Raw genomic sequence first — 455,772 nt, 5'->3', positions numbered from 1 at the left:
TCGCAAAGGCGGCCTGACAGCCGACCTGTTTCTCGTTGATGTACTCGATTCAAACTGTAGGAGCTGCCGAAGGCTGCGATCTTTTGATCTTGCTTTTGCTTTTCTGTGGGAGCGAGCCTGCTCGCGAGGGCGGCCTGACAGCCGACCTGTTTCTCGTTGATGTACTCGATTCAAACTGTAGGAGCTGCCGAAGGCTGCGATCTTTTGATCTTGCTTTTGCTTTCTGTGGAAGCGAGCCTGCTCGCGAAAGCGGTTTGTCTGACACCTTGAATGTTGAATGTTGAATGTGCCGAAGCCCTCGCGGTCGGGCTCGCTCCCGGAAGGTCAGCTGCGTGACGGGGGCTGATGGATTTCGTAATTATCCAGCACCCGATTCACCGCCAGTTCCGCCAGCATGATCACCTGCTGGATGGCCAATATCGTGTGCCGCTGTGGGCTGTCGACGTGGGCGGCGATGTCGCTGCTCATGATGCTCGCCGAGGCGAGGGATTCGCAGGCGTGGGCCAGCAGGCTTTCGTTGTCCTGGTCCGGGGCGACCTGGAACATGGTGCTGGGTTTGTGGCTTTGCTGCGCGGTGGTGGCCGGTTTGAGGTAGTGATCCAGCGCACGCTCGGCGGCGTCGTGGAGTTTCGTTGAGTCGGGGGATTGGTAGGGAGAGGTGCTTTCGGATTCGGGGGGATTGGGTGTGGGTTTGAACATGGTGAAACTCCATTCGGGAAGTGGAGTTCGCCACTGACTGCGACCAAGCAATCGGGTGGCGAACCGTACGCGGGTTGGTCGACCAGGGAATGGAAACCCGGCAGGGCCGAGGCCCTCCCACGCACAGCTCGCCATTAAGCATGCTTGAAAATGTGCGCCATTCTAAACCCGGACGACCAAGCCCGGTCGCTGATTCGTCAGCAACCGCCAGATCCTAGCCAGCGCACGTCCGACGGACAACCTGCAAAACCTGTCGGAAACTTCCCCGTAAACACCCCAACGTAGGAGCTGCCGTAGGCTGCGATCTTTTGATTTTTAAACAGCAGGATCAAAAGATCGCAGCCTCGTTGCACTCGTCAGCTCCTGCACGAAACCTGCGAGTGTTTAAAACTCAGGTCGCAACGCGGACGCCAGCCAGGCTCCCGGTCAGTTCATACGCGACCAGTTCCGCCTGATGCGCCGCCAATATCTCCGGCAACGAGCCGCGCAAATATTCGACCCACGTTTTTATCTTCGCATCCAGGTACTGCCGCGACGGGTAGATGGCGTAGAGGTTGAGTTCCTGCGAGCGGTAGTTGGGCATCACGCGCACCAGGGTGCCGTTGCGCAGGCCTTCGATGGCGGCGTAGACCGGTAGCACGCCGACGCCCATGCCGCTGGTGATGGCGGTTTTCATGGCGTCGGCGGAGTTGACCAGGAATGGCGAGCTGTTGATGGTGACTGTTTCCTGGCCGTCCGGGCCGTCGAAGGCCCATTTCTCCAGCGGGATCACCGGGCTGACCAGGCGCAGGCAGGCGTGGTTGAGCAGGTCGCTGGGTTTCTGTGCGGCGCCGTTGGCTTTTACGTAGGCCGGCGAGGCGCAGACGATGCTGTAGGTGATGCCCAGGCGTTGCGAAACGAAGCCCGAGTCGGGCAGTTCGCTGGCGAGCACGATGGACACGTCGTAGCCCTCGTCGAGCAGGTCCGGCACGCGGTTGGCCAGGGTCAGGTCGAAGGTCACGTCGGGGTGGGTCTTGCGGTAGCGGGCGATGGCGTCGATGACGAAGTGCTGACCGATGCCGGTCATGGTGTGCACTTTCAGTTGGCCGGCCGGGCGCGCGTGGGCGTCGCTGGCTTCCGCTTCGGCTTCTTCGACGTAGGCGAGGATCTGTTCGCAGCGCAGCAGGTAGCGCTTGCCGGCCTCGGTCAGGGCGATGCGCCGGGTCGTGCGATTGAGCAGGCGGGTTTGCAGGTGGGCTTCCAGATTGGAGACCGCGCGCGAGACGTTGGCGGTAGTGGTGTCCAGTTGCACGGCGGCGGCGGTGAAGCTGCCCGCTTCGGCAACACAACTGAAGGCGCGCATGTTTTGCAAAGTGTCCATGGTGTGCTCTCAAGGGAGATGGCAAATTGTGACACGAAGTTTCAGGGGCTGAGACCCCCGACCAAGGGATTATCTCGTTAACCGTAACAAAGATTCACAGAAAACCCGACTTATCGCCGTCAGGGCAGCTCCATAGAATTGCGCCAATCCCTGTAGGAGCTGCCGAAGGCTGCGATCTTTTGATCTTTTGATCTTTTAAAAGACAACATCAAAAGATCGCAGCCTTCGGCAGCTCCTACACAAATCCCTCGATTGATCCCTTTCTCAGGAATTCGCAGCTGTGCCGCGTCGCATCAACAGAGCGCTTTTGCCGCTCAGTGTTCTGGCTTTAACCCTGGCTCTCGGCGGCTGCATCTCAACCCAAGGCATTGCCCCTCACGGCGAAACGCTTGCGGCCGATTCACTGGCCACCGATGCAGCCATTGCCGACGCAGCCAAGGACGCCCATTGGCCCACTGCGCAATGGTGGCAAGCGTTTGGCGACCCGCAACTCAATCGCTGGATCGACCTCGCCGTGCAGGGCAGCCCGAGCATGGCCATCGCCGCCGCGCGGGTGCGTCAGGCCAAGGCCATGGCCGGTGTTGCCGAAGCAGCCGAGGCGTTGCAGATCAATGGCGAATCGACCCTCAAGCGCCACAACTGGCCGACCGACCAGTTCTACGGCCCCGGCGATCTGGCCAACACCACCACATGGGACAACAACGCAGCGCTCGGCTTCAGCTACGCCCTCGACCTCTGGGGGCGGGAGCGTAATGCCAGCGAACGGGCGGTGGACCTGGCCCATGTGAGCGTGGCCGAGGCGCGCCTGGCGCAGCTGGAATTGCAGAACAATATCGTCCGCGCCTACATCGAGTTGTCGCTGCATTACGCCCAGCGCGACATCGTTGCCGCGACACTCCAGCAGCAACAGCAGATTCTCGATCTGGCGCAGAAACGCCTGAGCGGCGGGATCGGCACGCACTTCGAAGTCAGCCAGGCCGAAACGCCGTTGCCGGAAACCCATCGCCAGCTCGATGCGCTGGACGAGGAAATCGCCCTGAGCCGCAACCAGATTGCCGCGCTGGCCGGTAAAGGCCCGGGCGCAGCTGCGCAACTGCAGCGGCCGACGCTGTCCCTCGCGGCGCCGTTGAAGTTGCCCTCGGCATTGCCCGCCGAACTGCTCGGGCAGCGTCCGGACGTGGTCGCCAGTCGCTGGCAAGTGGCGGCGCAGGCGCGCGGTATCGATGTCGCTCACGCCGGGTTTTACCCCAATGTCGATCTGGTCGGCAGCCTCGGCTACATGGCCACGGGCGGCGGCGCGCTGGAGTTTCTGACCGGCAAGAAACTCAACTACAACGTCGGCCCGGCGATCTCGTTGCCGATCTTCGACGGCGGTCGACTGCGTGGCGAATTGGGCGAAGCGGCGGCCGGTTATGACATCGCCGTGGCGCATTACAACCAGACCCTGATCAACGCGCTGAAGAACATTTCCGACCAGTTGATCCGTCGCGAATCGATGGACAAGCAGCAGGAGTTCGCTGCCGAATCCGTGGCTGCCGCAAAGAAGACTTACGACATCGCGATGATCGCCTACCAACGCGGCCTCACCGATTACCTCAACGTGCTCAATGCGCAGACATTGCTGTTCAAACAGCAGCAAGTGCAGCAGCAGGTGCAGGCGGCGCGATTGAGTGCGCATGCCGAATTGGTGACGGCATTGGGTGGCGGCCTTGGTGCCGGTGATGACGTGCCGACAGCCGCGCAGACCCAAGCCCCGAAAACCCCGGCGCTGCTGCGGTGAACTCTAAATCTCTACTGGGAATTTCCTCCTTTGGAGTTGACCCCAAACCCTGTGGCGAGGGGATTTATCCCCGTTCGGCGGCGCAGCCGTCGCAAAGCCAGTGCACGCGGTGTGACTGTGGGAATCGGGTCGTAGTTTTTGGGGCCGCTTCGCAGCCCAACGGGGATAAATCCCCTCACCACAGGTTTTGCAGTGACCACAGAAAACTCTTCAGTTCTCGAACATTGAGCAGGATTTAATGACCTCCTTGCCCGCCCCCCTGCGCTGGCTCCACTCCCTGGAATGGCGTCGCGGTTTCTTCGACTGGGCACGCAGCGACGGCGTGACCTGGGTGTATATCTTCAAGGTGTTGCTCGCCGCGTTTCTCACCTTGTGGCTGGCGATGCGTCTGGAATTGCCGCAACCGCGCACGGCGATGATCACGGTGTTCATCGTCATGCAACCGCAGAGCGGCCAGGTTTTCGCCAAGAGTTTCTATCGCTTCCTCGGCACGCTGGCCGGGTCGGCGATGATGGTCACGCTGATCGCTTTGTTTGCGCAGAACACGGAGCTGTTTCTCGGCTCGCTGGCGATCTGGGTCGGCATCTGCTCGGCCGGTGCCGCGCGTTGCCGCAATTTTCGCGCGTATGGATTTGTGCTCGCCGGTTACACCGCAGCGATGGTCGGTCTGCCGGCGCTGGCGCACCCGGACGGCGCCTTTATGGCGGCGGTGTGGCGGGTGCTGGAGATCTCGCTGGGGATTCTCTGTTCGACGCTGATCAGCGCGGCGATCCTGCCGCAGACCGCCAGCGCGGCGATGCGCAACGCTTTGTATCAGCGCTTCGGTGTGTTCGCGCTCTTCGTCACCGATGGCTTGCGCGGGCGCAGCAAAGCCGAGGCGTTCGAAGCCAGCAACGTGCGCTTCATTGCCGAAGCCGTCGGCCTGGAAGGCTTGCGCAGCGTGACCGTGTTCGAGGACCCGCACATGCGCCGGCGCAACGGTCGTCTGAGTCGTTTGAACAGCGAGTTCATGGGCATCACCACGCGCTTCAACGCCTTGCATCAGTTGCTTGAACGCCTGCGCGGCAATGGCGAAGAGCACGTCGTGGCAGCGATCAAACCGGGCTTGCAGGACCTCGCCGAAGTGCTCGACAGCTTCAGCGGTCGCGCCCTGACCAGCCCCGATGCGGCCCGTTTGGCGACCGCGTTGGCCAGCTACAAGGAAGGTCTGCCGGCACGTGTCCGAACCCTGCGCGGGATCTTTCAGGACACTGCTCCGAGCGAAGCCGAACAACTGGATTTCCACACCGCCTACGAATTGCTCTACCGCTTCGTCGATGACCTGCACAGCTATGCGCAGACCCACGCGTCTTTGGCTGAGCACCGCCACGAACGCGAGCGCTGGGACGAGCCGTTCACCCCGCAAACCAACTGGTGGGCGGCGGCCGCGTCGGGGATTCGTGCCTCGTTCATCCTGATTGTGTTGGGCAGTTATTGGGTCGCCACCGCGTGGCCGAGCGGGGCGACCATGACCCTGATCGCCGCCGCCACCGTCGGCCTTTCCGCCGCGACACCGAACCCCAAGCGCATGGCCTTTCAAATGGCCTGCGGGACTTTTCTCGGCGCACTGATCGGCTTCGTCGAGATGTTTTTCATCTTCCCGTTGATCGACGGTTTCCCCTTGCTCTGCGTGATGCTCGCGCCGGTGATCGTGCTCGGTTCGTTCCTCGCTTCACGACCGCAATACGCCGGTGTCGGCCTCGGGTTGTTGATCTTTTTCAGCACCGGTTCAGTGCCGGACAACCTGACGATTTACAACCCCTACACCTTCATCAACGACTACATCGCCATGGTCATGGGCATGCTCGTGTGTGCGGCGGCGGGGGCGATTATTCTGCCGCCGAACAGTCGCTGGCTGTGGCAGCGCCTGGAGCAGGATCTGCGCGGGCAAGTGGTCTACGCGATCAGCGGCAGACTCAAAGGCCTGGCCTCAAGTTTCGAGAGCCGCACCCGCGATCTGCTGCATCAGGCGTACGGCCTCGCGGCAGGGCAACCGAAAGTGCAGAAGAGTCTGCTGCGCTGGATGTTCGTGGTGCTGGAAGTCGGCCACGCGATCATCGAGTTGCGCAAGGAACAGGCGATCCTGCCGGTGCACCCGGCGTATGCCGAATCGCAGCCGTGGCGCCAGGCAATCCGGGTGATGGGGCGTGCGCTGGTGCGCCTGTTTCTGCAGCCGAACGCCAGCAATCTCGAACGTGCACTGGTGGCGGTCGATCATGCGATCAGCCGCGTCGCCGCCACCGATGAGCCGTTTGCCCCGCACTTCGATACCTCGGCGTTGCGGCGGGTGAAAAGCTACCTGCACTTCATCCGTACCTCGCTGCTCGACCCGCAATCACCGCTCGCCCAATTCGCTCCCGCCAGGCCCGAAGGACTCGCCCATGCCTCGTGAAATTGCCTTCCACGGCGTGTACATGCCGACCATGACCCTGATGTTTTTCATTGCTGCGGGATTGGCCTGGGCTGCGGACCGCTTCCTCTCGGGGTTCGACCTGTACCGTTTTTTCTGGCACCCGGCGCTGCTGCGTCTGAGCCTGTTTACCTGTCTGTTCGGCGCCATGGCGCTGACTGTCTACCGTTGAGAACATCTTGATGAAAAAGTTTTTCAGCCTGCTCGCGACCCTGCTGGTGCTGGCCCTGGCGCTGTGGATCGGCCGCACGTTGTGGGAGCACTACATGAACACGCCGTGGACCCGCGATGGCCGCGTGCGCGCCGACATCATCAACGTCGCCGCCGACGTCACCGGGGAAGTGGTTGAAGTGCCGGTGCGCGACAATCAATTGGTGAAGAAGGGCGATCTGCTGATGCGCATCGACCCCGAGCACTACCGCATCGCGGTCAAGCAGGCGCAGTCACTGGTGGCTTCGCGCAAGTCGACCTGGGAAATGCGCAAGGTCAACGCCCACCGCCGCGCCGACCTCGACAATCTGGTGATCTCCAAGGAAAACCGCGACGACGCCAGCAACATCGCCGACGCCGCGCTGGCCGATTACCAACACGCCCAGGCGCAACTGGAAGCCGCCGAACTCAACCTCAAACGCACCGAAGTGCGCGCGGCGGTGGACGGCTACGTGACCAACCTCAATGTGCATCGCGGCGACTACGCGCGCATCGGCGAGGCGAAAATGGCCGTGGTCGACATGAACTCGTTCTGGGTTTACGGCTTCTTCGAAGAAACCAAACTGCCGCATGTGAAAGTCGGTGACGAAGCCGATATGCAGCTTATGAGCGGCGAAGTGCTCAAGGGCCATGTCGAGAGCATTTCCCGCGGCATCTACGACCGCGACAACCCGGAGAGCCGCGAGCTGATCGCCGATGTGAACCCGACGTTCAACTGGGTGCGGTTGGCCCAGCGGGTGCCGGTAAGGATTCACATTGATGAAGTGCCGGAGGGCGTTTTGCTGGCGGCGGGGATTACTTGCACGGTCGTCGTAAAGCAGGACGACATCAAATAGCGAGTATCAACAAGGGTAGTGTGGCGAGGGGCGCTTGCTCCCGCTTGAGTGCGCAGCGCTCACCTTTTGCGGGCCGCCGCGCCGCCCGGCGGGAACAAGCTCCCTCGCCACAGCTGGGTATGTATCAGTAGAACTTGCTGACCACCCGTAATCCGGATTCGATGGTTTCGTCGACCGACAGCTCTTGATCTTCCATCAGCGAGACGATTCGCTTGTCATTCGCGATGTTCGCGTGAGGTAATTTCAGCTGAGCGGCGCGATTGATCACGATGTAGCTCATTACGTCGCCACGGCTTTTGGTGAACGGCTGTTTGATAGCCGTCAGCATGGTTTGCTTCACATAGTCGTAACGCTCGACTGACGACATTCCTTTGAAGGTATCCGGATAGTTCTGATAGATATCGGCGGAGTATCGTCCGACGTCTTCTTCACGCGCTTCTTCGATCAATGCTTTCTTGCTGGTGACCTGGGTCAGGAGCTCGCTGTAGAGCTTGTCGCCTTCTGCGATCTGAGCGGCGTTCATCTTGGCCTTCAGGTCATCGCCAGCCGCGGTGTCTTCGGCATTGGCCATGATTCTGGTCCAGGCGTAGGCGGCGCTCAGATTGCCCTGCTCCTCATATTGCTCGATCAATATCTGCTGGGATTCGGCATATCCGTGCAGCGAGGAGCGCTCGAGCCAACGAGTGGCGAGCGCCACATCTTTCTTGGCCCCGACTGTGCCGAATTTGTAGCTCTCGTACATACCGTACTCAGCGCACCAGTCGTTCTGCATCGCCGCATAAGCCATGTAATTGAAGGCTTCAGTGTTACGTTGGTCGGCGCTCAGGGTGCTGTCGTAACGGGTAGTCATCGACAGGTAGCAGAACGCGCGAGTGTGCTTTGGGGCGGCCATGACCATGCAGGTTTTGGCATCCTTGTACTCGCCGTTTTCGTATAGCTGGTAGCCCACGCCGTACAGAATGTCGCTGTCCATCTGCGCATTGCAGTGCTCGTTGGCGGCAACGACCGGTAGCACGTTTTGCAGGGTCAGTTTGGGCAGTGTGTCATTGAGGGAAGGTTCTTTGATTGCGCAGCCAGTTAGCAAGGTGAGCAGTGCCAGTGGCAATACGTGGAGGAGTTTCAAAAGCTGTTTCCTGATCTGAGTTGAAGCGTGTATGCAGGGCTCGTGTCAGGCAGGTCAACAAAGCAGCGACTGTTCCGGGCGGGAACAGTCGCGAGAGGAGAGGATCAGCAATTCCCTTGCTTCGATGCTTGCCCGAGCGACTCCTTGCGCTATTGGGATTACTTCAAGCATTGGAGGCTTCAAGTGACGCGCATTCTACGTGTACTGATCCGCTTGGCAATTTGATCGGTTGTAATCAAAGATTTCCACGCAACCCGAAGCGCTTCATCAACGTCGATTCCAGCAAACCCTTGGGCAACAACGTCGCCAACAACGGCAACGCGCGGCTGCCATTGCCGATGCGGAGCAAGCGTGGCGGTTTGCTCTGCTGCACAGCCTTGAGCAACTCGGCGGCAAACTCATTGGCCGGTGTCGGCTTGTCCTGCGATGCCTTGGCCCGTGCGCGAATGCCTTCACGCAGGGGAAACCACGGCGATTGCTCATTGATCAACTGTTCCGCTTCGTGCCCGGCATTCTTCGCGAAGCTCGATTCGATGGCGCCGGGCTGAACTTCCATCACGCGTATGCCGAACGGCGCCAGTTCCATGCGCAGCGCATCACTCAGCGCATGCACCGCCGCTTTCGAAGCGCAGTAGGCGCCGGCAAATGGTGTGACCAGCACGCCGGAAACACTGCCGATATTCACCACCAGCCCCTTGGCCCGGCGCAGTACCGGGAACAGCGCGCGGGTGACACCGACAATCGAAAACACATTGGTTTCGAACTGGCGCTGCATGGCCGCGACACCGCCGTCGAGCAGCGGCCCCATCGCGCCGTAACCGGCGTTGTTGATCAACACATCGAGGCCGCCATGTTGCTGGTTCAGGCGCTCGGCGAGTTGTTCCAGCGCGGCGCCATCGTTGACGTCCAGCTGAATCGCGGTGAAACCGGCAGCGCTGAGCGCGCTGACATCTTCAGCCTTGCGCGCACTGGCCCAGACTTCGTAGCCGGCTGCTTTGAACGCATCGGCGAGGGCGCGGCCGATGCCGCTGGAACAACCGGTAATCAACGCAACGGGCATGGCGCATTCCTTGTGCAAAAAAGTCGGGGGAGGGGATCAGTCAGAGAAACTACCCTGCAAATGCTCGGCGCGAAACTCCAGGGTTTACGGGCGATAGCCGGGGCGCAGTGGCGGCAGCGGCAGGCAGTCTTCCCAGGTCGCGCCGGCCTGCAGTTCGCCGGGGCCGCGATAGCGTGGGGCGGTGTATTGATTGTCGGCCAGATTGACCGTATCGCCCGGCGCATAGGCAGCGATGCGCCAGCGCAGCTCGGTCAGCGGCACATCGTTGCCGTTGTTCATTTTCAATTGCAGCGGACGGTCGGCCGGGCATTGTTCGGGAGCATAAGCGATGCGCAATTCCAGGCGCGCCAGCTGTTTGACCTCGCGGTTGTCCAGCCACACCACCCACATCGCTACGAAGCCGAGGCCGATGGCAGCGGCCACCGACACCGGCAAGGCCTTGGCCGGGTAGCGCAGCAGCAGGATCAGCCAGGTGATGACCAGCAGGATGCCGATGAACATGTCGGATAACCTCGCAGAGACAGAGAGGCATCCTACCTAAGCGTAGGTGAGGTTGGCGATGGGCATCGGGACTTGAGCCGTCAGACCGGCGTCTTCGCGAGCAGGCTCGCTCCCACACTTGAAACGCATTCCCCTGTGGGAGCGAGCCTGCTCGCGAAGAGGCCATTTCTGGCGACGCTGAATCAGCACAAAAAAAAGCCCCCGCCCAGCCCGCTGCGGATAGGGAACGCAACGGGCTGGACGAGGGCTTCTTGTTTGAGCAAGCGATTACTGGGCGATGGTTTTCACCGACACGCCGCGCTCGATCGGGGTGGAACGGCCGTAGATATCTTCGAAACGCTCGATATCGTCTTCACCCAGGTACGAACCCGACTGCACTTCGATGATTTCCAGAGGGATCTTGCCCGGGTTGCGCAGGCGATGCACCGAGGCGATCGGGATGTAGGTCGACTGGTTTTCGGTGAGCAGGAACACGTTCTCGTCGCAGGTCACTTCGGCGGTGCCGCTGACCACGATCCAGTGTTCGGCGCGGTGATGGTGCATCTGCAGTGACAGGCACGCGCCCGGCTTGACCGAGATGTGCTTGACCTGGAAACGCCCGCCCATGTCCACCGAGTCGTACGAGCCCCACGGACGATAGACTTCGCAGTGGTTCTGGGTTTCGCTGCGGCCTTGGGCGTTGAGGGTGTTGACCATCTGCTTGACGCCCTGGACCTTGTCCTTGTGGGCAATCATCATCGCGTCCTTGGTTTCGACCACGACGATGTTTTCCAGGCCGATCACCGAAACCAGTTTGCCGTTGCCGTGGATCATGCAGTTCTTGCTGTCCTGGATGACCACATCGCCTTTGCTGACGTTGCCGTTGGCGTCTTTCTCGTTGACTTCCCACAGCGACGACCAGCAGCCGACATCGCTCCAGCCGGCGGTCAGCGGCACCACGCAGGCGCGCTGGGTTTTTTCCATCACCGAATAGTCGATGGAGTTGTCCGGGCAGCAGGCAAAGGTGGCTTCGTCGAAGGTGATGGTGTCGGCGTCCTGCTGGCTGCGCTCAAGGGTCAGCAGGCAGGTGTCGTAGATGTCCGGATCGTGCTTTTTCAGTTCTTCGAGGAAGCGGCTGGCGCGGAACAGGAACATGCCGCTGTTCCAGTAGTAACCGCCGGATTCGACGTACTCGGTGGCGCGCTTCACATCCGGTTTTTCCACGAAGTGCGAGACGCGGCTGACGCCTTCCGGCAGCAGCGAATCAGCAGTGGATTTGATGTAGCCATAACCGGTTTCCGGTTTGGTCGCCGGCACACCGAACAGGACCATTTCGCCGTTCTCGGCAGCGACGGTGGCCAGCGCCAGCGCACGTTGCAGGGCTTTCTGGTCTTCCAGCACGTGGTCGGCCGGCAGCACCAGCATCAGTTCGTCACGGCCTTCATTGACCAGCATCATCGCGGTCAGCGCCACGGCCGGCGAAGTGTTGCGGCCGAACGGTTCCATCAGGATGCGCTGGCATTCCAGATTGCGCGCGGCCAGTTGCTCGTTGACGATGAAACGGTGTTCCTTGTTGCAGACCACGATCGGCGTGTCCATGCCTTCGAACACCAGGCGCTCGAGGGTTTGCTGGAACAGTGTGTGTTCGCCGGTCAGGGCGAGGAATTGCTTGGGGAATTGCTTGCGCGAAAGAGGCCACAGACGCGAACCGCTACCACCTGACAAGATCACCGGAATCATAGTGTTTACTCCATAAAATGCAGTTGAGAGCTGCAAGCTGCAAGTGTTGAGTTAGAAGCACTTCACTTGCAGCTTGAAGCTAGTAGCTGATAGCTCGAGCGATTAGCGAGTCGACACCGGGCGTTTCACCCAGACTGGCGACAGGTTGCTGCCGTTGCCGGTGACGTACAGCACGGCTGCCTCACCACGCTCCAGGGCAACCGGTTTTACGTCGCCGACTTTTTTGTCGCCTTCGTACAGCGCCAGGCTGACTTTCACCGGGTTGATTTCACGTTCGCCACGGCCCTTGGCAGCGACGTTCGGCACCACGTCGGTCTTGCCGTCGGCGGTTTTCAGGGTCAGCGATTTGTCGCTGAGGTTCTGTACGCGTACCAGGGATTTCTGCTTGTTCTTGAACGGCGGTTCTTCGATCAGTTGTGGCGCGCCGGAAGCGTTGTTGACCAGGGTGTAGTAGTGGTCACCGGCGAGTTTCACCGGCAGGGTCTGGCTGCCGACTTTGGCGCTGTAGTCGCCGCCCGGCATGAAGCTGAAGTCGCTGCTGGCCAGTGGCGCGATGTCGCTCAGGTTGGTGCTGCCGACAGTCGCGCTGACTTCAGCGTTGCTGGCGTTGTAGACACGCACGAAGGTCGAACCTTTCGGTGCGGTCGGGCCGTACAGGGCGGCGTCGCCACCGGCGAAGGCTGGGACGGAAAGTACGCTGAGGCCAGCAACCAGTGCGAAGCTTTTAGCGAGACGACGAGGAGTTGTAGTGAAAGTCATGGTGTACCTCTCTTTCAGTTTTGCGCCCGATCGGGCGTCTCGGATTTAGTGTTGATGGCTACGTTTTGTTGGCGGGCGCCGGCTTGTTTGAGCTCTGCGACCCACTGCGGGTCGGCGTCGCCGATTTCGTTGTTCACAGGCAGATATCGTTCAGGAAACTCCCAGATCAGCACTTGTGGCGGGCTGTTCTTGAAGTCATCGCTTTTCAGGTAGCTGAGCATCGGCAGAATCGGGCCATGGCCGTCTTCGGCGTAGTTGACGACGTCGCTGTGCAGCGCTTGTTTGAGCGCACCGACGAAGTTCCAGTTGGGGTTGGCGCTGTAGCTGGTGCCGATCAGCGCGACCGGTACTTCGCTGTTGGCGAACAGGGCGTCGTCACCGGCAGGCTGCTCGGCGGCAACGGTGTTGCGTTTGAGCAGTGGCTCAGGCGCCGGCATCATGTTTTCGAACAGCGGATCGAGCGGCAGGAACAGACGCAGATCGCCCTTGTGCGTGATCTTCTCTGCTGGCGTGGTGACGAAGCGCTGTGGCTCGCCGCTCAGCGGGAATTTCTCGGCAATGGTTTTCGCCAGCGTGTTGGCGGCGATCTCGGCGCCTTCCGGCGTCCAGTGGGTGTCGGTGCGCAGGAACACTTGCTGACCGTTCTGCTTGGCCTGTTGCAGCGGGCCGAGCAGGTCAGGGGCGAGGATCTTGTCGGCCGCGACACGGGCGTGGAAATCCTGATACAGGTTCTGGTGAATGCTCGAAGGCTTCACTTCATCCAGATGCTCCGGATACAGACGCACCTTGGCCGGGACGATCGCCATCACCAGTTTCACGCCTTTCTCTTTCAGGGTCTGGCGCACGCCTTCGACCAGCGCGTAGTTGCCTTGCAGGTTCTGCTGTTCGTTGACGATCGGGTTGAATTCTTCATCGCTGTACAACCACTGGTCGCGGCCGAGCACGACGCCCGGACGACCTTCGTTGAACAGTTTGAAATCCAGCGCGGCCCAGAGGTTGGTGCCCAGACGCTTGATCGGGAATTCATCGTCGTAGTGGGTTTCCACCGCCTTGGTCCAGCGGCCATTGAGCACCGTCGCGTCGGCGTTGGTGCTGAAGCCGAAGAAGCTGCGAATCGACCACAGACCGAGGACCAACAGCGTCACCAGGAACAGGGCGATGTAGAAGATGCGTAATGAGCGGGTCATGTCAGATCCCTCAGAACTGGAAGTAAAGGAACGGCGAGAAGCTTTGCGCCGAGAGTTTGAGAATCGAGGCGATGAACAGCAGCAGGATCAGCCCGCGCATCACGTAGCGCGACCAGTCAGCGGTCCAGTAGGCCGGTTGCACCTGGGCTTCGACGCCGACGGTGTAGCCAGGTTCGTGGATGCTCGCCGGATTTTCCCCAGGCGCTGCCTTGATCATTCCCGGCGTCGCCGTGGCAGGGCCATCGGCCTCGACGTTGACTTCCGGTTTGGTCTTGGCTGGCGGCTGATTGGTGTACAGATCACGCAGGCCGAAGAACGCCAGGGTCACGTAAGCCACCACCAGAGTCGCCACTTGCAGACCGGTGAGGCTGGCCTGATTGAGTTCCGACAGCGACCAGTCGCCGAAGCTGAACATCGCGCCGTACATGCGCCCGGCAACGTGCAGGTTCTCGGCACGGAAGATCACCCAGCCCATCACTACCAGCAGGAAGGTCAGTGCCCAACGGATCGGGTTGAGGCTGCGTGGCGATGTGTTCAGGCCGAGCATTTTTTCGATCGCCAGCCACATGCCGTGCCAGGCGCCCCAGATGATGTAAGTGATGTTCGCGCCGTGCCACAGACCACCGAGCAGCATGGTCAGGAACAGGTTGCGATAGGTCATCAGCGTGCCTTTACGATTACCGCCGAGAGTGATGTACAGGTAGTCACGCAGCCAGGTGGAGAGGCTGATGTGCCAGCGGCGCCAGAACTCGGTGATCGACTGGCTGATATACGGCTGCTTGAAGTTTTCCATGAAGCGGAAACCCATCATCAAGCCCAGGCCGATGGCCATGTCGCTGTAACCGGAGAAGTCGAAATACAGCTGTGCGGTGTACGCCAGTGCGCCGAGCCAGGCGTCACCCGTGGTCGGGTTCTGCAGGGCGAAGCAATGGTCGGCGACCACGGCGAGGGTGTCGGCGATGAAGACCTTCTTGATGAAACCCTGCATGAACCGTGTGCAGCCCTCGGAGAACTTGTCGAGGGTGTGCGTGCGATTGTTGAACTGGTCGGCGAGGTCGCGGAAGCGCAGGACCGGGCCGGCAATCAGGTGCGGGAAGATCGCCACGAATGCTGCGAAGTCGATCAGGTTGCGCGTCGCCGGCGTGTCGCCACGGTACACGTCGATGATGTAGCTGATCGATTCGAAGATGTAGAACGAAATACCGATCGGCAGCAGCACGTGGGTGAGGATGAACGGCTCGAGACCGAACGAAGTCATGATCTCGTTGATGCTGTCGACACCGAAGTTGGCGTACTTGAAGTAGCCGAGGATGCACAGGTCGACGGCCACGCCGAGCAGCAGCCAGCGCTGCGCCGGTTTGGTTCGCACGCCGGCAGCACCGACCTTGAGGCCGATCCAGTAGTTCCACAGCGTGACCGCTGCGAACAGCGCGAGGAAGTCCACCCGCCACCAGGCGTAGAACACGTAGCTGGCGATCAGCAGCAGCAGGTTGCGATAGCGTTGCCCGCTCAGGTAGTACAAGCCGAGAAAGATCGGCAAGAACAGAAACAGGAACACGTTGGATGAAAATACCATCCCGATCTCTCCATGTTTGAACCAACAGTCAAGGGCCAAAGCCCCCCCAAACCCCCCGTGATAGTGGAGGGGTGACACAGTGTTCGCTTGAGGTCGGAGCTGGCCTTCAGACCGCGCCCCTCACCCCCCGCCCTCTCCCCGAGGGAGAGGGAGCCTGATCTCCATGGTTTTCAAAAATGGAGATCGACTCGGTATTTCATTTCGGCGTAACTCGCACAGCCACCTCGGTCAGTCCCCTCTCCCTCCGGGAGAGGGTTAGGGTGAGGGGCTTTTAGCCCTTTTCATGCGACGGGTCGTAGACCTTGGTCAGGTCGCCGCCAAGACGGAAAGTCTTGAACGGTTGCATGTCGCGCTTCTTCTCGATCACATCCGGCGCACAGGTGTAGAGCGTGCAGAACGGTTCGAGCCAGGCGAATTTCATGTCCTCTTTCAGGTCGGTCATGTCCTGCTTTTTGCCGTTCTTTTCCTCGAACTCGTCAGGGTCCTTGACGCCGGCCAACACGCGGTCACCCAGACGCTTGAGCGCGCCGTTGTTTTCCTGACGCAGATCGACACCGTTGACCTGGGCGAAACTGGCGATCATCGCCAGCGGCGGCAGGGCGTAGTTGTGATAGGCGAGGGCGCGTTGCTGGCGCTTGAGTTCGTTGGGCAGGAAGCCGTCGGCATCGACTTGATTGACGCCGACCTTGTATTCCTTCACCGCCCAGTCGAACAGGTCGCGGCGGTTGGTGGCGACAGCGGTGGCCATCACCGACCAGGCGGCCCAGTACGAGTGGTTGTTGGTTTTTTCCAGCGGCAGGTTGTCCCAGTCGCTGACCACCTGATCGGCCATTTTGCTGAACCAGGCTTCGATCAACTGCGCTTCCTGCTGGTGCTGGGCCAGCGGATGCGAGTCGGAGAACTTCAGGCGAATGTACGAAGACGCCATGCTGCCCAGTGCCCATTTGCGCATCGACTTGCCGGTGTGGTTGAAGTCTTTGGACATCAACGCGTCAGCCTTGGCCCACGCGGTCAGCCAGTTGAGCGTGCATTCGAGCTGCTCCGGGCGACCGTCGCGCATGAACTGCATGACGCGCTTGGCGGTGCCGCGCTCCAGCGTGGTGATGTCTTTGGTGGTATCGCGAAAGGCTTTTTCCGACTGCACGTTCAGCGTCGCGCGGGCCTTGTCCGAACCTTCGTACTTGCTGCGAAATTGCAGCGGACCGGTGTACGGCGCCGGCATCGCGTCGCAGCCTTCGCTCTTGTCGCCGGTCTTGAATTTATCCACCGGGGCGAAGTAGCCCTGCGGTGGACGCAATGGCGCGGCAGCCTGAGTTGCCCCGGCGAACATCGCCAGGCTCAGGAGGGTCGGTGCCAACAGATTTTTCAGTTTCGAATTTCGCATAGCAGACCTCATTGCCCGAGCTGCGCGGTCTGTTGACCGACGCCCGGGAATACGTTGCGTTTGCAGATTTTCGCTTCGACTTTTTGTGGCGCGGCGTCAGGTCCGGCTTCAGGACCCTGGACTTCGACTGCCAGCAGATTTTGCGAGGCCCAGTCTTCGTCCGTGCGCAGCTCAAAGGCGAAACGACCGTCGGTGTCGGAGGTTTCCGGTTTCTCGATCTTGATGTCCTCGTGGCGACCGTTCATGTACCAGAGGGTGGCTTGCAGGGTTTTCACCGAGGTGTCGGCGAAGCGGATGTCGACCTGATGGTTGGCGTTCTGCAGGTTCAGGTTCTTGCTGTTGACCAGCAGTTCTTGCTTGCTGCCCGGCTTCAGCGTGGCACTGGCGGACATCTGTGCGTCTTTGCCTTCGCAACCGTTATCGAGCAGCGCCATCATCTGGCGATAGATGGTTTCCTGGTCGAGGCGATACAGCGGCGAGAATTCCCAGATGAGAATCTTCGGCGGGGTCTTCTGGAATTCTTCGCTGCCCAGGTACTGCAGCATCGAACCTTCGAAACCGCCGCCGGGGAAGGCCACGTTGAGGATATCGGCGCCGATGGCTTCTTCGAGGAAACCGGCGAAGTTGTAGTTCTTGCCGCTGTGCGACGTACCGACCAGGGTGATCTGCGGATTGCCGGAATCGCCGAACAGGTCGCCGTCGCCTGCCTCGCCTTTCGGCTCGGTGGTGAACTGGTCCATGTACTGGATCGCGTAGCTGGTGCCGCACAGTTGCCCGGCCATGTTGTGCAGGGTGCCGGTCTTGCCCATGCGTCCGGAGCGCTTGGTCTCGAATTCACGCTTGGGAATGTCGGCGAAGGCCGGGATCTGCTTGACCTTTTCGGCGACGATTTTTGCCGTGCGCTGAGCACCGTAAGGTGTCCAGTGCTGGTCGCCACGGAAGTAGAAATCGTGGGCGGGCAGGGTGTCCGGCAGCGATTCGTTGGTCAGTGGCGACAGGTCCGGCACCACGTAGCCCATCTTGGCGAAACGGCCGAGCATGGTCTTGTAGTTGCCCAGCGCTTTCTCGTAATCGAACGCGGCTTTTTCCTGCGGGTTGAGCTTGTTGCGGTTCACCAGGCCACGGGTCGGCTGGTAGACGATCACCAGCTCGACGCCTTTGCTCTTGAACGCGTCGTGCAACTGTTGCAGGCGCTTGTAGCCGGCCGGCGTGGTGTTGAACTCGGTGCGCAGGTCTTCCTGGGTACGGAACAGCCAGTCGCCCTGGGCCTGTACCAGGGTGGTGAAGTTCTGCTGATAACGCGTGGTGTAGTTCTTCGCGTCATGGGCAGCCGGGCACAGGTTGCAGCACGGCTCGGCGGTGAACTTCGGTGGCGTGACGCTTGCGCCGTCAGCGTCGGCGCGGGCGTTGCCGGCAGCGAGAATGCCGAGGGTCAGGGCCGAGAGGCTGAGCAGTTTGATCATGTGTGGGTGCATAAAAATTATCCTCAGTCCTGCATTTCGGTCTGGCGTTCGACAGGGTCGATCAGCACGGCTTTCTGCTGGCGCACCAGCAGGTCGAGAATTTCATCCTGGCGCTCGCCGAGGATGCCGTTGAAGCTGATGCCGCTGGACTTGGTCGGCGCCAGCATCGACACGCGATACAGCTCGACACTCAGCGGCGAGTCGATCGACAGCGGGCCGCTGCCATTGGCTGCCAGCTCGCCGCCGACCACGATCAGCGAGACCTGCGCGTCGAACGGGTCGAGCTTGATGTCACGGTCGGTGTCGGTCAGGTCCTTGATGTGGCCGTAGATACCGGTCAGGCCGTTGGTCATGGCAACGTTTTCGTAGAGGCGGATGTTCACGCTGTTACGAATACGAATGCCGTGACGGGTATTGCTGATGACCTTGTTGCCCCACAGCAGGTTGTCGGCGGACTCGTAGAGCGTGATGCCGTCGGTGTGGTTCTTGTAGATCTCGTTGTAGGCAATGATGTTGTTGACGCTGTTACGGTCGATCACCAGGCCCGACAACTTGTTGTCGAAACTCTTGTTGTTGAAGATGAAGCTGTCGTTGACCTCACGGGAAATAATGATCCCGTGCTTCTTCTTCGTGCCGTGAACGGTGTTCTCGGCAATGATCAGACGGTGCGAGCGGTCATGCGGGTCGATGCCGTAGACAATGTTGTCTTTGTAGGTGTTGCCCTTGACCACAAAGTCGCTGGTTTCGTAGCAGTAGAAGCCGTACCACATGTCCGAGAACTCGGAGCCGACGATCCAGCCGGTCGGTTCCGGGCGCTTGAGGACTTTGGCCATGTTCGGCGTGTACTGGGAAATACTCACCCCGTACGACTTACTGTTGGCGTAACCGAAACTGGCCATCTTGCTGTTGACGATGTAGGTCTCGGTGCCGCCCCAGGCGAGCAGGAACGGACGGAATTCCTTCGGCGAACGGAATGTCGCCGGGCCGTTGTCCTTCTCGCGCCAGCCGGTGACTTTGGTGTCACGCACGAACAGTTTGCCGTCGTTGACCAGGAACGAACCGGCCTCTTGGGACAGGCGCAGTTCCTGGGTCTGACCGTCGATTTCGAGGATGCCTTTCTCGCCGACCACGATCGGCAATTTGGCCAGATACACGCCCGGGGACGTCTCGCTGAAATACTGCTTGGGCAGTTTTTTCGCCAGGTCCTTGAGGTTCATGTAGCCGTCGTCGATGAAGATCGCCTGCGGGATGCCGTGCTGACGCACCACCCATTCGGCCATCTTGTTATCTCCGCCGATGAAGTCCTTCAGGGCGTTTTCCTGCATCATCCGGCGCACGCTGATCTTGCCCGGCTTGCTGCGTACGACCTTCGCGGCAGCGGCTTCGGCGGTGAAGCCGGACAGGTCGGGCAGTGTCGGCTTGGCCAGTTTCAGCGCGTCGGTCGGCGCGCTGCTGACGGTATAGGTCTTGGCCTGTTGCAGTTCCTTGGCCACGGTCGCAGGTTTGGCCGGTTCAACATTGGCGAAGGCGCTGGCGCTGGCCAGCAGCATCGCGCCGGCCAGCAGGCTGAGTGAGCCTGTTCTGGTGCTGATCATGTCGGGCACTCCCTTGGCGGTTTGCATCAGAAGCGCCAGATCACGTCAATGAATGCGCGGTGCATGTAGGAATCAACCTGGCTGCCGTAGGCATCGCCCGGTTTGAACACACCGCCACGGAAACGCACCAGTGCCGAAGGCTCGTCGATCGACTGGCTCAACGCCGCCGGCAACAGGCCTTGCTTGAAGTACTTGGTGACGACCAGGTCCATTTCCTGACCCAGGTCCTTGTTGCCATCTTCAAGCGGCAAGGATGTGCTGGAGAGGATCGCGCCGGTGACGTCGTCGGTGTTGTTTTCCACCGCGTTGATGCCGTTGCTGCCGACCGGCTTGTTGCCGTCGACACGCCAGAACTTGTGGTAGATCAGGCTGGCGTCGTACTCGTCGTTGACCATCCACGAACCGAACAGGGTGGCGGTTTGCATGTTGTTCATTTCGCCACGGAACGCTTCGCCGAAACGGTGCACGCGCGAGCGGGTACCGGTGTAGTTGGAGCGGTTGCTCTCCAGACCGTTCTGCTCGTAATCGGCACTGGCGCGGGCGTAGGCACCGCCGACTTGCCACTGCGGATCGAGGCGCAGACGCACGCCGACATCGGCTGCCCAGCCGCTGATGTCATCGCTGCGCTTGGCTTGTGTGGGGCGCGTGCCGTCGGCGTTCAGCGCATTGACCGTGTCGCGGTCGCCGCTCATGCCGGTGATGCTGCCCCAGTAGTTGACGGTGTTGGTGTTGCGCCAGTTGTAGGCGTCGCTGTCGGCAGTCAGGCCGATCCAGCTGATGTCGCCGTTCTCGGTCTTGTCCAGCGAATCGCGCGGGACGCCCGGCTCGGCGTAATCGAGTTTGCCGTCATCGTGGGTGTGGTGACCGCGAATGCCGACCCACTGCCCCGGCGTCCACTGGTAAGCAGCGTCGGCGTAGGCGTGCAGGCGATCCTTGTCTTTCGGTGCCAGCTCTTTCAAGTCGGTGCGGTATTCGCTGAAACGCTCGGCGACACCGGCATTGGCGCGCAGCAGTGTGGTATCGAAGGTCCAGTTAAGCGCTTCGATGTTGGTGTCGCGCCATTGGCCGTCGTCATTGCGCAGACGCTGACGACCGAACTTGAGAATCTCGCCAGGGTAGGGCGTGAAGCCGCTGTAACCGACCCAGAACTCGCGCATCGCCAAGTAGTTTTTCTTGGTTTCGCGATCGCCGCTGTCGGTGGTCTGTGCGCCGTCGGACTGCTGCAGGGTGTCGGTCTCGATGATGTCGGTCGAGGTCACGGCCTGACCCATCGCATAAGCGCTCCACGCGCCGCTTTCGCCGTAGATCCATGGACGCAGGTCGAGGCCCACGCCGTTGACGTCGCCGCCGCCGGCAGTGCCCAGGTCACGGTCGTCTTCGGACTGGCCGGTGAGTTTCACTTCCAGACCGAAGTTCTTGCTTTCAGTCATCGCAGCCAGTGTCGGGCAAGACCAGAGCAGCGCGAAGGTGAGGCCAATACCGGCCTTCACGAATGGGTTCAGCTTCATAGTTTTTCCTCGCCGTCTTCTTCTTGCAGGGCGTGCAGTTGCAGCGTGTTCGAGTTCAGGGCGCCGCGGCTGGCCTGTTCCTGTTGCAACAGGCGGCGGGCTTCGGGCAGGCGCTCGGGCGGCAATTGCGCCTCGAGGGTCGCTGCCAGTTCATCGGCTTGCGGGGTGTTCTGCGCCTTGGCCAGTTGGCTGAACACGTAGGCGTTCAGCGGGTCGGGCTTGGTGCCCTTGCCTTGCGAGAACAACTGGGCGATGGCGAAGTCGGCACTGTTCTGGCCGTTGCGCGCAGCGGTCAGCAGGTGGTCGAGAGCCTTCTGCGGATAGACCTTGCCCAGGTAGCCACGACGGTAGATCTGGCCGAGGTAGTAATCGGCAGCGACTTCGCGGCCGACGGCTTTCTGGAAATGTTCCTCGGCGACTTTCGCGTCAGCCGGGACCATTTTGCCTTCGTAGTAGACCTTGCCCAGCAGCAGTTCGGCGCGCGGCTGGTCGGCGGCGCGGCCGTTGTCCAGGTACTTCATCATCTGGTCGACGTCGCCCAGTTCGGGGAAGTCGTAAAGCAATTGCGCGAGGGTGACCCACGACGCCGGGTAGCCCGGAGCGATCGGCTCGAGCAGCGCCTGCGCGGTTTTTTCGTCGGTCTTGCCCAGGGTCGAATCGGCCAGCACGCGGGCTACGGAGTCGACACGCTGCGCGGTGACGGTGCCACGGCTGTAACCGGCCTGCATCTGCTTGATCAGCTCGGCCTGTTGCTCCGGCTGGCCACGTTTCTGGTAAACGGTGGCGAGTTCGACGTAGCAGATGTCGGTGGTGTTGAGCGCGGCCTTGCAGATTTTTTCCACGTCATCCAGATGCTGGTCGTAGGTGCCTTGGGTGCGATACAGCAGCACCTGCGCCAGACCCGCTTCCGGGTAGCCCGACTTGCGCCACTGATCGATCTGCTGCTGCGCGTTGATGTTGGGGAAGCTGTGCGGGTATTGCAGATACAGCATCGCCAGCGGGATCAACGTGTTGCCTTCGCCATTGGCGGCGGCTTTTTTCAGCAGGGTTTCGGCTTCGTGGTGCTCGGCTTCGGTGGAGCCCGGCTTGGCCACCAGCAGACGACCGAGACGTGCCTGGGCACGCGGCGATACGCTGGCCGCTGCACGGTAAGTCGCCTCGGCCTGTTTCATCTGCGCCGGGTCGCGGCTGTCGACCTGGATATCAGCCAGGCCGACTTGCGCCTCGCTGTAGCCCAGATCGGCCAGTTGCTGGTAATTCTGCGCAGCGGTGGCGGTGTCGCCACGCTTGAGCGCTTCGTTGGCCAGACGCTGATCGGGCAGCCCGGCGCAACCGGCCATAGAAACTGCTAGTGCCAGCGAGCACACCATCAATCCCATGTGGGAGCGAGCCTGCTCGCGAAGCAGTCGACTCGGTACTTCAGACAAACCGCGCTGGCCCTTTCGCGAGCAGGCTCGCTCCCACAGGGTCGGCGGAGTGTTCAAGTTATGCGTAGTCACAGGCATGTCCTCGACTTAAAGACCGGCAGCCATGGCTTTGTCGATCAGCCAGTTCAGGTTCGGGCCACGGTCGCTGTTCACTTCCACCGGGCGGCCGGCGAGGCTGCTGTCGAGCGGCTCGTCAGGCTGGATCTGTACGCGAATGTCGGAGGACAGGTCGGCGCTCTTCAGGCTGGTGCTGCTGACGATCTTGCCGGTGCGGGTCTTGTCTTCGCCGGCGATCTGGAAGCTCACCGGAGTGCCTGGACGCACATCGCCGAACTGGCGATAGGAGAAGCGCGCTTCAACGTTGGCCTGGGTGTTGCGCGGCACCAACTGGAAGATCACGTCGCCCTTGCTCGCGTACTGACCGTCAGCCACCAGTTGCTGGGCCACGGTGCAATCGCACGGCGAGGTCAGGGTGCCGGTCATTTGCTTGCCGAACAGTTCTTCAACCTTGGCCGGGGCCAGTTGGTCTTCGGCCAGATGGCCCTTGAGCACGTCGAGCATGCTGGTGCTGAAGGTCGCCAGTGGTGCGCCTTTGGCGGCCACGCCGTCGGACTTGACCAGGCTCTGCACGGTGCCGTCGCGCGGCATGGTGATGTTCATCCCCGGCACGCTGACCAGACCGGCCTGGGCGTGGCTGACGAAGTACATGCCATACACCGACTTGAAGATGAAACCGGCAGCGACCAGGCCAACAGCGAAAACACCGGCGCTGAAGGTCACGGCTTTCAGGCGGCCGAACGGGGTCATGCCGGTGTCGTTGGTCTTGTTCTTGCGCGCCTTGGTGAAGTTGTCGCGCTGCAGGGTCGCCAGCACTTCGCCGATGCTGACGATGTCGCCGGCCAGGTGCGAAGTGATCAGGTGGCGCAGGGTGGAAATGTCCTGCGGCTCGAGGTTCTGGAACTGGCAGCCGGCGCGGCCGGTGGCGCGATCGAAAGAACGCACCTGCAGTTCAACGTCCATGGCCAGGCCGAGGTTGTCGATGACAAATTGCAGACGCGCCTTGTACACCTCGCCGATGGTCAGCGGCATCTGCCCGGCGTTGAACGCCAGACCGCCAGCCGACAGATCGAGGACCCGCGCTTCGAGCGGAGTCCGGTCAGGGCCGAAGAAACGCAGCTTGGCCGGGATTTTCACGCGAGCGTGCTGGCGCTGGGCTTCGGATTCATGCACTACGTTGACGTTGACGGCGGTATTCATAGGGGCGATTTCCTTGTTAATTCAATAGGAGCGGGTCAGACCATCATCAGCAGCACGGCGACAAAAATGCTGCCGGCGGAGAAGGTCATGGTCCGAGACGACCAGGTGTTGAACCAACGTTGAAAGCTGGCGAGATCACGGGTCAGGGATGTGGGCTGGCGAGTCCAGGATTGTTGGTCGAGGCGGAAGAACACGTAGATCTTCACCAGGGCGCCAACGATCTGGTTGTAATACAGAATCGCCGGGTAAGCAGGGCCGATGCGGTGGCCGGAACACGACAGCAACAGCGTCAGGATCAGGCGGGTGATGCCGATCCACAGCAGGTACACGAGGATGAACGCGGTGCCGTACTTGAAGCTGGCAATCAGTGCCACGGTCAGGCCGAGCAGCGAAGTCCACATCGACACGCGCTGGTCGAACAGCACCACCGAGGTGAACACGCCGAGGCGACGGATACCCAGACCCAGTGCACGCGAGTTCTGGCGCAGGTTGTTGCCGTACCAGCGGAACATCAGCTTGCGGCTGGCCTTGATGAAGCTCTTTTCCGGCGGATGCTCAACGGTGTTGATCGCGGCGTCCGGCACGTAGAAGGTGTCGTAACCCAGGCGCATCAGGCTGAACCAGCTCGACTTGTCGTCGCCGGTCAGGAATTTGAAGCGGCCCAGACGCCAGTGTTGCAGCGAGTCGCTTTCAACGTCGGCGATGAATTCCGGATTGGTCACCACGGATGCTTTGAATACTGACATCCGCCCGGTCATGGTCAGTACGCGCTTGGACAGGGCCATCGAGCACATGTTGATGTGGCGCTGGGCGAAACGCAGCTTGTGCCATTCGCTCATGATGTAGCCGCCGCGCACTTCGCAGAACTCGTTGGTGGTCAGGCCGCCGACATTGCCGAACAGCTGGAACCACGGCACGGTCTTGCGCACGACGCCTTCGCCGAGCACGGTGTCGCCGTCGATCACGGCCACCACGGCACGGTCGTCCGGCAGGTGACGGGAGATCGCGCGGAAACCGAAGGCCAGACCATCGCGCTTGCCGGTACCGGGAATGCGCACGAAGTCGAGCTTGACCCGCTCCGGCGGATTCATCCGCGCCCACAGCGCCTTGACCAGCAACTCGTCGGACATTTCCACGATCGAGCAGACAATGGTGGTCGGTAGTTCGCAGTCGATGGCTTCGCGGATCACCGAGCTGTAGACCTGCGCGGTGGTCAGCGCGTCAATACGAAAGCTGGTGACCATCAGAAACACATGCGACGGGTCCGCCGCTTTACCCAGCTTGCGTACTTTGCGACGCAGATGCGGGTAAACGATGTAGAGAAAAATCATGCCGCGCACAAAGTGCGTTGCACCCATCGAGTAGCGCCAGATACCCACGGCGCCAATCAGGAAAATGAAGTCCTTCGACTCGGAGTCGAATGTGGACGTGGGCAGCATCAAGGCCAGGCCCATCAACAAACTTAGGTAAAACAGCCAACCGGCGGCCTGAAGTAGGCCGTGTCTTAGCCTGTGCATAATCTGCATCCGTCTCTATCTCGGGCTGGGCCCGATGGGGTTAAGGCAGGCTCATCAATGGCCCACTGTAGGAGCTGCCGAAGGCTGCGATCTTTTGATCTTCTGGGTGTTCACTCACGACTCAAGTGAGCCCGGTAAAGATCGCAGCCTCGTTTCACTCGTCAGCTCCTACCACGGGTTCACACAGTCAGTGCGCGGCGACGCGCTATGCGGTGCCGCGCAATGTCTGCTTACCAGCAGATCCCTTCGGTGCGGCTACCGGCGCTGGTGGCCTTGGACATGAAGCCCACCAGGTCGATGACTTGCTTGCCCTGCGGCGCTTCCTGGGCCAGCGAACGGAATTTCTCGTCGCGGTTGCCGAGGATGATCACGTCGGAGTTGTCGATCACCGAATCGAAGTCGGAGTTGAGCAGGGACGACACGTGCGGAATCTTCGATTCGATGTAGTCCTTGTTCGCACCGTGGACACGGGCGTATTCGACGTTGCTGTCGTAGATGCTCAGGTCGTAACCCTTGCCGATCAGCATCTCCGCCAGTTCGACCAGCGGGCTTTCGCGCAGGTCGTCGGTGCCGGCCTTGAAGCTCAGACCGAGCAGGGCGACTTTGCGTTTTTCATGGCTTTCAACGATGTCGAAGGCGTTCTGCACTTGCGATTCGTTACTGCGCATCAGCGAGTTGAGCAGCGGTGCTTCGACGTCCAGGGAACCGGCGCGGTAGGTCAGCGCACGTACGTCTTTCGGCAGGCAGGAACCGCCGAAGGCGAAGCCCGGGCGCATGTAGTACTGGGACAGGTTCAGAGTCTTGTCCTGGCAAACCACTTCCATCACTTCACGACCATCGACGCCGACCGCTTTGGCGATGTTGCCGATCTCGTTGGCGAAGGTCACTTTGGTCGCGTGCCAGACGTTGCAGGTGTACTTGATCATCTCGGCAACGGCGATGTCCTTGCGGATGATCGGTGCGTCGAGTTCTTCGTACAGCGATTGCAGAACGTCGCCCGACGCGGTATCGAACTCGCCGATAACGGTCATCGGTGGCTGATCGTAGTCAGCGATGGCGGTGGATTCGCGCAGGAATTCCGGGTTGACCGCAACGCCGAAATCGACGCCGGCCTTCTTGCCCGAGCAGTCTTCCAGAATCGGGATGACCACGTTGGCCACGGTGCCTGGCAACACGGTGCTGCGCACCACGATGGTGTGGCGGGTGGTTTTTTCACGCAGGACAAAACCGATCTCGCGGCACACGGCCTCGATGTAGTTCAGTTCCAGGTCGCCGTTCTTCTTGCTCGGCGTGCCGACGCAGATCATCGACAGGTCGGTATCACGAATCGCCTCGGCGAAGTTGGTCGTGCCGCGCAGACGACCGGTCTGGATACCCTGTTGCAACAGTTCACCCAGGCCCGGTTCAACGATCGGCGATTTGCCGGCGTTAATCATGTCGATCTTGTCTTTGGCAACATCGACGCCAACTACGTCATGGCCCCGTGCAGACAGGCAACCGGCACATACTGCGCCAACGTAACCCAAACCAAATATGCTGATGCGCATCGCAATTACCTCTGTATATATCAGGCCTTAGAAGGCCGGAGTTAATGGTGTTCAGCGGTCACTAGTGCACTCGGAAGTGCGGCTTACAGGCGCCACAATGCCGTGTGCAGGCATACAAAGTTCCGAGTGTCTAATAAGTGCACTCAAGATGTGCGCAACTAGGCCTTGTTGTTATGACTTGCCCTGTTATGCAGCCGATCTTCCGTGCGGGAAGACTCTAGTGCAGTCGTGTAGCCTGCTCGACGTCCGGTAGGGAGCCGGTAAATCAAGCAGTTAGGTGCTCAGGCGAGCACGTTTATAGGGGCGCGGCCTTGGCCTTTGTAGGGGATATTAATGGTGCGTATCTCCTGTCCATCGATTGTTTTGAGACTCGTTAGTCACTCAGGCAAGTTGCTGTGACAACTTGGTTACATGGCTACCAGCTCTGCGTAAGTTATCTCGTACAAACTCGGCGAGAATCGTTACCGGTGGTATGAGCAACGCATTTGGACATAGTTCCAGCCCGCTCATCGTGCCAGCCGAAATTTTTTGAAATATTGATGAAGATGGCACTGGGTGCAAATTGATAGCACTAACGATTTCGCCCTTTAGTTATCGGGGTGAAACCGGGGTCGATAGTTTTGTGCCACTAGGGGTAAAAAATTTAGGTGCCACTACTGAAAAAAAACTTCAGTGTCGAGTGAAACTAAAATTAGAAAACAGGGTGTGGTTTTATTGGCGCCATGAATTTGGCGATATATCGCGGGGGGATTTTGACTTCGGGCGGACTGCACGACTCTTGAGCAAAAGAGTCGTGCAAAGGGCATGCTTTATTCCGGGGCGTGGTCGCGCAAAAACACCAGGTTGTCAGGTTTCGATTGTTCGGCGCTGTAGCGATAACCCTGCACATCAAATCGCTTGAGCTGAGCCGGGTCGTTGATGCGTTCCTCAATCACAAAACGGCTCATCAGGCCGCGCGCTTTTTTCGCGTAGAAGCTGATGATCTTGTACTGGCCGTTCTTCTGATCCTTGAACTCGGTGTTGATAATGCGGGCCTTCAACGCGCTGCGCTTGACCGCGGAAAAGTATTCGTTGGATGCAAGGTTGAGCAGTACGTCATCGCCTTGCTCGGCCAGCGCTTCGTTCAGCCACTCGCTGATGCGCGTGCCCCAGAACGCATACAGATCCTTGCCACGGGCGTTGGCCAGTTTGGTGCCCATCTCCAGACGATACGGCTGCATCAGGTCCAGCGGGCGCAGCAGGCCATAAAGGCCGGAGAGCATGCGCAGGTGTTTTTGCGCGTAATCGAATTGCGCTTCGCTGAAGGACTGCGCATCCAGGCCGGTGTACACATCGCCCTTGAAGGCGAGCAGCGCCTGTTTGGCGTTTTCCGGGGTGAAGGCGGGTGTCCAACTGCCAAAACGCGCGGCGTTGAGGCCACCGATCTTGTCGGATACGTGCATTAATTCGCTGATCTGCGCCGGGCTCAGCTCGCGCAACTGCTGGATCAGTTCCTGGGAATGGTCGAGGTACTGCGGCTGGGTAAAGCGCTGGGTCGCCGGCGGTGTTTCGTAGTCGAGGGTCTTGGCGGGGGAAATCACCATCAGCATGAAGTCGTCTCCTTTAATCGTGGGGGCGATTCTAGGGGGTTGTTCTTGTTGACTCCAGCTATGAGCGTGATAGGTGATCGGTGGTGTCATGGAACAAGATCGCAGCCTCGCCGGGGCTCGACAGCTCCTACAGATTGCGCACGGCATCAAACCGCAATGAATTCAATGCGGACAGGTAGGAGCTGCCGAAGGCTGCGATCTTTTGATCTTTGTTTTGATCCACCCGCGATATAGTGCCGCGCGGGTTTTGTTATGGAGACATCCCTTTGCGCATTGTTCTTTTACTCACCGCGTGGCTGCTGAGCTTCGCGGCCATGGCGGCGCCCGGTGATGCGGCGACGCTGGATCGCACGACCTGGCCGGAGCAGCTCAGCAACCCGACCCTGTTCGACGTCGCGTCGCGGGCGGAAATCCTCATGTTCGCTCGCGGCCTGCTCGGCACCGAGTCCATCGACGAGGCGGCACTGGCCCAGCGCCTGGGGTTGCGCACGGTCAATATCGATGCGGTCAATCAACTGCGCCAGCGCCTCTGGCAACGCTTGCTGAGCAATTACAACCACGCCCAGCAAAGCTGCGATCAGGACGCCTCGTTCTGCTTTCTCGTCGAAGACCTGCCGACCCTGCGTGAGCAGGCGGCCAAGTTCGTCGTCAGCGACGACAGTTATTACACCAAGTGGGCCGAGCCGAGCCGGATCTTCCATTTGCAGTACCTCGACGAGCTGATGCGCAAGGCCGCGCTGTCGCCGCAAACCAGTAACGAATTCGATCGTTTCGGCGACTACGAGCGCAACGGCGATGACATGCACGATCGGCTGTTTCTGCTGACGTTCGACAGCGCCGCCAACGTGCAACCGGACAACACCGACTGGCTGACCGAATACCTGCGCAAATCCAATCTGAGCGGGACATTCTTTGTCTTGGGCAAGGATATTCAGGCGCGACTCACCGGCCGTTCGGTCAGCAGTCTGCAGGCGATTTTCTCCCGGCAGTGCGTGGGCGTGCAGGGCTGGGAGTTCCGCTCCCACAGCCATTGGCAGGACTGGCAGGATTCGGTACGGCGCAGCGCCGATCTGGTGAAAAACAAACTGCCGGAAAACTACGTGCCGCTATTCCGTCCGCCGGATGGCCAGCGCCGCAGTGACGCGCAAGGTTTTTTCAATAGCCAGGGCCTGCAAGTGGCGCTGTGGGACATCGATGCCCAGGACGGTGCCGGCAAGCTCAAGGGGCCGGCGAGCGCGCAGCGAGTGTTGACCCTGATGCTGCTGTGGCGACACGGGGTGATCAATTTCAACATGAAACAGGATGCGGTGAAGACGTCCTTACCGTGGCTGATCACCCAGACTGCGCAGAGCGGCATTGGCTGGGAAGACTGTCAGGACGCGTTTCGTTGAGAAACGACAAAAAGCCCGGAAACATTGGGCTTGGGATGATTTTCAGGAGGAATTCGATGCAGGCGGACTTCCGACTTTAGCGGGGTACGGGGAGTCCGCCAAGGGCTTTTCGTCACTCTGCAAAATAAACTTAAAAAAACCGTCAAAGTGCTTTTTTATGTCATCGGTTTTGGAGTATTACGAAGACAGACCGCCGAAACCTGCAACACAGGTGGCGTCTTCCCAGACTCCTATTGTGTGCAGTTCATCCAGCCCGCGTGGATGAATTCGGCAGTCACCTCGAGGCGCAGCACTGTCAAGGTATTGCGTCGAATGGCTCCCACATAGGTGACCGAGTATGGATGATCACGGACGCAGCCCTTCCTCCAACCAGCCAATCCTGTATGTACTCGATACCAACGTATTGATTCACGATCCAAATGCCCTGCTGAATTTCGAAGAACACCACGTCGCCATCCCGATGACCGTGCTGGAAGAGCTGGACAAGCTCAAGAGCGGCCATCACAGCGTGGCCGCCGAATGCCGTCAGGCGATCCGCCTGATCGACAAGACCCTGGGCGATGCGTCCCCCGAGGACGTCGAACTGGGTGTGCCGATCCAGCGCGGCAAGGGCGGGCCGAAAGGCTTGCTGTCAATTCTGATGAGCAAGCAGGCCGAGTCGAACCTGATTCTGCCCGAGCATCTGAACGACAACAAAATCATCAACCAACTGATTGATCTGCACACCCGCGATCCGCAGAAACCGGTGGTGCTGGTCACCAAAGACATCAACATGCGCCTGAAGGCGCGCGCTTGTGGCATCGATGCCGAGGACTACAGCACCGACCAACTGGTCGATGACGTGTCCCTGCTGCCCAACGGCTACCACAACATGACCGGCTCCTTCTGGGACCGCGTGAGCAAGGTCGAAACCCGTCAGGACCACGGCCGCACCTGGCATCAGGTGCAACTGATCGACAACCTGCCGGCCGTGCACATCAACGAGTTCATCATCGACGAGCAGGGCTTTGTCGGCTGGATCAAGGAAATCCAGGAAGACCGCCTGCTGATCCTCGACCTGCATCAGGAACCGCTGTTGCATCAGGAGGCGTGGGGGCTGAAGCCGCGCGACATCTATCAGAGTCTGGCGCTGTATGCGTTGCTTGACCCGGACATTCATCTGGTCAACCTGTCCGGCGCCGCCGGTTCCGGTAAAACCATTCTGGCGCTGGCCGCTGCGATCGAGCAGACCATGGTCAGCAAGCGTTATCGCCGCATCATCGCCACCCGCAGCGTGCAGGGCCTGGACCAGGAAATCGGCTTCCTGCCCGGCACCGAAGCGGAGAAAATGGAGCCTTGGCTGGGCGCCATCACCGACAACCTCGAAGCCTTGCACATGGATGACGAAAACACCCATGGCAGCGTCGACTACATCCTCAGCAAAGTGCCGTTGCAGTTCAAATCGCTCAACTACATTCGCGGTCGCAGCTTCCAGCAGAGCCTGATCCTGATCGACGAATGCCAGAACCTCACGCCGCACCAGATGAAAACCATCATCACCCGTGCCGGCGCCGGTTCCAAAGTGGTGTGCCTGGGCAACCTGGCGCAGATCGATACCCCTTACCTGTCCGCGACCAGCTCCGGACTGACCTACCTGACCGAACGCTTCAAGGACTTCCCCAACGGTGTGCACATCACCCTGCAAGGGGTGCCTCGCTCGATCCTGGCCGAATACGCCGAATCGCATCTCTAAGAGGAGCAGCTACAAGCTTCAAGCCGCAAGCTACAAGTGGTCCGAGTGAAATTCACTTGCCGCTTGAAGCTTGCGGCTTTCGGCTGTTTAAATGCGAGCTTTCCTGACGCCTGCCTACCGCGCTTTAACTTGCCGCTTGTAGCTTGCCGCTCGCAGCTGCCTCAAGGAGGCCCTCGTGCTGACTCATCTCGATTCCCAAGGTCGCGCCAACATGGTCGACGTCACTGAAAAAGCCGTGACGTTCCGTGAGGCGACGGCTCAAGCGCTGGTGCGCATGCTCCCCGCAACGCTGCAGATGATCGTTAGCGGCGGCCATCCCAAGGGCGATGTGTTCGCCGTGGCGCGCATCGCCGGGATTCAGGCGGCGAAGAAGACCAGCGATCTGATTCCCCTGTGCCACCCGCTGATGCTGACTGGCGTCAAAGTCGAACTCAGCGCCGAGGGTGAGGACAGCGTGCGCATTGTCGCTCGCTGCAAGTTGTCCGGGCAGACCGGTGTCGAGATGGAAGCGCTGACCGCCGCCAGCGTCGCCGCCCTGACCATTTACGACATGTGCAAAGCCGTCGACCGGGGCATGACCATCGAGAGCGTGCGGCTGCTGGAGAAAGTCGGCGGCAAGAGCGGCCACTTCCAGGCGGAGCAGCCATGAAACTGACCGTGAAGTTTTTTGCCCGTTACCGTGAAGCGCTGGGCGTGGATTCAGTGACGGTCGAGGGCGATTTCGCCACGGTTGAAGACGTGCGCGCACTGTTGGCGCAACGTGACGGCGCCGAGGTGTTGAGCGAGCAGAACCTGATGTGCGCGCGCAACGAGGATCTTTGCCAGCTCGACGAACCAGTGACCGATGGCGACGAAGTTGCGTTTTTCCCCACCGTGACCGGAGGCTGAGCCATGGCGATTCGCGTGCAGGCCACGCCGTTCGATCCGGGCGCTGAAGTCAATGCGATGCATGCGGCCAATGTCGGCGTTGGCGCGGTGGTGAGCTTTGTCGGTTACGTGCGCGACTTCAACGACGGTCTCGATGTGGCCGGGATGTTCCTTGAGCACTATCCGGGCATGACCGAAAAAGCCCTCGGCAAAATCGCCGTCGAGGCTGAGCAGCGCTGGCCGCTGTTGAAACTGGAAGTGCTGCATCGCATTGGCGCGCTGGAACCGGGCGAGCCGATCGTCTTCGTCGGCGCCGCCAGCGCCCATCGCCAGGCCGCGTTCGATGCCTGCGCCTTCGTCATGGACTACCTGAAAACCCGCGCGCCGTTCTGGAAGAAAGAAAATACCAGTGATGGACCACGTTGGGTCGAAGGGCGCGACAGTGATCATGCCGCCGCTGATCGCTGGAATAAGTAATTCTTTTAGCGCCCTCCGGTCAGTCTCCGCGAGCAGGCTCACTCCCACAATTGGAATGCGTTCCCCTGTGGGAGCGAGCCTGCTCGCGAAGGCATCATCTGCGACACCGAAAATCATCCCCCCTCTACCCAATTGACGATTTGTACCTGAGAGTCCAGTATGGATTTCCAAGTACAAAAAAAGCTTCTGTCTTGCAGCTATCAGTTTGCCGCTTGTAGCTGCTCTTCTTCGCCAAACCAACAACAACCCGCGAGAGAACGAACATGAAGAAACTCCCCCTCATCACCGGTCTGGCCTTCAGCCTGTTGGCCTCCGCCAGCGTCTTAGCCGCCGAGAAAACCCTGCGCATCGGCATCGAAGCGGCCTATCCGCCATTCGCCTCGAAAACCGACAAGGGCGAAATTGTCGGCTTTGACTACGACATCGGCAATGCCCTGTGTGCGCAGATGAAGGTCAAATGCGTGTGGGTTGAAGGTGAGTTCGACGGGCTGATTCCTTCGCTGAAAGTGAAGAAGATCGACATGGCGCTGTCGTCGATGACCATCAACGAGGACCGTAAGAAGTCGGTGGATTTCAGTCACAAGTATTACTTCACCTCTTCGCGTCTGGTCATGAAGGAAGGCGCTACGGTGGATGATCAGTACGCCAGCCTCAAAGGCAAGAACGTCGGCGTGCAGCGCGCGACCACCACTGATCGTTACGCCACCGAGGTGTTCGAACCCAAGGGCATCAACGTCAAGCGCTACAGCAACAACGAAGAAATCTACATGGACCTGGCGGCGGGGCGCCTTGATGCGATTTTCGCCGATACCATTCCGCTTAACGACTTTCTGTCGATGCCGCGCGGCCAGGGTTATGCGTTTGTCGGGCCGGAGCTGAAGGATCCGAAGTACGTCGGCGAGGGCGCGGGGATTGCGGTGCGCAAAGGCAATACTGAGCTGGTCAGCCAGTTGAACAGCGCCATCGACGGGATTCGCGCGAGTGGCGAGTATCAGAAAATTTCCGAGAAGTATTTCAAGTCCGATATCTACGGCGATTGATCAAGCGCTTTCGCGAGCAGGCTCGCTCCCACAGGGGTAACGCATTCCAAATGTGGGAGCGAGCCTGCTCGCGAAGCGGCCAGCGCTGGCGATGCAAATCTTCAGCCCTTCAATTCCTTCAAATGCTTGTAAACCGTCGCCCGTCCCATGTTCAGCACATTGGCCACGTAGTTCGAGGCGCTCTTGCCCTTGAACGCGCCCTCGGCGTGCAGCGCCAGCACCAGTTCGCGTTTGTGATCGCGGGTCAGTAGATTCAGGCTCAACTGCCGCTCGCGCAACCAGGCGTGGAGGAAGGTGTTGATGCGTTCCTGCCAGTCGTCACGGAACAGCGAGTCCGGCTGCGGAATCAGCTTGCTCGGCGAGAGAAACAGATCCAGCGCCGCTTTGGCGTTTTCGAACAGCGAGATATTCAGATTGATGCACAGCACCGCCAGCGGCCGACTTTCGCTGTCACGCAGCACGGTGCTCAGGCTGCGAATTTTCTGACCGTCCCAGTTGAGCTTTTCGTACGGGCCGATATTCCTGTCGCTGACATCCTCGCTGAGCATGTCTTCCAGCGACGAGTCGTCGCCGATCTCGCGCTTGGACAGGTTGTTGGCGATGTAATCGACCTTTTGCGTGCGCAGGTCGTGCAGCACCACCTCGGCATGGGGAAAGAACAGCGTGGCGATGGCGTCGGCGATGGCGCGGAAGTTATCCAGCGCCGGGTCGAATTCGGGGGCAGTCATGACAGTGGAGCTCCAGGCAGCGTCAGCGCCCCTTGTGCCGGGGGCGCTGCGAGTGTGCCGCAATCTCTTGGACGAGTCGATGCGATCAAGCCAGTCGGGCCGGGGAGAGCATGGCGCTGTCGAGACCGAATTGATGCAGGTGCTCGGGGAATGGCTCGCCGCGCACCAGCGCCGCACTGGCCTGACCCATCGCCGGCGACGTCTGAATGCCATAACCACCCTGCGCGGCGACCCAGAACAGCCCCGGCACCTGCGGATCGAAGCCGCTGAGCAGATCACCGTCAGCAACGAAACTGCGCAAGCCGGCCCACGTGCGGGTCGGGCGGCGGATGGTCAGCGTGGTAGCCTCTTCGATCTGATAGACGCCCATGGCGATGTCGAGTTCTTCCGGCTGCACATCGTGTGGTTCGACCGGATCGGCGTTGGCCGGCGAGCCGAGAAACATGCCAGCGTCGGGCTTCATGTAGAAGGATTCGTCGAGGCTGACCAGCATTGGCCAATGATGAGTGTCCACGCCTTCAGGGCCGGCAAAGATAAATGCGGCGCGGCGTTTCGGTTGCAGACCCAGCGGCTGGGCACCGGCGAGGGTACCGATCTTGTCCGCCCAGGCGCCTGCGGCGTTGATCAGCACTGGTGCGCTGAACGTCTCGCCATTGGTCTGCACGATCCACAGGCCATCGGCATCGCGGCTCAAGCCGAGCACCTCGCAATCGGTGCGCACTTCGCCGTGATTGCGCCGAATGCCGCGCAGGTAGCCTTGATGCAGCGCGTCGGTGTCGATGTCGCAGGCCGATGGGTCGTAGATCGCGCCGTGGACTTTTTCCCGGCGCAGGATCGGCAGGCGCGCGCAGGCTTCGTCGGCGCTGAGCAGTTGCATTTCCGGCACCGTGGCTTTGGCGCTGAGGTACTGGTTGTTCAGTTCGGCGGGATCACCGATGAAGTCGACGGTCATTTCGCCGCGCGGGGTCAGCAGCGGGTGCTCGCAGAAGCCGCTCGGAGGACTGTCGAAGAATGCGCGGCTCGCCTGAGTGAGTGCGCGTACCTGTGCGGTGCCGTAGGCGGCGGTGTACAGCGCGGCGGAGCGACCGGTGGAGTGATAGCCGGGATGGGTTTCACGCTCGAGCACGATCACTTTGCCGTGCGGCGCCAGCCAGAACCCGGTAGAAGCGCCGGCAATCCCGCCGCCGATGATGATGAAATCTGCGTGGCTCATGTGGGTCTCCAGTGGGTACGCAATATCAATGCGTACGCTAGTCCCTTGTGGGAGCGAGCCTGCTCGCGAAGCGGTGTATCAGTCGACATCTTCGGTGAATGTCAGTCCGCATTCGCGAGCAGGCTCGCTCCCACAGGGAATTTTTGGCGTTAGTGGGTTAAGTGATAAACCGCATTGGCGAGGGCAATGTCTTCCAGGCCCAAGCCGATTGAACGGAAGAACACGTGACGGTCGTAACCCGGGCGCTGCACTTTTTCGCTGAGCAAGTCGGCGAGATCGCCAACAATCGAATCCTTGTCCCAGCCATGCTGTTCGGCGGCAATCAACATCTCACCCGCGGATTCGGGCGTGGTCAGACGATAGTCGCAGAACACCTGCATGTCGTTGAGGCTTTGCGGCGGTACTTCATGGGCGCGGGGGGCGTTGGTGCTGATCGAGGTGATCAGCGCCGGTTTGTGCAGTTGCGCCGGATCGATCACCGGCCCGGCCGACGAGGTGCAGAGCATGATCACATCCGCATCGGTAACGGCGGTCTCGCGGCTGTCGGCAATCTTCAGTGACGGCGCGATGGCCTTCAATACGGCCTGTGTTTCGGCGTCTTCCGTGAGCGACGGCGAATACAGACTGATGCTTTGCCAGTCGCGCAACGCTTTCACGTAGTGCAGATGCGCCTGAGCGACCTTGCCGCTGCCGATGATTGCCAGTCGCTGGGCATTCAGCGGCGCGAGAGCGTCAACCGCGACTGCCGTGGCCGCGGCGGTGCGCGCGGTGGTCAGCTCGCCCGCATCGCAAAGCAGCAGCGGCTGGCCGGTTTTCATCGAAATCAATAAGGTCCACGCCGTCACCAGCGCACCCTGCTCACGAACGATGTACGGCGAAGTCTTCACTCCGTACACGCCGTCCTCGGCCAGCACGCCCAGATAATTGATGAAGTCGCCAGCGCCCTTGGGGAATTCCACCAATTGCTGCGCAGGTTGCACGGCATTGCCTGCTGCGAGGTCGCGGAACAGCTTGCGCAGGATCTGCGGCACATCAATACGCGCCAGCAGCTCACGGGCCTTGGCTTGGTCGATCACATAGGGCGAACTGGACATTCTGCGCTCCAAAACTAAACTTATTTTTCCATTATGGACTTTTAGTTTCTTTGGGCAACCGTCGGGCATAAAAAAAGCGCAGTCCGTTTCCGGCTGCGCTTTTTCATATCGTGACGCTTACTGCGGGCGTTTGCGCTCAACCGCGCGCAGCAGATGCGTTGGCGGCGTTTCACAGCTGATCTTGCGACCGAGCTTTTCTTCGATGGACGGCAACTGATAGGAGTCGTCTTCACCGGCGAAGCTGATCGACACGCCGTCAGCGCCCGCACGACCGGTACGGCCGATGCGGTGCACGTAGTCGTCCGGGACTTCCGGCAGGGTGAAGTTGATCACGTGGCTGATGCCGTCGATGTGAATGCCGCGGCCGGCGACATCGGTGGCCACCAGCACGCGAATCTTGCCTTCGCGGAAACCTTCCAGAGTCTTGATGCGCTTGTGCTGCGGTACGTCGCCGGACAGCTGCGCGGCGTTGATGCCGTCACGCACCAGGCGCTCTTCGATGCGGCGTACTTCGTCCTTGCGGTTGGCAAACACGATGACCCGCTCCCAACCGTTATCGTTGACGAGGTTATAGAGCAGCTTGTATTTGTCGGCAGCGGCCACGGCGTAGATGTGCTGCTCGACGTTCTCGTTGGCGACGTTGGTGATTTCGATTTCGACGATGGCCGGATCGGTGGTCCATTGCTTGGCCAGATTCATCACGTCTTCGGTGAAGGTTGCGGAGAACAGCAAAGTCTGGCGTTCGGACTTCGGCGGGGTCTGGCGAATGATCTGCCGTACCTGCGGGATGAAACCCATGTCGAGCATGCGGTCGGCTTCGTCCAGCACCATCACTTCGACCATATCCAGATGCACGTCGCCGCGCTGGTTGAAGTCGAGCAGGCGGCCCGGCGTGGCGACGAGGATGTCGCAGTGGCGCGCTTCGAGGTGCTTGAGCTGTTTGTCGAAGTCCATGCCGCCGACGAACGTCATCACGTTGAGACCGGTGTACTTGGTCAGGTCAGCGGCGTCCTTGGCAATCTGCACCACCAACTCGCGGGTTGGCGCGATGATCAGTGCGCGCGGCTCGCCCATGTAGCGCTCTTTCGGCGGCGGCGTCTGCAGCAGTTGGGTGATGATCGAGATCAGGAACGCGGCGGTCTTGCCGGTGCCGGTCTGCGCGCGACCGATGGCGTCTTTGCCGGCGAGGGTGAAACCCAGCACCTGCGCCTGGATCGGCGTGCAGTACGGAAAGCCCAGGTCCTGGATGGCGTGCATCAGTTCCGGGGCAAGCTTGAAATCATGGAAGCGGGTTTTGCCTTCCTGTGGCTCGACGACGAAGTCTTCGAGTTTCCATGGAATGACCGGTGCCTTGGGCTTCGGTTCGCGGCGTGGTCTGGCCGGTTTCGGCGCTTCGTCTTGGGTGGGTTCGGCGGCGATGGGAGCGGCCGGTTCCGGTTTTGGCGGCTGTTTCGGTGTCGCTACGGGAGCGGGGCGGTCGGCGTGCGGGGCATCGGTGCGATGACCGGGGGCGTGCGACGGCGCACTGGGAACTGGCGCGAGCTGCTCAGCCTCGCTTTTACCGAACATCTTCTTGAGTGCTTTGAGCACGGTCATCTCATCAGTTGGTTAAGGAATGTACGCCGGCCAGTGTAATGCAAGAATCGGGCGCGGCGTAGTAGGAGGGATCAATGGGCGGACATTGCTCGCAAATCAGCGCAGGCGTTCGCTCAGCCAGACGCCGACGTCGCGAATCTCTTCAGGTAACACTTCGTGCTCCATTGGGTATTCCTGCCATGTCACGGTGACACCATGCTTCACCAAATGCTCATAGGCACTGCGCCCCATCGAGTTCTGCACAACTCCATCGAACTGACCGTGCAGACACAGCACCGGAATACGCTGCTGACTGGCGGATAACTCCAGTTCGTCGCTGAATGTCGGTGCGTACGTCGACAACGCCAGCACCCCGCCCAACGGCCCCTGCCATTTTACAAATGCGGTATGCAGCACCACCGCACCACCCTGGGAAAACCCGGCGAGAAAGATCCGCGAGGCGTCTATTCCGCTGGCGCGCTCGCTTTCGATCAGTTCGATGATGCGCTCTGCCGAGGCTTCCAGCTCATCGCGATCGATCGCCCGCGCCGGGCTCATGGCCTTGATGTCGTACCAGCTGGGCATGGCATATCCGCCATTTATCGTCACTGGACGGGTCGGTGCCTGCGGCAGCACAAAGCGCGTGCTCAACAGACTTTCCTGCAACGCCTCGGCCACCGGCAGGAAGTCGTAGCGGTCGGCGCCGAGGCCGTGCAGCCAGATCACGCAGGCGTCTGCGGGCTTAACAGGCTGAAGAATCAAGGGCTCGGTCATGTCTGCTCCAAAAATGTGCGGGCGCTCTCATTGAGTGCGTGATGGAAGTGCGCGCCCGGTTGATCCGTTAACAAGATGTCGCAAGGTTACAAGTTTAGCTATTGACGTGTCGCGCAATGACTTCGGCAAGCGGTGTGGTACGGCGTTTGCTATGGAGGTTTCCGTACGAAGCGTCCTACGCGTGGCGGTAACACTATCAGTCTACGTCGCGCGATGGGACAGCAACGAATCCGGTGATGGATGTTCGCCAATGGCCGCTACGGGCTTAGCGAATGTGAAAGGGCTACAGCCCGTTCGGCCGATTGGTGAGAAGTGAGTGATCCATGATGTGGATTTTCTCCTACGAGACTCATAGCGAAGGTCTTACGTCGGTTGACCCCAAAAAAAGCCAACACGGGTCAACAACGCCTCAAAAGGGTGCGACAGGACTCAAGCTCCGACACAACAAGAGCAAAACTGGAGGTTTGAATGAAGATGTTGAAATCCACTCTGGCGGTCGTGACTGCTGCAGCAGTACTCGGCGTCAGCGGGTTCGCTCAGGCGGGTGCAACCCTGGATGCGGTACAGAAAAAAGGTTTCGTGCAGTGTGGCGTGAGCGACGGTCTGCCGGGCTTCTCGGTACCGGATGCGACCGGCAAGATCCTCGGCATCGACGCCGACGTCTGCCGCGCTGTGGCCGCAGCCGTTTTCGGCGACGCCAACAAGGTCAAGTTCAGCCAGTTGAACGCCAAGGAGCGTTTCACCGCGCTGCAATCGGGCGAGATCGACATCCTGTCGCGCAACACCACCATGACCAGTTCCCGTGACGCGGGCATGGGCCTGAAATTCCCGGGCTTCATCACCTACTACGACGGCATCGGCTTCCTGGTGAACAACAAGCTGGGCGTGAAAAGTGCCAAAGAGCTCGACGGCGCGACCATCTGCATCCAGGCCGGTACCACCACCGAGCTGAACGTTTCCGACTACTTCCGTGGCAACGGTCTGAAATACACCCCGATCACCTTCGACACCTCCGATGAAAGCGCCAAGTCGCTGGAATCCGGTCGTTGCGACGTGCTGACCTCCGACAAGTCCCAGCTGTTCGCCCAGCGCAGCAAGCTGGCTTCGCCGAAGGACTACGTAGTTCTGCCGGAAACCATTTCCAAGGAACCACTGGGCCCGGTCGTGCGTAACGGCGACGACGAGTGGCTGGCGATCGTGCGTTGGGTCGGCTACGCGCTGCTCAATGCCGAAGAGGCCGGCATCACTTCGAAGAACGTCGAAGCTGAAGCCAAGTCCACCAAGAACCCGGACGTGGCCCGTATGCTCGGTGCAGACGGCGAGTACGGCAAAGACCTGAAACTGCCGAAAGACTGGGTTGTGCAGATCGTCAAGCAGGTCGGCAACTACGGCGAAATCTTCGAGAAAAACCTCGGCAAGAGCACTCCGCTGGAAATCGACCGTGGCCTGAACGCCCTGTGGAACAACGGCGGCATTCAGTACGCACCACCAGTGCGCTAATGGTTCTATCGCCCGGCGGGCCAACCGCCGGGTGATGTTCTTGTTCCATTTCTCTCGGGGCACTTCATGCAAAATTCTATCGGCGCACCAAAGCAGAGGCTCAGCCTCAGCGATCCACGAGTGCGTGCGTGGCTATTCCAGATCATCACTGTTGTGGCGGTGGTCTCGCTTGGCTGGTACCTGTTCGACAATACGCAAACCAACCTTCAGCACCGGGGCATCACCTCCGGTTTCAGCTTTCTGGAGCGCAGTGCCGGGTTCGGCATCGCTCAACACCTGATCGACTACACCGAAGCGGACAGCTACGCGCGAGTGTTCGTCATCGGCCTGCTCAATACTCTTCTGGTGACCTTTATCGGCGTGATCCTGGCGACGATTCTCGGTTTCATCGTCGGTGTAGCGCGGCTGTCACAGAACTGGATCATCGCCAAACTGGCGACTGTGTATGTGGAAGTATTCCGCAACATTCCGCCACTGCTGCAGATTCTGTTCTGGTACTTCGCGGTGTTCCTGACCATGCCGGGGCCGCGCAACAGCCACAACTTCGGCGACACCTTCTTCGTCAGCAGCCGTGGCCTGAACATGCCGGCCGCACTCGCAGCCGACGGCTTCTGGGCATTCGTGGTGAGCATTGTGCTGGCCATCGTCGGCATCGTCCTGATGTGCCGCTGGGCCAACAAGCGCTTCGAAGAAACCGGCGTACCGTTCCACAAGTTCTGGACTGGCCTGGCGATTGCGCTGGTGATCCCGACCCTGTGCGCGCTGATCTTCGGCGCTCCGCTGCACTGGGAAATGCCTGAGCTCAAGGGCTTCAACTTTGTCGGCGGCTGGGTGTTGATCCCGGAACTGCTGGCGTTGACCCTCGCACTCACCGTGTACACCGCAGCGTTCATCGCCGAAATCGTGCGTTCCGGGATCAAGTCCGTCAGCCACGGCCAGACCGAAGCGGCGCGTTCCCTCGGCCTGCGCAACGGTCCGACCCTGCGCAAAGTGATCATTCCGCAAGCCCTGCGCGTGATCATTCCGCCGCTGACCAGCCAATACCTCAACCTGGCGAAGAACTCCTCGCTGGCCGCCGGTATCGGTTACCCGGAAATGGTTTCGCTGTTCGCCGGCACCGTGCTCAACCAGACCGGGCAGGCCATCGAAGTGATTGCCATCACCATGAGCGTGTACCTGGCGATCAGTATCAGCATTTCCCTGCTGATGAACTGGTACAACAAGCGCATTGCGCTGATCGAGCGGTAAGGAAAAGCGCATGAGTACTCATACTTTCAAACCCGACATGCCTCCACCGAACAGCAGTATCGGCGTGGTGGCGTGGATGCGCGCAAACATGTTCTCCAGCTGGCTCAACACCCTGCTGACGCTGTTTGCGTTCTACCTGATCTACCTGGTTGTGCCACCGATCCTCAGCTGGGCGATCGTCGACGCCAACTGGGTCGGCACCACCCGCGCCGACTGCACCAAGGAAGGCGCCTGCTGGGTGTTCATTCAGCAGCGTTTCGGCCAGTTCATGTACGGTTACTACCCGACCGAACTGCGCTGGCGCGTCGACCTGACCGTGTGGCTGGCGGTCATTGGCGCAGCACCGCTGTTCATCTCGCGCATGCCGCGTAAAGCGGTCTATGGCCTGAGTTTCCTGGTGCTGTACCCGATCATCGCTTTCACTCTGCTGCATGGCGGTTTCGGAATGACCACCGTGCCGACCAGCCAGTGGGGCGGCCTGATGCTGACCCTGGTGATTGCCACGGTTGGTATCGCCGGAGCATTGCCGCTGGGCATCGTGCTGGCGCTGGGACGGCGTTCGAACATGCCGGCGATTCGCGTGGTCTGCGTGACCTTCATCGAGTTCTGGCGCGGCGTGCCGTTGATCACGGTGTTGTTCATGTCCTCGGTGATGCTGCCGCTGTTCCTGCCCGAAGGCATGAACTTCGACAAGCTGCTGCGGGCGCTGATCGGCGTGATCCTGTTCCAGTCGGCCTACGTCGCCGAAGTGGTGCGCGGTGGTCTGCAGGCGATTCCCAAAGGGCAGTACGAAGCGGCGGCAGCGATGGGCCTCGGTTACTGGCGTTCGATGGGTCTGGTGATTCTGCCGCAAGCCCTGAAGCTGGTGATCCCGGGCATCGTCAACACGTTCATTGCGCTGTTCAAGGACACCAGCCTGGTGATCATCATCGGTCTGTTTGACCTGCTCAACAGCGTCAAGCAAGCCGCCGCCGACCCGAAATGGCTGGGCATGGCCACCGAAGGCTACGTGTTCGCCGCACTCGTGTTCTGGATTTTCTGTTTTGGTATGTCGCGCTATTCCATGCATCTGGAACGCAAGCTCGACACTGGCCACAAGCGTTAGGAGTTCTCTGTAAATGAGCGAAGCAATCAAAAAGCCTGTGGGTTCGGAAGGCATCATCCAGATGCAGGGCGTGAACAAGTGGTACGGCCAGTTTCACGTACTCAAGGACATCAACCTCAACGTCAAACAGGGCGAGCGCATCGTGTTGTGCGGCCCATCGGGTTCCGGTAAATCGACCACGATCCGTTGCCTGAATCGTCTGGAAGAACACCAGCAGGGCCGCATCGTCGTCGATGGCGTGGAACTGACCAACGACCTCAAGCAGATCGAAGCGATCCGTCGCGAAGTCGGCATGGTGTTCCAGCACTTCAACCTGTTCCCGCACCTGACCATTCTGCAGAACTGCACACTGGCGCCGATGTGGGTGCGCAAGATGCCCAAGCGCAAGGCCGAAGAAATCGCCATGCATTATCTGGAACGCGTACGCATTCCGGAGCAGGCGCACAAGTATCCGGGTCAGCTGTCCGGTGGTCAGCAGCAGCGTGTGGCGATCGCCCGCGCCCTGTGCATGAAGCCGAAAATCATGCTGTTCGACGAACCGACTTCGGCACTCGATCCGGAGATGGTGAAGGAAGTGCTCGACACCATGATCGGTCTGGCCGAAGACGGCATGACCATGCTCTGCGTGACCCACGAAATGGGCTTTGCCCGCACCGTGGCCAACCGCGTGATCTTCATGGACAAGGGCGAAATCGTTGAGCAGGCCGCGCCGAATGACTTCTTCGACAATCCGCAGAATGATCGGACCAAGTTGTTCTTGAGTCAGATTTTGCATTGATGGTGGATGAGTAAAAAACAACCCGGCCATGTGCCGGGTTGTTTTTTCGGGGTCAGGAAACCGAAAGGGATTCATGTTCTTTGTGGACGATGTGCTCGAAACCTCTCAAATCTGCACCTTCGCCGAAAGTCTTCACATCGGTAAGCAAGTACGGGTAGCGCTCCAATAAGCGCATTAACAGTATCAGCGCCTTGGGCGGCAATACCTCGCCCCGCTCATAGCGAGAAAATGCGTTATGCCCCCCTCCAGACAATAGTTGCACCGTATCTTTTTGCGTAAGGTGCAATTTGCGACGAATCTTTTTCATCTCGTTGCCAATCATTTTTCTGCTGGCGATAACGAGCTCATCGCATGCGTCCGAGTAGCGCTGCCCGCACACTTCATCGAGTTCGATTTCTCCGCACTTCTGGCACTCCCAACCCGAAAGATCGTCAACGCGGCGCTCCATGCCTTTGACGCTCAACGTTTCGCCTCGACCTTCGAAATGCACCATGCCTTCAGAGGCGCCGCAACTGAGACACTGTTGCGTATTCATGAATTGTTCTCCTTGAAGGAGATCACCGGCGGGCGTCTGTCGTTGTGATAGGACACCTTTATGTAAATCTCCAGACCATGTGAATTGATGTGATAGACGTCCTGCCAGATGCGGTGGTTGTCATAGGTCGTCATCGACTTGTAGAGCATGTTGCGCTGCAGCATGAAGACGACTTCCTGCATGTCTGCAAGTGTCAGCTCCATATCGGAACCGGTTCTCCTCGCTGTGTGTGTGAATGCCCTCCAGCCTAATCTCCTGACATCCGCCTTGATCACCGCCAAGTCGTAATGGGGTGTGTTCTTTTCCATAAGAAGCCAAAACCCTGTCCCTGAAATTACCCTTAAAGGGTAATTTTGACCAATCGAAAATGCCGCTCCATGTGTCTCCGATTGACCCTAGGTGGTTGCCGTCCTACATGGGTCTGACTAACATGTCGGAAAATTCATCCTATGATTGGATGAAAAGGTGAGGTTCATGTCCGACATTTCCCCTTTGATCAAGCGGTCCCTGGTCGATCAGGCTTTGGATCAACTGCGTCAGCGCATCAACAGCGGTGCGTGGCAGGTCGGCGAGCGGCTGCCGACCGAGCCTGAGCTGTGCGCCGAGCTGGGCATCAGCCGCAACACGGTCCGTGAGGCGATGCGTGTTCTGGCGTTCTCGGGATTGATCGAAATTCGTCAGGGCGACGGCAGTTATCTTCGTGCGGTGGTTGACCCGCTCGACACACTTAAAGCGCTATCGCGTTGTTCGCTGGAGCAGGCCCGGGAGACCCGGCACATCCTTGAAGTCGAGGCCATCGGCCTGGCGGCGTTGCGTCGTACCGATGAGGATCTGGCGGCGCTGCGTGAAGCGCTCGGCACCAGCGGCAGCCACTACCACGGCGATCTCGACACTTATATCGCCTGCGATCTGGTGTTCCATCGCCGCCTGGTCGACGCCGCGCACAACCCGACCCTCAGCGAGCTGTATCGCTATTTCTCCAGCATCGTCGGCGCGCAATTGCGCCAGACCCTGAATATCTCCCCGCGCCGTCAGGAAGTGTTCGATCTGCACATCGACTTGCTCGATGCGGTCGAGCAACGCGACCCGGAACGGGCCAAAGCCTTGTCGAGGCAGTTGATCAATGAACCTTGAAACCGAGAAATCCATGTCCCGCAGTGAGTTATCCACAGCGTCGAAACGCTCCCCAGAACTTGAAGAGCTGCTGATCGATGCCGAGGCTGATGACGAGCAGGTGCAGCAAAGCCATCCGTTGGTAAAACGTCCATGGTTGCTGCTGCTCGGGCTGATTCTGGTAGCGCTGAACCTGCGCCCGGCGTTGTCGAGCATGGCGCCCTTGCTCAGCGAGGTCTCCAGGAGTCTCGGATTATCTGCGGCGCAGGCGGGATTGCTGACCACGTTGCCGGTGCTTTGTCTGGGTTTGTTTGCGCCGCTGGCGCCGATTCTGGCGCGGCGTTTCGGTGCTGAGCGCGTGGTGCTGGGGATTTTGCTGACGCTGGCCGGCGGCATCATCCTGCGCAGCAATTTCGGCGAGATCGGCCTGTTCGCCGGCAGCGTCCTTGGCGGCGCCAGCATTGGCATCGTCGGCGTGCTGCTGCCGGGCATCGTCAAACGCGACTTCGCCAAGCACGCCGGGACCATGACCGGCGTCTACACCATGGCGCTGTGCCTGGGCGCAGCGATGGCGGCGGGTTCGACCGTGCCGCTGAGTGAACACTTCGGCAACAGCTGGGCGATGGGCCTGGGCTTCTGGGTGATTCCCGCATTGGTGGCGGCGGTTTTCTGGCTGCCACAAGTCGGCTCGAAGCACGGCGCACACAACGTCGCCTATCGCGTGCGCGGGTTGCTGCGTGATCCGCTGGCCTGGCAGGTGACCTTGTACATGGGCCTGCAATCGTCGCTGGCCTACATCGTGTTTGGCTGGTTGCCGTCGATCCTCATCGGTCGCGGGCTGACACCGACTCAGGCCGGATTGGTGCTGTCCGGTTCGGTGATCATTCAACTGGCCAGTTCGCTGGCCGCGCCGTGGCTGGCGACCCGTGGCAAGGATCAGCGTCTGGCGATCGTCGTGGTCATGGCGCTGACCCTGGCCGGCCTGTTCGGTTGCCTGTACGCACCGATCGAAGGACTGTGGGGCTGGGCGATTCTCTTGGGGTTGGGGCAGGGCGGCACGTTCAGTCTGGCGTTGACCCTGATCGTGCTGCGCTCGCGCGATTCCCATGTCGCGGCGAACCTGTCGAGCATGTCCCAGGGTTTTGGCTACACGCTGGCGTCGATGGGGCCATTCGCCGTGGGCGTGGTGCATGACTGGACCGGCGGCTGGAATGCGCTGGGCTGGATTTTCGGCATTATCGGCGCCGGTGCGATCATTGCCGGGCTGGGCGCAGGGCGTGCGTTGTATGTGCAGGTGCAAAGCGAAAAGCTCTGAATGCACTGGTTGCAAATGTGGGAGCGAGCCTGCTCGCGAAAGCGGTGTTCGGTCAACAAAGGTGTTGAATGTTGAATTGCCTTCGCGAGCAGGCTCGCTCCCACAAGGGTTTTGCGTATTGCCGATAGTGTTTCTGCGCGCGGCAGATTATGGTGCTGGCAATCTGTATATCTTTCTTTGGAGATTGCCTTGAGCGAAGCCCACAGCGCCCTGATCACTCGCTTCTACCAGGCCTTCCAGCGCCTCGATGCCGAAGCCATGGCCGCCTGCTATACCGATGACGTGGTCTTCAGCGATCCGGCCTTCGGTGAGTTGCGCGGTCGCGATGCCGGCGACATGTGGCGCATGCTGACTACCCGCGCCAAGGATTTTTCCCTGACCTTCGACAACGTCCGCGCCGACGAGCGCACCGGCGGCGCGCATTGGGTGGCGACTTACCTGTTCAGCCAGACCGGCAATGTCGTGGTCAACGATATCCAGGCGCGCTTCGTCTTCCGGGACGGCAAGATCTGCGAGCACCACGATCACTTCGATATGTGGCGCTGGTCGCGGCAGGCGTTGGGTTTCAAAGGCCTGCTGCTGGGCTGGACGCCGCTGGTGCACAACGCCGTACGTGCCCAGGCGCGCAAGGGACTGAAGGCATTTCAGGCCGGGCGCTGATAAGATCGCCGCCTGTTTTCCTACACGTTCAGATCCCGAAGTGACCAGTCTTAGCGAACAATCCGTCGACGCTGCCGAACCAGCGAGTAAATCCTGGTTCGTCTACCTCGTGCGTGCCGCCAATGGCTCGTTGTATTGCGGAATCAGCGACGACCCGGTGCGGCGTTTCGCCAAGCACCAGAGCGGCAAAGGCGCGCGGTTCTTTCTTTCCAGCCCGGCGATGGCGCTGGTCTACACCGAACTCTGCCGCGACAAAAGCGATGCTCTGCGCCAGGAACGGCTGATCAAGAAGCTGCGCAAAAGCGCCAAGGAATGCCTCGTCGCGTCTTATCAATCTGACTGATTGGTTCCCATCAGGCAGATCTGTAGGCTGCTAATCCAATGCACGCTAAGCTGCGGGCTCACTATCTGAGCGGCGGAGCCGAGCATGTCTGAGTTGATTCTGCACCATTACCCGACCTCTCCATTCGCCGAGAAGGCCCGCCTGCTGCTGGGTTTCAAAGGCCTGTCCTGGCGTTCGGTGCATATTTCCCCGGTGATGCCAAAGCCGGATCTGACCGCGTTGACCGGTGGCTACCGCAAGACTCCAGTGTTGCAGATCGGTGCTGACATCTATTGCGACACCGCACTGATCGCTCGACGCCTGGAACAGGAAAAAGCCCTGCCGGCGTTCTTCCCCGAGGGCCAGGAAATGACCAGCGCCAGTTTTGCCGCGTGGGCCGATTCGGTGGTGTTCCAGCACGCCGTGAGCCTAGTGTTCCAGCCGGAATCGGTGGCGGTGCGTTTCGGCAAATTGCCGCCGGAAGCGATCAAGGCCTTCCTGGCCGACCGCGCCGGTTTGTTCAGCGGTGGCAGCGCCACGCGTCTGTCCGCCGAGCAGGCCAAGCATCAGTGGCCGACGATCATGGCGCGGCTGGAGCAACAGTTGCAGCGCGAACAGGGTGACTTCCTCTTTGGCGAACCGTCGATTGCCGACTTCGCGTTGGCGCATCCGCTGTGGTTCCTCAAGGCGACCCACGTCACGGCGCCGCTGGTGGATGAATACCCGGCGGTGGCGGCGTGGCTGGGTCGGGTGCTGGGGTTCGGCCATGGCGCAGCGAGCGAGATGTCTTCCGCCGAGGCACTGGAAGTCGCGCGTAACACGACGCCAGCGGCGTTGCCGGATGAACAGTTCGTGGATCCGAACGGCTTCAAGGCGGGGCAGCAAGTGGCGATTGCCGCTATCGATTACGGCGTTGATCCGGTGGTGGGCGAGCTGCTGTTTGCTGGCCGTGAAGAGCTGATCATTCGCCGTGAAGACGAACGTGGCGGCGTGGTGCACGTACACTTCCCGCGTTTTGGGTTCCGTATCGAAGCGCGCTGATTTATCCAGTCAGCTGCAAAACCTGTGGGAGCGAGCCTGCTCGCGAAGACGATGGATCATTCAACATTGTCGTTGGCTGATGCAGCGCTTTCGCGAGCAGGCTCGCTCCCACAGTTGATTATTTCAGGGCAGCGAGGATTTCGTCTGGATCAAATCCGCGAATCAACGTGCCGTTCACATCGATCAGCGGAATCCCGCGTCCACCCAGTGCCTCATACGCCTTGCGCGCCTGGGCATCCTTCTCGATGTCGAACTCCTTGAACGGTATGCCCTTGCTGTCGAGAAAGCGTTTGGTCTGCTTGCAGTAGCCGCACCAGTCGGTGGCGTACAGCACAACATTGGCCTGCGCCCGGGTCTGCTGCGAGACCATTTGCGAGGGATTGAACACTCGCTCGATCTTGCCCCAGTTCTGGTAGACCACGACTACCAGCAGCACCAGGGCGACCTTTTTCAGCACATTGCCGAGCATCAGTTACGCCGCTTCAGCTGGTCGGTCAGCGAAGTCGGCAGGCCTTTGATGATCAGGGTGCCGTTCTCTTCGTCGTACTCGATCTTCGAACCCAGCAGGTGCGCTTCGAAGCTGATCGACAGGCCTTCGGCGCGGCCGGTAAAGCGGCGGAATTGGTTGAGGGTACGTTTGTCCGCCGGGATCTCCGGCGACAGGCCATAGTCCTTGTTGCGGATGTGGTCGTAGAAGGCCTTCGGGCGTTCTTCGTCGATCAGCTCTGACAGTTCCTCAAGACCCATCGGTTCGCCGAGCTTGGCCTGGCTGCTGGCGTAGTCGACCAGCGTTTTGGTTTTCTCGCGGGCCGAGTCTTCCGGCAGGTCTTCGCTCTCGACAAAGTCGCTGAAGGCCTTGAGCAGTGTGCGCGTCTCGCCGGGGCCGTCGACGCCTTCCTGGCAGCCGATGAAGTCGCGGAAGTACTCCGAGACCTTCTTGCCATTCTTGCCCTTGATGAACGAGATGTACTGCTTGGACTGCTTGTTGTTCTGCCACTCGGAAACGTTGATCCGCGCTGCCAGATGCAATTGGCCGAGGTCGAGATGGCGCGAAGGCGTCACGTCGAGCTCGTCGGTTACCGCCACGCCTTCGCTGTGGTGCAGCAGGGCGATTGCCAGGTAGTCGGTCATGCCTTGCTGATAGTGGGCAAACAGCACATGGCCACCCACCGACAGGTTGGATTCCTCCATCAGCTTCTGCAGATGCTCGACCGCCACTTTACTGAACGCGGTGAAGTCACGGCCGCCTTCCATGTACTCCTTCAGCCAGCCGCTGAAGGGGAACGCGCCGGATTCCGGATGGAACAGGCCCCAGGCTTTGCCCTGTTTGGCGTTGTAGCTTTCGTTGAGGTCGGCGAGCATGTTTTCGATGGCTGCGGACTCGGCCAGTTCGGAGTCACGGGCATGCAGAACTGCGGGCGTGCCGTCGGGTTTTTTGTCGATCAGGTGGACGATGCAATGACGGATCGGCATGGGCTTCTCGGCTGTTGGAAGGGAGGAGGGCAGGCTCCCCCGAAAAAGCGCTCAGTGTACCCGAATCTCTATCTGAGGCTCTGTGCAGGAGCTACCGAAGCTTGCGATCTTTTGATCTTGTTTTTGAAAAAAACAAAGTCAAAAGATCGCAGCCTTCGGCAGCTCCTACAGGGGGTTGAAGGCTGAAACCGGGGCAAGGGGCCGGCCTTATGCGGTTTTTTACCGATTTAGCGCAATAAAGCTGACCAAATGGGTAGCTAGAGGCGGATATTTCCTTGTCGCTGTGCTAGTTTTGCCCGGTCTTACGCGAAGTCACTGCGTTAAGCGTGCATTCAGCATTTGTCAGGTCGAACCAAACCCTGATTTCGGCATCTATAACCCGACTCGTCGTGGTTATCGCCGAGGGTGCCAGATCCAGAAGATCGGGCTCGATGGCTGACACTGCACTCTGCAATCCATATGAATTTGATAGGGAAGGAACACTACATGGCTCTTACTAAAGACCAACTGATCGCCGACATCGCTGAAGCTATCGACGCGCCGAAAACCACCGCGCGTAACGCTCTGGACCAACTGGGCCAAATCGTTGCCGATCAGCTGGAAAACGGCGGCGAAATCACCTTGCCAGGTATCGGCAAGCTGAAAGTGACCGAGCGTCCTGCCCGCACCGGCCGTAACCCTTCGACTGGCGCTGCCATCGAAATCCCTGCAAAGAAAGTGATCAAGCTGGTTGTGGCCAAAGGCCTGACCGACGCTGTGAACAAGTAAGACGCAGCGATAAAAAAAACCGTGCTTCGGAGTGATCCGGGGCACGGTTTTTTTGTGTCTGCAATTCGGTGGGTATGTCACTGAACCATTGTGGGAGCGAGCCTGCTCGCGAATGCGGTGGTTCAGTCACCTTGGATGTCGACTGATAGACCGCTTTCGCGAGCAGGCTCGCTCCCACAAGGTAATCCGCTGTGTCTTAGCGAACCCAGCGCTCACGCCGCCAGATCTGCTGCTCGGACTTGGTCTGGAAGGTCCAGGCGACAAAGCGGCTCTGCTTCTGCCCCTGCGACATCTCCACGACCTGGCTTTCCAGTACGCCGGCCTTCTTCAGTGCCGTCTCGATGGCCGGCAGGTTCGAGGCCTTCGACACCAGGGTGCTGAACCACAACACCTTGTGCTGAAAGTTCGCGCTCTCGGCAATCAACTGCGTCACGAAGCGCGCTTCACCGCCTTCACACCACAGCTCCGCCGATTGCCCGCCGAAGTTCAGCACCGGCAGCTTGCGTTTCGGGTCGGCCTTGCCCAAGGCGCGCCACTTGCGCTCGCTGCCCTTGGTCGCTTCTTCCATCGAAGCGTGGAACGGCGGGTTGCACATGGTCAGGTCGAAACGCTCGCCCGGCTCCAGCAAGCCGATGAGGATGTGCTTGCGGTTTTCCTGCTGGCGCAGCTGGATCACTTTGCTCAGATCATTGGATTGCACGATGGCTCGCGCCGCCGCCACGGCTGTCGGGTCGATCTCCGAGCCGAGGAAGTGCCAGCGATATTCGCTGTTGCCGATCAGCGGATAAACGCAGTTGGCGCCCATACCGATGTCCAGCACATTGACGATCGCGCCGCGCGGCACCTTGCCGTCGTTCATGCTCGCCAGCAGGTCGGCGAGAAAGTGCACATAGTCGGCACGCCCCGGAACCGGAGGGCACAGATAGTCCGCCGGGATATCCCAATGTTGAATACCGTAGAACGCCTTGAGCAGCGCCCGATTGAACACACGAACCGCGTCGGGGCTGGCGAAGTCGATGCTTTCCTTGCCGTACGGGTTGGTGATCACGTACTTGGCCAGTTCCGGCGTGGTCTTGATCAGTGCCGGAAAGTCGTAACGACCCTGATGGCGATTGCGCGGATGCAGGCTGGCCTTCTCGCGCGGCTCGACGGCTTTGCTCGGGGACGCGGCGTCAGGCTTCTTGCGCGCAGGTTTGGGTGTGCGGGGGGCGGTCATGGGCGTGGTCGATTCGGGTATGGCTGAAAGTGGCGGGTATTGTCCCACATCTGAAGGCAACACCGTTCAAACTGTGGGAGCGAGCCTGCTCGCGAAGGCGGTTGCACATCCGGCAGATTTGTCGGCTGACTCAGCGCTTTCGCGAGCAGGCTCGCTCCCACAGGGGACTCGAGGTTTTGCAGGAATAAAAAAGGGAGGCCACTTGGGCCTCCCTTTTTCAGTGCGATTTGCCGTTACAGACTGGCAATCCGCGCGTGCTGCTCGGCCAGTTTGCCCAGGGCCTGTTCGGCCTCGGCCAGTTTGGCGCGTTCCTTCTCGATGACTTCGGCCGGAGCCTTGTCGACGAAACCTGCGTTGGACAGCTTGCCGCCAACCCGCTGGACTTCGCCCTGCAAACGCAGGATTTCCTTGTCCAGACGCGCCAGTTCGGCGCCTTTGTCGATCAGGCCGGCCATTGGCACCAGCACTTCCATCTCGCCCACCAGTGCGGTAGCGGACAGTGGTGCTTCTTCGCCAGCGGCGAGTACGGTGATCGATTCCAGACGCGCCAGCTTCTTCAGCAGCGCTTCGTTCTCGGTCAGGCGGCGCTGGTCGTCAGCGCTGACGTTCTTCAGGAAGATCGGCAGTGGCTTGCCCGGGCCGATGTTCATCTCGCCACGAATGTTGCGCGTGCCGAGCATCAGTTCCTTGAGCCATTCGATGTCGTTTTCCGCCGCCGGATCGATGCGCTCTTCGTTAGCCACCGGCCAAGGCTGCAGCATGATCGTCTTGCCCTGAATACCGGCCAGCGGCGCGATGCGCTGCCAGATTTCTTCAGTGATGAACGGCATGAACGGGTGCGCCAGGCGCAGCGCCACTTCCAACACGCGCACCAAGGTCCGGCGAGTGCCGCGCTGACGTTCGACCGGCGCGTTCTCGTCCCACAACACAGGTTTGGACAGTTCCAGATACCAGTCGCAGTACTGGTTCCAGATGAATTCGTACAGCGCTTGCGCGGCGAGGTCGAAACGGAACTGATCCAGTTGGCGGGTCACTTCGGCTTCGGTGCGTTGCAACTGCGAAATGATCCAGCGATCTGCCAGCGACAGCTCGTAGGCTTCGCCGTTCTGGCCGCAGTCTTCGCCCTTGTCCAGAACGTAACGCGCGGCGTTCCAGATCTTGTTGCAGAAGTTGCGATAGCCTTCGACGCGACCCATGTCGAACTTGATGTCGCGACCGGTCGAGGCCAGCGAGCAGAAGGTAAAGCGCAGGGCATCGGTGCCGTAGCTTTCGATGCCGTTGGCGAATTCTTCGCGGGTGGCTTTCTCGATCTTCTTCGCCAGTTTCGGTTGCATCAGGCCCGAGGTGCGCTTCTGCACCAGGGTTTCCAGGTCGATGCCGTCGATGATGTCCAGCGGGTCAAGGACGTTGCCCTTGGACTTGGACATCTTCTGGCCCTGGCCGTCGCGTACCAGACCGTGTACGTAGACAGTCTTGAACGGAACCTGCGGCGTGCCGTCTTCGTTCTTCATCAGGTGCATGGTCATCATGATCATCCGGGCAACCCAGAAGAAAATGATGTCGAAACCGGTGACCAGCACGTCGGTGGAGTGGAATTTCTTCAGGAACTCGGTCTGTTCAGGCCAGCCCAGTGTCGAGAAGGTCCACAGGCCGGAGCTGAACCAGGTGTCGAGGACGTCGTTGTCCTGTTGCAGCGCAACATCCGGGCCGAGGTTGTGCTTGGCACGCACTTCGGCTTCGTCGCGACCGACGTAGACTTTGCCCGACTCGTCGTACCAGGCCGGAATCCGGTGGCCCCACCACAGCTGACGGCTGATGCACCAGTCCTGGATGTCGCGCATCCACGAGAAGTACATGTTTTCGTACTGCTTGGGCACGAACTGGATGCGACCGTCTTCAACGGCAGCAATCGCCGGCTCGGCCAGCGGCTTGGTCGATACGTACCACTGGTCGGTCAGCCACGGCTCGATGACCGTGCCGGAGCGATCGCCTTTCGGCGTTTTCAGGTTGTGATCGTTGACACTCACCAGCAGGCCGGCAGCGTCGAACGCGGCAACGATCTGCTTGCGCGCTTCGAAACGTTCCAGGCCAGCGAACTCGGCCGGAATCTTGCCGTCGATGCTCTCGTTCAGCGTGCCGTCGAGGTTGAACACCTGTGCAGCAGGCAGCACGTGCGCGTTCTTGTCGAAGATGTTCAGCAGCGGCAGGTTGTGGCGCTTGCCGACTTCGTAGTCGTTGAAATCGTGGGCCGGGGTGATTTTCACGCAGCCGGTGCCGAATTCAGGGTCGCAATAATCGTCGGCGATGATCGGGATGCGGCGGCCAACCAGTGGCAGCTCGACGAATTTGCCGATCAGCGCTTTGTAGCGCTCGTCGTTCGGGTTCACCGCGACGGCGGAGTCGCCGAGCATGGTTTCCGGACGGGTGGTGGCAACGATCAGGAAGTCATTGCCCTCGGCGGTTTTAACGCCATCGGCCAATGGGTATTTCAGGTTCCACAGGAAGCCTTTCTCTTCGTGGTTTTCCACTTCGAGGTCGGAAATCGCCGTGTGCAGTTTGGTGTCCCAGTTGACCAGACGCTTGCCGCGATAGATCAGGCCGTCCTCATGCAGACGCACGAAGGCTTCCTTGACCGCTTCCGAGAGGCCGTCGTCCATGGTGAAGCGCTCGCGGCTCCAGTCGACGGACGAGCCGAGGCGGCGGATCTGCCGGCTGATGTTGCCGCCGGACTGATCTTTCCACTCCCAGACTTTCTCGAGAAATTTTTCCCGGCCCAGATCGTGACGATTCTGGCCCTGGGCTTCGAGTTGGCGCTCCACCAGCATCTGCGTGGCGATACCGGCGTGGTCGGTGCCCGGCTGCCACAGGGTGTCGCGACCCTGCATGCGGCGGAAACGGATCAACGCGTCCATGATCGCGTTGTTGAAGCCGTGACCCATGTGCAGGCTGCCGGTGACGTTCGGCGGCGGGATCATGATGGTGTAGGACTCGCCCGCGCCTTGCGGGGCGAAGTAGTTCTCGGACTCCCAGGTCTTGTACCAGGAAGTTTCAATGGCGTGCGGCTGGTAGGTCTTATCCATGCGCGGCGGGACCCTATTGGCATTTATTCAGGAAAAGCCGGGAAGTATAGCCGTGGGGACAGCCACAAGCCACAAGCTGCAAGCTTCAAGAGGAGCGCGGCGGATTTGCTTTGGCTTTGGCTTGCAGCTTAAAGCTTGCCGCTTGCAGCTGCAGCGAGCAGCCGCTCCATCCGCGCATCGAGGCGGCGTTTGATTTCGGTCTCGATGTGCGGGGCGAAGTCGTCGATCACGTCTTGCATGATCAATTGCGCGGCGGCGCGCAGTTCGCTGTCCAGGTGCAGGAGAGCGTCGGGACCTTTGTCGACCGGCGCAGCAGCCTGGGCAGCCTGGGGCGGCGCTAGTGGAGGCTCGACGGCCGCCGGCTGGTTGCCGACGGAGTCGAACAGCATTGGAATCTGTTCCTGTTCGCTGTCATCGACCGTATCGGTCAACAGCGGCGGTTGCAGGTTGTCATCGCCGAGCAACTGGCGGATCGATTCGAGATCGTCCAGCAGGTGTGCGGACTTCTGTTGCGGTTTCGGAGTGTCCATTGGAGTGCTCAGAGTCGCTGTAAACGGTGGTCTTGCAGAGAATAGCCCTGTTCGCGGTAGAAACGGAAACTCTCCCGCGCCGCCGCTCGGATGGTCGGATCTTCCACCACCACTTCCGCCACGCGGGCGAATTTGCTGGCGAAGGCCGGGACTTTCAGGTCGAGATTGACCAGCAGATCCTGATGCTCACCGCAGTCTTGCCCGAGTCCCAGCACGATCAAACCGTCCGGTTCGCTGTCGGCCGGGCCGTGAGGCACGAAACTTTCGCCCTTGAATGCCCACAGCCGCGCATCGAGATCGTCGCGCTGGGCCGCATCGCTGCAATGCAGGTAGATGCGGTGGCCCATGCGCCAGGCTTTCTCGGTGAGCTTGCAGGCGAAATCCAGGCGCGCTGATGGATCGGCGCTGGGCAGGATATAGAAGTCGACTTTGGTCATTGCGGTTCCAGAGCGGCAAGTGGCGTCACCCGAGAGTGACGCCACCTTTCAGCGGTTTCAGGCCTTGGCGCGATCCAGCAGGTACTGGGTCAGCAGTGGAACCGGACGACCAGTGGCGCCTTTGTCCTTGCCGCCGCTGGTCCATGCCGTGCCGGCGATGTCCAGGTGCGCCCAGTTGAGGTTCTTGGTGAAGCGCGACAGGAAGCAGGCGGCAGTAATGGTGCCGGCCTTCGGCCCGCCAATGTTGGCGATGTCGGCGAACGGGCTGTCCAGTTGCTCTTGATACTCATCGAACAGCGGCAGTTGCCAGGCGCGGTCGTCGGCAGCCTTGCCGGCGCTGAGCAACTGGTCGATCAGTTCGTCGTTGTTGCCCAGCAGGCCGGACGTGTGTGCGCCCAGGGCCACTACGCAAGCACCGGTCAGGGTGGCGATGTCGATCACCGCTTGTGGCTTGAAGCGCTCGGCGTAGGTCAGCGCATCGCACAGCACCAGACGGCCTTCAGCGTCGGTGTTGAGGATTTCCACGGTCTGGCCGCTCATGGTGGTGACGATATCGCCCGGACGCGATGCATTGCCGCTCGGCATGTTTTCGGCGCAGGCGAGGATGCACACCAGATTGATCGGCAGTTTCAGCTCAAGCACGGCGCGCAGCGTACCGAAAACAGAAGCAGCGCCGCCCATGTCGTATTTCATCTCGTCCATGCCGGCGCCCGGCTTCAGGCTGATGCCGCCGGTATCGAAGGTGATGCCCTTGCCGACCAGTGCGAACGGCTTCTCGGATTTTTTGCCACCGCTGTATTGCATGACGATCAGGCGCGGCGGCTGGGCGCTGCCCTGGCCCACGGCGTAGAACGAGCCCATGCCGAGGGATTTGATCTTCTTCTCGTCGAGTACTTCGACTTTCAGATCCTTGAACTCTTTGCCCAGGTTCTTGGCCTGTTCGCCCATGAAGGTCGGGTGGCAGATGTTCGGTGGCAGGTTGCCCAGATCGCGGGTGAAGGCCATGCCGTTGGCGATAGCAGTGGCGTGATTCACGGCGCGCTGCACTTCGGCTTGCGCAGCCTTGATGGTCAGCAGAGTAATTTTCTTCAGGGCGCGCGGTTCGGCTTTCTGGCTCTTGAACTGGTCGAAGGTGTAGCCGCCGTCGACCAGGGTTTCTGCCAGCAGACGGGTTTTGCCGTAGCTGTCGCGACCTTTGACGATGACTTCATCCAGCGCCAGCACGGCATCGCCGCCGCCCAGGCCTTTGAGGGTGTTGAGGATGCCGGCAACGATTTTGCGGAACGGACGGTCGCCCAGTTCTTCGTCCTTGCCCACGCCGACCAGCAACACGCGCTCGGCTTTCAGGTTCGGCAGGCTGTGCAGCAGCAGGCTCTGACCGACCTTGCCGGCCAGGTCGCCACGCTTGAGCACGGCGCTGATTGCGCCGCCGCTCGACTCGTCGACCAGTCTGGCGGCGACGCCGAGTTTGCGGCCTTCGCCGACGGCAACCACCAGGGTGGCGGTTTTCAACGTTTCTGGGCTAACGCTTTTTACAACCAGTTCCATGTCCGGATCCCTGAATGAATGGTCAACACGCAGGCGTTCGACGTTGTCCGCAGTCGCCTGCTTATAGATAGAAGAGGCGCAGGCCAAAGCCTGCGACAAGGGCCGCAGTTTGAACCTCGCTCCCCGCGCCTGACAACCCTCAGCAAAGGATTACAGCGATGGATGAGTGTGCGCAGTGACAGGCGCACCCAATCACAGGATAATGCCGCATCTTTTTTCGACCGCTCTGCATGGCGGGCCGGTCGATGTGTTTGCTTGTTTGGCCGCCTTAGCCTGACAACCCTGGAGTGTCTGGTTTGATCGTCTTCCGTTATCTGTCCCGCGAAGTCCTGTTGACCCTCAGCGCCGTAAGTGCCGTGCTGCTGGTCATCATCATGAGCGGTCGCTTCATCAAATACCTGGCGCAGGCTGCGGCCGGTCAGCTCGATCCGGGCTCGCTGTTCCTGATCATGGGCTTTCGTCTGCCGGGTTTCCTGCAACTGATTCTGCCGCTGGGCCTGTTCCTCGGGATCCTGCTGGCCTACGGTCGCCTGTACCTCGAAAGCGAAATGACCGTGCTCTCGGCCACCGGCATGAGCCAGCAAAAGCTGTTTCGCATGACCCTGTTTCCGGCAACGCTGGTGGCACTGGTGGTGGCGTGGCTGAGCCTCGGCCTGGCTCCGCAGGGCGCCAACCAGTTTCAGCTGCTGCTGAACAAGCAGGACGCGCTGACCGAGTTCGATACCCTTGAACCGGGACGCTTCCAGGCCTTGCGCGACGGCACCCGAGTGACTTACACCGAAACCCTGAGCGACGACCGCGTCAATCTCGGTAGCGTGTTCATCTCGCAGAAGAACCTCGGCGCCGATAAAAAAGACCGCGGGATTTCCGTGCTGGTGGCCGAGTCGGGCCGTCAGGAAATCCGCCCCGACGGCAATCGCTACCTGATCCTCGACAACGGTTTTCGCTATGACGGCAGCCCGGGGCAGGCCGATTACCGCGCCATTCATTACGAAACCTACGGTGTGCTGCTGCCCAAGCCGGATGTGAGCGAAGAAGTCACCGATCGTGACGCAATGCCGACCTCGTCCCTGTGGGGCAGTGATGACATCCGTTCGAAAACCGAACTGCAATGGCGCATGTCCCTGCCACTGCTGGTGTTCATCGTGACCCTGATGGCGGTGCCGCTGTCGCGGGTGAATCCCCGTCAGGGGCGTTTCCTCAAGCTGCTGCCGGCGATTCTTCTTTATATGGCTTACCTGACCATCCTGATTGCCGCTCGCGGCGCCCTTGAAAAAGGCAAGATCCCGCCGGCCCTTGGCCTGTGGTGGGTACACGCGATCTTCCTGGTGATCGGCCTCGGCCTGCTGTATTGGGAGCCGCTGCGCCTGAAGCTGGCCAGCCGTCGCAGCGCCGCGCTGGAGGTGGCCCGTGGTTAAACTCGACCGCTACATCGGCAGCAGCGTATTCATGGCGATCATCGCCGTGCTGGCGATCATCCTCGGCCTGGCAACGCTTTTCGCCTTCATCGATGAAATGGGCGACGTCAGCGACACCTACACCCTGGTCGACGTGCTCGGTTTTGTATTGCTGACCGCACCGCGCCGTCTTTATGAAATGCTGCCGATGGCGGCATTGATCGGCTGCCTGATCGGTCTCGGCAGTCTGGCCAGCAGCAGTGAGCTGACAGTCATGCGCGCTGCTGGCGTGTCGATCGGCCGTATCGTCTGGGCGGTCATGAAGCCGATGCTGGTGCTGATGCTCGCCGGCGTGCTGATCGGCGAATACGTCGCCCCGGCCACCGAAAGCATGGCCCAGGCCAATCGCTCGCTGGCCCAGGGCAGCGGCGATGCGCAAAGCGCCAAGCACGGTATGTGGCACCGTCAGGGTGAGGAATTCATCCACATCAATGCGGTGCAACCGAACGGTCTGTTGTACGGCGTGACGCGCTATCACTTCGACAAGGAGCGCCATCTGCTCAGCTCCAGCTTCGCCAAAAAGGCCGAGTTCGACGGCAGCAAGTGGCAGCTCACCGACGTCGCCACCACGCTGTTCCACGAGCGCAGCACTGAGGTCGTCAATGCCCCGAGCGAGGAGTGGGATGTGGCGTTGAGCCCGCAACTGCTCAGCACCGTGGTCATGGCGCCGGAATCGCTGTCGATCAGCGGTCTGTGGGGCTACATCCACTATCTGGCCGAGCAGGGCCTGAGCAATGGCCGTTACTGGCTGGCATTTTGGGTCAAGGTGTTGCAGCCGCTGGTGACCGCCGCGCTGGTGCTGATGGCGATCTCGTTCATCTTCGGCCCGCTGCGTTCGGTGACCCTCGGCCAGCGTGTTTTCACCGGCGTGCTGGTGGGCTTCACCTTCCGCATCGTCCAGGATCTGCTGGGGCCATCGAGTCTGGTGTTCGGTTTCTCGCCGCTGTTTGCGGTGCTGGTGCCGGCCGGCGTGTGTGCGCTGGCAGGCGTCTGGCTGCTCAGACGCGCGGGCTGATGAACAAGCTTTCATTCAGCGCTTGAACCCTGAAAACGCCTCGGTCGCCAGACCGGGGCGTTTTTGCATGCGATCCGGGTGACAGGCGAACGTGACGCTTGCGCCGTGTATCAGGTACAATTCCCGGCTATTTTTCGGCGGGCCAAGCCTGCAGCCTTTTTGAGTGTTGATCCGTGAGTGATTTGAGTCATATCCGCAATTTCTCCATCATCGCCCACATTGACCATGGCAAGTCGACGCTGGCTGACCGTTTCATCCAGATGTGCGGCGGCCTGGCCGAGCGTGAAATGGAAGCCCAGGTACTGGATTCCATGGATCTTGAGCGTGAACGCGGGATCACCATCAAGGCCCACAGCGTTACCCTCTATTACAAAGCCAAAGACGGCATCACCTATCAGTTGAACTTCATCGACACCCCGGGCCACGTCGACTTCACCTACGAAGTCAGCCGTTCCCTGGCCGCGTGCGAAGGTGCCTTGCTGGTGGTCGATGCGGGGCAGGGCGTCGAAGCCCAGTCCGTGGCCAACTGCTACACCGCCATCGAGCAGGGCCTGGAGGTCATGCCGGTACTGAACAAGATCGACCTGCCACAGGCCGAGCCGGATCGCGTCAAGGACGAGATCGAGAAGATCATCGGCATTGACGCTACCGACGCCGTCACCTGCAGCGCCAAGACCGGCCTGGGTGTCGACGAAGTGCTCGAGCGTCTGGTGCACACCATCCCTGCGCCGACCGGCAACATCGAAGATCCGCTGCAAGCGTTGATCATCGACTCCTGGTTCGACAACTACCTGGGCGTTGTTTCCCTGGTACGTGTGCGCCACGGCCGTGTGAAGAAGGGCGACAAGATTCTGGTCAAGTCCACCGGCAAGGTGCACCTGGTCGACAGCGTCGGCGTGTTCAACCCGAAACACACCGCCACCGTCGATCTGAAGGCCGGCGAAGTGGGCTTCATCATCGCCAGCATCAAGGACATTCACGGTGCACCGGTGGGTGACACCCTGACCTTGAGCTCCACGCCGGACGTGCCGGTGCTGCCGGGCTTCAAACGCATCCAGCCACAGGTTTACGCCGGTCTGTTCCCGGTCAGCTCCGACGACTTCGAGGATTTCCGCGAAGCGCTGCAGAAGCTGACCCTGAACGACTCGTCGCTGCAGTACACCCCGGAAAGCTCCGACGCGCTGGGCTTCGGCTTCCGTTGTGGCTTCCTCGGCATGCTGCACATGGAAATCATCCAGGAGCGCCTCGAGCGCGAGTACGACCTGGACCTGATCACCACTGCGCCGACGGTAATTTTCGAGCTGGTGCTGAAAACCGGTGAAACGATTTACGTCGACAACCCGTCGAAGCTTCCGGACGTGTCGGCGATCGAGGACATGCGCGAGCCAATCGTGCGCGCCAATATCCTCGTACCGCAGGAACATTTGGGCAACGTCATCACCCTGTGCATCGAGAAACGCGGCGTGCAGGTCGACATGCTGTTCCTCGGCAATCAGGTGCAAGTGACCTACGACCTGCCGATGAACGAAGTGGTCCTGGACTTCTTCGACCGTCTCAAGTCCACCAGCCGCGGCTATGCTTCGCTGGACTACCATTTCGATCGGTACCAATCGGCTAATCTGGTGAAACTGGACGTGCTGATCAACGGCGACAAGGTCGATGCCCTGGCATTGATCGTGCACCGTGACAATTCGCACTTCAAAGGTCGCCAGTTGACCGAGAAGATGAAAGAACTGATTCCTCGTCAGATGTTCGACGTGGCGATTCAGGCTGCCATTGGTGGTCAGATCGTGGCGCGGACAACCGTCAAGGCGCTCAGAAAGAACGTATTGGCCAAATGCTACGGCGGTGACGTCAGTCGTAAGAAGAAACTGCTCGAGAAGCAGAAGGCCGGTAAGAAACGCATGAAACAGGTCGGCAACGTGGAAATTCCACAGGAAGCCTTCCTCGCCGTGCTCAGGTTGGAATAATCAGGTCCTATGTCGCTAAATTTCCCGCTGTTGCTGGTCATCGCCGTGTTCGTCTGCGGCCTGTTGGCGTTGCTTGATCTGCTGTTCCTGGCACCTCGTCGGCGTGCTGCCATTGCCTCTTATCAAGGCAGTGTCAGCCAGCCCGAGCCTGTGGTGGTCGAGAAGCTGAACAAAGAGCCGCTGCTGGTTGAATACGGCAAGTCGTTCTTTCCGGTGCTGTTCATCGTGCTGGTGCTGCGTTCGTTCCTGGTGGAGCCGTTCCAGATCCCGTCCGGCTCGATGAAACCGACCCTGGACGTCGGCGACTTCATTCTGGTGAACAAGTTTTCCTACGGCATCCGTCTGCCGGTGATCGACAAGAAGATCATCGAAGTCGGTGACCCGCAGCGCGGTGATGTGATGGTGTTCCGCTACCCGAGCGACCCGAACGTCAACTACATCAAGCGTGTGGTCGGCCTGCCCGGTGACACGGTGCGTTACACCGCCGACAAGCGTCTGTTGGTCAACGGCGAGTCGATTGCCGAGAAGATGGTCGGCGCCGAAGCGGGTTCGCTGGGCAGCGCGGAGCTCTATCAGGAAAAACTCGGCGCAGCCGAACACCTGATCCGCAAGGAAATGAGCCGTTACCGCGCCACCCCGGACCGTTCGTGGACAGTGCCTGCCGGGCACTACTTCATGATGGGTGACAACCGCGACAATTCGAACGACAGCCGCTACTGGGATGATCCGAACATTCCCAAGGACCTGCTGGGCATGGTTCCCGACAAGAATATTGTCGGCAAGGCCTTCGCGGTCTGGATGAGCTGGCCGGAGCCGAAACTCAGCCACCTGCCGAATTTCTCGCGGGTTGGCCTGATCAAGTAATCAAACACGGCGCTGTTGACCACAGCGCCGAATGCATTTCTGGAGCCGGCACAATCGGCTTCGCAATCGCCAGGATTTATTTTTTGAACACAGCGTTAATTGTCCCAGGCCTGCGCCGTACCCCGGCGATGGCAGTGGAAACCAGCCACGAACTCAGCGTGGGTAAACCGTGAGCGTTTCTCTAAGCCGTCTCGAGCGCCAGCTCGGTTACACCTTCAAGGACCAGGAGCTGATGCTGCTGGCCCTCACGCACCGCAGTTTTGCCGGGCGAAACAACGAGCGTCTGGAATTCCTCGGTGATGCCATCCTCAACTTCGTCGCTGGCGAGGCGCTGTTCGATCGCTTCCCGCTGGCCCGCGAAGGCCAGTTGTCGCGTTTGCGCGCACGGCTGGTAAAAGGTGAGACGCTGGCCGTACTGGCTCGCGGTTTCGACCTCGGCGATTATCTGCGCCTGGGATCGGGTGAACTGAAGAGCGGTGGTTTCCGCCGTGAATCGATTCTCGCCGATGCCCTCGAGGCTCTGATCGGTGCGATCTACCTCGATGCCGGCATGGACGTCGCCCGCGAGCGCGTGCTGGCGTGGTTGGCCGGCGAGTTCGAAGGGCTGACGCTGGTCGACACCAACAAGGATCCGAAAACCCGCTTGCAGGAACATCTGCAATCGCGCGGTTGCGAACTGCCACGCTACGAAGTGGTGGATATCCAGGGCGAACCGCACTGCCGAACCTTCTTCGTCGAATGCGAAGTGGTCTTACTGAATGAAAAAAGCCGAGGTCAGGGTGTGAGTCGTCGTATTGCCGAACAGGTAGCGGCCGCCGCAGCACTGATTGCCCTGGGCGTGGAGAATGGCAATGACTGATACAAACGCAACTCGCTGTGGCTACGTTGCCATCGTCGGCCGTCCCAACGTCGGCAAGTCGACGCTGCTCAACCACATCCTCGGGCAGAAGCTCGCGATCACTTCGCGCAAGCCGCAGACCACCCGCCACAACATGCTCGGGATCAAGACAGAGGGCGACGTGCAGGCGATCTACGTCGACACCCCGGGCATGCACAAGGGTGGCGAAAAGGCCCTGAACCGTTACATGAACAAAACCGCTTCGGCGGCGTTGAAAGACGTCGACGTGGTGATCTTCGTCGTCGACCGCACCAAGTGGACCGACGAAGACCAGATGGTTCTGGAGCGTGTGCAGTACGTGACCGGCCCGCTGATCGTCGCGCTGAACAAGACCGATCGCATCGAAGACAAAGCCGAGCTGATGCCGCACCTGAGCTGGTTGCAGGAACAGCTGCCGAACGCGCAGATCATCCCGATTTCCGCGCAGCACGGGCACAACCTCGACGCGCTGGAAAAGGTCATCGCCGACCACCTGCCGGAAAATGATCACTTCTTCCCGGAAGACCAGATCACCGACCGCAGCAGCCGTTTCCTTGCCGCCGAGCTGGTGCGCGAGAAAATCATGCGCCAGATGGGCGCCGAGCTGCCGTACCAGATCACCGTCGAAATCGAAGAATTCAAGCAGCAGGGCAAGACCCTGCACATTCACGCGCTGATTCTTGTCGAGCGTGACGGCCAGAAGAAGATCATCATTGGCGACAAGGGCGAGCGCATCAAACGCATCGGCACCGAGGCGCGCAAGGATATGGAGCTGCTGTTCGACTCCAAGATCATGCTCAACCTGTGGGTCAAGGTGAAGGGCGGCTGGTCCGATGACGAGCGTGCGCTGCGTTCGCTGGGTTACGGCGACCTGTAAGTAGCGATCTCGAGAACACCGATACCCACTGTGGGAGCGAGCCTGCTCGCGAAGAGGATGTAACATTCAGCATTGATGTTGACTGTCACTCCGCTTTCGCGAGCAGGCTCGCTCCCACAGTGGTTTTGGGTTGCATGTAAAAACCGCGTTTCTTCATCGAGAACTCAATGTCGCAAAACCCGCCCCCCGCCCAACCCGCCTATGTCCTGCATTCGCGCGCCTATCGCGAAACCAGCGCACTGGTCGATTTTCTCACGCCGCAAGGTCGGCTGCGGGCGGTGTTGCGTAGTGCGCGGGGCAAGGCCGGGACGCTGGCGCGGCCATTCGTTGCGCTGGAAGTCGAGTTCCGTGGCAAGGGCGAGCTGAAGAATGTCGGGCGCATGGAGAGCTCCGGCACCTCGGCATGGCTCAACGGCGAGGCGCTGTTCAGCGGTCTGTATCTCAACGAACTGTTGATTCGCCTGCTGCCCGCCGAAGACCCGCATCCCGCCGTATTCGACCACTATGCCGCGACCCTCTTGGCGCTGGCCGAAGGTCGACCGCTGGAGCCTTTGTTGCGCTCCTTCGAATGGCGATTGCTGGATGATCTCGGCTACGGCTTCTCCATGAACACCGATATGCACGGTGAGCCTGTCGCACCTGACGGTCTCTATCGCCTGCAAGTCGATGCCGGTCTCGAAAGGGTGTATCTGCTGCAACCAGGCCTGTTCAACGGTACCGAACTGCTGGCCATGGCCGAAGCCGACTGGTCGGCGCCCGGTGCGCTGTCGGCGGCCAAGCGTCTGATGCGCCAGGCGCTGGCGGTGCATTTGGGCGGGCGTCCGCTTGTCAGTCGCGAGCTGTTTCGCAAGCCCTGATATGCTGTGCGCCGAACCTCTCAATTCAGGAGCGCATCCGTGACCAGCAGCAATCGCATTCTTCTCGGCGTGAACATCGACCACGTCGCCACCCTGCGCCAGGCCCGTGGCACGCGCTACCCGGATCCGGTCAAAGCGGCGCTGGACGCAGAAGAGGCGGGCGCTGATGGCATCACCGTGCACCTGCGCGAAGATCGCCGTCACATCCAGGAGCGCGACGTGCTGCTGCTCAAGGATGTGCTGCAAACCCGCATGAATTTCGAAATGGGTGTCACCGAAGAAATGATGGCGTTCGCCGAGCGTATTCGCCCTGCGCACATCTGCCTGGTCCCGGAAACCCGTCAGGAACTGACCACCGAAGGTGGGCTGGATGTGGCGGGGCAGGAAGAACGCATTAGGGCTGCGGTCGAGCGCTTGTCGAAGATCGGCAGCGAAGTGTCGCTGTTTATCGACGCCGACGAGCGCCAGATCGCCGCCTCCAAGCGCGTCGGTGCGCCGGCCATCGAGCTGCACACCGGTCGTTACGCCGATGCCGAAACTCCCACCGAAGTGGCTGAAGAGCTCAAGCGCGTCGCTGATGGCGTGGCGTTTGGACTGGCGCAGGGCCTGATCGTCAATGCCGGGCATGGCCTGCATTACCACAACGTCGAGGCCGTGGCGGCGATCAAAGGCATCAACGAACTGAACATCGGCCATGCGCTGGTGGCGCATGCGTTGTTTGTCGGCTTCAAATCTGCTGTGTCGGAGATGAAAGCGCTGATCCTGGCTGCTGCTCTCAAGGGCTAAGAACAAAAGATCGCAGCCTTCGGCAGCTCCTACAGGTGTACACATAACCCTGTAGGAGCTGCCGAAGGCTGCGATCTTGTGCTTTAAAGAGGGGCGGGCTCTTGCGCCGGTTTCGACTTGTCGATCGCCGGAACATGCAGGTTGCCCTCGGCCACCTGGTCGCCTTCAAGTTGCGGCTGGGTTACCCAGGTGAGGATGTCGTAGTAGCGACGAATGTTCGCCACGAAATGCACTGGCTCGCCGCCACGGGCGTAGCCGTAACGGGTCTTGCTGTACCACTGTTTCTGCGACAGACGCGGCAGGATCTTTTTCACGTCCAGCCACTTGTCCGGATTCAAGCCTTCCTTCGCCGCCAGTTTGCGCGCGTCGTCCAGATGACCGCTGCCGACGTTGTACGCCGCCAGGGCGAACCAGGTGCGATCCGGTTCCTGGATCGAATCGTCCAGCTGATCCTTCATATAAGCCAGGTACTTGGCGCCGCCCATGATGCTCTGCTTGGGATCGAGGCGGTTCGATACGCCCATCGCCTGCGCAGTGTTCTGGGTCAGCATCATCAGGCCGCGCACGCCGGTTTTTGACGTTACCGTCGGCTGCCACAGGGATTCCTGATAACCGATGGCGGCGAGCAGCCGCCAGTCGACTTTCTCTTTCTTCGCGTAGTTCTTGAAGTGCTGTTCGTATTTCGGCAGGCGCTGCTGCAAGTGCTGGGCAAAGGTGGTGGCGCCCATGTAGCCAAGCACATCGACATGGCCGTAGTAGCGGTCCTTCAGGCGTTGCAGGGTGCCGTTCTTCTGCACCTTGTCCAGATAGGCGTTGATTTCATTGAGCAGGCTGTTGTCTTCGCCCGGGCCCACCGCCCAGCTCTGACTGCGCGCGTCGCCGAGGTCGAAGGCGACGCGGATGTTGGTGAAGTACACCTGATTCATCGCCACTTCGTTGGAGTCGACCAGGGTCAGATCGATCTGGCCCTCATCGACCATGCGCAGCAGATCGACCACTTCAACCGCGTCGGATTCTTCGTATTCGATGCCGGGATATTTCTGTTTCAGCGCGGCCAGTTGTTCGGCGTGGGTGCTGCCCTTGAGCACGGTGATCTTCTTGCCGACCAGATCCGCCGGATCGGTGGGACGCGACTGGCCGTTGCGGTAGATGATCTGCGGGGTGACTTCGAGGTAGGAGTGGGAGAACCGCACCTGCTTCTTGCGTTCATCGCTGCTGACCAGACCGGCGGCCGCGAGTACCGGGCCGTTCGGCTTGCCGACCTGGTTGAACAGGTCATCGAGGTTGTCGGCGGTCTCGATCTTCAATTCGACGCCCAAATCGTCGGCAAAGCGCTTCACCAGCTCGTATTCGAAGCCGGTTTCACCGCTGCGATCCTGAAAGTAGGTGGCGGGGCTGTTGCGGGTAACCACGCGCAGCACACCGTCCTCCTTTACGCGCTCGAGTGTGTTGGGTTTATCAACACAGCCACCGAGCACCAGGAAGAGTCCGGTTGCGATCAGCCATTTGGCGTATCGCGGACGCAAAGCCGTTGGGAAAAACATCTGCGCAGTATACGCAAACGGCCACGGGCGCCATATCTCGACAGCGTAGGACTAGTCTGCTAGCGATCACAAAATCGAACGAAATCCCTTGAATACGGGCCTTCAGGGCATTTTGTTACAGTAAAAATAAGCCATGCTGAAACGCTCGATTTACCTGACCCCGAAGGCAGAAACACAGATTGCTACCCGAGTGCAACCGTGCGTAGCGTTTCGGGTGATGTTGAGGTCGGTTTAGGCTAGAATGCACGGCCTCAAAGCACACCCCTTCCCGAGGCTGTCCCGAAGATGTTGATCCTGCGCGGCGCTCCTGCCCTTTCTGCCTTTCGCCACAGCAAACTCCTTGAGCAACTGAGCCAGAAGGTTCCAGCTGTCACTGGCCTGTATGCTGAATTCGCTCACTTCGCCGAAGTCACCGGCGTCCTGACCGGCGACGAACAGCAGGTGCTAGCGCGCCTTCTGAAGTACGGCCCAAGTGTTCCGGTTCAAGAGCCTACCGGCCGTCTGTTTCTGGTGTTGCCGCGTTTCGGCACCATCTCGCCGTGGTCGAGCAAGGCCAGCGACATCGCCCGCAACTGCGGCCTGAGCAAGATCCAGCGTCTGGAACGCGGTATCGCCTTCTATGTTGCAGGGCAGTTCAGCGAAGCCGAAGCCCAGCTGATTTCGGACGCGCTGCATGACCGCATGACCCAGATCGTGCTGGCCAACCTCGAGCAGGCCGCCGGTCTGTTCAGCCATGCCGAGCCGAAGCCGCTGACCGCCATCGACATCCTCGGTGGCGGCCGCGCCGCGCTGGAAAAGGCCAACACCGAGCTGGGCCTGGCCCTGGCCGAAGACGAGATCGACTATCTGGTCAACGCCTTCAATGGTCTGAAGCGCAACCCGCATGACATCGAACTGATGATGTTTGCCCAGGCCAACTCCGAGCACTGCCGCCACAAGATCTTCAACGCCAGTTGGGACATTGACGGCCAGAGCCAGGAAAAAAGCCTGTTCGGCATGATCAAGAACACCTATCAGATGCACAGCGAAGGCGTGCTGTCCGCTTACAAGGACAACGCTTCGGTGATCGTCGGCAACGTTGCCGGCCGCTTTTTCCCGAATCCTGAAACCCGCCAGTACGGCGCGGTGCAGGAGCCGGTGCACATTCTGATGAAGGTTGAAACCCACAACCACCCGACCGCGATTGCGCCGTTCCCGGGCGCATCCACCGGTTCCGGTGGCGAGATCCGTGACGAAGGTGCAACCGGTCGCGGCGCCAAGCCAAAGGCCGGCCTCACCGGTTTCACCGTATCGAACCTGCAGATCCCTGGCTTCGAACAGCCGTGGGAAGTGCCGTACGGCAAGCCTGAGCGCATCGTCACCGCGCTGGACATCATGATCGAAGGCCCGCTCGGCGGCGCTGCGTTCAACAACGAATTCGGTCGTCCGGCCCTGACTGGCTACTTCCGTACCTTCGAACAATCGATCACCACTCCGCACGGTGACGAAGTGCGCGGTTACCACAAGCCGATCATGCTCGCTGGCGGCATGGGCAACATCCGCGAAGAGCACGTCAAGAAAGGCGAGATCGTCGTCGGCTCCAAGCTGATCGTCCTCGGCGGCCCGGCGATGTTGATCGGTCTGGGCGGCGGCGCGGCTTCGTCGATGGCCACTGGCACCAGCTCGGCGGATCTGGATTTTGCTTCCGTGCAGCGTGAAAACCCTGAAATGGAGCGCCGCTGCCAGGAAGTCATCGACCGTTGCTGGCAACTGGGCGACAAGAACCCGATCAGCTTCATCCACGACGTCGGCGCGGGCGGTCTGTCCAACGCCTTCCCGGAACTGGTCAACGACGGCGACCGCGGTGGCCGTTTCGAACTGCGCAACATCCCGAATGACGAGCCGGGCATGGCCCCGCACGAAATCTGGTCGAACGAATCCCAGGAACGTTACGTGCTGGCGGTCGGCCCGGAAGATTTCGAGCGCTTCCAGGCGATCTGCGAACGCGAGCGTTGCCCGTTTGCCGTCGTCGGTGAAGCCACCGCCGAACCGCAGCTTACTGTCACGGATAGCCACTTCGGCAACAACCCGGTGGACATGCCGCTGGAAGTGTTGCTGGGCAAGGCGCCGCGCATGCACCGTTCGGTGGTTCGCGAAGCCGAGCTGGGCGATGACTTCGATCCGTCGAACCTCGACATCAGCGAGTCCATCGAACGCGTTCTGCATCACCCGGCCGTGGCCAGCAAAAGCTTCCTGATCACTATCGGCGACCGCACCATCACCGGCCTCGTCGCCCGTGACCAGATGGTTGGCCCATGGCAAGTGCCGGTGGCTGACGTTGCCGTCACTGCCACCAGTTTCGACGTGTACACCGGTGAAGCGATGGCGATGGGCGAGCGTACTCCGCTGGCTCTGCTGGACGCGCCGGCCTCGGGCCGCATGGCCATCGGCGAAACCATCACCAACATTGCCGCCTCGCGCATCAACAAGCTCTCCGACATCAAACTGTCGGCGAACTGGATGTCGGCGGCCGGCCACCCGGGCGAAGACGCGCGTCTGTACGACACCGTGAAAGCGGTCGGCATGGAGCTGTGCCCTGAGCTGGGCATCACCATTCCGGTGGGCAAGGACTCGATGTCCATGGCCACGCGCTGGAATGACAACGGCGAAGACAAGACCGTCACCTCGCCAATGTCGCTGATCGTCACCGGTTTCGCGCCAGTGGCTGACATCCGTCAGACCCTGACCCCGGAACTGCGCATGGACAAGGGCACCACCGACCTGATCCTGATCGACCTCGGTCGCGGCCAGAACCGCATGGGTGCATCGATCCTCGCGCAAGTCCACGGCAAGCTCGGCAAGCATGCGCCGGACGTCGATGACGCCGAAGACCTGAAAGCCTTCTTCGCGGTGATCCAGGGCCTCAACGCCGACGGTCACCTGCTGGCTTACCACGACCGTTCCGATGGTGGTCTGCTGACTTCCGTGGTGGAAATGGCCTTCGCCGGCCACTGCGGTCTGAGCCTGAACCTGGACAGCGTTGCCGAATCCGCTTCGGAAATCGCCGCGATCCTGTTCAATGAAGAACTCGGTGCGGTGATCCAGGTTCGCCAGGACGCCACCCCGGACATCCTCGCGCAATTCAGCGCCGCCGGTCTGGGCGACTGCGTGTCGGTGATCGGTCAGCCGATCAACAATGGCCAGATCAACATCACCTTCAACGGTGACACCGTGTTCGAAGGCCAGCGTCGTCTGCTGCAACGTCAGTGGGCCGAGACCAGCTACCAGATCCAGCGTCTGCGCGACAACGCCGACTGCGCCGAGCAGGAATTCGACGCGCTGCTGGAAGAAGACAACCCGGGCCTGAGCGTCAAGCTCAGCTACGACGTCAATCAGGACATCGCCGCGCCTTACATCAAGAAAGGCATCCGCCCACAGGTTGCCGTGCTGCGTGAGCAGGGCGTCAACGGTCAAGTGGAAATGGCCGCCGCGTTCGACCGCGCCGGTTTCAGCGCGATCGACGTGCACATGAGCGATATCCTCGCCGGTCGTGTCGACCTCAACGAGTTCAAGGGCCTGGTGGCCTGCGGTGGTTTCTCCTACGGCGACGTGCTCGGCGCCGGTGAGGGCTGGGCCAAGTCGGCGCTGTTCAACAGCCGCGCCCGCGATGCGTTTCAGGGCTTCTTCGAACGTAACGACAGCTTCACGCTGGGCGTGTGCAACGGTTGCCAGATGATGTCCAACCTGCACGAGCTGATCCCAGGCAGCGAGTTCTGGCCGCACTTCGTGCGCAACCGCTCCGAGCAGTTCGAAGCGCGGGTGGCGATGGTGCAGATCCAGGAATCGAACTCGATCTTCCTGCAGGGCATGGCCGGTTCGCGCATGCCGATCGCCATCGCTCACGGTGAAGGTCACGCCGAGTTCGCCAGCGAAGAAGCATTGCTGGAAGCCGATCTGTCCGGTTGCGTGGCGATGCGTTTCGTCGACAACCACGGCAAGGTCACCGAAGCCTACCCGGCCAACCCGAACGGCTCGCCGCGCGGGATCACCGGCCTGACCAGCCGTGACGGCCGCGTGACGATCATGATGCCGCACCCGGAGCGTGTGTTCCGTGCGGTGCAGAATTCGTGGCGTTCGGAAGACTGGAACGAAGACGCGCCATGGATGCGCATGTTCCGTAATGCTCGCGTGTGGGTTAACTGATCGTCGTGTACAAGCTGGCGTTTTTTGTTCCTGACAGTCATGTCGAGGTGGTCAAAGGGGCTGTGTTCGCTGCCGGTGGTGGGCGGATCGGTGACTATGACCACTGTGCGTGGCAGGTGCTTGGCTCTGGCCAGTTTCGGCCTTTGGACGGCAGTCAGCCGTTCATCGGTGAGGCGGGGCAGGTTGAGCGGGTTGAGGAATGGAAGGTTGAGCTTGTGGTGGCGGATGAGTTGATCGTGGCTGTTGTGGCGGCGTTGAAGCTCAGTCATCCGTATGAGACGCCGGCTTATGAAGTGTGGCGGCTGGAGGATTTCTGATCTTCTTTGCTGCTTGAACGGGAGACCCGCAGATGATTGATTGTCTGCGGGTTTTTTGTTGCCGCTGATTTTTGGGCGGGCGCATTTTCACTGTGGGAGCGAGCCTGCTCGCGAAGGCGCCCTTACAGGCGAGCATGCTGGCTGATTGGGTGAATATCCGTTGCTTCGGGTGCTGCGGCTGGCGGTTTCGCCCTTACGGCGACTCGCTTTTTTTACAAACGCCCGGAATGCCGGCCCAGTAAAAAAATGAGCAAAAAAACGCTTGCTCCTACGTTCGGCCCTCGCAGGCTCGGGTTCCTTCGTTCCGACGTCGCCGGTGGATCAAGATCAAGAGCAGGCGAGCTGACACTCGGCCTATTGCGTGGTGAAAAGCGTGGGCGTCCGGCTTTTGATTTATGTTGTTGCTGCCCCTCACCCCAGCCCTCTCCCGAGGGAGAGGGGGCCGATTTTGTGTGGTTTTCAAATCCTGAGTTCAACTCGGTCTGTCACGTCGGCGTACCTCGCCTGAACAACTCGGTCAGTCCCTTCTCCCTCTGGGAGAGGGCTAGGGTGAGGGTGGCGATCTGGAGTGTGTTTAAAGCAGTGTCTGAGTTCGCAGAACCTTCCCACAAGGTTTTCAGGTTGTCCGTCGGACGTGCGATCTCTAGTCTTTTGGTGTCGCCGAAACTTCGGCGATCGGGTGTGAGAACCCTTAGGAACTGTTAATCCACAATCAGTCCCACCATAATCGCCGCCGGCATTCCTGCTGTCTGCATTGTTATGGCGGCTGTGTGCGGGCGGACTTCGGTCCGGCCGGGCTTGTTCCTACCGGTTTCTCACCCCGCACACTGCTGCCACCACTCCGCCGCGTGAGAAACGGCAAGTGATTGGCTATTGATAAGGAACGTATCAATGTCAAAACCTGTCCCCGACCCACCCCTCGAACCCTCACCCCCCCTCGAACAAACCATCCGCGCCGACGACCTCGCCAAGAACCGCGAAGCGATCAAGCGGGCTCTGGATTTTTACCTGTGTCCGCAGCCGAGCAAAGCGCACCCTCCCAGTACCATGTTTGTGATCCAGCCCGAAATCGACACCGAAACCCTGCTCGCCCATGCCTGTGAGTCACTTGCTTCAGCCAACACCCTGGCCAGTGATTTCGCCGATCAGTTGGGGCGACCGCAGCGCAATACGGCGCTGGCGATTCAGCAGATCATCATGCTTGCCGAGCTGGCGGTGAACCGTGCGCTGGATCGGGTGGATCCCCAGGCATGAAAAAAACCACTGGGCCGTCAAGCCCAGTGGTTTTCCACGACGTGCAATCGCTCGGGTGTCACGTCACCGGTGTCAGGTTCACGTCTGTTACAAGCATGTCGATCAACAACCGCAGGTATTTGAAGCTCTCACCTTTTTTCTCCCAACGATCAACGAATAACAGACCCTTGTCATTGACCTGGATCGGCGTGACAACGATCTCGCCATTGCGGGATTTATGCACAACGCTAGCGTTGCGGGTATCTGCATTTTCGATCAGGAAGTCGCCGGTTTGGATCAGTTTGCTGCGACTGACAGATGGCGTCGCGACAGGCTTTTTCGTTCCGGGGACGGCGACCTCCATGAGAAAGTCGCTGCTCAAGGCCTGTACGTTGGCCTTGCTCTTGTCGCTGACAAACTCCCACGAGCCACGGTGGATGTCCCTGGCCAGCTCAGGGGCCGTGTCGCGTACGTGCAGGCTGACGGCTGAAAGTGTATCGGCCAGACCTGGCACGCCGAGGTTGTAATTGGTGTGCGCGCTGCCGATGAGGGCCACCCATTTATGCGGTCCGTGAGCCAGTTGATCGGCTTCGATCACTTGGGTCGCGAAATAGCTGAACATCTCGTTTCGGGAGATTTCCACGTCATGTATGCCCTTGAGGTGGTAGGACGCCGTGCAATCGATTGCCCTGATGCGCATGTTGTATTTGGCTGCGGCCTGATAGACCTCGGTGTACGTATCGCTCCCTTGGTAAAAGCGCATGTGGCCGTGATCCTGACGCTGCAGATACGCCTTAAGCCTGTCCGGCATGCGCTGGGTGCGCAGGAAAGTATCGAGATCGGCCTGGTGCAGGTCGGTGAACACGTGCTCGACATATAACGTGTCGTACCCTGCTTCCTTGAGGGCTTTCATGTGCTTTTTCAGCAGCGCTTTGCTGGCTGTATCGCTGTGGGTTTCGCCGATCAGCAGATTCAAGCGTGCGTCGGTCAATTGCCGCAAAAAAACCTCGAATGTGCAGTCGGAGGTGAGCACCGGCAGGATCGGCGCGTCGGGAGGGACGTAAGCAGTGAAGGCGTCTCTGGCCGCTTTTTCCAGACGGTCGCGCTGGGCAATGAAAGCCTCGTAGGCCGTTCTTTCACTCGGTACTGTCGGGGTGTAATACGAGTTCATGGAGTAGGGCCTTTGCAACATTTCAGCAATGTCGTTGCGCAGTGGCGAAGCAACATCGAATTCACTGAAGTGGTCAACGGCAGCCGCTGCGGCGGACGGCCTGGAGGCTGGCAGAGGCGCCATGTATGTACTCGGCATCTGGACGAGAAAATCACCTTGCGCTGATGCATCTCCGGCGATGCCGCCGGGCGCATCCCTGGCAATGCGCGCGGGTTGGTACAGGTCGACGTCTTCAATGCGCACGGCCACGGCATCGTGAAGATCGGCAAGCCCCGGTGTGTTGTCGAAGGTGCTCATCCGCGATTGTTCCGTGAGCACGATCCAGCGTTCGTCTGGCGCGTCAACGCTATCGCCAGCAAGGATTTTGTGCGAGTAGAAATTTCGCACGCTGTTGCTTCTCGGCGTCAGAGGCGAGAGCTCGGACATGACCATTGCGCCCTCGACCCGGTAGCAGGTGGAAGCATCCAGCGCGCTGATTTTCAGGCCTTTTTCCCGTGCCGCTCGCACCAGCGCCTCGTAGGAGAACGTCGCATCGCAGCCCAACGCCTTATCCACGGCTTGCAGATGCTTGCGGATATGCAGCCAGGATTTGCCCGCGTTGAATTTTTCCAGTTTGAGCGGGAAGACGTCTCCGGGCAGGTATTCGATATAGAGACGCCTGTAGCCGTTTCTGACCAACGCATCCAGATTCTGGATCAGCGCTTGTTTACTGGCGATCGAGGCGGGCACCGCGCCGATTACCAGGTTTTTGCCCTTGAGCGCATCGCTGGCGATCAGTTGGGCAAACGATATATCGGCGCCGACATCAGGGACCTGCGGGCGTGCGGGTAGCGAGGCAAGTTCGGAAAAATGCTGCGTGGCATCCTTGGTCAGCTTCTCGACCTGCGTCAGGTAGGCTCTGCGCGTCGAGGACATTTCACTGACAGCCCCGGCGACGATCGACTCGGGACGGACCATGTAGTCCGCACTGCGCTTGAGCAGCTCCTCTCGAGCTTGCGGGTTCATCACCGTTTCGATGCGTTCGCGATATTTGGCCGCCACACCGTAATCTGTGTGCGGGCCGGAGGCCTGCGGTAAGGTTTCATACTTCGGCGCCCCCCCGCTGATGCCACTGCGCACCATCCTGCCTTCTGAATCACGCACTGCCAGAATACCGGTCGAGAACAACCTGCCACTGTCCGGGTCAAGGCGATGCAACAGATAGCGTCCGAGGGCATCGGGCTGGTTCGACGCCCACAAATTCTGTGCCCTGAATACCACCGGCTGCATGTCCGCCGGAGCTGCGACCGGAGCCACTTGATCGATCAGTGTCACCACATTGCGTTGTTCGTTGCTGGCACTGGCGCTGATTCGGCGCAAAGGGCGGCGCACAGGTTTGAGCGAGCGCAGGGCGGGACGCAGGTCAGTCAGTACCGCGCCGGCACTGTTGAACCAGTAACCGAGCAGATGCCCGAACGCTTCATTGGTATCGCCCTGGCGGTAGGCATGCAGAGCGAGCATGGCGTCCTTGAACGCCAGCAGCAGGCCAGTGCTCAGACTCAACAGCGGGAAGGGCGCGGTGGCAATGGCGAGCACCCATTCGACACTGGTCCAGATCAGACCGGCGATCATCTCGGTACGGCTCGTGGTAGTGGCGTGGACATTGTCGATCCGGCGCTGCAATTTCATGTTGTACAGCGCAGTACGTAAATCGCTGACAGGTTTTACCGACCGGGTCGAGTCGTAACGTGCCGGGCTGGGCATGGAGATATTGAGGCTGTCGGGTAACTGTTTTCTTGCATTTTCGAGGAAGGTGCGAACCCGGGCCTGGCCACTGACACCTACCCGTAGCGTGAGGTATTCAATCAGGCCAGGCTGTTTCTTGAGCAGGTAATTGAACTGTCGTGCCTCACGAAAACCGATGCCGTCCGGCGCATCGGGTGTGTAAAGCAGGACCGGGTTTTCGGCATGGCTGAACAGCCACACATCAATTATCCATTCGCCATCGATCATCATCCGGTGCAGCGCGTATTTCGTGCGCACAGGTCCGGAGGTCTCATCCATGCTGGTAATACTTTGCTCCAGCCATTGCAGATCGTGACTGGTGATGCTGCCTCGCAGCCGGCTTTCCAGCGCAGCGCTTTTCATCTGCCGCTGGGTAATCGCCAGCGTCGCGTTGCGTCTGAAAGCGTAGCCCTCGCTGGTTGAACCCTGCAGTTCCTTCTTGACCTTGTCGGTGTAGCGTTGGCCGATCCATACGCCAGTGACCGAGCGCGCTACTTTCTGCGCGGTCAGGAGGCTGATATCGATACCTGGCGGCCCCTTGAAGCGAGCCGAGCTGGAAAATTTTTCATCGAGAAAACCGACGCCGTCGGCATAGCCGTCGCGATACAGCTGTGTGTAGGTCATCGGCGGCGGTGTCGACGAACGCACCATCGAGGGTGGCGAATAGGCCCAGACGGTATCCGGGTCGACGTCGTTGGCCGGGCGCTGCAGCAGGCGGTTCAGGCTGATCCGGGCTTGCTCGTGGACAAAATCGATAAACGCCGGGAAACGTCCGCCCGACAGTGGATGGTCATTGAACCCACGCAGGGCGCCCTCGGCATCCTCGGTCAATGTCGTGAGTTTTCTGCGGTCGGCCATGCTGGTCCGGCGATACCACGGCGGCGTGCTGAAATCATAATCGTCAAGACGCGTGGCCAGTACATGCTCGGCCATTGCTCGCAGGCAATCGGAGTGACTGCCGATATGTTCGAACGTGACCCTCTGATGTTCCAGCGATCCAGGCTTGAAACTCAGGCCGGCCAGCACTTTGCGCAGGGTCGGGCGAAAGCGCATGGGCGCACGGTTGATCAGGTAACCCGCCATGCTGTCAGCGACATCGCTGTGCCTGGCCCAGCTCAACAGCTGGGACTGGCACTCGCGCTCACTGCCGAAAGCCTGGAACTGTTGCTCGCGAGGTGCCTGAGGCGTACACAGCAATATCCGCGTGATCGCGCCATTCGCATCACTCTGGCGCAGCACCCACAGGTCCAGCAGTTGCGCCCCATGCACGCAAAGGGTGGCGGCCTGCAGTTGGCTGTCGCTGGCGCTGCGCAGACGCTCGATCAGTTGCAGATCAGTGTCGAGCAGGTGCCCTTGCAACGCTGCCGTATGCGCGAGCGCGACGATGCGTTGATCGAGCATCTTTTCGATCGCCGGCTTTATCGTGGGCCGCGCCTGCATATCTTTTTGCAAGCTGGCGTAGTCGACGCGAGGTTGCATCTTGAGCGCTTGTTCGACCAGCCACGCCGGAGTCACGTCCGCGTACATTGCTGGCAACGGCGCGTCATCGTAGCTGAGCGTGGTGTAGCGCAAAAACTCCGAACCGGGCAGTTCATCGCCGGTGTGTGGCCCGCGCAAGGACAGATCGAGCAAGTTGCATCGATGCACATAAACCCCATAGCCCGGCACTCGGCGATCGGTGCTGATCTGCAGCTTGTGCGGTTCGAGGTCGTCGATCTCCAGGTCATCACTCAGGCGCTCCAGCCATTGGTGGCGAGCAAGCGCCGCCAGGCTGCCCGTCGGCTCCATCAGATCAAGCAGATGCTGACGCGCACGGTTGTAGTTGGCGACATGCTGCGTGAGTTCTGTCTGCCTGTCGGGACTGGCGCTGCGATACCAGTCCGGCGCGCTGTAGCGCAGGTGGCGCTCGAACAGGGTCTGGGCACGCAATTGAAGACGCGCGGTGAGATCAGGCAGTGCCGCAGCGATTGCACGCTCCAGTGCGCTGACCAGTAACTTGGGATCCTGCTGCGGATTGTCGGCGAAGCTCAACGCCCGTTCGATGTCCTGGGTGCGTTTTTCGATCAGCGCGTCGTAGGTGTGCTCGAACAACGGCTTGCTGTCGATGGCTGCAAGTCGCAGCGGCCAGATCCCCGCGGCGCCGACGTCGTGGTAGCGCGTCGGCAACAGGGACATGAACTCGTCGCGACCGCTGGCCTGGTTCAGGGACGCACGCAATTGGCTATCGAGGTCGGCCAGAGAGCTGAAGAACTCGAGACCGCGCACGGGTGTGAACAGTACGGCAAAGCCAACGCTCTGGTCTGTCAGCAGATCGCTGACACGGGGAGTGTCCTTTTGGGTGACGACAAAGGCGCCGGCCAGCTCGACGCGGCTGCCCTGATAGCTGAATTGCAGCGCGTACATTGCCGGACGCAGCATCGGCCCCAGTCCGAGTTTCTCCAGAAGCTCGCCGGCTTGCGGGTGCAACAGTCGGTCGGTCACGGCTTGCCGCGCTTCGTGCTCAATGGCGGTGAATCCAGCATCGTATTTGAGGAAGGTTTTCGCCGGCTTGCCGTCGATCTGATCGCGCAGGTCCATGTTGATCAGTTGGGTGTTGAGCCTGATCTTCTGGGTTGCGATGAGCTGTTTGCCTTCCGCGGTTTGCAGATCGCTGGTTTCCAGCGCCTGATAGAGCGCTCGGCTGCGTTGCAAAAAGCCGTTACGGTAAGTGGTGAGCTGTTCGTTGAGACGTTTCAGGTAAGTCTGTTCAGCGGTCGGTTTTTGTGCGGGAAGCAGTGGGGTCGGGCTGTCAAACAGATAGTCGCTGATCTGGTTGACGTTGCTGTTGATCTCTGCGGGTGTTGGGGATTTTGCCGGGGTCACGGGCGCTCTCCAGATTGGGAATGAGCGCTCAGCATGGCGAGGGGGGCGTGGAGGAGGGTGGTACATACGTATGGAGTGTGGAATCTGCGAAGCTGGCGAGCCTGATCGCGAACAGGCCCGCCAACACCCCCGTTCAAACCTGCGCGCTGACCTCTTGGCGATTCACCAACCCCTCCAGCGCGCAGCTCAGACTTGCTGCCTTGTCACCCACCAGCAAATGCCAGATCCCACCGTCCAACTGGCTGACACCCTGGCAGCCCAGCGCTTGCAACTGCGCCTCTGACAACGTCTTGCCATCGGCCAGTTGCAGGCGAATGCGGGTCATGGCGATGCAATCGAGCTGCAGCACATTGTCGCGACCGCCCAGTGCATTCAGCCATTGCTGAGCCTCGTTGCTTGTAAGCACAACGGTCTTCGGTTCATCGGCAATTACTGCGGTTTCCACCAACGTTGTTCGGCCCAGCGCAGGCATGGCCAAGCGGATTTCATCGGCAATGCTGTCAGCCAACGGCCCGACCACGACCTGCAGACTGCCGCCCTTGCCCGGGCGCACTACCGCCATCGCGCCCAGCGCTTTCAGCTCGGCATCCGAGGCCTTGTTGCGATCGACCATCTCCAGGCGCAGTCGGGTCGTGCAGGCGCCGACGGTGAGCAGATTCTCGGCGCCGCCCAAGGCTTTGATATACGCACTGGCGCGTTCGGTTTCCGAAAGCACGGCTTTTTCTGCCGTGGCCACGTCTTCGCGTCCCGGCGTCTTCAGATTGAAGCGGCGGATACAGAAGTCGAAGACCAGGTAATAGATGACCGCATAAGCCAGCCCGACCGGCACCACCAACCAGCCATTTGTGGACTTGCCCCAGCCGAGAATCATGTCGATGAAGCCACCGGAAAAGGTGAAGCCCAGATGAATGTTCAGACCGTTGGTGATCGCCATCGACAGCCCGGTCAGCAGCGCGTGCAGGAGGAACAACAGCGGTGCGAGAAACATGAAGGCAAATTCGATCGGCTCGGTCACGCCGGTCAGAAACGAGGTCAGCGCCATCGACAGGAAGATCCCGCCCATCACGTTGCGCCGCTCCGGCAAAGCGTTGCGATACATCGCCAGGCACGCGGCGGGCAGGCCGAAGATCATCATCGGGAACATGCCGGTCATGAACTGGCCGCCCTTCGGATCGCCGGCAAAATACCGCGACAGATCGCCGGTCACCAGCGCGCCGGTGGTCGGGTCGGTGAAGTTGCCGAAGACGAACCACGCCATGTTGTTAAGGATGTGGTGCAGGCCGGTGACGATCAGCAAACGGTTGAAGACGCCGAAGACGAAGGCGCCAATGCTGCCGCTTTCCATCATCAGCGCGCCGAACGCATTGATGCCCTGCTGGATCGGCGGCCAGATATAGCCGAACAGCACGCCCAGCCCCACCGCCGCGAACCCGGTGACGATCGGCACGAACCGCCGGCCACCGAAGAACGCCAGATACTCCGGTAGCTTGATGTCCTTGAACCGGTTGTACAGCGCGCCGGCCAACAGGCCGCTGACGATCCCGGCAAGCATGCCCATGTTGATGGTCGAGTCGAGCACCTTGAGCGTGGAGATCATCACCAGATAACCGATCACCCCGGCCAGGCCGGCGGTGCCGTTGTTGTCCTTGGCGAAACCGACGGCGATGCCGATGGCAAAGATCATCGCCAGGTTGGCGAAGATCACTTGCCCGGCATCGTGAATGATCGCGATGTTCAACAGGTCGGTGTCGCCCAGGCGCAGCAGCAGGCCGGCAATCGGCAGGATCGCGATCGGCAGCATCAGCGCGCGGCCGAGGCGTTGCAGGCCTTCAATGAAGAGTTGATACATGGTGGTTCTCCTGCTCTTTAACGAGAGCTTGTTGTTAGGGCAACGGCCAATGTTGACGGCAGGCGTGACGCACCGCAGCGGCGCTGGACAGCTTGAGCAAGTCGCGGCTCAGGCGCTGACATTCGGCTTCATGCAACTGACGTACGCGGTCCTTGATTTCACCGATCTGCACCGGGCTCACCGACAGTTCGGTGACGCCGAGGCCGATCAGCACCGGCGTCGCCAGCGGGTCGGAGGCGAGGGCGCCGCAGACACCCACCCAGCGCTTGTGCACCGCCGCGCCTTCGCAGGTCATGGCGATCAGACGCAGCAACGCGGGGTGCAGGGCATCGACCCGCGCCGCCAGCCCGGCGTGATCGCGGTCCATGGCCAGGGTGTATTGCGACAGATCGTTGGTGCCGATCGAGAGAAAGTCGGCGTGTTCGGCCAGTTGCTCGGCTTGCAGCGCGGCGGCGGGGACTTCGATCATCACGCCGATTTCCGGGCGCTCGGCAATGCCCATTTCAAGCCGCAGTGCATCGACGCGCTGGCGGATGTGCAGCAGTTCGTCGACCTCGGTGACCATCGGCAACAGAATCCGGCAACGCGACAACGGCTTGACCTGCAGCAGCGCGCGCAGTTGCTGATCGAGAATTTCCGGCCGCGCCTGGGCCAGACGAATGCCGCGCAGACCGAGCACCGGGTTGGCCTCGGCGGGCAGCGGCAGGTACTCGAGTTGCTTGTCGCCACCGACGTCGATGGTGCGGATGATCACCGACTTGTCGCCCATGGCATCGATCACCGCTTGATAGGCGCTGCGCTGTTCCTCGACGTCCGGTGCCGTCTGGCGATCAACGAAGAGAAACTCGGTGCGCAACAGGCCGACGCCATCGGCACCATTGGCAAAAGCGTCTGCCGCTTCGTTGCTTGAGGCGACATTGGCGACCACTTCGATGTGCACGCCATTGCGCGTTTCAGCGGGCAAATGGGCTTTGGCCTGTTGGCTGTCGCGACGCTGCTGGCGCTGGATTTGTGCCTGTTGCACTTCGCTCAGGCGTTGCGCATTCGGCGTCAATTCGAGGCGCCCGTCGTCAGCGTCGAGCACCACGGCCTGATCTTGCGGCTGCTCAAGCAATTGCGCGCCCAAAGCGACGATGCACGGCAAGCCTTTGCCGCGCGCCAGAATCGCTACGTGCGAGGTCGCGCCGCCCTCGGCCATGCACAACCCGGCGACACCTTGCGCGCTGAGTTGCAGCAGATCCGATGGCGTCAGTTCATGGGCGGCAACAATGGCGCCGGCCGGCACCTGGTATTGCCAGGCCTCGCCAAGCAGGGCACGCAGCACGCGTTGCTTGAGGTCGCGCAAATCGTTGGCACGTTCGGCCAGCAGCGGACTGCCGGTGCCTTGCAGCATGTCGCACTGGGTGTCGATCGACTGACTCCAGGCGTGCGTCGCTGCGGTGCCTTGCGCGATGAATTGCTGCGCGGCGTCGAGCAGGGCCGGGTCTTCGAGCAGCGCCATGTGTGCGGCGAAGATCGCTTCTTCGTCGGCGTTCTTGTGCTTTTTCGCCTGGGCGAGGGTGGCGGCGATTTCGCTGCGCACCGCGTTCAATGCCGTTTCAAGCGTCTGCTGCTGTTGCACTGGATCGTGATGGCCCGCATCCGCCGGTAGAGTTATCGCGTTCAAGCGAAACAACGGCCCGGCGACCAGCCCCGGCGCCGCGCAAACACCGTGCAACACGCCAGCCTCGGCCGGGCGTTTCAGCGCGGCTGTGGTGGTCGGCGCTTGCCCGTGATGATCGTCCGGCAGCGCCGTGGCCAATGCGCTGAGCAAGGCTTGCAGCGCGGCATCGGCGTCCGGTCCCTGACAACTGACCTGCACCTCATCCTGCTCGCCAATGGCCAGACCCATCAAACCGATCAGGCTGTTGCACGGCGCCGATTTACCGTTGAAGTGCAGCTGTGAATGGCTGCTGAAACCCTGGGCGGTCTGGCGGATCAGCGCAGCCGGGCGCGCATGCAAGCCGCCGCGATGAGCGACCCGCGCCTGGCCACGAACCTCAGGCCCGCCGCTTGTATCGGCATTCGCCGCCACCACATTGCGCGCGATGATGTGCAGCAACGGCTCGCCGACTTTCACCGCTTTGAGGGTGATCGGCCGCACCTGAAAATCCGCGCTGTTGGTCAGGATCAACAGGCTGACCAGGCTTTTGCAGTGCTGGCCGACCTTGTCCAGGTCATAACGCAGCAGCGGCTGACCGAGGCTGACGCAATCGCTTTCCTTGACCAACATGGCGAAACCTTCGCCGTTCAGTTCAACGGTGTCGAGGCCCAAATGCAGGAGGATTTCCGCACCGTTGTCGGCGCGCACGGTCACCGCGTGGCTGCTGCGCGCAATGTGGATGACCACGCCGGCGCAGGGCGAATACAGCGTGTCGTTGAGCGGGTCGATGGCGATGCCGTCGCCCATCGCGCCACTGGCGAACACCGCGTCCGGGACGTTGGCGAGCGTCAGCACCGGGCCGCTGAGCGGGGCGCTGAGGGTCAGCTCTTTATTGTTGTCGGGCATGGCTGGGTCTCATCAGGTGTGCAGTCAGTCGGACTTAATGCGTGCGGGTCACTTTGCTCAAATGGCGCGGCTGATCCGGGTCCATGCCCCGCGCCACGGCCAGGCCTGCGGCCATCACGTAGAAACTCTGGATCGCCAGAATCGGATCGAGGGCCGGGTGTTCGGCGCGGCTCAGGGTCAGGTCGCGTTCGCTGACGTCATCCGGCGCGGCGAGCAAAACCCGGGCGCCGCGCTGGCGCATTTCCGCCGCCAGACTCAGCAGGCCGGCCTGCTCGGCGCCGCGTGGGGCGAACACCAGCAGCGGATAGTGTTCGTCGATCAGTGCCATCGGGCCGTGACGGACTTCGGCACTGCTGAACGCTTCGGCCTGAATCGCCGAGGTTTCCTTGAATTTCAGTGCCGCTTCCTGAGCAATGGCAAAACCGGCGCCACGGCCGATCACCATCAGGCGCTCGCAATCACGCAGGGCTTCGATGGCCACGCTCCAGTCCTGTTTCGCCGCTTCGCGCAGGCCTTCTGGCAGCGCATCGTGGGCTTGCAGCAATTCGCTGTCCTCTTTCCAGTGCGCGATCAAGCGCGCGCTGGCGCTGAGGGTGGCGATAAAACTCTTGGTCGCGGCGACGCTGCTTTCCGTGCCGGCGAGCAGCGGCAGGCTGAATTCACAGGCCGCTTCCAGTGGCGAATCGGCAGCGTTGACCATCGACACGCTCAGCGCGCCACGCTTGCGCAACAGGCGCAGGCTGTTGACCAGATCCGGGCTCTGCCCCGACTGCGAAAACGCAAAGGCGACCTGACCGCTGACTTTCAGCGGCGCCTGCTGCATGGTCACCACCGACATCGGCAACGAGGCCACCGGCACGCCCAGTTGCTGCATGGTCAGGTAGGCGAAGTAGCTCGCCGCGTGGTCGGAGCTGCCACGGGCGACGGTCATCGCCACTTGCGGTGGCTGCCGGCGCAGGCGCCCGGCGATCTCGACCATCGGCGCGTCGAGCTGTTGCAGTTGGGCTTGCACGGCCTCGAACGAGGACAGCGCCTCTTCAAGCATTTTTGAAGTCAATGTCTTCTCCTTCGACCATGACGGCGGTCAGTGTGAGTGAGCGATCGAGCCGCACGCAGTCGGCCCAGGCGCCGGGGGCAAGGCGCCCGCGTTCGGTGATGCCGAGGTAGTCGGCGGGAAATTGCGATAGACGCTGCGAGGCTTCGGCGATCGGCAGACCGATCTTGACCAGATTGCGCAGGGCCTGATCCATGGTCAGGGTGCTGCCGGCCAGCGTGCCGTCGGGCAGGCGCACGCCGCCCAGGCATTTGGTCACGGTGTGGCTGCCAAGCTTGTATTCACCGTCGGGCATGCCGGCGGCGGCGGTCGAATCGGTGACGCAATACAGGCACGGGATCGAGCGCAGGGCCACGCGGATGGCGCCGGGATGCACGTGCAACAGATCGGGAATCAGCTCGGCGTATTTGGCGTGGGCCAGTGCTGCGCCGACGATGCCCGGCTCGCGGTGATGCAGCGGGCTCATGGCGTTATAGAGGTGGGTGAAACTGCTGGCTCCGGCAGCCAGCGCGGCGACGCCTTCCTCGTAGCTGCCGAGGGTGTGCCCGATCTGCATGCGGATGCCACGGCTGCTCAGCTCACGGATCAATGCATCGTGACCGGCGATTTCCGGGGCAATGGTGATGACGCGGATCGGCGCCAGCGCCAGATATTCTTCGACTTCGGCCATCAACGCGGTGTGGGCGAAGTTCGGTTGGGCGCCGAGTTTTCCCGGGTTGATGTAAGGGCCTTCAAGGTGCACGCCGAGGACTCGCGCGGCGCCTTTCGGACGCTGTTCGCAGAATTCTCCTACCTCTTTGAGAACGCTGGAGATCTCCGCGCTCGGCGCAGTCATGGTCGTGGCCAGCAGCGAAGTGGTGCCGAAACGCACATGGGTTCTGCTGATGGTTTCGAAGGCTTCGGCGCCCTCCATGATGTCTTTGCCGCCGCCGCCGTGCACATGCAGGTCGATGAAACCCGGCAGCAGATAGGGCAGATCGTTAGCCGCCGGATCGCAGGGCACGCCTTCGATCGACAGGACCTTGCCGTGTTCGTGAACCAGCCGGCCGCGAACCCAGCCGCTGGCGGTGAGGATGTTGTCTTCGGACATTTCGCTTCTCTCGTTTGGCTTGCTGCTGATCAGCGGCGAAGCTCTGCAACAAAGTCGTAGTAGTCGTTGCGGCAATAGGTGTCGGTGACTTCGATCGGCGTGTTGTCTTCCAGATAGCCGACCCGGGTCATCAGCAGCATGGCGGTGCCGGGGGCGATGCCGACCAGCGCGGCGAATTCGTCGGAGGCGTTGATTGCCTGGATGTGCTGAAGGGCGCGGACGATCGGTTTGCCGATGCCGTCGAGGTATTCGTAAAGCGAATCGCCCACCGCTTGCGGCCTGGGCATGATTGAGGCGGGCAGGGTGCTCATCTCGATCGCCATGACCGTGTCATCGGCTTTGCGCAGGCGCTTCATGCGCGCCACCTTGTCATTCGGCGACAGGCCGAGGCGGATCAATTCTTCGTGGGTCGGCAGGGTGATTTCCCGCTCCAGCCATTTCGAGCTGGGCACGAAACCTTTCAGGCGCAGCATTTCGCTGAAGCCGGACAGACGCGACAGCGGTTGTTCCAGCCGTGGGGTGATGAACGTGCCCGAGCCTTGCAGGCGGCGGATCAGGCCTTGCTCGAGCAAGACTTCCAAAGCTTTGCGTGCGGTGACCCGGGAGATGCCGAGCTGGTCGCTGAGGTTGCGCTCGGACGGCATCGCCTGTTCGGCCTTCCACTGCCCGGCATGAATCGCCGCTTCCAGATTGCGCGCCAGCTGCAAGTACAGCGGCGTCGGCTGGGCATCGTCAGGACGTAGGGATTGGAGGTCGTTCATGTAGGTCGTTTCCGCCGCGAGTATAGGGTTGTTGTGGCTCGCTTGTGCGACGGAAGCTAATACCACTTGAATACCATGTCAACGCCATGAATCGGCGTCTGGCCCAATGGATTGGCGGCTTTCAGAGGGCGTTGTTTAAAGTGGTATTAGTGTTGGCCTATAAAAAGCAAAAGATCGCAGCCTGCGGCAGCGCCTACAGTTGAGAGTGGTATCACCTCTGTAGGCGCTGCCGCAGGCTGCGATCTTTTGATTTATTTTTTTGCGGGTGACCAGTGGTCAGGGATTAAGGGCGAATCTCGATCATCGTGCCGTCCGGTACCAGATTCCACACTTCACGCATGTCGACGTTGCGCATGGCGATGCAGCCGTCGGTCCAGTCGAGGGTATGGAACAACTGCTCCGGATTGTCTGCCGAATCCGGAGTGCCGTGGATCATGATCATCCCGCCGGGCTCGACACCTTCACGGCGAGCACGGGCGGCATCGCTGATGTTCGGGTAGGAGATGTGCATCGACAGGTTGAATTTGTCGCTGGTCTTGCGCCAGTCGATCCAATAGAAACCTTCGGGTGTGCGTTTGTCGCCCTCGATCAGTTTCGGCCCTTTCTTCGCGCCCTTGCCCAAGGAGATGCGATAGGTCTTCAGCGGCTTGCCGTCGGCAATCAACTGCAGTTGGTGGGCCGATTTCAGTACCAGGACTTTTTCGATCAATGGAGTGTTCGAGGGCGTCACGGTGGTCACGAATGACGCTTGCGAAACGCTGACGAACGACAGGCACAACAGGGCAAGCAACCAACGCATTGAAACGATTCCCCAAGAATGACGCAGACACATAGTGATAGATGCAGGTGTGGTTATCGGCAGGGTGCCGCGAAGCTCAAGTGATCGCCGGCTGCACCAGTGGCGGAATCGACTCCGAACGCACCGGGTAAACCTCGCTGCGCCGATCGGCAAAGAAACACTCCAGCGTGCGCCCGACCGTGCGGAAAGCCAGCTCGTCCCAGGGAATGTCGGCTTCTTCGAACAGCTGCACTTCAAGGCTCTCCGGCCCGGCCGCGTATTGCAGATCGGCCAGTTCGGCGCGGAAGAACACATGCACCTGGCTGATGTGCGGCACGTCGATCAGCGTGTAGATGCTCAGGTTGCGCACCCGGGCGCAGGCTTCTTCGGCGGTTTCGCGGATGGCGGCCTGCTCGATGGTCTCGCCGTTTTCCATGAAGCCGGCAGGTAGCGTCCAGTAACCGAGACGCGGCTCGATGGCGCGGCGGCAGAGCAGCACTTTCGTCCCCCAGGTCGGTACGCACCCGGCGACGATATTGGGGTTCTGGTAGTGAATAGTCTGACAGCTGTCGCAGACAAATCGCAGCCGCGAGTCGCCTTCGGGAATGCGCTGGGTGACCGGGTTACCGCAGTGGCTGCAAAATTTCATGCTCGGGTTCCTGAATGCTGCGCCTATCTTGGCGTGCAGCGGGGCCGGTCGGCAAGTTGTCGTTTCGCGACACGACGGGTTTCGGGGGCTTGGGCGCTCGCTTTGATTGGTGCATGATGCGGAGCAAGGCACCGATCGAGAACACTCATGCTGGACGAGCTACTGCATAGGGTAAGCAACCACACACCGCGCACGCTGGAGACCGACGCACGTTTTCCCGAAGCCGCTGTGCTGGTGCCGATCACCCGCAGTGACGAACCGGAACTGGTCCTGACCCTGCGCGCCAGCGGGCTTTCCACCCATGGCGGCGAAGTTGCCTTCCCCGGAGGGCGCCGCGACCCGGAAGATCCGGACCTCATATTCACCGCGCTGCGCGAAGCCGAAGAAGAGATCGGCCTGCCACCGGGTCTGGTCGAAGTCATCGGCCCGCTAAGTCCGTTGATCTCCCTGCACGGCATCAAGGTAACGCCGTATGTCGGGGTGATTCCCGACTTTGTCGAATACCAGCCCAATGATGCCGAGATTGCCGCCGTCTTCAGCGTACCGCTGGAATTCTTCCGCAAGGACCCGCGCGAGCACACCCATCGCATCGACTATCAGGGCCGCAGTTGGTACGTGCCGAGCTATCGCTTCGGCGAGTACAAGATCTGGGGCCTGACGGCGATCATGATCGTCGAGTTGATCAACCTGCTCTATGACGCCAAAATCAGCCTGCACCGACCGCCGAAAAGCTTTATCGATACCTGAGCCGTCGTTCGAACGGCCGTGAGCCCTGAGGAAACCAAGATGAAATACCGCCTGGGCGACGCCCGTGTCGAAACCCATCCACAGAGCTGGGTCGCGCCCAATGCCGTGCTGGTGGGCAAGGTTCGCCTGGAAGAGGGCGCCAACGTCTGGTTCAACGCTGTGTTGCGCGGCGACAACGAACTGATCCTCATCGGCAAGAACAGCAATGTGCAGGACGGTACGGTGATGCACACCGACATGGGTTACCCACTGACCATCGGCACCGGCGTGACCATCGGCCACAACGCCATGCTGCATGGCTGCACAGTCGGCGATTACAGCCTGATCGGCATCAACGCGGTGATTCTCAACGGCGCGAAGATCGGCAAGAACTGCATCATCGGCGCCAATTCGCTGATCGGCGAAGGCAAGGAAATTCCCGACGGTTCGCTGGTGATGGGCTCTCCGGGCAAGGTCGTGCGTGAACTGACCGAGGCGCAGAAAAAGATGCTCGAAGCCAGCGCCGCGCACTATGTGCATAACTCGCAGCGGTACGCCCGCGATCTGGTCGAGCAGGAACAATGACGACTGTTGAACGACCAGTCGCCTCGCCGTGTGTGAATATCTGCGCGCTGGACGAAGATGATGTTTGCACCGGGTGCCAGCGCACGGTCGCGGAGATCACCCGCTGGGGCCGCATGAACAATGACGAGCGCCGGGTGGTGCTGGGGCTGTGTCATGAACGGGCGAAGGCGAGTGGATTGGTCTGGATGATTCCCGCGAAGTCAGGCGTCTGAACCACCGCTTTCGCGAGCAGGCTCGCTCCCACCTTGAAAATGCATTCCACTGTGGGAGCGAGCCTGCTCGCGAAGACGTCGGTCCTGTCACCGCACCTATTGGCGCAATACCAGCGCTCAAGTAACCTGTGCGCCACATTTACAGGCCGCCCCCATGATCTTCCTCATCGCCTACATCAGCAGCGTCGTGCTGATCAACTTCGCCTTTTCCACCGCACCGCACCTGGACATCATCTGGTCGGCCTGGGGCGGGCTGGTGTTCGTGCTGCGCGACATGGTGCAAACGCGCTTCGGTCATGGCGCGATCGTGGCGATGCTGGCGGCACTGGTGCTTTCCTACATCACCTCCGATCCTTCCATCGCGCTGGCCAGCGCCACGGCGTTCGCGGTCTCCGAGTGCATCGACTGGCTGGTGTTCAGCATCACCAAGCGGCCATTGCGCGACCGTCTGTGGATCAGTTCGGCGCTGAGCATTCCGCTGGATACCTTCATTTTTTTCGGCATGATCGATGCCTTGACGCCGCCGGTGATCATCACTGCGCTGGCCTCCAAGTTCGCCGGCGTTACCGCGGTCTGGCTGATCATGGCCTGGCGTGATCGCAAACAGGCTGTCGCCAGCTGAAGCCAAACCCTCGGGTTCATGTAAAATGCCGCGCTTTCTCCCCATGGAAAGCGCACCTGCGTGGCTTTCCTCGATGATCCGCTTCCTTTGAGGACCTGAGATGACCCGTATCGGAACTCCATTGTCGCCAACCGCGACCCGCGTATTGCTGTGTGGCTGTGGTGAGTTGGGCAAGGAAGTGGTAATCGAACTGCAGCGCCTGGGCGTTGAAGTGATTGCCGTCGACCGCTACGCCAACGCGCCGGCCATGCAAGTCGCCCATCGCAGCCACGTGATCAACATGCTCGACGGCGCTGCTTTGCGTGCAGTGATCGAAGCCGAGAAGCCGCACTTCATCGTGCCGGAAATCGAAGCCATCGCTACCGCCACGCTGGTCGAGCTGGAAGCCGAAGGCTTCACCGTGATCCCGACCGCGCGTGCGGCGCAGCTGACCATGAACCGCGAAGGTATCCGTCGTCTGGCTGCCGAAGAGCTGGATCTGCCGACCTCGCCGTATCACTTTGCCGACACCTTCGAGGACTACAGCAAAGCCGTTCAGGACCTGGGTTTCCCTTGCGTGGTCAAGCCAGTGATGAGTTCGTCAGGCAAGGGCCAAAGCCTGCTGCGCAGCTCCGATGATGTGCAGAAGGCCTGGGATTACGCGCAAGAGGGCGGTCGCGCTGGCAAAGGTCGGGTGATCATCGAAGGCTTCATCGACTTTGACTACGAAATCACCCTGCTGACCGTGCGCCACATTGGCGGCACCACGTTCTGCGCACCGGTCGGTCACCGTCAGGAGAAGGGCGACTATCAGGAATCCTGGCAGCCGCAGGCCATGAGCCCGATTGCTCTGGCTGAATCCGAGCGCGTTGCCAAAGCAGTCACTGAAGCGCTGGGTGGCCGTGGTCTGTTCGGCGTCGAGCTGTTCATCAAAGGCGATCAGGTGTGGTTCAGCGAAGTCTCGCCACGGCCGCATGACACCGGTCTGGTCACGCTGATTTCCCAGGATTTGTCCCAGTTCGCCCTGCATGCCCGCGCCATTCTCGGCCTGCCGGTGCCGCTGATCCGTCAGTTCGGCCCATCGGCGTCGGCAGTGATTCTGGTTGAAGGCCAGTCGACCCAGACCGCATTCGCCAATCTGGGCGCTGCGTTGAGCGAGCCGGACACCGCGCTGCGTCTGTTCGGCAAGCCGGAAGTGAACGGTCAGCGCCGCATGGGCGTGGCGCTGGCGCGGGATGAGTCGATCGAGGCTGCTCGCGCCAAAGCGACCCGTGCGTCGCAGGCGGTTGTTGTCGAGCTGTAAACCGGGTCGCGGCAGCTATTCGCGAGCAGGCTCGCTCCCACATTTGGAATGCATTTCCCTGTGGGAGCGAGCCTGCTCGCGAAGCTTTTGATCTTCTGTCAGGCAACCTGATTCAGATCGTTGTTGCGGGTTTCCTTCAAGCACAGCACCGCAATCAGACTCAACACCGCCGCCGCCGACACATACCCGCCGACATAGCTCAACCCGCCCATCGCCACCAGTTTCTGCGCAAAGAACGGCGCCGCCGAGGCTCCGACGATCCCGCCCAGGTTGTACGCCGCCGAAGCACCGGTATAACGCACGTGGGTCGGAAACAGCTCAGGCAACAGCGCGCCCATCGGTGCGAATGTCACGCCCATCAAAAACAGCTCGATGCACAGAAACAGCGCCACGCCCCAGGTCGAGCCCTGCGTCAGCAATGGCTCCATCAGAAATCCAGACAGAATCGCCAGCACGCCACCAATGATCAGCACCGGTTTGCGCCCGTAACGGTCGCTGGCCCAGGCTGACAATGGGGTCGCTGCGGCCATGAACAACACGGCAAAGCACAGCAGGCCGAGGAACGTTTCGCGGCTATAACCCAGCGTGGATACACCGTAGCTCAGGGAAAACACTGTCGAGATATAGAACAGTGCGTAGCAGACCACCATCGCCGCCGCACCCAGCAGTGTTGGAGCCCAGTATTGGCTGAACAACTCGACCAGCGGCACTTTCACTCGCTCCTGACGAGCGATCGCATTGGCGAACACTGGCGTTTCATGCAGCTTGAGGCGCACATACAGGCCAACCATCACCAGCGCCGCGCTGAGCAGAAACGGTATACGCCAGCCCCAGCTGCGGAACTGTTCATCATCCAGCGTCATCGCCAGGGTCAGGAACAGACCGTTGGCCGCCAGAAAACCAATCGAAGGCCCGAGCTGCGGGAACATGCCGAACCACGCGCGTTTGCCCTTCGGCGCGTTTTCCGTAGCCAGCAGCGCCGCGCCGCCCCATTCACCGCCAAGGCCCAGGCCCTGACCGAAACGCAGCACGCACAGCAGAATCGGCGCCCAGGCCCCAATGCTGTCGTAGCCCGGCAACACGCCAATCAAGGTGGTGCACACGCCCATCAACAGCAACGAGGCGACCAGCGTCGACTTGCGCCCGATGCGGTCGCCGAAGTGGCCAAACAGTGCCGAACCCAGTGGTCGGGCGAGGAAGGCAATGCCGAAAGTGAGAAACGCCGAAAGCATCTGCGCCGTGCCGGAGGTCTGCGGAAAGAATACCGGCCCGATCACCAGCGCCGCAGCGGTGGCGTAAACGTAGAAGTCGTAGAACTCGATGGCGGTGCCGATGAAGCTTGCCGTGGCCACGCGGGTGGCGGAATTGGTCGGCTGGGCAGGCGCGGTTTCGCTGTAAGCGGTATGGGTCGTCATGCGGTGATCCCTGACAGTCATGAGCTCCAGTGGAGCGAATTATTATGGTCGAACACCCAGGGATGTGGGGTAGGGCGCGAGCGCTGTTTCGAGTAGGAACAGTCGTCGGTTTGCAGCGGAAACAGTCACGATCCGGGCAGTGCCGGGTAGGCACAGGGATCGACGGCGCTTGGGTAAGCGCCTCGATTATAGGAAGGGGGCTAACGATCAAACAAGCGCAAAAGATCGTCCGATCGCGGTCCGAGCCTTCGGCAGCTCCTGGAGATGAACGCATTCCACATGTAGGAGCTGCCGAAGGCTGCGATCTTTTGATCTTTTATCTTGCAGGCACCAGAGCAGGCACCGATGAGGTCAGCCAGATCAACACCTTGCTCACCCGGTTCTCCTCGGTCTCGAGGATTTCCAGTCGATAACGCCCGATCTTCAGGCACACCGCGCTTTCCGGAATGGTTTCCAGCGCTTCGGTGACCAAGCCATTGAGCGTCTTCGGCCCATCGCTCGGCAGATGCCAGCCCAGGCACTTGTTCAGGTCGCGGATCGACGCGGCGCCATCGATCACCATGCGCCCGTCGGCCTGGGGATGAATGTGCGGATTGTCGAGGCTGTGCTCGCTTTCGAATTCGCCGACGATCTCTTCGAGAATATCTTCAAGGGTGACGATGCCCAGCACTTCGCCGTACTCATCGACGACCATGCCAAGGCGCCGCTGCTGCTTGTGGAAGTTCAGCAATTGCAGCTGGAGCGGCGTGCTTTCCGGGACGAAGTAGGGCTCGTAGCTGGCGGCCAGCAGTGCCTCGCGGGTCAATCCGCCGTTGCTCAGCAAATGGCCGATCTGGCGGGTGTTAAGCACCGCTTCGACCTGATTGATGTCGCTGTGAAAAACCGGCAGACGCGTGCGCTTGTTCTCGCGCAGTTGCTCGATGATCTCTTCGATCGAATCGTCGAGGTTGATGCCATCGACGTCACTGCGCGGCACCAGGATGTCGTTGACCGTAATGTTGTCCAGCGCATGAATGCCCGACACCGGGTGGCTGCGCACGGGATGGTCGTGATCCTCATCGTGATCGGCCGGCACCTCGTCCTCGCTCTGTTGCACCACCTGAACCTTGCGCGTAAACGGGGTCATCAGCAAGGCGCTGATTCGGCTGAACAGCCAGGCAAACGGATAGACGATTTTCATCGGCACGACCAGCAGGGCGTTGCCGAACGCCAGCACGGCATCCGGATAGCGCCGGGCGACGGTGCGCGGGAAATAATCGGCGAACACCAGCAGGATGGCGCCGGCGCCCAGGCACGCCGCCCAAGGGCCGTTTTCTTCGCAGAGAAAAATCGCCAGCAGCGTCGCGATGATCACCGCGAGAGCGCGGCACAGGGTATTGCAGAGGATCAGGCTGTCGAGCGGGAAGCTCAGCTTCGCCAGCGGTTTATCGCTGGCGCGCGAGGCGATACGTTGCGCGAGCAGGTGCTGCTGCGCGATTTCGACGGCGGTAAACAGCCCTGACCATAAAATCAGCAGGACAAATACCGCGAGCATCGGCCCTATGGGCAAACCGTCCATTTATGCCGCCCGTCAGATGTGCAGAATGTATTCACGAACCAGTTTGCTGCCGAAGTACGCCAGCATCAGCAGGCAGAAACCGGCGAGGGTCCAGCGAATCGCCTTGTGGCCGCGCCAGCCCAGACGGTTGCGGCCCCACAGCAGCACGCTGAAGACGATCCATGCCAGGCAGGCCAGCAGAGTCTTGTGCACCAGGTGCTGGGCGAACAGGTTCTCGACGAACAGCCAGCCGGAAATCAGCGACAGCGACAGCAGCGTCCAGCCGGCCCAGAGAAAGCCGAACAGCAGGCTTTCCATGGTTTGCAGGGGCGGGAAGTTCTTGATCAGCCCGGACGGGTGCTTGTGCTTGAGCTGATGGTCCTGAACCAGCAGCAGCAACGCCTGGAACACCGCAATGGTGAACATGCCGTAGGCGAGGATCGACAATAGGATGTGCGCGAGGATGCCCGGCTCTTCATCGATGATCTGCACCGTGCCGGTCGGCGCGAACTGCGCCAGCAATACCGTGATCGCGCCCAGCGGGAACAACAGCACCAGCAGGTTTTCCACCGGGATCCGCGAACAGGCGAGCAGGGTCAGGGCGATTACCGCGGCGGCAATCAGGCTGGACGCACTGAAAAAGTCCAGGCCAAGGCCGATCGGGGTCAATAGATGTGTAAGCAGGCTGGCGCCATGGGCGAGCACGGCGAAGACGCCGAGGCTGACCAGCAGGCGCTTGTTCGCCTTGGCGCCGATGGCCAGACGAGTACTTTGATAGACGGTCGCAGCGGCATAGAGCAGGGCGGCGGCGAGGGTGGTCAGCAAACTGGGTGACAAGGGGAGCATAAATCCTGTTAGGCGAGCCCGAAAGGCGCTGAGTTTGGCATAGAACCGCCACGGCACGAAAGACTCCGCAAGCTGACGGCGAGGTGTCCGCCGGCCGCAGTCTTCGCTATAATCCGCGACCTGCCCACGCCGCAGGCTCGCCGAGCACATGTTGATTCCGGTCTGGGCCGCCATTATCCCGGTTCGTACAGGGCCTGAAAGGATCGCGCAATGTTTGAAAACTTAACCGACCGTCTCTCGCAGACGCTGCGCCATGTCACCGGCAAGGCGAAGCTGACCGAGGACAATATCAAAGACACCCTGCGTGAAGTGCGCATGGCGTTGCTCGAAGCTGACGTCGCATTGCCGGTGGTCAAGGACTTCGTCAATTCGGTCAAGGAGCGCGCTGTCGGCACCGAGGTGTCGCGCAGCCTGACGCCGGGCCAGGCATTCGTGAAGATCGTCCAGGCCGAACTCGAAAGCCTGATGGGCGCGGCCAACGAAGACCTCAACCTGAGCGCCGTTCCGCCAGCCGTTATTCTGATGGCCGGTCTGCAGGGCGCGGGTAAAACCACCACCGCCGGCAAACTGGCGCGCTTTCTTAAAGAGCGCAAGAAGAAGTCGGTCATGGTCGTGTCTGCGGATATTTACCGTCCGGCGGCGATCAAGCAGTTGGAAACCCTGGCCAACGACATCGGCGTGACGTTCTTCCCGTCCGACCTGAGCCAGAAGCCGGTCGACATCGCCAATGCGGCTATTAAAGAAGCCAAACTGAAATTCATCGACGTGGTCATCGTCGATACCGCCGGTCGTCTGCACATCGACGAAGAGATGATGGGCGAGATCAAGGCGCTGCACGCTGCGATCAACCCGGTCGAAACCCTGTTCGTGGTCGACGCCATGACCGGTCAGGACGCCGCCAACACGGCCAAGGCGTTCGGCGATGCGCTGCCGCTGACCGGTGTGATCCTGACCAAGGTCGACGGCGACGCCCGTGGTGGTGCCGCGCTGTCGGTGCGCGCCATCACCGGCAAGCCGATCAAGTTCATCGGTATGGGCGAGAAGAGCGAAGCGCTCGATCCGTTCCACCCTGAGCGTATCGCCTCGCGGATCCTCGGCATGGGCGACGTGCTCAGCCTGATCGAGCAGGCCGAAGCGACGCTGGACAAGGACAAGGCCGACAAACTGGCCAAGAAGCTGAAGAAGGGCAAGGGCTTCGACCTCGAAGACTTCCGCGATCAGCTGCAACAGATGAAGAACATGGGCGGCCTCGGCGGCCTCATGGACAAACTGCCGAGCATCGGCGGCGTCAACCTGTCGCAGATGGGCAATGCCCAGAACGCCGCAGAGAAGCAGTTCAAGCAGATGGAAGCCATCATCAATTCCATGACTCCGGCCGAGCGCCGCGATCCTGAGCTGATCAGCGGTTCGCGCAAGCGCCGGATCGCCATGGGTTCCGGCACGCAGGTGCAGGACATCGGCCGCTTGATCAAGCAGCACAAGCAGATGCAGAAGATGATGAAGAAATTCACCGCCAAGGGCGGTATGGCAAAAATGATGCGCGGCATGGGCGGTATGTTGCCCGGCGGCGGCATGCCGAAAATGTGAGACAGGACACCAAGACTTCGCCGGTCGTCGCACCGGCGCAGACCCTGCAAGGACGCAGGATCAACAGCAAACCCGCACTCGGCGGGAGCTGACTGGCCGTTTTTATCGACGGCTCTCTATGCAAATCTGCACGGCATGCCATGGGCGCCGGAAAAAGTCATTTGCAAAAGTCCGGATATTCCTTAGAATATGCGGCCTTTCGGGCACCCATGCCCGCTGTGCATTTAGATTTGCAGCACCGACTACAGGAACGATGTTCACATGCTAACAATCCGTCTTGCCCTTGGCGGCTCCAAAAAGCGCCCGTTTTACCACCTGACCGTAACCGACTCGCGCAACCCGCGTGACGGCTCCCACAAAGAACAGGTTGGTTTCTTCAACCCTGTTGCCCGTGGTCAGGAAATCCGTCTGTCCGTGAACCAAGAGCGCGTTGCCTACTGGCTGAGCGTTGGTGCACAACCTTCTGAGCGCGTTGCTCAGTTGTTGAAGGAATCTGCCAAGGCTGCGGCCTGAGCAATATGAACGCGACGCCAGCCCCTGCCGATGATTTGATCGTTATTGGCAAAATTTATTCTGTTCATGGCGTTCGCGGCGAAGTGAAGGTTTATTCCTTTACTGATCCGACTGAAAACCTGTTGCAGTACAAAACCTGGACGCTCAAGCGCGAAGGCAATGTCAAACAGGTCGAGCTGGTCAGTGGACGCGGGAGCGACAAGTTCCTGGTCGCCAAGCTCAAGGGTCTCGATGATCGTGAAGAAGCTCGTCTTCTGGCCGGTTATGAGATCTGCGTGCCGCGCAACCTGTTCGCTGAATTGACCGAAGGCGAGTACTACTGGTACCAGCTGGAAGGTCTGAAGGTCATCGACACCCTTGGGCAATTGCTCGGGAAAATCGATCATCTTCTGGAAACCGGCGCCAATGATGTAATGGTCGTCAAGCCTTGCGCTGGCAGCCTGGATGATCGCGAACGCCTGTTGCCCTATACGGAGCAATGCGTGTTGGCCGTCGACCTGGAAGCGGGCGAGATGAAGGTGGATTGGGACGCGGACTTCTGAACGTGGCTAACTTGCGCGTAGAAGTGATCAGTCTGTTTCCCGAGATGTTTTCCGCCATTGGCGATTACGGCATCACCAGTCGTGCGGTCAAACAGGGGCTCTTGCAGCTGACCTGTTGGAATCCGCGAGATTACACGACGGATCGGCATCACACTGTGGACGATCGCCCGTTTGGCGGTGGTCCGGGCATGGTGATGAAGATCAAGCCCCTGGAAGATGCACTGGCTCAGGCCAAAGCAGCAGCCGGGGAGGCGGCGAAGGTGATTTACCTGTCCCCCCAAGGCCGTCAACTGACTCAGTCGGCGGTACGCGAGCTGGCACAATCGGATGCATTGATCCTGATTGCCGGCCGCTACGAAGGCATTGACGAGCGCTTTATTGAGGCTCATGTCGATGAAGAGTGGTCGATTGGCGACTATGTACTGTCTGGCGGCGAGCTGCCGGCCATGGTCCTGATCGATGCGGTTACACGACTGCTGCCTGGAGCTTTAGGGCATGCGGATTCCGCTGAGGAAGATTCCTTTACGGATGGTCTGCTGGATTGCCCGCACTACACCCGCCCGGAGGTGTATGCGGATCAGCGTGTTCCCGACGTGTTGCTGAGTGGCAATCACGCGCATATCCGGCGTTGGCGTTTACAGCAGTCCCTTGGTCGGACCTATGAACGACGCGCCGATCTTCTGGAAAGCCGCTCGCTTTCTGGAGAAGAGAAGAAGCTGCTCGAGGAATACATCCGCGAGCGGGACGATAGTTAACAACGTATCGATGGTAGATCGAACGATTTACCTTAGGAGCACAGCATGACCAACAAAATCATCCTTGCACTCGAAGCAGAGCAGATGACCAAAGAAATCCCTACCTTCGCCCCAGGCGACACTATTGTCGTTCAGGTGAAAGTGAAGGAAGGCGATCGTTCCCGTCTGCAAGCGTTCGAAGGCGTTGTAATCGCCAAGCGTAACCGCGGCGTGAACAGTGCGTTCACCGTTCGTAAAATCTCCAACGGTGTTGGCGTAGAACGTACTTTCCAGACCTACTCCCCGCAGATCGACAGCATGGCTGTCAAACGTCGCGGTGACGTACGTAAAGCCAAGCTGTACTACCTGCGCGACCTGTCGGGTAAAGCAGCACGCATCAAGGAAAAACTGGCTTAAGCCCAGCTTCCGATGCAGAAAAAAGCAGCCTACGGGCTGCTTTTTTGTTGCCCGGGATTTGTGCTGCAAGGATCTTCAGTCTATCCGTGACCGAGTCGCGGCCTTCGCGAGCAGGCTCGCTCCCACCGAAGTCCGAATGTGGGGCCTGCTCGCGAATCGATCCGTCAGGCGCCGGAACCTTGCGGTTGAATCAATGCCAGCAACGTCCACCCAGCTCCCGGCTTCAACGCCGTTTCCGGTGTCACCACATGCACCCAGCCGCTGTCATCACGCATGAACAGCAGCGTTGCACGATTGCCGTGCAGCGCTTGGTAATCCTCCCAGCCGAAGCCGTCCGTCAATGTCGTGCTGTAAAGCTCCGCTCCCTGGCCCATCTGGCCGGCCAGTTTCGAATAGGTCAGTGCCTCACTGCCCAATTGATTGCCCCGGTGTTCCAGGCTCGCGCGGTGCTTGTCGCTGCGGCGGCTTTCATGGCCGCTGGCCAGGCCGAACAGGCGCTGATGACCGAAGTCATGACGAAAGCGCATCGCCGCCAATGTGTTCAGCTCGCCCGACGGTGACAGTGCCAGCAAATGCCCCAACCCCACCAGATCCAGATGCGCGTCGGCATGCTGCGACGCCGGGTTGCCGAAGTAAGTCGGCAAGCCTTCCATGCGTGCCGCGCGGATATTCTCCCAGCTCGAATCGGTCAGCAGCACGCGGCTGCCCAGCTGTTGCAGCGACTTGCCCAATTCACGGGCCGGGCCATTGGCTCCAACGATCAGAAAACCGCTCGGCGCCGGTTCGGCGACCTTTAACAGCCGTGCCAGCGGTCGCGCCGTCGCGCTTTGCAAAACCACGGTGCCGATGATCACCGCAAAGGTCAGCGGCACCAGGAGCAGGGCGCCTTCATGCCCGGATTCATCCAGGCGAATTGCGAAAATCGCCGAGACAGCCGCAGCGACGATTCCGCGCGGCGCGATCCAGCACAGCAACGCTCGTTCGCGCCAGCTCAGACTGGAACCGGCGGTGCTGAGCAAAACATTCAACGGACGGGCGATCAGCTGGATCACCAGCAGCAGAATCAACACCAGCGGCCCCAGGCCAAGCAAAGCGTTCAGATCCAGACGCGCCGCGAGCAGGATGAACAGCCCGGAAATCAGCAACACGCTGAGGTTTTCCTTGAAGTGCAGAATGTGCCGCACGTCCACGCCTTTCATGTTGGCCAGCCACATGCCCATCAGCGTCACCGCCAGGAGGCCGGACTCATGCATCACTTGGTTGGCACCGATGAAAATCGCCAGCACCGCCGCCAGCGAGGCCAGGTTGTGCAGGTATTCCAGCAGCCACTGACGCCGGATCACCGTCCCCAGCAGCCAGCCACCGACGACACCAAACGCGGCGCCACAGAGGATCACCCCGCCAAAGGTGAAGAGGCTTTGCTTGAGGCCATGACCGTCAGCGCTGGCGATGATGAAGCTATACACCACTACCGCGAGCAGAGCGCCGATCGGATCGATGACGATGCCTTCCCAGCGCAGGATGTTGGCGATCGAAGCTTTTGGCCGCACCACCCGCAGCATCGGTACGATCACGGTCGGACCGGTGACCAGCGTCAGGCTGCCAAACAGAATCGCCAGCATCCAGTCGAAGCCCAGCAGAAAATGCGTAGCCACCGCGATGACGATCCAGGTCGAAATCGCACCGAGGGTCACCAGTCGATGAACGACGCTGCCGATCTCTTTCCATTCCGACAGGTGCAGGGTCAGGCTGCCTTCGAACAGAATCAGCGCCACTGCCAGCGACACCAGTGGCATCAGCAGCGGGCCGAACATTTCCTGCGGGTCGAGCCAACCCAGCACCGGGCCGGCCAAAATGCCGGTCAGCAGCAGAAACAGAATGGCCGGCAGCTTCAGGCGCCATGCCAGCCACTGACAACCCAGCGCCGCCGCGCCGATCCCGCCAAATGCCAAGAGAATTTGCTGCTCGTTCATTGATGCTCCCTGTTCCTTGATCTGGCTGGCTATGAAAGACTAGCGGCCATTCCCGTCGTTCACTGTCTATTTGCGCGCAGTGTGAAAAACTGCCTGCCCCGAGCACCCATGCCTGCCATCGACCATCCGCTGATTGATCAATTCCTCGACGCTTTATGGCTGGAGAAAGGCCTGTCCGACAACACCCGCGACGCCTATCGCAGCGACCTCGCGCTGTTCAACGGCTGGTTGCAGGAGAAAAATCTCGAGCTGATCAATGCCGGCCGCGAATTGATCCTCGATCACCTGGCGTGGCGGCTGGAGCAAAACTACAAGCCACGCTCGACGGCGAGATTTCTCTCCGGGGTGCGTGGCTTTTATCGCTATTTGTTGCGGGAAAAACTGATCAGCGTCGACCCGACGTTGCGCGTCGACATGCCGCAACTGGGGCGGCCGTTGCCCAAGTCGCTGTCGGAAGCCGATGTCGAGGCGCTGCTCAAGGCGCCGGACCTGAGTGACGCCATCGGCCAGCGTGACCGCGCGATGCTGGAAGTGCTGTATGCCTGTGGCCTGCGCGTGACCGAACTGATCAGCCTGACGCTGGAGCAGGTCAACCTGCGCCAGGGCGTATTGCGGGTGATGGGCAAGGGCAGCAAGGAGCGTCTGGTGCCGATGGGTGAGGAGGCGATTGTCTGGGTCGAGCGTTATATGCGTGATGGTCGTGGCGAGTTGCTCGGTGGCCGCCCCAGCGATGTACTGTTCCCCAGCCAGCGCGGCGAGCAGATGACCCGGCAGACGTTCTGGCATCGCATCAAGCATCAGGCCAAGGTCGCCGGGATCAGCAAGTCGCTGTCGCCGCATACCTTGCGCCACGCGTTCGCCACGCACCTGCTCAACCATGGCGCCGACTTGCGCGTGGTGCAGATGCTGCTCGGGCACAGCGACCTTTCCACCACCCAAATCTATACCCACGTCGCCCGCGCCCGCTTGCAGGACTTGCACGCCAAACACCACCCTCGCGGCTGACACATCCCATAATGTTGAAATACTGACCTGTGGCGAGGGGATTTATCCCCGTTCGGCTGCGCAGCAGTCGCAAACCCGGCTGGCTCGATTTTGACTGAAAGATCGCGGTGGATGGTTCAGGGCTGCTTAGCAACCCAGCGGGGATAAATCCCCTCGCCACAATAATGTATGTCAGTTGCACATGAGTGTGTGGCGACAGGCGCATTCGGCCCTCGTGACCTTATGTGTTAGGCTTTGCCGGTTTGCACGATGGACGGTTATGACCCGGTGTTTCGCACGGGCGTTCTGATCGTTCCATCCGCCCGCCCTCAGGAGTACTCATGCGTCTGACCCAGATTTTCGCTGCCGCCGCCATTGCGTTGGCCAGCACCTTTGCCGTCGCCGATGACGCGGCCGACAAAGCCATTCGTCAAAGCCTGGAAAAACTCGAACTCGAGGTTCCGGTCGAGAGCATCAGTGCCAGCCCGTTGCCTGGTATGTACGAAGTCAAACTCAAAGGCAGCCGCGTGCTGTACGCCAGCGCCGATGGCCAGTACATCGTGCAGGGCAACCTGTATCAGCTGGCGAATGGCAAACCGGTCAACCTGACCGAGAAGACCGAACGCCTGGGCATTTCCAAACTGATCAATGCCATCCCGGTGGCCGAAACCGTGGTCTACCCGGCCGTGGGCGAGACCAAGTCGCACATCACCGTGTTCACCGACACCACCTGTCCGTACTGCCACAAACTGCATGCGGAAGTGCCCGAGCTGAACAAGCGCGGCATTGAAGTGCGCTACGTGGCTTTTCCGCGCCAGGGCCTGAATTCGCCGGGTGACGAGCAGCTGCAAGCAGTGTGGTGCTCGAAAGACAAGAAAGCCGCGATGGACAAAATGGTCGATGGCAAGGAAATCAAGGCCGCCAAGTGCGATAACCCGGTTTCCAAGCAATTCGCCCTCGGTCAGTCGATCGGCGTGAATGGCACACCGGCCATCGTTTTGGCCGACGGCCAGGTCATTCCGGGCTACCAGCCGGCGCCACAAGTCGCCAAACTGGCGCTGGGCGCGAAGTAAATCGCATCGTCACGGGCAACCGTTGACGATCGTGGTCCGGCAGCAACAGCGCCGGGCCATCAACAGAGAGCCGCGAGCACGCGGTTGTTTTCCGGCCGACCCTGTGTCGGCCGTTTCATGGGGAGTTCACAGTGAATCCGGTCAAAGTAGGCATCTGTGGGTTAGGGACCGTCGGTGGCGGTACCTTCAACGTACTTCAGCGCAACGCCGAGGAAATTGCTCGTCGTGCCGGGCGTGGAATCGAAGTGGCACAAATTGCCACGCGCACGCCAAAGCCTCAGTTCCAGACGACCGGTATTGCGATTACCAACGATGTCTTCGAAGTGGCCACGAACCCTGAGATCGACATCGTCATAGAGCTGATGGGCGGCTACACCGTTGCCCGCGAGCTGGTACTCAAGGCCATCGAGAATGGCAAGCATGTGGTCACCGCGAACAAGGCGCTGATAGCCGTTCACGGTAATGAGATTTTTGCCAAGGCACGCGAGAAAGGCGTGATCGTGGCGTTCGAAGCAGCGGTGGCCGGTGGCATTCCGGTGATCAAGGCGATCCGCGAAGGCCTGTCCGCCAACCGCATCAACTGGGTTGCCGGGATCATCAACGGCACCGGCAACTTCATCCTCACAGAAATGCGCGAGAAGGGCCGTACGTTCGAAGACGTGCTCGCCGAAGCGCAGGCGCTGGGTTACGCCGAAGCCGACCCGACCTTCGACGTCGAAGGCATCGATGCCGCGCACAAGCTGACCATTCTGGCGTCGATTGCCTTCGGCATTCCGCTGCAATTCGACAAGGCGTACACCGAAGGCATCACCAAGCTGACCACCGCCGACGTCAACTACGCCGAAGCGCTGGGCTATCGCATCAAGCACCTCGGTGTGGCGCGCAGCACTGACGCCGGCATCGAGTTGCGCGTGCACCCGACGCTGATTCCGGCCGATCGCCTGATCGCCAACGTCAACGGCGTGATGAACGCAGTGATGGTCAACGGCGACGCCGCCGGTTCGACGCTGTTCTACGGTGCCGGCGCTGGCATGGAGCCGACCGCTTCTTCGGTGATCGCCGACCTGGTCGACGTGGTTCGCGCCATGACTTCCGACCCGGAAAACCGTGTGCCGCACCTCGCCTTCCAGCCGGACTCGCTGTCGGCGCATCCGATCCTGCCGATCGAAGCCTGCGAAAGCGCTTATTACCTGCGCATTCACGCCAAGGATCATCCGGGCGTACTGGCCCAGGTGGCGAGCATCCTGTCGGAGCGCGGCATCAATATCGAATCGATCATGCAGAAGGAAGTCGAAGAGCATGACGGCCTGGTGCCGATGATCCTGCTGACCCACCGCGTGGTCGAGCAGCGCATCAACGATGCGATCACCGCGCTGGAAGCACTGGCTGGCGTCGACGGCCCGGTTGTACGGATCCGTGTCGAACATTTGAACTAAAAGCAGCGGCAAGCTTCGAGCTGCAAGCGGCAAGAGAGAAGCAGTCTGGCTTTTACTTGCGACTTGCAGCTTGCAGCTTGCAGCTCAAACCGAAGGTTTGAAAAAAATGCGATATATCAGTACTCGCGGCCAGGCCCCGGCCCTGAATTTCGAAGAGGTCCTGCTGGCCGGTCTGGCGACCGATGGCGGTCTGTACGTCCCGGAAAACCTGCCCCGTTTCACTCAGGAAGAAATCGCTTCCTGGGCCGGCCTGCCGTATCACGAGCTGGCCTTCCGGGTGATGCGTCCGTTCGTCACCGGCAGCATTCCCGACGCCGACTTCAAGAAGATTCTCGAAGAAACCTACGGTGTGTTCGCCCACAGCGCCGTGGCGCCACTGCGTCAGTTGAACGGTAATGAATGGGTGCTCGAGCTGTTCCACGGCCCGACCCTGGCGTTCAAGGACTTCGCCCTGCAACTGCTCGGTCGTCTGCTCGATTACGTGCTGGAAAAGCGCGGCGAGCGCGTGGTGATCGTCGGCGCCACCTCCGGCGATACCGGTTCGGCTGCCATCGAAGGCTGCAAGCACTGCGAAAACGTCGACATCTTCATCCTGCACCCGCACCAGCGTGTATCCGAAGTGCAGCGTCGGCAGATGACGACGATCTTCGGCGAGAACATCCACAACATCGCCATCGAAGGCAACTTCGATGACTGCCAGGAAATGGTCAAGAACAGCTTCGCCGACCAGAGCTTCCTCAAAGGCACGCGTCTGGTGGCGGTGAACTCGATCAACTGGGCGCGGATCATGGCCCAGATCGTCTACTACTTCCACGCGGCCCTGCAGTTGGGCGGCCCGGCGCGTTCGGTGTCGTTCTCGGTACCGACCGGCAACTTCGGCGACATCTTCGCCGGCTACCTGGCGCGCAACATGGGCCTGCCGATCAACCAGTTGATCGTAGCGACCAACCGCAACGACATCCTGCACCGCTTCATGAGCGGCAACCAGTACGTCAAGGAAACCCTGCACGCAACGCTGTCGCCGTCGATGGACATCATGGTGTCGTCGAACTTCGAGCGTCTGCTGTTCGACCTGCACGGGCGTAACGGTGCGGCGATCGCCGGCCTGATGGACTCGTTCAAAAAGGACGGCAGCTTCAGCGTTGAACAAGAGCGCTGGACCGAAGCGCGCAAACTGTTCGACTCGCTGGCCGTGGATGACGCACAAACCTGCGAAACCATCGCTGAAGTCTACGAGCAGACCGGCGAAGTGCTGGATCCGCACACCGCCATTGGCGTCAAGGCCGCGCGCGAATGCCGTCGCAGTCTGGACATTCCAATGGTGATTCTCGGCACTGCCCATCCGGTCAAGTTTCCTGAGGCAGTGGAGAAAGCGGGTGTAGGAAAAGCGCTCGAGCTACCTGCACATCTTTCTGATTTGTTTGAGCGAAACGAGCGCTGCACTGTTCTGCCAAACGATCTCAAAGCCGTGCAAGCCTTTGTCAGCCAGCATGGCAACCGCGGCAAGCCCCTTTAAGCGCGCAAAAGCTGTCACATTTTGAAGCCCGTCTCCTGACGGGCTTTTTTGTTTCTGCTGCCACACTGCTCGGGTTTTCACCCATGAAGGACGGGTGAGTCGATCACGAAGGAAATGGCAATGCTGTTTTACAGAGGTTTGAAACCGGCACTGGGCTGGTTGGTTTTGTGGGCGATGCTGGGATGCAACAGTGCCTTGGCAGCGCAAATGGCACTCGATCAGGCGCATGCGTCAGTCAATGTGCCACCTGTCGAACTGGATGCGCACGAGCGACAATGGATCCGTGACAATCCCAAGGTCACAGTCGCCTCGGTTCAGTATCCGCTGTACCTGTTTCAGGACGAACACGGGCAGTGGAGCGGTCTGAACAACGATGTGCTCAAACGCGTCAGTGCAATGACGGGCCTGCAATTCGAGCATCAGGAATCGTTTTCTACCGATCATATGCTCGAACGTCTGCAAACCGGGGTCGCGGACATCAGTACGACCCTGGCCGTGAGCGACGAGCGCAAGATGTTCCTCGATTTCAGCCACGCCTTCGGGGGAGCGGGGTGGGTCTTCGTCGGGCATGCCAACGCGCCGATCGTGGAATCCTTTGAACAACTGGCGAATCGCGTCGTGGTACTGCCGGCCCGGCATGCGCTGGAGGATCTGATCCGGCGTGACTACCCCGCGATTGAAATACGCTCGGTGAAGACCTATGCCGAAGCGCGAGCACTGGTCGAGAGCGGTGAGGCCTACGCCACGATCGAAAACGAAATCGGCGCGCAGCTTTACCCGTTGGGGATGCTCAAGGTTGGAGGCCTGGTGGAGGGCAAGTGGGAAGCCGATCATCTGGCTGTACGAAAAGGCATGCCGCAGCTGCTGAGTATTCTCAACAAGGCGCTGGAAGCTTTCCCTGCGGCGGAGTTGCGGGCGATCCGTCTCAAATGGCTCGAAGGCATTTCGCCGACGCCGGTGCCGTCGATCTGGCAGCAGTTGGTCGAGTGGGGATGCTGGGCGATGGGCGTGATCGGTGTTTTCGGAATATTGTCATTGGTCTGGAACAGGCGGCTTGCGGCCGTGATCAAGTTGCGCTGCGCAGCGGAAAAGGAACTGGGGGACCAACTGGCCTTTCAGCACGCCCTGATTGATTCCATGCCCGATCCGGTATTTGTTCGTGATCTGCAGGGGCGCCTGATCATCTGCAACCGCAGTTACGAAGAGGCGCTGTCGGTGCGCCTGGACCAGATGCACGGACGCTTGCTGATCGAGGTCGATGCGTTTCCCGAAGCCACCGCGCGCATGTTGCACGAGGAGTTCATCGCGCAGTTGCAGACCCGCAAATCGCGCTTCAGCAAGCGGCAGTTGCTGTTCAATGGCGGGCCGCGTGAGGTCTATCAGTGGACGGTGCCGTTTTACAGCGGCGACGGCAAATTGCGCGGCTTGTTGGGCGGCTGGACCGACATCACCCAGCGCCGGACCGAGAGCGGTTGTCGATGTCTGCAATAAAGTAAGGAAATGTCCTGCAAGACGCGGCTCCTTTTCTGATGGGAGGCTTAAGACGCCTGCCCTAGAGTGAACGACAACTGCGGTGAGAGTCCGCGATGATCGCTTCAGAGGTCGCCCATGCGCTCGCTTAAAGTTCTGATTCTTGAACCCAACCCGTTCCAGCTGATGGCATTGCATCAAATGCTCAATGCCATCGGCATCTACGATGTATTGACCGCGCCTTCGCTTGCGTCGGCCCTGAGTTCACTGGGGCATCGCGGCGCAGTCGATATCGCCATCTGCGATCCGCAACTCAAGGGCGGTGATGGCCTCGCTCTGATTCATCACCTGGCGGCGCACCATGAGGCGCGTGCACTGATTCTGCTGGGCGCGGTCGCACAGAGCCTGTTGAGTGACCTCGAACCAGTGCTTCGCCAACAGCGCCTGCGCCTGCTGGGGCGGCTGCAAACGCCGGTCTCGGCGGTGTTGATGAGAGGTCTGCTGGACAGTTATCTGCTGACTGCACAGGAACTCATCGAGGCCTGAAACTCGCGGTTATCTTTCTGTCATCTTCGCCGTGCATGCTCTGTCAGACGCGGTCCCGCGAGATCAGGACGGGACAGGCAGAACTTTCTTCTCGGGCCGGTGGTCATTTATTGTGAACACGCCCCAGGCACTGTGTTTTCGGACTATTGAGTGGAGATCGAGATGGAAAGTATCAGTCTATTGCTCGGTGAGGCTCTGAGCCCGTATCAGGTGACGCTGACCCCTCGTGGCAGCCATGGTGAATGTCTGGTGACGCTGAAGAACAGCAGCGGCGCAATTGTGGTGGAACGCGAATTCAGTCAGGCCCAGTTGAGCGACAAGCGCTTGCTGACAGACGTGGTGGACGGCCTGCACCGTGACGTCATGATCGCCGAAGGGCGGCTGAAACCCTGCGTCATCGCGGCGTTGCGCAATGCGGCTCTGGACAAGCGTCCGGCCCTGTAAAAGATGAAAAATTTTTTGTGGGAACCTTCCTGCATCCCTGTCAGTCAGACCCCATAACAGCAGGATCAAGCATTGTGCTCCGGTGCTTGTCGCTTGCTGCTACGGGTCTCGAAGCAGACCACGTTTAACCCCGAGTCGTCTCCCCACTTCTCGGGGTTTCTTTTTGCCCGGGATTTGCTCAATGCGCGGCTTGCAGCTCGAAGAAAGCCCGGGCATCGGCCAGATAGCCCGCTCTTCTTGCTGGATCAAGCCATTGCGCATAAAGCTCATTGAAATGTTCGCGCGGCAGGCTGCGCAGCAGCTGATTGATCTCGCCGATGGCTTGGCGCCCTTGTTCGGTGCCGGAGCAGGCAATGTAGCCCGAGAGATATTTCTCGCTGCCCCGGATCGGATAAAACTGCAGTTCTTCTTCGTCAATCTGTGCGTGCCGGGCCTGATAGCGGATTTCCGGCCAATAGCCGAGCACCACTTGCAGCCGTCCCAGACGCTGCATCGACAACAGATTGCTCAGCGCATCGTTGCCGTAGTGCGGCGTGAGTGAGCCTTTGGGTGCCTGTTGCAGGATGTTATCGATGAACTCGCCATAACTGCGCTCGGCAACTACGCCGAGCTGCTTTGCGCCATCCGTCAGCAGCGCCGCCAGATCAACTTCGCCCGCGACCAGATAAGGGTCGAGCACGCCGCGATCCTGCTGGCGCACCACCAGCCCATTGCTCACGGCGCGAATCGCCGGGATCGAATAGGTCACCGACTGTGCGCGCGCCTTGCTCCAGAGCAGCGCGGGGTCGCAAGCCAGCGGGTTTTCCTCGAGCATCTGCCAGCCGCGAGCGCGGTTGACGCGCATCAGCGTGTGCTCGTACTGCGGCATGCCGGCGATCAACTGCGGCATCAGTTGATCGATGACACCCTCGCCTTTCTTCGGTCCTTCAAGAATCGTCATGGGCGGCAAGTCGCGCAGCAGCCAGATCAGCGTCGGTTTCGCATGGGCTATCAACGGCAGGCCAAGCACCATCAGACCGAACAACGTCCAAAGTAGAGGGGCGCGGTTGCTGCCCGATGTCTGCTGACGCTTCAGCTTAAATGGCTCCGTCTTTACGCAGCCGAGCGATTTGCTCCGCGTCGTAACCCAGACCGCCAAGCACCAGCGCATTGTGTTCGCCAAGCTGCGGTCCGACCCACTCGGACGAACCTGGAGTTTCGGAAAGTTTCGGGACGATGCCGGGCATCTTGAAGTCCTTGCCATCCGGCAGCTTGGCGTGGAGGAACATCTCCCGCGCCAGATACTGCGGATCGTTGAACATGTCCTCGGCGCTGAAGATCCGGCTCACCGGTACTTCGGCCTGATTGAGCAGGTCGAGCACAGTTTGCAGCGGCAACGAATTGACCCAGCGATCAATCACGCCATACAGCTCGTCGCGACGACTGTCACGACCGTCATTACTGGCCAGCATCGGATCATTGGCCAGGTCTTCGCGACCAATCACCTGCATGAACCGTTTGAAGATCGCATCACCGTTGGCGCCGATCTGCACATGCTTGCCGTCGGCGCTGGTATGGATCGAAGAAGGCGTGATGCCCGGCATGATGTTGCCGCTGCGTTCACGGATGAAACCGAACACGTCGAACTCCGGCACCATGCTTTCCATCATCGCGAAGATCGCTTCATACAGAGCAACGTCAACCACCTGGCCGAGTCCGCCGTTGACCTCGCGATGACGCAGCGCCATCAGCGCACCGATCACGCCCCATAGCGCGGCAATCGAATCGCCGATGGAAATCCCGGTACGCACCGGTGGCCGATCTTCAAAACCGGTGATGTACCGCAGACCGCCCATGGACTCGCCGACCGCACCGAAACCTGGCTGGTCTTTCATCGGCCCGGTCTGACCGAAACCGGAGAGGCGCACCATCACCAGTTTCGGATTCAGTGCATGCAACGTTTCCCAGCTCAGACCGAGTTTTTCCAGCACTCCGGGGCGGAAGTTTTCAATGAGGATGTCGGCTTCACCGAGCAGTTGTTTCAGGATCGCCAAACCGTCGGGGTGTTTGAGGTTCAGGGTCAGCGACTTCTTGTTGCGCGCCTGGACGAACCACCACAACGAGGTGCCTTCGTACAACTTGCGCCACTTGCGCAGGGGATCGCCGCCGTCCGGCGACTCGATCTTGATCACTTCAGCGCCAAACTCGCCACAAATGCGCGAGGCGAACGGCCCGGCGATCAGCGTACCCAATTCAATGACTTTCAGACCCGAGAGCGGTTTGCTGGTGAACGGCATGCGAAATCCTGTGGGACAAGGCTGAGCGGATACAGGGTTTTAACATAGCCGGCTGTCAGACGCCGCAGCTTGATCGCCATCAATTCGATGATTGCCGGTGGCATCGGTTAGACTTGCCGACTTTCCTCGTATCAAGAAGCCCGTTCATGGCCCAGCCGTCCACTACCTACAAATTCGAACTGAACCTCACCGACCTCGACCGCAGCGTGTACGAGAGCGTCAAGCAGACCATTGCCCGTCATCCTTCGGAGACCGAAGAGCGCATGACCGTGCGGCTGCTGGCCTACGCGCTCTGGTACAACGAGCAGCTGTCGTTCGGCCGTGGTCTGTCAGACGTGGATGAACCGGCCTTGTGGGAAAAGAGCCTGGACGACCGTGTCCTGCACTGGATCGAAGTCGGCCAGCCGGATGCCGATCGCCTGACCTGGTGCTCGCGCCGCACCGAACGCACCAGCCTGCTGGCCTACGGCAGCCTGCGAGTCTGGGAAACCAAGGTGATCCCGGCGATCAAGAACCTGAAAAACGTCAACATCGCAGCCGTTCCGCAGGAAGTGCTGGAAACCCTGGCCAAGGACATGCCGCGCGTCATCAAGTGGGACGTGATGATCAGCGAAGGCACGATCTTCGTCACCGATGATCGCGGTCAGCACGAAGTCCAGTTGCAATGGCTGCAAGGTGAGCGCGGCTGAAGTCGCGACACCGCTGATATTTCCCACGAATCAAAGAGAAGCCTCCGTCGCCCCATGCGTATCGAACCTCGTCAACTGCCTGCCACGCTGCCTTTCCTCGGTGATCTGCCGCCACTGCTGACCCGCCTGTATGCGGCGCGGGGCGTGCAATCTGAAGCGGAGCTGGACAAAAGTCTGGCGCGCCTGATCCCGTTTCAGCAGCTCAAAGGCATTGATGCGGCGGTCGATCTGCTGGTGACGGCTCTGGAGCAGCGTCAGCGCATTCTCATTGTTGGCGACTTCGATGCGGACGGCGCCACCGCCAGCACGGTCGGTGTGCTCGGCCTGCGCCTGCTGGGCGCGGCGCATGTCGATTATCTGGTGCCGAACCGTTTCGAATACGGCTATGGCCTGACGCCGGAAATCGTCGAAGTCGCGCTGACCCGCGAACCGCAACTATTGATCACCGTCGACAATGGTATTTCCAGTGTCGAAGGCGTCGCGGCGGCCAAGCGTGCCGGACTGAAAGTGTTGATCACCGACCACCACTTGCCCGGCGATGAACTGCCGCAGGCCGATGCGCTGGTCAATCCGAACCAGCCGGGCTGCGAATTTCCAAGCAAGGCGCTGGCCGGCGTCGGGGTGATTTTTTATGTGTTGATGGCCTTGCGCGCGCGTCTGCGCAGCCTCGGCTGGTACGAAAGCAAGCCGCAACCGAACATCGGCGAACTGCTCGATCTGGTGGCGCTGGGCAGCGTCGCCGACGTGGTGCCGCTGGATGCCAACAACCGCATTCTTGTGCATCAAGGGCTGGAGCGGATTCGTGCCGGCCGGGCGCGGCCGGGGATCAAGGCGATTCTCGAAGTTGCCAAGCGAGAGGCTGGGCGGATCACTTCCACCGACCTGGGTTTTATTGTCGGCCCTCGCCTGAACGCCGCCGGGCGTCTGGACGACATGAGCCTGGGCATCGAATGCCTGCTCACTGCCGACGCCAATCTGGCGCGGGAGATGGCTGCGCAACTGGACGGCATGAACCAGGATCGCAAATCCATCGAGCAGGGCATGCAGCGCGAAGCGCTGGCGCAGCTCAAGGATCTGCCGGTCGAGTCGATGCCGTTTGGTCTGTGCCTGTTCGACCCGGAGTGGCATCAGGGTGTGATCGGCATTCTCGCTTCGCGCATGAAAGAGCGCTATTTCCGCCCGACCATTGCTTTCGCCGATGCCGGTGATGGTCTGCTCAAGGGCTCCGGTCGCTCGGTGCAGGGTTTCCATATCCGCGATGCGCTGAGCGTGGTCGCGGCGCAGCATCCGAACCTGATCGCCAAGTACGGTGGCCACGCGATGGCCGCTGGTCTGACCTTGCCGCAGAAGAATTTTCCGCTGTTCGCCGAGGCATTCGACGCTGAGGTGCGCAGGCAACTTCGCGAGGAAGACCTCACCGGGCGCATGTTGTCGGACGGCACGCTGGCCGTCGAAGAATTCCACCTCGAACTGGCCCGTGCCTTGCGCCATGCCGGGCCGTGGGGGCAACACTTCCCGGAGCCGCTGTTTCATGGCGTATTTCAGTTGGTCGAGCAGCGTGTGGTTGGCGAACGACATTTGAAAGTGGTGCTGAAAAGCGAATGTGGCTCGGTGAAGCTCGATGGCATCGCGTTTGGTATTGATCGCGATGTATGGCCGAACCCGACGATTCAATGGGTTGAACTGGCTTACAAGCTCGACGTCAACGAGTTTCGTGGCAACGAGACTGTGCAGTTGATGATTGCTCATATCGAACCGCGTTAAGCCATTCGCGAGCAGGCTCGCTCCCACAGGTACGGTGCTGCCTTGTGGGAGCGAGCCTGCTCGCGAAAGCGTCCTTTCACACACTGAATTACTCTGAACCCTCCGTCATCTCCGGTTGTCGACTAGGCTCTAAGCACTGCTTGATTGGCCTTGTGACGTCTTGTCGAATTTTTGCCCGCGGGGGCGGGTGCTGCACCCTTTTTCTGTCACTCGTCGACTTTTCAAACAGAACCCTGGAGCCTGCCCACTGATTCGAGAGGTGCCCCATGAGTCTGCTGCTTGAACCCTTTACCCTGCGCCAACTGACCCTGCCCAACCGCATCGCCGTGTCGCCGATGTGCCAGTACTCCAGCGTCGATGGCCTGGCCAACGACTGGCACCTGGTGCACCTGGGCAGCCGCGCGGTGGGCGGTGCCGGTCTGGTCTTCACCGAAGCCACGGCGGTGACCGCCGACGGGCGCATCACCGCCGAAGACCTTGGTCTGTGGAACGACGAACAGATCGCACCGCTGCAACGCATCACTCGCTTCATCACCGCCCAGGGTGCGGTCGCTGGTATTCAACTGGCCCACGCCGGGCGCAAGGCCAGCACCCACCGGCCGTGGATCGGCAAGCATGGCAGTGTCAAACCCGAGGATGGCGGCTGGACGCCGGTCGGGCCATCGCCGATTGCTTTCGATCCGCAACACACTCAACCGAAGCAGCTGGATGAGGGGCAGATCGCCGAAGTGATCCAGGCCTTTGTGGACGCGGCCAAGCGCGCGCTGACGGCGGGGTTCAGCGTGGTCGAGGTGCATGCCGCGCATGGGTATCTGCTGCATCAGTTTCTTTCGCCGCTGAGCAACCAGCGTCGCGATCAGTACGGTGGTTCATTCGAGAATCGCATCCGCCTGGTGCTGCAAGTCACCGAAGCGGTGAGGGCGGTGTGGCCGGAGGAATTGCCGGTGTTTGTCCGCGTCTCGGCGACCGACTGGGTCGAAGACGGCTGGAATCCGGACGAGACCGTAGAACTGGCGCGTCGCCTTCACACGCTGGGCGCCGATCTCATTGACGTGTCTTCAGGAGGGACAGCTGCAAACGCGGAAATTCCGGTTGGACCCGGATATCAGACGCGCTTTGCCGAGCGGGTGCGCAAAGAGTCAGGCATCGCCACGGGCACTGTCGGCATGATCACCGAGCCTGCACAGGCCGAGCACATTCTGCGCACCTGCCAGGCCGATATCATTTTCCTTGCCCGAGAGCTGCTGCGCGATCCGTACTGGCCGCTGCACGCCGACGATGATCTGGGCGGGCGCAAAGCAGTGTGGCCGGCGCAGTATCAGCGCGCGACCCATCGGGATCAGCCGATTCATGAGTCGGATTTGCGTGATTGATTGAAGGCTGAAGAACAAAAGCCCCGAGCCGGTGATGGTCGGGGCTTTTCTATTCGCAGAAGTTTGCGTTGTCCAGGCGGGCCTCTTCGCGAGCAGGCTCGCTCCCACAATAGGAATGCGGACCCGTGTGGGAGCGAGCCTGCTCGCGAATGACGCCAGAACAGCCGCCTTGGAACCTCAAGGGTATTTACGCTTGTCCGGCGCCGGCGGGAAGTATTGGTACAACCAGGTCTCGCTCAACGTGCGGTCATTGGTGCGAATGAACAGGCGCAGTTCCACCGGCTCGACGCTGTCATTGGTCGGGTACCAATCGAACAGGATCCGATAACCCTTGATGTCATCCAGCACCAGCACGCTGAAGTCCTGCACCTTGCCGTTGGAACAGGTAATCACCGGCTCGATCCCGGTGCCCTGTGGCAGGCGCTCGAGGCCGCCACCGGTGAAGTCCACGGCAAAGCGCCGCGCCCAGACTGGCGGGTAATGCTCACCCGGCGCCCAACCCTCGGTGAAGCCGCCCATGCCCGAACGCGTTGCGTGGACCCGTGCCAGTGGCGTGCCGACCGGTGGCAGGGCGCTCCAGTACAGCTTGTATCCGTAGTTCAGCGAATCGCCGGCAGCCACGGGTTTCTTCGGCGTCCAGAAGGCGACGATGTTATCCAGCGTCTCGCCGGTCGTAGGAATTTCCAGCAGATCGATAGAGCCTTCGCCCCACGCGGTTGTCGGTTCTACCCACAGGCTCGGGCGCTTGCTGTACCAGTCGACAGTGTCCTGATAGTTGGCGAATTCGTGGTCGGTCTGCACCAGGCCAAAACCCTTCGGGTCCTTGTCGGCAAATGCGTTGAATTGCAGCTTTGCCGGGTTGTTTAACGGACGGCAGACCCACTCGCCATTGCCGCGCCACATGGCCAGACGGTCGGAGTCGTGGATCTGCGGGTGGATGGTGTCGCACATGCGCCGTTCGTGGGTGCCGCAACTGAACATGCTGGTCATTGGCGCCACGCCCAACTGTTCGATAGTGGTGCGTGCGTTGATGTGCGCGTCGATTTCCATGACCACGCGCTCGGCCTGGCAATCGATGTCGAAGCGATAGGCGCCAGTGGCGCTCGGCGAGTCGAGCAGGGCGTAGACCACAAAACGCGTGGCGTTCTTCTCCGGCGTCTCGAACCAGAACTTGGTGAAGTCGGGAAACTCTTCGCGCTTCTTCGCGTAAGTGTCGATGGCCAGGCCGCGCGCGGAGAGGCCATATTGGCCAGTGGCATCGACGGCGCGGAAATAGCTGGCGCCGAGAAACGACACTACGTCATGGCGATCCAGCTCCGGCGCCTTGAACAACTTGAAGCCGGCAAAACCCAGGTCGCCCTTGAGTTGTTGAGTGTCGACTGAGGTGTTCTCGTAATTGAACAGCGCCGGGCGAAAATGCACTTCACGCGCCATGCGCGTCTTCGGATCAACGCTGTACATGCGCACCGGTTGACGGAAACCCATGCCGACGTGGAAGAACTGTACGTCCAGCTGGCCTTTGTTTTCCTTCCACAGGGAATGCTCGCCGTCGTAGCGGATCGCGTTGAAATTCTGCGGAGTCATGGTCGCCAGGGTCGGCGGCAACACCTGTTTCGTATCCTGATAGGCATTGCCGGCGAGCTGCTTGGCCTGACGCTTCAGCGATTCGAAATCGAAGGCCTGAGCCTCGCCATCGGCGGCGCCACCATTGGCCGCCCAGGCGCGAGCGGCCAACAGGCCCGACGCGGAAAGACCGGTATAGGCCGCAATGGCCATGGACGCTTTGAGCAAATTCCTGCGGTGCATAAATACAACCTGTCGTGTGCAATCCAGTGCCGCTCCTGGCACCTGTCGGATCGGAAATTACGGTTCGGTCATGCCTTCGGCCAAACGCAACGGACTATAAACAGATGCCCGCTAGCTTAATCGGTTCGATTGTCGGGCAAAAAGGCTTGTTTGCGTTGCGTCATCTGGCAATGAAACAAGACATGTCTGTAATTTTTCTGACAGGGCTCTCTGATTTAGAGGGCATATCTGCTTTTTTCGATTAATTACTCTAAAAACCACTTTTCAACGCCGATTTAATTCCTATTCTATGGGCAAGACCGGATACAAGCCTTCGTGCCGGCGGGGCACACGACGCTGCTCGAAGAGGCAGGGCGATGTGAGGTTCAGCAGTTTCTTGACTCAATAGAGAAGGACATCGTCCATGGCGAAAATACAGGGCATCACCGAAATGTTGGGCATCTTCCCTTGCTTGGGCGGCGGGCGCAGAAGACGCCGTCTCAATTCCGAGGAATTGAAGCTGGTGGAACGTTATCGAGAGCTATCGGAAAGCGACCGGATCGCCATGCGCTATCTGGTGGATGCGATGCGGAGTGTTTCGCGGTTTTAACACTGAAGCAGGCACCCTGAAAGCGATTTGGCTTACACGGTGGACAGATAAATCAACCTTACCTGTGGCGAGGGAGTTTGCTCCCTTGCCACAGTTTTTTAGCAGCAACTGGATGATGTTGTAGGAGATGAGAGTTTTTCAGGAAGGTCGTATCTGTAGGAAATGCCTGTTTTTGTGCAGGCATCAGCGTGACCACCCCTAGCCGGTGTTTTTTCCGTTATTTGTTTGATCTTACGCGTCGCTGCAGATGCCCGGCCCTTGGTTTCAGGGCTAAAGAGATTGTTACGAATAACGGAGAATTCAATGAAGGTGTCTCTCAAGCAGATCAATGGCCCTTGGGATCAGGGCTGGGTGCTGGACAAACACATGGTAAGTAGTACCTTTCTCGGCAACGATGATCGCGGACACGCATGTTTCGATAATCAGCGTACCGAGATCGGTGAGGCGACCTACCGGCTCAAGTACCAGAAGGATTGGAACCAGGTCGGCCCACTTGCTCAAGCGGTAGCGACAAACGTGTTCCCAAAACTGGATCAGGTAGGTTTCGTAGTGCCTATGCCAGCTTCGAATATTCGTCAGCGCCAACCGGTAACCGAGGTCGCATTGGCGTTGGGACGAATCATCGGGCGACCGGTTTTCTCGGATTTGCTCCGAAAGGCGGCTACGGGGAAATCGTTGAAGGATCTGCATTCCAAAGCAGACAAGGTTGCAGCGATTGGAAACAGTTTTAGCGTCAATGACGAAATCACTACTGACGGGCGCTGGAATGTTTTGGTGGTAGATGATTTGTTTGATAGCGGCGCGTCGATGGACGCGGCCTGCGCCGTTTTACGTAAATATCCAAAGGTCGGAAAGATTTACGTAGCGGCACTTACCTGGAAATGAACTCAATGACCACTGTATTTATTGCTGGCTCTATCAACATCAAGAACCTTGATCCAAAGGTTAAAGAGCGCATCAATAATATCGTTGCGTCTGATTTTGAGGTGGTGGTGGGTGATGCAGGTGGCGCTGATAGCTCCATTCAGGAGTACCTGCTGAGTCTCGAAGCTTCCAGAACAACGGTGTTCTGCAGCGGCTCGGTGCCCAGGAATAACCTTGGGCAGTGGCCCGCCAGGCCCGTGGCCTCAAAACATACCAAAGGATCAAGAGCCTTTTTCACCGAAAAAGACGTGGTCATGGCCGAAGCGGCTGACTATGGCTTGATGATCTGGGATGCAAAGAGTACCGGTACGCTCAGCAATGTGATCGAACTGTTATCCAGAAAAAAGAAGTCGCTTGTATTCGTCAACAAGGAAAAGCAATTCAAAGTGGTTGGAGATGTCAGCCAGCTCGAGGAGTTGATTGCAGTCATGTCCGATCACGCCAGGCAAAAAGCCAATGAAAAAATCAGGCTGTTCGATCGTATATCCTTGCTGAAACACGATCAGGCAGAGCTTTTGTTTTGATGATGCTTTCCGGGGGGTGATGGCCCCTGAACTTGTTCATGCGGGCCCAGGAAAGTGGTGCATTGAGCCGGTTTCCGTTCTGGAGCCGAGGTGACACTTTCGCGAGCAGGCTCGCTCCCACAGGAAATAGAGATCAAATGTGGGGGCGAGCCTGCTCGCGAAGGTTCTGGATCCTAGTGCTTGAACATCACATGCCGAACCGTGGTGTAGTCCTCCAGCCCGAACATGGACATGTCCTTGCCGTAGCCGGACAGTTTCTGGCCGCCATGGGGCATTTCGCTGACGAGCATGAAGTGCGTATTCACCCATGTGCAGCCGTACTGCAAGCGCGCCGACAGACGATGCGCGCGTCCCACATCGCAGGTCCACACGGATGACGCCAGACCGTAGTCCGAATCGTTGGCCCACTCCAGCGCCTGTGCTTCATCGGTAAATTTCGTCACTGAAACCACCGGCCCGAATACTTCACGGCGGACGATTTCGTCATCCTGCTGCGCGTCGGCCAATACGGTTGGTTCGAAGAAGAAACCATCGCCGTCGACCGATTTGCCGCCGGTGATCAGGCGAATGTGCGGTTGTGCCACGGCGCGTTCGACGAACCCGGCAACACGGTCGCGATGTTGCGCGGTGATCAATGGGCCGAGTTCGGTCGACGGATCGTCCTGCAAGCCGTACTTGATACTGCTGACCGCCGCGCCGAGCTTTTCGACGAACGCGTCGTAGATGCCTTGCTGCGCGTAGATCCGGCACGCAGCGGTGCAATCCTGCCCGGCGTTGTAGAAGCCGAACGTACGTATACCTTCCACTGCCGCGTCGATATCGGCATCGTCAAAGATGATCACCGGCGCCTTGCCGCCGAGTTCCATGTGCATGCGTTTGACGCTATCGGCGGTGCTGGAAATGATGTTGGCGCCCGTGGCGATCGAACCGGTCAGGGAAACCATGCGCACTTTCGGATGGTTCACCAGTGGACTGCCCACCGTAGGACCGCGCCCGAATACCAGATTGAGCACGCCGGCCGGGAAGATTTCCGACGCCAGTTCGGCCAGGCGCAACGCGGTCAGCGGAGTTTGTTCCGACGGTTTGAGCACCACGGTATTACCGGCAGCCAACGCCGGAGCGATTTTCCAGGCGACCATCATCAGCGGGTAGTTCCACGGTGCGATCGAGGCGATCACGCCGACCGGATCGCGACGGATCATCGAGGTGTGGCCGGGCAAGTATTCGCCAGCGGCCGAACCGCCCATGCAACGACTGGCGCCGGCGAAGAAGCGGAACACGTCGGCAATCGCCAGAATCTCGTCGTTGAGCGCGGCGCTGTAAGGTTTGCCGCAGTTGTCGGATTCCAGCTTCGCCAGTTCCTCGCCGTGGGCTTCGATGGCATCGGCGAGTTTGAGCAGCAGCAGCGAGCGGTCTTTCGGCGCGGTTTGTGACCACTCGGCGAAGGCCTTGTCGGCGGCACGCACGGCGGCATCGACCTGGGCTTCGCTGGCTTCGTTGATCTCCACCAGTGTTTCGCCCCGCGCAGGATTGAGCACCGGTTGCGCCGGGCCTTCGCCGTCGATCAGTTGGCCGTTGATCAAGAGTCTGGTTTGCATTTCATTGCCCTCGCTAACACTTTTGTTTTTCTGTCGAAACCGAATCCACCTGTAGGAGCCGCCGAAGGCTGCGATCTTTTGATGTTGCTTTGAAGATCAAGATCAAAAGATCGCAGCCTTCGGCAGCTCCTACGGGGATCTGGTTTCTTCAGTCATTTGGTTATTTCCCGCCACTCCCAGCCACACTCTCGCCCCCGCGCGTCAGGTAATACGCGCCGAGAATCGGCACCATTGTCACGATCATTACCAGCATTGCGACAACGTTGGTCACCGGCACATCCCGTGGGCGACTGAGCTGATTAAGCAGCCACAGCGGCAACGTGCGTTCATGCCCGGCGGTGAATGTGGTGACGATGATTTCATCGAACGACAACGCAAACGCCAGCATGCCACCCGCGAGCAACGCCGAGCCGAGGTTCGGCAGGATGATGTAGCGGAAGGTCTGCCAGCCGTCGGCGCCGAGATCCATCGACGCTTCGATCAAACTGTGTGAAGTGCGGCGAAGGCGAGCGATAACGTTGTTGTAGACGATCACCACGCAGAAGGTCGCATGGCCGACGATGATGGTGAACATCCCCGGCTCGATGCCCAGCGACTTGAACGTCGCCAGCAAGGCGATCCCGGTGATGATCCCCGGCAACGCGATCGGCAAAATCAGCATCAGCGATATGCCTTGCTTGCCGAAGAAATCGCGCCGGTATAACGCGGCCGACGCGAGTGTGCCGAGCACCATGGCGATCAACGTGGCGATGGCTGCGATCTGCAACGACAGCTTGATCGCCTCCAGTACATCCGGCCGGGAAAACGCCACGCTGAACCAGTGCAGCGTGAAGCCCTTCGGCGGAAAACTGAACGCCGCGTCTTCGGTGTTGAAGGCATAGAGGAAGATGATCAGGATCGGGAAGTGGAGAAATACCAGCCCGCCCCAGGCTGCGATGCGCAAACCTATAGAAGCACGCCCTTGGGATGAAGAGTCAGAGCGCATCGAAAGCCCCCAGACGTTTGACGATGGCCAGGTAAACCGCAATCAGCACGATCGGCACCAGCGTAAACGCCGCCGCCATTGGCATATTGCCGATTGCTCCTTGCTGCGCGTATACCATGCTGCCAACGAAGTAGCCCGGCGGGCCGATCAATTGCGGCACGATGAAGTCGCCCAGGGTCAGCGAAAAAGTGAAGATCGAACCCGCCGCAATCCCCGGAATCGACAAAGGCAAGATCACTTGCATAAAGGTCTGACGCGGCTTGGCGCCCAAGTCGGCAGACGCCTGCAACAGCGACGGCGGCAAGCGCTCCAGCGAGGCCTGGATCGGCAGGATCATGAACGGCAGCCAGATATAGACGAACACCATGAACCGCCCCAGATGCGAGGTCGACAGTGTGCTGCCGCCGACACCGGGAATCCCCAGAACCCACTGCAACAGCGGCTCCAGCCCCAGGTGCTGAACGAACCATTGCGCCACGCCGCCCTTGGCCAGCAGCAGCGTCCACGCGTAAGCCTTGACGATGTAACTGGCCCACATCGGCAACATCACCGCGATGTAGAAAAACGCCTTGGTCTTGCCCGTGGTATAGCGCGCCATGTAGTAGGCGATCGGGAATGCAACGATGGCGCTGGCGATCGAGACGACGATCGCCATGCTCAGCGTGCGCAGGATGATGTCGAAGTTCGACGGCTGGAACAGCGCGGCAAAATTGGCCAGCGTCAGGTCCGGCGTGACTGCCATGGTGAAGTCGTCGAAGGTGTAGAAACCCTGCCACAGCAGCATCAGCAACGAGCCGAGATAGATCGCGCCGAACCACAGCAGCGGCGGCACCAGCAGCATCGACAGATACAGGTTGGGCTTGCGATAGAGCAGGTTGGAAAACCTGCGCAGCGGTGGCGACGAAGTCATCGCGAGGGCGCTCATGTCACACCTCGCTCGCCACGTTGTCACGCAGTTCAACCATCGCTTCCCGCGCCCAGCGCGCACTCAGTCGCTGCCCGGTCTGATGTTGCGCGCTGCTGTCGAGCCATTGATTGTTGGCGTGGCTGATGCTCAGGTTCTGGCCGTTTTCCAGCTTCAGCTCATAGCGCGTGGCGCTGCCCTGATACTGGATGTCGTGGAGCAGGCCGCTGACTTCGATTTCATCACTGGCGAGCGGGCCATCGGCGAAACGCACGTGTTCCGGACGGATCGAAAACGCTTGCGAATGACCGCTGATGTGCAGCGCCAGATCGCCTCGGATCACGTTCGACGTGCCGACGAATTCAGCGACGAAAGTGGTGGTCGGCTTCATGTACAGATTGCGCGGCGTGTCGACCTGTTCGATGCGGCCGTTGTTGAACACGGCGACGCGATCGGACATCGACAGCGCTTCGGTCTGATCATGGGTGACGAAGATGAAAGTGATGCCGAGCTGGCGTTGCAGCTTTTTCAGTTCGCTCTGCATCTGTTCGCGCAGTTTCAGATCCAGCGCGCCGAGCGGCTCATCGAGCAACAGCACACGCGGGCGATTGACCAGAGCGCGGGCGAGGGCGACACGCTGGCGCTGACCACCGGACAACTGCACCGGTTTACGCGCGCCGTAACCACCGAGGGCGACCATGTTCAGGGTTTCTTCGGCACGTTTGTGACGTTCGGCCTTGCCGACACCTTTGACCTTCAAGCCGTAGGCGACGTTGTCGAGCACGTTCATGTGCGGGAACAGCGCGTAGTCCTGAAACACTGTGTTGACGTCACGTTGATATGGCGGCAAACCGGCCGCTTCGGCGCCGTGGATGCGGATCGATCCGGCGCTCGGTTGCTCAAAACCGGCAATCAGGCGCAGGCAAGTGGTTTTGCCCGAACCCGAGGGGCCGAGCATGGAAAAGAACTCGCCGTCCTCGATATCGATGGAAACCCGGTCAACGGCCTTCACCTCACCGAACTGCCGGGACACGTTGGTGAACTGGACTGCAAGTGGCATGGTGTGTTGCTCCCCAAAAGGCGAGGGCTGTCGCGCCTGCTCGGCCTTACTGCTGGAAAACCTGAATCTTAAGAGCTTCGCGAGCAGGCTCGCTCTCACAGGAGGAATACAATCCAATGTGGGAGCGAGCCTGCTCGCGAAGAGGGTTTAACGGCCGCCCATGATCGCAATGTAATCCTGCGTCCAGCGGCTATACGGCACGAACTTGCCGCCCTCAGCCTGCGGGGTCTTCCAGAAAGCGATCTTGTCGAACTGATCAAAACCATTGGTCTTGCAGCCCTCAGCACCGAGCAACTCGCTTTCCTTGCACGCTGCTGGCACCGCCGGCAACGAACCAAACCACGCCGCCACATCACCCTGGACCTTGGGCTTCAGCGACCAGTCCATCCACTTGTACGCGCAGTTCGGATGCTTGGCCTCAGTGTGCAACATGGTGGTGTCGGCCCAGCCGGTGGCGCCTTCTTTGGGGATAGTCGAGGCGATCGGCTGTTTCTCGTTGATCAGGCCGTTGACCTGATACGGCCAGGCGCTGGATGCGACCACACCTTCGTTTTTGAAATCGCTCATCTGCACCGTGGTGTCGTGCCAGTAGCGGTGAATCAGCGGCTGCTGCGCGCGCAACAGATCGAGCACGGCTTTGTACTGCGCTTCGGTAAGCTGATACGGGTCGTCGATGCCCAGCTCCAGCCTGGCGGTCTTCAGATACAAGGCTGCGTCGGCGATATAGATCGGTCCGTCATAAGCCTGCACACGACCCTTGTTCGGCTTGCCGTCGGGAAAATTCTGCGCGTCGAACAGCACGCTCCAACTGGTCGGCGGCGTCTTGAACACATTGGTGTTGTACATCAACACGTTCGGCCCCCATTGATACGGTGTGCCGTAAGTCTGGCTGTTGACCACGTACCACGGCGCATCCTTGAGGCGCGGGTCGAGGGTGTTCCAGCTCGGGATCAACGCGGTATTGATCGGTTGCACACGCTTGCCGGCGATCAAGCGCAGCGACGCATCACCGGACGCAGTGACCAGGTCATACCCGCCCTTGGCCATCAGGCTGACCATTTCATCGGAGGTCGCCGCTGTCTTGACGTTGACCTTGCAGCCGGTTTCCTTCTCGAAACCGCTGACCCAGTCGTAGGCCTTGTCGCTCTCGCCACGTTCGATATAACCCGGCCACGCCACGATATCCAGCTGACCTTCGCCAGCGCCGACAGCCTTCAACGGCTCGGCGGCCTGCAAACTGGCGCTGGCCAGCAGCGCCGTGGTGATTGCACTGAGCAGTGCGGTCTTGTGCACGAACATGGTTGATCCCTCTTTTTCATATTATGGTCGGGGCAGTTGTGAACGCGGTGCAGCATGCCGTTGGCGGCTTGTTATCAGCGTAGTCAGAAGGCCGAAGCGGGGCGGGCGATCTCGATTACGGCGGCGGATATTGTTTCGCCCGGCTGAAGTGTAGATGGGTTTTCCCAAGGTCAGCTGCGCACTTCAATCCAGAGCGCGAGCAACATCTCGAAGCACACTCGCGGGGCGGGTTGGGGCACTTTCGAACTAGGCTGAGGGCCTTAGATCCGGATAACCCTTGTATGGAGACGGAACATGAACACCCGTGGATTGCTCGATCAACTGCTCAAGTCCGGGCAGGAAATGCTGCAGAACAAGGCCGGCGGCGCTTCCAGCAAATCGGCTGCGAGCGGACTTGGCGGCTTGCTCGGTGGCTCGTCTGGCTCCAGCGGCCTCGGCGGCCTGCTCTCCGGCGCGGGTGGCGGCGCATTGGCCGCAGGCGCGATGGGCCTGCTGCTCGGCAATAAAAAGGTCCGCAAGGTCGGCGGCAAAGTCGCGATCTACGGCGGCCTCGCTGCACTGGGCGTACTGGCTTTCAAGGCTTACGGCAACTACAACGCCCAAAAAGGCAGCGCACCCCAACGCGAACCGCAAACCCTCGACCGCCTGCCACCCGCTCAAGTCGAGCAGCACAGCCAGGCAATCCTCAAAGCCCTGGTCGCCGCCGCCAAAGCCGACGGCCACATCGACGAGCGCGAGCGCGAACTGATCGAAGGCGAATTCACAAAACTCGACAACGATCAGGAACTGCAACACTGGCTCCACGCCGAACTCAACAAACCCCTCGACCCCACCGACGTCGCCCGCGCGGCGAGCACGCCGGAAATGGCGGCGGAGATGTACATCGCCAGTGTGATGCTGGTGGATGAGGAGAATTTTATGGAGAAGAGCTATCTGGATGAACTGGCGCGGCAGTTGAAGCTGGAGCCGGGGTTGAAGGTGGAGTTGGAGAGGCAGGTGCGGTTGGTGGGGGCGGATAGCGTGTAATCGTAGTGGCGATCGCCCGGCATCAGCGGGCGGTTACCCTTTTACATTAGCTAGACTTCATGCGTTTCAGTCGCTCTCGTAACGGCGTTGTTTCAATCTTTGTCCCGATGGTGGACATTGCGCATGCCGCTGGCTCTGTACATACTTTTAGGCTGACCGCGTAATAGAGCTGGCAAATAGATCACTAGCAATCGGTGATTAGCGCACTGACGTCGTCGCCAGATCGGTTTTATTCAACAGTCGACCGTTGAGGTCTGAGTCGGCGGGCCTGCCGTCGAGCAAGTTTCCTTCTGCTAGAAGTATCTGAATGGGTATGTGTCTCCCGTAATTATTATTGAATCTTTCTCTGTATATACGCTGTTGATATTGTTGATAACCAGCTGTAGGTTGGTTGGGTTTTGAAAAAGATGATAGAAGAGTTCGAAATATAGATAATCTTCGATCAAACTTGCTGCTAGATTTGGATGGTTGTTCAGAAGTTCGTTAAAAGTCGGGTAATCAACTGTCGCAAGCTCTGGGATGTCCACATAGCCTTGCTCTGTATCATCAATCCTGCATTCCGAAATAAACGTGTCTGCAATGATTTTAAACTCTCTTGGAAAGTCGCCGGGTTTGATTTGCAGTATGTAGGGCTGAGTCTTGATCGTAACCGCCTCTCCGAATCCCAAGCTTCTATAAGATACGGTACTTGGATTGACTGCGTTGCCCGAGCACTTAAATATCATGGTTTTGCTTTCGCTGTTATAAGTTTGGTTGTCGAGATTTTTTTAACCGAAAAAAACTCCCTTGTACTACAGGTCTGAGGCTTTTCCCAAATTAATTGTATAGGCATAGGCATAGGCATAGGCATAGGCATAGGCATAGGCATAGGCATAGGCATAGGCATAGGCATTAGGCAGCGACTGCGCACTGCTTTAGCGTAGTGGGTTGCTCTAACAAATTTTGTCATCGATTGGCAGCGCCGCTACACCCTATGGCTTAGCCAATGTCAGGTCCACTGCTTTCCCCATATACTCCTAATATGTGAAGCCTGCATCAGATTTGTTTAACTTTATGCAGCGTGTGATCTAAGATTTTGCCAAGGTCGCTCCAGGTTTTGGCGGTGTCGGTGAATATTGGAAATTCTCCAAGCTTGATTTGCAATTAATAAAGTTCTAAAAGTGCCATTTTTGCTAAATAATGGATGCCATCCGATGTCTATTATTTGTTCCAGGCCAGTAGTTGTGCTCGTCGTAATTTTTGCTGTTCATGTACAGGCTGTCGGTGTATTCGTAGCGGATAGTACGGCCGAGTTAGTTCTATTCGGCAGTGACGCGATCATCAGGATTGTTGGTATACGCGCGCGTGGTACGCCGAGCAGATTAGATGTGCCAGGTAACTCGCGGCGTTCCATTTGTAAAAAAGCCGCAATGAGAAGGGGCAAGCATCGTAGATCTTGTGTCGACACTTTCCTATGTTTTGAAAACTCGATAGCCGGCATCAAAGTCGCTTATGGTATGCATGTTGCTGTAATTTACTTCGAATATTCCTTCAATTGGCGGTTGCGTGCGTTTGGCCTGTAAATTTAGAGTTTCTGCCACGTTTCGAAGTTCATGGTATGTTGCCATGTAGGCATGATCGGAAGCGGAGAAGTCAAGAGTTACCTTTTGAGGTGAGATAATCGCAAGATTGATTAGTAGCTGAGGTGATGTGAATGATCTACCGCCAATGTCATAGATCTTGTCTTTGTTTTCCAGTTTGGGTCTGTAACTTTCATGTAATAAGTAGTCTTCCTCTTGATCTAAGATTCTTACCAGTTTTTCGTGGCCTTTTATTTTTTCAAATGTAATGGTTGCTTTTTTGATTATTAGAAAACCATCCTCGTCCATGTTTTCAAGAAAGTTTAAGTCTTGGCTTTCTATTGAAGACGTTATTGGCTCATCTAATAGGTTGAGAACAAAATTGAAAATTTCTACTTGGAGTTTTTCCTGTATGTTTTCAGTAGGAGGAATATTTATGTAGGATATAATTCCGCCTGCATTGTCGTAATCGATTGCGCCAAAAGATTCTGTAATATCAATTGAAATATTCATTTTGCTCTCTCGATTACAAATTGATCAAGTTGTTTTGATTCAATTTGACTGCCGTCAATAGTTTTAAAGCCTTTGGGGTCAACTTTTGTTTGTGAAACTATCCTGAGACCTAGCTCTTCTATTTTTTTTAACGATTTTTTTATGTACTTGTTGGCGTATGCACTGCCTGTCAGGGTAATTTGCCCATTCTCAGATAATACCCTTAATATTTCTGGGTTCAACGGATCATAACCGTAAGGATTATCCATGTTGATATGGCTTTGCGAGCCTGACTTTATACCTGAAAGGTCAGTTGCATTACCAGCGTGGACGCCCGGAGCTTTCGGGTCGATATCGATATTGTAATAGCCTTCGATTGGGTTCGTGCCCGCACCAATATTCAATGAGCCATTCGCATTTGCGGGTTTATCTAAGTAATTTCCTGCTTTGGTAGGTGTGGCTGAATCGCTACCGGGGCATTGATGAAGCCCAAGCGGATCCACCCAACCTGTGGGATTGGTCACGTACTGGTAGCTATTCAACCCACCCGCAAGCTTGATCGGATCCGGGGTCAAGAACCGTCCAGTCCCCGGATTGTAGTAGCGGTGGCGGTTGTAATGTAAGCCTGTCTCGGCGTCGAAATACTGACCCTGAAAACGCAGCGGATTATCGATTTCGCTCACATCCAGCGCCACGAGGTTGCCGTAGGCGCGGTATTTTGCCGACCACATGATTTCGCCGCTGTAATCGGTGAGTTCCTGCGGTGTGCCGAGGTGGTCGAGTTGGTAATAGAACGGGGCCGCTTTTAGCGGGCCTTCGCCGTCGAGCATTGCCAACGGGCGGAAACTGCCCGGTTCGTAGATGTAGCTGCGATAACGATTTTCTGCGCTTTCGGCGATGAGGCGTTCGCCTTGCCAGAGGAATTCGGTGGTGTGGCCGTCGACGGTTTTCTCGATGCGGCGGCCGAAGGCGTCGTATTTGTAAGATGCGGTGCTGCCTCCCGGCAGGCTGACGCCGATCAGGCGGTGCTGGCAGTCGTAGCGGTACTCGGTGACGAGCTTTTGGCCGGTGCCGCGACGTTCGCGGATCAGGTTGCCGTAGGCGTCGTAATCGTAATGGCGGTCGCCTTGCATCAGCAGGCGGTTGCCTTTGACGTTTGCGGGGTTCGCAACGGGCAGGTCATTTTGTCCGAGGAGGTTGCCTGCCGGGTCGTGAGCGAAGCTCTCTGGCATAGCTCCGCGCACGTTGATCAGGCGATCTAGTGGATCGTAGTGATAGCTGCGGTCACCTTTGCGGCTGTCGTTAATGCCGGCGAGATTGCCGTTGGCGTCGTAGTTGTAGCAACGCTGGAACAGGTGTTTGTCCCGTTGGCTGACGCTGTGTGCTTGCAGGCGACCCTGTTCATCGTATTGGTATTGGCTGAGCAGCAGGCCTTGTTGGCGTTGTTGCTCGCGACCGGCGTTGAACTGGTGGCTGGTCAGGCGTGAACCGTTCAGGTCGATGCTGCTCAGGCGTCCACCGGACAAATGACGGTAATCGAGCGTGCAGCCATCCGGCAGACGGCAGTGGCTGAGTTGGCCGACGCTGTCGTATTCGTAGCTCAAGGTGCCCCAGACTTGGTGTTCCTCGATGAGTTGGTCGGCAAGTCATATTTATAGGCGAAAGGCTAACGACCGTCGTCGACGCTGGCTAGTCAACGCGAGCTCGTCGATCCATTAAATTTTTACTTTATTCAACGTATGGTCTAACGCTTTTTCAAGATCGGCCCAGGTTTTGGCCGTTTCGGTGTATATAGGCGATGCCCAATTTTGATTTGCGATTAATGAGATTCTGAAGGCGCCGTGTTCACTGAATTCGGGATACCAACCAATGTCTATTGTTTGCTCGTGCGGGAGTAGCGCTTGCAAAAGATCCTCCCTTAATTCATCTGTAATGAGCGAAATATCCGATCCGACTAGGCTGGATATTTCGTCAAAAGTTATCTTGCCACCAAGTTTTTTTATGTTTTCAAGATTCATAAATCATTTCTTCTTTTTCGTTAGTTTTCTAAACGATTCTTCTGATATTGGATGTCCATGTATTGTGTTTGCACTTAACTCCACTCGCATGTGCTGAGTTTCTTTTCCGTCATTGGCGCCTATGGTTTTTCTCATGTCAATTACTTTCCATGGTTTTCCGTTGTTAACATCTTGACCATTTGCAAACGCGTGCCGCTCTAACGCTTCAATGTCCGTGCCGGGTAGATATTTAGCTGCACCTCCATTAGCGGTCGATTTTACAACAGATGGCCAAGGAGCCTTAGGCGCCACATGTTTATTGCCATGATTTGTCCATTGAACGTCGGGAGGAGGGGGGCCTCCATCGCTTACCCTGGCTTTTCCTTCAGGTATTTCAGCGCTTTGCCCCGGAACGCATTTATCTCCGCCTGGACAAGTATTCAACCCTAGGGGATCCGCCCACCCCGTAGGGTTAGGCACGTACTGGTAGCTATTCAACCCGCCCGCAAGCTTGATCGGATCCGGCGTCAAGAACCGGCCAGTCCCCGGACTGTAGTAGCGGTGGCGGTTGTAATGTAACCCTGTCTCGGCGTCGAAATACTGCCCTTGAAAACGCAGCGGATTATCGATTTCGCTGACATCAAGCGCTGCGAGGTTGTCGTAGGCGCGGTACTTCGCCGTCTACATTATTCGCTGTTGTAGTCGATAAGTTCCTGCGGCGTGCTAGGTGGCCAAGCTTGTTGTGGAACGGCGTAGCTTTAATTGGCTTTAGCCGTCGAGTATGAGGTTAGAAGTAGAAAAACATACCTGTATTGTATTTCATCGCCATTTCGTTGAGATGTATGATCTTCTTTAGCGTGTCGAAATTGGTAGTGGCGAATAATTTTTGTAATATCTTGAGGGCTGTCTCTAGTTCGGTTTGACCTTGTATGCTTTCGTCTTCATATTCATCGATAAGTTTATTTAGCGTCGAGTTGATTTCCTCAAACACTCCCGTTTTTGAAAGGGCTAAAAATTCTTCTTCTGAGACTGATAGTTCTTCTAGGTCGCCAAGTATGCATTCATCTGAGTCCAGGCGATACATTGCATCTTTAGATATGGGTACTGAAATTGTTTTCAATTTTTATGGTTCCTTGTTGAAGTGTGTTACTTCGTTGTATTCGCTTTGTGTTCTTCCGGCTTGCCTCTGTTTGGAAGCGTTTTTTTTGCTCGGAATAATTCCTTCAAGGTTTAAATGCTTACGCTTTCCAGGTAAGGAGGGATCATAAATTTTGAAATAGTTTCCGTCCATATCTTCAACCACTTCTATCCCGTTTTGAGGATTTTTGTATATTCTTTTGCCTTTGTCCGTGGTGCTGACGATTGGATTGCTTCCAGCGAATTTTTCAACGGCACTGGTTGAATTTGCTATAGGCCAATTCGCGGAATATAGAGCCGCGCGGGCAGCTCCGCCTGTTTCGGGCGCTTTTTGATCGCCGTCATCTACTTTTGGTTTTATAGCGGAATCATCAGTACCTATGCTAGGCGTACAGTTTTCGCCCCCAGGACAAGTATTCAACCCCAAAGGATCCACCCACCCCGTAGCGTTAGGCACGTACTGATAGTTATTCAACCCTCCCGCAAGCTTGAATGGATCCGGCGTCAAGAACCGTCCAGTGCTCGGATTGCATTAGCGGTTGTAATGTAACCGTGTCTCGGCGTCGAAATACTGCCCTTGAAAACGCAGCGGCTTATCGATGTCGCTGACATCCAGCGCTGCGAGGTTGCCGTAGGCGCGGTACTTCGCTGACCACCTGATCTCGCCGCTGTAATCGGTGACTTCCTGCGGCGTGCCGAGGGGATCGAGTTGATAGCAGAACGGTGCTGCTTTTAGCGGGCCTTCGCCGTCGAGCATTGCCAACGGCCGCAAGGCGCCCGGTTCGTAGATGTAGCTGCGGTAGCCGTTCTCTGCGCTCTCAGCGATGAGGCGTTCGCCTTGCCAGAGGAATTCAGTGGTGTGGTCGTCGACGGTTTTTTCTCGATGCGGCGGTCGAAAGCGTCGTATTTGTAGCTTGCGGTGCTGCCACCCGGCAGACTGACGCCGTTCAGGCGATGCTGGCAGTCGTAGCGGTTTAGGTGACGAGCTTTTGGCCGGTTCCGCGACGTTCGCGAATCAGGTTGCCGTACGCGTCGTAGTCGTAATGGCGGTCGCCCTGCATGAGCAGGCGATTGCCTTTGACGTTGGCGAGGGTGGCTGCGGGCAGGTCATTTTGTCCAAGGTTGCCTGCCGGGTCATGGGCGAAGCTCTCTGGTATGGCGCCGCGTACGCTGATCAGTCGGTCGAGTGGATCGTAGCGATAGCCGCGGTTGCCTTTGCGGCTGTCGTCGATGCCGGCCAGATTGCCATTGGCGTCGTATTGATAGCGGTGCTGGAACAGGTGTTTGTCCCGCTGGCTGACGCTTTGCGCTTGCAGTCGGCCCTATTCATCGTTATTGGTATTGGCTGAGCAGCAAGCCTTGCTGCCGCTCTTGCTCGCGACCGGCGTTGAATTGGTGAGACGTGAGGCGTGAACCTTGAGGCCGATGCTAGTCAGGTGACCGCCAGCTGGCGGTTATACAGTTTTCATTTGATCTGCGTGAATGATTTAGTTTGTATCCCTAAATTCGTAGGGGTTGAAGCCTCTCCGAAGCCCAAGCTTCTGTAGGTAACAGTGTTGAAGTTGGTTTTGTTTTTGATGAAAAATAGCATGAGTAGTTTGTTAATGGTTAGCTCGTTGTTTTCAATTTTCGCGCATGTATTGCTCTATTTTCTCAATATATTTTTTTTTGCATGTTGTTCGGAATATTTCCAAGGTTTTGGCAGAGTCGCCGATTGGTTCGCCTTTTCGATCGTATTTAATTGTAAGAAACTCTACCACAAACTCGCCCTTTGGGTCTCCCTCAGGTTCTACTCTAGAATCGAAGCAATAGCCTGTGCTTTGTCTTGCACCACCTAATAAAACAGAACTGCTAAACCAGTGCGCGGTTTCCGGTGTTAGTTCTATTTCGTACAAATTATTTATGGTTATTGTCCAGTCGCTAGGCACTCGGAGTGGCTGTAGTTCGAATTCTAGTTTTTTCATTTTGCTTTACCCATGTATTTTTTCACTTGCTGTGGTGATGCCGGAAAGCTGTGGATCACAGGCTTATTTCCTCCATCAGTTAGTTCAATTCTTATCCAGTTTGTAAGTTGTCCCTCGTTGTAGCCCACAGGGTGTTCGGATCTGTAAAACATGAATCGAGTGCCACCGTGGTCGAATACGTTTCCATCTTTTATCGCCCCATATGCAGCTTGTTTTTCGAATCCTTTAACATTGTTTGCGATGTCGGGCAGATAAGAAGCTTCGGGTTGACCACCACGTGATCCATTACCCAAACTCAATTCTCTGGCTTGGTCGGCAGATTTCGCATTCAGATGTTTCGTTTTATGGAAACCTCCTGGCCTCTGCGCGTTATAGACGTCGGATCTTAACTCTTTCCGCGTCTGGTAATCGCTAGTATCAACGCGCTTGGGAGGGCAGTTATTGCTGCTCAGCCCCAACGGATCCACCCACCCAGTAGGGTTAGGCACGTACTGGTAGCTATTCAACCCACCCGCAAGCTTGATCGGATCTGGGGTCAAGAACCGTCCAGTCCCCGGATTGTAGTAGCGGTGGCGGTTGTAATGTAAGCCTGTCTCGGCGTCGAAATACTGACCCTGGAAGCGCAACGGGTTATCGATTTCGCTGACGTCCAGCGCCGCTAGGTTGCCATAGGCGCGGTACTTCGCCGACCACATGATTTCGCCACTGTAGTCGGTCAGTTCCTGCGGCGTGCCGAGGTGGTCGAGTTGGTAGTAAAACGGGGCCGCTTTTAGCGGGCCTTCGCCGTCGAGCATTGCCAAGGGTCGAAAGCTGCCCGGTTCGTAGATATAGCTGCGGTAGCGGTTCTTGGCGCTTTCGGCGATGAGGCGTTCGCCTTGCCAGAGGAATTCAGTGGTGTGGCCGTCGACGGTTTTCTCGATGCGGCGGCCGAAGGCGTCGTATTTGTAAGATGCGGTGCTGCCTCCCGGCAGGCTGACGCCGATCAGGCGGTGTTGGCAGTCGTAGCGGTATTCGGTGATGAGCTTTTGGCCGGTGCCGCGACGCTCGCGGATCAGGTTGCCGTAGGCGTCGTAATCGTAATGGCGGTCGCCTTGCATCAGCAGGCGGTTGCCTTTGACGTTTGCGAGGTTCGCAACGGGCAGGTCATTTTGTCCGAGGAGGTTGCCTGCCGGGTCATGGGCGAAGCTCTCTGGCATGGCGCCGCGCACGCTGATCAGGCGATCCAGCGGGTCGTAGTGATAGCTGCGGTTGCCTTTGCGGCTGTCGTCGATTCCGGCGAGATTGCCGTTGGCGTCGTAGTTGTAGCGACGCTGGAACAGGTGCTTGTCCCGTTGGCTGACGCTGTGCGCTTGCAGACGTCCCTGTTCATCGTATTGGTATTGGCTAAGCAGCAGACCTTGTTGGCGCTGTTGCTCTCGACCGGCGTTGAACTGATGAGAGGTCAGGCGAGAACCGTTGAGGTCGATGCTGCTGAGTTGCCCGCCAGGCTGGTGGCGGTAATCGAGTTTGCTGCCATCGGGCAAACGGCAGTGCTTGAGCTGGCCAACGCTGTCGTATTCGTAGCGCAGAGTACCCCAGCCTTGGTGTTCCTCGATGAGCCGGTCTTGCAGATCGTATTTATAGGCGAGCGGCCAGTGGCCGTCGTCGACGTTAACGAGGCGACCAAGTGCGTCGTAGCTGTAGTGAATCTCCTCACCATCGGGTAGCGTTTTTACCAGCAAGCGGCCTGCGGCATCACGCTGGTATTCGGTGACCAGTTCGCTACCGTCATCGCCGAATTCGGTTTTCTTCAGCAGTTGGCCGTTGAGGTCGTATTCGTACGCGGTGCGACGACCGTCGAAGCCGGTTTCCTGCTGGATCAGACCGTTGGCGTAGTAATCGAGATGGTAATGCTCGCCGCGCTCGTTTTCGATTTCAGTGAGCAGCAGGCGCGAGTTGTCGTAGCGGTAGCGCAGTTGGCTGCCGTCGGGATTGATGCGGCGGCTGACGAGGTGCAGGTTGTCGGCGTATTCGTAGCGGGTGATACGACCCAGTTCATCGCGTTCGGCGGTGAGATTGCCATAGGCGTTATAAGTGAACGCTCGGGTTGCACCGCCTGGTAGCGTGACTTGAGCGAGGCGATTGGCGGTGTCCCATTGGTAATGGGTAATCGCGCCTGACTCTTCCTGGCGGGTGATCTGCCTACCCAGTGCGTCGTAGCGGTACTTGCGTTGACCGCCATCAGGCAGGCGCTCTTCCAATAGCTGGCCGAGATTGTTCCAGCCCAACTGATGGCGGCTGCCGTCCGAATGACGGATTTCCAGCAGACGACCCTGAGGCCATAGCTGTAGTGGGTGGTGTTGCCGTCCGGATCTGTCTGCTGTGTGATATCGCTTTTAAGGTTGCGTTCGTATTTCCAATTGGCCTTGAAGGTTGAAACGGCTGATCAGCAGGTTGCTGGCGACCATGCCTGAGGTCTTGCTGATAGGGCACAGGTGCGAATTTCGGAAACACCGCTTGGTCATTGCCGAATATTAATTTGTGCGCGGTCCTGGCGTGCTGATACATGATTCGCGCAGACGTTGGAATTATTCAGGGGACAGGCTTGTTTAAAGTGCCTAAAAGTGGAGGTTGTTCACTTTGGGCGACCATCTCTATAAAAAATGGTCTCTCCCCGATTGCTCGATTCGATGATTATTTAGAGATTCAACTACGGGCAGCCTGCGTATAACGTTTGAGGAAATGATCTATTCTGATTTGAAGGGCTGCACTTTTCTTTGTTTCTAATCACTGCTGTTACTGATATGGACGCAGTCATGATCATCCATGTGGATTAGAACGTTAAAAAGATCGTCGGCTATCCAAAAAGGGAATCCTGTTGTTTCGGAAAATAATTTTTTTAAATCTAAAGAGTTCTCGAGTTTCCAAGCGTGTATGTTGCTGTCTTGAACTATAAGGAACGGGTGTCCAAGATTTTCCAGCGTGTCAACTTTTTTCCAAAACTCTGGATCATGATGTTTTTTGTTTGACTTTAAATGGAGCGGGTCAAGATATTTAGCTTTAGTAGAAAAAAATACGGTCGTCAGTTTAGTGATCAGATCAGATAGTTCGTCGTCGCTCAGTTTTTCATGCGGTAAGGCATGCTGCACTAATGTTGAATCGATCTCTTTTTCTAGGTAGTTCATTGCGGATCTCCAATTCTTGCGCGTGATACGGGTAAGGATTCCAATAAAATGTGGCCTCTAACAGCTCCACCTGTACCCCGTTTGCCTGGCGTTTGGTAACCGACATGGGGATCAGCCGGGCCATCACCAGAAGGAACGAGACGAGGATCATCCATGTTAACTTCTGCGCCTTTATTTCTGCCTTCTAATACTCGCCATTCTGTAGGATAAGATTTTCCATATTGGTCTTTGCCCCACTTAGTAACTGTAAATTCGTTTTTCGGCACGCCTGTTCGAGTGAATGCTTCGTCAACTCCTTTATGCATTTGCTGGTATGACGTCCCAGGTGTATCTCTCCAGTCTAAATCAACCTCAGAATTGAACTTCCATGTTCCGCCTGGGACAGGCTGTGGACAATTTGTGGGGCCGCTAGATAAACCTAGAGGATCCACCCACCCCGTAGGGTTGGGCACGTACTGGTAGCTATTCAACCCACCTGCAAGCTTGATCGGGTCCGGCGTCAAGAACCGTCCAGTCCCCGGATTGTAGTAGCGGTGGCGGTTGTAATGTAACCCTGTCTCGGCGTCGAAATACTGTCCTTGGAATCGCAGCGGGTTATCGATTTCGCTGACGTCCAGTGCAGCAAGATTGCCGTAGGCGCGGTACTTCGCTGACCACATGATTTCGCCGCTGTAGTCGGTGAGTTCTTGCGGCGTTCCGAGGTGGTCGAGTTGATAGTAGAACGGGGCCGCTTTCAATGGGCCTTCGCCGTCCAGCATTGCCAAAGGGCGGAAACTGCCTGGTTCGTAGATGTAGCTGCGATAACGATTTTCTGCACTTTCGGCGATCAAGCGTTCGCCTTGCCAGAGAAATTCAGTGGTGTGGCCGTCGACTGTTTTCTCGATGCGGCGGCCGAAGGCGTCGTATTTGTAGGATGCGATGGTGCCTCCCGGCAGGCTGACGCCGATCAGGCGATGCTGGCAGTCGTAGCGGTATTCGGTGACGAGCTTTTGGCCGGTGCCGCGACGCTCGCGGATCAAATTTCCGTACGCGTCGTAGTCGTAGTGGCGGTCGCCTTGCATCAAGAGGCGATTACCTTTGACGTTGGCGAGGTTGGCTGCGGGCAGGTCATTTTGTCCGAGGAGGTTGCCTGCCGGGTCGTGAGCGAAGCTCTCTGGCATGGCGCCGCGTACGCTGATCAGTCGATCCAGTGGATCGTAGTGATAGCTGCGGTTGCCTTTGCGGCTGTCGTTAATGCCGGCGAGGTTGCCGTTGGCATCGTAGTTGTAGCGACGATGGAACAGGTGTTTGTCCCGTTGGCTGACGCTGTGCGCTTGCAGTCGGCCCTGTTCATCGTATTGGTACTGGCTGAGCAGCAAGCCTTGTTGGCGCTGTTGTTCGCGACCGGCGTTGAACTGATGGCTGGTCAGGCGTGAACCGTTCAGGTCAATGCTGCTCAGGCGTCCACCGGACAAATGACGGTAATCGAGGTTGCTACCATCAGGAAGGCGGCAGTGCTTGAGCTGGCCAACGCTGTCGTATCCGTAGCGCAAGGTTCCCCAGCCTTGGTGTTCTTCGATGAGTCGGTCTTGCAGATCGTATTTATAGGCGAGCGGCCAGTGGCCGTCGTCGACATTGACCAAGCGACCAAGCGCGTCGTAGCTGTAGTGAATCTCTTCGCCATCGGGCAGCGTTTTTACCAGCAAGCGGCCTGCGGCATCGCGCTGGTATTCGGTGACCAGCTCGCTACCGTCTTCGCCAAATTCAGTTTTCTTCAGCAGTTGGCCGTTGAGGTCGTACTCGTAGGCAGTCCGACGACCATCGAAGCCTGTTTCTTGTTGAATCAGGCCGTTGGCGTAGTAATTGAGGTGGTAGTGCTCGCCGCGCTCGTTTTCGATTTCAGTGAGCAGCAGGCGCGAGTTGTCGTAGCGGTAGCGAAGTTGGCTACCGTCGGGATTGATGCGGCGGCTGACGAGGTGCAGATTGTCGGCGTATTCGTAGCGGGTGATGCGACCCAGTTCATCGCGTTCGGCGGTGACATTGCCATAGTCGTTATAAGTAAAGGCTCGGGTTGCACCGCCTGGTAGCGTGACTTGAGCGAGGCGATTGGCGGTGTCCCATAGGTAATGCGTAATCGCGCCTGACTCTTCCTGGCTGGTGATCTGCCTACCCAGTGCGTCGTAGCGGTACTTGCGTTGACCGCCATCAGGCAGGCGCTCTTCCAATAGCTGGCCGAGATTGTTCCAGCCCAACTGATGGCGGCTGCCGTCCGGGTGACGGATTTCCAACAGACGACCCTGCGGGTCATAGCTGTAATGGGTGGCATTGCCGTCCGGGTCAATCTGCGCAGTGACATCACCCTGACGGTTGCGTTGGTACTTCCAACTGACTTTGCCGCGACGAACGTCGCTGACGAAACCATTGATGTACTCGTAAGTGGTGGCTTCGTCTTCCGGCGGGATGACCGCGGTCATCAAACCATTATCGTCATAGCGATATTCAGTGACTGCGCCCAGCGGATCCTTTTCGGCGATCAATTGGCCTTTGTCGTTGTAGGCCTTGAGATGCTCGGCACCATCCGGATCGATCTTGCTGATCAATCGGGCCTGATCGTCGTGGGTATAGACCTCTTCGCTGCCATCGGCGTTGGTTACGGTGACGCTGCCTTTGTCGTCCCAGACGTACTGCGCTTCCATCTGCGAAAAGTTGGCCCAGTGACGAGTGCAGCGAGACAGTTTGCCTTCGTTTTCCCATTCCCAATAGAACGCCGCGCCGCCTGCCAATTGCCGCTCGAGAATGACGTGCTGCTCGTTGTAGCGATAACGCTCGGCTTCGCCCGCCGCGTTTTTCGCCTCGATCAGGCGATGTTGCGCGTCGTAGCTATAAGTGACCAACGTCTGCACGGTATTCCAGACGTCTTCCAGATTATCGGCGGGCAGAAACTGCTGATAATCGACGGCGATGATGTGCTTGCGGTCGTAGCGCAGAAGCAGGGCGCGACCGGCGCCGTTGTCGAGGCGCTTGATGCGACCGTGGATGTCGCGGGTGACGTGCAGCTGATTGCCATAGCTGTCGCTGATGGCGATCAGGCTGGCGCCTTTGCTGTCGTGACGGAAATGGTAGAACGATGGGCGCTTGCCTGCCTGAGCAAGAACTAATTCGGATGGATCGTCACCCAGGAAAATGGCTGCTCGCGAGAGACTGTTGGTGATGGCGGGACGCTGCTCACTTGGAAGCGGAAATGCGGTGGAGCGGTTTTCCTGGTCGGTCCAGATGACTTCATCGCCATTGATCTCGATGCGATGAGCGAGCGCGTGACTCCATCCATAGCCGAGACCGCAGTCGATTTCTACGGCGCTGGTTCTGTAGAGGCGGGTCCATTCAAATGGGAGCAGGCCGTCGAGGTGGCCGTCAGTTAACGTCAGTAACTCTTCGCCAGTGACCATCGAAACAGGGCAGCCGCTAGTGCAAGTCTTTGCAGCAGGCTCTGCGCTCTTTTCGGCGGGATTTGTCGCCTGGGTCGATACATCATCAGCGACTCTGCCTTCAGCAAGTCTGGCGTTTCTCTTCCCATCAAAACGCAACTCGGAAATCCCGTTTCTGACCTTTGCCGTTACCCCTCGGGCCGCCACAGCGGTGTACTTTGCGACATACTCCATAAAGCCGTTGATGATCTTGAACACCGACTTCACGAAGCCGATCACAGCCTTGATGACAAGCTCTCCGTACTTCTTCAGTCGGGCCGCAAGGTAGATTACGCCGGTACCTTCGGCCGCGATGGTCAATACCACGCCGATCACGATGTCGATCGCAATGCCTACGACAATGGCCGTGGTCATCTTCGCTACGTCGCCCGCCATCTTCATCGGCGGCAAGCCCGCGAGCCAGATCACCGCACTGCGCACCAGCAAAAACAAAGCCGCCTCGTCGCTGGCCAGCAACATGGCCTTTTTCATGATGTCCGGCGAGCTCTTGGCGACTTTGATGAGCTCGTCCGCGCCAGCGCCGAGATCCTTCGCAAACTTTCCTGGGTCCTGGAGGATGTCGAGCACGAGACTGATGCCGTCCCATACGCCCTTGATCGCTTCCCAGCCACCTTCAAGAATGCCGTTGCCGATGGCCATGGCTGTGCCGGAGGTCGAAAGATTCGACCATTGCGGTTTGAAGCCGGCCCATTCCTTGCGCAGGAAACCTTCAAGGTCCGCAGTCACGCCGCTGTAAGAACTGAAGAGGGCGTCGATCTGCGCCGGGGTCACTTCGTTATGGACGCGAATCATGTAGAACTTGCCGGGCACACCGCCGGTCCATGCGGCTTTGCCTTGGGCGTCGAGTTTGACCTTGCTGACAGCACCACCGTCCACGGCCACGATTTCGACTTCGATATCGCCGATGGGAATGTCGTAAACCGATTCGAATTTGCTCTCGATCAGCAACGGACCCTTGAGCGGACATTGAGCTACGTTCGAGGTGAAGTTACCGTCGGTCATGCTCACCGCTTTACTGGTGTTGCCCACCTTGATGACACGCTCCATACCCAACAAAGACGGCATGTCAGCGGCACGGCTACCCTTGTCGAGGGCCTGTGCATACCAGGTTTTGGTTTGTGCCTGATACAGCTTCAGACTGTCCTTGAAGGTGTTCAGTTGGTTGTCAACAAAGGCAACGCGATCCATCAGCCTTGCTCCAAAATCAGGTGGCTTATCAATGCTTCTTTAAGATTTTGCGGCGCATCCGGGCGGCGCACGAAGCGGGTGATTTTCAGCTTCAGATTGTTCTCGGGCCATGCGGTGTAGAGGTCCGGGCGGTCTTCTTCCAGCCATTGCATCAGGTTGCTGACCAGCGTCGCCGGATTGTCCTTGCTCAACCCTTCCAACAACCCCTTCGGCACCTCCCACCACGGCCAGTCCCTGACCTTCGGCACCACCCGCGTGCCCACTTCCAGCGCCTGCCCATTGATCAGATACCGCTCAAACACCGGCAGCACTTCTCCAGCCTTTTCCCCAAGCCCCCGCAGAATCGGATAGATATGCCGCCCATCCCAAAACCGGAAAAACACCTCGGTGCCATCCGGCATTTTTACCTGCGTCAGGCTGCGCAGATGTTCGAACACTTCGTTCGGTTCTGAACGCGACACCGCCAGCCAGCCCCAGTCGAGGGCGTCGGTTTCGGCGATCCATGGCAGGAAGGCGGAATTGGCTTTGAGTTCGGTGAGGTAGGGCATCACCGGTTGCCAGGTGGAGTAGGGCGTGCCGCCCCAGATCGGGATGAGTTGGGCGGTGGGTTCGGTGAGGTACAGGGTTTTCAGGGCGTCGGCGTCGCTGGCCGCGCTGACGATCAGGTACAGGCGCTCGCCGCTTTGCAGCGGCTGTTGCGCCAGCCAGTCCTTGGGGGTGATTCGTTCAGATGGCACAGGCACCTGCCTTGCATTTTTCGCATTCTTCACAGAACGGCGCGTTACGTTTCAGGGTGTTGATTTGCGCCGGGGTCAGGACCTGGCCAGCCTTGTCGGCATCCGCCTGTTTCAGCACGCCGGGCATCAATGGCGCGGCGCCCGTACCAACGCCGGGGCTCCCGCCGGAGTTCATGTTGATCACCGGCCCGCTCATGGTCACGCCGCCAGCATCGATCTTGATGAAGCTGCCGCCGCCGACCAGCGTGAGTTCGGCACCGGCTTCCATCACCACCTTCATGCCACTGCTCAGGTGGATTTCCTGACCTGCGTCGATGAACTGGCCGGTGCCGATCTTGACGTGCTGGTTGACGCCGACGGTGAGGTGGTCGTTGGCGCGGGTTTCGACTTTGCGGTCGGCGTAGACGGTGTGGTGTTCTTCGGCTTTGAACTCGGTGTAGCTGTTCTTTTCGACGGTGTCGTGGCGTTCGTTGCCGACGCGGATTTTCTGGTCGTGCTCGATGTTTTCGTCCCAGTCGCGCTGGGCGTGCAGGTAGATCTGCTCCTGACCTTTCTTGTCTTCGATGCGCAGTTCGTTGTAGCCGCCACCGCCCATCGAACTCAGGGTCTTGAAGGTGCTGCGGGTCTTGTTCGCCGGCAGTGGATAGGGGACGGTGTTTTCCTTGTGGTACAGGCAGCCGCTGATCAGCGGTTGATCGGGGTCGCCTTCAAGGAAGGTGACCAGCACTTCCATGCCGATGCGCGGGATGGCGATGCCGCCGTATTGGGCGCCGGCCCAGGCGCTGGAGACGCGCAGCCAGCAGCTGGTTTTGTCGTCGGCCTGGCCTTCGCGGTCCCAGTGGAACTGGACTTTGACGCGGCCGTATTCGTCGCAGTGGATTTCTTCGCCTTTCGGGCCGGTGACCACGGCGCTCTGGCTGCCGAGGATGCGCGGTTTCGGGTGGCGCAGCGGCGGGCGGTTGGGCACGTCCCACGGCGTGGCCTGGAAACGGTTGCGATAACCCTGATGGAAATCGTCTTTCAGGGCGGTGGTGTCGCTGGTCACCGACTCCTCGAGCACTTGCGGTTGCTTGCCTTCATGCAGGACTTCAGTGAGCAGCCACAGGTCGTTCCACTTGGCTTTCGGGTGTTCGGTCAGGGCGAGAAAGTGGCCGCTGACCAGCAGTGGCTGATCACTCTTGCCTTCGGCGAGCTGGAAGTCGCTGCGATGACGTTCGAGGGCGCGTTTGGCCAGGTGCTTGCCGCGCTCGCGGTCGATGAAGCGGCCCGGGTAATCGTAGTCTTCGAGGTCGGGCAGGGCGTCGCCACGGTTTTCGCTTTCCAGGGTCAGGCGCGGTTTTTCGAAGTCGTAGTCGCGGCGCGTGGTGCGGCTGGTGCGGGTTTCCAGGCGCAGGTCGAAACGCTTGATCACCGGGTTGCTGGCGACCATGCCGGAGTCTTGCTGATAGGGCACCGGGGCGAGTTTCGGGAACACCGTCTGGTCATCGCCGAAAACGAGCTTGTGCGCGTTGGCGCTGTGCTGGAAGTGGAAGTGAATGCCTTCTTCTTCACACAGGCGCTGGATGAAGTGCAGATCCGACTCGTCGTATTGCACGCAGTAGATGCGTTCGGGATAGATCGAGCCGGTCTTGAATTCGTAGGCGTTGCCTTGAATGCCGTGCTCTTCCAGGACCATGCCGATGATTTTCGGCACGCTGAGGTTCTGGAAGATGCGCTGGTTGATACGGTGCGCCAGATACGCCAGTTGTGGGCGCAGCGTCACCGAATAACGGGTCAGACGCTTGCCGGAATCGCCTTGCGCGGCGCGGTAGATCTGGCCATGAATGCCGCTGCCGTCAGGCGACAGCTGCAGAAAGGCCGGTTTGTGCAGCAGGGTTTCGAGGTCCAGCGACGGCTGCTCACTGACCAGTTCCACCTCAAAGACAAAAGGCTGGCTGATGGCTTCCCGACCGGTGAGGGTAAATACCTGAAAGTCGGCGGAAAGCCCTTCGATGGTCAGGGCAAAGTGGGTTTCATTGGCCGGCGCGAACATCCCTTGTTCCTCGTGCTGTACAGCGGCGCTCGTCGACGACCGCAAAAAAGCGGCTCAACGTACGCGAAATTCTGGAGGGGCGTAAACAACATCGACCAGCAGAGCTGGCCGATGCGTGTAACGGTCAGCCGTAATTAAACGACTGGAGCACGCCAGTCATCGGAACCCGAAGTACCGGATACTTCGTGGGTCCAGGTGATTTTGCGGTAGGTGAACTGCACTTCTTCCAGGTGGGTGAAGTGCGCGTTGCCTGGATCCTGGCAGTTGTGCATTTTGTTGTTGATGGCGACGATGATCGCGTCTTCCAGTTTGGTGGTGTAGTAGTGCTCTTGGGTGCCTTGAGCCGAAGTGCGGTACCACTGGATAACGATTTCGCTCATGCGCTCGCCGGAAGTCAGTGCTGCTTGCAGCAGTGGCGAAGCCTTGTCGTAGACCTTGGTGATCACAACTGGCTTGTGAACGCGCTGACCGGTTGGCTGACCGGATTGCGGATCACGCGGGATGATCACGTCGTGGGTGAAAGCCTGAACCATGACCTGGTCTTCGTGGCCTTCCTGGTAGGTGTTGCCAACGGAGTCGGCGGTGAAAGCGCCGGCAGTGATCAGGCCTTGTTTTTCGCCGGTAACCGACATGTACGCTGGTGTTGCCATGGGGTGCTCTCCTTGCGGATAAAGTTAGGGTGCCCGGAGGCGAAATCGCCCGGTGGGTAGCTGAGGGTTATCAAGGAGCGTGCCAGGTTTTGCGCGGTGCCCGGATGGCGGGGACGCCACGGTGGTTGGTCATCATTTGGGGCGATTTTCAGCGGGATAACCGAGAGAAAGTGCGCAAGAAGTTGCGCAGTACTGCGCAACTTCTTGCGCACTTGGCTGCAGGGCTTGCACCGCTTGGGCTGCAGAGGATTTAGGCCCTGAAATATTACGACCAACTGCGCAACTTCTTGCGCAGTTGGGGATTTGCCGGGACCGCGGTGTGGCCTTCGCGAGCAGGCTCGCTCCCACGGGACAATGTTGCCAGCGAAAGCGTCTTATAAATGAAACACCGCGCTCGGCTATACTCCCCGCATTTCGATCAGGCACGAGGATTCACTGTGAAGAACTGGACGTTGCGCCAACGCATTTTGGCGAGCTTTGCGGTGATTATCGCCATCATGCTGTTGATGGTGGTTCTGTCCTACTCGCGGTTGTTGAAGATCGAGGCCAGTGAAAACAGCGTGCGCGACGATGCCATCCCCGGTGTCTATTACAGCTCGATGATTCGCGGTGCGTGGGTCGACAGTTATTTGCAGACCCAGGAGCTGCTCGGCCTCAAGGAAGGCCAGGGCATTTCCAGCGAAGACGCTGCCGACTACAAGGCGTTCGAGGCGCGGCTGCAAGAGCAGATGGCCAACTATCGCAAGACCATGGCCACTGATGAAGACCGATCCGAGTTCGCCCTGTTCGAGAAATACCACGACACCTACATCGAGATTCAGAACGCTGTGCTGGACCTGCGCAGTCGCAATCTTGAAGCGGATGCGGTCAAGTTATTCAACGAAAAACTGACCCCGGCGTGGTACGCGGGGCGCATGAAACTCAATGACATCATTGGCGAAAACAAAGTCGTCGCTGATACCGCCATGGCCAATATCGACGACGCGGTGGCAACGGCCAAAGTCAGCATGGTCATTTCCCTGCTGGTCGCGGTGCTGGCCGCCGGTCTCTGTGGGCTGCTGCTGATGCGCGCGATCATGGCGCCGATGAACCGCATCGTGACCATCCTCGACATCATGCGCACCGGCGATCTGAGTTCGCGTCTGAACCTCGATCGCAAGGATGAGTTCGGCGCGGTCGAAACCGGCTTCAACGACATGATGACCGAGCTGACGTCGCTGGTATCCCAGGCCCAGCGCTCCTCGGTGCAGGTGACCACCTCGGTGACCGAGATCGCCGCCACGTCCAAGCAGCAACAAGCCACCGCCACCGAAACCGCAGCGACTACCACCGAAATCGGCGCAACCTCTCGCGAAATCGCCGCGACCTCGCGGGATCTGGTGCGCACCATGACCGAAGTGTCCACCGCTGCCGATCAGGCCTCGGTACTCGCCGGCTCCGGCCAGCAAGGCCTGGCACGCATGGAAGACACCATGCACTCGGTCATGGGTGCGGCGGATCTGGTCAACGCCAAACTGGCGATCCTCAACGAGAAGGCCGGCAACATCAATCAGGTGGTGGTGACCATCGTCAAAGTGGCTGACCAGACCAACCTGCTGTCGCTCAACGCAGCGATCGAAGCCGAGAAGGCCGGCGAGTACGGTCGCGGTTTTGCCGTGGTCGCCACCGAAGTCCGGCGCCTGGCCGATCAGACCGCCGTGGCCACCTACGACATCGAACAGATGGTTCGCGAGATCCAGTCGGCGGTGTCGGCCGGCGTGATGGGCATGGACAAGTTTTCCGAAGAAGTACGCCGCGGCATGTCGGAAGTGCAGCAGGTCGGCGAGCAGTTGTCGCAGATCATCCATCAGGTGCAGGCACTGGCGCCACGCGTGCTGATGGTCAACGAAGGCATGCAGGCCCAGGCCACTGGCGCTGAGCAGATCAACCATGCGCTGGTGCAGTTGGGAGATGCCAGCAGCCAGACCGTCGAATCGCTGCGTCAGGCCAGTTTCGCCATCGACGAACTGAGCCAGGTGGCCGTCGGCCTGCGCAGCGGCGTTTCGCGATTCAAAGTCTGATGAGCGACATCATCGCCAAGCGTGGCGCCGCACCAGTGGCGAAGCAGGCACTGTTTCTGCTGTTTCGCATCGGCAACGAGCGTTACGCCCTGCGCGCCACCGAAGTGGCCGAAGTGCTGCCGCGCCTGCCGCTGAAACCGATTGCCCAGACGCCGCATTGGGTGGCCGGGGTGTTTGCCTATCGCGGTGCGGTGGTGCCGGTGATCGACCTCAGCGCGCTGACTTTTGGCCAGCCCGCCGAGGCGCGCACCAGCACGCGGCTGGTGCTGGTCAATTATCAGCCGGATCAAGCGCAAGCAGCGCAATGGCTCGGGCTGATTCTCGAGCAGGCCACCGACACGCTGCGCTGTCATCCGGACGATTTTCAGCCCTACGGCCTCGATAACCGCGAGGCGCCGTACCTCGGTCCGGTGCGCGAAGATGCGCAGGGATTGCTGCAATGGGTGCGGGTCAATGACTTGCTCGATGACGCCGTGCGCAGCTTGCTGTTCCCCGATCCGCCGCGTGATCCGGCGCAGCTTGAGGCGCAGCCATGAGCAGTGAGCAGCGCTTTTTCGATTTCCTCAAGGAACGCATCGGCCTCGATGTCGCGTCGGTGGGCGCGGCGATCATCGAGCGTGCGGTGCGCCAGCGCACGACGTTGTCCCAAGCCGCCCACACCGACGAATATTGGCAGCTGTTGCAAGGCTCGCGGGATGAACAGCAGGCGCTGATCGAAGCGGTGATCGTTCCGGAAACGTGGTTTTTCCGTTATCCGGAATCCTTCGCGACGCTGGGCAAATTGGCGCGAGCTCGGCTTAAAGAACTCAACAATATGCGCGCGTTGCGCATCCTCAGCCTGCCGTGCTCGACCGGCGAAGAACCCTACTCGATTGCCATGGCCTTGCTTGATGCCGGATTGCAGCCGCATCAATTCAAGGTCGACGGCATGGACATCAGCCCGCTCTCGGTGGAAAAGGCGCGGCGTGCGTTGTATGGCAAAAATTCATTTCGCGGCCAGGATCTGGAATACCGCGAGCGACATTTTTTTGCCGAGCAGGACGGCCACCGGGTCAACGAATACGTTCGCGAACAAGTACGCTGGCAGGTCGGCAATGTTCTCGATCCGACGCTGTTGGCCAGCGAGCCAGCCTTCGATTTCGTGTTCTGCCGCAACCTGCTGATCTACTTCGACCAGCCGACGCAGAAGCAGGTGTTCGAAGTGCTCAAGCGCCTGACCCACGTCGACGGCGTGCTGTTTATCGGCCCGGCGGAGGGCAGTCTGCTCGGGCGTTTGGGCATGCGTTCGATCGGCGTCCCGCAGTCGTTCGCTTTCAGCCGTCACAGCGAGCCGCACCCCGAACCACTGCCGACGCCGAAACCGGTCGCCGTGCCGGTCAGCCAACCACTGCGTAGCGCGCCGCCGCCAGCGCCAGTGCGCAGCCGCCCTTTTGCTACCGTGACGGCTTTGCCGGTGACGAAAAAAACTGCCAACCCGGACGCCGCAACGTTGCTGGCGCAAATCGCTGCACTGGCCAACGAAGGCAAAAGCGCCGAGGCCCGTGCCGCGTGCGAGCAGTATTTGCGCAGCCATGAGCCGGTGGCGCAGGTGTTCTATTGGCTTGGCCTGCTCAGCGATGTCGCCGGCCTGAGCCTCGAAGCCCAGGGTTATTACCGCAAGGCCTTGTACCTTGAACCGCAACATCCCGAAGCGTTGATGCATCTGGCGGCGTTGCTGCAGGCTCAAGGCGACACGGTGGGTGCCCGACGATTGCAGGAGCGCGCCGCTCGCAGCGGGCGCACCGCCGACAGTGAGCGTAAACGATGAGCGCGTCCGACACCTTGAACGTTACCCACGAAGACGCCCGCGCCATCGACGATTGCTGGAACCGCATCGGCATTCATGGCGACAAGTCCTGCCCGTTGCTGGAAGAGCACATTCATTGCCGCAACTGCTCGGTGTATTCCGCCGCCGCCACACGCCTGCTCGACCGTTATTCGTTGCAGCAGGACCAGCGCGAAGCAGTGGTCAGCAAAGTCGAAATCGACGTCAAGACCCGCTCGCTGCTGATGTTTCGCCTCGGCGAGGAATGGCTCGGACTGGCCACGCGCACGCTTGTCGAAGTCGCGCCGTTGCGGGCGATACATTCGCTGCCGCACCAGCGCTCGCGGGCCTTGCTCGGTGTGGCCAATGTCCGTGGCGCGCTGGTTGCGTGCCTGTCGCTGGTGGAACTGCTCGACCTCGACGGCAGCGTTGCGCCGGCCAGCGGCGGGCGAGTCATGCCGCGCATGCTGATCATCGCTGCCCATGGCGGGCCGGTGGTGGTGCCGGTAGACGAGGTCGACGGCATTCATGCCATCGACGAACGCATCCTCGACGCGGCGTCGCAGTCCGGTGCGCAGGCCAGTGCCAAATACACCCGTGGCGTTCTGCAATATCGCGGTCGCAGCCTGCGCTGGCTGGATGAAGAACAGCTGTTGTCCGCCGTGACCCGGAGCCTGACATGACCCCCGAGCAAATGCGCGACGCCTCTCTGCTCGAGCTGTTCAGTCTCGAAGCCGAAGCCCAGACCCAAGTGCTCAGCGCCGGGCTGCTGGCGCTGGAGCGCAATCCGACCCAGGCCGATCAACTGGAGTCGTGCATGCGCGCGGCGCACTCGCTCAAAGGCGCAGCGCGGATCGTTGGCATCGACAGCGGCGTCAGCGTCGCCCACGTCATGGAAGATTGCCTGGTCAGCGCGCAGGAAGGGCGTTTGTTGCTGCGTCCCGAACACATCGACGCGTTGTTGCAGGGCACCGACCTGCTGATGCGCATCGCCACGCCGGCCAATGCGCCGCAACCCACGGACATTGAAGCTTATGTGGCGCTGATGGGGCGTTTGCTCGACACGTCAGTGCCAGTCGCTGCGGTGGCCGCGCCGCCGATGGCCGAGTTGCAGATCGAACCAGCGCCGATACTGTCGGCGCCGATGGTCGACGAGCCCGCCGAGCCGACCCCGCGTAAAAACAAACGCACCACCGAGGGCGGCGAGCGCGTCTTGCGCGTCACCGCCGAGCGCCTGAACAGCCTGCTCGATCTGTCGAGCAAATCGCTGGTGGAAACCCAGCGTCTCAAGCCGCATCTGGCGACCATGCAGCGCCTCAAGCGCATGCAGAACAACGGCCTGCGCGCGCTGGAAAATCTCAATGTGCACCTGAAGGAGCATGCGCTGAGCCTGGAAGCGCTCGAGTCGCTGGAAGATGCGCGACGTTTGCTCGCCGAGTCGCAGCAACTGCTCAGCGAGAAAAACGCCGAACTCGACGAATTCGCCTGGCAGGCCAGTCAGCGCGCGCAAGTGCTCTATGACACCGCGCTGGCCTGTCGCATGCGCCCGTTCGCCGACGTGCTCAGCGGGCAGGCGCGCATGGTTCGCGACCTCGGTCGCAGCCTCGGCAAGCAGGTGCGCTTGGAGATCGAAGGCGAGAAAACCCAGGTCGATCGCGATGTGCTGGAAAAACTCGAGGCGCCGCTGACTCACTTGCTGCGCAATGCTGTCGATCACGGCATCGAAACCCCGGAGCAACGCCTGCGCAAGGGCAAGCCCGAAGAAGGCCTGATTCGCCTGCGCGCCTCCCACCAAGCCGGTTTGCTGGTGCTGGAACTCAGCGATGACGGCGGTGGCGTCGATCTGGATAAAGTCCGCCGCAGCATCGTCGAACGGCAGTTATCCCCAGCCGAAACCGCAGCGCAATTGAGCGAAGAAGAACTGCTGACCTTCCTGTTTCTGCCGGGATTCAGCTTGCGCGACAAGGTCACCGAGGTGTCCGGGCGTGGCGTTGGTCTGGATGCTGTTCAACACATGGTTCGCCAATTGCGCGGGGCCGTGGTGCTGGAGCAGACGGCGGGCGAGGGCAGTCGTTTCCATTTGGAGGTGCCGTTGACGCTTTCGGTGGTGCGCAGCCTCGTGGTGGAAGTCGGCGAAGAGGCTTACGCATTCCCGTTGGCGCACATCGAACGCATGTGCGATCTGGCGCCGGAAGACATTGTGCAGGTCGAGGGGCGTCAGCATTTCTGGCACGAAGGCCAGCATGTCGGGCTGGTCGCGGCCAGCCAGTTGCTCAATCGCCCGGCCAGTCAGAACGATGGAGCTACCCTGAAAGTCGTGGTGATCCGCGAGCGCGAGGCGATTTATGGGGTGGCGGTCGAGCGCTTCGTGGGTGAACGCACGCTGGTGGTGTTGCCGCTGGACGAGCGTCTGGGCAAGGTTCAGGACATCTCCGCCGGGGCCTTGCTCGATGACGGCTCGGTGGTGCTGATCGTCGATGTCGAAGACATGCTGCGTTCGGTGGACAAGCTGCTCAATACCGGGCGCCTGGAGCGCATTGCCCGCCACGGCAATCAAGCTGCCGAAGCGGCGCGCAAACGAGTCTTGGTGGTCGACGATTCGCTGACCGTGCGCGAGCTGCAACGCAAACTGCTGCTCAATCGTGGCTACGACGTCGCGGTGGCGGTGGACGGCATGGACGGCTGGAATGCGCTGCGTTCGGAGAACTTCGATCTGCTGATCACCGACATCGACATGCCGCGCATGGACGGCATCGAGCTGGTCACGCTGCTGCGCCGCGACAACCGTCTGCAATCGCTGCCGGTGATGGTCGTGTCATACAAGGATCGCGAAGAAGACCGCCGCCGTGGACTGGATGCCGGCGCCGACTATTATCTAGCCAAAGCCAGTTTTCATGACGACGCCCTGCTCGATGCAGTGGTCGAGCTCATCGGGGGAGCGCGGGCATGAGGATCGCAATTGTCAACGACATGCCCCTGGCGGTGGAGGCCCTGCGCCGAGCGCTGGCCTTCGAGCCGGCGCATCAGGTGATCTGGGTCGCCAGCAACGGCGCCGAGGCGGTGCAACGCTGCGCCGAATACACCCCGGACCTGATTCTGATGGACCTGATCATGCCGATCATGGACGGCGTCGAAGCCACGCGGCGGATCATGGCCGAGACGCCGTGCGCGATTGTCATCGTCACCGTGGATCGTCAACAGAACGTGCACCGCGTGTTCGAGGCCATGGGCCACGGCGCGCTGGACGTGGTCGACACGCCGGCGATCGGCGCCGGCAATGCCCAGGAAGCGGCGGCGCCGTTGTTGCGCAAGATCCTCAACATCGGCTGGCTGATCGGCGACAAGGCGCCACGCGCGCGCCCGGCGCCGAGTTCGCCGCGCAGTTCGCCGTCACGTCAGCGGCTGGTGGCAATCGGCTCGTCTGCTGGCGGGCCGGCGGCGCTGGAAGTGCTGCTCAAAGGTCTGCCGAAGGATTTTTCCGCGGCGATCGTGCTGGTGCAGCATGTCGATCAGGTATTCGCCGCCGGCATGGCCGAATGGCTGGCCAGCGCCAGCGGCCTCGATGTGCGTCTGGCCCGTGAGGGCGAGCCGCCGCAAAGTGGTGCGGTGCTGCTGGCCGGGACCAATCACCATATTCGCCTGTTGAAAAACGGCACGCTGGCCTACACCGCCGAACCGGTCAACGAGATCTATCGCCCCTCGATCGACGTGTTTTTCGAGAGCGTCGCCAGTTACTGGAACGGTGACGCCGTCGGGGTTTTATTGACCGGGATGGGGCGCGATGGCGCGCAAGGGCTTAAGCTCATGCGCCAGCAGGGTTATTTGACCATCGCCCAGGATCAGCACAGCAGTGCGGTGTACGGCATGCCCAAGGCTGCCGCGGCGATCGATGCCGCGGTGGAAATCCGCCCGCTGGAAAAGATAGCGCCACGATTGCTGGAGATTTTCCCCAAATGATCAGGTTGATCCGCAATCCAGGCCCCCGCAGTACTCAGGTGACCGCTCATGAATGATTTACAGATCGACGACATTAAAACCGACGAGAACGCCGCCATGGTGTTGTTGGTGGATGATCAGGCGATGATCGGCGAAGCGGTGCGCCGTGGGCTGTCGAATCAGGAAAACATCGACTTCCACTTCTGCTCCGACCCGCAGCAGGCCATCGCCCAGGCGGTGCGGATCAAGCCGACGGTGATCCTTCAGGATCTGGTGATGCCCGGCCTCGATGGCCTGAGCCTGGTGCGCGAATACCGCAATCATCCGGCGACCAAGGATATCCCGATCATCGTTCTTTCGACCAAGGAAGACCCGCTGATCAAAAGCGCGGCGTTTTCCGCTGGCGCCAACGATTATCTGGTGAAGCTGCCGGACACCATCGAACTGGTCGCGCGCATTCGCTACCACTCGCGGTCCTACATGACATTGCTGCAGCGCGACGCCGCTTACCGAGCGTTGCGGGTCAGCCAGCAGCAGTTGCTCGACACCAACCTGGTGCTGCAACGGCTGATGAACTCCGACGGCCTGACGGGGCTGTCCAACCGTCGTCACTTTGACGAGTACCTGGAACTGGAGTGGCGCCGTTCCCTGCGCGATCAGACGCAGCTGTCGTTGCTGATGATCGACGTCGATTACTTCAAGTCGTACAACGACAGTTTTGGCCACGTTGAAGGCGATGAAGCACTGCGCAAGGTCGCTACGGCGATCCGCGAGGCCAGTGCGCGACCGTCGGATCTGCCGGCGCGTTACGGCGGCGAGGAGTTTGTGCTGGTCCTGCCGAACACCTCGCCCGGCGGCGCGCGGCTGTTGGCCGAGAAACTGCGCCAGACCGTGGCGGCGCTGAAGATCCCGCATAACACACCGACCGAGGGCTCCAGTCTGACCATCAGCATTGGTCTGGCGACCATGGTGCCCCAGGCGGGGAGTGATTGCCGGCTGCTGATTTCGGCGGCGGATCGCGGGTTGTATCTGGCCAAGAACAATGGGCGTAATCAGGTCGGGATCGAGTAACGGCCGTTGCCCTCACCCCTGCCCTCTCCCGGAGGGAGAGGGGGCCGACCGAGGTGTCTCGGGCCAGACATCGACCTGAGAGATCGCAGCGATTATGGATCTTCAGGCTTGGCGATCACGGATTCGGTGAAGCCATTCTATTCGGCGTATGTTTCAAATATCCCCCGATCGGTCCCCTCTCCCTCCGGGAGAGGGCTAGGGTGAGGGCAGCAATCTCGGCCCATTCACCGCCAGACGGGCTGCCGCGACGGCCTGTTTACGTTATACTCGCCGGCTTTCAAAAGTTCGCCAACGAGTGCTGCCCGTCATGGAAATCAACCCGATCCTGAACACCATCAAGGACCTGTCCGAGCGCTCCGAAACTATTCGGGGGTATCTTTGACTACGATCAAAAGCATGAGCGTCTGACCGAGGTCAATCGCGAGCTTGAAGATCCGAGTGTCTGGAACAAACCTGAATACGCCCAGGAGCTGGGCCGCGAGCGTGCCGCGCTGGCGCAGATCGTCGACACCCTCGACGAACTGAACGGCGGTCTGGCCGATTGCCGCGACCTGCTGGACATGGCCGTCGAAGAAAACGACGAAGGCGCAGTGGGCGATGTCGTCGCCGAGCTGGCCCGTCTCGAGGAAAATCTGGCCAAGCTGGAATTCCGCCGCATGTTCAGCCATGAAATGGACCCGAACAACGCCTACCTGGACATCCAGGCCGGTTCCGGCGGCACCGAAGCGCAGGACTGGGCCAACATCCTCCTGCGCATGTACCTGCGCTGGGCCGACAAACGCGGTTTCGACGCGACCATCATGGAACTGTCCGCCGGTGAAGTCGCCGGGATCAAGGGCGCGACCGTGCACATCAAGGGCGAATACGCCTTTGGCTGGCTGCGTACCGAAATCGGCGTGCACCGTCTGGTGCGCAAGAGCCCGTTCGACTCCGGCAACCGTCGCCATACCTCGTTCTCCGCTGTTTTCGTTTCGCCAGAGATCGATGACAAGGTGGAAATCGAAATCAACCCGGCAGACCTGCGGATCGACACCTATCGTTCCTCCGGTGCCGGTGGTCAGCACGTAAACACCACCGACTCGGCCGTACGTATCACCCACGTACCGACCAACACCGTGGTCAGCTGCCAGAACGAGCGTTCCCAGCACGCCAACAAGGACACCGCAATGAAGATGCTGCGGGCCAAGTTGTACGAGCAGGAAATGCAGAAGCGCAATGCGGCCTCGCAGGCGCTGGAAGACACCAAGTCCGATATCGGCTGGGGTCACCAGATTCGCTCTTACGTGCTCGATGCCTCGCGGATCAAGGATCTGCGTACCAACATCGAACGCAGCGATTGCGACAAGGTGCTCGATGGCGACATCGATGAGTACCTGGAAGCCAGCCTGAAATCCGGCCTGTAACACCCTCTGTGGGAGCGGGCTCGCCCGCGATCCCCAGTCGAAGGCTGGGGGCAACGAACCTGATGGAATACTTAAAGACATGAGCGACCTACAACTCGACCCGCAAGCCCTGCAACAGGAAGAAAACTCCCTGATCGCCCTGCGCAAGGAAAAGCTTGCTGCCGAGCGCGCCAAGGGCAATGCCTTCCCGAACGACTTCCGCCGCGACAACTACTGCGATGCCTTGCAGAAACAGTACGCGGACAAGACCAAGGAAGAGCTGGCAGAGGCTGCAATCCCGGTCAAGGTTGCCGGTCGCATCATGCTCAACCGTGGCTCGTTCATGGTGATCCAGGACATGACCGGGCGCATTCAGGTCTACGTCAACCGCAAGACGCTGTCCGAAGAAACCCTGGCCGCGGTGAAAACCTGGGACATGGGCGACATCATTGCCGCCGAAGGCACCCTGGCACGTTCCGGCAAGGGCGACCTGTACGTTGAAATGACCAACGTGCGCCTGCTGACCAAGTCGCTGCGCCCGCTGCCGGACAAGCACCACGGCCTGACCGACACCGAGCAGCGCTACCGCCAGCGTTACGTCGACCTGATCGTCAACGAAGACGTGCGCCAGACCTTCCGCGTGCGTTCGCAAGTGATCGCGCACATCCGCAGCTTCCTGATGAAGCGCGACTTCCTCGAAGTCGAAACGCCGATGCTGCAGACCATTCCCGGCGGCGCCGCAGCCAAGCCGTTCGAAACCCACCACAATGCGCTGGACATGGAAATGTTCCTGCGTATCGCGCCAGAGCTGTATCTGAAGCGTCTGGTGGTTGGTGGTTTTGAAAAGGTCTTCGAGATCAACCGCAACTTCCGTAACGAAGGCGTTTCGACTCGTCACAACCCTGAATTCACCATGTTGGAGTTCTATCAGGCGTACGCCGATTACGAAGACAACATGGACCTGACCGAAGAGCTGTTCCGCGAGCTGGCCCAGCTGGTGCTGGGCAGCACCGACGTGCCGTACGGCGACAAGGTGTTCCACTTCGGCGAGCCGTTCGTGCGTCTGTCGGTGTTCGACTCGATCCTCAAGTACAACCCTGAGCTGACTGCCGATGATCTGAACGACATCGACAAGGCTCGCGCCATCGCCAAGAAGGCCGGCGCCAAGGTGCTGGGCTTCGAAGGTCTGGGCAAACTGCAGGTGATGATTTTCGAAGAACTGGTCGAGCACAAGCTGGAGCAGCCGCACTTCATCACTCAGTACCCGTTCGAAGTGTCGCCGCTGGCCCGTCGCAACGACGAAAACCCGAACGTCACCGACCGCTTCGAGCTGTTCATCGGTGGGCGTGAAATCGCCAACGCCTACTCCGAGTTGAACGACGCGGAAGACCAGGCCGAGCGCTTCATGGCGCAGGTGGCCGACAAGGACGCCGGCGACGACGAAGCCATGCACTACGACGCCGACTTCGTCCGTGCGCTGGAGTACGGCATGCCCCCAACCGCCGGCGAAGGTATCGGCATCGATCGTCTGGTGATGTTGCTGACCAACTCGCCGTCGATCCGCGATGTGATCCTGTTCCCGCACATGCGACCGCAAGCGTAAACGTTTCAGTTAAAAAGCCGCCTAAAACAGGCGGCTTTTTATTGCCTGTCTGGTACAAATGTATCAATTGGTTAATTTGGCATTAGTAGAGGAAGTGCTGTCGTGATGGGTGCATTAGCTCAAGAAGGTGCAGCGGGTATCGCCACTGCGGTCGCTGAAAGTGTTCAGTACCAGGGCCGCAAGGCCAGCCGACAGGGCAGTGAGCAGCGTCGCCAGGACATTCTCGACGCCGCGATGCGCATTGTCGTGCGCGACGGCGTGCGTGCCGTGCGCCATCGTGCGGTCGCGGCGGAGGCCGGCGTGCCGCTGTCGGCGACCACGTATTACTTCAAGGACATCGATGACCTGCTCACCGATACCTTCGCTCAATACGTTGAACGCAGCGCGGCGTACATGGCCAAGTTGTGGATCAATAACGAAGGGCTGCTGCGCGAAATGGTGGTCAGCGCCGACGGCAGCCCGGAGTCGCGCTCGCAACTGGCCGATGACATTGCGCGATTGATGGCCGATTACGTGCACCGGCAACTGATCAACCGCCGCGAGCATCTGATGGCCGAACAGGCGTTCCGTCAGGAAGCGCTGCTTAATCCGCGTCTGGCCATTCTGGTGCGCTCGCACCAGCAGATTCTGCTGCAGGGCACCTGCCAGTTGTTCCAGGTACTGGGCTCGCGTGAACCGCAGCAGGATGCCAAGGTGTTGACGGCGATTATCGGGCGGATGGAATATCAGGGCCTGCTCAACGACGCTGAGCCTCTGGCCGAAGAGGACATGCTCGGGATTCTGACGCGGTATATGCACCTGGTGCTGGCGTCGGTCTAGCGTTTGACGCTAAACCCTGTGGGAGCGAGCCTGCTCGCGAAAGCGCTCTGATATTCAACATCTCCGTTGTCTGACACAGTGCATTCGCGAGCAGGCTCGCTCCCACAAAGGCCTCAGCGCCTATGATTGGCTACGTCACGTTTTCTACAGGAGTTTCGGGTGGACGATTACCAGCAGACGATACGCATGTTGTCCGATCGCATTGTGCTGGCGCAGACGCCGATCCGCGTGCTCGATGCGGTCAAATGGGACGACAACGTGCGCAAGGGCTTTCTCAAGGCCAAGGGCAAGGAAATGCCGGCGGTGGATCGCGACTACTACCTCAACCGCCCGCTGTCGTTCGACTCGAGCCAGGTCAAACTGGAATTCCAGAACATCGAGCGCGACATCACCCGCCAGCTCGGCCAGTTCAACCCGGTCGGGCAGATCATGCGGCGCATGTGCAAGGAATACCGCATGGTGGTGCGCATGCTCGAAGCGCGTGGCACCGAGGACTTCGGCCTGATCTCGCAAGAGCTGTACGGCGCGGCGTCCGATGCCTTCCACGCCGGTGACCCGACATTGGCCGACCTCGGCCTAATGATGTCCGACTACCTGAACAACATCGACGGACGCGGCGATCTCAAGGACGAGCCGAAGATCCTCACCGCCAAAGACGCGGTGCACCTGCTGCAAACCCGACTGAACAAGGTATTCGGTGAGGCCGAAGAGACGATTCGCGTGTTCGAGTCCGACGGCATCGTCGCCGACGCCGCTGCGGGCGCCGACTACATCAAGATTCGCACCGACGCGCTGTTCAACGACCGCGACGTGCGCGCACTGGAAGTCCACGAAGGTCTGGTGCATGTCGGCACTACGCTCAATGGCTTGAACCAGCCGATCTGCACTTTCCTGTCCAAAGGCCCGCCCTCGTCAACGGTGACCCAGGAAGGGCTGGCGATCCTGATGGAAATCATCACCTTCGCTTCTTACCCGAGTCGCCTGCGCAAACTGACCAACCGCACCCGTGCGATTCATATGGTCGAGGAGGGCGCGGACTTCTTGCAGATCTACGAATTCTTCCGCGAGCAAGGTTTCGAGATGGCCGAAAGCTACGGCAACGCCAGCCGGGTGTTCCGTGGCTCGACGCCGACCGGTCTGCCATTCACCAAAGACTTGTCCTATCTCAAGGGCTTCATCATGGTTTACAACTACATTCAGTTGGCCGTGCGCAAGGGCAAGCTTGAGCAGATTCCGTTGTTGTTCTGTGGCAAGACCACACTGGAAGACATGCGGACCTTGCGCCAACTGGTGGACGAAGGACTGGTGGTGCCGCCCAAATATCTACCTGATCAGTTCCGGGATCTGAATGCGTTGTCGGCGTGGATGTGTTTCTCCAACTTCCTCAACCATTTGAGCCTGGACCGGATTGAGGCGGATTATTCCAATATCCTCTAGACCCAGCACCGAACCCCTTGTGGGAGCGAGCCTGCTCGCGAATGCGATTTCACCTTCAACATTGATGTCGGCTGATACACCGCTTTCGCGAGCAGGCTCGCTCCCACAGGTTTGATTTGTGTTCAGTTCTCTTCTTTGCGAGGTTTCACCGGATGAGAATCCTCGGCATCCTTTGCCTGCTCTTGACCCTCGGTGGTTGCAGTTCGCTGCTGTTCTATCCTGAACCGGGCCAGATATTCACCCCGGACAAAGCCAAACTCGAATACCGCACCGTCACCCTGACCACCGCCGATGGCTTGAAACTCAACGCCTGGTGGCTGCCGGCCAAACCTGGCGTCGAGGTCAAAGGCACGGTCCTGCATCTGCACGGCAACGGCGGCAATCTGCCGATGCATCTGGGCGGCAGCTGGTGGTTGCCGAAGAACGGCTATCAGGTCTTGTTGGTCGACTATCGCGGCTACGGTTTGTCCGAGGGCAAGCCGAGCCTGCCGGCGATCTATCAGGACATCGACGCCGCGTTCGCCTGGCTCGACAACGCGCCCGAGGTCAAAGGCAAACCGCTGGTGCTGCTCGGGCAAAGCCTCGGCGGCGCGATGTCGGTGCATTGGCTGGCGCAGCACCCGGAACGGCAAAAACAACTCAAGGCCCTGGTGCTGGATGGCGTGCCGGCCAGTTATCGCAGTGTCGGCCAATTCGCCCTCAGCACTTCGTGGCTGACCTGGCCATTGCAAGTGCCGCTGTCGTGGCTGGTCCCGGACGGCGACAGCGCGATCAACTCGATGGCGCAGTTGACCGGCGTGCCCAAGCTGATCTTCCACAGCATCGACGATCCGCTGGTACCGATGGCCAACGGCATTCGCCTGTATCAGGCAGCGCCGCCGCCGCGCGTGTTGCAGCTGACCCGTGGCGGTCATGTGCAAACCTTCGGCGACCCGGTGTGGCGTCAGGTCATGCTGCGCTATCTCGACGACCCCGAACACTTCGACGGCCTGCGCCGCCTCGGCGAAATCCCCAATTATCCGAAAGCCCCGAATTCTGAAGATGAGAGTCCGCAATGAGTGAAGAACGTAACGCCATCCCACTGATCATCACCGGTATCTGCAGCATCCTCGGCACCGTCGGGGCGCTGTGGTACTACGGCTACCTGCACTTTGCCAAGCCTGAGGATGCGTTGCTGCTCAGCGAATTCACCATGCTCAAGACCGTGCCGGGCGAGGACTACAAAGTCTCGCTGACGCCTGCGCCGCAAGTTGCGCAGTGCATTGATGGCGTGCTGGTGCTGTTCGATACCGAACAGAAAGGCCTGACCGGGGTGCTGGTCAACACGCAGAAGAAAGCTGTGCGGTGTATGGGCGAAGAGACTCCGCAGAAACTCGAGAAGTGATTCTGCAGGTTCAGCCCTCACCCTAACCCTCTCCCAGAGGGAGAGGGGACTGACCGAGGTGTTTGTTTAAGCTACGTCGACCTGATCCATTGCGCCGAACACAAGTTTTGAAAGCGACACAAATCGGCTCCCTCTCCCTTGGGAGAGGGCTGGGGTGAGGGGCTACGATGTCTGCTCCCACAAAAAAGCCCCGCCTGATCAATTCAGGCGGGGCTTTTGCGTTACCGGGTGAAGCTTAGTTCGAGCTCACCGAAGAACGCGGTGCTACTGGCTGGTTGTCGTTGGAGATGGTCACTTCCACACGACGATTCATCGCACGGCCCGAGACGCTGCCGTTATCCGCTACCGGGTATTCCTTGCCATAACCCTGAGCGACGATGCGCGAAGGGTCGACGCCCATCTTGATCAGAGCCATCTGCACGGAAGTCGCGCGGCGCTCGGACAGCGACTGGTTGTAGCTCGCGGTGCCGGTGCTGTCGGTGTAACCCTCGACGATCACTTTGCGATCCGGGTTTTCCTGGAGGAATTGCGCCAGTTTGTTGATGTTCACCAGGCCGCTGGATTTCAGATCAGCCTTGTTGGTGGCGAACAGCACGTCACCGAAAGTCACCAGCGTACCGCGATCGGTCTGCTTGGCGTTGAGGCTGTCCTGCAGCTGTTTGATCTGCTGGTCACGGGCATCCAGACGGGCCTGGGCACGTTGGGCTGCGGCGTTTTTCAGGTTGTTTTCAGCGGTGCGCAGAGCGATGGTCTGCTTGGCCACTTCGACGCGCTGGTTGGTCAGGTAAGCCAATTGGTCAACCTTGGCCGCATCTTCTTTGTCCAGATATGCCTTGTCGGCCTTGTCCAGGTAATCGCTGGCGTCTTTGGTTTCCAGTGCCGCGACTTTGCTCGCCTGTGGGTTGGCCTGCAGGCCGGCGTAGTTGGTGCGCGCCTGTTCCAGGTTCGGGTTAGGCGGAGTAGAGCAGGCAGCCAGTGCAACGCTTGCGGCCAGAAGAGCGGGAATCATCAGTTGCTTACGCATAATTTGTCGTCCTTTCTATCGGTAAGAGTTTCAGCTTTGCGGTCGGGATGCGCGCTTACTGCACAGTGCGCTGGCTTTCCTGACGCAGTTCCTGAACACCTTTCTGGGAATCCTTCACAGCCTGTTCGGCCTTGGCGGCCTGAGCCTTGCGTTCAGCGACGCGAGCGTCCCATTCAGCCTGTTCGGCCAGGCGACGGGCCTCGTCATACTTCTTGTCGTGCATGGCGATTTCAGCTTGTTTCAGTTTGTCCTGAGCCTGCTTCATTTCCACCGCAGCAAATTCGGTACCGCCAGCGCTGACGGCGCTGTTGACGGCCGATTGGGTCACGGCGTACTGCTCGGTCGGTGGGTTACCCGCGCAACCGGCCAGTACGAAGCTGGTGCCGATGGCCAGAGCGGCCAGTTTCAGACCGCGCAGGTGGGAAAACGAGGTTTGGGTTTTCATGGTCTTCAACTCCATTAGGCATCTCCTGAAAATACAACTGAATCCATCCTGGCAGAGGAGCCGAAAGCATCGCTTGTTGACGCGAATTGAAACGCTCGTTCCAGGCGTGGTTACCTGTTCCGACCGGCGGCATTTTTGAAAAGTTCAGAAAAGATGGCCTATCGCCAAAAATTAAATTGACCGTTTGGACAAGGCTCTGGAACGGGAACTTTGGGGCTTTGGAGCGGTACGCGCGGGTGCAATCTGGCCGTTGATAAACCAATTTGCGATCTGGAATACAGCCTATCTGGGAGCGAGCCTGTGTCAGCCAGCGCAAATGCTGGATGAAAATCCGCATTCGCGAGCAGGCTCGCTCCCACATTTGTGATGTGTGTCGGATCAGTGCTTCTGCTTGTTCTCAGCCGAGGACAAATCATGCAAATGCCGCCGCGACAACGCCAGAAAACGCGGCGTCGGGCCGACATCCTCATACAGCGGATCACCTTCCTCGTCCGTCGCCACCACGGTCGAACCCTTCACATACGGCAGGCTCGCTTCGAACTCCTCGAGCGCGGCGCCGATCAGTTCGCCGAGCAACTCCTCGGGATGACGTTTGGGGTACATCTCCGCAATCGCCGCCAGCCTCGCAGCGGATTCCACATCCAGATGAATCGTGTAGCCGGTGTCGGTCAGGCGACCTTTGGCGTTTTCTTCCCAATGCTGGGCGAGTTCACGAATTTTCATGATGACCTCATTTAGCGCCTGCTGATGGCAGGCCTGGGTGAGTGTCCGGCAGCGCCGGCGGCGGGCCGTCGTACGGCTTACTGTTGAGACTGACATTCACGCGCAAGGTTTAAGTCGATTCGTCGCCTGCTTGTAAGAAGCGGCGCAGAGCGGCACTCTCTGGCAAAGCATTCGTTTCTGCGCTGTCCCCGATTACCGCTGGAGAACTGCTGATGACCGATATTGATGCACGCTTGCGCGAAGACGTTCACCTGCTCGGAGAGCTGTTGGGCAACACCATTCGAGACCAGTACGGCGAGGCGTTCCTCGACAAGATCGAGCAGATTCGCAAGGGCGCCAAGGCCGACCGGCGCGGCTCGATGGACGCTGAACTGAGCGCCAGCCTCAATCAATTGAGCGAAGACGAATTGCTCCCGGTCGCGCGGGCCTTCAATCAGTTTCTCAACCTCGCCAACATCGCCGAGCAATATCAGCTGATCCATCGCCGCGAGGAATCGCAACCGGCGCCGTTCGAGTCGCGGGTATTGCCGGAACTGCTCGCGCGCCTGCGCAGCGAAGGGCACAGCGCCGAATCCCTGGCCCGGCAACTGGCTCGCCTGGAAATCGAACTGGTGCTGACCGCGCACCCGACCGAAGTGGCGCGACGCACGTTGATCCAGAAGTACGATGCAATCGCCGCGCAACTGGCCGCGCAGGATCATCGCGACCTGACCAGCGCCGAGCGCGAGCAGATCCACAGCAAACTGCAACGGCTGATCGCCGAAGCGTGGCACACCGAAGAAATCCGCCGCACCCGACCGACCCCGGTCGATGAAGCCAAGTGGGGCTTTGCGGTGATCGAGCATTCGTTGTGGCAGGCGATCCCCAACCATATGCGCAAGGCCGATCAGGCGCTGTTCGCCGCGACGGGCCTGCGCTTGCCGCTGGAAGCCGCGCCGATCCGTTTCGCCTCATGGATGGGCGGCGACCGTGACGGCAACCCCAATGTCACCGCCGCCGTCACTCGCGAAGTCTTGCTGCTGGCGCGCTGGATGGCCGCTGATTTGTATCTGCGCGATGTCGATCACCTTGCTGCCGAGTTGTCGATGCAGCAGGCCAGCGATGCGCTGAAGGCCAAGGCCGGCGACAGCGCCGAACCTTATCGCGCGGTGCTCAAACAATTGCGCGAACGTCTGCGTGCGACGCGCAATTGGGCGCACGCTGCATTGACCGCGCCGACCCCGGCCACCGCCGATGTGCTGCACGACAATCGCGACCTGCTCGAGCCGTTGCAGTTGTGTTTCAACTCGCTGCACGAGTGCGGCATGGGCGTCATCGCCGACGGGCCGTTGCTCGACTGCCTGCGTCGGGCGGTGACGTTCGGACTGTTTCTGGTGCGCCTCGATGTGCGTCAGGATTCAACGCGGCACAGCTCGGCGATGACCGAAATCACCGATTACCTCGGCCTCGGCCGCTATGAGGAATGGGACGAAGAGCAGCGCATCAACTTCCTCACCGAGGAGCTGAGCAACCGTCGTCCGTTGCTGCCCGCGCATTTCAAACCATCGGCGGATACCGCCGAAGTGCTCAACACCTGCAAGGAAATCGCCGCCGCGCCCGCTGCGTCGCTGGGTTCCTACGTGATCTCCATGGCCGGCGCCGCTTCCGACGTGCTCGCGGTGCAACTGCTGCTCAAGGAATCCGGCGTTCTGCGGCCGATGCGCGTGGTGCCGCTGTTCGAAACCCTCGCCGACCTCGACAACGCCGGGCCGGTGATGGAACGTCTGTTGCTGTTGCCGGGCTATCGCGCGCGTTTGCACGGCCCGCAGGAAGTGATGATCGGCTATTCCGACTCGGCCAAGGATGCCGGCACCACCGCTGCTGCGTGGGCGCAATATCGCGCGCAGGAGCGCCTGGTGGATATCTGCCGTGAGCAGCAAGTCGAACTGCTCCTGTTCCACGGTCGCGGCGGCACCGTTGGCCGTGGCGGCGGTCCGGCGCACGCGGCGATTCTGTCGCAACCACCGGGTTCGGTGGCGGGACGTTTCCGCACCACCGAGCAGGGAGAAATGATTCGTTTCAAATTCGGCCTGCCGGACATCGCCGAGCAAAACCTCAATCTTTATCTGGCCGCCGTGCTCGAAGCGACCTTGCTGCCACCGCCGCCGCCGACTCCGGAATGGCGCCATCTGATGGACGAATTGGCGGCGGACGGTGTCAGCGCTTACCGCCAGGTGGTGCGGGAAAATCCGCAATTCGTTGAGTACTTCCGTCAGTCGACCCCAGAGCAGGAGCTGGGACGTTTGCCGCTCGGCAGTCGCCCGGCCAAACGCCGCGCCGGCGGTATCGAAAGCCTGCGGGCGATCCCGTGGATCTTCGGCTGGACCCAAACCCGATTGATGCTGCCGGCCTGGCTGGGGTGGGAGACTGCGCTGAGCAAGGCGCTGGAGCGTGGCGAAGGTGAGTTGCTGGGGCAGATGCGCGAACAGTGGCCGTTTTTCCGCACTCGTATCGACATGCTGGAAATGGTCTTGGCCAAGGCCGACGCGGATATCGCGCAGTCCTATGACGAACGTTTGGTCGAAGCCGATCTGCTGCCGTTGGGCGCGCAGTTACGCGACCTATTGTCGCAGGCATGCTCCGTAGTATTGGGCCTGACCGGGCAGTCGCAGCTGCTGGCGCACAGCCCGGACACCCTCGAATTCATCCGCTTGCGCAATACCTATCTCGACCCGCTGCATCTATTGCAGGCCGAATTGTTGGCGCGTTCGCGGCAGCAGGAAGTCGAGCAGGGCAGCCCGGTGGAACAGGCGCTGCTGGTGTCTGTGGCGGGGATTGCCGCCGGATTGCGCAATACCGGCTAAGGTTGCTGAGCACGTCAGGCGGCATCCGCGATGAGGGTCGGATGCCGCTACTTGTGCCGTAGGAAAGTGCCGCGAGGCGACAGTTAATGTTGGGGTTGCGACTTGGGTTACCGCGTCGCGAGGTCACGGCGGGCGTCGGTTTCTCCGACTTTTGGCGTCTTGTGTGGGCGCAGCCTGCTGTGTATCTTGATCAGCCTTTGGCCGTTTGTGCGGCCACGACCCTTATTTTCAGGATCCGCCGGTTACGAGCGAATCCTTTGTTTTGTAAAGCTTTTATATAAAAAATTGAGGAGCACATCGATGCGCGTCATTCTGCTGGGAGCTCCCGGGGCCGGTAAAGGTACTCAGGCAAAATTCATCACCGAGAAATTCGGCATTCCGCAAATCTCCACCGGCGACATGCTGCGTGCAGCAGTCAAGGCTGGCACTCCACTGGGCGTACAAGCCAAGAGCATCATGGATGCCGGCGGCCTGGTGTCGGATGACCTGATCATCGCGCTGGTCAAGGACCGCATCGCTCAACCTGATTGCGCCAACGGTTTCCTGTTCGATGGCTTCCCGCGCACCATTCCGCAGGCTGAAGCACTGGTCACTGCCGGCGTCGAGCTGGATGCCGTGGTCGAGATCGCTGTAGAAGACGAAGAAATCGTCCAGCGCATCGCCGGTCGCCGTGTTCACGAAGCCAGCGGCCGCGTTTACCACATCGTCTACAACCCGCCGAAACTGGCTGGCAAGGACGACATCACCGGTGAAGAGCTGGTGCAGCGCAAGGACGACACCGAAGAAACCGTGCGTCATCGCCTGTCGGTCTACCATTCGCAGACCAAACCGCTGGTGGATTTCTATAAAAACCTTTCCGCCAACAACGGCGGTAAGCCAAAGTACAGCCACATCGAAGGCGTGGGTTCGGTTGATGCGATCACCGCCAAGGTGTTGGCCGCGCTGAGCTGAAAAGTCTGATCGGCTGCATCATCCACGGCCCGCTTGCGGGCCGTAGTTGTTTATACTGACGCACTTTTTTCCCCACCCCTGTTTTGGAAACATCGATGAGCACCTTGCTGGCCCTGGACACCGCGACTGAAGCTTGCTCCGTTGCCTTGCTGCATGACGGCAAGGTCACGAGTCATTACGAGGTGATCCCGCGCCTGCATGCGCAGAAGCTGCTGCCGATGATCCAGCAATTGCTCGCCGATGCCGGCACCACATTGCAAGCGGTCGACGCGATTGCCTTCGGCCGTGGCCCGGGCGCGTTCACCGGTGTGCGCATTGCCATTGGTGTGGTGCAGGGTTTGGCCTTTGCTTTGGATCGTCCGGTGTTGCCGGTATCCAACCTTGCAGTGCTGGCACAGCGTGGCTTTCGTGAACATGGCGCAAGCCAGGTGGCAGCCGCCATCGATGCGCGGATGGATGAAGTGTATTGGGGCTGCTACCGCGAGACGGCGGGGGAGATGCGTCTGGTCGGTGCCGAAGCGGTGCTGCCGCCGGAGGTGGCTGCGCTACCGGCCGATGCCACAGGTGACTGGTTCGGTGCCGGTACCGGTTGGGGTTATGGTGAGCGCATTGCGGTCAATCTAAGCGGCTCCGACGCCGGCATGCTGCCCCACGCCGAAGACCTGCTAACGCTCGCGCGTTTTGCCTGGGAGCGCGGCGAGGCGATCCCGGCGGATGACGCCCAGCCCGTCTACCTGCGCGATAAAGTCGCCACCCCGAAAGCCCGCTGATACGACACTTTCTCCTGTGGGAGCGAGCCTGCTCGCGAAGGCTTCTGGTCAGTCAATGCATGTGTTGAATGTGCTGGTCCCTTCGCGAGCAGGCTCGCTCCCACAGGTTCGCTGGTCACATACAAATATCGCCAATCGTCAGTTTCTACGCCCTCGCTTAAAACCTTTTGCGCTTTCTGTGTTCTAGTTATCACTCGGCAGTTTGCTAAGTCGGTCAGGTGCCGCTAAATTGCCATCATTGATACCGAGCATGACATTATGCGTATAGACGGCGTTTCCACTCAGTCCTACCCCATCAAGCGCAAGCCGCGCAAAGGCAATGCGGCGCTGGATGAGTCCGTCGACATCATCGACGGCGAGCTGGAATTTCCGAGCGAGGAGCAGCTTGCTGCTCGTGCCGCCCAAGCCGCTGCGCAACGCCTGAGCAACCTGCCTGCCCGTCAGCAAGACATGATTTACCACCGCGCGATGAAGAAAAGCGTAGCCATGGCCCTGGCCAGCTACCTCAGCACCGCCGGTTTTGTCGATTGGGACGCAGACGTGCTGGGCCTCGATCTGTATATCTGATGGATCTGCCTTACTACCTCGGTTGCCCGTCCTGGAGCGAAAATGCCTGGCGCGAGTATCTGTATCCGGTAGACGCAAAAACCTCCGACTTTCTCGCTCTCTACTGCCAGGTGTTCAACGCCGTCGAAGGCAACACCACCTTCTACGCCAGTCCGTCGCCAGCCACTGTGCAGCGCTGGGCCGAGATCATGCCGGCGCACTTTCGCTTCACTGCCAAATTCCCCGGCGACATCAGCCACAGTGGTGACCTGCGCGAGCAACTGACCGCTGCCGAAACCTTCCTGCAATTACTCAAGCCGTTGGGCGAACGTGTTTCGCCGCTGTGGCTGCAACTGTCGAAAAGCTTCACGCCGCAGCGTCTGCCGGAGCTCGCGGCGTTTATCGATGCGCTGGATTGCCCGCTTGCGGTCGAGGTGCGCAATGAACAGTTCTTCGCCAAGGGCGAGAGCGAGCGTCTGCTCAATCGTCTGTTGCTGGATCGCGGTGTCGAGCGCATCTGTCTTGACCCGCGCGCGCTGTTCAGCTGCTTGTCGACCGAGTCCTCGGTGATCCACGCGCAGTCGAAAAAGCCGCGAGTGCCGACCCGTCCGGCGGCGTTCACGCAGTTTCCGCAGGTGCGTTTCATCGGCCATCCCGAGCTTGAGGCCAACGATGCGTTTCTCGTGCCGTGGGTGGTGAAAATTGCTGAATGGATCGAAGAGGGGCGCACGCCTTACATGTTCCTGCACACCGCCGACAACCTGTTGGCAGCGAAACTGGCGCAACGTTTTCACGCACAACTGATGCAACGTTTGCCTGGCTTGCCCGCGCTGCCTGAGCTATACAGAGAACCCGCCGCCGAGCAGCTTGGCTTGCTCTGAGGCGGGTTTTTTCTGTCCGGGAGTCCGTCGATGAACGTCCAAGTCAGTCAACAACAACTCCTCAAAGCTCAAGCCTTCAAGGCCCTGCATGATCGCCAGGGGATCTTCGTCATCCCCAATCCGTGGGATGCCGGCTCGGCGAAGATGCTCGCCAGTCTTGGCTATCAGGCCTTGGCCACCACCAGCGCCGGTTACGCGTTTTCCCAGGGCAAGGTTGATGGCGCGTTGAGTCTCGACGAGACCCTGGCCAATGTCCGCGCGATTGTCGCGGCGACGGATCTGCCGGTGGCGGTGGATCTGGAAAACGGCTTTGCCGATGATCCGCTGGAGTCCGCGCAGAGTCTGTTGCGCGCCGCCGAGGCGGGCGCGGTGGGCGGGTCGATCGAAGACGCGACCGGGCGCCCGGATGCGCCGATCTATTGCTTCGAACACGCCGTCGCACGGATTGAAGCCGCCGTCGCGGCGGTGCGCACCTTGCCGTTTCCCTTCATCCTCACGGCTCGCGCGGAAAATTACCTGCACGGTAATCCCGATCTCGACGACACCATTCGCCGCTTGCAGGCATTTGCCGAAGCGGGTGCCGACGTGCTCTACGCGCCGGGTTTGCGCAGCGCCGAAGAAGTGCGTGCAGTGGTGCAAGCGGTGGCACCGAAACCGGTCAATGTGTTGATGTCTGGCGGTTTGAAACTGACCGTGCAGCAGCTCGAGGAAATGGGCGTACGCCGCATCAGCACCGGCTCTGCTCTGGCGCTGGCGGCGTTCGGCGAGTTCTTCCGCGCGGCGGAAGAGATCCAACAGGCCGGCACCTTTGGCTTTACGTCGCAGTCGATGCCGTACGCCAAGGCCAATCAATTCTTCAAGGACTGAGCATGGGGCGCTGGCTTTTCTGGGTGCTGTTGCTGGCGATCGGCGGTGCGGCGGTCAGTGTCTGGCGCGGCTGGCTGGAGGTGCCGCCGCAGTGGAACCCGTGGGCGCCATTGGACATAAAAGCCGCGCCCAACTGGCTGACCGGTTACAAACTCATGCGCCTGCGCAGCGATCCTGAACTGTGCGCACAGGCATTGAGCAGCTCGGATCTGCGCGTCAGCCCCCAAGCCGACAGTCCGGGCGCCAAGTGTCCGCTGATCGGTGCTCTGCGGGTGCAGGGCGGTGAAGTAGCGCTGAGCAGCAGTTTCATCGCCAGTTGCCCGCTGGCGGTGGCCTACGCGATGTTCGAACACCACACCCTGCAGCCGGCGGCGCAATCGGTTTACGGCCAGAAAATCGCGCGGGTCGATCACCTCGGCAGCTTCGCCTGTCGCAATGTCTACAACCGTGAGAGCGGTGCCCTTAGCCGACATGCGAGTGCCGATGCGCTGGACATCGCCGGTTTCCGCCTGTCTGACGGGCGCACGATCAGCGTGCTCAAGGATTGGCCCAAGCAAAACCAGGACGCAGAGTTTTTGCGCCAGCTGCGTGACGGCGCCTGTGAGTCATTCAGTGTGGTGTTGAGTCCGGACTACAACGCCGCTCATCGCAATCACTTCCATGTCGATGTCGGGCGCTGGAGCGTGTGTCGCTGAGGATCAGGCGGCGAGGCGCAGGTTCTGCAGGACGATCGGGCGAGCCCAGCCATTATCGAAGTCCAGAGCTTTCTGTTGCTCGACGATTTCTTCCGGCGGGAACGGCGGGTAAGGCTTCTGCAGCAAGTCCAGGTCGAACTCGGCAATCGGCAGGTACAGCGGACGTTTCTGCGGAGCAGGGCCTGGCTCCGGCACTGGCTGGCCATTGTTGATCACAATCGGGCGTACCCAGCTGCTGTCGAAATCCTGTTGCTCTTGCTGAGCCTTGAGTTCTTCTGGCGGGAACGGTGGGAACGGCTTGTCCAGCAGCTCCATTTCGAACTCGGCGATCGGCAGGAACAGTGGCTCCGGCGGGCGAACCTGGGTTTCGACCACGTCGCACTCACGCTGGCTGACGATGTGCGCGTGCAGCTCGCTGCCAACGGTCGGTTCTTCCGGGCTGTTCAGGTCAACCGGTGGAAACGTGCCACAGGCAGGCACCACTTCACTCGTCTGTTCGGCCAGGGCCTGGGCAAAGAAATCCTGCCACAGGTGACTGACGCCGCTCAGTGCTTGAGTGTTATGACGGCTGAAGTCGCCATGGGGCGAAACGTAGCCAATCGATGTGGGAAGAATGCCTGACATTTTTTTCGGTTGACGCTCAGCTCTGGCAAAATGCGCGTTGAATGGTTTATCGGCGGTTTTTGTCGATCCTTAACTTTTTTGAGCGTTTTTTTCATGATCGAGTCACCCGCGGCCTGCCGCATCCATGTCCAGGCCCTCGCCCCAGCGTTTCAAGCGCAAGCCGCACACTGGGCCGAACGTCTCGGCCTGCCGCTCGGCGAGGCGGACGGTGAGTTCGCCTTGCAGGTCGGCGAACAGGGTTTGCAGTTGCAGCAGCTCGGCCCGGATGCGCCTGGACCGGTGCGGGTCGACTTCGTCGAAGGCGGCGCGGCGCATCGTCGATTGTATGGCGGCGGCAGCGGGCAGATGATCGCTAAAGCGGTCGGCATCGCCCAAGGCGTACGCCCGCGGGTGCTGGATGCCACGGCGGGATTGGGCAAGGATGCGTTTGTGTTGGCCAGTCTCGGTTGTGAAATGAGCCTGATCGAGCGTCAGCCGCTGATCGGCGCACTGCTTGAGGACGGCTTGGCGCGGGCGGCAGAAGATTTCGATGTAGCGCCGATCGTGGCGCGGATGAAACTGCTCAAGGGCAATTCCATCGAAGTGATGCGCAGTTGGGAAGGGGAGGCGCCGCAGGTGATCTATCTCGACCCGATGTTCCCGCATCGCGAGAAAACCGCGCTGGTGAAAAAAGAGATGCGCCTGTTCCGCCCGCTGGTCGGCGATGATCCGGATGCCCCGGCCCTGCTTGAAGCCGCACTGGCACTGGCCACGCACCGGGTGGTGGTGAAGCGCCCGCGCAAGGCACCGTGCATCGAAGGGCCGAAACCGAGCCATGCGCTGGATGGCAAATCGAGCCGGTATGACATTTATCCGAAAAAAGCGCTGAAGCCCTAGAAGCAGCTGCAGGCTGCAAGCTGCAAGCTGCAAGCTACAAGCTACAAGCTACAAGCCAGAGCCAGAGCCAATTCACTGCTTTTGCTTTTTCTTGCAGCTTGCAGCTAGAAGCTCGCAGCTGCTCCTCCCCCGTAGGCCCTGATAAACAACCCCACCACCTCCCGCACATGCCGCTCCGCTGCCTCTCCGGTCAGCGGCTCGCCGCAGCCGTACAACAAACGGAAATTCCCCGCGCCTTTGATCAGGCAGAAGAAGTGCTCGGCGGCATTGCGTGGCTGGTCGATGCTCAGCGCGCCGGTTGCATGGATTTTCGTCAGCAGACCTTCCATGCCGTTGACCACGCGCTCGGGGCCGGCCTCGAAGAAGATCAGCGACAGCTTCGGATCCTGACTGCCCAGCGCCATGATCAGGCGGTGCAGGTTCACTGATTCATCGCTGTTGATCAGTTGATGGAAGCCCCGGGCAATGTTCAGCAATACATTTTCCACCGCGATGCCATCCGGCAATTCGAAGAACAGCGGCGGTAATTGTTCCTCGCATTTCGCGACGACAGCAGCGGAGAACAGCGTCTCCTTGTCGTTGAAATGGCTATAGACCGTCAGCTTCGACACGCCGGCCTCGCTGGCAACCGCGTCCATGCTGGTGTTGGCGTAGCCATGGCAGAGAAACAGGGTTTTCGCCGCATCCAGGATCGCCTGGCGTTTGGCCAGATCCTTGGGGCGGCCCGGGCCGTTTGAAGTTGAAAGATTGTTCGACATTCTTCGCTTTTAATACTGGACTGGTGAGTTTGCTATTAATACCATACCCGCCAGTATAAATATTCCAAGCCTCATTCGCGAAAGGTCCGTCACCATGTTCCGCCATGCGTTGTCCTTTGCCGTGCCAGTCAGTCTGGCGTTCCTGTTATCGGCGTGCGGTCAGGAAGAGGTGACCAAAGTCACCGTACGCCCGGCCATGGTGGTACAGCCCGAGCCTTCGGCGCAGGCGATGGAAAGTTATCCGGGCGAGGTGCGTGCCCGTTATGAGCCTGATCTGGCATTCCGCATCGGCGGCAAAGTCAGCCGACGACTGGTCGACGAAGGCCAGCGCGTCAAGGCCGATCAGCCCTTGGCCGAACTCGATCCGCAGGATGTGCGCCTGCAACTGGAAGCTACCCGCGCGCAGGTTGCTGCCGCCGAGGCCAATCTGAACCTAGTGCGCGCCGAGCGTGATCGCTACAAAACCCTGATGGAGCGGCAGATGGTCAGCCGCTCGGCCTACGACAACGCCGAAAATCTATATCGCTCCGGCGAAGCCCGCCTTAAACAAATCAAAGCTGAATTCAACGTTTCGACCAACCAGGCCAGTTACGCAGTGCTGCGTGCGCCGCAGGATGGCGTGGTGGCCAAGCGTTCGGTGGAAGTCGGTCAGGTGGTCGCTGCCGGGCAAACCGTGTTCACTCTCGCCACCGATGGTGAGCGCGAAGTGTTGATCAGCCTGCCGGAGCAAAGCTTCGGCCGCTTCAAGGTTGGTCAGCCGGTTACCGTGGAATTGTGGGCACAGCAGAATCAACGCTTCGCCGGGCAGATCCGCGAGTTGTCGCCGTCCGCCGACCCGCGCTCACGCACTTTTGCTGCGCGTATCTCGTTCACCAGCGGCAAAGTCCAGGCCGAACTGGGGCAGAGCGCCCGGGTGTTCGTGCAAGCGGCTGACAGTGTCTCGCTTTCCATACCGCTTTCCGCGCTGACCGCTGAAAACGGCGCGACCTACGTCTGGGTGGTCAACGGCAACAACACGTTGAAGAAAACTCCGGTACGGGTCGGTCCGTTCGGCGAGAAAAGCGTGGCGGTGCTCGAAGGCCTGAATGCCAGCGACTGGGTGGTGGCTGCCGGCGTTCACGTATTGCTCGACGGCCAGCAGGTGCGACCAGTGGATCGCTCCAACCGTGTGGTCAATCTGGCGAACAAGGAGTAAGCCCCGATGCGCTTCAACCTCTCCGAATGGGCGTTGCGTAATCGCCAGATCGTACTGTTCCTGATGCTTTTGCTCGCCGTTGTCGGCGCGTTGTCCTACACCAAACTCGGCCAGAGTGAAGACCCGCCGTTCACTTTCAAGGCGATGGTCATTCAGACCCGCTGGCCCGGTGCGACCGCGCAGGAAGTCTCGCGCCAGGTTACTGAACGGATCGAAAAGAAACTGATGGAAACCGGCGAGTACGAACGCATCATGTCGTTCTCCCGCCCCGGTGAGTCCCAGGTCACTTTCATTGCCCGCGATTCGATGCACTCCAAGGACATCCCCGACCTCTGGTACCAATTGCGCAAGAAGGTCGGCGACATTCGCCAGACCCTGCCGCCGGGAATTCAGGGGCCGTTCTTCAACGATGAGTTCGGCACCACCTTCGGCAATATCTATGCGTTGACCGGCGACGGTTTCGACTACGCCGTGCTCAAGGATTACGCCGACCGCATCCAGATCCAGCTGCAACGGGTCAAGGATGTCGGCAAGGTCGAACTGCTTGGGTTGCAGGACGAGAAAATCTGGGTCGAGCTGTCCAACGTCAAACTCGCCACGCTCGGCCTGCCGCTGGAGGCGGTGCAACAGGCGCTGGAGGAACAGAACGCGGTGTCCACGGCGGGGTTCTTCGAAACCGGTAGCGAGCGCTTGCAGCTACGCGTCTCGGGGAATTTCCAGACAGTCGATGAGATAAAGAATTTTCCGATCCGCGTCGCCGATCGCACCTTCCGCATCGCCGATATCGCCGAAGTGCGTCGCGGTTTCAGCGATCCACCGGCGCCGCGCATGCGTTTCATGGGCGACGATGCGATCGGTCTGGCCGTGGCGATGAAGGACGGCGGCGACATTCTCGTCCTGGGCAAGGCGCTGGAAGGCGAGTTTTCGCGCATTCAGAAAAACCTCCCGGCCGGCATGCAGCTGCGCAAGGTGTCCGATCAGCCGGCAGCGGTAAAAACCGGCGTCGGCGAGTTCGTTCAGGTGTTGGTCGAAGCGCTGGCGATCGTCTTGCTGGTGAGCTTCTTTTCCCTCGGTGTGCGCACCGGCATGGTCGTCGCGCTGACCATTCCGCTGGTGCTGGCGATGACCTTCGCTTGCATGTATTACCTCGGCATCGGTCTGCACAAGATTTCCCTCGGTGCGCTGGTGCTGGCGCTGGGGCTTCTGGTGGACGACGCGATCATCGCCGTGGAAATGATGGCGATCAAAATGGAGCAGGGCTTCGATCGCATTCGCGCGGCGAGTTACGCCTGGACCAGCACCGCATTCCCGATGCTCACCGGCACGTTGATCACCGCCGCCGGCTTCCTGCCGATTGCCACTGCGCAGTCCGGCACCGGCGAATACACCCGCTCGATTTTCCAGGTAGTGACCATTGCCTTGCTCGCCTCATGGGTCGCGGCGGTGATGTTCGTGCCGTACCTGGGGGAAAAACTCCTGCCGGATCTGGCGAAAATTCACGCGGCAAAACACGGTACTGGCCATGGTCAGCCTGATCCGTATGCCACGCCGTTTTATCAGCGCGTGCGGCGTCTGGTGGAGTGGTGCGTGGCGCATCGCAAGACGGTGATCGTGCTCACCGTGGGCCTGTTTATCGCCTCGGTGGTGTTGTTCCGCTTCGTCCCGCAGCAGTTCTTCCCGGCTTCGAACCGGCTGGAGTTGATGGTCGACCTGAAACTGGCCGAAGGTGTTTCGCTGGCCAACACCACCAGTGAAGTCAAACGCCTCGAAGCGCTGCTCAAGGAGCACGCCGGCATCGACAATTACGTGGCCTATGTCGGCACCGGTTCGCCACGCTTTTATCTGCCGCTGGATCAGCAACTGCCAGCGGCGAGTTTTGCCCAGTTTGTGGTGTTGGCGAAAACCATCGAAGAGCGTGAAGCGTTGCGCAGCTGGTTGATCGAAACCCTCAACGAGCAATTCCCGACCCTGCGTTCGCGCGTCACGCGTCTGGAAAATGGCCCGCCGGTTGGCTATCCGGTGCAGTTCCGCGTCACTGGCGAGCACATCGAAGAAGTCCGTGCATTGGCGCGCAAAGTGGCGGCGAAGGTTCGCGAGAATCCGCATGTGGTCAACGTGCACCTGGATTGGGAAGAACCGAGCAAAGTTGTTTATCTGAACATCGATCAGGATCGCGCCCGCGCCCTCGGCGTAAGCACGGCCAATCTGGCGAAATTCCTGCAGAGTTCGCTGGTCGGCTCGACGGTCAGCCAGTACCGCGAAGACAACGAATTGATCGAGATTCTGCTACGCGGCACCGTGCACGAGCGCACTGAATTGTCGTTGTTGCCGAGCCTGGCGGTGCCGACGGATAACGGTCGCAGTGTGGCGTTGTCGCAGATTGCCACGCTGGAATATGGTTTCGAGGAAGGCATCATCTGGCACCGCAACCGCCTGCCGAACGTGACCGTACGCGCTGACATTTATGGCAAGGAGCAACCGGCGACGCTGGTGAAGCAGATCATGCCGACGCTGGAGCCGATTCGCGCTGAGTTGCCCGATGGTTATCTGCTGGATGTCGGCGGCACGGTGGAGGATTCCGAGCGCGGGCAGAAGTCGGTGAATGCCGGGGTGCCGATGTTCATTGTCGTGGTGCTGACCTTGCTGATGGTGCAGTTGCGCAGTTTCTCGCGTACGGCGATGGTGTTTCTCACTGCGCCGTTGGGCTTGATCGGGGTGACGTTGTTTCTGATGGTGTTCAGGCAGCCGTTCGGGTTTGTGGCGATGCTCGGGACCATCGCATTGTCCGGGATGATCATGCGCAATTCGGTGATTCTGGTCGATCAGATCGAGCAGGATATCGCTTCGGGGCTCAGGCCCTGGCAGGCGATTATCGAGGCTACGGTGCGGCGGTTCCGGCCGATTGTGTTGACGGCGCTGGCGGCGGTGCTGGCGATGATTCCGCTGTCGCGCAGTGTGTTTTTCGGGCCGATGGCGGTGGCGATCATGGGCGGGCTGATTGTTGCGACTGCGCTGACGCTGTTGTTTTTGCCGGCGTTGTATGCGGCCTGGTTTCGGGTGCGTAAGGAGGCTTGAGGTTTTTGTGTCGTGGCGGCCTTCGGGCCGACCATGACTTGGGTGTTTTGGGTGTATATCCGTTCCTGTGGGTGTTGCTGATTACGGTTCCGCCCTTACGGCGGGTCACCTTTTTCAAACGCCAAAAAGGTAACCCAAAACGCTTGCTCCTACGTTCGGCCCTCGCAGGCTCGGGTTCCTTCGCTCCGGGATCGATCCGGGCGCAGCGGCTACGGTTTGCTTCGCTGCACCTCCTTCCGCTGTGTTCGACTGCGTCGAACGGTCGCTGCGCTCCCACGCCCGGGTCAATCCCTCCACTCAGCCTTCCGACGTCGCTGGTGGATCAAAAGCACTCGAGCTTGCGCTCATTGTTGAGTGGGGCGGCTGCGCCGCGGGCAGCTGCGCTGCTTTGCTTTTGCTTTTGTGGGAGCGAGCCTGCTCGCGAAGGCGGTCTGACAGCCAATTCATTTCGAATCGCCAATTCACGCTGCCTTCCTACAGCTTTTTCAGAATCCTCCGATCTTGAGGCGCTGGCCGTCCAATGCTGTACTCCGGGTTCTGCTTTTCCGAGTCCTTGAGTCTGTCTGATGAAGAAACCACCGACATTAGCCGGCAGAACGGATCCTGTTTTCGACCTGTTGGCCCGCTCGCCACACAAGCAACGACTTGCGGATTATCTGGCGCTGCTCAAGCCGCTCGATGATCAGGGGCGCTACTTGCCATTCGAGGCGTTGCGCTTTCGCTGGGCGGTAGGGTTGGACGCGAACCTTTGTTGGGCGTTGGTGAAGAAGGCGCGGGCGGCCCAGTACATTCATTTGTTGCCGTTGGGCGAGCCGGTGCAGTGGGGCAAATACGTGCCAACGCCGTTGGCGCAGAAAACCTTGGCTGTGGTGGATCGTTACGCCAGTACGGCCGCGCTGGATTACATGACCAGTCAGATCGGCGAGCGGGCGCATTTCTCCTGTCTGCTCAATGACCTGATCGAAGACGAAGCCATCGCCAGTAGCCAGTTGGAGGGCGCGGCGACCACTACTCGTGTTGCCAAGGACATGCTCAAGCATCAGCGCCAGCCGCGGACGCCGGATGAGCGCATGGTAATGGGTAATTATCGAATGATGAATTTCGCTTGGGAAAAGCGTTATGAACCTCTGAGCATTGAGCTGATTGCAGAGATCCATCGAGTGGGTGTGGAGGGGATCGATGACGAGCAGTATTCCCCCGGATTGTTCCGGACCAATGATGAGGTGGTTGTTCAGGATGGTTCAGGCAACACCGTGCACCGACCACCTCCTGCTGCAGGATTGGTTGCGCGGTTGGCGAGGTTGTCCGCCTGGATCAACCGGCCCGCTGCCTCGATTCTGGACAAAAATTATCTGCATCCACTGACCAAGGCCGTGACGCTGCATTTCGCCATGGGTTATGAACATCCATTTCGCGACGGTAACGGGCGGGTCGCGAGAGCCTTGTTTTACTGGTTCATGTTCAAACATGAGTTCGCGGCGTTTCGCTACATTGCGATCAGTCTGCTGCTGCGCAATGCACCGGTGAAATACGGACGCTCCTACCTGCACACCGAGGCAGATGAGCTGGATCTGACTTATTTCATCGAGTTTCAATGCGCGGTGATTTTGCGAGCCGTGGTCGGATACACCAATGTTTGTCGAAAAAGGCTAAATGGCTCGAGGGCGAGTCGCCTCGCCCCAGTGTGATGACGTCTTAAATCGTACCAAACACCTTCTTCGCCAGACTCGTCGCCGCAGCGGCCGGGTTCTGGCGGATGGTTTCTTCCTGCTTGCCGATCATCTCGAACAAACCATTTAGCGCCTGTTCAGTGACGTAGCTTTCAACGTTCGCGCTCTTCGCGTCCACCACGCCAAACGCAGCGGCCTGTCCCGCGAACGAGTTGTACTTCTGCGCGACGCCGACCTTGTCGGTGGCTTGTTTGACGATGGGCAGGAATTTCGCGCGGATCTGTTCGCGGCTGGATTTGTTCAGGTATTGGGTCGCCGAATCGTTGCCGCCGCTGAGGATGCCTTTGGCGTCGGCCACGCTCATTTTCTTCACTGCATCGACGAGGATTGGCTGGGCCTGGGTCACGGCGGATTCGGCGGCTTTGTTCATCGCGGTTTCCAGTTCTTCGACCTGGGCGCCCATGCCGAAGGCTTTCATCTTGCTCGCGGCTTTGCCGAGTTTGCCCGGCAGTTCGATTTTCACTTCGGGGTTGTTGCTGAAGCCACCCGGGGTGCCGAGTTGTTTCACGGCGATCTGGGCGCCTTGGGTCAGGGCGTCCTTGAGGCCGCCGGTGGCGTCTTGTTGCGACAGGTCGTTGAGCGACAAGGCCAAGGCGTTGGCGGAGATCAGCAGGCCGGCGCAGGCGGCGGCGAAGCGAAGGGTAGGGCGGCGCATGGCGGCTTCCTTGTGGCTAAAAGTGGATTAACGAACGGCGTCGACGCGGATTTTCAGCGGCTGCGGGTCGTTGCCGTCGAGTTGCACGGCGTGGTTTTCGGTGGTGATGAACATCAGCTCGCCGTTGACTTCAATGCGCGCGCTGATCGAATAACGGTGGCCGGATTTGACCTGCGCCGGATCGTAGCTCAAATGAAACGGCAGCGGCACCTGGCCTTTGACCGGGCCGTTCTGTTCGGCGAGGACGATGGCGGGTGCATCGGCCAGCGACACGTCTTGCAGGCTGACGCTCAGGGTCGCGCTCGGGGGCAGGGCGATGCGTTGCAGGTAGAAGACTTCGCCGTCGAGGCTGGCCTTGCCGGCGGGGCTGGTTGATTGGCAGGCGCTGAGCAGCGTGGCGGCGGCGAGGGTCAGCAGTTTTTTCATGGGTGAATCTCCTTTCAATGTGGGAGCGAGCCTGCTCGCGAAAGCGCTGGATCAGTCAAAATAAATGGCGACTGACACTCCGTCTTCGCGAGCAGGCTCGCTCCCACAGGGGTAAGGCTTCAAGCCTCAGGCTGTGGCGTGACTTGATCCGCCGCATCTTCACTGCGATGCAGCGCGACCTGGCGGATCGATAGGCGAATCTCCGCTGGCAACACGCGCTTGGCCGCGCCTTCGGCCAGCTCGCCGAGCAGTTCGTGATAGCTGAGCTTGCCGGCTTCGTCGCGGCGCAGGACGTCGAGGTCGAGCAGGGTCTGGATGAAGTGGCGGAACAGACTCTTGTCGAAGAACTCCGGCGCATTCAGGCCATGCAGGATCGATAGGCGCTGGGCCATCACTGTGCACAGATCTTCCAGCTCTTCGGCGCTGATGCTGTTCTGGCCGCTGTTGAGCAGCAGGGACACGGTCATGTAGAAACGCTGCAAGGTCTGCGCGATGCTTTTCGACAGCAGCGTCAGCAGCACGAAATGCCGCGAACTCGGCGCCGGGCGCAGGTACAGGTCTTTCTCGAAACGCAGCAGGCCCTGCTCGACGAACGCTTCCAGCCACTGGTCGATCACTGCATCAAGTTCGTCCAGGCTCCAGCGGATGAACAGCTCCGATTGCAGGTACGGATACAGCGCGCGGGTGTAGCGCAGGATCTGCTCGCGGCTCATGCGCGAGGTGCTCTGGAAGAAACTCGCCAGCAACGACGGCAGAGCGAAAATGTGCAGGACGTTGTTGCGGTAGTAAGTCATCAGGACCGCGTTCTGCTCGTCCAGATAAAGAATCTTGCCCAGCGCATCGTTCTGCTCGGCGAGCAGATCCATGTCTTTCACATGCTCGATCAGCGCGCGGCCATCACCTTCCGGCAGCGTGGTGTGTGGCGAGTACGGCACTTTGCGCAGCAGCGCCAGATACAGATCCAGCACCCGCGCCATGGCCCGATCGTCCAGCGCCAGACGCGTGGTCGACAGCAGGGCCAGCGCTACCAAATTCACCGGATTGATCGCCGCCGCTTCGTTGAGGTGGCGGGCGACTTTCTCGCCGAGGCGGTTGGTGGTTTCGTTGAGCCACGCCGGTTTGAACTGCGGGCCGAGCTCCTGCTGGCGCCAGTCCGGTTGCTCGGCGTCGAGGAATTCCGCCAGTTTGATCGGCTCACCGAAGTTGACCGCGACCTGACCGAAACGCTGCTTGAGCGCGCCGATCACTTTGAAAATATCGAAGATCGATTCTTTTTTCTTGCTCGCCCCGCGCAGTTCGCCGAGGTAGGTGCGGCCTTCGAGCACGCGCTCGTATCCGATGTACACCGGCACGAACACGATCGGCATCCGCGAAGAACGCAGGAAACTGCGCAGGGTGATCGCGAGCATGCCGGTTTTCGGTTGCAGCATGCGCCCGGTGCGCGAGCGACCGCCCTCGACGAAATACTCGACCGGGAAACCTTTGGTGAACAGCGTGTGCAGGTATTCGTTGAACACCGAGGTGTACAACGGATTGCCCTTGAAGGTGCGGCGCATGAAGAACGCACCGCCGCGACGCAGCAGGCTGCCGATCACCGGCATGTTCAGGTTGATCCCGGCGGCGATGTGCGGTGGGGTCAGGCCGTTGCGGAACAGCAAATAGGAAAGCAGCAGGTAGTCGATGTGGCTGCGGTGGCACGGCACGTAGATCACTTCGTGACCTTGCGCGACGTTCTGCACGCCCTCGATGTGGTTGACCTTGATGCCGTCGTAGATCTTGTTCCAGAACCAGCTCAGCACCACTTCGAGAAAGCGGATCGCGGTGTAGGTGTAGTCCGAGGCGATTTCGTTGCCATAGCGCAGGGCCTGGGCCTTGGCTTTCTCCGGGGAGATTTTTTCGCGCTCGGCTTCGTCGAGGATCGCCTGTTTGACCAGCGGCTGGTTGAGCAGGCCTTTGACCAGATTGCGCCGGTGGGAAATGTCCGGGCCGATCACCGCGGCTTTCAAGTTGCGGAAGTGCACGCGCAGGATGCGCTGGGCCATGCGCACGGTGCGCTCATGACCCTTGTTGTGATCGATCAGTTCGCGCAGGTGGATCGGCGCGGAAAATTGCACGCGGGTTTTACGCCCGAGGACGATGATACTCAGCAGTCGGCGCAGACGGCCGGTGACTGCCCAGCTGTCGGCGAACAACAGTTTCCACGGACTGTTTTCGCTGTCCGGCGACTGGCCCCAGAACACGCTGACCGGAATGATCTGCGCGTCTTCGGCAGCATTCTGAGTCAGCGCGCTGACCAGACGGGTGAGAGTCGGCGGCGCGCCGCGTTTGTCCTGGCGGCCGAGCCAGTCCGGGTCCGGCGTCAAATAGAAAAACGCCGCCGGCTCGATCAGCGCACCCACCGACACCGCCAGCACCGGGCGCGGCAGGCCGGCCTTGGTGCACTCGGTGTCGACCACCGCCAGATCGGTCAGCGAGGGGTTTTGCAGGACGTAGAACACCGGACGACTGCGGTCGAGGTTAAGAGTGAACGACGACTGATTGATGGTCTCGGAGCGAACCCAGAGATACAACAGGCGGCGCAGGGTGCCAAACACAAGACGGCGGAACGGGGAACGGGTCATACGGCTTCTGCGTGAGTGAATAGAACCGAGCGGTTGCTCAAGTGGGCGACAGTTTGCCGGATTCACCGAAAATCGGCAAAAAAGCGCCGAAGTAATCTCCTGTTGAGAGTTTCCGCACCTGTCATATACTCGGCGGTCTGTTGCCGGTGCCCTGTCATGGACGTCGGACGCAGGCTGACGTTCCTCGAAGGCTTTCCTGCGAAAAGCCCGTTCAATAATAAAAAAGGAGTATGAACAGATGGCAACACGCGAAACCGGCAACGTGAAGTGGTTCAACGACGCCAAAGGCTACGGCTTTATCCAGCGCCAAGACGGCGTGGACGTGTTCGTGCACTACCGCGCGATACGCGGCGAAGGGCACCGCTCGCTGACTGAAGGTCAACAGGTCGAGTACGCCGTGATTACTGGCGAGAAGGGATTGCAGGCGGAAGACGTTGTAGGCCTGTAACACAAACTTCTAGAGCGCCAAAAACCACTGTGGGAGCGAGCCTGCTCGCGAATGCGCTGTATCAGTCACCATTCATATCGACTGACACTGCGCATTCGCGAGCAGGCTCGCTCCCACATGGGCTCTACGTTGCCCCGGTTAAGCGGTTTTCCAGGTGATCTCTTCTTCTCCGTCTGCGCTGATGCGAATCCAGCGATCGGCGGTTTCTTCACCTTCTTCTTCGACCCACGTCCCCGGTGCACAACGCACTTCGACGTTCAGTGCGGCAAAGGCTGCGCGGGCGCAGGCGATGTCGTCGTCCCAGGGAGTCTGGTCGCTTTCCAGGTACAGGCTGTTCCACTTGCCCACGGCTTTCGGCAGCCAGGTCACCGGCACGTTGCCGGCCTTGCACTTGTACGTCTGGCCTTTCTGCACCCAGTCGCTGCACGGGCCCAGCGCTTGGCCGAGCCAGGTGGAAATGGCCTTGTGGTCGACGTCGGCGTCTTTCAGGTAAATCTCGATGTCCGGTTGGCGCATGGATGTCCTCACTGCGGGTCTGAAAAATCCATTCGCGGATTTAGCCGGCCCCGGGCCTTTGCCCGAGACCAAAAGTTATTGAAGAACGAAATAATCGTAGCGCATCGACACGGTGGTCTCGAACGGCTCGGCCTGCTCGATTACCGCCGCACGACGCTCGGCACTGGCACGCCAGCCGTGAGGCGTCATCGCCAACAGGTTGGCGCGGTCCTCGGGCTTGTCCAGGGTCAGTTTGAATTCCAGCGTCTCGCTGTGCGCCAGCGCCATGCCTGCCGGCACCAGCGCCAGGTGCTTGTCGTCGGTGTACTCGCGCACTTCGTCGTACAGGCGCTCGCGCAATTCCATCAGATGGCCACGGGTCGGGCCGACTTTCATCAGGCCGCCGCCGACGCTGAGCAGACGCTTGGCTTCTTCCCAGTCCAACGGACTGAAGACGCTGGCGAGAAATTGGCAACTGCCTGAAGCCAACGGCACGCGGGCCATGCTGGCAATCAACCAGGTGATCGCCGGATTGCGTTTGCAGGCTCGTTTGACCGCTTCACGGGAGATATCCAGCGCGTAGCCATCCGCATTGGGCAACGCTTCGGCGATTTGCGCGGTGTAGTAACCCTCGCCACAACCGATGTCGACCCAGCGCTCCGGCGCATAACTCGCCGCCAATTCAGCCAGACGCCTGGCGACTGGCGCGTAATGCCCGGCGTTGAGGAAATCACGCCGCGCCTCGACCATCGCTTGATTGTCACCCGGGTCGCGGCTGTTCTTGTGCTGCACCGGCAACAGGTTCAGATAACCCTGACGCGCACGGTCAAACCGATGCCCGGCGGGGCAGACCACGCCGTTGTCCACCGCATTGAGCGGCTCACTGCAGATCGGGCACGCGAGCATCAGGCGAGCAACCTGATCAGGGTCTGGTAGTAGATCTCGGTCAGCACGTCGAGATCGGCTGCCAGCACGCGCTCGTTGACCTGGTGAATGGTCGCGTTGACCGGGCCCAGCTCAACCACTTGCGTGCCCATGGTCGCGATGAAACGGCCATCGGATGTGCCACCGCTGGTCGAGGCTTTGGTTTCGCGACCGGTGATGTCCTTGATGCTCGACGACACCGCATCGAGCAGCGCGCCCGGTTCGGTGAGGAATGGCAGGCCGGACAGCGCCCAGTCGATGTGCCAGTCCAGACCATGCTTGTCGAGGATGTCGGCAACGCGTTTCTGCAGGCCTTCGACGGTCGATTCGGTGGAGAAACGGAAGTTGAACACCGCCACCAGATCACCCGGGATCACGTTGGTCGCGCCGGTGCCGGAATTGAGGTTGGAAATCTGGAAACTGGTCGGCGGGAAGAAATCGTTGCCGTGGTCCCAGTGCTCGGCGGCCAGCTCTGCCAGCGCCGGAGCGGCGAGGTGGATCGGGTTCTTCGCCAGATGCGGGTAGGCCACGTGACCTTGCACACCTTTGACCGTGAGCTTGGCGCCGAGGGAGCCGCGACGGCCGTTTTTCACCACATCGCCGACCAGCGTGGTGCTCGACGGCTCGCCAACGATGCACCAGTCCAGGCGCTCGTTGCGCGCGACCAGACGTTCGACCACAGCCTTGGTGCCGTGATGCGCCGGGCCTTCTTCATCGCTGGTGATGAGGAAAGCGACCTTGCCTTTATGGTTCGGGTAATCGGCGACAAAGCGTTCAGCGGCGACTGTCATCGATGCCAGGCTGCCTTTCATGTCTGCCGCGCCACGGCCGCAGAGCATGCCGTGTTCGTCGATCACGGCATTGAACGGATCGATCTGCCATGCGGTAACCGGACCGGTCGGCACCACGTCGGTGTGGCCGGCGAAGCACAGCACCGGGCCGTCGTTGTTGCCATGAGTGGCCCAGAAGTTATCCACATCTTCGATGCGCATCGGCTCCAGAGTGAAACCGGCATCGCCCAGGCGCTGCATCATCTGCTTCTGGCAGTCGGCATCGACCGGGGTCACGGAGGGACGGCGGATCAGGTCGATGGCCAGTTGAAGGGTCGGCGATAGGTCGGCGTGGGCCGTCATGGAAAACTCCGGGATCATGGAATATGAGCTTGGGCTTCTAATGTGGGAGCGAGCCTGCTCGCGAAAGCGGTCTACCAGGCACCTTAAAGGTTGAATGTTACAACGCCTTCGCGAGCAGGCTCGCTCCCACAAGGGACAGGGGTGGTCAGTCAGACCGGTTATCACGCCAAGCCCCGCAAAATGGCGGTTATCTTAAAGCAAAACGGCGACCATTGGCCGCCGTTTAGTGCTGCGTTGCGGATTTAGACGACCGGTGCCGGCTCAGCCTTGGCCACAGGTTTGGGCAGCGACGACAGGAACGCCATGATCAGCGCCGCCAGATACGGCAGCGACTGCACCAGCAACATGGTTACCCAGAAGCGCATGTCATTGCTCGGAATGCCCTGCACGAGGAAGATCCCCAGCGCCGCGCCCCACAGCAACAGCATGATGAACAGCTCCTCGCGAGCCTCGCTGATCGCCACCCAGAAACCGTGGTTGTCAGCGTTTTTCGGCGTGCGGAAAAACGGAATGCTGCTGGTGAAGAAACCGTACAGTACCGCTTTGGCGATGGTGTGCGACAACGCCAGCCCCGCCAGTGCCGCGCAGAACGCATCCTTCAGATTCACGCCGACGGCGCGGCGGTAGAGGAAGATGATCTTGCCGACCTTGAACACGAAAAGCGCCAGTGGCGGGATCGCGAAAATCAGCAGCGGCGGATCGACCCGTTGCGGCACGATGATCATCGCCGCCGACCATAGCAGGGCGCCGACGGTGAAGAAGATGTTCATGCCATCGGCGACCCACGGCAGCCAGCCAGCGAGGAAGTGATAACGCTGACCACGGGTCAGTTCGGTGTCCTTGCCGCGCAGCAGGCTGCGGGTGTGGCGCTTGATGATCTGGATCGCGCCATAGGCCCAGCGGAAACGCTGTTTCTTGAAGTCGATGAAGGTATCCGGCATCAGGCCCTTGCCATAGCTGTCGTGGTAATACGCCGCCGACAGGCCCTTCTCGAACACGCGCAGACCGAGCTCGGCGTCTTCACAGATGCACCAGTCAGCCCAGCCCAATTCTTCCAGCACGGAACGGCGGGTCATGGTCATGGTGCCGTGCTGAATGATCGCGTCACGGTCGTTGCGGGTGACCATGCCGATGTGGAAGAAGCCTTTGTATTCGGCGTAGCACAGCTTCTTGAAAGTGCTTTCGTTCTGGTCGCGATAATCCTGCGGCGACTGCACTACGGCGATTTTCGGGTCGGCGAAGTGCGGCACCATGTGCTTGAGCCAGTTCGGGTGCACGCAGTAATCGGAGTCGATCACGGCAATGACTTCGGCGTCCTTGGCGGTGTGCGGGATCAGGTAATTCAGCGCGCCGCCCTTGAAACCGGCCAGCGGCGAAACGTGGAAGAACTTGAAGCGCGGGCCGAGGGTTGCGCAGTAGTCGCGCACCGGTTCCCACACCGCCGGGTCCTTGGTGTTGTTGTCGATGATCAGGACTTCGAAGTCTGGATAATCGAGCGCGGCCAAGGCATCGAGGGTCTGTTTGACCATCTCTGGCGGCTCGTTGTAGCAAGGCACATGGATCGACACTTTCGGCCGGTAACCAGAATCGCCCAGCACCGGCAGGAATTCCCGACGGCGCTTGTGAATCCACACCGCTTCGGCCAGTTCATGGGCCTCGGTGAGCAGCACGATGAACACCCCGAGCGCACCGAGCGCCAGGAGGAATCCGACCGTGAGGCTGAACCACGTGCTGTATTGCTGGCTGTAGTCGTAACCGATGTACACCAGCACCGAACCGCAGAGGAACGCGATAAACGTCAGGAACGTGCGACCGCGCTGGCGCAGGGCCGAGCCGTCGATCATCAGCAGGGTCAGCGACAGCAGCGCCAGTACCACCGAGCCGATGGCCAGCACGCGCCATTGCGGAATCGCCACCACCGGGCCTTCGAAATTGAATTTCTGCTGGCGCGCGGCGTTGAACACGCCCCAGTAGGCGCCGACCGAACCTTCATCGCTGGCCTTCCACGGCTGATCGAACGCTTCGATCACGAAGTAGTTGAAGCCTTGGCGATTGAGCTTGTTGACCAGCGTGCGCAGATAAATTGCCTGATCCGCCGGCGAGGCATCGGCGCCACCGCGCATGCGCCCGTTGCTCGGCCAGCCGACCTCGGAGAGCAGCAGCGGTTTTTTCGGAAACAGCTTTTTCAGATCGCGGGCGCGGTCGAAGACGAACTGGCCGGCCTTGTCCACCGGGATGAATTCCCAGTAGGGCAGGACGTGGGCGGCGATCAGGTCAACGTGCTTGGCCAGTTGCGGGTATTTCTCCCAGATGTGCCATTGTTCGGAGGTGGTTACCGGCACCTTCACCGCAGCGCGCACCCGATCCAGCAGAACGATCAAAGCCTCAGGGGTGATTTCTTCGCGAAACAGCGCCTCGTTGCCGACCACCACGCGCACGACGCTGCGCGAGGTGTTGGCCAGTTCGATGGCTTTGGTGATTTCCCGTTCGTTGCGTTCCTGATCCGGACTGATCCAGATACCGAGGGTGACGCGCAGGCCGAATTCTTCAGCCAGTTTCGGGATGTCTCCCAACGAACCGTCGACCGAATAGATACGAATGTTGTCGGTCAGCTTGCTCATGATTTCCAGGTCACGGCGCATTTCATCGTCAGACGGATACTGATCCTTCTGTGGGTATTGCCCTTGCTGGAATGGCGAATACGAGAAGCCGGAGATTTGCTGCGGCCAGTTCGGCGCCGTGACCGGGCGATTGACCAGCGCCCAGAAACCGGTGAACAAGGCAGCGATGGCCAGCACCACCACCAGGTTGAGTCCAAATTTACGCGATGACATAGCTGTTTCGGGTTCCAAAGGCTGTGGAACGAAGGATCGGTCGGATAGACGCCCGAGGGGCGCGCATCCTACACCGGCGGTTAACCAGTCGTACAACTGACGGGAAAATGCCTGACATTGGGCAGCCGTCTCTGACTTAAGTTCTTACACTTGTCGCTTGCAGCTTAAAACTTGTCGCTGCGTAGCCCTATAATGCGCGCCGGTTTTTGGGGTAATGGTCATGAGTACAGAAGATCCGCGGTTTGCAGGCATCGCCCGTTTGTATGGCATCGAGGGCCTGGAACGCTTGCGCGCCGCCCATGTGGCGATCGTCGGCGTCGGTGGCGTCGGCTCCTGGGCGGCGGAAGCCATGGCCCGTTGCGGGGTTGGCGAGATCTCGCTGTTCGACCTCGACGACGTCTGCGTCAGCAACGCCAACCGCCAATTGCATGCGCTGGACAGCACCGTCGGCAAACCCAAGGTCGAGGTGATGGCCGAGCGTCTGCGCGGGATCAACCCCGATTGCACGGTGCACGCCGTGGCCGATTTCGTCACCCGCGATACCATGGCCGAATACATCACGCCGAACATCGACTGTGTGATCGACTGCATCGATGCGGTCAATGCCAAAGCGGCGCTGATCGCCTGGTGCAAACGCCGCAAGATCCAGATTATTACCACCGGCGGGGCGGGCGGGCAGATCGATCCGACGCTGATTCAGGTCTGCGATCTCAACCGCACCTTCAACGACCCACTGGCATCGAAAGTCCGTTCGACCTTGCGTCGCGACTACGGCTTTTCCCGCACCGTGACCCGCCATTACAGCGTGCCGTGCGTGTTTTCCACCGAACAGCTGCGCTACCCGAAACCGGACGGCAGCATTTGCCTGCAGAAGAGTTTTGTCGGCGACGGCGTGAAGCTCGACTGCGCCGGCGGCTTTGGCGCGGTGATGATGGTTACCGCGACATTTGGCATGGTCGCGGCGACCAAGGCTGTGGACAAGATTGTCGCTGGTGTTCGGCGCCCGGCGGACCGGGTCAGGCCTCAAGCCTGAAGGTGTTAATGAGGGCCTCTTCGCGAGCAGGCTCGCTCCCACAGGGAAATGCATTTCCATTGTGGGAGCGAGCCTGCTCGCGAAGGCGATTAGCGCGCCAACTCATTCATCCGCGTGAGCACGGCATTGAGGCCATTGCTGCGCGATGGCGATAGCTGGCGGGACAGGCCGAGCTGATTAAACCAATCCGGCAAATCGATTTGCTTTATATCAGCCGCCGACAAGCCGTTGACCCGCAACAGCAGCAACGCCACCAATCCGCGAATCATCCGCGCATCGCTGCTTGCCTTGAACTGCCAGTGTCCGTCGCGCAAATCTCCGACCAGCCACACCTGACTCTCACAGCCATGCACCCGGTTGGCGTCGCACTTTTGCGCTTCATCCAGCGGCGGCAGACGATCACCAAACTGCATCAGCAGCCGCGCGCGCTGTTCCCAGCCCGCCGCAGTCTGAAACGTCTGCAGCGCTTCGGCCGCTTCCACCGGCAGGCTCATCGCAACATCTCCAGGGCCTGATCCAAAGCCTCGAAAAAGCGCTCCAGATCTTCCGAGTCGTTATACAGCGCCAGCGACACGCGGATCGCGCCGGCCAGTTCGAAGCTTTTCATCAGCGGCATGGCGCAGTGATGCCCGGCGCGTACGGCGATGCCTTGTTCGGTGAGCAGATGCGCCAGATCGGCGTTGTGCACGCCTTCGACGACAAAACTGGCCAAGGCCAGTTGCGGCTTGCCGAGCAGGCGAATGCCGTTGCGGGCGGCGAGGCCGCGCAGCAGATAGTCGTGCAGTGCCGCTTCGTGGGCAGACACGGCGTCCTGATCCAAACCGGCCAAGTAGTCGAGGGTTGCTCCGAGGCCGATGACGCTGGCGATCGGCGGTGTGCCCGCCTCGAACCCCAACGGCGCCGGGCGGAAGCGCGAATCCTGATAGTTGGCGTCCAGCACCATCTCGCCGCCGAACTGCCAATGCTGCAATTGCTCCAGCGCAGCGTTGCGCCCGAACAGCACGCCGAGGCCATCGGGGCCGTAGAGTTTGTGGCTGGAAAACACATAGAAGTCGCAACCCAGCGCCTGCACGTCATGCCGACCATGCACCACGCCTTGGGCGCCATCGATTACAGTCAGCGCGTTCTGCGCCTTGGCCATGCCGAGCAAAGCGGTCAGTGGCTGCCAGGCACCAAGCACGTTGGATAATTGGCTGACGGCCAATAAACGTGTGCGCGGGCCGATCAGATGCACGGCAGCGGCGAGATCGATCAGGCCTTCGGCATCCAGCGGCAGGATCACCAGTTTCAGATTGCGCCGTTTTGCCAGTTGCTGCCACGGCAGCAGGTTGGCGTGATGCTCCAGAGCGCTGATGACGATCTCATCGCCCGGATTGAAAAGATGTTCAAGACCGTAGGCGAGGAGATTCAGCGCACTGGTGGCACCGTGCGTGAAGACGATCTGACCGCTGTCACCGGCATTCAGCCATTGGCCAACCTTGCGCCGACTGTCTTCGAACGCTTGCGTCGCGTGAGCGCCGGGCAAGTGTTGCGCACGATGCACATTGGCCGCGCCGTTGGCGTAGTAATGCGTCAGTGCGTCGAGCAGGGCCTGGGGTTTTTGCGTAGTGGCGGCGCTGTCCAGATAGGTCTGGTCTTGCCGTTGCAGGGCGGCGATGGCCGGGAAATCGGCGCGCCAGGGGGAGGGAATCATCATTTGTTCAGCCCTGTGAAATTGGGCGGGGTGTACGCCAAACCTTGTGGGAGCGAGCCTGCTCGCGAAAGCGTCCGTGAGGACGCCAGAAGCTTCGCGAGCAGGCTCGCTCCCACAGGCCTACAGCGCTTAGTTGTGAGCGTGCAGCGCTTCGTTCAGTTCGATCGCCGATTTGTGGGTCTTGCACTCCACAGCACCGGTTTCCGAATTGCGACGGAACAGCAGATCAGTCTGACCGGCCAGCTCGCGCGCCTTCACAACCTTGACCAGATTGTTGTGCTCGTCCAGCAGCGCAACCTTGGTACCGGCGGTCACGTACAGGCCCGACTCGACAGTGTTGCGGTCGCCCAGCGGAATGCCGATACCGGCGTTGGCGCCGATCAGGCAGCCTTCGCCGACCTTGATCACAATGTTGCCGCCGCCCGACAGGGTGCCCATGGTCGAGCAACCGCCGCCCAGGTCCGAACCTTTGCCGACGAAGACGCCAGCGGAAACGCGGCCTTCGATCATGCCCGGGCCTTCGGTGCCGGCGTTGAAGTTGATGAAGCCTTCGTGCATCACGGTGGTGCCTTCGCCGACATAAGCGCCCAGACGCAGACGCGCGGCATCAGCGATACGCACGCCGGCCGGTACCACGTAGTCGGTCATTTTCGGGAACTTGTCCACCGAAAACACTTCCAGCAGCTCACCGCGCAGACGCGCTTCAAGTTGCATTTCCGCCAGTTCGCTCAGGTCGATCGCGCCCTGGCTGGTCCACGCCACGTTCGGCAGCAGCGGGAAAATACCGGCGAGGCTGACGCCGTGCGGCTTGACCAGACGGTGCGAGAGCAGATGCAGCTTGAGGTAGGCCTCAGGCGTGGAGGTCAGTTGCGCATCTTCGGCCAGCAAAGTGGCGACCAGCGGCTTGTGGCTTTCGGCCAGGCGGGTCAGCAGCTTGCCTTGCACGGCGTCGATGCCTTTCACGGCTTCAGCCAGTTGCGCAGCCTGGGCGGTGGTGAAGGTGATGGCCTGGTTGCCTTCGGTGTAACCGAGGATCGGCGCAACAGCCGCGACCAGTTCGGCCGAAGGGTTGAGCAGTGGCTGGGCGTAGAACACTTCCAGCCATGCGCCTTGACGGTTCTGGGTGCCGACACCAAAGGCGATGCTGAACAGGGAATTGGACATGTGAATACCTCTACAAAGAGTGACGGGCTGCTTACTTCAGAGCGGCCGCGTAGATATCTGGCTTGAAGCCAATCAGGGTTCGGTCACCGAGATCGAGCACCGGGCGCTTGATCATCGAGGGTTGTGCGAGCATCAGTTCGATAGCTTTCGCCTGGTCGAGATCGGCTTTGCGTTCGTCGTCGAGTTTGCGAAAGGTCGTGCCGGCGCGGTTCAGCACGGTTTGCCAGCCGTGCTCGTCGCACCATTGGGTCAGGTGCTCACGGTCAATGCCGGCGGTCTTGTAATCGTGAAAGTCATAGCTGACAGCGTGTTCATCGAGCCAGGTGCGCGCCTTTTTCATGGTGTCGCAGGCTTTGATGCCGAAAAGGTGCAACGTTTTACTTGAAACGGCCAAGGAATCGCCCCCTTTACAGGTGCTGGAAAAAAATGGTGACGGATTATGCCATGACCGGACGGTTTCGTCGGCCACGGTTGTCGTAACGCTGTAAAACCTGTGGGAGCGAGCTTGCTCGCGAAGGGGGCCTGTCAGTCAATTTCTGTGCTGAATGACACACCGCATTCGCGAGCAAGCTCGCTCCCACATTTAGTCCGGCGTCTGGCCGTGCGACATAGGTGCAACGGTCAGCGACAGCCTAAGGCGCTAATATGGCAGTTCAATGCTGTCGATCGCCTGAGATTCTGGTTTTATGCAAACTGCTTACACCGTCCTGATCCTGCTGATGCTGGTCAGCGTCTCGCGCCTGGTCGGGCGGGTCATCCCGCTGCCGTTGCCGCTGGTGCAAATCGCCGCCGGTGCCTTGCTCGCTTGGCCGACGCTTGGCCTGCACGTTGCCCTCGATCCCGAATTGTTTTTGTTTCTGTTCTTGCCGCCGCTGCTGTTTTCCGATGGTTGGCGCATGCCCAAACGCGCCTTCTGGCAATTGCGCGGGCCGATCCTGACCCTGGCCGTCGGCCTTGTTCTGTTCACCGTAGTCGGTGCCGGTTATTTCATTCATTGGTTGCTGCCGACGATTCCACTGCCCGTGGCCTTCGCCCTTGCAGCGGTTCTGTCGCCGACGGACGCCGTGGCGGTGTCAGCGATTTCGCAGAACCGTCTCCCCACGCCGCTGATGCACATACTCCAGGGCGAGGCGCTGATGAACGATGCCTCAGGCCTGGTGACCTTCAAGTTCGCTCTCGCTGCAGCGGTGACGGGCGTGTTCTCGCTGACCAATGCCAGCCTGACGTTCGTGGCGGTGGCGCTCGGTGGTCTGGCGGTCGGCGTGGCGCTGAGCTGGCTGGTCGGCCGCCTGCGCGCGTGGATGATCGCCCGTGGCTGGGACGATCCAGCTACGCATGTGGTGTTCATGTTGCTGCTGCCGTTTGCCGCTTATGTACTGGCCGAACGTTTGGGCGCCTCGGGTATTCTTTCCGCAGTTGCGGCGGGGATGATGCAGAGCTGGCTCGATCTGCTGCCACGCCAGACCAGCACCCGCCTGCTCAATCGCAGCGTCTGGGCGCTGCTCGAATTTGCCTTCAATGGCTTGATCTTCCTGCTGCTCGGCCTGCAATTGCCCGACATCATCAAAGCGGTCGTCAGTCACGAACCCACCTTGTGGCCAACGCTGTTCTATCGCTGCCTCGATGTGCTGGCGATTTTCGTCGCGCTGGTGCTGCTGCGGTTCATCTGGGTGCAAAGCATCTGGCGCTTGTCGGTGTTGCTGCGCCGATTGCGCGGCAAGGGCGAGCTGACGCAAGTGCCGACGGCGCGCTCCTGCTGGTTGCTGACGGTGGGCGGCGTACGTGGGGCGGTGACGCTGGCGGGCGTGATGTCAGTGCCGATGTTGATCGGCGCGGAGGCTTTTCCTGAGCGCGACCTGCTGATCTTCATTGCTGCCGGGGTGATTCTGCTGTCGCTGGTCTCGGCCTGTATCGCGCTGCCGTTGCTGCTGCGCGGCATCGACAAAAGTCCCGACGACAAGCGTCGTCAGGAAGTGCGCGATGCCTGGCGCAAGACTGCCGAGGCGGCCATTCACTCGCTGGAAACCGAAGAAGTCGTCCCACAGGATGCCGCTCAAGCGGCGCTGGCAGCGGAGCTCAAGGCGCGGATCATGTCCGAATATCGCCATCAACTCGACGTGTTCAACGATTCAGCGGAAGCCCAGGCCTTGGCGTTCCAGATGGATCTGCTTGAGCGTCGCCTGCGCTTGAAAGCGCTGCGCGCGCAACGCCTGGAACTGTACAGCCTCAGTCGGCAGCATCAGATTGGTGATGATGTGCTCAGGGAAGTGTTGGCCGATCTGGACTTGAGTGAGGCCAACCTGGGCCAGGTCAAATAATCTGCGCTCGATAATCAATGGCGGGATAACTTTGCCTGGCGAGGCGTTTGTCCCGTTCACTGAGTTTCATGTTGAAGGCAATCTCGAAGTTACCATGGGTCAAGAAATTCGGTACCGGGTAATGCATGATTGAAAGACTGTCGTATTCTCCTTTGAAAGTACTCTCGCAATTGTTTATGCGGAATATGTTCATTTCAATTTCATCATCATTCCAGCCCTGAGTTTCCTTGAAGTACATATAAACAGCTTCCATATTCCATGGAATATTCGCATCGGGATGCAGATGGGCATGATGAAATCCCAGTGCATGTCCGAACTCATGCAGCAGCGTGGCTTCAAACTGCGGGTCTTGCAAAGCGGTCTGTATGACCAGCGTGGGTTCTTCGGGGCCGAGGTCCAGGGCTTCGGTGCCGATTGCCGACCAGTTCTCGTCGCCGTTCAGGGTGATACGGATTTGCCCTTGGCCTTGTTCGACCTGTTCGAATGTAAGGCTGACAACCGGTTCCCATTGGCGAATTATGCGTTCGACCCGGTAGGCAACTTCATCGGGTAAATCTTCCATGAACGAAAAAGTTACCGTGCTGGCGTTGCTCCATAAGCGGTTGGAGCAGGCGATGGCACGCTTGTGACGTTCTCCCGAGGTGAAGTTGCGACTGCGCATTTTGACGAAGGGGTAGTGGTGCATGGATCAATATCCATATTGATTTACGAGATGGTTGTGGGTGCTGTTTGCAGGTTATTTTCTGAATCGATAAAAGCGACAGTAACTGAGCCAGAAGACTATCTTTGGTAAAGGCGGGTTGGAAGTCGTTAATTGCTTTGATATGTATCGCAGTGATCAAGCCGCGCGCCAGATTGCCTGGCGCGGGCCGATATTACTTATTGTTGACGGGTGATGAAATCGCGAATCCGTTCGGCGGCTTCGACGCATTCCGCCAACGGCGCAACCAGCGCCATGCGCACACGCCCGGCGCCAGGATTGACGCCATCGACATCGCGAGACAGATACGAGCCCGGCACCACGGTCACGTGTTCCTGTTCGAACAGATCACGGCAGAACGCCGCGTCGTCACCCTTCACGTTCGGCCAAAGATAGAAACTGCCGTCCGGACGCTGTACGTCCATGACCGGGCTGAGGATGTTCAGCACCGCATCGAACTTCTCGCGATACAGTGCGCGGTTGGCGCGCACATGCACTTCGTCATTCCACGCGGCAACGCTGGCCAGTTGGGTTTGGACTGGCATCGCGCAGCCGTGGTAGGTGCGATAGAGCAGGAAGCCCTTGAGGATGTCGGCATCACCGGCAACGAAGCCTGAACGCAGGCCCGGCAGGTTGGAGCGCTTGGACAGGCTGTGAAAGACCACGCAGCGCTTGAAGTCATTGCGGCCCAGTTCGACGCAGGCGCTGAGCAGGCCCGGCGGTGGAGTTTGCTCGTCGAAGTACAGTTCGCTGTAGCACTCGTCGGCGGCAATGACGAAGTCGTACTGATCAGCCAGGGCGATCAGCTTCTTCAGGGTCTCGACCGGAATCAGCGCGCCGGTCGGGTTGCCCGGCGAGCACAGGAACAGAATCTGGCAGCGCTGCCAGATCTCCGGCGCTACTGCGTCGAAGTCCGGGTTGAAGCCGTTTTCATCCAGGCATGGCAGGTAATGCGGCTTGGCCCCGGCGAGAAACGCCGCGCCTTCGTAGATCTGATAGAACGGGTTGGGGCTGACCACCAGCGCATCGTCGCCACGGTTGACCACGGTCTGGGTGAAGGCGAACAGCGCTTCACGGGTGCCGTTGACCGGCAGCACATTGCGCGCCGGATCGATCCAGCCGTCCGGCACACCGAAGCGCCGCTCGCACCAGCCGGCGATCGCTTCGCGCAGGGCCGGGATGCCGAGGGTGGTCGGGTACACCGCCATCTGATCCAGATTGTTCGCCAGCGCTTCGGCGACAAAACTCGGCGAACGGTGTTTCGGCTCGCCGATCGACAGGGCGATCGGGCGTTTGTCCGGGTTCGGCGTAACGCTGCCGAGCAGGGCGCGGAGCTTTTCGAACGGGTACGGCTGGAGCTGGTTCAGAGCGTTGTTCATGGGGGCCTCTTTTAAATGCTCAAGAGCTTTCTGTGGCGAGGGGATTTATCCCCGTTGGGCTGCGAAGCGGCCCCAAAACCATTCACTGCGGTTCAACTGAATGTCCGCATACACAGGTTTTACGACTGCTTCGCAGCCGAACGGGGATAAATCCCCTCGCCACAGGGGATTGTATGTACCGGAGGAAAGCATGGGCTGCATTCACAGGGATAAACGGGTGATTCAGATACTGATCCGCGAAAGTTTGATGTCCGGTTCCTGATTGACGCTCAGCTGTTCGACGATCGCATCCTGCAGACGGCTGCACAGCAGCGGATCAGACAACGGCTGGTTGTGCGCGTCGGTGATGAAGAACACGTCTTCCACGCGCTCGCCCAGGGTCGCAATCTTGGCGTTCTGCAGCGACAGATCGAACTCGAGGAAAATCCCCCCGACCCGCGCCAGCAGGCCCGGCCGGTCAGGCGCCGTCAGTTCCAGCACGGTCACCGGACGCTGGGCGTCGTTGTGGATCGTTACTTGCGGGGCGAAGGCGAAGTGCTTGAGCTGGCGCGGCACACGGCGCTGGATGATCGTTGGGTAGTCGTCCGGGTTGCGCAGTGCCTCGGTCAGGCCTTCGCGGATCTGCTTGATCCGCGCCGGGTTGTCGCCGATCGACTCGCCTTCGTTGTCGAGCACGATGTAGGTGTCGAGGGTGAACTGGCTGCTGGAGGTGATGACCCGGGCGTCGTGAATGTTCAGGTTGAGCTGGTCCATCGCCGCCACGGTCACGGCGAAGAAATCATGCTGGTCCGGTGCATAAATGAAGATCTGCGTGCCGCCTTCGAACTCGCGCTGGGTGGTTTCCTTGATCAGCACCAGCGGCCCGCCATCGACTGGTTGCTGCAGGATCGCGTCGCTGTGCCAGGCTACATCGCCGGCGGTGTGGCGCAGGAAATAGTCATCGCCCAATTGCGCCCACAGTTGCTCGACATCGTCCGGGTCGGTGCCGCCGCGCACCAGAATGTCCAGCGCCGCACTCTGAGTCTGGCGAATCTGTTCTTCGCGATCCACCGGGTTTTCCAGACCGCGGCGCAGGGCGCGCTTGGTCTCGGTATAGAGCTGGCGCAGCAGGCTGGCGCGCCATGAGTTCCACAATGTCGGGTTGGTCGCGTTGATATCGGCCACGGTCAGCACATAGAGGTAGTCGAGGCGCGTCTCATCGCCGACCGCCTGAGCAAAATCGTGGATCACCTGCGGGTCGGACAGATCCTTGCGCTGCGCAGTGGTGGACATCACCAGATGGTTCTGCACCAGCCAGACGATCAGGCGGCTGTCCCACACCGGCAACTGATGGCGCTGGCAGAACGCCTCGGCATCGACCGCGCCGATCTCCGAGTGATCGCCGTGCCGGCCCTTGCCGATGTCGTGATACAGACCGGCCATGTAGATCAGTTCAGGCTTGGGCAGCTTGGCCATGAGCTTGGCGGCCAGCGGAAATTTCTCCGAGACCTGGGTGTACTGCAGTTTGCGCAGGTGCTTGATCAAGTTCAGCGTGTGCGCATCGACTGTATAGATGTGGAACAGGTCGTGCTGCATCTGCCCGACGATAAAACCGAACTCCGGCAGATAACGCCCGAGAATGCCGTAGCGGTTCATCCGCCGCAGATTGCGATGAATGCCGATCTTGCACTTGAACAGCTCGATGAACAGGCTGGTGTTGCGGATGTCGTTACGGAAGTTGTCATCGATCAGGTGCCGATGCTCGCGCAGCAAACGAATGGTGTCGGCGCGCACGCCTTTGATTTCCGGCTGCTGGGCCATCAGCACGAAAATTTCCAGCATGGCGAACGGCGTGCGGCGGAACACGTTGTCATTGCGCGCTTCGATGTAACCGTCATGCAACTGGAAGCGCGAATTGATCGGTTGCGGCGGCGCTTCGTCTTCCGGGGCGAGGATGACTTCCTCGAAGTGCTGGATGATCAGATCGCTCAACTGGGCGATGCTCATCACCGTGCGGAAGTATTGCTGCATGAAGTTTTCGACCGCCTGTTTGGCGTCGTCTCCTTCAAAGCCGAGCAGGCCGGCAATGGTGCGCTGGTGATCGAACAGCAAGCGGTCTTCGGAACGACCGGCGAGCATGTGCAGGGCGTAGCGCACTTTCCACAGGAATTCCTGGGAGGAGGCGAGCAGGGCGTTTTCGCTCTCGACCAGAAAGCCTTCGCCAGCGAGGGCGCGCAGGTTCAGGGTGCCGTACTGACGGCGGGCCACCCACAAAATGGTCTGAATATCGCGCAGGCCGCCGGGCGAACCTTTGACGTTCGGTTCGAGGTTGTACTCGGTGTCGTTGTATTTGTGGTGACGTGCTTTCTGTTCCGCACGCTTGGCGAGGAAGAACTCCTTGGCCGGCCACATGTGCGCGGTGCTGGTGACGTCGAGCATTCGCTGGCGCAGACGCTCGGGGCCGCAGATGGTGCGGCTTTCCATCAGATTGGTGACCACAGTCAGGTCGGCGCGGGCCTCTTCTGCGCATTCGTCGACCGAGCGCACGCTCTGGCCGACTTCCAGACCGATGTCCCACAACAGCGTCAGAAAACGCTCGATGGAATCGCGGAAAACTTCGTGGTCGGCACTGTCGAGCAGGATCAGCAGATCAATGTCGGAATAGGGGTGCAGCTCGCCACGACCGTAGCCGCCTACCGCCACCAGAGCGATGTCGGCGTCTTCGCTCCAGTTGAACTGCTCCCAGGCCTTTTGCAGGATGTTGTCGACAAACCAGGCGCGGTCCTCGATCAGGCGGCGGATGTCGCGGCCATTGCGAAAACGCGTGTCGAGGACCTCGCGGGCCTGGCGGATCGCCTTCTTGAACGCCGCGATAGGACTCGCTTTGAGGGCCAGTTCAGCCTGGAACTGGCCGCGGTCGAAGAGTTCGGGATCCACCTGCGGCATCGATTGGCTTTCCTTTTATAGGCTGGGAGCGTTTTGTGAATCAGGCCGAGACGCGCGGGATGGTGTCATCGCTGCGCAAGGTGAAGATCTCGTAACCGGTGTCGGTGACCAGCAGGGTGTGTTCCCACTGGGCCGAGAGCTTGCGGTCCTTGGTGATCGCGGTCCAGCCGTCGCCCAGAACCTTGGTGTCGGCCTTGCCCTGGTTGATCATCGGCTCGATGGTGAAGGTCATGCCAGCCTTCAGCTCCATGCCGGTACCAGCGCGACCGTAGTGCAGGATCTGCGGTTCTTCGTGGAAGACCTTGCCGATGCCGTGGCCGCAGAACTCGCGGACCACGGAGAAACCATTCTTTTCTGCATGCTTCTGGATCACTTCACCGATGTCGCCAAGGCGGCAGCCGGGTTTGACGATCTCGATCGCCTTGTACATGCATTCCTGGGTGACCTGCGACAGGCGCTCGGCCCAGACCGGTACTTCGCCGACGTGGAACATGCGGCTGGTATCGCCGTGGTAGCCGTCTTTGATCACCGTGACGTCGATGTTCAGTGTGTCGCCGTTTTTCAGCGGTTTGTCGTTCGGGATGCCGTGACAGACCACATGGTTGATCGAAGTGCAGATCGACTTCGGGTAGCCCTTGTAGTTGAGCGGGGCAGGGATGGCTTCCTGCACATTGACGATGTAGTCGTGGCAGATCTGGTTGAGCTGATCAGTGGTCACGCCCGGTTTGACATGTTCGGCAATCATTTCCAACACATCGGCGGCCAGTTTGCCGGCAACACGCATGCCAGCGATGTCCTCGGGGGTTTTGAGGTTGACGGTCATACAGGCTCTCTCTGCGCTCGGCGGCGCTTACGGATACGAATTGGGTGGCAAGCGTACATTTTGCGACCCTGAAAAACGCGATTCTACCAGACGGGAGGCGCAAATCCGCGCCTGCATGTCCAGCTTCTATCTATACAATGGTGCGCATCGAGCCGATTCCAAGGGGGCTGCGCCCATGTCACTGGTGCGAATACAGATTCCGGGTTCCGTTTCTGCGCACCCTGTGGTATAAAATGCGCCGCTTTCCGGGGATGCCCCGAAAAGCTTAAATCCACACACGTGTCGACACGATGACCTGGGTGCCTTGGGCTTTATGCCTCTGGTTGGTCATTGGGATACGTGGAGGCCAAACCCGACTTATCAAGGAACTATCATGTCCCAAGTCAACATGCGCGATATGCTGAAGGCCGGTGTGCACTTCGGTCACCAAACCCGTTACTGGAATCCGAAAATGGGTAAGTACATTTTCGGCGCGCGTAACAAGATTCACATCATCAACCTTGAAAAAACCCTGCCAATGTTCAACGAAGCTCTGACTTTCGTAGAGCGTCTGGCCCAGGGCAAAAACAAGATTCTGTTCGTCGGCACCAAGCGTTCCGCTGGCAAGATCGTTGCTGAAGAAGCAGCACGTTGCGGTTCGCCGTACGTCGATCACCGCTGGTTGGGCGGCATGCTGACCAACTTCAAGACCATTCGTGCTTCCATCAAGCGTCTGCGTGACCTTGAAGTTCAAGCCGAAGACGGTACTTTCGCCAAGCTGACCAAGAAAGAAGCGCTGATGCGCTCCCGTGATCTTGAGAAGCTGGATCGTTCGCTGGGCGGCATCAAGGACATGGGCGGTCTGCCAGACGCACTGTTCGTGATCGACGTTGACCACGAGCGCATCGCGATCACCGAAGCCAACAAGCTGGGCATCCCGGTCATCGGCGTTGTCGATACCAACAGCAGCCCGGAAGGCGTTGACTACATCATCCCAGGCAACGATGACGCCATCCGCGCTATCCAGCTGTACATGGGTTCGATGGCTGACGCAGTTATCCGTGGTCGCAACAATGTTGCTGGCGGTACTGTTGAATTCGCAGCTGAAGAAACTCAGGCTGCAGCTGAGTAATCGACGCCCCTGGCGTTGACTCAGTAAGCAAAAAGGGGGCTTGGCCCCCTTTTTGCCACCTCGAAAACCATTTGTCGGCGCCCACGTCTGTATTTGTCATGTGCGGCAGCCAACATGGGTGGTTCGGGAAGAATTGAACGCCCGTTCGATCGGGTGGAATGGTTGAAAACCTATCCAAGAGGAATTTGAAAATGGCAGCAATTACTGCAGCGTTGGTCAAAGAACTGCGCGAGCGTACCGGCGAAGGCATGATGGATTGCAAGAAAGCCCTGGAAAAGGCTGACGGCGACATCGAAAAAGCCATTGATGACATGCGTGCTTCGGGCGCCATCAAGGCTGCGAAAAAAGCCGGCAACGTTGCCGCTGAAGGCGCAATCGCCATCAAATCGAATGACAAGGCAGCCGTACTGCTGGAAGTCAACTCGCAGACCGACTTCCTGGCTCTGCAAGACGACTTCAAGAACTTCGTTGCTGCCAGCGTAGAAAAAGCTTTCGACGAAAAACTGACCGACGCAGCTCCGCTGATCGCCGCTCAGGAATCGGCTCGTGAAGCCCTGGTTGCCAAAGTCGGCGAGAACGTCAACATCCGTCGTCTGGTACGCGTAGAGGGTGACGTTGTCGGCACCTACCTGCACGGTAACAAGATCGGTGTTGCTGTTGTCCTGAAAGGCGGTGACGTCGAGCTGGCCAAAGACATCGCTATGCACGTTGCTGCAAGCAACCCTGAGTTCCTGCTGCCTTCGCAAGTCTCCGACGAAGCGATCGAGCGTGAGAAAGCTGTGTTCCTGCAGCTGAACGAAGAAAAGATCAAAGGCAAGCCAGAAAACATTGTTGAGAACATGGTCAAGGGCCGTATCAGCAAGTTCCTGGCAGAAGCGAGCCTGGTCGAGCAGGCGTTCGTCAAGAACCCTGAAGTCAAGGTTGGCGAACTGGCCAAGAAAGCCGGCGCTGAAATCGTTTCCTTCACTTACTTCAAAGTAGGCGAAGGCATCGAGAAGCCGGTCGACAACTTCGCTGAAGAAGTTGCTGCCCAGCTGGCTGCCGCCAAGCAATAAGACGGTTTTTCAACTGTCGCCCGAAAGAGGCTGCCCGCTCACGCGCGCAGCCTCTTTTCAGATGGGGTTACCAATTTTTTATTTGGTTTCCAACCGGAACTGACTTACAAAGCCATGTTCCGATGGCGCTGCAGCAGCGCCAAGCTAGAGTGAACGCCAGCTGTAAACAGCTCGCAAAGAATTTTAAATACGCCGCAGGAGAGATTCGCAATGGCTCAGCAGGGCAGTGGTTATCAGGCTCGCTATAAACGCATTCTACTCAAGCTTAGCGGCGAGGCCCTGATGGGCTCGGAAGAGTTCGGGATCGATCCTAAGGTATTGGATCGCATGGCGCTGGAAGTCGGCCAACTGGTCGGCATCGGCGTCCAGGTCGGTCTGGTGATCGGCGGTGGCAACCTGTTCCGTGGCGAAGCCCTGAGCAAGGCTGGTATGGATCGGGTCACGGGCGACCACATGGGCATGCTGGCCACTGTGATGAACGCCCTGGCCATGCGCGATGCGCTGGAACGTGCCAATATCTCGGCCATCGTCATGTCGGCCATTTCCATGGTTGGTGTGACCGATCACTACGATCGCCGCAAAGCCATGCGCCACCTGAACTCCAAGGACGTCGTGATCTTCGCGGCCGGTACCGGCAATCCGTTCTTCACCACGGATTCGGCAGCCTGCCTGCGTGCAATCGAAATCGACGCTGACGTTGTGCTCAAGGCCACCAAGGTTGATGGCGTCTACACCGCAGACCCGTTCAAGGACCCGCATGCCGAGAAGTTCGATCATCTGACTTATGATGAAGTACTGGATCGCAAGCTGGGCGTAATGGATCTGACTGCTATCTGCCTGTGCCGCGATCACAAGATGCCGCTGCGCGTTTTCAACATGAACAAGCCCGGCGCCCTGCTGAACATTGTGCACGGCGGCGCTGAAGGGACTTTGATCGAGGAAGGCCAACAATGATCAACGAAATCAAGAAAGACGCTAAAGAGCGCATGCAGAAATCCCTGGACTCTCTGAACCACGCGTTCGGCCAGATCCGTACCGGCAAGGCTCACCCGAGCATCCTCGGCAGCGTCATGGTGCCTTACTACGGTACCGACACTCCGCTGAGCGGCGTTGCCAACGTCACCGTAAAGGACTCTCGCACCCTGCAGGTCGTGGCGTTCGAGCGCAACATGCTCGCGGCTGTCGACAAGGCAATCCAGAGCGCCGGTCTGAACCTCAATCCGACCAACCTCGGCGAGTTGCTGTTGATCCCGATGCCGGCCCTCACCGAGGAAACCCGCAAGGGCTTCACCAAGCAGGCCCGCAGCGCAGCTGAAGACGCGCGCGTTGCTGTGCGCAACATTCGTCGTGATGCCTTGGGTGAGCTGAAAAAACTGGTCAAGGACAAGGAGATCAGCGAAGACGAAGAGCGTCGCGCCATCGCTGATATCGACAAGCTGACCAAAGAATCCGAGGCCCAGATCACCAAGGCCACGGACGAGAAAGAAAAAGACCTGATGGCCGTATAAGGGTCGAGTTTTAAATGGACAAGACCAAGCAGACTGCGCCGTCCGCGGTGCCGCGCCATGTCGCGATCATCATGGATGGCAATAATCGCTGGGCGAAAAAACGCTTTATGCCGGGTGTCGCCGGGCATAAAGCGGGCGTGGATGCTGTGCGGGCGGTGATCGAGGTGTGCGCTGAGGCCAAGGTCGAAGTCCTGACCCTGTTCGCCTTCTCCAGTGAAAACTGGCAGCGCCCGGCCGATGAAGTCAGCGCCTTGATGGATCTGTTCTTCAAGGCACTGCGTCGTGAGGCCAAGCGCCTCAACGACAACAACATCAGCCTGCGTATCATTGGTGATCGCTCGCGTTTCCACCCTGAGCTTCAGGCGGCGATGCGCGAGGCCGAGGCCATGACCGTCGGTGCCAACCGCTTTGTCCTGCAGATCGCCGCCAATTACGGGGGCCAGTGGGATATTGCCCAGGCCGCACAGCGCCTGGCGCGTGAAGTTCAGGCTGGGCATTTGCGCCCGGAGGACATCACCCCGGATTTGCTGCAGACCTGTCTGGCCACCGGCGATCTGCCGTTGCCCGACCTGTGCATCCGCACCGGTGGCGAACATCGCATCAGCAACTTCCTGCTATGGCAACTGGCCTACGCCGAGTTGTACTTCTCCGACCTGTTCTGGCCGGACTTCAAACACGACGCCATGCGCACGGCGCTGGCCGATTTCGCTTCACGCCAGCGTCGCTTCGGTAAAACGAGCGAACAGGTCGAAGCTGGAGCCCGGGTTTAATGCTTAAACAACGAATCATCACTGCACTGATCCTGCTGCCGATTGCCTTGTGCGGGTTTTTCCTGCTCAAAGGTGCCGGCTTCGCGCTGTTCATTGGCCTGGTGGTGAGCCTCGGTGCCTGGGAATGGGCGCGTCTGGCCGGCTTTACCGCACAATCGTTCCGCGTCGGCTTTGCCGCGGTGGTCGCCTTGATGCTGTTCGTCATGTACGTGCTGCCGGGCCTTGCGCCTTGGGTGCTCGGTGCATCGGTGATCTGGTGGGCGATTGCGACTTATCTGGTGCTGACGTATCCACGCTCCAGCGCGCATTGGTCCACCGCGGCGACCAAGCTGCTGATTGGTCTGCTGATCCTGCTGCCTGCATGGCAGGGGTTGGTGCAGATCAAGCAATATCCGCTGGGTAACTGGTTGATCATGGCGGTGATGGTGCTGGTCTGGGGGGCGGACATCGGTGCTTACTTCTCCGGACGCAAGTTCGGCAAGCGCAAACTTGCGCCGCAGGTAAGCCCGGGCAAGAGCTGGGAAGGCGTCTACGGTGGTCTGGCGCTGAGTCTGGTGATTACCGCAATTGTCGGGCTGGTGCGCGACTGGACCGTGGCCGAGCTGCTCAAAGGCCTGATCGGTGCTGCAGTGATCGTCTTCATTTCCGTGGTCGGTGACCTTACCGAAAGCATGTTCAAGCGCCAATCCGGCATCAAGGACAGCAGTAATCTGCTGCCCGGGCATGGTGGCGTGCTGGATCGCATCGACAGTCTGACCGCAGCCATTCCGGTGTTCGCCGTATTGCTCTGGATGGCCGCGCCGTGAGTCGTCCCCAGCAGATTACGGTGTTGGGTGCGACCGGTTCGATCGGTCTGAGCACTCTGGATGTGATTGCCCGTCATCCTGAGCGTTATCAGGTTTTTGCATTGAGTGGCTTCTCGCGTCTCAGCGAACTGCTCGCGCTGTGCGTGCGTCATGTGCCGCAATTTGCCGTGGTGCCTGAAGGTGCTGCGGCGCGCGGTTTGCAGGACGACTTGCGTGCAGCCGGTTTGCCGACTCGCGTCCTGGTAGGCGAGGAGGGCCTGTGTCAGGTTGCGTCCGCGCCAGAGGTCGATGCGGTCATGGCGGCCATTGTCGGTGCGGCCGGGCTGCGTCCGACACTGGCGGCGGTCGAGGCGGGCAAGAAAATTCTCCTGGCCAACAAGGAGGCGCTGGTGATGTCCGGCGCTCTGTTCATGCAGGCCGTGCGCAAAAGTGGCTCGGTACTGCTGCCGATCGACAGCGAGCACAACGCGATTTTTCAGTGCATGCCCGCAGATTTCGCGCGCGGCTTGAGCTCGGTGGGCGTGCGGCGGATATTGCTGACCGCCTCTGGCGGGCCTTTCCGGCAGACGCCGATGGCCGAGCTGGCGCATGTTTCGCCTGAACAGGCCTGTGCGCATCCGAACTGGTCCATGGGGCGCAAGATATCCGTGGATTCGGCAAGCATGATGAACAAGGGCCTGGAGCTGATCGAAGCCTGCTGGCTGTTCGATGCCAAACCGGCTCAGGTCGAAGTGGTAATCCATCCGCAGAGCGTGATTCATTCTCTGGTCGACTATGTGGATGGCTCGGTGCTGGCGCAATTGGGTAACCCGGATATGCGCACACCGATCGCCAACGCCCTGGCCTGGCCGGAGCGCATCGATTCCGGCGTACCGCCACTGGATCTGTTTGCCATTGCGCGACTGGATTTCGAAGCGCCCGATGAAAGCCGCTTCCCCTGCCTGCGTTTGGCCCGTCAGGCGGCCGACGCCGGCGACAGCGCGCCGGCGATGCTCAACGCGGCCAATGAAGTGGCCGTGGCTGCGTTTCTCGACGGACGGGTTCGCTACCTGGAAATCGCGAGTATCATCGAGGAAGTCTTGAATCTGGAGCCGGTGGTGGCGCTTAACGATCTGGATGCCGTGTTTACGGCGGACGCCAAAGCGCGATTGCTGGCTGAGCAGTGGTTGAGTCGGCACGGCCGATAGATTTTTGTAACGCAACGGCGACACGCGACACTGAACAGGATTGCGGAGAAAGTAGATGAGCGCGCTCTATATGATTGCCGGCACCCTGATCGCCCTGGGTGTGCTGGTCACCTTCCACGAATTCGGCCATTTCTGGGTCGCGCGTCGCTGTGGCGTCAAGGTTCTGCGGTTTTCCGTGGGCTTTGGCATGCCGTTGCTGCGCTGGCACGACAAGCAAGGCACTGAATTCGTGGTCGCCGCGATTCCTCTGGGCGGCTACGTCAAGATGCTCGACGAGCGCGAAGGCGAAGTGCCGGTCGATCAGCTCGATCAATCGTTCAACCGCAAATCGGTACGTCAGCGTATCGCCATTGTTGCCGCTGGCCCGATTGCCAACTTTCTGCTGGCGCTGGTGTTCTTCTGGGTGCTGGCGATGCTCGGCAGCGAGCAGGTGCGTCCGGTCATCGGCGCGGTCGAGTCTGGCAGCATTGCCGCCAAGGCAGGTCTGAACGCTGGCCAGGAGATTGTTTCGATCGATGGCGAGCCGACCTCGGGTTGGGCTGCGGTCAATCTGCAACTGGTGCGTCGTCTCGGTGAAAGCGGTGCCATTCAATTGCTGGTGCGCGAGCAGGGTTCGACCGCTGAGTCGCCGCGCACGCTGGCACTGGATAACTGGCTAAAAGGCGCCGACGAGCCGGATCCGATTCGCTCGCTGGGGATTCGTCCGTGGCGCCCGGCCCTGCCGCCGGTGCTTGCCGAGCTCGATCCGAAAGGCCCCGCGCAAGCGGCAGGCCTGAAAACCGGTGATCGTTTGCTGGCCCTTGATGGCAAGCCACTCGATGACTGGCAGCAGGTGGTCGATACCGTTCGTACGCGTCCTGATACCAAAATCATGCTGCGCATCGAGCGCGACAATGCTCAAATCGACGTCCCTGTGACCCTCGCAGCGCGCGGTGAAAGCAAAGCGCCGAGCGGTTATCTGGGCGCTGGCGTCAAAGCCATCGACTGGCCGCCGGAAATGATCCGCGAGGTCAGTTATGGTCCGCTGGCCGCGATTGGCGAGGGCGCCCGTCGCACTTGGACCATGAGCATCCTGACGCTGGATTCACTGAAGAAAATGCTGTTCGGCGAGCTCTCGGTAAAAAACTTGAGTGGACCGATAACCATTGCTAAAGTGGCGGGCGCTTCTGCCCAGTCGGGCGTCGCTGATTTCCTGAATTTCCTTGCTTATCTGAGTATTAGCCTGGGGGTTCTGAATTTGCTGCCCATTCCTGTACTGGATGGGGGGCATTTGTTGTTTTATCTGATCGAGTGGGTGCGTGGTCGCCCCTTGTCGGATCGGGTGCAAGGTTGGGGGATACAGATCGGTATCAGTTTGGTGGTCGGGGTGATGTTGCTTGCTCTGGTCAACGATCTGGGTCGACTGTAACGCTTCGCTGAATTGCGAATCTGCCGCATTTTGCGGCAGTTTGTTTATTGCCAGTTGGAATAAGAAAGGACTTCATGAAACGTCTGCTGCTAACTGCGGTTCTCACCGTATTGATGATCGCCGAAGTTCACGCCGAGTCCTTCACTATCTCTGATATTCGCGTCAATGGCCTCCAGCGGGTCTCCGCGGGTAGCGTCTTTGGTGCCTTGCCGTTGAACGTCGGCGAGCAGGCGGATGATCGTCGCCTGGTGGAATCCACTCGTGCGTTGTTCAAAACCGGTTTCTTTCAAGATATCCAGCTGGGCCGCGAAGGCAACGTTCTGGTCATCACCGTGGTCGAGCGTCCATCGGTCGCCAGTATCGAAATCGAAGGCAACAAGGCGATTTCCACTGAAGACTTGATGAAAGGCCTCAAGCAATCCGGTCTGGCCGAAGGCGAAATCTTCCAGCGCGCTACCCTTGAGGGTGTGCGTAACGAACTGCAGCGTCAGTACGTGGCCCAGGGTCGTTACTCCGCTACCGTCGATACCGAAGTGGTTTCGCAGCCGCGTAACCGCGTGGGTCTGAAGGTGAAGATCAACGAAGGCACCGTTGCCGCAATCCAGCACATCAACGTGGTAGGCAATACGGTTTTCCCTGAGGAAGACCTGACTGACCTGTTCGAACTGAAAACCACCAACTGGCTGTCGTTCTTCAAGAACGATGACAAATATGCCCGCGAAAAACTCTCCGGTGACCTGGAGCGTCTGCGTTCCTACTATCTGGATCGCGGCTATATCAACATGGACATCGCTTCGACCCAGGTATCGATTACCCCGGACAAGAAGCACGTCTACATCACCGTCAACGTCACCGAAGGCGAGAAGTACACCGTCCGTGACGTCAAGCTCAGCGGTGACCTGAAAGTCCCTGAAGACCAGGTCAAGTCGCTGTTGCTGGTGCAGAAAGGCCAGGTGTTCTCGCGCAAGCTGATGACCACCACCTCCGAACTGATCACCCGCCGCCTGGGTAACGAGGGCTATACCTTCGCCAACGTCAACGGCGTGCCTCAGCCGCATGACGACGACCACACTGTGGACATCCTGTTCGCTGTCGATCCAGGCAAGCGTGCCTACGTCAACCGCATCAACTTCCGTGGCAACACCAAGTCCGAGGACGAAGTGCTGCGTCGTGAAATGCGTCAGATGGAAGGCGGCTGGGCTTCGACCTACCTGATCGACCAGTCCAAGACCCGTCTGGAGCGTCTGGGCTTCTTCAAGGAAGTCAACGTTGAGACTCCGGCTGTGCCGGGTGTCGACGACCAGGTTGATGTGAACTATGCGGTTGAAGAGCAGGCTTCCGGTTCGATCACTGCCAGCGTTGGTTTCGCTCAGAGTGCCGGCCTGATCCTCGGTGGCTCGATCACCCAGAACAACTTCCTCGGTACCGGTAACCGCGTCAGCATCGGTCTGACCCGCAGCGAATACCAGAGCCGCTACAACTTCGGCTACGTTGACCCCTACTGGACCGCCGATGGCGTGAGCCTGGGTTACAACGCGTTCTATCGCACCACTGACTACGATGAGCTCGATGCCGATATCTCGAGCTACGCCGTCGACAGCCTGGGCGCTGGCGTCAACGTTGGCTACCCGATTAGCGAAACATCGCGTCTGACCTTCGGTCTGTCTGCCCAGCAGGACAAGATCAACACCGGTCGCTATACCGTTGACGAGATTTTCGATTTCGTCGACAAGGAAGGCGACAACTACCTGAACTTCAAGGCCTCGGCCGGTTGGTCCGAGTCGACCCTGAACAAAGGCGTGTTGCCGACCCGTGGTCGTTCCCAGAGTCTGACCCTGGAAACCACCATTCCTGGCAGCGACCTGTCGTTCTTCAAGCTCGACTACCGTGGTCAGCTGTTTCAGCCAATCACTGAAAACTACACCCTGCGCCTGCACTCCGAACTCGGTTATGGCGATGGTTACGGTTCGACCGATGGTTTGCCGTTCTATGAAAACTACTATGCCGGTGGTTTCAACTCGGTTCGTGGCTTCAAGGACAGCACCCTCGGCCCGCGCAGTACGCCGAGCCGTGGCACCAACCCGGGCACTATCGCCGACCCTGACCAGGATCCACTGCCGTTCGGTGGTAACGTCCTGATCCAGGGCGGTGTAGAAGTTCTGTTCCCGCTGCCATTCGTCAAGGATCAGCGTTCCCTGCGGACTTCGGTTTTCTGGGATGTCGGTAACGTGTTTGACTCGCAGTGCAAGGACACTACGAACGCGAACGGTTCCTCGTCCAACACCAAGTGCAACGACATCAGCCTGAGCAACATGGCCAGTTCCGTCGGTGTCGGCGTGACCTGGGTCACCGCACTGGGGCCGTTGAGCTTCGCGCTGGCGATGCCGATCAAGAAACCGGATGACGCTGAAACTCAAGTGTTCCAATTCTCCCTCGGCCAGACGTTCTAAGCGTCTGACCCAAGATAACGACAATGGATTTTGTAGGAGTGCATCGTGCGTAAGTTGACTCAATTGGTTCTCCTGGCCTCCGTACTGGTGGCAGGCCCGGCGTTCGCCGACATGAAAATTGCCGTGCTGAACTATCAGATGGCACTGCTGGAATCCGACGCGGCGAAGAAGTACGCCGTGGATGCCGAGAAGAAGTTCGGTCCGCAACTGACCAAGCTGAAAACTCTGGAAAGCAGCGCCAAAGGCATTCAGGACCGTCTGATGGCCGGTGGCGACAAGATGCAGCAGGGCGAGCGTGAGCGTCTGGAGCTGGAATTCAAGCAAAAGGCCCGCGACTTCCAGTTCCAGTCCAAGGAGCTGAACGAAGCCAAAGCCGTAGCTGACCGCGAAATGCTCAAGCAGCTGAAGCCGAAACTGGACAGCGCTGTGGAAGAAGTCATCAAGAAAGGTGGTTTTGACCTGGTGTTCGAGCGTGGCGCAGTCATCGATGTCAAACCTCAGTACGACATCACGCGCCAGGTTATCGAGCGCATGAATCAGCTGAAGTAACCCATGACCGTGACTATCAGGCTCGGCCAGTTGGCCGAGCACCTCGGCGCCACTCTGCGTGGCGACCCCGAGACGCAAATTACTGGGCTAGCCACTTTGCAAGAGGCTGGCCCAGCTCAGTTGAGCTTTCTGGCAAATCCCCAATACCGTAAATACCTGGCCGGTTCCCAGGCAGCTGCACTGCTGCTCAAGGAAGCCGATGCCGAGGGTTTTGCCGGTAACGCCCTGGTGGTGCCGGATCCTTACCTGGCCTACGCGCGCATCTCGCACCTGTTCGATCCAAAACCAAAAGCTGCTGCGGGGATTCATCCGACAGCGGTGATTGCGGCGGATGCAGTGGTTGATCCAAGCGCCAGCATCGGCCCGTTCGTGGTGATCGAAGCCGGTGCGCGTATCGCTGCGCAGGTGACGCTGGGCGCGCACTGCGTGGTCGGAGCTCGCAGCGAAATCGGTGAAGGCGGCTGGCTGGCTCCGCGCGTCACGCTGTATCACGACGTGCGCATCGGCAAACGTGTGGTGATCCAGTCCGGCGCGGTGATCGGCGGCGAGGGCTTCGGCTTCGCCAACGAAAAGGGCGTCTGGCAGAAAATCGCCCAGATCGGTGGCGTGACCATCGGCGACGATGTCGAGATCGGCGTGAACACCGCCATCGACCGCGGCGCTCTGGCCGATACCGTGATCGGCAACGGCGTGAAGCTCGACAACCAGATCCAGATCGCACACAACGTCCAGGTCGGTGATCACACCGCCATGGCCGCGTGCGTCGGCATTTCCGGCAGCACCAAAATCGGCAAGCACTGCATGCTCGCCGGCGGTGTCGGTCTGGTCGGCCACATTGATATTTGCGACAACGTTTTCCTGACCGGGATGACCATGGTGACCCACTCGATTACCGAGCCGGGTGCCTATTCTTCCGGCACAGCCATGCAACCGGCGGCCGAATGGCGCAAAAGCGCGGCCCGCATCCGTCAGCTCGATGACATCGCGCGACGGTTGAAACAGCTGGAAAAGCGCGTAGGGGAAGTGACCCCTGACGGCAATGCTTCATCTGATGGCTGATACCATTTCCATATCAAGTGTGCACAGCCTCTAGACTGCCTCCTTGATTTGCTAGAGGAGTGCGCGTCAGTCGCGCTCCCAATCTTTACATAGGCTTTCCCCTGAAATGATGGACATCAACGAGATTCGCGAATACCTGCCTCACCGTTACCCGTTCCTGCTGGTGGACCGGGTGGTGGAACTGGACACTGAAGGCAAGCGAATTCGCGCCTACAAGAATGTCAGCATCAATGAACCGTTCTTCAATGGTCACTTTCCCGCGCATCCAATCATGCCGGGCGTGCTGATCATCGAAGCGATGGCTCAGGCTGCCGGGATCCTCGGTTTCAAGATGCTCGACGTCAAACCGGCCGACGGCACCCTGTATTACTTCGTCGGCTCCGACAAGCTGCGCTTCCGCCAGCCAGTCAAGCCGGGCGATCAGTTGATCCTTGAAGCGACCTTCATCAGTTGCAAGCGCAAGATCTGGAAGTTCGAATGCCAGGCTTCGGTGGATGGCAAGCCGGTCTGCTCGGCAGAAATCATCTGCGCGGAACAGAAAGTATGAGTTTGATTGACCCTCGCGCAATCATCGATCCGTCCGCCGTACTGGCTGACGGCGTCGAGGTCGGCCCGTGGTCGATCATCGGCGCAGGTGTGGAAATCGGCGAGGGTACCGTGATCGGGCCGCATGTGATCCTCAAGGGGCCGACCCGCATTGGTAAACACAATCGCATCTACCAGTTTTCCTCGGTAGGCGAAGACACCCCGGATCTGAAGTACAAAGGCGAGGAAACCCGCCTGGTGATCGGCGACCACAACGTCATCCGCGAAGGCGTGACCATTCACCGTGGCACCGTGCAGGATCGTTCGGAAACCACGCTGGGTGATCACAACCTGATCATGGCCTATGCCCACATCGGCCATGACAGCGTCATCGGCAACCACTGCATTCTGGTCAACAACACAGCGTTGGCCGGGCATGTACACGTTGACGACTGGGCGATCCTCTCCGGTTTCACCCTGGTGCATCAGTACTGCCACATCGGCGCGCACAGCTTTTCGGGCATGGGCACGGCGATCGGCAAGGACGTTCCGGCGTTCGTCACCGTTTTCGGCAACCCGGCCGAAGCGCGCAGCATGAACTTCGAAGGCATGCGCCGTCGCGGTTTCAGCGAAGACGCGATCCACGCCTTGCGTCGTGCCTACAAGACTGTCTACCGCCAGGGCCTGACGGTCGAGCAGGCGCTGGCCGAGCTGGCCGAACCGTCTGCGCAGTTCCCTGAAGTCGCCGTGTTCCGCGATTCGATCCAGGCATCGACTCGCGGCATCACCCGCTGATCATGGCCAGTCTGCGTATTGCGCTGGTGGCGGGTGAGGCTTCCGGTGACATTCTCGGCGCCGGCCTCATGCGCGCCCTCAAGGCTCAGCACCCGGCAGTCGAGTTCATCGGCGTCGGTGGTCCGCTGATGCAGGCCGAAGGCCTGACCTCGTACTTCCCCATGGAGCGCTTGTCGGTCATGGGGCTGGTGGAAGTCCTCGGCCGGCTGCGTGAGTTGCTCAAGCGCCGCAAAGAGCTGATCGCCACGCTGATCGCCGCCAAACCGGACGTATTCATCGGCATCGACGCGCCGGATTTCAACCTCAATATCGAACTCAAGCTGCGTCAGGCCGGGATCAAGACCGTGCATTACGTCAGCCCGTCGGTGTGGGCATGGCGGCAGAAACGGGTGCTGAAGATTCGCGAAGGCTGCGATCTGATGCTCACCCTGTTGCCGTTCGAAGCGAAGTTCTATGAAGAGAAAGGCGTGCCGGTGCGTTTCGTCGGTCACACCTTGGCCGATACCATTCCGCTGCAAGCCGACCGCGCCGCTGCACGCGCCGAGCTTGGTTTAACCGACGGTCCGCTGGTGGCATTGATGCCCGGCAGTCGTGGCGGTGAAGTCAGTCGCCTCGGCGCGCTGTTCCTTGATACTGCCGAACGCCTGCGCGGCATGCGTCCGGGCGTGCGCTTTGTTATTCCCTGTGCCAATCCTGAACGCCGCTTGCAGCTCGAAGCGCTGCTGGCCGGCCGGGATTTGCCGGTGACTTTGCTTGATGGCAAATCGCATCTGGCGCTCGCCGCGTGCAACGCCGTGTTGATCGCCTCTGGCACTGCTACCCTTGAAGCGCTGCTGTACAAGCGGCCGATGGTGGTGGCCTATCGGTTGGCGCCGCTGACGTTCTGGATTCTCAAACGCATGGTCAAGAGCCCGTACGTGTCGCTGCCCAACTTGCTCGCTCAGCGCTTGCTGGTGCCGGAGTTGTTGCAGGATGATGCGACTGTCGAGGCGTTGGCGCAGACGCTGTCGCCATTGATCGATGGCGGTGATGAACAGACCCGCGGCTTCGACGAGATCCACCGCACGCTGCGGCGCGATGCTTCCAATCAGGCGGCGCAAGCCGTCCTTGACCTGATCGGCAAACCACAATGAGCAAGACAAGCATGCAAATGGGCCTGGATTTCACTCTGGTCGCCGAAGTCGAAGAACTGGTCGCCGGTGTTGATGAAGTCGGTCGTGGTCCGTTGTGTGGTGCGGTGGTGACGGCGGCAGTAATTCTCGATCCGAACCGGCCGATCCTCGGCCTCGACGATTCGAAGAAACTTACTGAAGCCAAGCGCGAAAAGCTCTACGACGAGATCTGCGAAAAGGCCCTGAGCTGGTGCATCGCCCGCGCCGAAGTCGAAGAAATCGACGATCTGAATATCCTCCACGCGACCATGCTGGCGATGCAGCGCGCGGTTGCCGGTCTGCACATTCAGCCGAAACTGGCGATGATCGACGGTAACCGCTGCCCGCATCTGCCGATGCGTTCCGAGGCGGTGATTCAGGGCGACGGCAAGGTGCCGGCGATAGCGGCGGCGTCGATTCTGGCCAAGGTCAGTCGTGATCGCGAAATGGCGGCGTTCGAATTGATCTACCCGGGCTACGGCATTGGCGGCCATAAAGGCTATCCGACGCCCGTTCATCTGGAAGCACTGGCGCGGCTCGGCCCGACGCCGATTCACCGCCGCTCGTTCGCCCCGGTGCGCCTGGCTTACGAGGCGCGGGAAAGCCTGACGCAGGTTTAGGCGCAAGGCTGATGTTTTATTCGAGGCCCGGTACAATCCGGGCCTCGTTGTCTCTATGTAACTGGACAGGATCACTATGCCGGCTTCATTCGTTCATCTACGCCTGCACACTGAATACTCCCTGGTCGACGGGCTGGTGCGGATCAAGCCGCTGGTCAAGGCGCTGACCGCCATGAACATGCCGGCAGTCGCGGTCACTGACCAGAACAACATGTGTTCCCTGGTCAAGTTCTATAAAAACGCCATGGGCGCCGGCATCAAGCCGATCTGCGGCGCCGACCTGTGGCTGGCGAACAAGGACCCGGATGCACCGCTGAGCCGCCTCAGCCTGCTGGTGATGAACGCTCAGGGTTATCGCAATCTCACCGAACTGATCTCGCGCGGCTTCATCGAAGGCCAGCGCAACGGCATGGTCATCGTCGAGCGCGAGTGGGTGGCTGAGGCCAGCGAAGGCCTGATCATGCTGTCCGCCGCCAAAGAAGGCGAGATCGGCATGGCCATGATCGGCGGCAACCCGGCGGAAGCAGAAGCGCTGGCACGCGAGTGGATGGCGGTGTTCCCGGATCGTTTCTATCTGGAAATCCAGCGCACCAACCGTCCCAACGACGAAGAACAACTGCATGGCGCCGTGGCGCTGGCCGACAAGCTCGGTGCGCCGCTGGTGGCGACCAACGACGTGCGCTTCATCAAGCAGGAAGACTTCGCCGCCCACGAAACCCGTGTGTGCATCGGTGAAGGCCGCGCCCTCGATGACCCGCGCCGTTCGAAGAATTACAGCGATCAGCAATACCTGAAAAGCGCCGAGGAAATGCTTGAGCTGTTCAGCGATATCCCCGACGCCATCGAAAACACCGTCGAGATCGCCAAGCGCTGCAACATCGATGTGAAGCTGGGCACGCACTTCCTGCCCAACTTCCCGATCCCCGATGGCATGACCATCGACGAATATTTCCGCAAGGTCTCCTTCGAAGGGCTCGAAGAACGCCTGGCGGTGCTGCTGCCCAAGGACACCACCGAAGACTACGAAGCCAAGCGCCAGGTCTACGTCGACCGCTTGAATTTCGAGCTGGATATCATCATCCAGATGGGCTTCCCCGGTTACTTCCTGATCGTGATGGACTTCATCCAGTGGGCCAAGAACAACGGTGTACCGGTAGGTCCGGGCCGTGGGTCGGGTGCCGGTTCGCTGGTGGCTTACGTACAGAAGATCACCGACCTCGACCCGCTGGAATATGACCTGCTGTTCGAACGTTTCCTCAACCCGGAACGGGTCTCCATGCCCGACTTCGACGTCGACTTCTGCATGGACGGTCGCGACCGCGTGATCGACTACGTGGCCGAGAAATACGGCCGCAACGCGGTAAGCCAGATCATCACCTTCGGTTCCATGGCCGCCAAGGCTGTGGTCCGTGACGTGGCGCGGGTGCAGGGCAAATCCTACGGCCTGGCGGATCGCCTGTCGAAGATGATTCCGTTCGAAGTCGGCATGACCCTGGAAAAAGCCTACGAGCAGGAAGAGATCCTGCGCGACTTCATCAAGGTCGATGAAGAAGCGGCAGAAATCTGGGAGATGGCGCGCAAGCTCGAAGGTGTGGTGCGCAACGTCGGCAAGCACGCCGGTGGTGTGGTGATCGCGCCGACCAAACTCACCGACTTCTCGCCGATCTATTGCGACGAGGCCGGCGACGGTCTGGTAACCCAGTTCGACAAGGACGACGTTGAGGCCGCCGGTCTGGTGAAGTTCGACTTCCTCGGCCTGCGTACCCTGACGATCATCGACTGGGCGCTGAAAACCATCAACCGTGACCGCGCCAAGGTCAATGAGCCGCCGCTCGATATCGCTTTTATCCCGCTGGACGACAAACCGACCTACCAGTTGCTGCAAAAAGCCGAAACCACGGCGGTGTTCCAGCTTGAATCGCGAGGCATGAAAGAGCTGATCAAAAAGCTCAAGCCCGACTGCCTGGAAGACTTGATCGCACTCGTTGCATTGTTCCGTCCGGGGCCGCTGCAATCGGGCATGGTGGACGACTTCATCAATCGTAAGCACGGTCGCGCCGAACTGGCCTATCCGCACTCGGACTACCAGTACGACGGTCTGAAGCCGGTACTGGCGCCGACTTACGGCATCATCCTGTATCAGGAACAGGTGATGCAGATTGCTCAGGTCATGGCCGGTTACACCCTTGGCGGTGCGGACATGCTGCGTCGGGCGATGGGTAAGAAAAAGCCCGAAGAAATGGCCAAGCAGCGCGGCGGTTTCATCGAGGGTTGCGCGACCAACGGCATCGACGCGGATCTTGCCGGTAACATTTTCGACCTGGTGGAAAAATTCGCCGGTTACGGCTTCAACAAATCCCACTCCGCCGCCTACGGCCTGGTGTCGTACCAGACTGCCTGGCTGAAAGCCCATTACCCGGCGCCGTTCATGGCCGCGGTACTCTCGGCGGATATGCACAACACCGACAAGGTCGTGACCTTGATCGAAGAAGTGCGGACGATGAAGCTGCGCCTCGACGCGCCTGACGTGAACACTTCGGAGTTCAAGTTCACGGTGAACGACGATGGCCGCATCGTTTACGGCCTCGGCGCGATCAAGGGCGTCGGTGAAGGTCCGGTGGAAGCGATCACCGAGGCGCGACAGGCCGGTCCGTTCAAGGATCTGTTCGATTTCTGCGCGCGGGTCGACCTCAAGCGCATCAACAAGCGCACCCTCGACGGTCTGATCCGCAGCGGTGCGCTGGATCGTCTCGGCCCGTATTTCCACGACGAGCAGAAAGCCTATCAAGCCAATATCGACCGCAACCGTGCGGTGCTGCTGGCGGCGATGGAAGAAGCGATCAAGGCTGCCGAGCAGACTGCGCGGACTCACGACTCTGGCCACGCCGACCTGTTCGGCGGCTTGTTCGTCGAAGAGGATGCCGATGTTTATGCGTCCCATCGCAAGGCCAAGGAGCTGACCCTCAAGGAACGTCTCAAGGGTGAGAAAGATACTTTGGGCCTGTACCTGACCGGTCACCCGATCGACGAATACGAAGGCGAGATCCGCCGTTTCGCCCGTCAGCGCATCATCGACCTGAAACCGGCACGCGACACGCAGACCGTAGCGGGGATGATCATTGCCCTGCGGGTGATGAAGAACAAGAAGGGCGACAAGATGGGCTTCATCACCCTTGATGACCGCTCCGGGCGGATCGAGGCGTCGCTGTTTGCCGATGCGTTCCATTCGGCGCAATCACTGTTGCAGACCGACGCGATGGTGGTGGTCGAGGGCGAGGTCAGCAATGACGACTTCTCCGGCGGCCTGCGCCTGCGGGTCAAGCGGGTGATGAGCATGGAGGATGCGCGGACCAATCTGGCCGAAAGCCTGCGCCTGAAGCTGCACACCCAGGATCTGAAAGGCGATCAGCTACGCTGGTTGGGCGAGCTGCTCAAGCGTCATCGCGGCGCGTGCCCGATCACCATGGAGTACACCAGTCCGGATGCGAAGACCTTGCTGCAGTTCGGCGAGACCTGGCGGATCGACCCGGCGGATGCCTTGATTCAAGCCCTGCGTGACCAGTTCGGGCGAGACAACGTCTTCCTCCAATACCGTTGACCGGCAAGTGCCACCATTGCGCTTGCCCGCAACCTGAATTTTTAATCTCGACCTCAGCGCGCCTCTCCCTTAAGGTAGGGCGCGAATAGACAACCGGCCGGCCCAAGCTCACTTGGGACACGACCCAAGACGGACGCCTATGAACCCGAATTTTCTAGATTTCGAACAGCCGATCGCCGACCTGCAAGCCAAGATCGAAGAGTTGCGCTTGGTCGGTAATGACAATTCGCTGAATATCGGCGATGAGATCTCCCGCCTGCAGGACAAGAGCAGGACGCTGACCGAAGACATCTTCGGCAAGCTGACCAGTTGGCAGATCGCACGTCTGGCGCGTCACCCGAAACGCCCTTACACCCTCGATTACATCGAGCACATCTTCACTGAGTTCGACGAACTGCACGGCGACCGTCACTTCTCCGACGACGCTGCCATTGTTGGCGGTATCGCCCGTCTGGAAGACCAGCCGGTGATGATCATCGGTCACCAGAAAGGCCGTGAAGTGCGCGAGAAAGTCCGTCGCAACTTCGGCATGCCGCGTCCTGAAGGCTACCGCAAGGCCTGCCGTCTGATGGAGATGGCCGAGCGCTTCAAGATGCCGATCCTGACCTTCATCGATACCCCGGGCGCCTACCCAGGCATCGACGCCGAAGAGCGCAACCAGAGCGAAGCGATTGCCTGGAACCTGCGTGTGATGGCGCGGTTGAAGACCCCGATCATTGCCACCGTAATTGGTGAGGGTGGTTCCGGCGGCGCACTGGCCATCGGCGTCTGCGACCAACTGAACATGCTGCAGTATTCGACCTACGCGGTGATCTCGCCGGAAGGTTGCGCATCGATCCTGTGGAAAACCGCCGAGAAAGCACCGGATGCCGCTGAGGCGATGGGCATCACCGCTGAGCGTCTGAAAGGCCTGGGCATTGTTGACAAAGTGATCGGCGAGCCACTGGGCGGCGCCCACCGTGACCCGGCTGCTGCCGCTGCGTCGATCCGCGCCGAGCTGAGCTCGCAACTGGCGATGCTCAAGCAGTTCGATAACGAAGCGCTGCTCAAGCGCCGTTACGATCGCCTGATGAGCTACGGTCTCTAAGTCGAGCGCTATCCCCTGTAGGAGCTGCCGAAGGCTGCGATCTTTTGATCTTGCTTGTCAGAATCAAAAGATCGCAGCCTTCGGCAGCTCCTACAGGGATTTCTGAGAAGCGACCCTCTCTATGAATTCCTCTAAGAGTGATTTGCCGTCGCGGCTTCTGCTGAACCTTGAGCCCTGGCGCCACGCCGCTCATTGGCGCATCGCCTTCTCCGGTGGGCTCGACTCCACCGTCCTCCTGCATCTGCTCGCCACTCTGGCGAACGCCGAATCCCTCCCTGCGCTAAGCGCCATCCACATCCACCACGGCCTTCAGGCTACGGCCGATGCGTGGCCGCAACATTGCCAGTCCGTTTGCGATGCGCTGGGCGTGCCGTTGCAAGTGAAGCGGGTGACCGTAAAGGGCGGGGCGAGCCTGGAGCGGGCGGCGCGGGACGCGCGTTATGCTGCGTTCAGTTCGCTGACACAGACCAATGACGTGCTGATGACTGGCCAGCACCGCGACGATCAAGCCGAAACGCTGCTGTTTCGGCTGTTGCGCGGAGCTGGAGTGCGTGGGCTTGGCGGGATGCCGCAGCAGCGTCCAGTGGGGCAGGGCGCTCTGGTTCGACCGTTGCTCGACGTCAGTCGCGCCGAACTGGAAAGTTATGCACAGGCACATCAGTTGCACTGGATCGAAGACCCGTCCAATCAGGATCGGCAGTTTTCCCGTAACTACCTGCGCCATCAAGTCATGCCGGTGCTGACCGAGCGCTGGCCGCAAGCGCAGGCCAGCATGGCACGCACGGCTGTGCATCTGCGTGAAGCCCAGGGCTTGCTCGATGAGCTGGCGCAGATCGATCTCGCACAAGCCCAAACGGTCCATGAATTCGCTTGGCTGGGTGTTCCATCACTTGAGCTGGCGCCGTTGGCTGCATTGTCTGACGCACGCCAGCGAAACGCCCTCGGTCACTGGCTTGAGGCACTGACTCGCCTGCCAGATGCTGACCATTGGTCGGGTTGGATCGACCTGCGCGATGCCAGCTCGGACGCTTCACCGATCTGGCGTCTCGCCGACGGAGAGCTGCACCGCAGCGCCGGTCGCGTCTGGTGGCTCAGCGGCCGTTGGCTGCGCACGCCGGTGATCGGCGCCGACTGGCAGACCCCGGCTGCAACGCTACGCTTGGCCGATAACGGGCGCGTCATGTTTCACGGCCAAACTCCATCCGCGCCTTTGCGCATTGCCTATCGGCAGGGCGGTGAAGTCATGCAACTGGCCGAGCGCGGCAGCCGTGATCTCAAGCGCCTGCTCAATGAGCGCGCAGTACCAGGCTTCGTGCGTGGCAGATTGCCGCTGCTGTTTCGTGGTGAAGAAATACTCGCGGTGGCGAACCTGCCGGGTCTTGATGGTCAGATGGACGAAGGCTGGACGTTGCATTGGCAGCCAACAGACGAAGATCAAGGTTTGAGCTGAAAGGAGCATTCCGGTAGACTACGCTCCCTTCTTGATACAACTTCTGTGGATTCGCCTGAATTGCAGGAGTTGCCGATTACCAAGCAGTCTTTGCTGGGCGATTCCAAAAAATGTGTAGCGAGCAACGTACCGGTGTTTCATCTGCCGGTCTGTCACAACGCGGCGGTTTTTTCGAAAGGTGCACTGTGATTAATGCAGGTGATCGGGGGCTTCGGCCTTCCTTCGCTTTCCCCGGCGGCTCGTTCCGCTTTAACGCAGACTTCTAGGGTTTTTCATGACGCGCTACATATTCGTCACGGGCGGTGTTGTTTCTTCATTGGGGAAAGGCATTGCCTCGGCTTCATTGGCGGCTATCCTGGAGGCGCGGGGGCTTAAGGTCACCATGCTGAAGCTGGATCCGTACATCAACGTCGATCCGGGCACCATGAGTCCGTTCCAGCACGGTGAAGTGTTCGTCACCCACGACGGCGCCGAGACAGACCTGGACCTGGGGCACTACGAGCGGTTCATCCGCACGACCATGACCCAGAACAACAACTTCACCACCGGCCGTGTCTACGAGCACGTGCTGCGCAAAGAGCGCCGTGGTGACTACCTGGGTGCGACCATCCAGGTCATCCCGCACATCACCGATGAAATCAAGCACCGCATCATCAAGGGTGCCGGTGACGCTGACGTGGCGATGGTCGAAATCGGTGGCACCGTCGGTGACATCGAGTCGCAACCGTTCCTCGAAGCTGTCCGCCAGCTGCGTTTCGAAGTCGGCGCCAAGCGCGCGATGCTGATGCACCTGACCCTGGTGCCTTACATCGCCACCGCCGGCGAAACCAAGACCAAGCCGACCCAGCACTCCGTCAAGGATCTGCGCTCGATCGGTCTGCAGCCAGACGTGCTGGTGTGCCGCTCCGACCACCCGATCGATATTTCCTCGCGCCGCAAGATCGCTCAGTTCACCAACGTTGAAGAGCGTGCGGTGATTGCGCTGGAAGATGCCGACACCATCTACAGAATCCCGGGCATCCTGCACTCGCAGGGCCTGGACGATTTCGTCGTCGAGCGTTTCGGTCTGCAATGCGACAGCGCCGATCTGTCCGAGTGGGAAGCAGTGGTCGATGCCAAGCTGAACCCGGAACACGAAGTGACCATCGCCATGGTCGGCAAGTACATGGAACTGCTCGACGCCTACAAGTCGCTGATCGAAGCGATGAGCCACGCTGGCATCAGCAACCGCACCAAGGTCAACCTGCGCTACATCGATTCCGAAGACATCGAGAACCAGGGCACTGCGCTGCTCGAAGGTGTCGACGCGATTCTGGTACCCGGCGGCTTCGGTCTGCGTGGCGTGGAAGGCAAGATCACTGCTGTTCAGTACGCTCGTGAAAACAAGGTCCCTTACCTGGGTATCTGCCTGGGCATGCAAGTGGCGGTCATCGAGTTCGCGCGTAACGTGCTGGGCTGGAAAGACGCCAACTCCACCGAGTTCGATCGTGCCAGCGGCCATCCGGTTGTCGGTCTGATCACCGAGTGGGAAGACGCCACCGGCGCTGTTGAAGTGCGTACCGAAGCGTCCGATCTGGGCGGCACCATGCGCCTTGGCGCACAGGAATGCCTGCTTGAGCCGGGCTCGAAAGTGCACGACTGCTACGGCAAAGACGTGATCGTCGAACGTCACCGTCACCGTTACGAAGTGAACAACAACCTGCTGCCGAAGATCATGAATGCGGGCCTGAAGATCTCTGGGCGTTCAGGCGACGGCGCATTGGTTGAAGTGGTCGAGGCACCGGATCATCCATGGTTCGTGGCTTGCCAGTTCCATCCTGAGTTCACCTCGACACCACGCGACGGTCATCCGCTGTTCAGCGGTTTCGTCAAGGCAGCACTGACGCAACACCAGAAGAAGGCGTAACCCGATGGCACAGAAGATCATCCGCGTCGGCGACATCGAGATTGCCAACGACAAACCCATGGTGCTGTTCGGTGGCATGAACGTGCTGGAAAGCCGTGACATGGCCATGCAGGTTTGCGAAGAATACGTGAAGGTCACCGAAAAACTCGGTATCCCTTACGTGTTCAAGGCCAGCTTCGACAAGGCCAACCGGTCTTCTGTGACGTCGTATCGCGGTCCTGGCCTGGAAGAGGGCATGCGCATCTTCCAGGACATCAAGCAGGCCTTCGGCGTGCCGATCATCACCGACGTCCACGAGCCGGATCAGGCCGCGGTGGTCGCTGAGGTCTGCGACATCATCCAGCTGCCGGCCTTCCTGTCGCGTCAGACCGATCTGGTCGTCGCGATGGCCAAGACCAATGCCGTGATCAACATCAAGAAAGCCCAGTTCCTCGCACCTCAGGAAATGAAACACATCCTGAACAAGTGCGTAGAAGCCGGGAACGATCAGTTGATCCTCTGCGAGCGCGGTTCGAGCTTCGGCTACAACAACCTCGTGGTCGACATGCTCGGCTTCGGCATCATGAAGCAGTTCGAATACCCGGTGTTCTTCGACGTGACCCACTCGCTGCAAATGCCCGGCGGTCGTTCCGACTCGGCCGGCGGTCGCCGCGCGCAGGTCACCGATCTGGCCAAGGCCGGCATGAGCCAGTCGCTGGCGGGTCTGTTCCTCGAAGCGCATCCGGATCCGGACAACGCCAAATGCGACGGCCCTTGCGCCTTGCGTCTGGACAAACTGGAGCCATTCCTGGCCCAGCTCAAGGCTCTGGACGAACTGGTGAAGAGTTTTCCGACGGTAGAAACCGCGTAACGCTCGATTCTCCGGTAAAGTACCGCACGATTTGTCGCTCATGCCCTCGGGCGTGAGCGTTGTCGTCTGCAAGTCTGCCCGCTGTACTTCGCTTGCCGACGATAAAGATTTCCTCTAGCTGCGTCGTTTTCGTCAACTTTGGAGTGTTTACAACAATGGCAAAAATCGTCGACATCAAAGGTCGTGAAGTTCTCGACTCCCGTGGCAATCCCACCGTGGAAGCGGACGTGCTTCTCGACAACGGCATCATCGGCAGCGCCTGCGCGCCGTCCGGTGCATCCACTGGCTCGCGTGAAGCGCTCGAGCTGCGTGATGGCGACAAGAGCCGTTACCTGGGCAAGGGCGTGCTCAAGGCGGTAGCCAACATCAACGGTCCGATCCGCGATCTGCTGCTGGGCACCGACCCAAGCGACCAGAAAGCCCTCGACCACGCGATGATCAAGCTCGACGGTACCGAAAACAAGGCAACCCTGGGCGCCAACGCCATCCTCGCCGTGTCCCTGGCTGCGGCCAAGGCGGCTGCGCAGGATCAGGACCTGCCGCTGTACGCACACATCGCCAACCTCAACGGCACCCCGGGTGTGTACTCGATGCCGGTACCGATGATGAACATCATCAACGGTGGCGAGCACGCCGATAACAACGTCGACATCCAGGAATTCATGGTGCAGCCAGTTGGCGCCAAGTCTTTCTCGGAAGGTCTGCGCATGGGTACCGAGATTTTCCATCACTTGAAAGCTGTGCTGAAGGCCCGTGGCCTGAGCACCGCCGTTGGCGACGAAGGCGGTTTCGCACCGAACCTGGCGTCCAACGAAGACGCTTTGAAAGTGATCTCCGAAGCCGTGGCCAACGCCGGTTACACACTGGGCACCGACGTGACCCTGGCGCTGGACTGCGCTGCAAGCGAGTTCTACGAAGACGGCAAGTACAACCTGTCCGGCGAAGGCCAGGTGTTCACTGCTGAAGGTTTCGCCGACTACCTCAAAGGTCTGACCGAGCGTTACCCGATCATCTCCATCGAAGACGGTCTGGACGAGTCCGACTGGGCTGGCTGGAAAATCCTCACCGACAAGATCGGCGAGAAAACCCAACTGGTGGGCGACGACCTGTTCGTGACCAACACCAAGATCCTGAAAGAAGGCATCGACAAAAAGATCGCCAACTCGATCCTGATCAAGTTCAACCAGATCGGCACCCTGACCGAAACCCTGGAAGCCATCCAGATGGCCAAGGCTGCCGGTTACACCGCAGTGATCTCGCACCGTTCCGGCGAAACCGAAGATTCGACCATTGCCGACCTGGCTGTGGGCACCTCGGCTGGCCAGATCAAGACCGGTTCGCTGTGCCGTTCCGACCGCGTTTCCAAGTACAACCAACTGCTGCGTATCGAAGAGCAGTTGAACGGCAAGGCCAAGTACAACGGCCGTGCCGAGTTCCGCGGTTAAGCGCAACCTGATCAAAGGACACCGGATTGTGTCGGAAAAGTCGTGACAGCGATGGATTTGCCACTAATCTGATGCCTTAAGCACAAGCCTGGATCTTTCCAGGCTTCGTGCTATCAGATGCTGCAACATTATGCGTGGCTGTCTTTTTTCACTGGATACCTGATATTCGATGCGCAGTCCTTACTGGTTGTTTCTTGTTTTGCTCTTGCTGCTGGCCGGTCTGCAGTACCGCCTGTGGGTGGGCAATGGCAGTCTGGCGCAGGTCGCCGAGCTGAAACAGCAGATCGCCGACCAACATGCCGAAAACGAAGGCCTGCTGGAGCGCAACCGGGTGATGGACGCTGAAGTCAGCGAGTTGAAGAAAGGCATGGAGACCGTTGAAGAGCGGGCTCGTCACGAACTGGGCATGGTCAAGGACGGCGAAACCCTTTACCAGTTGGCTCAATGATCGATTCCCTGCCGGCCTTCTGGGCCGTAATTCCTGCCGCGGGCGTCGGTGCCCGAATGGCCGCGGACCGTCCCAAGCAATATCTGCAACTGGGCGGGCGCACAATTCTCGAACACAGCCTCGGCTGTTTCCTTGATCACCCGAGCCTCAAGGGCCTGGTGGTCAGTCTTGCTGTCGATGATCCCTATTGGCCGAATCTGGCATGCGTCAACGATCCGCGCATTCAGCGGGTTGATGGCGGCGCGGAGCGTTCCGCTTCGGTGCTAAACGCCTTGCTGCATCTGCATGCGCAAGGTGCCGACGATGACGACTGGGTGCTGGTGCACGATGCGGCCCGGCCCAATCTGAGTCGCGATGATCTCGACAGGTTGCTGGCTGAATTGGCGGATGACCCAGTGGGTGGTTTGCTGGCGGTACCCGCCCGCGACACGCTAAAACGCGTCGATAAAAACGGGCGCGTAGTTGAAACGGTGGATCGCAGCGTGATCTGGCAGGCGTATACGCCACAGATGTTTCGCCTCGGTGCGTTGCATCGGGCGTTGGCCGACAGCCTGGTCGCGGATGCCGTCATTACCGATGAAGCTTCGGCGATGGAATGGGCCGGTCTGGCACCGCGTCTGATCGAAGGGCGCGCGGATAACCTCAAGGTGACCCGGCCGGAAGATCTGGAGTGGTTGCGCCAGCGGTGGGCGAATCGCCGCTGAGATTTGCGGTCGCTGTGCCATTGCCTTCGCGAGCAGGCTCGCTCCCACAGAGGGAAAGCATCCAGCTGTCGAACTCGGTCAATTGTGGGAGCGAGCCTGCTCGCGAAAGCGGTCGCACGGGCAATCAATAACTCAAAGCTTGTACTCCGGCCTTTCAGCCAGTCCCACCTTCAAAAAATCCACCAACTTGCGCACCTTCGGCGACAGATGCCGCTGCTGCGGATATAGCGCCCACACCGCCGTATTCGGCGGCTGATGTGCCTCGAGCAAGGAAATAAGCGCGCCGCTGTGCAGGTGCTTGAGCACGTAATAGTCCGGCAACTGACACAGGCCTACACCCTGAAGCGCCGCGTCCAGCACCGCCTGCCCACTGTTGCAACGCCAGTTGCCCTGCACGCGCTGGGAAAATTCCCGTCCGTTCTGTTCCAGTTGCCAGATATCCGAACTGCCGATCAAACAATTGTGCCGACTCAACTCTGACAAACTGTGTGGGCGCCCGTACCGTTCCAAGTAGGACGGCGACGCGCACAGGTACATTCTCCGTGGCGCCAGACGTGTCGCGACCAGGCGCGAGTCCTGTAGCCGGCCCAGGCGAATCGCCAGGTCCAGACCTTCATGCACCAGGTCCAGTTGGCGATTGCTCAGCTCGATATCGATGCGCAGCTGCGGATACAGCCCCATGAACCGCGTCACCAGCGGCACGATAAACCGTTCACCGTAGGCCACGGCGCAAGTCATGCGCAGCATGCCTTTCGGTTCGCTGGTCAGATCACCCACTGCGCGCAAGGCTTCTTCGCGACCGTCCTGCAGGCGTTGGCAATGTTGCAGGAACGTTTGTCCGGCCTCGGTCAGCGTCACCCGCCGGGTGCTTCGATAGAGCAGGCGCGTTTGCAAACGCTCTTCGAGCCGTACGATTTGTCGACTGATGTGCGAGGAAGAAACCCCAAGACGCTCGGCAGCGGCGGTGAATTGGTTGCATTCGGCGACGGCAACGAACTCGTCGATGCCTTCCCAGCGGTTTTCCGACACTTGGATTATCCCTGTATGGCAATAATGTTTTGCTTTCGTCCGGATTATTCATCAGGGCGCGCTGAACTACACTGTCTGTCTGCTTTTTTATTTATCGGGTTCACTGGAGAGTCAGCATGATCAAGTCGCGCGCCGCCGTTGCCTTCGAGGCCAAGAAGCCGCTGGAAATCGTAGAAGTCGATGTCGCCATGCCCAAGGCTGGTGAAGTGTTGCTGCGCGTTGTCGCTTCCGGGGTGTGCCACACCGATGCCTACACCTTGTCCGGCGCAGACCCGGAAGGCATCTTTCCGTCGATCCTCGGTCACGAAGGTGGCGCCATCGTTGAAGCGATCGGTGAGGGCGTGACCTCGGTTGCCGTCGGCGATCACGTCATTCCGCTGTACACCCCGGAATGCGGCCAGTGCAAATTCTGCAAGTCGGGCAAGACCAACCTCTGCCAGGCGATTCGTGCTACTCAGGGCAAAGGCCTGATGCCGGATGGCACTTCGCGTTTTTCCTACAAGGGCGAGACGATTTTCCACTACATGGGCACATCGACGTTCTCCGAATACACCGTGCTCCCGGAAATCTCCGTAGCCAAGATCTCCAAAGACGCACCGCTGGAAAAGGTCTGCCTGCTCGGCTGCGGCGTCACCACCGGTATCGGCGCCGTGCTCAACACCGCCAAGGTCAAACCGGGTGACACCGTGGCGATCTTCGGTCTCGGTGGCATCGGCTTGTCGGCCGTGATCGGCGCTGTGAAAGCCAAGGCTGCGCGGATCATCGCCATCGACATCAACCCGGCCAAGTTCGAGATCGCCAAACAACTCGGTGCCACCGATTGCGTGAACCCGAAAGACTTTGATCGTCCGATCCAGGAAGTGATCGTCGACATGACCGATGGCGGCGTCGACTTCTCCTTCGAGTGCATCGGCAATGTGCAACTGATGCGCGCCGCGCTTGAGTGTTGCCACAAAGGCTGGGGCGAGTCCGTCATCATCGGTGTCGCCGGTGCCGGTCAGGAAATCGCTACCCGTCCGTTCCAGTTGGTTACCGGTCGCGTCTGGCGCGGTTCGGCGTTCGGCGGCGTGCGTGGCCGTACTGAATTGCCGAGCTACGTCGACATGGCCCAGAGCGGCGAAATCCCGCTGGATACCTTCATCACCCACACCATGGGCCTGGAAGATATCAACAAGGCGTTCGACCTGATGCACGAAGGCAAGAGCATCCGCACCGTCATTCATTTCTAAGGAGCAGCGGCAAGCTACAAGCCACAAGCTGCAAGCAGGCGCAACGCCCTCTTGCAGCTTGAAGCTCGCAGCTTGCGGCTGAAGTGCTATGAATCTGGAAAACATTTCCTGTCAGAAGAGTTTCGGTGGCTGGCACAAGCGCTATCGCCATCGCTCCGAAGTGCTTGATTGCGACATGGTCTTCGCCGTGTACCTGCCGCCGCAGGCGGAGCAGGGCGGCAAGCTGCCAGTGCTGTACTGGTTGTCCGGGCTGACCTGCACCGATGAGAATTTCATGCAAAAGGCCGGTGCGATGCGCATGGCCGCCGAACTTGGTCTGATCATCGTCGCCCCGGATACCAGCCCACGTGGCGCGGATGTCCCGGACGATGCGGACAAGGCTTGGGATTTCGGTCTCGGCGCCGGGTTTTATCTGAACGCCACGCAGGAGCCATGGGCGCATCATTATCAGATGCATGACTATGTCGTGAAGGAATTGCCTGCACTGGTTGAAGCGCATTTCCCCGCTTCCGACAAGCGCAGCATCAGCGGCCACTCGATGGGCGGCCACGGTGCTTTGGTCTGTGCCTTGCGCAATCCTGGGCGGTATAAATCGGTTTCGGCCTTTTCGCCGATCACCCATCCGATCGATTGCCCTTGGGGTCAGAAGGCCTTTTCCAACTATTTGGGCGAAGACCGTTCGAAGTGGAAGGAGTGGGACGCCTGTGTGCTGATCGCCGAGGCGACGGAGAAGTTGCCGTTGCTGGTCGATCAAGGTGATCGTGACGATTTCCTCGCCACGCAATTGAAACCCGAGGCCTTGCAACACGCAGCAAAACAAGCGGGGCATCCGCTGGAGCTGCGCCTGCAACCGGGCTACGACCACAGCTATTTCTTCATCTCAAGCTTCATTGACGACCACTTGCAGCATCACGCACGCGCTCTGCGCGGTTAATGCAGGTAGAATCACGCCCTGACAAAAATCGGGGCGTTTTTTTATGCGTATTGGCCACGGCTACGATGTGCACCGTTTCGCTGAAGGCGATTTCATTACTCTGGGCGGCGTGCAGATTGCACACGGCTTCGGGCTGCTCGCTCATTCCGACGGTGACGTCCTGCTGCACGCCTTGAGCGATGCCTTGCTCGGCGCGGCGGCGCTGGGTGATATCGGTAAACACTTCCCGGACACCGATCCGCAATTCAAGGGCGCCGACAGCCGTGTGCTGTTGCGTCATGTGGTCAGTCTGATCCACGCCAAGGGCTGGAAAATCGGCAACGTCGACAACACCATCGTTGCCCAGGCGCCAAAAATGGCGCCGCATATCGAATCGATGCGCGCGCTGATCGCGGCGGATCTTCAAGTTGAGTTGGATCAAGTGAACGTCAAAGCTACCACCACCGAAAAGCTTGGCTTTGTCGGTCGCGAAGAAGGCATCGCCGTGCACTCCGTTGCCTTGTTGCTGCGCGCATGAATGAACTGCAATTGCTCGGCCCTCGGGCCTATGGCCAACCTCTCGGCACAGCGGTACTGAAAGCCAGCGCCGAAGATTTCCAGGTCGATGAAGTGCTGGATATTCCGTTCAGCGGTGACGGCGAACATTTGTGGATCTGGGTGGAAAAGCGCGGCCTCAATACCGAAGAAGCGGCGCGGCGGATTGCCAAAGCGGCGGGCGTGCCGTTGCGCACTGTCAGCTATGCCGGTCTCAAGGATCGTCAGGCCCTGACCCGACAGTGGTTCAGCGTGCAGTTGCCGGGCAAGGCCGATCCGGATCTGTCGGCGGCGGAAAACGACACGCTGAAGATCCTCAAGACCACGCGCCACAAGCGCAAGCTGCAACGCGGTGCGCATTCGGCCAACGGTTTCACCCTGCGCCTGACTCAATTCAATGGCGACAAAGACGCGCTTGAACAGCGGATGCAACTGATCGCCAAACAAGGCATTCCCAACTATTTTGGCGCCCAGCGCTTCGGCCATGACGGCGGCAACGTTGTCGATGCGCGGGCGTGGGCGGCGCGCAAGGCTCTGCCGGAGCAGCGCAATGTACGCTCGCGGTTGCTGTCGACCGCACGCAGCTTTCTGTTCAACCAGGTGTTGGCGGCGCGGGTCGCCGACGGCACCTGGAACACCGCGCTGGTTGGCGATTTGCTGGCTTTCACTGACAGCCGCAGTTTTTTTCCCGCCGGTGAAGCCGAATGCAGCGACCCGCGCCTGGCAATTCTCGACCTGCACCCGACCGGTCCGCAGTGGGGCGAAGGTGACTCGCCCGCAGCTGGCGCAGTCCATGAACTGGAGCAGGCGATCGCCGCCCGCGAAGCGGAGCTGCGCGACTGGTTGATCCACGCCGGAATGAGCCATGAACGTCGCATCCTGCGGCTGCCCATTGGCGGGTTGACGTGGCATTATCCCCAACCTGACATTCTGCAACTGGAATTCGTCCTCCCGGCCGGATGCTTTGCCACCGTATTGGTGCGCGAGCTCGTTGATCTGGTGCCGGTGGGGCAGACGGACAGCCCATGCGTATTCTGATTTCTAACGACGATGGGGTAACCGCGCCCGGTCTCGCCGCGCTTTATGCTGCGCTGGCGGATTACACCGAATGCGTGGTTATCGCCCCGGAGCAGGACAAAAGCGGCGCCAGCAGTTCGCTGACGCTCGACCGTCCGCTGCACCCGCAATACCTGGCCAACGGCTTTATCAGCCTCAACGGCACACCGACCGATTGCATTCACCTGGGCCTTAACGGCTTGCTTGAGCGCGAAGCGGACATGGTGGTTTCCGGCATCAACCTGGGCGCCAACCTCGGTGACGATGTGCTGTATTCCGGGACTGTGGCAGCGGCGCTTGAAGGACGTTTTCTTGAGCGCCCATCGTTTGCGTTTTCACTGGTCTCGCGTCAGGTGGATAACCTGCCGACCGCGGCCTACTTTGCGCGCAAACTGGTCGAGGCCCACGCCGGGCTCGATCTGCCGCCGCGCACGGTACTCAACGTGAACATTCCCAATCTGCCTATCGATCACATCCGTGGCATTCAGTTGACCCGGCTCGGCCATCGCGCCCGCGCGGCGGCGCCGATGAAAGTGGTCGATCCGCGCGGCAAGGCCGGTTACTGGATTGCTGCTGCCGGCGACGCTGAAGATGGCGGCCCGGGCACCGATTTTCATGCCGTGATGCAGGGTTATGTGTCCATCACGCCGTTGCAGCTCGATCGCACCTTCAATGATGCCTTCAGAAGTCTCGATGGCTGGCTTGGAGGGCTGAGCTGATGCGTGAACATGACGACCGCCTGCGCAGCGGCATTGGCATGACCTCCCAGCGTACACGCGAGCGACTGATCCAGCGGCTGTATGAAGAAGGCGTATCGAACGCCAAAGTCCTGGAAGTGATCCGCCGCACGCCGCGTCACCTGTTTGTCGACGAGGCGCTGGCGCATCGCGCTTATGAAGATACCGCGCTGCCGATCGGCAACAACCAGACTATTTCCCAGCCTTATATGGTGGCGCGCATGAGCGAGCTGCTGCTGGAGGCCGGCCCGCTGGATAAAGTGTTGGAGATCGGCACCGGTTCCGGCTACCAGACGGCGGTGTTGTCGCAACTGGTCGAACGGGTGTTTTCCGTCGAGCGCATCAAGGTGTTGCAGGATCGCGCCAAGGAGCGTCTGGTCGAGCTGAACCTGCGCAACGTGGTGTTTCGCTGGGGCGATGGCTGGGAAGGCTGGCCGGCGCTGGCGCCCTACAACGGCATCATCGTCACCGCCGTGGCCACCGATGTACCGCAAGCTTTGCTTGATCAGTTGGCCCCCGGTGGGCGCATGGTGATTCCGGTCGGCTCCGGGGAAGTGCAACAACTGATGCTGATCGTGCGCGAGGAACATGGCTTCTCCCGACACGTTCTGGGCGCTGTGCGTTTCGTGCCTTTGCTCAATGGGCCACTGGCCTGAGCATTTGCAAACAGGCGCTGAATTCCTTTCAACGGCGCCGGTCTTACAGCGGCAGCCAGAGGTTAAACGCAGCGTACTTGCCCTTGGCAAACGTGTGCGCACGGTGATTTCGCTTCATTAAAGGTAAAGCCGTTTCGGCCCGTTATACTTGCGACACCTCATGCCGCAACGCGGCATTCAGAATTTTTCAGCCACCACAAAGGGAGCGGCGGGTGAGTCTCACAGTCATTGCGCAGCGTATGGGTAACACGAGCTTTCAGCGCCTGGTGACTGGCCTTGTCTTGAGCACCTTGCTGGTCGGTTGCTCCAGCACCAAATCGAGCAACGTGCGGGTTGTTGATCGCAACAATGCGGTGGCGCAACGTCCTACCGTCACCACCGGACAGTACGTAGTCCGTCCCGGCGATACCTTGTTTTCGATCGCCTTTCGTTACGGCTGGGACTACAAAGCCCTCGCCGCACGGAACAATATTCCTACGCCGTATACGATCCATCCGGGTCAGACAATTCGCTTCGACGGGCGCAGCGGTTCAACACCGACGGCGGTCGTCAGCAACTCCAGTTCTTCACCTTCTTCGTCGAGTAAAACCACGGTAATCCGGCGCCAGGCGAATGGCACCACAACCACTACAACCACCGGTTCCAAAGGGGTTGTACCGTCCGTCGCGAGCAAACCTGCACCCGCTCCACTGCCTCCGGCAGGCCCCGCCCCGACCGGCTGGGGATGGCCATCTAATGGCGTTCTGATTGGAAAATTCTCTTCAAACGGTAGTTTGAATAAAGGAATTGATATCGCCGGAGATTTGGGACAGCCTGTTTTAGCTGCGTCTGATGGGACGGTCGTATACGCCGGGAGTGGCTTAAGGGGCTACGGCGAATTGGTCATCATCAAACACAGCGAAACCTACGTCAGTGCCTACGGACATAACCGCAGGCTGTTGGTTCGGGAGGGGCAGCAGGTCAAGGTCGGACAGACAATTGCCGAAATGGGGTCAACGGGTACAGACCGGGTGAAACTGCATTTTGAGATTCGCCGCCAAGGTAAACCTGTGGATCCGCTGCAGTTCCTGCCAAGACGTTGATTTGAAGGCCAGCCTGTTCCGTCGCGTAGAGGGGACAGGCTCCAGCGTTGCCAAGGATAAAGGCGTCGCTTGAGCTTGGGGTCGAACTCACCAAAGGACTATAACAATGGCTCTCAGTAAAGAAGTGCCGGAGTTTGACATCGACGATGAGGTTCTCCTTATGGAGACCGGCATCGGTTCGGATTCGATGTTGAATGATGAAGGGGCTGCTCCACCTTCCGTTCGTTCCAAATCCAGACACTCCGCCACACTCAAACAACATAAATACATCGACTACACTCGGGCACTTGATGCCACGCAGCTGTATCTCAACGAAATCGGCTTTTCCCCTCTGCTCTCCCCGGAAGAAGAAGTTCATTTTGCGCGCTTGTCGCAAAGTGGCGATCCGGCCGGGCGCAAGCGCATGATCGAAAGTAACCTGCGGCTGGTCGTCAAGATCGCCCGGCGTTACGTCAATCGGGGGCTGTCGCTGCTGGATCTGATCGAAGAGGGCAACCTCGGCCTGATCCGTGCGGTTGAAAAGTTCGATCCCGAGCGCGGCTTCCGCTTCTCGACCTACGCCACGTGGTGGATCCGTCAGACCATCGAACGCGCGATCATGAATCAGACCCGGACCATCCGGTTGCCGATTCATGTGGTCAAGGAGCTCAACGTGTACCTGCGGGCCGCACGGGAGCTGACGCAAAAACTCGACCACGAACCTTCACCCGAAGAAATCGCCAACCTGCTGGAAAAACCGGTGGGCGAGGTCAAGCGCATGCTGGGCCTGAACGAACGGGTTTCTTCGGTCGACGTCTCGCTGGGTCCGGATTCGGATAAAACCCTGCTGGACACCCTCACTGATGATCGTCCCACCGATCCGTGCGAACTGCTGCAGGACGATGACCTGTCGCAGAGCATCGATCAATGGCTGTCCGAGCTGACCGACAAGCAGCGCGAGGTGGTGATCCGCCGCTTCGGCCTGCGCGGTCATGAGAGCAGTACTCTGGAAGACGTAGGCCTGGAGATCGGTCTGACCCGCGAGCGGGTACGACAGATCCAGGTGGAGGGCCTCAAGCGCCTTCGCGAGATCCTGGAGAAAAATGGCCTGTCGAGCGAGTCGCTGTTCCAATAAGCGCCTGATCGACCGCCCGCAAAAAGCCCCGGCTGATTCAATCAGTCGGGGCTTTTTGTTTATGCCTGCCTCGTGCATCGGGTCTGTCAGGGCGAGACACCTGACAAGCGGTAGGCAATTTCTGTGTTTGTAGTCTCGCGCTGTAAGCCTTTGCTTACTGTGTCGTAAGTGTTCGCTATTTTTATACTTCGGCAGAAGGCGATTGCGCTCAATGGTGAACGTTAACTCGATGATTTATATGAACATTTTTCAATTGTTATGTCTTTATGTCAGCGTAGAGCTGCGCCTGAGCCTGATTGCTCCGCTGCGGAAACTCTCTAATATCAAGCCTGTGTCGACGGACAGACACGCCCATCACGGAAGAGGGGAACGGACATCGCAGGAGGCGATTCATCAGGACGATGAAAAGGAATACAGGGAATAGGGAAAAAATGTGGGCGGGTCATACCGCCCCTTTTTTCGTCTGCAGAAAAGTAAAACCTGCAAAAGCAAAAAGGCCCGCAAGGGGCCTTTCAGTCGAGCGCGGGGTAGATCAGCGTTCGAGTTGTTCGATTTTGTTCGGCTTGCCATCCCAATCAGCAGAATCCGGAAGCGGATCCTTGCGCTCGGTGATGTTCGGCCAGATATCCGCCAGCTCGGCATTGAGCTCGATGAAGTTTTCCATGCCGCTTGGGATCTCGTCTTCAGAGAAGATCGCCACAGCCGGGCATTCTGGTTCACACAGTGCGCAGTCGATGCACTCGTCCGGGTGAATCACCAGGAAGTTCGGGCCTTCGTAAAAGCAGTCCACCGGACAGACTTCTACGCAGTCGGTGTACTTGCACTTGATGCAGTTGTCGGTGACGACGAAGGTCATTTCTAATTTTCTCCTCAGGCGGCGGCAGCGTTGCCCCTTCACGGTTGGGGTCGCCAGGTTCGGGAGCGATACCTGCTGACCAGGCTATGAGCCAGCAGCATCCCGAACCGCGCGAGATTCTAACAGCTTGAAGCGATTTGCGTTATATCCGCTTCTTCAGTGCTTATATCCGGTTCTTCAGTGCATAGAGCATTTCCAGCGCACGGCGTGGCGTCATGTCGTCCAGATCCACTTTCGCCAATTCGTCCAGCACCGGATGCGGCAGCGAGGCGAACATGTCGCTTTGCTGTGGCGTCGACGGCTTGCCCTTTGCAGCCGGTTTCGGCGCTTCGTGGGGCAGGGCGGTGTCTTCAAGACGGCTCAAATGCTCCCGTGCTCGCAGGATCACTTCGCTCGGCACACCCGCCAGTTGTGCCACCGCCAAGCCATAGCTCTGGCTGGCAGGCCCAGGTAGGACGTGGTGCAGGAACACGATCCGTTCGTTGTGCTCGGTAGCGTTAAGGTGCACGTTAGCTACAAGGGGTTCGGCTTCCGGCAGCACCGTCAGTTCAAAATAGTGGGTGGCGAACAGGGTGTAGGCGCGCAGATGAGCCAAGCGCTCGGCCGCCGCCCACGCCAGCGACAGACCGTCGAAGGTGCTGGTACCGCGCCCGACTTCGTCCATCAGCACCAGGCTGCGCTCGGTGGCGTTGTGCAGGATGTTGGCGGTTTCGCTCATCTCGACCATGAAGGTCGAGCGACCACCGGCGAGGTCATCGCTGGAACCGATGCGGGTGAAAATCCGGTCCACCAGCGACAGCTCGCAACTGGCGGCCGGCACGAAACTGCCGATATGCGCCAGCAGCACGATCAAAGCGGTTTGCCGCATGTAAGTGGATTTACCACCCATGTTCGGGCCAGTGATGACCAGCATGCGCGTGTTGTCGTCCAGGCTCAGGTCGTTGGCCACGAACGGCGTGGTCAGCACTTGCTCGACTACCGGGTGACGACCCTGAGTGATGCGCATGCACGGCTCGCTGACGAACCGCGGGCAGTTAAGGTCAAGGTTCAGCGCGCGCTCGGCAAGGTTGCTCAGCACATCCAGCTCGGCCAAAGCGCCGGCGGTGTCCTGCAACGGCGGCAACTGGCTGATCAAGTCTTCGAGCAGCGCTTCATAAAGCATCTTTTCCCGAGCCAGCGCGCGACTCTTGGCCGACAGCGCCTTGTCTTCGAATTCTTTCAGCTCGGGCGTGATGAAACGCTCGGCACCTTTGAGCGTCTGCCGGCGGATGTAGTCAGCGGGCGCCGATTCAGCCTGCTTGCTCGGCAGCTCGATGAAGTAGCCGTGGATACGGTTGTAGCCGACTTTCAGATTGGCCAGACCGGTGCGAGCCTTCTCCCGGGCTTCCAGATCGATGAGGAACTGACCGGCGTTTTCGCTCAGCGATTGCAGTTCGTCGAGCTCACTGTCGTAACCGGTTTTCAGCACACCGCCGTCACGGATCACCGCAGGCGGATTGTCGATAATGGCTTTGGCCAGCAGCGCCGCCAGTTCCGGGTAAGTGCTGGTGGTGGCCGCCAGATGTTGCAAATGCGGCGCTTCCAGATCAGTCATCGCCACTTGCAGTTCGGGCAGCGCGCCGAGTGCATCGCGCAGACGCGCAAGGTCACGCGGCCGCGCATTGCGCAGGCCGATCCGCGCCAGGATTCGCTCGATGTCGCCGATTTCCTTAAGCTGCGGTTGCAGCTTTTCGAAGCGGTAACCGTCGAGCAGGCAACGGATCGACGTCTGGCGGGCGAGCAGTACCGCCAGATCGCGCAGCGGCCGATTCAGCCAGCGAGTCAGCAAGCGACTGCCCATGGCGGTCTGGCAACGGTCGACCACCGATTGCAGAGTGTTGTCGCGGCCACCGGCCAGATTGGTGTCGAGTTCCAGATTGCGCCGGCTGGCGCCGTCGAGCACCACGGTGTCATCGAGACGTTCGTGACGCAGGCTGCGCAAGTGGGGCAGGGCGGTGCGCTGGGTTTCCTTGGCGTAGGCCAGCAGGCAGCCGGCAGCGCCGATGGCCAGAGTCAGGTTTTCGCAGCCGAAGCCTTTCAGGTCTTGGGTGGAAAACTGCTGGCAGAGACTTTTCAACGCAGAGTCACGCTCGAAGTCCCAGGGCGCACGACGACGTACGCCACGGCGTTTTTCCGCCGGCAGGTCTTTCGGCCAGTCATCCGGAATCAGCAGTTCCACCGGGTTGACCCGCTCCAGTTCCGCCAGCAGGTTTTCCCAGCCTTTGATCTCAAGCACGGTGAAGTTGCCGCTGGTGATATCCAGCACCGCCAGACCGAACAGACGCTCGTCGCCCAATACCGCTGCAATCAGGTTATCGCGGCGTTCATCCAGCAGCGCCTCGTCGCTGACTGTCCCCGGCGTGATGATCCGTACGACCTGGCGCTCCACCGGGCCTTTGCTGGTGGCCGGGTCGCCGACCTGCTCGCAAATCACCACCGACTCGCCGAGCTTGACCAGTTTCGCCAGGTAACCTTCCGCCGCGTGGTAAGGAATCCCACACATCGGAATCGCCTGACCCGCCGACTGCCCGCGCGCGGTCAGGGTGATGTCCAGCAACTTGGCGGCTTTCTTCGCATCTTCGTAGAAGATCTCGTAGAAATCGCCCATGCGATAGAACATCAGCTGGTCCGGGTGCTGATTCTTCAGGCGCCAGTATTGCTGCATCATCGGAGTGTGGGAGGACTGGTCGGAGACGGCTTTATTCATCGGATTGTCGGGAAACTCGTTAAAAGATGTAGGGCAAAGCGCGGGCGGTGGCCGGGCTTTTCCGCGATGGGCGCAAGGTTACCATGGGCAGTAAGCCCGACGCAGGCACTGCGGTCGGGTGAGCGTTTACTTGCAGTGAAAAGTTGATCTATGCACGATTTATGCAAATCAGCATTTGTCATCGAGAAAAACTTCAAGCACTATGCGCGTTATGCAAAAACGCAACGTTTCCTCCGTCTTAAGAGCACTGCTCGACCAGCACGGGATCTCCCCCACGGAGCTCCACCGTCGCACCGGCGTGCCTCAATCCACGCTCTCGCGGATTCTCAGCGGGAAGATTGTCGATCCTTCGGATAAACACATCTCGAAGATCGCTGATTATTTCAACGTCAGCACCGATCAGTTGCGCGGGCGCGCGGATGTCGCGCCAGCGGCAGCCGGCACGCGTGCTGACGTGCATGCGGAACTCAAGGACATAAGCCTGTGGGACGACGACACCCCCGTCGATGACGACGAGGTGTCGGTGCCCTTTCTACGCGAGGTTGAATTGGCTGCTGGATCAGGAAGATTCGTCATCGAAGAGAGCGAGCGCTCTAGCCTGCGCTTCGGCAAGCGCAGCCTGCGCCACAACGGTGTGCAGTTCGACCAGGCCAAGTGCGTGACGGTGCGCGGCAACAGCATGTTGCCGGTCCTGCGGGATGGCGCGACTGTCGGCGTCAATGCCGGCAAGTGCGGCATCGGCGACATCATTGATGGCGATCTGTATGCGATCAATCACAACGGCCAATTGCGCGTGAAGCAACTCTATCGCCTGCCCACCGGCATCCGTCTGCGCAGCTTCAATCGCGACGAGCATCCGGACGAGGACTACAGCTTCCAGGAAATCCAGGAAGAGCAGATCGTCATCCTCGGTCACGTCTTCTGGTGGGGCATGTACGCCCGCTAGCCCCTTTCGATTCAACTGAAACCTGCCCTCCCGGCAGGTTTTTTTTCGCCTGCAGAAATCTCCCCACCCCTTGGCCCGCTTGGGTTTCATGCATATGCGCAAATTTAATGCATAAATAAATGCATTTACGCATTGACTGTATATGCATCCATGCATATTCTTGCCACCAAGCCGCTCGACAAAGCGGCTGGCAAAACAGCTCTTTAGTTCCACAAGAACAGGCAGCGATGAACCGGCCTCAACGGTTCAGAGGGTTGGCAACTGACCCGGGTGTGCAGCGTAAAGCACCAGAAGCAGTTATCCGGCGGGCAGGGACCGCGGTCGGAAAAACAATCTGAATGGACTCGTACCGCGCCAGTAGCGCCGAAAAGTCAGCTTCCTTCTCGAACACAGGATTGGAAGGAAGGCGAAGGAGCGCATTACTGAAAAGCCCGGTGTAAAAGCGCCGGGCTTTTTGGAATGCCTGCCTCAATTGCGGCAAGCATTGTCTGGCCAAGTGTGAAGCTATATCAGCAGCACTGGCTGAAACCTGTCAAAAAGGAAACTGGCATGAACCGTTACGTCCTGACTATTTCACCTAATAACATTATTGTCGTTCTTCAAGTGCTGGACACTGAGGGAGAGCCACCTGCGATCCCTGCCAATGAACCAATCTCTGCGTGGCGCAATGTCACCGGTGATACCACCGCGCAGCCGGGATACAAATTGCAACTAGGCCCTTACGGCGAGTCTTTTTTGCCTCTCACACCTGATGAACTAGAGGGTGTCATCCGCGGCCGCCTGCAACAACGCTTTGACAAAGTCGAGCAGTTCCTGAAGTTCAACCCACTGCAGTACAAAGTGGACCTGGCAGTCGCCACTCCGGAAGAGTGGTCGCAATTGCGTGCCATCAAACAGTATTACCTCGACGTCTGCGCCACGACAGAGCAGAACACCTTTCCCGAAGTCATCTGGCCGATCGCACCATTCTGACCGCTGCGCTTTGCAACGCTTGATCGCGAAAGAGCATTGCTGAAAAGCCTGGCCCGCCGGGCTTTTTGGAATGCCTGTCTCAAGAGAAACCGTTCGAACCCAACCCATCACTCATCAATCACCCACGGAGGCGTGACATGACAAACGAGCAACAAGCGTTGGCGGACATGCCGATCTGGCTGGTCATCCTCCTTGCCGTCGTTGGCGGGGTGTCCGGCGAGATGTGGCGCGCCGACAAGGAGGGCGCTCGCGGCTGGTCGCTGGTGCGGCGTCTGGCTCTGCGTTCCGGCGCCTGCATGATCTGCGGCGTGTCGGCAATCATGCTGCTGTACGCCGCCGGCATGTCGATCTGGGCCGCTGGCGCATTTGGCTGCCTGACGGCGATGGCCGGCGCTGATGTCGCCATAGGCCTTTACGAACGCTGGGCGGCCAAGCGTATCGGCGTCTGTGAAGTGCCGCCGCGCGACCAGCCTTAAATCTCCACGCATAGCCCTATGCGAGCGAGCCTGCTCGCGAAAGGGACGTCAGCTTCAGCATCGATGTGACTGATCGACCGCTTTCGCGAGCAGGCTCGCTCCCACAGGGACTGCGGCGTCCACTGTAATTTCTCTTACTTCGGAACACCCCCATGAAGATCACCCCGATCCTCACGCAACTGCGTGGGCAATGCCCTGGGCTTGCCAATCATATTTCGGTGGGTGTCGATCTGGCGTTGCTGCAAGGCGACTCCGATCTACCGACACCCTCAGCCCACGTTCTGCCGCTGGCCGATCTGGCCAGTTCTGGCAGAGCACAAAACGTCGCCACCCAACCGATCCGCGAGCGTTTCGAAATCGTTCTGGTGCTTGACGCTACCGACGCTACAAAAGCGCTGGATCTGTTGCACGACCTGCGCGCCGAACTGTGGCGCGCACTGGTCGGTTTCAAACCTGATTCCACTTACAGCGCCATCGTTTATGACGGCGGTGAGCTGGTCTCGATCAACAGCAGCCGCCTGTTTTATCGGTTGCGCTTTTATGCCGAGTTCCAGCTCGGCCGCAATCTGCCAAGTCAGCCTGCGGAGAGTTGGCACGAGCGCGAACTGGACGCTTTGTCGTCCTTTACCGGGATGACGGTGCGGGTCGACGCGATCGATCCTGCCGACCCCAATCTGCAACGCCCGGGCCCGGATGGCCGGGTGGAAATGACTTTCTCTGGAGATGTAACCCCATGAGCAACCGCATCACCGTAGTGCCGGCCGCTGGCCGTGTCGTGCCTGACCCGGAGGCCGGCGACCTGTTGCCGGCTGCAGGCCGTGACGTGCTGGACAGCGCCTGGTGGCGCCGGCGTCTGGCCGACGGCGACATCACATTCAAAACCGCAAAAGCGGCTAAACCACAGGGAGCCAAATAATGGCAATCGGATTCAGCAACATCCCGGCGGACATTCGTGTGCCGCTGTTCTATGCCGAAATGGACAACTCGGCCGCCAACAGCGCGACCTCGGCCATGCGCCGTTTGATCGTTGCTCAGGTCAACGACAATATTGCCCCGACTGAAGTCGGCAAACTGGTGCTGGTTTCCAGCGTGGCGCTGGCGAAAAGCATCGGCGGCCAAGGCTCGATGCTCGCTTCGATGTACGAGACTTTCCGCAAGGCCGACCCGATCGGCGAGATCTGGTGCCTGCCTCTGCACAACACTGAAGGCGCCATCGCCAAAGGCGTGTTGACCCTGACCGGCACCGCGACTCAGGCGGGCATACTCAACCTGTATGTCGGCGGCGTGCGCGTGCAGGCCACCGTGGTCAACGGCGCCACCGCCGCGCAAGCGGCCACCGCACTGGCGCAGAAAATCAACGCCACTGCCGACCTGCCGGTCAGCGCTGCCGCTGCTGAAGGTATTGTCACCCTGAACGCCAAATGGACCGGCGACAGCGGTAACGACATCAGCCTGCAATTCAATCGCCTGGGCAAGAGCAACGGCGAAGAAACCCCGGCTGGCCTGACCACAGCGATCACCGCCATGACCGGCGGCGCTGGTGTACCGGATCAGATAGCCGCCGTCGCGGCGCTGGGCGATGAGCCGTTCGAATTCATCGCCTTGCCGTGGTCGGATCTGGCCACCCTCAACACTTGGCAAGCGGTCATGGATGACAGCACCGGGCGCTGGTCGTGGGCCAAGCAACTGTTCGGTCACGTCTACAGTGCCAAGCGCGGCACCGTCGGTACTCTGGTCGCCGCAGGCCAGGCGCGCAACGATCAGCACATGACCATCCAGGCGCTGGAGCCGGGCGTACCGCAACCGTTTTGGGTACAGGCCGCCGCGCTGGCTGCACGCACGGCGGTGTTCATCTCCGCCGATGCCAGCCGTCCGACACAAAGCGGCAGCCTGCCGGGCGTTGACCCGGCGCCGGCAAGCGAACGTTTCACCCTGACCGAGCGTCAGTCGCTGCTCAACTACGGCATTGCCACCGCCTACTACGAAGGCGGTTACGTGCGCATCCAGCGCTCGATCACCACCTACCAGAAGAACGCTTACGGCCAGGCCGACAACTCCTATCTGGACAGCGAAACCATGCACCAGTCGGCGTTCATCGTGCGTCGTCTGCAAAGTGTGATGACCAGCAAATACGGCCGCCACAAACTGGCCTCCGACGGCACCCGTTTCGGCGCCGGCCAGCCGATCGTCACGCCAGCGACCATTCGCGGCGAGCTGATCGCGCAGTACGCCAAGCTTGAGCTGGAAGGTCATGTGGAGAACGCCGAGCTGTTCGCCGAGCACCTGATTGTCGAGCGCGACGTGCAGGACCCGAGCCGCGTGAACGTGCTGTTCCCGCCGGATTACATCAATGGCTTGCGCGTGTTCGCACTGCTCAACCAGTTCCGTCTGCAGTACGACGACGCGGCCTGATCCGCGCGGTCGGCATTAAGCATTCAGCCCACCTCGCGTGGGCTTTTTATTTGAAGGGAGAAATACCATGGGTCAACTGATTGCAGGCACCTGCTACGTCAAGGTCGACGGCGCACAACTGACCATCAATGGCGGCTGCGAAGCGCCGCTGATGGCGGTCAAACGTGAAACCGTCGTGCCCGGTTTCTACAAGGAAACCGATATCGCGCCGTCGTTCAAAGTGACCGCGCTGCACACCGCCGACTTCCCGCTGAAGAAGCTGATCGAAGGCACCGACATCACCGTCACCTGCGAATTCAGCAACGGCAAAGTCTACGTGCTGGCCGGCGCCTATCTGGTCGAGGAGCCAGTCTCCAAGGGCGACGACGCCACCATCGAACTGAAATTCGAAGGCATCAAGGGGACCTGGCAATGAGCGGCGCCGTGAAGCTTCAGGTTGCGATCGAAGCCCACGGCGAGCCTCTGACCGAACTCGTCCTGCGCCGTCCGACGGTGCAGGAAGTGCGAGCGATCAAGGCGCTGCCGTACAAGATCGACAAGAGCGAAGAAGTCAGCCTCGACATGGACGTGGCGGCCAAATACATCGCCGTGTGCGCCGGCATCCCGCCGTCGTCGGTCAACCAGTTGGATCTGGCTGACCTCAATGCGCTGAGCTGGGCCGTTGCGAGTTTTTTCATGAGTGCGGCGTCGGCGCCATCACCGACCTGATCGCCGTCGCCTATGACCTGGCCTGGTTCTGGAAGGTTGACCCCGAACAGATGATGGCCAGGCCACTGGATGTGCTCCGCGAATCGCTGGAGCACGCGCAACGGATCAATGCGATGCAGCAGGTGCAGTGATGGCCAATACTCAGATAAATGCACTCCAGCAAAACATGCAGACTACCGTGAACATGCTCGTCGTGATGCAGGGTCTGCAGAAGATGGACGCTGAGATGAAGGGCGTCCGGGGCAAGGTGGCGGCGTTCAGGAAAAGCCTGGAAAGCAGTTCGATCAAGCCCTTTGATTTGTCCGGTTTCATTTCCGGTGGCGGCTTGCTCAAACCTTTTCAGGAGGGACTGAAGAAGGCGATCAAGGCCGAAGACGAACTGGCGACCAAGAGCAAAAAACTCAATACGCCGACGCTGGGCAAAGACGCGCTGATTCCTGCACCGTTGAACAAGTCCGTTACGGCGCAGGTACCGGCGGTAGTGAAGGGGGAAACCTCGGCCAATCTGGCGAAGTTCAACGTCTCGCTCGACAACATTTCATTGAAGATCGGTCAGGCGTTGTTACCAGCCGTCAACGGCCTTGTAACGGCGCTGGTGCCGGTGGTGACTTCGGTCGGTAAGTTTGTCGCCGATCATCCCCAACTCGTGGAGGGGCTGGCGGCGGCAGCGCTGGCGTTTACGCTGGTGACAACAGCGGCTGCCGGTTTCAGCGCGGTGCTGACGCTGCTTGCTTCACCCGTCGGGATATTCGCCGCCGGGGTTGCCCTGGCGGCCGGGCTGATCGTCGCCAACTGGAAACCCGTCTCGGCTTTTTTTGCTCGACTGTGGCAAGAAATCGCCCCCGTCGTAATGCCGATGGCCAGTTTTTTTCGGACCCTGTTCGGGTTCACTCCGATGGGCATGCTGATCAGCAACTGGGGACCGGTGAGCACGTTCTTCGCGGCGCTTTGGAATGTGCTCAAGGCGCTGGCTGCGCCGGTCATCGACTTTTATGCAACGTTGTTTGCGTATTCCCCGCAGGCGCTGATTTTGAAGAACTGGGCGCCTCTGGTCGGACTTTTTGCGTCGATCTGGGATCTGCTCAGAGCGGTGTCAGTACCGGTCGGGGCTTTTTTCCAGGACCTTGTCGAGTCAATCAAACTGCCCGTGCTCGCCCTGTATGCGGTGATCCGCGAGCAGTTGGGCTGGTCGCCTCTGGAGTTGATCATTCAAGCCTGGGGCTCGGTGACGATATGGATCGAGAAATGGAGCGAGAAGTTTTACCAGGCGCTTGCACCGGTCAGGGCGTTTTTCAATGGAGGTTTGGGTGAGCTCGCTGCCGAAGCGTCGGCCAAGGTCGATGTCTTCACCCATGCCCAGGAACGGACCAATGCCCAAGGCAAGGGGGAATGGGCGCCAGAGTTTTTCGGCTCCAGTGCTGATTCCGCTGCCACACGTCCAGCGTCGATGGCGGCGCTGACACAGTCCTCGAATTCACTGACGCAAACTTCCAACAGCTTGATCCAGCAAAGCGCCGCAAGCAACCGTACGCAACTTGAAGGCGGCCTGACCGTGCGCTTCGAAAATGCACCGGCCGGCCTGCGCACCGAACAACCGCAAACCAATCAACCTGGCCTGGCCGTGTCTTCACGCATCGGCTATCGCTCGCTGTCGATGGGAGGTTCCCAATGAACTGGCGTGACCGTTTATTGCCGGCATCCTTTCGCGGTGTCGGTTTCTGGATCGACCAGGCGAAAACCCCGGTCGGTCGCAAAGGGCAGTTGCATGAATACCCGCAACGCGACCTGCCGTTTTTCGAGGACCTCGGCCAGCAGGCCAAGACCCACGATCTGACCGCGTTCATCATCGGCCCCGATTGCCTGGAGCAGCGCGACAAGCTGCTCAAGGCGCTGGAGCAGGGCCGTGGCGAACTGGTGCATCCGTGGCTCGGACGCCTGCAAGTCAAAGTCGGCGAATGCGACATGACTCACACCCGCCAGGACGGTGGGTTGGTGACATTCGCGTTGAAGTTCTATCCCGACCAACCCCTGCCGTTTCCGACCGCCACGGTCAGCACGCAGAAAGTGCTACTGGCCAAGGCCGACGGTCTGCTGGGTTCGGCGGTGGCGCGTTTCGAACAAGCGATGACGCTGATCAAGGCCGCGCGGATCGGCATTACCAACCTGCGCAATAGCCTGACCGGCGTCTATGACGTGATCAAGGAGCAACTGAAACCTTTGATCGAGCAGTACCGGCAGATCACTGAACTGGTCAAAGCCGTGAAGGAGCTGCCCAAGGAAGTGGCGGCGGAATTCAAGGGTTTGCTCGGCGATATCAAGGAGCTCAAAGCGTTCGCCAAGGAAGGCTACCGGGGCGTGATTGCCGATGTGTCGCAGCAACTCGAAGCGATTCGCAAGGCTGATGCGCCGAAGATCACCACGGGCAAGGACACCAATGCCGCAGCCCAAGCGATGGCTGATCTGGTGCAAGACACGGTGCTGGTCAAAGTCGCACAGTGGGTCGCGTCGATGCCGGTGGCGACCACGCCGGTGAAGCTGGCGTCGACACCGTCGGTGGCGCAACAGTCGACCTCGCCGGTCAGCCGTCAGGAAGTCCCGGTCAGCGATGACATGCAAGCGCTGCGCACGGCGGTGACTGCCGCCATCGACCCAATGCTCGCGAAAGCCGGGCCTGCGCACTACCAGGCAATCAACGATGTAAAGGAAGCGCTGGTGGCTCATCTCAAAGCGGTGGCGTCCTCCGGCGTGCGGCAAGTCAGCAAGTCGTTTCAGGAAAGCTTTCCGGCGGTAGTCGTGGCCTACAAACAATTTGGCGACGCTACGCGGGTCGATGAAGTGACTCAGCGCAACGGGATTACCCATCCCGGTTTCTCGCCCAACGACGTGAAAATCTCGCGGGAGTGATGCCATGAACGAGATGGACAATCACGTCACGCTGACGGTCAACGACATGGAATACGGCGGCTGGAAAAGCGTCGAGATCACCGCCGATCTGGAGCGTCAGTTCCGCACCTTCAAACTCGACATCACCTGGCAATGGCCAGGGCAGGCCGTGGACGAAAGGATCAAACCCGGCGACCCCTGCGAAGTGAAAATCGGCAAGGACCTGGTGCTCACCGGTTACGTGTTCAAAGCACCGATCCGCTATGACGGGCGGCAGATCAGCTTGAGCATCGAAGGCAGTTCGAAAACCCAGGATCTGGTCGATTGCGCCGCCCGCAACCTGCCCAGCCAATGGCAGCAACAACCCTTGCTGACTATCGTCCGCGATCTGGCGAGCGAATATGGGCTGTCAGTGGTCAACGAGATCAGCGAAACCACACGCCTGACCAAACACACCATCGTGCCGGGTGAAACGGCATTCCAGTCGATCGACCGATTGCTGTCGCTGCTGCGGGTGTTTTCCACCGACAACGAGCTGGGCCAGTTGGTGCTGGCCAAACCCGGTAGCGGTGGGCGCGCCAGTGATGCGCTGGAGCTGGGCAAGAACATCCTGTCGGCCAATGCGCCAATGGATTTCAGCCAGGTGTTCTCCGAGTACCGGGTGATCGGCCAGCAAAAAGGTTCGGACGCAAAAAGCGGCGCGGCGGTGAGTGAAGTCGAGTCGACCGCGGCCGATCTGAGTTTCAAACGGCGGCGCACCACGGTGATCAACGAAGGCACGCAACTGACCTTTGAGTTGGCGCAGCAGCGTGCCCTATGGGAAAGCGCGACCCGCATGGGCCGCGCGCAGACCACCACCTATCAGGTGCAGGGCTGGCGGCAGAGCAATGGCGACTTGTGGCGCCACAACACATTGGTGAAGGTTAAGGATCCGGTGCTGGATTTTGATGGCGACATGCTGATCTCCAAGGTCACCTATTCGTTGTCGGCGCAGGGTTCGGTGACCACGCTGCAAGTGGCGCCGCCGCATACCTTTGATCCTGATCCGACGCCCCCGAAAAAAACCTGAGCCTGACCCCGAACCCTGTGGGAGCGAGCCTGCTCGCGAAAGCGTCGCCAGCCTCAACATCACAGCGCCTGACCCGCCGCGTTCGCGAGCAGGCTCGCTCCCACACTGATTCCATTCGGGCGACTCTTTTCAAGGACATCCCATGAGCCTACTGACACGCCTGCTGGCGCGCGGCACTGTCGTGCTCGCCAATTCGGCTTCGAAACTGCAATCGCTGCAAATGCGCCTCACTGCCGGTGAAGTGAACGACGACCTCGAACACTTCGAACCCTACGGCTTCACCAGCCATCCGCTGGCCGGCGCCGAGGGGGTTGTCACCTTCATCGGCGGCGACCGTTCCCATGCCATCGCCCTGGTCATCGCCGACCGTCGCTATCGCCTGCAAGCACTCGCTGCCGGTGAAGTGGCGATCTACACCGACGAGGGCGACAAAATTCATTTCAAGCGTGGGCGGATCATCGACATCGAAACCGCCACGCTGAACATCCGCGCCAGCAGCGCGGTGAACTTCGACACGCCGGTTATAAACCAGACCGGCAAGATCGTTTCCACCGGTGATCAACTGGCCGGCGGCATCAGCCAGATCAAGCACGTGCATGTTGGCGTGCAGGCCGGTAACGGTCAGACCGGCGCGCCGGCAGGAGGCCAGTGATGTTCATCAGCCATAACCTCCACGCTGCACTGACCCGCGCCGTACTGATCAGCCTGTTCACCTGGCGCCGCGCCGCCGATGACGACGCCCTCGATGACGAAGAACGCTTCGGCTGGTGGGGCGACAGTTTCCCCACGGTTGCCGACGATCGCATCGGCTCGCGGCTGTGGCTGTTGCGCCGGGTCAAGCTGACCCGGCAAACGCAGATGGACGCCGAGTTCTATGCCCGCGAAGCCCTGCAATGGCTGCTCGACGACGGCCACTGCAGCGCCATCGACATCATCAGCGAACGCCTCGACGCCCAGCGCCTGAACCTGCGCACGGTCCTGACCCTGGCCGACGGTGAACGTCTGGACATCAACCCCGATAACAGTTGGCAGGTGATCTATGCCGTTTGAAACCCCTTCGCTGCCGGTGCTGATCAAGCGCACCCAAAGCGACCTGGCCGGCGATTCGCTGCGCCAGTCCGATGCGCAAGTGCTCGCCCGCACCCTCGGCGGCGCCGCTTATGGCCTGTACGGTTATCTAGACTGGATTGCCCAACAGATCCTGCCCGACAAGGCCGATGAATCGACGCTGGAACGCATCGCCGCGCTGCGCCTGAATCAGCCGCGCAAAGCTGCGCAAGTGGCTACCGGCAGCGTCAGTTTCAGCGCCAGCACCGGCGCTGTGCTGGATGTCGACACCTTGCTGCAGTCCGATGATGGACGCACCTACAAAGTCACGGCCGCGCGCATCGCCGTCAGCGGCACTAACAGCACCACGATCGCTGCGCTCGATGCCGGTAGCGTGGGTAATGCCGACGCCGGTCTGACGTTGAATCCGGTGCAACCGATTGCCGGTGTGATCGGTAACAGCTTCATCGTTCAGCCACCTGGCCTCACAGGCGGCGTCGGCACCGAAAGCCTTGAATCGCTGCGCGCCAGAGTCATTCGCTCTTATCGATTGATTCCTCACGGCGGCTCGGCGCAAGACTACGAAACCTGGGCGCTGGAGTGCCCCGGTATTACCCGTGCATGGTGTCGTGGCAACTTCCTCGGCCCTGGCACCGTCGGCGTGTTCGTCATGCGTGACGATGATCCGCAACCGATTCCCAACGAAGAGCAGTTGGCGGAAGTCGAAGCCTACATCGAACCGCTGCGACCGGTGACCGCGGACGTGAGGGTGATGGCGCCGGTACAAGTGCTGGTCAAGTACAAGTTGCGCGTTACTCCGAACACCAGTGCAGTGCGCGCGGCGGTTGAAACCCAGTTGCGGGATCTGCACAACCGCGAGGCGGGGCTGGGCGATACGTTGTTGCTCAGCCACATCACCGAAGCCATCAGCAGCGCCACCGGTGAAAGCGATCACAGTCTCATCAGCCCCTCGGCCAACGTTAGCGCCCAAAGCAATCAATTGCTGACATTCGGGGGGTGCGAATGGCTGTCCTGAGAAGTCCCAGACAATACCGGCAGCAGTTGCGCAGCCTGCTGCCCAGCGGTCCGGCCTGGGACCCGGAACGAGTGCCGGAACTCGAGCAGGTTCTTGAAGGCGTCGCTCAGGAACTGGCTCGCCTCGATGCCCGGGCAGCGGATCTGCTCAACGAGATGGATCCGGCTGGCGTCAGCGAACTGGTACCCGACTGGGAGGCAGTGATGAACCTGCCCGACCCATGTCTTGGTGCGACTCCGCTCTATGACGATCGCCGCCTGGCTGTCCGTCGGCGGTTGCTGGCGGTGGGCAACCAGTCCGCCGCGTATTTCATTGAGGTCGCACGCACCCAAGGCTATCCAGAGGCCACGGTGACCGAACTACGGGTGCCGCGAATGGGGCGTTCGCGGTTCGGCGGCGCGCATTTCGGCACCTGGAAAGGGCAGTTCATGTGGATCCTCAACACCGGTGGCCGCTTGGCTATCGGGCGGCGTTTCGGCGCCAGTTATTGGGGCGAACGTTTCGGCATGTACCCAGGCTCGGCTCTGGAATGCCTCATTCACCGCAGTGCACCGGCGCATACCCGGGTGTACATCAATTATGACTAAGGACTGAATAAATGGATTATCCAAAAAGCGTACCCAGCGTCGGGCTGGTCGATGGCAAGTTTGTTGATGAGAACCCGGTGGCAGGCACGCCGGGATCGTTGATTCCGGCATCATGGGGCAATGCGGTAACCGAAGAAATACTCGGTGTGATCAAGGGCGGTGCGCTCAAGCCCGATGAAGCCGATGTCGGACAATTGCTGACAGCCGTGCGCAAGATCAGTCAGGCCGGGCTCATCGATTTCGCACTCGATACCGGTACGGCCAATGCTTATGCAGCCAACTATTCGCCGGCACCTGCGACGCTGGTAGACGGCATGGTGTTGCGCTTCAAGGCTTTGAATACCAATACCGGCGCCAGTACATTTTCCGTAGCCGGTTCGGTCGCCAAACCGCTGGTTGGTCTTGACCATACTCCGCTTCGCTCGGGTGAAATCGTTGCGACGGGAGATGTCTGGGTGCAATGGAACAGCTCGCTGGGCAGCGGCGCCTGGATTCTGATCGCCAGTACCGGCGTGGCCAGACAGTTGGGTGCCGACGTAGGCGATGTGAAAGCCGTCGCTACCGTAGACGCACCCAGTGGCTGGCTCAAGTGCAACGGACAGCCTGTGTTGCGTACCCAATATGCCAATCTTTTCGCAGCAATCGGCACCCGGTTCGGTGCAGGTGACGGTGCAAATACCTTCAATGTGCCGGATTTGCGTGGTGAATTTGTCCGGGGTCTGGACGAGGGCCGTGGTGTCGATCCGGGGCGAGTTCTGGGTAGCAAGCAGGCCGGGCAAAATGCTTCCCACGTTCACGATGTGTCAGCCGCTGCTGCAGGTAACCATGCTCACACGGCGCGCACTGATGCTGCCGGAGTACACGCGCATGGCGGCGCTGTTACCGGCGGAGGCGCATTCAACATCGACACGGTCATGGGCGGGCAGGGGACAATCAACGGCGGCAATACCGCAGGTTCCATCATGGGATCGAGCTCGGCGCCTTTCATCAATCGCAACTTTACAACCAACGCCCCCGCTCACACCCACGGCATCGTGGCGGACGGCAACCATGCGCACAACGTCGGTGTGGATGCCGCCGGGCAACATACGCATACGATCTCGATGGCGGCCGCGGGCGGCAACGAGGCTCGGCCGATGAACACCGCGCTGTTGTACGTCATCAAGTTTTGATAACCGCTGTCCGGGACCCTCATCAGGTGGGCCGAGCGTTGCGATAGAACCCTGAAAACTCCGGAAAAAAATGGCTGGCAGGCATCAGTCGCCAGCCGTGATTCAATCGGGGCCATATCCAGGGAGGATCAAGCATCATGCAATTAACTGAAAAACACCTTATCGACATCATGCCCAACGCCCGCTCCCAAGCGGGCGTTTTTGTTTTAGCACTCAACGCCGCCATGGCCAGGCATCGCATCGACACGCCAAAACGTGTTGCGGCGTTCCTCGCCCAGGTTGGTCACGAGTCGGGCCAATTGCGTTACGTGCGTGAACTGGGCAACAACCAATACCTGAGCAAATACGACACCGGCACCCTGGCGCTGCGTCTGGGTAATACGCCCGAGGCGGATGGCGACGGGCAAAAATATCGGGGGCGTGGGCTCATACAAATCACCGGTCGCGCCAACTATCGCCAATGCAGCCTCGGTTTGTTTGGCGATGAGCGTCTTTTGTCGTTACCCGAATTGCTCGAGCAACCGCAATGGGCGGCGGAATCGGCGGCGTGGTTCTGGGCGCAGAAGGGCCTGAATGAACTGGCGGATGCGGACCAGTTCAACACCATCACCCGCCGCATCAACGGCGGGTTGAACGGCTTGCAGGATCGCCTCGAGATCTGGGCGCGGGCGAGGGCGGTGCTATGTCCGGCTCCTGGCGCGTGATTGGTCTGATGTTGCTTGTGGCCGGGGCGTTTGCAGCTGCATGGCAGTTGCAGGACTGGCGCTACGGGCGGCAATTGGCCGAGCAGGGGCGGTTAAACGCCGAAACCCTCAATCAACTGACGCAGACCGCCGCCACCGCGCAACAGGCCGAGCAGGATAAACGCCTGGCGCTGGAGCAACGGCTCGCGGCCAGTGAACAAACTCATTATCGAGCGCTGAGCGATGCCCAACGTGATCAGGATCGCCTGCGCGATCGCCTTGCTACTGCCGATGTGCGCCTGTCAGTCCTTGTCGACGCCGGCGACGTTGCCCACGGCTGTGCGCTGCCAGCCACCGCCGGCACCGGCGGCGTGGATTCTGCAACCGTACGCGCCCGACTTGACCCGGCGCATGCTCAACGAATTATCGCCATCACCGACACCGGCGACCGCGCACTGATTGCCTTGCAGGCCTGTCAGGCCTATGTCAGAGCGCTGGCGCCCGAACATCTTGAATGATCCTGTGTATTGAAAGCGCGTCCGGCTCGTGTACGGTGAAGGCATTCCACACGATCCGGAGCTTGCCGTGAAAGAGATCACCCAACTGGCCGCAGAACTGGGCCGACGTCTGCAAGTGCTCAATGCCCACGTCACCACTGCCGAGTCCTGCACCGGCGGCGGGATCGCCGAAGCGATTACGCGGATTCCCGGCAGTTCGGCCTGGTTTGAAGCGGGGTACGTGACGTATTCCAACCGGCAGAAAACCCGGCAGCTGGATGTGCCGGGCGATTTGTTCGAGACGGTAGGGGCGGTCAGTCGCGAAGTGGTCGAGGCCATGGTGCGCGGTGCGCAGCAGCACAGCCTGGCGCATTTTGCCGTGGCGGTCAGCGGTGTCGCCGGTCCCGACGGTGGCACGCCGAACAAGCCAGTGGGCACGGTGTGGCTGGCCTGGGGCGTTGGCGACGCGGTTTCCAGCGAGGTTCAGCACTTCGCCGGCAACCGTGATGAAGTCCGCCGACAAACGGTGAAGGCCGCGCTAGAGGGACTTGTGCGACTAGCGGCACGAGAAATCGAAAATCAGGGGTAGGCGATCTTCGAACGCTGTGGAATAATACTGGCTACTTATACAGGTGTTGGCCGTCAGGCCTTATTGATTACGTGAGGACTTTAATGGACGACAACAAGAAGAAAGCCTTGGCTGCGGCCCTGGGTCAGATCGAACGTCAATTCGGCAAGGGTGCCGTAATGCGTATGGGCGATCAGGACCGTCAGGCGATCCCATCCATCTCTACTGGCTCTCTGGGTCTGGACATTGCACTCGGCATTGGCGGCCTGCCAAAAGGCCGTATTGTTGAAATCTACGGTCCTGAATCTTCCGGTAAAACCACACTGACACTGTCGGTCATCGCCCAGGCGCAAAAAGCCGGCGCGACCTGCGCATTCGTCGACGCCGAACACGCGCTTGATCCAGAGTACGCCGGCAAGCTGGGCGTCAACGTTGACGACCTGCTGGTTTCCCAGCCGGACACCGGCGAACAGGCCCTGGAAATCACCGACATGCTGGTGCGCTCCAACGCCGTTGACGTGATCATCGTCGACTCCGTGGCGGCACTGGTGCCGAAGGCTGAAATCGAAGGTGAAATGGGCGACATGCACGTCGGCCTGCAAGCACGTCTTATGTCTCAGGCGCTGCGTAAAATCACCGGTAACATCAAGAACGCCAACTGCCTGGTCATCTTCATCAACCAGATCCGCATGAAAATCGGCGTGATGTTCGGCAGCCCGGAAACCACCACCGGTGGTAACGCGCTGAAGTTCTACGCCTCGGTTCGTCTCGACATCCGCCGTACCGGTGCGGTGAAAGAAGGCGACGAAGTGGTCGGCAGCGAAACCCGCGTCAAGGTTGTGAAGAACAAGGTGGCTTCGCCGTTCCGCCAGGCCGAGTTCCAGATTCTTTACGGCAAAGGCATCTACCTTAACGGCGAGATGATCGACCTGGGTGTGCTGCACGGTTTTGTCGAGAAGTCCGGCGCCTGGTATGCCTACGAAGGCACCAAGATCGGTCAGGGCAAGGCGAACTCGGCCAAGTTCCTGGCGGACAACCCGGAAATCGCCGCGAAGCTTGAGAAGCAACTGCGTGACAAGCTGCTGGCACCAGTGGCAGACGTCAAGGCTTTGGCCTCTCGGGACAAGGTCGATAACATGGCTGAGGCCGATGTCGACGTTTGAAGTCATTGAATGACTCTTGTACTTGATACCCTCGTCGCGGTGCGGCGAACCGCCATGGACCTGCTCGCACGTCGCGAGCACGGTCGAGTCGAGTTGACGCGCAAGCTGCGTCAGCGCGGCGCCGAGGCGGAGCTGATTGAAACAGCCCTCGACCGTTTAACGGAAGAGGGGCTGCTTTCCGAAGCCCGTTACCTTGAAAGTTTTGTTTCCTACCGCGCCCGTTCCGGCTATGGCCCTCTGCGAATTCGCGAGGAGCTCAGCCAGCGAGGTTTGCAACGTACCGATATCGAAATCGCCCTGCGCGAAAGCGGTATCAACTGGCAGGCGCAGCTTCAGGATACGTGGCAACGCAAGTTCTCCGGACATTTACCGATTGATGCGAAAGAACGGGCCAAGCAAGGCCGGTTTCTGGCGTATCGGGGGTTCTCGATGGAGATGATCAACCGCTTGTTCAGCGGTCGAGGGATGGACGATTAAACCGATTCAACAAAAAAGGCCCGCTATTTTTTAGAAAATAGCGGGCCTTTTTTTGCCTTCAAATTACGTTGGAAGGCTCGCGTGAGCGTTGTGCAGTGGGCGGTTTTGAATCGGCCCAGTTTTCCGGCAGGTTGATAAAGTCGACCAACTCTCTCAGGCGACCATGGGTACGGCCATTGAAGGCAAACGCCAGCCGTGCCAGATGGCTGAACTGTGCATCGTCGTGTTCTTCACCGCTGTAGGCGTGTTGATGAAACTCGTCGCTCAGGCACAGATCAGCGAATTCCTCCTGCATCTGAGCCAGCGCCTGATCGCTGAGCTTGTGGTTCATGCGGATCACAAACTGCCGCTTGAGCCAGCGGCTGGAGTGGAAGTTGCTATAGAACTGATTGATCTCGTCCACCGCGTCTTCAACGCTGTAAACCAATCGCATCAACTTCATATCGGTCGGCAGGATATAGCGGTTTTCTTCCAGCTGATTGCGGATGAAGTCCAGCGCTCCCTGCCAGAAGGTACCGCCCGGAACATCCAGCAACACCACCGGCACCAACGGGCTTTTGCCAGTCTGAATCAGCGTCAGCACTTCCAGCGCTTCATCAAGGGTGCCAAAACCGCCCGGGCACAGCACCAGCGCATCAGCCTCTTTGACGAAGAACAGTTTGCGGGTGAAGAAAAAGTGGAACGGCAACAGCTTGTCGGTGCCATCCACGGTCGGGTTGGCGTGCTGTTCGAAGGGCAGGGTGATGTTGAAACCCAAACTGTGGTCACGCCCGGCTCCTTCGTGGGCGGCGGCCATGATGCCGCCGCCGGCGCCGGTGATCACCATCATTTCCGCACGCGTCAGCGCTGCGCCGAGTTCGCGGGCCATCGTGTATAACGGATGTTCCACTGGCGTACGCGCCGAGCCGAACACGGTGACTTTGCGCCGGCCTTTGAATTGTTCGAGTACACGGAACGCCTGCTCCAGTTCACGCAGGGCTTGCAGGGTGATCTTGGCATTCCAGCGGTTGTGGTCTTCCTGAGCCATGCGCAGCACGGTCAGGATCATGTCGCGGTAGATGGGGATGTTCGGGCTGTTGGCGGAAACATGGTTGAGTTGTGCTTCGACCTGGCTGATGAGGTCGCCGCTTTCCTGAAAATGACGGCTCAAGAGGTCATTCGGCTGATAAGGCATTCAACGTCTCCTTCTGTACAGAGCGGTTAGCCCTGACAACCAGCGTCCGGGCCGCACTGCAAAAACACACAGGGCCGGCAGTTCCATTTCTGCCGTTAACGAATGATCGGGAATACTCTCAATCTAGACCCTCGCACGCATTCGCGCTGACTTGAACAATGCGCTGTAACGTTTTGCCTGGCAACCGCTTGCTGATTTGCGCCAAAGCCCCGCCGCTCGTCTGAACGTGTCGCGAAGGGCCATCACTCTGATTTACTCAAAGACAGACGTCGCAAGACGACCTTGCGTTTGCGCAAGGCGAGGCAATTCAAGGATTCGTGGGTGGCAAGGAGGCAGGATGCATGGTCAGAGTGGTTCTGGAGATCGATACGCAGCTGTATCGAATGTTGCAGGAGTCGGCCGAGACGCATCAATTGAGTCTCGAAGAAGAGTGCTGCCGACGATTGGCTGGCGGCGAACGTCGCTCGCGCTATCTGCAGGCGTTGGTAGCGGAATTGCGCGCCGAGGATGAACAGCGGCGCGCCAAGGCTTCGCGCTGATTACTTCTTCTTCGCTGGCGCGGCTTTCGGGCAATCGGATTCCTGGTAGCTGGCCGAGCCGATCGCTTTGTTGGTTTTCACTTCGGTGAAGTCGTAACGCATGATCGCGCCTTTGGCCATCAGCTTGCGGTACGACGGGTTGTTGCACACCGACGCGCCCAACTGGAAATACACCGCCTTGGGATCGGCGCGCATCTTGTCGGCGTGGCTCTTTTGCACGCTCAGATGGTTGATCAGCTGCGTGCCCTCGACGGTGTAGCCTTGATCAAGAATGTCTTCATTGATCGCCCGTGGCGTGCCGACGCTGCTTTGGGCGGCGACGTTGCGCAGCTCTCGGTTCAGATTCTGCTCACTCAGGGACGCAGCCTGAGCGGTAAAGGACGACGCCAGCAGAATGGCAGCGGTGGGAACGATAAGGCGCAGCATGAAACTCTCCTGATTCGGTGACTGGTGGTTCGACCCGTCACGGGGCGGTGCGTTCAGTGGCGGCGAATTATAGGGGAGCCGGTCTGGACGGTACAGGCTTGTGGCCGTCGCTCTGGTAAACTGCCGGCCTTTATTGCCCTGCCGAGTGTCTTTCGTGTCGAGTTTCCCTGTCTGCCGGTATTGCCTGCGATGATCCATGCCCCCAACGCCGTGGCCCGCCTGCGCGATCAGCGGGAAGACGAAGGCATCAAGCCGATTCAGGCGCGCGGCTTTCGCTCCGAGCGTTGCCGCGATTGCCGGGTCATCATCAGTCATTGCCTGTGCGCGTGGCGGCCAAGCGTCGACACCCGTTCTGGCGTGTGCCTGATCATGACCGGCAAGGAAGTGTTCAAGCCAAGCAACACCGGTTGGCTGATTGCCGATGTGGTGCGCGACAACCACGCGTTCATCTGGTCACGCACCGAGCCAGACCCGCAGATGCTCGCACTGCTCAACGATCCGCAGTGGCAGCCGTATCTGGTGTTTCCGGGTGAATACGTCGAACCGTCGCGGGTGACCAACACAGTGAGCATCGAAAGCAGCAAGCGCCCGTTGTTCATTCTGCTCGATGCGACCTGGACCGAGGCGCGCAAGATCTTTCGCAAGAGTCCGTATTTCGATCGTTTGCCGATTCTCAGCCTGCTGCCCGACAAACTCTCGCGCTATCGCTTGCGCCGTTCGACCCGCAGCGAGCACCTGTGCACCGCCGAAGTCGCGGCGTTGTGCCTGGAACTGGCCGGTGACAGCGATGCCGCCTCGGCGCTGGACGCCTATTTCGATGTGTTCAGCCAGCATTACCTCGGGGCCAAGCAGCAACTGGACATGAATGAATCAACGCCCGCTCACGCCGAGCTGTTGCCCTATATACGAAAGCCGCAGCCGGAGTTGGCCCGATAGTGGCCCATACTGTTCACAGCGCTGGCCATCTTGCTTGACCACCCCGGCTGCGCTGGGCATGCTTGGCGCCGATTAGGGTGCGGCCAAGGTTTGAGACGCCGTGTTTGCTGTTGATTGGCGTTGAACGTGCCCCTGTGGATAGCGCTTACAAGCGTTGTCTCGAGTTGCTTTGGCCAGACCGGAATCTACCGCGTCTGCCATCAAAAACAGGATCATTTGAAAAATGGCCACATACGACATCCTGATTGCCGATGATCACCCCCTGTTTCGCAGCGCCCTGCACCAAGCGGTGACGCTGGGCCTTGGCCCGGACGTGCGACTGGTGGAAGTGGCGAGCATCGCCGAACTGGAAGCGCGCCTGACCGAAAAGGCTGACTGGGACTTGGTCCTGCTGGATCTGAACATGCCTGGTGCTTACGGTTTTTCCGGCTTGGTGCTGCTGCGCGGGCAGTATCCGCAGATTCCGGTGGTGATGGTCTCGGCCCAGGAAGAAGCTTCGGTGATGGTCAAATCCCGCGAGTTCGGCGCGAGCGGCTTTATTCCCAAATCCAGCGACTTGAGCGTAATCCAGGAAGCAGTGCGGAAAGTGCTCGACGGCGATGTGTTCTGGCCGCCGCAAGCGTTCGAAGCAGTGAGTGTGTCGGATGAGGCGAAAGCCGCCAGCGATGGCCTGGCCAGCCTGACGCCACAACAGTTCCGCGTGCTGACCATGGTCTGCGAGGGATTGCTGAACAAGCAGATCGCTTATGAGTTGAGCGTGTCGGAAGCGACCATCAAGGCCCACGTCACGGCGATCTTTCGCAAATTGAATGTGCGCACTCGCACGCAGGCGGCTTTACTGCTGCAACAACTTGAGTCAATTCCAAGCCAGTGATGGCTGGCGGTTTCACGCTTTTTTGACTTTCGTTGATCTAGCTTCCCCACTCCTTTTTGGCTGGTTTCTCCTTATGTCACCTTTCAAGGGCCAGACCGGCCTGAAACGCATCCTCAACGCGTCCGGCTATTCGCTCGACGGCCTGCGCGCCGCCTTCACCGGCGAAGCGGCGTTCCGCCAATTGGTGCTGCTCAACGTGGTGCTGATTCCGCTGACATTTTTCCTCAATGTCAGCCGTGTCGAGCAGGCGGTGTTGATTGCCGTGTGTTTGCTGGCGCTGATTGTCGAGTTGCTGAATTCGGCGGTGGAAGCGGCCATTGATCGCATCTCGCTGGAGCTGCACCCTTTGTCCAAGAATGCCAAGGACATGGGCAGCGCCGCGCAGTTCGTGGCGCTGAGCATGATCGCGCTGGTGTGGGCGGTGATTCTGCTTTAAGCGATGGTCGGCAACACTATCTCGTCGCTGCGCTGCACCCCGGCGGTGAACGCGCGGCATAGCTCGAGAAACTCGCGCATGGCCGAGGTCTGGTATTTCTGTTTGTGCCAGATGAAGTAAAACTGCCGCGCCAGATCCAGACCCGGCGTCTCCACCGGCACCAGACTGCCGCGCCGGAACGCATCGCGCAGGGCCAGCCGCGAAATGCAGCCAATCCCCAGGCCTGATTCCACTGCACGTTTGATCGCTTCGGTGTGTTCCAGCTCCAGGCGAATATTCAGCGCGCTGCGATGGTGACGCATGGCCTGGTCGAAGGTCAGCCGCGTGCCTGAACCCTGTTCGCGCAGAATCCATGCCTCATGGGTCAGCTCTTCCATCGTCGCACTGCCGCGTTTGGCCAACGGATGCTGCGGCGCGCAAAACACCACCAGCTCATCCTCGACCCAACTCTGCACTTCGATGTCCGGGTGGCTGCAATCGCCTTCAATCAGACCCAGATCAATTTCGTAGTGGGCGACTTGTTGCACGATATTGGCAGTGTTCTGCACGTGCAGCTTGACCTGGCTTTCGGGGTGGCGCTGCATGAAGCTGCCGATCAGCAGGGTGGCCAGATAGTTGCCAATGGTCAGGGTCGCCCCCACTGATAAAGAGCCGAAACCGGATTTGCCATTGAGCAGGTCTTCGATTTCCTTGGCCTGGTCGAGCAGGGCCACCGCTTGCGGCAACAGTTGTTTGCCAAGGGCGTTGAGGCTCAGGCGTTTGCCGGCGCGGTCGAACAGCTGGCAGCTGGACTGGCGCTCAAGCTCGGTGATCGAAGTGCTGGCCGCCGATTGCGAGAGGTTGAGCAGACCCGCAGCACGGGATACGCTTTCCTGCTGGGCGACGGCGACGAAGACTTGCAGTTGACGGAGAGTAAATCGCATATCGATATAACCGATAACCCTTATCTTAATAATCCAGTTAACAGATATTGTCGTCGCTATTAGAATGCGATGCAATTGCGCACGTTAAGCCTCATTGAGCCGCGCAGACCAATCTCCAGGAGTCAAACGTACATGAGCAACATGAACCACGAGCGTGTCCTCAGTGTTCATCACTGGAACGACACTCTGTTCAGCTTCAAGTGCACCCGCGATCCGGGCCTGCGCTTCGAGAACGGTCAGTTCGTGATGATCGGCCTGCAACAGCCCAACGGCCGCCCGCTTATGCGCGCTTACTCGATCGCCAGCCCGAACTGGGAAGAGCATCTCGAGTTCTTCAGCATCAAAGTGCAGGACGGTCCGCTGACCTCCCAGCTGCAGCACTTGAAGGAAGGCGACGAGATCATCATCTCGAAGAAGCCTACCGGCACGCTGGTTCTCGATGACCTGAACCCGGGCAAGCACCTGTACCTGCTGAGCACCGGTACCGGTCTGGCGCCGTTCATGAGCGTCATTCAGGACCCTGAAACCTACGAGCGCTTCGAAAAAGTGATCCTGGTTCACGGCGTGCGCTACGTCAACGAAGTTGCCTACCGCGAATTCATCACCGAGCACCTGCCGCAGAACGAGTTCTTCGGCGAAGCGCTGCGTGACAAGTTGATCTACTACCCGACCGTGACCCGCGAGCCGTTCGAGAATCAGGGCCGTCTCACTGACCTGATGCGCAGCGGCAAGCTGTTCAGCGATATCGGCCTGCCACCGATCAACCCGCAGGACGACCGCGCAATGATCTGCGGCAGCCCGAGCATGCTCGACGAGACCAGCGAAGTGCTCGACAGCTTCGGCCTGAAGATCTCGGCGCGGATGCGCGAGCCGGGTGATTACCTGATCGAGCGTGCGTTCGTAGAAAAATAACCTGCGATACCTGTGGGAGCGAGCCTGCTCGCGAATGCGGTCTGTCTTCAACGTTGATGTTGCCTGACACGACGCCTTCGCGAGCAGGCTCGCTCCCACAGTTGGTTATTGGGTGTGACAGTAAAGCCCGCGTTGCCTGAGGAGGCAGCGCGGGCTTTTTCGTTTGCGGGCTTTATGCCTCGGCCGGGATGACTTCCAGCACGCGGATCTGGTCGGGCGTCGGGTAATGCCAGCGCACGTCGAGATCCCAGAACTGCGCACCATATTCACGTTCCGGTGCCGGTGTCTGATACGCCGGACGCGGATCCTGAGCCAGACACTGCTCGATCAGCTCAACCAATGGCTCATCGAGCCGCTGAGCGTGTGTGTACGCCTGTTTCAAGGCTGACTCGGCCCACCGCACCTCGATCAGCTGCGGCGCGGCGCTGGCGATGTCATTGGTCGCCCCGGGGATGATGTCGGCGTACGGCACGTACGGTTTGATATCCAGCACCGGCGTGCCGTCGAGCAGATCGATCCCGGAAATAAACAGGCGATTGCCTTCGACTTTGTCCAGCTTCACCACCGATTGGCCGATGCCATTCGGTCGGTGTGTAGCACGGGTGGCAAACACGCCCATCGACTTGTTACCGCCCAGGCGTGGCGGGCGCACTTTCAGGCGCGGTTTGTCTTCCAGGGCTTGGTGGAACAGAAACAACAGCCAAACATGACTGACCTGCTCCAGCCCCTGCACGGCGTCACCCTGATCGAACGGCGCGACCAGTTCCAGCACGCCACGGGCGGCCGGTGCCAGTTGCGGCTGGCGGGGGATGGCGAACTTCTCCTTGAAGCAGGAGCGCACGAAGCCGATGGGGGAGACGCTGTAAGTCATGGTCTGGGATCGAAGCGGGTAGGGCGGGCATGATAACCCGGCTCGCTTCAAGTCTGGTGGTGACAGGGCTGGCCTCTTCGCGAGCAGGCTCGCTCCCACAATGTAGCTGCGTTGTGTACGAAATCCCTGTGGGAGCGAGCCTGCTCGCGAATGCCGCACCGCCGATCTACAGACTGAATCCACCATCAAGAGGAATGATATTCCCGGTCATATAAGCCCCCGCCGTACTCGCCAGGCTGATCGCCAGCGCCGCCATCTCTTCCTCACGCCCCCAGCGCTTCATCGGAATCAGCGCAGTATCCTCAGCCAACGCCTGTTCATCATTACCAATATGCTGGGTCATCTTGCTCGGGAACCGCCCCGGCGCAATCACGTTGACGTTGATGTGCTGGCTCACCAGTTCCCGCGCCAGAATGCGCGACAACTGATGCAGAGCGGCCTTGCTCGGCCCGTAGGCATATGCCTGCTCGCCAAACGAAGAAATCCCCGCCACCGAACCGATATTGATGATCCGCGCCGGATTCGCCGCCGAGCCAGCCTTGCGCAGCAACGGCAGAAACTGCTGGATGCAACTGAACACCGAGGTCACGTTGAGCTGCATGACCTTTTCCCAGCCCTTGACCGGATAACTCTCCAGCGGCGCGCCCCAGGTGGTGCCGGCATTGTTCACCAGAATATCCAGATGAGTGATCTGCTCGCCCAGGCGCGCGGCCAGTTCCCGCACGCCTTCTTCAGTGGCCAGATTCGCCGCCACGCCGTGGCAGATGCCCATGGCGCCAAGTTCTTCAGCGGTTTGCTGGCAGGCTTCGACGTCGCGTGAGCACACATAGACATGGGCGCCGGCCTCGACGAAGGCCTTGGCGATCATCTTGCCGATACCACGGGTGCCGCCGGTCACCAGAGCGGTGCGGCCTTGCAGGGAGAAGTAGGGATGCATGGCGAGTCCTGAAGATTAGGGATCAGTACACCCTAGTCGTCAGCCGCGAAAAGCGGAGCCACTATTTTTGCAGGGAATGAGGGGCCATGCGGCCAGCTTCGAGTTGCAAGCCACAAGCGGCAAGCGGCAAGTTAAAAACAGTACTCCGCCGTGCCGCTTCTAGCTTCTAGCTTGAGGCTTGCAGCTTGCCGCTGCTATCAGGCTCTCACGCGCAGCGTGAGCCCTTTGAGGAAGTTACGCAGCAACTGGTCGCCACACGGGCGATAGTTGGTGTGGCCGACCTTGCGGAACAGCGCGCTCAGTTCAGGCTTGGATACCGGAAACTCGGCGGCTTTGAGGATCGCGTGCATGTCGTCTTCTTTCAGTTCGAAGGCCACGCGCAGTTTTTTCAGGATGATGTTGTTGGTCACCGGCACTTCGATCGGCTGCGGCGGACGGCTTTCGTCCTTGCCGCGCTTGAAGATCACCAGGCCGTCGAGGAAATGCGCGATGACTTCGTCCGGGCAGCGCACGAAGCCTTCTTCGTCTTCTTCTTTCTTGTCGAGCCAGGTGATGACATCGGCGAGCGTGACGTCCATGCCGCCCAGTTTGATGATTTCGACAACTTTCTTGTCGCTGATGTCGAGCATGTAGCGCACGCTGCGCAGTACGTCGTTATGAACCATGTCGGTATTCCTGATGCGTTGTGGGCAGCGCTCGCGGGCGCTGCCGGAATGTGGGGCGGCAGTGGAAGTCTTAGAACTTCTCTTTGCCGGACAGGTAGCGCCATTGGCCGACCGGGACTTTGCCGATCGACACGCCGCCGATGCGGATGCGACGGATGCCGATGACCTTCAGGCCGACCGCTTCGCAGAACTGCGCGATGATTCCCGGCTGCGGGTTTTTCATGGCGAAGCGCAGGCGGTTTTCGTTCTGCCAGCTGGCCTTGACCGGCGGCAGCTCCGTGCCCTTGTGGGTCAGGCCATGCTGCAAACGGTTGAGGCCGTGGGCAGCCATTTCGCCTTCGACTTCGACGATGTATTCCTGCTCGATCTTCGCTGCGTCGGCGGTGAGCTTGCGCAGGATTTTCCAGTCCTGGGTGAATACCAGCAGGCCGCTGGCCTTGGGCTGCAGGTCGGCGCTGGCGGTCAGGCGCAGGAAATGCCCGCGCAACGGACGCTTGCCGTAGCGATGCTCTTCGCTGAGGGTTTCGGCGCTGAGCGATTGCATGGCGCTGTCGACATCCATGCCGGCGGGGGCGTTGAGCAGGATGGTCACCGGCTCCGGCGCGTTGGCCTTGGCGTCCTTGTCGAGCTCGACCTTTTGCTCGCCGACCTTGAATTGCGGCTCATCGATGACTTCGCCGTCCACGGTGACCCAGCCGCCCTCGATGAACAGCTCGGCCTCCCGGCGGGAGCAACCGACCAGTTCGATGAGGCGTTTGGAGAGGCGAATCGGGTCAGTCATGACAGGGCCGTAACAAAAAAGGGGTGGGCATTGTACCTGTGTGGAAGCGGTTAAGCCCGGTTCCATTTGCAGGCGCTGTATTCAATGTGGGAGCGAGCCTGCTCGCGAAGGCGTCCTGCCAGTCTATGTGTGCAGTGACTGGTACACCGCATTCGCGAGCAGGCTCGCTCCCACAGGGGTTCCATGGTGTGTCAGCCGTTGCTTGAGCGCTGTTGGGACTGCCGCAAGCGCATATGCAGCAGCGGATACGGCTGGCCCATGCCATCGACTTCGGAGCGGCCGATCACCTCGAAGCCCTGCTTTTCATAAAAGCCCAAGGCTTGCGGGTTCTGCTCATTGACGTCGAGTTCATCGGCGTTGAGCCGTTCGATCGCATATCGGAGCAACTGCTTGCCCAAGCCTTGACCACGATGATCAGGATCGATGAACAACATTTCAATCTTGCCCGCCGCCACACCGGCAAACCCGGTGATGCGCTGCTGGCGGTCCTTGGTGCAGATCAGCATGACCGCATCGAGATAGCGGGTGAGCACCAGATTGCGCAGCAGCTCGATATAGCTGTCCGGCAGGAACTGATGAGTCGCACGGACCGAGGCCTCCCAGACCCGGGTCAGTTCTTCGTAATCGCTGATTTTCGGTGTGTGGATGACCGAATGCTGACGCATGTGCGTGTGCCTCTTGTGCGGTTCAAGGGAGTCCGTCCCCCGCTAAACGATAGCCGCAAAAAAGCCCCGCATCTCGGAAAAGAGCGGGGCTTTTTTGATTTGTTGCGGTGTCTGGCTGGCTATTTCTGTCGCCGGCAAGATCTCTCCCCCTCACCCCAACCCTCTCCCCCAGAGGGGGCGAGGGGGAAGGGAGCTGATCTTTGTGCTTTTCAAAACCTGAGTTCGACTGGATGGCTCAGGTCGATGAAGCTCGCGAGAACACCTCGATCAGTCCCCTCTCCCTCTGGGAGAGGGCTAGGGTGAGGGGCTCTTGACGTTCAGATCTGCTCAGCCCACAAATCATATTCGTCGGCATCAGTCACCTTGCACCAGACCTTGTCGCCCGGCTTCAGGTTGCTGCCATTGTCGATAAACACGTTGCCATCGATTTCCGGGGCGTCGAAGAAGCAGCGGCCAACCGCGCCTTGTTCGTCAACCTCGTCCACCAGCACTTCGATCTCACGACCGATGCGCATTTGCAGGCGTGCCGAGCTGATCGCCTGCTGGTGCGCCATGAAGCGCTCCCAACGATCCTGCTTGACGTCGTCCGGTACCACTTCCAGATCCAGATCATTCGCTGGCGCGCCATCGACCGGCGAGTACTGGAAGCAGCCGACGCGGTCGAGCTGGGCTTCGGTCAGCCAGTTGAGCAGGTACTGGAAGTCTTCTTCGGTTTCGCCCGGGAAGCCGACGATGAAGGTCGAACGGATGATCAGGTCCGGGCAGATTTCGCGCCAGTTCTTGATGCGTGCCAGGGTCTTGTCTTCGAACGCCGGGCGTTTCATCGACTTCAGGACTTTCGGGCTGGCGTGCTGGAACGGGATGTCCAGGTACGGCAGGATCTTGCCGGCGGCCATCAGTGGAATCAGCTCGTCGACGTGCGGGTACGGATAAACGTAGTGCAGGCGGACCCAGACGCCCAGCGTGCTCAGTGCTTCGCAAAGCTCGGTCATGCGGGTTTTCACCGGCGCGCCGTTCCAGAAGCCGGTGCGGTATTTCACGTCGACGCCGTAGGCGCTGGTGTCTTGCGAGATCACCAGCAGCTCTTTAACGCCGGATTTGACCAGGCGCTGAGCTTCGTCGAGCACGTCACCGACCGGACGGCTGACCAGTTTGCCGCGCATCGACGGGATGATGCAGAACGAGCAGCTGTGGTTGCAGCCTTCGGAAATCTTCAGGTACGCGTAGTGGCGCGGGGTCAGCTTGATGCCTTGTGGCGGCACCAGGTCGATCAGCGGGTTGTGATCCTGACGCGGCGGCACCACTTCGTGCACGGCGTTGACCACTTGTTCGTACTGCTGCGGACCGGTCACAGCGAGCACGCTCGGGTGGACGTTGCGGATGTTGCCTTCTTCCACGCCCATGCAACCGGTAACGATCACCTTGCCGTTTTCCTTGATCGCTTCGCCGATCACTTCCAAAGATTCAGCCTTGGCCGAATCGATGAAGCCGCAGGTGTTGACCACCACGACGTCAGCGTCCTGATAGGTGGACACCACGTCATAACCTTCCATGCGCAGCTGGGTCAGGATGCGCTCGGAGTCGACCAGTGCTTTCGGGCAACCCAGAGATACAAAGCCAACCTTTGGATTGGCCGGCGCAGGAGTGGTGGACATGTCTAACCTCGGTGTTTTGTGACGTCGCTGGCCACACGCGGCAGCTGACGGATGGGCGCTTGAGATGCGCCTCTGATCAAAAAGTGCGCAATTCTAGCGGCGGGCAACGCACTTGACCAGCTTTATACGGGGAAATACGACGAGTGCTGCGCTATGCTTCGCGCCGTTGAGCTTTACCGATTTCGTGCAGTCAATCATTGGTCTGTAACAACAGGTAAAACAGCGCATGCTGCACTACAAAGCATAGTGCTTCCTTCAAAGAAGCCAGTATCGAGATCAGGAGTGTTGGATGGGTCAGGCAAGTAGTCATGCGGCGGGCGCCGAGGGTTCGGCGAGCAGACCGCTGAGCATGCTGGTCGCGGCGGTCGGGGTGGTTTATGGCGACATCGGCACCAGTCCGTTGTACACCCTCAAGGAAGTGTTTTCCGGCGGCTACGGTGTGCCGGTCAATCACGACGGCGTGCTCGGCATCCTGTCGTTGATCTTCTGGTCGCTGATCTGGGTGGTCTCGATCAAATACATGATGTTCGTCCTGCGCGCCGACAACCAGGGCGAGGGCGGCATCATGGCCCTCACTGCACTGGCACGGCGGGCAGCGGCGGGGCGCAAGCGTCTGCGTACGCTGCTGGTGGTGTGCGGGCTGATCGGCGCGGCGCTGTTTTATGGCGACAGCATGATCACCCCGGCCATTTCGGTGCTGTCGGCGATCGAAGGCCTGGGCCTGGCGTTTGAAGGCATCGATCACTGGGTGGTGCCGCTGTCGCTGGTGGTGCTGGTCGCGCTGTTTCTGATCCAGCGCCACGGTACCGCGCGGATCGGCATTCTGTTCGGGCCGATCATGGTCACCTGGTTCCTAGTCCTCGGCGCCCTCGGGGTGTACGGCATCAGTCACACGCCGGAAGTGCTGCACGCACTGAACCCGATGTGGGCGGTGAATTTTTTCGTTGTGCACCCAGGCATGGGCGTCGCAATTCTCGGCGCCGTGGTGCTGGCGCTGACCGGCGCGGAAGCGCTGTACGCCGACATGGGCCACTTCGGCCGCAAGCCGATCGCCCGCGCCTGGTTCCTGCTGGTGCTGCCGGCGTTGGTGCTCAACTACTTCGGCCAGGGCGCATTGCTGCTGGAAAACCCTGACGCCGCGCGCAATCCGTTCTACCTGCTGGCACCGAGCTGGGCGCTGATTCCGCTGGTCGGCCTGTCGACCCTGGCCACGGTGATCGCCTCGCAAGCGGTGATTTCCGGTGCATTCTCCCTGACCCGCCAGGCGATCCAGCTCGGTTACATCCCGCGCATGTACATCCAGCACACCTCCAGCGACGAGCAGGGCCAGATCTACATCGGCGCGGTGAACTGGGCGCTGATGGTCGGCGTGGTCCTGTTGGTGATCGGCTTCGAATCCTCCGGCGCACTGGCCTCGGCCTACGGAGTGGCGGTGACCGGCACCATGCTGATGACCACCATTCTGGTGTCGGCGGTCATGCTGCTGCTGTGGAAATGGCCACCGATCCTCGCGGTGCCGGTGCTGCTCGGCTTCCTGTTGGTGGACGGTCTGTATTTCGCCGCCAACGTGCCGAAGATCGTTCAGGGCGGCGCGTTCCCGGTGATCGCCGGTATCGCCCTGTTCGTGCTGATGACCACCTGGAAGCGCGGCAAACAACTGCTGGTCGAACGCCTCGACGAAGGCGCGCTGCCGCTGCCGATCTTCATCAGCAGCATCCGCGTGCAACCGCCGCATCGCGTACAGGGCACCGCCGTGTTCCTCACCGCCCGCTCCGACGCGGTGCCGCATGCGCTGTTGCACAATCTGCTGCATAACCAGGTTTTGCACGAGCAAGTGGTGCTGCTGACGGTGGTTTACGAAGACATCCCGCGCGTCCCGCCATCGCGGCGTTTCGAAGTCGAAGCGCACGGGGAGGGCTTCTTCCGGGTGATCCTGCATTTCGGTTTCACCGACGAGCCCGACGTGCCGCAGGCGTTGAAGCTGTGTCATCTGGATGATCTGGACTTCAGCCCGATGCGCACGACCTATTTCCTTAGTCGCGAGACGGTGATTGCCTCGAAACTCGAGGGGATGGCGCGTTGGCGTGAGGCGCTGTTTGCGTTCATGTTGAAGAATGCCAATGGCAATTTGCGGTTCTTCAATCTGCCGTTAAACCGAGTGATCGAGTTGGGGACGCAGGTGGAGATGTAGCCTGCGCCTCAACTGAAAAGCCCCCGTCAGCCTTGCGGCTGGCGGGGGCTTTTTTGTGCCTGTGCCCAATCCTCAAACCACCGCTGATTCCCTGTGGGAGCGAGCCTGCTCGCGAAGGCTTAGTGTCAGTCGAAGCATGTGGTGGCTGAACCACCGCATTCGCGAGCAGGCTCGCTCCCACAAGGGTATTGGGTTGAATCAAGAGGTGCGTTCAGACAGATCAGCTTCAGACTCGGTCTTCGTCCGCGCAGGTCGTGGGATCAGCGCTTGGATCACATCATCAATCAAGGCTTTGCCCATCACCGTCAGGTAATGCGCGGCCCAGGCATGGCGGTCGGTGTCTTTGATGAAAGCAGCATCCTCGGCGAAGGATTTGGCGAGGGACAGCAGGTCGGAGGATTGGGACAAGGCATTGATGATCGGGACGCCGGAGCGGACGTTGAAGAACGCTTGATCCGCGTTGTAGAGGAAAGGGGTGAAGCCGATTGTTGTAAGGTCTGAAGGCGTTGACGGAATTTCTTTGCTCATTGTTTTGCTCCCTAAAACGAGGAGCTGCCGCATTCGTTACCACACGAATGGGTGGCAGCTGTACGCAGGGTGGTAAACCGGGAGAGCAAAGAAACCGGCAGACCCGAAGGTCTCCCACGTACAGCTGCCATGACAGTAAATTACAGGCGTAAAAGAACGCCTGATGTCGTGATGGAGGCACTGTTGCACTTTGCCTAACCGGGTTACCACACCCGATCGCTGAATGGGTCAGCGACGTCCGGAGAGTATCCCGTTGAAAAACAGCGCAATAGAGCGGCACAGCGGCCCAACAAGAGTTTCGGAGTTTGCCTACAAGGTCTGTGGGCGTCATCTGATATTGCGAGACTGGAAGTAAACGAAACTAAACGTTGCTGGCGATTTTGTGGGTATTTGTTCGGTAGATGAATGGGTGTGGAGTTGACGATTCGATAATGCCAATTAAGCAGGTGTCCACGTTTTATGGAATGTGGACATTTGGTGATTTTAGCTTCCTGAAGAGTCAAGAGATTTACGAGCCTTGCCACAAAACCGCTGAATCCAGCGCAATTCCCCTGTGGGAGCGAGCCTGCTCGCGAAGGCGTAGTGTCAGTCGACGAATCTGTAAACTGACCCACCGCTTTCGCGAGCAGGCTCGCTCCCACAGGGGAATTTGGTGGCTGCTGGGATGTAAAAAGCCCCCGCAACCGTGAAGTTGCGGGGGCTTTTGTGGATGCGCTTCAGATCACTCTTCGGCGACCGAGTCCTTGCTCTGGCGCTTCTGAATCAGCTCCACCAAGCGCTTGGCCAGCGCCGGATAGTTTTCATCAAAGTGATGCCCGCCGGGCAGTTTCACCGCTTCACCCACAGCAGTCTTGTCGGTGCAGCCACTTTCATCGGTCTCTTCTTCACCATAGATGCACACAACCTTGGCCGCTGGCAGCTTGGCCATTTCCGGGCCGGTGGCGGCTTCTTTACCGGCGTTACCCAACCAGCCTTCGACTTCGATTTCGAAGCTGCCGGTGCGGGCGAAGGCGAGCAGGATGATCGCGTCGACGCGCTGCTGTTCGTTCTCTGGCAGGCGGTTGTAGATCGCTGGCAGAACGTCGGCACCGAACGAGTAGCCGGTGAGGATGAAGCGCTTGGTGCCCCATTTCTGCCGGTAGTGCTGCATCAGTTCGGTGAGGTCCAGTGCACTCTGCTCCGGGCTCTTGTGTTGCCAGTAGTAGCGCAGGGTGTCGATGCCGACCACTGGGTAGCCGATCTTGGCCATTTCCCCGGCCACGTCGCGGTCGAGGTCGCGCCAGCCGCCGTCGCCGGAGAGGAACAGGGTCACGGTGTCGTTGGCCTGACCGGCCGGCACTTCCACGACCGGAATCGCCAGGCCGCCGTTGGCCTTGTCGCCGCCGACGAGGATTTTGCGCAGTTCGTTGTTCAGCACTTGCGGCAGGTTGATGTCGTAGTCACTGATGCTGGTTTCGGCGTTCGGCTGATCGCGCACGAAGCCTGCGCTGGCGTCGTCCGGGTTGTCGTTCCACGCCACCAGCCAGTGGCCGTGGGCGGCGGATTTTGGCAACAGATGGGTGCAGCCGGGTGTTTCCAGGGCCAGATCGACGGAGATGGCCTGGGCCTTGTCGTCTTTCTGTTCGGCCAGCCAGCGCCACGCCAGCACAGCGCCTGGGCCGATGCCGCTGACCAGGGTGGCCGGGCCGTTCAGTTCGCGCAGGCCCGATTGCAGGGCGCGGCTTTGCAGCAGGCAGTCCTTGGGCAGGATCACCTGAACGATCTGCGCCGAAGCGCTGCGGCTGAGGGTGGTCAGTTGTTTCTCGGAGAGCTTCTGTTCGTCGGTGACGGCGACCAGCACCTGAGCCTTCGGCTTGCTGCCGGGGATGACCCGGGTCATGGCTGCGCCATCGGCGGGTTTGAGCTGTTCGACGGTCGGTTCCGGTGCCGGGCGTTTGAGGTACCAGTAACCGCCGCCGGCAATCACGGCCAGCACCAGCAGGCCGGCCAGGATGTACTTCAGGGAGCGTTGAATCATCAGCGTTTCACCAATCCAGTCAAGCCGCCCGCGATCAGGGCAGCAGTGTCGGCCAGTGCCACGAGCGGATCGAGTCCGGCGGGCACGGCCATATAACGGGGTTCCCAGTCAGGCTGGAACTTGTCTTTGAAGCGGCGCAAGCCTTGGAAGTTGTACAGCTGCTCACCACGGCGGAAAACCATCGAGCCCAGGCGCTGGGTCAGCGGTGCGCCGCGCCGGGGTTGCAGCCCCGACAACGGCACCATGCCCAGGCTGAAGCGCGCGTATCCGTGACTCTTATAGTGTTGAATCAGGCCGACCATCATGAATTCCATGGTCAGCTTCGGCGCTTCCGGGTGCGCGCGCATCAGGTCGAGACTGGCCAGATCGTGGCTGTAGGTCTCGAGCAGATTGGCGAACGCTACCGGGCGGCCTTCGAAGCGAATCACCGCAATGCGGAAATGCTTGAGGTAATCGTCGCTGAAGCGGCCGAGGGAGAAGCCTTTCTCGCGCACGTTCTTGCCGGTCAGCCAGGCATCGGAAATCACCTTCAGCTCATCCATCGGCGCCTGACCCGGCTCGTGGATTTCCAGCGACAGACCATCGCGGGTGCCACGGTTCCAGGTGTAGCGCAGGTCTTTCATCTCCTTGCCCTTGGCTTCCAGATCGAAGCGCAGCAGATCGACCCGGGCTTCTTCGCCGAGCTTGATCGCGGTCAGGCCGATGTCCATGTAATACGGCAGGTTCTCCGCGCGCACTTGATAGAACACCGGGCGGGTGTGATGGATGTCGCAGAGGTCGCGGAACTGCCAGATCATTTCCGCACGTTGCTGGCTCGGCCCGATCGGGTCGTACAGCGCCACCAGACTGCGGCCACGGCGGGCGTACATCAGGAACGCCTCGTCGTTGGGATGAAACAGCAACGCCTTGTCACCGGTCAGCGCGAGGCCGCCGTCGGGTTGCGACGAGGCCATGAGAATCTTTGCCGCGCGATCCAGTTCGTCTGGAGTTGGCAAATGAATCACAGGCCGCGCGGTGCGCAGCAGCCATGTCAGCGAAACCACCACCAGCAACACAGCAGCGCCAAGCAGCGAGCGCAGCCCGCGAGGCGCGTCGGCATCAAGGGTGAACTGCCACCAGAGCTGATGGCTGTAGGGCACGTCCTGATAGGCGAACAACAGCAACCAGGCCGAAGCGCCCAGCACACACAGGCTGGCGACCAGATACAGCGGCGAAAACGGCAGTTCGGTCAAACGGCTCGGGCGATAAAAGGAGCGGCGGAACACGCCGAGCAGCGCGGCCGTCAACGTCATCAGCGTGGCTTCTTCCCAGTCGAAGCCTTTGAGCAGCGAAAGCAGGGCGCCGACCAGCAGCAGAATGGTGGTCAGCATCCACGCTGCCGACAGGCGCCGGCGCAGGCCTTGGGCAAGCAAGAGGCAGAGCACGCCGATCAGGCTGGCGCCGAAGTGCGAGGCGTCGACCAGACGATGCGGGATCAGAAAACCGATGTGCTCCAGGCGCGTGTCGATCTCCGGGGTGGCGCCGGAAAACAGCAACACCACACCAGACAGAAACACCAGCACCGCCAGAACCGGCGCAGCCAGACCGGACGCCGCGCGCATGGTCTGGGATTGAAACAGGCGCTGGCCTTCGTTGATCAGCAGCAGTACGCAAGCGACCAGCAGCGGCAGCACCACGTAGATCAGACGATACAGCAGCAGGGCAGCGGCCAGCGGTGCGGCGCCGAGCTTGTCGGCAAACGCGGCGAGCAGAATCGCCTCGAATACGCCGACCCCGCCCGGCACATGACTGAGTACACCGGCGGCCAGCGCCAACAGATACACCAGCAGGAACGGCGCAAACGGCGGCGCTTCCGGCAGCAACAAGTAGAGAACGGTGGCGGCAGCCGCGACATCGAGGGCGGTGATCACCAGTTGCAGCAAGGTCAGGCGTCGACCCGGCAGGCGCAACGTGCGCCGCCCGGCACGGACCAGCAGATTGTCGGGGTAGGGTTGTTCCGGCAGACGACGGCGATAGATGCCGATCGCCAGCACTGCACCGAGGATCAATACGGCTGCGGCGACGGAGCCGAGCAAGACTTCGGACAATCCCAGGGCCTGCGAGGCAGCGGGCAGATTGCTCAGGGTCGCCAGCGCTGCCAGCGGCGGCAAGGCGCAGCCCAGCGAAAGACTGGCGAACAAGGTCATGTGCGCGACTTCCGACGCACCGACGCCCAGTCGCGCATATAAACGATAACGAACCGAGCCGCCGGAAAGCAGCGAAAGGCCGATCGCGTTGCCGATCGCAAACGCAGTGAAGCCGCCGAGCGCGAGGGTGCGCGGCGGCAGTTTCACACCAGCGTAGCGGCTGGCCGACCATTCATAGCCGAGCAGAATGATGAAGCCGACCACGGTCGCGCCGATGGCGCCGAGCAGGGCCGGTTTCGGCACGTCGAGAATCGAGTCGTGCAGCGCATAGAGATCGAGCTCGGCGAGCAGATGGCGGCAGGCAATCAGGGCAATGGCAAACAGCAGCAACGTGACGGCCAGACCGATCGGCTGACGGTATTTGCTTAACCGATCCAGCCAGCGCAAACGCTCGGGTTTGATCGGTTGTTCTGCTGTAACGGTGTCTTGTGGATCAGACGAGTTGGCGCGCATCAATCACCTCTTGGATTGTGCGCGACAGGATGGAGGTATCCAGCCAAGTTACCAATCCCTGTAGAAAAAAATAATCACAAAATACTACGCCTCTCGTCGGGCATCGGCGAGGGCAGTTCCTGGATTGCACAAACCCTGTCTGCGACTCAAGCATAGTCGCAAGTCAGTGGTTCTGATGATCCCCAGCGGTTCACTGCACAGTGACAGATCATTGTTGCGAAAGGACTTTTTCAACAGATACAAAAAAGGCCACTCTTTCGAGTAGCCTTTTTTGATGTTTGGTTGCGGGAGCCGGATTTGAACCGACGACCTTCGGGTTATGAGCCCGACGAGCTACCAGACTGCTCCATCCCGCGTCTGTGTGGCGGCATTCTACAGGCGAACGACGAGGTGTCAACCGCTAATCCCGGAATGGGCCAAATAACTGCAAAATCGCGGCAAACGGTCGCAGGTAATCCGTAAGTTTCGGAAATGTAACGGATTGCCGCTTCGCTAGCGACTGCGCGGCGCGCCAGTTTGCAAAACAGACGCGCACAAAAAAGGCCACTCTTTCGAATAGCCTTTTCTGATGTTTGGTTGCGGGAGCCGGATTTGAACCGACGACCTTCGGGTTATGAGCCCGACGAGCTACCAGACTGCTCCATCCCGCGTCTGTGTGGCGGCATTCTACAGAGGTTCGCGAGTGTGTCAACCGTCAATCGGGATAAATCTGTTGAGGTTCAAGCGCTTAGCGTCTTTTTGCGGCGGTTGGCCGGCGCGCAGGGCAGGTGGCGCAAGGCTTTCAGCTCTATTGCCCGTTGATCTGTGATTGAAAAAATAAATTCATCGGAAATCTCCTACGGTCGGAAAAGAACATTCAACCACTGGTGCTATATACAGGTGCCAATGAGATACTGCGGCTCCGGCTTGCCACGTTGTCTTTTTCCGACATGACCCAGCGAAAAATCATCCACATCGACTGTGACTGTTTCTACGCCGCCATCGAGATGCGCGATGATCCGCGTCTGGCCGGCAAGCCTTTGGCGGTGGGTGGTTCGGCGGATCGGCGCGGGGTGATTGCCACCTGCAACTATGAAGCGCGCGCCTATGGTGTGCGCTCGGCCATGGCCTCCGGGCATGCATTGAAGCTGTGCCCGGACCTGACCATCGTCAAGCCGCGCATGGAGGCTTATCGCGAAGCGTCGAAGGAGATTCATACGATCTTTGCCGACTACACCGATCTCATCGAGCCGCTTTCGCTGGACGAGGCCTACCTCGATGTGTCGGACAGCGCGCATTTCGGCGGCAGCGCCACGCGCATCGCCCAGGACATTCGCCGCCGGGTCTCCAACCAGTTGCACATCACCGTCTCAGCTGGCGTTGCGCCGAACAAGTTTCTGGCGAAGATCGCCAGCGACTGGAAAAAACCCAACGGTTTGTTCGTGATCACCCCGGATCAGGTCGAGGATTTCGTCAGCAGTCTTCCGGTGAGCAAGCTGCACGGCGTCGGCAAGGTCACCGCCGACAAGCTCGGCAAGCTCGGCATCGTCGACTGCCAGCACCTGCGCGAGTGGGGCAGGCTGGCGCTGGTGCGCGAATTCGGCAGTTTCGGCGAGCGCTTGTGGAATCTCGCCCGTGGGATCGATGACCGTTTGGTGCACAACGACAGCCGGCGTCAGTCGATCAGTGTGGAAAACACCTACGACGTTGATCTGCCGGACTTGCGCAGTTGCCTCGACAAACTGCCCGAGCTGCTCGAGACCCTGAAAACCCGCATGGCGCGGATCGACAGCAGTTATCGACCGGGCAAGCCGTTCGTCAAAGTCAAATTTCATGATTTCACCCAGACCACCCTGGAACAGGCCGGGGCAGGGCGTGACTTGGGCAGCTATCAGTTGATGCTGACCCAGGCGTTCAACCGCGGTGGCAAACCGGTGCGGTTGTTGGGGGTGGGGGTGAGGCTGGAGGATTTGCGCGGCGGGTTTGAGCAGATGGAGTTGTTTGAGCGGTAAATTTGCGGCGCCTGGCAGGGCCTCTTCGCGAGCAGGCTCGCTCCCACAGTTCGAATGCATTCCTCTGGGGAGCGAGCCTGCTCGCGAAGCTTTTAAGCTTTAATTCGGTCCCGGATCAGCCACTAAGCGCCCGGCATCCTTGGCCAGAGACTTGAGAAACTCAGTCTGCAACTCAGGATCATTGCGGGTCAGTTCGATCAGGCTTTGTTCCAATTCGCTGGCTTCTTCTTCCAGGCCCAGCTCCGACAGGCGTTTGACCCGGTGTACCCACTGGCTCACCTCATCATCTTCCAGATCGTCATAAATCAGCCCGTGCGCCTCGATCAGCTTGCCGCGCAGGTGGCCACTGAGCATCAGGGTCGAGTCGGTATGCACATCGTCCTTGGCGTCCTCGACACTGATCTGCAAGCGGCCAACATGGTTGAGGTCATGTTCGGCGAACGGACTGTCGAGCAGATTCAAGCGCAGCACGCCGTTGCGATCAGTGGTCATGTCGAACGTCTGCTTGCCGGCCCTGACCTGCACCGGTCGTTCGCTCCACGGCAGGCTCGAATACTCCGTGCGCTTGTCGCGCTGGACTTCGTCGATGCCCGCGAGGTTCTGCTGCGCGCGACCGTTGGACTGCACGTTCATGAACGGGTTGAGCCCGGCGAAACCGTAGCTCAGCCAATCCTTGGTGACGCTGTCCGGCAGGTTGCCGAGAGCGAACACGTTGACCACGTTGGCACCGACACCACCGACCACGGCCACCGCGCCCAGCGGAATCTCGTAGACTTCGCGCCAGGGTTGGTAAGGCGTGTAGCGGTCGTAACGACGGGTGACCTCGAACTCGGTGACTTCGAAAGTCTTTTGCTCGTTGATCTTCACGCGTCGCTGCGGCAGCTCGAGCACCTTGGGCTCGCCGACATCGATCTGCAGGCTGTGATCGAGCAACTTTCGCTCGACCCGCTCTTCGTGCTCGCTGCGTTGCGACATGTGATTGGCGCAGCCGCTGACCAGCAGGGCGCCGCACAGGGCGGCGCCACCGAGGCCTAAGGTGTTTCGCTTGAACATGACGTCTCTATCTGGTTTCAGCGGCGGATACGGGCCTGAAGGAAGGACACAACATCGGCCACCGGCAAGGCTTGCGCCTCGCCTTCGGTGCGACTCTTGTATTCCAGGTTGCCTTCGGCAAGGCCGCGGTCGCTGACCACGATCCGGTGTGGAATGCCGATCAGCTCCATGTCTGCGAACTTGATGCCCGGGCTGGTTTTCTTGTCGCGATCGTCCAGCAGGACTTCGAAGCCGGCGGCCGTGAGGTCGGCGTACAGCTTGTCGGTGGCTTCGCGCACCTGCTCGGTTTCATAGCGCAGCGGTACCAGCGCGATCTGGAATGGCGCCAGCGTGTCGCTCCAGATGATGCCGTTGGCGTCGTTGTTCTGCTCGATGGCAGCAGCCACCACGCGCGATACGCCGATGCCGTAGCAGCCCATTTCCAGGGTCACCGGCTTGCCGTTCTCGCCCAGCACTTCGCACTTCATCGCCTTGCTGTACTTGTTGCCCAGCTGGAAGATGTGGCCGACTTCGATGCCGCGCTTGATCTCCAGCGTGCCTTTGCCGTCCGGGCTTGGGTCGCCGGCGACCACATTGCGCAGGTCGGCAACGGTTGGAACCGGCAGGTCGCGCTCCCAGTTCACGCCGAAGTAGTGCTTGTCGTCGATGTTCGCGCCGATGCCGAAGTCGCTCATCATCGCGACCGAGCGGTCGATGATGATTGGCAGTGGCAGATTCAGCGGGCCGAGCGAGCCGGCGCCGGCGCCAATCGCGTCACGCAGTTCGGCATCGGAGGCCATGACCAGCGGGCTGGCCACGCCAGGCTGGTTGGCAGCCTTGATTTCGTTCAGCTCGTGGTCGCCACGAATCACCAGCGCGATCAGCTTGCCTTCTTCTTCGGCATGGACGATCAGGGTCTTGATAGTCTTTTCAATCGGCAGATTGAATTTTTCCACCAGCGCCGCGATGGTTTTCGTGTCCGGCGTGTCGACCAGACGCAGTTCTTCGGTTGGCGCAGGGCGCGAGGTTTCCCGTGGCACCGCTTCGGCTTTTTCGATGTTCGCCGCGTAGTCGGAACCGTTGCTGAAAACGATATCGTCTTCGCCGGACTCGGCCAGCACGTGGAACTCGTGGGAACCGGCACCACCGATCGAACCGTTGTCGGCTTCAACCGGACGGAATTTCAGACCCAGACGCGTGAAGATGTTGCAGTAGGCTTCATGCATGCGGTCATAAGTGATCTGCAGCGACGCCTGATCTGCGTGGAACGAGTAAGCGTCCTTCATGATGAATTCGCGGCCGCGCATCAAACCGAAGCGTGGGCGGATTTCGTCGCGGAATTTGGTCTGGATCTGGTACAGGTTGATTGGCAGCTGTTTGTAGCTGCTCAACTCGTTGCGCATCAGATCGGTGATCACTTCTTCGTGGGTCGGGCCCGCGCAGAAGTCGCGACCGTGGCGGTCTTTGATGCGCAGCAGCTCAGGGCCGTATTCTTCCCAGCGCCCCGATTCCTGCCACAGCTCGGCCGGTTGGGTGCTCGGCATCAACACTTCCAGAGAACCGGCAGCGTTCATCTCTTCGCGAACGATGGCTTCGACCTTGCGCATGACTCGCAGGCCCATCGGCAGCCAAGTGTACAGGCCCGAGGCAAGCTTGCGGATCATGCCGGCGCGCAGCATCAGCTGGTGGCTGATCACGACAGCGTCGGAAGGCGTTTCTTTCTGTGTGGCGAGCAAAAATTGACTGGTGCGCATGGTTGGCCGTTGTCGGTTGCTATGACTGGAAATGACGGAGCAGTGTACCGGCGAGTTTTGCTGCCGTACAGAAGTGTGGCCGGCACAGAGGTCGAGTGGCGGGATTCCTCCCGCCACTGGCGAAGCGTCCTACGAGTCTTCGGTGACCGGCGTCGGTGCAGGCTCGGGCGTTGGTGTCGGCCCTTCGCGGCGGCGCTCCTGAAACCAGTGCAGTGCAATCAGCAGCAGCGTCGGCACGCCGAGCAGGGCGGTGATGAGGAAGAAGCTGTGATAGCCGAATTTCTCCACCAGCACGCCGGAGTAGCCACCCATCAAACGCGGCAGCAGCAACATGATCGAGCTGAGCAGGGCATATTGCGTCGCCGAGAATTTCAGGTTGGTCAGGCTCGACAGGTAGGCGACGAACGCCGAGGTCGCCAGGCCCGAACTGAAGTTGTCGAGGGAAATGGTCACCACCAGCATCTGCAGGTTCGGGCCCATGTCCGCGAGCATGACGAACAGCAGGTTGGTCGCCGCCGAAGCCACGCCACCGATAAACAGGATCGGCAGAATGCCGAAACGCACGATCAACAGCCCGCCCATGCCGGCGCCGACGAGGGTCATGATCAGGCCGAAAATCTTGCTGACACTGGCGATCTGATCCTTGGTGAAACCCTGGTCGATGTAGAACACGTTGGCCATGACGCCCATTACCGTGTCGGACATCCGGTAAGTGGCGATCAGGCCCAGCAGCAACAGCGCCTGCCAGCGATAACGCAGGATGAAGTCATTCACCGGCGTGAGTACCGGCGCCAGTCCGCGCCGGCCCATGGCCGACAGGCACATGCCGGTGAGCAATATGTAGAGGATGGCGCGCAGAAAGGCGCGGTCTTCGAGCAGCAAATCGAGCGGGCTCATGTCACCGAACAGCACGCCAGCGAAATCGGTGTTGTACAGCTGGGTGAACATCGCCGGCACGGAAACCAGCAAAACGATCAGCACGAACACCGACATCAGTTGATGCATGAACGTGTAGCGCCCGGCTTGCAACTGCGTGCGCAACGGCACCGGTGGTTCGCGCATGAACAGCGTGGTCAGCAGCGCGGGCACCATCAATGCGCCGAACAGCACATAAGTGCCGGTCCATGCCGCGTGCTTATAGTTGAAGCCAGTTGAGCCGAAACCTTCGGCGAAGAACAGCGCGCCGGCGGTGGCGAGCAGGGCGGCAACGCGGTAGCCGGACATATAGCTGGCGGCGAGCGCGGCCTGGCGGCTGTCATCGGCGATTTCCAAACGGTAAGCGTCGACTGCGATATCTTGCGTGGCCGAGGCGAAGGCGACGACGACGGCAATGGCGATCAGCCAGGACAAATGTTTCTGCGGATCACAGAAACCCATGCCGATCAGCCCGAGAATCACCAGTGCCTGGGAGAGCACCAGCCAGGAGCGGCGACGGCCGAGTTTGCCCAGCAAGGGCAGGCGCCATTGATCGAGCAGCGGCGACCAGACCCATTTGAATGCGTACGCCAGGCCGATCAGGCTGGCATAGCCAATGGTTTCACGGGCCACGCCCGCTTCACGCAGCCATACGGAGAGCGTCGAGAACACCAGCATGTACGGCAGGCCGGCGGCAAAACCGAGCAACAACAGCACGAGCGTCGAAGGACTGGCATAGGCGGCGAGCGCGGCGCGCCAGGTTTTACGGGGCATGGGCTGAAGTCTGCCTCAAAATTGCGAAAACAAAGCGCGCACTCTAACCGCTGTGCTCTACCGGACGCCAGCCATGGCGCCGAATATCCACACGATTGTTCTGGACGGTAATGCCTTCCATGCGCAATCGCGCGCGCTGCTCGTCACCGGCAGGGCTGCCGACCGGCAGACTGATGCGCCCGCCGGCGCCGAGTACGCGGTGCCAGGGCAGCCTGGTGTCGCCGGGCAACTGGCTCAAAGTCCGCCCGACCCAGCGCGCGGCGCGGCCCAGCCCGGCGAGTTCGGCCAACTGGCCATAACTGACGACTTTGCCTTCGGGCACTTGCGCGAGTGTCGAGTAGAGTGCCGTGCGTCGGATTTGCGCGTCGTTTTCGACGCTGTCGAGCGGGTCTTTCACGTACGCGGCTCCTGAGCATTGGCGTGACGATGGCGACAAGGGTAATCGCTCGTGGCGCAGTTGAGAAATGAACTCAATTGAAATAGTCCGGTCAGTCCTTGTCATGGGCAAAATCCTCCGGATAATGCCGATCTTTTTCGCCAACTCTGAGCCCCCGATCTGCTTATGTTCCCCAGAACCTTGTTGTGCCTTGCTGTTTTCAGCGCGTCCACGCCCCTGCTTGCCGACACCGTCTGGTTGAAAAACGGCGACAAGCTGAGCGGCACTATCACGGTATTCGACGGCGGCAAGCTGTTGATCCAGACCAAATACGCCGGTGCGGTGGCGATTGACTGGAAAGAGGTCAAGACCCTCGACAGCGATCAGCATCTGCTGGTCAAGCAGGACGCCTATGCCGGCGAAGTGTCGAAGTCGCTCACCGCGGCCGACGATGGCAAGGTCACCCTGGCCAACGGCGAGGAGCCGAAGACTGTCGAATTGGCGAGCATTCAGCAGATACTCAAGCCCAAGCCGATCGTCACCGACCTGGTGTGGAAGGGCAACGTCGATCTGGCGCTGGACTATCAGCGCGCCGAAAAGGACACCGACGACTACGACGTCGGCTTCAAGACCTCGGCGCGGCACGGTCGCTGGCGGCATACCGCCGAGGGGGAATACAACCGCGAAGTCCAGGATGCGGAAACCACCACCAACAACTGGCGCGCCGAATACTCCCTCGACCGCTTCCTCACCGACCAGTGGTTCTGGCAGGGGCGCATCAACTACAAGCGTGATCACATCGAAGAGCTGGCCCGCCAGCGTGTGGTCGGTACCGGTCCGGGCTACCAGTTCTGGGACGACGAACTCGGCGCGTTCTCGCTGGGCTCGTTGCTCAACCGCACCGATTACGAGTATCGCGATGGCAGCAAGGACAACTTCTATTCCGTCGCGATGAAGTGGGACTACAACCGCTACCTGATCGGCAAGAAGGTCGAGTTCTTCACCAATGGCGAAGTCGGCAAGCCGCTGTCGGGCGTTGCCGATTACGCGCTGGATGCCGAGCTGGGCCTGCGCTACAAGGTCACCGACTGGGCCTCGCTCAACCTAAAGGCCGAGCGCGACATCATCAGCGGCACCAACGATGCGGATCTGAACAAGACCCGTTATACCGCAGGGTTTGGCGTGGCCTGGTAAAAGCACAAACAAAAAATCGCAGCCTTTCGGGCTGCGATTTTTTTTGCCTGAACAAAACAGGCGCCCACAAAAAAGCCCCGCTTTTAAGGGCGGGGCTCTTTTCTAAAGAAGCTACAAGTTAGATAACTTGTACTTCTTCAGCTTGCATGCCTTTCTGACCGCGGGTAGCGATGAAAGAAACCTGTTGGCCTTCTTTCAGGCTTTTGAAGCCGTCGGATTGGATAGCTTTGAAGTGAACGAACAGGTCGTCACCGGATTGTGGAGTGATGAAGCCGAAGCCTTTTTCATCGTTGAACCACTTAACGGTACCGGTTTGGCGATTAGACATGGTGTAACTCCTTGAACAAAGATAACTGCGACTCAGGAAGAACCCTGGCCGAGACTGAGTGCAAAGAGCAGGAAAAATTCTTGTAGATGGTTGGATCGAAATTCAACATATCGTGTAGAGATTCTCAGTGACACAAGCAACACAGTGACGCCACCTTAACCCTTTTTCCGGAACGTGCCAATGTTTCTTGCAAAGGATTCTGTGTTTTAGGGATCGGCGGTGCGACGGTTCGTCGCCACATCGCGTAAATACGGGGTGTTCGCCGAGAATTGCGTTGCGCACTTTGAACGCGGCGACGCGCCCGGTAAGATGCCGGACAGAATTTTTCCACCTCGCTATTCAGGACAAACCCGCCATGAGCATCAAATCGGACAAGTGGATTCGCCGCATGGCGCAGGAACACGGCATGATCGAACCGTTCGTCGAGCGCCAGATGCGCGGCAGCGACGACAGCCGGGTGATTTCCTACGGCGTGTCGAGCTACGGCTACGACGTGCGTTGCACCAACCACTTCAAGGTGTTCACCAACATCAACTCGGCCATTGTCGACCCGAAGAACTTCGACGCCGGCAGCTTCGTCGACATCCACAGCGACGTCTGCATCATTCCGCCGAACTCCTTCGCCCTGGCCAGCACCGTCGAGTACTTTCGCATTCCGCGCAACGTGCTGACCATCTGCCTGGGTAAAAGCACCTACGCGCGCTGCGGCATCATCGTCAACGTCACTCCGCTCGAGCCTGAGTGGGAAGGTCACGTGACCCTGGAATTTTCCAACACCACTAATCTGCCGGCGAAAATCTACGCTAACGAAGGTGTGGCGCAGATGCTCTTCCTCGAATCCGATGAAGAATGTGAAGTTTCCTACAAGGATCGTGGCGGCAAATATCAGGGCCAGCGTGGCGTAACCTTGCCGCGTACCTGATCGACCATCCGACGGATGTCGGGAATTCTTTGGCGGGCAGACACTCTATGGGGTGTACTGCCCGTTTTTGTTACACACAAATTCGGGCCTTCACTGAGGAGTGCCCTATGAAGATCGACCCGCGAATCAGCGCTGAACTGGCAAGGCTTGAGCCCAATCAGATAGGCGTTCTGGCCTGGTCGTTACTGGCGAATCCGTCTTTGAGCCTGTCCGGCGGCGTGCCCGGCCAGCCCGATCCCGATACTCCCAACGAACAACCGACCGAACCAGGCGAACCGACGCTGCCGGACGAGCCGCCTCCGGCGCCTGTTGCCTGACCGACCGTCATGAATATGGCCCGTCAGCCTGATCGATTTGCGATCTAGCTGACGGGCCATATTTCGTTGTCGCCGATCACGAAGACCTTGCAACTGTCGTCGCGCTCGACCTGATAGCCGCCGGTAAACGCACCGAATGCCGGCATCAGGCTGATGCGCTCACCCAACCTGAAGCAGGCCAGGCGCAAGCTCTGCCGACCTTTGCCGTGCAATCGATAAACCGGGTGCACGTGGCCGGCGAGCACGTGCCGTTCCGGATGCGCATCGGGCTCGTGTTGTAAGGCGAACGGGCCGAGCAGCAATGGTTCGGGCACCACGCGGATATTCAACGATGCCGGTGGGTCGCCCGCGCGTTTGTCGTGGTTGCCGCGAATCAGCGTCATCGGCAGGTCAGCGTGCTGCGCTCGCCACTCTGCCAGCGCATTCAGTGTGGTCGGGACATGGGAACCAGGCCCATGCAGAAAATCCCCGAGGAAGATCAACTGGCGACACGGCAACCGCGCCAGCAACGCGTCGATCACCTCGATATTGCTCGCCGTTGTGCCATGGGGCACCGGCTGGCCGAGGCTGCGATAGGCCGCCGCCTTACCGAAATGCACGTCGGCGATCAGCAGCGCCTCCTGCGCTGGCCAGTACAGCGCTTTCTCCGGCAGCAGCCACAACTCCTCACCGGCCAGACGCACCGGGTACGCACTCACGACGATTTTCCGTTATCAGCGGTTTTTTCCAGGTCACCGACCATTCTTCTGATCCTGTCAGCCAGTTTTTCCGAACTCATGCTCTCGCGCATCCGCTCCACCAGCAGCGGAAAGCCCAACGGTGTAGGACGTTTAACCTGATGCACGTCGAGTTTCATCCGATTGATCCGCTCCAATGTCTGTTCCAAACGACGAATATCCAGTTCCTCGCGTAGGACTTCTTCCCCAGCTTGGGCTAGCAGCAGGTTGTCGGCGTCATATTGTTTGAACACCTGGAAAAACAAGCCGCTCGACGCCTGCACCTGGCGGGTGCTTTTCGGTGCGCCCGGATACCCGGCGAAGACCAGCCCGGCGATGCGCGCGATTTCGCGGAAGCGGCGCAACGCCAGTTCACCGGCATTGAGACTGGCCAGCACATCCAGCAACAAGTCATCGGCGTTGAACAGGTGAGCGTCGAGATGCGCGGCCCAATCCACCGGCGTGGCGCTGAGCAGTTCCAGGCCGTAATCATTCACGGCAATCGAGAAGGTCACCGGTTGCCGCTGACTGACGCGCCACGCCAGCAGGCTCGCCAGTCCCAGATGCACTTGGCGCCCGGCGAACGGATAGAGGAAAAGATGCCAGCCTTCGCGGGATTTCAGTACCTCGGCCAGCAGATTTTCCGTGGTGGGCAAGCCGGACCAGCGTATCTGCGTCTCCAGCAGCGGCCGCAGCGCTTGCATTTCCGGGCCTTTGAACTGACCTTGAGCAGCGGCGCTGAAGCGCGTCACCACTGCTTCGGCCAGTTCGTTGGATAACGGCATGCGCCCGCCATTCCAGCGCGGCACGGCGGCTTTTTTTGCGGTGCTGCGTTTGACGTAGGCGGTCATGTTTTCCACCCGCACCAGTTCCAGCAAGCGCCCGGCGAAGAGGAAACCATCGCCGGGTTTCAGCCGGGCGATAAAGCCTTCCTCGACGCTGCCCAGTTGTTTGCCGCCGCCGCCCTTGCTCCAGAATTTCAGGTTGATGCTCGCGTCGCTGACGATGGTGCCGATGCTCATGCGATGGCGCCGTGCCAGACGCGCATCCGGCACACGCCAGACGCCGTGTTCGTCCGGCTCGACCCGGCGGTAATCCGGATACGCTGTAAGAGACATCCCGCCATGGCGCACGAACGCCAGCGCCCAGGCCCAGTCTGCCTCTGTCAGGTCACGATAAGCCCAGGCACCACGGACTTCTTCGTACAAGTCTTCAGGAATAAAGCCACCGCCAAGGGCCATGCTGACCAAATGCTGGACCAGCACATCCAGCGGCTTGTGCGGTGACAGACGCGGCTCGATGCGCCGCTGTTCGACGGCGTCGCGTGCGGCAACCGCTTCGATCAGTTCAAGGCTGTGGGTCGGCACCAGCGTCACCCGCGAGGTGCGCCCCGGCGCGTGGCCGGAACGCCCGGCACGTTGCATCAGTCGCGCGACGCCTTTCGCCGAGCCGATTTGCAATACGCGCTCAACCGGGAGGAAATCCACACCCAAGTCCAGGCTCGAGGTGCACACCACTGCTTTCAACTGGCCATTCTTCAACGCCTGCTCGACCCAATCGCGGGTATCGCGGGACAGTGAGCTGTGGTGCAGCGCGATCAACCCGGCCCAGTCCGGCCGCGCTTCCAGCAGCGCCTGATACCAGATCTCCGATTGTGCGCGGGTGTTGGTGAACACCAGGCTGCTGGCGCAGGCGTCGAGTTCGGCCACCACTTGCGGCAGCATCTTCAGACCGATGTGCCCGGCCCAGGGAAAACGCTCGATGGCCGGTGGGAGCAGGGTGTCGACTTGCAGGGTTTTTTCGCTTTTGCCCTGAACACTGACGCCGCCGCCCTGTGGGATCAGCACTTGCTCGGCGTGGGATTGATTACCGAGGGTGGCGGACACGCCCCAAACGATCAGTTCCGGCTGCCAATGACGCAGGCGGGCGAGAGCCAGTTGCAGTTGCACGCCGCGTTTGTTGCCGAGCAATTCGTGCCATTCATCGATGACGATCATGCGCAGGGTCGACAACGCCGTGCGCGCATCGGCGCGGGCCAGTAGTAGAGTCAGGCTTTCCGGGGTGGTAATCAGCGTCGTTGGCAAACGCCTGCCCTGACGAGCGCGTTCGCTGCTGCTGGTGTCGCCGGTGCGCAGGCCGATGCTCCACGGAATCTGTAAATCATCCACCGGGCTTTGCAGCGCGCGGGCGGTATCGGCGGCGAGGGCGCGCATCGGCGTGATCCACAGCACCGTCAACGGCTCGGCCGGCGGTTTGCGTTTGCGCGGCGTGGCCACGGGCGGTTGCAAGCGGGCGAAGCGGTTGAGTGCAGCAAACCACACCGCATAGGTTTTACCGGCGCCGGTGCTGGCGTGGAGCAATCCGGATTCGCCGCTTTTCACCGCCGCCCACACCTGTTTTTGAAAGGCGAACGGCTTCCAGTCGCGGGCGCTGAACCAGGTTTTTGCAAAGTCGGGGGATTTCGCCATGCCGGCTGCGTGCGCTCTGGAGGTGTTGTTTCAGAGACCACAGCAACAGACCAAAGGTTTAAAACAACGCGATTCCCTTGTAGGAGCTGACGAGTGAAACGAGGCTGCGATCTTTTGATCTTTGAGGCAGAGTCAAAAGATCGCAGCCTTCGGCAGCTCCTACAGGGGAATTGTGTACGGCGTTATTTGAGATTGCCGCTGAGGAACTGCTTCAGCCGTTCACTCTTGGGATTGCCCAGCACCTCTTCGGGCGCGCCTTCTTCTTCCACCAAGCCCTGATGCAGAAACAGCACCTGATTCGACACCTTGCGCGCAAAACTCATCTCGTGGGTGACCATGATCATCGTCCGGCCTTCTTCGGCCAGGCCTTGAATCACTTTCAACACTTCGCCGACCAGTTCCGGGTCGAGCGCCGAGGTCGGTTCGTCGAACAGCATCACCTCAGGCTCCATCGCCAACGCCCGGGCGATCGCCACGCGCTGTTGCTGACCGCCGGACAGAAACGCCGGGTATTGATCGGCGACTCGCGCCGGCAAGCCGACTTTGTCCAGATACCGCCGGGCGCGATCCTCGGCTTCCTGTTTGCTGCAGCCCAGCACCCGGCGCGGGGCCATGGTGATGTTTTCCAATACGGTCATGTGGCTCCACAGGTTGAAATGCTGGAACACCATCGCCAGCCGCGTGCGCAGGCGTTGCAGTTCATCGGCGTCGGCAACGTGCATGCCGTGGCGGTCGGTGACCATGCGGATCGCCTGGCCATCAAGGCTCATGGCGCCGTCATTCGGTTGTTCAAGGAAATTGATGCAGCGCAAAAAGGTGCTTTTGCCCGAGCCGCTGGCGCCGATCAGGCTGATCACGTCGCCGGTTTTGGCCTTGAGCGAAACGCCTTTGAGCACCTGATGATCGCCATAGCTTTTGTGCAGGCCTTCAACGGTCAGTTTGTACATGGACGAGCATCCTCAAGGCGAAAGTAGGTAGCCGCTGCGATAGGCTTCGGCGCCCGCGACGTGGGCGATGACCATGCCGGCAGTGGCCATGCGCCGCAACGAGCGCGCATACAGCAGGCCGGCGGCGGTGCAATGAATGGGGGTGACCTTGTCGTGGACCGGGTCAATGATTTCGGCGATCTGCTGGCCGGCTTCCAGGTATTGGCCGGGTGTCGCGCAGTACACCAACAGGCCACCGACTGGCGTGGTCACCGGTTCGACCCCGGCCAGCGGCGTGGCCGGGTACGGCAGTGGCGGTTGCGGCTTGGTCTCGCCGACGATGGCATCGAACTGGATCAGATAGTCGATCAGCGCCTGACAATCGCGGCTGGCCAGCGGGTGATTGACGTCGCCCTGGCCGCGCAATTCGACGGTCACCGAGAAGCTGCCCAGCGGAATCTCGAACTGTTCGCCGAAGCGTTCGCGTAGTTGCCACCAGAGCAGGGTGAAGCACTCGTCGAACGACTGCCCGCCGGAATCGGTAGCGAGCAGGCTGGCCTGCGCTTCCATGTAGCGCGCCAATGGCTCGACCTGTGGCCACGCCTCGGGCGTGGTGTACAGGTGCACCACCGATTCGAAGTCGCAGTGCAAGTCCAACACCATGTCGGCATCGCAGGCCAGGCGTTGCAGGGTCAGACGCTGGGATTGCAGTTGCGTCGTCGGCGTCTGGCGGGCGAGGGCGTTGCGCAGGCTGGTGCGGATCAGTTCGAGGTTGTGCTGCGCATCGTCGTTCAATTGGCCTTCGATGGCGTTGCCGATTTCTTCGCTGAGGTCGACGAACCAGCGATTGAAGTTCTGCCCGCTCTCCAGGTCGTAACGGCCCAGCGGCACGTCCATCAGCACTTGTTCGAGGCCGACCGGGTTGGCCACCGGCACGAGGACGATTTCGCTGCGCAGGCGGCCGGCAGCTTCCAGCTCGGCCAGACGCTGCTTGAGGTGCCAGGCGACCAGCATGCCCGGCAGTTCGTCGGCATGCAGCGAGGCCTGAATGTACACCTTGCCCTTGGCCTGCTGTGGGCCGAAGTGGAAACTGTGAATCTGCCGTGCGGTCCCCGGCAGCGGGGCCAGCAAGTCATGAATCTGGTGGCGCATTGTTATCTCTTTATTTTCAAACCGGTGCTAGTGAGTCGGCCCGAGGAAGGCCAGCCAGCGGCGTTCGGCAAGGCGGAACACACCGACCAGCGCAAAAGTAATGGTCAGGTAGATCAGCGCGGCGATGCCGAATGACTGGAAGGTCAGGAAGGTCGCCGAGTTGGCATCCCGCGCGACTTTCAGGATATCGGGAATGGTCGCGGTGAACGCCACGGTCGTCGAGTGCAGCATCAGGATCACTTCGTTGCTGTAGTAAGGCAACGAACGGCGTAAGGCCGACGGCATGATCACGTAGGCGTACAGCTTCCAGCCGGTCAGGCCATAAGCCTTGGCCGCTTCGACTTCACCGTGGTTCATGCTGCGAATCGCCCCGGCGAAAATCTCCGTGGTGTACGCGCAGGTATTGAGCGCGAAAGCGAGGATCGTGCAGTTCATCGCGTCGCGAAAGAAACTGTCGAGGATCGGCTGTTCGCGCACGGCGGCGAGGCTGTAGATGCCCGTGTAGCAGATCAGCAACTGGATATACAGCGGCGTGCCCCGGAACAGGTAGGTGTAGAACTGCACCGGCCAACGGACGTAGAAGTGCGGCGAGACGCGGGCAATCGACAGCGGAATCGAGACGACGAAGCCGATGCAGATCGAGGCGGTCAGCAGCCACATCGTCATCGCCAGCCCGGTGATGTTCTGGCCGTCGGTATAAAGGAAGGCGCGCCAATATTCCTGAAGAAGTTCGATCATCGTACGGCCTCCCGGGCACCGGCGGCGTAGCGACGTTCGAGCCAGCGCAGGATGAAGTTCGAAGCACTGGTGATCAGCAGATAGATCAAAGCGGCAAGGACCAGAAAGTAGAACAGTTGATAGGTGCTTTTACCGGCGTCCTGGGCAGCCTTGACCAGATCGGCCAGACCGATGATCGACACCAGCGCGGTGGCCTTGAGCATGACCATCCAGTTGTTGCCGATGCCTGGGAGGGCAAAACGCATCATTTGCGGAAACACCACGAAGCGAAAACGCTGGCCACGTTTGAGGCCATACGCGGTGGCGGCTTCGACCTGACCACGCGGCACCGCGAGGATGGCGCCACGGAAGGTTTCAGTGAAATACGCGCCATAGATGAAGCCCAGCGTCAGTACGCCGGCGCTGAACGGGTCGATTTCAATGTATTCCCATTCCATGTAGTCGGTCATTGACGTCAGCCAGGTTTGCAGGCTGTAGAAGATCAACAGCATCAGCACCAGATCCGGCACGCCGCGAATCAGCGTGGTGTAGAGCTGTGCAGGCAGGCGCACCAGTTTGACTTTCGACAGTTTGGCACTGGCGCCGAGCAGGCCGAGCAACACGGCCACCAGCAGCGACATCGCCGATAATTTGATGGTCATCCAGGTGCCTTGCAGCAGCAACGGGCCGAAGCCCTGCAGACTGAACGAGGCCAGCCCCAGATTTTGCAGGAGGGTTTCAAGCATAAATCAGCAACCTGAGCGGATGGAAAAGGCGCCCATCGGGGATGGGCGCCGGGGCATTATTTGCCGCTGTACAGATTCAGGTCGCCAAAGTGTTTCTTTTGAATCTCGGCGTATTTGCCGTCGTCGTGTAACGCTTTGATACCTTTATCCAAAAGTGCTTTCAGCTCAGTGTTACCTTTCTTGATACCGACAGCGGTTTTGGCTGGCAGCAATTCGCTGTCGACCGGCTGGCTGATTTCATAATCGGCGCCTTTTGGCGACTTCAAAAAGCCCAGTTCGGCTTGCAGCATGTCCTGGATACCGGCGTCGAGACGGCCGGAGGTCAGGTCGGAATACACCTGGTCCTGGTTCTGATAGGCCTGGGTTTTCACACCGGCCTTGTCCAGCACGGCTTTGGCATAGGCTTCCTGAATGGTGCCTTGCTCATAGCCAACGGTTTTGCCCTTGAGCGAAGCGACATCGGCGGTGATGCCGGAGCCTTTCTTGAACACATAAGCGGTCGGGCCGGAAAACAGTTCGCTGGAGAAGTCGATGACCTTCTCGCGGGCCGGGGTCACGGTCATCGACGAGATCACGCCGTCGAACTTGTTGGCCTTGAGGCCCGGAATCATGCCGTCGAAATCGCTTTCGACCCATTTGCACTTGACCTTCAGTTCGGCGCAGATCGCGTTGCCCAGATCGATATCGAACCCGACCAGGCTGCCATCGGCCGCTTTCGACTCGAACGGTGCGTACGAAGGGTCAACGCCAAAGCGCAGCTCTTTGTATTCCTTGGCCAGCGCGGAGCCGGCGGCCATGCACAACGCCAGTGCAGAAAGGGTCAGCAATGCTTTTTTCATTATTCAATCCCTAAGAACCAATATGAGCGCTTGTGGCGCAGAATTATTGTTACTGCAACGCTTACGACCTATAGAAAGTAGCAATTTCCGAACCAGAGTGCCGAACAGGTGTTTTAAAAGGTCGAGTGGAGACAGGCAAGGGTAGTTGAATGCCCGGAAATGGGCATTGCTGTTTGCATGCACTGTTTCGGTTCAAGCGCGTGGCTCGGAGCAGTTGAAACTGTGGCGAGGGGCTTTATCCCCGATCGGCTGCGCAGCAGGCGCAAAAACCTGAGTTCACGATTTTCAGGGGGAAATTGCTGGGGGCCGCTGCGCAGCCCAGCGGGGATAAATCCCCTCGCCACAGGATTCTGCGATGTGTCGAGAATGAATCAGGCCAACAAGTCTTGCAGAGTCGCGAGGCTGTCGGCTTCTTCGACGTTCTTGTCCTTGCGCCAGCGCAGCATGCGCGGGAAACGCACGGCGATGCCGCTCTTGTGCCTGCGCGACAGGGCGATGCCCTCGAAGCCGAGTTCGAACACCAGGCTCGGTTTCACGCTGCTGACCGGGCCGAATTTCTCCACGGTGGTCTTGCGCACGATGCTGTCGACCTGACGCATCTCTTCATCGGTCAGCCCCGAATACGCCTTGGCAAACGGCACCAGCGAGCGCTGGCTGGATTCCGGCGGGCCGTCCCACACGGCGAAGGTGTAATCGCTGTACAGACTGGCACGGCGGCCGTGTCCACGCTGGGCATAAATCAGTACCGCGTCGACGCTGAACGGGTCGACCTTCCACTTCCACCACACGCCCATGTCTTTGGTCCGGCCGACGCCATACAGCGAATCGCGGGCCTTGAGCATCATGCCCTCGACGCCGAGTTTGCGTGACGCTTCGCGCTGGCGGCCGAGGTCGAGCCAGTCTTCGCCGGTCAATACAGGGGAGGGCAGCAGTACGGGGCTGTTGCAGCGCGCGATCACCTCTTCGAGTTGCGCCCGCCGCTTGACCTGCGGCTGGTTGCGCCAGTCTTCGCCCTGCCACTCCAGCAGGTCGTAGGCCAGCACCACCACCGGCACTTCTTCGAGAATCTTTTTGTCGAGCGTCTTGCGACCGATGCGTTGCTGCAGCAGGGCGAACGGTTGCACGGCCGGCGGCTCATCGGATTGCGGATCGAAAGCATCTTCGGTGGTCGGATGGGTGCTCTTCCACACGACGATTTCGCCGTCGATCACCGTGCCGTCGGGCAAGCCGTGGACCAGCACATCGAACTCGGGGAAGCGCTCGGTCACCAGTTCCTCGCCGCGCGACCACACCCACAGCTTGCCGTCGCGCTTGACCACTTGCGCGCGGATACCGTCCCACTTCCATTCCACCTGCCAGTCGCTGGCCGGGCCGAGCAGGGCGTCGAATTCCTCGACCGGTTGCGACAAGGCGTGGGCAAGAAAGAACGGGTAGGGCTGGCCGCCGCGCTGGGCATGTTCGTCGGCTGATTCCGGGGCGATCAGTTTCAGATAACTGGCGGCGTTCGGTCGGTTCGACAGATCGGTGTAACCGACCAGACGCTGAGCCACGCGTTTGCTGTCGAGCCCGGCCATCGACGCCAGGGCGCGGGTGACCAGCAACTTCGACACGCCAACGCGGAAACTGCCGGTGATCAGCTTGATGCACAGCATCAGGCTCGGCCGGTCCAGTTGTGCCCACAACATTGGCAGCTGCCGCGCCAGATACTCCGGCGTTTCGCCGCGCAGTGGCAGCAGCCTGTCTTCGATCCATTCGGCGAGACCGGCCTCGGAGCTGTGGGGATTTTCCGGCAGCACCAGAGAAATGGTCTCGGCCAGATCGCCGACCGCCTGATAGCTTTCTTCGAACAACCACGGCTCCAGCCCCGAGACTGCCACCGCCAGCTCGCGGAGGATGCGTACCGGCACCAGTTGTCGCGGCCGTCCACCGGAAAGGAAATACACCGCCCACGCGGCATCTTCTGGCGCGGCCTGCGCGAAGTACGCCTGCATCGCCGCCAGCTTGGCGTTGCTCGACGTGGTGGCGTCGAGTTCGGCATATAACTCGGCGAAGGCTTTCATGGCGATGTCTCGGCAACGGTGGGTTCGCTGGCGATGTTGTCGTCTTCGTCATCGCCGTATTCGGTGGTGAAGCCTTGTGCATCGAGGCCCTGTTCGCGCAGATGGCGCACGAGCACGCCGATCGAGCCGTGGGTGACCATCACCCGTTCCGCGCCGGTCTGGTTGATCGCCCAGAGCAGGCCGGGCCAATCGGCGTGATCGGAGAGGACGAAACCGCGATCGACACCGCGCCGCCGTCGGGTTCCGCGCAGGCGCATCCAGCCGCTGGCGAAGGCATCGCTGAACTCGCCGAAACGCCGCATCCAGGTACTGCCGCCCGCTGACGGCGGAGCAATGACCAGCGCTTGACGCATGATCGGATCGCTTTTTTTCACGTCGCCGGCGTAGATCGTCGGTGGCAGGTACACGCCGGCGTCGCGGTACACACGGTTCAACGGTTCGACCGCGCCGTGGCTGAGGATCGGCCCGAGGGTTTCGTCGATGCCATGGAGAATCCGCTGGGCCTTGCCGAAGGAGTAGCAGAACAGCACGCTGGCCTTGCCGGCGGCAATGTTGCCCGCCCACCATTGATTGATCTCGGCGAAGATCTGCGCCTGCGGCTGCCAGCGATAGATCGGCAGGCCGAAGGTCGATTCAGTGATGAAAGTGTGGCAGCGCACCGGTTCGAATGGCGTGCAGGTGCCGTCCGGCTCGACCTTGTAATCCCCCGATGCGACCCAGACTTCGCCGCCGTATTCCAGGCGCACCTGCGCCGAACCGAGGACATGCCCGGCGGGGTGAAAACTTAAGGTGACGCCGTGGTGGGTCAGGCGCTGGCCGTAGTCGAGGGTTTGCAACTGGATGTCCTGACCCAGACGCGCGCGCAGAATCCCGGCGCTGGCGCTGCTCGACAGGTAGTGCTGATTACCGGTGCGCGCGTGATCGCCATGGGCATGGGTGATCACCGAGCGCTCGACCGGCCGCCACGGATCGATATAGAAATCCCCGGCGGGGCAGTAGAGACCTTCAGGTCGGGCAATAACAAGATCCATGTCGTGACCGGAATGGGGGGCTTGTTAGCTATGAGGCGGGCGTGAGGCTGGAAGTTCGATCGGCTTTGAAGCGCTACCCTCACCCCAGCCCTCTCCCAGAGGGAGAGGGGGCCGACCGAGTTGAATATGGATCTGGCACAGCCTTGAGCCTGATCCAATGTTGGATTCACTCTCTCTCTTTCAGGTCGGCGCAAGACCCAAGCATCCCCCAATCAGTCCCCTCTCCCTCCGGGAGAGGGCTAGGGTGAGGGGCCGTTGATCTTTGCTTTATTTCCCTGGAGTCAGGGTCAAGCGGGCCCTGCCATACACCCGATCAAAGTTCTGCGGCTGCATCGGCAGGCCGATGTACTGACCTTTCAGCCACGCATCGATCCCGTTCAGGTAGTTCGGACTCAGTGGATTGCCCGACTGCCCCGTACCGTTCTGCGCCATCAGTGGCTCGCTCTGGCCGAAGTCGACGATAAAGCGCATCGACGGCGCGCGCGTGGTGGCGAAGTCCTGACCCCAGGCAAATGCCGAGCTGTTCAGCGTGGTGTGATCGCCACCAGCCGCCAGCGGCCCGCGAACGGTCTGACCATTGCTGTTTTTCCACGCATAGCTGTGCAATTTGCCCCACTGCCAGGCGCGATGATCGCCGCCCAACTGACTGTCGCCGGCCGTAATCGCCGCAGCGAGGCTACGGGCGAGAATCACGGATTTGTCTTCCTTCTGCGGCGTGCGCAGGTCATCCCAGAACGGACTGTCCTCACGCCCCAGCAGATGATCGGCCTGCGCCGCGTAGGACAGATCGCCATTGGCGACAAAGGCCTTCCACGTCGGGCTCGACTCAGGACCCAGTTCATCGAGGAAGATCTGCTTCATGCTTTCCTGCAGAAACAGTTCGTAAATCGCCGCATCCGCCGAGGTCGGGCTGAGCTTGCCGTCGAACGCCATCAAACGGGTGAAGGCTTCGCGCGCCTTGCTGCGTTCGGCTTCCGGCAGGGCGTCGATCGCCTGTTTCAGCGGTTGCTTCATGCCCGGCGCTTCGAAGACTTTTTTCAGCTTGGCGGCGAAGGTGGTGGTCTGGTCGTACTGCATGGCGATCACGCTGCGGCTGTCGTGCTTGCCGCTGCCAGCCATTTCCGCCAAGCGTTCGCCACGCTCCGGTGCCGCCCAGGATTTCGACAACTGCATGCCGTAGCCGTCGGGAATCACCCGCTGGTTGGCGGTGCCGAGCCAGCCTTGTGCCGGGTCCTGATCGTAGGGGTGCAGCATCGGGTCGGCGTAACCGTCCCAGTCGTAGCGACCGTCCCAGCCCGGCGAGGGCAGCAGACCTTCGCCTTCGCGACGGTTGGGGAAGCGCCCGGTGACTTGCCAGCCGATATTGCTCGCATCGGCAAAGACCAGATTGAGGGTGATGGCGCGGATTTCGCGGCTGGCGTCCGAGGCGCGCTCGACGTTCTGCGCGCGGGTCAGGTCGAAGAAGGCATCCAGGGTTTTGTCGTCAGTGAAGCTTGGCGTCTGCAAGGCGAGGCCGAAACCGCTGCCCTGCGCCGCTGCCTGGGCACTGTTGAGCAGCGCGCCGTGGCGGGTTTCGTACACGGCTTCGCGAATCGGCCGCTGGCCTTTGACGAAGTAGGTTTCGTTGCGCACGCCCAGCGGCTGCCATTTGCCGTTGACTTCATAAGTGAGGCTGCTGCCCTGACGGCGGATTTTCTCGAGGAACAGATCCTGGTTATCGCCGAGCACGCTGGTCATGCTCCACGCCACTTTGCCGTTGAAACCACCGAGCACCATCGGCAGACCGGCAACCGTGACGCCGGCGGCCTGATATTTCGGCGCACGTATCTGCACGAAACTCCACAGCGACGGCGCGGCCAGCGGCCCGTGCGCATCGCTGGCCAGCAGGCTCTTGCCGCTGCGGCTGCGTTGCGGGGCAATCGCCCAATTGTTCGCAGTCGGCGTGGCGAGCAGGTTCAGCGCCGACAGTTGCTGGCTGGCGCTGCTCAGTTCCGTCAGCCCCGGAATCTGCCCGTTGAGCTTGAGGCCTTGCAGTTTGTCGGCTTCAGCCACTGGCAGGTTTTCATCAGGCGCCGACGGGCTCAGCCAGGCGAGTTTGTCAGTGGTGACGGTTTGCGCGAGCACCAGCGACTGGATTTCCTCCGGCAGGTTGGCCGACTGGCTGAAATTCAGCAGGGCAAAAATCAGCGCCGAATCTTCCGGTTTCCAGTATTCCGGTTTGTAACCGCTGGCGGCGAGGTCGCCCGGGAACTTGTCGGCGTAGCGGAACAGGTAGGCGTTGACGCCCCGTGCGTAGACTTCGAAGAAACGCTTGAGCCGTGGCGACGAGGCCTTGTACAGCTCGCCGGCGCTCTTCTTCAGATTGACTGCGCGCATGTAGCGGTCGGCATCGAGCATCGACGCGCCGGACATTTCCGCCAACCGGCCCTGAGCCAACAGGCGCAGGGTGACCATCTGGTTGATGCGGTCGCTGGCGTGGACGTAACCGAGGCTGAACAGCGCGTCATGGAAGCTGTTGCTTTCGATCAGCGGCATGCCCATCGCATTGCGCCGCACCGAAACGTTCTGCGCCAGGCCCTTGAGCGGTTGCACGCCGGAGGTCGGCGGCAGGCTGTCCTGGGCGTTCCAGGTCTGGCAACCGGACAGGCCGAGAACACCGGCCACTGCTGCGGCAACGCCGAACCGGGGAAGAAAATGTGTAAGGGCTGGCGAGGCCATGGCGAAGCTCCTGCGGGGGTATAAGGCTGGGGGCGCAATAAAGCCGCTACGTTAGTGACGGCGCGAGGGCCGCGCAAGCGGGGCGAGCGGTTATTTATGCAGTTGTCGGCTGATCGGTCAGAGGCGTGACAGTTGCTTGTGGGAAAGCGCTGATGTTGAACTACGGAACGAGTCCCGAGCCCTGTCAGGAGAAAGATCGCTATGGAGCTTCAGAGCAACGCTGCGCTGATCATCATCGACCAGCAGAAAGGCATTTTGCACCCGCGTCTGGGGCGGCGGAATAATCCTCAGGCCGAGGAAAGAATGCTTGAGCTGCTGGCGCTGTGGCGGCGGAGCAGGCGGCCGGTGATCCACGTGCAACATTTGTCGCGCTCGCCTGATTCGGTGTTCTGGCCGGAGCAGTCCGGGGTGGAGTTTCAAGAGCGATTTGTCCCTCAGGACGGTGAATGGCTGATCCAGAAAGACGTTCCGGATGCGTTTTGCGCGACCGGGCTGGAAGGGCGGTTGCGTGAGGCAGGGATCAGGCAACTGATCATCGTCGGTGTGGCGACCAACAACTCAGTTGAGTCGACGGCGCGCACCGCAGGCAATTTGGCGTTCGATACGTTTGTGGCTGAGGATGCGTGCTTCACCTTCGACAAGGCCGATTATTTCGGCACACCGCGTACCGCTGAAGAGGTGCACGGGATGTCGCTGGGCAATCTGCATGGGGAGTATGCGACGGTGGTCAGTAGTGTGCAGGTTTTGGCGGCAGGCTGAAGTTTTGTAGTGGAGGCGCCGCCGCCTTCGCGAGCAGGCTCGCTCCCACAGTGACCATATTTCTTCAGATGAAACGCGATCCCTGTGGGAGCGAGCCTGCTCGCGAAAGCGGTGTGTCAGGCGCCAACAATGTTGGAGGTGCCGGCCCCATCGCGAGCAGGCTCACTCCTACAGGAGATCGGTACGCGGTCACTGTGGGAGCGAGCCTGCTCGCGAAGGCGATGTGTCAGGCGAAGAAGATCTTCGCCAGTCACATCAAGCGCCGTGGCACTTCTTGAATTTCTTGCCGTTGCCGCATGGGCAAGGATCGTTGCGGCCGACGTCTTTCAGGACGTTGCGCACCGGTTCCTGGTGGGCGTGGCCGCAGTTCGGGCCGTGGACATGGCCATGGTCGTGATCGTGATCGTGATGGTGGTCATGATCGTGGTTGCAGTCAGGGCCATGGACATGGGGTTGCTGGGTCATCGAGGTCACTCCGGAGTTAGATCGGCGGGGATTATCACGCCATTGCGCTCAAGGTGCACGTAGTGGGCGATGAATAAACCGGTTTCCATTTCCCCCTGCAATCGATAGGGAATCTGCTGGTTCGGATTTTTCAGCAGTTTCACCACCTGTTTGACCTTCGGCCACAGGTTGGTTCGGATCGGCACTTTGAAGTAAGCGCTGCGCTTGGGGCCGACGGTAAACCAGTGCTCGTGCTCGCCCTCGGTGAGCAGCATGTCGGCCAGATGAATCCGGTATTCGAGGCCGCGCACGGTCAGGTCGCTGTCGTTGGGATTGTCGACGCGAAAGTGCAGGATGAATTTTTGCTCGAGCAGTTTGGCCCGCACCACCTCGACTTTCACCAGATGCACGGCGGGCTCGACGCTGTCATCGCTGAACCAAGAGGCGCAGCCGCCGAGGTTGAGGGTCAGCATCAACAGCAGAAAATGTAATGTGCGTCGATGACCGAGCATGGTGTTACTCCCTTTGGTGCCAGTCTAGACCTAAAAAGATCGCAGCCTTCGGCAGCTCCTACAGAATGAACGCAAATTCTTTGTAGGAGCGGCCGAAGGCTGCGATCTTTTGATCTTCAGCTCAAGCGCCGAAATAACCCGAACAACACTTCTTGAACTTCTGCCCGCTGCCGCAAGGGCAGCCGTCATTGCGCCCCAGCTTCATCTGCACCGTCGGATCGATGAAGTACCAGCGCCCGCCGTTCTGCACAAACGAGGAGCGCTCGCGATGGCTGTGCTCGCCCTGGCTGTCATGCCAGCGCGCGGTGAAGGTCACAAAAGCGTGTTCCGGCTGACCGCCAAAGACTTCCGAGCTTTCAACCTCAAGGCCGAGCCAGGTGCTTTGTGCACTCCAGTCGCTGATCGATTGTCGGTTCAAGCCCGCCTGCTGCGCGGGCAGGGTGGTCGCCACCAGATAATCGACCAGCCCCAGCACGTAAGCGCTGTAGCGCGAGCGCATCAAGGCTTCGGCACACGGCGCCGGGTGGCCGTCGTGATAAGGGCCGCAGCAGGCATCCAGCAGATTGCCGCTGCCGCAAGGGCAAATGGCTGTACTCATTGCATTACCACCAGTATTTCCCGAAGTTTTCCGGATTGGCCCAGAAGCGTGAATTGAGCCAGTCGGGGACTTGTTTGTAGTCAAGCAGATCGTAGGTGAACAGGGTCAGCACCTGCTCGTCGCGCTGGAAACGCTCGCTGGCCTGCAGGGCCAATGAGTAGAAGTCGGTTTCCTGCCAGCCACTGGCCGCCAGATCCGCCAGCACCGCGATGCGACTGGCGTTGAGATTGCGGATGCCGCCCAACAGATTCAGGCCATCGCGCTTGGGCAAATGTTCCAGGCAATCGACCACCAGCGCCAGATCGAAGCGTTGCGCGGCCAGCTCAGCCGGCAGACCGCCGGGTGCGGCATGGGCGACCACGGTATCTGGATGCGCGTCCTTGAAAGCGCTCAAGGCGGGAAACTCGCTGGCGCCGATCAACAGCAATCGAGCCGGGGCGTAGCGATCCAGCAGAGCGGCCAACGCCTGTTGTGGCGTGCGCGAAGAAATGGCGACGTTCATCGAAGCTCCTCAGTCAGACCGCCAAGACTAGCCTGCCAGACCGCGTCGGCAAAGCGCCCGGTGGCGGCGGTTTTCGCCGAAAGAGGCGAACCCCTGTGAACACGGTCGCAAACAGCGGTGGCCTATTGCTGGCGGAGATTAAAACTCCGGTCTTTACTCCCTGAATCGGTTTTAAGCCGATCCCTCAGGAGAAAACTAGATGAGCATAGTTCGGACAGCATTACCCTTGGTTCTGCTAACCAGTGTGTTGACTGGTTGTGCAGGTTTGCAGAAGACCGACTGGCCGACCTGTGCGGCGGTCGGCGGTGTGGTCGGTGCCGGTCTCGGCGCGACGGAAAGCGCTTCGTGGGCCGGTTACGGTGCACTGCTTGTCGGTGGTACGGCAGCGGCCTATTGCTGGGTGCATGGTGACGGCGATGAAGACGGCGATGGCGTGCCGGACAGTCGCGACAAGTGCCCGGGCACACCTAAAGGCGTGCAGGTCGATGCTGACGGTTGCCCGCCACCGACGCCTGCGCCAGTGGTCGAAGAAGCGGTTGTGGTCAAGGAAGAAACAATCGTCATTCGTGATGTGCATTTCGAGTTCGACAAAGCCACGCTGACCGGCCCTGACAAGCAGGTGCTGGACAAGGTCGCCGATCGCCTGAAGCAGGAATCCTCTACCGCGCAACTGACCGTGACCGGTCACACCGACAGTGTCGGCAGCGATGCCTACAACAAGAAACTGTCGGATCGTCGTGCGCACTCGGTGGTGGAATACCTGATCCAGCAGGGCGTGCCACGTGCCAGCTTCGTTTCGGTGTCGGGCCTCGGTGAAAGCCAGCCTGTCGCTGACAACAAGTCGGCCGATGGTCGCGCGCAGAACCGTCGCACCGAAATCAAAATCGTCCGCTAGCCCCTCTCGCATCCGCGGCTTGTGCAGTCGCGGATGCGGGTCTTTACTCCTGTGTAACCGGTATGGGCCGGTACACAGGAGCGTTCACAAATGCGTGTTTTCTCAAGGTCCGTCTTGCCGGTGCTGCTGCTAGGCAGCTTGCTCACCGGTTGTGCCACTCACAGCGATGGCACCGCCCCCCTCAATCAACGTACGTGGCCGATCTGCAGCCTGCTTGGCGGCCTGGTCGGCGGCGGTCTTGGCGCCATTGAAAGCGCCGGCTGGGCCGGTGGCGGCGCGGCATTGGGTATCGTCACCGGCGGGCTGATCTGTTACGCCCAGGATGGCGACGAGGACAGCGACGGCGTGTTCGACCGCCGCGACCGCTGCCCGGACACGCCGGAAAATACCGAAGTCGATCATCGTGGCTGCCCGCTTCCGCAATATCCGGTCGCAGTCAAACCGGTTGAACCGGCGCCGCAAACTGAAGTGATCACCTTGAGCGATGCCGGCAACGTGTTGTTCGATTTCGACAAGTCCGATCTGACCCCGGCGGCAAAAGCCCAGCTCGACACTTTGATGGACAAGCTGCGCAATGCCGATGTGGTCAGTATCAAAGTCATCGGGCACACCGACAGCAAAGGCTCCGACGCCTATAACCAGGCATTGTCGGAACGCCGCGCCAGCAGTGTTGCAGCGTACTTGCTCAGTCAGGGCCTGGCGCCGAACAAGCTTACCAGCGAGGGTCGAGGCGAAAGTGAGCCGGTCGCCGATAACGCCACCGATGAAGGCCGCGCGGAAAATCGCCGGGTCGAGCTGCATATCAATCGTTAGGAAAGGTCTGTAGTCCGCCGGCTAGAGCTGCCGGGTCGAAATCATCGGCCCGGCAGCCATTTCATCAGCGTTTGCACAAATTTCATTTTTCCCTCTGGCTTATCCCCCGCAGAAGCCGGTACTGTGCGTGCAAAGAATAATTCGCAACACGGGGGAGCGTATGAAGGTGTTCTGGGGGCTGGGGCGTTTGCTGACCCTGCTGTTCTGCTGCGTGGTACTGGCCAATCAACTGGTGCCGTTTGTTCATCCGCTGCATCTGCTGGTCAATCTGGCCGGCGCTCTGTTGTTGCTGATTCATCTACTCGAAGTGCTGCTGTGCAACCGCAGCCTCAAGGGCCGTCCGCACCCTTGGCGTGACCGTGGCCGCATTCTGTTGTTCGGCGTTTTCCACCTGCAAACCATCCCGGCCCCGGCCGCTCCGGAGGCTTCTTCCCATGCGTAAACTCTGCCTGCTCGCTGCATTCATCAGTCCACTGGCCTGCGCCCAGGTGGTCAACGTGCAAAGCAATTCGCTGATGCGTTTGCCCAACACCACCAGCACACTGCAGCTGGAGAAGCTGGAAGTCGCCGATTACGGCACCTTGCTGATCCCGTCCAACGTTACCGAATTGACCATCGATGAACTGCGCCTGGGCCACGAAGCACGCATCGCCATCGTTCCGGCTGAACAGGCGCTGGAGATGAAGGTGAAACGCGCCGAGTTGAGCGACGGCAGCCAGATCACCGCACGTGGCGCCCGTGGCACTTATGAAAAAGCCGCCCGGGCCGGGCGCAATCTGAACCTGCAATTTCAAGCCCTGAGCGCGCCGCAACTGACCGTCGATGCCCGTGGCGGCACCGGCGCTCCGGGTTTCGTCGGGCTCGACGGCGGCAACGGTGAAGATCCGGGCTGCACCTATGGCTCCGCCGGCCACGGTGCCGATGGCAGTGACGGCAGCGATGGCCAGCCGGGCGCGCCGGGTGCATTGGTACGCCTGGCCGTGCCACGGGATTTTCCTGCCGAGCTGATCAAGGTCAACGTGGCTGGCGGTGCCGGCGGCCCGGCGGGTGTTGGCGGCAAGGCGGGGAAGGGCGGCAAGGCCAAGGGCTGCCTGGTGTACCGCGCTGATGGCGGCAAGAACGGCAAGGCCGGCGCGGATGGCCAGCCGGGGCCGGAGGGAGCGGCTGGTTCGGTTACTGTGCAGCGCCTCTAAAGGCAAGCCCTCACCCCAGCCCTCTCCCGGAGGGAGAGGGGGCCGACCGAGGTGTCGTGAGTTGAACGTCGACCTGAAAAAAACCGGTCGATTATGGATTCGGTAGGGCAGTTTCAGGTCGGTGTAACTCTCCAAATATCCCCCAATCAGTCCCCTCTCCCTTCGGGAGAGGGCTAGGGTGAGGGGCTTTTGATTTCAGTCCCCAATCTTCAGAATATCGGCCGAGCCGCAGCCACAGCCACCAGCACCAACCCGACCAGCAGATTAAGCCCCACCACCCGCCGAATCCGCCCCAGCACTGCCGCACCCGCCGGCCAATCCTTCGCCTCAACCGCCTTGCGCAATTCCGGCAGCATCAGCCCCTGAATGCGGATGAACAGCGCCGTCATCACCACATACAAACCGATCATCACCTGCACATACTTCGGCGCGGTCTCGAAGCCGACCTGCTGTAGATGCAACATGCCCACGCCGCTGATCGGCAACAGGATCACGGCGACCCAGACCCAACGGAAAAAACCTTGAAACACTTCCACCCACAGGGTCAGGCGAGCTGGGCCGTCCAGAGCCTTCACAGCCGCAGGGCGCAAGACCATCCAGGCGAAAAACATGCCGCCAACCCACACCAGAGCGGCAAGGACATGCAGGGGGTAAACGAGGCTAAAAGGTGTCATTGGGTCACTCCGTTCTGCGCGGGATCGATTAGCGGGGTATGATAGCCGCCGAACCAAACTACTGAAAATTTATCCAGCGTTTTTGCGCCCGACACTCAATGATCAGCACTGAACTCAAAACCACGATCCAGGGCGCCTATTCGCGTTTTCTAGAGGCCAAGAGCCTAAAGCCGCGTTACGGCCAGCGCCTGATGATCGCCGAAATCGCCAAGGTCCTCGGGGATATCGACACCGATGACGAAGGCCGGCGCAGTGGCGACCCCGCGATTGTCGCGGTGGAAGCCGGCACCGGTACCGGCAAGACGGTGGCCTACAGCCTGGCGGCGATTCCCACGGCGAAACTGGCCGGCAAGCGTCTGGTGATTGCCACCGCGACCGTCGCCCTGCAAGAGCAGATCGTCTACAAGGATTTGCCTGACCTGATGCGCAACAGCGGGCTGAATTTCAGTTTCGCCCTGGCCAAGGGCCGTGGCCGCTACATGTGCCTGTCCAAGCTCGACATGCTGCTGCAGGAAGGCCACGCACAAACCGCCACCGCGCAGCTGTTCGAAGAAGAAGGCTTCAAGATCGAAGTCGACGAGGCCAGTCAGAAGCTGTTCACCAGCATGATCGAAAAGCTCGCCGGCAATAAATGGGACGGCGACCGCGACAGCTGGCCCAACGCGCTGGAAGACGCCGACTGGGCGCGCCTGACCACCGATCACAGCCAGTGCACCAACCGTCATTGCCCGAACTTCGGCCAGTGCGCCTTCTACAAGGCTCGCGAGGGCATGGGCAAGGTTGACGTGATCGTCACCAACCACGACATGGTCCTGGCGGATCTGGCACTGGGCGGCGGCGCCGTGCTGCCCGATCCGCGTGACACCATTTACGTGTTCGACGAAGGTCACCATTTGCCGGACAAGGCCATCGGCCACTTCGCTCACTACACGCGCCTGCGCTCCACCGCCGACTGGCTGGAAACCACCGCCAAGAACCTCACCAAGCTACTGGCCCAGCATCCGTTGCCGGGCGATCTCGGCAAGCTGATCGAGCAGGTGCCCGAGCTGGCGCGGGAGATCAAGACCCAGCAGCAGTTCATGTTCACCGCGTGTGAGCAGATCGCCGATTTCAAACCAGGCGAAGACGTCGAAGGCCGCGAGCGCCCGCGTCATCGCTTTGTCGGCGGGGTGATTCCCGAGGACATGCGCGAGATGGGCATCGAGCTGAAAAAAGGCTATTCGCGCCTTAACGATCTGTTCCAGCGCCTGACCGACCTGCTCAAGGAAGGCATGGACGGTGAGGTCAATATCGGCATCGCCAGCAATCAGGCCGAAGAATGGTATCCGCTGTTCGGCAGCTTGTTGTCCCGCGCTTCCGGCAACTGGGAATTGTGGACCGCGTTCACCGCCGAAGACCCGGAAGACAGCCCGCCGATGGCGCGCTGGCTGACCCTGGCCGAAAGCGGTTCGCTGTTCGATATCGAGGTCAACGCCAGCCCGATTCTGGCGGCGGAAACCTTGCGTCGCAGTTTGTGGAACGTCGCTTACGGCTGCCTGGTGACGTCGGCAACGCTGACGGCGCTGGGCACTTTCGACCGTTTCCGCATGCGCGCCGGCCTGCCGAAAAAAGCTGTCACTGCGGTGGTGCCGAGCCCGTTCCATCATGCCGATGCCGGCGTGCTGCGCGTGCCGGACCTGAAGGCCGACCCGCGCGATGCCGCCGCCCACACGGCGGCGATCATTCGCGAGCTGCCCGATCTCGTGGAAGGTTCCCGTGGCACGCTGGTGCTGTTCTCTTCGCGCAAGCAGATGCAGGACGTGTTCGACGGCCTTGATCGCGACTGGCGCAAGCAAGTGTTCATTCAGGGCAATCTGTCGAAACAGGAAACCCTCAACAAGCACAAGGCGCGGGTCGATGGCGGTGATTCCAGCGTGCTGTTCGGGCTGGCCAGTTTTGCCGAGGGTGTCGATTTGCCGGGTGCCTACTGCGAGCACGTGGTGATCGCCAAGATTCCATTCTCGGTGCCCGACGATCCGGTCGAAGCTGCGTTGTCGGAGTGGATCGAGGCCCGTGGCGGCAATCCGTTCATGGAAATCTCCGTGCCCGATGCCTCGCTGAAACTGGTTCAGGCCTGCGGCCGTCTGCTGCGTACCGAAGAAGACCGCGGCACCATCACCTTGCTCGACCGGCGGCTGGTCACCCAGCGCTACGGCAAGGCGATCCTCAATGCGTTGCCTCCTTTCCGTCGTGAAATATCCTGAGACACGGGTGGGCCGATTGGCCCGCCGCGTTGTCTATCTCTCTGCCACCGCTTTTCCACTGGCCTTGACTGGTCGTTAGGGAGAACTCCGTTCTTATGATCCGCCGTTCGTTGCCCGCTGTTTTCGCCATGATTTTTGCCGCGCCGTTGCTGGCCGCGCCCGCCGGTCAGCAGACGCTGTTCAACTTCGTGCGCCCGGCCGACGTGGTCAAGGTCGCCACGGAAAACGCCGACCTGCCCCAGGCCAATGCCGAACAGACCGCAGAAGGCGAAGTGCTGCGCCGGGTGACGTTCAACCCGGTCGCGCGGCCGACCTTGCGCCTGACTCCGCAGACCGGCGCTTGGGACTGGTCGCAGTCCAGCATGATGACTCTGCGACTGCAGAGTGCGATGAACTGGGCGGTGACGGTTTATGTGCAGATCCAGAGCAACGATGGCCGCACTCTGGTCAGCCGCGTCGATCTGCCGGCCGGCCCCGCGCAGACCTTGCTGGTGCCGCTGGTGGCTTCGACGCCGCTGAGCCAGGGTATGAAAGCCGGGCCGCCGATGCCGATGACCATTGATGGCCAACGCATTCTGCTGGCCAGCAGCACGGGCGAGATCGATCGCAGCCAGGTGGTTTCGGTGAGTCTGTCGATGGATCAGCCGAAAGTTGCGCAGAGCCTGTTGCTTGAGCGTTTCGGCGTGCAGGACGGCGAGTCGGTGACGCGCGCGGTGTACGGTAATCTGGTCGACGCATACGGCCAGTCAACCCGCAGCAAGTGGCCGGAAAAAGTCAGCAGCGACGAGCAACTTAAAAGCGCCGCCAGCAAAGAGCAGCAACAACTGAATACGTGGCTGACCGAGCGTGAAAAGGCTTCGCTGGACAAGTTCGGCGGCTGGAACAAAGGCCCGGCGTTCAAGGCCAGCGGCTTCTTCCGCACGGAAAAACGTGATGGCCGCTGGTATCTGGTGACCCCTGAAGGCCACCCGTTCTATTCGCTGGGCGTCAACACCGTCAGCCCGCAGGTCAACCAGACCTACGTGGCTGGTCGTGAGTACATGTTCGAATCGTTGCCGAAGAACGACGACCCGCTGGCCGCGCATTTCGGCGAGGGCGACAACCGTGGCGGCAATGGCGCCGATCAGGGCCGTGGCTACGGCAACGGCCGCTGGTACGACTTCTATGGTGCCAATCTGCAACGCCTGTACGGCGAACCGTGCAAGGCGGACAGCGACAACAAGGCCGGGATTGCCGAAGCGGCGAAGGCGGGCGCGGCTGAGGCCGGCTCGGTGCAGGCTGCTGAGACTGCAGCGGTGCCTGCCGAGCCGAAATCGGGTATTGCCGAAGCGGCGCAGACCGATGCGGTGCAAGCGTCCAGCGCGCAAACCGCTCCGTGCACAGCCGCGATTGATGAAGAACGCTGGACCCGCCATACCCTCGACCGCCTGCAAGCCTGGGGCTTCAACACGGTGGGCAACTGGAGCGTGCCGTCGCTGGCGGACGCTGAACGCGTGCCGTACACCTTGCCGCTGTCGATCGTCGGCGATTACGCCAGTATCAGTACTGGCAGCGATTGGTGGGGCGGCATGCCGGATCCGTTCGATCCGCGTTTTGCCATGGCCACCGAGCGCGCCGTGGCCATTGCCGCCCGCGATCATCGTGACGATCCGTGGCTGATCGGTTATTACGCCGACAACGAACTGGCCTGGGCCGGCCCTGGTGACGATCCGAAGGCTCGCTACGCGCTGGCCTACGGCACGTTGAAAATGACCACCGACGTACCGGCCAAACGCGCCTTTCTCAAGCAATTGCGCGACAAGTACCGCAATCAGGCCGGACTGTCCAAGGCCTGGGGCATCGATTTGCCGGCATGGGAGTTGATGGAAGATCCGGGGTTCGTGCCGCCATTGCCGAACCCGGAACATCCGGAGATCGAAGCGGATTTCAAATACTTCCAGAAGGTCTTTGCCGACACCTATTTCAAGACCATTTCCGATTCGCTGAAATGGCACGCGCCCAACCAGATGCTGCTTGGCGGTCGCTTCGCCATCAGCACGCCTGAAGCCATGGCGTCGTGCGCGCAGTATTGCGATGTGTTGAGCTTCAACATGTACACGCTCAAGCCGCAGGACGGTTACGACTTCGCCGCACTGGCAGCGCTGGACAAACCGGTGCTGATCACCGAATTCAACTTCGGCTCGGCTGACCGGGGGCCGTTCTGGGGCGGCGTGACGCAATTGGCCAAGGAAGAAGATCGCGGTCCGGCTTATGTCAACTTCCTCAAACAGGCGCTGAGCGAACCGTCGATTGTTGGCGTGCACTGGTTCCAGTATCTCGACCAACCGGTGACCGGGCGTTTGCTCGACGGCGAGAACGGGCATTTCGGTCTGGTCGGGGTGACCGATCTGCCTTATCAGGGCTTCGTCGAGGCGGTGCGCAAAAGCAATCTGCAGGCGCTGGAGCAGTTGGGCAAGGAGGCGCAGAAAGCACCGGTTGCCGAGGTTGAAGGTGGGCGCAAGGCCGAGGCTGGCAATGCGCCGGGGGCTGCGCAGGCGGGTGGGCATTCGGGGAATGGTCACTAGGTTTCAGACCGCGTTATCGTTCTTCGCGAGCAGGCTCGCTCCCACACTGGATATCAACAGCAGAGGAGATCCCCTGTGGGAGCGAGCCTGCTCGCGAAGGGATCACCATAAATTGCCGATCAACCGTCTGGCCCGCGCCTGTTCCCAAATCCCTCAAGGGCTGGAACAATGCGGGCCACTTTGTAGAGCGTTTTCGCGGGGGAGTTGCGGGTGCAGATTCAGGGACATTACGAGCTTCAATTCGAAGCGGTGCGCGAGGCTTTCGCCGCACTGTTCGACGATCCCCAGGAACGCGGCGCAGCCCTGTGCATCAAGGTCGGTGGAGAAACCGTCCTCGACCTCTGGTCCGGTACCGCCGACAAGGACGGCAGCGAAGCCTGGCACAGCGACACCATCGCCAACCTGTTCTCCTGCACCAAGACCTTCACCGCCGTTACCGCGCTGCAACTGGTCGCTGAAGGCAAGTTGCAACTCGACGCCCCGGTTGCCCGCTACTGGCCGGAATTCGCCGCCGCCGGCAAAGAATCCGTCACCCTGCGCCAATTGCTCTGCCATCAGGCCGGCTTGCCGGCGCTGCGCGAACTGCTCGCGCCTGAAGCCCTTTACGAATGGCAAACCATGGTCGACGCCCTCGCGGCCGAAGCGCCATGGTGGACTCCGGGCACCGGTCACGGTTATGCCGCGATCACCTACGGCTGGCTGGTCGGCGAATTGCTGCGCCGCGCCGACGGTCGTGGGCCGGGCGAGTCGATCGTCGCTCGGGTCGCCAAACCGTTGGGCCTGGATTTCCACGTGGGCCTGGCCGACGAAGAGTTTCATCGCGTGGCGCACATCGCCCGTGGCAAGGGCAACGCCGGCGACGCTGCGGCGCAGCGCCTGCTGCAAGTGACCATGCGCGAACCGACGGCGATGACCACCCGCGCCTTCACCAATCCGCCGTCCGTGCTGACCAGCACCAACAAGCCGGAATGGCGCCGCATGCAGCAACCGGCGGCCAACGGCCACGGTAACGCGCGCAGTCTCGCCGGGTTCTATGCCGGCCTGCTCGACGGCAGCCTGCTCGAGAGCGAGATGCTCGAAGAGCTGACCCGCGAGCACAGCCTTGGCGATGACAAGACTTTGCTCACGCGCACCCGTTTCGGCCTCGGCTGCATGCTCGATCAACCGGACGTGCCCAACGCCACCTACGGCCTCGGCCCACGCGCGTTCGGCCATCCGGGAGCGGGCGGCTCGATCGGTTTTGCTGATCCTGAGCACGATGTGGCTTTCGGTTTCGTGACAAATACCCTGGGACCTTACGTTTTGATGGATCCGCGCGCGCAAAAGCTGGCGCGGGTGCTTGCCACTTGTCTGTAAAGCTTCAACAGGGGTTCCAGGGTCGGAACCTCGAAAGGATTTTCGTTTCAAAACGGCTGTTTATCCGGGCGAAAGTGCTCTGATTTTTCATTACTTCATTTTGTGGATTTTCAATGTCATCTAAAAAGACCCTCGCCCTGGCCCTGTGTGTAGCGCTCACCGGTTGCGCACAGACCCCGAAAAACGATGCGGACGGCAGCAGTTGGTGGCCGTTCGGCTCTTCCGACAAAGTCGCGGCCAAAGATCCGGCACCGGCTCCTTTGAAACCTGCAGCGACCGCACCAGTTGCCAAGGCCGAAAGCAGCAACCCGTGGTATTGGCCGTTCGGTTCCAGCGATGAAGCGATCAAGGCTGATCTGAAAGCCGAGGTCAAACCTGAAGCCAAACCGGTCGAGGTGGCCAAAGCCGAGGCGCAGTCCAATGGCAAATGGTGGTGGCCGTTCGGCGGCAAGGACCAGCCAACCGTCAAAGCCGTGCCGATGCCCGATCCGAAGGTGACCCAGGCTTGGCTCGATGACTACGAACCGCGTTTGCGTGAAGCGGTGAAGGACAGCAACCTGCAACTCGAACGTCGCGACAACGTACTGGTGGTGACGGCGCCGGTGGAAGGTTCGTTCAACCCGGACCGCCCGGCGATGCTGCTGCCGGTCACCCTTGGCCCGTTCACTCGCGTGGCGAAAATCCTTGAAGCCGACCCGAAAACCGCGGTGCTGGTGCTCGGTCACAGTGACACCAGCGGTTCCGCGCCAGCCAACGTCAAATTGAGCCAGGAGCGTGCGCAATCCATCGCCGCAATTTTCCGCCTCAGCGGCTTGCAGCGTGATCGCCTGATGCTGCGTGGCATGGGTTCCGAAGCGCCGCGTGCGGCCAACGACAGCGTTGAGGGCCGTGCCTTGAACCGTCGTGTCGAACTGCTGGTGACTCCGCAAAACACCATGGTTGCGCTGCTGAGCAAATACAACATGCCAGCGCCGAAGCCGGTGACGATGGTTGCTGCGCAAGATGTCAAGCCAGTGGTCAAACCGGTTACCCCGGCGCCTGCGGCGAAAAAAGCCGCTGTGCCGGCGGCGAAAAAAGCGCCAGCCAAGAAAACCGCCGCCAAGGCTCCGGCGAAGAAGGCTCCGGCCAAGGCTCCAGCGAAAAAAACTGCACCAGCCAAAGCCGCCGCGACCGACAAGAAAGTCGCGGCAGCCGACGCTGCCAAGAAGTGATCCGCTAACGAAAAGGAATCCGCCATGACCCAGGCTCTGGCCGATATGCGTCGCGACTACACCCGTGACGGTTTGACCGAGGCGCAAGCCCCGGCCGAGCCGTTTGCGCTGTTTCACCAGTGGTTCGCCGACGCGGTGAAAACCGAGCAGGCGCCGGTGGAAGCCAATGCCATGACCCTGGCCACGGTCGACGCCGACGGTCGTCCGCATTGCCGCATTCTGTTGCTCAAGGGCCTGGACGAGCAGGGCTTCACCTTCTTCACCAACTACGACAGCGCCAAGGGCCAGCAACTGGCGGCCAACCCGTTTGCCGCCATGACCTTCTTCTGGCCAACCCTGGAGCGCCAGGTGCGCATCGAGGGGCGGGTGGTCAAGGTCACGGCGCAAGAGTCCGATGCCTATTATCAAGTGCGTCCGCTGGGCAGCCGCCTCGGCGCTTGGGCCTCGCCGCAGAGCCGGGTCATCAACGGTCGTGGCGAACTGGAAGATTTGCTCAAGGCCACCGAGCAACGCTTCAGCGACACTCAGCCGCATTGCCCGGAACATTGGGGTGGTTACCGCTTGGTGCCTGAGCGCATCGAGTTCTGGCAGGGCCGTCCGAGCCGCCTGCACGATCGCCTCAACTACCGCCTCCAGGGCGCCGAGTGGATTCTTGAACGACTGGCACCCTGAGCAGTCTACCGAGCGGATAAAGGGCAATGGCGCAGGATCGATGATTTCACGCTACTTTAAGTGGGACGCTCGCGGGCATCTGTACCCAGCCTGAATGGAAGCCAATTTTATCCGGGTGGTGTCGTGACAGGCGCCAGGCCACGGAGTTTAATGAACACATGTTCTTTTGGAGTTGATGCTATGCGTAAGTCTGTTCTGCTGGTTGCTTCCTTTTCGACGATGGCGATGTTGCTGACCGGCTGCCAATCGAGCCTCACTGGCGACTCCTACTCCCGTGACGAAGCGCGTCGTGTGCAGACGATTCGCATGGGCACCATCGAATCCCTGCGACCGGTAAAAATCGAAGGCACCAAGACCCCGATCGGTGGCGCAGCAGGCGCCGTGGTCGGCGGCGTCGGCGGCAGCGCCATCGGCGGCGGCAAGGGCAGCATCGTCGCTGCGGTCATCGGCGCAGTGGCCGGCGGCCTGCTTGGCTCGGCCACCGAAGAAGGCCTGACCCGCACCCAGGGCGTGGAAATCACCGTCCGCGAAGACGACGGCAGCATGCGCGCCTATGTGCAGCAGGTTCAGGAAAATGAAGTATTCCGCGTTGGCGAGCGGGTACGGATTTCCACCGTTGGCGGAACCAGCCGCGTTTCGCACTAAGCGGGAAACCGGGTAAAAGAAAACCCCGATCAGGTGACTGGTCGGGGTTTTTCTTTGCTTGTGAATTGTTCATTCAGTATGTGGCGCAGGTGCCCATGAAGTATTCGAGGCCCTTTGGAAAACTGACGTCGAGCAGGTTTTCCAATGCGGTGACCTGATCCAGAGTTAACAACAACTCGCCGGGTTCCACCTCATCCAAGGGCTTGGATTCAATGAGCTGGGCCACTTTTTCATTCATCTCGCTGCCTGTGATATCCAGCTCGAATTGCAAGGAGTCATCTTGGGCTTCGTCAGGGAAAAAACCGGTAATTAAAAGAAAGTGCATGGAGCTAATACTTCCGGGGCTGTTAGCCGTAGTCAAACGAAATTTGATAGTCGTGAACTCTCAAATCGATTTGATGTTGAAAATACGGCTGAATGGTGGCGAGCCAATTTTGAGCGACGTTGAAACTGCCATTGTTGATGTTGTCCGCGGCGGGAATCCCCAAGGCGTTTAACACTGACTCGTCACCACCCAGGTCTTTTGACGACTCTTCCCCCTGAAACTCCAAGGTTGCTGTGTCGTACCATTCCAATCTCAGTTCCAGTCCCATCTACCATTGATCCCGGTAAACGAACGATACCTGATAGTCGTAAGAAGAAAATTGAATGGAATGCTGGAAGTGGGGCTGGAGAGTCTTGATCCAATCGGCTTTTACATCAAATCCGCCGTTATTGAAGCTTTTCGACGGTAGGCCTAATGCTTCCATTAATGAGCCGTCCTCGCCAAAATCTTTCGACAGTTCCTCCCCCTCACCCAGTTCGGTTTGTTGGTCGTACCATTCGAGTCTGGCTTTGAGTCCCATGTAATCCTCATAAATATTTTTTAATACTACGGTTTTTTTTGGGTGGATCTATCTGTTCACCAGTTCTGTGGTCGTAAGAGCCTAAATGGCTGCCATCACTTGCGCGATAGGCTTCAAGCTCGCCATGTAAATAGTCCCATTCATAAATTATTCGGCCTTTTGCATTGATCCAGCGATCCCGGAGCCCACCGTTGAACGGCGTTTTCTTTTTTGCTCTTCTTAAATCGGGAAAGGCTGTGATATCCGACGTATCGGGGGCGGGGTGATAGGTATTGTCCGTCGCCCTGCGGTGGGTTTTGCACCCGGGGAATGTCCTTGTTCCGCGCCACTGATCGTCCCTTCGTTCACCATCGACAGCCCCTCGAGTAGGGGCCGCACGACGTTATCGAAGCGGGGAAAGTGTGGCTGTAGGACGCGTCGCTAATGAAGTGGGGATTGTTCGCTGCGTAACTCTGAGGCGAGAAATCTGCGGCGAGGGGTGAAGCTCCCTCGCCACAGGGGTTATTGCAGTTGTGAATTCTTGCGACTCGCCGCCGCCGTCACCGCATAGCCAATCACCGCCGCGAGGATCGAGCCGGTGAGGATGCCCATGCGATCCATGCCGGCGTAATCACTCACGCCCGGTTCGAAGGCCAGCGAGCCGACGAACAGGCTCATGGTGAAGCCGATGCCGCAGAGGATCGCCACGCCGAGGACCTGGCCCCAGTTGGCGCCTTGGGGCAGGGCGGCGATGCCGATCTTGACCGCCAGCCAGGTCAGGCCGAACACGCCGACGGTCTTGCCCAGCAGCAGGCCGATGGCGATGCCCATCGGTACGTCGTGGGTGAAGCTTTCGACGGTGACGCCGCTCAGTGACAGGCCGGCGTTGGCGAAGGCGAACAGCGGCAGGATGCCGTAGGCGACCCAGGGGTGCAGCGCGTGTTCGAGGGTCAGCAGCGGCGACGACTCGGCGTTTTTCGTGCGCAGGGGAATGCAGAAAGCCAGGGTCACGCCGGCCAGTGTCGCGTGGACACCGCTCTTGAGCACGCAGACCCAGAGGATCAGGCCGATGATCATGTAAGGCCCGAGCTTGACCACGCCGAGCCGGTTCATCGCCACCAGCGCGGCAATGCACGCAGCCGCCAGGCCAAGGGACAGGGTCGAGAGTTCGCCGGAATAGAAGATTGCGATGATGACGATGGCGCCGAGGTCATCGATGATCGCCAGGGTCATCAGGAACAGTTTCAGCGACACCGGCACGCGCTTGCCGAGCAGCGCCAGTACGCCGAGGGCGAAGGCGATGTCGGTGGCGGTCGGAATGGCCCAGCCACTCAGGGCCGCAGGGTTGTCGCGATTGAGGAACCAGTAGATCAGCGCCGGCACCAGCATGCCGCCGATCGCCGCTGCGCCGGGCAGGACGATTTGCGAAGGCTTGGACAATTGGCCGTCGAGCACTTCGCGTTTCACTTCCAGGCCGATCAGCAGGAAGAACATCGCCATCAGGCCGTCGTTGATCCACAGCAGCAGAGGTTTGGCGATTTTCAACGCGCCGATCTGCGCCACCACCGGAGTGTCGAGCAGGCCGGTGTACAGCCACGACAGCGATGAGTTATTGATGATCAGCGCGAGAACGGCTGCGGCGATCAATAGCAGACCGCTGGCGGCTTCCAACTGAAAGAAACGCGTGAAAGTGCTACGCAGAGGCAAGGTCGCTCTCCATGGAATCGTGAAAAAGATGGGCTACCCTAACCCGTACCGTTAGTTGTTAAAACAAAAGTTATATTCTTTTTTGTTATATGTCGTTACAGGCTGTCTGGTTCGGGCAGCACTGAGCCTAGCAGTTGCCTGACACATTGAGACTCAGCTGTATCTTTGCCGCCTGCGGGATTTTTCCTAAGCTTGCGGCAGACCTTTTCAGGAGACCGATCTCCTGCCTGATTCAATGAGAACCGAAACCATGAGCGACAACCGACAGTGGGCACGCGAAGCCATCCGCATCATCGAGGCGGACTTCCAGCGCAGCGCCGACACCCACCTGATCCCTTTGCCGCTGCCCGGTTTTGCCGGCATCGAGTTGTATTTCAAGGACGAATCCAGCCACCCGACCGGCAGCCTCAAGCATCGCCTGGCCCGTTCGCTGTTCCTTTACGCGCTGTGTAACGGCTGGCTGAAACCCGGCGCGCCAGTGATCGAGGCATCCAGCGGCTCGACGGCGATCTCCGAAGCGTATTTCGCGCGCATGCTCGGTTTGCCGTTTATCGCGGTGATGCCCGCGACCACCTCGAAAGAGAAGATTGCCCAGATTGCCTTTTACGGTGGCCAGAGTCATCTGGTGCAGGATCCGACGCAGATCTACGCCGAATCCGAGCGCCTGGCCCGCGAGCATGGTGGTCACTTCATCGATCAATTCACCTACGCCGAACGCGCCACCGACTGGCGAGCGAACAACAACATCGCTGAATCGATCTTCCAGCAGATGCGCTACGAAAAGCACCCTGAGCCGACCTGGCTGATTTCCAGCCCCGGCACTGGCGGGACTACAGCGACCCTTGGTCGATACGTGCGCTATCGCCAGCACTGCACCCGCGTGTTGTGTGCCGATGCCGAGCGTTCGGTGTTCTTCGATTTTTACCAGAGCGGTGATGCCAGCCTGCGTCTGGATTGCGGTTCACGCATAGAAGGCATTGGCCGGCCTCGGGTGGAAGCGTCGTTCCTGCCCAAGGTGATCGATGCGATGGTCAAGGTGCCGGACGCCTTGTCGCTGGCGGCCATGCATTATCTGGCGCAGCGTTTGGGGCGGCATGTCGGCGGGTCGAGCGGGACCAATTTGATCGGTGCGCTGATGGCAGCGCAGCAGATAAAAGCGGCGGGGCAGTCGGGGTCGATCGTGGCGATCCTGTGCGATGGCGGCGAGCGTTATGCCGACACGTATTACGATCAGGAGTGGCTGAAAGCGCAAGGGTATGAACTGGGTGATTTGATTGCAGCGGTGGCGGCGAGTGCCGAGCGCGGGGAGGCGCTGCCGACCTCGGTGCTGCGCGCGAACATCTAAAGCCAAATGCAGAAACCACTGTGGGAGCGAGCCTGCTCGCGAAGGCGGAGTCACATTCAACAACTTCGTTGAGTGACAGACCGCTTTCGCGAGCAGGCTCGCTCCCACAGGGTTTTGTGTTGGGTCAGCTGATGCTGATCAGGCTTCCAGTCCGAGGATATCGCGAGCCACTGCCTCGGCAATGCGAATCCCGTCGACACCCGCCGAGAGAATTCCGCCGGCATAGCCCGCGCCTTCACCGGCCGGGAACAGGCCTTTGACGTTCATGCTCTGCAGCGACTCGTTGCGGGTGATGCGCAGCGGCGATGAAGTGCGGGTCTCGATTCCGGTCAGCACGGCGTCGTGCAGGGAATAACCGCGAATCTGCTTCTCGAACGCGGGCAAGGCTTCACGGATCGCCTCAATGGCAAAATCCGGCAGCGCCAAGGCCAGATCGCCCAGCGCCACGCCTGGTTTGTACGAAGGCTCGACTTCGCCCAGTTCGGTCGACGGCTTGCCGTTGATGAAGTCGCCAACCAGTTGCGCCGGGGCCTTGTAGTCGCTGCCGCCAAGGATGAACGCGTGGGATTCCAGGCGCTCCTGCAACTCGATACCGGCGAGCGGGCCGCCCGGATAATCGACTTCCGGGGTGATGCCGACGACGATGCCGGAGTTGGCATTACGCTCGTTACGCGAGTACTGGCTCATGCCATTGGTGACCACGCGATTCGGTTCCGACGTCGCAGCGACCACGGTGCCGCCCGGGCACATGCAGAAGCTGTACACCGAACGCCCGTTCTTGGCGTGGTGCACCAGTTTGTAATCGGCAGCGCCGAGTTTCGGGTGGCCGGCGTATTTGCCCAGACGCGCACGGTCGATCAGCGATTGCGGGTGCTCGATGCGGAAACCCACCGAGAACGGCTTGGCTTCCATGAACACACCACGACTGTGGAGCATGCGGAAGGTGTCGCGGGCACTGTGGCCGAGGGCCAGAACCACATGCTTCGAATGCAGGGTTTCGCCGCTGGCCAGTTTCACGCCGACCAGTTGGCCGTCTTCGATCAGCACGTCGCTGACGCGCTCCTGGAAGCGAACTTCACCGCCCAGTTCGCGGATCTGCTCGCGCATGTTTTCGACCATACCGGTCAGGCGGAACGTACCGATGTGCGGCTTGCTGACGTAGAGAATTTCTTCCGGCGCGCCGGCCTTGACGAACTCGTGCAGGACTTTGCGGCCGAGGAATTTCGGGTCCTTGATCTGGCTGTACAGCTTGCCGTCGGAGAACGTGCCCGCGCCGCCTTCGCCAAACTGTACGTTGGACTCGGGATTGAGCACGCTTTTGCGCCACAGGCCCCAGGTGTCCTTGGTGCGCTGACGGACTTCGGTGCCGCGTTCGAGAATGATCGGTTTGAAGCCCATCTGCGCCAGCAGCAGGCCGGCGAAGATGCCGCACGGGCCGAAACCGACGACGATCGGCCGCTGGCCGAGATCGCTCGGTGCCTGGCCGACGAATTTGTAGCTGACATCCGGCGCCACGTTGACGTTACGGTCGTCGGCGAACTTGCCCAACACTCTGGCCTCGTCGCGTACGTTGAGGTCGATGGTGTAGATGAAGCACAGTTCGGAGGACTTTTTGCGCGCGTCATAGCTGCGCTTGAACAAGGTGAAATCGAGCAGATCATCGCTGGCGATGCCCAGGCGTTGCACGATGGCGACGCGCAGGTCTTCTTCGGGATGGTCGATTGGCAGCTTGAGTTCAGTGATTCGTAACATGGCGGGGATCCGGATTCGCGGGGCGCACAACTGCGCCAGGGCGTTTGAAGGCGGCGATTATAAGCCGCCGCGAGCGGATCCGTGGGAGAAAAACGATCAGTCGTTACGCGCGCCGCCGAAATAGCCGCACCCGCGCTGCACCTGACCGTCGATACGCAATTCGGCGCTCATGTGCTGCACGCTGCCGGTGCTGCTGTCGACGCAGCGCTGTGGCGCGACCCACAATTCGATGCGCTGGTTGTTGGCTTCGCTGCTGAGATTGAAGCGGCCGTCGCCCAGTTGCTCTTCCACATACGGCACGGCCAGCGGCGGCTGGCCGTCGCGCTCGATGACCATGCCTTTGCCGCTGACCTTGACGTTCCATTCCGGGCCATGACCGGCGGCGCGCAGGATCAGCAGTTTGAAATTCGGATCGTCGCAGGCCGTGCCCGAGCGCTCGACGCGATACAACTGGCCGAGGTCGAGACGATCGCCGGAAACCTTGCCGCGCACATCGGCAAACAGCTTGCCCTGCTCGTCGGCGAGGGTGGCGGCTTCTTGCAGGACGCTGGTGCCGCCGATGTCGTTGACCACCAGTTGCCGCTGCTCCTGGCACGGCTGGAACACCAGTTTGCCGTCGGCGGCGGTCAGTTGCCCCTGCATCCGCGTCTGCCCGGCATGGGACACACTTTCACGCTGGCCGTCGAACAACTGGCAGGCGGCAAACAACGGCAGCAGGGCAACGAGGACGATCGAACGGGCAACACGCATCTTTGGCTCTCCAGACAAGTGCTGCCACGTTACGCAGCCTGACCGTTCATCACAAGGGCCTTAACCCACGTGAAACGTCTGACCGGTTTGCAGGCCTTCGACACTTTTCGCGTAGGCCAATGCCACTTCCGCTGCAGCAACCGGCTTGAAGCCACGGAAGTAGGGCGCGTATTTGCCCAGGGCTTCGGTCAGCACGGTCGGGCTCACCGAGTTCACCCGCAGGCCACGCGGCAGTTCGATGGCGGCGGCGCGGACGAAGCTGTCGATGGCGCCGTTGACCAGTGCTGCCGAGGCGCCGCTGCGAATCGGGTCGTGGCTGAGCACACCGGTGGTGAAGGTGAACGAGGCACCGTCATTGGCGAATTCGCGGCCGATCAGCAGCAGGTTGACCTGGCCCATCAGCTTGTCTTTCAGGCCGAGGGCGAAGCTGTCCCCAGTCATCTCGTCCAGCGCTGCAAACGTCACGTTGCCCGCCGCGCAGATCAAGGCATCGAACTTGCCGGTCTGTTCGAACAGCTTGCGGATCGACGCGCTGTCGCTGATATCCACCTGCAAGTCACCGCTGTTACGACCGATACGAATGACCTCGTGGCGTTGCGACAACTCTTTGTCCACCGCCGAACCGATGGTGCCGCCTGCGCCTATCAACAGAATTTTCATCGAGCTGTACCTCATGTGTGTGAATGAGGTTTCAGTCTAGAGTGGTTTTTTCTGCGGATAAGCGCACTAATAGGCAACCTTTGGTTTTCAAATGGAAACAATCCATGAGCGAAATGGATGACCTTGCCGCTTTCGCCGTACTGATCGAGGCCGGCAGTTTTACCCTGGCCGCGCAGCAGTTGGGCTGCAGCAAGGGCCAGTTATCCAAGCGCATCAGCCAGCTCGAGGCACAATACAGTGTGGTGTTGCTGCAACGCACGACCCGGCGCTTGAGCCTGACGGCAGCGGGGGCGGCGCTGCTGCCGCAGGCGCAGGCGCTGGTGGTCCAGGTCGAACGCGCGCGGCAGGCGTTGGCGCGGTTGAAGGACGACATGGCCGGCCCGGTGCGCATGACCGTTCCGGTGTCGCTCGGCGAGACCTTCTTCGATGGCTTGTTGCTGGAGTTTTCCGGGCAATACCCGCAGGTGCAGATCGAGTTGGAGCTGAACAATAGTTATCGCGATCTGTCCCGCGATGGCTTTGATCTGGCGATTCGTGCCGAAGTGGCCAATGACGATCGGCTGGTGGCCAGGCCGCTGTTGGCGTGGCACGAAATGACCTGCGCCAGCCCGGCCTACCTCGAGCGCTTCGGCGAGCCGGCGACGCCGCATGCCTTGGCCGAGCATCGTTGTCTGCTCAACAGCCATTACAGCGGTCGCGAAGAATGGCTGTATCACCAGCAGCACGAGTTGTTGCGGGTGCGGGTTTCGGGTCCGTTTGCCAGCAATCACTACAGCCTGTTGAAGAAAGCAGCGCTGTCCGGCGCCGGCATCGCGCGTTTGCCGTCGTATCTGCTGCAAGCGGAACTGGCGGACGGTCGCTTGCGCTGGTTGCTGCGCGATTACCAGACCCGACGCATGCCGATGTATCTGGTGCACCCGTATCAGGGTGGATTGCCCAAGCGCACGCAGGTGTTGGCGGATTATCTGATGGGCTGGTTCAAGCGCAGTGGCGAGGCGCTGGATCGACTGCAGCGCTGATGTGATTTCCCTGTGGGAGCGAGCCTGCTCGCGAATGCGTCAGTTCAGTCGATACCGATGTTGAATGACACACCGCTTTCGCGAGCAGGCTCGCTCCCACAGGGGGGATCTTATTTTGCGAAACGGCGGGCAATCAGCTGGTCGATCGACAATTTGCCCGGCCCGGTCGCCATCAGGTACAGCAACACCGCCGCCCAGGTGCCGTGGGTGGGGTAGGCATCCGGGTAGACGAACAATTGAATGGTCAGGGTCATGCCAAGCAATGCCAGCGCTGAAAACCGTGTGGCAAGACCGAGCAGAATCAACAGCGGAAACACATGCTCGGCAAAAGCCGCCAGATGCGCGGCAGTTTCCGGCGAGAGCAGCGGCACGTCGTACTCGCTCTGAAACAGCGGAATCGTCGAGTCGGCCAAGCGTGGCCAGCCCAGTTCAAAGGTGCCGTCAATCAAATCCACGGCCAGTCCTTCGACCTTGGTTTGCCCGGATTTCCAGAACACCGCAGCGATGGAAAAACGCGCGATGAGGGCGATCAGGCTGTGCGGGATTTTTTCCAACAGCGCAATGACGCGCAAGACCAAAGCGTTCATGGCAACTCCTTGTAATTCAGCTGGGTGATCGCGTTATGCGCAATCAGTAAGGCGAGGGTTTGGGCGAGATCGAACGGCGGGCTGTTTTCTGCCGCCGCGAGCAGTGGCGAGCCCTGGAGCAGATGACGAAGGAACACGCTCGCACCCGGTTCAAGAGCGAACACCTCAACGTCGAGACCATTGCGCAGCACCAGGGCATGCTGGCCTTGATTGAGGCCAATGCCCGCCAGAGTTGGCTCCTGCTGATGCGCTGCCCAGATCGCCACGACCGCAAAAGCAGAGTCGAGCAGGTGCAGCGAGGGATGCAGTTCGAAACACAGTTCACTCAGCGACTGCGGATCGGCCAGCGCGGCACTGACTTGTTCAGGCCGGATCGGCTGCGCATCAGCGGCGTGGTAGGCGACAGTGCGCAGATGCTCAAGCCGCGCAACATCAGCCACATAAGGCACGCCGGCGATGGGTTCGAATTGTGCGATGAAGTCGGCGAAGTGCTCGCCATAGCGGCTCATCAACGGACTGTGTGGCGGCTGACTCTGGACGAAAATCGCCGCCATGGCGCGGAAGAATTCCTCGCCGACCAATTGCAGCACCACCGGATAGCTGTCGGCCAGGGCATTGATCAGCGAGCTCTGCACGTTATTGCGATACACCGCGAAACGCCGCGACGGATCGGCGCCGTTGCGGCTGCACAGGCCCTTGGGATACGGCAGTTGCGCATTGAGCAGGGCGGCGGCGAAGTCCGCTTGCGTGCTCATGCCGCACGCTCCGCTTGGCGCAACAGCGTCTCGGCGTGCTGCGCTTCGGCGAGCAAAACGTCGAAGGCCGGCACGTGATTGTCACGCTCGATCAGCGTCGCCACCGGGCCGATACGTTGCAGCACTTGCCGGTACAGATCCCATACGGCCTGATCAATCGGCGCGCCGTGATCGTCGATCAGCAAGCGATCGCCGAGGCTGTCGCAATCTTCAGCGAAGCCGGCCAGATGAATCTCGCCGACTGCGTGCAGCGGTAACGCATCGAGGTAGGCCAAAGGATCGCGTTGATGATTGATGCACGACACGTAGACATTGTTGACGTCGAGCAACAAGCCGCAGCCGCTGCGGCGAATCACTTCGGCGATGAACTCGGCTTCGTCGATCGTCGAATGCTCAAAGGCCAGATAAGTCGCCGGATTCTCCAGCAGCATCGGTCGTTTCAGAGTGTTCTGCACCTGGTCGATGTGCGCACAGACGCGGTTCAGCGTCGGCGTGTCGTAAGCCAGTGGCAGCAGGTCGTTGAGGAACACCGGGCCGTGGCTCGACCAGGCCAGGTGTTCGGAAAAGGCTTGTGGCTGATAGCGCTCGATCAGCTCGGCGAGGCGTTTGAGGTGCTGGCTGTCCAGCGCGCCTTCGCCACCGATCGACAGGCCCACGCCGTGCAATGACAGCGGGTACTGTTCGCGAATCAGACCGAGGAAATGATGAAACGGGCCGCCGGCCACCATGTAGTTTTCGGCGTGGACTTCGAAGAAACCGAGGTCCGGCAAGGAACCGAGCACTTCGAGGAAGTGCCCGGTCTTGAGCCCCAGCCCGGCGCGGGCAGGGAGCTCGGTGCGAGCTGCCTGAGTGCGCGGCAGGGACGGTTCGTGATGACTGAACATGGGCGTCACTCAGGCAGGCCGTGGATCAGGACTTGGCTTTGAAGGCTTCGAGCTGACCGAAACCGGTCGGCGAGGTTTTGCTTTCGGTGGTGGCGCAGGTGCCTTTCGGAACGAGCTTCCAGGCGTTGGCCTGATAGTCCATTTTCGCCGTGCCGGCGCAGGTAGTCCCGGCACCTGCGGCGCAATCGTTCTTGCCCTTCATGGCCACGCCGAAGCATTTTTCCATGTTGGCATCGGCGGCCTGGGCAGTGGAGACAGTGGCGATGCTCAGAGCGGAACCGAGGGCCAGAACCAGGGCGGTAGCGGACAGGGTACGGGTAGTCGCAGTCATGATGTTTCTCCAGTTTTTATCAGGGTTTCTGCAAGCGGTTTGCGCTTGCTTGTCCCTCTAGAGAACGGGTGGGGGGGATGCGTTACAGGCGGGGCGAGAAATTTATAAAAAATTTCGGATTCAGCGGTATTCCTGTGGGAGCAAGCCTGCTCGCGAAGGCGGTGTGTCAGGCACCCATAATGTTGAATGACAGAGCGCTTTCGCGAGCAGGCTCGCTCCCACAGGGTTACCTTGGTGGTGCTCAGGAAACAAAAAACGGCCCGAAGGCCGTTTCGTTGTTCAGCGATAACACTCAACCGCCGAGGTACGCCTCGCGTACTTTTGGGTCGGTCAGCAGCGCTTCACCGGTGCCTTGCATGACCACGCGGCCGTTCTCCAGAACGTAGGCGCGGTCGGCGATTTTCAGCGCCTGGTTGGCGTTCTGCTCGACCAGGAACACCGTCACACCGTCCTTGCGCAGCTGTTCGATGATGTCGAAGATCTGCTGGATGATGATCGGTGCCAGACCCAGCGACGGCTCGTCGAGCAGCAGCAGCTTGGGCTTGCTCATCAGCGCGCGGCCGATAGCGAGCATCTGCTGTTCACCGCCGGACATGGTGCCGCCGCGCTGGTTGAAGCGTTCTTTCAGGCGTGGGAAAAGTCCGAGGACCTTGTCCATCTGTTCCTGATAGTCGCCCTTGTCGGTGAAAAATCCGCCCATCGACAGGTTTTCTTCCACGGTCAGACGGGCGAACACCCGACGCCCTTCCGGGACCACGGCGATGCTCTTGCGCATGATCTGCGACGAGTCCTGGCCGACCAGTTCCTCACCCATGTAGCGGATGCTGCCGCTGTGCGCCTGCGGCGAACCGCACAGCGTCATCAGCAGCGTGGATTTGCCGGCACCGTTGGCGCCGATCAGCGTCACGATTTCGCCCTGACGGACTTCGACGTTGACGCTGTGCAGGGCCTGGATCTTGCCGTAGAAGGTGGAAACGTTTTCGAACTGCAGCATTTACGCTTCCCCCAGGTAGGCTTTGATCACTTCAGGATTGTCGCGGATCTGTTCCGGCGTGCCGTCGGCCAGCGGTGTGCCCTGATTGATCACGACGATGTGGTCGGAAATGCTCATGACCAGTTTCATGTCGTGTTCGATCAGCAGCACGGTGACGTTGTGCTCTTCACGCAGCACGCCGATCAGCGCCTTGAGGTCTTCGGTTTCCTTCGGGTTCAGGCCGGCGGCCGGTTCGTCGAGCATGAGAATCCGCGGGCGGGTCATCATGCAGCGAGCGATTTCCAGACGCCGTTGCTGGCCGTAGGCGAGGGTGCCGGCGGTGCGGTTGGCGAACTCTTTGAGGTTGACCTTTTCCAGCCAGTACTCGGCAAATTCCATCGCCTCGCGCTCGCTTTTGCGGAACGCCGGGGTCTTGAACAGGCCGGACAGGAAGTTGGTGTTCAAGTGACGGTGCTGGGCGATCAACAGGTTCTCGACCGCGGTCATGTCCTTGAACAAACGCACGTTCTGGAAGGTCCGCACCACGCCTTTGAGGGCGATCTTGTGGCCCGGCAGGCCCTGGATCGGCTCGCCGTCGAGCAGGATGCTGCCGCCGGTAGGCTGATAGAAGCCGGTCAGGCAGTTGAACACGGTGGTCTTGCCGGCGCCGTTCGGGCCGATCAGCGCAACCACCTGTTTTTCCTTGACGGTCAGCGCCACGCCGTTGACCGCGAGCAAGCCGCCGAAGCGCATGCTCAGATTTTCGACTTTAAGGATCTCGCGGCTCATTTGCGCAACTCCATATGTGGGCGTTGCATCGGCAGCAGACCTTGAGGACGCCAGATCATCATCAGCACCATCAGCGCACCGAACATCAACATGCGGTACTCGCTGAACTCACGCATCATTTCCGGCAACAGGATCATCACGATCGCCGCCAGAATCACGCCCAGTTGCGAGCCCATGCCACCCAACACGACGATGGCGAGGATGATCGCCGACTCGATGAAGGTGAACGACTCGGGCGTCACCAGGCCCTGACGCGCGGCGAAGAAGCTGCCGGCGAAACCGGCGAACGCAGCACCCAGGGTGAAGGCGGAGAGCTTGATCACGGTCGGGTTCAGGCCCAACGCGCGGCAGGCGATTTCGTCTTCACGCAGTGCTTCCCACGCACGGCCGATCGGCATGCGCAGCAGACGGTTGATCACGAACAGCGCGGCCAGTGCGAGCAACAGCGCAACCAGGTAAAGGAAGATCACCTTGTTGATCGAGTTGTATTGCAGGCCGAAATACTCGTGGAACGTCTGCAGGCCTTCGGCGGCCTTGCGCTCGAAGGTCAGGCCGAAGAACGTCGGTTTCTCGATGTTGCTGATGCCGTTCGGGCCACCGGTGATGTCGGTCAGGTTACGCAGGAACAGACGGATGATTTCGCCGAAACCCAAGGTCACGATCGCCAGATAGTCGCCACGCAGACGCAACACCGGGAAGCCCAGCAGGAAGCCGAACGTCGCCGCCATCAGGCCGGCAATCGGCAGGCAGATCCAGAAGCTCAAGCCGTAGTAGTGCGACAGCAGCGCGTAGCTGTAGGCGCCGACGGCGTAGAAACCGACGTAACCCAGGTCAAGCAGACCGGCCAGACCGACAACGATGTTCAGGCCCAGGCCGAGCATCACGTAGATCAGGATCAGCGTGGCGATATCCACCGCGCCACGGGAGCCGAAGAACGGCCAGACCAGGGCGATCAGAATCAGCGCAATGATGAAATAGCGTTGGGTGGTTGGCAGGGTCAGGAAGTTGCTGGCCTTGGCCGGGATCAGCGGCATGCCCGGCGAGGAGCGCCAGGCCTTGCTGATCTGCTGGTTGAACAGCACGCGCAAGAACATCAGCACCGAGCAGATCGCGATGGTCGCGAGTACCGCAGGGCTGGTGTTGTGCACTTCCAGATTGATGCCGACGATGGTCAGTTTCAGACCCAGTACCGGGTAGGCCACCGCCCACACCAGCAAGGCACTGAACAGTGCCTGTTTAAGATTCCTAGTCATACTTTCTCAACCTCCGGACGGCCCAGAATGCCGGTCGGACGGAACAACAGCACCAGAACCAGCAGGCCGAACGCAACGACGTCCTTGTACTGGTCGCCGAAGATATCGGCACCGAACGCTTCCGCTACACCGAGCACCAGACCGCCGAGCATGGCCCCGGGGATGCTGCCGATGCCGCCCAGTACCGCAGCGGTGAAGGCCTTGAGGCCGACGAGGAAACCGGCGTTCGGGTTGATCACGCCGTATTGCATGCTCAGCAGGACTGCTGCAACAGCTGCCAGCGCAGCACCGATGACGAAGGTCAGGGCGATGATGTTGTTGGTGTTGATGCCGAGCAGGTTGGCCATCTTGATGTCCTCGGCACAGGCGCGGCAGGCGCGGCCCAGGCGGGAACGGGAGATGAACAGGGTCAGGCCGAGCATGGCGATCAGGGTCACCACGAACACCACGATCTGCATGTAGGAAATCAGCACTTCTTGTGCGCCACCCGGACCGAAGGCGAAGTTGCCCGGGATCAGGTTGGGGATAGCTTTGTCCTTGGAGTCTTGCGCCAGCAGAACGGTGTTCTGCAGGAAGATCGACATACCGATGGCAGAAATCAGCGGGATCAGACGGTTGCTGCCGCGCAGGGGGCGGTAGGCGATCCGTTCGATGCTGTAACCGTAGGAACTGGTGACGACGATGCTGGCGATGAACGCCGCGGTCATCAACAGCGGGACACTGTCGAGTCCCATCATGGTCAGCCCGGCGATGGCGATGAAGGCCACGTAGGAACCGATCATGTACACCTCGCCGTGGGCGAAGTTGATCATTCCAATGATGCCGTAGACCATCGTGTAGCCGATGGCGATCAGGGCATACATGCTGCCAACGTTGAGGCCGTTAACCAGCTGTTGGAAGAAGTGATAGAGGTCAGGCATTACAGCGCTCCTAAAAACCTGTACGCATTTCACTGGTGGAGTCATTTTCCCGCCCGGCCCCGTGGATCTCTATCCACTTCGAATCCGGGTTTTGCCAGCGAACCGCTGATGACGGTTTTGAGATTTTCAGGTGGGTCGACTGGCGGATCACGCCAGCGCGGCCCATACATTCGCAAAACAAAGCCCACGGCACGCCGTGGGCTTTATTGGCAGTCAGTCGGGCAAGGCCTTACTGAGGCGAAACTTCGGTTTTAGGTTTGCCGTTGTGCCACTCGTACACGACAAATTTGAAGTCCTTCAGGTCGCCCTTGTCGTCGAAGCTCAGGTCGCCGGTCGGGGTCTTGAACGAACCGGCGTGGATGGCTTCAGCCACTTTGGTCGCGTCATCGGACTTGGCCGCCTTGATGCCTTCGGCAATCACGGTCACTGCCGAGTAGGACGGGAACACGAACGGACCGCTCGGATCTTCCTTCTTGGCTTTGAACGCGTCAGCCAGGGCAACGTTGGCCGGATCCTGGTCGAAGGATTTCGGCAGGGTCACCAGCAGGCCTTCGGACGCGTCCTTGGCGATCTGGGTGATCGAGTCGTTACCCACGCCTTCCGGACCCATGAAGCGGGCTTTCAGGCCTTTTTCCTGAGCCTGACGCAGGATCAGACCCAGCTCCGGGTGGTAGCCGCCGTAGTAGACGAAGTCGACGTTGGCTTGCTTGAGCTTGGCGATGATTGCAGAGAAGTCCTTGTCGCCAGCGTTGACGCCTTCGAAGACGGCAACCTTGGTGCCTTTCTTCTCGAGGGTCGATTTCACGGCGGTGGCGATGCCTTCACCGTACTGCTGTTTGTCGTGCAGCACGCCAACCACTTTCGGTTTCACGTGATCGGCGATGTAGTTGCCGGCGGCAGGGCCCTGGGCGCTGTCGAGACCGATGGTGCGGAAGATCATTTTGTAGCCACGGGCGGTGATGTCCGGGCTGGTAGCAGCCGGGGTGATCATGATCACGCCTTCGTCTTCGTAGATGTCCGAAGCTGGCTGGGTGGAGCTGGAGCACAGGTGACCGACCACGAACTTGACGCCGTCGTTGACGACCTTGTTCGCTACCGCTACCGCTTGTTTCGGATCGCAGGCATCGTCGTATTCAACGGCTTCGAGTTTCTTGCCGTCGACGCCGCCCTTGGCGTTGATCTGCTCGATGGCCATTTTCGCGCCACTGAACTGCATGTCGCCGTACTGGGCTACTGGACCGGTTTTAGGACCGGCGATACCGATTTTGATGGTGTCAGCTGCGAACGAATGGCTGGCAACCCCGGCCAGAACCATAGCGGCAAACAGTTTGGAAATCTGCTTAGTAGCCTTAGTCATAGTGCTCCACTCTTACTGTTGTATTTTTTAGAGTTCTGGCGCCGTAGCAGCAGAACCGGGTCAGATATCTTTGCGATACCCTCCGGAAAATGCCCCGGCAACTGTACCGGTACAGTGTAGAGCGCCGCTTGATCAACTGGGAAGCGGGCGCCACGGGGCAAAACTTGGGGGTGTCGCATTTTTGAATGAAAGAGACAGAATTGCGGCGGGGCAATCGGGGGCATATATCCCAAAAGGCAGCATTCCCTGGCGTTCCTGCTCTTTTCGTTCGGTGCAGCGATTTGCAACCGGGTTTTTCTGCCGGACCACCGACGTTATCATTCGCGTCGATTTCTTTTCCGGACAGCTCCCATGAATCAAGAACCTAGCACCCTCTATGCCAAGCTGCTTGGTGAAACGGCATCTATTACCTGGAAAGAGCTGGAGCCGTTCTTCGCCAAGGGTGCCCTATTGTGGGTCGACCCTGACCTGGATTTGATCGCCGCCGCCGAGGCCGTGGCCTCGGATGAAGGCGAGAAAGTCGCGGCCTGGCTGGCCGACGACAAGGTCGCCAAGCTGTCTGAAACGCGGGCGCTGGATATTTTCGAGCGAGATCCACAGCTGTGGGCAGTGGTGGTTTCGCCGTGGATTCTGATCCAGGAAAGGGCGGCCGTTTAATTGCTCGCACTCTTTTGGTGCCTCGATTGCCGCGCCGCAAGTGTGTAGCGGAGTAGCGTGATGGCACCTTGCCGTGGAGAAATGCCACGCCTCACGGTGACGTAAACGTAACGGGAACAGTTTATGGAGCGGCCTGAGGGTCGCTTAATTGTTTCTGGATGTTCGTAAAGCTGAATTTGTCGGTGAAGTCGAGGGCGCCTTCGCGAGCAGGCTCGCTCCCACCTTGGAATGCACTTTCCTGTGGGAGCGAGCCTGCTCGCGAATGGGGCGACTCGGTACTGGATCAGACCGAGTAAGTCTTCCCGGTATGGTTATTCAGCGAAATCACCTTGGTCTTGCCAATCCGGTGGCGGTAGATCTCGCGCAGGTACTTGATCGACTTCTTCACGCAATCGCGCGACAGGCGAATGTCATTGATCGAGACGAACTTGTCCTTGTCGTTGATCAACTCGCGGTACTTCTTCTCGTACATCGGTTTGATCGCGTACCAGTTGGTATCGAGGATCTTCGCCGGGTTTTCGAATTCGTTGAGCAGGTCGTCGATCCGCTCTTCGTCGAAGTCTTCCTGAATGATGAAGTCGAGAATCGAGTTATCCAGCGTCTCGTCGAAACGGTACGGATTCTTCGCAAAGCAGCGCTTGATGAACGCCACGATCAGCGTGAGGAAGTCGTCCGACAGGCACGGGCTCTTGGCGATCAGGGTCGTCAGCGACAGGTTGGCCGAAGCGCCGATCACCAGCGCGTAGCGCTTGAGCGTGGTGTTGGGGAACAGGCTGTTGAGGTGGGTCTTCAACCGGTTCAGGTCCATGTACGACAGTTTGTAGTCTTTCGGCAGCGAGACGATCGAGACCACCGACGAGCAATTCTTGAAGAAGTGCAGGTCGTGCAGCGCGGCGGCGTCGTAGCCGGAATTCTTGTACTGCTCAAGCGAAGCGCGATAACGCTTGGATTCGATCGGCAGCAGGCTGATGCCTTCGATGGCCTGAGTGACCTTGTTGAAGTGCGGCAGGTCGATCGAACGGAAGAACAGGTCGTCGATGTTCAGGCGCTGCGGCTCTTTATCGAAGACCTTGAACTTGTCGCTGCTCGGCGGCGGGGTTTCCGGCACCACCGATTCGGCGTAGGCAATCGCCACCGGCCCGGCCAGACTCATGAACAGGTCGTTGGCGTCCAGGCGGATGGTTTCGCCGATGTCGATGCCGGCGCGGCGGAAGTAGTTCTGGTCGTAGTCAGTGGTGACTGCCTGCGCCGTCAGAATGTTGAAGATCTGCTGCGAGATGTATTGGTTGGCGTGCTTCTCCATGGCATTGACATCAATGTTCTGGATATTGCCGTCATCGCTTTCTTCGGCGTAACGCATGATGTCGTTGGAGATCAGCATCATCGCGTTCCACGGGCGGATACGCCCCATCACGCTGGCTTCGCTGCTGTCTTCGTTGGCGAAGTTGTAGGAGAAATCCCATTCCTCCGACAGGTATTTGCACAGCAGGCGCCCGGCGTTGATGTGCAGCGCCTCGGACATTTCGCTGCGGTGGTCGGAAATGTTCGGCAGCACGCAGATGCCACTGGTGAAGATCGGCTCAAAGACAAACGAATGACCGCTCTTGCCGTCATGCTCGTCCATCGGCTTGGTGTCGAAGGTCTTGTTCATGTACGAGTGCTGCTGGGCCAGACCGAACTCCGAGGCCATGCCCGAACCGGTACCGCCGCCGGCACTGAAAATCGAGAAATACAGGCGCGACTGGTTGGCCTTGATCCCGCAGCTGTCGATCAGGTACGAGTGGATCATTTTCCAGTCGGGGCTGGAGAAGCGCTGGGTGTCCTTGTTGAGGATGATCTTCGCCAGGTACTGGCCGAGGATCGGCGCGTTACCGGCGCCACCGGCGTGGACTTCGGACAAGTCCATGATCTTCATTTTGCTGTAGTCGCGCAGGAAGCCGCTTTTCTCGCCCTTGCGCGAGAAACGGATGCGCCCGGCAATGTCCTTGTCGAGGTCGCCGAGCATCACCAGCGGTTCGACCAGAAACACCGGTTTGGTCGATTTGCTGGTACCGATGCGCAGGTTGTTCTTGATCCACTGCGCCGGGCTGTAGCCCTTGTCGGCCAGACGCCGGTCGGTCGGGCGGTCTTCGTTGTTGAATTCGTTGAGGTAGAACTTGCGCGCGTTGTACACCAGCTCCGCCACGTCGAGGGCGATGTTGGAGCCGCAGCGACCGAGGCCGATCAGGCACACCGAGGGGAATTCCTGGTCGTTGTGCTGTTCGTTGTCGCCTTCCTGATGCGCCGGGCGCGGGAACACCGAATCGCGCAGGCCGTCGAGGTTATCGAGGATGCGGTCAGTGTTGGTTTCGGTGAAGTACAGGTATTGCTGGGTCGACAGCGGGCGCGAAGGCGGCGCGGGTTTCGATAATGACGCGCTGTTCGCGGCGGGGCTCAGGGTCAGATCGGCTGTTGCACTGGCGGGGTTGTTTTTGGAGGTCATGGTGCGCCATTTACCTGGACTGGGTTGGCCCGCCGAACATTGCCGGCGAACCTCACGGAATAAGATCTCGCGTCTTGTGTGCGCGAATACGGCCCGGGCGTCGTAGTGCTGGCTGGTCTGATCGCCGGGCGGAATCCTTTCCTGATCGTTGATGAATCGGCCATGATTCGGTGTTCTTTAATCGAAAAGAGGCGAAATGATGTCAACGCTACCTTCGTTGGGGTTTGCCGGAATCGGCCTGATGGGTCTGCCGATGTGCCAGCGTCTGCTGGCGGCGGGTCACCCGCTGACGGTGTGGAACCGCAACCCGGACAAGTGCGCGCCACTGGTTGCGGCCGGCGCCCGACAAGTGACGAGCCCCGCCGAACTGTGCGCACACGCCGACATCGTCATGCTGTGCCTGGCCGACACTGCCGTGGTGCGTGAGGTGGTGTTTGGCGCTGGCGGCGTTGCCGAAGGTGCGAAGAACGGCCAGCTATTGGTGGATTTCTCCAGTCTTGAACCGACCGCGACTCGCGAGATGGCCGCAGAGCTGGCCGAGAAAAGCGGCATGGGCTGGCTTGACTCCCCGGTGTCCGGCGGCGTAGTCGGCGCCGAGGCCGGCAGCCTGGCGATCATGGTTGGTGGTGCAGCGGCAGATCTTCAGCGCGTGCGCCCGGTGCTGCTCACTCTCGGCCAGCGCGTCACGCACATGGGCGGCATCGGTGCGGGGCAAGTGACCAAGGCGTGCAACCAGATGATTGTCGCCTGCAATGCGCTGGTGATTGCCGAAGTGGTGGCATTGGCCGAGCAGGCCGGGGTCGATGCCAGTCTGATCGCCGAGGCGTTGGCCGGTGGTTTTGCAGATTCCAAGCCTTTGCAGATCCTTGCCCCGCAAATGGCCGAGAGCCGTTTCGAGCCGATCAAGTGGCACGTGCGTACGCTGCTCAAGGATCTCGACACGGCGGTGAAATTTTCCCGCGAGCAGGGCTCGGCGACGCCAATCAGCGGATTGGCCGCACAATTGATGCGCCTGCATGGGGCGCAAGGCTTTTTAGCGAAGGATCCAGCGACGCTGGTGCAAATGTATCGCGCGCCAGACTCAACGGATTGACCCCGAGCACGGGTTTGCGCTGGTTGATTTCATCGAGCACCGCGCGTAATTCGTCCAGCGGCACCGGGCGGCTGAGCAGATAACCCTGAATGAAGTCGCAGCCCGAACGCTCGAGAAACTCGTATTGCTCCAGGCTCTCGACGCCCTCGGTGACCACCTGCAGATGCAGGGTGTGAGCCATGACGATGATCGCCTGGACGATCTCCATGTCCGCCGTGGCGGTGGGGATGTCGAGGATGAACGAGCGGTCGATCTTCAGGGTGTTCAGCGGCAGGCGCTTGAGGTAGGCCAGCGACGAGTAGCCGGTGCCGAAATCATCGATCGACAGCGACACACCGAGGGCGCGGATCTGCCGCAACAGCACCAGAGTGTTGGCGATGTTGCCCATCAAGGCGTTTTCGGTGACTTCCAATTCCAGGCGTTCCGGTGCCACGCCTGCTGTGTGCAAGGCGTGCTCGATCTCCTCGGCCAGCTCTTCGCGCGCCAGATTCAGCGGCGAGCAGTTCCAGGCGATTTTCAATTCGGCACAACCATGCCGCGACAGCTCGCCGAGATCCCTGCAGGCGCGGCGCAGCACCCAATTGTCCAGTTCGGCGATCAAACCGTTGTTTTCGGCGATACCGATGAAGCGATCCGGTGTAAGCAAACCGTGAACCGGATGCTGCCAGCGAATCAGTGCTTCGAGCTTGGTCACGCGCCCGGTTTTCAGTTCGAAGATCGGCTGATAGTAGAGCATCAGCGCGTGGTCTTGCCGTAGCGCACTGCGCAGTTCTTCTTCCAGTTGCAGCTCGAAACTGGCGCGGGTCTTCAGGCTGGAATTGAAGAAGTGCAGACCGTTGCGCCCGGCGCCCTTGGATTGGTACAAGGCCAGGTCGGCGTGTTTGAGCAGCTCTTCGCAAGTGGTGCCGTCTTCGGGAAACAGGCTGATGCCGATGCTGGTGGTCATCACCATGCGCCGGCCGGCCAGTTCGATCGGCTCTTTCATCTTGTGCATGATGCGCTGCGCCATGCCGCGCGCCTCTTCACGATCGCGCAGGCTGATAAGGATGCAGAATTCGTCGCCGCCGAACCGCGCGACCACGTCTTCATGGCTGCGCACCGAACTCTTGATGTGCTGGGCGATGACTTTGAGCAGCGCATCGCCGGCATCATGGCCGAGGCTGTCGTTGATGCGCTTGAAGTGGTCGATGTCGAGAAACATCACCGCGAGCATGCCGCCCTCGCTGGTTTTCTGGCTGAGCTTCTCGGCGAACAGCTGGTTGAAGCCACGGCGGTTGGTCAGGTTGGTCAGCGCGTCGTAATTGGCCGCTTGTTGCAAGGACATGCGCGCCTGATCGAGCTGACTGAGCAGGGCGTTGACCCGGCGCAGATCGTTTTCCTTGTTCTGCAGTTTCTTGTCGGCGAGGGCGGCGCTGATCGCACTGCCGAGGATCAGCAGGATGATCAGCGCTACGGTCAGGCCCAGTTGCAGATGCCCGGTGTCGCCGCCGCTTGCTGCCAGAGCGCCTTCGGGAAGCACCAGGTCCAGCGCAGCCATACCAGTGAAGTGCATGCTGATGATGCCGGCACCGAGAATCAGCGCAGCGCTGTACTTGAGCAATTGATGCGCCACGCCGCTGCCTTCGCTCAGATAGCGCGCCACCCACAGCGCGGCGAAACTGGCGCCGATGGCAATCAGCACCGACAACGCGAAGAGCCCCGGCTGATAGTAGGCGGTGGCGCTCGACTTCATCGCCGCCATGCCGACGTAATGCATGCCCGCGATGCCCAAGCCAATGACACACGCGGTTTTCAGGCAATGCAACGCGCTCGGCTGCACCTCACTGAGAGTGTGCATGGCCAGCCACGAGGCGAGCAGGGCGATCAGTAACGAGAAGAGGGTGACGCCGAGGTCGTACTGAATGTCGATCGGTGTCTGGAAAGCCAGCATGCTGATGAAGTGCATGGCCCAGATGCCGCCGGCCAGGCAGGTCGCGCCGATCCAGCGCCAGATTCGCCGCGACCCTGGATCTTCGGCATGCACGACGCGCTCGGCCATATCGAGCGTGGCGAAACTGGCCGCGCAGGCGACCAGATAGGCCACCAGCACCAGCAAGGGATTGTGACTGCAATCGAGGAGAATCTGCCCGCTCGCCGGCAGCTCGGCAACAAACTGCAAACCAAGCCACTCCATAGCGTGCCCCGTCTCGGATTCATAAGGCCGTGCGTCAGTCAGCGCAGGCGAATGGGAGGAGTATAGAGGCGGTTTTCAGGCTCGAAGGCGTAGTGGCATATTGGTGGTAATGATTTTGCCATTAGCCTCATAGCGATTCGCGCTAAGACTCAGGCAATGCGCTCCAGCGGCAGGTCGTTCCAGTGTGGTGGCAAGGGTGGCAGGCCGTGCGCGGCGCGGGCCTTGTCGCAGTCCGGGTTGTGCTCGCCGTTCTCCCACGATGCTTCAAACTCGCGGCAGGTGCTCGAGCGCTTGTCGTAGATCGTGCAGGCCACAGCGCTGCCGACCTCACCCGCCAGAGACATGCAACGCGCCGGTTTGCGGTCGGTGCCGATCATCGCCACTCGGCTCGGGGTGATCTGCGCGACCAATTCATCGGGGACCGTCCCGCCGGAGGATGAGCATTCACCCCAGAAAAAAGACACGCGAAAATGGGCACAGCAGGCACCGCAATTCAGACACGGACTGGCTTCGGACATGGGCGGAGGTATCAAAGGGATTGATCGGAAGATCCGGACGGATCCGGCGGCCATTCTAGGCTTTGCCATGGCGTTGGGAAGGGGGGCGCGAAACTATTTTTTTGTCGCCGGATTTTGCCGCGAAAGCCCCGTATGGCGGGGGATTCCAGAGTTATCAAGGGCTTACGTTTCGTTACAGTGCGATGGTTCGATATCAGGCTGACGAATGATGACAGACAGCCCCCGCGCGGCTGACTAGATTGCAGGTTCCGGGCTCGACGCGCTGGCAGTGAAGCCCTCATAACAATAAAGAGACGGACCCATGCAGAACTCGACCCAAGCGGCGAATGCCTGGCGCATTCTGTTCCTGCTGTTCCTCGCCAACCTGTTCAATTTCTTCGACCGCACCATCCCGGCGATCATCATCGAACCGATCCGCATGGAATGGCACCTCAGCGACTTTCAGCTGGGCATCATCGGCACTGCGTTCACTATCGTTTACGCGATTGCCGGCCTGCCACTCGGGCGTATGGCCGACACCGGTTCACGCAGCAAGCTGATGGGCTGGGGCCTGGCGACCTGGAGTGCGCTGACTGCGGTCAACGGCATGGTCGGCAGTTTCTGGAGCTTTTTGATCGTGCGCATGGGCATCGGCATCGGCGAAGCCAGTTACGCACCAGCGGCCAACTCGCTGATCGGCGATCTGTTTCCGGCGCACCGTCGGGCGCGGGCGATGGGTATTTTCATGCTCGGCCTGCCGCTGGGGCTGCTGCTGGCGTTCTTCACCATCGGCGCGATGGTCAAGGCGTTCGACAGCTGGCGCGCGCCGTTCTTCATTGCCGCCGTGCCGGGGCTGATCCTCGCGATCTTCATGTTCTTTATCAAAGAGCCCAAGCGCGGTGCCGCGGAATCCGTGCAGGTCTCGCAAGAGAAAGTCGACAAGCCGATCCGCCGCGTCCTCGCCGTGCCGACCTTCCTCTGGCTGGTGATGGCCGGGCTGTGCTTCAACTTCGCGACCTATGCCTGCAACTCGTTTCTGGTGCCGATGCTGCAGCGCTATTTCCTCATGCCGTTGCAGGAGGCGGCGGTGGCCACGGGCGTGATCGTCGGCGTCACCGGACTGGTCGGGCTGACTCTCGGCGGCTGGATCGCCGACAAGATTCATCAGCGTTTCGCCAGTGGGCGGCTGCTGTTTGCCGCGTTCAGTCTGATCATTTCGACCCTGTGCACAGCGTGGGCGCTGCATGCCGGGCGCATTGAGATCGGTGTGTTTGTCGCGGTGTTCAGCGTCGGCTGGCTGTTCGCGTACAACTTCTATACCTGCGTGTACACGGCGATTCAGGACGTCGTCGAACCACGCCTGCGGGCGACGGCGATGGCGTTGTTCTTCGCCGGTCTGTATCTGCTCGGCGGCGGGTTGGGGCCAGTGGTCGTCGGTGGGCTGTCGGATCACTTCGCGCACACGGCGATGCTGGCGGCGGGGGCTGAGCAGATGACCGAAGCGTTCAAGGCTGTTGGCCTGCACGACGCGATGTACCTGATCCCGGTGGCGCTGTTCCTGACCATGGTCTTTCTGTTTCTGGCATCGCGGTGTTTTGTTCGCGATGCGCAGCGGATGAAGGAGGGGTTGGTGGCGGTGGTTGAGCCAGAAATTTCTGCGGCGACTGCTTAAGATCAAAAGATCGCAGCCTTCGGCAGCTCCTACAGGAGGAACGCATTCTCCCTGTAGGAGCTGCCGAAGGCTGCGATCTTTTGCTTTTTGCTTCTGAAATAAAAAAGGCCCGCATCACTGCGGGCCTCTTGGTTTTCAGCGGTGGAGCAGGGCGGTTTAACCCGCTACCAGCACCCGAATCGCTTCCAGGCGCAACGCCGCTTTGTCGAGCATCGCCAGACCCTGCTCACGCTGAGTGCGCAACGCCTCCAGTTCGCTGTCGCGCACGGTCGGGTTGACCGCTTGCAACGCGGTCAGGCGCGCCAGTTCTTCGTCGGTGTCGGCGGCCAGACGACGGCGCGCTTCGGCCACACGCTCGGCGTGACGCGGGGCGATCTTTTCTTCGCCAGCGTTGATCCGTGGCGTCAGCTGATCGCGCTGGGCCTGGATGAACTTGTTGGCGCTGGCCCGTGGCACGCTTTCCAGCTGATCGTTGAGGGTTTCGAACGACACCCGTGGCGACAGGTCATTGCCATTGGCATCGAGCAGGCAACGCAGCGCCGCCGGTGGCAGGTAGCGACCCAGTTGCAGCGAGCGCGGTGCGACCACTTCGCTGACGTAGAGCAATTCGAGCAACACGGTGCCCGGCTTCAACGCCTTGTTCTTGATCAGCGCGACGGCGGTGTTGCCCATCGAGCCGGACAGCACCAGATCCATGCCGCCCTGCACCATCGGGTGTTCCCAGGTGATGAACTGCATGTCTTCACGCGACAGCGCTTGATTGCGGTCGTAGGTGATGGTCACGCCTTCGTCGTCGCCCAGCGGGAAACTGGCGTCGAGCATCTTCTCGCTCGGCTTGAGGATCAGGGCGTTTTCCGAATGGTCTTCGCTGTCGATGCCGAAGGCGTCGAACAGGGTTTCCATGTAGATCGGCAGGGCGAACTGATCGTCCTGCTCAAGGATCGCTTCTACCAGCGCTTCACCTTCGCCAGCGCCGCCGGAATTGAGTTCCAGCAGACGGTCGCGACCGGTGTGCAGCTCGGCTTCGAGACGTTCACGTTCGGCGCGTGCTTCGTCGATCAGCGCTTGCCACTCGCCGTCATCGGCTTCTTCGAGTAGCGGCAGCAGGCGCGGGCCGAACTGGTGCTGCAAGGCGTTGCCGGTCGGGCAGGTGTTGAGGAACGCATTGAGCGCTTCGTGGTACCACTGGAACAGGCGCTGTTGCGGGCTGGTCTCCAGGTACGGCACGTGCAGTTCGATGATGTGCTTCTGGCCGATCCGGTCGAGACGGCCGATACGCTGCTCGAGCAAGTCAGGGTGCGACGGCAGATCGAACAGCACCAGATGATGAGCGAACTGGAAGTTGCGACCCTCACTGCCGATCTCCGAGCAGATCAGCACCTGCGCGCCGAATTCTTCATCAGCGAAGTAGGCGGCGGCGCGGTCACGCTCAAGGATGTTCATGCCTTCGTGGAACACCGTGGCCGGGATGCCGGAGCGCACGCGCAGGGCGTCTTCCAGGTCCATCGCGGTTTCGGCGTGGGCGCAGATCACCAGCACTTTGGTGCGCTTGAGCATTTTCAGCTGATCGATCAGCCACTCCACGCGCGGATCGAATTTCCACCAGCGCTCTTCTTCACTGGCTTCCGGCTGGGCCTGGAAGCTGACTTCCGGGTACAGCTCGGCGTGTTCGCCCAGCGGCAGCTCGAGGTATTCGTCGGGGCACGGTAGCGGATACGGATGCAGTTTGCGCTCCGGGAAACCCTGCACAGCGGCGCGGGTATTACGGAACAGCACGCGGCCGGTGCCGTGGCGATCGAGCAGTTCACGCACGAGGCGCGCGCTGGCTTCAGTATCGCCATCGTTGACGGCGGTGAGCAGGGCTTCGCCTTCGTTGCCGAGGAAACCGTGAATGGTCTTGTGCGCTTCGGCGGAGAGACGGCCCTTGTCGAGCAGTTCCTGCACCGCTTCGGCCACCGGGCGATAGTTGTCGCTCTCGGCGCGGAACGCGGCCAGGTCGTGGAAACGGTTCGGGTCGAGCAGGCGCAGACGGGCGAAGTGGCTGTCCTGACCGAGTTGTTCCGGGGTGGCGGTGAGCAGCAGCACGCCGGGGATGACTTCGGCCAGTTGCTCGACCAGCGAATACTCCGCGCTGGCCTTGTCTTCATGCCAGACCAGGTGGTGCGCTTCGTCGACCACCATCAGGTCCCAACCGGCAGCGAACAAGGCGTCCTGTGCCTTCTCGTCATCGACCAGCCACTCCAGCGCGACCAGCGCCAGTTGCGTGTCTTCGAACGGGTTGGTGGCATCGCTTTCGATAAAGCGTTCTTCGTCGAACAGCGCGACCTGCAGATTGAAGCGGCGGCGCATCTCCACCAGCCACTGATGCTGGAGGTTTTCCGGGACCAGAATCAGCACGCGATTGGCGCGGCCCGAAAGCAGCTGGCGATGGATGACCAGACCGGCTTCGATGGTTTTACCCAGACCTACTTCGTCCGCCAGCAATACGCGCGGGGCGATACGGTCGGCGACTTCGCGGGCGATGTGCAACTGGTGCGCGATGGGTTGCGCACGCACGCCACCCAGGCCCCACAGCGAGGACTGCAATTGGCGGCTGGTGTGTTCAAGGGTGTTGTAGCGCAGGGAGAACCAAGGCAGCGGGTCGATCTGCCCGGCGAACAGGCGGTCGCTGGCGAGGCGGAACTGAATGAAGTTCGACAGCTGGGTTTCCGGCAGGGTAACGACCTCGTTCTGCCCGTTGAGACCGTGGTAGACCATCAGCCCGTCGACGTCGTCGACCTGCTGCACGGTCATCTTCCAGCCTTCGAAATGGGTGATGGAGTCGCCCGGCGAGAACCGCACGCGGGTCAGGGGCGCATTCCGTAGCGCGTACTGGCGGGTTTCGCCAGTGGCCGGGTAAAGCACGGTCAGCAAGCGGCCGTCCTGTGCCAGAACGGTGCCTAAACCAAGCTCTGCTTCGCTGTCACTGATCCAGCGTTGCCCCGGTTGATACTGCTGCGCCATGCTGCCTGACTCCCACCTTGAAAAAGCGGGCTATCTTAACGGAATGCGGGCTTCAGGGCCAAAGGAATAGGAGCAGCGGCAAGCTTTTAGCTTCGAGCTGCAAGCTGAAGCCGAGGCGTCATGTGTCGCTTTTTTCAAGCGGCAGGGCACCTGTCAGTGTCTACCGGGTCACAAGTTTGCGACAGGCGGCTCAAGGCGCCTGCGCCCCAGCCGATAGCCTGCAGACAGGAGACCTTTATATGTTGCCACCGATGCTCCCCTTGAGCGCCGTGCCGATCACTTCCCAGCAGGATCCGATCCGCCAGCGGCCGGACATCCCGCCAGTGGTGCCGGTGCAGGAAAGCTCCAACGAAAGCACGATCGATCTGCAGAAGCGTGATCCGGAAGAGGATCGTCTGCTGGCGCGCGAAGAACAGCGTCGTCAACAGGAACGTGACCGCCGACGCCGCGAGGCGGATGAAGATCCTGAAGAGCATCTGGCCGTGCCGGGTACCGAGTTGAACGCCGACAACACCGTGCCGGTGGTGCCGTTGATAGACGATCAGCCGCGTCAGGGGCTGTGGGTCGATATCGAGATTTGAGCAGTGACTGGTCAGCGCCTGCGCCAAGCGGCATGATTGGCGCAATCCTGTCGGTGACGGCAGCTGTGATCTCTTTTGCGATGTGCCGGACGCCATGAGCCAAGACGACAAACTGATCGACCTCAGCACTGAACGCGCCAAGCGTGTGCATGACCTCAACGAGAAGCGCCTGAACGAAGTGCGCCAGGCTTTCGAGCAGGCGATGCCGTTGGGAAAAGCCAAGAAAAAGTCGAAGAACAAGCCGAAAAAGCGTTGATCTCCCGCTGCATTGGTTGATGCAGGTCAGTTATTTCCCCTCCTTTATTTCTCAACGTTGCGGATATTGATCCTGGTCAATATGTGCGCCTGTGTGTTTGTTAATTTGAATCCATCGCAGCAAAGCAAAGCAGGGCCGGGAGGTCAGTCATGTTTTTCGATAACGTGGTGTTTGCCGGGGTTCTCACGGTGGGGCTCATGGTGCTGTTTTTTGCAGGGTTTGGATTTTTTATCTGGAAGGATGCGCATAAGCGGCGCAAGTGAGTTCTTCTGGATTGATGGGCACGCAAGGCATTTTGGGGCGACTTCGGTTGCCCCTTTTTTTTTGTGCCTTGGCGGCCTGTGGGCCGACCAGGCTGTTGGGGTTTTGGGTGAATATCCGTTGCTTCGGGTGTGGCGGCTGGCGGTTTCGCCCTTACGGCGAGTCACTTTTTCAGACGCCAAAAAGTAACCAAAACGCTAGCTCCTGCGTTCGGCCCTCGCAGGCTCGGGTCCCTTCGCTCCGGGACTGATCCGGGCGCAGCGGCTCCGGTTTGCTTCGCTGCACCTCCTTCCGCTGTGTCTGGCTGCGCCAGACGGTCGCTGCGCTCCCACGCCCGGATCAATCCCTCCACTCAGCCTTCCGACGTCGCCGGTGGATCAAGATCAAGAGCAGGCGAGCTGACACTCGGCCTATTGAGTGGTGAAAAGCGTGGGTGTTCGGCTTTTGATTTGCATTGTTGCTGCCCCTCACCCCAGCCCTCTCCCGAGGGAGAGGGGGCCGATTTGTGTGGTGTTCAAAACCTGCATCGACTCGGTATCTCAGGTCGGCGTACTTCGATTAAACACCTCGGTCAGTTCCCTCTCCCTCCGGGAGAGGGCTAGGGTGAGGGGCTCTTGATCTGGCTTTTGCTTTGGCTTTTGATCTTTTGCCCCTTCGGCATACTTCTTAGCCCCAATAACAAAAAAGGCGTGATCCTCACGAATCACGCCTTTTCCAATCAACAGCTAACGATCAACTACCCAAAGCCTTCGAAGCCAACCAGAACAACCCGGCCGACAGCGCCACAGTCGCTGGCAGGGTCAGCACCCAGGCCAGCAAAATGGTCTTGACCGTGCCACCCTGCAGGCCGCTTTTATTGGCAACCATGGTCCCGGCAACACCCGAAGACAACACATGAGTGGTCGACACCGGCAGGCTGAAGATGTTGGCCATGCCGATCAGGCTGGCTGTGGTGATCTGTGCCGACATGCCCTGGGAATAGGTCATGCCCTGCTTGCCGATCTTCTCGCCAATGGTCAGCACAACACGTTTCCAGCCAACCATCGTGCCCAGGCCCAGTGCCAGGGCGACCGCCAGAATCACCCAGAACGGGGCGTATTCAGTGGTGGTGGTCAGATCTTTGCGCAGCTTGTCGAGGTCAGCCTTTTCACGGGCTTCGAGGCCTGGCAGCTTGCCGACTTTCTTCGCCGTGTCGTCCAGGCAGAGCAGGTAGCGACGCACTTCGATGCGGCTGTCCGACGACAGCGAATGGTAGTCCGCTACACCTTTGAGGGTGTGCAGCAGGGCGGTGATGGTCGGTTCGGTCTGCTGCGGATTGCAGCGGAATTTCTCCGGCAGGTCGCCTTCCACGCTCTTGCCCAGGGCCAGGAACTCACCCAGCGAATCGGCGTTGCGCTGGTAGAACTGGCTCAGGTGCAGGGTCGCGTCGCGGGTGCGTTCGATCTGGTAGGTGGTGCTGTTCAGGTCGAGTACGAACTGTGCCGGGACGATACCGATCAGCACCAGCATGATCAGGCCGATGCCTTTCTGGCCATCGTTGGAACCGTGCACGAAGCTCACGGCCATGGCCGAGATCACCAGGACCAGACGGTTCCAGAACGGCGGGTGCTTTTTGTCGTCGATCTTGCGGCGCTGTTCCGGCGTCTTGTGCATCTTCGACAGCGGGCGCCACCATTTCAGGCCGATCAGCACCAGCGCGGCGATGAGGAAGCCGGCCATCGGCGAGAACACCAGCGAGGCGCCGATGTCGATCGCTTTCTGCCAGTTCACGCCATCTCTCAACGGAATGTCGTTGATCAGCGCGTTGGCCAGGCCGACACCGAGGATCGAGCCGATCAGGGTGTGCGAGCTGGAAGCCGGGATACCGAAGTACCAGGTGCCCAGGTTCCAGGCGATTGCCGCGGCGAGCAACGAGAACACCATCGCCAGGCCATGGCCGGTGTTCACATTGATCAGCAGCTCAACCGGCAGCAAGTGGACGATGGCATACGCCACGCCAACGCCGCCCAGCAGCACGCCGAGGAAATTGAACACACCGGAAAAGAACACCGCCAGGTGTGGCGGCATGGCTTTGGTGTAGATAACAGTGGCTACCGCGTTAGCGGTGTCATGAAATCCATTGATGAACTCGAAGGCGAGGACAAACGTCAGGGCGAGCAAGAGGCTCACAAGCACCCAAGCATCCAGTCCGCTGAATAAATCGATCATGAAGGTTTTCTGACCCGGTCGTAAGGGGGCGCGATTATGCCAGAAAAGACAGGAAATCGATGCCCCGTCTGCTCACTGGTCACACCCTTCTTCGATTTAATTTGTTGCAGGGCGTGAAAACCAAGCAGCACGCAGGGTTTTTCAACTAATTGATTTTATTGAATAAACTATATTTTCGAGCCGTTTTTTCAGACATCGCAAAGGCTCAAACGCTTGTCTGAAATATCTCTGAAACCTGTGGGACGCTCGTTCATAAGACGCAAAACAGCGATGCAGCCGCTGCCCGCGGTTAGCGGGCGCGCGAGGTGTCGTCTTCCACCGCGCTGTGGCTCAGGCGGACGTCGACTTTCGAATGCTCAACCGCCGTGGCTCATGGCTCTTCGGCTTTGAGTTCCTTTTCGATCTTTTCGATTTCCTGCTTGAACACCTGATCCTGAACGGTAGGGCGCTTGCGCCATGCCTTGCGTTCCGGTTCCGGCTGAGCGGCGTAGGTGGTGACTTCCCCGCCGTAAACTTCCTTGTAACGTTGTTCCTGGCGCTCTAGTTCCGCGCGCAGTTCGTCTTTTGTCACGGTGCTACCTGTATGAGTTGAATTGAATATCCGGTGAAACACACTGCAACGAGTCAATTGCGCGCCCCCGCCAGTCATCCACAGCCCGATCGGGCGCGGAGACATTGCAGAGGCGATCAAGACTTCCGTGTTACAGGCGGCTACGGCACCAGATAAAAACTGACGCAGCATCAGTTTCCTGTTTCAGCGAGCGCTGGCGTTGCATGTGTGATGGGCGCCGGGCGCTGGCCGGAGCTGAGACGAAGGACCTCGTTTCAGCAAGTCGCGGGCCTTTGATTAAAGCGCCGCGACCAGGGTGCATTATAGCGGCCGATTCGGGAATGACTATCTTTGCCAAGTTAAAAACGGTTCTGAATGTGTGATGGTTTTGTTGCTGGCAACTTTTGCCGCTAGTTAAGTGTAAAGACAGCGTTATAGAACAGGCGTTCTGTTTTTGGCGCCATTAACTAGCACAACTAAGTTGCGGGCAGAATCGCTAAAGCTGCTTCTAGCATGAAGAGGAGGGCGGGGGGCTGGATTGCGATTATCGGTCGGCGGTTCGATAATCGCCCAATGTTGGCGCCCCGGTGCTTGTGCATTGCGCGGCGAGCCGTTTGACTAGGCATCGATGCGTGCCGGACAAGGACAAGAAATGAACGATCAAATGCGCAACTCCTTCACGTCGGTGGCGCCGCCCATCGTCGCCTCGCCGGCCAAGCGCATTCAGGCGCTGACCGGTGATCCGGATTTCATGACCTCGCTGGCCCGTGGCCTGGCCGTGGTGCAGGCGTTTCAGGAACGCAAACGCCACCTGACCATCGCGCAGATCAGTCATCGCACGGAAATCCCCCGCGCCGCCGTGCGCCGTTGCCTGCACACGCTGATCAAGCTCGGCTACGCCACCACCGACGGGCGCACCTATTCGCTGCTGCCGAAAGTGCTGACCCTCGGCCACGCCTATCTGTCCTCAACCCCGCTGGCCGTCTCCGCCCAACCGTATCTGGATCGCATGAGCGAGCAACTGCACGAGGCCTGCAACATGGCGACGCTGGAGGGCGATGACATTCTCTATATCGCGCGTTCGGCGACCACTCAGCGATTGATTTCGGTCGACCTTTCCGTCGGAGGACGGCTGCCGGCGTATTGCACGTCGATGGGGCGCATTCTGTTGGCCGCGCTGGACGACACCTCCCTGGGCGAATATCTCGACCACGCCGAACTGGTGGCCAAGACCAGCCGCACCATTCATACCCCGGACGCGTTGCTCGAATGTTTGCAGCAGGTGCGGCAGCAGGGCTGGTGCATTGTCGATCAGGAACTGGAACAGGGACTGCGCTCGATCGCTGTGCCGGTGTACGACGCCTCGGGGCAAGTGGTCGCCGCGCTGAATGTCAGCACCCATGCCGGGCGGGTCAGTCGTGCCGAGCTGGAGCAGCGCTTCTTGCCCGGCCTGCTCAGCGCCAGTCGCGACCTCAGTGCGCAACTGTTCGCCTGAGGAAGCTGTTCGATAAACGCACAGTGTTGCGTTTATCGAATTGACGCTAAAACCCTCGGATCATTAATGTCGCGGCAGCGTCATCCGGTGCTGACGTGTATGAGCCCGCCGGACTGTCGACCCCATAATAATGACAAGAGGCAACTCACTATGCGCCCGATCCCCGTCTGTCTGTGTTTCACCCGTTGTTGCCGGGTCCCGCGCAACGCCTGATTCCAACCTTCTATTCTTGTGACCGTGCCGTGCTCTCTGGCCGGCCGCCGTTCGACTGCGTTTTTTGCGTGGAATAAAAATAATGAACCAGCCTCAGTCCGCTGTGGGTAACTGCCTCGATGTGCAGACCTTCATCAACGCCCAACCGATCTCGCGCTATCAGTGGCGGGTGGTGATCCTGTGTTTCCTGATCGTATTTCTCGACGGCCTCGACACCGCCGCCATGGGCTTCATCGCCCCGGCGCTGTCGCAAGACTGGGGCATCGACCGCGCCAGCCTCGGCCCGGTGATGAGTGCTGCGCTGATCGGCATGGTCTTCGGTGCGCTCGGCTCCGGCCCTCTGGCTGACCGCTTCGGGCGCAAAGTCGTACTCGTCGGTGCGGTGATTCTGTTCGGCGGCTTCAGCCTGGCCTCGGCGTACAGCACCAACGTCGAACAACTGCTGGTGTTGCGCTTCCTCACCGGCCTCGGTCTCGGTGCGGGCATGCCCAACGCGACGACGCTGCTCTCGGAATACACACCCGAGCGCAAGAAGTCGCTGCTGGTGACCAGCATGTTCTGCGGTTTCAACCTCGGCATGGCCGGCGGCGGTTTCATCTCCGCGAAGCTGATCCCGGCGTTCGGCTGGCATGCTCTGCTGATGATCGGCGGGATCCTGCCGCTGATCCTCGCCGTGGTATTGGTGTTCTGGCTGCCGGAATCGGCGCGCTACCTGGTGGTGCGCAACCGTGGCACCGACAAAGTACGCAAGACTCTCGCGCCGATCGACCCGGTTACCGTTGCCCAGGCTGCGAGCTTCAGCGTGCCGGAACAGAAGACCGTGAAGGCGCGTAATGTCTTTGCGGTGATCTTCTCTGGTACTTACAGCACCGGCACGCTGCTGTTGTGGCTGACCTATTTCATGGGCCTGGTGATTGTGTACCTGCTGACCAGTTGGCTGCCGACGCTGATGCGCGACAGCGGCGCGAGCATGGAGCAGGCCGCGTTCATCGGTGCGTTGTTCCAGTTTGGCGGCGTGTTGAGCGCGGTCGGGGTGGGCTGGGCGATGGATCGCTTCAATCCGCACAAGGTCATCGGCATTTTCTACCTGCTGGCGGGGGTGTTTGCCTACGCCGTGGGGCAGAGCCTGGGCAACATCACCTTGCTGGCGACGCTGGTACTGGTGGCGGGCATGTGCGTTAACGGCGCGCAATCGGCGATGCCGTCATTGGCCGCGCGCTTCTACCCGACTCAAGGCCGCGCGACCGGTGTGTCGTGGATGCTCGGCATCGGCCGCTTTGGCGCGATCCTCGGCGCGTGGATGGGCGCAACCTTGCTCGGCCTGGGCTGGAATTTCGAGCAAGTGCTGACCGCTCTGGTGATCCCGGCGGGGTTGGCGACGGCGGCGGTGCTGATCAAGGGCATGGTCAGCCATGCGGATGCGACCTGAGTCGGGCGCAGATCGTTATTGAACAGGCTGGCCCCTTCGCGAGCAGGCTCGCTCCCACATTCTGGAATGCATTCCAAGGTGGGAGCGAGCCTGCTCGCGAAGCTTTTGATCTGATTGTTAGCTGAACAACAATCTGTTCGATAAACGAACACTCAGTCGATTATCGGATTGTTTGGCGAATTTCCCGAGCTTAATCTTCAGTGACTCCGGCGCTGAACCTCGCGCCTTTTTATCACTGGCGATTCCTTACAAGAACAGGAGCCCGCTCCATGGCTGAGATCCTTTCGCTGCACGACGCGGTGAAGCAATTCGTCAACGACGGCGACACCGTCGCCCTCGAAGGCTTCACTCACCTGATCCCTACGGCAGCGGGTCATGAAATCATTCGTCAAGGCAAGAAAGATCTGACGCTGGTGCGGATGACGCCTGACTTGATCTACGACCAACTGATCGGCGCCGGTTGCGCGCGCAAACTGATTTTCTCCTGGGGCGGCAACCCGGGTGTGGGCTCGCTGCACCGCCTGCGTGACGCGGTCGAGAAACAGTGGCCGCACGCGCTGGAAATTGAAGAACACAGCCACGCCGACCTCGCCAACGCCTACGTCGCCGGCGCGTCCGGCCTGCCGTTCGCGGTGCTGCGTGCCTACGCCGGCTCCGACCTGCCGAAGGTCAATCCGCTGATCAAAACCGTGACCTGCCCGTTCACCGGCGAAGTGCTGGCGGCAGTGCCATCGGTACGCCCGGACGTCACCGTGATTCACGCGCAGAAAGCCGACCGCAAAGGCAACGTGTTGCTCTGGGGCATTCTCGGTGTGCAGAAAGAAGCCGCGCTGGCCGCCAAGCGTTGCATCGTCACCGTGGAAGAAATCGTCGACGACCTCAACGCACCGATGAACGCTTGCGTACTGCCGACCTGGGCCTTGAGTGCGGTCTGTCATGTGCCGGGTGGCGCGCATCCGTCCTACGCCCACGGTTACACCGAGCGTGACAATCGTTTCTATCAGGCGTGGGACCCGATCGCTCGCGACCGTCAGACTTTTACCGCGTGGATCAACGAATACATCCATGGCTGCGCTGACTTCAGCGAATTCCAGGCCAAATTGGCCGCTGCTTCGGAGGCCAAGTAATGACTTACACCACCAATGAAATGATGACCGTCGCGGCGGCCCGGCGCCTGAAGAACGGCTCGGTATGCTTCGTCGGCATCGGCCTGCCATCGAAAGCCGCCAACCTCGCGCGCCTGACTTCATCGCCAGACGTGGTGCTGATCTACGAATCCGGCCCGATTGGCGCCAAGCCGAGCGTACTGCCGCTGTCCATCGGTGACGGTGAACTGGCCGAGACCGCCGACACCGTGGTGCCGACCGGCGAGATTTTTCGCTATTGGTTGCAGGGCGGGCGCATCGACGTCGGTTTTCTCGGCGCCGCGCAGGTCGACCGTTTCGGCAACATCAACACCACCGTGGTCGGCGACTACCACGCGCCAAAAGTGCGTCTGCCGGGTGCCGGTGGCGCGCCGGAGATCGCCGGTTCGGCGAAAAGCGTGTTGATCATCCTTAAACAGTCGGCGCGGTCGTTTGTCGACAAGCTCGACTTCATCACCTCGGTCGGTCACGGCGAAGGTGGCGATTCGCGTAAACGTCTGGGCCTGCCGGGCGCCGGGCCGGTGGGGATCATCACCGACCTGTGCATCATGGAACCGGAGGAGGGTACCCACGAATTCGTGGTCACCGCGCTGCATCCGGGCGTGACCCGCGAGCAAGTGGTCGCCGCCACCGGTTGGGCGATCCGTTTTGCCGACTCCGTTGAAACCACCGCTGAGCCGACCGAAGTCGAGCTGACGGCGCTGCGTGATCTTGAAGCGCGCACCGCCGCCGCCCACGGTCAGGCACCGGGAGAAGCATGATGCGTGACGTGTATATCTGCGACGCAATTCGCACCCCCATCGGCCGTTTCGGCGGCGCATTGTCCGCCGTGCGCGCCGATGACCTGGCCGCCGTGCCGATCAAGGCCTTGATGGAGCGCAATCCTTCGGTGGACTGGAATGCCGTCGATGAAGTGTTCCTCGGCTGCGCCAACCAGGCCGGCGAAGACAACCGCAACGTCGCGCGCATGGCGCTGCTGCTGGCGGGGCTGCCGGACAGCGTGCCGGGCGTTACGCTCAATCGTCTCTGCGCTTCGGGCATGGACGCGATTGGCACCGCATTCCGCGCCATCGCCAGTGGCGAAATGGAGCTGGCGATTGCCGGCGGCGTCGAGTCGATGTCCCGCGCACCGTTCGTGATGGGCAAGGCCGACGCGGCGTTCTCGCGCAACATGAAACTGGAAGACACCACCATCGGCTGGCGTTTCATCAACCCGCTGATGAAGGCGCAGTACGGCGTCGATGCCATGCCACAGACGGCTGATAACGTCGCCGACGACTATAAAGTCTCGCGCGAAGATCAGGACGCCTTTGCCTTGCGCAGTCAGCAACGTACCGCCGCCGCTCAAGCCGCCGGATACTTCGCTGAAGAAATCGTCGAAGTGCGCATCGCCCACAAAAAGGGCGAAACCGTGGTCAGCGAGGACGAACATCCGCGCGCCGACACTACGATTGAAGCGCTGGCCAAACTGAAACCGGTCAACGGCGCGGACAAAACCGTCACCGCCGGCAATGCCTCGGGGGTCAACGATGGTGCTGCTGCGCTGATTCTGGCGTCAGCCGAAGCGGTGAAAAAACACGGCCTGACCGCCCGCGCAAAAGTGCTCGGCATGGCCAGCGCCGGTGTCGCACCTCGGGTGATGGGCATCGGCCCGGTGCCAGCGGTGCGCAAACTGACCGAGCGCCTCGGCGTGGCGGTCAGCGATTTCGACGTGATCGAACTCAACGAAGCGTTTGCCAGCCAGGGCCTCGCGGTATTGCGCGAGTTGGGCCTGGCCGACGATGCGCCGCAGGTCAACCCGAATGGCGGCGCGATTGCCCTCGGTCACCCATTGGGCATGAGCGGTGCGCGGCTGGTGCTGACCGCCCTGCATCATCTGGAAAAGACTGGCGGCAAGAAAGGTCTGGCGACCATGTGCGTCGGTGTTGGCCAGGGTCTGGCCCTGGCCATCGAACGTGTCTGACGCGCTGCGGCACTTACAAGAACTGAGGAAAGCGAAATGACTGACAAGCCTGGTTACCGTCGCCCACAGGCAGGCACTCAGCCTGACTACCTGCACCCGACGTATCAATCCACCAACCTGCGCTCGCCGTCCAAGCCGTTGGTGCACCTGCCGCACTCGCTGTCGGAAATCACCGGGCCGACCATCGGCGCCGAACACGTTGCCGAGAAGGACAATGACCTGACCGCCCAGCACGAAGGCGAGCCGTTGGGCGAGCGCATCATCATTCACGGCCGCGTGCTCGACGAAGACGGCCTGCCGGTGCCGGGGATTCTGGTGGAGATCTGGCAGGCCAATGCCGCCGGCCGCTACAACCATGCCCGTGACCTGCACGACGCGCCGCTGGACCCGAACTTCACCGGCACCGGCCGCACCGTCACCGATGCCGATGGCTGGTACCAGTTCCAGACCATCAAGCCCGGCGCCTATCCGTGGGGCAACCACCACAACGCCTGGCGCCCGGCGCACATCCACTTTTCCCTGTTCGGGCCGAGCATCCTCACCCGACTGGTCACGCAAATGTATTTCCCCGGCGACCCGTTGCTGGCGTATGACCCGATCTACAACTGCGTGCCGGACACTTCGGCCAAGGAACGCCTGATCGCTGCTTTCGATCTGGAAAAAACCATTCCGTCCTACGCCCTCGGTTACCGCTGGGACATCGTACTGCGCGGCCGTGAAGCCACGCCGATGGAGAAATAAGATGACGCTCTATGCGACCACGTCCCACACCGTCGGGCCGTATTACCACATCGGCCTGACGTGGCTGAACCGCGAAACCCTGGCCAACGAGCTGACCCTCGGCGAGCGCGTGGCGATCACCGGCCAGGTGGTCGACGGCAATGGCGATGTCGTCAACGACGCCATGCTCGAAGTCTGGCAGGCCAACGCCGCCGGCAAGTACGACCACCCGGAAGATCATCAGGACAAGCCACTCGACCCGAATTTCGAAGGCTTCGGCCGGGTACCGGTGGACGCCGAAGGGCGCTTCCGTTTCACCACGATCAAACCGGGCACCGTGCCGGGGTTGAAAGGCTCGACCCAGGCGCCGCATCTGGTGGTGCTGGTGTTTGCCCGTGGTCTGGTCAAGCATTTGCTGACGCGGATTTATTTTGAAGGTGAACCGGCGAACGTTGCTGACCCGTTGCTCGAGTGTGTGCCGGCGGAGCGTCGCCAGACGTTGCTGGCCAAGGCGGATGCGTCGGGTGTGTACCAGTGGAATGTGGTCCTGCAGGGCACCGATGCCGAGACGGTGTTCTTCGATTATTGAGAGAACACCCCAAATCCCCTGCAGGACAGAGTCCCTGTGGTGAGGGGATTTGTCCCCGCTGGGCTGCGAAGCAGCCCCAAAAACCAGTCGGCGCGGTATTCAGATGAACCGCGTGTATCTGATTTGCGAGTGCTTCGCACTCGAGCGGGGATAAATCCCCTCGCCACAAAGGCTGATCCAGACGTGGGTGATGATCCGATGCGGAACGGGACTGTTGCAAAGTATGTCTAGACTGTGACTGTCCCTATCGAGTGAAAAAACAATGACAACGCCCACCTCCCATTACACCGGCGAAGAGCGCAGCAAGCGCATCTTCGCCATCGTCGGCGCTTCCTCCGGCAATCTAGTCGAGTGGTTCGACTTCTACGTCTACGCCTTCTGCGCAATCTATTTTGCCCCGGCGTTTTTCCCCTCCGACAACCCCACCGTGCAACTGGTCAACACCGCTGGCGTGTTCGCCGCCGGGTTCCTGATGCGGCCGATTGGCGGCTGGATCTTCGGCCGCGTCGCCGACAAGCACGGGCGCAAGAACTCGATGCTCATCTCGATTCTGATGATGTGCTTCGGCTCGCTGCTGATTGCCTGCCTGCCGACCTACAAAGACATCGGCGTCTGGGCGCCAGTGCTGTTGCTGTTCGCGCGTTTGCTGCAAGGTCTGTCGGTGGGCGGCGAATACGGCACCACCGCGACTTACATGAGCGAGGTTGCGCTCAAGGGCCAGCGCGGTTTCTTCGCCTCGTTCCAGTACGTGACGCTGATTGGCGGACAACTGCTGGCGGTGTCGCTGGTGGTGGTGCTGCAACAGTTCCTCACTGAAGAAGACCTGCGTGCCTACGGCTGGCGGATTCCGTTCGTGGTCGGTGCGGTGGCGGCGCTGATTTCGCTGTTCCTGCGTCGTTCGCTGAAGGAAACCACCAACGAGGAAACCCGCGCACACAAAGACGCCGGCAGCATCACTGCACTGTTTCGCGATCACAAAGCGGCGTTCATCACTGTGCTCGGTTACACCGCCGGCGGCTCGCTGATTTTCTACACCTTCACCACCTACATGCAGAAATACCTGGTGAACACCGCCGGGATGCACGCCAAGACTGCCAGCTACATCATGACCGGCGCGCTGTTCCTGTACATGTGCATGCAGCCGCTGTTCGGCATGCTCGCCGACAAGATCGGCCGGCGTAACTCGATGCTCTGGTTCGGCGCCCTCGGCACGCTGTTCACCGTACCGATTCTGCTCAGCCTGAAAAGCATCAGCAGCCCGTTCCTCGCCTTCGTGCTGATCACTCTGGCGCTGGCGATTGTCAGCTTCTACACCTCGATCAGCGGTCTGGTCAAAGCCGAGATGTTCCCGCCGGAAGTGCGCGCCCTCGGTGTCGGCCTGGCTTACGCGGTGGCCAATGCAATCTTCGGTGGTTCGGCAGAGTTTGTGGCCCTGAGCCTCAAGGCCGGCGGCATGGAAAACGCCTTCTACTGGTACGTCACGGCAATGATGGCGGTGGCTTTCCTGTTCAGCCTGCGTTTGCCCAAGCAGGCGAAGTATCTGCACCACGATCTGTAAACCCATGTGCCGGGCTGCGAGGCCCGCGCCGGCAAGGACTGTTTATGACTCAGCGACCGGGCAATCAATTGTTCGATGCCTACTTCACCGCCCGCGATATGCGCGAAGTGTTCTGCGATCAGGGCCGGGTGCAGGCGATGCTCGATTTCGAAGCGGCGCTGGCCCGGGCCGAGGCGCGGGTCGGGCTGATTCCTTCATCCGCTGTGGCGCCGATTGCTGCAGCGTGCGAGGCGGGCCTGTATGACTTTGCGGCGCTGGGCGAGGCGATTGCCACGGCTGGCAATTCGGCGATTCCACTGGTCAAGGCCTTGGGCAAGCAGATCGCTTCGAGCGATGCCGAAGCCGAGCGCTATGTGCATCTGGGCGCGACCAGTCAGGACGTGATGGATTCCGGGCTGGTCCTGCAATTGCGCCAGGCGCTGGCGTTGATCGAAAGCGAACTGGCGCAACTGGCCGACTCACTTGCTGTTCAGGCCCAACGCTTCGCCACCACGCCACTGGCCGGGCGCACCTGGCTGCAACACGCGACGCCAGTGACCCTCGGTATGAAAATCGCTGGATGGCTCGGCGCCGTCACGCGCAGCCGTCAGCGTCTGCAACAACTCAAGCCACGGCTGCTGGTGCTGCAATTCGGTGGCGCTTCCGGAACGCTAGCTGCGTTAGGAGAGCAGGCCCTGCCGATTGCCAAAGCCTTGGCCGAAGAGCTGCAACTGACCCTGCCCGAGCAACCGTGGCACACCCAGCGTGATCGCATCGTCGAGTTCGGCGCGGTGCTTGGCCTGATCGCCGGCAGCCTCGGCAAATTCGGCCGCGACATCAGCCTGTTGATGCAGACCGAAGCAGCGGAGGTTTTTGAACCTGCGGCACCGGGCAAGGGCGGTTCGTCGACCATGCCGCACAAACGCAATCCGGTCGGCGCGGCGGTGCTGATCGGCGCGGCCACGCGGGTGCCGGGGCTGGTGTCGACGCTGTTCAGCGCGATGCCGCAGGAGCACGAACGCAGCCTCGGTTTGTGGCATGCCGAATGGGAAACCCTGCCGGAAATCTGCTGCCTGGTGTCCGGTTCGCTGCAACAGGCGCGCTTGTTGGCCGAGGGTCTGGAAGTCGACGCGGCGCGCATGGCCCGCAACCTCGAATTGACCCAAGGCCTGGTGCTGGCCGAAGCGGTGAGCATCGTCCTTGCCCAACGCGTCGGCCGCGACACCGCTCATCACCTGCTCGAACAATGCTGCAAACGCGCCGTGGCCGAGCAACGCCATTTGCGTGCGGTGCTCGCTGACGAGCCGCAAGTCACCGCCGAACTCAGTGGCGCTGAACTCGATGATCTTCTGAACCCCGCGCATTACCTTGGCCAGGCGCAAGCCTGGATCGAGCGCGCGGTGGCTGAACACAACGCTTTGACTGTCTGAAGGAGAGGGCTGTGGCTTTCGTTCAACTCGCCGATGGCGAACTGCACTATGAAATTGAGGGCCCGGCGGAGGCGCCGGTGCTGGTGCTGTCCAACTCGCTGGGCACCGACCTGCACATGTGGGACGCGCAAATGCCGGCGTTCACCGAGCATTTCCGCGTGCTGCGTTTCGACACGCGCGGCCATGGGCAATCGCTGGTCACCGAGGGGCCGTACAGCATCGAACAACTCGGTCGCGACGTGCTCGGTCTGCTCGATGCGCTGCATATCGAGCGCGCGCATTTCTGCGGGTTGTCGATGGGCGGGCTGATCGGACAGTGGCTGGGGATCAACGCCGGCCATCGTCTGCACAAGCTGATCGTATGCAATACGGCGGCGAAAATCGGCGACCCGTCGGTGTGGAATCCGCGCATCGAAACCGTACTGCGTGACGGCCCGGCGGCGATGGTCGCACTGCGTGATGCCTCGATTGCGCGCTGGTTTACCCCTGACTTTTCGGCGGCCCATCCCGAGGAGGCGAAGAAGATTACCGACATGCTTGCCGCGACCAATCCACAAGGTTATGCGGCCAACTGCGCGGCAGTACGCGATGCTGATTTTCGTGAACAACTGGCTTCGATCAACGTGCCGTTGCTGGTCATTGCCGGCAGCGAAGATGCGGTGACGCCGCCGTCCGGCGGGCACTTCATTCGCGACCACGTGCGCGGTGCCGAGTACGCCGAGTTCCATGCGGCGCATTTGTCCAACGTGCAGGCCGGTGCCGCTTTCAGCGACCGTGTGCTGGCGTTTTTGCAGGCTCAGTGAGGAAGAATTTGTGGACGAGAAACAACGTTACGACGAAGGCATGCAAGTCCGCCGCGCGGTGCTGGGCGATGCCCACGTCGATCGCAGCCTGACCACGCTGACCGAGTTCAACTTGGAATTCCAGGAGATGATCACCCGCCACGCCTGGGGCGACATCTGGACCCGCCCGGGCCTGCCCCGTCATACCCGCAGCCTGATCACCATCGCCATGCTGATCGGCATGAACCGCGAGGGCGAACTGAAACTGCACCTGCGTGCGGCGGCCAACAACGGGGTCAGCCGTGGCGAGATCAAGGAAGTGATCATGCAGAGCGCGATCTACTGCGGCATCCCGGCGGCGAATGCGACGTTTCATTTGGCGGAGTCGGTGTGGGATGAGCTGGGCATCGAATCTCGAGAATAATGGCGGCCGGTCTGCCGCTTTCGCGAGCAGGCTCGCTCCCACCTTGGAATGCATTCCCCTGTAGGAGCTGCCGAAGGCTGCGATCTTTTGATCTTGATTGTTAAAAACAAGATCAAAAGATCGCAGCCTGCGGCAGCTCCTACACGGGATCGGTGATTACAGCAGGCTGATCGGGTAGCTGACGATCAGGCGATTTTCATCGAACTCGTTGTTGCTGAAGTCGCGGCGCATGGTCGAGTTGCGCCATCTGACGTTCAAATCCTTCAAAGTGCCGCTCTGCACCGTGTAACCGAGTTCCGATTCGCGACCCCATTCCTTGCCGTCGGTGATCGTCCCGGTGTGCACGTTGTCGCCGCTGATGTAGCGGTTCATCAGGGTCAGGCCGGGGATGCCCAGGGCGGCGAAGTTGTAGTCGTGGCGCAACTGCCAGGAGCGTTCCTGAGCGTTGTCATAACTGGCGTTGTAGCTGTCGTTGGCCAAGGTGCCGCCGCTGGTGCCGTTGACGCGCATCCAGGCGCTGTCGCCGGTCAGTTTCTGCAGGCCGAGGTAGAACGTGCTGCCGCCGTACTTGGCCGAAAACATGCCGTACCAGGTCTTGTTGTCCAGATCGCCGGCACGCGCGCTGCCATCTTCCTTGCCGTAGAAAAATCCGAGGTTGGCGCCCAGCGTCCAGTCGCCGAGCGGCTGGCTGTGCAGCACGTTGAGGTACTGCTGGCTGTAGATGTCCTTGAGCTGCGCGTTCCACAGGCCGATCTGCGTGCGCTTGTCGTTGAACAGGTATTCGCCGCCCTGGAAGTTGAAACGATCAGAGATGAACGCGGCTTTGCCGGTCATCGACATGTCACTCATGCTGCTGTCGTCGCGCGGGCTGTTGGCGCGGAACTGGCCGCCATAGAGGGTCAGGCCGGCGATTTCCTTGGAGGTTATCTGGCCGCCACGGAAGGTCTGCGGCAGCGAACGACCGTCGTCCGAACGCAGGATCGGCAGCACCGGCATCCACTCACCGACCTTGACTTCGGTCTGCGAAAGCTTGGCCTTGAATGCGACGTTGGTGCGGCCGAAGTTGTCCGCCGGGCGCCCGTCATGGTCCAGCGGCAACAACTGCGTGCCGCCCGTGCCTTTACCGCCATCGAGCTTGATCGAATACAGCCCGAGTACGTCCATGCCGAAACCGACCGTGCCTTGGGTGAAGCCGGATTTGGCGTCGAGGATGAAACTCTGCGTCCACTCTTCAGCCTTGCCTTGGGCCTTGGTCGGGTTGGTGAAGTTGCGGTTGATGTAGAAGTTGCGCAGGTTGAGGTTGACCTTGGCGCCTTCAACGAAGCCGCTTTCTTCAGCGCTGGCTGGCAGGGCCAGACCGGCGATGGCCAGGGCGATCACAGCGGGCAATGCGTAAGGCACAGGGAAAACTGTCATGGACTTGGGTCTCTCTTGTTTTTTTAGGGCGAACGGCTGCGCTGTCGCGGCGGGTGCGGCGCAGGGCGAAGTGATGCAGTTATGAGATGCAGCGGTGGCGGTCAGCCGGGCGGGGCAGGGCGCAGGAGCATGGTGTCGAACCTTGTTGTTATTGGTTTTGTGGAGCGAATGGTGCGGGGCGCGGATGTTTTGATTCAATTGGTAAAAGCGGGTTTTGGGCGATTATCGAACGCAAGATTGAGCCGGGTTTTTTGGGCGGATGTGCGGGCCTCTTCGCGAGCAGGCTCGCTCCCACAGGTGGGCGCATTTCAAATGTGGGAGCGAGCCTGCTCGCGAAGGGGTCAGCCCGAACAACACACCTTTCAGGCAGGCAACAAAAAGCCCACCAATCGGTGGGCTCCTTGTATTCAGCCGATGATCAGAACAGCTTCATCTTCGGCGCTTCTTCTTTCAGCGCTTCGTTCTGCGCGGTCTGCGCATTCCAGCCACCGCCCAGGGCCTTGTACAGGTTGACCGCACTGGTCAACTGCGCGAGGCGGTCGGTGATCAGCGCTTGTTGCGCGCTGAACAACTGACGCTGGGCATCGAGGAAGGTCAGGTTGCTGTCGACGCCGATGCGGTAGCGACGTTCGGCCAGGCGGTAGTAATCCTGGTTGGCCTGCACGAAGTCACGCTGCGCTTGCAGCTGCTCGGTGTAAGTCTGGCGGGCGGCGAGGCCGTCGGCGACTTCCTGGAAGGCCGTTTGAATCGACTTTTCGTAGTTCGCCACGCCAATGTCCTTCTGGATCTTGGCGTAGTCGAGGCTGGCGCGCAGGCTGCCGGCGTTGAAGATCGGCAGGTTGATCTGCGGCTGGAACAGCCACGTCCCCGAGCCACCCTTGAACAGACCGGACAGATCCGGGCTCAGGCTGCCCGCGTTGGCGGTCAGGCTGATGCTCGGGAAGAACGCTGCACGCGCCGCGCCGATGTTGGCGTTGGCCGCCTTCAGGTTGTACTCGGCCTGCAGAATGTCCGGACGACGTTGCAGCAGGTCCGAAGGCAGACCGGCCGGCACATCGCTGAGCAGGTCATCAGACAGCGGTTTGGCCGTTTGCAGGTTGGCCGGAATACCGGTGCCGAGCAGCAGGGTCAGGCTGTTTTCGTCCTGCGCGACCTGGCGGGTATAACGTGCCAGTTGCGCCCGGGCGTTTTCCACGGAAGTGCGCGACTGCGCCAGATCCAGCGCCGACGCCACACCGACTTCGTTGCTGCGGCTGGTCAGCTTGTAGCTTTCTTCGAAGGCACCGAGGGTGTCCTGCGTCAGCTTGAGCAGTTCCTTGTCCGCTTGCCAGGTCAGGTAAGCATTGGCGACGTTGGCGACCAGACTGATCTGCGTACTGCGGCGTGCTTCTTCAGTAGCGAAGTACTGTTGCAGCGCTTGCTCGCTCAGGCTGCGCACCCGACCGAACAGGTCGAGTTCGTAGGCGCTGACGCCGACGGTGGCGGAATACGAACTGCTGATCATCGACTCGCCGGTCTGCGAGGCACGGGCCGGCAGACGCTGGCGGCTGCCGGCGGCATTGGCCGACACTGCCGGGAACAGGTCGGCGCGCTGGATGCGGTACTGCGCCGCGTAAGCGTCGATGTTCAGCGCCGCGACACGCAGGTCGCGGTTGTTTTCCAGGGCGACCTGGATCAGCTGTTGCAGGGCCGGGTCATGGAAAAACTGCTTCCAGCCCTGTTCGGCAGCGGCTTGCGCCGGAGCCTGGGCCGGCGAATATGCCGGCCCCTGCGGGTACTGGCCTGCGACCGGAGCCTCAGGCTGCTGATAGTCAGGTATCAGCGAGCAACCGCTCAGCACGAAGGCGGCGACTGCGATGGAGAGTAGCGACTTGCTCATTGGCCAGCCTCTTTAGGAGTTTCAGTAGTCTCATCCGCGTCGGTCTTTTTACGCTGACCGATGGACGACACAGTAACGAAGAACAGTGGGACCCAGAAGATCGCCAGGATCGTGGCCGTGAGCATACCGCCAATCACGCCGGTACCGATCGCATGCTGACTGCCTGAACCGGCGCCGGTGGAAATCGCCAGCGGCACAACACCGAGAACGAAGGCCAGCGAGGTCATGATGATCGGGCGCAGACGCATGCGGCAGGCTTCAATCGCCGCTTCACGCAGGGTGCGTCCCTGTTCGTGCAGTTCCTTGGCGAATTCGACGATCAGAATGGCGTTTTTAGCCGCCAGACCGATGGTCGTCAACAAGCCCACCTGGAAGTACACGTCGTTGGACAGACCGCGCAGGCTGGTAGCCATCAGCGCACCGATGATCCCCAGCGGTACCACGAGCATGACCGCGATCGGAATCGACCAGCTTTCATACAGCGCCGCCAGACACAGGAACACCATCAGCAGCGACAGGGCGTACAGCGCTGGTGCTTGCGAGCCGGACAGACGTTCCTCGTAGGACAGACCGGTCCAGGAGATACCGACACCGGACGGCAGCTTCTTGGCAATCGCTTCGACTTCAGCCATCGCTTCACCGGTGGAGTAGCCCGGCGCCGGAGCCCCGAGGACCTCGACCGCTTCCACACCGTTATAGCGCGCCAGCTTCGGCGAACCGTAGACCCACTCGCCCTTGGCGAACGCCGAGAACGGAACCATGGTGCCTTCGGCGTTGCGCACGTACCACTTCTTCAGGTCTTCGGGGCTCATGCGCGAGTCCGGTTGGCCCTGCACGTAGACTTTCTTCACCCGACCACGGTCGATGAAGTCGTTGACGTAGCTACTGCCCAGCGCGATCGACAGGGTGTTGTTGATGTCGCTGATGGTGATGCCGAGGGCACTGGCCTTCTCGTCGTCGATTTCCAGTTGGAACTGCGGCTCATCGTTCAGGCCGTTCGGACGCACCTGGGTCAGCACCTTGCTTTGCGCCGCCATGCCGAGGAACTGGTTACGCGCTTCCATCAGTTTTTCGTGACCAATACCGGCGCGGTCCTGCAGGAACACGTCGAAACCGGTGGCGTTACCCAATTCCAGAACCGCTGGCGGGGCGAAGGCAAACACCATCGCGTCGCGGAAGCTGAAGAAGTGTTGCTGGGCACGCGCAGCGAGGTTAAACACGCTGTTGTCCGCGTTACGTTCGCCCCACGGCTTGAGCATGATGAACGCCATACCCGAGCTCTGACCACGGCCGGCGAAGTTGAAGCCGGTCACGGTGAACACCGAAGCCACCGCGTCCGCCTCACCGCCGTCCTTGTTCGGACGCAGCAGGTACTCACGCATTTCATCCACCACCACCTGCGTGCGCTGGGCACTGGAACCGGCCGGGGTCTGCACCTGAGCGAACAGTACGCCCTGGTCTTCTTCCGGGAGGAACGCGGTCGGGATGCGGGTGAACAGCCAGATCATGCCCACCACGATCAACAGGTACGCCAGCAGATACGGCGCCTTGCGGGTCAGCATGTTGCCGACGCCGCGCTCGTAGCTGCGTACACCACGGTCGAAATTGCGGTTGAACCAGCCGAAGAAACCTTTCTTCGGGGTACCGTGCTCGCCTTTCGGAATCGGCTTGAGCATGGTCGCGCACAGCGCCGGGGTGAAGATCAGGGCAACCAGTACCGACAGGGCCATGGCCGACACGATGGTGATCGAGAACTGCTTGTAGATCACACCCGTGGAACCACTGAAGAATGCCATCGGCAGCAGTACCGCCGAGAGCACGAGGGCGATACCGACCAGTGCACCCTGGATCTGGCCCATGGATTTCTTCGTCGCTTCCTTCGGTGACAAGCCTTCTTCGCTCATCACCCGCTCGACGTTTTCCACCACGACGATGGCGTCGTCCACCAGCAGACCGATGGCCAGCACCATGCCGAACATGGTCAGGGTGTTGATGCTGAAACCGGCGGCGGCGAGGATGCCGAACGTGCCGAGCAGTACCACGGGCACGGTCATCGTGGTGATGACGGTGGCGCGGAAGTTCTGCAGGAACAGGAACATCACCAGGAACACCAGCGCGATCGCTTCGACCAGGGTGTGCACCACGCCTTTGATCGATTCGGTCACCACCGGAGTGGTGTCATACGGGAACACCACTTCCATGCCTTGCGGGAAGAACGGCTTGAGGCTGTCGATGGTGTTGCGCAGCGCTTTGGCCGTGTCGAGGGCGTTGGCGCCGTTGGCCAGTTTCACCGCCAGACCGGACGCCGGGCTGCCGTTGAACTGGGCGCTGATCGCGTAGTTCTCACCGCCGAGGCCGACTTCAGCCACGTCTTTGAGGCGAACCTGCGAACCGTCCTTGTTGACCTTGAGCAGGATTTCCTTGAACTGCTCAGCAGTCTGCAGACGGGTCTTGCCGATGATCGTCGCGTTCAGTTGCTGGCCCTGCACGGCAGGCAAGCCACCGAGCTGACCGGACGACACCTGGACGTTCTGCGCAGCAATGGCGTTTTTCACGTCGACCGGGGTCAGGTTGAAGTTGTTCAACTTGGCCGGGTCGAGCCAGATACGCATCGCGTACTGCGCACCGAAGACCTGGAAGTCACCGACACCGGCGGTCCGCGAGATCGGGTCCTGCATGTTCGACACGATGTAGTTGGACAGGTCGTCCTTGGTCATGCTGCCGTCGCGCGACACCACGCCGATCACCAGCAGGAAGTTCTTCACTGCCTTGGTCACGCGGATACCCTGTTGCTGCACTTCCTGCGGCAGCAGCGGGGTGGCCAGGTTCAGCTTGTTCTGGACCTGGACCTGCGCGGTGTCGGAGTTGGTGCCTTGCTCGAAGGTCGCGGTGATGGTCATGCTGCCGTCGGAGTTACTTTCCGACGACACATAACGCAGGTTGTCGATACCGTTGAGCTGTTGCTCGATGACCTGCACCACGGTGTCCTGCACGGTTTGTGCGGACGCGCCTGGGTAGGTCACCTGAATCGCAATGGCCGGTGGCGCAATGCTCGGGTATTGGTTGATCGGCAATTTCAGGATCGAAAGTGCCCCGACCAGCATGATCACCAGGGCGATTACCCAGGCGAAAATCGGACGGTCGATGAAGAATTTTGACATGGGTTACTCCCCTTTGCCGCCGGCGGCTTTGTCAGCTGCCTGTGCGGGGGCCGGGTTCTTGGTGCCGACGTTAGTCGCTTCGGTCGCTTTGACCTCGACGCCCGGTTTGACGTACTGCAGCCCTTCGGTGATCAGACGATCGCCGGCTTTCAGGCCGTCTTCGATCAGCCACTGGCTGCCGACGGTGCGGCTGGCCTTGAGCTGACGCAGTTCGACCTTGTTGTCGGCGCCGACGACCAGTGCGGTCGGGGTGCCTTTGAGGTCGCGGGTCACGCCTTGTTGCGGCGCGAGGATCGCTGCGCTGTTGACGCCGGCTTGCAGCTGGGCGTGAACGAACATGCCTGGCAAGAGGGTGTGATCCGGGTTCGGGAACACCGCGCGCAGGGTCACCGAGCCGGTGGTCTGGTCAACCGAGACTTCGGAGAATTCCAGCTTGCCGTCGAGCTTGTACTGGCTGCCGTCTTCCAGGGTCAGCTTGACTGCGGCGGCGTTGTCGCCAGCCTTCTGCAGACGACCACTTTCCAGTTCGCGGCGCAGTTCCAGCAGTTCCACCGACGACTGGGTCACGTCGACGTAGATCGGGTCGAGCTGCTGAATCACTGCCATCGCATCGGTCTGACCATTGCTGACCAGTGCGCCTTCGGTCACCGAAGAGCGGCCGATACGGCCAGAGATCGGCGCGTAGACTTTGGTGTAGCGCACGTTGATCTGCGCGCTCTGCAACGAGGCTTCCGATTGCAGGCGGTTGGCCAGTGCGGTGTCGTATTCCTGACGGCTCACGGCTTGTTCGTCGACCAGTTGCTTGTAGCGGTCGGAAATCGACTTGGTCGAACGCAGCTCGGCTTCGGCGCTTTTCAGCGTAGCTTCATAGACCGACGGATCGATCTGATACAGCTGCTGGCCGGCTTTGACGTCGGCGCCTTCCTTGAACAGACGCTTGAGAATGATGCCGTTGACCTGCGGGCGAACTTCCGCGATGCGGAACGCACTGGTGCGGCCCGGAAGTTCCGAGGTCAGGGTAAAGGCTTGTGGTTGCAGGGTGACGACGCCGACCTGAGGAGGCGGAGCGGCTGGGGCCGCTTCTTCCTTTTTACATCCGCTGAGCAGCGATGCCAGGGCGACGGCAGTGACCAGAGCGGTAACAGCTGGCTTGAATTGCATGAAGATCCTCGGGTCAGGCGCGCAAGAAGCGCACAAGAAGTGTGAAAGAGTAAAAATCGGGCACCGGGTGGATAAGTAGCTTGCTAAGTAATATACTTACGTTCATGGTTGTTTGTAAACACCTGCGCCGCGTACCCACCCTGATACAAAAGTCGTCGCAAGGTTTGAAATTGTAGGCCGGGGAGTCGATTCACGAGAGATCGCCCCCTCTTTATTCAGCGGATATTCAGCCATCCCTGAAACATCCTGTTTGAGGTTTTACTGCCATGGTCCGTCGTACCAAAGAGGAAGCTCAGGAAACCCGCAGCCAGATCCTGGAAGCGGCCGAGAAAGCCTTTTATGAAAGGGGGGTTGCCCGCACCACCCTGGCGGACATCGCGACCCTCGCCGGCGTGACGCGTGGCGCCATCTACTGGCATTTCAGCAACAAGGCCGACCTGGTCCAGGCCATGCTCGACAGCCTGCACGAACCGCTGGATGAACTGGCCAAGGCCAGCGAAAGCGAGGACGAACCGGACCCGCTGGGCTGCATGCGGCAGTTGCTGATTCATTTGTTTCATCAAGTTGCACTGGACCCGAAAACCCGGCGCATCAACGAAATTCTGTTTCATAAGTGCGAGTTCACCGATGAAATGTGCGATCTGCGCCAGCAGCGCCGGACGGCCAGTCTCGATTGCAACGTGCGCATCGGCCTGACCCTGCGTAACGCGGTGAATCGCGGCCAGTTGCCGGAAGACCTCGACACTGCCCGCGCGGCCATCAGCATTCATGCCTACATCGACGGCCTACTGTACGGCTGGCTGCTGGCCCCGGACAGCTTCGAACTGCACGCCGAGGCTGAACGCTGGGTCGACACCGGGCTGGACATGCTGCGCCTGAGCCCAAGCCTGCGCAAATGAAACAAAATGCGCAATTGCCCGGCAGGATGTCAATCAGCCGCTATGGCCGATTATTGCGGTGGGGAGTTTAAACGTAGCCAGCCGTGGATTTTGTAGGGAAATTGTGTCGCTGTTGTGAAACGGTGTTCGCTGGCTCTTACCCTGCGCCAACAGCAAAAAGCCCCTGACTCTCACAAGTCAGGGGCTTTTTCATTTCTGCGCTACAGCGTGATTACAAGGTCGGATAGTCGATATAACCGACCGGACCCTTGCCGTAGAAAGTCTCCGGATGCGGCTCGTTCAACGGCGCATCGGCCTGCAAACGTGCCGGCAGGTCCGGGTTGGCAATGAACGGCACGCCGAACGCTACGGCGTCTGCCTTACCGCTGGCCAACCACTCGTTGGCGCTTTGCTTGGTGAACTTCTCGTTGGCAATGTACGGACCACCGAACGCTTCTTTCAGTTGCGGGCCGAGGCTGTCGGCGCCTTCTTTTTCGCGCGAGCAGATGAACGCGATGCCACGCTTGCCCAGTTCACGGGCGACGTAGGTGAAGGTCTCGGCAAGGTTGTCATCGCCCATGTCGTGGGAATCTGCACGCGGTGCCAGGTGCACACCAACGCGGCCCGCGCCCCAGACTTCGATCGCGGCGTCGGTCACTTCCAGCAGCAGGCGCGCACGGTTTTCCAGCGAGCCGCCGTACTGGTCGGTGCGCTGGTTGGTGCTGCTTTGCAGGAACTGGTCGAGCAGGTAACCGTTGGCGCCGTGGATTTCCACGCCGTCGAAACCGGCGGCCTTGGCGTTCTCGGCGCCGGTGCGGTAGGCGTCGACGATGTCGGCGATTTCAGCGGTTTCCAGAGCGCGCGGCGTTGGATAGTCGGCCAGTGGGCGCACCAGGCTGACGTGACCCTTGGGCTGGATGGCGCTTGGCGCGACCGGCGCTTCACCGTTCAGGTACGAAGGGTGAGAAATGCGGCCAACGTGCCACAGTTGCAGGAAGATCTTGCCGCCGGCGCCGTGAATCGCCTTGGTCACGTTGGCCCAGCCACGCACTTGATCGTTGGACCAGATGCCCGGGGTGTCCGGGTAGCCGACGCCCATCGGCGTTACCGAAGTGGCTTCACTGAGGATCAGGCCGGCCGAGGCGCGTTGTACGTAGTATTCGGCCATCAGCGCGTTCGGCACACGACCTTCGTCGGCGCGGCAGCGGGTCAGCGGGGCCATGATGATGCGGTTGTTCAGCTCGATGTCGCCGAGTTTGATCGGGTCGAAAATAGTCGCCATGTCTAAAAGCCTCGCTTTAATTAAGGAAGTTGATCAGTTGGAAGCAGGCGCCAGCTCGGCATTGCCGTTCTGGCGGAAGGTAATCAGGGTCACCAGCAGGGCAAGCACGGCCAGCGCCGCAGCGGCCAGTGGCACGCTGGTCAGGCCGTAGCCGTGGGCGATGACGCTGCCACCGACCCAGGCGCCGAGGGCGTTGCCAACGTTGAAGGCGCCGATGTTCAGGGTCGAAACCAGGTTCGGCGCAGCCTTGCCGAAGGTCACCACGTTGACTTGCAGCGCCGGCACAGCGGCGAAACACGCTGTGGCCCAGAGGAACAGGGTGATTTCAGTCGGGATCAGCGCAACGCTGGTCCAGCTCAGCACCGTGGAAACCACGGCCATGGCGATGAACACGCCGATCAGCGTGGCGGCCATGCCTTTGTCGGCGAGTTTGCCGCCGATGATGTTGCCGACCGTCAGACCGAGGCCGATGAGCATCAGTGTCCAGGTCACGCCACGCGGCGACACGCCAGTGACTTCACCGAGCAGTGGGGCGACGTAGGTGAACAGGGTGAACACCGAAGCGGCGAACAACGCGGTCATGCTCAGCGACAGCCAGATGCCGGCACCTTTGAGGGCAGCGAGTTCGGCGCGCATGTCGAGTTTTTCTTCGTCACGCTTGGCCGGCAGGAAGCGGATCAGGCCGATCAGCGCGATCACACCGATGACGGTCACCGCCCAGAAGGTTGAACGCCAGCCGGCTTCCTGACCCAATGCGGTGCCCAGCGGTACGCCGAGCACGTTGGCCAGGGTCAGACCGGTGAACATCAACGCCACCGCCGAGGCACGTTTGTTTGGCGCGACCAGATTGGCCGCCACCACCGAGCCAATGCCGAAGAACGCACCGTGACACAGCGCCGTGACCACCCGGGCAAACATCAGCACGTTGTAGTCGCTGGCGATGGCGCAGAGCAGGTTGCCGACAATAAAGATGCCCATCAACGCCACCAGCGCGGCCTTGCGCGGCAGCTTCGCGGTGGCCAGCGCCATGAACGGTGCACCGATGGCCACGCCCAGGGCGTAACCGGTGACCAGCCAGCCGGCGCCGGGAATCGACACGCCGAGGTCCGCCGCCACGTCGGGCAGCAGGCCCATGATGACGAACTCGGTGGTGCCGATGGCGAAAGCGCTCAGGGCGAGGATGAGAAGCGAAAGGGGCATGCAGGTTTCCTTGTCGGCTGGCTGACGTTAAGGGTCAGAGCTCTTTACTGAGGGTGCTGAGAAACGCCTGGATGACGTCCTCGTTACGTTTGAAAAAATGCCACTGCCCGGCCTTCTGGCTGCTGATCAGCCCGGCCCGTTGCAGGGTCGCCAGATGCGCGGAAACGGTCGATTGCGACAGGCCGCAACGCTGATCTATCTGCCCGGCACAGATGCCGTACTCGTGGTTGTGCAACTGCTCGGGGAATTCGCCTTTCGGGTCCTTCAGCCAGTTGAGGATGTCTCGCCGTACTGGGTGCGCCAGGGCTTTTATTATTTCGTCGAGGTCGAGGTTCATGGCTTGGGCTCGTGTTGGCAGTGGCGATATATCGCGATGGAGCGAACTTTAAATCGTTGGATCGCGATATACCAATATGAAAATGGTCTGAGGATCTTGTAAATCGCTATATCGGGTTATAACGATATGAGCGTGCCGGATGACCGAACGCAGTGCTAAGCTGCGCCCATGAACTATCTCGCGCATTTGCATCTCGGCGGCCAGCGCCCCGGTCAGTTACTCGGCAGCCTGTATGGCGACTTCGTCAAAGGTCGGCTGCAAGGCCAGTTCGACCCGGAAGTGGAGGCGGCGATTGCGCTGCATCGGCGCATCGACGTCTTCACCGATCGCCATCCACTGGTCGACATTGCTTTGGGGCGCTTTACCGAGACGCGGCGGCGCTATGCGGGGATAGTCCTTGATGTGTTTTTCGATCATTGCCTGGCGCGGGACTGGACGCTGTATGCCGACCGACCGCTGGAGCAGTTCACCGCAGACGTCTATCACGTGCTGTCCCGCGAACGACAGTTGCCGGAACGGCTGGCGAAGATCGCCCCGCACATGGTCGCCAACGACTGGCTGGGCTCGTATCGCGAATTCGAGGTGCTGGAGCAGGTGCTGCGCGGGATCTCGCGGCGCCTGACCAGGCCGGAGGAATTGGCCGGGGCCATGGCGGAGTTGCGGCGGTTGTATGAGCCGCTGAGTGAAGATTTCAGCCTGTTTTATCCGCAATTGCAGGATTTTGCGCAAAACTCTGATCCACTGAAGATCTGAATGTGGGAGCGAGCCTGCTCGCGAAGGCGGTGTCTCAGCCAATATAGATGCTGAATGGCACGCCGCCTTCGCGAGCAGGCTCGCTCCCACAGAGGATTTGTATTGGTTCAGGCGGCTATCAGGTTGCCTGTGCGACGCGGTTCGGCAGGTTTTGCGACCTCGCCAAACAACACCTTCTGCACCGCCTGCTGCGCTTCGAACGCCAGCGCCGCGCGCTCGCGGCCCTGACAGGCAATCGGCTTGAGCAGATGCACTTCGACGTCGCCGCAGTCATGGCTGAACAGGCGCATCAGGTGCGAGAGCAGGTCATCGTCACCAATGAACGGTGCGAGCGTGTCGATTTCGCCGTCACGCAGATAACGGATCGCCACCGGTTGCAGCATCACTTCGGAATCGATCGCCGCCGATAGCAGGCGACCATGAAAGGTGCGCAGCGAACGGCCATCGGTGGTGGTGCCTTCGGGGAACATCAGCAGCGCATGTTCGGTTTGCAGATGACGGGTCATCTGCTTGCGGATCAACTGGCTGTCGCCCGACCCACGGCGGATGAACAGGCTGCCGGCCTTGGCTGCGAGCCAGCCGGCCACCGGCCAGGTGCGCACTTCGGCCTTGGACAGAAACGACAGCGGCGTGAGCATGCCCAGCAGCGGAATGTCGGTCCACGACACGTGATTGCTGACCCACAGCATTGGCTGTTTTGGCAGCTCGCCCTGGACGCTCACGCGAAACGGCAGGGCATTGCTCAGCCGCGCCATGAAGAAGCGCGACCAGCGCTGGCGCCGCTCCATCGAGTGGGCCAGACCGATGCGTTCGAACACGCCGAAGACGCTGGCCATGGTCAGGCCCAGCGTCACCACCAGCAGCACTCGCGCGATTCGCGCGTACACCCGCAACCGGCTCATCACACCGCCGCCTTGAAGTGCTTGGCGTAGCGCGGGCAGAGTTCGTCGCGCTTGAGCAGGATGAACACGTCGGCGACCTGGAAGTCTTCGTCCCAGCACGGCTCGCCGCAGATCTTCGCACCGAGGCGCATGTAGGCCTTGAGCAGCGGCGGCATTTCGGCGATGACGTTGGACGGGATATCCAGCGTCGGCAGCGGATTTTTCGGCTCGGCGCGCAGGTGTTCGGTGCACAGGTAACGCTCGCGCAGACGCTGCATGATCGCGTGGGCCTGAATGCCGCCGTCCTGCATCGGAATACTCGCGCACCCCATCAGGTAGCTGTAGCCGCCCTGATTGAGCACTTCGGCCAATTCGCCCCAGAGCACGGCGATGGTGCCGCCGTTGCGGTACGCCGGATCGACGCAGGTGCGGCCGATTTCCAGAATCGGGCCTTGCAGGTGGGCGAGGCCGTGCAGGCTGAATTCTTCTTCGCTGTAGAACTTGCCGAGGCTGCTGGCGGCGGTGTGATCGAGCAGACGCGTGGTGGCGACCAGGCGCCCGGTGTTCAGATCACGCACGCCGATGTGGCTGCAGTGAACATCATAATCATCCATGTCCAGACCCAGTTCGGCGCCTTTGAGTTTGGCGTTGAACTCGCCACTGAAGACGGCGAAGCGCAGGGCCTGGGCTTGCTGCAAGGCTTCGGCGCCGATCAGGCGTTCGGCTTGCAGGCGGCGTTCATTGCCGGTGTCGCTGATGCGGGCGATTTGCGTCATGTGAATCTCCGTACGGGCCTTTAACCCGTCGTGGGTTGCAGCCGATCGACTTTCTTTATGCAGCCGTGTTGTGCAAAGTCAGGCTATGTAGCCCCGGTGTCATCGCCATGAACGTTCGGTGATGCTTATATGACAGCCCACAAGGAGGCGCCCATGCCCTGGACAGATCTGTTGCACCGCCGTGAACGCTTGCCCGCCGCTGCTGATCTGGCCGAGGGCTTTGCAACGTTGTTGCAGGCGCTGGGCAACGTCACGCCGTTTGAATTGGCGGTGGCCGGCGGGCGGCGAATGGCGACGCCGGGGCTGGCGTTTCTGGTCGGTTATCAGGCGGCGCTGCGCATGTTGTGGCCGAGCGCGCCGCTGAGCCTCGGCGCCTTGTGCGCGACCGAACAACGCAGCCTGCGTCCGGCCGACATGCAAACGCGGCTGAAAGATTTGCGCTTGAGCGGGCGCAAGGATTTCGTCACCGCCGGCGACACCGCCGACTGGTTATTGGTGGCTGCGCGCAGTGAGGAGCCGGGCGAAACACCGCGCCTGAGTCTGGCGGTGGTGTATCCCGGCGAGCCCGGCGTGAAGGTGGAAAAACTGCCGGCGTTACCGTTGATGCCGGACATCAGCCACGGCCGCCTGCATCTGGACGGCGCCCTGTGCGAACTGCTCGCCGGCGATGGCTGGGACGCCTACGTCAAACCGTTTCGCAGTCTTGAAGATGTCTACGTGCTCAGCGCCATGACCGCGTGGTTGTATGGCGTCGGCCAGGACAGCGACTGGCCGCAGGCCCTGCAATTGCGTTTGCTGGCGCTTCTGGCCGGGTGCGCCGAGGCCAGCCGGCAAGCGCCGAACAGTCCGGCCGGGCATGTAGTGCTGGGCGGGTTGTTTGCGCAGTTTGAAGCGCTGGCGGGGGAGGTAGATGAGGCGCTGGGCAATGGCCCGGCGGAGTGGGCGCAGATGTGGCAGCGGGACAAGGGCGTGATGCAGTTGGCGGCGGGGGCGAGGGCCAAGCGGTTGGCCAAGGCTTTGGCGGTGACCTGAGCGGTCCCTTCGCGAGCAGGCTCGCTCCCACAGGGACGGTATTCTTCAATTGAAATGCGATCAAACTGTGGGAGCGAGCCTGCTCGCGAAGGCGGCCTCAAGAACACCACACATCTGTCATAAACCCCGACTAGTCTCGACAGGTTCATTCCCAGAGCCCCCACCATGTTCAAAGGCCTGTCGCTGTTCCTGCTGCTGATCAGCCTCACCGTCCGCGCCGAACAATGGCCCGGCGAGCAGTGGCCGATCGGCTCGCCAATCAGCGGCCCGGCTGTCGAAGCGCTGGGAAGCTACGCCTTCGCACCCCGCAACGACGCCACCCGCGACGGCATCCGCACCGACGCCTTGCTGATCATCCACGACGGCCAGATCATCTACGAACGCTACGCCGGTCCGACCACCGAACAGACCCCGCACCTGACCTGGTCGATCAGCAAAAGTCTGCTGGCCACGGTACTTGGCGTGGCCTACGGCGAAGGCCGGTTCAAGCTCGACGATCCGGCGCTGAAGTTCTACCCGGCGCTGGAAAAACACCCGGCGATCACCCTCGGCCATCTGCTGAACTGGGCTTCCGGTCTCGATTGGCAGGAGGACTACGAATACGCCCCGCTGAAATCCTCGGTGGTGGCGATGCTCTACACCCGCGGCCATCGCGACATGGCCGCATTCACCGCCGCACACGACAGTTACGCCGCAGCGGGTCAGGCATTCCGCTATTCCAGCGGTGACAGCAATCTGCTCGCCGCCGCCCTGAAAACCATGGTCGGCCCAGAGCGTTACGCCGATTATCCGTGGACAGCATTGTTTGAGCCGTTGGGCATTCGCCATGCCGTGTGGGAAAGCGATGCCAGCGGCACGTTTGTCGCCTCGTCGTACGCCTATCTCACCGCGCGAGATCTGGCGCGGGTCGGTCTGCTGATGGCGCGCGGTGGGCGCTGGAATGATCGGCAATTGTTGCCCGAGGATTGGGTGACATTCAATCTCAAGCCCTTTGCCGGTTATAAGGCGCATCAGGACGAAGCCATGCCCGGCGGCCATTGGTGGCTCAATCGTCCTGTCGATGGTGCAACGTCGCCGTGGCCCGACGCACCGCCCGACACCTTCGCCGCCCTCGGCCACTGGGGCCAGGCGCTGTACGTGATGCCCAGCGAGAAACTGGTGATCGTGCGTTACGCCGATGATCGTGATGGCCGCTACCAGCACAATGAATTGCTCAAACGCGTGTTGCAGGCGGTGCGGCCATGAGGCGGTTTCTATTGTTGCTGTTGGTCGTGCTGCTCGGTTGGGGTTGGTATGAACGGGAAAACCTCTGGGCTTTCCCGGACATCATCAGCGCCTACACCGCCAAGGAATATTGCTCGTGTCGTTATGTGATGAACAACGACGCTGGGTATTGCCGTGGTTATGTGAAGCAATGGCTGCCAACCAGCGGTTTTACCGATGACGCTTCGAGCAAAACCATCACCGTCAGCGGCATGGGCCGCAGCAACAGCGCGCAGTGGCTGAGCGAACGCCAGGGCTGTCGCTTACAGCCTTGAATTATCTGGTCTCCCCTGTGGGAGCGAGCCTGCTCGCGAAATCGTCGCAAGCCGCAATACATGCTGTGCGGCGAGCATTGCATTCGCGAGCAGGCTCGCTCCCACAGGGCTTGCAATAACTTGGCGGGCGGTTAAGGTTCGTGCAGGTTTATCGCCCCCACGAGTGTTCAATGTTCAACCGCTCCCTCTATACAACCTTCGCCAGTCTGCTGTTGACCGCCGCTGCGCTGCCGGCCCAGGCCAATTGGTACCTGGACGGCGAGTCGTCGCGGCTGTCGTTCGTCAGCACCAAAAATGCCAGCGTGTCGGAAGTGCAGCGTTTTCTGGTGCTGCACGGCAAGGTCGACCCCAACGGTCGCGCCGAGGTCGAAGTCGAGCTCGAATCGATCAACAGCGGCATTCCCCTGCGCGATGAGCGCATGCGCAAGGAGCTGTTCCAGATCGAGCAATTTCCGGCAGCGACCATCACCACCCAGATCGATCTGCGCCCGATTAACGATCTGGCCCCCGGCGCGCAGTTGGAATTGCGCCTGCCGCTGACCGTCAGCCTGCACGGCAAGCAGCACGAATACCCGGCCGAGTTGCTCGCCACGCGTCTGGATGACCGGCGCTTTCAGGTGGTGACACTGGAGCCGCTGGTGATCAACGCCGAGGATTTCGATCTGGCGCCGGGCCTGGAAAACCTGCGCAAACTCGCCGATCTGTCGGCGATCAGTCTGTCGGTGCCGGTGGGTGCGGTGCTGATCTTCACGGCGCGCTGACATGCGCGGTGCGGTGTTCCCCTGGCGTGACGGCAACCGTTTCGAACTGTTGATCGACGGCCCGCAGTTCTTTCCGCGCATGCTTGAGCATATCGCTGGAGCTACAGAGCAGATCGAACTGGAGCTCTATCTGGTCGAGGCCGGCGCCTGCGCCGAAGCCATCGTCCAGGCGCTGGTCGCGGCGGCCGAGCGCGGCGTGCGCGTGCGTTGCCTGTTCGATGATTACGGCAGCCTCGCGTTCACGCTGCATCTGCGCCAGCGCCTGACTCAGGCCGGAGTCGAGCTGCGTTTCTACAATCGCCTGAGCTGGCGGCGCTGGGTCGGCAACTTCTATCGTGACCACCGCAAATTGCTACTGGTCGACCAATGCCTGGCAGTGGTCGGCGGCACCGGCGTGACCGATGAATTCTGGACGCCGGGCCATGATGTCAGCGAGTGGCACGAGGTGATGGTCGAGATCAGCGGCCCGTTGGTGATCGACTGGCAATTGCTTTTTGATCGCCAGTGGATCGCCAACCGTTACCGCCGCGCCTGGCGCCCGGCCGCGCATTTTGGTCTGCCACGTTTGCCGCGCGTGCCGGACAAGGGCGAGGGCATGGGCCGTGTGGCGTATGCCGACGCCCGCCAGCACCGCGACATTCTGCAATCGCTGTTTCGCGCGCTGAACAGCGGGCAAAAACGCATCTGGATGGCCACGCCGTACTTTCTGCCTACCTGGAAAATCCGTCGCTCGCTGCGCAAAGCCGCTGCACGCGGGGTCGATGTGCGGCTGTTGCTGACCGGGCCGCGCACCGATCACCCGTCAGTGCGCTACGCCGGGCATCGCTATTACCCGCGCCTGCTCAAGGCCGGGGTGCAGATCTTCGAGTACCAGCCGTGTTTCCTGCACCTGAAAATGGTTCTGGTCGACGAATGGGTAAGCATCGGTTCGTGCAACTTCGATCACTGGAATCTGCGTTTCAATCTGGAGGCAAATCTGGAAGCACTGGACCCGGCGTTGACGGCAGCGGTGGAGTCGAGCTTCGTGAAGGACTTCGGCTTGAGTCAGCTGGTGAGCCTGGAGGAATGGCAGCGCCGACCGTTGTGGCGGCGGGTCAAGCAGCGGGTGTGGGGCTGGGTGGATCGGTTGGTGGTGAATATTCTCGATAGACGCGGATAACCACGATTTTGAATACACCCTGAATCCAATGTGGGAGCGAGCCTGCTCGCGAAAGCGGTGTGTCATTCAGCAATTTTTTGTCTGAATGATCGCTTTCGCGAGCAGGCTCGCTCCCACAGTGTTTTGCAGTGTTGCTGCTGTTACAGCAGTTCAAAGCTCTGCTGCGTCACCGCCTGCGAATCCAGGCCGATCTGCACGTTGAACTTGCCGGGCTCGGCCGCGTATTTGAGCTGGGCGTTGTAGAACTTCAGGTCGTCCTCGGTGATGGTGAAGTGCACGACTTTCTGTTCGCCGGCCTTGAGCATGATCTTCTGGAAGTTCTTCAGTTCTTTCACCGGCCGGATCATCGAACCGGTGACGTCCTGGATGTACAACTGCACCACGGTTTCGCCGTCACGTTTGCCGGTGTTCTTGACCATGACGCTGGCGTCGAGCTTGCCGCTGGCGTTGAGGGTGGTCGATGACAGCGCCATATCGCTCAGGGCGAAGGTGGTGTAGCTCAGGCCATAACCGAACGGAAACAGCGGGCCGGTGGTGTCATCGAAATACTGCGAGGTGTAGTTGCCCGGTTTGCCCGGCGTGAACGGCCGGCCGATGCTCAGGTGGTTGTAGTAGGTCGGGATCTGGCCCACGGAACGCGGGAAGGTCACCGGCAGTTTGCCCGACGGGTTGTAGTCGCCGAACAGCACGTCGGCGATGGCGTTGCCGCCCTCGGTGCCGCTGAACCAGGTTTCCAGGATCGCATCGGCCGACTGGTTTTCTTCGAGAATCGTCAGCGGGCGGCCGTTCATCAACACCAGCACCAGCGGTTTGCCAGTGGCTTTAAGTGCGCGAATCAGTTCGCGCTGGGTTTCCGGGATGTTCAGGTCAGTGCGGCTCGAGGATTCGTGGGACATGCCACGGGACTCGCCGACTGCCGCGACGATTACGTCAGCATCCTTCGCTGCTTTCACCGCTTCGTCGATCAGCACGTTGGCCGGGCGCGGGTCATCGACCACTTCCGGGGCATCGAAGTTGAGGAAGTTCAGGTAGTCGAGGACCTTCTTGTCGCCCGTGATGTTGGCGCCACGGGCGTAGATCAGGTTGGCCTTGTCGCCGATTACCGAACTCATGCCATCGAACAAAGTGACCGATTGCGCCGGGCGCCCGGCGGCGGCCCAGCTGCCCATCATGTCGATCGGCGCTTTCGCCAATGGACCGACCAGCGCGATTTTCGCGTCTTTCTTCAGCGGCAGGGTTTCGTTGTGGTTCTTCAGCAGCACCAGACTGCGACGTGCCACTTCGCGGGCCTCGGCGCGGTGCAGGCGGCTCTCGGCGTAGGTATCGGCCGGGTCATCCTCGGCCTTGCCGATGCGCAGGTACGGGTCCTTGAACAGGCCCATGTCGTATTTGGCGGCGAGCACTTCGCGCACGGCGTTATCGATGTCTTTCTGTTCGATCTCGCCGGACTTGAGCAACCCCGGCAGCTCTTTGCCGTAGAGGGTGTCGTTCATGCTCATGTCGATGCCGGCCTTGATCGCCAGCTTCGCCGCTTCGCGACCGTCGCGAGCGACACCGTGCTTGATCAGTTCGAAAATCGCGCCGTGATCGCTGACTGCCAGGCCTTTGAAGCCCCAGTCCTTGCGCAGCAGGTCGTTCATCAACCAGGTGTTGGCCGTGGCCGGGATGCCGTTGATCGAGTTCAACGCCACCATCACACCGCCAGCACCGGCATCGATCGCGGCGCGGTACGGTGGCAGGTAATCCTGGTACATCTTCACCGGGCTCATGTCGACGGTGTTGTAGTCGCGACCGCCCTCGACCGCGCCGTACAGGGCGAAGTGCTTGACGCTGGCCATGATGCTGTCGGCGGCGCTCGGGGTCTCGCCCTGATAGGCCTTGACCATGACTTTGGCGATGCGCGAGGTCAGGTAGGTGTCTTCGCCGAAACCTTCGGAACTGCGGCCCCAGCGCGGATCGCGGGAGATATCCACCATCGGCGCGAAGGTGATGTCGAGGCTGTCGGCAGCGGCTTCTTTAGCCGCAACGCGACCGGACTGGCCGATGGCGTCCATGTCCCAGCTCGATGCGAGGGCCAGCGGAATCGGGAAAATCGTACGGTGACCGTGGATCACGTCGTACGCGAAAAACATCGGAATCTTCAGGCGACTGCGCATGGCCGCGTCCTGCATCGGACGGTTTTCCGCGCGGGTGATCGAGTTGAACGTGCCGCCGATATTGCCGCCGGCGATTTCCTTGCGGATCAGCTCGCGGGGCATTTCCGGGCCGATGCTGATCAGGCGCAACTGGCCGATCTTCTCGTCGAGGGTCATTTGTTTCATCAGGTTGCTGATGAAAGCGTCCTTGTTCTCCAAAGGTACCGGGGTCGTGGCGGCCAGTACCTGATGACTGGCCAGGCTGACGAACAGACCCAGCAAACACAGCTTCTTCATGAATTTTTTCTCTAGAGCCCAAACGGTGATGCAACACCGGCCAGCCAAAATGTAGGGAGCGACTATTGTTGTTCGGATACCGGCGCAAAATCCTGAGCCGGAAAACCGCAGCCGACAGCGGCAACGTGAACGCGAAGGGCACTTTTTAGCCGATTAGCCCGTCGCATGCCAGTGGCGGCGCCGATTATGCCCCAACCGCTGGCCGGGAATGCCCAGCGTTCGGTTTTTAAATCAAATGTGTCATGGAGCATCACTGCAATGAATATCAGCTCAACCTCCCGTTCACGGCTACAGATCGCCACGTTGCTGGTGTTCGCCACGCTGTTGACCGCGTGCGGCATCAACAATATCCCGACGCTCGACGAACAGGCCAAAGCCGCCTGGGGCCAGGTGCAGAACCAGTACCAGCGCCGTGCCGACCTGATCCCCAATCTGGTGGAAACCGTGAAGGGCTACGCGGCCCACGAACAGGAAACCCTGACCGCAGTCATTGAAGCGCGAGCCAAGGCCACCTCGATTCAGGTCGATGCCAGCACCCTCGACAATCCCGAGAAGCTCAAGCAGTTCCAGCAGGCACAGGATCAACTGACCGGCGCGTTGAGCCGTTTGATGGTGGTCTCCGAGCGCTACCCGGATCTGAAGGCCAACCAGAACTTCCTCGCCCTGCAATCGCAACTCGAAGGTACGGAAAACCGCATTGCCGTGGCCCGTCGCGATTTCATTCTGGCGGTGCAGAAGTACAACACCGAGATCCGCACTTTCCCCGGTCGCCTGTGGCACAGCGTGATGTACAGCGATCTGCCGATGCGCGAAACCTTCGAAGCCACCACGCCCGGCGCGGAGAAGGCCCCGGAAGTGAAATTCTGACTCGAGGTTGCCCATGCGTTTGTTGAAACTGGGCCTGGTGCTGATGCTGTGGCTGTTCGCCGTCAGCGCCCGGGCCGAATTGACGTTTCCGCCGCTGAGCGGGCGCGTGGTCGATCAGGCGCAGATGCTCGAGCCATCGATTCGCGCGCAACTGAGCCAGCAATTGCAGGCGCACGAGCAGGCCACCGGCGAGCAATTGGTGGTGGTCACGCTGCCGGATCTGCAGGGCACCACCATCGAGGATTTCGGCGTTCAGCTCGGTCGGCACTGGGGCATCGGCCAGAAGGACAAGAACAACGGCGCCTTGCTGATCGTCGCCCGTGACGAGCGCAAACTGCGCATCGAAGTCGGTTATGGCCTGGAGGATCGCCTGACCGATGCGCAGTCGTCGGTGATCATTCATCAGGTCATCACGCCGGCGTTCAAGGCCGGCAATTTCAGCAAAGGCATCAGCGACGGCGTTGCGGCGATGCTGGTGGTGCTCGGTGGCAATCCGCTGGACGAACCGTCGACCGTATACGAATCCAGCGGCGACCCGGCGGATGATTTCATCTCGCGGCACCCGGCGCTGTTCATGTTTCTGGTGATGTTGTTCATCCTGACGGTGTTTGTCTGCCAGATGCTCGGTATCCTGCCTGCCGGCCGGGGTGGCTCCGGAGGAGGGGGCGGCTTTGGCGGAGGCGGCGGATTTGGCGGCGGTGGCGGTGGCGGTGGCGGCTTCAGCGGTGGCGGGGGCAGTTTCGGCGGCGGCGGTTCGTCCGGCGGCTGGTGAGATCAAAAGAATAATGAGCAGGCACTTTTCGACATGGCATTACTGACTGAACACGAACAACGCAAAGTCGCCGAGGCTATCGCCCGGGTCGAGCGCGACACCGACGCCGAACTGGTCACGGTGCTCGCTGCCCGCGCCGACGATTATGCGTACATCCCGCTGCTCTGGGCCAGCCTGCTGGCGCTGGTGTTGCCGGGCATCGTCCACTACCTCACCGGTTGGCTGACCTTGCGCAGCCTGCTGCTGGTGCAATGGGGCATGTTCATCGTCCTCTGCCTGTTGTTCCGTCTGCCGAAAATCACCACCCATCTGGTGCCGCGCCGCGTGCGCCACTGGCGCGCCTCCAACCTGGCGCGGCGGCAGTTTCTCGAACAGAACCTGCACCACACCGTGGGCAGCACCGGCATGCTGATTTTTGTCTGCGAGGCTGAGCGCTATGTGGAGATTCTGGTGGACGAGGGGATTTCCAAACGGCTGGATAACAGCAACTGGGACGCGATTGTCGCGGCGTTTACCGAACAGGTCCGCGAAGGCCGCACGCTTGAAGGGTTTGTCACGTGCGTGGAGGCGTGTGGCGAGTTGTTGAAGGTGCATGTGCCGGTGACGCAGGTGAGGAACGAGTTGCCGAATCGGTTGGTGGTGTTGGGCTGATATGGCTTTTCACTTGAGCCCCAGACCCTCACCCCAGCCCTCTCCCGGAGGGAGAGGGAGCCGACCGAGGTGTCTTTTGCTCGACACCGACCTGAACGTCCGAGTCGACTATGGATTGAGAACCTGAGTTCGGCTCGTTTTTTCAGGTCGGCGTAGTTCTGGAGAACAGCGCGATCGGCCCCCTCTCCCTCCGGGAGAGGGCTGGGGTGAGGGGCTTCTGAACCGTTGGGTAAATAAGAGGGTGTCCTCAACCCCCATCCCCCCTAAAATACCCGCCATTCCTGATTCCGCCCGTCCGAGGCCGCTTGTCCATGTCCGTTTCCGCTTCTTCCGCGCCGTCCGCCAAACAGGCCGCCGATCACCACGCCCAGTTCATCGAGCTGCTGCAAAACAGCCTCGACGACAGCGGTTTAATAAAATTGGTGTTGGCCAAATACGTCGGTGAAGAGGCGGATCTGCAACGGGTCATCATCAAACCGGTGACGGTCAAGGCGCAGCCGTGCCTGTCATTCGTTTATCGCTACAAGACCCGCGACATCACCAAGAACCTGCCGCTGAGCGAAGGCGTGGCGCTGATTGCCGGTCTGCTGCCGACCTCGTTCAAAAATGCGCATTTACTGGCGTTGACCGACGAAGCGCAGCTGGAATACAGCAAAAAGGGCAAGAGTTCGCTGTTCAAGAGCAAGCCTCAGCAATTGCGTGAAGCGCCGTCCGCCGAGCACAACCGCGAGAAAAACCGCTTCCTCGAATTAAGTCGCCCGTTCCTCAAGGATCTGGGCGTGACCAATGCGCAGCACGAGCTGATCCCGGCGATGTCGCGCAAGTGGAAGCAGATCAACAAGTTCATCGAAGTGTTCAGCCATGCCCTGACCTCGTCGCCGCTGGCGCTGGACAAACCGGTGCGGGTCGCCGATTTCGGTTCGGGCAAGGGCTACCTGACGTTCGCCATTCACGACTACCTGCGCAACACGCTGAAGGCCGAGGGCGAAGTCACCGGCGTCGAGCTGCGCGAAGAAATGGTCAACCTGTGCAACGCCGCTGCGGCCAAGCTTGAGCATCCGGGGCTGGTGTTCAAGTGCGGTGACGTGCGCACAGTGGCGCCGAGTGAGCTGGACGTGATGATCGCCCTGCATGCCTGCGACATTGCCACCGATTACGCGATCCACACCGGCATCCGCTCGGGCGCGTCGATCATCATGTGCTCGCCGTGCTGCCATAAACAGATCCGCCTGCAGATCCAGAGCCCGGCGCTGCTCAAACCGATGCTGCAATACGGCTTGCACCTCGGCCAACAAGCGGAAATGGTCACCGACAGCTTGCGCGCGTTGTTCCTCGAAGCCTGCGGTTACGAGACCAAGGTGTTCGAATTCATTTCGCTGGAACACACCAACAAGAACAAGATGATTCTCGCGGTGAAACGCGCCGAACCGGTCGATCCGACGCAGTTGTTGGCGAAGATCGCAGAGCTCAAGGCGTTCTACCACATCAGCGAACACTGCCTGGAAACACTGCTGCGCGCTGACGGCTATATGCCTTAACAGGCAGCTGCAAGCTTCAAGCGGCAAGCTGCAAGTTGAAGCATGACGCTGGTGTGCCTGATTTGGGTGATCCTGCTTTTTCTTGCAGCTTGCAGCTTGCAGCTTGCAGCTCAATTTGGGTCTACCTTGAATACTCCCCAGACCTTTCCCCGAGGAGTTTTCCCATGGCCGCGAAAAAGATCCTGATGCTGGTCGGCGATTACGTCGAAGACTACGAAGTGATGGTGCCGTTCCAGGCCCTGCAGATGGTCGGCCACACGGTCCACGCCGTGTGCCCGGACAAGTCCGCTGGCAGCACCGTGCGCACCGCGATTCATGATTTCGAAGGCGATCAGACCTACAGCGAAAAACCCGGTCACTTGTTCGCCCTCAATTTCGATTTCGCCAAGGCCAGCGAAGCCGATTACGACGCGCTGCTGATCCCCGGCGGTCGTGCGCCGGAATACCTGCGGCTGAACGACAAAGTCCTCGAACTGGTGCGCGCGTTCGACAACGCCGGCAAGCCCATCGCAGCGGTCTGCCATGGCGCGCAATTGCTCGCGGCGGCGGGTGTGCTCGAAGGGCGTGAGTGCAGCGCGTATCCGGCCTGCGCCCCGGAAGTACGTCTGGCGGGCGGCACCTACATCGACATTGCGGTGACCGACGGCCATGTTCAGGGAAATTTCGCCACCGCTCCGGCGTGGCCGGCGCATCCTAAATGGCTGGCCGGTTTCCTCGGTCTGCTCGGTACGAAAATCAGCTTGTAGTCGGGGCAGGCGACAGATCGCAGACGCTGGTCTTTACTCTGAAGCGCGAAATCTCTCAATCGCCCGAGGAGAAACAGACATGTCCGGATGGTACGAAGTGAGCAAAAGCAGCAACGGCCAATTCAGGTTCGTGTTGAAAGCAGCGAACGCCGAAACGATTCTGACCAGCGAGCTCTACAGCACCCGCGCCGGTGCCGACGGTGGCATTGCCTCGGTGCAGGCCAACAGCCCGCATGACGAGCGCTACGAGAAAAAATCGACCAAGGACGGCCACCCGTACTTCAACCTCAAGGCGGCCAATCACCAGGTCATCGGCAGCAGCGAGTCGTATTCATCGGATGGCGCGTGCGACAAGGGCATTGCCAGCGTGAAGGCCAACGGGTCGACGAAAACCATCAAGGACAAGACCCTGCCTGTCCTCTGAAATCCGACATCAACCTGTGGGAGCGAGCCTGCTCGCGAAAGCGGTGTTCCAGTCACCTTTTGGATTGGCTGCCAGGCCGTCTTCGCGAGCAGGCTCGCTCCCACAGGTGACCGCATTCCATTGTGGGAGCGAGCCTGCTCGCGAAGGCGTCAGCCCGGCCAATATCAAACCTCAACCGGTACCGCCAATTTCGGACTGCCCAGCGCATGACTCTTGGCATCAAAGAACCGCAACTCAACTCCGGTACCTTCAAACACCTTGGCGTAGTGACGCTTCTGATGCTGGATGAATGCGGCACTGCGCGGATAAATCGAGATCGCCACGCATCTCGGTCTGGCCAGGCGCAGCGCCCGCACCAAGTGTGCATCCTGCTCGCCCAGCGCGTGGCCGAAGATGCACAGGCTGTCGCCATGGGCCAGTAACTGCTCGTAGCAGAACGACAGATAATCCGAGCTGCGGATGGTCTTTAGCTTATCGGCGCTCGGCCCTTCGGTGACGAACAGGGGCACGTCGTCCAGGGTTTTGATCGTGTTGTTGATGGCGAAACTGCCGAGCAGGGTGCCCTCGGTCGAGGTCAGTTTGCGTGCGGTGCCGTCCTGATTGCGCACCAGATGCAGCCCGCCGTGCAGGTACAGCAGGCGCGGTTTTTCGGTGGCGCTCTGGCTCAGATCGAAACTCGCGTCAGCGCCGTTGAACAGGTCGTCAATGGCCTCGCCCGGGTGTTGCAGCGCCCAGTAATTGAGCAGGTCGTAGTTGGTGGTGAACACCGTGCGATAGCTCGCCAGTTCTGCATTAAGCACCGTCAGTGTCGAAGGCTGCACCAGCCGCCACGGGATGTGCACCGCGTGCACGGTGTTGATCAGCGCTTCCTTGATCGCGTAATAGCGATTGCGCGGCGCCGCTGAACTGACCGCCAGCGCCTTGTTGACCCGGCTGGTGGTTTTCAGGGCGCCCAGCACTTGCTCGAAGCTGCGGGTTTGCAGCGCGTCGAATACCGCCAGTTCCGATGGGCTCAGCGGTTTCTCTTCGACCGTACGGGCGTTTTCGAACAGCGAGTCGTAGCCGAAGTCATCCCACACCGCGCGGCTGGCGCCATTGCCCACCAGCAAACCCTGGAAATCGTTCGCGGCGCGCAAGGCATTCCAGTCTTCGAGGGTGGCGTCGACATCGAGAAAATCGGTCATTGGGTGGGCGGTCTCAAAACAAAGGGCAGATGGACGGCGACTTTATCACGAGCGGACATTGAGCCAGATCAACATTGCTCGTGACCGATCGGTCGATCCTGTGTGCACCCGCCGAATCGAGGCAGTCGATCCGGCTCCAGTCAGGAGACACACGATGAGCAGCACCTTCTTCATTCCGGCGGTCAACATCATGGGCAGCGGCTGCCTCGACGAAGCCATGGTCGCGATTCGCAATTATGGTTTTCGCAAGGCGCTGATTGTCACCGACGCCGGGCTGGCCAAGGCTGGCGTGGCCGCAATGATCGCCGAGAAACTGGCGATGCAGGACATCGATTCGGTGATCTTCGATGGCGCCAGACCGAACCCGACCACGGCCAATGTCGAATCCGGGTTGGGGCTGTTGAAGGAAAGCCGTTGCGATTTTGTCGTGTCGCTGGGTGGCGGCTCGCCACACGATTGCGCCAAGGGCATCGCCCTGTGCGCAACCAATGGCGGGCAGATCGGCGATTACGAAGGCGTCGATCGCTCGAGCAAGCCGCAATTGCCGCTGATCGCCATCAACACCACCGCCGGTACTGCCAGCGAAATGACCCGCTTCTGCATCATCACCGACGAATCGCGCCACGTGAAAATGGCCATCGTCGACCGCAACGTCACGCCACTGCTGTCAGTCAACGATCCGGAACTGATGGTCGCGATGCCCAAAGGCCTGACCGCCGCCACTGGCATGGATGCGCTGACCCACGCCATCGAAGCCTACGTCTCGACCGCCGCCAACCCGATCACCGATGCTTGCGCGCTTAAAGCGATGAGCCTGATCAGCAGCAACCTGCGTCTGGCCGTGCGCGACGGCAGCGACCTGGCGGCGCGGGAGAACATGGCTTACGCGCAGTTCCTCGCCGGCATGGCGTTCAACAACGCCTCGCTCGGATTTGTCCACGCCATGGCGCATCAGCTCGGCGGCTACTACGACTTGCCCCACGGCGTCTGCAACGCTGTGCTGTTGCCGCATGTGCAGAGTTTCAATGCGCAGGTCTGCGCTGACCGACTCAGGGACGTCGCCCACGCCATGGGCGCGGATATTCGCGGTTTCAGCGCAGAAGAGGGCGCGCAGGCGGCCATCAATACCATTCGCAACCTTGCCAAAGACGTCGAGATTCCCGGCGGACTGCGCGAGCTGGGCGCGAAGCTCAGCGACATCCCTGTGCTCGCCGCCAATGCCTTGAAGGACGCGTGCGGACTGACCAATCCACGGGCAGCGGATCAGCGCCAGATCGAAGAGATTTTCCGTAACGCATTTTGAATGAAGGTGCGCAGGCGAGCGAAGTCGAACAGTCCTTCGCTCGCTTCTGCGACCACCGTAAAGGTGCGTACGCCCGCCCAGTTCGACGCGACGCCGTCCAATCGATGATTGACGGAAACTCTGTGTACTCGCGCACCGAGACCGGTCAGCTGTGTGAACCAGGTCATGTCAGGCCCAACCCTTACCTGAGCGAGGTGGCGACCGTCGTTCAGATCGACAATGTCGACGTAACCGCCTGCGCGAGGCACTCTTCCCTGGAATGTCACGACATCGCTGACCTGCTCGCTTTCCCCAGGCAAATTGATGACAGGGGCATCATCTGTTGCGTTGGCTCTGAATGAGCGAGGGGCGGACCACTCCGAGGCGGCGCCCGCTATCACGCGAGCACGGATCTGATGAAGTCCCGGAGCGATTTCTTCGAAAACATCAACTGTCCAGCGTTCGTCGCTACCGATGGGGCCTGAAGCGTAATGGAAGTTTTCCCCGGCATCCCATATCTCGATCAAACCACCCGCCGGCCCCGTTCCGAACAGTACGGGACGGCGTGCGGTTTTACCGCCCTCAAAAGGAAATACGATCGTCGGAAGCCCCGGCCGGGCGTCCGTTGGATGTCCGCTACTCATGACCGGTTTGCTCATTCAGAAATGATGAATGAACAGGTTTACAGATTTTAACCGGTTTTGGACCTGTAAGAACTACCAGTTTTTTAGACTTGGTTGGTTGGACGTCAATAGCCTTAAGTTCTAAAAAACTGTCATTTATGTCAGTTGTTCAACATGGCTTCTTCGGGTCGAATGCTCTGAACAAGGGGGTCGACGTCGATCTCTTGAAGAGAATACGAACATGTCGAAATCCCCCGCGCCAAAGGCACCTAAAGCACAGTCAGCCGGAGAGCTGGATGAGCTTTTTGGTTTGCGAACCCTGAAATTTCCCGGGGCGAGCAAAACCATCAGCAAAGGCGTGGCGATCACTCCTTCAGGGAAGATCATGGTCAGCGCAACCGTTGAGCGATCAGGTCATTCGTACTACGGTCTTGCGCGTCTGGATGCCAATGGAAATCCGGATTCGAGCTTCGGTGAGGCCGGCTATCTGACTGGCCACTTTGGTACACCTCTGCTCTCGCAAGGCGGACACTTGCTAGTGGATGCGGACGATGGGCTGATCTGGATGTGTGGGGTGATTGGCATCATCGAGGACGAGGTCATTAAACTCCACCAGGTCATCGCCCGGTTCTTGCCCGACGGCTCGCCGGACATCGCGTTCGGCGACGACAGGAGCGGCTACCAGATTGTGCCTACGCGTATCCCTTTGTTGTCCGGTGCCACGCATGGGCGATTTATTCTGACGAAATCTACCCCGCAGGTTGAAGGGGCGGACGGGCTGCTTTTCGTGACGTCTCAAAACGGTAGTGGTTTGTTGACGCGGTTGCTTCGCGGTGGCGCGAATGATCCATCGTTCGCTGACAAAGGCTGGCTGGTCCTGACGCTGCCTAAGGTAGCCATTTCATTGTCGGGGATCATTCAGCTCGCCAACGGGCTGATTCTGGTGCATGGCAAAATCGAAGTTACCAATCAGGGATTGGTCATGGCATTCGACAGCAGCGGAAACGTCGCAGAACAGTTTGGCGACAAGGGAGTATTGGTGCTGAACATCCAAAGGGATGGCAAACCGCTCGAAAGCCACGTGGAGAACATCGTTGCGCAAACGGCAGAGCGCCTGCTGCTGCTCGGTTCGGCGGTCGAATCAACGCAAGGTATGAAGCTCCAGCATGGTGTGATCAGCGGTATCACCGACGCCGGTCAGATGGATACAGCGTTCGAGAATCCTGTGATCACCCCCGCAATACAGACACTCGATCTCAGGAGTTGGAAGGCAGGCTTCGCGCTGAATGATATCGACGACGGACGGATCGTCGCGGTCGGGCAAACCTCGGGCAATTCACGAGGCTTGCTGACGGGAGGTTTTGAGGTCGACGGCGCGGTGGATGATTCTTTTGATATCGAAGGCGCGAAGGACATTTCGTGGCCTGCCATCGATGCCTGCTTGCAAGGCTCATCCATCCTGGTTTTGGGCCGCAAAGACGACAGCGCGCAGTTGGTTCGCTTGCTGACCGCGGCCATCACAAAACCCGCACAACGCCGTCGCCGATAATCGATTCAAGGTAAAGCTCGCAACGCGTTCTAACGGATGTCTCCCCTCGGCGTGAACCGCACGCACAGCATCGCGCCCACTGCCAGTAACACGCACAGCAGCGACAACGGCCAGGCTTGGGGGCTGGCGATCAGGCTGGCCATCGCGCCAATGATCGCCGCCATCAACTGATGGATAAAACCGCTCAACGCCATCGCATAAGCCCCGGCGATCGGTGCGCCATAGTTGGCGCGAGACAGGCTGATCGGGTAGTTCAAGGATTGGCCAAACACTGCCACGCAATAGGGCAGCCAAAACAGAATGGCGATGGAGCTGGCCGTCAAGCTTCCCAGCAACATCACGCCACTGCCCGCCAAGACCATACCGACGCCAATGGTCATCAACCGCGCCTGACCGGTACGCACGACGAAGCGGTTAACAGCCAGTGCGCCGAGAAAATACGCCGCGCTGATCGGCCAGCCGAGCAGTCCGTAATCCACCGTCGACCACGCGAACGGCCCCTGCAAAATCAGCGGTGCGGCAGTGTTGAAAGCGATGATCACGCCGTAGCCCAAACCACCCGCGAGAGCCGGAAGAAGAAACGTCCGGTGCAACGCAATCCGTCGATAAGCGGACCAGGATGAGGTGCTGACGGGTTCGTCAGTCATCGAAGGGAAAGTCACTCGCGAGACAATCACCGCCATCAACAGGCACGTCACACCGAGCAAGTAGAAGATCGCCTGCCAGCCCAGCGTCACCTCGATGAGCGAGCCCAGATATTGGCCGATACCCAGCGCCACCACGAACGATATCGAAATCCACGACAGCGCCTTGGCGAGGAGATCGCCGCGAAAGCTGTCGCGGATCAGCACCCGCGCCATCACCGAAATACCGCTGGCACCCACGCCTTGCAACAATCGCAGCAGCAAAAACGATTCAAGCGTCGAACCCGTCGGTAACGCCAGATTGCTCAACCCATAAATAACCAGCGCTGCCAGCAACACCGGTTTGCGTCCGATGCGCTGCGCCAGACTGCCCCAGAACAACATCGGCAGCGCCATACCGATAAGGTACAGCGACAACCCCCACGCCACCTGCGCAGGTTCGGCGCGCAGATAAACGGCAATCTCCGGCAGCGCCGGCAGATAAATACTCATGCCCAGTTGGGCGAGGAAAACCGTGCTGCAGGTGATCAAAAGGGTGACGCGGGCGTTCATGGCTCATCCCTGTTCAGTCGCTTGTTGCCCTGCATTACGGATCCACCGCTGGTGCAAAGACTTTACAAAGCAAAAAGTCCGGAATAAATCGGCGGTTTCCGTCATTCCTGAGAGGCGGCGCAGTTTAGTTTGTAGGGCGAAACCATGAAAGTCTTCGGACTGTTCACATGTCTGACTAAAACGAAAACCGGGCTATCCTGCCGATTCAAATCACTCAGTACTCGAGCTTCCCATGCTGCAAAAAAGCCTGATCCGCCGTCTCGACCTGATCACTCTGCAACTGTTCGTCGCCGTCCACGAGGAAGGCACGTTGACCCGTGCGGCTGCGCGCGAAGCCATCGCGGTGTCGGCGGCCAGCAAACGTCTGATGGAGTTGGAGGAGGCGCTGGGCATCGCTTTGTTCGTGCGCCAGGCCAAAGGCATGATCCTCACGCCGGCCGGTGAAACCCTGCTGCACCATGCGCGGCAGATGCTCTTCAACGTAGAAAAAATGGGCCTGGAGCTGGGTGAGCACAGCCACGGTGTGCGCGGTTACGTGCGCATGCTGGCCAATCTGTCGGCGATCATTCAGTTCCTGCCTGAAGACTTGCGTGACTTCTCGGCGCAGCATCCGCAGGTCAAGACCGACCTTGAAGAACGCCCCAGCGCCGGGGTGATTCAGGGTGTGCTCGATGGCGTCGCCGACCTCGGCATTTGCTCTGAGGACAGCGACACCAAAGGCCTGCACAGCGTGTTGTACCGTCAGGACAAACTGGTGGTGGTGATTCTGCCGGAGCATCCGTTGGCTACCTGCGAATCGGTGACTTTCAGTGAAACCCTCGACAGCGACTACGTCGGCTTGCACGCAGCCAGTTCGATCAACATGCGTACCCATGCGGCGGCGCGGCAGGCCGGCAAAGTCCTGCGCATCCGCATTCATGTGCCGGGATTCGATGCGGTGTGCCGGATGGTCCAGGCGAACATGGGCATCGGCATTCTGCCGCAGCGAGCCTATGAGTTGTTCGGTCAGGCGCTGGGCTTGCGCGCGGTGCCGCTGACCGATGCCTGGGCGGATCGCGCGCTGATTGTGGTGGTGCGCGATGAGGCGGGGTTGTCGCCGGTGAGCCGGATGTTGTTTGAGCATTTGCGCGGGCGGTAGATCTTCATTGCGGCTGATGGCCCCTTCGCGAGCAGGCTCGCTCCCACATTGAACTTGTGTGAACACAGAATCTGAAACCACTACAGATCCTTGTGGGAGCGAGCCTGCTCGCGAAGGCGGCCCTGAATTCACCACGCAATCACTGCGGAGCATTCGCATTTCGCGAACGCCCATTGCCGAGAGACGGCTGGATTCGTCAATCATCGTTCCTCTAGCCTTGGCGACATATTCCAAGAACAAGAGGTACCCGTGATGACTGCCCCTTTGAGTGCAATCAAAGTGATCGAGATCGGCACCCTGATCGCCGCGCCGTTTGCCGCGCGCATGCTTGCCGAGTTCGGCGCCGAGGTGATCAAGATCGAAGCCATGGGTCAGGGCGACCCGCTGCGCAAATGGCGCAAGCTGCACGAAGGCACATCGCTGTGGTGGTACCTGCAATCGCGCAACAAGAAATCCCTGGCGCTCAATCTGAAATCCGCTGAAGGCATCGAACTGGTCAAGCAACTGGCCGGCGACGCCGACGTGATCATTGAAAACCTGCGCCCCGGTGCGCTGGAAAAGCTCGGTCTGGGCTGGGACGTGCTGCATGCCTTGAATCCGAACCTGACCCTGGTGCGTATCACCGGCTACGGCCAGACCGGCCCGTACCGCGACCGTCCCGGTTTCGGTGCGATTGGCGAGGCCATGGGCGGCATTCGCTACACCACCGGCAATCCCGACTCGCCACCGGCGCGGGTCGGCGTCAGCCTCGGCGATTCGCTGGCCTCGCTGCACGCGGTGATCGGCGCGCTGATGTCGCTGTTGCGGGTCAAGACCGGGCAGGGCGGTGGGCAGGTCGTCGATGTGTCGCTGGCCGAAAGCGTGTTCAACGTCATGGAAAGTCTGGTGCCGGAATACGACATGCTTGGCCATGTCCGCGAACGCAGCGGCGGCGCCTTGCCGGGCATCGCGCCCTCCAATACCTACCTCACGGCCGACGGCGCCTACGTGGTGATTGCTGGCAACAGCGACCCGATCTACAAGCGCCTGATGCACACCATCGGCCGCGCCGACCTGGCCGACGCAGAAGAGTTCGCCCACAACGACGGTCGTGCGGCGCAGAGCGGTTTGCTCGATGCGGCCATCACGCACTGGACCAGCAGCCTGCCGATTGACGAGGTACTGGCCGCCCTCGAAGCCGCTGAAGTGCCGGCCGGGCGCATCTACTCGGTGGCTGACATCGTCGCCGATCCGCACTATCAGGCGCGGGACATGCTGCTCGATGCCGAGTTGCCCGGCGGCGCAACGGTGAAAATGCCCGGCATCGTCCCCAAACTCTCGGAGACCCCCGGCGGGGTAAACTGGTCCGGGCCGAAACTGGGCCAGCACACCGACGCTATTCTGGCCGGGTTGGGGCTGACTGAACTCGACATCGAACGCCTGAAAAACCAAGGGGTGGTGCAATGATCACTGACTATTCGCAAACCCTGATCGTCCAGGAAGTCTCGCCCCGCGATGGCTTGCAGATCGAGCCGACCTGGGTGGAAACCGCTGACAAGATCACCCTGATCAATCAACTCTCGCAGGCCGGATTCAGCCGCATCGAAGCCGGCTCGTTCGTCTCGCCCAAAGCCATTCCGGCCCTGCGTGACGGCGAGCAGGTATTCAACGGCATCCAGCGTCAGCCAGGGGTGATTTACGTGGCGTTGATCCCCAATCTCAAAGGCGCACAACGCGCACTGGCGGCCAATGCCGATGAGTTGAATCTGGTGATGTCCGCCAGCCAGACCCACAACCTCGCCAATATGCGCATGCGTTGCGAGGAGTCGCTGGCCGCGTTCGCTGACATCGTTGCGTTCGTCAGCGGCTCTGGAGTGCGCCTCAACGGCAGCATCGCCACCACGTTCGGTTGTCCGTTCGAAGGCCGGATCGATGAGGATCGCGTGCTGCAAATTGTCGACGCTTATCAAGAGCTCGGCATTCAGGGCATCAGCCTCGCCGACACCACCGGCATGGCCAATCCACGTCAGGTCGATCGCCTGGTGCGGCGCGTTTTGCAGCGGGTTTCGCCGGCCGACCTGACCCTGCATTTCCACAACACTCGCGGCCTTGGTTTGTGCAATGTACTGGCCGCTTACGAGGCCGGCGCGCGGCGTTTCGATGCGGCGCTCGGTGGCCTCGGTGGCTGCCCGTTTGCACCGGGGGCGTCGGGCAATATCTGCACCGAAGACCTGGTGAACCTGTGCGCTGAAGTCGGCATTCCCACGGGGATCGATTTGCCGCTGCTGCTGAAGCTTTCGCGCAGCTTGCCCGATCTGTTGGGCCACGAAGTTCCCGGTCAACTGGCCAAGGCCGGGCGCAACTGCGATCTGCATCCGATGCCCACCTGAAGATACAAAACCCTTGTGGGAGCGAGCCTGCTCGCGAACGCGGTGTGTCATTCAACATCGGTATCGACTGATCTGGCGCATTCGCGAGCAGGCTCGCTCCCACAGTTCAAAAGCATTCAGCAGTACCACCAGACAACAAAAACAATCGGACGCCCATCGGCAGTCCGTCTGGAGAAAAATCGATGAGCCTCAATGTAATGGAGGCGGGCGTGAATCCGTCCGTCGATCACGATGCCGAAAAAGCCCTGGTCAGCAAAGTCGCCTGGCGCCTGATGCCGCTGATCATGGTCTGCTACCTGTTCGCCTTTTTCGACCGTATCAACATCAGCTTCGCCAAATTCCAGTTGCAGACCGACCTGAGCCTGAGCGACACCGCGTACGGCCTCGGCGCCGGGCTGTTCGTGGTCGGTTACGTGCTGTTCGAAGTGCCGAGCAACATGATGCTGTACAAGGTCGGCGCACGGCGCTGGATTGCGCGGATCATGATGTCCTGGGGCGTGGCGACGGCGGCGATGGTCTTCGTCAACAGCGAATGGCAGTTCTATGCGCTGCGCTTCGTCATCGGCGCGATGGAAGCCGGGTTTGCTCCGGGCGTGCTGTATTACCTGACCCTGTGGTTTCCGCAGCACTTCCGTGGCCGCATCACCTCGATGCTGTTTCTGGCCTCGGCGTTTGCCGGGCTGGTCGGCGCGCCGTTCTCGGGGCTGGTGTTGCAACACCTCGACGGCGTGTTGCAGATGCGCGGCTGGCACTGGTTGTTCCTGCTCGGAGGCGTGCCATGCATCGCCCTCGGTTTTCTCGTGCTGACTCAGCTCAAGGACCGCATCGAGGATGCGCACTGGCTGACCGCTGACGAGAAGAAGTTGCTCGCCAGCCGCATCGCTCATCACGAGCCACACAAAAGCGGCGGCTCATTGCTCGCGGCGCTGAAAATCCCCGGGTTCCTGACGTTGGGTTTGATCTACTTCCTGATTCAGGTCGCGTCCTACGGGTTGAATTTCTGGGCACCGCAATTGATCCGCAGTGCCGGCACCGAAAGCCCGGTTATGATCGGCCTGCTGACCGCCATTCCGTACATCTGCGGGGCGATCAGCATGGTGGTGATCGGACGCTTGTCCGACGCCACCGGAGAACGGCGCAAGTTTGTCGCCGGGCTGGTGATCGTCGGCGCGATCGGCTTCTTCAGCGCGGGAATCTTCGCCAGCCACACGACCTTCCTGATCGTCGCGCTCGGCCTGCTCGGCGCGGGCATCATCGCTTCGATTCCGAGCTTCTGGACCCTGCCACCGAAACTGCTGGCGGGCGCCGGTGCCGGCGCGGCAGGCGGGATCGCAGTGATCAATACCCTGGGGCAGTTCGGCGGGATCGTCAGCCCGGTCATGGTCGGACGCATCAAGGACCTCACCGGCAGCACCACCCCGGCGCTGTACGTCATCGGCGTCGCCGCGCTGATCGCCGCAGCGCTGCTGCTGTGGGGCTTGCCGCAGAAGTTGCGTACGCTGGACAAGTATTGAGATTTGCGGCGTCTGTGATGACGCCTTCGCGAGCAGGCTCGCTCCCACATTTGCAATGCGGCTTTCCTGTGGGAGCGAGCCAGCTCGCGAAGGCCGGTTCATAAGCACTGATGAACCTTCAGAATCACCCGGCAGCTACAACGTTCCTTCCCACTTTTGCGCAATAGTCCTGACGTCGTCTGCAGAAGCAAAATCACCGTCGTCGGCTTCCTGCGCTGCTCGCTGGACTTCCCGGATTTGCCATTGTTCTGCTGGGTAGTCGCGGGAAGTATCTGATGCCAATTCAGCCTCGTTCCGGCCCGTCGATATATCGACCCTTGTGAGCGTTTCGTTGCCTACGTCGGGGAAAAGCGGAGAGGAGGGAGACATCTGTAATCTCGGTGCAAGTGGATTCAAGAAAATCACCTTACAGCACCAAATGACATGGGGCTATGTACGCTTGCCTGCCTCTGTACTGGCAATCTGGCCTGGTGCGGTTGAATCGTCCGATTCAGAAGGGGATAGTGCGCGGCTGCAATGTCATCAAGGAGAGGGAATTGACAATGAAGTCCATATGGATCAGCGCTGCCGCGCTCTGCGGATGGTTGATGGCTGGGCAGGCGTGGGCCGATTGCACGCCGCCTGCGGTCAGTGGCGAAGCGGACTTTTCTTTGTGCAAGGAATGGCCGGCTTATCCGTCGCTGACGATTACCGCGCTATCGACGTTCGTGCCCGATCCCGTCTATGGCCAGGAGGGCAGGGTGGGTTCATACGATCTGGATCTGGCCGTCATCGCGGCCGGCAGCTCCAACCCGCTGGCGACCTATCATCAGCCGTCGACGTTTCTCTCCGATGCGATCGCGCTGGAGAGTCTGGAACTCGACACGGCGCGTTATAAACTCACGCCCGACCTTCGCGCATTCGGCGTACGCGCCCATTTCAAAGGCTCGTCGCGCGTCAATCCGCTGGATGAGACCCTGCTGTCGCTTTACGTGAAAGAAGGCGACAAACTGCGCCCGGTGCTGGATCGCTTGGTCGTCTACAGCTTCAGTGGCGAATGGGATGGCAACTGCGCGGGCGAGCGATCGGAGACGGTGCGCACGCTTGAGATGGGTAAAACCAGTTCCCATGGTTACGCCGATATCATTGTCCGCTCGGTCACCATGGGCCTGGTCGGTGAGGGACCGGCTGACACCTGCGAATCGAAAACTACCCACGAAAAGCCGGTGCTGACCACGTTGCGCTATGACGGCAAAACCTACGTTTTGCCGCAAGGTTTCAAGGGCATGTGACTAATGTCACTGATACGAATACTTCAGGGAAGAATCATGAATCTTCATCTCCGAATCTATATCGCACTCGGCTTGTTCGCGCTTACGGCTCAGGTCCATGCGGCTTGCGAAGTAAAAAAATTCGACGGCCATACTCTCTCGCGCTGCAAAGTCTGGCCTGCGTTCAACACTCAATCAATTGCAGCGAAGGCCACCTTCGTTCCCGATTCTGCGGGTGCTCAGGACGGCGTGTTCGATCTGGCCCTGTCAGTAATCAACGCCACGACGGGCAGCACATTCGCCAGTTATGCCAAACCCGGCGCTTACGACTCCGATGCGATCAGCTTCGATGATCTGATCATCGATACGGCGCGTTACCGCTTGGCGGCGGATGTCCGTGCGTTCGGGCTGCGATCGACGTTCATGAGCCACGGTTCCAGAGCGAATCCGTACTCCAAAACCGACCTGGCTTTGTATGTTCGTGAAGGCAATCGCTTACGCCCAGTGCTGGAAGGCCTGGTGGTGCGCAAGGATTTCGGTGAGGGTACCGGGGAGTGCGATACGCGAGACACACGCATTCGCAGGACTGTCGAAATTGGCTCATCCAGCCACAACGGGTTTGCGGATCTGATCGTCAGCTCCAGCGGTTCGTTGATGGAGTCTTTCACTTCAGGCAAACAATGCGCTTCGAAAACCACCAACCTGAAGAACACCCAGGTCACCCTGATCTACGACGGCCAGCAATATGTCCTTCCCGAAGACTTCAGAGGTTACTGATTCGATGCTTACTGGTCTTAACCACCTGACCCTGGCCGTCCGCGATCTGCAGCGCAGTCTGGCGTTTTATCGCGATGTGCTGCAATTGAACGTCGAAGCGACGTGGGATAACGGCGCCTATTTGTCACTGCCCGGACTGTGGTTGTGCTTGTCAGAAGATCCTCAGCGCAGTGGGGAGCCGGGCGCGGACTATACCCATTACGCTTTGAGCGTGAGCGCGGCAGACTTCACTTCACTGGTTGAGACGTTGAAATCGGCTCAGGTGCCGCAGTGGCGAGACAACCGTAGCGAGGGCGCGTCGTTCTACTTTCTCGACCCCGACGGGCACAAGCTGGAAGCCCATGTCGGCGATTTGCAATCGCGGCTGGCTGCGTGTCGGCAGAAACCGTACCCCGGCATGCGTTTTAACGACGCGCAGTGATCGGGCGCAGTCGGCTGATATAGACTGGCCGCCACGTGTTCTGGCGCTCGCAGGTTTTCCATGACTCCATCATTGCTGTTGGCCGTTCTGGCTTCGGGTTTCATCTACGGGATCACCCCCGGGCCGGGCGTGCTGGCGGTGTTCGGCATTGGCGCGGCCCATGGGCGGCGGGCCGGGGCGGGGTTTCTGTGTGGGCATCTGCTCGGCGACGTGATCTGGTGCAGTACCGCGCTGGTGGCAATCGTCGGCGCCCGTGAGATCGGTAGCACCGCGTTCGATGTACTCGGCGTGCTCAGCGCGGTGTACCTGTTCTGGCTCGGCTGGCGTGCGGTGCGTGCCCAACGCCGCAGCGGCGACGAGGCGCAAGGGGCGGCGCGACAGCCGTTCTGGCACGGCATCGTCTTCGGCCTGACCAATCCCAAGGCCTACCCGGTGGCGGTGGCGACCTTCACGGCGCTGCTGTCGAGCCGCGCCGAACTGCTCAACTGGTCGATGCTGCCGGCGCTGATCGCCCTGAGTTTTATCGGCGGGGCGCTGGCCTACGCCATCCTTATCGGCGTGGTTGGCGCGCAGCGGGTGCGCACCGTGTATCAGCGTCACGAACTGCTCATCACGCGTTTATGCGGAGTGATGTTTATCGGCTTCGCCATCAATGCGCTGCTGCACGCGCTGCCCGGTTTGCTGCCGAACAAGGGCTGATACACATGCCGTTCGTCGCGCCTGGGTCAGTTTTTCTAAACCTTTGAACGCCAAAGCATTCCTAACTGAGGCGGACAATTGTCCGCAACGAGCATTTGAGCAGCGGGCGAATCACGGCCCGCTTGAATTTTCAACGAAGGAGGGCGCGACCATGAGCCGGATGGCCACCCGTTTACGTAATGCCAGTTTTGCGACTCTGCTGGGCCTGTGCGCCAGCACTGCGTTCGCCCAGTCGCCTGCCGAATTCATCAACGATGCCTCCGCCAAAGGCATGGCTGACATCGAAGCCAGTCGTCAGGCCCACGGCAAGACCGAATCCAAAGAGGTCAAGGATTACACCATCGTCGTCATCAACGACCGCACTACAGCCAACCAGCACCTGGCGAAAATCGCCAAGAAGCTCGACCTGCCGGTCGCACCTCGCGAAGAGCTCGCCGACAAGGCCAAAGAGCTGATGCCGGAAGTGAAGGACGGCGCGACATTCGATCAGGCTTACGCCGCCAGCCAGGTCAAGGCGACCGAAGAGGCCATCACCCAGATCGAGCAACAGGCACAGACTACCGACGTGCCGGAAATCAAAGCGTTTGCCGATGAGACCTTGCCGAAGCTGCAAAGCCATCTGGAGAAGGCCCGGGCGTTGCAGGCCAGTCGCTAACTTCGCCGTATTGTTGCAGCGCGAACGAAGCCTTCAGTTGAAATGCATGTTTCCTTTGTGGGAGCGAGCCTGCTCGCGAAAGCGGTGTGTCAGTCAATGATGTTTTGACTGACCTCCGTCTTCGCGAGCAGGCTCGCTCCCACAGGGTGTGTTTACTTGCTCAGCACTCGTTCAAATCCTGCTTTGGCTTGCTCTTTTCGCCAAGCCCCTCAAGATCAAACACTTGGTTCTCACCCAGCGCGCGGTAATGCCGGCGCAGTGCCTCTAGCTGCTTCAGATCCAGCGCCTCCAGCCCGAGCATCGCGTTCTGCGCTTCCTTGTTCACCCGCAGCAGCTCATCGAGTTTCAAGTGCAGAATGTCGGTATCGCGGTTCTGCGTGTTCTGAATCAGGAACACCATCAGGAACGTGATGATCGTCGTCGAAGTATTGATGATCAGTTGCCAAGTGTCGTTGTAACCAAAAATCGGCCCGCTCAAACCCCACAACCCGATCAGGATCAACGCCCCCATGAACGTCTTCGGGCTACCGGCCCACAGGGCAAGTTTTTGGGCAATTTTTGCGAATTTCATGATGGGAGTCCTTGTTTTGGGAGCTTGAAATTCAGACATCGGCGTTGCGCTGAAAATTCTGTTTACAAGTTCTTCGTTCACTCAATACCTGGGTTAGGACTTGCCAATCTTAGGCTTATATATGGACACCTTTCATTGTGGAGGTTTAGGTCTAGTATCAAATGGCAGTCAAACTGCCATCAGCTCATTCCACGGATAGAAACCCGTAAGAGGCGCCTCATGGAATTCTTCGAAAAGTTAGCCAGCCTAGCCGCAAAAGTCCGCTTGCAGAGCGCTGCGATCCAGACTGAAGAAGCAACGAAAAATGCATTCGTCATGCCTTTTATCAGCACGGTTCTGGGTTACGACGTTTTTGACCCGACTGAGGTGACCCCCGAATTCGTCTGCGATATCGGCACCAAAAAAGGCGAGAAGATCGACTACGCGATCATGAAAGAGGGGGAAGTGCAGATTCTGATCGAATGCAAAAAGATCGGTGAACCGTTGCACATCAATCACGCCTCACAGTTGTTCCGATATTTCCATGTCACCAGCGCTCGAATCTCCATTCTTACCAACGGCCAAGTCTATAAATTTTTCACCGATCTGGACGCGCCAAACAAAATGGATGAGAAACCGTTCCTTGAATTGGATTTGTTGGACATTGATGAGTATTCAGTCCCCGAGTTGGTAAAGTTGACGAAGTCAGCTTTTGATGTTGATTCCATCATCAACGCAGCGGGGGAGTTGAAATATGTCAGCCAAATCAAAAAGGTCCTCGCCGCGCAGGTCAGCAAGCCGGACGATGACTTTGTAAAGGTTTTCGCTTCTCGGGTTTATGACGGCGTGATCACGCAGAAAGTGCGCGACCAGTTTCACGAGCTGACCAGAAAAGCTGTCGGTCAATTTTTGAATGACCAGATCAATGATCGGCTCAAATCGGCCATGAGCGGCGCTATCCAGCCAGCGTTGGCCTCCCTGCCATTAGTTTCTGCCGGAACTGATCCGGTAGATCCGCGTGACGAATCAGATGACAAGGTTTTAACAACGCTGGAAGAGCTGGAGGGCTATCACATCGTTCGGGCGTTGGTTCGATCTGTCGTCGATGCCAAGCGAATTGTTCAGCGCGATACACAGAGCTATTTCGGTATCTTGCTGGACGACAATAATCGCAAACCGATCTGCCGTTTGCATTTCAATCGATCACAAAAGTATCTCGGCATCTTCGATGAAGAAAAAAACGAGACCCGTCATGCGATCAACTCGGTAGATGACATCTATGAGTTCTCGGATCATCTGAAAAAAACTGTCGGCTATTACGATTGATGGAGAGTCGACCGTTCACTCAGACACCTCATGCAACGTTCGCACTGGAATTGCCTTTCATGCTGCCTGTATCGTGAAAAGCAATTGAACACCCAACAGGAGAACGCAATGAGTTGGTCTGCCCAGCAATACGTCGCTTTCGAGGATGAACGCACCCGCCCGGCCCGTGATCTGTTGGCGGCGGTGCCCACGGCACAGGCCCGGGCGGTGGTGGATATTGGTTGCGGGCCGGGCAATTCCACCGAGTTGCTGGTGCAGCGTTTTCCCGAGGCCAGGGTCAGTGGCCTGGACAGTTCGGCGGACATGATCGCCGCCGCGCGCAAGCGCTTGCCCAATGTGCAGTTCGAGGTGGCCGAGATCGACAAGTGGGCCGATGAAGGCCCGTTCGATATGATCTTCGCCAATGCGGTGTTGCAATGGGTGCCGGATCACGCCTCGCTGCTGCCAGCCCTGGCGAGCAAGCTTTCAGACGGTGGCAGCCTGGCGATCCAGATGCCGGACAACCTCAACGAACCGTCCCACCGCTTGATGCGTGAGGTCGCCGCCAATGGGCCGTGGGCGAGCAAGCTCGCAGACGCTGCCGGGCAGCGTACCGACATGGCCAGTGCCAGTGAGTATTTTTCAATGCTGCGCCCGCACTGCGCGCGGGTCGATGTGTGGCGCACCACCTATCATCACCAACTTCGCGATGGTGCGGCGGGGGTGGTGGAGTGGTTCAAGGGTAGCGGGTTGATTCCATTCCTGAGCCCATTGACCGAGGAGGAGCGGGCGCAGTATCTGCAACGGTATCTGGCGGAGGTTGCCAAAGCTTATCCGGCCTTGGCTGACGGCTCGGTGCTGTTGCCGTTTCCACGTTTGTTTATTGTTGCGACCCGTTGAAAATATTCATTCGTCTAGCTCGTTTTTTATCGTGAGTTCGACGCATTGGTTCAGGTCGGCGTAACTCGCAAGAACAACCCGATCGGTCCCCTCTCCCTCGGGAGAGGGTTAGGGTGAGGGGCTTCTTGGCGCAGAACCCCGATCACCGCCGCACCGCCACCATCACCGTCCTCTGGCATCCTTTCAACTCGTTCACGCTGAACTCGTCGGAAATTTCCCTCTGTTTTTCAGGCTTTTACACGTGGTGCGCCATGGCTGTTTAAAGTCGAATCGCGTTACGTCCCGATGCCTACAAATCCTTGCGCCGCTGCCTACCGGTACGCCAGAATCCGCCTGCTTGTGCGGCTGGCGGGCGGTCGGTAACTTGGTTCGCGTCACTGATTTCCAGTGATCGGGTTTAGCAGCCCGGCCTGGATTGACCAACGGTTGCACATGTACCTTCCAGTCAGGCTTCGCCTGCACTTGATGGGGCTGTGCACATGGCACCCTCGGGTGAGCCGGGTTTTGGACTTCCTACCGGTCTGCTAAGGAATACGCAAGCCATCGTGCAGACGTTTGATCATTGCCAGACTCAGCTTGCGCTTGCGGTTCAATACTTCCGAAACATGGCCACTGGTGCCAATAAAGGACTCGAGATCCCGCGGCGTCAAGCCTTGCTGATCCATACGGAATTTGATGGCTTCAATGGGATCAGAGGGCTGCATCGGAAAATGCTGCTCCTCATACTTTTCAATCAGCAGAGCGAGAATTTCCCCAAACGTCAGACATGAAAAAACCGGCGACTGAGAGCCGGTTGGGCAGTAAGAATTTTTTAACCCTGCTGCAAGACTTTCAACGCCGCCGAAGCCAGAAACCCCGATCGGCTTTTCTCCTCAGGATGATGCAACACGTACTCATCAATGCGATTGAGCAAGTGCCCCGGCAGAGTGATGTTGAGCTTCTGTGCTTTGCCCAGGTATTTGACCACGTCGATATCCACTACCGCCCACGCACATCCGGCGTACTGCGGATTGGCGACATGCAGGCTCAATTTGCTGGCCGATGGAATCGGCGCACCGTCGTCTGCCAGAATTTCGAAATGACCTTCGATCGCCTCGCGCGCCATGGCGACAGCGTCATCAAGGTCGTCGCCGGCAGAAAAGCAGCCAGGAATGTCCGGCACTTCAACTCCCCAAGCGTGTTCCTCGTCGCCTATTGAAATCGCAATCGGGTAAAGCATGTTCGTGATCCTCCAAGGCAACGCTGAGAACGGATTCAGAGCATGGCCTGTTGCAAAATACTGATGGCCGTTTTTTTGAGCAGATCCTTTTTTGGATGCGGCACTGTTACCAATCCTGGTTTGGTTGGATGTTTGAAGTGATGATGACTGCCCCGAATACGTACCAGAAACCAACCGTCCGCGACGAGTTATCCGATTAAAAAACGGCTGTTCACAACACCTCCCTGTGGTGTGCTTGGTGGTTACTATACCTACTGAATTCTACAGATCAATAGACTTGCTACCGTTCAGCCATTGTGGCGTCCGGCGAGGTGGTCAACCCAGTCTAGGCCGCGCGTGTTTGGAGGAACGATGGTTGTGTTGCAGTGTTTTGCGGTGACATTTACGCCGCAAAATGAAAGCAGATCGCTCAGCCAGTCATTGCGACTGATAGAGCGAGCTTACCCGTCGTTTCAACGAAGGAGGGCGACGTTGGTAGCGATCCTTCTCTGGATGATTTTCAGAGTCGCTGGGGTTCTTTTTGGAGCTGAAGGCTTTTCCTTGGAAATTGTCTTTCACCAACTTCCAGACACAAAAAAACCGGCCATCAATGCCGGTCTTTTCTATTCCTGCATCCCTCGTCGGACAACACAACGCGAGATCAATATTCGGTGGAGCGGGTAGAGGGAATCGAACCCTCATCTAAAGCTTGGGAAGCTTTCGTTCTACCACTAAACTATACCCGCTCAGAGCGGCTGACTTTGTACCAGACTCGGCCACGGATTTGAAGTTTTCTTTTCTCTGCGAGGGCTTTGCCGCGCAGAAATCGGTCGATCGCGAGCAAGGGCTGCGCCGGTGCAACAGGCACTTCAAGCTTGCAGCCTTGCCCGCGATGACGCTGTTTCAAATGGCCAGTGCATGTTGATCCTGCACAAACGAGTAGCGCGTTCGGCTGGCTTGCGGCGCAGGTTTCAGAAAGCCGAGCAGGGCGTTCTGGCTGTCGCGGCAGGCGGCTTTGTGCTCCATGTCGAGAAAGTGCCCGGTGGCTTGCAGGGTGGTGAAGCTGCTGTGCGCGACGTGATTGCCGAACAGGCGCGCGTCCTCGGCGGCAGTGTATTCGTCCCATTCGCCGTTGAGAAACAGCACCGGCACGTTGATTTTTTTCGCCGCATTCACATAGCACTGCCGGTCGCTGTGCAGCACGTCGTTGATGTGAAAGTGCATCTGTCCGTATTCATGCTCGGCGAGGCTGCTGACGTGGCGATAGTTGAAGCGCTTGAACAGCGACGGCAGGTGTTTGCCGATGGTGTTGTTGACCAGATGGCCGACCCGGTCGCCGTCGCGGCTGCCGAGGTAATCGACGCCGCGCTCGAGGTAATCGAGCATGTGCGCATTGATCACCGGTGAGAACGAGCTGATCACGGCTTTTTCAATGCGCCGCGGTTGCTGGGCGAGGGCGACCAGGGTGGCGGCGCCGCCCCAGGAGAACGACAGCACGTGTTCGGCGGCGAAGTGATCGATCAGTTCCAGCAGAATCTGCCCTTCGACTTCCTTCGTCAGATGTTTCTCATGCCGGTTGTGGGCTTTTGAGCGGCCCGCGTAGGGCTGGTCGTAGCAGACCACGTTGAATTGCGGGTGCAGGTTTTTCACGGTCTGTGCAAACGACGCAGTCGTGGCCATCGAGCCGTTGACCAGAATGATGGTCTTTTCTGCGGCGTCTGCGCGATAGAACTCCGTGTAGACCCGATACTGACCCTGTATATCCAGCACAGCGATTTCTGGCCTCATGTCATAAGACTCCTGGCAAGCAAGCGGGTATGCGCGCAATCGAGATTGCACGAGCTTTGTGACAGGTAGGCATACGCCTGAAATTTGCTGGCCCATGTCGATCCGGTAAGGCAGGTCGACGGGTGTTGTTATTGGCGGGCAGATTGCCGGCTGAGGCGCAGCCCTTGAGGGCAGACGACCGACAAAAAGTTTCTTGGAAGTATGTGGTGACTCATCGGTCACATTTCGGCCGACGTCCTGATTCAAGCAGGGGACTCAGGATCACGCAAGTGGCGTCGGCGAATTGTTCGACAACTTCGGCTGAGCGGTCGCCGGCTTAGAACAAATGAATCTCTTCGGTGCGCAAAGCGCGGTACTCGCCCGGTTTTAGCGCGTGATCGAGGGTCAGTTCGCCGATGGATTCGCGGTGCAGGCGCAGGACTTTGTTGTTGAAGAAACTAAACATGCGCTTGACCTGATGGTAGCGGCCTTCAACGATACTCAGTCGCGCCGAGCGTGGGCCGAGCAGCTCCAGTTGCGCCGGTTGCGTGGTCAGATCTTCAAAAGCGAAGTAAATGCCTTTGGCAAATTTCAGCGCGTAGCTCGGGTCGATGTCCTGTTCGGTTTCGACGTAATAGACCTTCGGCAGTTTGGTTTGCGGCTGCGTCAGGCGTCGCGACCAGGTGCCGTCATTGGTGATCAGCATCAGCCCGGTGGTATTGAAATCCAGACGTCCGGCGATGTGCAGATCGTCCTTGTGCGGTTCATCGAGCAGGTCGAGCACGGTTGCATGCTGCGGATCGCGGGTGGCGCTGACGCAGCCCGGCGGTTTGTGCAGCATGAAATAGCGCGCCGGTTTACCGCTTTGCAGCACCTCATCATCGACTTCGACCCGACTGAATTCCAGCACCTCACTGTGCGGGTCGCTGACGACTTTTCCGTCAATCCGCACGCGCTTTTCCACCAGCAACAGGCGAACCTGCTGACGGTTGTAGCGGGGCAGATTGCTGAGGAAACGGTCGACGCGCATGGTCAGGATTCAACGGACAAAGGGCCGCGCATCTTACGGGATCGGCCGCCGGCCTGCTTGCAGTTGCGCTTCGACCTGTGCGCAGCGCGGGCACAGGCAGGCTTGATTGCGCAGCGCGGCCGGCAGCGCGTCGAGCACCGCCGGGTCGATGGTCACGCCATAGCACCAGCATTCGCGGTCGGCGGTGCGCGGGTCGGCGAGGCTGCAATCGTTGCGGGCGCCGCAGGCCGGGCAGTGGTCGGGTTTGACGTCGTTATCAGGCATAGGTCGAGTGGGGCATTTCCATGCAGGTGCGGTTGCGCCCGGTTTGCTTGGCGCGGTACATCGCATGATCGGCCCGGGACAGCAAGCTGTGCAAGGTGTCATCGCGTTGCACGGTGGTGGCGCCGATGCTCACGGTCAGATGCAGGCTGTGGCCATCGTAGGCATATTCGTGTTGCTCGACGTGTTGACGGATTTTCTCGGCGATTTTCTGCCCGGTCTCACCGTCGGTGTCTTTCAACAGAACGATGAACTCTTCACCGCCCCAGCGGCAGACGATGTCGGCGTGGCGCAGGCAACTTTGCAGGTCGCGGGCGAAACCGATCAACACCTGATCGCCAGCCATGTGGCCATAGGTGTCGTTCAAGGCTTTGAAGTGGTCGAGGTCGAGCAGCAACGCGGTCAGCGGCTTGGTTTCCCGTTGGGCCTCGTGCAGCGCTTGCGCGGCGAGGATGTCGAAGCCGCGTCGGTTCGGCAGTTCAGTGAGACTGTCGAGGGTGGCGTGCGCCTGAATCTTCGCCTGGAAGCGCTTGATCACCCGATTGAGCAGCGCCAGCACGATCAACGTCACCAGCAGGCAGATCAGCAGATTGAGATACAGCGACTGGCGGATCTCGCTCAGCGCGCCGTCCTCGCGTTTATCGACGAACAGGTACCAGTTCAACTCGGGGATAAACCGCACGTTGAGAAAATGCCCCTGGCCCTGAGTGGAATACTCGTAGCTGCCGCTGTGTGGCTTGGGCAATTGGCTGACCAGACTTTTCATGCTCTCCAGTTCGCCAAGACTCTGGCCGATGTGCGCGCCTTCCGGGCCACCCTCGGCACCGGTCAACACGAGGCGGCCGAAGGTGTCGACGAAGTACACGCTGCGTTGATAGCGCTGTTGATACTTGTCGATCAGCTTGATCACCGCGTCCACCGTCAGGCCCACGCCCGCCGCCCCGATGAAGCGGTTGTGGTAGTCGTAGACCTTGTAGTTGATGAAGAACGTCAGGTTGTCCCTGTTGGCCAGATCCGGGTCGACGTTGATCTCGTACGGGTCCTGCATGTCGCGCACGCGGAAGTACCAGGTGTCGCGCGGCTCATCGACTTTGACCTGTTTGAGCACGCCTTTGGCGTGGTAGTAGGTGAGCGTGGCATTGGAAACGAAGAACGCCGTGTAGGCGCCGTAATGGGTCATGACCTCGTCGAGATAGCGGGTCATCTGCTCGGGATTCTGTTCGCCATTGACCACCCAGTCGCGCATGAATGTATCGCGGGACATCATCGAGGAAATCAGGATCGGCCGGACCAGGTCTTTCTGGATTTCCGAATAGACCGTGTCGGAGGTCAGCGGCAGTTCGGTGTTGACGATGTTGTCGCGGATCGACGCGCGGGAGGCGAAATAGCTCAACAGTGACGTAGCGAGAAAGCCGGCGCCGAGCAGGGCGACCAGGGTGAGCACCAGTGAACGTTGCGAGTACAAGGGAGAACGAAGCGGCATGGCAGATCCGTTGGCAGTGGCCCGATGGGATGCATTCTAGTGGCACTGCGCGCAAATAACTGCTCCCTGTGCGGCGTGAATGGTCGTTCCTTTATTCGGGGGTGGTGCGCCAGAACCTGTGGGAGCGAGCCTGCTCGCGAAAGCGGTGGGTCAGCCACATCCATGTTGAATGACATACCGCATTCGCGAGCAGGCTCGCTCCCACAGGGCGACAGATTCAGGCCAGGGTTTTGAGGTATGCCCGCCATCCCCCCAAATGACTGATATCCACCGCATCCTCCAGGCCATACGGCTCACAGATAAACCCGCTCTCCCAGCGCCCATCCGCCAGTTGCACCTTGCCCAGTCCCAGCGGCGCCGGAATCCCGGTGAGAAACGAGCCCAGCTCACTGCTCGGCAACTCCCAAACCTCCACGGCAATCGCCACGCCGCCGTCCTTGACCCGCACCATGCCCGGCCGCAATGGCGGGCCGCCGGCGAGGGCGTGCAGTCGATAGTCCGGCGAACTGAAAGTGGTTTCCAGCAAGCGCCCGCCACGTTGAGTCAATTGCCAGTTCAGCGCCAGCCCTTGCAGGTGCGCGCCACACACTACCAATCGAGCGCGGTCATTGCGCGCAGCGTTCGCCGGAGCTGGCAGGGCACTGTCCTGCTGGCGCTGCAAGGCATCGGCCACGCTCAACAGATACTGATCGGTAAACACCCGCCCGAACAACGTCACGCCCCACGGCAGACCATTGCTCATGAATGCGGTCGGCACGGCGACGGCGGCGTAGTCGAGCAGGTTCATGAAGTTGGTGTAATAGCCGAGTTCGGAATTGCGCAGCACCGGCTCGGCCTGAAGTTCGGCCAGGGTCACTGGACGGCCGATGGTCGGCGTCAGTACGCAGTCGAGATTTTCGAGGGCCTCGTCGCAGAGGGCCTTCAGCGCCTGCAATCGATATTGCGCGCGAAAGGTCTGCACGCCGGTCACTGCCGGAGCCTTGGCCAGCACCGCTCGGATCACTGGCAGCACCGCTTCGGGATTCTGCTCCATCAGCTCACCGGCGACGCTGTAACGCTCGGCGACCCAAGGCCCGTCGTAGAGCAGACGCGCTGCTTCGAGAAATGGCGACAGGTCCAGTTCGACCGCTTCGCCACCCAGTGCCTTGAGCCGTTCGATGGCCGCTGCGAACAGTTGCGGCCCTTCGTTGCAGCCGAAAAATTCAACGTCCTGCGCCCGTGGCACGCCGAAGCGAAACGGTCGTGGCGCGCCGAATGCCGAGCTGTCGTTCCATGCCGGATTGGGCCGGCTGTATTCATCGCGGGGATCGTGTTTTGCCGTCAACGCCAGCAACTGACTGGCCTCGCGAGCAGTGGCGGTGAAGGTGGTTACGCAGTCCAGCGTGCGGCACGCCGGCAGCACGCCGGCGGTGGAGATCAGGCCTTTGCTCGCCTTCAATCCCACCAGATTATTCAGCGCCGCCGGCACTCGCCCGGAACCGGCGGTGTCAGTGCCCAAGGCAAAACTCGCCACACCCAACGCTACCGCCAGCGACGAGCCGGCGCTGGAGCCGCCAGACGGATATTCGGGCAAAACGCTGTTCGGGCACGCACCATAAGGTGAGCGGCTGCCATTGAGGCCGGTGGCGAACTGATCAAGATTGGTCTTGCCCAGCGGAATCGCCCCCAGCGCCAACAGCTGCTCGACGATGGTCGCCGACTGCTGCGGCACATAGGCAAACGCCGGGCACGCGGCTGTGGTGGGAATGCCGGCCAGATCGATGTTGTCCTTGATCGCGAACGGCACGCCATACAGCGGCAGACTGTCGAGGTCACGACCGTCGAGGGCGGCCAGATACGGCTCCAGTTCATCGACGCTGAGCAAGTGAATGAACAGGTGATAGTCGGGATTCAGGGCAGCGGCTTTTTCGCGCAATTGCAGCAGCAGTTGGCGCGGTGTGGTGTCGCCATTGCGATAGGCCTGGCGCAGTGCATCGAGTTGCAGATTCATCGGTTGATCCTCATAAAAAATGGCTTCAGTCGAGTTCCAGCACCACCACCCGTTGTCCGGCGCGCACCGCCGAACCGGGTTGCACGCGGATCTCTCGCACCACACCGGCCAGCGGCGCGAGCACAGGGATTTCCATCTTCATTGACTCGAGAATCACCAGCACATCGCCCGCCGCGACGCGCTGGCCGGTCTCGACTTGCACCTGCCAGAGATTGCCGGCGATCTGGCTGTCGACGCTGTGTTCACCGCTTTGCAGCGGTGCTTCTTCGCTGGCGTCAGGCACGGCTTCTTCGCTGTCGAAATGCGCCTGGCCGCTGGCGATCCAGCGCTCGCGTTCAGCCTTGAACGCGCCCTGTTGTTGCGCACGGAAAGCGCTGATGCCCTCGGCTTCCTGACTGAGAAATGCCTGATAGTCGGCGAGGTTGAGCTGGCTGTGTTCGATGTTCAGATCGAAGCGCCCCAGGGGAAAATCGCGGCGGATGCGCAGCAGTTCTTCGGCGCTGACCGGATAGAAGCGGATCTGATCGAAGAAGCGCAGCAGCCACGGTTTGCCATCGAACGCGGCGACTTCGCGATAGCGATTCCACATCTGCAGAGTGCGCCCGACAAACTGATAACCGCCCGGGCCTTCCATGCCGTACACACACATGTAGGCCCCGCCGATGCCCACCGAATTCTCGGCGGTCCAGGTACGTGCCGGGTTGTACTTGGTGGTCACCAGACGATGACGCGGGTCGAGCGGGGTGGCCACCGGCGCGCCGAGGTAAACATCGCCAAGGCCCAACACCAGATAGCTCGCATCGAACACCGTGCGCTGCACTTCGTCGAGATTCGGCAGGTCGTTGATGCGCCGGATGAACTCCAGATTGCTCGGGCACCACGGCGCGTCCTTGCGCACGGTGGTCATGTATTTCTCGATCGCCAACTGACAGGCCGGGTCGTCCCACGACAGCGGCAAGTGCACGATGCGCGACGGCACTTGCAAGTCCTTGGCGGCGCACACCGCGTCCCATTCGCCGGCGATGATGCCGAGCAGATCGGCCAGCGGCAGTTGCTCGGGCTGGTAGTGCACCTGCAGCGAGCGAATGCCCGGGGTGAGGTCGATCACCCCATGCAGGGCTTGGCTTTCCAGCGCCTGCATCAGCGCGTGGGCGCGAAAGCGCAGGACCAGATCGAGCTCCGGCGCGCCGATTTCCAGCAGTAAATGAGTGTCGCCAGAAACCCGTGCAACCAGTCGCTGATCGCCTTGGCCCAACGCCAACACCACAGGCGACACCAAACCCTGTGGGAGCGAGCCTGCTCGCGAAGAGGCCGTGTCAGTCAATATCGATTTGTCTTTGCCGACGCTTTCGCGAGCAGGCTCGCTCCCACAGGGGGCATCCCATTTCAGGGCGAGATCGCGGGCGGTCTTGAGGTCGACGGGAATGAACTGAATTTTATCGCCCGCCTTGAGCTGCCCCAGCTGCCACAGGTCCGCCTCGATCACCGTCACCGGGCAGACAAACCCACCCAGGCTCGGGCCATCCGGGCCGAGGATCACCGGCATGTCCCCGGTGAAATCCACCGCGCCAATCGCATACGGATTGTCATGGATGTTCGACGGGTGCAGACCCGCTTCACCGCCATCCTCACGCACCCACTCAGGCTTCGGTCCGATCAGGCGCACGCCGGTGCGGCTGGAGTTGAAATGCACTTCCCACTGGGTCACAAAGAACGTGGCGATGTAGTTTTCGCTGAAGTATTCCGGCGCGCCGTGCGGGCCGTAGATCACCCGTATCTGGCGCACGCTCGGCAGCGCCGTGATGTGCTGTTCGGCCAGTTGCTGGCCGACGCTGCGCTCGGTCAATGCCGGCACATGCAACACGTCACCGGCCCTCAACGCGCGACCGCCATGCCCGCCAAACTGGCCGAGGGTGAAGGTACTTTTGCTGCCCAGATAATCCGGCACCTGCACGCCGCCGCGCAGGCACAGATAACTGCGCGCGCCGGCGCCGCTGATGCTGTCCAGCTGCAACGTCGCGCCGGCCGGGATCAGCAGCGCGGTGTTCATCGGCACCGGTTCAGCGTCAAGGGTCAAGGCAATCGGCGCGCCGGTCACCGCGACCACCGCGTCACAATTGAAGCGCAGGATCGGCCCGCTCATGGTGATTTCCAGTGCGGCGGCGCCTTGTTCATTGCCGAGCAGACGATTGCCCAGGCGCAGCGCTCGGCTGTCCATCGGCCCCGAGGGTGGCACGCCGACGGCCCAGTAACCGAGGCGTCCGGGATAGTCCTGCACGCTGGTCTGCGTGCCGGCGCTGAGCACTTCGAAGGTGTTGGCGAGATACAGCAGATTTTCCAGGCAACGGGTCCACGGCTGACCGCTGGCGAATGGAGGATCGAGCAGAATCTGCCGCAGGTAATCGCGGTTGGTTTCCACGCCATACAGCAGGCTGTCGCCCAATGCCTGATGGAGTTCGGCGCGAGCCCGTTCGCGGCTCGGCGCCCACGCGATGAGCTTGGCGATCATCGGGTCGAAATACGGCGGGATTTCCACGCCGGCCTCGACCCAGGTGTCGATGCGCAACTCAACGCCGTTGGCTGGCGGGAATTGCACAGCGGTCAGCAGGCCCGGGCTCGGCTGGAAATCACGCCCCGGATCTTCCGCGTACAGACGTGCCTGAATCGCATGGCCCTGCGGTTCCAGGCCCTGATACAACTCATTCAGCGGCGGCAGATCACCGGCGGCCAGCTCGATCATCCAGCGCACCAGATCCACGTCCCACACTTGTTCGGTGACGCCGTGCTCGACCTGCAAGCGTGTGTTCACTTCGAGAAAATAGAAGCGCTGGGCCTCGCTGTCGAAGACGAATTCGACGGTGCCGGCGCTGCGGTAATTCACCGCTTGCGCCAGTTTGATCGCCGCTGCGCACAGCTCATCGGCCATGCCTTCTGGCAGGTTTGGCGCCGGGGTTTCTTCGAGGACTTTCTGGTTGCGCCGCTGCACTGAACAGTCGCGCACGCCGAGAGCGATGACTTCACCGCAGCCGTCGCCGAACACCTGCACTTCCAAATGCCGCGCGCGTTCGATGTACTTCTCGATGAACACCCCGGCGTCGCTGAAGTTGTTCTGACCGAGGCGTTTCACCGCTTCGAATGATTCGCTCAATTCACTGGCGCTGCGGCACACGCGCATGCCGATGCCACCGCCGCCAGCGGTGCTTTTCAGCATCACCGGGTAGCCGACCTGTTCGGCGGCGCTCAGCGCGCAATCGAGGCTGTCGAGCAGGTCGGTGCCTTCGAGCATCGGTACGCCGTGCTGTTTGGCCAACGCGCGAGCAGTGTGCTTGAGGCCGAACACCCGCAATTGCTCCGGCGTCGGGCCGATGAAGGCGATGCCCTGCGCTTCGCAGGCTTCGGCGAACGCTGCGTTCTCCGAGAGAAATCCGTAGCCGGAATGAATCGCCGTGGCGCCGCTTTGTTTGGCGATCGTGAGGATTTTGTCGACCGCCAGATACGTCGCGGACGCCGCGCCTTCGCCGAGGCTGTGCGCTTCAGCGGCCTGGGAGATGTGCAGGCTGGCAGCATCGGCTTCTGAATACACGGCTACGCCTTGGGCCTTCAGCACGTTGATCGTGCGCAGGATGCGACAGGCAATCGCGCCACGGTTGGCGATCAGGATTTTTTCGAACATGGCATAACCCCTGAAGGGGGAGCGGGCCGTCCCGCTGTTTTTTGACAGACATCCGGGCCGTCCCGGATGGAAAAAACACACTTCACTCAAACCCACCACAAACCCCCTGTGGGAGCGAGCCTGCTCGCGAAGGCGGTGGATCAGCCACATCAATGCTGAATGACACGGCGCATTCGCGAGCAGGCTCGCTCCCACAGGGTTCAGGGTTGTCTGGTGGATTTCAGGCACTGCCCGGAACGCGCCTGGCACAGTGCAAAAAGCCAACGGCGTAAACGGCTGATGGTCAGTTCCATACCAGCAACTCCGCCGGGGTCGGGTTGTAGGCATTGCACGGGTTGTTCAGCTGCGGGCAGTTGGAAATCAGCACGATGACGTCCATCTCCGCGCGCAAGTCGACGTACTTGCCCGGCGCCGAAATACCGTCCTCGAACGTCAGCCCGCCATCCGCCGTTACCGGCACGTTCATGAAGAAATTGATGTTCGGGCCGATGTCGCTTTTGCCCAGACGACCGTCGTGGGCGCAGGCGCGCAGGTAGTTGTCGCGGCAGCTGTGCATGTAGCGTTTTTCCAGGGCGTAGCGCACGGTGTTGCTCTCTTGCGCGCAGGCGCCGCCGAGGGTGTCGTGGCGCCCGCAAGTGTCGGCAACGATGGTCAGCATCGGCTGGCCGAGGTTGGAATACAGCACGCTGCCGGTGCTCAGGTAGACGCTGTTCTGCCGGCGCAAGGTGCGTTGTACATCGTAGCGTTCCTTGGGGTTGGCGAGGCTGTAGAACAAGGTGTCGACTGCCTGATTGCCTTCCAGATCGAGGATGCGCAGGGTCTGCCCGGCCTTGACCTCCATCAGCCAAGGCTCGCCGGCGGGAATGGTCGCGCGGTAGATCGCGCTGTCGGCTTGCTTGTGCGAAGTGGCGATTGCGAGTGACATGGCTGCGATCCTCAGGCGAACAAACGGTCGGTGTTGATAAAGCCGCGCTCGTTTTCCGGGCGCGAAGTGCGGCAGTGTTCGGCGACGCTGGCGTCGGCGTTCATCCAGCTCAGCTTCAAGGGTTTCGGGGCGTATTCGGGGGACGGGTCCATCGGATGTTGCAGGGCGGTGAGCACCACCAGGGTGTCCATCGGCGCATACAACTCGATGTAGTCGCCGGCCTTCGAATTGCCCTCGACGAAGTGGAAACGCCCGGCCTCATCGACGTTCACGCGGCTGAACAGATTGAGGGTCATCAGCAGGTCGGACAGGCCCAGGCCCCACTTGCCGAGCTCCAACAGCAGGTTGTCGGTGCCGTTGCGAAAGAAGCCGTTGCGCAGTTCCTGGTAGCGGCCCTGGCCGTATTTTTCTGCGACCTCTTGCGCGCACAGCACACCGCCGAGGCTGTCGCTCCAGCCGCAGGTGTCGGCGGTGATCGCGGCGAGCACGCGGCCCATGTCCGAGTACAGGCAGTGGCCGGCGGTGAGCTTGGCGGTGTGTTGGCATTTGAGGCTGTCGGGCAGGTTCAGCCGCTCGGTTTTTTCATTGGCATTGAGCAAGGTCAGGCTGACATTGGCGCCACCGCGCAGGTCAGTCAGGCGCAGCAATTGGCCGCGCTTGAGCACGAATGAACGGTGGCCGCCGCCCGGCAGCAGTTCTTCAGCGAAGGGTGGGAAGAGTTGGATTGAATCAGTCATTGGAGCAGTCCTCTCAAGCAGTGCGAAGGGTGCCCGCCAGCGGCAGGGCCTCGACGGCGGCGCGCTGGGCGCGGCGGTCGCTGTTCAACGGGATGTCGTAAGTGATGCGAGCGCCATAGGCGCCGGGGGCGTGCGGGTCGAGGCGCACCTTGTCGAACACCAGCAGACGCGTGCCGAGGCTGAAGCCTTCGGACAGGTCGTGGGTGACCATGAACACCGTCAGTTGCGTCTCGCGCCACAGCTCCAGCAGCAGCGCGTGCATGTCTTTGCGAATGCCCGGATCGAGTGCGCCGAAGGGCTCGTCGAGCAGCAACACACGCGGCTTCATGATCAGCGCCTGGGCGATGGCCAATCGTTGCTGCATGCCTCCGGACAGCTGTGCCGGGTACTTGTCCAGCGGATGGCCGAGGCCGACTTTTGTCAGCAGGGCTGCAGCCTGCTCGCGAGCATCGCGTTTGGCGTTGCCGAACAGCCGGCCAAGCAAGGGCGCACGCGGCAATTCGAGACCGAGGGCGACGTTGTCGAGCACGCTCAGGTGCGGGAACACCGAGTAGCGCTGAAAGACCACGCCACGGCTGGCATCCGGCTCGCTGGCCAAGGGCTGGCCGTCGAGCAGAATCTCCCCGCGACTGGCGCTTTCCTGGCCGAGCAGCAGGCGCAGGAAGGTCGATTTGCCGCAACCGGAGGCGCCGACCAAGGTGCAGAATTCGCCTTCGTTGACGCTCAGGTTCAAGCCTTCCAGAACCACTTGATCGGCGTACTGCTGCCAGACGTTTTTCACCGTGATGAAGCTCATTTCGCCGCCCCCTCGTACCAGGGGAAAGCGCGCTGGGTCAGCTGTTTCAAGCCCCAGTCCATCAGCCAGGCGAGCAGGGTGATCCACACCACGTAGGGCAGGATCACGTCCATGGCGAGGTAGCGCCGCACCAGAAAGATCCGGTAGCCGAGGCCATCGGTGGAGGCGATCGCTTCGGCGGCAATCAGGAACAGCCACGCCGAACCGAGCATCAAGCGCAGCGAGATCAGCAAGCGCGGCAACAGCTGCGGCAAGACCACGCGCAGCATCAGCGTCCAGGTCGAGGCGCCGAGGGTCTGCGCCTTGATCAGCAGTTCGACTGGAATGTCACGGGCACGCTGTTCCAGATCCCGCGCCAGCGCCGGGGTGATGCCAATCACGATCAGCATGACTTTCGACAACTCGCCCAGGCCGAAGACGATGAACAGAATCGGCAGGATCGCCAGCGGCGGCACCATCGACAGCACCGTCAGCAACGGCGACAACGGCGCGCCGAACAGCGGCAGGGTGCCCGCCGCAATACCGAGGCAAAGACCCGCCAGCGCCGCGATGCCGAGGCCGATGGCCAAACGCCGCAGACTGGACGCAGTGTCTTGCCACAGCAGGTATTCACCGGTGCGGCTGTCGGCGTTGAAGGCCAGGCGTTTTACCGCGTCGCTCATCTGCACGGCGCTGGGCAGCAGTTTGTCGTTGGGGTTGTCCGCCAGGCGCTCGGCCGAGCCTGTGAAATAGGCGAACAGCACCAGCGCGAACGGCAGGATCACCAGCAACAGGCGACTCGGGCGATCAGGGTGGCGATTGATCAGGCGCATGGCCAAATCCTCCGTGGCTTACAGCTTGGCGTCGGCGGCCATCTGCACGTAAGTCGGATCGAAACGCAGCTTGAGATTGGCGGTGTCGCCGCTGGTCACGCCGTTGGCGAAGGACATGCCGACCGCGCTCGGGTCCTTCGCGCCTTCGCCGAGCAGGCCGTGCTCGAAGGAGAATTCGGCGACCTTGCGCATGGTGTCCGGCAGTTGTTTGCTGGTGGCGAAATTCAGCGCTTCGCTCGGCGTGGCGAACAGTTTTGTGGTGTCCAGTTGCGCCTGGAAGCCGGCGAGATCAGTACCCGAGGCCTTGGCCATGTGTTCCAGCGCAGCTTTGCTCGCGGCATTTTTCGCGTTCATCAAAGCGACCACTTCGAACCACGCCCCGGTCAGCGCTTTGCCCAGTGCCGGGTTGTCTTTGAGGGTGGCGCTGTTGACCACCATCATGTCCATGATCTCGCCGGGGATCTGGCTGGAATTGAACACTTCGGTGACGCCGGGTTTGGCCTTGATATCCGAGAGCATCGGGTTCCAGGTGGTCACGGCGTTGACGTCGTCGGTGTTGAACGCGGCGGCAATGTCGGCGTCGGAGGTGTTGACCACTTTCAGGTCTTTCTCGGTCAGGTCCACCGAGTCCAGCGCGCGAGCCAGCAGGTAATGCGAGACCGACAGCTCGACCAGATTGACGTCCATGCCTTTCAGATCAGCGACTTTTTTACCTTCGCCTTTGAGCACGATGCCGTCGTTGCCATTGGAGAAATCGCTGACGATCAACGCGGTGCTGTCGACGCCACCGGCAGCGGGAATGGTCAGTGCATCCATGTTGGTCATGGTGCAGCCGTCGAACTGGCCGGCGGTGTACTGGTTGATTGATTCGACGTAGTCGTTGAGCTGCACGACGTCGATCTTGATCCCGTATTTCTTCGCCCATTTGTCGACGATGCCCTGGCTGCCGGCGTATTCCCATGGCATCCAGCCGGCGTAGATCGTCCAGCACACGCTGAAGTGGTCTTTCTGGGCGGCGGAAGGCTGCGTGCTGATGAGCGCGGCGAAAGCGGCGGCGAGCAGGGCGGGGAAACGTAGTCGGATCATTGCGGATTCTCCAGTTGATCGAGGGCGGACAGGAAGGCAACGCGGCACCGCGAACGGTGGCTTGTCTCCCGGGCTTTTGTCCCGCCGTGTAACCTCAACTGGAGGTCGCCAACTCTCGGACCAGCCACTCGCGCTTGCGAGCCGGAACCCTAGTCAGCCATTGCAAATTGTGGTGCCGCGAACCTGTGATGACTCCTGCACGGGTTTGTTAAAGCGAGAGACGTGCCAAGTCGCGCCGAGGCCTCTGGGGCGGGGATCTGCTGGATTGTCGAGACGAGCGGGGCGATCGATAGCGCATCGTGGTGGTGCGCGGTTGCACCGTCATGCAGCGCGTTTAAGGTTCACTGGTCGCTGATTTTGCGGATAAACAAGATTTCATAATCACTTGTTTCAACTTGTTGCAGGAACGCACCAGATTCCGAAAACGCTGTCTGATTCTTCGACAGTCACGCAATTGCTGACGGTCGCCTGCCAGCGTCGCTGGTGTGGCCAACCCGCGGTCCAGGAGGCCGCCATGTATCGCCGAATCCTATTGCTTGCCGTGATGCTTTTTTCCCTTGGCGGATGCGTCCCTTATTCATACGGAGACAGCTACTACAGGTCAGAGGTCTACACATCACCCGCACCGGCCTATTACAGCGGTGGCGGCTCCTATTACCGCAGCGGCGGCACTTATTACACTCAGCCGCGCTACTACCAGCCAGCGCCGCGGTACTACCAGCAACCGCGTTATTATCAGGCGCCAAGGCACTATCAACCGGCCCCGCGTTATTACGAAAGCCGTCGCTGGCACGGCAATGATCGCGGACGCTGGGACGGCCACCGTCGCGGCGGTTGGGACAATGACCACCGCGGTCGCGGCAACTACGATCGTCACAGCGGTCGCCGTGACTACAACGGCCGTGGCAACCGCTGGTAAATCACCGCAACGAACAAGCGGCGCATCAAGCGCCGCTTTTTTTTGCCCGTCGAAAAGTCCTTTCGTTGGCCATCTCCTAGGACAATCCCGGAAGCGTCCTACAGTTTCATTTCGTGGTGTTTGTTAGCGTTCGTGGATGCCGAACGAGGCGAGCAATTCTCAGCTCGATAGCGGCGAAAAATGGACGTTTAGCGCTATGAAGCTTCTGGTTATTCACCAAAATTTTCCCGGTCAGTTCCGTCATGTGGTGCTGGCGGCGCTGGAGCGCGGTGATGAGGTTGTGGCGATAGGCCGGGACACGGCACCGGGCGTCGCCGGTGTGAACACCCATCGATATCGAGCGACGGGGCGAGCGCCCGGCAATATTCACCCGTATCTGATCCGCTACGAACAAGCAGTGATTGACGGGCACGAGGTTTTTGAAATTCTGGGCCGGCTGAAACGTTCGGGTTATCAGCCAGATGTAATTCTTGCTCATCCCGGATGGGGAGAAACGCTGTTCGCCAAGGACGTCTACCCCGATACGCCGCTTGTTCACTATTGCGAGTATTACTATCGAGCGCAGGGCGCCGATTGCGGGTTCGACCCTGAATTCCGCCGAGCCGCAAGGGAGTCGTCACGGCTACGCGTGCTCAACTCGCTGCATCTGTTGAATCTTCAACAATGTGATATCGCAATCGCGCCGACCCAGTGGCAGCGCAGCCTGTTTCCGGCCGCTTACCGGTCGGCGATTCGGGTCATCCATGAAGGTGTGGTTCAAAGTTATGACCTGGCGAAAGTCGGGGCAGTCAGATTGCCCAATGGAATCGAGCTCAAAGCCGGACAGCCGATCGTTACCTATATCGCCAGAAACCTTGAGCCTTATCGCGGCTTTCACAGTTTCATGCGAGCGATCCCGCTTGTTCAGGCCGAGTGCCCCGATGCGCAGATCATAGTGGTTGGCGGTGATGGTGTCAGTTATGGGAGTAAGCCGGTCGGGTACCCGGATTGGCGCAGCAGGATGGAGGCGGAGGTCAGTTTCGATCACTCCAGAGTGCATTTCACAGGGAAACTTCCTTACCAGACTTATCGAGCGGTTCTGCAGTGTTCGAAAGTTCATGTCTATTTGACGTATCCGTTTGTCTTGTCCTGGTCGTTACTGGAGGCGATGGCGTCCGGTTGTGTGGTTGTTGCGTCGGATACGGCTCCGGTAAGGGAAGTCATTGTCGAGGGGGCTAATGGCATATTGGTGGATTTCTTTGACCATCAAGAAATTGCCAGAAGTGTAAGCAAGGTTTTGAAGTCGGCAGGTGAGTACGATGGTCTTGCCAGCGCCGCGAAGTTGACGGCAGGTCGGTTCAGTGTGGAATCGGGCGTGAACCAATATTTTGAGGTTTTCGCAAGCGCGATAACCGGGCATAACGACATACCAACCGTTCCGCAGTTTGAGCGGGAGGTTTGAAATGTCCAGGAAGTCGCGTAAGCAGGCGATCAAGTGGTTTAAAAAGTTATTGAAGTATGGATTGTTCTTTTATGTCTGTTATTGCGTAGCGGAATTTTATATTCGCAAAGAACAATCGGCCGAGTCGGCGGCTATTCACCAGGCAAACGAGAAAGCTTGCCAGAACAAACTGGCGAGCATGCAGCAAGTGCCGATATTAGGCGGCGCCTATATAGATAAGACGCTGATTCCTGAGTTTTACGTTGGCATGCCTGAAATGGTGAACAAGAAAGCGTGTCTGGCGATTGCTCTGAAGGGGCTGTTCTGGTGGACCGGGACGGGGCTGCACCGGTACCAGGATCAGCGCATGGAACCGATCCCCGAAAGCTGGCGGCTTTATAAATTGAATGCCGGGCTTTTTACCAGAAAAGAAACCACCGAACCCCATGAGCGCGGTTATCGGCACGTCAACTGGCCGGATGAGTTGATTGTGAAACTAAAGAATTATCCGGGGCTGGAGATTTGGCTGGATGCACCTCCGCCGCATTTCAAGAATGAAGACTCGGTTAGAACGTTTGTCATTAGTGGCTGGCCGCGGCGAGATGGAACCCCTCGGTTGATCAACTGTGACGGTTTGATACGCCCGGCGGCGGAGGAAAAACTGACTGACGAGAAACTGGCAAGGTTCAGCAGAACTGAATTGGAAAATCTTGATTTCGGCAAACTGAATTTCTTCTGCAATATCAATCTGGATAACTTCGACTTTGCCGGGGGGCACGGTAGCGTAGGACTCGGATTAGCGTCATTACGCGAAGCACCTGAGATGCTCAAATATCTCAGTGACTATCTTTCACGCTCTGTTATTACAAGGAAGTAACAATGAGTTATGTGTTCAGCGATATGGAAAAATCCGAGATTTTCAACGCGGCAAATATTTGCAAAGGAATGAGGCTGCGCTCAAAACAACTTCAGTACAATGCACTGAAATTAGCAGGGGCAAGCTGCGCCCCCCTGTACCAAAAGCTGTTCGATATTATTGGTGAGAAAGTTTCTGACGTTGCAGCTGTCGATAAAGAGGCTGGAGAGGTGCTGAAAAGCGCCAGACTCTGGCTTGCCGTGGCCATTGATGCCAACGGTGGAAACGGTGCCTACTCTGCCCTGATTCGTGGTTACACCTCCCGCCAAGGTGAACTGAGACTGAATACAATTTTCAGTGAAGACCTGATGCAGCTTTCATCCAACCAGGTTGCCGTCAACTTCATCAATACCCTGATCAACGGATCCCTTGCCGGTCAACTGGCACCCTGGACTGTTCCGTCAATCAGCCAGATCGCAGAAATCGACGCCAGCGCGATTGGCGAGGCCCTGTTCAAGGAGGTTTGCGGGGAGGACGACACCGCCGTCAAGCGTAACGCCGGCTGGTCTGGAACGGTCGGTTTCAGCTTGTTAGGTGGAAAGCCTCCCTATGAAACCTGGCGGTTGATCTCCGCCGGTGATTCGAACGGGGAAGATGACGGACCACCCCTTCAGGCAAAACCCAACCGGCTCGACGACTATAAAAACATTCTCTTCGCCGTCGATTCCTACAGCGTCGGCCTGCGAGCGGCGATCAATAATTTCGGCATCAATCCACTGCAAAGTCTGCTTTCAGTGGTGCCGGAGCAAATCAATATCGCGCTGGCCAGTGGCAGTGTGAATCCGCTGATTCAACATGTAGTCAAAGGCACGCCTGTTGCCGCCGTGGTCGAGCTGATCTTGCGCTACGGCCAGAACGAATTTCTCGACATGTTCAAGCGCACGTACGATGGCGATTCTGCTGCCATACCCACCACCAACGACACCTTCGCCAGCAACGCTTACGCCTTCTTCTCGGCATTCTCCCCAGAGCAGTCGCAAAGCATCGTCACCCGGACAATAGGCGAGTTCGGCAATGCCAATGCATGGGCGAAACTGGCAGGCGAGGCGACGCCGCTCGGTGTGGCGTTGCGCAACTCTTTGCAGCAACTCAGTGAAGTCGTCATAGAACGAGCCGACGGTTATCCCGATCGCAACCTCGAGCTTTACGATCCGCACACTGGCGAAGGCTTTATCACCGCGCAGTGGCTGGCGGACCGTGCGCAGATGCTCGCCCGTTTGATTGCCCGAACCCAAGGCTCGTTCGCAGAACACTCGCTGCAGCAGTTTTCCTACTCCGATCTCGTCTCAGGCAAACAGGCGCCGATGACCACCGGTGTGTTGAACCCGCTGGCCCTGTTCGGTGATGACGGCGGGCGATCTTTCGCCGGCGGCGCTAATGCCGATCATCTGTATGGCGGCGAGGGCAATGACTCCATCGATGGGATGGCCGGTCACGATGTCATTGAAGGTGGTCGCGGCAATGACTCGCTAACCGGAGGTGACGGCAATGATGCGCTATACGCAATGGCCGGTGACGATGTTCTGCTCGGAGGAAAGGGTAACGATTCTTTGATCGGGGGCGAAGGCAACGACCGTTATGAATTCGCCAGCGGCGATGGCATCGACGAGATTCTTGATGCCAACGCCGATGGGCAACTGTGGATCAACGGCGCGCCGATTCCCCAACTCAAACGCTGCGCGCCTCTGAGCAATATCTGGTCTACCGAGGATCGGTCCATCACCCTGACGCTTGTTGAACACACCCTCAACATCAAATATGGCCAGAGCGATCTGGTGGTCATCAAGAACTTTCAGCCCGGGATGCTTGGCATCCGCCTCCCTGAATATGAGGGGCAGCCGCTCACTGCTGCGGATTTGACGCTTCAGGGCGACTGGAAAGCCAAAGACGCCGATCCCACTGTCCCCGGCGATCAGCCTTCCTTTGATGAGCTGGGCAACGTGGTGCTGCTGCCCAAGGTTAAACAGCGCAACAAGGCCGACGTACTTTACGGTTCCGCGGCAGACGACGTCATTCTCGGCCTGGGCGGTTCTGATCGATTGTTCGGCAAGGCTGGAGACGATCGGTTATTCGGCGACAAGCAGACGACGCTCGAAAAAGCTATGGCCGACGGTGACGCCAAGGGCAAGGCAAGCCGCGGAGACTGGCTCGACGGCGGGCAAGGTGACGATTTGCTTATCGGTACGGCATCCCGAGACGTTCTGCTCGGTGGCAATGACCGGGATACTTTGATCGGCGGTGCTGGCGACGATGTGTTATCCGGAGACGAAACCACCGGTGCGCTGGAACAAGGTTGGTCGGTCAAGCGCGCTGCCGTCACGATTGCTCGCGGTGTGACCAGTCACCGAGCGGTCTATTCAAAGGCCTCGATAAACAGTGCGCCCGAGGGCGGTAGTGACGTGCTGTATGGGCAGGGCGGCAAGGACATTATCAACGGCGGCTGGGGTGAGGACCTGCTTGACGGCGGAGCTGACGACGATTTTCTCAAAGGCGATCAAGGTAACGACACCCTGGCCGGTGGCAGCGGCAACGACGTGATGCTTGGTGACAACCTCGATTGGGGCGGTGGCCTGCCCAGCAGACACCATGGCAACGATGTGCTGGACGGCGGCAGTGGTGATGATTCACTCGGCGGTAACGGTGGCAGCGACGCTTTGTATGGCGGCCCTGGCAACGACATTTTGCAGGGTGATGACGGCGTACTGGATGGCGTCGAAGGCGATGCCGCGCATTTTTTTGGCGATGATCTGCTGGACGGTGGCTCCGGCGATGACACGCTCTGGGGCGGCGGTGGCGATGATTTGCTCTTCGGCGGCGAAGGTAATGACGATCTGATCGGCGACAGCCCTGAGCATCCGGTTCGCTATCACGGCAACGACTTTCTCGATGGCGGCGCGGGGGATGACACCCTGCGCGGCATGGGCGGCGCGGATACGCTGGCGGGTGGCGCAGGGGCGGATTTTCTCGATGGCGATGTGTCTGACCTGCAGCCGGGCGGAAGCAACAATGACGTGGTTCAGGGCGGCGAAGGAAACGATACGTTACAGGGTGGTTTCGGTGCCGACACGCTGGACGGCGGTACGGGTGACGACATTCTTGCCGGCGATTACGAAAACAGCGCTGAGGCCGAGCACAATGCCGATTATCTGCACGGTGGCTCAGGTAACGACACGTTGCTCGGAGGCGGTGGCAACGACACCCTGCTGGGCGGGGAAGGCACGGACTACCTTCGCGGCGATTCTGGCGACAACGTGTTTGATGGCGGTCCCGGTGCTGACGTGCTGGATGGCATGGATGGCGCCGACGTCTACTATTTCGGCGCTGGTGACGGCCTGGATATCGTCACCGATGCCGGCGGCCGCAACACCATCAGGTTCGGCGCGGGCTTTTGCGCGCAGAGCCTGAAAGCCGACATTATCGAAGTTACCGTCGGCACGGTATTGCGACTGGCCAATGGCACGGGCGACGCGATACTCATCAAGAATCACGAGAAGTGGAAGGATTCCACATTCAGTTTCAGCGACGGCGGGGTACTTGATTACGCAGATGTCCTGCGCAAAACACTGCCACCGATAGAGATGTCCGAGCCACCCGTACCGGAACCTGTCACCGCCCCGGCAACCCCTGAAAGCAAAGTTGAGGATCCGGTTCAGCCAGACGATGTCACCGCTGCGGCGCAAGGCCCGGTGGCATCTGTTCAAACGGTCAACTGGACCGATGAGTTCCTCGCGCAAACCAAGTCAAAACGCTCCGCCCGCAAACACGCCACAGGTTTTACCTTGAATGAGCAAGGCGTTTGGGTGCGCAGTCATGTCACCACCAGCGACACCGGTTACACCACTCACACCGAGCTGAGCGAGGACAGCGTCGACGCAGGAACACTGTCTGAAACGCCGCCATGGATGAAGGCTGATGGCGGGCAAGCCGTAGTCAGTGAAAGGCAGTCGGAAACCACAACCCGTGTCGAACATAAACCGGTGAAAGCCGAGGGAGCAATAGCCTTCTCAAGTCAGGCGCCTCGCTATTATCGATCCGGCTCGGCCAACGGGTTTTCATTCAACAAGGGCGAGGTATTGGTTGAAGACCGAAAGGAGTCCGGCGCGCTTGAAGGCTGGTACGTCTATCCGGCAGCAAGCTTCAGTTCGGGCGCAACAGTGCCCAAGGCGTTTCGCTGGGATGTCACAACTGAAACGATCAAACGCAAAGTCGTCCATGGCGACGATGCCGGCGGGCGAATCAACGTCGAAGTGGAAAACGTTTTCCACGGCGGCGCGGGAGACGATCTGATCGTCGCTTATGCAGGCTCCCCACTTGACTACGGCACTGTCGGCGACAGAACACCGGGCGCGTTTTTATCCGCCGGGGCAGGTGACGATACCTTGCTCGGTTCCGAAGGCGCCGACTATCTGCTCAGCGGTGCAGGGGAGGATTGGCTGTACGGCGAGGACGGCGCCGACACCTACATCGTGCAAGCGCACGCCGCAGCGACCACCACAATTGCGGACGTGCTCAACCCTGTTTTCCACCGAGCAGAAGTTGGCGTAGCGGGGTGGAAAGACGAGTACGGATTGATTGATCAGGACACGGTCGTCCTTCCAGCAGAAGCGAGGCGTGATGCACTGCAATTGAGCTGGGGTGCTGCGCTGATAGAGACCACCCATGTCAAGCTGGAACCCAACCCGAGTCGCGGGGCTTACCGCAACCCGCCGAGAGCGAAAATGCTTCATCCGACACTCGATATCCAATGGGGCGGGACGCAAAAAGTCCGCATCGTCTTGCCCCACAACGGTGAACTTGAGGGGGCCGGTATTGAGCTAGTAAAGTTTGCCGATGGGGCGGTCGCAAGTTTGAAGCAACTGCTGCAATCAAGTCAGCTGGGACCTGCGCCCGAGACTTTTCATACGGGTGTCATCGTCAACAATCCCAGCCGTTCAACCTCCCTGCGAGACGGACGAGCGCTGCCACTCGTGGGCGGTCGCGGCAACGACACCATAAGCGGCGCGGGAGAGATCCGAGGCATGCACGGGGATGACGTGCTCACGGGCAGCCCCGGTGATGATCTGCTGGTGGGTGGGCCGGGCAATGACACGCTGGCCGGCGGCGCTGGAAATGATATCTACCGATACGATGGCCTCGGCAGAGACGTGATCATCAACAACGGAGGCGGCCGGGACGGGATCGATTTTTCCGAACGCAGGCTGACGATCGACAACCTCAAGTTTCATCGTGAGCGCGATGATCTGGTGATTGTGGTGGATTACGGCATGGCGCCGAAAATCCGGGTTTCCAGTCATTTTGCCGCAGGTGAAAGCGCTATTGGCTTCATAAGAGTCAGCGAAGGAACAGCGACTCAAGACTACAGCGCAAGGCAAATTGCTGAACGTCTGCACCCGCTTCCGCCACTGAGGGATGTCGAGGATATTTTGCTAAAGGGCGACGATGAAGCGCAGCGGGCAATCAAGGAAATCATTGAGTTCTACGAACTGAATGTCTGACAAGATGACCGATTGAGCCGGCCCGCGATGGCATTCCAGTCGCCATCGCGGGCCTCGCGTCACCTCAATACTGGGTCAGATCCGCTAACGGATGCCGCCCCTCCCAGACTTTATGAAAGTGCGCCTCGACCACCGCATCCGGCACGTTATTGATATCCGGCCAGTGCCAGTGCGGCTTCTGATCCTTGTCGATCAAACGCGCGCGCACGCCTTCGCTGAATTCCGGATGACGGCAGCAATTGAGGCTCAGGGTGTATTCCATCTGGAATACTTCGGCCAGCGACATGTGCCGCGCGCGGCTGATCTGTTCCCAGACCAGATGCGCAGTCAGCGGCGAGCCCTCGGTCATGGTTTTCGCCGCGCGGGCAATCAACGGATCGCTGCTGTCGCGGTGCAGGCTGATGGCTTTCCACGCACAGGCAACGTCGCTGACATCGAGCAGTTCGTCGATCTGCTGACGACGCGGCAGCCACTGCGCTTCGGGCATTTGCTCAACTGCTTCCTGCTGCAGAGCCTTGAGCAGGCTGTTGAGCTGCATGGCGGTCTGTTCCTGCCAGTTCAATTGCAACAAGCCTTCGATCAATTGCGGTTGCTGTTCGTCGAGCAGGAAGCGGTCGGCCAGATCCAGATCCAGCGCATCACGGCCGTTGATGTGCGCGCCGGTCAGGCCGAGAAACAAGCCGAGCTTGCCCGGCAATCGGGCGAGAAACCAACTGGCGCCAACGTCCGGATACAGACCAATGGTGATTTCCGGCATCGCCAGACGGCTGCTCGGCGTGACGATCCGCGTGCTGGCGCCCTGCAACAGGCCCATGCCGCCACCGAGCACATAACCGTGACCCCAGCAGATCAGCGGCTTCGGATAGGTATGCAGGCTGTAATCGAGGCGATATTCCGCGCTGAAAAACTGCGCGGCCAACGGCGGGACTTCGCCGGGGTGAGCGCGGCAGGCTTCGACCAGGCTGCGCACTTCGCCACCGGCGCAGAAGGCTTTGCTGCCGATACCGCGCAGCAGCACGCAGACGATTTGCGGGTCATTGGCCCAGGCGTTCAATTTGTCGCTGAGCGCGTTGATCATCGGCAGTGAAAGCGCGTTCAACGATTTTTCGGCATCCAGGCTGGCGATGCCGATGCGGGCGCCGTCGGTGCCGGTCAGTTCTTCGAAGTGCAGATTCATCGTGACCTCGATCGGGAATTTGAGCGAACAGTATGATCGCTATGGGGGAAAGTGCCGGATCTGCGTCAGATCAATTGACAAGCGTGGTCGGCTTTCCTAGGGTTCGCCCCATTGTTTTTGCCGGAAATGACCATGACTGCTGACGACCGTATCAAACTCGAACCGAGCTGGAAGGAGGCACTGCGTGCTGAGTTCGACCAGCCTTACATGGCAGAGTTGCGCAGCTTTCTGCAGCAGGAGCGGGCGGCCGGCAAGGAGATCTATCCGCCGGGACCGATGATTTTCAATGCGCTGAACTCAACGCCGCTGGACAAGGTGAAAGTGGTGGTCCTCGGCCAGGACCCTTACCACGGCCCGGGCCAGGCCCACGGTCTGTGCTTCTCGGTGCAACCGGGCGTGCCGGCGCCGCCGTCGCTGGTCAACATCTATAAAGAGTTGAAACGCGACCTCAATATCGATATTCCCAACCACGGCTACCTGCAGAGCTGGGCCGAACAGGGCGTGCTGCTGCTCAACACCACCATGACGGTTGAGCGCGCCAACGCCAACGCGCACAAGGACAAGGGCTGGCAACACTTCACCGACCGCATTATTGAGGTGGTCAGCGAACGGCAGCCGCATCTGGTGTTCATGCTTTGGGGCGCCCATGCGCAGAGCAAGCAGAAGCTGATCGACGCGACCAAGCACCTGGTGCTGACCTCGGTGCATCCGTCGCCGTTGTCGGCATATCGCGGGTTTTTGGGCTGTGGGCATTTCAGCCGGACCAACAAGTTTCTCGAACAGAATGGCGAAACGCCGATCGACTGGCGCTTGCCACCGATTTGATGTCTCGATCGGGTTGGCCCCTTCGCGAGCAGGCTCGCTCCCACAGCAATTGTGTGCAAGCCACAAAACCCCGTGGGAGCGAGCCTGCTCGCGAAAAGGGCAACTCGGTTTTCAGTCTTACGCGGGATGACGGTTCCAATACCTGAACAACGGCTCCGCCAGAAACAGCACGAACAACAGCCGCATCACCTGCATCGCCGTCACCAGCGGCACCGACAATTGCAGGGTTTCCGCGGTCAGGCTCATTTCGGCAATCCCGCCGGGCATCATGCCCAGGGTCAGCGAACGCAGATCCAGATGGGTCAACGCACTCAAGCCCAACGCCGCCAGCGACGCGATCAACATGGTCAGCGCCGTGCCGATCAACGTCCGGCCCATGAACGACGGCGCGTGGCGGAAGAACTGCCGATTGAAGTGACAGCCCAGACCGCTGCCAATCAGCCATTGGCCGATCTGACTGCCGCCATTGGGCAAACCGATGTGCAAATCCCACGTAATGCTCACCGCCGCACTGACCAGCAACGGCCCGAACAGCCATGGATTGGGTTGGCGCAGACGCTGCCAGAACCAGGCGAGCAGGGCGCCCGCCGGAAACAGAATCGCCAGCCAGCGCCAATCGACGCTGCCGGCGTGAGAAATCGGCGTACCGTCACCGAGCAGATACTTGAACGCCGCCGGCACGCACAACACCACCACCAACACCCGCAGACTCTGCCCGGCCGCGACATGGCTGAGCAGTGCACCGTTACGGGCGCCGAGGTTGACCATCTCCCCGGAACCACCGGGCATGCTTGAGAAAAACGCCGTGGCACGATCCTCGCCGGTGCGGCGCATCAGCCATACGCCGACCACCGCCGACAGGCTCGTGACCAGCGCACCGAAGAAGATCAAACCGAAATGACTGAGCACTTGTTCCATCACCAGCGGGGTGAAGTGCAGGCCGATACCGATGCCGACGATCCACTGGCCGCACTTGCGCCCGCCAGGGATTTCCGCCAGTTGCCACGGCGTCAGGCAGCGCACCAGGATGATCGCCAGCAACGAGCCGACCATCCACGGCAGCGGCCAGCCGATCTGGCTGGCGATGAAACCGCCAAGCAGACCGACCAGCGGGGTGCCCCACCAGGCTTTCAGGGACAAGCGATCAAACATCGGCAATGACGCGCCGTGCCGCCGAACGCTTGCGCCAGATGCGGATCAGCGGCATCAGCAGCATGATCGCGGTGAGGATCCAGCAACCGAAGGTGATCGGACTCGACCAGAGAATCTCTAGCGCGCCATTGGAGATCGACAGGGCGCGACGCAGGTTCTGCTCCATCAGGCCACCGAGGATGAAGCCCAGCAGCAGCGGCGACAGCGGGAAATCCAGCTTGCGCAGGATGTAACCGAAGATGCCGATGCCGATCATCAGGAACAGATCGAAGGTGGTCGCGTGCACCGCGTAAACGCCGATCCCGGTGATGATCGCGATGATCGGCACCAGCGCCCAATTCGGCACGGCGAGGATGCGGGTGAATACGCGGATCATCGGGATGTTGAGGATCACCAGCATCACGTTGGCGATGAACAACGACGCGATCAGGCCCCAGACGATGTCCGGTTGCTGTTGGAACAGCAGTGGACCCGGGGTGATGTTGTACAGCGACAGCGCGCCGATCATCACTGCGGTGGTACCCGAACCCGGAACGCCGAGGGTCAGCATCGGAACGAGAGCGCCGCACGCCGCGCCGCCGATAGCGGTTTCCGGCGCGGCCAGACCACGGGGGTCGCCTTCACCGAATTTGCCGCTGGAGCCAGCGATGCGCTTCTCGGTCATGTAGGCCACGGCACTGGCGAGCGTTGCGCCGGCACCGGGCAGCACACCCATGATGAAACCGAGCACGCCGCAGCGGACGTTGACGACGAAAACCGACGCCGCTTCCTTGAAGTTGAACATCATCCTGCCGGTGGCTTTCACCGCTTCCTGGCCGTGGTGGGTCTTTTCCAGCAGCAGAAGGATTTCGCTGATCGAGAACAGACCCAGCACCAGCACAACGAACTGAATGCCGTCGGTCAGGTGAATGTTGTCGCCGGTGAAACGGTACACGCCACTGTTGGCGTCGATGCCGACGGTGGAAAGGAACAGACCGATCAGCGCCGCGATAAAGGTCTTCAACGGTCGATCACCGGCCATGCCGCCGAGACAGACAATTGCGAACACCATCAGCACGAAGTATTCCGCAGGTCCGAAGGCAATCGCCCATTTCGCCAGCAGCGGCGCAAACAGCACCATGCCGCAGGTGGCGATGAACGCGCCGATGAACGAACTCCACGCCGACAGCGACAGGGCGACACCGGCCATACCTTTACGGGCCATCGGGTAGCCGTCGAGGGTGGTCATTACAGTCGAGGCTTCGCCCGGAATGTTCAGCAGGATCGAGCTGATCCGGCCGCCGTATTCGCAGCCCAGATACACCGCTGCGAGCAGGATCAGCGCCGACTCCGGCGGCAGACCGAGGGCGAACGCGATCGGAATCAGCAACGCCACGCCGTTGATCGGACCGAGGCCCGGCAGCAGGCCGACGACGGTGCCGATCAGGGTGCCGCACAGGGCGGTCACCAGGTTGTACGGGCTCAGCGCGACGCCGAAGCCCTGACCCAAATAGCCAAGGGTATCCATATCAGTTCTCCAGGACGCTGAGCAGGCCGAGGGGCAGCGGAACATCCATCAAGCGATCGAACAGCAGATAGAGACCAACCGCCATCAGGCTGATGATCACCACGCTCGGCAGCCAGCGGCCGCCATAGAGACGGGCCATCGGTACGCCGGTAATGATGCTGGCCACGATGAAGCCAAGGGGTTCGAAGGTGCCGGCAAATACCAGCAGCAGCACCACGCATACACCGATCTTGGTCAGGGTTTCGCGATCCAGCGGCGGCTCGTCTTCACTGTGTTTGATCGGCGCCGGGCGAAACACCATGTACAGCAGCGCCAGGCCCATTAGGCCGAGCATCAGCAGCGGAAAGGCGCGCGGGCCGACCGGTTCGTAGGAAAAAGCCGCTTGGTACGGCCACGCCATCAGTGCCAGGCCGGCACACACCAGCAGCAACACCGAGGCGAAAATGCGTTGAATAAGCATGGGAGCTCCTGTGCTGCGTCCCCGCGTAGGAGACGCAGCCACTAGACAGAGACGATCACTGGATCAGGCCGAACTCTTTGGCCAGCACTTTGTAGTCGGCGACCTGCTTCTTCACGTAGGTGTCCAGTTCCGGGCCGGTCATGGCGAACGGGAACAGTTCACGCTGATCGCGCAGCTTGGCGAACTCCTCGGAGGCCAGCAGTTTGTCGAACGCGTCTTTCCACCAGGCGTAGTCTTCGTCGCTGACCTTCGGCCCGAGGTAGAAGCCGCGCACCACCGGCCAGACGATGTCGTAGCCTTGTTCGCGAGCGGTCGGGATGTCTTTCATTTCCGGCTCGTCGAGACGTTTGTCGGCGAATACCGCGAGCAGGCGCATGTCGCCGCTCTGGATGTGCGGCATGGAGTCGGAGATGTCGGTACTGCCGACCTGGATGTGGCCGCCGAGCAGGGCCGTGGCGATTTCACCGCCGCCTTCAAGGGCGACGTAGCGCAGTTCACGCGGGTTGATTCCGGCAGCCTTGGCGATCAGTGCGGTCTGCATCCAGTCCTGGCTGCCGACGGTGCCGCCGGAGCCGATAACCACCGAGCCTGGATCTTTCTTCAACGCCTGAACGAGATCGTCGAGGGTCTTGTAGGGCGAATCGCTTTTCACTGCGATGGCGCCGTAGCTGGTGCCGACGGCCGCGAGCCAGCGCACGTTGGTTTCATCGAAGCGGCCGAACTTGCCTTGGGCCAGGTTCAACAGCGAACCGCTCGACCACGCCACCAGCGTGCCGGCATCCGCCGGACGTTGCGCCACTACTGCGTTGTACGCCACCGCGCCTACACCGCCGGGCATGTAGGTCACGCGCATTGGTTTGCTCAGCAGCTTCTGGTTGACCAGTGCGCTCTGCACCAGTTTGCAGGTCAGGTCGAAACCACCGCCGGGGGAGGCGGGGGCGATGCATTCCGGACGTTTCGGCTCGGCCATGAGTTGGCCGGCAAACAGCATCGCGCCAGCGGCGAGAGCGACTTTACGCAGTGATACGTTCATTTGAGTCTCCAGAGGAGTTGTTGTTATGGATGGACCGAATGACCAAAGGGCAACGCCAAAGCTTAGCGGCAGGCGCAGTTTTCTCGCGGCGCGCGCGCAAGGACTGAAACAACGGAGGGGATATAGGACTGCGGCGAGAAACCGACAGTGCAATGGTGGAATCGGGCAAGGCGAGCAGGCATTACAGCCTTGGTGCGCATGGAGGGCATGCTGGGGTACTCCGTTATTGTTCTTATGAGTCGAAAACGCTTCATGGCGTTTTTCGTTGCGCTGTGTGGCAGCAGCGGCGACAGTCGAAACTGTCCGTGGGCCGACTCTAACCGGCTAACCTTTCAACAACCTTTCAGTTGTCTTTCACGGTTTTCGGGCTTCACAGCGGCGGTTGCGGCTGTAAACTCCGCGGCAAAGCGCGGCGTCGGCCAACCCTGAACGAGGTACAAATCCATGCGTGTCCTGCTTGTCGAAGACCATCTGCAACTGGCCGAAAGCGTCGCTCAGGCGCTCAAGAGCACCGGTCTGACCGTGGATGTGCTGCACGATGGCGTGGCCGCCGACCTGGCGTTGGGCAGTGAGGAATACGCCGTAGCGATCCTCGACGTAGGCCTGCCGCGCATGGACGGTTTCGAGGTGCTGGCGCGGCTGCGTGCACGGGGCAAGAACCTGCCGGTGTTGATGCTGACCGCGCGCAGTGACGTCAAGGATCGCGTGCATGGCCTCAATCTCGGTGCTGACGACTACCTGGCCAAGCCGTTCGAATTGACGGAACTGGAAGCGCGGGTCAAAGCCTTGCTGCGCCGCAGTGTCCTTGGCGGCGAGCGTCAGCAGCGCTGTGGCGTGCTGGCTTACGACCTCGATACGCGGCGCTTCACCCTCGGCGACGAACTGCTGACCCTCACCTCCCGCGAGCAAGCCGTCCTGGAAGCGTTGATCGCCCGGCCGGGGCGAGTGATGAGCAAGGAGCAACTGGCCGCGCAGGTGTTCGGCCTCGACGAAGAAGCCAGCCCCGACGCCATCGAAATCTACGTGCACCGCTTGCGCAAGAAGCTCGATGGCCAGCCCGTGGCCATCGTGACCTTCCGTGGCCTCGGCTATCTGCTGGAAAGCCGCGATGCATAAGCCCAGCAGCCTGCGCTGGCGGTTGCTGTGGAACCTTGGATGGTTGCTGGTGGTGCTGATGCTCGCCAGTGGCTTGAGCGCTTACTGGAACGGTCGCGAGGCCGCCGACACCGCGTATGACCGCACGCTGCTGGCCTCGGCACGGACCATCGCTGCCGGGTTATCGCAACGCGACGGCAGCCTCAGCGCCGACGTGCCTTACGTGGCGCTTGATACCTTCGCCTACGACAGCGCCGGGCGCATCTATTACCAGGTCAACGACATTCACCAGAAGCTGATTTCCGGCTACGAAAATCTTCCCGGGCCACCGCCCGGCACGCCGCGTACCGACAGCTATCCGGCGCTCGCGCGCTTCTACAACGCGAAGTACAACGGCCAGAACGTGCGTGTGGTCAGCCTGCTCAAAGCGGTAAGCGAGCCGAACATGAACGGCATGGCGGAAATCCGCGTGGCTGAAACCGACGAAGCGCGGGTCAGCATGGCGCGCAGTCTGGCGGCTGACACCCTGTTGCGCTTGGGCATGCTGGCCGTGGGTGCATTGCTGCTGGTGTGGTTCGCGGTGAGTGCGGCGTTGCGCCCGCTGGAGCGGTTAAGAACCGCTGTTGAGGAACGCCAGCCCGACGATTTGCGGCCGCTGCCGCTGGTGGAAGTGCAGCATGAATTGGGACCCTTGGTCCGCGCGCTCAATCATTTCACCGAGCGCCTGCGCGGCCAGTTCGAGCGGCAGGCGCAGTTCATCGCCGATGCCGCTCACGAGTTGCGTACGCCGCTGGCCGCACTCAAGGCACGCCTGGAACTGGGCCTGCGCTCGAACGAGCCGGAGACCTGGCGCACCACCCTTGAATCGTCCGCGCAAAGCACCGATCGCCTGACCCATCTGGCCAATCAGCTGCTATCGCTGGCCCGGGTCGAAAACGGTGCGCGGGCGATTGCCGAGGGCGGCGCGCAGTTGCTCGATCTGAGTCAATTGGCTCGTGAACTGGGCATGGCCATGGCGCCGTTGGCGCACAAGCGCGGCGTGGCGCTGGCGCTTGAAGCGGATGAACCGGTGTGGCTGCGCGGTGAGCCGACGCTGCTCAATGAGCTGCTGAGCAATCTGGTCGACAACGCGCTGGCGCATACGCCATCGGGCGGCAATGTGATTCTGCGGGTCACGGCCCCGGCGGTGCTTGAGGTTGAGGACGACGGGCCGGGCATCCCGCTGCACGAGCGTGATCGAGTGTTCGAACGGTTTTATCGGCGCAATCAGCAGGTTGCCGGTTCAGGTCTGGGCTTGGCGATTGTCGGCGAGATCTGTCGCGCGCATCTGGCGCAGATCACCTTGCATGATGGCGAGCAGGCAGGGTTGAAGGTGCGGGTCAGCTTTATTGCCGGGTAATACTTTTGTGGCAAGGGTTTTTTGTGGCGAGGGGATTTATCCCCGCTCGGCTGCGCAGCAGTCGCAGTTCAGCGATCACAATCTGTCTGGAAAAAACCGGGTCGCAGAGTTCAGCGTCGCTTCGCAACCCAACGGGGATAAATCCCCTCACCACAGGTCAGTAGAACATCGACCGCGATTCTTCCAGATCCGCGCAAAACTGTTTGTTCTCCGGGTCAATCCCCAGCTTCCTGAACGCCGGCACGCTAAACGGGTCAATCCGCGCAAACGGATGATCGGTGTCCTTGCGGCAATACAAATTGGCTACTTGCACGACATCGACGTAATCGATGCGCGTCGAGTCGCGGCTGAAGTCTTGATAGAGCAATGGCAAATGCACCAGGCGCTCGGGAAACTCCCAGACCCGCAGCAATTTCTCGCCGAGCAATGGGTGAATCTGCTCGATCACATGGGTCAGGCTGACCGCATCGGAGAGCAGTTCATTGTGGTCTTCGGCGTAAGTCAGAATCGGCAGCACGCCAATCTGATGCACCAGCCCGCCGAGTGCCGCCTGATCGGGTTTGAGCTGAGTGTGACGACGACACAGCGCATAGCTGACGCCAGCGATTTCCAGACTGCTGCGCCAGACTTCGCGCATCTTCTGTTCGACCACCTCGGAGCGGGCGTTGAAGATCTGCTCCATCACCAGACCGATCGCCAGGTTGCTGCTGTAGTTGATGCCCAAACGGGTAATGGCGGTGTGCAGGTCGGTGACTTCCTGCGCGGCGCGCAGCAGCGGACTGTTGACCACTTTGATCAGGCGCGCCGACAGCGCGGTGTCGCGGCCGATGACTTTGCTCAGATCGCTGACGCTGATTTCCGGATCCTCGGCGGCCTTGCGAATCTGCAGGGCCACTTCCGGCAACGTTGGCAGAACCAGGTCATCGTTATCGATGGCCGCAACCAAATCCTGTTGGACCTTTTCCGCCAGTTCGCTCATTTGGACTCTCTAGGGTGTTGCAACAATGCTGCGATCAACGCTGGATTTCGCGGTCGCGATCCAGTTCGTAAGGCAGGTCGAGCACGTGCAACGCGGGGCCTTCGAGGGCGCCCAGACGCAAATCACCGGCTTCGGCAGCTTCGGCCTGCAACACGGCCAGGAGTTCAATGTTTCCCTCGGCATTGGCCGCCAGCACCACTTCGCCGATCGAGCTGTTATGGCTGGGCGCGAACAACTGAGTGCCGGGCTCCGGCAACTCTGCTGCTTCGAGGCGCAAGCGGTACAGCCGACGCTTGAGCTTGCCCAGGTACTGCATGCGCGCAACGATTTCCTGGCCGGTGTAGCAGCCTTTCTTGAAGCTCACCCCGCCGACCGCCTGCAGATTGAGCATCTGCGGGATGAACAGTTCGCGAGTGGAAGGCATGACCTGACCGATACCGGCGCGGATCTGGCCCAGCAGCCATTGATTCAGTTCGGCCTCAGGTAGCGCGGTCGACAGTTGGCTTTGAATGTTTGGCGCCTGAGCGGCAGGCACCCAGAGTTCGGCGCGCTCGGGCGAAACGCGAATTGCGATCAGGCCTTCATGGCGCACAACGCTGTCGGTTTCGGCGGGCAGTGCCAGACCGAGGCTGGTCAGGGCTGCATCGCCATGCGCCAGACCGAAGCGCACCCAGGCGGCGCTTTCATCGGTCAGTTTCGATTTGGAGAACACCGCGTACTTTTTCAGGTCGGCCAGTTGCGGCTCGAGCAGCTCGCTGGCCATCGCCATCACCACGCCGTCACCTTCAAGCAGGATGCGGAAGCTCGACTGCATCCGGCCTTTCTGCGTGCAGCGGGCGCCAAGGCTGGCGCGGGTGTCGCTCAGGTAATTGATATTGCAGGTCAACTGGCCTTGCAGGAATTTTCCGGCGTCCGCACCGCGAACCGCGAGTACGCCTTCATGAGACAGGGTGCAGAAAAAAGCAGAATCGGCCATGGGTCATCGCAGGGTAAATAGACTGGGGCACATCATAAGGGGGCAGGGTTGAAATGGGTAGTTGATAAAGGATCAGGGGTCCCCGACCAAAGCCGACTGTGCGGCCCGCGCCGGGGCTGTATACTGCCCGGCAAATTCGGGAGGGCTCCATGGTCGAACAAGTTGAACTGAATCGCCTCTTTTGGCACAGCCGTCGCGGCATGCTTGAGCTTGACGTGCTGCTGGTGCCGTTCGTGCAGGAGGTTTACGCGACGTTGAATCAAGTGGATCGCGATCTGTACGTGCGTTTGCTGACCTGTGAGGATCAGGACATGTTCGGCTGGTTCATGGAGCGCAGCGAGTCGGAAGACCCCGAGCTGCAACGCATGGTCCGGATGATTCTGGATCGTGTCCAGCCCAAGTAATACGTTCGAATGCCGCTGGCATGCCTCACGGCAGTTGCTGGCGGCGTATCTGCAGGCCCAGGCGTTCGCCATGGGCTCGTTGTTTCTGCTGTCGATTCCACTCTGGGCCAGTCTGCTCGGCGCTTGCGCCTGTGCGCTGCATGGTTTTTGGGTGCTGCCACGGCAGATTTTGCTGAGTCATCCGCAAGCATTTTGCGGCTTGCGCCGCGATGGCGATGGCTGGCAGGTGTGGAATCAGGCTGATGGCTGGCAAGCGGTGCAACTGCGCCCGGACAGTCTGGCGCTGCCATTGATTGTGGTGCTGCGCTTTCGTCTGCGCGGAGAGTGGCGGGTCAGATCGATCTGCGTGCCACGTGACTCGCAGGCGGCGGATCTGCACCGACGCCTGCGAGTGCGGCTCAAGTTCAGCCGGCGTAGGTGGGCGGCACCAGAATAGTGTCGAGCGCTTCGGGCAGCATATCCGGATAGTCGAGGGTGTAATGCAGTCCGCGACTTTCCTTGCGTTCCATGGCTGAGCTGATCATCAATTCGGCAACCTGTGCCAGGTTGCGCAACTCGATCAGGTCGCGGCTGACTTTATAGTTGCTGTAAAACTCATCGATCTCATCCAGCAGCAGACGCACCCGGTGCTGCGCCCGTTGCAGACGCTTGTTGGTGCGCACGATGCCGACGTAGTCCCACATGAATCGGCGCAACTCGTCCCAGTTGTGCGCGATGATCACGTCTTCATCCGAGTCGGTGACCTGGCTGGCGTCCCAGACGGGCAGGGCGCTTGGCGCCGCAACGTCATCGAGTTGCGCAAGAATGTCCGCCGCTGCCGAACGGGCATAAACGAAGCATTCGAGAAGCGAGTTGCTGGCCATGCGGTTGGCGCCGTGCAGACCGGTGAAACTGGTTTCGCCGATGGCGTAGAGGCCGGGTACATCGGTGCGACCGTGCTGATCGACCATCACCCCGCCACAGGTGTAGTGCGCGGCGGGGACCACCGGGATCGGTTGTTTGGTGATGTCGATGCCGAAGCCCAGGCAGCGCTCATAAACAGTCGGGAAGTGGCTTTTGACGAACGATTCAGGCTTGTGGCTGATGTCCAGATAAACGCAGTCGACACCCAGACGCTTCATTTCATGGTCGATGGCCCGCGCGACGATGTCACGAGGCGCCAGCTCCGCTCGTTTGTCGAAGCGATACATGAAGCGCTCGCCGTTGGGCAGCTTCAAATGCGCGCCTTCGCCGCGCAGCGCTTCAGTAATCAGGAAACTCTTGGCTTGCGGGTGATACAGGCAGGTCGGGTGGAACTGGTTGAATTCCAGATTCGCCACGCGGCAACCGGAACGCCAGGCCATGGCGATGCCGTCACCGCAGGCGCCGTCGGGGTTGCTGGTATAAAGGTAGACCTTGGCCGCGCCGCCCGAAGCCAGAATCACGAAACGTGCGCCGTAGGTGTCCACTTCGCCCGTGGCGCGGTTCAGCACGTAAGCGCCCAGGCAACGATCGCCTTCCATGCCCAAGCGGCGTTCGGTGATCAGATCGACGGCGACGCGTTGTTCCAGCAATTCGATGTTTTCACGCTCTTTGGCCTGGGCCAGCAAGGTCTTGAAGATCGCCGCGCCGGTGGCGTCGGCAGCATGGATGATGCGTCGATGGCTGTGGCCACCTTCGCGGGTCAGGTGAAATTCGAAACCACCGTCTTCAGTGCCGGACTGTTCGTCGCGGGTGAACGGTACGCCTTGGTCGATCAGCCATTGAATGGCCTCGCGGCTGTGCTCGACGGTGAAGCGTACGGCGTCTTCATGGCACAAGCCGCCGCCCGCATTGAGGGTGTCGTCGACATGGGATTCGACAGTGTCGGTATCGTCGAGCACGGCGGCAACGCCGCCCTGGGCCCAGAAGGTCGAACCGTTGGCGAGATCGCCTTTGCTCAATACGGCAATGCGCAGGTGACCGGGCAAGGTCAAAGCGAGAGTCAAACCGGCAGCACCGCTGCCAATCACCAGAACATCGTGTTGGAACTGTTGGCTCATTTCAGGATTCCGCTCAAAGCGACCCGGGTCGGGGTTGGCGCAAGACAGCTGGATCGGCGAGTCAAGACAGCCACACAGCCCACTAGTATATAGAGGGGTTGGGCGGCACAATAGCCGGGCCCAGATGGCATTGTGAGACTACTGCGCATTAAAAAGCGCTGTGCTTCGTCGGAAGTTTTTTCCGGCGGTTTCGGGAATAGACACCTGTATCGGCGCTGAAACAGTCTTTTCCGAGCAGGGTTGCGCAATGTCAGGTGGGTACGGCTATAAATAATTGGAACTTTTGCCAAAGGCCCAAGATCAATAGACGGTGCCAGAAACCAGGGACAGTGTCGGCTTCAGTGCGGAATCTGCGTTTGGATTCCTGCCGGCGAAACCGATAACAAGATTATTCGCGCAGCCGGTTCAACCCGCGCTGCGTTTTTCGTGCGTGCCAAATCAGAGCCCGCAGGAAACTTGCTTGGAGGGGGAGAACTTTTGCGAAAAGCCCGAGTCTATGTTTGCAAGTCTGGTCGTTTAGTAATGCAAGTCTCCTCCGGGCTTATCGAGGAGTGTTCATGCTAACCCAGGAAGAGGATCAGCAGCTGGTCGAACGCGTACAGCGTGGCGACAAGCGAGCTTTCGATCTGCTGGTGCTGAAATATCAGCACAAAATTCTCGGGTTGATCGTGCGTTTTGTGCACGACACCCATGAAGCCCAGGACGTTGCTCAGGAAGCCTTTATCAAGGCGTATCGGGCACTTGGAAATTTCCGCGGTGACAGTGCGTTTTATACGTGGCTGTACCGTATTGCCATTAACACGGCAAAGAACTACCTGGTTTCCCGCGGCCGTCGGCCGCCGGATAGCGATGTAAGTTCAGAGGATGCAGAGTTCTACGATGGCGATCACGGCCTCAAGGATCTCGAATCACCGGAACGTGCATTGCTGCGGGATGAGATCGAAGGCACTGTCCATCGGACCATCCAGCAACTGCCAGAGGATTTGCGTACGGCTTTAACTTTACGTGAATTCGATGGTCTGAGTTACGAGGACATTGCGAGCGTCATGCAGTGTCCGGTGGGGACCGTGCGCTCCCGGATTTTCCGCGCTCGGGAGGCCATCGATAAAGCCCTGCAACCGTTGTTGCAGGAAAACTGAGACAGCGGCGACAGCCAAGAGAGGAACGCCATGAGTCGTGAAGCCCTGCAGGAATCGCTGTCCGCAGTGATGGATAACGAAGCGGACGAACTGGAATTGCGTCGAGTGCTCAGCGCACTGGATGATGTAGATACCCGTGAGACCTGGGCTCGTTACCAGATCGCTCGGGCAGCCATGCACAAGGATCTGCTGCTTCCGCGTCTGGATATCGCTGCGGCAGTGTCCGCTGCGCTGGAAGACGAAACGGCTCCGGCCAAAGTATCCCGCAGCCCATGGCGCAACTTGGGTCGCCTCGCTGTTGCCGCTTCGGTGACCGTGGCCGTTCTGGCCGGTGTTCGCCTGTACAATCAGGACGAAATCGCCGGTGTTGAACTGGCCCAGCAGTCGAATCAGCCTACTCTGGCCACTCCACAGGTCAAGGGTCCGGCAGTTCTGGCTGGTTACAGCGAAAGCTCGGAAGTGACTGGCCCTATGGCTAACGGCGTTCTGCAAGGTCAGCCAGGCTGGCATGACCAGCGTCTGCCAGGCTACCTGCGTCAGCACGCTCAGCAGGCTGCACTCAAAGGAACTGAAAGCGCGCTGCCATACGCACGTGCCGCAAGCCTGGAAAACCGTTAAGGAGGATCATGCGCGCCATCCCTCTACTTTCGCTTCTGCTCAGTGGCTGGTTCGTTGTTCCAGCCCACGCTGACGAGGCCCAGGACTGGTTGACCCGTCTGGGCCAGGCCGAGCAGCAGCAAAGCTTCCACGGCACTTTCGTTTACGAGCGCAACGGCAGTTTTTCCACGCACAACATCTGGCATCGCGTCCAGAATGGCCAGGTCCGCGAGCGGTTATTGCAGCTCGACGGCTCGGCTCAGGAAGTCGTGCGCATTGATGGACGTACTCAATGCGTCAGCGGCACCCTGATTGCGGGATTGGGTGACTCACCCAACGCTGCCGCCCGTGCGCTGGATCCCAAAAAGCTGAAGAATTGGTATGACCTTGCCGTCATTGGCAAGTCGCGCGTGGCTGGCCGTGAGGCAGTGATCGTCTCGTTGACCCCTCGTGATCAGCACCGTTACGGTTTCGAGTTGCATTTGGACAAGAGAACCGGGCTGCCGCTCAAGTCGTTGCTGTTGAATGACAAAGGGCAGTTGCTCGAGCGTTTCCAGTTCACCAGCCTCGACACGGATGAAATCCCGTCGGACAAGGACTTGTTGGCGGACCCTGATTGCAAGCCGATCAACATTGCAAGCGACAAGGCTTCTGCAGCTAAAACCGTGCAAAACTGGCGTTCGGACTGGCTCCCGCCAGGCTTTGAGCTGACCAGCAGCAGTTCGCACAAGGATGCGCAGACCAAGACCCAAGTCAGCAGCCTGATGTATGACGATGGTCTGGCGCGTTTCTCGGTGTTCCTTGAACCGTTGAATGGCGCAACCGTCACTGACACCCGCACTCAGTTGGGCCCGACCGTCGCGGTATCCCGTCGCCTGACCACGCCGCAGGGTGAAATGATGGTCACGGTGGTCGGTGAAATTCCGATTGGCACCGCCGAACGAATCGCTCTATCGATGCGTAACAACGATGGCGCTGCGACCAGCAAGCAGTGAGCTGATTTCAGTCATTTCCACTTCGTCGTCGAGACGTCGAAATGTTTGCTGAGCATTTTCATTTGCAAAACCCCTGAAAATTTTTTATAGGTCAGAGCCTCACGGCTCTGGCCTTGTTTGTTGTTCCCGGAACAAAAATGCCGGTCTGTGGTTTCCGGTGTTCCTTTGCTCCATATCGCTTAACCCTGCTCGTCGTAACGGGAGCTGTATGTCGATACCAAGTTTGAAGTCTTACCTTTCCATCTTCGCCACCGTGCTGTTGCTCGGTCAGGCGGTCCCTGCTGCGCAAGCGGCCGATCTGCCTGATTTCACCCAGTTGGTCGAACAAGCGTCGCCCGCGGTGGTGAACATCAGTACCACGCAGAAACTGCCGGACCGTCGCGTCAACCAGCAGATGCCGGATCTGGAAGGCCTGCCACCGATGCTGCGCGAATTCTTCGAGCGCGGCATGCCGCCTCAGCAGCGCTCGCCACGTGGCGATGGCCGCCAGCGTGAAGCGCAATCGCTGGGTTCGGGGTTCATCATTTCGCCGGATGGCTACATCCTCACCAACAACCACGTGATCGCCGATGCTGACGAAATCCTCGTCCGTCTGGCTGATCGCAGTGAGATGAAAGCCAAACTGGTCGGCACCGACCCACGTTCTGACGTGGCGTTGCTGAAAATCGAAGGCAAGGATCTGCCAGTGCTCAAGCTCGGCAAATCCCAGGACTTGAAGGCCGGCCAGTGGGTCGTCGCAATCGGTTCGCCATTCGGCTTTGACCACACCGTGACCCAAGGCATCGTCAGCGCCGTCGGTCGCAGCCTGCCGAACGAAAACTATGTGCCGTTCATTCAGACCGACGTGCCGATCAACCCGGGCAACTCCGGTGGCCCGCTGTTCAACCTGAACGGTGAAGTGGTCGGCATCAACTCGCAGATCTACACCCGCTCCGGTGGCTTCATGGGCGTGTCGTTCGCCATTCCGATCGACGTGGCGATGGACGTTTCCAATCAGCTCAAGAGCGGTGGCAAGGTCAGCCGTGGCTGGCTGGGCGTGGTCATTCAGGAAGTGAACAAGGATCTGGCCGAGTCGTTCGGTCTGGACAAGCCAGCTGGCGCGCTGGTAGCGCAGATCCAGGATGACGGCCCTGCGGCCAAGGGCGGCCTGCAGGTTGGCGACGTGATCCTGAGCATGAACGGTCAGCCGATCGTCATGTCTGCCGATCTGCCGCATCTGGTCGGCGCGCTGAAGGCTGGCGCCAAAGCCAATCTGGAAGTGATTCGTGAAGGCAAGCGCAAGAACGTCGAGCTGACCGTCGGCGCAATCCCGGACGAGGACAAAGAGCTGGACGCGCTGCCGAAATCCGGCGCTGAAAGCAGCAGCAACCGCCTCGGTGTTGCGGTTGGTGAATTGACCGCCGAGCAGAAGAAAACCTACGACCTCAAAGGCGGTGTGGTGATCAAGGAAGTGCAGGACGGTCCTGCGGCCCTGATCGGTCTGCAACCGGGTGACGTGATCACCCACCTGAACAACCAGGCCATCGGCTCGGCCAAGGAGTTCACCGACATCGCCAAGGCGTTGCCGAAGAACCGTTCGGTGTCGATGCGCGTGCTGCGTCAGGGCCGTGCCAGCTTCATCACCTTCAAACTGGTGGAATAAGCCAGCAGGCAGGTAAAACGAAACCGCCTCGAAAGAGGCGGTTTTTTTGTGTCTGCAGTTTTTGTCTTAGTCGGGAAAGACTCAGCCCATCATGTCCTTGACCATACGCTCCTGCTCCATCAGTTCGCGCTGGCGGGCATCGATGCGCGAGGACAGCGGGAAGTTGTTGCCCGCCTTGCGCTTGGCGAAGTCCAACTGCTGAATGGCCTGGCGGTAATCGCCGACCAGTGCAAAATACTCGGCGCGCGCCTGATGCAGGCCGATGATGTTGCCCGACAAACCGCGGGTTTCAGCAACCTGATACCAGACGTCCGGATCATCCGGGCGCGACTTGAGCAGGCTGTCGAGTGCCTTCTCGGCATCGGCGGCGCGATTCTGTTTCAGCAGCAGATCGACGCGCACCTGATTCAGCGGATAGTTGCCCGGGAACTGCGCAAGCATGCGGTCGACCCGTGACTGCGCATCGGGCAGGCGATTGTTGGTGATGTCCAGATCGACCTGAGCGAGGTTGTAGATGATCTCGTTGGGTGACTTGGCCAGCAGTTGCTTGAGGTTCTCCCGCGCTTCATTGAGCTGGCCGCCCTTGATCTGGGCGATGGCGAGGCCGTAACGCGCCACGTCGTTTTTCGGATTCTCATCGAGCAGGGCGCGGAAACGCTTGGCGCCCAGCCCCGGGGTTTCCTCGTAGATCAACTGTACCCGCGCGCGGATCAACTGGTAGCGCATGCTGTCTTCGATGCCGCCCGGTTTCGCCTGCTCGGCGCGGTTGCGGGTGTCGGCGATACGCGATTCAGTGACCGGGTGAGTCAGGAGGAATTCCGGCGGCTTGGCATCGAAGCGGTATTGGCGCATCAGACGCTCGAACATGGTCGGCATCGAGCGCGGGTCGTACCCGGCCTTTTCCAGATTGAGGATGCCGATACGGTCGGCCTCCTGTTCGTTCTGCCGTGAGAAGCGCCGTTGTTCCTGCAACGCCGCAGCCTGGGTGCCGGCGATGGTGGCGATACCGGCATCACCGCCGCCTGCCGCCGCGATGACGATACCCGCCAGCAACGCGGCCATCATCGGCACCTGCATTCTTTGTGAGGCTTCGACGCCGCGAGCGAAGTGGCGTTGCGACAAGTGCGCCAATTCGTGAGCGAGCACCGAGGCGTATTCACCTTCGGTCTGGGCGTTGAGGAACAGGCCGCCGTTGACCCCGACCACGCCGCCCGGCGCTGCGAAGGCGTTGAGTTGCGGGCTGTTGATCAGGATGAATTCCAGACGTCGGTCGGAGACCTGACTGGTCTCCACCAGCTTGTAGACGCTGGATTCGACGTAATCCTTGAGTTGCGGATCGTTGAGCTGGGAAACCTGGCTGCGCAGCATGGCCAGCCAGGCGCGGCCGAGCTGGTATTCCTGTTGCGGTGAGACGATGGCAGAACTGGCGTCGCCGAGTGACGGCAGATCGTCGGCAAAGCCTGGTGAGGCGAGCAGGCAAGCGAGCGTCAGCAGGGTAGGGCGCAGAAAAGTCATGCACAAAGCCTTGGAGGACAAAGACCTTACTGTAGCCGGACACCGAAGCCGCGACCAGATATTCTAGGCAGCTCGACAACCCGAACCGGAGTGACGCAATGACTGACGCTGTAGCCCATGACGTAGAATTGGACGCCAGTGGCCTGAACTGTCCGTTGCCGTTGCTCAAGGCAAAAATGGAACTCAACAAACTGCAAAGTGGCGCTGTGCTCAAGGTGATCGCTACCGATGCCGGCTCGCAACGCGACTTCCGTACCTTTGCCAAACTCGCCGGTCATGCGCTGTTGCGCGAAGAAGACGAGGCTGGCGTCTACCGTTACTGGTTGAAAAAAGCCTGAAGCGCCGCGCTAAAAATCGAAGGGATTATTGATGTTCAAAGTGTTACGCGACTGGATTCAGCGCTACTTCTCCGATGAAGAAGCCGTGGTGCTGGCAGTGCTGCTGTTTCTGGCCTTCACCGCCGTGCTCACCCTCGGCGGCATGCTTGCGCCGGTGTTGGCCGGGATGGTGCTGGCGTATCTGATGCAGGGCCTGGTGGTGACGCTCGAGCGGCTGCGCGTGCCGGGCGGGGTGGCGGTGGGGCTGGTGTTTGCGCTGTTCATGGGCGCGCTGATGCTGTTCATCGTGGTGGTGCTGCCATTGCTGTGGCATCAGTTGATCACGCTGTTCAACGAGTTGCCGGGCATGCTCGCCAAGTGGCAATCGCTGCTGCTTCTATTGCCCGAGCGCTATCCGCATCTGGTGTCTGACGAGCAAGTCTTGCAGGCGATCGAAGCGGCGCGGGGCGAGATTGGCAAGTTCGGTCAGTGGGCACTGACTTTCTCGTTGTCGAGTCTGCCGCTGCTGGTGAACATCATGATCTACCTGGTGCTGGTGCCGATTCTGGTGTTCTTCTTCCTCAAGGATCGGGCGATGATCGGCGAGTGGGTGCGCGGCTATCTGCCCCGCGAGCGCGCGCTGATCACCCGCGTCGCCCAGGAAATGAACCGGCAGATCGCCAATTACATACGTGGCAAAGGCATCGAGATCGTGATTTGCGGCGGCGTGACCTACATCGCCTTCATCGCGCTGGGCCTGAATTACGCGGCGCTGCTGGCGTTGCTGGTCGGCTTGTCGGTGGTGGTGCCGTATGTCGGTGCGGTGGTGGTGACCGTACCGGTGCTGCTGATTGCGCTGTTCCAGTGGGGCTGGAGCGATCAGTTCATCTACCTGATGGCGGTCTACGGGATCATTCAGACGCTGGACGGCAACGTGCTGGTGCCGTTGCTGTTTTCGGAAGCAGTGAATCTACATCCGGTGGCAATCATCTGCGCGGTGCTGTTGTTTGGCGGGTTGTGGGGATTCTGGGGCGTGTTCTTTGCGATCCCGCTGGCGACGCTGTTCAAGGCTGTGCTCGATGCGTGGCCGCGCAAGGAGCCGGTGGTGGCGCCGTTGCTTTAGCGGTTGATCCGGATTTTACAGAGAGGCTATTCGCGAGCAGGCTCGCTCCCGCGGTGATTACATTTCAACTGTGGGAGCGAGCCTGCTCGCGAAGGCGTCTTTACAGACGCAGCAAAAACATCAGGCTTTATTCAGAGCCTCAGCCGCCGCCAGCACGGCATCAACATGCCCCGGCACTTTCACACCACGCCATTCCTGACGCAGCACGCCGTCCTTATCAATCAGGAAAGTGCTGCGATCAACGCCCAGGTATTCCTTGCCATACAGCTTCTTCAGCTTGATCACGTCGAACAACTGGCAAACCGCCTCGTCCTTGTCGCTGATCAGCTCGAACGGAAATTCCTGCTTGCCTTTGAAGTTTTCATGCGACTTCAGACTGTCGCGGGAAATGCCAAAGACTTCGGTGTTGGCAGCCTTGAAAGCCGCATATTGATCACGAAAGCCCTGGCCCTGAGTGGTGCAGCCCGGGGTGCTGTCCTTCGGGTAGAAGTAGATCACCACTTGCTTGCCCTTGAGTTCGGACAGGCTGACGGTCTGCCCGCTGGTCGCAGGCGCGGTGAAATCCGCAACCGGTTGGTCGATGACAACGGCCATGAAAGCTTCCTTACATTGGGTTTTGTGGGCGCCAAGGCTCGATCAGGGCATCCAGGTTCATCGCATCGGCGAAGTCGAGGAACTGATCGCGCAGCCAGCTGATCTGGGTGCCCGCCGGCAGGGTCACGGTGAACGTGGCGTTGAGCATGGTGCCGCCGGTCTGAGGCGCCTGATAAGTGTCGCAGGTGAGGTTTTCCAGCTCGACGTTATGGTCCATGAAGAACTGGCACAGCTCATTGATGATGTCCGGGCGATACGCCGAGCTGACGTAAGCCACGTAAGGCAGCGCTTGCGGACGATTTTCCAGAGCGGCGCTGCGCACCACGTTGACAGTGAAAGCATGACGCTTGGCCAGCAACGGCAGGCTGCCTTCGAGGCGCGCGAGGGCGTCCCAGCTGCCGGAAACTTCCAGCACCAGGGCGCTGCACTCGCCGTGGCGGGTCAGGCGAGAGGTGACGACGGCGCAGCGGTTTTCATGGCTGGCGCGGCACAGGACGTTGGTCAGCTCCATGGGGTTGGCGCCGAGGGCACTGATGACAAGGAATTGTTCGCGAACTGTGGGGGTGGACATGCAGCATTCCTAAAGCGATGAGCGGTCGGTAGGTTGACGGGCATTGGTAGCCGGGAGTGCCTGTTCTGGCGGTCCGTAAAAAGAGACCCGGCCAGCGATCGCGGCTCGCTCCACTGTGCGGGAGCGCGTCGATGCGACGCAGGAACGGGGCCTGGGAGGCCGAAAGGGGAGGCTGAAACCCGGCGTACAAGCTGATCTGTACCGATCAAAGTCTGAAGGGTAGCGAAAAGCGGCGCCAAGGGGAATGGCGGCGGCGCAGTACTTCGCTTGTGCAAGCATCTTGGCGCCAGTACCATTACCGCTCTCTTTTTCCGGCAGGAGCGGTTTCATGATTGCGGGCAGTATGGTGGCACTGGTCACTCCCATGGATGCACAAGGGCGTCTTGACTGGGACAGCCTCAGCAAACTCGTGGACTTCCACCTCAAGAACGGCACCCATGCCATCGTCGCCGTCGGTACTACCGGCGAGTCGGCCACCCTTGATGTAGAAGAGCACATCGCCGTCATCAAAGCCGTGGTCAAACAGGTTGCCGGGCGCATTCCGGTCATCGCCGGCACCGGCGCCAATTCGACCCGCGAAGCCGTCGAGCTGACCCGCAACGCCAAGGCCGCCGGCGCCGATGCCTGCCTGCTGGTGGTTCCTTATTACAACAAGCCGACCCAGGAAGGTCTGTACCAGCACTTCAAGCACATCGCTGAAGCGGTCGACATTCCGCAGATTCTCTACAACGTTCCCGGCCGCACCTCCTGCGACATGCAGGCCGAGACGGTGATTCGCCTGTCCACCGTGCCGAACATCATCGGCATCAAGGAAGCTACCGGCGACCTCAAGCGCGCCAAAGCGATCATCGATGGCGTGAGCAAGGATTTCATCGTGCTGTCCGGCGATGATCCGACCGCTGTCGAGCTGATCCTGCTGGGCGGCAAAGGCAACATCTCGGTCACCGCCAACGTCGCCCCGCGCGAAATGGCTGACCTGTGCGAGGCTGCGCTGAAGGGCGACGCCGATACCGCACGCGCAATCAACGAAAAACTGATGCCGCTGCACAAGGACCTGTTCATCGAAGCCAACCCGATTCCGGTGAAGTGGGCTTTGGTCGAAATGGGCCTGATGCACGAAGGCATCCGCCTGCCACTGACCTGGCTGAGCACCCCTTGTCATGAAACGCTGCGCTCGGCCCTGCGCCAGTGCAGCGTCCTGGTTTAATTGAGGAAGTACAACGCATGAAGCGAATGGCCGGACTTTCCGCACTTGCCTTGATTATCTCCAGCACCAGTGGCTGCGGATGGGTCTGGGGGCCGGAAGGTTATTTCCGCGACCGTGGAAGCGATTACCTGCAAGCGCAACAGACTGCACCGATGCAATTGCCACCGGATGTGAGCACTGCCAAGCGCCTCGATCCGCTGTTGCCGATCCCGCGCAACGTGGCCGATGACACCGCGACGGGCGAATACGTCGTGCCGCGTCCTCAGCCGCTGTCGGCGGTTGCCGATGCCACCGATTACTCGCTGCAGAAGAGCGGTGATTCGCGTTGGGTCGTGGCCCAGCACCCACCGGCCGAAGTCTGGCCAGTGGCGTTGCAGTTCTTCCAGGACAACGGTTTCCGTCTGGATGAACAGCGTCCGCAGACCGGTGAATTCACCACCACCTGGCAGCACTCCGACGAGTTGTCCGCGTCGATGGCCAAACGCCTGAGTGCGGCCGGTATCGCCAGCGACAGCGAAACCCGCGTGCGTGTGCGCATCGAGCCGGGCGTGCAGCGCAACACCAGTGAGATCTACGTGGTCAGCGCCGAGCGTCCTGCCGGCAGCACGGCCGACGTGGCTTTCACCAACCGTTCGGTCAACACTGGCCTGGACGCTGCGCTGGTCGACGACATGCTCGCGAGCATGAGCCGCACCTCCGAGAAGGGCGGTTCGGTGTCGATGCTGGCCTCGCGTGATTTCGATGCGCCGAGCCGTGTCAGCCTGAACGAAGACGGCAGCGGCAACCCGGTGTTGAACGTTGGTACCGATCTGGACCGCGCCTGGTCGAGCGTCGGCCGTGCGCTGGAACAGGGCGAATGGCGCGTTGAAGACATCAACCGCAGCCTGGGCCTTTACTACATCAACCTGGCCGAAAAAGCCGAGAAGAAAGACGACAAGCCTGGCTTCTTCAGCAGCCTGTTCGGCAGTGCGCCGAGCAAGGAAGAAGTCGAAGCCCGCGCCGAGCGTTATCAGGTTCGCCTGAGCAAGGTGGGCGAGAACATCCAGGTTACCGTCGAAAAGAACATCAACACCGTCGCGCCGGCCGATGTCGCGCGTAAAGTGTTGAGCGTGATTCAGGACAACCTGGGCTGATCCGATATGCGTTTTGCCGTTCTCGGCAGCGGTAGCCAAGGGAACGGCACGCTGATCGCCAGTGCTGATACGTACGTGCTGGTGGATTGTGGTTTTTCCCTGCGGGAAACCGAAAGACGTCTGTTGCGCCTGGGTGTGCACCCGGCGCAACTGAGCGCGATACTTGTGACCCACGAACATGCCGACCACGTGCATGGCGTGGGTTTGCTGTCTCGGCGCTACAATCTGCCGGTCTACCTCAGTCGCGGCACGCTGCGCGGGATGCGCAAACCGCTGGAACCGGCAGGCTTTCTGGCCGGCGGCGAACAACTGCAGATCGGCGCACTGAACGTCGGGGTCATTGCCGTGGCCCATGACGCGCAGGAGCCGACCCAGTACGTCTTCAGTGATCAGGATCAGCGACGTTTCGGCCTGCTGACCGACCTGGGGTCGTTCTGCGAGCGGGTGCTGGACGGCTATCGGGACCTCGATGCATTGATGATCGAGTCGAACCATTGCCGCGACATGCTGGCCCGTGGTCACTACCCGTACTTTCTCAAGCAGCGGGTAGGCGGCGAACGCGGACATCTGAACAACCATCAGGCGGCATTCCTGGTGGCCGAGTTGGGCTGGCAGGGTTTGCAACACCTGGTCCTGGCCCATCTGAGCAGCAAGAACAACCTGCCGCAGCTGGCCCGGCAATGTTTTGTCGACACCCTCGGGTGCGACCCGGACTGGCTGCAACTGGCCGATCAAGATTCAGGGCTCGACTGGCGCCACATCGCCTAGCCCACCTACTTAGCAAGCGGAGCCCATCATGGAAAAACGTGAAGAACTCTACCGCGGCAAAGCCAAATCGGTTTACAAGACCGACGACGCTGACCGCTTGATCCTGCTGTTTCGCAACGACACTTCGGCGTTCGACGGCAAGCGCATCGAACAGCTCGATCGCAAAGGTATGGTGAACAACAAGTTCAACGCCTTCATCATGCAGAAGCTCGAAGCGGCCGGCGTGCCGACCCAGTTCGACAAACTGCTGGGCGACAACGAATGCCTGGTGAAGAAGCTCGACATGATCCCGGTGGAATGCGTCGTGCGTAACTACGCCGCCGGCAGCCTGGTCAAGCGTCTGGGCGTCGAGGAGGGCATGAAGCTCAACCCGTACACATTCGAACTGTTCTTGAAGGACGACGCCAAGGGCGACCCGTTCATCAACGAATCCCACGTCGTAGCGTTCGGTTGGGGCACCGCCGAGCAACTGGCGCGCATGAAGGAACTGTCGCTCAAGGTCAACGAAGTCCTGAGCAAACTGTTCGACGACGCCGGCCTGCTGCTGGTCGACTTCAAGCTTGAGTTTGGCGTGTTCAGCGACGGTTCCATCGTCCTCGGCGACGAGTTCAGCCCGGACGGCTGCCGTCTGTGGGACAAGGACACCAAGAAGAAGATGGACAAGGACCGCTTCCGCCAGGGCCTCGGTGACGTCATCGAAGCCTACGAAGAAGTCGCCGCTCGTCTGGGCGTACCGCTTTAATCGACGCAAGCATCTGATAGCACGGAAAAAATTTCGTTTGGGGGGTTCGCAACCAACGAAAGTGTTGTTATGATGCGCGCCGTTGGAGAGATGCCAGAGTGGCCGAATGGGACGGATTCGAAATCCGTTGTACCTTCACCGGTACCTAGGGTTCGAATCCCTATCTCTCCGCCATTATTGAACAAGACGAAGCCCCCGTAATCGTTACTGATTACGGGGGCTTTTTCGTTTCTGGCGTTTTGTTCGTGAGGCTTTTCAGGTACAACCTGCCGACTGCATAAAAGGAACAGCTCGATGAGTGAAGTTCAGCCGTTGGTGGGTGATGACGACGTTAGGCCGCAGGCCGTGAGTCTGCGCGAGGCGTTCTGGTTCTGGTTGAAGCTGGGCTTTATCAGTTTTGGCGGGCCGGCCGGGCAGATTTCGATCATGCACCAGGAGTTGGTCCAGCGGCGGCGCTGGATTTCCGAGCGGCGTTTTCTGCATGCCTTGAACTATTGCATGTTGCTGCCCGGGCCTGAGGCGCAGCAGTTGGCGACTTACATTGGCTGGCTGATGCATCGGAGCTGGGGCGGGATTGTGGCCGGGGCGTTGTTCGTGTTGCCTTCGCTGTTCATCCTGATTTTCCTGTCGTGGCTCTATATCGCCTTCGGTGAAGTGCCGGTGGTCGCCGGGCTGTTTTACGGGATCAAGCCTGCGGTGACGGCCATTGTCGTGCAGGCGGCGCATCGCATCGGTTCGCGGGCGCTGAAGAACAATTGGCTGTGGGCGATTGCGGCGGCGTCGTTTACCGCGATTTTTGCGTTCAATGTGCCGTTCCCGTTGATCGTGCTGGGTGCGGCGGTGATTGGTTATTTCGGCGGTCGACTGGCACCGGAGAAATTCAGGGCCGGCGGGCATAGCGCAGCGAAGAAGTCTTTCGGCGCGGCGTTGATTGACGACGACACGCCAACCCCGGCCCATGCCCGTTTCAGCTGGACGAAACTGGCCACGCTCGCCGTGATCGGTGCCGCGCTTTGGGCGTTGCCGATGGGAGTATTGACCGCGCTATTCGGCTGGCAGGGCACGTTGACGCAGATGAGCTGGTTCTTCACCAAGGCAGCGCTGCTCACCTTCGGTGGAGCTTATGCGGTGCTGCCCTATGTCTATCAAGGTGCGGTTGGGCACTACGGCTGGCTGACCCCGACGCAGATGATCGACGGCTTGGCGCTGGGCGAAACCACACCGGGGCCGCTGATCATGGTGGTGGCGTTTGTCGGTTTTGTCGGCGCTTATGTGACGCAGGTGTTCGGCGCCGATCAGGTGTTTCTCGCCGGAGCGGTCGCTGCCGCACTGGTGACGTGGTTCACCTTTCTGCCTTCCTTCCTGTTCATCCTCGCCGGCGGCCCGCTGGTGGAGTCGACGCACGACGAACTCAAATTCACCGCCCCACTGACCGCGATCACCGCTGCGGTGGTCGGCGTGATTCTCAATCTGGCGTGTTTCTTCGGCTACCACGTGCTCTGGCCGCAAGGCTTCAGCGGCAGCCTGGACTGGCCGTCGGCGTTGAGTGCGCTTGCCGCGGCCATTGCGCTGTTTCGCTTCAAGCGCGGAGTGATTCAGGTGTTGCTGGGCTGTGCGCTGGTCGGGTTGGTGGTGCATCTGCTGCGTTAGTGATCGCGGCGCCGGAAATCGAATCGCGCGCTGGAGACTCGATTCCGGCAATAAGTTCCAGTCGTTCCAGTGCGAATATCCCCAGCGGTACACCCCCGCTTCGCTTGCTCGCACGGTTCAAACCATTTGTCCTGTCCCCACGATTTTTTTGAAATTTTCGCACAGACAATGCTTCACAAAAGGGTAGGCAGGCTTTTAACCCACGACTTGCCACGCTTATCCGACTGAGGAGATTTGTCATGTTTCTACATAACAAGCGACTTCAATACACCGTTCGTGTCGCCGAGCCCAATCCGGGGCTGGCCAATCTGTTGCTCGAGCAGTTTGGCGGCGCACAAGGTGAACTGGCGGCGGCTTCGCGCTATTTCACGCAAGCCCTGGCCGAGGACGATCCGGGACGCAAAGACCTGCTGATGGACATCGCCACTGAAGAACTCAGTCACCTGGAGATCATTGGCTCGATCATCGTCATGCTCAACAAGGGCGCAAAAGGCCGGATGGCTGAAGGCGTCGAGCAAGAAGGCGAGCTGTATCGCTCGCTCAATGGCAACGGCAATGACTCGCATATCACCAGCCTGCTCTACGGTGCCGGTTCGCCGCTGACCAACTCGGCCGGCGTGCCCTGGACGGCGGCGTACGTCGATACCATCGGCGAGCCCACCGCCGATATGCGCTCCAACATCGCCGCTGAAGCGCGGGCGAAAATCGTCTATGAGCGCTTGATGAACGTCACCGATGATCCCGGCGTAAAAGAAGCATTGGGCTTTCTGATGACCCGTGAGATTGCGCACCAGTTGTCGTTCGAAAAAGCCCTGCATTCGATTCAGCCAAACTTCCCGCAAGGCAAGCTGCCCGGCATGCCTGAGTTCACCAACGTCTACTTCAACATGTCGCAAGGCACCGAAAGCATGCGCGGCCCGTGGAATCAGGGCGACGATTGGGAGTTCGTCGAAAGCCCAACGCCGGCGGTCGACGGCGGTGATGGCTTGGCCACCGTGCAACTGGACAGCGCCGACGAAGCGCTGCTGGAAAACATGAAGATGCGCACCATGTCCGACCCCAACAGCGAGCCGGTCACCGGTGCGGATCTGGGCTCCGGCGCGCAGGCCAAGCCTGGTTTGTAAGACACGTGGGGCGCGCCGGACATCAGCCGGCGCGCCCCGGTTGATCACTGTGAAATCATCAAGAAGAGGACTCGACAATGGCTACTCCACAGGAAAACCTGCTCGACTGGCTGCGTGACGCCCATGCCATGGAGCAACAGGCCGAGCAAATGCTCAAGGCACAATCCAAGCGTCTGGAACATTACCCGCAGCTCAAGGCGCGCATCGATCAGCACATCGAAGAAACCCTCGGCCAGCAGAAACTCATCGACGAATGCCTGCAACGTCTGGGCGGTGAATCCTCGACGATGAAAGACCTGGGCGGCAAATTGATGGCGTTCGGTCAGGCTGTTGGCGGCTCCTTGATGAGCGATGAAGTGATCAAGGGCGCCATGGCCGGCTACGTTTTCGAGAACATGGAGGTCGCCAGCTATACCGTGTTGATCGCAGCGGCTAAAGCGGCGGGGGACACGCAGACGCAGAAGGCCTGCGAACAGATTCTGCCGCAGGAAGTGGCCATGGCTGAATGGCTGCTCAAGCATTTGCCGCAACTGACCGAAGCGTTTCTGGAACGCTCGGCGGATCCGGACAAGGAAGCCAAGAAGTAACCCTGCCCACCAGCGTCCGCCTGCCGAGCGGGCGGACGCGGTATCAAAGCTACGGCGCGATTTCCATCGCTTTGCGCTCGATTGCCACGGGCTGCAAATGCCCAAAGCGGTCGAGGTGATAGCGCTGCAGATCCCGCGCCAGAATCAGTTGGCCGTTATACAGCGCCGCCGCTTCACTGCGCACATCTTCGATCGACGGACTCACCGCCGGGTTGGCCTGATAGCGCGCGCTGAAGTGCGTCAGCACCAGATTGCGCACACCGGCGGCCTCGGCAAATCCGGCGACAGCGGCGGCGCTACTGTGGCCGTAACTGGCACGAGCGCGGTCGATTGCTGCCTGCACGAATGTCGCTTCATGCACCAGCACATCCGCCGATTGCGCCACTTCTGCCAGCAGTGCCGGCCGATCGTTGTCGCCGCAGACGATGATGCGCCGATCAGGTCGCGCGCTCAGCAGATAGTCGCGAGCGTGCAGCATTCGCCCGTCAACCTCCACATCCTGACCATGGGCCAACTGACCCCAGAGCGGGCCGCGTTCGATGCCCTCGGCATCCAGGCGCCCCACGTCCAGACGCGGCTCCGGGTCGGACTCGGTAAACACATAACCATGACACGGCACACGGTGGGACAACTCGACGGTCTGCACCTGAACGTTGAAGTTGCGCCATTCGGTAAGCGTTTCCACAGCGTGCAGGTTGATCTCGAAGGGCAGATGCGATTGCGTCACCTCCAGGCTCATTCTCAGCCACGGCTGCAGCGCCGCCGGCAGAATAATGTCCAGCGGCCGCGTGCGTCCGGACATGCCGGTGCTCGCCAGCAGACCTGGCAAGCCCAGGCAGTGATCGGCGTGCACATGAGTGATGAAAATCGCCCGCAATTCACTCAGTGACAGCGGCGTGCGCAGCACCTGATGCTGAGTGCCTTCGCCGCAATCGATCAGGTACCAGCCTTTGCCGGCAGAAGCGATCAATGCCGTTGCGCTGACATTGCGCTGGCGGGTCGGCACGCCGGCAGACGTGCCCAGAAACAACAAATCCACGGTGGTTCTCCCTGGCGGACCTCGGTGAGCTTTCGACAATCAGCGACACGATTCGGATCCGTCGATGTTCTGCGGCAATTCATCGGACGCCCGCGCTATCGGCGTCCGGCCTTGGCACTACGCTCGCAGATGATGGTCACAGCGAAACGGCAGTAACTCAGCGGAGGTCAAATTGCCCAGAAAATCCAGGCCGATCGTCGACCGCGCCGATGCGGCGACCCTTTCGCAAGAACGCAAAGATGTGTTTTTCGCGGCGGTGCAGGTCAGCCGCATGGCCATGATTGTCACCGATCCTGCGCAGCCCGACGATCCCATCATTTTTGCCAACAATGCGTTTCTTGAACTCAGCGGCTACGAGCTGGAAGAAGTGCTCGGGCGCAACTGCAGATTTCTGCAAGGCGAGCAGACTGATCGCGCCGTGTTGCAACGGGTCAAGCAAGCGCTCAAACATCAACACGAAACCTGCGTGGAGGTGCTCAACTATCGCAAGGACGGCTCGTCGTTCTGGAACGAGCTGTTCATCGCGCCGCTTTTCAACGAGCGCGGACAATTGGTGTATTTCTTCGCCTCGCAAATGGACGTCAGCCGCCGACGCGACGCCGAGGACGGTCTGCGCTACAGCGAGAACATGGAAGCGCTGGGCCAGTTGACCGGTGGCATTGCCCACGATTTCAACAATCTGTTGCAAGTGATGATCGGCTACATCGAGCTGATCCAGCACACCGCCAAGCGGCCGAGCATCGATCCGCAGCGCATTGTGGTAGGCGCCGGTCACGCCCGCGCGGCGGCAGAGAAAGCACGCCTGCTGACCCAGCATCTGCTGGCGTTTTCCCGCCGGCAAAGGCTCGAAGGCCGAGTGATCAATCTCAATGCCATGCTTGAGCGCTCTGCGCTGCCGACGCATGAATCCGCCGATCTGGAGCCGCGATTCGAACTGGCCGAGGACTTGTGGAATTGCCGGCTCGACCCGGCGCAGGCCGAGATGGCGCTCAATCATCTACTGTCCAATGCCCGTGACGCCCTGCTGGGGCAACCGCAGCCAGAGATCACCGTGCAGACCCGCAACGTCGTTGTCCCGGACGCGACGGACCCGCACCAGGGCGGACTGGCGGCGGGGCGTTACGTCTGCATCGCGATTGCCGATAACGGCGTGGGCATTGCCGCTGACGATCTCGACAAAGTGATGGAACCGTTTTTCACCACCAAGGAGGAGGGCAACGGTGCCGGCCTCGGTTTGTCGATGGTCTACGGTTTCGTCAAGCAATCCGGCGGTGTGGTCAAAATCGAATCGGCGCCGGGGCTCGGCACCACGGTGCGCCTGTTCTTCCCGGCGGATGACAGTCAGCTATCGGCACCTGGCTCCGCTGAAACCGCAGAAAGTCTCAAGGGCACGGAGCGCATCCTGATCGTCGAGGATCGCGCCGAAGTCGCTGAACTGGCGCGCTTCGTACTGTCCGAACAGGGTTACCGGATCACCATCGCTGCAGACGCGAGCGAGGCACTGGCCGCGCTGCGGAGTAGCGACTATGAGCTGGTCTTCACCGATCTGGTCATGCCCGGAGAGATGAACGGGCTGGCACTGGCGCGGGAAATCAGCCAGCGCTATCCGGCCATGCAGATCCTGCTGACGACCGGCTACTGCGCGGACGAGTCGGCGCCCAATGAGCTGGCTGACAATGAGTTCGAATTGATTGCCAAGCCCTACGCGCCGGTGGATCTGTTGCGCAAGCTGCGCTCGATGCTCGATTAAAAAAACGAACTGTCGGCGCGGGGCCGGCGTCCATCCTTAAGACCACGTTGAGCATTCATTGAGGGAACCAGTCCCCGAGGAGATGTTGGCAATGAGCGATTATCCGATGGACGAAACCGATTCCGATCACCGCAACCGCCAGTTCGGCCAGGCGCTGGGGCTGGATGCTGACGAGGTGGAGTCGTGGGTCAGTGCAATCGAAGAAGATGGCAGCGGCATGGGCTATGTTGTGCATTTTTCCAGCGAAACGCCGGTGGACGTGCTGGCCAAGGTGCAAGGGCTGGGCGATGACCTGATGATCAATATCGGGCCGATTGATTGACCGCCGGGAGGGCGATCCATGCGGGAGCAACCGTTGGTAGTGATAACCGGCGCCAGTGCTGGCGTGGGTCGCGCAGTGGCCCACCGGTTTGCCGCTGGCGGCTACCGCATCGGCCTGTTGGCGCGTGATCCGGCGGGACTGGCTGCCACGCAAGAGGAGCTGCAAGCGTATGGCGTGCAGGTTGAAACCGTCAGCGTCGATGTCGCCGATGCGCTCGCCGTGCAGGAGGCCGCGCAGCAACTGGAAGCCATGCTCGGACCGCTGGCAGTCTGGGTCAACGCGGCGATGGTCACAGTGCTTTCGCCGATAGATCAATTGTCTGCCGCCGAGATCGAGCGCGTCACTCAGGTGACCTATCTCGGCACGGTTCACGGCACCTTGGCGGCGCTGTCGTTGATGCGTCCGCGCAACAAGGGCCTGATCATCCAGGTCGGCTCGGCATTGGCCTATCGCGCGATTCCGTTGCAGGCCGCCTATTGCGGGGCGAAGTTCGCTGTACGCGGTTTTACTGATTCATTGCGCTGTGAGTTGCTGCATGAGCGCAGCCATATTCGCGTGTGCATGGTGCAGTTGCCGGCGATCAACACGCCGCAGTTCGACTGGGCGCGCAACAAATTGCCCAAGCGTGCGCAACCGGTGCCACCGATCCATGACCCCGACGTCGCGGCGCGAGCGATTTTCAGTGTGGTCAGGCACCCGCCTCGTGAGCTTTGGCTCGGTGGATCGACGATCAAAGCGATTATTGGCCAATCGGTCATGCCCGGTCTTCTCGACCGTTTGATGGCGCGAAGTGCATGGTCCGGTCAGCAGACCAATGAGCCTGAGGACAACGAGCACCCGGACAACCTGTTCGAAGCGCAGCCGGATCGGCATCAGACCCGTGGCCGCTTTATCGGCCGCTCAAAGGACGCGGCGCTGGCCTTGACTTCGACTCAAGTGCTGGCGGTATCGGCAGTGATTGCCGTGCTGTTGGGCGTAGCTCTATTACAGCTTTGATTGTTCCCCGGTTGGTCAGGGGTTGACGGATTTCAGTGCGCCAGCGGAAGGCTTGAGTTTTTCCTGCAGGTCGCGGGCAGTTTTTGCCTGTTTCTCGATGCTCGGCAACGCGGATTGGGCGAACGCCTTGAGCTGCGGGTTTTGCGATGACATGGCCTCTTTCTTGAACAGCATCAGCCTTTGTTCGAGGGTTTCGGCCTGGCTGTCGATGTAGATACGGTCGAAGGAGTCGTCCCTTGATTCAAGGCGTAGCTGCTTGGCTTTGGATGCCACGGAGGGTTCGGCGGGAACCACCATATGTTGGCTTTGCCCCAGCTGCCTGATTTGTTTATCGAAGTGCTCATGGTCGGCGATCATTTGTCTGGCGAACGCTTTGACTTCGGGCAAGCTTGCCTTTTCCAGGGCGATGCGCGAACTGTTGTGCTGGAACAGGCTTTGCTGTGCCGCCTCTTCGATGAAGGCGTCGATGGTGTCTGCATGGCTTGGCTGGACGCTCATAGCCAGAACCGCAAGGCATATCACGGCGAGTGATTTCATGGCGCGTAATCTCCGCAGCATCAATGGATGGTGGCGGCCCGGGATCG

404 protein-coding genes, 4 tRNA genes, 6 pseudogenes and 1 riboswitch are annotated in these 455,772 nt (G+C 60.1%); of the genes and pseudogenes, 226 read left to right on the top strand and 188 right to left on the bottom strand.

What is annotated here, in order from left to right:
- Nucleotides 1-324 precede the first annotated feature (324 nt).
- Together ND528_RS17415 and ND528_RS17410 are read right to left on the bottom strand one after the other, a co-directional pair.
- The gene (locus tag ND528_RS17415) at nt 325-699 is read right to left on the bottom strand and encodes a DUF6124 family protein (RefSeq protein ID WP_071174441.1); all 375 of its coding nucleotides are present in this window, start codon (nt 697-699) and stop codon (nt 325-327) included.
- 391 nt (nt 700-1,090) lie between these two features.
- On the bottom strand, nt 1,091-2,059 hold the full coding sequence (locus ND528_RS17410; protein WP_039759257.1) for a LysR family transcriptional regulator: 969 nt from the start codon (nt 2,057-2,059) through the stop codon (nt 1,091-1,093).
- Nucleotides 2,060-2,339: 280 nt separating this feature from the next.
- Between ND528_RS17410 and ND528_RS17405 the strand changes: the two genes are divergently transcribed.
- From ND528_RS17405 to ND528_RS17390, 4 genes are all read left to right on the top strand, one after another.
- A complete protein-coding gene (locus ND528_RS17405; RefSeq protein WP_263470789.1) occupies nt 2,340-3,839 on the top strand; it encodes an efflux transporter outer membrane subunit in 1,500 nt (499 codons plus the stop codon).
- A 238-nt stretch (nt 3,840-4,077) separates the two neighbouring features.
- On the top strand, nt 4,078-6,270 hold the full coding sequence (locus tag ND528_RS17400) for an FUSC family protein (protein ID WP_130910242.1): 2,193 nt from the start codon (nt 4,078-4,080) through the stop codon (nt 6,268-6,270).
- Nucleotides 6,260-6,460, top strand: coding sequence for a DUF1656 domain-containing protein (locus ND528_RS17395; protein WP_263470788.1), 201 nt, complete (start codon nt 6,260-6,262; stop codon nt 6,458-6,460). Before ND528_RS17400 ends, ND528_RS17395 begins: the two co-directional genes overlap by 11 nt.
- Before the next feature lie 10 nt (nt 6,461-6,470).
- Nucleotides 6,471-7,334 (top strand): efflux RND transporter periplasmic adaptor subunit, encoded by an 864-nt coding sequence (locus ND528_RS17390; RefSeq protein WP_130910243.1) that lies wholly within the window; start codon nt 6,471-6,473, stop codon nt 7,332-7,334.
- 124 nt (nt 7,335-7,458) lie between these two features.
- Here ND528_RS17390 and ND528_RS17385 read toward each other — a convergent pair whose 3' ends face one another.
- The 16 genes from ND528_RS17385 to yaaA form a co-directional block, all read right to left on the bottom strand.
- The gene (locus ND528_RS17385; protein WP_130910244.1) at nt 7,459-8,457 is read right to left on the bottom strand and encodes an SEL1-like repeat protein; all 999 of its coding nucleotides are present in this window, start codon (nt 8,455-8,457) and stop codon (nt 7,459-7,461) included.
- A 235-nt stretch (nt 8,458-8,692) separates the two neighbouring features.
- Entirely contained in the window at nt 8,693-9,517 is an 825-nt protein-coding gene (locus tag ND528_RS17380; protein WP_263470787.1) for an SDR family oxidoreductase, read from the bottom strand.
- Nucleotides 9,518-9,601: 84 nt separating this feature from the next.
- A complete protein-coding gene (locus ND528_RS17375; protein ID WP_263470786.1) occupies nt 9,602-10,018 on the bottom strand; it encodes a multidrug transporter in 417 nt (138 codons plus the stop codon).
- A gap of 267 nt (nt 10,019-10,285) precedes the next feature.
- Nucleotides 10,286-11,737 carry a mannose-1-phosphate guanylyltransferase/mannose-6-phosphate isomerase gene (locus ND528_RS17370; protein ID WP_024011673.1) on the bottom strand — a complete coding sequence of 484 codons (1,452 nt, stop codon included), beginning with the start codon at nt 11,735-11,737 and terminating at the stop codon, nt 10,286-10,288.
- Nucleotides 11,738-11,839: 102 nt separating this feature from the next.
- Nucleotides 11,840-12,496 carry an alginate O-acetyltransferase AlgF gene (locus ND528_RS17365; RefSeq protein WP_137215452.1) on the bottom strand — a complete coding sequence of 219 codons (657 nt, stop codon included), beginning with the start codon at nt 12,494-12,496 and terminating at the stop codon, nt 11,840-11,842.
- A 14-nt stretch (nt 12,497-12,510) separates the two neighbouring features.
- Complete coding sequence (locus tag ND528_RS17360) at nt 12,511-13,683, bottom strand: alginate O-acetyltransferase (protein WP_137215451.1); 1,173 nt, start codon at nt 13,681-13,683, stop codon at nt 12,511-12,513.
- A gap of 10 nt (nt 13,684-13,693) precedes the next feature.
- On the bottom strand, nt 13,694-15,259 hold the full coding sequence (locus ND528_RS17355; RefSeq protein WP_024011674.1) for an MBOAT family O-acyltransferase: 1,566 nt from the start codon (nt 15,257-15,259) through the stop codon (nt 13,694-13,696).
- A 271-nt stretch (nt 15,260-15,530) separates the two neighbouring features.
- The gene (locus ND528_RS17350; RefSeq protein ID WP_263470785.1) at nt 15,531-16,643 is read right to left on the bottom strand and encodes a mannuronate-specific alginate lyase; all 1,113 of its coding nucleotides are present in this window, start codon (nt 16,641-16,643) and stop codon (nt 15,531-15,533) included.
- An 8-nt stretch (nt 16,644-16,651) separates the two neighbouring features.
- Complete coding sequence (locus ND528_RS17345; protein WP_122751910.1) at nt 16,652-18,118, bottom strand: alginate O-acetyltransferase; 1,467 nt, start codon at nt 18,116-18,118, stop codon at nt 16,652-16,654.
- Nucleotides 18,119-18,129: 11 nt separating this feature from the next.
- On the bottom strand, nt 18,130-19,701 hold the full coding sequence (gene algG / locus ND528_RS17340) for a mannuronan 5-epimerase AlgG (protein WP_263470784.1): 1,572 nt from the start codon (nt 19,699-19,701) through the stop codon (nt 18,130-18,132).
- Between the two features lie 26 nt (nt 19,702-19,727).
- Nucleotides 19,728-21,209, bottom strand: a complete 1,482-nt coding sequence (locus ND528_RS17335) for an alginate export family protein (protein ID WP_110600255.1) — start codon at nt 21,207-21,209, stop codon at nt 19,728-19,730.
- Nucleotides 21,206-22,714: an alginate biosynthesis TPR repeat lipoprotein AlgK gene (algK, locus tag ND528_RS17330; protein WP_177327021.1), complete on the bottom strand. Its 1,509-nt coding sequence runs from the start codon at nt 22,712-22,714 to the stop codon at nt 21,206-21,208. The genes ND528_RS17335 and algK overlap by 4 nt, the downstream gene beginning before the upstream one ends.
- 9 nt (nt 22,715-22,723) lie before the next feature.
- A complete protein-coding gene (locus tag ND528_RS17325; protein WP_263470783.1) occupies nt 22,724-23,893 on the bottom strand; it encodes an alginate biosynthesis protein Alg44 in 1,170 nt (389 codons plus the stop codon).
- Nucleotides 23,894-23,928: 35 nt separating this feature from the next.
- Entirely contained in the window at nt 23,929-25,410 is a 1,482-nt protein-coding gene (alg8, locus tag ND528_RS17320; RefSeq protein WP_408005039.1) for a mannuronan synthase, read from the bottom strand.
- A 230-nt stretch (nt 25,411-25,640) separates the two neighbouring features.
- The gene (locus tag ND528_RS17315) at nt 25,641-26,957 is read right to left on the bottom strand and encodes a nucleotide sugar dehydrogenase (RefSeq protein ID WP_016771595.1); all 1,317 of its coding nucleotides are present in this window, start codon (nt 26,955-26,957) and stop codon (nt 25,641-25,643) included.
- Between the two features lie 809 nt (nt 26,958-27,766).
- On the bottom strand, nt 27,767-28,546 hold the full coding sequence (gene yaaA / locus ND528_RS17310) for a peroxide stress protein YaaA (protein WP_130912797.1): 780 nt from the start codon (nt 28,544-28,546) through the stop codon (nt 27,767-27,769).
- 314 nt (nt 28,547-28,860) lie between these two features.
- Between yaaA and ND528_RS17305 the strand changes: the two genes are divergently transcribed.
- The 6 genes from ND528_RS17305 (at nt 28,861) to ND528_RS17280 (ending at nt 34,053) form a co-directional block, all read left to right on the top strand.
- Nucleotides 28,861-29,937 carry a polysaccharide deacetylase family protein gene (locus ND528_RS17305; protein ID WP_408005042.1) on the top strand — a complete coding sequence of 359 codons (1,077 nt, stop codon included), beginning with the start codon at nt 28,861-28,863 and terminating at the stop codon, nt 29,935-29,937.
- A 337-nt stretch (nt 29,938-30,274) separates the two neighbouring features.
- Complete coding sequence (locus ND528_RS17300) at nt 30,275-31,669, top strand: PhoH family protein (protein WP_024011685.1); 1,395 nt, start codon at nt 30,275-30,277, stop codon at nt 31,667-31,669.
- Between the two features lie 175 nt (nt 31,670-31,844).
- The gene (gene moaC, locus ND528_RS17295) at nt 31,845-32,318 is read left to right on the top strand and encodes a cyclic pyranopterin monophosphate synthase MoaC (protein ID WP_130912795.1); all 474 of its coding nucleotides are present in this window, start codon (nt 31,845-31,847) and stop codon (nt 32,316-32,318) included.
- On the top strand, nt 32,315-32,557 hold the full coding sequence (moaD, locus tag ND528_RS17290; RefSeq protein WP_130912794.1) for a molybdopterin converting factor subunit 1: 243 nt from the start codon (nt 32,315-32,317) through the stop codon (nt 32,555-32,557). The genes moaC and moaD overlap by 4 nt, the downstream gene beginning before the upstream one ends.
- 3 nt (nt 32,558-32,560) lie before the next feature.
- Nucleotides 32,561-33,013 (top strand): molybdopterin synthase catalytic subunit MoaE, encoded by a 453-nt coding sequence (gene moaE / locus ND528_RS17285; protein ID WP_073473663.1) that lies wholly within the window; start codon nt 32,561-32,563, stop codon nt 33,011-33,013.
- A 263-nt stretch (nt 33,014-33,276) separates the two neighbouring features.
- On the top strand, nt 33,277-34,053 hold the full coding sequence (locus tag ND528_RS17280; RefSeq protein ID WP_212615372.1) for an ABC transporter substrate-binding protein: 777 nt from the start codon (nt 33,277-33,279) through the stop codon (nt 34,051-34,053).
- 101 nt (nt 34,054-34,154) lie between these two features.
- Here the strand turns inward: ND528_RS17280 and ND528_RS17275 are convergent, their stop codons facing one another.
- From ND528_RS17275 to ND528_RS17255, 5 genes are all read right to left on the bottom strand, one after another.
- Nucleotides 34,155-34,781 (bottom strand): helix-turn-helix transcriptional regulator, encoded by a 627-nt coding sequence (locus tag ND528_RS17275; protein WP_016771588.1) that lies wholly within the window; start codon nt 34,779-34,781, stop codon nt 34,155-34,157.
- A gap of 85 nt (nt 34,782-34,866) precedes the next feature.
- Nucleotides 34,867-35,994 (bottom strand): NAD(P)/FAD-dependent oxidoreductase, encoded by a 1,128-nt coding sequence (locus ND528_RS17270; RefSeq protein ID WP_263470781.1) that lies wholly within the window; start codon nt 35,992-35,994, stop codon nt 34,867-34,869.
- Nucleotides 35,995-36,143: 149 nt separating this feature from the next.
- Complete coding sequence (locus ND528_RS17265; protein WP_263470780.1) at nt 36,144-37,088, bottom strand: ornithine cyclodeaminase family protein; 945 nt, start codon at nt 37,086-37,088, stop codon at nt 36,144-36,146.
- A gap of 117 nt (nt 37,089-37,205) precedes the next feature.
- On the bottom strand, nt 37,206-38,684 hold the full coding sequence (rhlB, locus tag ND528_RS17260; protein ID WP_263470779.1) for an ATP-dependent RNA helicase RhlB: 1,479 nt from the start codon (nt 38,682-38,684) through the stop codon (nt 37,206-37,208).
- 96 nt (nt 38,685-38,780) lie between these two features.
- The gene (locus ND528_RS17255; RefSeq protein WP_263470778.1) at nt 38,781-39,437 is read right to left on the bottom strand and encodes an alpha/beta hydrolase; all 657 of its coding nucleotides are present in this window, start codon (nt 39,435-39,437) and stop codon (nt 38,781-38,783) included.
- Between the two features lie 468 nt (nt 39,438-39,905).
- Here ND528_RS17255 and ND528_RS17250 point away from each other — a divergent pair, with 468 nt between their 5' ends.
- From ND528_RS17250 to ND528_RS17235, 4 genes are all read left to right on the top strand, one after another.
- The gene (locus ND528_RS17250) at nt 39,906-40,937 is read left to right on the top strand and encodes an amino acid ABC transporter substrate-binding protein (RefSeq protein ID WP_016771583.1); all 1,032 of its coding nucleotides are present in this window, start codon (nt 39,906-39,908) and stop codon (nt 40,935-40,937) included.
- Between the two features lie 66 nt (nt 40,938-41,003).
- On the top strand, nt 41,004-42,185 hold the full coding sequence (locus ND528_RS17245; protein WP_137215440.1) for an amino acid ABC transporter permease: 1,182 nt from the start codon (nt 41,004-41,006) through the stop codon (nt 42,183-42,185).
- A gap of 10 nt (nt 42,186-42,195) precedes the next feature.
- On the top strand, nt 42,196-43,290 hold the full coding sequence (locus ND528_RS17240; protein ID WP_130912787.1) for an amino acid ABC transporter permease: 1,095 nt from the start codon (nt 42,196-42,198) through the stop codon (nt 43,288-43,290).
- Between the two features lie 13 nt (nt 43,291-43,303).
- A complete protein-coding gene (locus ND528_RS17235; RefSeq protein ID WP_130912786.1) occupies nt 43,304-44,068 on the top strand; it encodes an amino acid ABC transporter ATP-binding protein in 765 nt (254 codons plus the stop codon).
- 52 nt (nt 44,069-44,120) lie between these two features.
- Here the strand turns inward: ND528_RS17235 and ND528_RS17230 are convergent, their stop codons facing one another.
- A complete protein-coding gene (locus tag ND528_RS17230) occupies nt 44,121-44,603 on the bottom strand; it encodes a type II toxin-antitoxin system MqsA family antitoxin (RefSeq protein WP_137215439.1) in 483 nt (160 codons plus the stop codon).
- Nucleotides 44,600-44,911, bottom strand: coding sequence for a type II toxin-antitoxin system MqsR family toxin (locus tag ND528_RS17225; protein WP_263470777.1), 312 nt, complete (start codon nt 44,909-44,911; stop codon nt 44,600-44,602). Before ND528_RS17225 ends, ND528_RS17230 begins: the two co-directional genes overlap by 4 nt.
- 166 nt (nt 44,912-45,077) lie before the next feature.
- Here ND528_RS17225 and ND528_RS17220 point away from each other — a divergent pair, with 166 nt between their 5' ends.
- The 5 genes from ND528_RS17220 (at nt 45,078) to ND528_RS17200 (ending at nt 49,054) form a co-directional block, all read left to right on the top strand.
- On the top strand, nt 45,078-45,737 hold the full coding sequence (locus tag ND528_RS17220; protein ID WP_076565984.1) for a FadR/GntR family transcriptional regulator: 660 nt from the start codon (nt 45,078-45,080) through the stop codon (nt 45,735-45,737).
- A complete protein-coding gene (locus ND528_RS17215) occupies nt 45,727-47,031 on the top strand; it encodes a CynX/NimT family MFS transporter (protein WP_263470776.1) in 1,305 nt (434 codons plus the stop codon). The genes ND528_RS17220 and ND528_RS17215 overlap by 11 nt, the downstream gene beginning before the upstream one ends.
- A gap of 189 nt (nt 47,032-47,220) precedes the next feature.
- Nucleotides 47,221-47,691: a nuclear transport factor 2 family protein gene (locus tag ND528_RS17210; protein WP_263470775.1), complete on the top strand. Its 471-nt coding sequence runs from the start codon at nt 47,221-47,223 to the stop codon at nt 47,689-47,691.
- A gap of 40 nt (nt 47,692-47,731) precedes the next feature.
- Entirely contained in the window at nt 47,732-48,034 is a 303-nt protein-coding gene (locus ND528_RS17205; protein WP_130912780.1) for a GIY-YIG nuclease family protein, read from the top strand.
- An 84-nt stretch (nt 48,035-48,118) separates the two neighbouring features.
- Nucleotides 48,119-49,054 (top strand): glutathione S-transferase family protein, encoded by a 936-nt coding sequence (locus ND528_RS17200; protein ID WP_263470774.1) that lies wholly within the window; start codon nt 48,119-48,121, stop codon nt 49,052-49,054.
- Between the two features lie 118 nt (nt 49,055-49,172).
- On the opposite strand, the gene ND528_RS17195 is transcribed toward ND528_RS17200, so the two are convergent.
- Together ND528_RS17195 and yejK are read right to left on the bottom strand one after the other, a co-directional pair.
- Nucleotides 49,173-49,523, bottom strand: coding sequence for a glutaredoxin family protein (locus tag ND528_RS17195; RefSeq protein ID WP_263470773.1), 351 nt, complete (start codon nt 49,521-49,523; stop codon nt 49,173-49,175).
- Nucleotides 49,523-50,527: a nucleoid-associated protein YejK gene (yejK, locus tag ND528_RS17190; protein ID WP_039759184.1), complete on the bottom strand. Its 1,005-nt coding sequence runs from the start codon at nt 50,525-50,527 to the stop codon at nt 49,523-49,525. The genes ND528_RS17195 and yejK overlap by 1 nt, the downstream gene beginning before the upstream one ends.
- A gap of 486 nt (nt 50,528-51,013) precedes the next feature.
- Between yejK and ND528_RS17185 the strand changes: the two genes are divergently transcribed.
- On the top strand, nt 51,014-51,295 hold the full coding sequence (locus tag ND528_RS17185; RefSeq protein ID WP_003221909.1) for an HU family DNA-binding protein: 282 nt from the start codon (nt 51,014-51,016) through the stop codon (nt 51,293-51,295).
- 196 nt (nt 51,296-51,491) lie between these two features.
- On the opposite strand, the gene rlmF is transcribed toward ND528_RS17185, so the two are convergent.
- The 5 genes from rlmF to ND528_RS17160 all read right to left on the bottom strand — a co-directional run bounded on the left by rlmF (nt 51,492) and on the right by ND528_RS17160 (nt 58,106).
- Nucleotides 51,492-52,511: a 23S rRNA (adenine(1618)-N(6))-methyltransferase RlmF gene (gene rlmF, locus ND528_RS17180; RefSeq protein ID WP_016771571.1), complete on the bottom strand. Its 1,020-nt coding sequence runs from the start codon at nt 52,509-52,511 to the stop codon at nt 51,492-51,494.
- Between the two features lie 233 nt (nt 52,512-52,744).
- Entirely contained in the window at nt 52,745-55,591 is a 2,847-nt protein-coding gene (locus ND528_RS17175; protein ID WP_263470772.1) for a valine--tRNA ligase, read from the bottom strand.
- A 128-nt stretch (nt 55,592-55,719) separates the two neighbouring features.
- Nucleotides 55,720-56,121: a DNA polymerase III subunit chi gene (locus tag ND528_RS17170; RefSeq protein WP_212615379.1), complete on the bottom strand. Its 402-nt coding sequence runs from the start codon at nt 56,119-56,121 to the stop codon at nt 55,720-55,722.
- Nucleotides 56,122-56,129: 8 nt separating this feature from the next.
- Nucleotides 56,130-56,558, bottom strand: a complete 429-nt coding sequence (locus tag ND528_RS17165) for a DNA polymerase III subunit chi (protein WP_016771568.1) — start codon at nt 56,556-56,558, stop codon at nt 56,130-56,132.
- 57 nt (nt 56,559-56,615) lie between these two features.
- On the bottom strand, nt 56,616-58,106 hold the full coding sequence (locus tag ND528_RS17160; protein ID WP_137215433.1) for a leucyl aminopeptidase: 1,491 nt from the start codon (nt 58,104-58,106) through the stop codon (nt 56,616-56,618).
- A gap of 296 nt (nt 58,107-58,402) precedes the next feature.
- Between ND528_RS17160 and lptF the strand changes: the two genes are divergently transcribed.
- From lptF to pdxJ, 8 genes are all read left to right on the top strand, one after another.
- Entirely contained in the window at nt 58,403-59,524 is a 1,122-nt protein-coding gene (gene lptF, locus ND528_RS17155) for an LPS export ABC transporter permease LptF (protein WP_130910109.1), read from the top strand.
- A complete protein-coding gene (lptG, locus tag ND528_RS17150) occupies nt 59,517-60,578 on the top strand; it encodes an LPS export ABC transporter permease LptG (RefSeq protein ID WP_016771565.1) in 1,062 nt (353 codons plus the stop codon). Before lptF ends, lptG begins: the two co-directional genes overlap by 8 nt.
- A 173-nt stretch (nt 60,579-60,751) precedes the next feature.
- A complete protein-coding gene (gene lepA / locus ND528_RS17145; RefSeq protein WP_016771564.1) occupies nt 60,752-62,548 on the top strand; it encodes a translation elongation factor 4 in 1,797 nt (598 codons plus the stop codon).
- A 9-nt stretch (nt 62,549-62,557) separates the two neighbouring features.
- A complete protein-coding gene (gene lepB / locus ND528_RS17140; RefSeq protein ID WP_122508283.1) occupies nt 62,558-63,412 on the top strand; it encodes a signal peptidase I in 855 nt (284 codons plus the stop codon).
- Between the two features lie 169 nt (nt 63,413-63,581).
- Nucleotides 63,582-64,271, top strand: a complete 690-nt coding sequence (gene rnc / locus ND528_RS17135; RefSeq protein WP_024011703.1) for a ribonuclease III — start codon at nt 63,582-63,584, stop codon at nt 64,269-64,271.
- Entirely contained in the window at nt 64,264-65,166 is a 903-nt protein-coding gene (gene era, locus ND528_RS17130) for a GTPase Era (protein ID WP_007909024.1), read from the top strand. Before rnc ends, era begins: the two co-directional genes overlap by 8 nt.
- A gap of 167 nt (nt 65,167-65,333) precedes the next feature.
- Nucleotides 65,334-66,023, top strand: coding sequence for a DNA repair protein RecO (gene recO, locus ND528_RS17125; protein ID WP_016771561.1), 690 nt, complete (start codon nt 65,334-65,336; stop codon nt 66,021-66,023).
- A gap of 39 nt (nt 66,024-66,062) precedes the next feature.
- Nucleotides 66,063-66,809, top strand: a complete 747-nt coding sequence (gene pdxJ / locus ND528_RS17120; RefSeq protein WP_016771560.1) for a pyridoxine 5'-phosphate synthase — start codon at nt 66,063-66,065, stop codon at nt 66,807-66,809.
- A gap of 83 nt (nt 66,810-66,892) precedes the next feature.
- Here the strand turns inward: pdxJ and mltF are convergent, their stop codons facing one another.
- Nucleotides 66,893-68,353 carry a membrane-bound lytic murein transglycosylase MltF gene (mltF, locus tag ND528_RS17115; protein WP_024011704.1) on the bottom strand — a complete coding sequence of 487 codons (1,461 nt, stop codon included), beginning with the start codon at nt 68,351-68,353 and terminating at the stop codon, nt 66,893-66,895.
- A gap of 285 nt (nt 68,354-68,638) precedes the next feature.
- Between mltF and purL the strand changes: the two genes are divergently transcribed.
- The 3 genes from purL (at nt 68,639) to ND528_RS17100 (ending at nt 74,106) form a co-directional block, all read left to right on the top strand.
- On the top strand, nt 68,639-72,535 hold the full coding sequence (gene purL / locus ND528_RS17110) for a phosphoribosylformylglycinamidine synthase (RefSeq protein WP_263470771.1): 3,897 nt from the start codon (nt 68,639-68,641) through the stop codon (nt 72,533-72,535).
- Nucleotides 72,536-72,540: 5 nt separating this feature from the next.
- Complete coding sequence (locus ND528_RS17105) at nt 72,541-72,852, top strand: Nif3-like dinuclear metal center hexameric protein (protein WP_095050948.1); 312 nt, start codon at nt 72,541-72,543, stop codon at nt 72,850-72,852.
- 891 nt (nt 72,853-73,743) lie between these two features.
- Nucleotides 73,744-74,106: a DUF6124 family protein gene (locus ND528_RS17100; protein ID WP_137215211.1), complete on the top strand. Its 363-nt coding sequence runs from the start codon at nt 73,744-73,746 to the stop codon at nt 74,104-74,106.
- A gap of 58 nt (nt 74,107-74,164) precedes the next feature.
- On the opposite strand, the gene ND528_RS17095 is transcribed toward ND528_RS17100, so the two are convergent.
- The 8 genes from ND528_RS17095 to ND528_RS17060 all read right to left on the bottom strand — a co-directional run bounded on the left by ND528_RS17095 (nt 74,165) and on the right by ND528_RS17060 (nt 88,611).
- Nucleotides 74,165-79,882 carry a membrane-targeted effector domain-containing toxin gene (locus ND528_RS17095; RefSeq protein WP_263470770.1) on the bottom strand — a complete coding sequence of 1,906 codons (5,718 nt, stop codon included), beginning with the start codon at nt 79,880-79,882 and terminating at the stop codon, nt 74,165-74,167.
- 133 nt (nt 79,883-80,015) lie between these two features.
- Nucleotides 80,016-81,731, bottom strand: coding sequence for an N-acetylglucosamine-specific PTS transporter subunit IIBC (gene nagE, locus ND528_RS17090; RefSeq protein WP_263470769.1), 1,716 nt, complete (start codon nt 81,729-81,731; stop codon nt 80,016-80,018).
- A 34-nt stretch (nt 81,732-81,765) separates the two neighbouring features.
- Entirely contained in the window at nt 81,766-84,279 is a 2,514-nt protein-coding gene (gene ptsP, locus ND528_RS17085) for a phosphoenolpyruvate--protein phosphotransferase (protein WP_263470768.1), read from the bottom strand.
- A gap of 34 nt (nt 84,280-84,313) precedes the next feature.
- Complete coding sequence (locus ND528_RS17080; RefSeq protein ID WP_263470767.1) at nt 84,314-85,336, bottom strand: SIS domain-containing protein; 1,023 nt, start codon at nt 85,334-85,336, stop codon at nt 84,314-84,316.
- Entirely contained in the window at nt 85,317-86,423 is a 1,107-nt protein-coding gene (gene nagA, locus ND528_RS17075; RefSeq protein ID WP_263470766.1) for an N-acetylglucosamine-6-phosphate deacetylase, read from the bottom strand. Before nagA ends, ND528_RS17080 begins: the two co-directional genes overlap by 20 nt.
- 29 nt (nt 86,424-86,452) lie before the next feature.
- Nucleotides 86,453-87,184, bottom strand: coding sequence for a GntR family transcriptional regulator (locus ND528_RS17070; protein ID WP_130910689.1), 732 nt, complete (start codon nt 87,182-87,184; stop codon nt 86,453-86,455).
- Nucleotides 87,185-87,467: 283 nt separating this feature from the next.
- Complete coding sequence (locus ND528_RS17065; protein ID WP_024011712.1) at nt 87,468-87,983, bottom strand: L,D-transpeptidase family protein; 516 nt, start codon at nt 87,981-87,983, stop codon at nt 87,468-87,470.
- A 76-nt stretch (nt 87,984-88,059) separates the two neighbouring features.
- Nucleotides 88,060-88,611: an NUDIX hydrolase gene (locus tag ND528_RS17060; protein WP_016771548.1), complete on the bottom strand. Its 552-nt coding sequence runs from the start codon at nt 88,609-88,611 to the stop codon at nt 88,060-88,062.
- Nucleotides 88,612-88,758: 147 nt separating this feature from the next.
- Between ND528_RS17060 and ND528_RS17055 the strand changes: the two genes are divergently transcribed.
- The 5 genes from ND528_RS17055 to purT all read left to right on the top strand — a co-directional run bounded on the left by ND528_RS17055 (nt 88,759) and on the right by purT (nt 92,038).
- Nucleotides 88,759-89,358, top strand: a complete 600-nt coding sequence (locus ND528_RS17055; RefSeq protein WP_016771547.1) for a CoA pyrophosphatase — start codon at nt 88,759-88,761, stop codon at nt 89,356-89,358.
- A 39-nt stretch (nt 89,359-89,397) separates the two neighbouring features.
- A complete protein-coding gene (locus ND528_RS17050; RefSeq protein WP_016771546.1) occupies nt 89,398-89,922 on the top strand; it encodes a gamma carbonic anhydrase family protein in 525 nt (174 codons plus the stop codon).
- Complete coding sequence (locus ND528_RS17045; RefSeq protein ID WP_039759143.1) at nt 89,919-90,134, top strand: DUF1289 domain-containing protein; 216 nt, start codon at nt 89,919-89,921, stop codon at nt 90,132-90,134. Before ND528_RS17050 ends, ND528_RS17045 begins: the two co-directional genes overlap by 4 nt.
- A 154-nt stretch (nt 90,135-90,288) precedes the next feature.
- Nucleotides 90,289-90,756, top strand: coding sequence for a VUT family protein (locus ND528_RS17040; protein ID WP_016771544.1), 468 nt, complete (start codon nt 90,289-90,291; stop codon nt 90,754-90,756).
- A 100-nt stretch (nt 90,757-90,856) separates the two neighbouring features.
- The gene (gene purT / locus ND528_RS17035; RefSeq protein ID WP_263470765.1) at nt 90,857-92,038 is read left to right on the top strand and encodes a formate-dependent phosphoribosylglycinamide formyltransferase; all 1,182 of its coding nucleotides are present in this window, start codon (nt 90,857-90,859) and stop codon (nt 92,036-92,038) included.
- 98 nt (nt 92,039-92,136) lie between these two features.
- On the opposite strand, the gene ND528_RS17030 is transcribed toward purT, so the two are convergent.
- The 3 genes from ND528_RS17030 to ND528_RS17020 form a co-directional block, all read right to left on the bottom strand.
- The gene (locus ND528_RS17030; RefSeq protein WP_016771542.1) at nt 92,137-93,453 is read right to left on the bottom strand and encodes an MFS transporter; all 1,317 of its coding nucleotides are present in this window, start codon (nt 93,451-93,453) and stop codon (nt 92,137-92,139) included.
- A gap of 316 nt (nt 93,454-93,769) precedes the next feature.
- Nucleotides 93,770-95,011 carry a CNNM domain-containing protein gene (locus ND528_RS17025; protein ID WP_263470764.1) on the bottom strand — a complete coding sequence of 414 codons (1,242 nt, stop codon included), beginning with the start codon at nt 95,009-95,011 and terminating at the stop codon, nt 93,770-93,772.
- A 12-nt stretch (nt 95,012-95,023) separates the two neighbouring features.
- Entirely contained in the window at nt 95,024-95,836 is an 813-nt protein-coding gene (locus ND528_RS17020) for a cytochrome C assembly family protein (protein ID WP_130912387.1), read from the bottom strand.
- A gap of 210 nt (nt 95,837-96,046) precedes the next feature.
- On the opposite strand from ND528_RS17020, the gene ffh reads away from it, so the two are divergent.
- The 5 genes from ffh to rplS all read left to right on the top strand — a co-directional run bounded on the left by ffh (nt 96,047) and on the right by rplS (nt 99,629).
- Nucleotides 96,047-97,423, top strand: a complete 1,377-nt coding sequence (gene ffh / locus ND528_RS17015; protein WP_007967791.1) for a signal recognition particle protein — start codon at nt 96,047-96,049, stop codon at nt 97,421-97,423.
- A gap of 261 nt (nt 97,424-97,684) precedes the next feature.
- On the top strand, nt 97,685-97,936 hold the full coding sequence (gene rpsP / locus ND528_RS17010; RefSeq protein ID WP_003185073.1) for a 30S ribosomal protein S16: 252 nt from the start codon (nt 97,685-97,687) through the stop codon (nt 97,934-97,936).
- A 5-nt stretch (nt 97,937-97,941) separates the two neighbouring features.
- Nucleotides 97,942-98,478, top strand: coding sequence for a ribosome maturation factor RimM (gene rimM, locus ND528_RS17005; protein WP_016771538.1), 537 nt, complete (start codon nt 97,942-97,944; stop codon nt 98,476-98,478).
- Between the two features lie 2 nt (nt 98,479-98,480).
- Nucleotides 98,481-99,233, top strand: a complete 753-nt coding sequence (gene trmD / locus ND528_RS17000) for a tRNA (guanosine(37)-N1)-methyltransferase TrmD (protein ID WP_038860625.1) — start codon at nt 98,481-98,483, stop codon at nt 99,231-99,233.
- A 45-nt stretch (nt 99,234-99,278) separates the two neighbouring features.
- Nucleotides 99,279-99,629, top strand: a complete 351-nt coding sequence (gene rplS / locus ND528_RS16995; RefSeq protein WP_003175895.1) for a 50S ribosomal protein L19 — start codon at nt 99,279-99,281, stop codon at nt 99,627-99,629.
- 164 nt (nt 99,630-99,793) lie between these two features.
- Here the strand turns inward: rplS and ND528_RS16990 are convergent, their stop codons facing one another.
- Complete coding sequence (locus ND528_RS16990; RefSeq protein WP_263470762.1) at nt 99,794-101,602, bottom strand: cation:proton antiporter; 1,809 nt, start codon at nt 101,600-101,602, stop codon at nt 99,794-99,796.
- 108 nt (nt 101,603-101,710) lie between these two features.
- Here ND528_RS16990 and xerD point away from each other — a divergent pair, with 108 nt between their 5' ends.
- From xerD to ND528_RS16955, 7 genes are all read left to right on the top strand, one after another.
- The gene (gene xerD, locus ND528_RS16985) at nt 101,711-102,607 is read left to right on the top strand and encodes a site-specific tyrosine recombinase XerD (protein ID WP_016771535.1); all 897 of its coding nucleotides are present in this window, start codon (nt 101,711-101,713) and stop codon (nt 102,605-102,607) included.
- Between the two features lie 320 nt (nt 102,608-102,927).
- Entirely contained in the window at nt 102,928-103,659 is a 732-nt protein-coding gene (dsbC, locus tag ND528_RS16980; RefSeq protein ID WP_263470761.1) for a bifunctional protein-disulfide isomerase/oxidoreductase DsbC, read from the top strand.
- Between the two features lie 131 nt (nt 103,660-103,790).
- Nucleotides 103,791-105,095, top strand: coding sequence for a homoserine dehydrogenase (locus tag ND528_RS16975; RefSeq protein WP_024011722.1), 1,305 nt, complete (start codon nt 103,791-103,793; stop codon nt 105,093-105,095).
- Nucleotides 105,096-105,201: 106 nt separating this feature from the next.
- Nucleotides 105,202-106,611, top strand: a complete 1,410-nt coding sequence (gene thrC, locus ND528_RS16970; protein WP_130912389.1) for a threonine synthase — start codon at nt 105,202-105,204, stop codon at nt 106,609-106,611.
- A gap of 120 nt (nt 106,612-106,731) precedes the next feature.
- The gene (locus ND528_RS16965) at nt 106,732-108,102 is read left to right on the top strand and encodes a transporter substrate-binding domain-containing protein (RefSeq protein WP_137215222.1); all 1,371 of its coding nucleotides are present in this window, start codon (nt 106,732-106,734) and stop codon (nt 108,100-108,102) included.
- 117 nt (nt 108,103-108,219) lie between these two features.
- Nucleotides 108,220-108,627 (top strand): response regulator, encoded by a 408-nt coding sequence (locus ND528_RS16960; RefSeq protein ID WP_130912391.1) that lies wholly within the window; start codon nt 108,220-108,222, stop codon nt 108,625-108,627.
- Between the two features lie 162 nt (nt 108,628-108,789).
- Nucleotides 108,790-109,071: a DUF3509 domain-containing protein gene (locus ND528_RS16955; RefSeq protein ID WP_130912392.1), complete on the top strand. Its 282-nt coding sequence runs from the start codon at nt 108,790-108,792 to the stop codon at nt 109,069-109,071.
- 178 nt (nt 109,072-109,249) lie between these two features.
- Here the strand turns inward: ND528_RS16955 and ND528_RS16950 are convergent, their stop codons facing one another.
- Both ND528_RS16950 and ND528_RS16945 read right to left on the bottom strand, forming a co-directional pair.
- On the bottom strand, nt 109,250-110,083 hold the full coding sequence (locus ND528_RS16950) for a TIGR02285 family protein (protein WP_408005038.1): 834 nt from the start codon (nt 110,081-110,083) through the stop codon (nt 109,250-109,252).
- A 64-nt stretch (nt 110,084-110,147) separates the two neighbouring features.
- On the bottom strand, nt 110,148-111,347 hold the full coding sequence (locus ND528_RS16945; RefSeq protein WP_263470759.1) for a CaiB/BaiF CoA transferase family protein: 1,200 nt from the start codon (nt 111,345-111,347) through the stop codon (nt 110,148-110,150).
- Nucleotides 111,348-111,493: 146 nt separating this feature from the next.
- Between ND528_RS16945 and ND528_RS16940 the strand changes: the two genes are divergently transcribed.
- The 3 genes from ND528_RS16940 to ND528_RS16930 all read left to right on the top strand — a co-directional run bounded on the left by ND528_RS16940 (nt 111,494) and on the right by ND528_RS16930 (nt 115,173).
- Nucleotides 111,494-112,036 (top strand): YaeQ family protein, encoded by a 543-nt coding sequence (locus ND528_RS16940; protein ID WP_007908961.1) that lies wholly within the window; start codon nt 111,494-111,496, stop codon nt 112,034-112,036.
- A gap of 54 nt (nt 112,037-112,090) precedes the next feature.
- A complete protein-coding gene (recJ, locus tag ND528_RS16935) occupies nt 112,091-113,800 on the top strand; it encodes a single-stranded-DNA-specific exonuclease RecJ (protein ID WP_263470758.1) in 1,710 nt (569 codons plus the stop codon).
- Between the two features lie 266 nt (nt 113,801-114,066).
- Complete coding sequence (locus tag ND528_RS16930) at nt 114,067-115,173, top strand: NADH:flavin oxidoreductase/NADH oxidase (RefSeq protein ID WP_041478189.1); 1,107 nt, start codon at nt 114,067-114,069, stop codon at nt 115,171-115,173.
- Nucleotides 115,174-115,350: 177 nt separating this feature from the next.
- Here the strand turns inward: ND528_RS16930 and ND528_RS16925 are convergent, their stop codons facing one another.
- Entirely contained in the window at nt 115,351-116,979 is a 1,629-nt protein-coding gene (locus ND528_RS16925) for a glucan biosynthesis protein D (protein ID WP_263470757.1), read from the bottom strand.
- Nucleotides 116,980-117,382: 403 nt separating this feature from the next.
- Here ND528_RS16925 and ND528_RS16920 point away from each other — a divergent pair, with 403 nt between their 5' ends.
- The 3 genes from ND528_RS16920 (at nt 117,383) to ND528_RS16910 (ending at nt 119,016) form a co-directional block, all read left to right on the top strand.
- Nucleotides 117,383-117,568, top strand: coding sequence for a hypothetical protein (locus ND528_RS16920; RefSeq protein WP_016771524.1), 186 nt, complete (start codon nt 117,383-117,385; stop codon nt 117,566-117,568).
- 303 nt (nt 117,569-117,871) lie between these two features.
- A complete protein-coding gene (locus ND528_RS16915; RefSeq protein WP_137215227.1) occupies nt 117,872-118,453 on the top strand; it encodes a ComF family protein in 582 nt (193 codons plus the stop codon).
- A gap of 5 nt (nt 118,454-118,458) precedes the next feature.
- Complete coding sequence (locus ND528_RS16910; RefSeq protein WP_042606925.1) at nt 118,459-119,016, top strand: hypothetical protein; 558 nt, start codon at nt 118,459-118,461, stop codon at nt 119,014-119,016.
- Nucleotides 119,017-119,189: 173 nt separating this feature from the next.
- On the opposite strand, the gene ND528_RS16905 is transcribed toward ND528_RS16910, so the two are convergent.
- The 5 genes from ND528_RS16905 to ydcS all read right to left on the bottom strand — a co-directional run bounded on the left by ND528_RS16905 (nt 119,190) and on the right by ydcS (nt 124,862).
- On the bottom strand, nt 119,190-120,614 hold the full coding sequence (locus ND528_RS16905) for a gamma-aminobutyraldehyde dehydrogenase (protein WP_263470756.1): 1,425 nt from the start codon (nt 120,612-120,614) through the stop codon (nt 119,190-119,192).
- Nucleotides 120,615-120,774: 160 nt separating this feature from the next.
- Entirely contained in the window at nt 120,775-121,599 is an 825-nt protein-coding gene (locus ND528_RS16900; protein ID WP_130912399.1) for an ABC transporter permease, read from the bottom strand.
- Entirely contained in the window at nt 121,589-122,509 is a 921-nt protein-coding gene (locus tag ND528_RS16895) for an ABC transporter permease (protein ID WP_408005041.1), read from the bottom strand. The genes ND528_RS16900 and ND528_RS16895 overlap by 11 nt, the downstream gene beginning before the upstream one ends.
- A 16-nt stretch (nt 122,510-122,525) precedes the next feature.
- Nucleotides 122,526-123,563, bottom strand: a complete 1,038-nt coding sequence (locus ND528_RS16890; protein WP_263470754.1) for an ABC transporter ATP-binding protein — start codon at nt 123,561-123,563, stop codon at nt 122,526-122,528.
- 147 nt (nt 123,564-123,710) lie between these two features.
- Complete coding sequence (gene ydcS, locus ND528_RS16885; RefSeq protein ID WP_263470753.1) at nt 123,711-124,862, bottom strand: putative ABC transporter substrate-binding protein YdcS; 1,152 nt, start codon at nt 124,860-124,862, stop codon at nt 123,711-123,713.
- Between the two features lie 294 nt (nt 124,863-125,156).
- On the opposite strand from ydcS, the gene ND528_RS16880 reads away from it, so the two are divergent.
- A complete protein-coding gene (locus ND528_RS16880) occupies nt 125,157-125,888 on the top strand; it encodes a tellurite resistance TerB family protein (RefSeq protein WP_212615400.1) in 732 nt (243 codons plus the stop codon).
- 1,451 nt (nt 125,889-127,339) lie between these two features.
- Here ND528_RS16880 and ND528_RS16875 read toward each other — a convergent pair.
- The 13 genes and pseudogenes from ND528_RS16875 to ND528_RS16815 form a co-directional block, all read right to left on the bottom strand.
- Nucleotides 127,340-127,960 (bottom strand): hypothetical protein, encoded by a 621-nt coding sequence (locus ND528_RS16875; RefSeq protein WP_212615401.1) that lies wholly within the window; start codon nt 127,958-127,960, stop codon nt 127,340-127,342.
- Between the two features lie 431 nt (nt 127,961-128,391).
- Nucleotides 128,392-129,632: pseudogene (locus ND528_RS16870) on the bottom strand (RHS repeat domain-containing protein); the annotation flags it as partial.
- 22 nt (nt 129,633-129,654) lie between these two features.
- Nucleotides 129,655-129,957 carry a hypothetical protein gene (locus ND528_RS16865; RefSeq protein ID WP_041478175.1) on the bottom strand — a complete coding sequence of 101 codons (303 nt, stop codon included), beginning with the start codon at nt 129,955-129,957 and terminating at the stop codon, nt 129,655-129,657.
- Between the two features lie 3 nt (nt 129,958-129,960).
- Nucleotides 129,961-130,702, bottom strand: a pseudogene (locus ND528_RS28440) (RHS repeat-associated core domain-containing protein); the annotation flags it as partial.
- Nucleotides 130,703-130,723: 21 nt separating this feature from the next.
- Nucleotides 130,724-131,056: a hypothetical protein gene (locus tag ND528_RS16855; RefSeq protein ID WP_241664692.1), complete on the bottom strand. Its 333-nt coding sequence runs from the start codon at nt 131,054-131,056 to the stop codon at nt 130,724-130,726.
- Between the two features lie 3 nt (nt 131,057-131,059).
- A pseudogene (locus ND528_RS16850) lies at nt 131,060-132,518 on the bottom strand (RHS repeat domain-containing protein); the annotation flags it as partial.
- 177 nt (nt 132,519-132,695) lie between these two features.
- Entirely contained in the window at nt 132,696-133,037 is a 342-nt protein-coding gene (locus ND528_RS16845; protein WP_129999829.1) for a hypothetical protein, read from the bottom strand.
- 431 nt (nt 133,038-133,468) lie between these two features.
- Nucleotides 133,469-135,444: pseudogene (locus tag ND528_RS16840) on the bottom strand (RHS repeat-associated core domain-containing protein); the annotation flags it as partial.
- Between the two features lie 355 nt (nt 135,445-135,799).
- Nucleotides 135,800-136,201 (bottom strand): hypothetical protein, encoded by a 402-nt coding sequence (locus ND528_RS16835; protein ID WP_137215234.1) that lies wholly within the window; start codon nt 136,199-136,201, stop codon nt 135,800-135,802.
- Nucleotides 136,198-140,853 carry an RHS repeat-associated core domain-containing protein gene (locus tag ND528_RS16830; RefSeq protein WP_263470752.1) on the bottom strand — a complete coding sequence of 1,552 codons (4,656 nt, stop codon included), beginning with the start codon at nt 140,851-140,853 and terminating at the stop codon, nt 136,198-136,200. Before ND528_RS16830 ends, ND528_RS16835 begins: the two co-directional genes overlap by 4 nt.
- A complete protein-coding gene (locus ND528_RS16825) occupies nt 140,853-141,590 on the bottom strand; it encodes a DUF4123 domain-containing protein (protein WP_263470751.1) in 738 nt (245 codons plus the stop codon). Before ND528_RS16825 ends, ND528_RS16830 begins: the two co-directional genes overlap by 1 nt.
- On the bottom strand, nt 141,580-143,622 hold the full coding sequence (gene tssI, locus ND528_RS16820) for a type VI secretion system Vgr family protein (RefSeq protein ID WP_263470750.1): 2,043 nt from the start codon (nt 143,620-143,622) through the stop codon (nt 141,580-141,582). Before tssI ends, ND528_RS16825 begins: the two co-directional genes overlap by 11 nt.
- Nucleotides 143,623-143,756: 134 nt before the next feature.
- A complete protein-coding gene (locus tag ND528_RS16815) occupies nt 143,757-144,272 on the bottom strand; it encodes an Hcp family type VI secretion system effector (protein WP_007949952.1) in 516 nt (171 codons plus the stop codon).
- Nucleotides 144,273-144,709: 437 nt separating this feature from the next.
- Between ND528_RS16815 and ND528_RS16810 the strand changes: the two genes are divergently transcribed.
- From ND528_RS16810 to ND528_RS16750, 13 genes are all read left to right on the top strand, one after another.
- Nucleotides 144,710-146,332 (top strand): methyl-accepting chemotaxis protein, encoded by a 1,623-nt coding sequence (locus ND528_RS16810; protein WP_137215238.1) that lies wholly within the window; start codon nt 144,710-144,712, stop codon nt 146,330-146,332.
- Nucleotides 146,332-146,868 (top strand): chemotaxis protein CheW, encoded by a 537-nt coding sequence (locus ND528_RS16805; RefSeq protein ID WP_263470749.1) that lies wholly within the window; start codon nt 146,332-146,334, stop codon nt 146,866-146,868. The genes ND528_RS16810 and ND528_RS16805 overlap by 1 nt, the downstream gene beginning before the upstream one ends.
- Complete coding sequence (locus tag ND528_RS16800; protein ID WP_263470748.1) at nt 146,865-148,139, top strand: CheR family methyltransferase; 1,275 nt, start codon at nt 146,865-146,867, stop codon at nt 148,137-148,139. The genes ND528_RS16805 and ND528_RS16800 overlap by 4 nt, the downstream gene beginning before the upstream one ends.
- Nucleotides 148,136-148,819 carry a chemotaxis protein CheW gene (locus ND528_RS16795; protein ID WP_263470747.1) on the top strand — a complete coding sequence of 228 codons (684 nt, stop codon included), beginning with the start codon at nt 148,136-148,138 and terminating at the stop codon, nt 148,817-148,819. Before ND528_RS16800 ends, ND528_RS16795 begins: the two co-directional genes overlap by 4 nt.
- Nucleotides 148,816-151,086, top strand: a complete 2,271-nt coding sequence (locus ND528_RS16790; protein WP_263470746.1) for a hybrid sensor histidine kinase/response regulator — start codon at nt 148,816-148,818, stop codon at nt 151,084-151,086. Before ND528_RS16795 ends, ND528_RS16790 begins: the two co-directional genes overlap by 4 nt.
- A complete protein-coding gene (cheB, locus tag ND528_RS16785) occupies nt 151,083-152,093 on the top strand; it encodes a chemotaxis response regulator protein-glutamate methylesterase (RefSeq protein WP_125927852.1) in 1,011 nt (336 codons plus the stop codon). Before ND528_RS16790 ends, cheB begins: the two co-directional genes overlap by 4 nt.
- A 48-nt stretch (nt 152,094-152,141) precedes the next feature.
- Entirely contained in the window at nt 152,142-153,143 is a 1,002-nt protein-coding gene (locus ND528_RS16780; protein ID WP_263470745.1) for a PleD family two-component system response regulator, read from the top strand.
- A gap of 307 nt (nt 153,144-153,450) precedes the next feature.
- Nucleotides 153,451-154,546, top strand: a protein-coding gene (gene prfB, locus ND528_RS16775; protein WP_099758102.1) for a peptide chain release factor 2 whose coding sequence is annotated in 2 segments (ribosomal slippage) — nt 153,451-153,522 and nt 153,524-154,546 — 1,095 coding nt in all. Because the reading frame shifts where the segments join, the coding sequence is not laid out codon by codon here.
- Between the two features lie 79 nt (nt 154,547-154,625).
- The gene (gene lysS, locus ND528_RS16770; RefSeq protein ID WP_024011743.1) at nt 154,626-156,128 is read left to right on the top strand and encodes a lysine--tRNA ligase; all 1,503 of its coding nucleotides are present in this window, start codon (nt 154,626-154,628) and stop codon (nt 156,126-156,128) included.
- A gap of 105 nt (nt 156,129-156,233) precedes the next feature.
- Nucleotides 156,234-156,947, top strand: coding sequence for a TetR/AcrR family transcriptional regulator (locus ND528_RS16765; RefSeq protein ID WP_016771505.1), 714 nt, complete (start codon nt 156,234-156,236; stop codon nt 156,945-156,947).
- A 186-nt stretch (nt 156,948-157,133) separates the two neighbouring features.
- Complete coding sequence (locus ND528_RS16760; protein ID WP_166554750.1) at nt 157,134-158,384, top strand: flavohemoglobin expression-modulating QEGLA motif protein; 1,251 nt, start codon at nt 157,134-157,136, stop codon at nt 158,382-158,384.
- Between the two features lie 152 nt (nt 158,385-158,536).
- Nucleotides 158,537-159,442, top strand: a complete 906-nt coding sequence (locus tag ND528_RS16755; protein ID WP_263470744.1) for an alpha/beta hydrolase — start codon at nt 158,537-158,539, stop codon at nt 159,440-159,442.
- Entirely contained in the window at nt 159,439-159,768 is a 330-nt protein-coding gene (locus ND528_RS16750) for a hypothetical protein (RefSeq protein WP_263470743.1), read from the top strand. The genes ND528_RS16755 and ND528_RS16750 overlap by 4 nt, the downstream gene beginning before the upstream one ends.
- Before the next feature lie 235 nt (nt 159,769-160,003).
- Here ND528_RS16750 and ND528_RS16745 read toward each other — a convergent pair whose 3' ends face one another.
- From ND528_RS16745 to ND528_RS16735, 3 genes are all read right to left on the bottom strand, one after another.
- Entirely contained in the window at nt 160,004-160,792 is a 789-nt protein-coding gene (locus tag ND528_RS16745) for an OmpA family protein (RefSeq protein WP_024011746.1), read from the bottom strand.
- A gap of 55 nt (nt 160,793-160,847) precedes the next feature.
- Entirely contained in the window at nt 160,848-161,252 is a 405-nt protein-coding gene (locus tag ND528_RS16740) for a DUF4398 domain-containing protein (RefSeq protein ID WP_137215244.1), read from the bottom strand.
- 363 nt (nt 161,253-161,615) lie between these two features.
- The gene (locus ND528_RS16735) at nt 161,616-161,960 is read right to left on the bottom strand and encodes a hypothetical protein (RefSeq protein WP_042606952.1); all 345 of its coding nucleotides are present in this window, start codon (nt 161,958-161,960) and stop codon (nt 161,616-161,618) included.
- Between the two features lie 212 nt (nt 161,961-162,172).
- On the opposite strand from ND528_RS16735, the gene ppc reads away from it, so the two are divergent.
- The 7 genes from ppc (at nt 162,173) to ND528_RS16700 (ending at nt 169,513) form a co-directional block, all read left to right on the top strand.
- Complete coding sequence (gene ppc, locus ND528_RS16730; protein ID WP_212615410.1) at nt 162,173-164,803, top strand: phosphoenolpyruvate carboxylase; 2,631 nt, start codon at nt 162,173-162,175, stop codon at nt 164,801-164,803.
- Between the two features lie 300 nt (nt 164,804-165,103).
- Nucleotides 165,104-165,754, top strand: a complete 651-nt coding sequence (adk, locus tag ND528_RS16725; RefSeq protein ID WP_024011750.1) for an adenylate kinase — start codon at nt 165,104-165,106, stop codon at nt 165,752-165,754.
- A gap of 95 nt (nt 165,755-165,849) precedes the next feature.
- Nucleotides 165,850-166,524, top strand: coding sequence for a tRNA (adenosine(37)-N6)-threonylcarbamoyltransferase complex dimerization subunit type 1 TsaB (tsaB, locus tag ND528_RS16720; RefSeq protein WP_137215248.1), 675 nt, complete (start codon nt 165,850-165,852; stop codon nt 166,522-166,524).
- Between the two features lie 258 nt (nt 166,525-166,782).
- Nucleotides 166,783-167,091, top strand: coding sequence for a hypothetical protein (locus ND528_RS16715; RefSeq protein WP_186533202.1), 309 nt, complete (start codon nt 166,783-166,785; stop codon nt 167,089-167,091).
- The gene (locus ND528_RS16710) at nt 167,091-167,951 is read left to right on the top strand and encodes a DUF72 domain-containing protein (protein WP_137215249.1); all 861 of its coding nucleotides are present in this window, start codon (nt 167,091-167,093) and stop codon (nt 167,949-167,951) included. Before ND528_RS16715 ends, ND528_RS16710 begins: the two co-directional genes overlap by 1 nt.
- Before the next feature lie 30 nt (nt 167,952-167,981).
- Nucleotides 167,982-168,818, top strand: coding sequence for an isocitrate lyase/PEP mutase family protein (locus ND528_RS16705; RefSeq protein ID WP_263470742.1), 837 nt, complete (start codon nt 167,982-167,984; stop codon nt 168,816-168,818).
- A gap of 2 nt (nt 168,819-168,820) precedes the next feature.
- Nucleotides 168,821-169,513 carry an extensin-like domain-containing protein gene (locus tag ND528_RS16700; RefSeq protein ID WP_130912766.1) on the top strand — a complete coding sequence of 231 codons (693 nt, stop codon included), beginning with the start codon at nt 168,821-168,823 and terminating at the stop codon, nt 169,511-169,513.
- Between the two features lie 3 nt (nt 169,514-169,516).
- Here ND528_RS16700 and ND528_RS16695 read toward each other — a convergent pair whose 3' ends face one another.
- Nucleotides 169,517-170,137 carry a hypothetical protein gene (locus tag ND528_RS16695; RefSeq protein ID WP_056783179.1) on the bottom strand — a complete coding sequence of 207 codons (621 nt, stop codon included), beginning with the start codon at nt 170,135-170,137 and terminating at the stop codon, nt 169,517-169,519.
- A gap of 93 nt (nt 170,138-170,230) precedes the next feature.
- On the opposite strand from ND528_RS16695, the gene ND528_RS16690 reads away from it, so the two are divergent.
- Nucleotides 170,231-171,013 (top strand): class I SAM-dependent methyltransferase, encoded by a 783-nt coding sequence (locus ND528_RS16690; RefSeq protein ID WP_269076997.1) that lies wholly within the window; start codon nt 170,231-170,233, stop codon nt 171,011-171,013.
- 104 nt (nt 171,014-171,117) lie between these two features.
- Here ND528_RS16690 and ND528_RS16685 read toward each other — a convergent pair whose 3' ends face one another.
- Nucleotides 171,118-171,771, bottom strand: coding sequence for a TetR/AcrR family transcriptional regulator (locus ND528_RS16685; protein WP_212615413.1), 654 nt, complete (start codon nt 171,769-171,771; stop codon nt 171,118-171,120).
- A 94-nt stretch (nt 171,772-171,865) separates the two neighbouring features.
- Here ND528_RS16685 and ND528_RS16680 point away from each other — a divergent pair, with 94 nt between their 5' ends.
- The 3 genes from ND528_RS16680 to ND528_RS16670 all read left to right on the top strand — a co-directional run bounded on the left by ND528_RS16680 (nt 171,866) and on the right by ND528_RS16670 (nt 177,729).
- On the top strand, nt 171,866-172,966 hold the full coding sequence (locus ND528_RS16680; protein ID WP_263470741.1) for an efflux RND transporter periplasmic adaptor subunit: 1,101 nt from the start codon (nt 171,866-171,868) through the stop codon (nt 172,964-172,966).
- Between the two features lie 6 nt (nt 172,967-172,972).
- The gene (locus ND528_RS16675) at nt 172,973-176,041 is read left to right on the top strand and encodes an efflux RND transporter permease subunit (RefSeq protein WP_263470740.1); all 3,069 of its coding nucleotides are present in this window, start codon (nt 172,973-172,975) and stop codon (nt 176,039-176,041) included.
- Nucleotides 176,042-176,607: 566 nt separating this feature from the next.
- Nucleotides 176,608-177,729, top strand: coding sequence for a Fic family protein (locus ND528_RS16670; protein ID WP_263470739.1), 1,122 nt, complete (start codon nt 176,608-176,610; stop codon nt 177,727-177,729).
- Nucleotides 177,730-177,736: 7 nt separating this feature from the next.
- Here ND528_RS16670 and ND528_RS16665 read toward each other — a convergent pair whose 3' ends face one another.
- The 3 genes from ND528_RS16665 to plsB all read right to left on the bottom strand — a co-directional run bounded on the left by ND528_RS16665 (nt 177,737) and on the right by plsB (nt 181,473).
- Nucleotides 177,737-178,426 carry a DUF4197 domain-containing protein gene (locus ND528_RS16665; protein WP_263470738.1) on the bottom strand — a complete coding sequence of 230 codons (690 nt, stop codon included), beginning with the start codon at nt 178,424-178,426 and terminating at the stop codon, nt 177,737-177,739.
- Between the two features lie 27 nt (nt 178,427-178,453).
- Nucleotides 178,454-178,852, bottom strand: a complete 399-nt coding sequence (locus ND528_RS16660) for a YbaY family lipoprotein (RefSeq protein ID WP_263470737.1) — start codon at nt 178,850-178,852, stop codon at nt 178,454-178,456.
- 119 nt (nt 178,853-178,971) lie between these two features.
- On the bottom strand, nt 178,972-181,473 hold the full coding sequence (gene plsB / locus ND528_RS16655) for a glycerol-3-phosphate 1-O-acyltransferase PlsB (RefSeq protein WP_137215257.1): 2,502 nt from the start codon (nt 181,471-181,473) through the stop codon (nt 178,972-178,974).
- Nucleotides 181,474-181,711: 238 nt separating this feature from the next.
- Between plsB and ND528_RS16650 the strand changes: the two genes are divergently transcribed.
- On the top strand, nt 181,712-181,921 hold the full coding sequence (locus tag ND528_RS16650) for a cold shock domain-containing protein (RefSeq protein ID WP_130911681.1): 210 nt from the start codon (nt 181,712-181,714) through the stop codon (nt 181,919-181,921).
- A 138-nt stretch (nt 181,922-182,059) separates the two neighbouring features.
- Here the strand turns inward: ND528_RS16650 and ND528_RS16645 are convergent, their stop codons facing one another.
- The 4 genes from ND528_RS16645 to ND528_RS16630 form a co-directional block, all read right to left on the bottom strand.
- Nucleotides 182,060-182,437, bottom strand: a complete 378-nt coding sequence (locus ND528_RS16645; protein ID WP_130911682.1) for a hypothetical protein — start codon at nt 182,435-182,437, stop codon at nt 182,060-182,062.
- A 75-nt stretch (nt 182,438-182,512) separates the two neighbouring features.
- Nucleotides 182,513-183,322 carry a putative RNA methyltransferase gene (locus tag ND528_RS16640; protein ID WP_130927477.1) on the bottom strand — a complete coding sequence of 270 codons (810 nt, stop codon included), beginning with the start codon at nt 183,320-183,322 and terminating at the stop codon, nt 182,513-182,515.
- Nucleotides 183,322-184,473, bottom strand: a complete 1,152-nt coding sequence (gene dapE, locus ND528_RS16635) for a succinyl-diaminopimelate desuccinylase (RefSeq protein ID WP_263470736.1) — start codon at nt 184,471-184,473, stop codon at nt 183,322-183,324. Before dapE ends, ND528_RS16640 begins: the two co-directional genes overlap by 1 nt.
- 242 nt (nt 184,474-184,715) lie before the next feature.
- Nucleotides 184,716-187,307 carry a glycosyltransferase gene (locus tag ND528_RS16630; protein WP_263470735.1) on the bottom strand — a complete coding sequence of 864 codons (2,592 nt, stop codon included), beginning with the start codon at nt 187,305-187,307 and terminating at the stop codon, nt 184,716-184,718.
- A gap of 214 nt (nt 187,308-187,521) precedes the next feature.
- Here ND528_RS16630 and tcdA point away from each other — a divergent pair, with 214 nt between their 5' ends.
- On the top strand, nt 187,522-188,340 hold the full coding sequence (tcdA, locus tag ND528_RS16625; RefSeq protein ID WP_130911684.1) for a tRNA cyclic N6-threonylcarbamoyladenosine(37) synthase TcdA: 819 nt from the start codon (nt 187,522-187,524) through the stop codon (nt 188,338-188,340).
- Between the two features lie 89 nt (nt 188,341-188,429).
- On the opposite strand, the gene ND528_RS16620 is transcribed toward tcdA, so the two are convergent.
- From ND528_RS16620 to ND528_RS16605, 4 genes are all read right to left on the bottom strand, one after another.
- A complete protein-coding gene (locus ND528_RS16620; protein ID WP_263470734.1) occupies nt 188,430-188,834 on the bottom strand; it encodes a SufE family protein in 405 nt (134 codons plus the stop codon).
- On the bottom strand, nt 188,831-190,036 hold the full coding sequence (locus ND528_RS16615; protein WP_263470733.1) for an aminotransferase class V-fold PLP-dependent enzyme: 1,206 nt from the start codon (nt 190,034-190,036) through the stop codon (nt 188,831-188,833). The genes ND528_RS16620 and ND528_RS16615 overlap by 4 nt, the downstream gene beginning before the upstream one ends.
- Nucleotides 190,037-190,162: 126 nt before the next feature.
- Nucleotides 190,163-191,197, bottom strand: coding sequence for a 2,3,4,5-tetrahydropyridine-2,6-dicarboxylate N-succinyltransferase (gene dapD, locus ND528_RS16610; RefSeq protein WP_003222105.1), 1,035 nt, complete (start codon nt 191,195-191,197; stop codon nt 190,163-190,165).
- Nucleotides 191,198-191,228: 31 nt separating this feature from the next.
- Entirely contained in the window at nt 191,229-191,591 is a 363-nt protein-coding gene (locus tag ND528_RS16605) for an ArsC family reductase (protein ID WP_038860603.1), read from the bottom strand.
- Nucleotides 191,592-191,883: 292 nt separating this feature from the next.
- Between ND528_RS16605 and ND528_RS16595 the strand changes: the two genes are divergently transcribed.
- A complete protein-coding gene (locus ND528_RS16595; protein ID WP_263470732.1) occupies nt 191,884-193,515 on the top strand; it encodes a Na+/H+ antiporter in 1,632 nt (543 codons plus the stop codon).
- On the opposite strand, the gene ND528_RS16590 is transcribed toward ND528_RS16595, so the two are convergent.
- The 4 genes from ND528_RS16590 to map form a co-directional block, all read right to left on the bottom strand.
- Nucleotides 193,508-194,200, bottom strand: a complete 693-nt coding sequence (locus ND528_RS16590) for a M12 family metallopeptidase (protein WP_263470731.1) — start codon at nt 194,198-194,200, stop codon at nt 193,508-193,510. The genes ND528_RS16595 and ND528_RS16590 overlap by 8 nt on opposite strands.
- Before the next feature lie 194 nt (nt 194,201-194,394).
- Nucleotides 194,395-195,594 carry a succinyldiaminopimelate transaminase gene (gene dapC, locus ND528_RS16585; protein WP_263470730.1) on the bottom strand — a complete coding sequence of 400 codons (1,200 nt, stop codon included), beginning with the start codon at nt 195,592-195,594 and terminating at the stop codon, nt 194,395-194,397.
- A gap of 222 nt (nt 195,595-195,816) precedes the next feature.
- Entirely contained in the window at nt 195,817-198,519 is a 2,703-nt protein-coding gene (locus ND528_RS16580) for a [protein-PII] uridylyltransferase (protein ID WP_016771478.1), read from the bottom strand.
- Nucleotides 198,520-198,559: 40 nt separating this feature from the next.
- Nucleotides 198,560-199,342: a type I methionyl aminopeptidase gene (gene map / locus ND528_RS16575; protein WP_042606978.1), complete on the bottom strand. Its 783-nt coding sequence runs from the start codon at nt 199,340-199,342 to the stop codon at nt 198,560-198,562.
- Between the two features lie 373 nt (nt 199,343-199,715).
- Between map and rpsB the strand changes: the two genes are divergently transcribed.
- The 23 genes from rpsB to ispD all read left to right on the top strand — a co-directional run bounded on the left by rpsB (nt 199,716) and on the right by ispD (nt 225,824).
- Entirely contained in the window at nt 199,716-200,453 is a 738-nt protein-coding gene (gene rpsB, locus ND528_RS16570; protein ID WP_003222119.1) for a 30S ribosomal protein S2, read from the top strand.
- A gap of 191 nt (nt 200,454-200,644) precedes the next feature.
- Nucleotides 200,645-201,508 (top strand): translation elongation factor Ts, encoded by an 864-nt coding sequence (gene tsf, locus ND528_RS16565; protein WP_016771476.1) that lies wholly within the window; start codon nt 200,645-200,647, stop codon nt 201,506-201,508.
- A gap of 210 nt (nt 201,509-201,718) precedes the next feature.
- Nucleotides 201,719-202,462 (top strand): UMP kinase, encoded by a 744-nt coding sequence (gene pyrH, locus ND528_RS16560; protein WP_003222124.1) that lies wholly within the window; start codon nt 201,719-201,721, stop codon nt 202,460-202,462.
- Nucleotides 202,459-203,016, top strand: coding sequence for a ribosome recycling factor (gene frr, locus ND528_RS16555; RefSeq protein WP_263470729.1), 558 nt, complete (start codon nt 202,459-202,461; stop codon nt 203,014-203,016). Before pyrH ends, frr begins: the two co-directional genes overlap by 4 nt.
- Before the next feature lie 14 nt (nt 203,017-203,030).
- Nucleotides 203,031-203,786, top strand: a complete 756-nt coding sequence (gene uppS / locus ND528_RS16550; RefSeq protein WP_016771475.1) for a polyprenyl diphosphate synthase — start codon at nt 203,031-203,033, stop codon at nt 203,784-203,786.
- A complete protein-coding gene (locus ND528_RS16545) occupies nt 203,786-204,592 on the top strand; it encodes a phosphatidate cytidylyltransferase (protein ID WP_016771474.1) in 807 nt (268 codons plus the stop codon). The genes uppS and ND528_RS16545 overlap by 1 nt, the downstream gene beginning before the upstream one ends.
- Nucleotides 204,589-205,779: a 1-deoxy-D-xylulose-5-phosphate reductoisomerase gene (gene ispC, locus ND528_RS16540; RefSeq protein WP_263470728.1), complete on the top strand. Its 1,191-nt coding sequence runs from the start codon at nt 204,589-204,591 to the stop codon at nt 205,777-205,779. Before ND528_RS16545 ends, ispC begins: the two co-directional genes overlap by 4 nt.
- 55 nt (nt 205,780-205,834) lie before the next feature.
- A complete protein-coding gene (gene rseP / locus ND528_RS16535) occupies nt 205,835-207,187 on the top strand; it encodes a sigma E protease regulator RseP (protein WP_130912757.1) in 1,353 nt (450 codons plus the stop codon).
- A 74-nt stretch (nt 207,188-207,261) separates the two neighbouring features.
- Nucleotides 207,262-209,637, top strand: a complete 2,376-nt coding sequence (gene bamA / locus ND528_RS16530) for an outer membrane protein assembly factor BamA (RefSeq protein ID WP_263470727.1) — start codon at nt 207,262-207,264, stop codon at nt 209,635-209,637.
- Between the two features lie 45 nt (nt 209,638-209,682).
- Complete coding sequence (locus ND528_RS16525; protein WP_003222140.1) at nt 209,683-210,186, top strand: OmpH family outer membrane protein; 504 nt, start codon at nt 209,683-209,685, stop codon at nt 210,184-210,186.
- 3 nt (nt 210,187-210,189) lie between these two features.
- Nucleotides 210,190-211,245, top strand: coding sequence for a UDP-3-O-(3-hydroxymyristoyl)glucosamine N-acyltransferase (lpxD, locus tag ND528_RS16520; RefSeq protein ID WP_130912755.1), 1,056 nt, complete (start codon nt 210,190-210,192; stop codon nt 211,243-211,245).
- 106 nt (nt 211,246-211,351) lie between these two features.
- Complete coding sequence (fabZ, locus tag ND528_RS16515) at nt 211,352-211,792, top strand: 3-hydroxyacyl-ACP dehydratase FabZ (protein ID WP_016771469.1); 441 nt, start codon at nt 211,352-211,354, stop codon at nt 211,790-211,792.
- The gene (gene lpxA / locus ND528_RS16510; protein WP_016771468.1) at nt 211,789-212,565 is read left to right on the top strand and encodes an acyl-ACP--UDP-N-acetylglucosamine O-acyltransferase; all 777 of its coding nucleotides are present in this window, start codon (nt 211,789-211,791) and stop codon (nt 212,563-212,565) included. Before fabZ ends, lpxA begins: the two co-directional genes overlap by 4 nt.
- A gap of 2 nt (nt 212,566-212,567) precedes the next feature.
- Nucleotides 212,568-213,698: a lipid-A-disaccharide synthase gene (lpxB, locus tag ND528_RS16505; protein WP_269076996.1), complete on the top strand. Its 1,131-nt coding sequence runs from the start codon at nt 212,568-212,570 to the stop codon at nt 213,696-213,698.
- An 11-nt stretch (nt 213,699-213,709) separates the two neighbouring features.
- Nucleotides 213,710-214,336: a ribonuclease HII gene (gene rnhB / locus ND528_RS16500; RefSeq protein WP_130912760.1), complete on the top strand. Its 627-nt coding sequence runs from the start codon at nt 213,710-213,712 to the stop codon at nt 214,334-214,336.
- Between the two features lie 76 nt (nt 214,337-214,412).
- Complete coding sequence (gene dnaE / locus ND528_RS16495) at nt 214,413-217,934, top strand: DNA polymerase III subunit alpha (protein WP_263470726.1); 3,522 nt, start codon at nt 214,413-214,415, stop codon at nt 217,932-217,934.
- 139 nt (nt 217,935-218,073) lie between these two features.
- Nucleotides 218,074-219,021, top strand: coding sequence for an acetyl-CoA carboxylase carboxyltransferase subunit alpha (locus ND528_RS16490; protein WP_137215273.1), 948 nt, complete (start codon nt 218,074-218,076; stop codon nt 219,019-219,021).
- A gap of 121 nt (nt 219,022-219,142) precedes the next feature.
- Nucleotides 219,143-220,471 carry a tRNA lysidine(34) synthetase TilS gene (tilS, locus tag ND528_RS16485; protein WP_263470725.1) on the top strand — a complete coding sequence of 443 codons (1,329 nt, stop codon included), beginning with the start codon at nt 219,143-219,145 and terminating at the stop codon, nt 220,469-220,471.
- 274 nt (nt 220,472-220,745) lie between these two features.
- Nucleotides 220,746-222,377 (top strand): CTP synthase, encoded by a 1,632-nt coding sequence (locus tag ND528_RS16480; RefSeq protein ID WP_137215275.1) that lies wholly within the window; start codon nt 220,746-220,748, stop codon nt 222,375-222,377.
- A gap of 4 nt (nt 222,378-222,381) precedes the next feature.
- Complete coding sequence (gene kdsA / locus ND528_RS16475) at nt 222,382-223,227, top strand: 3-deoxy-8-phosphooctulonate synthase (protein ID WP_007954807.1); 846 nt, start codon at nt 222,382-222,384, stop codon at nt 223,225-223,227.
- Between the two features lie 155 nt (nt 223,228-223,382).
- Nucleotides 223,383-224,672, top strand: a complete 1,290-nt coding sequence (eno, locus tag ND528_RS16470; RefSeq protein WP_137215276.1) for a phosphopyruvate hydratase — start codon at nt 223,383-223,385, stop codon at nt 224,670-224,672.
- Between the two features lie 169 nt (nt 224,673-224,841).
- Complete coding sequence (gene ftsB / locus ND528_RS16465) at nt 224,842-225,120, top strand: cell division protein FtsB (protein WP_007964293.1); 279 nt, start codon at nt 224,842-224,844, stop codon at nt 225,118-225,120.
- Nucleotides 225,117-225,824, top strand: a complete 708-nt coding sequence (ispD, locus tag ND528_RS16460) for a 2-C-methyl-D-erythritol 4-phosphate cytidylyltransferase (protein WP_212615427.1) — start codon at nt 225,117-225,119, stop codon at nt 225,822-225,824. The genes ftsB and ispD overlap by 4 nt, the downstream gene beginning before the upstream one ends.
- A 132-nt stretch (nt 225,825-225,956) precedes the next feature.
- Here ispD and ND528_RS16455 read toward each other — a convergent pair whose 3' ends face one another.
- Nucleotides 225,957-226,853: a LysR substrate-binding domain-containing protein gene (locus ND528_RS16455; RefSeq protein ID WP_122505709.1), complete on the bottom strand. Its 897-nt coding sequence runs from the start codon at nt 226,851-226,853 to the stop codon at nt 225,957-225,959.
- 116 nt (nt 226,854-226,969) lie between these two features.
- Between ND528_RS16455 and ND528_RS16450 the strand changes: the two genes are divergently transcribed.
- The 8 genes from ND528_RS16450 (at nt 226,970) to rpoS (ending at nt 234,195) form a co-directional block, all read left to right on the top strand.
- A complete protein-coding gene (locus tag ND528_RS16450) occupies nt 226,970-228,082 on the top strand; it encodes an S-(hydroxymethyl)glutathione dehydrogenase/class III alcohol dehydrogenase (RefSeq protein ID WP_007908835.1) in 1,113 nt (370 codons plus the stop codon).
- Between the two features lie 88 nt (nt 228,083-228,170).
- The gene (fghA, locus tag ND528_RS16445; RefSeq protein ID WP_263470724.1) at nt 228,171-229,016 is read left to right on the top strand and encodes an S-formylglutathione hydrolase; all 846 of its coding nucleotides are present in this window, start codon (nt 228,171-228,173) and stop codon (nt 229,014-229,016) included.
- 43 nt (nt 229,017-229,059) lie between these two features.
- Nucleotides 229,060-229,533 (top strand): 2-C-methyl-D-erythritol 2,4-cyclodiphosphate synthase, encoded by a 474-nt coding sequence (ispF, locus tag ND528_RS16440; RefSeq protein WP_253499599.1) that lies wholly within the window; start codon nt 229,060-229,062, stop codon nt 229,531-229,533.
- Nucleotides 229,530-230,588, top strand: a complete 1,059-nt coding sequence (gene truD / locus ND528_RS16435; RefSeq protein WP_212615428.1) for a tRNA pseudouridine(13) synthase TruD — start codon at nt 229,530-229,532, stop codon at nt 230,586-230,588. The genes ispF and truD overlap by 4 nt, the downstream gene beginning before the upstream one ends.
- Nucleotides 230,576-231,325, top strand: coding sequence for a 5'/3'-nucleotidase SurE (gene surE / locus ND528_RS16430; protein WP_024011837.1), 750 nt, complete (start codon nt 230,576-230,578; stop codon nt 231,323-231,325). The genes truD and surE overlap by 13 nt, the downstream gene beginning before the upstream one ends.
- A gap of 38 nt (nt 231,326-231,363) precedes the next feature.
- On the top strand, nt 231,364-231,999 hold the full coding sequence (locus ND528_RS16425) for a protein-L-isoaspartate(D-aspartate) O-methyltransferase (protein ID WP_160768345.1): 636 nt from the start codon (nt 231,364-231,366) through the stop codon (nt 231,997-231,999).
- Nucleotides 232,000-232,211: 212 nt separating this feature from the next.
- Nucleotides 232,212-233,081, top strand: a complete 870-nt coding sequence (locus ND528_RS16420; RefSeq protein WP_212615429.1) for a peptidoglycan DD-metalloendopeptidase family protein — start codon at nt 232,212-232,214, stop codon at nt 233,079-233,081.
- 106 nt (nt 233,082-233,187) lie between these two features.
- Nucleotides 233,188-234,195 (top strand): RNA polymerase sigma factor RpoS, encoded by a 1,008-nt coding sequence (rpoS, locus tag ND528_RS16415; protein WP_130911283.1) that lies wholly within the window; start codon nt 233,188-233,190, stop codon nt 234,193-234,195.
- Nucleotides 234,196-234,727: 532 nt separating this feature from the next.
- On the opposite strand, the gene fdxA is transcribed toward rpoS, so the two are convergent.
- Nucleotides 234,728-235,051, bottom strand: a complete 324-nt coding sequence (fdxA, locus tag ND528_RS16410; protein ID WP_016771449.1) for a ferredoxin FdxA — start codon at nt 235,049-235,051, stop codon at nt 234,728-234,730.
- Between the two features lie 163 nt (nt 235,052-235,214).
- On the bottom strand, nt 235,215-237,797 hold the full coding sequence (mutS, locus tag ND528_RS16405; protein ID WP_263470723.1) for a DNA mismatch repair protein MutS: 2,583 nt from the start codon (nt 237,795-237,797) through the stop codon (nt 235,215-235,217).
- Nucleotides 237,798-237,999: 202 nt separating this feature from the next.
- Between mutS and ND528_RS16400 the strand changes: the two genes are divergently transcribed.
- The 21 genes from ND528_RS16400 to recX all read left to right on the top strand — a co-directional run bounded on the left by ND528_RS16400 (nt 238,000) and on the right by recX (nt 254,493).
- A complete protein-coding gene (locus tag ND528_RS16400; protein ID WP_137215319.1) occupies nt 238,000-238,743 on the top strand; it encodes a LexA family transcriptional regulator in 744 nt (247 codons plus the stop codon).
- 549 nt (nt 238,744-239,292) lie between these two features.
- Complete coding sequence (locus ND528_RS16395) at nt 239,293-239,715, top strand: tail fiber assembly protein (RefSeq protein WP_161984085.1); 423 nt, start codon at nt 239,293-239,295, stop codon at nt 239,713-239,715.
- A gap of 137 nt (nt 239,716-239,852) precedes the next feature.
- Nucleotides 239,853-240,191: a phage holin family protein gene (locus ND528_RS16390; RefSeq protein ID WP_024011844.1), complete on the top strand. Its 339-nt coding sequence runs from the start codon at nt 239,853-239,855 to the stop codon at nt 240,189-240,191.
- A gap of 152 nt (nt 240,192-240,343) precedes the next feature.
- Nucleotides 240,344-240,928: a phage tail terminator protein gene (locus ND528_RS16385; RefSeq protein ID WP_263470722.1), complete on the top strand. Its 585-nt coding sequence runs from the start codon at nt 240,344-240,346 to the stop codon at nt 240,926-240,928.
- Nucleotides 240,925-241,107, top strand: a complete 183-nt coding sequence (locus ND528_RS16380) for a DUF2635 domain-containing protein (protein WP_130909727.1) — start codon at nt 240,925-240,927, stop codon at nt 241,105-241,107. The genes ND528_RS16385 and ND528_RS16380 overlap by 4 nt, the downstream gene beginning before the upstream one ends.
- Entirely contained in the window at nt 241,107-242,603 is a 1,497-nt protein-coding gene (locus tag ND528_RS16375; RefSeq protein WP_263470721.1) for a phage tail sheath subtilisin-like domain-containing protein, read from the top strand. Before ND528_RS16380 ends, ND528_RS16375 begins: the two co-directional genes overlap by 1 nt.
- Before the next feature lie 67 nt (nt 242,604-242,670).
- Nucleotides 242,671-243,018: a phage tail tube protein gene (locus ND528_RS16370; protein WP_007908779.1), complete on the top strand. Its 348-nt coding sequence runs from the start codon at nt 242,671-242,673 to the stop codon at nt 243,016-243,018.
- Nucleotides 243,015-243,311 carry a phage tail assembly protein gene (locus tag ND528_RS16365; protein ID WP_007908778.1) on the top strand — a complete coding sequence of 99 codons (297 nt, stop codon included), beginning with the start codon at nt 243,015-243,017 and terminating at the stop codon, nt 243,309-243,311. Before ND528_RS16370 ends, ND528_RS16365 begins: the two co-directional genes overlap by 4 nt.
- Before the next feature lie 130 nt (nt 243,312-243,441).
- Entirely contained in the window at nt 243,442-244,983 is a 1,542-nt protein-coding gene (locus ND528_RS16360) for a phage tail tape measure protein (RefSeq protein WP_263470720.1), read from the top strand.
- Nucleotides 244,980-246,215: a DNA circularization protein gene (locus ND528_RS16355; protein ID WP_263470719.1), complete on the top strand. Its 1,236-nt coding sequence runs from the start codon at nt 244,980-244,982 to the stop codon at nt 246,213-246,215. Before ND528_RS16360 ends, ND528_RS16355 begins: the two co-directional genes overlap by 4 nt.
- A gap of 4 nt (nt 246,216-246,219) precedes the next feature.
- Nucleotides 246,220-247,263, top strand: a complete 1,044-nt coding sequence (locus tag ND528_RS16350; RefSeq protein ID WP_263470718.1) for a phage baseplate assembly protein — start codon at nt 246,220-246,222, stop codon at nt 247,261-247,263.
- Between the two features lie 142 nt (nt 247,264-247,405).
- A complete protein-coding gene (locus tag ND528_RS16345; protein WP_041478093.1) occupies nt 247,406-247,915 on the top strand; it encodes a phage baseplate assembly protein V in 510 nt (169 codons plus the stop codon).
- Nucleotides 247,915-248,313 (top strand): phage GP46 family protein, encoded by a 399-nt coding sequence (locus tag ND528_RS16340; RefSeq protein WP_263470717.1) that lies wholly within the window; start codon nt 247,915-247,917, stop codon nt 248,311-248,313. Before ND528_RS16345 ends, ND528_RS16340 begins: the two co-directional genes overlap by 1 nt.
- On the top strand, nt 248,303-249,346 hold the full coding sequence (locus tag ND528_RS16335) for a baseplate J/gp47 family protein (protein WP_130887808.1): 1,044 nt from the start codon (nt 248,303-248,305) through the stop codon (nt 249,344-249,346). Before ND528_RS16340 ends, ND528_RS16335 begins: the two co-directional genes overlap by 11 nt.
- On the top strand, nt 249,334-249,933 hold the full coding sequence (locus tag ND528_RS16330) for a YmfQ family protein (protein WP_137215325.1): 600 nt from the start codon (nt 249,334-249,336) through the stop codon (nt 249,931-249,933). The genes ND528_RS16335 and ND528_RS16330 overlap by 13 nt, the downstream gene beginning before the upstream one ends.
- A gap of 11 nt (nt 249,934-249,944) precedes the next feature.
- Complete coding sequence (locus ND528_RS16325; RefSeq protein WP_263470716.1) at nt 249,945-251,105, top strand: tail fiber protein; 1,161 nt, start codon at nt 249,945-249,947, stop codon at nt 251,103-251,105.
- 137 nt (nt 251,106-251,242) lie between these two features.
- Entirely contained in the window at nt 251,243-251,809 is a 567-nt protein-coding gene (locus ND528_RS16320) for a glycoside hydrolase family 19 protein (RefSeq protein WP_137215327.1), read from the top strand.
- Nucleotides 251,788-252,306: a lysis system i-spanin subunit Rz gene (locus ND528_RS16315; RefSeq protein ID WP_130911065.1), complete on the top strand. Its 519-nt coding sequence runs from the start codon at nt 251,788-251,790 to the stop codon at nt 252,304-252,306. The genes ND528_RS16320 and ND528_RS16315 overlap by 22 nt, the downstream gene beginning before the upstream one ends.
- Nucleotides 252,307-252,373: 67 nt before the next feature.
- Nucleotides 252,374-252,874 (top strand): CinA family protein, encoded by a 501-nt coding sequence (locus ND528_RS16310; protein WP_137215329.1) that lies wholly within the window; start codon nt 252,374-252,376, stop codon nt 252,872-252,874.
- 83 nt (nt 252,875-252,957) lie between these two features.
- Nucleotides 252,958-254,016, top strand: a complete 1,059-nt coding sequence (recA, locus tag ND528_RS16305) for a recombinase RecA (protein ID WP_137215330.1) — start codon at nt 252,958-252,960, stop codon at nt 254,014-254,016.
- A gap of 9 nt (nt 254,017-254,025) precedes the next feature.
- Nucleotides 254,026-254,493: a recombination regulator RecX gene (gene recX, locus ND528_RS16300; protein WP_130911062.1), complete on the top strand. Its 468-nt coding sequence runs from the start codon at nt 254,026-254,028 to the stop codon at nt 254,491-254,493.
- A 58-nt stretch (nt 254,494-254,551) separates the two neighbouring features.
- Here the strand turns inward: recX and ND528_RS16295 are convergent, their stop codons facing one another.
- Nucleotides 254,552-255,667: an LOG family protein gene (locus tag ND528_RS16295; RefSeq protein ID WP_263470715.1), complete on the bottom strand. Its 1,116-nt coding sequence runs from the start codon at nt 255,665-255,667 to the stop codon at nt 254,552-254,554.
- Nucleotides 255,668-256,008: 341 nt separating this feature from the next.
- Here ND528_RS16295 and ND528_RS16290 point away from each other — a divergent pair, with 341 nt between their 5' ends.
- On the top strand, nt 256,009-256,206 hold the full coding sequence (locus ND528_RS16290; protein ID WP_016770569.1) for a hypothetical protein: 198 nt from the start codon (nt 256,009-256,011) through the stop codon (nt 256,204-256,206).
- Here ND528_RS16290 and ND528_RS16285 read toward each other — a convergent pair whose 3' ends face one another.
- Nucleotides 256,207-256,632 (bottom strand): PA3611 family quorum-sensing-regulated virulence factor, encoded by a 426-nt coding sequence (locus ND528_RS16285; RefSeq protein WP_007908738.1) that lies wholly within the window; start codon nt 256,630-256,632, stop codon nt 256,207-256,209. It abuts the gene before it with no gap.
- 189 nt (nt 256,633-256,821) lie between these two features.
- On the opposite strand from ND528_RS16285, the gene ND528_RS16280 reads away from it, so the two are divergent.
- From ND528_RS16280 to ND528_RS16270, 3 genes are all read left to right on the top strand, one after another.
- Complete coding sequence (locus tag ND528_RS16280) at nt 256,822-257,568, top strand: tRNA-uridine aminocarboxypropyltransferase (protein WP_212615437.1); 747 nt, start codon at nt 256,822-256,824, stop codon at nt 257,566-257,568.
- A gap of 223 nt (nt 257,569-257,791) precedes the next feature.
- Nucleotides 257,792-258,442, top strand: a complete 651-nt coding sequence (gene erdR / locus ND528_RS16275; RefSeq protein WP_016771412.1) for a response regulator transcription factor ErdR — start codon at nt 257,792-257,794, stop codon at nt 258,440-258,442.
- A gap of 73 nt (nt 258,443-258,515) precedes the next feature.
- Entirely contained in the window at nt 258,516-258,878 is a 363-nt protein-coding gene (locus ND528_RS16270) for a diacylglycerol kinase (RefSeq protein ID WP_042607041.1), read from the top strand.
- Here the strand turns inward: ND528_RS16270 and ND528_RS16265 are convergent.
- Complete coding sequence (locus ND528_RS16265; protein ID WP_137215332.1) at nt 258,875-259,801, bottom strand: LysR family transcriptional regulator; 927 nt, start codon at nt 259,799-259,801, stop codon at nt 258,875-258,877. The two genes, ND528_RS16270 and ND528_RS16265, sit on opposite strands and share 4 nt — an antisense overlap.
- Nucleotides 259,802-259,933: 132 nt before the next feature.
- Here ND528_RS16265 and fpr point away from each other — a divergent pair, with 132 nt between their 5' ends.
- The gene (gene fpr, locus ND528_RS16260) at nt 259,934-260,713 is read left to right on the top strand and encodes a ferredoxin-NADP reductase (RefSeq protein WP_007908723.1); all 780 of its coding nucleotides are present in this window, start codon (nt 259,934-259,936) and stop codon (nt 260,711-260,713) included.
- A gap of 172 nt (nt 260,714-260,885) precedes the next feature.
- Here the strand turns inward: fpr and tsaA are convergent, their stop codons facing one another.
- The 6 genes from tsaA to rimO form a co-directional block, all read right to left on the bottom strand.
- Complete coding sequence (gene tsaA / locus ND528_RS16255) at nt 260,886-261,584, bottom strand: tRNA (N6-threonylcarbamoyladenosine(37)-N6)-methyltransferase TrmO (protein ID WP_137215333.1); 699 nt, start codon at nt 261,582-261,584, stop codon at nt 260,886-260,888.
- Between the two features lie 166 nt (nt 261,585-261,750).
- Nucleotides 261,751-262,521 carry an SDR family oxidoreductase gene (locus ND528_RS16250; RefSeq protein WP_130901376.1) on the bottom strand — a complete coding sequence of 257 codons (771 nt, stop codon included), beginning with the start codon at nt 262,519-262,521 and terminating at the stop codon, nt 261,751-261,753.
- Nucleotides 262,522-262,718: 197 nt separating this feature from the next.
- Nucleotides 262,719-263,186, bottom strand: a complete 468-nt coding sequence (locus tag ND528_RS16245; protein ID WP_016771408.1) for a YehS family protein — start codon at nt 263,184-263,186, stop codon at nt 262,719-262,721.
- 70 nt (nt 263,187-263,256) lie between these two features.
- On the bottom strand, nt 263,257-263,967 hold the full coding sequence (locus ND528_RS16240) for an rRNA pseudouridine synthase (protein ID WP_263470714.1): 711 nt from the start codon (nt 263,965-263,967) through the stop codon (nt 263,257-263,259).
- A gap of 191 nt (nt 263,968-264,158) precedes the next feature.
- Complete coding sequence (locus ND528_RS16235) at nt 264,159-264,632, bottom strand: GNAT family N-acetyltransferase (protein ID WP_073475936.1); 474 nt, start codon at nt 264,630-264,632, stop codon at nt 264,159-264,161.
- 317 nt (nt 264,633-264,949) lie between these two features.
- The gene (gene rimO, locus ND528_RS16230; protein ID WP_041478077.1) at nt 264,950-266,287 is read right to left on the bottom strand and encodes a 30S ribosomal protein S12 methylthiotransferase RimO; all 1,338 of its coding nucleotides are present in this window, start codon (nt 266,285-266,287) and stop codon (nt 264,950-264,952) included.
- A 349-nt stretch (nt 266,288-266,636) separates the two neighbouring features.
- Between rimO and ND528_RS16225 the strand changes: the two genes are divergently transcribed.
- Nucleotides 266,637-268,478: a potassium transporter Kup gene (locus ND528_RS16225; RefSeq protein WP_408005040.1), complete on the top strand. Its 1,842-nt coding sequence runs from the start codon at nt 266,637-266,639 to the stop codon at nt 268,476-268,478.
- 198 nt (nt 268,479-268,676) lie between these two features.
- Here the strand turns inward: ND528_RS16225 and ND528_RS16220 are convergent, their stop codons facing one another.
- The 5 genes from ND528_RS16220 to ND528_RS16200 all read right to left on the bottom strand — a co-directional run bounded on the left by ND528_RS16220 (nt 268,677) and on the right by ND528_RS16200 (nt 274,312).
- Nucleotides 268,677-269,006, bottom strand: coding sequence for a DUF3077 domain-containing protein (locus ND528_RS16220; RefSeq protein WP_263470713.1), 330 nt, complete (start codon nt 269,004-269,006; stop codon nt 268,677-268,679).
- Nucleotides 269,007-269,727: 721 nt separating this feature from the next.
- Nucleotides 269,728-271,023, bottom strand: coding sequence for a virulence factor family protein (locus ND528_RS16215; protein WP_263470712.1), 1,296 nt, complete (start codon nt 271,021-271,023; stop codon nt 269,728-269,730).
- Nucleotides 271,023-273,662, bottom strand: a complete 2,640-nt coding sequence (mprF, locus tag ND528_RS16210; RefSeq protein ID WP_263470711.1) for a bifunctional lysylphosphatidylglycerol flippase/synthetase MprF — start codon at nt 273,660-273,662, stop codon at nt 271,023-271,025. The genes ND528_RS16215 and mprF overlap by 1 nt, the downstream gene beginning before the upstream one ends.
- 279 nt (nt 273,663-273,941) lie before the next feature.
- Nucleotides 273,942-274,018: transfer RNA gene (locus ND528_RS16205), tRNA-Met, on the bottom strand.
- A gap of 217 nt (nt 274,019-274,235) precedes the next feature.
- A tRNA-Met gene (locus ND528_RS16200) sits at nt 274,236-274,312 on the bottom strand.
- A gap of 279 nt (nt 274,313-274,591) precedes the next feature.
- Between ND528_RS16200 and dinB the strand changes: the two genes are divergently transcribed.
- Nucleotides 274,592-275,653 carry a DNA polymerase IV gene (gene dinB / locus ND528_RS16195; RefSeq protein ID WP_137215343.1) on the top strand — a complete coding sequence of 354 codons (1,062 nt, stop codon included), beginning with the start codon at nt 274,592-274,594 and terminating at the stop codon, nt 275,651-275,653.
- 99 nt (nt 275,654-275,752) lie between these two features.
- Here the strand turns inward: dinB and ND528_RS16190 are convergent, their stop codons facing one another.
- The 4 genes from ND528_RS16190 to ND528_RS16175 all read right to left on the bottom strand — a co-directional run bounded on the left by ND528_RS16190 (nt 275,753) and on the right by ND528_RS16175 (nt 280,525).
- Complete coding sequence (locus tag ND528_RS16190; RefSeq protein ID WP_137215344.1) at nt 275,753-276,706, bottom strand: hypothetical protein; 954 nt, start codon at nt 276,704-276,706, stop codon at nt 275,753-275,755.
- A 17-nt stretch (nt 276,707-276,723) separates the two neighbouring features.
- Nucleotides 276,724-278,439 (bottom strand): proline--tRNA ligase, encoded by a 1,716-nt coding sequence (locus ND528_RS16185; RefSeq protein ID WP_263470710.1) that lies wholly within the window; start codon nt 278,437-278,439, stop codon nt 276,724-276,726.
- A 129-nt stretch (nt 278,440-278,568) separates the two neighbouring features.
- The gene (locus tag ND528_RS16180; RefSeq protein WP_212615445.1) at nt 278,569-280,128 is read right to left on the bottom strand and encodes an AmpG family muropeptide MFS transporter; all 1,560 of its coding nucleotides are present in this window, start codon (nt 280,126-280,128) and stop codon (nt 278,569-278,571) included.
- Between the two features lie 43 nt (nt 280,129-280,171).
- Nucleotides 280,172-280,525, bottom strand: a complete 354-nt coding sequence (locus ND528_RS16175; protein ID WP_263470709.1) for an MGMT family protein — start codon at nt 280,523-280,525, stop codon at nt 280,172-280,174.
- A 165-nt stretch (nt 280,526-280,690) separates the two neighbouring features.
- On the opposite strand from ND528_RS16175, the gene ND528_RS16170 reads away from it, so the two are divergent.
- Entirely contained in the window at nt 280,691-281,698 is a 1,008-nt protein-coding gene (locus ND528_RS16170; protein WP_263470708.1) for a DUF481 domain-containing protein, read from the top strand.
- A gap of 118 nt (nt 281,699-281,816) precedes the next feature.
- On the opposite strand, the gene ND528_RS16165 is transcribed toward ND528_RS16170, so the two are convergent.
- Nucleotides 281,817-282,026: a cold-shock protein gene (locus ND528_RS16165; RefSeq protein WP_002554837.1), complete on the bottom strand. Its 210-nt coding sequence runs from the start codon at nt 282,024-282,026 to the stop codon at nt 281,817-281,819.
- Nucleotides 282,027-282,381: 355 nt separating this feature from the next.
- Between ND528_RS16165 and dcd the strand changes: the two genes are divergently transcribed.
- On the top strand, nt 282,382-282,948 hold the full coding sequence (gene dcd, locus ND528_RS16160; protein WP_007940589.1) for a dCTP deaminase: 567 nt from the start codon (nt 282,382-282,384) through the stop codon (nt 282,946-282,948).
- Between the two features lie 107 nt (nt 282,949-283,055).
- Entirely contained in the window at nt 283,056-283,265 is a 210-nt protein-coding gene (locus ND528_RS16155) for a hypothetical protein (RefSeq protein ID WP_016771389.1), read from the top strand.
- A gap of 44 nt (nt 283,266-283,309) precedes the next feature.
- Here the strand turns inward: ND528_RS16155 and pdeM are convergent, their stop codons facing one another.
- The 10 genes from pdeM to ND528_RS16105 form a co-directional block, all read right to left on the bottom strand.
- Complete coding sequence (pdeM, locus tag ND528_RS16150) at nt 283,310-283,963, bottom strand: ligase-associated DNA damage response endonuclease PdeM (protein WP_408005037.1); 654 nt, start codon at nt 283,961-283,963, stop codon at nt 283,310-283,312.
- A complete protein-coding gene (locus tag ND528_RS16145) occupies nt 283,960-286,449 on the bottom strand; it encodes a ligase-associated DNA damage response DEXH box helicase (RefSeq protein ID WP_263470707.1) in 2,490 nt (829 codons plus the stop codon). The genes pdeM and ND528_RS16145 overlap by 4 nt, the downstream gene beginning before the upstream one ends.
- Before the next feature lie 182 nt (nt 286,450-286,631).
- Nucleotides 286,632-287,396, bottom strand: coding sequence for an ABC transporter ATP-binding protein (locus ND528_RS16140; protein WP_056783337.1), 765 nt, complete (start codon nt 287,394-287,396; stop codon nt 286,632-286,634).
- 12 nt (nt 287,397-287,408) lie between these two features.
- Complete coding sequence (locus ND528_RS16135) at nt 287,409-288,527, bottom strand: succinylglutamate desuccinylase/aspartoacylase family protein (protein ID WP_122698372.1); 1,119 nt, start codon at nt 288,525-288,527, stop codon at nt 287,409-287,411.
- A 27-nt stretch (nt 288,528-288,554) separates the two neighbouring features.
- On the bottom strand, nt 288,555-289,265 hold the full coding sequence (locus ND528_RS16130; RefSeq protein WP_263470706.1) for an ABC transporter permease: 711 nt from the start codon (nt 289,263-289,265) through the stop codon (nt 288,555-288,557).
- Nucleotides 289,262-289,990, bottom strand: a complete 729-nt coding sequence (locus ND528_RS16125; protein WP_263470705.1) for an ABC transporter permease — start codon at nt 289,988-289,990, stop codon at nt 289,262-289,264. Before ND528_RS16125 ends, ND528_RS16130 begins: the two co-directional genes overlap by 4 nt.
- 56 nt (nt 289,991-290,046) lie before the next feature.
- A complete protein-coding gene (locus ND528_RS16120; protein ID WP_042608231.1) occupies nt 290,047-290,829 on the bottom strand; it encodes a transporter substrate-binding domain-containing protein in 783 nt (260 codons plus the stop codon).
- 371 nt (nt 290,830-291,200) lie between these two features.
- A complete protein-coding gene (locus tag ND528_RS16115) occupies nt 291,201-292,889 on the bottom strand; it encodes an ATP-dependent DNA ligase (protein ID WP_263470704.1) in 1,689 nt (562 codons plus the stop codon).
- Nucleotides 292,886-293,920: a ligase-associated DNA damage response exonuclease gene (locus tag ND528_RS16110; protein ID WP_263470703.1), complete on the bottom strand. Its 1,035-nt coding sequence runs from the start codon at nt 293,918-293,920 to the stop codon at nt 292,886-292,888. The genes ND528_RS16115 and ND528_RS16110 overlap by 4 nt, the downstream gene beginning before the upstream one ends.
- Before the next feature lie 267 nt (nt 293,921-294,187).
- Nucleotides 294,188-296,638 carry a penicillin acylase family protein gene (locus tag ND528_RS16105; RefSeq protein WP_263470702.1) on the bottom strand — a complete coding sequence of 817 codons (2,451 nt, stop codon included), beginning with the start codon at nt 296,636-296,638 and terminating at the stop codon, nt 294,188-294,190.
- Nucleotides 296,639-296,839: 201 nt separating this feature from the next.
- Between ND528_RS16105 and ND528_RS16100 the strand changes: the two genes are divergently transcribed.
- Entirely contained in the window at nt 296,840-297,397 is a 558-nt protein-coding gene (locus ND528_RS16100; protein ID WP_137215353.1) for a cysteine hydrolase family protein, read from the top strand.
- A gap of 255 nt (nt 297,398-297,652) precedes the next feature.
- Here ND528_RS16100 and ND528_RS16095 read toward each other — a convergent pair whose 3' ends face one another.
- The 4 genes from ND528_RS16095 to ND528_RS16080 form a co-directional block, all read right to left on the bottom strand.
- Nucleotides 297,653-297,862 (bottom strand): SEC-C metal-binding domain-containing protein, encoded by a 210-nt coding sequence (locus ND528_RS16095; RefSeq protein ID WP_263470701.1) that lies wholly within the window; start codon nt 297,860-297,862, stop codon nt 297,653-297,655.
- A 5-nt stretch (nt 297,863-297,867) separates the two neighbouring features.
- Nucleotides 297,868-298,353, bottom strand: coding sequence for an LEA type 2 family protein (locus ND528_RS16090; RefSeq protein ID WP_137215354.1), 486 nt, complete (start codon nt 298,351-298,353; stop codon nt 297,868-297,870).
- A 121-nt stretch (nt 298,354-298,474) separates the two neighbouring features.
- Nucleotides 298,475-298,951 (bottom strand): YchJ family protein, encoded by a 477-nt coding sequence (locus ND528_RS16085; RefSeq protein ID WP_071174594.1) that lies wholly within the window; start codon nt 298,949-298,951, stop codon nt 298,475-298,477.
- Between the two features lie 4 nt (nt 298,952-298,955).
- A complete protein-coding gene (locus ND528_RS16080; protein WP_137215355.1) occupies nt 298,956-299,453 on the bottom strand; it encodes a DUF6231 family protein in 498 nt (165 codons plus the stop codon).
- A gap of 199 nt (nt 299,454-299,652) precedes the next feature.
- Between ND528_RS16080 and ND528_RS16075 the strand changes: the two genes are divergently transcribed.
- From ND528_RS16075 to ND528_RS16060, 4 genes are all read left to right on the top strand, one after another.
- Nucleotides 299,653-300,348, top strand: coding sequence for an OmpA family protein (locus ND528_RS16075; protein WP_024011908.1), 696 nt, complete (start codon nt 299,653-299,655; stop codon nt 300,346-300,348).
- Nucleotides 300,349-300,438: 90 nt separating this feature from the next.
- Nucleotides 300,439-301,161 carry an OmpA family protein gene (locus ND528_RS16070; RefSeq protein WP_024011909.1) on the top strand — a complete coding sequence of 241 codons (723 nt, stop codon included), beginning with the start codon at nt 300,439-300,441 and terminating at the stop codon, nt 301,159-301,161.
- Nucleotides 301,162-301,321: 160 nt separating this feature from the next.
- Nucleotides 301,322-301,603 (top strand): DUF1145 domain-containing protein, encoded by a 282-nt coding sequence (locus tag ND528_RS16065; protein WP_016771375.1) that lies wholly within the window; start codon nt 301,322-301,324, stop codon nt 301,601-301,603.
- Nucleotides 301,596-302,354, top strand: a complete 759-nt coding sequence (locus ND528_RS16060; RefSeq protein ID WP_263470700.1) for a collagen-like triple helix repeat-containing protein — start codon at nt 301,596-301,598, stop codon at nt 302,352-302,354. Before ND528_RS16065 ends, ND528_RS16060 begins: the two co-directional genes overlap by 8 nt.
- A 209-nt stretch (nt 302,355-302,563) precedes the next feature.
- Here ND528_RS16060 and ND528_RS16055 read toward each other — a convergent pair whose 3' ends face one another.
- Nucleotides 302,564-303,028, bottom strand: a complete 465-nt coding sequence (locus tag ND528_RS16055; RefSeq protein WP_137215359.1) for a CopD family protein — start codon at nt 303,026-303,028, stop codon at nt 302,564-302,566.
- 98 nt (nt 303,029-303,126) lie between these two features.
- Here ND528_RS16055 and dinG point away from each other — a divergent pair, with 98 nt between their 5' ends.
- The 6 genes from dinG to ND528_RS16025 all read left to right on the top strand — a co-directional run bounded on the left by dinG (nt 303,127) and on the right by ND528_RS16025 (nt 311,719).
- Entirely contained in the window at nt 303,127-305,271 is a 2,145-nt protein-coding gene (dinG, locus tag ND528_RS16050) for an ATP-dependent DNA helicase DinG (RefSeq protein ID WP_024011911.1), read from the top strand.
- Between the two features lie 95 nt (nt 305,272-305,366).
- Nucleotides 305,367-307,835 carry a beta-galactosidase gene (locus ND528_RS16045; RefSeq protein ID WP_263470699.1) on the top strand — a complete coding sequence of 823 codons (2,469 nt, stop codon included), beginning with the start codon at nt 305,367-305,369 and terminating at the stop codon, nt 307,833-307,835.
- A 210-nt stretch (nt 307,836-308,045) separates the two neighbouring features.
- The gene (locus ND528_RS16040) at nt 308,046-309,191 is read left to right on the top strand and encodes a serine hydrolase domain-containing protein (RefSeq protein WP_137215361.1); all 1,146 of its coding nucleotides are present in this window, start codon (nt 308,046-308,048) and stop codon (nt 309,189-309,191) included.
- 113 nt (nt 309,192-309,304) lie between these two features.
- Nucleotides 309,305-310,402: an OmpA family protein gene (locus ND528_RS16035; RefSeq protein WP_130912008.1), complete on the top strand. Its 1,098-nt coding sequence runs from the start codon at nt 309,305-309,307 to the stop codon at nt 310,400-310,402.
- Nucleotides 310,403-310,426: 24 nt separating this feature from the next.
- Complete coding sequence (gene pdxH / locus ND528_RS16030; RefSeq protein WP_137215362.1) at nt 310,427-311,074, top strand: pyridoxamine 5'-phosphate oxidase; 648 nt, start codon at nt 310,427-310,429, stop codon at nt 311,072-311,074.
- 180 nt (nt 311,075-311,254) lie between these two features.
- The gene (locus ND528_RS16025; RefSeq protein ID WP_016771369.1) at nt 311,255-311,719 is read left to right on the top strand and encodes an outer membrane lipoprotein; all 465 of its coding nucleotides are present in this window, start codon (nt 311,255-311,257) and stop codon (nt 311,717-311,719) included.
- Between the two features lie 73 nt (nt 311,720-311,792).
- Here the strand turns inward: ND528_RS16025 and ND528_RS16020 are convergent, their stop codons facing one another.
- The 5 genes and pseudogenes from ND528_RS16020 to nhaA form a co-directional block, all read right to left on the bottom strand.
- Complete coding sequence (locus ND528_RS16020; RefSeq protein ID WP_263470698.1) at nt 311,793-312,044, bottom strand: pyocin S6 family toxin immunity protein; 252 nt, start codon at nt 312,042-312,044, stop codon at nt 311,793-311,795.
- 22 nt (nt 312,045-312,066) lie between these two features.
- On the bottom strand, nt 312,067-312,312 hold the full coding sequence (locus ND528_RS16015) for a colicin E3-like toxin immunity protein (RefSeq protein WP_095180547.1): 246 nt from the start codon (nt 312,310-312,312) through the stop codon (nt 312,067-312,069).
- Complete coding sequence (locus ND528_RS16010) at nt 312,313-312,564, bottom strand: colicin E3-like toxin immunity protein (RefSeq protein WP_095180548.1); 252 nt, start codon at nt 312,562-312,564, stop codon at nt 312,313-312,315.
- Between the two features lie 7 nt (nt 312,565-312,571).
- A pseudogene (locus ND528_RS16005) lies at nt 312,572-312,817 on the bottom strand (colicin E3/pyocin S6 family cytotoxin); the annotation flags it as partial.
- A 248-nt stretch (nt 312,818-313,065) separates the two neighbouring features.
- Nucleotides 313,066-314,250: a Na+/H+ antiporter NhaA gene (gene nhaA / locus ND528_RS16000; protein ID WP_263470697.1), complete on the bottom strand. Its 1,185-nt coding sequence runs from the start codon at nt 314,248-314,250 to the stop codon at nt 313,066-313,068.
- 250 nt (nt 314,251-314,500) lie between these two features.
- On the opposite strand from nhaA, the gene ND528_RS15995 reads away from it, so the two are divergent.
- Nucleotides 314,501-315,595 (top strand): PLP-dependent cysteine synthase family protein, encoded by a 1,095-nt coding sequence (locus ND528_RS15995; RefSeq protein ID WP_212615457.1) that lies wholly within the window; start codon nt 314,501-314,503, stop codon nt 315,593-315,595.
- A 138-nt stretch (nt 315,596-315,733) separates the two neighbouring features.
- Here ND528_RS15995 and ND528_RS15990 read toward each other — a convergent pair whose 3' ends face one another.
- The 3 genes from ND528_RS15990 to ND528_RS15980 all read right to left on the bottom strand — a co-directional run bounded on the left by ND528_RS15990 (nt 315,734) and on the right by ND528_RS15980 (nt 318,757).
- Nucleotides 315,734-317,347: an NAD(P)/FAD-dependent oxidoreductase gene (locus ND528_RS15990; protein ID WP_212615458.1), complete on the bottom strand. Its 1,614-nt coding sequence runs from the start codon at nt 317,345-317,347 to the stop codon at nt 315,734-315,736.
- A gap of 96 nt (nt 317,348-317,443) precedes the next feature.
- The gene (locus ND528_RS15985; RefSeq protein WP_016771363.1) at nt 317,444-318,097 is read right to left on the bottom strand and encodes a COG3650 family protein; all 654 of its coding nucleotides are present in this window, start codon (nt 318,095-318,097) and stop codon (nt 317,444-317,446) included.
- Nucleotides 318,098-318,157: 60 nt separating this feature from the next.
- A complete protein-coding gene (locus tag ND528_RS15980; protein ID WP_263470696.1) occupies nt 318,158-318,757 on the bottom strand; it encodes a short chain dehydrogenase in 600 nt (199 codons plus the stop codon).
- 104 nt (nt 318,758-318,861) lie between these two features.
- On the opposite strand from ND528_RS15980, the gene ND528_RS15975 reads away from it, so the two are divergent.
- Nucleotides 318,862-319,776, top strand: a complete 915-nt coding sequence (locus tag ND528_RS15975) for a LysR family transcriptional regulator (RefSeq protein WP_137215364.1) — start codon at nt 318,862-318,864, stop codon at nt 319,774-319,776.
- 110 nt (nt 319,777-319,886) lie between these two features.
- Here the strand turns inward: ND528_RS15975 and ND528_RS15970 are convergent, their stop codons facing one another.
- From ND528_RS15970 to ND528_RS15930, 9 genes are all read right to left on the bottom strand, one after another.
- Complete coding sequence (locus tag ND528_RS15970) at nt 319,887-320,363, bottom strand: DoxX family protein (protein WP_212615460.1); 477 nt, start codon at nt 320,361-320,363, stop codon at nt 319,887-319,889.
- On the bottom strand, nt 320,360-321,118 hold the full coding sequence (locus tag ND528_RS15965; protein ID WP_263470695.1) for an HvfC/BufC N-terminal domain-containing protein: 759 nt from the start codon (nt 321,116-321,118) through the stop codon (nt 320,360-320,362). Before ND528_RS15965 ends, ND528_RS15970 begins: the two co-directional genes overlap by 4 nt.
- Nucleotides 321,115-322,002, bottom strand: coding sequence for an MNIO family bufferin maturase (gene bufB / locus ND528_RS15960; RefSeq protein WP_263470694.1), 888 nt, complete (start codon nt 322,000-322,002; stop codon nt 321,115-321,117). Before bufB ends, ND528_RS15965 begins: the two co-directional genes overlap by 4 nt.
- Nucleotides 322,003-322,027: 25 nt before the next feature.
- A complete protein-coding gene (locus ND528_RS15955) occupies nt 322,028-322,333 on the bottom strand; it encodes a BufA1 family periplasmic bufferin-type metallophore (protein WP_016771358.1) in 306 nt (101 codons plus the stop codon).
- A gap of 292 nt (nt 322,334-322,625) precedes the next feature.
- A complete protein-coding gene (locus ND528_RS15950) occupies nt 322,626-323,327 on the bottom strand; it encodes an ABC transporter ATP-binding protein (protein ID WP_003222380.1) in 702 nt (233 codons plus the stop codon).
- Entirely contained in the window at nt 323,328-324,095 is a 768-nt protein-coding gene (gene livG / locus ND528_RS15945) for a high-affinity branched-chain amino acid ABC transporter ATP-binding protein LivG (RefSeq protein WP_016771357.1), read from the bottom strand.
- Nucleotides 324,092-325,348: a high-affinity branched-chain amino acid ABC transporter permease LivM gene (locus ND528_RS15940; protein WP_016771356.1), complete on the bottom strand. Its 1,257-nt coding sequence runs from the start codon at nt 325,346-325,348 to the stop codon at nt 324,092-324,094. Before ND528_RS15940 ends, livG begins: the two co-directional genes overlap by 4 nt.
- Nucleotides 325,345-326,268 (bottom strand): high-affinity branched-chain amino acid ABC transporter permease LivH, encoded by a 924-nt coding sequence (livH, locus tag ND528_RS15935; protein WP_016771355.1) that lies wholly within the window; start codon nt 326,266-326,268, stop codon nt 325,345-325,347. The genes ND528_RS15940 and livH overlap by 4 nt, the downstream gene beginning before the upstream one ends.
- 229 nt (nt 326,269-326,497) lie before the next feature.
- Nucleotides 326,498-327,625: a branched-chain amino acid ABC transporter substrate-binding protein gene (locus ND528_RS15930; RefSeq protein ID WP_263470693.1), complete on the bottom strand. Its 1,128-nt coding sequence runs from the start codon at nt 327,623-327,625 to the stop codon at nt 326,498-326,500.
- A gap of 351 nt (nt 327,626-327,976) precedes the next feature.
- On the opposite strand from ND528_RS15930, the gene ND528_RS15925 reads away from it, so the two are divergent.
- Nucleotides 327,977-328,282: a DUF2288 domain-containing protein gene (locus tag ND528_RS15925; RefSeq protein WP_016771353.1), complete on the top strand. Its 306-nt coding sequence runs from the start codon at nt 327,977-327,979 to the stop codon at nt 328,280-328,282.
- Nucleotides 328,283-328,565: 283 nt separating this feature from the next.
- Here the strand turns inward: ND528_RS15925 and ND528_RS15920 are convergent, their stop codons facing one another.
- A complete protein-coding gene (locus tag ND528_RS15920; protein WP_137215367.1) occupies nt 328,566-330,764 on the bottom strand; it encodes a hypothetical protein in 2,199 nt (732 codons plus the stop codon).
- Between the two features lie 196 nt (nt 330,765-330,960).
- Here ND528_RS15920 and ND528_RS15915 point away from each other — a divergent pair, with 196 nt between their 5' ends.
- A complete protein-coding gene (locus tag ND528_RS15915) occupies nt 330,961-331,857 on the top strand; it encodes an NAD(P)-dependent oxidoreductase (protein WP_263470692.1) in 897 nt (298 codons plus the stop codon).
- On the opposite strand, the gene ND528_RS15910 is transcribed toward ND528_RS15915, so the two are convergent.
- A complete protein-coding gene (locus tag ND528_RS15910) occupies nt 331,748-334,030 on the bottom strand; it encodes a putative bifunctional diguanylate cyclase/phosphodiesterase (RefSeq protein WP_130911952.1) in 2,283 nt (760 codons plus the stop codon). The two genes, ND528_RS15915 and ND528_RS15910, sit on opposite strands and share 110 nt — an antisense overlap.
- A gap of 149 nt (nt 334,031-334,179) precedes the next feature.
- A complete protein-coding gene (locus ND528_RS15905; protein WP_137215369.1) occupies nt 334,180-334,548 on the bottom strand; it encodes a YkgJ family cysteine cluster protein in 369 nt (122 codons plus the stop codon).
- A gap of 301 nt (nt 334,549-334,849) precedes the next feature.
- Between ND528_RS15905 and ND528_RS15900 the strand changes: the two genes are divergently transcribed.
- Nucleotides 334,850-336,199: a spinster family MFS transporter gene (locus ND528_RS15900; RefSeq protein WP_130911951.1), complete on the top strand. Its 1,350-nt coding sequence runs from the start codon at nt 334,850-334,852 to the stop codon at nt 336,197-336,199.
- A gap of 156 nt (nt 336,200-336,355) precedes the next feature.
- Here the strand turns inward: ND528_RS15900 and rapA are convergent, their stop codons facing one another.
- Nucleotides 336,356-339,202, bottom strand: a complete 2,847-nt coding sequence (gene rapA, locus ND528_RS15895; protein ID WP_073475854.1) for an RNA polymerase-associated protein RapA — start codon at nt 339,200-339,202, stop codon at nt 336,356-336,358.
- A gap of 239 nt (nt 339,203-339,441) precedes the next feature.
- Here rapA and ND528_RS15890 point away from each other — a divergent pair, with 239 nt between their 5' ends.
- The 3 genes from ND528_RS15890 (at nt 339,442) to ccoM (ending at nt 340,302) form a co-directional block, all read left to right on the top strand.
- Nucleotides 339,442-339,783, top strand: coding sequence for a hypothetical protein (locus tag ND528_RS15890; protein WP_024011931.1), 342 nt, complete (start codon nt 339,442-339,444; stop codon nt 339,781-339,783).
- Nucleotides 339,784-339,877: 94 nt separating this feature from the next.
- Nucleotides 339,878-340,039: a hypothetical protein gene (locus tag ND528_RS15885; protein ID WP_016771347.1), complete on the top strand. Its 162-nt coding sequence runs from the start codon at nt 339,878-339,880 to the stop codon at nt 340,037-340,039.
- Nucleotides 340,040-340,188: 149 nt separating this feature from the next.
- The gene (ccoM, locus tag ND528_RS28260) at nt 340,189-340,302 is read left to right on the top strand and encodes a cytochrome c oxidase subunit CcoM (protein ID WP_016771346.1); all 114 of its coding nucleotides are present in this window, start codon (nt 340,189-340,191) and stop codon (nt 340,300-340,302) included.
- A gap of 730 nt (nt 340,303-341,032) precedes the next feature.
- Here the strand turns inward: ccoM and ND528_RS15880 are convergent.
- Together ND528_RS15880 and ND528_RS15875 are read right to left on the bottom strand one after the other, a co-directional pair.
- Nucleotides 341,033-342,508 (bottom strand): inorganic phosphate transporter, encoded by a 1,476-nt coding sequence (locus ND528_RS15880; protein ID WP_016771345.1) that lies wholly within the window; start codon nt 342,506-342,508, stop codon nt 341,033-341,035.
- 370 nt (nt 342,509-342,878) lie between these two features.
- A complete protein-coding gene (locus tag ND528_RS15875; protein ID WP_008080067.1) occupies nt 342,879-343,079 on the bottom strand; it encodes a hypothetical protein in 201 nt (66 codons plus the stop codon).
- Nucleotides 343,080-343,710: 631 nt separating this feature from the next.
- Between ND528_RS15875 and pcaR the strand changes: the two genes are divergently transcribed.
- From pcaR to pcaC, 11 genes are all read left to right on the top strand, one after another.
- Nucleotides 343,711-344,553: a pca regulon transcriptional regulator PcaR gene (pcaR, locus tag ND528_RS15870; RefSeq protein WP_016771343.1), complete on the top strand. Its 843-nt coding sequence runs from the start codon at nt 343,711-343,713 to the stop codon at nt 344,551-344,553.
- Nucleotides 344,554-344,848: 295 nt separating this feature from the next.
- Nucleotides 344,849-346,195 carry an MFS transporter gene (locus ND528_RS15865; protein ID WP_073475852.1) on the top strand — a complete coding sequence of 449 codons (1,347 nt, stop codon included), beginning with the start codon at nt 344,849-344,851 and terminating at the stop codon, nt 346,193-346,195.
- A gap of 269 nt (nt 346,196-346,464) precedes the next feature.
- The gene (locus ND528_RS15860) at nt 346,465-347,322 is read left to right on the top strand and encodes a CoA transferase subunit A (protein WP_122612596.1); all 858 of its coding nucleotides are present in this window, start codon (nt 346,465-346,467) and stop codon (nt 347,320-347,322) included.
- Nucleotides 347,322-348,101 (top strand): CoA-transferase subunit beta, encoded by a 780-nt coding sequence (locus ND528_RS15855; RefSeq protein WP_016771341.1) that lies wholly within the window; start codon nt 347,322-347,324, stop codon nt 348,099-348,101. The genes ND528_RS15860 and ND528_RS15855 overlap by 1 nt, the downstream gene beginning before the upstream one ends.
- Entirely contained in the window at nt 348,098-349,303 is a 1,206-nt protein-coding gene (gene pcaF, locus ND528_RS15850; protein ID WP_263470691.1) for a 3-oxoadipyl-CoA thiolase, read from the top strand. Before ND528_RS15855 ends, pcaF begins: the two co-directional genes overlap by 4 nt.
- Before the next feature lie 36 nt (nt 349,304-349,339).
- Entirely contained in the window at nt 349,340-350,044 is a 705-nt protein-coding gene (gene pcaH, locus ND528_RS15845; RefSeq protein ID WP_137215372.1) for a protocatechuate 3,4-dioxygenase subunit beta, read from the top strand.
- Nucleotide 350,045: 1 nt separating this feature from the next.
- Complete coding sequence (gene pcaG / locus ND528_RS15840; protein ID WP_071174625.1) at nt 350,046-350,612, top strand: protocatechuate 3,4-dioxygenase subunit alpha; 567 nt, start codon at nt 350,046-350,048, stop codon at nt 350,610-350,612.
- A gap of 262 nt (nt 350,613-350,874) precedes the next feature.
- Complete coding sequence (locus ND528_RS15835) at nt 350,875-352,170, top strand: MFS family transporter (protein WP_039762664.1); 1,296 nt, start codon at nt 350,875-350,877, stop codon at nt 352,168-352,170.
- A 44-nt stretch (nt 352,171-352,214) separates the two neighbouring features.
- Complete coding sequence (locus tag ND528_RS15830; protein ID WP_130912697.1) at nt 352,215-353,579, top strand: 3-carboxy-cis,cis-muconate cycloisomerase; 1,365 nt, start codon at nt 352,215-352,217, stop codon at nt 353,577-353,579.
- A gap of 11 nt (nt 353,580-353,590) precedes the next feature.
- On the top strand, nt 353,591-354,382 hold the full coding sequence (pcaD, locus tag ND528_RS15825; RefSeq protein ID WP_263470690.1) for a 3-oxoadipate enol-lactonase: 792 nt from the start codon (nt 353,591-353,593) through the stop codon (nt 354,380-354,382).
- 10 nt (nt 354,383-354,392) lie between these two features.
- Entirely contained in the window at nt 354,393-354,785 is a 393-nt protein-coding gene (pcaC, locus tag ND528_RS15820; RefSeq protein WP_263470689.1) for a 4-carboxymuconolactone decarboxylase, read from the top strand.
- A 156-nt stretch (nt 354,786-354,941) separates the two neighbouring features.
- Here the strand turns inward: pcaC and ND528_RS15815 are convergent, their stop codons facing one another.
- From ND528_RS15815 to emhA, 4 genes are all read right to left on the bottom strand, one after another.
- Nucleotides 354,942-356,201, bottom strand: a complete 1,260-nt coding sequence (locus tag ND528_RS15815) for an OprD family porin (protein ID WP_263470688.1) — start codon at nt 356,199-356,201, stop codon at nt 354,942-354,944.
- Nucleotides 356,202-356,619: 418 nt separating this feature from the next.
- Nucleotides 356,620-358,080, bottom strand: a complete 1,461-nt coding sequence (gene emhC, locus ND528_RS15810; protein ID WP_016771333.1) for an efflux RND transporter outer membrane subunit EmhC — start codon at nt 358,078-358,080, stop codon at nt 356,620-356,622.
- Entirely contained in the window at nt 358,077-361,241 is a 3,165-nt protein-coding gene (gene emhB, locus ND528_RS15805; protein WP_039762672.1) for an efflux RND transporter permease subunit EmhB, read from the bottom strand. Before emhB ends, emhC begins: the two co-directional genes overlap by 4 nt.
- A 3-nt stretch (nt 361,242-361,244) precedes the next feature.
- Entirely contained in the window at nt 361,245-362,402 is a 1,158-nt protein-coding gene (gene emhA / locus ND528_RS15800; RefSeq protein ID WP_263470687.1) for an efflux RND transporter periplasmic adaptor subunit EmhA, read from the bottom strand.
- Nucleotides 362,403-362,668: 266 nt separating this feature from the next.
- On the opposite strand from emhA, the gene emhR reads away from it, so the two are divergent.
- A complete protein-coding gene (gene emhR / locus ND528_RS15795; RefSeq protein ID WP_024011948.1) occupies nt 362,669-363,301 on the top strand; it encodes an efflux system transcriptional repressor EmhR in 633 nt (210 codons plus the stop codon).
- 211 nt (nt 363,302-363,512) lie between these two features.
- On the opposite strand, the gene ND528_RS15790 is transcribed toward emhR, so the two are convergent.
- From ND528_RS15790 to ND528_RS15780, 3 genes are read right to left on the bottom strand one after another with little or no spacing between them, the layout of a single operon-like run.
- Entirely contained in the window at nt 363,513-364,562 is a 1,050-nt protein-coding gene (locus ND528_RS15790) for an alkene reductase (RefSeq protein WP_263470686.1), read from the bottom strand.
- Between the two features lie 33 nt (nt 364,563-364,595).
- Nucleotides 364,596-365,762, bottom strand: coding sequence for an MFS transporter (locus tag ND528_RS15785; RefSeq protein WP_016771328.1), 1,167 nt, complete (start codon nt 365,760-365,762; stop codon nt 364,596-364,598).
- Nucleotides 365,763-365,796: 34 nt separating this feature from the next.
- Nucleotides 365,797-366,099 carry an ArsR/SmtB family transcription factor gene (locus ND528_RS15780; protein WP_016771327.1) on the bottom strand — a complete coding sequence of 101 codons (303 nt, stop codon included), beginning with the start codon at nt 366,097-366,099 and terminating at the stop codon, nt 365,797-365,799.
- A gap of 168 nt (nt 366,100-366,267) precedes the next feature.
- Between ND528_RS15780 and ND528_RS15775 the strand changes: the two genes are divergently transcribed.
- Entirely contained in the window at nt 366,268-366,852 is a 585-nt protein-coding gene (locus ND528_RS15775) for an acyl carrier protein phosphodiesterase (protein WP_122505777.1), read from the top strand.
- 107 nt (nt 366,853-366,959) lie between these two features.
- Here ND528_RS15775 and ND528_RS15770 read toward each other — a convergent pair whose 3' ends face one another.
- Nucleotides 366,960-367,754, bottom strand: coding sequence for a lysophospholipid acyltransferase family protein (locus ND528_RS15770; RefSeq protein ID WP_263470685.1), 795 nt, complete (start codon nt 367,752-367,754; stop codon nt 366,960-366,962).
- Nucleotides 367,754-368,509 carry an L-ornithine N(alpha)-acyltransferase gene (gene olsB / locus ND528_RS15765; RefSeq protein ID WP_016771324.1) on the bottom strand — a complete coding sequence of 252 codons (756 nt, stop codon included), beginning with the start codon at nt 368,507-368,509 and terminating at the stop codon, nt 367,754-367,756. Before olsB ends, ND528_RS15770 begins: the two co-directional genes overlap by 1 nt.
- Before the next feature lie 153 nt (nt 368,510-368,662).
- Here olsB and ND528_RS15760 point away from each other — a divergent pair, with 153 nt between their 5' ends.
- The 5 genes from ND528_RS15760 to ND528_RS15740 all read left to right on the top strand — a co-directional run bounded on the left by ND528_RS15760 (nt 368,663) and on the right by ND528_RS15740 (nt 372,999).
- Nucleotides 368,663-369,541 (top strand): acyl-CoA dehydrogenase family protein, encoded by an 879-nt coding sequence (locus tag ND528_RS15760; protein WP_263470684.1) that lies wholly within the window; start codon nt 368,663-368,665, stop codon nt 369,539-369,541.
- A 165-nt stretch (nt 369,542-369,706) separates the two neighbouring features.
- Complete coding sequence (locus tag ND528_RS15755) at nt 369,707-370,786, top strand: serine hydrolase domain-containing protein (protein ID WP_263470683.1); 1,080 nt, start codon at nt 369,707-369,709, stop codon at nt 370,784-370,786.
- Nucleotides 370,783-371,079, top strand: coding sequence for an amidase (locus ND528_RS15750; protein ID WP_263470682.1), 297 nt, complete (start codon nt 370,783-370,785; stop codon nt 371,077-371,079). The genes ND528_RS15755 and ND528_RS15750 overlap by 4 nt, the downstream gene beginning before the upstream one ends.
- 170 nt (nt 371,080-371,249) lie before the next feature.
- Nucleotides 371,250-371,840 carry a YceI family protein gene (locus ND528_RS15745; RefSeq protein WP_039762684.1) on the top strand — a complete coding sequence of 197 codons (591 nt, stop codon included), beginning with the start codon at nt 371,250-371,252 and terminating at the stop codon, nt 371,838-371,840.
- A 1-nt stretch (nt 371,841) separates the two neighbouring features.
- Nucleotides 371,842-372,999, top strand: coding sequence for a phospholipase D-like domain-containing protein (locus tag ND528_RS15740; RefSeq protein ID WP_137215383.1), 1,158 nt, complete (start codon nt 371,842-371,844; stop codon nt 372,997-372,999).
- Nucleotides 373,000-373,139: 140 nt separating this feature from the next.
- Here ND528_RS15740 and bglX read toward each other — a convergent pair whose 3' ends face one another.
- Nucleotides 373,140-375,431, bottom strand: coding sequence for a beta-glucosidase BglX (gene bglX, locus ND528_RS15735; RefSeq protein ID WP_263470681.1), 2,292 nt, complete (start codon nt 375,429-375,431; stop codon nt 373,140-373,142).
- A gap of 258 nt (nt 375,432-375,689) precedes the next feature.
- Between bglX and ND528_RS15730 the strand changes: the two genes are divergently transcribed.
- The 6 genes from ND528_RS15730 (at nt 375,690) to ND528_RS15705 (ending at nt 380,429) form a co-directional block, all read left to right on the top strand.
- Nucleotides 375,690-376,298: a LemA family protein gene (locus ND528_RS15730; RefSeq protein ID WP_024011957.1), complete on the top strand. Its 609-nt coding sequence runs from the start codon at nt 375,690-375,692 to the stop codon at nt 376,296-376,298.
- Nucleotides 376,299-376,311: 13 nt separating this feature from the next.
- On the top strand, nt 376,312-377,070 hold the full coding sequence (locus ND528_RS15725; RefSeq protein WP_263470680.1) for a TPM domain-containing protein: 759 nt from the start codon (nt 376,312-376,314) through the stop codon (nt 377,068-377,070).
- 33 nt (nt 377,071-377,103) lie between these two features.
- Nucleotides 377,104-377,721, top strand: a complete 618-nt coding sequence (locus tag ND528_RS15720) for a TPM domain-containing protein (RefSeq protein ID WP_056783438.1) — start codon at nt 377,104-377,106, stop codon at nt 377,719-377,721.
- A 311-nt stretch (nt 377,722-378,032) separates the two neighbouring features.
- Nucleotides 378,033-379,259 carry a class I SAM-dependent methyltransferase gene (locus ND528_RS15715; protein WP_263470679.1) on the top strand — a complete coding sequence of 409 codons (1,227 nt, stop codon included), beginning with the start codon at nt 378,033-378,035 and terminating at the stop codon, nt 379,257-379,259.
- A gap of 164 nt (nt 379,260-379,423) precedes the next feature.
- The gene (locus ND528_RS15710) at nt 379,424-380,005 is read left to right on the top strand and encodes a DJ-1/PfpI family protein (RefSeq protein WP_263470678.1); all 582 of its coding nucleotides are present in this window, start codon (nt 379,424-379,426) and stop codon (nt 380,003-380,005) included.
- 79 nt (nt 380,006-380,084) lie between these two features.
- On the top strand, nt 380,085-380,429 hold the full coding sequence (locus tag ND528_RS15705) for a YegP family protein (RefSeq protein WP_212615479.1): 345 nt from the start codon (nt 380,085-380,087) through the stop codon (nt 380,427-380,429).
- Nucleotides 380,430-380,593: 164 nt separating this feature from the next.
- Here ND528_RS15705 and ND528_RS15700 read toward each other — a convergent pair whose 3' ends face one another.
- Nucleotides 380,594-381,613 carry a DUF4917 family protein gene (locus ND528_RS15700; protein ID WP_263470677.1) on the bottom strand — a complete coding sequence of 340 codons (1,020 nt, stop codon included), beginning with the start codon at nt 381,611-381,613 and terminating at the stop codon, nt 380,594-380,596.
- Between the two features lie 154 nt (nt 381,614-381,767).
- Here ND528_RS15700 and yiaY point away from each other — a divergent pair, with 154 nt between their 5' ends.
- Nucleotides 381,768-382,916: an L-threonine dehydrogenase gene (yiaY, locus tag ND528_RS15695; protein ID WP_263470676.1), complete on the top strand. Its 1,149-nt coding sequence runs from the start codon at nt 381,768-381,770 to the stop codon at nt 382,914-382,916.
- On the opposite strand, the gene ND528_RS15690 is transcribed toward yiaY, so the two are convergent.
- Nucleotides 382,877-383,554 (bottom strand): hypothetical protein, encoded by a 678-nt coding sequence (locus ND528_RS15690; RefSeq protein WP_263470675.1) that lies wholly within the window; start codon nt 383,552-383,554, stop codon nt 382,877-382,879. The genes yiaY and ND528_RS15690 overlap by 40 nt on opposite strands.
- A gap of 205 nt (nt 383,555-383,759) precedes the next feature.
- On the opposite strand from ND528_RS15690, the gene ND528_RS15685 reads away from it, so the two are divergent.
- Nucleotides 383,760-385,067, top strand: coding sequence for an NHL repeat-containing protein (locus ND528_RS15685; RefSeq protein WP_263470674.1), 1,308 nt, complete (start codon nt 383,760-383,762; stop codon nt 385,065-385,067).
- A gap of 29 nt (nt 385,068-385,096) precedes the next feature.
- On the opposite strand, the gene ND528_RS15680 is transcribed toward ND528_RS15685, so the two are convergent.
- Complete coding sequence (locus tag ND528_RS15680) at nt 385,097-386,263, bottom strand: MFS transporter (protein ID WP_263470673.1); 1,167 nt, start codon at nt 386,261-386,263, stop codon at nt 385,097-385,099.
- A gap of 232 nt (nt 386,264-386,495) precedes the next feature.
- Here ND528_RS15680 and ND528_RS15675 point away from each other — a divergent pair, with 232 nt between their 5' ends.
- The 9 genes from ND528_RS15675 to ND528_RS15635 all read left to right on the top strand — a co-directional run bounded on the left by ND528_RS15675 (nt 386,496) and on the right by ND528_RS15635 (nt 395,086).
- Entirely contained in the window at nt 386,496-387,401 is a 906-nt protein-coding gene (locus ND528_RS15675) for a LysR family transcriptional regulator (RefSeq protein WP_263470672.1), read from the top strand.
- Between the two features lie 252 nt (nt 387,402-387,653).
- The gene (locus ND528_RS15670) at nt 387,654-388,847 is read left to right on the top strand and encodes a CaiB/BaiF CoA transferase family protein (RefSeq protein WP_263470671.1); all 1,194 of its coding nucleotides are present in this window, start codon (nt 387,654-387,656) and stop codon (nt 388,845-388,847) included.
- Nucleotides 388,844-389,770 (top strand): hydroxymethylglutaryl-CoA lyase, encoded by a 927-nt coding sequence (locus ND528_RS15665; RefSeq protein WP_263470670.1) that lies wholly within the window; start codon nt 388,844-388,846, stop codon nt 389,768-389,770. Before ND528_RS15670 ends, ND528_RS15665 begins: the two co-directional genes overlap by 4 nt.
- A 182-nt stretch (nt 389,771-389,952) precedes the next feature.
- On the top strand, nt 389,953-391,284 hold the full coding sequence (locus ND528_RS15660) for an MFS transporter (protein ID WP_137215394.1): 1,332 nt from the start codon (nt 389,953-389,955) through the stop codon (nt 391,282-391,284).
- A 536-nt stretch (nt 391,285-391,820) separates the two neighbouring features.
- Nucleotides 391,821-392,555 carry a PA3715 family protein gene (locus tag ND528_RS15655; RefSeq protein ID WP_263470792.1) on the top strand — a complete coding sequence of 245 codons (735 nt, stop codon included), beginning with the start codon at nt 391,821-391,823 and terminating at the stop codon, nt 392,553-392,555.
- Between the two features lie 36 nt (nt 392,556-392,591).
- Nucleotides 392,592-393,311, top strand: a complete 720-nt coding sequence (locus tag ND528_RS15650) for a PA3715 family protein (RefSeq protein WP_263470669.1) — start codon at nt 392,592-392,594, stop codon at nt 393,309-393,311.
- Nucleotides 393,312-393,315: 4 nt separating this feature from the next.
- Complete coding sequence (fos, locus tag ND528_RS15645) at nt 393,316-393,732, top strand: fosfomycin resistance glutathione transferase (protein WP_137215396.1); 417 nt, start codon at nt 393,316-393,318, stop codon at nt 393,730-393,732.
- A 60-nt stretch (nt 393,733-393,792) separates the two neighbouring features.
- Nucleotides 393,793-394,431, top strand: a complete 639-nt coding sequence (locus ND528_RS15640; RefSeq protein ID WP_263470668.1) for a LysE family translocator — start codon at nt 393,793-393,795, stop codon at nt 394,429-394,431.
- A gap of 151 nt (nt 394,432-394,582) precedes the next feature.
- Complete coding sequence (locus ND528_RS15635) at nt 394,583-395,086, top strand: DUF4142 domain-containing protein (RefSeq protein ID WP_039760848.1); 504 nt, start codon at nt 394,583-394,585, stop codon at nt 395,084-395,086.
- A gap of 160 nt (nt 395,087-395,246) precedes the next feature.
- On the opposite strand, the gene ND528_RS15630 is transcribed toward ND528_RS15635, so the two are convergent.
- On the bottom strand, nt 395,247-395,657 hold the full coding sequence (locus ND528_RS15630; protein ID WP_130910869.1) for a low affinity iron permease family protein: 411 nt from the start codon (nt 395,655-395,657) through the stop codon (nt 395,247-395,249).
- A 219-nt stretch (nt 395,658-395,876) separates the two neighbouring features.
- Here ND528_RS15630 and ND528_RS15625 point away from each other — a divergent pair, with 219 nt between their 5' ends.
- Nucleotides 395,877-396,962, top strand: coding sequence for a type I restriction endonuclease (locus tag ND528_RS15625; RefSeq protein WP_122700025.1), 1,086 nt, complete (start codon nt 395,877-395,879; stop codon nt 396,960-396,962).
- Between the two features lie 108 nt (nt 396,963-397,070).
- On the top strand, nt 397,071-397,841 hold the full coding sequence (gene tam / locus ND528_RS15620) for a trans-aconitate 2-methyltransferase (RefSeq protein ID WP_263470667.1): 771 nt from the start codon (nt 397,071-397,073) through the stop codon (nt 397,839-397,841).
- A gap of 524 nt (nt 397,842-398,365) precedes the next feature.
- Here the strand turns inward: tam and ND528_RS15615 are convergent.
- From ND528_RS15615 to ND528_RS15545, 15 genes and pseudogenes are all read right to left on the bottom strand, one after another.
- Nucleotides 398,366-398,593 (bottom strand): annotated as a pseudogene (locus tag ND528_RS15615) (helix-turn-helix domain-containing protein); the annotation flags it as partial.
- Between the two features lie 59 nt (nt 398,594-398,652).
- Nucleotides 398,653-399,060: a type II toxin-antitoxin system HicB family antitoxin gene (locus tag ND528_RS15610; protein WP_024011974.1), complete on the bottom strand. Its 408-nt coding sequence runs from the start codon at nt 399,058-399,060 to the stop codon at nt 398,653-398,655.
- 35 nt (nt 399,061-399,095) lie between these two features.
- Nucleotides 399,096-399,227: a type II toxin-antitoxin system HicA family toxin gene (locus ND528_RS15605; protein WP_189664097.1), complete on the bottom strand. Its 132-nt coding sequence runs from the start codon at nt 399,225-399,227 to the stop codon at nt 399,096-399,098.
- Between the two features lie 484 nt (nt 399,228-399,711).
- Nucleotides 399,712-399,785: transfer RNA gene (locus ND528_RS15600), tRNA-Gly, on the bottom strand.
- A 157-nt stretch (nt 399,786-399,942) separates the two neighbouring features.
- A complete protein-coding gene (locus tag ND528_RS15595) occupies nt 399,943-400,827 on the bottom strand; it encodes an alpha/beta fold hydrolase (RefSeq protein WP_212615492.1) in 885 nt (294 codons plus the stop codon).
- Between the two features lie 316 nt (nt 400,828-401,143).
- Nucleotides 401,144-401,836 (bottom strand): pseudouridine synthase, encoded by a 693-nt coding sequence (locus tag ND528_RS15590; RefSeq protein ID WP_263470666.1) that lies wholly within the window; start codon nt 401,834-401,836, stop codon nt 401,144-401,146.
- 33 nt (nt 401,837-401,869) lie between these two features.
- Nucleotides 401,870-402,100, bottom strand: a complete 231-nt coding sequence (locus ND528_RS15585; RefSeq protein ID WP_122691678.1) for a cysteine-rich CWC family protein — start codon at nt 402,098-402,100, stop codon at nt 401,870-401,872.
- Nucleotides 402,093-403,580, bottom strand: a complete 1,488-nt coding sequence (locus ND528_RS15580) for a sensor domain-containing diguanylate cyclase (protein ID WP_263470665.1) — start codon at nt 403,578-403,580, stop codon at nt 402,093-402,095. Before ND528_RS15580 ends, ND528_RS15585 begins: the two co-directional genes overlap by 8 nt.
- A 217-nt stretch (nt 403,581-403,797) precedes the next feature.
- Nucleotides 403,798-405,570, bottom strand: a complete 1,773-nt coding sequence (gene atzF / locus ND528_RS15575) for an allophanate hydrolase (protein WP_263470664.1) — start codon at nt 405,568-405,570, stop codon at nt 403,798-403,800.
- Between the two features lie 25 nt (nt 405,571-405,595).
- The gene (uca, locus tag ND528_RS15570; protein ID WP_263470663.1) at nt 405,596-409,243 is read right to left on the bottom strand and encodes an urea carboxylase; all 3,648 of its coding nucleotides are present in this window, start codon (nt 409,241-409,243) and stop codon (nt 405,596-405,598) included.
- Between the two features lie 283 nt (nt 409,244-409,526).
- Nucleotides 409,527-410,168 (bottom strand): urea amidolyase associated protein UAAP2, encoded by a 642-nt coding sequence (locus tag ND528_RS15565; RefSeq protein ID WP_130910876.1) that lies wholly within the window; start codon nt 410,166-410,168, stop codon nt 409,527-409,529.
- An 11-nt stretch (nt 410,169-410,179) separates the two neighbouring features.
- The gene (locus tag ND528_RS15560; RefSeq protein WP_263470662.1) at nt 410,180-410,905 is read right to left on the bottom strand and encodes an urea amidolyase associated protein UAAP1; all 726 of its coding nucleotides are present in this window, start codon (nt 410,903-410,905) and stop codon (nt 410,180-410,182) included.
- Nucleotides 410,906-410,918: 13 nt separating this feature from the next.
- The gene (locus tag ND528_RS15555; protein WP_263470661.1) at nt 410,919-411,701 is read right to left on the bottom strand and encodes an ABC transporter ATP-binding protein; all 783 of its coding nucleotides are present in this window, start codon (nt 411,699-411,701) and stop codon (nt 410,919-410,921) included.
- Nucleotides 411,698-412,513 (bottom strand): ABC transporter permease, encoded by an 816-nt coding sequence (locus tag ND528_RS15550; RefSeq protein WP_024011982.1) that lies wholly within the window; start codon nt 412,511-412,513, stop codon nt 411,698-411,700. Before ND528_RS15550 ends, ND528_RS15555 begins: the two co-directional genes overlap by 4 nt.
- An 18-nt stretch (nt 412,514-412,531) precedes the next feature.
- Nucleotides 412,532-413,599 (bottom strand): putative urea ABC transporter substrate-binding protein, encoded by a 1,068-nt coding sequence (locus ND528_RS15545; protein ID WP_130910878.1) that lies wholly within the window; start codon nt 413,597-413,599, stop codon nt 412,532-412,534.
- 63 nt (nt 413,600-413,662) lie between these two features.
- Nucleotides 413,663-413,763, bottom strand: a riboswitch (guanidine-I (ykkC/yxkD leader).
- Between the two features lie 350 nt (nt 413,764-414,113).
- Here ND528_RS15545 and ND528_RS15540 point away from each other — a divergent pair.
- The 4 genes from ND528_RS15540 (at nt 414,114) to ND528_RS15525 (ending at nt 422,349) form a co-directional block, all read left to right on the top strand.
- On the top strand, nt 414,114-414,518 hold the full coding sequence (locus tag ND528_RS15540) for a hypothetical protein (protein ID WP_130910879.1): 405 nt from the start codon (nt 414,114-414,116) through the stop codon (nt 414,516-414,518).
- A 196-nt stretch (nt 414,519-414,714) separates the two neighbouring features.
- The gene (locus ND528_RS15535) at nt 414,715-415,959 is read left to right on the top strand and encodes a glycosyltransferase family 4 protein (RefSeq protein ID WP_263470660.1); all 1,245 of its coding nucleotides are present in this window, start codon (nt 414,715-414,717) and stop codon (nt 415,957-415,959) included.
- A gap of 1 nt (nt 415,960) precedes the next feature.
- Entirely contained in the window at nt 415,961-416,815 is an 855-nt protein-coding gene (locus ND528_RS15530; RefSeq protein WP_263470659.1) for a hypothetical protein, read from the top strand.
- Between the two features lie 2 nt (nt 416,816-416,817).
- Complete coding sequence (locus ND528_RS15525; protein WP_263470658.1) at nt 416,818-422,349, top strand: calcium-binding protein; 5,532 nt, start codon at nt 416,818-416,820, stop codon at nt 422,347-422,349.
- A 64-nt stretch (nt 422,350-422,413) separates the two neighbouring features.
- On the opposite strand, the gene ND528_RS15520 is transcribed toward ND528_RS15525, so the two are convergent.
- Nucleotides 422,414-423,526 (bottom strand): enoyl-CoA hydratase/isomerase family protein, encoded by a 1,113-nt coding sequence (locus ND528_RS15520; protein WP_212615501.1) that lies wholly within the window; start codon nt 423,524-423,526, stop codon nt 422,414-422,416.
- 132 nt (nt 423,527-423,658) lie between these two features.
- On the opposite strand from ND528_RS15520, the gene ung reads away from it, so the two are divergent.
- The gene (ung, locus tag ND528_RS15515; RefSeq protein ID WP_212615502.1) at nt 423,659-424,351 is read left to right on the top strand and encodes a uracil-DNA glycosylase; all 693 of its coding nucleotides are present in this window, start codon (nt 423,659-423,661) and stop codon (nt 424,349-424,351) included.
- A 117-nt stretch (nt 424,352-424,468) separates the two neighbouring features.
- On the opposite strand, the gene ND528_RS15510 is transcribed toward ung, so the two are convergent.
- The 4 genes from ND528_RS15510 to ND528_RS15495 are packed head-to-tail and all read right to left on the bottom strand — an operon-like array spanning nt 424,469 to nt 428,503.
- Complete coding sequence (locus tag ND528_RS15510; protein WP_263470657.1) at nt 424,469-425,503, bottom strand: AbrB family transcriptional regulator; 1,035 nt, start codon at nt 425,501-425,503, stop codon at nt 424,469-424,471.
- The gene (locus ND528_RS15505; protein WP_056783519.1) at nt 425,496-427,010 is read right to left on the bottom strand and encodes a tripartite tricarboxylate transporter permease; all 1,515 of its coding nucleotides are present in this window, start codon (nt 427,008-427,010) and stop codon (nt 425,496-425,498) included. Before ND528_RS15505 ends, ND528_RS15510 begins: the two co-directional genes overlap by 8 nt.
- 1 nt (nt 427,011) lies before the next feature.
- The gene (locus tag ND528_RS15500; RefSeq protein ID WP_137215410.1) at nt 427,012-427,470 is read right to left on the bottom strand and encodes a tripartite tricarboxylate transporter TctB family protein; all 459 of its coding nucleotides are present in this window, start codon (nt 427,468-427,470) and stop codon (nt 427,012-427,014) included.
- A gap of 55 nt (nt 427,471-427,525) precedes the next feature.
- Nucleotides 427,526-428,503: a Bug family tripartite tricarboxylate transporter substrate binding protein gene (locus ND528_RS15495; protein WP_137215411.1), complete on the bottom strand. Its 978-nt coding sequence runs from the start codon at nt 428,501-428,503 to the stop codon at nt 427,526-427,528.
- Between the two features lie 444 nt (nt 428,504-428,947).
- Here ND528_RS15495 and ND528_RS15490 point away from each other — a divergent pair, with 444 nt between their 5' ends.
- Complete coding sequence (locus ND528_RS15490) at nt 428,948-429,619, top strand: response regulator (RefSeq protein ID WP_024011992.1); 672 nt, start codon at nt 428,948-428,950, stop codon at nt 429,617-429,619.
- A complete protein-coding gene (locus tag ND528_RS15485; RefSeq protein ID WP_024011993.1) occupies nt 429,612-430,997 on the top strand; it encodes a sensor histidine kinase in 1,386 nt (461 codons plus the stop codon). The genes ND528_RS15490 and ND528_RS15485 overlap by 8 nt, the downstream gene beginning before the upstream one ends.
- A gap of 157 nt (nt 430,998-431,154) precedes the next feature.
- On the opposite strand, the gene ND528_RS15480 is transcribed toward ND528_RS15485, so the two are convergent.
- Both ND528_RS15480 and ygfZ read right to left on the bottom strand, forming a co-directional pair.
- Nucleotides 431,155-431,976 (bottom strand): HDOD domain-containing protein, encoded by an 822-nt coding sequence (locus tag ND528_RS15480; RefSeq protein ID WP_016770675.1) that lies wholly within the window; start codon nt 431,974-431,976, stop codon nt 431,155-431,157.
- Nucleotides 431,977-432,010: 34 nt separating this feature from the next.
- A complete protein-coding gene (gene ygfZ / locus ND528_RS15475) occupies nt 432,011-432,952 on the bottom strand; it encodes a CAF17-like 4Fe-4S cluster assembly/insertion protein YgfZ (protein WP_263470656.1) in 942 nt (313 codons plus the stop codon).
- A gap of 149 nt (nt 432,953-433,101) precedes the next feature.
- Here ygfZ and ND528_RS15470 point away from each other — a divergent pair, with 149 nt between their 5' ends.
- Together ND528_RS15470 and ND528_RS15465 are read left to right on the top strand one after the other, a co-directional pair.
- Nucleotides 433,102-433,356: an FAD assembly factor SdhE gene (locus ND528_RS15470; RefSeq protein WP_007911418.1), complete on the top strand. Its 255-nt coding sequence runs from the start codon at nt 433,102-433,104 to the stop codon at nt 433,354-433,356.
- Nucleotides 433,340-433,792 (top strand): protein YgfX, encoded by a 453-nt coding sequence (locus tag ND528_RS15465; RefSeq protein WP_263470655.1) that lies wholly within the window; start codon nt 433,340-433,342, stop codon nt 433,790-433,792. The genes ND528_RS15470 and ND528_RS15465 overlap by 17 nt, the downstream gene beginning before the upstream one ends.
- Here the strand turns inward: ND528_RS15465 and nadB are convergent.
- Nucleotides 433,761-435,377 carry an L-aspartate oxidase gene (gene nadB, locus ND528_RS15460; protein WP_110601813.1) on the bottom strand — a complete coding sequence of 539 codons (1,617 nt, stop codon included), beginning with the start codon at nt 435,375-435,377 and terminating at the stop codon, nt 433,761-433,763. The genes ND528_RS15465 and nadB overlap by 32 nt on opposite strands.
- A 557-nt stretch (nt 435,378-435,934) precedes the next feature.
- Between nadB and rpoE the strand changes: the two genes are divergently transcribed.
- From rpoE to ND528_RS15440, 4 genes are all read left to right on the top strand, one after another.
- A complete protein-coding gene (gene rpoE / locus ND528_RS15455; RefSeq protein ID WP_003172477.1) occupies nt 435,935-436,516 on the top strand; it encodes an RNA polymerase sigma factor RpoE in 582 nt (193 codons plus the stop codon).
- Nucleotides 436,517-436,546: 30 nt separating this feature from the next.
- Nucleotides 436,547-437,134 carry a sigma-E factor negative regulatory protein gene (locus ND528_RS15450; RefSeq protein ID WP_263470654.1) on the top strand — a complete coding sequence of 196 codons (588 nt, stop codon included), beginning with the start codon at nt 436,547-436,549 and terminating at the stop codon, nt 437,132-437,134.
- An 8-nt stretch (nt 437,135-437,142) separates the two neighbouring features.
- Nucleotides 437,143-438,108, top strand: a complete 966-nt coding sequence (locus ND528_RS15445; protein ID WP_130910889.1) for a MucB/RseB C-terminal domain-containing protein — start codon at nt 437,143-437,145, stop codon at nt 438,106-438,108.
- 208 nt (nt 438,109-438,316) lie between these two features.
- Complete coding sequence (locus ND528_RS15440; protein ID WP_263470653.1) at nt 438,317-439,750, top strand: DegQ family serine endoprotease; 1,434 nt, start codon at nt 438,317-438,319, stop codon at nt 439,748-439,750.
- An 81-nt stretch (nt 439,751-439,831) separates the two neighbouring features.
- Here ND528_RS15440 and ND528_RS15435 read toward each other — a convergent pair whose 3' ends face one another.
- Entirely contained in the window at nt 439,832-441,265 is a 1,434-nt protein-coding gene (locus ND528_RS15435) for a M48 family metalloprotease (protein WP_212615507.1), read from the bottom strand.
- Between the two features lie 98 nt (nt 441,266-441,363).
- Here ND528_RS15435 and ND528_RS15430 point away from each other — a divergent pair, with 98 nt between their 5' ends.
- Nucleotides 441,364-441,603: a sulfurtransferase TusA family protein gene (locus ND528_RS15430; protein WP_016771269.1), complete on the top strand. Its 240-nt coding sequence runs from the start codon at nt 441,364-441,366 to the stop codon at nt 441,601-441,603.
- Between the two features lie 31 nt (nt 441,604-441,634).
- Nucleotides 441,635-442,705, top strand: coding sequence for an AI-2E family transporter (locus ND528_RS15425; RefSeq protein WP_016771268.1), 1,071 nt, complete (start codon nt 441,635-441,637; stop codon nt 442,703-442,705).
- A 120-nt stretch (nt 442,706-442,825) separates the two neighbouring features.
- On the opposite strand, the gene ND528_RS15420 is transcribed toward ND528_RS15425, so the two are convergent.
- Together ND528_RS15420 and ND528_RS15415 are read right to left on the bottom strand one after the other, a co-directional pair.
- The gene (locus ND528_RS15420) at nt 442,826-443,299 is read right to left on the bottom strand and encodes a peroxiredoxin (RefSeq protein WP_041478861.1); all 474 of its coding nucleotides are present in this window, start codon (nt 443,297-443,299) and stop codon (nt 442,826-442,828) included.
- A 10-nt stretch (nt 443,300-443,309) separates the two neighbouring features.
- Nucleotides 443,310-443,870 (bottom strand): glycine cleavage system protein R, encoded by a 561-nt coding sequence (locus tag ND528_RS15415; RefSeq protein WP_042607411.1) that lies wholly within the window; start codon nt 443,868-443,870, stop codon nt 443,310-443,312.
- Between the two features lie 328 nt (nt 443,871-444,198).
- Here ND528_RS15415 and dapA point away from each other — a divergent pair, with 328 nt between their 5' ends.
- The 8 genes from dapA to ND528_RS15375 all read left to right on the top strand — a co-directional run bounded on the left by dapA (nt 444,199) and on the right by ND528_RS15375 (nt 451,081).
- Entirely contained in the window at nt 444,199-445,077 is an 879-nt protein-coding gene (dapA, locus tag ND528_RS15410; protein WP_263470652.1) for a 4-hydroxy-tetrahydrodipicolinate synthase, read from the top strand.
- Between the two features lie 17 nt (nt 445,078-445,094).
- Nucleotides 445,095-446,210 (top strand): outer membrane protein assembly factor BamC, encoded by a 1,116-nt coding sequence (gene bamC / locus ND528_RS15405; RefSeq protein ID WP_016771264.1) that lies wholly within the window; start codon nt 445,095-445,097, stop codon nt 446,208-446,210.
- A gap of 6 nt (nt 446,211-446,216) precedes the next feature.
- Nucleotides 446,217-446,978: an MBL fold metallo-hydrolase gene (locus ND528_RS15400; protein WP_263470651.1), complete on the top strand. Its 762-nt coding sequence runs from the start codon at nt 446,217-446,219 to the stop codon at nt 446,976-446,978.
- A gap of 28 nt (nt 446,979-447,006) precedes the next feature.
- Nucleotides 447,007-447,720 (top strand): phosphoribosylaminoimidazolesuccinocarboxamide synthase, encoded by a 714-nt coding sequence (gene purC, locus ND528_RS15395; RefSeq protein ID WP_016771262.1) that lies wholly within the window; start codon nt 447,007-447,009, stop codon nt 447,718-447,720.
- An 84-nt stretch (nt 447,721-447,804) separates the two neighbouring features.
- Nucleotides 447,805-447,894 (top strand) — tRNA-Ser (locus ND528_RS15390).
- A 120-nt stretch (nt 447,895-448,014) separates the two neighbouring features.
- Nucleotides 448,015-449,370, top strand: coding sequence for a chromate efflux transporter (gene chrA / locus ND528_RS15385; RefSeq protein WP_263470650.1), 1,356 nt, complete (start codon nt 448,015-448,017; stop codon nt 449,368-449,370).
- Between the two features lie 239 nt (nt 449,371-449,609).
- Nucleotides 449,610-450,494 (top strand): manganese catalase family protein, encoded by an 885-nt coding sequence (locus ND528_RS15380; RefSeq protein WP_073472943.1) that lies wholly within the window; start codon nt 449,610-449,612, stop codon nt 450,492-450,494.
- A 77-nt stretch (nt 450,495-450,571) separates the two neighbouring features.
- Nucleotides 450,572-451,081 (top strand): ferritin-like domain-containing protein, encoded by a 510-nt coding sequence (locus tag ND528_RS15375; protein WP_137215417.1) that lies wholly within the window; start codon nt 450,572-450,574, stop codon nt 451,079-451,081.
- A 49-nt stretch (nt 451,082-451,130) separates the two neighbouring features.
- On the opposite strand, the gene ND528_RS15370 is transcribed toward ND528_RS15375, so the two are convergent.
- A complete protein-coding gene (locus ND528_RS15370) occupies nt 451,131-452,120 on the bottom strand; it encodes a ribonuclease Z (RefSeq protein ID WP_263470649.1) in 990 nt (329 codons plus the stop codon).
- Nucleotides 452,121-452,292: 172 nt separating this feature from the next.
- Here ND528_RS15370 and ND528_RS15365 point away from each other — a divergent pair, with 172 nt between their 5' ends.
- The 3 genes from ND528_RS15365 to ND528_RS15355 all read left to right on the top strand — a co-directional run bounded on the left by ND528_RS15365 (nt 452,293) and on the right by ND528_RS15355 (nt 455,188).
- The gene (locus ND528_RS15365; RefSeq protein ID WP_263470648.1) at nt 452,293-453,870 is read left to right on the top strand and encodes a histidine kinase famiy protein; all 1,578 of its coding nucleotides are present in this window, start codon (nt 452,293-452,295) and stop codon (nt 453,868-453,870) included.
- Between the two features lie 91 nt (nt 453,871-453,961).
- The gene (locus ND528_RS15360; protein WP_071174678.1) at nt 453,962-454,192 is read left to right on the top strand and encodes a hypothetical protein; all 231 of its coding nucleotides are present in this window, start codon (nt 453,962-453,964) and stop codon (nt 454,190-454,192) included.
- 18 nt (nt 454,193-454,210) lie between these two features.
- Nucleotides 454,211-455,188 carry an SDR family oxidoreductase gene (locus ND528_RS15355; protein WP_263470647.1) on the top strand — a complete coding sequence of 326 codons (978 nt, stop codon included), beginning with the start codon at nt 454,211-454,213 and terminating at the stop codon, nt 455,186-455,188.
- A 15-nt stretch (nt 455,189-455,203) separates the two neighbouring features.
- On the opposite strand, the gene ND528_RS15350 is transcribed toward ND528_RS15355, so the two are convergent.
- A complete protein-coding gene (locus ND528_RS15350) occupies nt 455,204-455,746 on the bottom strand; it encodes a DUF4142 domain-containing protein (protein WP_263470791.1) in 543 nt (180 codons plus the stop codon).
- Nucleotides 455,747-455,772 lie beyond the last annotated feature (26 nt).

The organism is Pseudomonas mercuritolerans (assembly GCF_025706525.1).
Classification (GTDB): Bacteria; Pseudomonadota; Gammaproteobacteria; order Pseudomonadales; family Pseudomonadaceae; genus Aquipseudomonas; species Aquipseudomonas mercuritolerans.
Note: the sequence above shows the minus strand (reverse complement) of the source record. Positions and strands in the feature narration are given on the sequence as shown.

Excerpts from the sequence above, each read along its gene's own strand:
- ND528_RS17415 (WP_071174441.1), bottom strand. The coding sequence starts at position 699 with ATGTTCAAACCCACACCCAATCCCCCCGAATCCGAAAGCACCTCTCCC.
- ND528_RS17410 (WP_039759257.1), bottom strand. The coding sequence starts at position 2,059 with ATGGACACTTTGCAAAACATGCGCGCCTTCAGTTGTGTTGCCGAAGCG.
- ND528_RS17400 (WP_130910242.1), top strand. The coding sequence starts at position 4,078 with ATGACCTCCTTGCCCGCCCCCCTGCGCTGGCTCCACTCCCTGGAATGG.
- ND528_RS17395 (WP_263470788.1), top strand. The coding sequence starts at position 6,260 with ATGCCTCGTGAAATTGCCTTCCACGGCGTGTACATGCCGACCATGACC.
- ND528_RS17390 (WP_130910243.1), top strand. The coding sequence starts at position 6,471 with ATGAAAAAGTTTTTCAGCCTGCTCGCGACCCTGCTGGTGCTGGCCCTG.
- ND528_RS17380 (WP_263470787.1), bottom strand. The coding sequence starts at position 9,517 with ATGCCCGTTGCGTTGATTACCGGTTGTTCCAGCGGCATCGGCCGCGCC.
- ND528_RS17375 (WP_263470786.1), bottom strand. The coding sequence starts at position 10,018 with ATGTTCATCGGCATCCTGCTGGTCATCACCTGGCTGATCCTGCTGCTG.
- ND528_RS17370 (WP_024011673.1), bottom strand. The coding sequence starts at position 11,737 with ATGATTCCGGTGATCTTGTCAGGTGGTAGCGGTTCGCGTCTGTGGCCT.
- ND528_RS17365 (WP_137215452.1), bottom strand. The coding sequence starts at position 12,496 with ATGACTTTCACTACAACTCCTCGTCGTCTCGCTAAAAGCTTCGCACTG.
- ND528_RS17360 (WP_137215451.1), bottom strand. The coding sequence starts at position 13,683 with ATGACCCGCTCATTACGCATCTTCTACATCGCCCTGTTCCTGGTGACG.
- ND528_RS17355 (WP_024011674.1), bottom strand. The coding sequence starts at position 15,259 with ATGGTATTTTCATCCAACGTGTTCCTGTTTCTGTTCTTGCCGATCTTT.
- ND528_RS17350 (WP_263470785.1), bottom strand. The coding sequence starts at position 16,643 with ATGCGAAATTCGAAACTGAAAAATCTGTTGGCACCGACCCTCCTGAGC.
- ND528_RS17345 (WP_122751910.1), bottom strand. The coding sequence starts at position 18,118 with ATGCACCCACACATGATCAAACTGCTCAGCCTCTCGGCCCTGACCCTC.
- algG (WP_263470784.1), bottom strand. The coding sequence starts at position 19,701 with ATGATCAGCACCAGAACAGGCTCACTCAGCCTGCTGGCCGGCGCGATG.
- ND528_RS17335 (WP_110600255.1), bottom strand. The coding sequence starts at position 21,209 with ATGAAGCTGAACCCATTCGTGAAGGCCGGTATTGGCCTCACCTTCGCG.
- algK (WP_177327021.1), bottom strand. The coding sequence starts at position 22,714 with ATGCCTGTGACTACGCATAACTTGAACACTCCGCCGACCCTGTGGGAG.
- ND528_RS17325 (WP_263470783.1), bottom strand. The coding sequence starts at position 23,893 with ATGAATACCGCCGTCAACGTCAACGTAGTGCATGAATCCGAAGCCCAG.
- alg8 (WP_408005039.1), bottom strand. The coding sequence starts at position 25,410 with ATGCACAGGCTAAGACACGGCCTACTTCAGGCCGCCGGTTGGCTGTTT.
- ND528_RS17315 (WP_016771595.1), bottom strand. The coding sequence starts at position 26,957 with ATGCGCATCAGCATATTTGGTTTGGGTTACGTTGGCGCAGTATGTGCC.
- yaaA (WP_130912797.1), bottom strand. The coding sequence starts at position 28,546 with ATGCTGATGGTGATTTCCCCCGCCAAGACCCTCGACTACGAAACACCG.
- ND528_RS17305 (WP_408005042.1), top strand. The coding sequence starts at position 28,861 with ATGGCGGCGCCCGGTGATGCGGCGACGCTGGATCGCACGACCTGGCCG.
- ND528_RS17300 (WP_024011685.1), top strand. The coding sequence starts at position 30,275 with ATGGATGATCACGGACGCAGCCCTTCCTCCAACCAGCCAATCCTGTAT.
- moaD (WP_130912794.1), top strand. The coding sequence starts at position 32,315 with ATGAAACTGACCGTGAAGTTTTTTGCCCGTTACCGTGAAGCGCTGGGC.
- moaE (WP_073473663.1), top strand. The coding sequence starts at position 32,561 with ATGGCGATTCGCGTGCAGGCCACGCCGTTCGATCCGGGCGCTGAAGTC.
- ND528_RS17280 (WP_212615372.1), top strand. The coding sequence starts at position 33,277 with ATGAAGAAACTCCCCCTCATCACCGGTCTGGCCTTCAGCCTGTTGGCC.
- ND528_RS17275 (WP_016771588.1), bottom strand. The coding sequence starts at position 34,781 with ATGACTGCCCCCGAATTCGACCCGGCGCTGGATAACTTCCGCGCCATC.
- ND528_RS17270 (WP_263470781.1), bottom strand. The coding sequence starts at position 35,994 with ATGAGCCACGCAGATTTCATCATCATCGGCGGCGGGATTGCCGGCGCT.
- ND528_RS17265 (WP_263470780.1), bottom strand. The coding sequence starts at position 37,088 with ATGTCCAGTTCGCCCTATGTGATCGACCAAGCCAAGGCCCGTGAGCTG.
- rhlB (WP_263470779.1), bottom strand. The coding sequence starts at position 38,684 with ATGACCGTGCTCAAAGCACTCAAGAAGATGTTCGGTAAAAGCGAGGCT.
- ND528_RS17255 (WP_263470778.1), bottom strand. The coding sequence starts at position 39,437 with ATGACCGAGCCCTTGATTCTTCAGCCTGTTAAGCCCGCAGACGCCTGC.
- ND528_RS17250 (WP_016771583.1), top strand. The coding sequence starts at position 39,906 with ATGAAGATGTTGAAATCCACTCTGGCGGTCGTGACTGCTGCAGCAGTA.
- ND528_RS17245 (WP_137215440.1), top strand. The coding sequence starts at position 41,004 with ATGCAAAATTCTATCGGCGCACCAAAGCAGAGGCTCAGCCTCAGCGAT.
- ND528_RS17240 (WP_130912787.1), top strand. The coding sequence starts at position 42,196 with ATGAGTACTCATACTTTCAAACCCGACATGCCTCCACCGAACAGCAGT.
- ND528_RS17235 (WP_130912786.1), top strand. The coding sequence starts at position 43,304 with ATGAGCGAAGCAATCAAAAAGCCTGTGGGTTCGGAAGGCATCATCCAG.
- ND528_RS17230 (WP_137215439.1), bottom strand. The coding sequence starts at position 44,603 with ATGAATACGCAACAGTGTCTCAGTTGCGGCGCCTCTGAAGGCATGGTG.
- ND528_RS17225 (WP_263470777.1), bottom strand. The coding sequence starts at position 44,911 with ATGGAAAAGAACACACCCCATTACGACTTGGCGGTGATCAAGGCGGAT.
- ND528_RS17220 (WP_076565984.1), top strand. The coding sequence starts at position 45,078 with ATGTCCGACATTTCCCCTTTGATCAAGCGGTCCCTGGTCGATCAGGCT.
- ND528_RS17215 (WP_263470776.1), top strand. The coding sequence starts at position 45,727 with ATGAACCTTGAAACCGAGAAATCCATGTCCCGCAGTGAGTTATCCACA.
- ND528_RS17200 (WP_263470774.1), top strand. The coding sequence starts at position 48,119 with ATGTCTGAGTTGATTCTGCACCATTACCCGACCTCTCCATTCGCCGAG.
- ND528_RS17195 (WP_263470773.1), bottom strand. The coding sequence starts at position 49,523 with ATGCTCGGCAATGTGCTGAAAAAGGTCGCCCTGGTGCTGCTGGTAGTC.
- yejK (WP_039759184.1), bottom strand. The coding sequence starts at position 50,527 with ATGCCGATCCGTCATTGCATCGTCCACCTGATCGACAAAAAACCCGAC.
- ND528_RS17185 (WP_003221909.1), top strand. The coding sequence starts at position 51,014 with ATGGCTCTTACTAAAGACCAACTGATCGCCGACATCGCTGAAGCTATC.
- rlmF (WP_016771571.1), bottom strand. The coding sequence starts at position 52,511 with ATGACCGCCCCCCGCACACCCAAACCTGCGCGCAAGAAGCCTGACGCC.
- ND528_RS17175 (WP_263470772.1), bottom strand. The coding sequence starts at position 55,591 with ATGGATAAGACCTACCAGCCGCACGCCATTGAAACTTCCTGGTACAAG.
- ND528_RS17170 (WP_212615379.1), bottom strand. The coding sequence starts at position 56,121 with ATGGACACTCCGAAACCGCAACAGAAGTCCGCACACCTGCTGGACGAT.
- ND528_RS17165 (WP_016771568.1), bottom strand. The coding sequence starts at position 56,558 with ATGACCAAAGTCGACTTCTATATCCTGCCCAGCGCCGATCCATCAGCG.
- ND528_RS17160 (WP_137215433.1), bottom strand. The coding sequence starts at position 58,106 with ATGGAACTGGTTGTAAAAAGCGTTAGCCCAGAAACGTTGAAAACCGCC.
- lepB (WP_122508283.1), top strand. The coding sequence starts at position 62,558 with ATGTCGCTAAATTTCCCGCTGTTGCTGGTCATCGCCGTGTTCGTCTGC.
- era (WP_007909024.1), top strand. The coding sequence starts at position 64,264 with ATGACTGATACAAACGCAACTCGCTGTGGCTACGTTGCCATCGTCGGC.
- recO (WP_016771561.1), top strand. The coding sequence starts at position 65,334 with ATGTCGCAAAACCCGCCCCCCGCCCAACCCGCCTATGTCCTGCATTCG.
- mltF (WP_024011704.1), bottom strand. The coding sequence starts at position 68,353 with ATGTTTTTCCCAACGGCTTTGCGTCCGCGATACGCCAAATGGCTGATC.
- purL (WP_263470771.1), top strand. The coding sequence starts at position 68,639 with ATGTTGATCCTGCGCGGCGCTCCTGCCCTTTCTGCCTTTCGCCACAGC.
- ND528_RS17100 (WP_137215211.1), top strand. The coding sequence starts at position 73,744 with ATGTCAAAACCTGTCCCCGACCCACCCCTCGAACCCTCACCCCCCCTC.
- nagE (WP_263470769.1), bottom strand. The coding sequence starts at position 81,731 with ATGTATCAACTCTTCATTGAAGGCCTGCAACGCCTCGGCCGCGCGCTG.
- ptsP (WP_263470768.1), bottom strand. The coding sequence starts at position 84,279 with ATGCCCGACAACAATAAAGAGCTGACCCTCAGCGCCCCGCTCAGCGGC.
- nagA (WP_263470766.1), bottom strand. The coding sequence starts at position 86,423 with ATGTCCGAAGACAACATCCTCACCGCCAGCGGCTGGGTTCGCGGCCGG.
- ND528_RS17070 (WP_130910689.1), bottom strand. The coding sequence starts at position 87,184 with ATGAACGACCTCCAATCCCTACGTCCTGACGATGCCCAGCCGACGCCG.
- ND528_RS17065 (WP_024011712.1), bottom strand. The coding sequence starts at position 87,983 with ATGCGTTGGTTGCTTGCCCTGTTGTGCCTGTCGTTCGTCAGCGTTTCG.
- ND528_RS17060 (WP_016771548.1), bottom strand. The coding sequence starts at position 88,611 with ATGAAATTTTGCAGCCACTGCGGTAACCCGGTCACCCAGCGCATTCCC.
- ND528_RS17055 (WP_016771547.1), top strand. The coding sequence starts at position 88,759 with ATGCTGGACGAGCTACTGCATAGGGTAAGCAACCACACACCGCGCACG.
- ND528_RS17050 (WP_016771546.1), top strand. The coding sequence starts at position 89,398 with ATGAAATACCGCCTGGGCGACGCCCGTGTCGAAACCCATCCACAGAGC.
- ND528_RS17045 (WP_039759143.1), top strand. The coding sequence starts at position 89,919 with ATGACGACTGTTGAACGACCAGTCGCCTCGCCGTGTGTGAATATCTGC.
- ND528_RS17040 (WP_016771544.1), top strand. The coding sequence starts at position 90,289 with ATGATCTTCCTCATCGCCTACATCAGCAGCGTCGTGCTGATCAACTTC.
- purT (WP_263470765.1), top strand. The coding sequence starts at position 90,857 with ATGACCCGTATCGGAACTCCATTGTCGCCAACCGCGACCCGCGTATTG.
- ND528_RS17030 (WP_016771542.1), bottom strand. The coding sequence starts at position 93,453 with ATGACGACCCATACCGCTTACAGCGAAACCGCGCCTGCCCAGCCGACC.
- ND528_RS17025 (WP_263470764.1), bottom strand. The coding sequence starts at position 95,011 with ATGGACGGTTTGCCCATAGGGCCGATGCTCGCGGTATTTGTCCTGCTG.
- ND528_RS17020 (WP_130912387.1), bottom strand. The coding sequence starts at position 95,836 with ATGCTCCCCTTGTCACCCAGTTTGCTGACCACCCTCGCCGCCGCCCTG.
- ffh (WP_007967791.1), top strand. The coding sequence starts at position 96,047 with ATGTTTGAAAACTTAACCGACCGTCTCTCGCAGACGCTGCGCCATGTC.
- rpsP (WP_003185073.1), top strand. The coding sequence starts at position 97,685 with ATGCTAACAATCCGTCTTGCCCTTGGCGGCTCCAAAAAGCGCCCGTTT.
- rimM (WP_016771538.1), top strand. The coding sequence starts at position 97,942 with ATGAACGCGACGCCAGCCCCTGCCGATGATTTGATCGTTATTGGCAAA.
- rplS (WP_003175895.1), top strand. The coding sequence starts at position 99,279 with ATGACCAACAAAATCATCCTTGCACTCGAAGCAGAGCAGATGACCAAA.
- ND528_RS16990 (WP_263470762.1), bottom strand. The coding sequence starts at position 101,602 with ATGAACGAGCAGCAAATTCTCTTGGCATTTGGCGGGATCGGCGCGGCG.
- xerD (WP_016771535.1), top strand. The coding sequence starts at position 101,711 with ATGCCTGCCATCGACCATCCGCTGATTGATCAATTCCTCGACGCTTTA.
- dsbC (WP_263470761.1), top strand. The coding sequence starts at position 102,928 with ATGCGTCTGACCCAGATTTTCGCTGCCGCCGCCATTGCGTTGGCCAGC.
- thrC (WP_130912389.1), top strand. The coding sequence starts at position 105,202 with ATGCGATATATCAGTACTCGCGGCCAGGCCCCGGCCCTGAATTTCGAA.
- ND528_RS16965 (WP_137215222.1), top strand. The coding sequence starts at position 106,732 with ATGCTGTTTTACAGAGGTTTGAAACCGGCACTGGGCTGGTTGGTTTTG.
- ND528_RS16960 (WP_130912391.1), top strand. The coding sequence starts at position 108,220 with ATGCGCTCGCTTAAAGTTCTGATTCTTGAACCCAACCCGTTCCAGCTG.
- ND528_RS16955 (WP_130912392.1), top strand. The coding sequence starts at position 108,790 with ATGGAAAGTATCAGTCTATTGCTCGGTGAGGCTCTGAGCCCGTATCAG.
- ND528_RS16950 (WP_408005038.1), bottom strand. The coding sequence starts at position 110,083 with ATGGTGCTTGGCCTGCCGTTGATAGCCCATGCGAAACCGACGCTGATC.
- ND528_RS16945 (WP_263470759.1), bottom strand. The coding sequence starts at position 111,347 with ATGCCGTTCACCAGCAAACCGCTCTCGGGTCTGAAAGTCATTGAATTG.
- ND528_RS16940 (WP_007908961.1), top strand. The coding sequence starts at position 111,494 with ATGGCCCAGCCGTCCACTACCTACAAATTCGAACTGAACCTCACCGAC.
- recJ (WP_263470758.1), top strand. The coding sequence starts at position 112,091 with ATGCGTATCGAACCTCGTCAACTGCCTGCCACGCTGCCTTTCCTCGGT.
- ND528_RS16930 (WP_041478189.1), top strand. The coding sequence starts at position 114,067 with ATGAGTCTGCTGCTTGAACCCTTTACCCTGCGCCAACTGACCCTGCCC.
- ND528_RS16925 (WP_263470757.1), bottom strand. The coding sequence starts at position 116,979 with ATGCACCGCAGGAATTTGCTCAAAGCGTCCATGGCCATTGCGGCCTAT.
- ND528_RS16920 (WP_016771524.1), top strand. The coding sequence starts at position 117,383 with ATGGCGAAAATACAGGGCATCACCGAAATGTTGGGCATCTTCCCTTGC.
- ND528_RS16915 (WP_137215227.1), top strand. The coding sequence starts at position 117,872 with ATGAAGGTGTCTCTCAAGCAGATCAATGGCCCTTGGGATCAGGGCTGG.
- ND528_RS16910 (WP_042606925.1), top strand. The coding sequence starts at position 118,459 with ATGACCACTGTATTTATTGCTGGCTCTATCAACATCAAGAACCTTGAT.
- ND528_RS16905 (WP_263470756.1), bottom strand. The coding sequence starts at position 120,614 with ATGCAAACCAGACTCTTGATCAACGGCCAACTGATCGACGGCGAAGGC.
- ND528_RS16900 (WP_130912399.1), bottom strand. The coding sequence starts at position 121,599 with ATGCGCTCTGACTCTTCATCCCAAGGGCGTGCTTCTATAGGTTTGCGC.
- ND528_RS16895 (WP_408005041.1), bottom strand. The coding sequence starts at position 122,509 with ATGACTTCGTCGCCACCGCTGCGCAGGTTTTCCAACCTGCTCTATCGC.
- ND528_RS16890 (WP_263470754.1), bottom strand. The coding sequence starts at position 123,563 with ATGCCACTTGCAGTCCAGTTCACCAACGTGTCCCGGCAGTTCGGTGAG.
- ydcS (WP_263470753.1), bottom strand. The coding sequence starts at position 124,862 with ATGTTCGTGCACAAGACCGCACTGCTCAGTGCAATCACCACGGCGCTG.
- ND528_RS16880 (WP_212615400.1), top strand. The coding sequence starts at position 125,157 with ATGAACACCCGTGGATTGCTCGATCAACTGCTCAAGTCCGGGCAGGAA.
- ND528_RS16875 (WP_212615401.1), bottom strand. The coding sequence starts at position 127,960 with ATGAATATTTCAATTGATATTACAGAATCTTTTGGCGCAATCGATTAC.
- ND528_RS16865 (WP_041478175.1), bottom strand. The coding sequence starts at position 129,957 with ATGAATCTTGAAAACATAAAAAAACTTGGTGGCAAGATAACTTTTGAC.
- ND528_RS16845 (WP_129999829.1), bottom strand. The coding sequence starts at position 133,037 with ATGAAAAAACTAGAATTCGAACTACAGCCACTCCGAGTGCCTAGCGAC.
- ND528_RS16835 (WP_137215234.1), bottom strand. The coding sequence starts at position 136,201 with ATGAACTACCTAGAAAAAGAGATCGATTCAACATTAGTGCAGCATGCC.
- ND528_RS16830 (WP_263470752.1), bottom strand. The coding sequence starts at position 140,853 with ATGGATCGCGTTGCCTTTGTTGACAACCAACTGAACACCTTCAAGGAC.
- tssI (WP_263470750.1), bottom strand. The coding sequence starts at position 143,622 with ATGTTCGCGCCGGCCAATGAAACCCACTTTGCCCTGACCATCGAAGGG.
- ND528_RS16815 (WP_007949952.1), bottom strand. The coding sequence starts at position 144,272 with ATGGCAACACCAGCGTACATGTCGGTTACCGGCGAAAAACAAGGCCTG.
- ND528_RS16805 (WP_263470749.1), top strand. The coding sequence starts at position 146,332 with ATGAGCGACATCATCGCCAAGCGTGGCGCCGCACCAGTGGCGAAGCAG.
- ND528_RS16800 (WP_263470748.1), top strand. The coding sequence starts at position 146,865 with ATGAGCAGTGAGCAGCGCTTTTTCGATTTCCTCAAGGAACGCATCGGC.
- ND528_RS16795 (WP_263470747.1), top strand. The coding sequence starts at position 148,136 with ATGAGCGCGTCCGACACCTTGAACGTTACCCACGAAGACGCCCGCGCC.
- ND528_RS16790 (WP_263470746.1), top strand. The coding sequence starts at position 148,816 with ATGACCCCCGAGCAAATGCGCGACGCCTCTCTGCTCGAGCTGTTCAGT.
- cheB (WP_125927852.1), top strand. The coding sequence starts at position 151,083 with ATGAGGATCGCAATTGTCAACGACATGCCCCTGGCGGTGGAGGCCCTG.
- ND528_RS16780 (WP_263470745.1), top strand. The coding sequence starts at position 152,142 with ATGAATGATTTACAGATCGACGACATTAAAACCGACGAGAACGCCGCC.
- lysS (WP_024011743.1), top strand. The coding sequence starts at position 154,626 with ATGAGCGACCTACAACTCGACCCGCAAGCCCTGCAACAGGAAGAAAAC.
- ND528_RS16765 (WP_016771505.1), top strand. The coding sequence starts at position 156,234 with ATGGGTGCATTAGCTCAAGAAGGTGCAGCGGGTATCGCCACTGCGGTC.
- ND528_RS16760 (WP_166554750.1), top strand. The coding sequence starts at position 157,134 with ATGTTGTCCGATCGCATTGTGCTGGCGCAGACGCCGATCCGCGTGCTC.
- ND528_RS16755 (WP_263470744.1), top strand. The coding sequence starts at position 158,537 with ATGAGAATCCTCGGCATCCTTTGCCTGCTCTTGACCCTCGGTGGTTGC.
- ND528_RS16750 (WP_263470743.1), top strand. The coding sequence starts at position 159,439 with ATGAGTGAAGAACGTAACGCCATCCCACTGATCATCACCGGTATCTGC.
- ND528_RS16745 (WP_024011746.1), bottom strand. The coding sequence starts at position 160,792 with ATGCGTAAGCAACTGATGATTCCCGCTCTTCTGGCCGCAAGCGTTGCA.
- ND528_RS16740 (WP_137215244.1), bottom strand. The coding sequence starts at position 161,252 with ATGGAGTTGAAGACCATGAAAACCCAAACCTCGTTTTCCCACCTGCGC.
- ND528_RS16735 (WP_042606952.1), bottom strand. The coding sequence starts at position 161,960 with ATGAAAATTCGTGAACTCGCCCAGCATTGGGAAGAAAACGCCAAAGGT.
- ppc (WP_212615410.1), top strand. The coding sequence starts at position 162,173 with ATGACCGATATTGATGCACGCTTGCGCGAAGACGTTCACCTGCTCGGA.
- adk (WP_024011750.1), top strand. The coding sequence starts at position 165,104 with ATGCGCGTCATTCTGCTGGGAGCTCCCGGGGCCGGTAAAGGTACTCAG.
- tsaB (WP_137215248.1), top strand. The coding sequence starts at position 165,850 with ATGAGCACCTTGCTGGCCCTGGACACCGCGACTGAAGCTTGCTCCGTT.
- ND528_RS16715 (WP_186533202.1), top strand. The coding sequence starts at position 166,783 with ATGCGTATAGACGGCGTTTCCACTCAGTCCTACCCCATCAAGCGCAAG.
- ND528_RS16710 (WP_137215249.1), top strand. The coding sequence starts at position 167,091 with ATGGATCTGCCTTACTACCTCGGTTGCCCGTCCTGGAGCGAAAATGCC.
- ND528_RS16705 (WP_263470742.1), top strand. The coding sequence starts at position 167,982 with ATGAACGTCCAAGTCAGTCAACAACAACTCCTCAAAGCTCAAGCCTTC.
- ND528_RS16700 (WP_130912766.1), top strand. The coding sequence starts at position 168,821 with ATGGGGCGCTGGCTTTTCTGGGTGCTGTTGCTGGCGATCGGCGGTGCG.
- ND528_RS16695 (WP_056783179.1), bottom strand. The coding sequence starts at position 170,137 with ATGTCAGGCATTCTTCCCACATCGATTGGCTACGTTTCGCCCCATGGC.
- ND528_RS16690 (WP_269076997.1), top strand. The coding sequence starts at position 170,231 with ATGATCGAGTCACCCGCGGCCTGCCGCATCCATGTCCAGGCCCTCGCC.
- ND528_RS16685 (WP_212615413.1), bottom strand. The coding sequence starts at position 171,771 with ATGTCGAACAATCTTTCAACTTCAAACGGCCCGGGCCGCCCCAAGGAT.
- ND528_RS16680 (WP_263470741.1), top strand. The coding sequence starts at position 171,866 with ATGTTCCGCCATGCGTTGTCCTTTGCCGTGCCAGTCAGTCTGGCGTTC.
- ND528_RS16675 (WP_263470740.1), top strand. The coding sequence starts at position 172,973 with ATGCGCTTCAACCTCTCCGAATGGGCGTTGCGTAATCGCCAGATCGTA.
- ND528_RS16670 (WP_263470739.1), top strand. The coding sequence starts at position 176,608 with ATGAAGAAACCACCGACATTAGCCGGCAGAACGGATCCTGTTTTCGAC.
- ND528_RS16665 (WP_263470738.1), bottom strand. The coding sequence starts at position 178,426 with ATGCGCCGCCCTACCCTTCGCTTCGCCGCCGCCTGCGCCGGCCTGCTG.
- ND528_RS16660 (WP_263470737.1), bottom strand. The coding sequence starts at position 178,852 with ATGAAAAAACTGCTGACCCTCGCCGCCGCCACGCTGCTCAGCGCCTGC.
- plsB (WP_137215257.1), bottom strand. The coding sequence starts at position 181,473 with ATGACCCGTTCCCCGTTCCGCCGTCTTGTGTTTGGCACCCTGCGCCGC.
- ND528_RS16650 (WP_130911681.1), top strand. The coding sequence starts at position 181,712 with ATGGCAACACGCGAAACCGGCAACGTGAAGTGGTTCAACGACGCCAAA.
- ND528_RS16645 (WP_130911682.1), bottom strand. The coding sequence starts at position 182,437 with ATGCGCCAACCGGACATCGAGATTTACCTGAAAGACGCCGACGTCGAC.
- ND528_RS16640 (WP_130927477.1), bottom strand. The coding sequence starts at position 183,322 with ATGCTCGCGTGCCCGATCTGCAGTGAGCCGCTCAATGCGGTGGACAAC.
- dapE (WP_263470736.1), bottom strand. The coding sequence starts at position 184,473 with ATGACGGCCCACGCCGACCTATCGCCGACCCTTCAACTGGCCATCGAC.
- ND528_RS16630 (WP_263470735.1), bottom strand. The coding sequence starts at position 187,307 with ATGTCATCGCGTAAATTTGGACTCAACCTGGTGGTGGTGCTGGCCATC.
- tcdA (WP_130911684.1), top strand. The coding sequence starts at position 187,522 with ATGGTCATGAGTACAGAAGATCCGCGGTTTGCAGGCATCGCCCGTTTG.
- ND528_RS16620 (WP_263470734.1), bottom strand. The coding sequence starts at position 188,834 with ATGAGCCTGCCGGTGGAAGCGGCCGAAGCGCTGCAGACGTTTCAGACT.
- ND528_RS16615 (WP_263470733.1), bottom strand. The coding sequence starts at position 190,036 with ATGATGATTCCCTCCCCCTGGCGCGCCGATTTCCCGGCCATCGCCGCC.
- dapD (WP_003222105.1), bottom strand. The coding sequence starts at position 191,197 with ATGTCCAATTCCCTGTTCAGCATCGCCTTTGGTGTCGGCACCCAGAAC.
- ND528_RS16595 (WP_263470732.1), top strand. The coding sequence starts at position 191,884 with ATGCAAACTGCTTACACCGTCCTGATCCTGCTGATGCTGGTCAGCGTC.
- ND528_RS16590 (WP_263470731.1), bottom strand. The coding sequence starts at position 194,200 with ATGCACCACTACCCCTTCGTCAAAATGCGCAGTCGCAACTTCACCTCG.
- dapC (WP_263470730.1), bottom strand. The coding sequence starts at position 195,594 with ATGAACAACGCTCTGAACCAGCTCCAGCCGTACCCGTTCGAAAAGCTC.
- ND528_RS16580 (WP_016771478.1), bottom strand. The coding sequence starts at position 198,519 with ATGCCGCAGGTGGATCCCGAACTCTTCGACCGCGGCCAGTTCCAGGCT.
- map (WP_042606978.1), bottom strand. The coding sequence starts at position 199,342 with ATGACCGTCAACCTCAAAACCCCCGAGGACATCGCTGGCATGCGTGTT.
- rpsB (WP_003222119.1), top strand. The coding sequence starts at position 199,716 with ATGTCCCAAGTCAACATGCGCGATATGCTGAAGGCCGGTGTGCACTTC.
- tsf (WP_016771476.1), top strand. The coding sequence starts at position 200,645 with ATGGCAGCAATTACTGCAGCGTTGGTCAAAGAACTGCGCGAGCGTACC.
- pyrH (WP_003222124.1), top strand. The coding sequence starts at position 201,719 with ATGGCTCAGCAGGGCAGTGGTTATCAGGCTCGCTATAAACGCATTCTA.
- frr (WP_263470729.1), top strand. The coding sequence starts at position 202,459 with ATGATCAACGAAATCAAGAAAGACGCTAAAGAGCGCATGCAGAAATCC.
- uppS (WP_016771475.1), top strand. The coding sequence starts at position 203,031 with ATGGACAAGACCAAGCAGACTGCGCCGTCCGCGGTGCCGCGCCATGTC.
- ND528_RS16545 (WP_016771474.1), top strand. The coding sequence starts at position 203,786 with ATGCTTAAACAACGAATCATCACTGCACTGATCCTGCTGCCGATTGCC.
- rseP (WP_130912757.1), top strand. The coding sequence starts at position 205,835 with ATGAGCGCGCTCTATATGATTGCCGGCACCCTGATCGCCCTGGGTGTG.
- bamA (WP_263470727.1), top strand. The coding sequence starts at position 207,262 with ATGAAACGTCTGCTGCTAACTGCGGTTCTCACCGTATTGATGATCGCC.
- lpxD (WP_130912755.1), top strand. The coding sequence starts at position 210,190 with ATGACCGTGACTATCAGGCTCGGCCAGTTGGCCGAGCACCTCGGCGCC.
- fabZ (WP_016771469.1), top strand. The coding sequence starts at position 211,352 with ATGATGGACATCAACGAGATTCGCGAATACCTGCCTCACCGTTACCCG.
- lpxA (WP_016771468.1), top strand. The coding sequence starts at position 211,789 with ATGAGTTTGATTGACCCTCGCGCAATCATCGATCCGTCCGCCGTACTG.
- lpxB (WP_269076996.1), top strand. The coding sequence starts at position 212,568 with ATGGCCAGTCTGCGTATTGCGCTGGTGGCGGGTGAGGCTTCCGGTGAC.
- rnhB (WP_130912760.1), top strand. The coding sequence starts at position 213,710 with ATGCAAATGGGCCTGGATTTCACTCTGGTCGCCGAAGTCGAAGAACTG.
- dnaE (WP_263470726.1), top strand. The coding sequence starts at position 214,413 with ATGCCGGCTTCATTCGTTCATCTACGCCTGCACACTGAATACTCCCTG.
- ND528_RS16490 (WP_137215273.1), top strand. The coding sequence starts at position 218,074 with ATGAACCCGAATTTTCTAGATTTCGAACAGCCGATCGCCGACCTGCAA.
- tilS (WP_263470725.1), top strand. The coding sequence starts at position 219,143 with ATGAATTCCTCTAAGAGTGATTTGCCGTCGCGGCTTCTGCTGAACCTT.
- ND528_RS16480 (WP_137215275.1), top strand. The coding sequence starts at position 220,746 with ATGACGCGCTACATATTCGTCACGGGCGGTGTTGTTTCTTCATTGGGG.
- kdsA (WP_007954807.1), top strand. The coding sequence starts at position 222,382 with ATGGCACAGAAGATCATCCGCGTCGGCGACATCGAGATTGCCAACGAC.
- eno (WP_137215276.1), top strand. The coding sequence starts at position 223,383 with ATGGCAAAAATCGTCGACATCAAAGGTCGTGAAGTTCTCGACTCCCGT.
- ftsB (WP_007964293.1), top strand. The coding sequence starts at position 224,842 with ATGCGCAGTCCTTACTGGTTGTTTCTTGTTTTGCTCTTGCTGCTGGCC.
- ispD (WP_212615427.1), top strand. The coding sequence starts at position 225,117 with ATGATCGATTCCCTGCCGGCCTTCTGGGCCGTAATTCCTGCCGCGGGC.
- ND528_RS16450 (WP_007908835.1), top strand. The coding sequence starts at position 226,970 with ATGATCAAGTCGCGCGCCGCCGTTGCCTTCGAGGCCAAGAAGCCGCTG.
- fghA (WP_263470724.1), top strand. The coding sequence starts at position 228,171 with ATGAATCTGGAAAACATTTCCTGTCAGAAGAGTTTCGGTGGCTGGCAC.
- ispF (WP_253499599.1), top strand. The coding sequence starts at position 229,060 with ATGCGTATTGGCCACGGCTACGATGTGCACCGTTTCGCTGAAGGCGAT.
- truD (WP_212615428.1), top strand. The coding sequence starts at position 229,530 with ATGAATGAACTGCAATTGCTCGGCCCTCGGGCCTATGGCCAACCTCTC.
- surE (WP_024011837.1), top strand. The coding sequence starts at position 230,576 with ATGCGTATTCTGATTTCTAACGACGATGGGGTAACCGCGCCCGGTCTC.
- ND528_RS16425 (WP_160768345.1), top strand. The coding sequence starts at position 231,364 with ATGACCTCCCAGCGTACACGCGAGCGACTGATCCAGCGGCTGTATGAA.
- rpoS (WP_130911283.1), top strand. The coding sequence starts at position 233,188 with ATGGCTCTCAGTAAAGAAGTGCCGGAGTTTGACATCGACGATGAGGTT.
- fdxA (WP_016771449.1), bottom strand. The coding sequence starts at position 235,051 with ATGACCTTCGTCGTCACCGACAACTGCATCAAGTGCAAGTACACCGAC.
- mutS (WP_263470723.1), bottom strand. The coding sequence starts at position 237,797 with ATGAATAAAGCCGTCTCCGACCAGTCCTCCCACACTCCGATGATGCAG.
- ND528_RS16400 (WP_137215319.1), top strand. The coding sequence starts at position 238,000 with ATGCGCGTTATGCAAAAACGCAACGTTTCCTCCGTCTTAAGAGCACTG.
- ND528_RS16395 (WP_161984085.1), top strand. The coding sequence starts at position 239,293 with ATGAACCGTTACGTCCTGACTATTTCACCTAATAACATTATTGTCGTT.
- ND528_RS16390 (WP_024011844.1), top strand. The coding sequence starts at position 239,853 with ATGACAAACGAGCAACAAGCGTTGGCGGACATGCCGATCTGGCTGGTC.
- ND528_RS16385 (WP_263470722.1), top strand. The coding sequence starts at position 240,344 with ATGAAGATCACCCCGATCCTCACGCAACTGCGTGGGCAATGCCCTGGG.
- ND528_RS16380 (WP_130909727.1), top strand. The coding sequence starts at position 240,925 with ATGAGCAACCGCATCACCGTAGTGCCGGCCGCTGGCCGTGTCGTGCCT.
- ND528_RS16375 (WP_263470721.1), top strand. The coding sequence starts at position 241,107 with ATGGCAATCGGATTCAGCAACATCCCGGCGGACATTCGTGTGCCGCTG.
- ND528_RS16370 (WP_007908779.1), top strand. The coding sequence starts at position 242,671 with ATGGGTCAACTGATTGCAGGCACCTGCTACGTCAAGGTCGACGGCGCA.
- ND528_RS16365 (WP_007908778.1), top strand. The coding sequence starts at position 243,015 with ATGAGCGGCGCCGTGAAGCTTCAGGTTGCGATCGAAGCCCACGGCGAG.
- ND528_RS16360 (WP_263470720.1), top strand. The coding sequence starts at position 243,442 with ATGGCCAATACTCAGATAAATGCACTCCAGCAAAACATGCAGACTACC.
- ND528_RS16355 (WP_263470719.1), top strand. The coding sequence starts at position 244,980 with ATGAACTGGCGTGACCGTTTATTGCCGGCATCCTTTCGCGGTGTCGGT.
- ND528_RS16350 (WP_263470718.1), top strand. The coding sequence starts at position 246,220 with ATGAACGAGATGGACAATCACGTCACGCTGACGGTCAACGACATGGAA.
- ND528_RS16345 (WP_041478093.1), top strand. The coding sequence starts at position 247,406 with ATGAGCCTACTGACACGCCTGCTGGCGCGCGGCACTGTCGTGCTCGCC.
- ND528_RS16340 (WP_263470717.1), top strand. The coding sequence starts at position 247,915 with ATGTTCATCAGCCATAACCTCCACGCTGCACTGACCCGCGCCGTACTG.
- ND528_RS16335 (WP_130887808.1), top strand. The coding sequence starts at position 248,303 with ATGCCGTTTGAAACCCCTTCGCTGCCGGTGCTGATCAAGCGCACCCAA.
- ND528_RS16330 (WP_137215325.1), top strand. The coding sequence starts at position 249,334 with ATGGCTGTCCTGAGAAGTCCCAGACAATACCGGCAGCAGTTGCGCAGC.
- ND528_RS16325 (WP_263470716.1), top strand. The coding sequence starts at position 249,945 with ATGGATTATCCAAAAAGCGTACCCAGCGTCGGGCTGGTCGATGGCAAG.
- ND528_RS16320 (WP_137215327.1), top strand. The coding sequence starts at position 251,243 with ATGCAATTAACTGAAAAACACCTTATCGACATCATGCCCAACGCCCGC.
- ND528_RS16315 (WP_130911065.1), top strand. The coding sequence starts at position 251,788 with ATGTCCGGCTCCTGGCGCGTGATTGGTCTGATGTTGCTTGTGGCCGGG.
- recA (WP_137215330.1), top strand. The coding sequence starts at position 252,958 with ATGGACGACAACAAGAAGAAAGCCTTGGCTGCGGCCCTGGGTCAGATC.
- recX (WP_130911062.1), top strand. The coding sequence starts at position 254,026 with ATGACTCTTGTACTTGATACCCTCGTCGCGGTGCGGCGAACCGCCATG.
- ND528_RS16295 (WP_263470715.1), bottom strand. The coding sequence starts at position 255,667 with ATGCCTTATCAGCCGAATGACCTCTTGAGCCGTCATTTTCAGGAAAGC.
- ND528_RS16290 (WP_016770569.1), top strand. The coding sequence starts at position 256,009 with ATGGTCAGAGTGGTTCTGGAGATCGATACGCAGCTGTATCGAATGTTG.
- ND528_RS16285 (WP_007908738.1), bottom strand. The coding sequence starts at position 256,632 with ATGCTGCGCCTTATCGTTCCCACCGCTGCCATTCTGCTGGCGTCGTCC.
- ND528_RS16280 (WP_212615437.1), top strand. The coding sequence starts at position 256,822 with ATGATCCATGCCCCCAACGCCGTGGCCCGCCTGCGCGATCAGCGGGAA.
- erdR (WP_016771412.1), top strand. The coding sequence starts at position 257,792 with ATGGCCACATACGACATCCTGATTGCCGATGATCACCCCCTGTTTCGC.
- ND528_RS16270 (WP_042607041.1), top strand. The coding sequence starts at position 258,516 with ATGTCACCTTTCAAGGGCCAGACCGGCCTGAAACGCATCCTCAACGCG.
- ND528_RS16265 (WP_137215332.1), bottom strand. The coding sequence starts at position 259,801 with ATGCGATTTACTCTCCGTCAACTGCAAGTCTTCGTCGCCGTCGCCCAG.
- fpr (WP_007908723.1), top strand. The coding sequence starts at position 259,934 with ATGAGCAACATGAACCACGAGCGTGTCCTCAGTGTTCATCACTGGAAC.
- tsaA (WP_137215333.1), bottom strand. The coding sequence starts at position 261,584 with ATGACTTACAGCGTCTCCCCCATCGGCTTCGTGCGCTCCTGCTTCAAG.
- ND528_RS16250 (WP_130901376.1), bottom strand. The coding sequence starts at position 262,521 with ATGCATCCCTACTTCTCCCTGCAAGGCCGCACCGCTCTGGTGACCGGC.
- ND528_RS16245 (WP_016771408.1), bottom strand. The coding sequence starts at position 263,186 with ATGGTTCATAACGACGTACTGCGCAGCGTGCGCTACATGCTCGACATC.
- ND528_RS16240 (WP_263470714.1), bottom strand. The coding sequence starts at position 263,967 with ATGACTGACCCGATTCGCCTCTCCAAACGCCTCATCGAACTGGTCGGT.
- ND528_RS16235 (WP_073475936.1), bottom strand. The coding sequence starts at position 264,632 with ATGCGTCAGCATTCGGTCATCCACACACCGAAAATCAGCGATTACGAA.
- rimO (WP_041478077.1), bottom strand. The coding sequence starts at position 266,287 with ATGTCCACCACTCCTGCGCCGGCCAATCCAAAGGTTGGCTTTGTATCT.
- ND528_RS16225 (WP_408005040.1), top strand. The coding sequence starts at position 266,637 with ATGCTGGTCGCGGCGGTCGGGGTGGTTTATGGCGACATCGGCACCAGT.
- ND528_RS16220 (WP_263470713.1), bottom strand. The coding sequence starts at position 269,006 with ATGAGCAAAGAAATTCCGTCAACGCCTTCAGACCTTACAACAATCGGC.
- ND528_RS16215 (WP_263470712.1), bottom strand. The coding sequence starts at position 271,023 with ATGATTCAACGCTCCCTGAAGTACATCCTGGCCGGCCTGCTGGTGCTG.
- mprF (WP_263470711.1), bottom strand. The coding sequence starts at position 273,662 with ATGCGCGCCAACTCGTCTGATCCACAAGACACCGTTACAGCAGAACAA.
- dinB (WP_137215343.1), top strand. The coding sequence starts at position 274,592 with ATGACCCAGCGAAAAATCATCCACATCGACTGTGACTGTTTCTACGCC.
- ND528_RS16190 (WP_137215344.1), bottom strand. The coding sequence starts at position 276,706 with ATGTTCAAGCGAAACACCTTAGGCCTCGGTGGCGCCGCCCTGTGCGGC.
- ND528_RS16185 (WP_263470710.1), bottom strand. The coding sequence starts at position 278,439 with ATGCGCACCAGTCAATTTTTGCTCGCCACACAGAAAGAAACGCCTTCC.
- ND528_RS16180 (WP_212615445.1), bottom strand. The coding sequence starts at position 280,128 with ATGCCCCGTAAAACCTGGCGCGCCGCGCTCGCCGCCTATGCCAGTCCT.
- ND528_RS16170 (WP_263470708.1), top strand. The coding sequence starts at position 280,691 with ATGTTCCCCAGAACCTTGTTGTGCCTTGCTGTTTTCAGCGCGTCCACG.
- ND528_RS16165 (WP_002554837.1), bottom strand. The coding sequence starts at position 282,026 with ATGTCTAATCGCCAAACCGGTACCGTTAAGTGGTTCAACGATGAAAAA.
- dcd (WP_007940589.1), top strand. The coding sequence starts at position 282,382 with ATGAGCATCAAATCGGACAAGTGGATTCGCCGCATGGCGCAGGAACAC.
- ND528_RS16155 (WP_016771389.1), top strand. The coding sequence starts at position 283,056 with ATGAAGATCGACCCGCGAATCAGCGCTGAACTGGCAAGGCTTGAGCCC.
- ND528_RS16145 (WP_263470707.1), bottom strand. The coding sequence starts at position 286,449 with ATGGCGAAATCCCCCGACTTTGCAAAAACCTGGTTCAGCGCCCGCGAC.
- ND528_RS16140 (WP_056783337.1), bottom strand. The coding sequence starts at position 287,396 with ATGTACAAACTGACCGTTGAAGGCCTGCACAAAAGCTATGGCGATCAT.
- ND528_RS16135 (WP_122698372.1), bottom strand. The coding sequence starts at position 288,527 with ATGCGCCACCAGATTCATGACTTGCTGGCCCCGCTGCCGGGGACCGCA.
- ND528_RS16130 (WP_263470706.1), bottom strand. The coding sequence starts at position 289,265 with ATGATCGAACTTCTTCAGGAATATTGGCGCGCCTTCCTTTATACCGAC.
- ND528_RS16125 (WP_263470705.1), bottom strand. The coding sequence starts at position 289,990 with ATGCTTGAAACCCTCCTGCAAAATCTGGGGCTGGCCTCGTTCAGTCTG.
- ND528_RS16120 (WP_042608231.1), bottom strand. The coding sequence starts at position 290,829 with ATGAAAAAAGCATTGCTGACCCTTTCTGCACTGGCGTTGTGCATGGCC.
- ND528_RS16115 (WP_263470704.1), bottom strand. The coding sequence starts at position 292,889 with ATGAAAGCCTTCGCCGAGTTATATGCCGAACTCGACGCCACCACGTCG.
- ND528_RS16110 (WP_263470703.1), bottom strand. The coding sequence starts at position 293,920 with ATGGATCTTGTTATTGCCCGACCTGAAGGTCTCTACTGCCCCGCCGGG.
- ND528_RS16105 (WP_263470702.1), bottom strand. The coding sequence starts at position 296,638 with ATGGCCTCGCCAGCCCTTACACATTTTCTTCCCCGGTTCGGCGTTGCC.
- ND528_RS16100 (WP_137215353.1), top strand. The coding sequence starts at position 296,840 with ATGGAGCTTCAGAGCAACGCTGCGCTGATCATCATCGACCAGCAGAAA.
- ND528_RS16095 (WP_263470701.1), bottom strand. The coding sequence starts at position 297,862 with ATGACCCAGCAACCCCATGTCCATGGCCCTGACTGCAACCACGATCAT.
- ND528_RS16090 (WP_137215354.1), bottom strand. The coding sequence starts at position 298,353 with ATGCTCGGTCATCGACGCACATTACATTTTCTGCTGTTGATGCTGACC.
- ND528_RS16085 (WP_071174594.1), bottom strand. The coding sequence starts at position 298,951 with ATGAGTACAGCCATTTGCCCTTGCGGCAGCGGCAATCTGCTGGATGCC.
- ND528_RS16080 (WP_137215355.1), bottom strand. The coding sequence starts at position 299,453 with ATGAACGTCGCCATTTCTTCGCGCACGCCACAACAGGCGTTGGCCGCT.
- ND528_RS16075 (WP_024011908.1), top strand. The coding sequence starts at position 299,653 with ATGAGCATAGTTCGGACAGCATTACCCTTGGTTCTGCTAACCAGTGTG.
- ND528_RS16070 (WP_024011909.1), top strand. The coding sequence starts at position 300,439 with ATGCGTGTTTTCTCAAGGTCCGTCTTGCCGGTGCTGCTGCTAGGCAGC.
- ND528_RS16065 (WP_016771375.1), top strand. The coding sequence starts at position 301,322 with ATGAAGGTGTTCTGGGGGCTGGGGCGTTTGCTGACCCTGCTGTTCTGC.
- ND528_RS16060 (WP_263470700.1), top strand. The coding sequence starts at position 301,596 with ATGCGTAAACTCTGCCTGCTCGCTGCATTCATCAGTCCACTGGCCTGC.
- ND528_RS16055 (WP_137215359.1), bottom strand. The coding sequence starts at position 303,028 with ATGACACCTTTTAGCCTCGTTTACCCCCTGCATGTCCTTGCCGCTCTG.
- dinG (WP_024011911.1), top strand. The coding sequence starts at position 303,127 with ATGATCAGCACTGAACTCAAAACCACGATCCAGGGCGCCTATTCGCGT.
- ND528_RS16045 (WP_263470699.1), top strand. The coding sequence starts at position 305,367 with ATGATCCGCCGTTCGTTGCCCGCTGTTTTCGCCATGATTTTTGCCGCG.
- ND528_RS16035 (WP_130912008.1), top strand. The coding sequence starts at position 309,305 with ATGTCATCTAAAAAGACCCTCGCCCTGGCCCTGTGTGTAGCGCTCACC.
- pdxH (WP_137215362.1), top strand. The coding sequence starts at position 310,427 with ATGACCCAGGCTCTGGCCGATATGCGTCGCGACTACACCCGTGACGGT.
- ND528_RS16025 (WP_016771369.1), top strand. The coding sequence starts at position 311,255 with ATGCGTAAGTCTGTTCTGCTGGTTGCTTCCTTTTCGACGATGGCGATG.
- ND528_RS16020 (WP_263470698.1), bottom strand. The coding sequence starts at position 312,044 with ATGCACTTTCTTTTAATTACCGGTTTTTTCCCTGACGAAGCCCAAGAT.
- ND528_RS16015 (WP_095180547.1), bottom strand. The coding sequence starts at position 312,312 with ATGGGACTGGAACTGAGATTGGAATGGTACGACACAGCAACCTTGGAG.
- ND528_RS16010 (WP_095180548.1), bottom strand. The coding sequence starts at position 312,564 with ATGGGACTCAAAGCCAGACTCGAATGGTACGACCAACAAACCGAACTG.
- ND528_RS15995 (WP_212615457.1), top strand. The coding sequence starts at position 314,501 with ATGAGCGACAACCGACAGTGGGCACGCGAAGCCATCCGCATCATCGAG.
- ND528_RS15990 (WP_212615458.1), bottom strand. The coding sequence starts at position 317,347 with ATGTTACGAATCACTGAACTCAAGCTGCCAATCGACCATCCCGAAGAA.
- ND528_RS15985 (WP_016771363.1), bottom strand. The coding sequence starts at position 318,097 with ATGCGTGTTGCCCGTTCGATCGTCCTCGTTGCCCTGCTGCCGTTGTTT.
- ND528_RS15980 (WP_263470696.1), bottom strand. The coding sequence starts at position 318,757 with ATGAAAATTCTGTTGATAGGCGCAGGCGGCACCATCGGTTCGGCGGTG.
- ND528_RS15975 (WP_137215364.1), top strand. The coding sequence starts at position 318,862 with ATGAGCGAAATGGATGACCTTGCCGCTTTCGCCGTACTGATCGAGGCC.
- ND528_RS15970 (WP_212615460.1), bottom strand. The coding sequence starts at position 320,363 with ATGAACGCTTTGGTCTTGCGCGTCATTGCGCTGTTGGAAAAAATCCCG.
- ND528_RS15965 (WP_263470695.1), bottom strand. The coding sequence starts at position 321,118 with ATGAGCACGCAAGCGGACTTCGCCGCCGCCCTGCTCAATGCGCAACTG.
- bufB (WP_263470694.1), bottom strand. The coding sequence starts at position 322,002 with ATGTTCAGTCATCACGAACCGTCCCTGCCGCGCACTCAGGCAGCTCGC.
- ND528_RS15955 (WP_016771358.1), bottom strand. The coding sequence starts at position 322,333 with ATGACTGCGACTACCCGTACCCTGTCCGCTACCGCCCTGGTTCTGGCC.
- ND528_RS15950 (WP_003222380.1), bottom strand. The coding sequence starts at position 323,327 with ATGCTGCAGTTCGAAAACGTTTCCACCTTCTACGGCAAGATCCAGGCC.
- livG (WP_016771357.1), bottom strand. The coding sequence starts at position 324,095 with ATGAGCCGCGAGATCCTTAAAGTCGAAAATCTGAGCATGCGCTTCGGC.
- ND528_RS15940 (WP_016771356.1), bottom strand. The coding sequence starts at position 325,348 with ATGACTAGGAATCTTAAACAGGCACTGTTCAGTGCCTTGCTGGTGTGG.
- livH (WP_016771355.1), bottom strand. The coding sequence starts at position 326,268 with ATGCCTGACCTCTATCACTTCTTCCAACAGCTGGTTAACGGCCTCAAC.
- ND528_RS15930 (WP_263470693.1), bottom strand. The coding sequence starts at position 327,625 with ATGACTAAGGCTACTAAGCAGATTTCCAAACTGTTTGCCGCTATGGTT.
- ND528_RS15925 (WP_016771353.1), top strand. The coding sequence starts at position 327,977 with ATGAATCAAGAACCTAGCACCCTCTATGCCAAGCTGCTTGGTGAAACG.
- ND528_RS15920 (WP_137215367.1), bottom strand. The coding sequence starts at position 330,764 with ATGACCTCCAAAAACAACCCCGCCAGTGCAACAGCCGATCTGACCCTG.
- ND528_RS15915 (WP_263470692.1), top strand. The coding sequence starts at position 330,961 with ATGATGTCAACGCTACCTTCGTTGGGGTTTGCCGGAATCGGCCTGATG.
- ND528_RS15910 (WP_130911952.1), bottom strand. The coding sequence starts at position 334,030 with ATGGAGTGGCTTGGTTTGCAGTTTGTTGCCGAGCTGCCGGCGAGCGGG.
- ND528_RS15905 (WP_137215369.1), bottom strand. The coding sequence starts at position 334,548 with ATGTCCGAAGCCAGTCCGTGTCTGAATTGCGGTGCCTGCTGTGCCCAT.
- ND528_RS15900 (WP_130911951.1), top strand. The coding sequence starts at position 334,850 with ATGCAGAACTCGACCCAAGCGGCGAATGCCTGGCGCATTCTGTTCCTG.
- rapA (WP_073475854.1), bottom strand. The coding sequence starts at position 339,202 with ATGGCGCAGCAGTATCAACCGGGGCAACGCTGGATCAGTGACAGCGAA.
- ND528_RS15890 (WP_024011931.1), top strand. The coding sequence starts at position 339,442 with ATGTTGCCACCGATGCTCCCCTTGAGCGCCGTGCCGATCACTTCCCAG.
- ND528_RS15885 (WP_016771347.1), top strand. The coding sequence starts at position 339,878 with ATGAGCCAAGACGACAAACTGATCGACCTCAGCACTGAACGCGCCAAG.
- ccoM (WP_016771346.1), top strand. The coding sequence starts at position 340,189 with ATGTTTTTCGATAACGTGGTGTTTGCCGGGGTTCTCACGGTGGGGCTC.
- ND528_RS15880 (WP_016771345.1), bottom strand. The coding sequence starts at position 342,508 with ATGATCGATTTATTCAGCGGACTGGATGCTTGGGTGCTTGTGAGCCTC.
- pcaR (WP_016771343.1), top strand. The coding sequence starts at position 343,711 with ATGAACGATCAAATGCGCAACTCCTTCACGTCGGTGGCGCCGCCCATC.
- ND528_RS15865 (WP_073475852.1), top strand. The coding sequence starts at position 344,849 with ATGAACCAGCCTCAGTCCGCTGTGGGTAACTGCCTCGATGTGCAGACC.
- ND528_RS15860 (WP_122612596.1), top strand. The coding sequence starts at position 346,465 with ATGGCTGAGATCCTTTCGCTGCACGACGCGGTGAAGCAATTCGTCAAC.
- ND528_RS15855 (WP_016771341.1), top strand. The coding sequence starts at position 347,322 with ATGACTTACACCACCAATGAAATGATGACCGTCGCGGCGGCCCGGCGC.
- pcaF (WP_263470691.1), top strand. The coding sequence starts at position 348,098 with ATGATGCGTGACGTGTATATCTGCGACGCAATTCGCACCCCCATCGGC.
- pcaH (WP_137215372.1), top strand. The coding sequence starts at position 349,340 with ATGACTGACAAGCCTGGTTACCGTCGCCCACAGGCAGGCACTCAGCCT.
- pcaG (WP_071174625.1), top strand. The coding sequence starts at position 350,046 with ATGACGCTCTATGCGACCACGTCCCACACCGTCGGGCCGTATTACCAC.
- ND528_RS15835 (WP_039762664.1), top strand. The coding sequence starts at position 350,875 with ATGACAACGCCCACCTCCCATTACACCGGCGAAGAGCGCAGCAAGCGC.
- ND528_RS15830 (WP_130912697.1), top strand. The coding sequence starts at position 352,215 with ATGACTCAGCGACCGGGCAATCAATTGTTCGATGCCTACTTCACCGCC.
- ND528_RS15815 (WP_263470688.1), bottom strand. The coding sequence starts at position 356,201 with ATGACAGTTTTCCCTGTGCCTTACGCATTGCCCGCTGTGATCGCCCTG.
- emhC (WP_016771333.1), bottom strand. The coding sequence starts at position 358,080 with ATGAGCAAGTCGCTACTCTCCATCGCAGTCGCCGCCTTCGTGCTGAGC.
- emhB (WP_039762672.1), bottom strand. The coding sequence starts at position 361,241 with ATGTCAAAATTCTTCATCGACCGTCCGATTTTCGCCTGGGTAATCGCC.
- emhA (WP_263470687.1), bottom strand. The coding sequence starts at position 362,402 with ATGCAATTCAAGCCAGCTGTTACCGCTCTGGTCACTGCCGTCGCCCTG.
- emhR (WP_024011948.1), top strand. The coding sequence starts at position 362,669 with ATGGTCCGTCGTACCAAAGAGGAAGCTCAGGAAACCCGCAGCCAGATC.
- ND528_RS15790 (WP_263470686.1), bottom strand. The coding sequence starts at position 364,562 with ATGGCGACTATTTTCGACCCGATCAAACTCGGCGACATCGAGCTGAAC.
- ND528_RS15785 (WP_016771328.1), bottom strand. The coding sequence starts at position 365,762 with ATGCCCCTTTCGCTTCTCATCCTCGCCCTGAGCGCTTTCGCCATCGGC.
- ND528_RS15780 (WP_016771327.1), bottom strand. The coding sequence starts at position 366,099 with ATGAACCTCGACCTCGACGAAATAATAAAAGCCCTGGCGCACCCAGTA.
- ND528_RS15775 (WP_122505777.1), top strand. The coding sequence starts at position 366,268 with ATGAACTATCTCGCGCATTTGCATCTCGGCGGCCAGCGCCCCGGTCAG.
- ND528_RS15770 (WP_263470685.1), bottom strand. The coding sequence starts at position 367,754 with ATGAGCCGGTTGCGGGTGTACGCGCGAATCGCGCGAGTGCTGCTGGTG.
- olsB (WP_016771324.1), bottom strand. The coding sequence starts at position 368,509 with ATGACGCAAATCGCCCGCATCAGCGACACCGGCAATGAACGCCGCCTG.
- ND528_RS15760 (WP_263470684.1), top strand. The coding sequence starts at position 368,663 with ATGCCCTGGACAGATCTGTTGCACCGCCGTGAACGCTTGCCCGCCGCT.
- ND528_RS15755 (WP_263470683.1), top strand. The coding sequence starts at position 369,707 with ATGTTCAAAGGCCTGTCGCTGTTCCTGCTGCTGATCAGCCTCACCGTC.
- ND528_RS15750 (WP_263470682.1), top strand. The coding sequence starts at position 370,783 with ATGAGGCGGTTTCTATTGTTGCTGTTGGTCGTGCTGCTCGGTTGGGGT.
- ND528_RS15745 (WP_039762684.1), top strand. The coding sequence starts at position 371,250 with ATGTTCAACCGCTCCCTCTATACAACCTTCGCCAGTCTGCTGTTGACC.
- ND528_RS15740 (WP_137215383.1), top strand. The coding sequence starts at position 371,842 with ATGCGCGGTGCGGTGTTCCCCTGGCGTGACGGCAACCGTTTCGAACTG.
- bglX (WP_263470681.1), bottom strand. The coding sequence starts at position 375,431 with ATGAAGAAGCTGTGTTTGCTGGGTCTGTTCGTCAGCCTGGCCAGTCAT.
- ND528_RS15730 (WP_024011957.1), top strand. The coding sequence starts at position 375,690 with ATGAATATCAGCTCAACCTCCCGTTCACGGCTACAGATCGCCACGTTG.
- ND528_RS15725 (WP_263470680.1), top strand. The coding sequence starts at position 376,312 with ATGCGTTTGTTGAAACTGGGCCTGGTGCTGATGCTGTGGCTGTTCGCC.
- ND528_RS15720 (WP_056783438.1), top strand. The coding sequence starts at position 377,104 with ATGGCATTACTGACTGAACACGAACAACGCAAAGTCGCCGAGGCTATC.
- ND528_RS15715 (WP_263470679.1), top strand. The coding sequence starts at position 378,033 with ATGTCCGTTTCCGCTTCTTCCGCGCCGTCCGCCAAACAGGCCGCCGAT.
- ND528_RS15710 (WP_263470678.1), top strand. The coding sequence starts at position 379,424 with ATGGCCGCGAAAAAGATCCTGATGCTGGTCGGCGATTACGTCGAAGAC.
- ND528_RS15705 (WP_212615479.1), top strand. The coding sequence starts at position 380,085 with ATGTCCGGATGGTACGAAGTGAGCAAAAGCAGCAACGGCCAATTCAGG.
- ND528_RS15700 (WP_263470677.1), bottom strand. The coding sequence starts at position 381,613 with ATGACCGATTTTCTCGATGTCGACGCCACCCTCGAAGACTGGAATGCC.
- yiaY (WP_263470676.1), top strand. The coding sequence starts at position 381,768 with ATGAGCAGCACCTTCTTCATTCCGGCGGTCAACATCATGGGCAGCGGC.
- ND528_RS15690 (WP_263470675.1), bottom strand. The coding sequence starts at position 383,554 with ATGAGCAAACCGGTCATGAGTAGCGGACATCCAACGGACGCCCGGCCG.
- ND528_RS15685 (WP_263470674.1), top strand. The coding sequence starts at position 383,760 with ATGTCGAAATCCCCCGCGCCAAAGGCACCTAAAGCACAGTCAGCCGGA.
- ND528_RS15680 (WP_263470673.1), bottom strand. The coding sequence starts at position 386,263 with ATGAACGCCCGCGTCACCCTTTTGATCACCTGCAGCACGGTTTTCCTC.
- ND528_RS15675 (WP_263470672.1), top strand. The coding sequence starts at position 386,496 with ATGCTGCAAAAAAGCCTGATCCGCCGTCTCGACCTGATCACTCTGCAA.
- ND528_RS15670 (WP_263470671.1), top strand. The coding sequence starts at position 387,654 with ATGACTGCCCCTTTGAGTGCAATCAAAGTGATCGAGATCGGCACCCTG.
- ND528_RS15665 (WP_263470670.1), top strand. The coding sequence starts at position 388,844 with ATGATCACTGACTATTCGCAAACCCTGATCGTCCAGGAAGTCTCGCCC.
- ND528_RS15660 (WP_137215394.1), top strand. The coding sequence starts at position 389,953 with ATGAGCCTCAATGTAATGGAGGCGGGCGTGAATCCGTCCGTCGATCAC.
- ND528_RS15650 (WP_263470669.1), top strand. The coding sequence starts at position 392,592 with ATGAATCTTCATCTCCGAATCTATATCGCACTCGGCTTGTTCGCGCTT.
- fos (WP_137215396.1), top strand. The coding sequence starts at position 393,316 with ATGCTTACTGGTCTTAACCACCTGACCCTGGCCGTCCGCGATCTGCAG.
- ND528_RS15640 (WP_263470668.1), top strand. The coding sequence starts at position 393,793 with ATGACTCCATCATTGCTGTTGGCCGTTCTGGCTTCGGGTTTCATCTAC.
- ND528_RS15635 (WP_039760848.1), top strand. The coding sequence starts at position 394,583 with ATGAGCCGGATGGCCACCCGTTTACGTAATGCCAGTTTTGCGACTCTG.
- ND528_RS15630 (WP_130910869.1), bottom strand. The coding sequence starts at position 395,657 with ATGAAATTCGCAAAAATTGCCCAAAAACTTGCCCTGTGGGCCGGTAGC.
- ND528_RS15625 (WP_122700025.1), top strand. The coding sequence starts at position 395,877 with ATGGAATTCTTCGAAAAGTTAGCCAGCCTAGCCGCAAAAGTCCGCTTG.
- tam (WP_263470667.1), top strand. The coding sequence starts at position 397,071 with ATGAGTTGGTCTGCCCAGCAATACGTCGCTTTCGAGGATGAACGCACC.
- ND528_RS15610 (WP_024011974.1), bottom strand. The coding sequence starts at position 399,060 with ATGCTTTACCCGATTGCGATTTCAATAGGCGACGAGGAACACGCTTGG.
- ND528_RS15595 (WP_212615492.1), bottom strand. The coding sequence starts at position 400,827 with ATGAGGCCAGAAATCGCTGTGCTGGATATACAGGGTCAGTATCGGGTC.
- ND528_RS15590 (WP_263470666.1), bottom strand. The coding sequence starts at position 401,836 with ATGCGCGTCGACCGTTTCCTCAGCAATCTGCCCCGCTACAACCGTCAG.
- ND528_RS15585 (WP_122691678.1), bottom strand. The coding sequence starts at position 402,100 with ATGCCTGATAACGACGTCAAACCCGACCACTGCCCGGCCTGCGGCGCC.
- ND528_RS15580 (WP_263470665.1), bottom strand. The coding sequence starts at position 403,580 with ATGCCGCTTCGTTCTCCCTTGTACTCGCAACGTTCACTGGTGCTCACC.
- atzF (WP_263470664.1), bottom strand. The coding sequence starts at position 405,570 with ATGAATCTGCAACTCGATGCACTGCGCCAGGCCTATCGCAATGGCGAC.
- uca (WP_263470663.1), bottom strand. The coding sequence starts at position 409,243 with ATGTTCGAAAAAATCCTGATCGCCAACCGTGGCGCGATTGCCTGTCGC.
- ND528_RS15565 (WP_130910876.1), bottom strand. The coding sequence starts at position 410,168 with ATGTCACTCGCAATCGCCACTTCGCACAAGCAAGCCGACAGCGCGATC.
- ND528_RS15560 (WP_263470662.1), bottom strand. The coding sequence starts at position 410,905 with ATGACTGATTCAATCCAACTCTTCCCACCCTTCGCTGAAGAACTGCTG.
- ND528_RS15555 (WP_263470661.1), bottom strand. The coding sequence starts at position 411,701 with ATGAGCTTCATCACGGTGAAAAACGTCTGGCAGCAGTACGCCGATCAA.
- ND528_RS15550 (WP_024011982.1), bottom strand. The coding sequence starts at position 412,513 with ATGCGCCTGATCAATCGCCACCCTGATCGCCCGAGTCGCCTGTTGCTG.
- ND528_RS15545 (WP_130910878.1), bottom strand. The coding sequence starts at position 413,599 with ATGATCCGACTACGTTTCCCCGCCCTGCTCGCCGCCGCTTTCGCCGCG.
- ND528_RS15540 (WP_130910879.1), top strand. The coding sequence starts at position 414,114 with ATGTATCGCCGAATCCTATTGCTTGCCGTGATGCTTTTTTCCCTTGGC.
- ND528_RS15535 (WP_263470660.1), top strand. The coding sequence starts at position 414,715 with ATGAAGCTTCTGGTTATTCACCAAAATTTTCCCGGTCAGTTCCGTCAT.
- ND528_RS15530 (WP_263470659.1), top strand. The coding sequence starts at position 415,961 with ATGTCCAGGAAGTCGCGTAAGCAGGCGATCAAGTGGTTTAAAAAGTTA.
- ND528_RS15525 (WP_263470658.1), top strand. The coding sequence starts at position 416,818 with ATGAGTTATGTGTTCAGCGATATGGAAAAATCCGAGATTTTCAACGCG.
- ND528_RS15520 (WP_212615501.1), bottom strand. The coding sequence starts at position 423,526 with ATGAATCTGCACTTCGAAGAACTGACCGGCACCGACGGCGCCCGCATC.
- ung (WP_212615502.1), top strand. The coding sequence starts at position 423,659 with ATGACTGCTGACGACCGTATCAAACTCGAACCGAGCTGGAAGGAGGCA.
- ND528_RS15510 (WP_263470657.1), bottom strand. The coding sequence starts at position 425,503 with ATGTTTGATCGCTTGTCCCTGAAAGCCTGGTGGGGCACCCCGCTGGTC.
- ND528_RS15505 (WP_056783519.1), bottom strand. The coding sequence starts at position 427,010 with ATGGATACCCTTGGCTATTTGGGTCAGGGCTTCGGCGTCGCGCTGAGC.
- ND528_RS15500 (WP_137215410.1), bottom strand. The coding sequence starts at position 427,470 with ATGCTTATTCAACGCATTTTCGCCTCGGTGTTGCTGCTGGTGTGTGCC.
- ND528_RS15495 (WP_137215411.1), bottom strand. The coding sequence starts at position 428,503 with ATGAACGTATCACTGCGTAAAGTCGCTCTCGCCGCTGGCGCGATGCTG.
- ND528_RS15490 (WP_024011992.1), top strand. The coding sequence starts at position 428,948 with ATGCGTGTCCTGCTTGTCGAAGACCATCTGCAACTGGCCGAAAGCGTC.
- ND528_RS15485 (WP_024011993.1), top strand. The coding sequence starts at position 429,612 with ATGCATAAGCCCAGCAGCCTGCGCTGGCGGTTGCTGTGGAACCTTGGA.
- ND528_RS15480 (WP_016770675.1), bottom strand. The coding sequence starts at position 431,976 with ATGAGCGAACTGGCGGAAAAGGTCCAACAGGATTTGGTTGCGGCCATC.
- ygfZ (WP_263470656.1), bottom strand. The coding sequence starts at position 432,952 with ATGGCCGATTCTGCTTTTTTCTGCACCCTGTCTCATGAAGGCGTACTC.
- ND528_RS15470 (WP_007911418.1), top strand. The coding sequence starts at position 433,102 with ATGGTCGAACAAGTTGAACTGAATCGCCTCTTTTGGCACAGCCGTCGC.
- nadB (WP_110601813.1), bottom strand. The coding sequence starts at position 435,377 with ATGAGCCAACAGTTCCAACACGATGTTCTGGTGATTGGCAGCGGTGCT.
- rpoE (WP_003172477.1), top strand. The coding sequence starts at position 435,935 with ATGCTAACCCAGGAAGAGGATCAGCAGCTGGTCGAACGCGTACAGCGT.
- ND528_RS15450 (WP_263470654.1), top strand. The coding sequence starts at position 436,547 with ATGAGTCGTGAAGCCCTGCAGGAATCGCTGTCCGCAGTGATGGATAAC.
- ND528_RS15445 (WP_130910889.1), top strand. The coding sequence starts at position 437,143 with ATGCGCGCCATCCCTCTACTTTCGCTTCTGCTCAGTGGCTGGTTCGTT.
- ND528_RS15440 (WP_263470653.1), top strand. The coding sequence starts at position 438,317 with ATGTCGATACCAAGTTTGAAGTCTTACCTTTCCATCTTCGCCACCGTG.
- ND528_RS15435 (WP_212615507.1), bottom strand. The coding sequence starts at position 441,265 with ATGACTTTTCTGCGCCCTACCCTGCTGACGCTCGCTTGCCTGCTCGCC.
- ND528_RS15430 (WP_016771269.1), top strand. The coding sequence starts at position 441,364 with ATGACTGACGCTGTAGCCCATGACGTAGAATTGGACGCCAGTGGCCTG.
- ND528_RS15425 (WP_016771268.1), top strand. The coding sequence starts at position 441,635 with ATGTTCAAAGTGTTACGCGACTGGATTCAGCGCTACTTCTCCGATGAA.
- ND528_RS15420 (WP_041478861.1), bottom strand. The coding sequence starts at position 443,299 with ATGGCCGTTGTCATCGACCAACCGGTTGCGGATTTCACCGCGCCTGCG.
- ND528_RS15415 (WP_042607411.1), bottom strand. The coding sequence starts at position 443,870 with ATGTCCACCCCCACAGTTCGCGAACAATTCCTTGTCATCAGTGCCCTC.
- dapA (WP_263470652.1), top strand. The coding sequence starts at position 444,199 with ATGATTGCGGGCAGTATGGTGGCACTGGTCACTCCCATGGATGCACAA.
- bamC (WP_016771264.1), top strand. The coding sequence starts at position 445,095 with ATGAAGCGAATGGCCGGACTTTCCGCACTTGCCTTGATTATCTCCAGC.
- ND528_RS15400 (WP_263470651.1), top strand. The coding sequence starts at position 446,217 with ATGCGTTTTGCCGTTCTCGGCAGCGGTAGCCAAGGGAACGGCACGCTG.
- purC (WP_016771262.1), top strand. The coding sequence starts at position 447,007 with ATGGAAAAACGTGAAGAACTCTACCGCGGCAAAGCCAAATCGGTTTAC.
- chrA (WP_263470650.1), top strand. The coding sequence starts at position 448,015 with ATGAGTGAAGTTCAGCCGTTGGTGGGTGATGACGACGTTAGGCCGCAG.
- ND528_RS15380 (WP_073472943.1), top strand. The coding sequence starts at position 449,610 with ATGTTTCTACATAACAAGCGACTTCAATACACCGTTCGTGTCGCCGAG.
- ND528_RS15375 (WP_137215417.1), top strand. The coding sequence starts at position 450,572 with ATGGCTACTCCACAGGAAAACCTGCTCGACTGGCTGCGTGACGCCCAT.
- ND528_RS15360 (WP_071174678.1), top strand. The coding sequence starts at position 453,962 with ATGAGCGATTATCCGATGGACGAAACCGATTCCGATCACCGCAACCGC.
- ND528_RS15355 (WP_263470647.1), top strand. The coding sequence starts at position 454,211 with ATGCGGGAGCAACCGTTGGTAGTGATAACCGGCGCCAGTGCTGGCGTG.
- ND528_RS15350 (WP_263470791.1), bottom strand. The coding sequence starts at position 455,746 with ATGCTGCGGAGATTACGCGCCATGAAATCACTCGCCGTGATATGCCTT.